Source organism: Mycobacterium sp. BMJ-28 (genome assembly GCF_054404835.1).
This window is the reverse complement of sequence record NZ_CM136783.1, coordinates 2,441,161-2,896,814: the sequence shown is the minus strand read 5'-3', so window position 1 is coordinate 2,896,814 and position 455,654 is coordinate 2,441,161. Positions and strand designations below refer to the sequence as shown.

The 455,654-nt window shown below is 67.8% G+C and carries 447 protein-coding genes, 3 tRNA genes, 3 rRNA genes, 1 other RNA gene, 11 pseudogenes and 1 riboswitch (2 of these 466 only partly in view); of the genes and pseudogenes, 185 read left to right on the top strand and 280 right to left on the bottom strand.

Going from position 1 to position 455,654, the window contains the following annotated elements:
* The 3 genes in view from ACXPWS_RS14320 to ACXPWS_RS14310 are tightly spaced (at most 3 nt apart) and all read left to right on the top strand, a layout consistent with a single transcriptional unit that may run on beyond the window.
* A protein-coding gene (locus tag ACXPWS_RS14320) for a glycosyltransferase (RefSeq protein WP_458713050.1) crosses the window boundary here: on the top strand, positions 1-1,125 show its 3' portion. The gene continues 189 nt to the left of window position 1, outside the view; the window shows 1,125 of its 1,314 coding nt (coding positions 190-1,314); its start codon lies beyond the left edge, outside the window; its stop codon occupies positions 1,123-1,125.
* 3 nt (positions 1,126-1,128) lie between these two features.
* Positions 1,129-2,346 carry a glucosamine kinase gene (locus ACXPWS_RS14315; RefSeq protein ID WP_458713049.1) on the top strand — a complete coding sequence of 406 codons (1,218 nt, stop codon included), beginning with the start codon at positions 1,129-1,131 and terminating at the stop codon, positions 2,344-2,346.
* Positions 2,343-3,329 carry an SIS domain-containing protein gene (locus ACXPWS_RS14310; protein ID WP_458713048.1) on the top strand — a complete coding sequence of 329 codons (987 nt, stop codon included), beginning with the start codon at positions 2,343-2,345 and terminating at the stop codon, positions 3,327-3,329. The genes ACXPWS_RS14315 and ACXPWS_RS14310 overlap by 4 nt, the downstream gene beginning before the upstream one ends.
* Here ACXPWS_RS14310 and ACXPWS_RS14305 read toward each other — a convergent pair.
* Both ACXPWS_RS14305 and ACXPWS_RS14300 read right to left on the bottom strand, forming a co-directional pair.
* Positions 3,301-4,032 carry an SDR family oxidoreductase gene (locus ACXPWS_RS14305; RefSeq protein ID WP_458713047.1) on the bottom strand — a complete coding sequence of 244 codons (732 nt, stop codon included), beginning with the start codon at positions 4,030-4,032 and terminating at the stop codon, positions 3,301-3,303. The genes ACXPWS_RS14310 and ACXPWS_RS14305 overlap by 29 nt on opposite strands.
* Entirely contained in the window at positions 4,029-4,955 is a 927-nt protein-coding gene (locus ACXPWS_RS14300) for an NADP-dependent oxidoreductase (RefSeq protein ID WP_458713046.1), read from the bottom strand. The genes ACXPWS_RS14305 and ACXPWS_RS14300 overlap by 4 nt, the downstream gene beginning before the upstream one ends.
* 88 nt (positions 4,956-5,043) lie before the next feature.
* Between ACXPWS_RS14300 and ACXPWS_RS14295 the strand changes: the two genes are divergently transcribed.
* The 8 genes from ACXPWS_RS14295 (at position 5,044) to ACXPWS_RS14260 (ending at position 13,374) form a co-directional block, all read left to right on the top strand.
* Positions 5,044-5,679, top strand: a complete 636-nt coding sequence (locus ACXPWS_RS14295; protein ID WP_458713045.1) for a VC0807 family protein — start codon at positions 5,044-5,046, stop codon at positions 5,677-5,679.
* Positions 5,680-5,707: 28 nt separating this feature from the next.
* Positions 5,708-8,041 (top strand): endopeptidase La, encoded by a 2,334-nt coding sequence (gene lon / locus ACXPWS_RS14290; protein ID WP_458713044.1) that lies wholly within the window; start codon positions 5,708-5,710, stop codon positions 8,039-8,041.
* Between the two features lie 70 nt (positions 8,042-8,111).
* Complete coding sequence (locus ACXPWS_RS14285; protein ID WP_458713043.1) at positions 8,112-9,137, top strand: LLM class flavin-dependent oxidoreductase; 1,026 nt, start codon at positions 8,112-8,114, stop codon at positions 9,135-9,137.
* Positions 9,134-9,874, top strand: a complete 741-nt coding sequence (locus ACXPWS_RS14280; protein WP_458713042.1) for a DUF72 domain-containing protein — start codon at positions 9,134-9,136, stop codon at positions 9,872-9,874. The genes ACXPWS_RS14285 and ACXPWS_RS14280 overlap by 4 nt, the downstream gene beginning before the upstream one ends.
* 11 nt (positions 9,875-9,885) lie before the next feature.
* Positions 9,886-10,272: a nitroreductase/quinone reductase family protein gene (locus ACXPWS_RS14275; protein WP_458713041.1), complete on the top strand. Its 387-nt coding sequence runs from the start codon at positions 9,886-9,888 to the stop codon at positions 10,270-10,272.
* Between the two features lies 1 nt (position 10,273).
* Complete coding sequence (locus tag ACXPWS_RS14270; RefSeq protein ID WP_458713040.1) at positions 10,274-10,606, top strand: TfoX/Sxy family protein; 333 nt, start codon at positions 10,274-10,276, stop codon at positions 10,604-10,606.
* Positions 10,607-10,713: 107 nt separating this feature from the next.
* On the top strand, positions 10,714-11,943 hold the full coding sequence (locus ACXPWS_RS14265) for an NAD(P)/FAD-dependent oxidoreductase (RefSeq protein ID WP_458713039.1): 1,230 nt from the start codon (positions 10,714-10,716) through the stop codon (positions 11,941-11,943).
* Positions 11,944-12,006: 63 nt separating this feature from the next.
* Positions 12,007-13,374 carry an HNH endonuclease signature motif containing protein gene (locus ACXPWS_RS14260; protein WP_458713038.1) on the top strand — a complete coding sequence of 456 codons (1,368 nt, stop codon included), beginning with the start codon at positions 12,007-12,009 and terminating at the stop codon, positions 13,372-13,374.
* On the opposite strand, the gene ACXPWS_RS14255 is transcribed toward ACXPWS_RS14260, so the two are convergent.
* Complete coding sequence (locus ACXPWS_RS14255) at positions 13,291-14,784, bottom strand: acetyl-CoA acetyltransferase (RefSeq protein WP_458713037.1); 1,494 nt, start codon at positions 14,782-14,784, stop codon at positions 13,291-13,293. The genes ACXPWS_RS14260 and ACXPWS_RS14255 overlap by 84 nt on opposite strands.
* A 66-nt stretch (positions 14,785-14,850) precedes the next feature.
* Here ACXPWS_RS14255 and ACXPWS_RS14250 point away from each other — a divergent pair, with 66 nt between their 5' ends.
* Positions 14,851-15,594, top strand: a complete 744-nt coding sequence (locus tag ACXPWS_RS14250) for a lysostaphin resistance A-like protein (protein WP_458713036.1) — start codon at positions 14,851-14,853, stop codon at positions 15,592-15,594.
* On the opposite strand, the gene ACXPWS_RS14245 is transcribed toward ACXPWS_RS14250, so the two are convergent.
* From ACXPWS_RS14245 to ACXPWS_RS14230, 4 genes are all read right to left on the bottom strand, one after another.
* A complete protein-coding gene (locus ACXPWS_RS14245) occupies positions 15,591-15,890 on the bottom strand; it encodes a GlsB/YeaQ/YmgE family stress response membrane protein (RefSeq protein ID WP_458713035.1) in 300 nt (99 codons plus the stop codon). The two genes, ACXPWS_RS14250 and ACXPWS_RS14245, sit on opposite strands and share 4 nt — an antisense overlap.
* 121 nt (positions 15,891-16,011) lie before the next feature.
* Entirely contained in the window at positions 16,012-16,953 is a 942-nt protein-coding gene (locus ACXPWS_RS14240) for an APA family fibronectin-binding glycoprotein (protein WP_458713034.1), read from the bottom strand.
* A gap of 199 nt (positions 16,954-17,152) precedes the next feature.
* Positions 17,153-18,235, bottom strand: coding sequence for a sulfate/molybdate ABC transporter ATP-binding protein (locus ACXPWS_RS14235; RefSeq protein ID WP_458713033.1), 1,083 nt, complete (start codon positions 18,233-18,235; stop codon positions 17,153-17,155).
* Entirely contained in the window at positions 18,232-19,032 is an 801-nt protein-coding gene (locus tag ACXPWS_RS14230; protein ID WP_458713032.1) for an ABC transporter permease, read from the bottom strand. Before ACXPWS_RS14230 ends, ACXPWS_RS14235 begins: the two co-directional genes overlap by 4 nt.
* A gap of 128 nt (positions 19,033-19,160) precedes the next feature.
* On the opposite strand from ACXPWS_RS14230, the gene ACXPWS_RS14225 reads away from it, so the two are divergent.
* The 3 genes from ACXPWS_RS14225 (at position 19,161) to ACXPWS_RS14215 (ending at position 22,303) form a co-directional block, all read left to right on the top strand.
* Positions 19,161-19,832, top strand: a complete 672-nt coding sequence (locus ACXPWS_RS14225; protein WP_458713031.1) for an SDR family oxidoreductase — start codon at positions 19,161-19,163, stop codon at positions 19,830-19,832.
* 69 nt (positions 19,833-19,901) lie between these two features.
* Positions 19,902-20,828 (top strand): LLM class F420-dependent oxidoreductase, encoded by a 927-nt coding sequence (locus tag ACXPWS_RS14220; RefSeq protein WP_458713030.1) that lies wholly within the window; start codon positions 19,902-19,904, stop codon positions 20,826-20,828.
* Between the two features lie 95 nt (positions 20,829-20,923).
* Entirely contained in the window at positions 20,924-22,303 is a 1,380-nt protein-coding gene (locus ACXPWS_RS14215) for an NAD(P)/FAD-dependent oxidoreductase (RefSeq protein ID WP_458713029.1), read from the top strand.
* A gap of 3 nt (positions 22,304-22,306) precedes the next feature.
* Here the strand turns inward: ACXPWS_RS14215 and ACXPWS_RS14210 are convergent, their stop codons facing one another.
* From ACXPWS_RS14210 to ACXPWS_RS14175, 8 genes are all read right to left on the bottom strand, one after another.
* Complete coding sequence (locus tag ACXPWS_RS14210; RefSeq protein ID WP_458713028.1) at positions 22,307-22,933, bottom strand: urease accessory protein UreD; 627 nt, start codon at positions 22,931-22,933, stop codon at positions 22,307-22,309.
* A gap of 3 nt (positions 22,934-22,936) precedes the next feature.
* Positions 22,937-23,614, bottom strand: a complete 678-nt coding sequence (ureG, locus tag ACXPWS_RS14205; protein ID WP_458713027.1) for an urease accessory protein UreG — start codon at positions 23,612-23,614, stop codon at positions 22,937-22,939.
* Between the two features lie 10 nt (positions 23,615-23,624).
* The gene (locus ACXPWS_RS14200; protein ID WP_458713026.1) at positions 23,625-24,287 is read right to left on the bottom strand and encodes an urease accessory protein UreF; all 663 of its coding nucleotides are present in this window, start codon (positions 24,285-24,287) and stop codon (positions 23,625-23,627) included.
* The gene (locus ACXPWS_RS14195; RefSeq protein WP_458713025.1) at positions 24,287-26,008 is read right to left on the bottom strand and encodes an urease subunit alpha; all 1,722 of its coding nucleotides are present in this window, start codon (positions 26,006-26,008) and stop codon (positions 24,287-24,289) included. The genes ACXPWS_RS14200 and ACXPWS_RS14195 overlap by 1 nt, the downstream gene beginning before the upstream one ends.
* The gene (locus ACXPWS_RS14190) at positions 26,005-26,319 is read right to left on the bottom strand and encodes an urease subunit beta (RefSeq protein WP_458713024.1); all 315 of its coding nucleotides are present in this window, start codon (positions 26,317-26,319) and stop codon (positions 26,005-26,007) included. The genes ACXPWS_RS14195 and ACXPWS_RS14190 overlap by 4 nt, the downstream gene beginning before the upstream one ends.
* A gap of 10 nt (positions 26,320-26,329) precedes the next feature.
* Positions 26,330-26,632, bottom strand: a complete 303-nt coding sequence (locus ACXPWS_RS14185) for an urease subunit gamma (RefSeq protein WP_458713023.1) — start codon at positions 26,630-26,632, stop codon at positions 26,330-26,332.
* 73 nt (positions 26,633-26,705) lie between these two features.
* Entirely contained in the window at positions 26,706-27,107 is a 402-nt protein-coding gene (locus ACXPWS_RS14180; RefSeq protein WP_458713022.1) for a PaaI family thioesterase, read from the bottom strand.
* Between the two features lie 157 nt (positions 27,108-27,264).
* Entirely contained in the window at positions 27,265-28,044 is a 780-nt protein-coding gene (locus tag ACXPWS_RS14175; RefSeq protein ID WP_458713021.1) for an iron reductase, read from the bottom strand.
* Between the two features lie 215 nt (positions 28,045-28,259).
* On the opposite strand from ACXPWS_RS14175, the gene ACXPWS_RS14170 reads away from it, so the two are divergent.
* The 11 genes from ACXPWS_RS14170 to ACXPWS_RS14120 all read left to right on the top strand — a co-directional run bounded on the left by ACXPWS_RS14170 (position 28,260) and on the right by ACXPWS_RS14120 (position 43,036).
* A complete protein-coding gene (locus ACXPWS_RS14170) occupies positions 28,260-28,676 on the top strand; it encodes a BlaI/MecI/CopY family transcriptional regulator (protein ID WP_458713020.1) in 417 nt (138 codons plus the stop codon).
* A gap of 14 nt (positions 28,677-28,690) precedes the next feature.
* On the top strand, positions 28,691-29,638 hold the full coding sequence (locus tag ACXPWS_RS14165; RefSeq protein ID WP_458713019.1) for a M56 family metallopeptidase: 948 nt from the start codon (positions 28,691-28,693) through the stop codon (positions 29,636-29,638).
* A gap of 70 nt (positions 29,639-29,708) precedes the next feature.
* Positions 29,709-31,154, top strand: coding sequence for an NADP-dependent phosphogluconate dehydrogenase (gene gndA / locus ACXPWS_RS14160; RefSeq protein ID WP_458713018.1), 1,446 nt, complete (start codon positions 29,709-29,711; stop codon positions 31,152-31,154).
* Between the two features lie 26 nt (positions 31,155-31,180).
* On the top strand, positions 31,181-32,617 hold the full coding sequence (locus tag ACXPWS_RS14155; RefSeq protein ID WP_458713017.1) for a GuaB1 family IMP dehydrogenase-related protein: 1,437 nt from the start codon (positions 31,181-31,183) through the stop codon (positions 32,615-32,617).
* Positions 32,618-32,838: 221 nt separating this feature from the next.
* Positions 32,839-34,209 carry a hemolysin family protein gene (locus ACXPWS_RS14150; RefSeq protein WP_458713016.1) on the top strand — a complete coding sequence of 457 codons (1,371 nt, stop codon included), beginning with the start codon at positions 32,839-32,841 and terminating at the stop codon, positions 34,207-34,209.
* Complete coding sequence (locus tag ACXPWS_RS14145) at positions 34,202-35,251, top strand: hemolysin family protein (RefSeq protein ID WP_458713015.1); 1,050 nt, start codon at positions 34,202-34,204, stop codon at positions 35,249-35,251. Before ACXPWS_RS14150 ends, ACXPWS_RS14145 begins: the two co-directional genes overlap by 8 nt.
* Positions 35,244-36,128: a 3-methyladenine DNA glycosylase gene (locus tag ACXPWS_RS14140; RefSeq protein ID WP_458713014.1), complete on the top strand. Its 885-nt coding sequence runs from the start codon at positions 35,244-35,246 to the stop codon at positions 36,126-36,128. The genes ACXPWS_RS14145 and ACXPWS_RS14140 overlap by 8 nt, the downstream gene beginning before the upstream one ends.
* On the top strand, positions 36,125-37,309 hold the full coding sequence (locus ACXPWS_RS14135; RefSeq protein WP_458713013.1) for a lipase family protein: 1,185 nt from the start codon (positions 36,125-36,127) through the stop codon (positions 37,307-37,309). Before ACXPWS_RS14140 ends, ACXPWS_RS14135 begins: the two co-directional genes overlap by 4 nt.
* An 84-nt stretch (positions 37,310-37,393) precedes the next feature.
* Positions 37,394-38,767 carry an alpha/beta hydrolase gene (locus tag ACXPWS_RS14130; RefSeq protein WP_458713012.1) on the top strand — a complete coding sequence of 458 codons (1,374 nt, stop codon included), beginning with the start codon at positions 37,394-37,396 and terminating at the stop codon, positions 38,765-38,767.
* Between the two features lie 94 nt (positions 38,768-38,861).
* Positions 38,862-41,048: a malate synthase G gene (locus ACXPWS_RS14125; protein ID WP_458713011.1), complete on the top strand. Its 2,187-nt coding sequence runs from the start codon at positions 38,862-38,864 to the stop codon at positions 41,046-41,048.
* Between the two features lie 53 nt (positions 41,049-41,101).
* Positions 41,102-43,036 (top strand): vWA domain-containing protein, encoded by a 1,935-nt coding sequence (locus ACXPWS_RS14120; protein ID WP_458713010.1) that lies wholly within the window; start codon positions 41,102-41,104, stop codon positions 43,034-43,036.
* On the opposite strand, the gene gcvP is transcribed toward ACXPWS_RS14120, so the two are convergent.
* From gcvP to secA2, 11 genes are all read right to left on the bottom strand, one after another.
* On the bottom strand, positions 43,033-45,894 hold the full coding sequence (gcvP, locus tag ACXPWS_RS14115; protein ID WP_458713009.1) for an aminomethyl-transferring glycine dehydrogenase: 2,862 nt from the start codon (positions 45,892-45,894) through the stop codon (positions 43,033-43,035). The two genes, ACXPWS_RS14120 and gcvP, sit on opposite strands and share 4 nt — an antisense overlap.
* Before the next feature lie 48 nt (positions 45,895-45,942).
* Positions 45,943-46,045: riboswitch (glycine riboswitch) on the bottom strand.
* Between the two features lie 111 nt (positions 46,046-46,156).
* A complete protein-coding gene (locus ACXPWS_RS14110; RefSeq protein WP_458713008.1) occupies positions 46,157-46,789 on the bottom strand; it encodes a MerR family transcriptional regulator in 633 nt (210 codons plus the stop codon).
* Between the two features lie 191 nt (positions 46,790-46,980).
* Positions 46,981-47,475: a bifunctional nuclease family protein gene (locus tag ACXPWS_RS14105; RefSeq protein ID WP_458713007.1), complete on the bottom strand. Its 495-nt coding sequence runs from the start codon at positions 47,473-47,475 to the stop codon at positions 46,981-46,983.
* A 46-nt stretch (positions 47,476-47,521) separates the two neighbouring features.
* Positions 47,522-48,259, bottom strand: coding sequence for a transcriptional regulator FtsR (gene ftsR, locus ACXPWS_RS14100; RefSeq protein ID WP_458713006.1), 738 nt, complete (start codon positions 48,257-48,259; stop codon positions 47,522-47,524).
* 36 nt (positions 48,260-48,295) lie between these two features.
* Complete coding sequence (garA, locus tag ACXPWS_RS14095) at positions 48,296-48,760, bottom strand: glycogen accumulation regulator GarA (protein ID WP_090360921.1); 465 nt, start codon at positions 48,758-48,760, stop codon at positions 48,296-48,298.
* A 198-nt stretch (positions 48,761-48,958) separates the two neighbouring features.
* Positions 48,959-49,354, bottom strand: a complete 396-nt coding sequence (gene gcvH, locus ACXPWS_RS14090; protein ID WP_458713005.1) for a glycine cleavage system protein GcvH — start codon at positions 49,352-49,354, stop codon at positions 48,959-48,961.
* Positions 49,355-49,390: 36 nt separating this feature from the next.
* Positions 49,391-50,170 carry a DUF881 domain-containing protein gene (locus tag ACXPWS_RS14085; RefSeq protein ID WP_458713539.1) on the bottom strand — a complete coding sequence of 260 codons (780 nt, stop codon included), beginning with the start codon at positions 50,168-50,170 and terminating at the stop codon, positions 49,391-49,393.
* On the bottom strand, positions 50,167-50,499 hold the full coding sequence (locus ACXPWS_RS14080; protein WP_458713004.1) for a small basic family protein: 333 nt from the start codon (positions 50,497-50,499) through the stop codon (positions 50,167-50,169). The genes ACXPWS_RS14085 and ACXPWS_RS14080 overlap by 4 nt, the downstream gene beginning before the upstream one ends.
* Before the next feature lie 14 nt (positions 50,500-50,513).
* Positions 50,514-51,419, bottom strand: a complete 906-nt coding sequence (locus tag ACXPWS_RS14075) for a DUF881 domain-containing protein (RefSeq protein ID WP_458713003.1) — start codon at positions 51,417-51,419, stop codon at positions 50,514-50,516.
* Entirely contained in the window at positions 51,412-51,996 is a 585-nt protein-coding gene (locus ACXPWS_RS14070; RefSeq protein ID WP_458713002.1) for a CDP-alcohol phosphatidyltransferase family protein, read from the bottom strand. Before ACXPWS_RS14070 ends, ACXPWS_RS14075 begins: the two co-directional genes overlap by 8 nt.
* A 10-nt stretch (positions 51,997-52,006) precedes the next feature.
* The gene (gene secA2 / locus ACXPWS_RS14065; protein WP_458713538.1) at positions 52,007-54,355 is read right to left on the bottom strand and encodes an accessory Sec system translocase SecA2; all 2,349 of its coding nucleotides are present in this window, start codon (positions 54,353-54,355) and stop codon (positions 52,007-52,009) included.
* 96 nt (positions 54,356-54,451) lie between these two features.
* On the opposite strand from secA2, the gene ACXPWS_RS14060 reads away from it, so the two are divergent.
* Both ACXPWS_RS14060 and ACXPWS_RS14055 read left to right on the top strand, forming a co-directional pair.
* Entirely contained in the window at positions 54,452-56,377 is a 1,926-nt protein-coding gene (locus tag ACXPWS_RS14060) for an ABC transporter ATP-binding protein/permease (protein ID WP_458713001.1), read from the top strand.
* A 26-nt stretch (positions 56,378-56,403) separates the two neighbouring features.
* Positions 56,404-58,299, top strand: coding sequence for an ABC transporter ATP-binding protein/permease (locus tag ACXPWS_RS14055; protein ID WP_458713000.1), 1,896 nt, complete (start codon positions 56,404-56,406; stop codon positions 58,297-58,299).
* Here ACXPWS_RS14055 and ACXPWS_RS14050 read toward each other — a convergent pair.
* The 3 genes from ACXPWS_RS14050 to ACXPWS_RS14040 are packed head-to-tail and all read right to left on the bottom strand — an operon-like array spanning position 58,296 to position 60,994.
* The gene (locus tag ACXPWS_RS14050; protein ID WP_458712999.1) at positions 58,296-59,777 is read right to left on the bottom strand and encodes an FAD-binding protein; all 1,482 of its coding nucleotides are present in this window, start codon (positions 59,775-59,777) and stop codon (positions 58,296-58,298) included. The two genes, ACXPWS_RS14055 and ACXPWS_RS14050, sit on opposite strands and share 4 nt — an antisense overlap.
* A complete protein-coding gene (locus ACXPWS_RS14045; RefSeq protein WP_458712998.1) occupies positions 59,774-60,271 on the bottom strand; it encodes a VOC family protein in 498 nt (165 codons plus the stop codon). Before ACXPWS_RS14045 ends, ACXPWS_RS14050 begins: the two co-directional genes overlap by 4 nt.
* Before the next feature lie 45 nt (positions 60,272-60,316).
* Positions 60,317-60,994 (bottom strand): TetR/AcrR family transcriptional regulator, encoded by a 678-nt coding sequence (locus ACXPWS_RS14040; RefSeq protein ID WP_458712997.1) that lies wholly within the window; start codon positions 60,992-60,994, stop codon positions 60,317-60,319.
* A 103-nt stretch (positions 60,995-61,097) separates the two neighbouring features.
* Here ACXPWS_RS14040 and ACXPWS_RS14035 point away from each other — a divergent pair, with 103 nt between their 5' ends.
* On the top strand, positions 61,098-61,538 hold the full coding sequence (locus ACXPWS_RS14035; RefSeq protein ID WP_458712996.1) for a nitroreductase/quinone reductase family protein: 441 nt from the start codon (positions 61,098-61,100) through the stop codon (positions 61,536-61,538).
* On the opposite strand, the gene ACXPWS_RS14030 is transcribed toward ACXPWS_RS14035, so the two are convergent.
* From ACXPWS_RS14030 to ACXPWS_RS14000, 7 genes are all read right to left on the bottom strand, one after another.
* Positions 61,451-62,191, bottom strand: coding sequence for an Rv1815 family serine proteinase (locus tag ACXPWS_RS14030; RefSeq protein ID WP_458712995.1), 741 nt, complete (start codon positions 62,189-62,191; stop codon positions 61,451-61,453). The genes ACXPWS_RS14035 and ACXPWS_RS14030 overlap by 88 nt on opposite strands.
* Before the next feature lie 141 nt (positions 62,192-62,332).
* Positions 62,333-62,956 (bottom strand): LysM peptidoglycan-binding domain-containing protein, encoded by a 624-nt coding sequence (locus tag ACXPWS_RS14025; RefSeq protein WP_458712994.1) that lies wholly within the window; start codon positions 62,954-62,956, stop codon positions 62,333-62,335.
* 114 nt (positions 62,957-63,070) lie between these two features.
* Positions 63,071-64,468 carry an NAD(P)/FAD-dependent oxidoreductase gene (locus ACXPWS_RS14020; RefSeq protein WP_458712993.1) on the bottom strand — a complete coding sequence of 466 codons (1,398 nt, stop codon included), beginning with the start codon at positions 64,466-64,468 and terminating at the stop codon, positions 63,071-63,073.
* On the bottom strand, positions 64,465-65,613 hold the full coding sequence (locus ACXPWS_RS14015) for a cation:proton antiporter (protein ID WP_458712992.1): 1,149 nt from the start codon (positions 65,611-65,613) through the stop codon (positions 64,465-64,467). Before ACXPWS_RS14015 ends, ACXPWS_RS14020 begins: the two co-directional genes overlap by 4 nt.
* Before the next feature lie 14 nt (positions 65,614-65,627).
* The gene (locus tag ACXPWS_RS14010; RefSeq protein WP_458712991.1) at positions 65,628-66,110 is read right to left on the bottom strand and encodes a cation:proton antiporter regulatory subunit; all 483 of its coding nucleotides are present in this window, start codon (positions 66,108-66,110) and stop codon (positions 65,628-65,630) included.
* A gap of 36 nt (positions 66,111-66,146) precedes the next feature.
* The gene (locus ACXPWS_RS14005) at positions 66,147-67,079 is read right to left on the bottom strand and encodes a sterol desaturase family protein (RefSeq protein WP_458712990.1); all 933 of its coding nucleotides are present in this window, start codon (positions 67,077-67,079) and stop codon (positions 66,147-66,149) included.
* Between the two features lie 18 nt (positions 67,080-67,097).
* Positions 67,098-68,702, bottom strand: a complete 1,605-nt coding sequence (locus ACXPWS_RS14000; protein ID WP_458712989.1) for a carboxylesterase/lipase family protein — start codon at positions 68,700-68,702, stop codon at positions 67,098-67,100.
* Positions 68,703-68,757: 55 nt separating this feature from the next.
* Between ACXPWS_RS14000 and ACXPWS_RS13995 the strand changes: the two genes are divergently transcribed.
* From ACXPWS_RS13995 to ACXPWS_RS13985, 3 genes are read left to right on the top strand one after another with little or no spacing between them, the layout of a single operon-like run.
* Positions 68,758-70,011 carry an acyl-CoA dehydrogenase family protein gene (locus tag ACXPWS_RS13995; RefSeq protein WP_458712988.1) on the top strand — a complete coding sequence of 418 codons (1,254 nt, stop codon included), beginning with the start codon at positions 68,758-68,760 and terminating at the stop codon, positions 70,009-70,011.
* Between the two features lie 28 nt (positions 70,012-70,039).
* Positions 70,040-70,372, top strand: a complete 333-nt coding sequence (locus ACXPWS_RS13990) for a DMT family transporter (RefSeq protein ID WP_458712987.1) — start codon at positions 70,040-70,042, stop codon at positions 70,370-70,372.
* Positions 70,372-70,698, top strand: coding sequence for a DMT family transporter (locus ACXPWS_RS13985; protein ID WP_458713537.1), 327 nt, complete (start codon positions 70,372-70,374; stop codon positions 70,696-70,698). Before ACXPWS_RS13990 ends, ACXPWS_RS13985 begins: the two co-directional genes overlap by 1 nt.
* Here ACXPWS_RS13985 and ACXPWS_RS13980 read toward each other — a convergent pair.
* Positions 70,649-71,845, bottom strand: a complete 1,197-nt coding sequence (locus ACXPWS_RS13980) for an MFS transporter (RefSeq protein WP_458712986.1) — start codon at positions 71,843-71,845, stop codon at positions 70,649-70,651. The two genes, ACXPWS_RS13985 and ACXPWS_RS13980, sit on opposite strands and share 50 nt — an antisense overlap.
* 43 nt (positions 71,846-71,888) lie before the next feature.
* Between ACXPWS_RS13980 and malQ the strand changes: the two genes are divergently transcribed.
* The 4 genes and pseudogenes from malQ to ACXPWS_RS13960 all read left to right on the top strand — a co-directional run.
* Entirely contained in the window at positions 71,889-74,003 is a 2,115-nt protein-coding gene (gene malQ / locus ACXPWS_RS13975) for a 4-alpha-glucanotransferase (RefSeq protein WP_458712985.1), read from the top strand.
* A gap of 65 nt (positions 74,004-74,068) precedes the next feature.
* A complete protein-coding gene (locus ACXPWS_RS13970; protein WP_458712984.1) occupies positions 74,069-74,512 on the top strand; it encodes a hypothetical protein in 444 nt (147 codons plus the stop codon).
* A 2-nt stretch (positions 74,513-74,514) separates the two neighbouring features.
* Positions 74,515-75,390, top strand: coding sequence for an LLM class F420-dependent oxidoreductase (locus ACXPWS_RS13965; RefSeq protein WP_458713536.1), 876 nt, complete (start codon positions 74,515-74,517; stop codon positions 75,388-75,390).
* Positions 75,387-75,731: pseudogene (locus ACXPWS_RS13960) on the top strand (nuclear transport factor 2 family protein); the annotation flags it as partial. The gene ACXPWS_RS13965 and the pseudogene ACXPWS_RS13960, both read left to right, overlap by 4 nt.
* Positions 75,732-75,801: 70 nt before the next feature.
* Here the strand turns inward: ACXPWS_RS13960 and ACXPWS_RS13955 are convergent.
* On the bottom strand, positions 75,802-76,302 hold the full coding sequence (locus tag ACXPWS_RS13955; protein ID WP_458712983.1) for an NUDIX domain-containing protein: 501 nt from the start codon (positions 76,300-76,302) through the stop codon (positions 75,802-75,804).
* Between the two features lie 38 nt (positions 76,303-76,340).
* Between ACXPWS_RS13955 and ACXPWS_RS13950 the strand changes: the two genes are divergently transcribed.
* On the top strand, positions 76,341-77,132 hold the full coding sequence (locus ACXPWS_RS13950) for an SGNH/GDSL hydrolase family protein (protein WP_458712982.1): 792 nt from the start codon (positions 76,341-76,343) through the stop codon (positions 77,130-77,132).
* Between the two features lie 6 nt (positions 77,133-77,138).
* On the opposite strand, the gene ACXPWS_RS13945 is transcribed toward ACXPWS_RS13950, so the two are convergent.
* Positions 77,139-77,714, bottom strand: a complete 576-nt coding sequence (locus ACXPWS_RS13945; protein ID WP_458712981.1) for a hypothetical protein — start codon at positions 77,712-77,714, stop codon at positions 77,139-77,141.
* A 55-nt stretch (positions 77,715-77,769) separates the two neighbouring features.
* The gene (locus ACXPWS_RS13940; protein WP_458712980.1) at positions 77,770-78,582 is read right to left on the bottom strand and encodes a ketosteroid isomerase family protein; all 813 of its coding nucleotides are present in this window, start codon (positions 78,580-78,582) and stop codon (positions 77,770-77,772) included.
* A gap of 38 nt (positions 78,583-78,620) precedes the next feature.
* Between ACXPWS_RS13940 and ACXPWS_RS13935 the strand changes: the two genes are divergently transcribed.
* A complete protein-coding gene (locus tag ACXPWS_RS13935) occupies positions 78,621-78,977 on the top strand; it encodes a hypothetical protein (protein WP_458712979.1) in 357 nt (118 codons plus the stop codon).
* A 75-nt stretch (positions 78,978-79,052) separates the two neighbouring features.
* Positions 79,053-79,457 carry a hypothetical protein gene (locus tag ACXPWS_RS13930; protein WP_458712978.1) on the top strand — a complete coding sequence of 135 codons (405 nt, stop codon included), beginning with the start codon at positions 79,053-79,055 and terminating at the stop codon, positions 79,455-79,457.
* 6 nt (positions 79,458-79,463) lie between these two features.
* On the opposite strand, the gene ACXPWS_RS13925 is transcribed toward ACXPWS_RS13930, so the two are convergent.
* The 8 genes from ACXPWS_RS13925 to ACXPWS_RS13890 all read right to left on the bottom strand — a co-directional run bounded on the left by ACXPWS_RS13925 (position 79,464) and on the right by ACXPWS_RS13890 (position 82,319).
* Positions 79,464-79,652, bottom strand: coding sequence for a hypothetical protein (locus ACXPWS_RS13925; protein WP_458712977.1), 189 nt, complete (start codon positions 79,650-79,652; stop codon positions 79,464-79,466).
* Positions 79,633-79,788 (bottom strand): hypothetical protein, encoded by a 156-nt coding sequence (locus tag ACXPWS_RS13920; protein WP_458712976.1) that lies wholly within the window; start codon positions 79,786-79,788, stop codon positions 79,633-79,635. Before ACXPWS_RS13920 ends, ACXPWS_RS13925 begins: the two co-directional genes overlap by 20 nt.
* On the bottom strand, positions 79,785-80,366 hold the full coding sequence (locus ACXPWS_RS13915) for a hypothetical protein (protein WP_458712975.1): 582 nt from the start codon (positions 80,364-80,366) through the stop codon (positions 79,785-79,787). Before ACXPWS_RS13915 ends, ACXPWS_RS13920 begins: the two co-directional genes overlap by 4 nt.
* Positions 80,363-80,923 carry a DUF6286 domain-containing protein gene (locus tag ACXPWS_RS13910; RefSeq protein WP_458712974.1) on the bottom strand — a complete coding sequence of 187 codons (561 nt, stop codon included), beginning with the start codon at positions 80,921-80,923 and terminating at the stop codon, positions 80,363-80,365. Before ACXPWS_RS13910 ends, ACXPWS_RS13915 begins: the two co-directional genes overlap by 4 nt.
* A complete protein-coding gene (locus ACXPWS_RS13905; RefSeq protein WP_458712973.1) occupies positions 80,920-81,297 on the bottom strand; it encodes an Asp23/Gls24 family envelope stress response protein in 378 nt (125 codons plus the stop codon). Before ACXPWS_RS13905 ends, ACXPWS_RS13910 begins: the two co-directional genes overlap by 4 nt.
* A complete protein-coding gene (locus ACXPWS_RS13900) occupies positions 81,290-81,469 on the bottom strand; it encodes a hypothetical protein (protein ID WP_458712972.1) in 180 nt (59 codons plus the stop codon). Before ACXPWS_RS13900 ends, ACXPWS_RS13905 begins: the two co-directional genes overlap by 8 nt.
* A 96-nt stretch (positions 81,470-81,565) precedes the next feature.
* The gene (locus ACXPWS_RS13895; protein WP_458712971.1) at positions 81,566-81,880 is read right to left on the bottom strand and encodes an Asp23/Gls24 family envelope stress response protein; all 315 of its coding nucleotides are present in this window, start codon (positions 81,878-81,880) and stop codon (positions 81,566-81,568) included.
* Complete coding sequence (locus ACXPWS_RS13890) at positions 81,855-82,319, bottom strand: Asp23/Gls24 family envelope stress response protein (RefSeq protein ID WP_458712970.1); 465 nt, start codon at positions 82,317-82,319, stop codon at positions 81,855-81,857. Before ACXPWS_RS13890 ends, ACXPWS_RS13895 begins: the two co-directional genes overlap by 26 nt.
* Before the next feature lie 211 nt (positions 82,320-82,530).
* On the opposite strand from ACXPWS_RS13890, the gene ACXPWS_RS13885 reads away from it, so the two are divergent.
* The 4 genes from ACXPWS_RS13885 (at position 82,531) to ACXPWS_RS13870 (ending at position 84,893) form a co-directional block, all read left to right on the top strand.
* Complete coding sequence (locus ACXPWS_RS13885) at positions 82,531-83,103, top strand: RNA polymerase sigma factor (protein ID WP_458712969.1); 573 nt, start codon at positions 82,531-82,533, stop codon at positions 83,101-83,103.
* Positions 83,100-83,558, top strand: a complete 459-nt coding sequence (locus ACXPWS_RS13880) for a hypothetical protein (RefSeq protein WP_458712968.1) — start codon at positions 83,100-83,102, stop codon at positions 83,556-83,558. The genes ACXPWS_RS13885 and ACXPWS_RS13880 overlap by 4 nt, the downstream gene beginning before the upstream one ends.
* A 290-nt stretch (positions 83,559-83,848) precedes the next feature.
* Positions 83,849-84,526 carry a HemK2/MTQ2 family protein methyltransferase gene (locus ACXPWS_RS13875; protein ID WP_458712967.1) on the top strand — a complete coding sequence of 226 codons (678 nt, stop codon included), beginning with the start codon at positions 83,849-83,851 and terminating at the stop codon, positions 84,524-84,526.
* Positions 84,527-84,707: 181 nt separating this feature from the next.
* Positions 84,708-84,893: a hypothetical protein gene (locus ACXPWS_RS13870; RefSeq protein WP_458712966.1), complete on the top strand. Its 186-nt coding sequence runs from the start codon at positions 84,708-84,710 to the stop codon at positions 84,891-84,893.
* Here the strand turns inward: ACXPWS_RS13870 and ACXPWS_RS13865 are convergent, their stop codons facing one another.
* Entirely contained in the window at positions 84,894-86,402 is a 1,509-nt protein-coding gene (locus ACXPWS_RS13865; protein ID WP_458712965.1) for a PucR family transcriptional regulator, read from the bottom strand.
* A gap of 90 nt (positions 86,403-86,492) precedes the next feature.
* On the opposite strand from ACXPWS_RS13865, the gene ACXPWS_RS13860 reads away from it, so the two are divergent.
* Together ACXPWS_RS13860 and ACXPWS_RS13855 are read left to right on the top strand one after the other, a co-directional pair.
* The gene (locus tag ACXPWS_RS13860) at positions 86,493-87,908 is read left to right on the top strand and encodes an APC family permease (protein ID WP_458712964.1); all 1,416 of its coding nucleotides are present in this window, start codon (positions 86,493-86,495) and stop codon (positions 87,906-87,908) included.
* Positions 87,905-88,753: a universal stress protein gene (locus tag ACXPWS_RS13855; RefSeq protein ID WP_458712963.1), complete on the top strand. Its 849-nt coding sequence runs from the start codon at positions 87,905-87,907 to the stop codon at positions 88,751-88,753. The genes ACXPWS_RS13860 and ACXPWS_RS13855 overlap by 4 nt, the downstream gene beginning before the upstream one ends.
* Here the strand turns inward: ACXPWS_RS13855 and ACXPWS_RS13850 are convergent.
* Positions 88,750-89,796: a dihydroxyacetone kinase subunit DhaK gene (locus ACXPWS_RS13850; protein ID WP_458713535.1), complete on the bottom strand. Its 1,047-nt coding sequence runs from the start codon at positions 89,794-89,796 to the stop codon at positions 88,750-88,752. The genes ACXPWS_RS13855 and ACXPWS_RS13850 overlap by 4 nt on opposite strands.
* A gap of 102 nt (positions 89,797-89,898) precedes the next feature.
* A pseudogene (locus tag ACXPWS_RS13845) lies at positions 89,899-90,441 on the bottom strand (DAK2 domain-containing protein); the annotation flags it as partial.
* Between the two features lie 142 nt (positions 90,442-90,583).
* Here ACXPWS_RS13845 and ACXPWS_RS13840 point away from each other — a divergent pair.
* Complete coding sequence (locus ACXPWS_RS13840; RefSeq protein WP_458712962.1) at positions 90,584-92,254, top strand: acyl-CoA synthetase; 1,671 nt, start codon at positions 90,584-90,586, stop codon at positions 92,252-92,254.
* On the opposite strand, the gene ACXPWS_RS13835 is transcribed toward ACXPWS_RS13840, so the two are convergent.
* The 4 genes from ACXPWS_RS13835 to ACXPWS_RS13820 are packed head-to-tail and all read right to left on the bottom strand — an operon-like array spanning position 92,251 to position 94,857.
* Positions 92,251-92,763: a hypothetical protein gene (locus tag ACXPWS_RS13835; protein ID WP_458712961.1), complete on the bottom strand. Its 513-nt coding sequence runs from the start codon at positions 92,761-92,763 to the stop codon at positions 92,251-92,253. The genes ACXPWS_RS13840 and ACXPWS_RS13835 overlap by 4 nt on opposite strands.
* 55 nt (positions 92,764-92,818) lie before the next feature.
* Entirely contained in the window at positions 92,819-93,283 is a 465-nt protein-coding gene (locus tag ACXPWS_RS13830; protein ID WP_458712960.1) for an SRPBCC family protein, read from the bottom strand.
* 7 nt (positions 93,284-93,290) lie between these two features.
* Positions 93,291-94,220, bottom strand: coding sequence for a class I SAM-dependent methyltransferase (locus ACXPWS_RS13825; protein WP_458712959.1), 930 nt, complete (start codon positions 94,218-94,220; stop codon positions 93,291-93,293).
* Positions 94,221-94,251: 31 nt separating this feature from the next.
* Positions 94,252-94,857, bottom strand: coding sequence for a TetR/AcrR family transcriptional regulator (locus tag ACXPWS_RS13820; protein ID WP_458712958.1), 606 nt, complete (start codon positions 94,855-94,857; stop codon positions 94,252-94,254).
* A gap of 116 nt (positions 94,858-94,973) precedes the next feature.
* Between ACXPWS_RS13820 and ACXPWS_RS13815 the strand changes: the two genes are divergently transcribed.
* The 8 genes from ACXPWS_RS13815 to ACXPWS_RS13780 all read left to right on the top strand — a co-directional run bounded on the left by ACXPWS_RS13815 (position 94,974) and on the right by ACXPWS_RS13780 (position 101,991).
* Positions 94,974-96,329, top strand: coding sequence for an aromatic ring-hydroxylating oxygenase subunit alpha (locus tag ACXPWS_RS13815; RefSeq protein WP_458712957.1), 1,356 nt, complete (start codon positions 94,974-94,976; stop codon positions 96,327-96,329).
* Positions 96,329-96,721, top strand: coding sequence for a hypothetical protein (locus tag ACXPWS_RS13810; RefSeq protein ID WP_458712956.1), 393 nt, complete (start codon positions 96,329-96,331; stop codon positions 96,719-96,721). Before ACXPWS_RS13815 ends, ACXPWS_RS13810 begins: the two co-directional genes overlap by 1 nt.
* Entirely contained in the window at positions 96,721-97,308 is a 588-nt protein-coding gene (locus ACXPWS_RS13805) for a carboxymuconolactone decarboxylase family protein (protein WP_458712955.1), read from the top strand. The genes ACXPWS_RS13810 and ACXPWS_RS13805 overlap by 1 nt, the downstream gene beginning before the upstream one ends.
* Entirely contained in the window at positions 97,305-97,832 is a 528-nt protein-coding gene (locus ACXPWS_RS13800; RefSeq protein ID WP_458712954.1) for a nuclear transport factor 2-like protein, read from the top strand. Before ACXPWS_RS13805 ends, ACXPWS_RS13800 begins: the two co-directional genes overlap by 4 nt.
* Before the next feature lie 62 nt (positions 97,833-97,894).
* A complete protein-coding gene (locus tag ACXPWS_RS13795; RefSeq protein WP_458713534.1) occupies positions 97,895-99,025 on the top strand; it encodes a cytochrome P450 in 1,131 nt (376 codons plus the stop codon).
* Between the two features lie 78 nt (positions 99,026-99,103).
* Positions 99,104-99,664: a hypothetical protein gene (locus ACXPWS_RS13790; RefSeq protein WP_458712953.1), complete on the top strand. Its 561-nt coding sequence runs from the start codon at positions 99,104-99,106 to the stop codon at positions 99,662-99,664.
* 9 nt (positions 99,665-99,673) lie between these two features.
* Complete coding sequence (locus ACXPWS_RS13785; RefSeq protein WP_458712952.1) at positions 99,674-100,990, top strand: Dyp-type peroxidase; 1,317 nt, start codon at positions 99,674-99,676, stop codon at positions 100,988-100,990.
* Positions 100,987-101,991: a hypothetical protein gene (locus tag ACXPWS_RS13780; protein WP_458712951.1), complete on the top strand. Its 1,005-nt coding sequence runs from the start codon at positions 100,987-100,989 to the stop codon at positions 101,989-101,991. The genes ACXPWS_RS13785 and ACXPWS_RS13780 overlap by 4 nt, the downstream gene beginning before the upstream one ends.
* Before the next feature lie 99 nt (positions 101,992-102,090).
* Here ACXPWS_RS13780 and ACXPWS_RS13775 read toward each other — a convergent pair whose 3' ends face one another.
* The 6 genes from ACXPWS_RS13775 to ACXPWS_RS13750 form a co-directional block, all read right to left on the bottom strand.
* Positions 102,091-103,251 (bottom strand): hypothetical protein, encoded by a 1,161-nt coding sequence (locus ACXPWS_RS13775; RefSeq protein ID WP_458712950.1) that lies wholly within the window; start codon positions 103,249-103,251, stop codon positions 102,091-102,093.
* A 337-nt stretch (positions 103,252-103,588) separates the two neighbouring features.
* A complete protein-coding gene (locus ACXPWS_RS13770) occupies positions 103,589-105,934 on the bottom strand; it encodes a Tex family protein (RefSeq protein WP_458712949.1) in 2,346 nt (781 codons plus the stop codon).
* Positions 105,935-105,944: 10 nt separating this feature from the next.
* Positions 105,945-107,252, bottom strand: coding sequence for an acyltransferase family protein (locus ACXPWS_RS13765; protein ID WP_458712948.1), 1,308 nt, complete (start codon positions 107,250-107,252; stop codon positions 105,945-105,947).
* Between the two features lie 85 nt (positions 107,253-107,337).
* Positions 107,338-107,670: a ferredoxin gene (fdxA, locus tag ACXPWS_RS13760; RefSeq protein WP_458712947.1), complete on the bottom strand. Its 333-nt coding sequence runs from the start codon at positions 107,668-107,670 to the stop codon at positions 107,338-107,340.
* Positions 107,671-107,725: 55 nt separating this feature from the next.
* Entirely contained in the window at positions 107,726-108,106 is a 381-nt protein-coding gene (locus ACXPWS_RS13755; RefSeq protein WP_458712946.1) for a DUF4267 domain-containing protein, read from the bottom strand.
* A gap of 22 nt (positions 108,107-108,128) precedes the next feature.
* The gene (locus ACXPWS_RS13750; RefSeq protein WP_458712945.1) at positions 108,129-110,018 is read right to left on the bottom strand and encodes an alkaline phosphatase family protein; all 1,890 of its coding nucleotides are present in this window, start codon (positions 110,016-110,018) and stop codon (positions 108,129-108,131) included.
* A gap of 166 nt (positions 110,019-110,184) precedes the next feature.
* Here ACXPWS_RS13750 and ACXPWS_RS13745 point away from each other — a divergent pair, with 166 nt between their 5' ends.
* The 7 genes and pseudogenes from ACXPWS_RS13745 (at position 110,185) to ACXPWS_RS13715 (ending at position 115,985) form a co-directional block, all read left to right on the top strand.
* Positions 110,185-110,838 carry a glycoside hydrolase gene (locus tag ACXPWS_RS13745; protein WP_458712944.1) on the top strand — a complete coding sequence of 218 codons (654 nt, stop codon included), beginning with the start codon at positions 110,185-110,187 and terminating at the stop codon, positions 110,836-110,838.
* Between the two features lie 56 nt (positions 110,839-110,894).
* Positions 110,895-112,973 (top strand): FUSC family protein, encoded by a 2,079-nt coding sequence (locus ACXPWS_RS13740; RefSeq protein WP_458712943.1) that lies wholly within the window; start codon positions 110,895-110,897, stop codon positions 112,971-112,973.
* Positions 112,974-113,037: 64 nt separating this feature from the next.
* Positions 113,038-113,643, top strand: coding sequence for a hypothetical protein (locus tag ACXPWS_RS13735; RefSeq protein WP_458712942.1), 606 nt, complete (start codon positions 113,038-113,040; stop codon positions 113,641-113,643).
* Positions 113,640-113,999: a hypothetical protein gene (locus ACXPWS_RS13730; RefSeq protein WP_458712941.1), complete on the top strand. Its 360-nt coding sequence runs from the start codon at positions 113,640-113,642 to the stop codon at positions 113,997-113,999. The genes ACXPWS_RS13735 and ACXPWS_RS13730 overlap by 4 nt, the downstream gene beginning before the upstream one ends.
* An 83-nt stretch (positions 114,000-114,082) precedes the next feature.
* Positions 114,083-114,457 carry a metalloregulator ArsR/SmtB family transcription factor gene (locus tag ACXPWS_RS13725; protein ID WP_458712940.1) on the top strand — a complete coding sequence of 125 codons (375 nt, stop codon included), beginning with the start codon at positions 114,083-114,085 and terminating at the stop codon, positions 114,455-114,457.
* Positions 114,454-115,504 (top strand): annotated as a pseudogene (arsB, locus tag ACXPWS_RS13720) (ACR3 family arsenite efflux transporter); the annotation flags it as partial. The gene ACXPWS_RS13725 and the pseudogene arsB, both read left to right, overlap by 4 nt.
* 61 nt (positions 115,505-115,565) lie before the next feature.
* Positions 115,566-115,985 (top strand): arsenate-mycothiol transferase ArsC, encoded by a 420-nt coding sequence (locus ACXPWS_RS13715; protein WP_458712939.1) that lies wholly within the window; start codon positions 115,566-115,568, stop codon positions 115,983-115,985.
* Here ACXPWS_RS13715 and ACXPWS_RS13710 read toward each other — a convergent pair.
* Together ACXPWS_RS13710 and ACXPWS_RS13705 are read right to left on the bottom strand one after the other, a co-directional pair.
* Positions 115,945-117,162, bottom strand: a complete 1,218-nt coding sequence (locus ACXPWS_RS13710) for an MFS transporter (RefSeq protein ID WP_458713533.1) — start codon at positions 117,160-117,162, stop codon at positions 115,945-115,947. The two genes, ACXPWS_RS13715 and ACXPWS_RS13710, sit on opposite strands and share 41 nt — an antisense overlap.
* Positions 117,159-118,487: an NAD(P)-binding domain-containing protein gene (locus ACXPWS_RS13705; RefSeq protein ID WP_458712938.1), complete on the bottom strand. Its 1,329-nt coding sequence runs from the start codon at positions 118,485-118,487 to the stop codon at positions 117,159-117,161. Before ACXPWS_RS13705 ends, ACXPWS_RS13710 begins: the two co-directional genes overlap by 4 nt.
* A gap of 85 nt (positions 118,488-118,572) precedes the next feature.
* Between ACXPWS_RS13705 and ACXPWS_RS13700 the strand changes: the two genes are divergently transcribed.
* Positions 118,573-118,932 carry an ArsR/SmtB family transcription factor gene (locus ACXPWS_RS13700; RefSeq protein ID WP_458712937.1) on the top strand — a complete coding sequence of 120 codons (360 nt, stop codon included), beginning with the start codon at positions 118,573-118,575 and terminating at the stop codon, positions 118,930-118,932.
* Between the two features lie 75 nt (positions 118,933-119,007).
* Positions 119,008-119,595 (top strand): GPR1/FUN34/YaaH family transporter, encoded by a 588-nt coding sequence (locus ACXPWS_RS13695; protein WP_458712936.1) that lies wholly within the window; start codon positions 119,008-119,010, stop codon positions 119,593-119,595.
* Here ACXPWS_RS13695 and ACXPWS_RS13690 read toward each other — a convergent pair.
* Positions 119,592-121,013, bottom strand: a complete 1,422-nt coding sequence (locus ACXPWS_RS13690) for a CYTH and CHAD domain-containing protein (protein ID WP_458712935.1) — start codon at positions 121,011-121,013, stop codon at positions 119,592-119,594. The genes ACXPWS_RS13695 and ACXPWS_RS13690 overlap by 4 nt on opposite strands.
* A gap of 152 nt (positions 121,014-121,165) precedes the next feature.
* Between ACXPWS_RS13690 and ACXPWS_RS13685 the strand changes: the two genes are divergently transcribed.
* Positions 121,166-121,969 (top strand): RsiV family protein, encoded by an 804-nt coding sequence (locus tag ACXPWS_RS13685; RefSeq protein WP_458712934.1) that lies wholly within the window; start codon positions 121,166-121,168, stop codon positions 121,967-121,969.
* A gap of 269 nt (positions 121,970-122,238) precedes the next feature.
* Here ACXPWS_RS13685 and ACXPWS_RS13680 read toward each other — a convergent pair whose 3' ends face one another.
* Both ACXPWS_RS13680 and ACXPWS_RS13675 read right to left on the bottom strand, forming a co-directional pair.
* Positions 122,239-122,814 (bottom strand): hypothetical protein, encoded by a 576-nt coding sequence (locus tag ACXPWS_RS13680; RefSeq protein WP_458712933.1) that lies wholly within the window; start codon positions 122,812-122,814, stop codon positions 122,239-122,241.
* A 2-nt stretch (positions 122,815-122,816) separates the two neighbouring features.
* Positions 122,817-123,053 (bottom strand): hypothetical protein, encoded by a 237-nt coding sequence (locus ACXPWS_RS13675; protein WP_458712932.1) that lies wholly within the window; start codon positions 123,051-123,053, stop codon positions 122,817-122,819.
* Between the two features lie 89 nt (positions 123,054-123,142).
* On the opposite strand from ACXPWS_RS13675, the gene ACXPWS_RS13670 reads away from it, so the two are divergent.
* From ACXPWS_RS13670 to ACXPWS_RS13660, 3 genes are all read left to right on the top strand, one after another.
* Complete coding sequence (locus tag ACXPWS_RS13670; RefSeq protein WP_458712931.1) at positions 123,143-123,895, top strand: GIY-YIG nuclease family protein; 753 nt, start codon at positions 123,143-123,145, stop codon at positions 123,893-123,895.
* A gap of 146 nt (positions 123,896-124,041) precedes the next feature.
* Complete coding sequence (locus ACXPWS_RS13665; protein ID WP_458712930.1) at positions 124,042-125,145, top strand: hypothetical protein; 1,104 nt, start codon at positions 124,042-124,044, stop codon at positions 125,143-125,145.
* A gap of 32 nt (positions 125,146-125,177) precedes the next feature.
* Positions 125,178-125,564 carry a site-specific integrase gene (locus ACXPWS_RS13660; RefSeq protein ID WP_458712929.1) on the top strand — a complete coding sequence of 129 codons (387 nt, stop codon included), beginning with the start codon at positions 125,178-125,180 and terminating at the stop codon, positions 125,562-125,564.
* Here the strand turns inward: ACXPWS_RS13660 and ACXPWS_RS13655 are convergent.
* On the bottom strand, positions 125,550-126,293 hold the full coding sequence (locus ACXPWS_RS13655; RefSeq protein WP_458712928.1) for a hypothetical protein: 744 nt from the start codon (positions 126,291-126,293) through the stop codon (positions 125,550-125,552). The genes ACXPWS_RS13660 and ACXPWS_RS13655 overlap by 15 nt on opposite strands.
* Before the next feature lie 315 nt (positions 126,294-126,608).
* Positions 126,609-126,809, bottom strand: a complete 201-nt coding sequence (locus tag ACXPWS_RS13650) for a hypothetical protein (RefSeq protein ID WP_458712927.1) — start codon at positions 126,807-126,809, stop codon at positions 126,609-126,611.
* Between the two features lie 347 nt (positions 126,810-127,156).
* Here ACXPWS_RS13650 and ACXPWS_RS13645 point away from each other — a divergent pair, with 347 nt between their 5' ends.
* Both ACXPWS_RS13645 and ACXPWS_RS13640 read left to right on the top strand, forming a co-directional pair.
* Positions 127,157-127,426, top strand: a complete 270-nt coding sequence (locus tag ACXPWS_RS13645) for a hypothetical protein (RefSeq protein ID WP_458712926.1) — start codon at positions 127,157-127,159, stop codon at positions 127,424-127,426.
* A complete protein-coding gene (locus ACXPWS_RS13640; RefSeq protein WP_458712925.1) occupies positions 127,423-127,635 on the top strand; it encodes a hypothetical protein in 213 nt (70 codons plus the stop codon). The genes ACXPWS_RS13645 and ACXPWS_RS13640 overlap by 4 nt, the downstream gene beginning before the upstream one ends.
* A gap of 437 nt (positions 127,636-128,072) precedes the next feature.
* On the opposite strand, the gene ACXPWS_RS13635 is transcribed toward ACXPWS_RS13640, so the two are convergent.
* A complete protein-coding gene (locus ACXPWS_RS13635) occupies positions 128,073-128,357 on the bottom strand; it encodes a hypothetical protein (protein ID WP_458712924.1) in 285 nt (94 codons plus the stop codon).
* Positions 128,358-128,388: 31 nt separating this feature from the next.
* Between ACXPWS_RS13635 and ACXPWS_RS13630 the strand changes: the two genes are divergently transcribed.
* Genes ACXPWS_RS13630 through ACXPWS_RS13620 form a run of 3 tightly spaced genes read left to right on the top strand, consistent with a single transcriptional unit; the run spans position 128,389 to position 129,457 of the window.
* On the top strand, positions 128,389-128,580 hold the full coding sequence (locus ACXPWS_RS13630; protein ID WP_458712923.1) for a helix-turn-helix domain-containing protein: 192 nt from the start codon (positions 128,389-128,391) through the stop codon (positions 128,578-128,580).
* Positions 128,568-129,227 (top strand): hypothetical protein, encoded by a 660-nt coding sequence (locus ACXPWS_RS13625; RefSeq protein ID WP_458712922.1) that lies wholly within the window; start codon positions 128,568-128,570, stop codon positions 129,225-129,227. The genes ACXPWS_RS13630 and ACXPWS_RS13625 overlap by 13 nt, the downstream gene beginning before the upstream one ends.
* Before the next feature lie 29 nt (positions 129,228-129,256).
* Positions 129,257-129,457 (top strand): helix-turn-helix domain-containing protein, encoded by a 201-nt coding sequence (locus tag ACXPWS_RS13620; protein WP_458712921.1) that lies wholly within the window; start codon positions 129,257-129,259, stop codon positions 129,455-129,457.
* A 64-nt stretch (positions 129,458-129,521) separates the two neighbouring features.
* On the opposite strand, the gene ACXPWS_RS13615 is transcribed toward ACXPWS_RS13620, so the two are convergent.
* The 4 genes and pseudogenes from ACXPWS_RS13615 to ACXPWS_RS13600 form a co-directional block, all read right to left on the bottom strand.
* Positions 129,522-130,382: a DUF2510 domain-containing protein gene (locus ACXPWS_RS13615; RefSeq protein WP_458712920.1), complete on the bottom strand. Its 861-nt coding sequence runs from the start codon at positions 130,380-130,382 to the stop codon at positions 129,522-129,524.
* Between the two features lie 75 nt (positions 130,383-130,457).
* A pseudogene (locus ACXPWS_RS13610) lies at positions 130,458-130,747 on the bottom strand (hypothetical protein).
* 510 nt (positions 130,748-131,257) lie between these two features.
* Positions 131,258-131,965 carry a hypothetical protein gene (locus tag ACXPWS_RS13605; RefSeq protein WP_458712919.1) on the bottom strand — a complete coding sequence of 236 codons (708 nt, stop codon included), beginning with the start codon at positions 131,963-131,965 and terminating at the stop codon, positions 131,258-131,260.
* Complete coding sequence (locus ACXPWS_RS13600) at positions 131,962-132,285, bottom strand: hypothetical protein (protein ID WP_458712918.1); 324 nt, start codon at positions 132,283-132,285, stop codon at positions 131,962-131,964. Before ACXPWS_RS13600 ends, ACXPWS_RS13605 begins: the two co-directional genes overlap by 4 nt.
* Before the next feature lie 380 nt (positions 132,286-132,665).
* On the opposite strand from ACXPWS_RS13600, the gene ACXPWS_RS13595 reads away from it, so the two are divergent.
* Both ACXPWS_RS13595 and ACXPWS_RS13590 read left to right on the top strand, forming a co-directional pair.
* Entirely contained in the window at positions 132,666-132,875 is a 210-nt protein-coding gene (locus ACXPWS_RS13595) for a hypothetical protein (RefSeq protein WP_458712917.1), read from the top strand.
* Positions 132,876-132,982: 107 nt separating this feature from the next.
* Positions 132,983-133,453 (top strand): hypothetical protein, encoded by a 471-nt coding sequence (locus ACXPWS_RS13590; RefSeq protein WP_458712916.1) that lies wholly within the window; start codon positions 132,983-132,985, stop codon positions 133,451-133,453.
* On the opposite strand, the gene ACXPWS_RS13585 is transcribed toward ACXPWS_RS13590, so the two are convergent.
* From ACXPWS_RS13585 to ACXPWS_RS13525, 13 genes are all read right to left on the bottom strand, one after another.
* Positions 133,446-133,952: a hypothetical protein gene (locus ACXPWS_RS13585; protein ID WP_458712915.1), complete on the bottom strand. Its 507-nt coding sequence runs from the start codon at positions 133,950-133,952 to the stop codon at positions 133,446-133,448. The two genes, ACXPWS_RS13590 and ACXPWS_RS13585, sit on opposite strands and share 8 nt — an antisense overlap.
* Complete coding sequence (locus ACXPWS_RS13580) at positions 133,952-134,434, bottom strand: hypothetical protein (protein WP_458712914.1); 483 nt, start codon at positions 134,432-134,434, stop codon at positions 133,952-133,954. Before ACXPWS_RS13580 ends, ACXPWS_RS13585 begins: the two co-directional genes overlap by 1 nt.
* Positions 134,435-134,554: 120 nt before the next feature.
* Positions 134,555-135,367, bottom strand: coding sequence for a hypothetical protein (locus ACXPWS_RS13575; RefSeq protein ID WP_458712913.1), 813 nt, complete (start codon positions 135,365-135,367; stop codon positions 134,555-134,557).
* Positions 135,368-135,727: a hyaluronate lyase N-terminal domain-containing protein gene (locus ACXPWS_RS13570; protein WP_458712912.1), complete on the bottom strand. Its 360-nt coding sequence runs from the start codon at positions 135,725-135,727 to the stop codon at positions 135,368-135,370.
* 291 nt (positions 135,728-136,018) lie between these two features.
* Positions 136,019-136,279, bottom strand: a complete 261-nt coding sequence (locus ACXPWS_RS13565; protein WP_458712911.1) for a terminase — start codon at positions 136,277-136,279, stop codon at positions 136,019-136,021.
* Between the two features lie 301 nt (positions 136,280-136,580).
* Complete coding sequence (locus ACXPWS_RS13560) at positions 136,581-137,246, bottom strand: hypothetical protein (RefSeq protein WP_458712910.1); 666 nt, start codon at positions 137,244-137,246, stop codon at positions 136,581-136,583.
* Positions 137,243-137,665 carry a helix-turn-helix domain-containing protein gene (locus tag ACXPWS_RS13555; protein ID WP_458712909.1) on the bottom strand — a complete coding sequence of 141 codons (423 nt, stop codon included), beginning with the start codon at positions 137,663-137,665 and terminating at the stop codon, positions 137,243-137,245. The genes ACXPWS_RS13560 and ACXPWS_RS13555 overlap by 4 nt, the downstream gene beginning before the upstream one ends.
* Positions 137,659-138,276 (bottom strand): hypothetical protein, encoded by a 618-nt coding sequence (locus tag ACXPWS_RS13550; RefSeq protein ID WP_458712908.1) that lies wholly within the window; start codon positions 138,274-138,276, stop codon positions 137,659-137,661. The genes ACXPWS_RS13555 and ACXPWS_RS13550 overlap by 7 nt, the downstream gene beginning before the upstream one ends.
* Positions 138,266-139,411, bottom strand: coding sequence for an AAA family ATPase (locus ACXPWS_RS13545; RefSeq protein WP_458712907.1), 1,146 nt, complete (start codon positions 139,409-139,411; stop codon positions 138,266-138,268). The genes ACXPWS_RS13550 and ACXPWS_RS13545 overlap by 11 nt, the downstream gene beginning before the upstream one ends.
* The gene (locus ACXPWS_RS13540) at positions 139,408-139,689 is read right to left on the bottom strand and encodes a DUF2742 domain-containing protein (RefSeq protein ID WP_458712906.1); all 282 of its coding nucleotides are present in this window, start codon (positions 139,687-139,689) and stop codon (positions 139,408-139,410) included. The genes ACXPWS_RS13545 and ACXPWS_RS13540 overlap by 4 nt, the downstream gene beginning before the upstream one ends.
* 26 nt (positions 139,690-139,715) lie before the next feature.
* The gene (locus ACXPWS_RS13535; protein ID WP_458713532.1) at positions 139,716-139,850 is read right to left on the bottom strand and encodes a hypothetical protein; all 135 of its coding nucleotides are present in this window, start codon (positions 139,848-139,850) and stop codon (positions 139,716-139,718) included.
* Positions 139,851-139,926: 76 nt separating this feature from the next.
* Positions 139,927-140,118 (bottom strand): DUF6011 domain-containing protein, encoded by a 192-nt coding sequence (locus ACXPWS_RS13530; protein ID WP_458712905.1) that lies wholly within the window; start codon positions 140,116-140,118, stop codon positions 139,927-139,929.
* Positions 140,119-140,334: a helix-turn-helix transcriptional regulator gene (locus ACXPWS_RS13525; RefSeq protein ID WP_458712904.1), complete on the bottom strand. Its 216-nt coding sequence runs from the start codon at positions 140,332-140,334 to the stop codon at positions 140,119-140,121.
* An 85-nt stretch (positions 140,335-140,419) separates the two neighbouring features.
* Between ACXPWS_RS13525 and ACXPWS_RS13520 the strand changes: the two genes are divergently transcribed.
* The gene (locus ACXPWS_RS13520; RefSeq protein WP_458712903.1) at positions 140,420-141,052 is read left to right on the top strand and encodes a hypothetical protein; all 633 of its coding nucleotides are present in this window, start codon (positions 140,420-140,422) and stop codon (positions 141,050-141,052) included.
* On the top strand, positions 141,049-142,188 hold the full coding sequence (locus ACXPWS_RS13515) for a tyrosine-type recombinase/integrase (protein ID WP_458712902.1): 1,140 nt from the start codon (positions 141,049-141,051) through the stop codon (positions 142,186-142,188). Before ACXPWS_RS13520 ends, ACXPWS_RS13515 begins: the two co-directional genes overlap by 4 nt.
* Before the next feature lie 78 nt (positions 142,189-142,266).
* Here the strand turns inward: ACXPWS_RS13515 and ACXPWS_RS13510 are convergent.
* From ACXPWS_RS13510 to ACXPWS_RS13470, 9 genes are all read right to left on the bottom strand, one after another.
* A tRNA-Pro gene (locus ACXPWS_RS13510) sits at positions 142,267-142,340 on the bottom strand.
* Positions 142,341-142,447: 107 nt separating this feature from the next.
* On the bottom strand, positions 142,448-143,362 hold the full coding sequence (locus ACXPWS_RS13505) for a sulfite exporter TauE/SafE family protein (RefSeq protein WP_458712901.1): 915 nt from the start codon (positions 143,360-143,362) through the stop codon (positions 142,448-142,450).
* A gap of 197 nt (positions 143,363-143,559) precedes the next feature.
* Positions 143,560-144,327: a sulfite exporter TauE/SafE family protein gene (locus ACXPWS_RS13500; protein WP_458713531.1), complete on the bottom strand. Its 768-nt coding sequence runs from the start codon at positions 144,325-144,327 to the stop codon at positions 143,560-143,562.
* A gap of 37 nt (positions 144,328-144,364) precedes the next feature.
* Entirely contained in the window at positions 144,365-145,804 is a 1,440-nt protein-coding gene (gene der / locus ACXPWS_RS13495) for a ribosome biogenesis GTPase Der (protein ID WP_458712900.1), read from the bottom strand.
* Positions 145,801-146,484, bottom strand: a complete 684-nt coding sequence (gene cmk / locus ACXPWS_RS13490) for a (d)CMP kinase (RefSeq protein WP_458712899.1) — start codon at positions 146,482-146,484, stop codon at positions 145,801-145,803. The genes der and cmk overlap by 4 nt, the downstream gene beginning before the upstream one ends.
* The gene (locus tag ACXPWS_RS13485) at positions 146,481-147,224 is read right to left on the bottom strand and encodes a pseudouridine synthase (RefSeq protein WP_458712898.1); all 744 of its coding nucleotides are present in this window, start codon (positions 147,222-147,224) and stop codon (positions 146,481-146,483) included. The genes cmk and ACXPWS_RS13485 overlap by 4 nt, the downstream gene beginning before the upstream one ends.
* A 1-nt stretch (position 147,225) precedes the next feature.
* On the bottom strand, positions 147,226-147,981 hold the full coding sequence (gene scpB / locus ACXPWS_RS13480) for an SMC-Scp complex subunit ScpB (protein WP_458712897.1): 756 nt from the start codon (positions 147,979-147,981) through the stop codon (positions 147,226-147,228).
* On the bottom strand, positions 147,981-148,793 hold the full coding sequence (locus ACXPWS_RS13475) for a segregation/condensation protein A (RefSeq protein WP_458712896.1): 813 nt from the start codon (positions 148,791-148,793) through the stop codon (positions 147,981-147,983). Before ACXPWS_RS13475 ends, scpB begins: the two co-directional genes overlap by 1 nt.
* Positions 148,790-149,671: a ParA family protein gene (locus ACXPWS_RS13470; protein WP_458712895.1), complete on the bottom strand. Its 882-nt coding sequence runs from the start codon at positions 149,669-149,671 to the stop codon at positions 148,790-148,792. The genes ACXPWS_RS13475 and ACXPWS_RS13470 overlap by 4 nt, the downstream gene beginning before the upstream one ends.
* A gap of 107 nt (positions 149,672-149,778) precedes the next feature.
* Here ACXPWS_RS13470 and ACXPWS_RS13465 point away from each other — a divergent pair, with 107 nt between their 5' ends.
* Entirely contained in the window at positions 149,779-150,525 is a 747-nt protein-coding gene (locus ACXPWS_RS13465) for an O-methyltransferase (protein WP_458712894.1), read from the top strand.
* 23 nt (positions 150,526-150,548) lie between these two features.
* Here the strand turns inward: ACXPWS_RS13465 and ACXPWS_RS13460 are convergent, their stop codons facing one another.
* Positions 150,549-151,238 carry a response regulator transcription factor gene (locus ACXPWS_RS13460; protein WP_458712893.1) on the bottom strand — a complete coding sequence of 230 codons (690 nt, stop codon included), beginning with the start codon at positions 151,236-151,238 and terminating at the stop codon, positions 150,549-150,551.
* 38 nt (positions 151,239-151,276) lie between these two features.
* A pseudogene (locus ACXPWS_RS13455) lies at positions 151,277-152,539 on the bottom strand (cytochrome c biogenesis protein/redoxin); the annotation flags it as partial.
* A 177-nt stretch (positions 152,540-152,716) separates the two neighbouring features.
* Here ACXPWS_RS13455 and msrB point away from each other — a divergent pair.
* Positions 152,717-153,205, top strand: coding sequence for a peptide-methionine (R)-S-oxide reductase MsrB (gene msrB / locus ACXPWS_RS13450; protein ID WP_458712892.1), 489 nt, complete (start codon positions 152,717-152,719; stop codon positions 153,203-153,205).
* On the opposite strand, the gene xerD is transcribed toward msrB, so the two are convergent.
* The 6 genes from xerD to ACXPWS_RS13420 form a co-directional block, all read right to left on the bottom strand.
* Positions 153,200-154,147 (bottom strand): site-specific tyrosine recombinase XerD, encoded by a 948-nt coding sequence (xerD, locus tag ACXPWS_RS13445; protein ID WP_458712891.1) that lies wholly within the window; start codon positions 154,145-154,147, stop codon positions 153,200-153,202. The genes msrB and xerD overlap by 6 nt on opposite strands.
* Positions 154,144-154,764: an NUDIX domain-containing protein gene (locus ACXPWS_RS13440; protein WP_458712890.1), complete on the bottom strand. Its 621-nt coding sequence runs from the start codon at positions 154,762-154,764 to the stop codon at positions 154,144-154,146. The genes xerD and ACXPWS_RS13440 overlap by 4 nt, the downstream gene beginning before the upstream one ends.
* The gene (locus ACXPWS_RS13435; RefSeq protein WP_458712889.1) at positions 154,757-156,478 is read right to left on the bottom strand and encodes a CTP synthase; all 1,722 of its coding nucleotides are present in this window, start codon (positions 156,476-156,478) and stop codon (positions 154,757-154,759) included. The genes ACXPWS_RS13440 and ACXPWS_RS13435 overlap by 8 nt, the downstream gene beginning before the upstream one ends.
* Positions 156,479-156,687: 209 nt before the next feature.
* On the bottom strand, positions 156,688-157,620 hold the full coding sequence (locus tag ACXPWS_RS13430) for a copper transporter (RefSeq protein ID WP_458712888.1): 933 nt from the start codon (positions 157,618-157,620) through the stop codon (positions 156,688-156,690).
* A gap of 31 nt (positions 157,621-157,651) precedes the next feature.
* Positions 157,652-158,836, bottom strand: coding sequence for a putative cytokinetic ring protein SteA (gene steA / locus ACXPWS_RS13425; RefSeq protein ID WP_458712887.1), 1,185 nt, complete (start codon positions 158,834-158,836; stop codon positions 157,652-157,654).
* Between the two features lie 101 nt (positions 158,837-158,937).
* Entirely contained in the window at positions 158,938-159,459 is a 522-nt protein-coding gene (locus ACXPWS_RS13420) for a CGNR zinc finger domain-containing protein (protein ID WP_458712886.1), read from the bottom strand.
* A gap of 118 nt (positions 159,460-159,577) precedes the next feature.
* On the opposite strand from ACXPWS_RS13420, the gene ACXPWS_RS13415 reads away from it, so the two are divergent.
* The gene (locus ACXPWS_RS13415; protein WP_458712885.1) at positions 159,578-160,027 is read left to right on the top strand and encodes a VOC family protein; all 450 of its coding nucleotides are present in this window, start codon (positions 159,578-159,580) and stop codon (positions 160,025-160,027) included.
* A 9-nt stretch (positions 160,028-160,036) separates the two neighbouring features.
* Positions 160,037-160,927 (top strand): pyridoxamine 5'-phosphate oxidase family protein, encoded by an 891-nt coding sequence (locus ACXPWS_RS13410; RefSeq protein ID WP_458712884.1) that lies wholly within the window; start codon positions 160,037-160,039, stop codon positions 160,925-160,927.
* Between the two features lie 3 nt (positions 160,928-160,930).
* Here the strand turns inward: ACXPWS_RS13410 and recN are convergent, their stop codons facing one another.
* From recN to ACXPWS_RS13355, 11 genes are all read right to left on the bottom strand, one after another.
* Positions 160,931-162,685 (bottom strand): DNA repair protein RecN, encoded by a 1,755-nt coding sequence (gene recN / locus ACXPWS_RS13405; RefSeq protein WP_458713530.1) that lies wholly within the window; start codon positions 162,683-162,685, stop codon positions 160,931-160,933.
* A complete protein-coding gene (locus ACXPWS_RS13400; protein ID WP_458712883.1) occupies positions 162,685-163,608 on the bottom strand; it encodes an NAD kinase in 924 nt (307 codons plus the stop codon). The genes recN and ACXPWS_RS13400 overlap by 1 nt, the downstream gene beginning before the upstream one ends.
* Complete coding sequence (locus ACXPWS_RS13395; protein ID WP_458712882.1) at positions 163,605-164,411, bottom strand: TlyA family RNA methyltransferase; 807 nt, start codon at positions 164,409-164,411, stop codon at positions 163,605-163,607. The genes ACXPWS_RS13400 and ACXPWS_RS13395 overlap by 4 nt, the downstream gene beginning before the upstream one ends.
* Positions 164,412-164,415: 4 nt before the next feature.
* On the bottom strand, positions 164,416-164,607 hold the full coding sequence (locus ACXPWS_RS13390; protein ID WP_458712881.1) for a hypothetical protein: 192 nt from the start codon (positions 164,605-164,607) through the stop codon (positions 164,416-164,418).
* Positions 164,608-164,634: 27 nt separating this feature from the next.
* Positions 164,635-165,639 carry an HAD-IIA family hydrolase gene (locus ACXPWS_RS13385; RefSeq protein WP_458712880.1) on the bottom strand — a complete coding sequence of 335 codons (1,005 nt, stop codon included), beginning with the start codon at positions 165,637-165,639 and terminating at the stop codon, positions 164,635-164,637.
* A gap of 1 nt (position 165,640) precedes the next feature.
* The gene (locus ACXPWS_RS13380) at positions 165,641-166,468 is read right to left on the bottom strand and encodes a tetratricopeptide repeat protein (RefSeq protein WP_458712879.1); all 828 of its coding nucleotides are present in this window, start codon (positions 166,466-166,468) and stop codon (positions 165,641-165,643) included.
* A 168-nt stretch (positions 166,469-166,636) separates the two neighbouring features.
* A 5S ribosomal RNA gene (gene rrf / locus ACXPWS_RS13375) occupies positions 166,637-166,749 on the bottom strand.
* Between the two features lie 164 nt (positions 166,750-166,913).
* Positions 166,914-170,036: ribosomal RNA gene (locus ACXPWS_RS13370) — 23S ribosomal RNA — on the bottom strand.
* Between the two features lie 414 nt (positions 170,037-170,450).
* A 16S ribosomal RNA gene (locus ACXPWS_RS13365) occupies positions 170,451-171,970 on the bottom strand.
* Together the 16S, 23S and 5S rRNA genes form the textbook arrangement of a ribosomal RNA operon.
* A 382-nt stretch (positions 171,971-172,352) precedes the next feature.
* Complete coding sequence (gene tyrS / locus ACXPWS_RS13360) at positions 172,353-173,654, bottom strand: tyrosine--tRNA ligase (protein WP_458712878.1); 1,302 nt, start codon at positions 173,652-173,654, stop codon at positions 172,353-172,355.
* Between the two features lie 27 nt (positions 173,655-173,681).
* Positions 173,682-174,314: a DNA-3-methyladenine glycosylase gene (locus ACXPWS_RS13355; RefSeq protein WP_458712877.1), complete on the bottom strand. Its 633-nt coding sequence runs from the start codon at positions 174,312-174,314 to the stop codon at positions 173,682-173,684.
* Positions 174,315-174,371: 57 nt separating this feature from the next.
* Between ACXPWS_RS13355 and ACXPWS_RS13350 the strand changes: the two genes are divergently transcribed.
* From ACXPWS_RS13350 to ACXPWS_RS13340, 3 genes are read left to right on the top strand one after another with little or no spacing between them, the layout of a single operon-like run.
* Complete coding sequence (locus ACXPWS_RS13350) at positions 174,372-175,136, top strand: ABC transporter ATP-binding protein (protein WP_458712876.1); 765 nt, start codon at positions 174,372-174,374, stop codon at positions 175,134-175,136.
* A complete protein-coding gene (locus ACXPWS_RS13345) occupies positions 175,070-175,888 on the top strand; it encodes an ABC transporter permease (protein WP_458712875.1) in 819 nt (272 codons plus the stop codon). Before ACXPWS_RS13350 ends, ACXPWS_RS13345 begins: the two co-directional genes overlap by 67 nt.
* A gap of 7 nt (positions 175,889-175,895) precedes the next feature.
* Complete coding sequence (locus tag ACXPWS_RS13340) at positions 175,896-176,513, top strand: TetR/AcrR family transcriptional regulator (RefSeq protein ID WP_458712874.1); 618 nt, start codon at positions 175,896-175,898, stop codon at positions 176,511-176,513.
* Here ACXPWS_RS13340 and ACXPWS_RS13335 read toward each other — a convergent pair.
* The 3 genes from ACXPWS_RS13335 to ACXPWS_RS13325 all read right to left on the bottom strand — a co-directional run bounded on the left by ACXPWS_RS13335 (position 176,485) and on the right by ACXPWS_RS13325 (position 180,198).
* On the bottom strand, positions 176,485-176,700 hold the full coding sequence (locus ACXPWS_RS13335; protein WP_458712873.1) for a Trm112 family protein: 216 nt from the start codon (positions 176,698-176,700) through the stop codon (positions 176,485-176,487). The two genes, ACXPWS_RS13340 and ACXPWS_RS13335, sit on opposite strands and share 29 nt — an antisense overlap.
* A 9-nt stretch (positions 176,701-176,709) precedes the next feature.
* Positions 176,710-177,147 carry a hypothetical protein gene (locus ACXPWS_RS13330; protein WP_458712872.1) on the bottom strand — a complete coding sequence of 146 codons (438 nt, stop codon included), beginning with the start codon at positions 177,145-177,147 and terminating at the stop codon, positions 176,710-176,712.
* A gap of 75 nt (positions 177,148-177,222) precedes the next feature.
* Entirely contained in the window at positions 177,223-180,198 is a 2,976-nt protein-coding gene (locus ACXPWS_RS13325; protein ID WP_458712871.1) for an acyl-CoA synthetase, read from the bottom strand.
* A 139-nt stretch (positions 180,199-180,337) separates the two neighbouring features.
* On the opposite strand from ACXPWS_RS13325, the gene ACXPWS_RS13320 reads away from it, so the two are divergent.
* Both ACXPWS_RS13320 and ACXPWS_RS13315 read left to right on the top strand, forming a co-directional pair.
* The gene (locus ACXPWS_RS13320) at positions 180,338-182,131 is read left to right on the top strand and encodes an ABC-F family ATP-binding cassette domain-containing protein (protein ID WP_458712870.1); all 1,794 of its coding nucleotides are present in this window, start codon (positions 180,338-180,340) and stop codon (positions 182,129-182,131) included.
* Positions 182,132-182,165: 34 nt separating this feature from the next.
* Positions 182,166-183,482: a hypothetical protein gene (locus tag ACXPWS_RS13315; protein ID WP_458712869.1), complete on the top strand. Its 1,317-nt coding sequence runs from the start codon at positions 182,166-182,168 to the stop codon at positions 183,480-183,482.
* Here the strand turns inward: ACXPWS_RS13315 and ACXPWS_RS13310 are convergent.
* From ACXPWS_RS13310 to ACXPWS_RS13240, 15 genes are all read right to left on the bottom strand, one after another.
* A complete protein-coding gene (locus tag ACXPWS_RS13310; protein WP_458712868.1) occupies positions 183,439-183,903 on the bottom strand; it encodes a hypothetical protein in 465 nt (154 codons plus the stop codon). The genes ACXPWS_RS13315 and ACXPWS_RS13310 overlap by 44 nt on opposite strands.
* Positions 183,900-184,466, bottom strand: a complete 567-nt coding sequence (locus ACXPWS_RS13305; protein WP_458712867.1) for a hypothetical protein — start codon at positions 184,464-184,466, stop codon at positions 183,900-183,902. Before ACXPWS_RS13305 ends, ACXPWS_RS13310 begins: the two co-directional genes overlap by 4 nt.
* Positions 184,463-185,068: a hypothetical protein gene (locus ACXPWS_RS13300; RefSeq protein WP_458712866.1), complete on the bottom strand. Its 606-nt coding sequence runs from the start codon at positions 185,066-185,068 to the stop codon at positions 184,463-184,465. The genes ACXPWS_RS13305 and ACXPWS_RS13300 overlap by 4 nt, the downstream gene beginning before the upstream one ends.
* A gap of 15 nt (positions 185,069-185,083) precedes the next feature.
* On the bottom strand, positions 185,084-186,496 hold the full coding sequence (gene argH, locus ACXPWS_RS13295) for an argininosuccinate lyase (RefSeq protein WP_458712865.1): 1,413 nt from the start codon (positions 186,494-186,496) through the stop codon (positions 185,084-185,086).
* Entirely contained in the window at positions 186,493-187,692 is a 1,200-nt protein-coding gene (locus ACXPWS_RS13290) for an argininosuccinate synthase (RefSeq protein ID WP_458712864.1), read from the bottom strand. Before ACXPWS_RS13290 ends, argH begins: the two co-directional genes overlap by 4 nt.
* A gap of 27 nt (positions 187,693-187,719) precedes the next feature.
* Positions 187,720-188,214 carry an arginine repressor gene (locus ACXPWS_RS13285; RefSeq protein WP_458713529.1) on the bottom strand — a complete coding sequence of 165 codons (495 nt, stop codon included), beginning with the start codon at positions 188,212-188,214 and terminating at the stop codon, positions 187,720-187,722.
* Complete coding sequence (argF, locus tag ACXPWS_RS13280) at positions 188,193-189,119, bottom strand: ornithine carbamoyltransferase (RefSeq protein WP_458712863.1); 927 nt, start codon at positions 189,117-189,119, stop codon at positions 188,193-188,195. Before argF ends, ACXPWS_RS13285 begins: the two co-directional genes overlap by 22 nt.
* Positions 189,116-190,276, bottom strand: coding sequence for an acetylornithine transaminase (locus ACXPWS_RS13275; protein WP_458712862.1), 1,161 nt, complete (start codon positions 190,274-190,276; stop codon positions 189,116-189,118). Before ACXPWS_RS13275 ends, argF begins: the two co-directional genes overlap by 4 nt.
* A complete protein-coding gene (gene argB / locus ACXPWS_RS13270; RefSeq protein ID WP_458712861.1) occupies positions 190,273-191,142 on the bottom strand; it encodes an acetylglutamate kinase in 870 nt (289 codons plus the stop codon). The genes ACXPWS_RS13275 and argB overlap by 4 nt, the downstream gene beginning before the upstream one ends.
* A complete protein-coding gene (gene argJ / locus ACXPWS_RS13265; protein WP_458712860.1) occupies positions 191,139-192,353 on the bottom strand; it encodes a bifunctional glutamate N-acetyltransferase/amino-acid acetyltransferase ArgJ in 1,215 nt (404 codons plus the stop codon). The genes argB and argJ overlap by 4 nt, the downstream gene beginning before the upstream one ends.
* Positions 192,350-193,381, bottom strand: a complete 1,032-nt coding sequence (gene argC, locus ACXPWS_RS13260; RefSeq protein WP_458712859.1) for an N-acetyl-gamma-glutamyl-phosphate reductase — start codon at positions 193,379-193,381, stop codon at positions 192,350-192,352. Before argC ends, argJ begins: the two co-directional genes overlap by 4 nt.
* A gap of 124 nt (positions 193,382-193,505) precedes the next feature.
* Positions 193,506-195,992: a phenylalanine--tRNA ligase subunit beta gene (pheT, locus tag ACXPWS_RS13255; protein WP_458712858.1), complete on the bottom strand. Its 2,487-nt coding sequence runs from the start codon at positions 195,990-195,992 to the stop codon at positions 193,506-193,508.
* Positions 195,992-197,053: a phenylalanine--tRNA ligase subunit alpha gene (gene pheS / locus ACXPWS_RS13250; protein ID WP_458712857.1), complete on the bottom strand. Its 1,062-nt coding sequence runs from the start codon at positions 197,051-197,053 to the stop codon at positions 195,992-195,994. The genes pheT and pheS overlap by 1 nt, the downstream gene beginning before the upstream one ends.
* The gene (locus ACXPWS_RS13245; protein ID WP_458712856.1) at positions 196,996-197,802 is read right to left on the bottom strand and encodes a rhomboid-like protein; all 807 of its coding nucleotides are present in this window, start codon (positions 197,800-197,802) and stop codon (positions 196,996-196,998) included. Before ACXPWS_RS13245 ends, pheS begins: the two co-directional genes overlap by 58 nt.
* A gap of 3 nt (positions 197,803-197,805) precedes the next feature.
* Positions 197,806-198,720, bottom strand: a complete 915-nt coding sequence (locus tag ACXPWS_RS13240) for an adenylate/guanylate cyclase domain-containing protein (protein ID WP_458712855.1) — start codon at positions 198,718-198,720, stop codon at positions 197,806-197,808.
* A 206-nt stretch (positions 198,721-198,926) separates the two neighbouring features.
* Here ACXPWS_RS13240 and ACXPWS_RS13235 point away from each other — a divergent pair, with 206 nt between their 5' ends.
* The gene (locus ACXPWS_RS13235) at positions 198,927-199,976 is read left to right on the top strand and encodes an oxygenase MpaB family protein (protein ID WP_458712854.1); all 1,050 of its coding nucleotides are present in this window, start codon (positions 198,927-198,929) and stop codon (positions 199,974-199,976) included.
* Positions 199,977-199,980: 4 nt separating this feature from the next.
* Entirely contained in the window at positions 199,981-201,219 is a 1,239-nt protein-coding gene (locus tag ACXPWS_RS13230) for an acyl-CoA dehydrogenase family protein (protein WP_458712853.1), read from the top strand.
* On the opposite strand, the gene ACXPWS_RS13225 is transcribed toward ACXPWS_RS13230, so the two are convergent.
* From ACXPWS_RS13225 to infC, 4 genes are all read right to left on the bottom strand, one after another.
* Positions 201,208-201,981, bottom strand: a complete 774-nt coding sequence (locus ACXPWS_RS13225) for a TrmH family RNA methyltransferase (protein ID WP_458713528.1) — start codon at positions 201,979-201,981, stop codon at positions 201,208-201,210. The two genes, ACXPWS_RS13230 and ACXPWS_RS13225, sit on opposite strands and share 12 nt — an antisense overlap.
* Positions 201,978-202,367, bottom strand: a complete 390-nt coding sequence (gene rplT, locus ACXPWS_RS13220; protein ID WP_458712852.1) for a 50S ribosomal protein L20 — start codon at positions 202,365-202,367, stop codon at positions 201,978-201,980. The genes ACXPWS_RS13225 and rplT overlap by 4 nt, the downstream gene beginning before the upstream one ends.
* Before the next feature lie 64 nt (positions 202,368-202,431).
* On the bottom strand, positions 202,432-202,626 hold the full coding sequence (rpmI, locus tag ACXPWS_RS13215; RefSeq protein WP_458712851.1) for a 50S ribosomal protein L35: 195 nt from the start codon (positions 202,624-202,626) through the stop codon (positions 202,432-202,434).
* A 27-nt stretch (positions 202,627-202,653) separates the two neighbouring features.
* Complete coding sequence (infC, locus tag ACXPWS_RS13210; protein ID WP_458713527.1) at positions 202,654-203,262, bottom strand: translation initiation factor IF-3; 609 nt, start codon at positions 203,260-203,262, stop codon at positions 202,654-202,656.
* A gap of 287 nt (positions 203,263-203,549) precedes the next feature.
* On the opposite strand from infC, the gene ACXPWS_RS13205 reads away from it, so the two are divergent.
* From ACXPWS_RS13205 to ACXPWS_RS13195, 3 genes are read left to right on the top strand one after another with little or no spacing between them, the layout of a single operon-like run.
* Positions 203,550-203,921 carry a DUF1844 domain-containing protein gene (locus ACXPWS_RS13205; protein WP_458712850.1) on the top strand — a complete coding sequence of 124 codons (372 nt, stop codon included), beginning with the start codon at positions 203,550-203,552 and terminating at the stop codon, positions 203,919-203,921.
* Positions 203,922-203,966: 45 nt separating this feature from the next.
* Positions 203,967-207,284, top strand: coding sequence for a bifunctional lysylphosphatidylglycerol synthetase/lysine--tRNA ligase LysX (lysX, locus tag ACXPWS_RS13200; RefSeq protein WP_458712849.1), 3,318 nt, complete (start codon positions 203,967-203,969; stop codon positions 207,282-207,284).
* A gap of 37 nt (positions 207,285-207,321) precedes the next feature.
* Complete coding sequence (locus tag ACXPWS_RS13195; RefSeq protein ID WP_458712848.1) at positions 207,322-208,761, top strand: alpha/beta hydrolase; 1,440 nt, start codon at positions 207,322-207,324, stop codon at positions 208,759-208,761.
* 15 nt (positions 208,762-208,776) lie between these two features.
* Here the strand turns inward: ACXPWS_RS13195 and ACXPWS_RS13190 are convergent, their stop codons facing one another.
* Entirely contained in the window at positions 208,777-209,838 is a 1,062-nt protein-coding gene (locus ACXPWS_RS13190) for a hypothetical protein (RefSeq protein ID WP_458712847.1), read from the bottom strand.
* Complete coding sequence (locus ACXPWS_RS13185; RefSeq protein ID WP_458712846.1) at positions 209,835-211,205, bottom strand: hypothetical protein; 1,371 nt, start codon at positions 211,203-211,205, stop codon at positions 209,835-209,837. The genes ACXPWS_RS13190 and ACXPWS_RS13185 overlap by 4 nt, the downstream gene beginning before the upstream one ends.
* 68 nt (positions 211,206-211,273) lie before the next feature.
* On the opposite strand from ACXPWS_RS13185, the gene ACXPWS_RS13180 reads away from it, so the two are divergent.
* Positions 211,274-211,747, top strand: a complete 474-nt coding sequence (locus ACXPWS_RS13180) for a hypothetical protein (RefSeq protein WP_458712845.1) — start codon at positions 211,274-211,276, stop codon at positions 211,745-211,747.
* Here ACXPWS_RS13180 and ACXPWS_RS13175 read toward each other — a convergent pair.
* The 3 genes from ACXPWS_RS13175 to ACXPWS_RS13165 all read right to left on the bottom strand — a co-directional run bounded on the left by ACXPWS_RS13175 (position 211,696) and on the right by ACXPWS_RS13165 (position 215,165).
* Entirely contained in the window at positions 211,696-212,991 is a 1,296-nt protein-coding gene (locus tag ACXPWS_RS13175; RefSeq protein WP_458712844.1) for a CHAT domain-containing protein, read from the bottom strand. The genes ACXPWS_RS13180 and ACXPWS_RS13175 overlap by 52 nt on opposite strands.
* Complete coding sequence (locus tag ACXPWS_RS13170; protein ID WP_458712843.1) at positions 212,973-214,592, bottom strand: hypothetical protein; 1,620 nt, start codon at positions 214,590-214,592, stop codon at positions 212,973-212,975. The genes ACXPWS_RS13175 and ACXPWS_RS13170 overlap by 19 nt, the downstream gene beginning before the upstream one ends.
* A gap of 75 nt (positions 214,593-214,667) precedes the next feature.
* The gene (locus ACXPWS_RS13165; RefSeq protein WP_458712842.1) at positions 214,668-215,165 is read right to left on the bottom strand and encodes a lipoprotein LpqH; all 498 of its coding nucleotides are present in this window, start codon (positions 215,163-215,165) and stop codon (positions 214,668-214,670) included.
* A gap of 113 nt (positions 215,166-215,278) precedes the next feature.
* Between ACXPWS_RS13165 and ACXPWS_RS13160 the strand changes: the two genes are divergently transcribed.
* Both ACXPWS_RS13160 and ACXPWS_RS13155 read left to right on the top strand, forming a co-directional pair.
* Entirely contained in the window at positions 215,279-215,521 is a 243-nt protein-coding gene (locus ACXPWS_RS13160) for a hypothetical protein (protein WP_458713526.1), read from the top strand.
* 2 nt (positions 215,522-215,523) lie between these two features.
* Positions 215,524-216,726, top strand: coding sequence for a winged helix DNA-binding domain-containing protein (locus tag ACXPWS_RS13155; protein WP_458712841.1), 1,203 nt, complete (start codon positions 215,524-215,526; stop codon positions 216,724-216,726).
* On the opposite strand, the gene uvrA is transcribed toward ACXPWS_RS13155, so the two are convergent.
* Positions 216,716-219,616 (bottom strand): excinuclease ABC subunit UvrA, encoded by a 2,901-nt coding sequence (gene uvrA, locus ACXPWS_RS13150; RefSeq protein ID WP_458712840.1) that lies wholly within the window; start codon positions 219,614-219,616, stop codon positions 216,716-216,718. The two genes, ACXPWS_RS13155 and uvrA, sit on opposite strands and share 11 nt — an antisense overlap.
* A 74-nt stretch (positions 219,617-219,690) precedes the next feature.
* Between uvrA and ACXPWS_RS13145 the strand changes: the two genes are divergently transcribed.
* Positions 219,691-220,377 (top strand): MBL fold metallo-hydrolase, encoded by a 687-nt coding sequence (locus ACXPWS_RS13145; protein ID WP_458712839.1) that lies wholly within the window; start codon positions 219,691-219,693, stop codon positions 220,375-220,377.
* 4 nt (positions 220,378-220,381) lie between these two features.
* On the opposite strand, the gene ACXPWS_RS13140 is transcribed toward ACXPWS_RS13145, so the two are convergent.
* From ACXPWS_RS13140 to ACXPWS_RS13115, 6 genes are all read right to left on the bottom strand, one after another.
* Positions 220,382-221,680: a cytochrome P450 gene (locus tag ACXPWS_RS13140; RefSeq protein WP_458712838.1), complete on the bottom strand. Its 1,299-nt coding sequence runs from the start codon at positions 221,678-221,680 to the stop codon at positions 220,382-220,384.
* Positions 221,681-221,738: 58 nt separating this feature from the next.
* Positions 221,739-222,653, bottom strand: coding sequence for an LLM class F420-dependent oxidoreductase (locus tag ACXPWS_RS13135; RefSeq protein WP_458712837.1), 915 nt, complete (start codon positions 222,651-222,653; stop codon positions 221,739-221,741).
* Positions 222,650-223,798 carry an acyl-CoA dehydrogenase family protein gene (locus ACXPWS_RS13130; protein ID WP_458712836.1) on the bottom strand — a complete coding sequence of 383 codons (1,149 nt, stop codon included), beginning with the start codon at positions 223,796-223,798 and terminating at the stop codon, positions 222,650-222,652. The genes ACXPWS_RS13135 and ACXPWS_RS13130 overlap by 4 nt, the downstream gene beginning before the upstream one ends.
* Positions 223,799-223,893: 95 nt before the next feature.
* Positions 223,894-224,337 (bottom strand): universal stress protein, encoded by a 444-nt coding sequence (locus tag ACXPWS_RS13125; protein WP_458712835.1) that lies wholly within the window; start codon positions 224,335-224,337, stop codon positions 223,894-223,896.
* 268 nt (positions 224,338-224,605) lie between these two features.
* Positions 224,606-226,234, bottom strand: coding sequence for a UbiD family decarboxylase domain-containing protein (locus ACXPWS_RS13120; RefSeq protein ID WP_458712834.1), 1,629 nt, complete (start codon positions 226,232-226,234; stop codon positions 224,606-224,608).
* A gap of 15 nt (positions 226,235-226,249) precedes the next feature.
* Entirely contained in the window at positions 226,250-227,704 is a 1,455-nt protein-coding gene (locus ACXPWS_RS13115; protein ID WP_458712833.1) for a UbiD family decarboxylase, read from the bottom strand.
* 9 nt (positions 227,705-227,713) lie between these two features.
* Between ACXPWS_RS13115 and ACXPWS_RS13110 the strand changes: the two genes are divergently transcribed.
* From ACXPWS_RS13110 to ACXPWS_RS13100, 3 genes are read left to right on the top strand one after another with little or no spacing between them, the layout of a single operon-like run.
* Positions 227,714-228,241: a TIGR02444 family protein gene (locus ACXPWS_RS13110; RefSeq protein WP_458712832.1), complete on the top strand. Its 528-nt coding sequence runs from the start codon at positions 227,714-227,716 to the stop codon at positions 228,239-228,241.
* A complete protein-coding gene (locus ACXPWS_RS13105; RefSeq protein WP_458712831.1) occupies positions 228,238-228,810 on the top strand; it encodes a UbiX family flavin prenyltransferase in 573 nt (190 codons plus the stop codon). The genes ACXPWS_RS13110 and ACXPWS_RS13105 overlap by 4 nt, the downstream gene beginning before the upstream one ends.
* Before the next feature lie 60 nt (positions 228,811-228,870).
* Entirely contained in the window at positions 228,871-230,406 is a 1,536-nt protein-coding gene (locus ACXPWS_RS13100; RefSeq protein WP_458712830.1) for a glycosyltransferase family 39 protein, read from the top strand.
* 4 nt (positions 230,407-230,410) lie between these two features.
* Here ACXPWS_RS13100 and ACXPWS_RS13095 read toward each other — a convergent pair whose 3' ends face one another.
* Positions 230,411-231,208 (bottom strand): nitrilase-related carbon-nitrogen hydrolase, encoded by a 798-nt coding sequence (locus ACXPWS_RS13095; RefSeq protein WP_458712829.1) that lies wholly within the window; start codon positions 231,206-231,208, stop codon positions 230,411-230,413.
* A 13-nt stretch (positions 231,209-231,221) separates the two neighbouring features.
* Positions 231,222-232,685, bottom strand: coding sequence for a PucR family transcriptional regulator (locus ACXPWS_RS13090; RefSeq protein WP_458712828.1), 1,464 nt, complete (start codon positions 232,683-232,685; stop codon positions 231,222-231,224).
* 118 nt (positions 232,686-232,803) lie between these two features.
* Between ACXPWS_RS13090 and ACXPWS_RS13085 the strand changes: the two genes are divergently transcribed.
* Positions 232,804-234,243, top strand: a complete 1,440-nt coding sequence (locus tag ACXPWS_RS13085) for a purine-cytosine permease family protein (protein WP_458712827.1) — start codon at positions 232,804-232,806, stop codon at positions 234,241-234,243.
* The gene (gene speB / locus ACXPWS_RS13080; protein ID WP_458712826.1) at positions 234,240-235,184 is read left to right on the top strand and encodes an agmatinase; all 945 of its coding nucleotides are present in this window, start codon (positions 234,240-234,242) and stop codon (positions 235,182-235,184) included. The genes ACXPWS_RS13085 and speB overlap by 4 nt, the downstream gene beginning before the upstream one ends.
* Here speB and ACXPWS_RS13075 read toward each other — a convergent pair.
* The 3 genes from ACXPWS_RS13075 to ACXPWS_RS13065 all read right to left on the bottom strand — a co-directional run bounded on the left by ACXPWS_RS13075 (position 235,145) and on the right by ACXPWS_RS13065 (position 237,710).
* Entirely contained in the window at positions 235,145-235,450 is a 306-nt protein-coding gene (locus tag ACXPWS_RS13075) for a hypothetical protein (RefSeq protein ID WP_458712825.1), read from the bottom strand. The genes speB and ACXPWS_RS13075 overlap by 40 nt on opposite strands.
* 164 nt (positions 235,451-235,614) lie before the next feature.
* Positions 235,615-236,229, bottom strand: coding sequence for a DUF305 domain-containing protein (locus tag ACXPWS_RS13070; protein WP_458712824.1), 615 nt, complete (start codon positions 236,227-236,229; stop codon positions 235,615-235,617).
* Positions 236,226-237,710 (bottom strand): LVIVD repeat-containing protein, encoded by a 1,485-nt coding sequence (locus ACXPWS_RS13065; protein ID WP_458713525.1) that lies wholly within the window; start codon positions 237,708-237,710, stop codon positions 236,226-236,228. Before ACXPWS_RS13065 ends, ACXPWS_RS13070 begins: the two co-directional genes overlap by 4 nt.
* 240 nt (positions 237,711-237,950) lie before the next feature.
* Between ACXPWS_RS13065 and ACXPWS_RS13060 the strand changes: the two genes are divergently transcribed.
* On the top strand, positions 237,951-238,487 hold the full coding sequence (locus ACXPWS_RS13060) for a TetR/AcrR family transcriptional regulator (RefSeq protein ID WP_458712823.1): 537 nt from the start codon (positions 237,951-237,953) through the stop codon (positions 238,485-238,487).
* A 3-nt stretch (positions 238,488-238,490) separates the two neighbouring features.
* Here the strand turns inward: ACXPWS_RS13060 and ACXPWS_RS13055 are convergent, their stop codons facing one another.
* Entirely contained in the window at positions 238,491-238,640 is a 150-nt protein-coding gene (locus ACXPWS_RS13055) for a hypothetical protein (protein ID WP_458712822.1), read from the bottom strand.
* Positions 238,641-238,949: 309 nt separating this feature from the next.
* Here ACXPWS_RS13055 and ACXPWS_RS13050 point away from each other — a divergent pair, with 309 nt between their 5' ends.
* Entirely contained in the window at positions 238,950-239,444 is a 495-nt protein-coding gene (locus ACXPWS_RS13050) for a DinB family protein (protein ID WP_458712821.1), read from the top strand.
* On the opposite strand, the gene ACXPWS_RS13045 is transcribed toward ACXPWS_RS13050, so the two are convergent.
* The 4 genes from ACXPWS_RS13045 to ACXPWS_RS13030 all read right to left on the bottom strand — a co-directional run bounded on the left by ACXPWS_RS13045 (position 239,441) and on the right by ACXPWS_RS13030 (position 242,990).
* Positions 239,441-239,758, bottom strand: a complete 318-nt coding sequence (locus tag ACXPWS_RS13045; protein ID WP_458712820.1) for a hypothetical protein — start codon at positions 239,756-239,758, stop codon at positions 239,441-239,443. The genes ACXPWS_RS13050 and ACXPWS_RS13045 overlap by 4 nt on opposite strands.
* Before the next feature lie 204 nt (positions 239,759-239,962).
* Positions 239,963-241,093: an endo-1,4-beta-xylanase gene (locus tag ACXPWS_RS13040; RefSeq protein ID WP_458712819.1), complete on the bottom strand. Its 1,131-nt coding sequence runs from the start codon at positions 241,091-241,093 to the stop codon at positions 239,963-239,965.
* Between the two features lie 363 nt (positions 241,094-241,456).
* Positions 241,457-242,344, bottom strand: coding sequence for a M23 family metallopeptidase (locus tag ACXPWS_RS13035; protein WP_458712818.1), 888 nt, complete (start codon positions 242,342-242,344; stop codon positions 241,457-241,459).
* A gap of 31 nt (positions 242,345-242,375) precedes the next feature.
* Complete coding sequence (locus tag ACXPWS_RS13030; protein ID WP_458712817.1) at positions 242,376-242,990, bottom strand: TetR/AcrR family transcriptional regulator; 615 nt, start codon at positions 242,988-242,990, stop codon at positions 242,376-242,378.
* A gap of 116 nt (positions 242,991-243,106) precedes the next feature.
* Here ACXPWS_RS13030 and ACXPWS_RS13025 point away from each other — a divergent pair, with 116 nt between their 5' ends.
* The 3 genes from ACXPWS_RS13025 to ACXPWS_RS13015 all read left to right on the top strand — a co-directional run bounded on the left by ACXPWS_RS13025 (position 243,107) and on the right by ACXPWS_RS13015 (position 246,348).
* Positions 243,107-243,988, top strand: a complete 882-nt coding sequence (locus tag ACXPWS_RS13025) for an SDR family NAD(P)-dependent oxidoreductase (protein WP_458712816.1) — start codon at positions 243,107-243,109, stop codon at positions 243,986-243,988.
* 114 nt (positions 243,989-244,102) lie between these two features.
* Positions 244,103-244,693, top strand: a complete 591-nt coding sequence (locus tag ACXPWS_RS13020; RefSeq protein ID WP_458712815.1) for a hypothetical protein — start codon at positions 244,103-244,105, stop codon at positions 244,691-244,693.
* Between the two features lie 74 nt (positions 244,694-244,767).
* Complete coding sequence (locus ACXPWS_RS13015) at positions 244,768-246,348, top strand: Na+/H+ antiporter (protein WP_458712814.1); 1,581 nt, start codon at positions 244,768-244,770, stop codon at positions 246,346-246,348.
* 39 nt (positions 246,349-246,387) lie between these two features.
* Here ACXPWS_RS13015 and ACXPWS_RS13010 read toward each other — a convergent pair.
* Both ACXPWS_RS13010 and ACXPWS_RS13005 read right to left on the bottom strand, forming a co-directional pair.
* Positions 246,388-246,461 (bottom strand) — tRNA-Cys (locus tag ACXPWS_RS13010).
* Positions 246,462-246,521: 60 nt separating this feature from the next.
* Positions 246,522-247,274, bottom strand: a complete 753-nt coding sequence (locus ACXPWS_RS13005; RefSeq protein WP_458712813.1) for a DUF899 domain-containing protein — start codon at positions 247,272-247,274, stop codon at positions 246,522-246,524.
* 93 nt (positions 247,275-247,367) lie between these two features.
* Here ACXPWS_RS13005 and ACXPWS_RS13000 point away from each other — a divergent pair, with 93 nt between their 5' ends.
* Positions 247,368-248,102 (top strand): MgtC/SapB family protein, encoded by a 735-nt coding sequence (locus ACXPWS_RS13000; RefSeq protein WP_458712812.1) that lies wholly within the window; start codon positions 247,368-247,370, stop codon positions 248,100-248,102.
* On the opposite strand, the gene ACXPWS_RS12995 is transcribed toward ACXPWS_RS13000, so the two are convergent.
* Positions 248,078-249,526 carry an MFS transporter gene (locus ACXPWS_RS12995; RefSeq protein ID WP_458712811.1) on the bottom strand — a complete coding sequence of 483 codons (1,449 nt, stop codon included), beginning with the start codon at positions 249,524-249,526 and terminating at the stop codon, positions 248,078-248,080. The two genes, ACXPWS_RS13000 and ACXPWS_RS12995, sit on opposite strands and share 25 nt — an antisense overlap.
* Before the next feature lie 45 nt (positions 249,527-249,571).
* Complete coding sequence (gene uvrB / locus ACXPWS_RS12990; protein ID WP_458712810.1) at positions 249,572-251,743, bottom strand: excinuclease ABC subunit UvrB; 2,172 nt, start codon at positions 251,741-251,743, stop codon at positions 249,572-249,574.
* A 74-nt stretch (positions 251,744-251,817) separates the two neighbouring features.
* Here uvrB and ACXPWS_RS12985 point away from each other — a divergent pair, with 74 nt between their 5' ends.
* Positions 251,818-252,327 (top strand): DUF402 domain-containing protein, encoded by a 510-nt coding sequence (locus ACXPWS_RS12985; RefSeq protein WP_458713524.1) that lies wholly within the window; start codon positions 251,818-251,820, stop codon positions 252,325-252,327.
* Between the two features lie 11 nt (positions 252,328-252,338).
* A complete protein-coding gene (locus ACXPWS_RS12980) occupies positions 252,339-252,851 on the top strand; it encodes a hypothetical protein (protein WP_458712809.1) in 513 nt (170 codons plus the stop codon).
* 6 nt (positions 252,852-252,857) lie between these two features.
* Here ACXPWS_RS12980 and coaE read toward each other — a convergent pair whose 3' ends face one another.
* The 3 genes from coaE to rpsA all read right to left on the bottom strand — a co-directional run bounded on the left by coaE (position 252,858) and on the right by rpsA (position 256,843).
* Positions 252,858-254,021, bottom strand: a complete 1,164-nt coding sequence (gene coaE / locus ACXPWS_RS12975) for a dephospho-CoA kinase (protein WP_458712808.1) — start codon at positions 254,019-254,021, stop codon at positions 252,858-252,860.
* A 30-nt stretch (positions 254,022-254,051) separates the two neighbouring features.
* Positions 254,052-255,284, bottom strand: a complete 1,233-nt coding sequence (locus ACXPWS_RS12970) for a hypothetical protein (RefSeq protein ID WP_458712807.1) — start codon at positions 255,282-255,284, stop codon at positions 254,052-254,054.
* A gap of 113 nt (positions 255,285-255,397) precedes the next feature.
* Positions 255,398-256,843 (bottom strand): 30S ribosomal protein S1, encoded by a 1,446-nt coding sequence (gene rpsA, locus ACXPWS_RS12965; RefSeq protein WP_458712806.1) that lies wholly within the window; start codon positions 256,841-256,843, stop codon positions 255,398-255,400.
* Positions 256,844-256,994: 151 nt separating this feature from the next.
* Between rpsA and ACXPWS_RS12960 the strand changes: the two genes are divergently transcribed.
* Positions 256,995-258,149 carry a PrsW family intramembrane metalloprotease gene (locus ACXPWS_RS12960; RefSeq protein ID WP_458712805.1) on the top strand — a complete coding sequence of 385 codons (1,155 nt, stop codon included), beginning with the start codon at positions 256,995-256,997 and terminating at the stop codon, positions 258,147-258,149.
* Here ACXPWS_RS12960 and polA read toward each other — a convergent pair whose 3' ends face one another.
* Entirely contained in the window at positions 258,150-260,810 is a 2,661-nt protein-coding gene (gene polA, locus ACXPWS_RS12955) for a DNA polymerase I (RefSeq protein ID WP_458713523.1), read from the bottom strand.
* Between the two features lie 46 nt (positions 260,811-260,856).
* The gene (locus ACXPWS_RS12950; protein WP_458712804.1) at positions 260,857-261,747 is read right to left on the bottom strand and encodes a LysR substrate-binding domain-containing protein; all 891 of its coding nucleotides are present in this window, start codon (positions 261,745-261,747) and stop codon (positions 260,857-260,859) included.
* A 71-nt stretch (positions 261,748-261,818) separates the two neighbouring features.
* Between ACXPWS_RS12950 and ACXPWS_RS12945 the strand changes: the two genes are divergently transcribed.
* Both ACXPWS_RS12945 and ACXPWS_RS12940 read left to right on the top strand, forming a co-directional pair.
* Positions 261,819-262,940 carry an FAD-dependent monooxygenase gene (locus tag ACXPWS_RS12945; protein ID WP_458712803.1) on the top strand — a complete coding sequence of 374 codons (1,122 nt, stop codon included), beginning with the start codon at positions 261,819-261,821 and terminating at the stop codon, positions 262,938-262,940.
* Positions 262,937-263,608, top strand: coding sequence for an alpha/beta fold hydrolase (locus ACXPWS_RS12940; protein WP_458712802.1), 672 nt, complete (start codon positions 262,937-262,939; stop codon positions 263,606-263,608). Before ACXPWS_RS12945 ends, ACXPWS_RS12940 begins: the two co-directional genes overlap by 4 nt.
* A 13-nt stretch (positions 263,609-263,621) precedes the next feature.
* Here ACXPWS_RS12940 and ACXPWS_RS12935 read toward each other — a convergent pair whose 3' ends face one another.
* Complete coding sequence (locus tag ACXPWS_RS12935) at positions 263,622-264,062, bottom strand: XRE family transcriptional regulator (RefSeq protein WP_458712801.1); 441 nt, start codon at positions 264,060-264,062, stop codon at positions 263,622-263,624.
* 356 nt (positions 264,063-264,418) lie between these two features.
* Here ACXPWS_RS12935 and ACXPWS_RS12930 point away from each other — a divergent pair, with 356 nt between their 5' ends.
* The 3 genes from ACXPWS_RS12930 to ACXPWS_RS12920 are packed head-to-tail and all read left to right on the top strand — an operon-like array spanning position 264,419 to position 267,601.
* A complete protein-coding gene (locus ACXPWS_RS12930; RefSeq protein ID WP_458712800.1) occupies positions 264,419-265,912 on the top strand; it encodes a hypothetical protein in 1,494 nt (497 codons plus the stop codon).
* Positions 265,913-265,967: 55 nt separating this feature from the next.
* Positions 265,968-266,408: a Zn-ribbon domain-containing OB-fold protein gene (locus ACXPWS_RS12925; protein WP_458712799.1), complete on the top strand. Its 441-nt coding sequence runs from the start codon at positions 265,968-265,970 to the stop codon at positions 266,406-266,408.
* Positions 266,405-267,601: a lipid-transfer protein gene (locus ACXPWS_RS12920; RefSeq protein ID WP_458712798.1), complete on the top strand. Its 1,197-nt coding sequence runs from the start codon at positions 266,405-266,407 to the stop codon at positions 267,599-267,601. Before ACXPWS_RS12925 ends, ACXPWS_RS12920 begins: the two co-directional genes overlap by 4 nt.
* Positions 267,602-267,644: 43 nt before the next feature.
* Here ACXPWS_RS12920 and ACXPWS_RS12915 read toward each other — a convergent pair whose 3' ends face one another.
* The 6 genes from ACXPWS_RS12915 to ACXPWS_RS12890 form a co-directional block, all read right to left on the bottom strand.
* Positions 267,645-268,391 (bottom strand): ABC transporter ATP-binding protein, encoded by a 747-nt coding sequence (locus tag ACXPWS_RS12915; RefSeq protein WP_458712797.1) that lies wholly within the window; start codon positions 268,389-268,391, stop codon positions 267,645-267,647.
* Positions 268,378-269,214, bottom strand: coding sequence for an ABC transporter ATP-binding protein (locus ACXPWS_RS12910; RefSeq protein ID WP_458712796.1), 837 nt, complete (start codon positions 269,212-269,214; stop codon positions 268,378-268,380). Before ACXPWS_RS12910 ends, ACXPWS_RS12915 begins: the two co-directional genes overlap by 14 nt.
* Entirely contained in the window at positions 269,211-270,401 is a 1,191-nt protein-coding gene (locus ACXPWS_RS12905) for a branched-chain amino acid ABC transporter permease (RefSeq protein ID WP_458712795.1), read from the bottom strand. Before ACXPWS_RS12905 ends, ACXPWS_RS12910 begins: the two co-directional genes overlap by 4 nt.
* A complete protein-coding gene (locus ACXPWS_RS12900; protein ID WP_458712794.1) occupies positions 270,398-271,435 on the bottom strand; it encodes a branched-chain amino acid ABC transporter permease in 1,038 nt (345 codons plus the stop codon). The genes ACXPWS_RS12905 and ACXPWS_RS12900 overlap by 4 nt, the downstream gene beginning before the upstream one ends.
* A 92-nt stretch (positions 271,436-271,527) precedes the next feature.
* The gene (locus ACXPWS_RS12895; RefSeq protein WP_458712793.1) at positions 271,528-272,739 is read right to left on the bottom strand and encodes a branched-chain amino acid ABC transporter substrate-binding protein; all 1,212 of its coding nucleotides are present in this window, start codon (positions 272,737-272,739) and stop codon (positions 271,528-271,530) included.
* Positions 272,740-272,939: 200 nt separating this feature from the next.
* The gene (locus ACXPWS_RS12890; protein WP_458712792.1) at positions 272,940-273,560 is read right to left on the bottom strand and encodes an ANTAR domain-containing response regulator; all 621 of its coding nucleotides are present in this window, start codon (positions 273,558-273,560) and stop codon (positions 272,940-272,942) included.
* A gap of 114 nt (positions 273,561-273,674) precedes the next feature.
* On the opposite strand from ACXPWS_RS12890, the gene ACXPWS_RS12885 reads away from it, so the two are divergent.
* Positions 273,675-273,751 (top strand) — tRNA-Leu (locus tag ACXPWS_RS12885).
* A 74-nt stretch (positions 273,752-273,825) separates the two neighbouring features.
* On the opposite strand, the gene ACXPWS_RS12880 is transcribed toward ACXPWS_RS12885, so the two are convergent.
* Positions 273,826-275,031: a tyrosine-type recombinase/integrase gene (locus ACXPWS_RS12880; protein WP_458712791.1), complete on the bottom strand. Its 1,206-nt coding sequence runs from the start codon at positions 275,029-275,031 to the stop codon at positions 273,826-273,828.
* Positions 275,032-275,064: 33 nt separating this feature from the next.
* Positions 275,065-275,655, bottom strand: a complete 591-nt coding sequence (locus tag ACXPWS_RS12875; protein ID WP_458712790.1) for a hypothetical protein — start codon at positions 275,653-275,655, stop codon at positions 275,065-275,067.
* A gap of 136 nt (positions 275,656-275,791) precedes the next feature.
* Here ACXPWS_RS12875 and ACXPWS_RS12870 point away from each other — a divergent pair, with 136 nt between their 5' ends.
* The 9 genes and pseudogenes from ACXPWS_RS12870 to ACXPWS_RS12830 all read left to right on the top strand — a co-directional run bounded on the left by ACXPWS_RS12870 (position 275,792) and on the right by ACXPWS_RS12830 (position 282,505).
* Positions 275,792-276,019: a helix-turn-helix domain-containing protein gene (locus ACXPWS_RS12870; RefSeq protein ID WP_458712789.1), complete on the top strand. Its 228-nt coding sequence runs from the start codon at positions 275,792-275,794 to the stop codon at positions 276,017-276,019.
* Between the two features lie 139 nt (positions 276,020-276,158).
* Positions 276,159-277,769 (top strand): AAA family ATPase, encoded by a 1,611-nt coding sequence (locus tag ACXPWS_RS12865; protein WP_458712788.1) that lies wholly within the window; start codon positions 276,159-276,161, stop codon positions 277,767-277,769.
* Positions 277,770-278,222: 453 nt separating this feature from the next.
* A complete protein-coding gene (locus tag ACXPWS_RS12860; RefSeq protein WP_458712787.1) occupies positions 278,223-278,558 on the top strand; it encodes a hypothetical protein in 336 nt (111 codons plus the stop codon).
* 27 nt (positions 278,559-278,585) lie between these two features.
* Positions 278,586-279,326: a hypothetical protein gene (locus tag ACXPWS_RS12855; RefSeq protein ID WP_458712786.1), complete on the top strand. Its 741-nt coding sequence runs from the start codon at positions 278,586-278,588 to the stop codon at positions 279,324-279,326.
* A 96-nt stretch (positions 279,327-279,422) separates the two neighbouring features.
* Positions 279,423-279,656, top strand: a complete 234-nt coding sequence (locus ACXPWS_RS12850; protein WP_458712785.1) for a hypothetical protein — start codon at positions 279,423-279,425, stop codon at positions 279,654-279,656.
* Positions 279,653-280,384, top strand: coding sequence for a hypothetical protein (locus ACXPWS_RS12845; protein ID WP_458712784.1), 732 nt, complete (start codon positions 279,653-279,655; stop codon positions 280,382-280,384). Before ACXPWS_RS12850 ends, ACXPWS_RS12845 begins: the two co-directional genes overlap by 4 nt.
* 317 nt (positions 280,385-280,701) lie before the next feature.
* Positions 280,702-281,262: a hypothetical protein gene (locus ACXPWS_RS12840; RefSeq protein WP_458712783.1), complete on the top strand. Its 561-nt coding sequence runs from the start codon at positions 280,702-280,704 to the stop codon at positions 281,260-281,262.
* A 152-nt stretch (positions 281,263-281,414) separates the two neighbouring features.
* Positions 281,415-281,999 (top strand): annotated as a pseudogene (locus tag ACXPWS_RS12835) (recombinase family protein); the annotation flags it as partial.
* A gap of 338 nt (positions 282,000-282,337) precedes the next feature.
* A complete protein-coding gene (locus tag ACXPWS_RS12830; protein ID WP_458712782.1) occupies positions 282,338-282,505 on the top strand; it encodes a hypothetical protein in 168 nt (55 codons plus the stop codon).
* A gap of 51 nt (positions 282,506-282,556) precedes the next feature.
* On the opposite strand, the gene ACXPWS_RS12825 is transcribed toward ACXPWS_RS12830, so the two are convergent.
* On the bottom strand, positions 282,557-283,849 hold the full coding sequence (locus ACXPWS_RS12825) for an AAA family ATPase (protein ID WP_458712781.1): 1,293 nt from the start codon (positions 283,847-283,849) through the stop codon (positions 282,557-282,559).
* Between the two features lie 87 nt (positions 283,850-283,936).
* Entirely contained in the window at positions 283,937-285,280 is a 1,344-nt protein-coding gene (locus ACXPWS_RS12820) for a deoxyguanosinetriphosphate triphosphohydrolase family protein (protein WP_458712780.1), read from the bottom strand.
* A gap of 1,115 nt (positions 285,281-286,395) precedes the next feature.
* Here ACXPWS_RS12820 and ACXPWS_RS12815 point away from each other — a divergent pair.
* Positions 286,396-287,250, top strand: a complete 855-nt coding sequence (locus ACXPWS_RS12815) for an oxygenase MpaB family protein (protein WP_458712779.1) — start codon at positions 286,396-286,398, stop codon at positions 287,248-287,250.
* 66 nt (positions 287,251-287,316) lie between these two features.
* Here the strand turns inward: ACXPWS_RS12815 and ACXPWS_RS12810 are convergent, their stop codons facing one another.
* Positions 287,317-289,374, bottom strand: a complete 2,058-nt coding sequence (locus ACXPWS_RS12810) for a cellulase family glycosylhydrolase (protein ID WP_458712778.1) — start codon at positions 289,372-289,374, stop codon at positions 287,317-287,319.
* 589 nt (positions 289,375-289,963) lie between these two features.
* Here ACXPWS_RS12810 and ACXPWS_RS12805 point away from each other — a divergent pair.
* Entirely contained in the window at positions 289,964-291,238 is a 1,275-nt protein-coding gene (locus ACXPWS_RS12805; protein ID WP_458712777.1) for an adenylate/guanylate cyclase domain-containing protein, read from the top strand.
* Here ACXPWS_RS12805 and ACXPWS_RS12800 read toward each other — a convergent pair.
* Genes ACXPWS_RS12800 through ACXPWS_RS12770 form a run of 7 tightly spaced genes read right to left on the bottom strand, consistent with a single transcriptional unit; the run spans position 291,213 to position 298,009 of the window.
* The gene (locus tag ACXPWS_RS12800; protein ID WP_458712776.1) at positions 291,213-291,704 is read right to left on the bottom strand and encodes a Dps family protein; all 492 of its coding nucleotides are present in this window, start codon (positions 291,702-291,704) and stop codon (positions 291,213-291,215) included. The two genes, ACXPWS_RS12805 and ACXPWS_RS12800, sit on opposite strands and share 26 nt — an antisense overlap.
* A 48-nt stretch (positions 291,705-291,752) precedes the next feature.
* Positions 291,753-293,537 (bottom strand): DUF2339 domain-containing protein, encoded by a 1,785-nt coding sequence (locus ACXPWS_RS12795; protein WP_458712775.1) that lies wholly within the window; start codon positions 293,535-293,537, stop codon positions 291,753-291,755.
* Positions 293,538-293,582: 45 nt separating this feature from the next.
* Entirely contained in the window at positions 293,583-294,239 is a 657-nt protein-coding gene (locus ACXPWS_RS12790) for a response regulator (protein WP_458713522.1), read from the bottom strand.
* Complete coding sequence (gene macS / locus ACXPWS_RS12785; protein ID WP_458712774.1) at positions 294,236-295,390, bottom strand: MacS family sensor histidine kinase; 1,155 nt, start codon at positions 295,388-295,390, stop codon at positions 294,236-294,238. The genes ACXPWS_RS12790 and macS overlap by 4 nt, the downstream gene beginning before the upstream one ends.
* Before the next feature lie 5 nt (positions 295,391-295,395).
* Positions 295,396-296,148: an amino acid ABC transporter ATP-binding protein gene (locus tag ACXPWS_RS12780; protein ID WP_458713521.1), complete on the bottom strand. Its 753-nt coding sequence runs from the start codon at positions 296,146-296,148 to the stop codon at positions 295,396-295,398.
* 29 nt (positions 296,149-296,177) lie between these two features.
* Positions 296,178-297,098, bottom strand: coding sequence for an amino acid ABC transporter permease (locus ACXPWS_RS12775; RefSeq protein ID WP_458713520.1), 921 nt, complete (start codon positions 297,096-297,098; stop codon positions 296,178-296,180).
* On the bottom strand, positions 297,095-298,009 hold the full coding sequence (locus ACXPWS_RS12770) for an ABC transporter substrate-binding protein (protein ID WP_458712773.1): 915 nt from the start codon (positions 298,007-298,009) through the stop codon (positions 297,095-297,097). Before ACXPWS_RS12770 ends, ACXPWS_RS12775 begins: the two co-directional genes overlap by 4 nt.
* Positions 298,010-298,164: 155 nt before the next feature.
* Between ACXPWS_RS12770 and ACXPWS_RS12765 the strand changes: the two genes are divergently transcribed.
* From ACXPWS_RS12765 to ACXPWS_RS12740, 6 genes are all read left to right on the top strand, one after another.
* Complete coding sequence (locus tag ACXPWS_RS12765; protein WP_458713519.1) at positions 298,165-298,785, top strand: HdeD family acid-resistance protein; 621 nt, start codon at positions 298,165-298,167, stop codon at positions 298,783-298,785.
* Positions 298,786-298,888: 103 nt separating this feature from the next.
* Complete coding sequence (locus ACXPWS_RS12760; protein ID WP_458712772.1) at positions 298,889-300,337, top strand: cytochrome ubiquinol oxidase subunit I; 1,449 nt, start codon at positions 298,889-298,891, stop codon at positions 300,335-300,337.
* 10 nt (positions 300,338-300,347) lie between these two features.
* Positions 300,348-301,418, top strand: a complete 1,071-nt coding sequence (gene cydB, locus ACXPWS_RS12755) for a cytochrome d ubiquinol oxidase subunit II (RefSeq protein WP_458712771.1) — start codon at positions 300,348-300,350, stop codon at positions 301,416-301,418.
* A gap of 26 nt (positions 301,419-301,444) precedes the next feature.
* Positions 301,445-303,043 carry a thiol reductant ABC exporter subunit CydD gene (cydD, locus tag ACXPWS_RS12750; protein ID WP_458713518.1) on the top strand — a complete coding sequence of 533 codons (1,599 nt, stop codon included), beginning with the start codon at positions 301,445-301,447 and terminating at the stop codon, positions 303,041-303,043.
* Positions 303,030-304,547, top strand: coding sequence for an ATP-binding cassette domain-containing protein (locus ACXPWS_RS12745; RefSeq protein ID WP_458712770.1), 1,518 nt, complete (start codon positions 303,030-303,032; stop codon positions 304,545-304,547). Before cydD ends, ACXPWS_RS12745 begins: the two co-directional genes overlap by 14 nt.
* Before the next feature lie 15 nt (positions 304,548-304,562).
* On the top strand, positions 304,563-305,045 hold the full coding sequence (locus ACXPWS_RS12740) for a DUF4190 domain-containing protein (RefSeq protein WP_458712769.1): 483 nt from the start codon (positions 304,563-304,565) through the stop codon (positions 305,043-305,045).
* On the opposite strand, the gene ACXPWS_RS12735 is transcribed toward ACXPWS_RS12740, so the two are convergent.
* The 6 genes from ACXPWS_RS12735 to ACXPWS_RS12710 all read right to left on the bottom strand — a co-directional run bounded on the left by ACXPWS_RS12735 (position 305,042) and on the right by ACXPWS_RS12710 (position 314,304).
* Positions 305,042-305,905 carry an acyl-CoA thioesterase domain-containing protein gene (locus ACXPWS_RS12735; protein ID WP_458712768.1) on the bottom strand — a complete coding sequence of 288 codons (864 nt, stop codon included), beginning with the start codon at positions 305,903-305,905 and terminating at the stop codon, positions 305,042-305,044. The two genes, ACXPWS_RS12740 and ACXPWS_RS12735, sit on opposite strands and share 4 nt — an antisense overlap.
* Positions 305,906-305,913: 8 nt before the next feature.
* On the bottom strand, positions 305,914-307,335 hold the full coding sequence (gene pyk / locus ACXPWS_RS12730; RefSeq protein ID WP_458712767.1) for a pyruvate kinase: 1,422 nt from the start codon (positions 307,333-307,335) through the stop codon (positions 305,914-305,916).
* Between the two features lie 49 nt (positions 307,336-307,384).
* The gene (locus ACXPWS_RS12725; protein WP_458712766.1) at positions 307,385-308,899 is read right to left on the bottom strand and encodes a glutamate synthase subunit beta; all 1,515 of its coding nucleotides are present in this window, start codon (positions 308,897-308,899) and stop codon (positions 307,385-307,387) included.
* A complete protein-coding gene (gene gltB, locus ACXPWS_RS12720) occupies positions 308,892-313,436 on the bottom strand; it encodes a glutamate synthase large subunit (protein WP_458712765.1) in 4,545 nt (1,514 codons plus the stop codon). Before gltB ends, ACXPWS_RS12725 begins: the two co-directional genes overlap by 8 nt.
* Before the next feature lie 81 nt (positions 313,437-313,517).
* The gene (locus ACXPWS_RS12715; protein ID WP_458712764.1) at positions 313,518-313,913 is read right to left on the bottom strand and encodes a DUF2752 domain-containing protein; all 396 of its coding nucleotides are present in this window, start codon (positions 313,911-313,913) and stop codon (positions 313,518-313,520) included.
* Positions 313,903-314,304, bottom strand: coding sequence for an NINE protein (locus ACXPWS_RS12710; protein WP_458712763.1), 402 nt, complete (start codon positions 314,302-314,304; stop codon positions 313,903-313,905). Before ACXPWS_RS12710 ends, ACXPWS_RS12715 begins: the two co-directional genes overlap by 11 nt.
* On the opposite strand from ACXPWS_RS12710, the pseudogene ACXPWS_RS12705 reads away from it, so the two are divergent.
* A pseudogene (locus tag ACXPWS_RS12705) lies at positions 314,303-315,511 on the top strand (DUF222 domain-containing protein); the annotation flags it as partial. The gene ACXPWS_RS12710 and the pseudogene ACXPWS_RS12705 sit on opposite strands and share 2 nt — an antisense overlap.
* Before the next feature lie 255 nt (positions 315,512-315,766).
* On the opposite strand, the gene ACXPWS_RS12700 reads toward ACXPWS_RS12705, so the two are convergent.
* The 4 genes from ACXPWS_RS12700 to ACXPWS_RS12685 form a co-directional block, all read right to left on the bottom strand.
* Positions 315,767-316,159 (bottom strand): universal stress protein, encoded by a 393-nt coding sequence (locus ACXPWS_RS12700; protein ID WP_458712762.1) that lies wholly within the window; start codon positions 316,157-316,159, stop codon positions 315,767-315,769.
* A gap of 66 nt (positions 316,160-316,225) precedes the next feature.
* Complete coding sequence (locus ACXPWS_RS12695; protein ID WP_458712761.1) at positions 316,226-317,779, bottom strand: tripartite tricarboxylate transporter permease; 1,554 nt, start codon at positions 317,777-317,779, stop codon at positions 316,226-316,228.
* Positions 317,780-318,289, bottom strand: a complete 510-nt coding sequence (locus ACXPWS_RS12690; RefSeq protein ID WP_458712760.1) for a tripartite tricarboxylate transporter TctB family protein — start codon at positions 318,287-318,289, stop codon at positions 317,780-317,782.
* Positions 318,286-319,266, bottom strand: a complete 981-nt coding sequence (locus ACXPWS_RS12685; RefSeq protein WP_458712759.1) for a Bug family tripartite tricarboxylate transporter substrate binding protein — start codon at positions 319,264-319,266, stop codon at positions 318,286-318,288. The genes ACXPWS_RS12690 and ACXPWS_RS12685 overlap by 4 nt, the downstream gene beginning before the upstream one ends.
* Before the next feature lie 46 nt (positions 319,267-319,312).
* On the opposite strand from ACXPWS_RS12685, the gene ACXPWS_RS12680 reads away from it, so the two are divergent.
* The 4 genes and pseudogenes from ACXPWS_RS12680 to ACXPWS_RS12665 all read left to right on the top strand — a co-directional run bounded on the left by ACXPWS_RS12680 (position 319,313) and on the right by ACXPWS_RS12665 (position 323,572).
* Positions 319,313-320,959: a sensor histidine kinase gene (locus ACXPWS_RS12680; protein ID WP_458712758.1), complete on the top strand. Its 1,647-nt coding sequence runs from the start codon at positions 319,313-319,315 to the stop codon at positions 320,957-320,959.
* Positions 320,952-321,620 (top strand): response regulator, encoded by a 669-nt coding sequence (locus ACXPWS_RS12675; RefSeq protein ID WP_458712757.1) that lies wholly within the window; start codon positions 320,952-320,954, stop codon positions 321,618-321,620. The genes ACXPWS_RS12680 and ACXPWS_RS12675 overlap by 8 nt, the downstream gene beginning before the upstream one ends.
* A 112-nt stretch (positions 321,621-321,732) precedes the next feature.
* Positions 321,733-322,838 (top strand): annotated as a pseudogene (locus ACXPWS_RS12670) (serine hydrolase domain-containing protein).
* Entirely contained in the window at positions 322,838-323,572 is a 735-nt protein-coding gene (locus tag ACXPWS_RS12665) for a type 1 glutamine amidotransferase (RefSeq protein ID WP_458712756.1), read from the top strand. The pseudogene ACXPWS_RS12670 and the gene ACXPWS_RS12665 overlap by 1 nt, the downstream one beginning before the upstream one ends.
* On the opposite strand, the gene ACXPWS_RS12660 is transcribed toward ACXPWS_RS12665, so the two are convergent.
* A complete protein-coding gene (locus ACXPWS_RS12660) occupies positions 323,551-324,900 on the bottom strand; it encodes a TIGR01777 family oxidoreductase (protein WP_458712755.1) in 1,350 nt (449 codons plus the stop codon). The two genes, ACXPWS_RS12665 and ACXPWS_RS12660, sit on opposite strands and share 22 nt — an antisense overlap.
* 85 nt (positions 324,901-324,985) lie before the next feature.
* On the opposite strand from ACXPWS_RS12660, the gene ACXPWS_RS12655 reads away from it, so the two are divergent.
* On the top strand, positions 324,986-325,639 hold the full coding sequence (locus tag ACXPWS_RS12655; RefSeq protein WP_458712754.1) for a phosphoribosyltransferase: 654 nt from the start codon (positions 324,986-324,988) through the stop codon (positions 325,637-325,639).
* On the opposite strand, the gene ACXPWS_RS12650 is transcribed toward ACXPWS_RS12655, so the two are convergent.
* From ACXPWS_RS12650 to ACXPWS_RS12560, 19 genes are all read right to left on the bottom strand, one after another.
* Positions 325,640-325,972 carry a hypothetical protein gene (locus ACXPWS_RS12650; protein WP_458712753.1) on the bottom strand — a complete coding sequence of 111 codons (333 nt, stop codon included), beginning with the start codon at positions 325,970-325,972 and terminating at the stop codon, positions 325,640-325,642.
* Between the two features lie 28 nt (positions 325,973-326,000).
* A complete protein-coding gene (gene wag31 / locus ACXPWS_RS12645) occupies positions 326,001-326,819 on the bottom strand; it encodes a DivIVA-like cell division protein Wag31 (RefSeq protein ID WP_458712752.1) in 819 nt (272 codons plus the stop codon).
* 178 nt (positions 326,820-326,997) lie between these two features.
* Complete coding sequence (locus ACXPWS_RS12640) at positions 326,998-327,300, bottom strand: YggT family protein (protein WP_458712751.1); 303 nt, start codon at positions 327,298-327,300, stop codon at positions 326,998-327,000.
* A 128-nt stretch (positions 327,301-327,428) separates the two neighbouring features.
* On the bottom strand, positions 327,429-328,079 hold the full coding sequence (locus ACXPWS_RS12635; protein ID WP_458712750.1) for a cell division protein SepF: 651 nt from the start codon (positions 328,077-328,079) through the stop codon (positions 327,429-327,431).
* A gap of 65 nt (positions 328,080-328,144) precedes the next feature.
* On the bottom strand, positions 328,145-328,900 hold the full coding sequence (locus tag ACXPWS_RS12630) for a YggS family pyridoxal phosphate-dependent enzyme (protein ID WP_458712749.1): 756 nt from the start codon (positions 328,898-328,900) through the stop codon (positions 328,145-328,147).
* The gene (pgeF, locus tag ACXPWS_RS12625; protein ID WP_458712748.1) at positions 328,897-329,598 is read right to left on the bottom strand and encodes a peptidoglycan editing factor PgeF; all 702 of its coding nucleotides are present in this window, start codon (positions 329,596-329,598) and stop codon (positions 328,897-328,899) included. Before pgeF ends, ACXPWS_RS12630 begins: the two co-directional genes overlap by 4 nt.
* Before the next feature lie 5 nt (positions 329,599-329,603).
* Positions 329,604-330,758, bottom strand: a complete 1,155-nt coding sequence (ftsZ, locus tag ACXPWS_RS12620; protein WP_458712747.1) for a cell division protein FtsZ — start codon at positions 330,756-330,758, stop codon at positions 329,604-329,606.
* Between the two features lie 193 nt (positions 330,759-330,951).
* Positions 330,952-331,890 (bottom strand): cell division protein FtsQ/DivIB, encoded by a 939-nt coding sequence (locus tag ACXPWS_RS12615; protein WP_458712746.1) that lies wholly within the window; start codon positions 331,888-331,890, stop codon positions 330,952-330,954.
* A complete protein-coding gene (murC, locus tag ACXPWS_RS12610; protein WP_458713517.1) occupies positions 331,890-333,275 on the bottom strand; it encodes a UDP-N-acetylmuramate--L-alanine ligase in 1,386 nt (461 codons plus the stop codon). The genes ACXPWS_RS12615 and murC overlap by 1 nt, the downstream gene beginning before the upstream one ends.
* 32 nt (positions 333,276-333,307) lie before the next feature.
* Positions 333,308-334,372: an undecaprenyldiphospho-muramoylpentapeptide beta-N-acetylglucosaminyltransferase gene (gene murG / locus ACXPWS_RS12605; protein ID WP_458713516.1), complete on the bottom strand. Its 1,065-nt coding sequence runs from the start codon at positions 334,370-334,372 to the stop codon at positions 333,308-333,310.
* A 62-nt stretch (positions 334,373-334,434) separates the two neighbouring features.
* Positions 334,435-336,021: a putative lipid II flippase FtsW gene (gene ftsW / locus ACXPWS_RS12600; RefSeq protein WP_458713515.1), complete on the bottom strand. Its 1,587-nt coding sequence runs from the start codon at positions 336,019-336,021 to the stop codon at positions 334,435-334,437.
* Positions 336,022-336,165: 144 nt separating this feature from the next.
* Positions 336,166-337,245, bottom strand: a complete 1,080-nt coding sequence (gene mraY, locus ACXPWS_RS12595) for a phospho-N-acetylmuramoyl-pentapeptide-transferase (RefSeq protein WP_458712745.1) — start codon at positions 337,243-337,245, stop codon at positions 336,166-336,168.
* Positions 337,242-338,717 (bottom strand): UDP-N-acetylmuramoyl-tripeptide--D-alanyl-D-alanine ligase, encoded by a 1,476-nt coding sequence (locus tag ACXPWS_RS12590; protein WP_458712744.1) that lies wholly within the window; start codon positions 338,715-338,717, stop codon positions 337,242-337,244. The genes mraY and ACXPWS_RS12590 overlap by 4 nt, the downstream gene beginning before the upstream one ends.
* Entirely contained in the window at positions 338,714-340,222 is a 1,509-nt protein-coding gene (locus ACXPWS_RS12585; RefSeq protein ID WP_458712743.1) for a UDP-N-acetylmuramoyl-L-alanyl-D-glutamate--2,6-diaminopimelate ligase, read from the bottom strand. Before ACXPWS_RS12585 ends, ACXPWS_RS12590 begins: the two co-directional genes overlap by 4 nt.
* Positions 340,223-340,276: 54 nt before the next feature.
* Positions 340,277-342,193 carry a peptidoglycan D,D-transpeptidase FtsI family protein gene (locus ACXPWS_RS12580; protein WP_458712742.1) on the bottom strand — a complete coding sequence of 639 codons (1,917 nt, stop codon included), beginning with the start codon at positions 342,191-342,193 and terminating at the stop codon, positions 340,277-340,279.
* Positions 342,190-343,218: a hypothetical protein gene (locus tag ACXPWS_RS12575; protein WP_458712741.1), complete on the bottom strand. Its 1,029-nt coding sequence runs from the start codon at positions 343,216-343,218 to the stop codon at positions 342,190-342,192. The genes ACXPWS_RS12580 and ACXPWS_RS12575 overlap by 4 nt, the downstream gene beginning before the upstream one ends.
* The gene (gene rsmH / locus ACXPWS_RS12570) at positions 343,215-344,378 is read right to left on the bottom strand and encodes a 16S rRNA (cytosine(1402)-N(4))-methyltransferase RsmH (protein ID WP_458712740.1); all 1,164 of its coding nucleotides are present in this window, start codon (positions 344,376-344,378) and stop codon (positions 343,215-343,217) included. Before rsmH ends, ACXPWS_RS12575 begins: the two co-directional genes overlap by 4 nt.
* Positions 344,353-344,787: a division/cell wall cluster transcriptional repressor MraZ gene (locus ACXPWS_RS12565; RefSeq protein ID WP_458712739.1), complete on the bottom strand. Its 435-nt coding sequence runs from the start codon at positions 344,785-344,787 to the stop codon at positions 344,353-344,355. Before ACXPWS_RS12565 ends, rsmH begins: the two co-directional genes overlap by 26 nt.
* Before the next feature lie 345 nt (positions 344,788-345,132).
* The gene (locus ACXPWS_RS12560; RefSeq protein WP_458712738.1) at positions 345,133-345,537 is read right to left on the bottom strand and encodes a DUF3040 domain-containing protein; all 405 of its coding nucleotides are present in this window, start codon (positions 345,535-345,537) and stop codon (positions 345,133-345,135) included.
* Between the two features lie 238 nt (positions 345,538-345,775).
* Here ACXPWS_RS12560 and ACXPWS_RS12555 point away from each other — a divergent pair, with 238 nt between their 5' ends.
* The 4 genes from ACXPWS_RS12555 (at position 345,776) to ACXPWS_RS12540 (ending at position 349,804) form a co-directional block, all read left to right on the top strand.
* Complete coding sequence (locus ACXPWS_RS12555; protein WP_458712737.1) at positions 345,776-346,393, top strand: GNAT family N-acetyltransferase; 618 nt, start codon at positions 345,776-345,778, stop codon at positions 346,391-346,393.
* On the top strand, positions 346,371-347,087 hold the full coding sequence (locus ACXPWS_RS12550; RefSeq protein ID WP_458712736.1) for an LppM family (lipo)protein: 717 nt from the start codon (positions 346,371-346,373) through the stop codon (positions 347,085-347,087). The genes ACXPWS_RS12555 and ACXPWS_RS12550 overlap by 23 nt, the downstream gene beginning before the upstream one ends.
* A gap of 73 nt (positions 347,088-347,160) precedes the next feature.
* Entirely contained in the window at positions 347,161-348,255 is a 1,095-nt protein-coding gene (gene idsA2, locus ACXPWS_RS12545) for a bifunctional (2E,6E)-farnesyl/geranyl diphosphate synthase (protein ID WP_458712735.1), read from the top strand.
* Between the two features lie 4 nt (positions 348,256-348,259).
* Complete coding sequence (locus tag ACXPWS_RS12540; protein WP_458712734.1) at positions 348,260-349,804, top strand: alpha-(1->6)-mannopyranosyltransferase A; 1,545 nt, start codon at positions 348,260-348,262, stop codon at positions 349,802-349,804.
* Here ACXPWS_RS12540 and ACXPWS_RS12535 read toward each other — a convergent pair.
* On the bottom strand, positions 349,801-350,205 hold the full coding sequence (locus ACXPWS_RS12535) for an Rv2175c family DNA-binding protein (RefSeq protein WP_458712733.1): 405 nt from the start codon (positions 350,203-350,205) through the stop codon (positions 349,801-349,803). The two genes, ACXPWS_RS12540 and ACXPWS_RS12535, sit on opposite strands and share 4 nt — an antisense overlap.
* Before the next feature lie 36 nt (positions 350,206-350,241).
* Here ACXPWS_RS12535 and ACXPWS_RS12530 point away from each other — a divergent pair, with 36 nt between their 5' ends.
* Entirely contained in the window at positions 350,242-351,453 is a 1,212-nt protein-coding gene (locus tag ACXPWS_RS12530; RefSeq protein WP_458712732.1) for a protein kinase domain-containing protein, read from the top strand.
* Positions 351,454-351,455: 2 nt separating this feature from the next.
* Here the strand turns inward: ACXPWS_RS12530 and ACXPWS_RS12525 are convergent, their stop codons facing one another.
* From ACXPWS_RS12525 to ACXPWS_RS12515, 3 genes are read right to left on the bottom strand one after another with little or no spacing between them, the layout of a single operon-like run.
* Entirely contained in the window at positions 351,456-352,841 is a 1,386-nt protein-coding gene (locus ACXPWS_RS12525) for a class II 3-deoxy-7-phosphoheptulonate synthase (RefSeq protein WP_458712731.1), read from the bottom strand.
* Between the two features lie 52 nt (positions 352,842-352,893).
* Positions 352,894-353,394, bottom strand: coding sequence for a polyadenylate-specific 3'-exoribonuclease AS (locus ACXPWS_RS12520; protein WP_458712730.1), 501 nt, complete (start codon positions 353,392-353,394; stop codon positions 352,894-352,896).
* A gap of 1 nt (position 353,395) precedes the next feature.
* Positions 353,396-354,283, bottom strand: a complete 888-nt coding sequence (locus ACXPWS_RS12515; RefSeq protein ID WP_458712729.1) for a hypothetical protein — start codon at positions 354,281-354,283, stop codon at positions 353,396-353,398.
* Positions 354,284-354,366: 83 nt separating this feature from the next.
* Between ACXPWS_RS12515 and ACXPWS_RS12510 the strand changes: the two genes are divergently transcribed.
* Positions 354,367-355,656: a glycosyltransferase 87 family protein gene (locus ACXPWS_RS12510; RefSeq protein WP_458712728.1), complete on the top strand. Its 1,290-nt coding sequence runs from the start codon at positions 354,367-354,369 to the stop codon at positions 355,654-355,656.
* On the opposite strand, the gene ACXPWS_RS12505 is transcribed toward ACXPWS_RS12510, so the two are convergent.
* The 5 genes from ACXPWS_RS12505 to ACXPWS_RS12485 all read right to left on the bottom strand — a co-directional run bounded on the left by ACXPWS_RS12505 (position 355,653) and on the right by ACXPWS_RS12485 (position 358,931).
* Positions 355,653-356,354, bottom strand: a complete 702-nt coding sequence (locus tag ACXPWS_RS12505; RefSeq protein ID WP_458712727.1) for a lysophospholipid acyltransferase family protein — start codon at positions 356,352-356,354, stop codon at positions 355,653-355,655. The two genes, ACXPWS_RS12510 and ACXPWS_RS12505, sit on opposite strands and share 4 nt — an antisense overlap.
* Positions 356,355-356,463: 109 nt before the next feature.
* Entirely contained in the window at positions 356,464-356,820 is a 357-nt protein-coding gene (locus tag ACXPWS_RS12500) for a hypothetical protein (RefSeq protein WP_458712726.1), read from the bottom strand.
* Positions 356,817-358,061, bottom strand: coding sequence for an ArsA family ATPase (locus ACXPWS_RS12495; protein ID WP_458713514.1), 1,245 nt, complete (start codon positions 358,059-358,061; stop codon positions 356,817-356,819). The genes ACXPWS_RS12500 and ACXPWS_RS12495 overlap by 4 nt, the downstream gene beginning before the upstream one ends.
* Position 358,062: 1 nt before the next feature.
* Positions 358,063-358,500 (bottom strand): SRPBCC family protein, encoded by a 438-nt coding sequence (locus ACXPWS_RS12490; RefSeq protein ID WP_458712725.1) that lies wholly within the window; start codon positions 358,498-358,500, stop codon positions 358,063-358,065.
* Positions 358,501-358,538: 38 nt separating this feature from the next.
* Entirely contained in the window at positions 358,539-358,931 is a 393-nt protein-coding gene (locus ACXPWS_RS12485) for a polyketide cyclase / dehydrase and lipid transport (protein ID WP_458712724.1), read from the bottom strand.
* A gap of 108 nt (positions 358,932-359,039) precedes the next feature.
* Here ACXPWS_RS12485 and ACXPWS_RS12480 point away from each other — a divergent pair, with 108 nt between their 5' ends.
* Positions 359,040-360,836 carry an AMP-dependent synthetase/ligase gene (locus tag ACXPWS_RS12480; RefSeq protein WP_458712723.1) on the top strand — a complete coding sequence of 599 codons (1,797 nt, stop codon included), beginning with the start codon at positions 359,040-359,042 and terminating at the stop codon, positions 360,834-360,836.
* Between the two features lie 6 nt (positions 360,837-360,842).
* Here the strand turns inward: ACXPWS_RS12480 and ACXPWS_RS12475 are convergent, their stop codons facing one another.
* The 4 genes from ACXPWS_RS12475 to ACXPWS_RS12460 form a co-directional block, all read right to left on the bottom strand.
* On the bottom strand, positions 360,843-361,976 hold the full coding sequence (locus tag ACXPWS_RS12475) for a glycosyltransferase family 4 protein (RefSeq protein WP_458712722.1): 1,134 nt from the start codon (positions 361,974-361,976) through the stop codon (positions 360,843-360,845).
* 9 nt (positions 361,977-361,985) lie between these two features.
* Entirely contained in the window at positions 361,986-362,747 is a 762-nt protein-coding gene (locus tag ACXPWS_RS12470; protein WP_458712721.1) for a peptidase, read from the bottom strand.
* A gap of 25 nt (positions 362,748-362,772) precedes the next feature.
* On the bottom strand, positions 362,773-363,930 hold the full coding sequence (gene ripC, locus ACXPWS_RS12465; protein ID WP_458712720.1) for a peptidoglycan hydrolase RipC: 1,158 nt from the start codon (positions 363,928-363,930) through the stop codon (positions 362,773-362,775).
* A 150-nt stretch (positions 363,931-364,080) separates the two neighbouring features.
* Complete coding sequence (locus ACXPWS_RS12460; protein WP_458713513.1) at positions 364,081-364,302, bottom strand: hypothetical protein; 222 nt, start codon at positions 364,300-364,302, stop codon at positions 364,081-364,083.
* 182 nt (positions 364,303-364,484) lie between these two features.
* Between ACXPWS_RS12460 and ACXPWS_RS12455 the strand changes: the two genes are divergently transcribed.
* Positions 364,485-366,266 (top strand): DEDD exonuclease domain-containing protein, encoded by a 1,782-nt coding sequence (locus tag ACXPWS_RS12455; RefSeq protein ID WP_458712719.1) that lies wholly within the window; start codon positions 364,485-364,487, stop codon positions 366,264-366,266.
* Here ACXPWS_RS12455 and trpD read toward each other — a convergent pair.
* Positions 366,250-367,320 (bottom strand): anthranilate phosphoribosyltransferase, encoded by a 1,071-nt coding sequence (gene trpD / locus ACXPWS_RS12450; protein WP_458712718.1) that lies wholly within the window; start codon positions 367,318-367,320, stop codon positions 366,250-366,252. The genes ACXPWS_RS12455 and trpD overlap by 17 nt on opposite strands.
* Positions 367,321-367,467: 147 nt before the next feature.
* On the opposite strand from trpD, the gene ctaE reads away from it, so the two are divergent.
* Genes ctaE through qcrB form a run of 4 tightly spaced genes read left to right on the top strand, consistent with a single transcriptional unit; the run spans position 367,468 to position 371,709 of the window.
* The gene (gene ctaE, locus ACXPWS_RS12445; RefSeq protein WP_458712717.1) at positions 367,468-368,079 is read left to right on the top strand and encodes an aa3-type cytochrome oxidase subunit III; all 612 of its coding nucleotides are present in this window, start codon (positions 367,468-367,470) and stop codon (positions 368,077-368,079) included.
* On the top strand, positions 368,076-368,918 hold the full coding sequence (qcrC, locus tag ACXPWS_RS12440) for a cytochrome bc1 complex diheme cytochrome c subunit (protein WP_458712716.1): 843 nt from the start codon (positions 368,076-368,078) through the stop codon (positions 368,916-368,918). The genes ctaE and qcrC overlap by 4 nt, the downstream gene beginning before the upstream one ends.
* Positions 368,915-370,081, top strand: a complete 1,167-nt coding sequence (qcrA, locus tag ACXPWS_RS12435; protein ID WP_458712715.1) for a cytochrome bc1 complex Rieske iron-sulfur subunit — start codon at positions 368,915-368,917, stop codon at positions 370,079-370,081. The genes qcrC and qcrA overlap by 4 nt, the downstream gene beginning before the upstream one ends.
* Entirely contained in the window at positions 370,078-371,709 is a 1,632-nt protein-coding gene (gene qcrB / locus ACXPWS_RS12430) for a cytochrome bc1 complex cytochrome b subunit (protein ID WP_458712714.1), read from the top strand. Before qcrA ends, qcrB begins: the two co-directional genes overlap by 4 nt.
* Before the next feature lie 48 nt (positions 371,710-371,757).
* Here qcrB and ACXPWS_RS12425 read toward each other — a convergent pair whose 3' ends face one another.
* Complete coding sequence (locus tag ACXPWS_RS12425; RefSeq protein ID WP_458712713.1) at positions 371,758-373,398, bottom strand: SulP family inorganic anion transporter; 1,641 nt, start codon at positions 373,396-373,398, stop codon at positions 371,758-371,760.
* Positions 373,398-373,772, bottom strand: coding sequence for an ArsR/SmtB family transcription factor (locus ACXPWS_RS12420; RefSeq protein WP_458712712.1), 375 nt, complete (start codon positions 373,770-373,772; stop codon positions 373,398-373,400). Before ACXPWS_RS12420 ends, ACXPWS_RS12425 begins: the two co-directional genes overlap by 1 nt.
* A gap of 71 nt (positions 373,773-373,843) precedes the next feature.
* Here ACXPWS_RS12420 and ACXPWS_RS12415 point away from each other — a divergent pair, with 71 nt between their 5' ends.
* Complete coding sequence (locus ACXPWS_RS12415; RefSeq protein WP_458712711.1) at positions 373,844-374,251, top strand: DUF5313 domain-containing protein; 408 nt, start codon at positions 373,844-373,846, stop codon at positions 374,249-374,251.
* A 4-nt stretch (positions 374,252-374,255) separates the two neighbouring features.
* Here ACXPWS_RS12415 and ACXPWS_RS12410 read toward each other — a convergent pair whose 3' ends face one another.
* The 4 genes from ACXPWS_RS12410 to ctaC all read right to left on the bottom strand — a co-directional run bounded on the left by ACXPWS_RS12410 (position 374,256) and on the right by ctaC (position 377,257).
* Positions 374,256-374,882: a DUF2561 family protein gene (locus ACXPWS_RS12410; protein ID WP_458712710.1), complete on the bottom strand. Its 627-nt coding sequence runs from the start codon at positions 374,880-374,882 to the stop codon at positions 374,256-374,258.
* Positions 374,882-375,712, bottom strand: a complete 831-nt coding sequence (locus ACXPWS_RS12405) for an MmpS family transport accessory protein (protein WP_458712709.1) — start codon at positions 375,710-375,712, stop codon at positions 374,882-374,884. The genes ACXPWS_RS12410 and ACXPWS_RS12405 overlap by 1 nt, the downstream gene beginning before the upstream one ends.
* A gap of 129 nt (positions 375,713-375,841) precedes the next feature.
* Entirely contained in the window at positions 375,842-376,261 is a 420-nt protein-coding gene (locus ACXPWS_RS12400; protein WP_458712708.1) for a cytochrome c oxidase subunit 4, read from the bottom strand.
* Positions 376,262-376,270: 9 nt separating this feature from the next.
* A complete protein-coding gene (ctaC, locus tag ACXPWS_RS12395; protein ID WP_458713512.1) occupies positions 376,271-377,257 on the bottom strand; it encodes an aa3-type cytochrome oxidase subunit II in 987 nt (328 codons plus the stop codon).
* A gap of 196 nt (positions 377,258-377,453) precedes the next feature.
* Here ctaC and asnB point away from each other — a divergent pair, with 196 nt between their 5' ends.
* A complete protein-coding gene (asnB, locus tag ACXPWS_RS12390; protein WP_458713511.1) occupies positions 377,454-379,385 on the top strand; it encodes an asparagine synthase (glutamine-hydrolyzing) in 1,932 nt (643 codons plus the stop codon).
* On the opposite strand, the gene ACXPWS_RS12385 is transcribed toward asnB, so the two are convergent.
* Positions 379,382-380,353, bottom strand: coding sequence for a carbohydrate kinase family protein (locus ACXPWS_RS12385; protein ID WP_458713510.1), 972 nt, complete (start codon positions 380,351-380,353; stop codon positions 379,382-379,384). The genes asnB and ACXPWS_RS12385 overlap by 4 nt on opposite strands.
* 208 nt (positions 380,354-380,561) lie before the next feature.
* Between ACXPWS_RS12385 and ACXPWS_RS12380 the strand changes: the two genes are divergently transcribed.
* Positions 380,562-381,074: an Rv0361 family membrane protein gene (locus ACXPWS_RS12380; RefSeq protein ID WP_458712707.1), complete on the top strand. Its 513-nt coding sequence runs from the start codon at positions 380,562-380,564 to the stop codon at positions 381,072-381,074.
* Position 381,075: 1 nt separating this feature from the next.
* Here the strand turns inward: ACXPWS_RS12380 and ACXPWS_RS12375 are convergent, their stop codons facing one another.
* Positions 381,076-381,432 carry an iron-sulfur cluster assembly accessory protein gene (locus ACXPWS_RS12375; RefSeq protein ID WP_458712706.1) on the bottom strand — a complete coding sequence of 119 codons (357 nt, stop codon included), beginning with the start codon at positions 381,430-381,432 and terminating at the stop codon, positions 381,076-381,078.
* A 59-nt stretch (positions 381,433-381,491) separates the two neighbouring features.
* Positions 381,492-382,538, bottom strand: a complete 1,047-nt coding sequence (locus ACXPWS_RS12370; RefSeq protein WP_458712705.1) for a glycerate kinase family protein — start codon at positions 382,536-382,538, stop codon at positions 381,492-381,494.
* 70 nt (positions 382,539-382,608) lie between these two features.
* On the opposite strand from ACXPWS_RS12370, the gene ACXPWS_RS12365 reads away from it, so the two are divergent.
* The 6 genes from ACXPWS_RS12365 to ACXPWS_RS12340 are packed head-to-tail and all read left to right on the top strand — an operon-like array spanning position 382,609 to position 388,200.
* Entirely contained in the window at positions 382,609-383,286 is a 678-nt protein-coding gene (locus ACXPWS_RS12365; RefSeq protein WP_458712704.1) for a DUF3043 domain-containing protein, read from the top strand.
* Between the two features lie 2 nt (positions 383,287-383,288).
* The gene (locus ACXPWS_RS12360) at positions 383,289-383,807 is read left to right on the top strand and encodes a bifunctional adenosylcobinamide kinase/adenosylcobinamide-phosphate guanylyltransferase (RefSeq protein ID WP_458712703.1); all 519 of its coding nucleotides are present in this window, start codon (positions 383,289-383,291) and stop codon (positions 383,805-383,807) included.
* On the top strand, positions 383,804-384,844 hold the full coding sequence (gene cobT / locus ACXPWS_RS12355; protein ID WP_458712702.1) for a nicotinate-nucleotide--dimethylbenzimidazole phosphoribosyltransferase: 1,041 nt from the start codon (positions 383,804-383,806) through the stop codon (positions 384,842-384,844). Before ACXPWS_RS12360 ends, cobT begins: the two co-directional genes overlap by 4 nt.
* Positions 384,845-384,857: 13 nt before the next feature.
* Positions 384,858-385,580 (top strand): adenosylcobinamide-GDP ribazoletransferase, encoded by a 723-nt coding sequence (locus tag ACXPWS_RS12350; protein ID WP_458712701.1) that lies wholly within the window; start codon positions 384,858-384,860, stop codon positions 385,578-385,580.
* Entirely contained in the window at positions 385,577-386,977 is a 1,401-nt protein-coding gene (locus tag ACXPWS_RS12345) for a protein adenylyltransferase SelO (protein ID WP_458713509.1), read from the top strand. The genes ACXPWS_RS12350 and ACXPWS_RS12345 overlap by 4 nt, the downstream gene beginning before the upstream one ends.
* A gap of 56 nt (positions 386,978-387,033) precedes the next feature.
* Complete coding sequence (locus tag ACXPWS_RS12340) at positions 387,034-388,200, top strand: zinc-binding dehydrogenase (protein ID WP_458713508.1); 1,167 nt, start codon at positions 387,034-387,036, stop codon at positions 388,198-388,200.
* Here the strand turns inward: ACXPWS_RS12340 and ACXPWS_RS12335 are convergent.
* Positions 388,197-389,303: a branched-chain amino acid aminotransferase gene (locus ACXPWS_RS12335; RefSeq protein WP_458712700.1), complete on the bottom strand. Its 1,107-nt coding sequence runs from the start codon at positions 389,301-389,303 to the stop codon at positions 388,197-388,199. The two genes, ACXPWS_RS12340 and ACXPWS_RS12335, sit on opposite strands and share 4 nt — an antisense overlap.
* Before the next feature lie 23 nt (positions 389,304-389,326).
* A complete protein-coding gene (gcvT, locus tag ACXPWS_RS12330; protein ID WP_458712699.1) occupies positions 389,327-390,469 on the bottom strand; it encodes a glycine cleavage system aminomethyltransferase GcvT in 1,143 nt (380 codons plus the stop codon).
* Between the two features lie 42 nt (positions 390,470-390,511).
* On the opposite strand from gcvT, the gene ACXPWS_RS12325 reads away from it, so the two are divergent.
* Together ACXPWS_RS12325 and ACXPWS_RS12320 are read left to right on the top strand one after the other, a co-directional pair.
* Positions 390,512-391,594, top strand: a complete 1,083-nt coding sequence (locus ACXPWS_RS12325) for an adenylate/guanylate cyclase domain-containing protein (RefSeq protein ID WP_458712698.1) — start codon at positions 390,512-390,514, stop codon at positions 391,592-391,594.
* A gap of 9 nt (positions 391,595-391,603) precedes the next feature.
* Entirely contained in the window at positions 391,604-393,112 is a 1,509-nt protein-coding gene (locus tag ACXPWS_RS12320) for a leucyl aminopeptidase (RefSeq protein ID WP_458712697.1), read from the top strand.
* Positions 393,113-393,133: 21 nt separating this feature from the next.
* On the opposite strand, the gene ACXPWS_RS12315 is transcribed toward ACXPWS_RS12320, so the two are convergent.
* Together ACXPWS_RS12315 and ACXPWS_RS12310 are read right to left on the bottom strand one after the other, a co-directional pair.
* Entirely contained in the window at positions 393,134-394,891 is a 1,758-nt protein-coding gene (locus tag ACXPWS_RS12315) for an SDR family oxidoreductase (protein WP_458712696.1), read from the bottom strand.
* A 7-nt stretch (positions 394,892-394,898) separates the two neighbouring features.
* Positions 394,899-395,237: an oxidoreductase gene (locus ACXPWS_RS12310; protein WP_458712695.1), complete on the bottom strand. Its 339-nt coding sequence runs from the start codon at positions 395,235-395,237 to the stop codon at positions 394,899-394,901.
* Positions 395,238-395,383: 146 nt separating this feature from the next.
* Here ACXPWS_RS12310 and sucB point away from each other — a divergent pair, with 146 nt between their 5' ends.
* The 5 genes from sucB to ACXPWS_RS12285 are packed head-to-tail and all read left to right on the top strand — an operon-like array spanning position 395,384 to position 400,417.
* Positions 395,384-397,126: a 2-oxoglutarate dehydrogenase, E2 component, dihydrolipoamide succinyltransferase gene (gene sucB / locus ACXPWS_RS12305; RefSeq protein WP_458712694.1), complete on the top strand. Its 1,743-nt coding sequence runs from the start codon at positions 395,384-395,386 to the stop codon at positions 397,124-397,126.
* Positions 397,126-398,046: a TIGR01777 family oxidoreductase gene (locus ACXPWS_RS12300; protein WP_458712693.1), complete on the top strand. Its 921-nt coding sequence runs from the start codon at positions 397,126-397,128 to the stop codon at positions 398,044-398,046. Before sucB ends, ACXPWS_RS12300 begins: the two co-directional genes overlap by 1 nt.
* Before the next feature lie 9 nt (positions 398,047-398,055).
* Positions 398,056-398,718: a lipoyl(octanoyl) transferase LipB gene (gene lipB, locus ACXPWS_RS12295; protein ID WP_458712692.1), complete on the top strand. Its 663-nt coding sequence runs from the start codon at positions 398,056-398,058 to the stop codon at positions 398,716-398,718.
* A complete protein-coding gene (gene lipA, locus ACXPWS_RS12290) occupies positions 398,715-399,647 on the top strand; it encodes a lipoyl synthase (protein WP_458712691.1) in 933 nt (310 codons plus the stop codon). Before lipB ends, lipA begins: the two co-directional genes overlap by 4 nt.
* Before the next feature lie 17 nt (positions 399,648-399,664).
* Positions 399,665-400,417, top strand: coding sequence for a DUF4191 domain-containing protein (locus tag ACXPWS_RS12285; RefSeq protein ID WP_458712690.1), 753 nt, complete (start codon positions 399,665-399,667; stop codon positions 400,415-400,417).
* A gap of 67 nt (positions 400,418-400,484) precedes the next feature.
* Here ACXPWS_RS12285 and ACXPWS_RS12280 read toward each other — a convergent pair whose 3' ends face one another.
* On the bottom strand, positions 400,485-400,943 hold the full coding sequence (locus tag ACXPWS_RS12280; protein ID WP_458712689.1) for an RDD family protein: 459 nt from the start codon (positions 400,941-400,943) through the stop codon (positions 400,485-400,487).
* A gap of 116 nt (positions 400,944-401,059) precedes the next feature.
* Here ACXPWS_RS12280 and glnA point away from each other — a divergent pair, with 116 nt between their 5' ends.
* Entirely contained in the window at positions 401,060-402,496 is a 1,437-nt protein-coding gene (gene glnA / locus ACXPWS_RS12275; protein WP_458712688.1) for a type I glutamate--ammonia ligase, read from the top strand.
* 132 nt (positions 402,497-402,628) lie between these two features.
* Here the strand turns inward: glnA and ACXPWS_RS12270 are convergent, their stop codons facing one another.
* Positions 402,629-403,111, bottom strand: a complete 483-nt coding sequence (locus ACXPWS_RS12270) for a DinB family protein (RefSeq protein ID WP_458713507.1) — start codon at positions 403,109-403,111, stop codon at positions 402,629-402,631.
* Between the two features lie 138 nt (positions 403,112-403,249).
* On the opposite strand from ACXPWS_RS12270, the gene ACXPWS_RS12265 reads away from it, so the two are divergent.
* Positions 403,250-403,675: a DoxX family protein gene (locus tag ACXPWS_RS12265; protein ID WP_458712687.1), complete on the top strand. Its 426-nt coding sequence runs from the start codon at positions 403,250-403,252 to the stop codon at positions 403,673-403,675.
* A 33-nt stretch (positions 403,676-403,708) separates the two neighbouring features.
* Entirely contained in the window at positions 403,709-404,128 is a 420-nt protein-coding gene (locus ACXPWS_RS12260) for a DoxX family protein (protein WP_458712686.1), read from the top strand.
* Positions 404,129-404,131: 3 nt separating this feature from the next.
* Here the strand turns inward: ACXPWS_RS12260 and ACXPWS_RS12255 are convergent, their stop codons facing one another.
* A complete protein-coding gene (locus tag ACXPWS_RS12255; protein WP_458712685.1) occupies positions 404,132-404,761 on the bottom strand; it encodes a PaaI family thioesterase in 630 nt (209 codons plus the stop codon).
* A gap of 150 nt (positions 404,762-404,911) precedes the next feature.
* On the opposite strand from ACXPWS_RS12255, the gene ACXPWS_RS12250 reads away from it, so the two are divergent.
* Genes ACXPWS_RS12250 through ACXPWS_RS12240 form a run of 3 tightly spaced genes read left to right on the top strand, consistent with a single transcriptional unit; the run spans position 404,912 to position 411,077 of the window.
* Positions 404,912-409,678 (top strand): M4 family metallopeptidase, encoded by a 4,767-nt coding sequence (locus ACXPWS_RS12250; protein ID WP_458712684.1) that lies wholly within the window; start codon positions 404,912-404,914, stop codon positions 409,676-409,678.
* A gap of 50 nt (positions 409,679-409,728) precedes the next feature.
* Entirely contained in the window at positions 409,729-410,595 is an 867-nt protein-coding gene (locus ACXPWS_RS12245; protein WP_458712683.1) for an SDR family oxidoreductase, read from the top strand.
* A gap of 8 nt (positions 410,596-410,603) precedes the next feature.
* A complete protein-coding gene (locus tag ACXPWS_RS12240) occupies positions 410,604-411,077 on the top strand; it encodes a MerR family transcriptional regulator (RefSeq protein ID WP_458712682.1) in 474 nt (157 codons plus the stop codon).
* A 4-nt stretch (positions 411,078-411,081) separates the two neighbouring features.
* On the opposite strand, the gene ACXPWS_RS12235 is transcribed toward ACXPWS_RS12240, so the two are convergent.
* The 5 genes from ACXPWS_RS12235 to ACXPWS_RS12215 all read right to left on the bottom strand — a co-directional run bounded on the left by ACXPWS_RS12235 (position 411,082) and on the right by ACXPWS_RS12215 (position 420,111).
* Entirely contained in the window at positions 411,082-414,039 is a 2,958-nt protein-coding gene (locus ACXPWS_RS12235) for a bifunctional [glutamine synthetase] adenylyltransferase/[glutamine synthetase]-adenylyl-L-tyrosine phosphorylase (protein WP_458712681.1), read from the bottom strand.
* 73 nt (positions 414,040-414,112) lie between these two features.
* Entirely contained in the window at positions 414,113-415,453 is a 1,341-nt protein-coding gene (locus tag ACXPWS_RS12230) for a glutamine synthetase family protein (RefSeq protein WP_458712680.1), read from the bottom strand.
* Positions 415,454-415,525: 72 nt separating this feature from the next.
* Positions 415,526-417,073, bottom strand: coding sequence for an alpha/beta hydrolase (locus ACXPWS_RS12225; RefSeq protein ID WP_458712679.1), 1,548 nt, complete (start codon positions 417,071-417,073; stop codon positions 415,526-415,528).
* Positions 417,074-417,159: 86 nt separating this feature from the next.
* A complete protein-coding gene (locus ACXPWS_RS12220) occupies positions 417,160-418,668 on the bottom strand; it encodes an alpha/beta hydrolase (protein ID WP_458712678.1) in 1,509 nt (502 codons plus the stop codon).
* Between the two features lie 45 nt (positions 418,669-418,713).
* Entirely contained in the window at positions 418,714-420,111 is a 1,398-nt protein-coding gene (locus ACXPWS_RS12215) for a WS/DGAT/MGAT family O-acyltransferase (RefSeq protein WP_458712677.1), read from the bottom strand.
* A gap of 163 nt (positions 420,112-420,274) precedes the next feature.
* Here ACXPWS_RS12215 and panB point away from each other — a divergent pair, with 163 nt between their 5' ends.
* Positions 420,275-421,105 carry a 3-methyl-2-oxobutanoate hydroxymethyltransferase gene (gene panB / locus ACXPWS_RS12210; protein WP_458712676.1) on the top strand — a complete coding sequence of 277 codons (831 nt, stop codon included), beginning with the start codon at positions 420,275-420,277 and terminating at the stop codon, positions 421,103-421,105.
* A gap of 3 nt (positions 421,106-421,108) precedes the next feature.
* On the opposite strand, the gene ACXPWS_RS12205 is transcribed toward panB, so the two are convergent.
* Both ACXPWS_RS12205 and ACXPWS_RS12200 read right to left on the bottom strand, forming a co-directional pair.
* Positions 421,109-421,888, bottom strand: coding sequence for an enoyl-CoA hydratase/isomerase family protein (locus tag ACXPWS_RS12205; protein WP_458712675.1), 780 nt, complete (start codon positions 421,886-421,888; stop codon positions 421,109-421,111).
* A gap of 13 nt (positions 421,889-421,901) precedes the next feature.
* The gene (locus ACXPWS_RS12200) at positions 421,902-422,570 is read right to left on the bottom strand and encodes a TetR/AcrR family transcriptional regulator (RefSeq protein WP_458712674.1); all 669 of its coding nucleotides are present in this window, start codon (positions 422,568-422,570) and stop codon (positions 421,902-421,904) included.
* 142 nt (positions 422,571-422,712) lie between these two features.
* Between ACXPWS_RS12200 and ACXPWS_RS12195 the strand changes: the two genes are divergently transcribed.
* The 4 genes from ACXPWS_RS12195 to ACXPWS_RS12180 all read left to right on the top strand — a co-directional run bounded on the left by ACXPWS_RS12195 (position 422,713) and on the right by ACXPWS_RS12180 (position 427,583).
* Positions 422,713-423,462 carry a DUF1989 domain-containing protein gene (locus tag ACXPWS_RS12195; protein ID WP_458712673.1) on the top strand — a complete coding sequence of 250 codons (750 nt, stop codon included), beginning with the start codon at positions 422,713-422,715 and terminating at the stop codon, positions 423,460-423,462.
* The gene (locus tag ACXPWS_RS12190) at positions 423,459-424,061 is read left to right on the top strand and encodes an urea amidolyase associated protein UAAP2 (RefSeq protein ID WP_458712672.1); all 603 of its coding nucleotides are present in this window, start codon (positions 423,459-423,461) and stop codon (positions 424,059-424,061) included. The genes ACXPWS_RS12195 and ACXPWS_RS12190 overlap by 4 nt, the downstream gene beginning before the upstream one ends.
* A complete protein-coding gene (locus tag ACXPWS_RS12185; protein WP_458712671.1) occupies positions 424,058-426,067 on the top strand; it encodes a 5-oxoprolinase/urea amidolyase family protein in 2,010 nt (669 codons plus the stop codon). Before ACXPWS_RS12190 ends, ACXPWS_RS12185 begins: the two co-directional genes overlap by 4 nt.
* 73 nt (positions 426,068-426,140) lie before the next feature.
* A complete protein-coding gene (locus tag ACXPWS_RS12180; RefSeq protein WP_458712670.1) occupies positions 426,141-427,583 on the top strand; it encodes a CYTH and CHAD domain-containing protein in 1,443 nt (480 codons plus the stop codon).
* A gap of 4 nt (positions 427,584-427,587) precedes the next feature.
* On the opposite strand, the gene rnpB is transcribed toward ACXPWS_RS12180, so the two are convergent.
* Positions 427,588-427,968: RNase P RNA component class A (gene rnpB / locus ACXPWS_RS12175), an RNA gene on the bottom strand.
* 23 nt (positions 427,969-427,991) lie between these two features.
* On the opposite strand from rnpB, the pseudogene ACXPWS_RS12170 reads away from it, so the two are divergent.
* Positions 427,992-428,105: pseudogene (locus tag ACXPWS_RS12170) on the top strand (AraC family transcriptional regulator); the annotation flags it as partial.
* Between the two features lie 58 nt (positions 428,106-428,163).
* Here the strand turns inward: ACXPWS_RS12170 and ACXPWS_RS12165 are convergent.
* The 4 genes and pseudogenes from ACXPWS_RS12165 to ACXPWS_RS12150 all read right to left on the bottom strand — a co-directional run.
* Positions 428,164-429,535, bottom strand: a pseudogene (locus ACXPWS_RS12165) (HNH endonuclease signature motif containing protein).
* A gap of 21 nt (positions 429,536-429,556) precedes the next feature.
* The gene (locus ACXPWS_RS12160; RefSeq protein WP_458712669.1) at positions 429,557-430,252 is read right to left on the bottom strand and encodes a trimeric intracellular cation channel family protein; all 696 of its coding nucleotides are present in this window, start codon (positions 430,250-430,252) and stop codon (positions 429,557-429,559) included.
* Positions 430,253-430,264: 12 nt separating this feature from the next.
* Positions 430,265-430,915, bottom strand: a complete 651-nt coding sequence (locus tag ACXPWS_RS12155) for a class I SAM-dependent methyltransferase (RefSeq protein WP_458713506.1) — start codon at positions 430,913-430,915, stop codon at positions 430,265-430,267.
* 93 nt (positions 430,916-431,008) lie between these two features.
* A pseudogene (locus tag ACXPWS_RS12150) lies at positions 431,009-431,815 on the bottom strand (NAD(P)/FAD-dependent oxidoreductase); the annotation flags it as partial.
* Between the two features lie 48 nt (positions 431,816-431,863).
* Between ACXPWS_RS12150 and ACXPWS_RS12145 the strand changes: the two are divergent.
* Positions 431,864-432,430 carry a helix-turn-helix domain-containing protein gene (locus ACXPWS_RS12145; RefSeq protein ID WP_458712668.1) on the top strand — a complete coding sequence of 189 codons (567 nt, stop codon included), beginning with the start codon at positions 431,864-431,866 and terminating at the stop codon, positions 432,428-432,430.
* Here the strand turns inward: ACXPWS_RS12145 and ACXPWS_RS12140 are convergent, their stop codons facing one another.
* The 4 genes from ACXPWS_RS12140 to cobC are packed head-to-tail and all read right to left on the bottom strand — an operon-like array spanning position 432,431 to position 436,291.
* The gene (locus tag ACXPWS_RS12140; RefSeq protein WP_458712667.1) at positions 432,431-433,492 is read right to left on the bottom strand and encodes a bifunctional RNase H/acid phosphatase; all 1,062 of its coding nucleotides are present in this window, start codon (positions 433,490-433,492) and stop codon (positions 432,431-432,433) included.
* Positions 433,489-434,217: a zinc ribbon domain-containing protein gene (locus ACXPWS_RS12135; protein ID WP_458712666.1), complete on the bottom strand. Its 729-nt coding sequence runs from the start codon at positions 434,215-434,217 to the stop codon at positions 433,489-433,491. The genes ACXPWS_RS12140 and ACXPWS_RS12135 overlap by 4 nt, the downstream gene beginning before the upstream one ends.
* Positions 434,217-435,344, bottom strand: coding sequence for a Nif3-like dinuclear metal center hexameric protein (locus tag ACXPWS_RS12130; RefSeq protein WP_458712665.1), 1,128 nt, complete (start codon positions 435,342-435,344; stop codon positions 434,217-434,219). Before ACXPWS_RS12130 ends, ACXPWS_RS12135 begins: the two co-directional genes overlap by 1 nt.
* The gene (gene cobC / locus ACXPWS_RS12125) at positions 435,341-436,291 is read right to left on the bottom strand and encodes an Rv2231c family pyridoxal phosphate-dependent protein CobC (protein WP_458713505.1); all 951 of its coding nucleotides are present in this window, start codon (positions 436,289-436,291) and stop codon (positions 435,341-435,343) included. The genes ACXPWS_RS12130 and cobC overlap by 4 nt, the downstream gene beginning before the upstream one ends.
* Before the next feature lie 109 nt (positions 436,292-436,400).
* Here cobC and ACXPWS_RS12120 point away from each other — a divergent pair, with 109 nt between their 5' ends.
* Genes ACXPWS_RS12120 through ACXPWS_RS12110 form a run of 3 tightly spaced genes read left to right on the top strand, consistent with a single transcriptional unit; the run spans position 436,401 to position 438,368 of the window.
* The gene (locus tag ACXPWS_RS12120; RefSeq protein ID WP_458712664.1) at positions 436,401-437,072 is read left to right on the top strand and encodes an HAD hydrolase-like protein; all 672 of its coding nucleotides are present in this window, start codon (positions 436,401-436,403) and stop codon (positions 437,070-437,072) included.
* A 46-nt stretch (positions 437,073-437,118) separates the two neighbouring features.
* Positions 437,119-437,547 carry a low molecular weight protein-tyrosine-phosphatase gene (locus ACXPWS_RS12115; protein ID WP_458713504.1) on the top strand — a complete coding sequence of 143 codons (429 nt, stop codon included), beginning with the start codon at positions 437,119-437,121 and terminating at the stop codon, positions 437,545-437,547.
* Positions 437,544-438,368 (top strand): SURF1 family cytochrome oxidase biogenesis protein, encoded by an 825-nt coding sequence (locus tag ACXPWS_RS12110; protein WP_458712663.1) that lies wholly within the window; start codon positions 437,544-437,546, stop codon positions 438,366-438,368. Before ACXPWS_RS12115 ends, ACXPWS_RS12110 begins: the two co-directional genes overlap by 4 nt.
* On the opposite strand, the gene ACXPWS_RS12105 is transcribed toward ACXPWS_RS12110, so the two are convergent.
* The gene (locus tag ACXPWS_RS12105) at positions 438,313-439,311 is read right to left on the bottom strand and encodes a cobalamin biosynthesis protein (protein ID WP_458712662.1); all 999 of its coding nucleotides are present in this window, start codon (positions 439,309-439,311) and stop codon (positions 438,313-438,315) included. The genes ACXPWS_RS12110 and ACXPWS_RS12105 overlap by 56 nt on opposite strands.
* Here ACXPWS_RS12105 and ACXPWS_RS12100 point away from each other — a divergent pair.
* Together ACXPWS_RS12100 and ACXPWS_RS12095 are read left to right on the top strand one after the other, a co-directional pair.
* Positions 439,310-440,137, top strand: coding sequence for an oxygenase MpaB family protein (locus ACXPWS_RS12100; protein WP_458712661.1), 828 nt, complete (start codon positions 439,310-439,312; stop codon positions 440,135-440,137). The genes ACXPWS_RS12105 and ACXPWS_RS12100 overlap by 2 nt on opposite strands.
* 10 nt (positions 440,138-440,147) lie before the next feature.
* The gene (locus tag ACXPWS_RS12095) at positions 440,148-440,543 is read left to right on the top strand and encodes a VOC family protein (RefSeq protein ID WP_458712660.1); all 396 of its coding nucleotides are present in this window, start codon (positions 440,148-440,150) and stop codon (positions 440,541-440,543) included.
* 3 nt (positions 440,544-440,546) lie between these two features.
* Here the strand turns inward: ACXPWS_RS12095 and ACXPWS_RS12090 are convergent, their stop codons facing one another.
* The 7 genes from ACXPWS_RS12090 to ACXPWS_RS12060 all read right to left on the bottom strand — a co-directional run bounded on the left by ACXPWS_RS12090 (position 440,547) and on the right by ACXPWS_RS12060 (position 448,455).
* Positions 440,547-440,909 (bottom strand): heme-binding protein, encoded by a 363-nt coding sequence (locus ACXPWS_RS12090; protein WP_458712659.1) that lies wholly within the window; start codon positions 440,907-440,909, stop codon positions 440,547-440,549.
* Between the two features lie 44 nt (positions 440,910-440,953).
* Positions 440,954-441,271, bottom strand: a complete 318-nt coding sequence (locus ACXPWS_RS12085) for a hypothetical protein (protein ID WP_458712658.1) — start codon at positions 441,269-441,271, stop codon at positions 440,954-440,956.
* 175 nt (positions 441,272-441,446) lie between these two features.
* Positions 441,447-442,823: an FAD-binding oxidoreductase gene (locus ACXPWS_RS12080; RefSeq protein WP_458712657.1), complete on the bottom strand. Its 1,377-nt coding sequence runs from the start codon at positions 442,821-442,823 to the stop codon at positions 441,447-441,449.
* Positions 442,820-444,280, bottom strand: a complete 1,461-nt coding sequence (locus ACXPWS_RS12075; protein WP_458712656.1) for an APC family permease — start codon at positions 444,278-444,280, stop codon at positions 442,820-442,822. Before ACXPWS_RS12075 ends, ACXPWS_RS12080 begins: the two co-directional genes overlap by 4 nt.
* Before the next feature lie 120 nt (positions 444,281-444,400).
* Positions 444,401-445,579, bottom strand: coding sequence for a cytochrome P450 (locus ACXPWS_RS12070; protein ID WP_458712655.1), 1,179 nt, complete (start codon positions 445,577-445,579; stop codon positions 444,401-444,403).
* Entirely contained in the window at positions 445,566-446,981 is a 1,416-nt protein-coding gene (locus tag ACXPWS_RS12065) for an ABC1 kinase family protein (protein WP_458712654.1), read from the bottom strand. Before ACXPWS_RS12065 ends, ACXPWS_RS12070 begins: the two co-directional genes overlap by 14 nt.
* Before the next feature lie 43 nt (positions 446,982-447,024).
* A complete protein-coding gene (locus ACXPWS_RS12060) occupies positions 447,025-448,455 on the bottom strand; it encodes an ABC1 kinase family protein (RefSeq protein ID WP_458712653.1) in 1,431 nt (476 codons plus the stop codon).
* Positions 448,456-448,533: 78 nt separating this feature from the next.
* Between ACXPWS_RS12060 and ACXPWS_RS12055 the strand changes: the two genes are divergently transcribed.
* Positions 448,534-449,142: a TetR/AcrR family transcriptional regulator gene (locus ACXPWS_RS12055; protein ID WP_458712652.1), complete on the top strand. Its 609-nt coding sequence runs from the start codon at positions 448,534-448,536 to the stop codon at positions 449,140-449,142.
* Here ACXPWS_RS12055 and ACXPWS_RS12050 read toward each other — a convergent pair.
* From ACXPWS_RS12050 to ACXPWS_RS12005, 10 genes are all read right to left on the bottom strand, one after another.
* Positions 449,134-450,183 (bottom strand): BUD32 family EKC/KEOPS complex subunit, encoded by a 1,050-nt coding sequence (locus ACXPWS_RS12050; RefSeq protein ID WP_458712651.1) that lies wholly within the window; start codon positions 450,181-450,183, stop codon positions 449,134-449,136. The two genes, ACXPWS_RS12055 and ACXPWS_RS12050, sit on opposite strands and share 9 nt — an antisense overlap.
* The gene (locus tag ACXPWS_RS12045; protein ID WP_458712650.1) at positions 450,183-450,692 is read right to left on the bottom strand and encodes a GNAT family N-acetyltransferase; all 510 of its coding nucleotides are present in this window, start codon (positions 450,690-450,692) and stop codon (positions 450,183-450,185) included. The genes ACXPWS_RS12050 and ACXPWS_RS12045 overlap by 1 nt, the downstream gene beginning before the upstream one ends.
* A 155-nt stretch (positions 450,693-450,847) precedes the next feature.
* The gene (locus ACXPWS_RS12040) at positions 450,848-451,414 is read right to left on the bottom strand and encodes a dihydrofolate reductase family protein (RefSeq protein WP_458712649.1); all 567 of its coding nucleotides are present in this window, start codon (positions 451,412-451,414) and stop codon (positions 450,848-450,850) included.
* Positions 451,415-451,471: 57 nt separating this feature from the next.
* Positions 451,472-452,197, bottom strand: coding sequence for a Type 1 glutamine amidotransferase-like domain-containing protein (locus ACXPWS_RS12035; RefSeq protein ID WP_458712648.1), 726 nt, complete (start codon positions 452,195-452,197; stop codon positions 451,472-451,474).
* A gap of 66 nt (positions 452,198-452,263) precedes the next feature.
* A complete protein-coding gene (locus tag ACXPWS_RS12030) occupies positions 452,264-452,743 on the bottom strand; it encodes an N-acetyltransferase family protein (protein ID WP_458712647.1) in 480 nt (159 codons plus the stop codon).
* A gap of 34 nt (positions 452,744-452,777) precedes the next feature.
* Positions 452,778-453,359, bottom strand: a complete 582-nt coding sequence (locus ACXPWS_RS12025; protein ID WP_458712646.1) for a GNAT family N-acetyltransferase — start codon at positions 453,357-453,359, stop codon at positions 452,778-452,780.
* A 36-nt stretch (positions 453,360-453,395) separates the two neighbouring features.
* Positions 453,396-453,914: an AAA family ATPase gene (locus tag ACXPWS_RS12020; protein WP_458712645.1), complete on the bottom strand. Its 519-nt coding sequence runs from the start codon at positions 453,912-453,914 to the stop codon at positions 453,396-453,398.
* Positions 453,915-453,958: 44 nt separating this feature from the next.
* Positions 453,959-454,246, bottom strand: coding sequence for a DUF1905 domain-containing protein (locus ACXPWS_RS12015; protein ID WP_458712644.1), 288 nt, complete (start codon positions 454,244-454,246; stop codon positions 453,959-453,961).
* Between the two features lie 76 nt (positions 454,247-454,322).
* Positions 454,323-454,943, bottom strand: coding sequence for a class I SAM-dependent methyltransferase (locus ACXPWS_RS12010; protein WP_458712643.1), 621 nt, complete (start codon positions 454,941-454,943; stop codon positions 454,323-454,325).
* 14 nt (positions 454,944-454,957) lie between these two features.
* Positions 454,958-455,557: a hypothetical protein gene (locus tag ACXPWS_RS12005; protein WP_458712642.1), complete on the bottom strand. Its 600-nt coding sequence runs from the start codon at positions 455,555-455,557 to the stop codon at positions 454,958-454,960.
* Between the two features lie 27 nt (positions 455,558-455,584).
* On the opposite strand from ACXPWS_RS12005, the gene ACXPWS_RS12000 reads away from it, so the two are divergent.
* Positions 455,585-455,654: the start of an alpha/beta hydrolase gene (locus tag ACXPWS_RS12000; RefSeq protein WP_458712641.1), read on the top strand. It continues 167 nt past the right edge of the window; only the first 70 of its 237 coding nucleotides appear in the window; the start codon lies at positions 455,585-455,587; its stop codon lies off the right edge, out of view.

Here is a 455,654-nt window from a genome sequence, read left to right as displayed (position 1 = left end):
GAGGGTGCCGAAGACGGTGACGCCGGCCAGTTCTGGACCGACTTCATCGCCGAGACCGCCCCCGAATTCGCCAAGCCGACCGTGGACCAGCTCGCGACCTTCATCGCTCCCACCTACCAAGCGCTCATCGACGGCGCCAAATACTGCGAACCACGCCTACGCGAGATCATCGACAAACACCGACCCGACGTCATCGTCGAGGACAACGTCGTCCTCTTCCCGGCGCTGACCACCGCGGGTAAGCCGTTCGTCCGGTTCATCTCGTGCAGCCCGCTGGAAGTGCCCGGACCCGATGTCCCGCCGCCCTTTTCGGGACTGCCGAGTGAGGACAGGTCTGACTGGCCGGCCTATCTGGCCGAGTTCGACCGGACCCTGCGTCCGATGTGGGAGGACTTCGACACCTGGGTACGTCAACAGGGCGGTGCGCCACTGCCCGATCTGGAGTTCATGCCGCGCGACAATGCCGCCACCATCTACATCTATCCGGCCGAGGCGGACTACATCGACCGGCGGCCGTTGGACGCGTCGTGGACGCGGGTGGATTCCAGCATCCGGGAGACCGATGAGGACTACGAACTGCCCGCTGCCATGGCCGATCGCCCCGATGACAGCGCCCTGATCTATCTGTCGCTGGGCTCGCTCGGCGCGGCTGACGTGACGCTGATGCAACGGCTGGTCGACATCCTCGGCACCACCCGGCACCGTTTCATCGTCAGCAAAGGTCCGCAGGCGGACCGGATCACGCTGGCCGACAACATGGTCGGAGCACAGATGTTGCCGCAGACCAGGATCATCCCGCTGGTGGACGCCGTGATCTCACACGGCGGCAACAACACCACGACCGAGGCCTTGCATTTCGGGAAGCCGCTGATCGTGCTCCCGCTGTTCTGGGATCAGTACGAGAATGCCCAGCGCATCGACGAATTGAAGCTGGGGGTGCGGTTGGACACCTACCATTTCGCCGACGCCGACCTGACCGGCGCGCTGGACCGCATCCTGGCCGACCAGCAACTGCGCGACCGGGTGGCCGCGATCGGCGCGGCCGTCCGCCAACGTGATGGCCTGAGCGTGGCCGCCGACGTCATCGAACGCACCGGTGTGTCGCATCTTTCCATCGCCGGCTGATTCGTGCAGCCCGAAATCTACCCGGCACCTGTCGATCTCCTTGAGCTCGACACCGGCCAGGCGCTGGCAATCGTCGACCGCGGGGGGTCGTTGTCGGCCGTTCCTGTGACGGCATCGCCCGACGGCTGGCAGCGGGCGACGGCGGGTGACGGCACCGCCGGCGCGCTCATCGGCCTGCTGGCCCGGGTCCCCGGCCGCTCGTCGCACGGCCGGTTCGCCGTCGTGTCGTGGACCGGTCAGAACCTGTCGGACACCGAACGCCCGATCACCGTCGACCAGACCAACGAGTCGGTCATCGTCGGCGAGCAGGCCGTGGTGAAGTGGGCGACCCACCTTCAGGCCGGTCCGCATCCCGCGCCCGGCCGGCTCGTGGCCCTGACCGCCGCCGGTTTCAGCTCCATGCCGACCCCATGGGGGGTGGTCACCTGGACCCCGGACGGCGGTGACGAAACCCTGGTCGCGACGGTGAACGGCTACCTCCCCGGCGCGGTCGACGGCTGGACCTGGGCAAAGGATCTGTTCATCGCCGCGGCCACCGGCGGCGATCTCGGTCCCGTCGCCGAAACCTGCAGCGCCCTGGGTGTCATGGTCGCCGATCTGCATATCGCGTTGTCCGCCAACGTCGCCCCGTCGACACCCGCGGACGCGACACGCTGGCGCGACGGCGCTTTCGACACCCTGGCCCAGGCGCGGCGGTTGGCCGGTCCGGCCAACGCGCAGCTGCTCACCGACCGTGCCGGCGATATCGAGCTCATCCTGGACGGATTGTCGGCCTTGGTGGATGTCCCGGTCCTCGACGCCCATGGCGACCTGCACATCGGCCAGGTACTGCGTACCGGCGACAGGCTGGTCATCACCGACTTCGACGGCAATCCGGTACTCCCGCCGGCCGAACGGGTCCTTCCCGTACCGGCCGCCGTCGACCTCGCCGGCATCCTGCAGTCGCTGGCCCACGTCGCGATCGTCGCCGTCGAACGTTCCGAGCTCGGGCCGGACGCGCTCGCCGAGGTCGAAAGGGTGTCGCGGGCGGCGCTGTACGAGGCGTACGTCCGGACACTGGTGCAACGCGGGCACGCCGGCCTGCACGTCGAGCACGCCCTAGGCGCCCTGCGCCTGCAACAGGTGCTGCGCGAGATCGTCTACGCAGGCCGCCATCTGCCGCGCTGGATGTACGTCCCGGACGCGGCGTTGCCCGCTCTACTCGACGAAATGAGCCGATGAAACCCGACGCATTCGCCACCGATCTCGCCCGCAAGCCGGAGGTGCTGGCCAACCTGGCCGGCGCGCTGGCGCACGGAAACCCCTGGGCGCTGGCGATTCCCGCCGATGTCGAGCGCGTCGTCTTGCTCGGTATGGGCTCGTCGGCGTATGCCGGCGGGGTCGCCGCCGCGCGGCTGCGGGCCCGCGGGATCTGCGCGGTATCCGAGATCGCCTCCTCGCAGCTGTTGCCCCGGTGGGGACCGGGCACCCTGGTGGTGGCCACCTCGGCGACCGGCGGATCGGTCGAGACCCTCGATGCCCTGGAACGTCTCGAGGGTTCGGCACACACCGTCGCGCTGACCAACACACCCGGGTCCGCCATCACCACGCGCTGCAACGATGCCGTCGAGTTGTTGGCCGGGCCCGAAGTCGGCGGCGTGGCCTGCCGCAGCTACCAGCACACCCTGGCGATGTTGATGGCGCTGGAATGTCAGTTGGCGGGCAGTCCCGCCGACGGCCTGATCGCCGCCGTCGAGTCCGCGGCGCGCGCGAGCGACTGGCTGCTGTCCACCGAAAGCAACTGGCTCCCAGAGGTTTCCGAGTTGCTGCTCGGCGAAGCGGAGACGCACCTGGTGGCCCCGGCGCATCGCTTCTCGTCAGCCCAGCAGGGGGCCCTGATGCTGCGGGAAGGACCCCGGCGGTCGGCGATCGGCTGCGAGACCGGTGACTGGAGTCATGTCGACGTGTACCGCACCAAGAACAGCGACCTGCGGATGCTGGTGTTCGCCGGGTCGAGGTGGGAGGCGCAGATGGCCGAATGGACCGGCCCGCGCGGCACCACCGTGGTCGCAGTGGGTGGCGACGTGCCCACCGCCACGACCACGGTGCGCTATCCGGGGGACGATGTCGACGACGTGCGACTGCTGACCGAGACGCTCATTGCGGAACTGATCGCGGCCCGGGATTGGCAGGCGGTCAGCCCTGCACCGTCGGCCGGATCGTGAGTTCGCCGATCTCGACGTCGCGGGGTTGCTCGATGGCAAACGCGATCGCCCGCGCCACCGCCTCCGGTGCGATGGCGATTTCGGCCATCCTGGAACGGGTTTCGGGGTCAGCGTCCGGACCGCCGAGTTCGGTGCGGACGTAACCGGGCGAGATGGCCGTGGTGCGGATGACGCCGTCGGTCGACTCCTGGCGCAGTGCCTCCAGCACGGTCCGTACCGCGTTCTTGGTGGCCGCGTACACCCCCATGTTCGGCACGATCTTCAATCCTGCCGTGGACACCGTCGTCACGAAGTCGCCGTGACCCTGGCGCAGGAACACCGGCATCGCGGCGGCGATCCCGTTGAGCACCCCGCGCAGATTCGCGTCGATCATGTCCGACCAGGCCGGGAGATCACCCTGCGCCAAGGGACCCAGGGTCGCCACGCCCGCGTTGTTCACCAACACATCCAGGCGGGCGAACCGGTCCAGCGCACCCGCCACCAGATGCTCCAGATCGATGGGCCGGGTGACGTCGGTGGGCACCGAGATCACCTGCCCGCCTTCGGCACTGAGCTCCGCCGCGAGCCGGTCCAGGCGATCGGCGCGCCGGGCCCCCAGCACCACCCGGGCGCCGCGGCCGGCCAGCAGCCGCGCCGTCGCCGCACCGATACCGCTGCTGGCGCCGGTGATCGCGACGACCTTGCCCGCCAAGAGATCGGTCACGGGCGCAGCACCAGCTTGCCGCGGGTGTGTCGCTGTTCCAGATCGCGATAGGCCTCCCGCACCTGCGCCAGCGGGTACACCTTCGCAATCGGGACCTCGAGATCCCCGGAAGCCACCAGGCCGGCGAGTTCGGCGACGACGGCCGCCGTGCTCGCTTCCGCGCTGCCCACGCCAAGCACACCGAACTGTTCGATCGCGGCGAAATCGATGACGGTGTCCACCCGTTCGCGAGCGACCCCCAGTTCGTTCACCGCGAGTGCGACGTAACCACCCCCGAAGAAGTCGAGGAACGCGTCGACGCGGCCAGTCTCCGTCGCCGCCCGCAGCCGGTCGGCCAGGCCGTCGCCGTAGTTGACCGGGACCGCCCCATGCGCACGCAGCCAGTCGTCGTTCGACGGTCCGGCGATGCCCAGCACGGCGGCCCCGGTGCGGGTGGCCAACTGCACCGCGATGGATCCGACCCCGCCTGCCGCGCCCGAGATCGCCACGGTGTCCCCCGCCGTGAGGCCAACCGCCCGCACGGCGGCATACGCCGTCGACCCGGCCACATAGAGCGAGCCGGCCACCTCCCAGGGCACATCGGCAGGTTTGACGGTGAGTTGGTCGGCGGGCACGGCCACATGGTCGGCGTGGCTGGAGCGGCTCAGCGAGAAGCCGAGCACCTCGTCGCCGATCGCGAATCCGCTGACACCGGGGCCGACCGCGGCGACGACGCCGGCCAGGTCGCTGCCTTGACCGGTCGGGAACGTCGCCGGCCAGCGGTCGTGCAGGAAGCCCTGCCGGATCATCGCCTCACCCGGGTTGATGCCCGCCGCCTTCACCTCGACGAGCACCTCGCCCCCGGCCGGGACGGGCCGCGGCACCTCCCGCACCTGCAGGACGTCGATATCCCCGTACTGATCGAACTGCACCGCTTTGGTCATGAAGGCTATGACCACGTGCGCGCGCCGGCTATTCCGGAGCCGATTCGCACACAGCAACCTGCCAGGTTCGCGACCTAGCGTCGGCTCGGTGACCGAGCAGCCCGCGCGCCCGTCCATGCGGCCGGTGCTGCGCGGCATGCTGCTCGACATCGGCCCGCCACTGGGCGCCTATTACGGTCTGCGCGCCGCCGGGCTGTCCGAATATATTGCGCTTCTCACCGCGACCGTACTGGCCGGGATCAAGGTGAGCTACGACGCCGTCAAGGCCCGCCGGCTGGACCCGTTCGCCGGCTATCTGATGCTCAACTTCGGCCTGAGCCTGGCCGTCGGGCTGGCCACCTCCGATGCCCGGATGCTGATGGTGGGCGACACACTGGTGGGCGGCATCGGCGCACTGGTCTTCCTGGGCAGCTGCGTCATCGGCAAGCCGCTGACGCAGGTGGTCGCCGAGCGGGTGGCACCCGATGACCCCGAACCGCCCGAGCCGGGCGAGCTCGCTTTCAAGCACCGCGTGCACGTTCTGCTGTCGGCGATATGGGGAGTCGGCCTGCTGGCCGGCATGTTGATCAGCCTGGGGATCATCTTTTCGCTGTCCGTCGACGTCGGCAAGGGTGTGAACACCGTCGTCTCCCTCGCACTGACCGGCCTGCTGATCTTGGTGACGGTCGTGGTGGCCAAGAAGGCGCACTCCCACTGGGAACAAAGGAGCACCGCGCAGAGTTGAGCCCATCAGGTTCAACTTTGGAGGTTTGATGCCTGAAGCCATTTCGACGTCGAGTGCTGTGCCCGTCCTTTTCGTCAGCGAACCGATCGTGTTGCCCGGCATGGTGGTGCCCATCGAACTCGATGACGCCGCCCGTGCCGCGGTGGACGCCGCGCAGGCCAGCGATTCCGGCAAGCTGCTCATCGCACCCCGCCTGGATGACCGCTACCCCACCTACGGGGTGATCGCATCCATCGTGCAGATCGGCCGGGTGCCCGGCGGCGGTGCCGCCGCCGTGGTGCGCGGTGAGCGCCGCGCCCACATCGGTTCCGGTACCACCGGGCCCGGCGCCGCCCTGTGGGTCCTGGTCGACGAAGCGCAGGACGCCGAATCCACCGACGAGACCAAGTCGCTTGCCGCCGAGTACAAGAAGCTGTTGCTGGCGATGCTGCAGCGCCGCGAGGCGTGGCAGATCGTCGACGTGGTCAACAAGATCACCGACCCGTCCCAACTGGCCGACACGGCCGGATACGCCTCGTATCTGACCGACGTGCAGAAGCGGGAGCTGTTGGAGACCGCGGATGTGGCCGCCCGGCTGCGCAGCCTGATCGCCTGGACCGGGGAGCACCTGGCCGAGGTCGAGGTCAACGACAAGATCGCCGAGGACGTCCGTTCCGGTATGGACAAGCAGCAGAAGGAATTCCTGCTGCGCCAGCAACTCGCCGCGATCCGCAAGGAACTCGGCGAGGGTGAACCCGAGGGCTCGGACGATTACCGATCCCGTGTCGAGGCCGCCGACCTTCCCGAGAAGGTTCGCGAAGCGGCGCTGCGCGAGGTCGGAAAACTGGAACGGTCCAGCGATCAGAGCCCCGAGGGCGGCTGGATCCGGACCTGGCTGGACACCGTCCTGGACCTGCCCTGGAATGTCACGACGGAGGATTCGACCGACCTGAAGTCGGCGCGGGAAATCCTGAATGCCGATCACCACGGGCTGGAGGACGTCAAGGACCGCATCGTGGAGTACCTGGCCGTGCGGGCCCGCCGTGCGCAGCGCAACATGTCGGTCGTCGGCGGCCGCGGCTCCGGTGCCGTCATGGTGCTGGCCGGGCCACCCGGTGTCGGTAAGACCTCACTCGGTGAATCGGTGGCACGGGCGTTGGGCCGCAAGTTCGTTCGCGTCGCCCTGGGCGGTGTGCGCGACGAAGCCGAGATCCGCGGGCACCGTCGCACCTACGTCGGTGCGCTGCCCGGCCGCATCGTGCGGGCCATCGGCGAGGCCGGCTCGATGAACCCCGTCGTGCTGCTCGACGAGATCGACAAGGTCGGCTCGGACTACCGCGGCGACCCGTCCTCAGCCCTGCTCGAGGTGCTGGACCCGGCGCAGAACCACACGTTCCGCGACCACTACCTGGAGCTGGACCTGGACCTGTCCGATGTGGTGTTCCTGGCGACGGCCAACGTCATCGAGAACATCCCGTCGGCACTGCTGGACCGCATGGAGCTGATCCAGATCGACGGCTACACCGAGGACGACAAGGTGGCCATCGCGCGGGATTACCTGCTGCCCCGGCAGGCCGAACGGGCCGCGCTGACGTCCGATGAGGTCACCCTCACCGACGCCGCGCTGCGCAAGATCGCGGCGGACTACACCCGCGAGCCGGGTGTGCGGCAGTTCGAGCGACTGCTGGCCAAGGCGTTGCGCAAGGTCACCACCAAGCTGGCGACCGACGGCGGGTCTCTGGTCATCGACGAGCCGGATCTGGTTGGGTACCTGGGCCGTCCGCGGTTCACCCCGGAGTCCGACGAGCGCACCGCGGTGCCCGGCGTGGCGACCGGTCTGGCCGTCACCGGTTTGGGTGGCGATGTGCTCTACATCGAAGCCGGGTCCACCGACGGTGATTCGGGGCTGAAGCTGACCGGCCAACTGGGTGACGTGATGAAGGAGTCCGCGCAGATCGCGCTGTCCTATGTCCGTGCGCACGCCGAGCAGCTGGGCGTCGACCCGAAGGCGCTGGACCGTCAGATCCACGTGCACGTGCCTGCCGGCGCGGTGCCCAAGGATGGTCCGTCCGCCGGTGTCACGATGGTGACCGCACTGGTCTCCATGGCCACCGGACGTCAGGTCCGCGGCGATGTCGGCATGACCGGTGAGGTCACACTCAACGGCCGGGTGCTGCCCATCGGCGGGGTCAAGCAGAAACTGCTGGCCGCGCAACGGGCGGGACTCAAGACGGTGTTCATCCCGCAGCGCAACGAGCCTGACCTCGACGAGGTGCCGGCCGAGGTGCTGGAGGCCCTGGACGTCAGGCCGATGACCGACGTGGCCGAGATCGTGGCCCAGGCCCTGGAGCCGGTGGCAGCGGCTGCCGTCGTCGCTGCCTAGCCGGGAAGCACAAGGCGAACGCGCGTGTTCAAGTGAACACGCGCGTTTCGCTGTGACGGGAGAGAGCTGTATGCCACGACGTGGAGAACCCCTGCGCAAGCTGGGGTTTCTGACCATCGGCCGCTTCGACGTCGACGATCCCGGCCCCGGCATCGAGGAGACGCTGCAGGTGATCACGCGCGCCGAGGCACTGGGCTTCGACAGTGTGTGGCTGCGGTGCCGGCATTTCCAGCCCGGCATCTCCTCGCCCGTCGCGATCATGGCGGCGGCCACCCAGCGCACCTCGCGGATCGAGTTGGGCACCGCGGTGATCCCGCTGGGCCTGGAGAACCCGGTGCGGCTGGCCGAGGACCTGGCCACCGTCGACATCCTGTCCGGCGGGCGGATCAACCCGGGGGTGTCGGTCGGCACACCGATGAACTACGACCACTACAAAACCGAGCTGTATCCGGAATCCCATGATCTGCAAGACTTCTCGAAAGATCGGGTGCTACGGCTGCTGGGTGCCCTGCGCGGCGAGCCGGTCAGCGACTTCGAGGGCACCGCGGGCATCGAGCGGTTCGTCCGATCGGTACAGCCACACTCCCCCGGGCTGGCCGGCCGGGTCTGGTACGGCGGCGGCCGGGAGTCGGCGATCTGGGCGGGACGCCAGGGCATCAACTACCTCACCAGTTCGGTGGTCAGCATCGAGGGCACCGAATCGCGGGACTTCGCCACCATCCAGGCCGAGCACATCGACGCCTACCGGGCGCATCACTCCGACCCCGGAAAGTCCCGGGTGTCACAGGGATTGGTGGTGATCCCGACCGACAGCGCCACCGCCGACCAGATCCGGCGTTATCGCGAGTACGCCGCCGCCCGATTCGAGCGCACGCTGCGACCCCAAGGACCGCGCGGCATGCTGTTCTCCCCCGACTACGTCGGCACCTCCGACGAACTCGCCGACCAGTTGTTCGGGCATGCCGGATTCACCCGGGCCGACGAGGTGACCTTCGCCCTGCCGTTCTCGTTCGCGCCGCAGGACTACACCCAGATCATCGCCGACCTCGCCGAGAAGTTAGGACCACGCCTCGGCTGGGAACCACATAGGTCATGACCGTGCGGATCGGCACCTCCGGTTGGTCGTATGACCATTGGACGTCGGTGCTGTATCCGCCAGGGACCCCGGTGGCCCGCCGATTGGCGTACTACACCGCCGAGTTCGACACCGTCGAACTGAACGCCAGCTTCTACCGCTGGCCCAGGGACGCCACCTTCGCGGGCTGGCGGGAGCGTCTGCCCGCCGGGTTCACCATGACCGTCAAGGCGCATCGCGGACTGACCCACTTCCGCAGGCTGCGTGATCCGCAACCCTGGGTGGACCGATTCGAACGGTGCTGGCGGGCGCTCGGCGAACGCCGGGAGGTGGTGCTGGTCCAGCTGCACCCCGACCTGACCCGGGACGACACGCTGCTCGATCACTTCCTGTCCGCCATGCCGGACTGGATACCGCTGGCCGTCGAATTCCGGCATCCGTCCTGGAACACCGACGACGTCTTTGCGCTGCTGGAGCGGCACCGGGCGTCCTATGTGGTGACCAGTGGCGCAGGCCTGCCGTGCGAGCTGCGGGCAACCAGTGCGCTGGTGTATGTCCGGATGCACGGGCCGGACCACGAAAAACTCTATGTCGGTTCGTATTCCGATGAATCTCTGCAGTGGTGGGCCGACCGGATCGGCGACTGGAATCGCGACGGGCGCAACGTGTTGGTGTATTTCAACAACGACGGGGACGGCCACGCGGTACGCAACGCCCGCACCCTGAAACGTCTGGTCGCCGCCGGTCTGGGCCCCTAGACTCGTCCTCCATGGTGGCCAACCCGCTCAAACTCCGCATCGTGCGCACCGCCCAGCGCTACCTGGTCAATCCGGTGGGCCGCAGGTTGCCGGTCACCATGCTGGAGACGACGGGCCGCAAGTCCGGCCAGCCCCGGCGCACCGCCGTCGGTGGACGCGTCATCGATGGCGCGTTCTGGCTGGTGTCCGAGCACGGCGCACAGTCCGACTACGTGAAGAACATCCAGGCCGACCCCGCGGTGCGGGTGCGGCTCGGTGGGCGCTGGCGCACCGGCACCGCGCACCCGCTGCCCGACGACGACGCCGCCGCCCGGCTGGCCGAATTGCCCCAGCTCAACAGCGCGCTGGTGCGCGTGATGGGCAGTGACCTGCTCACCATCCGCGTCGACCTGGACTGAGATGGCCTACGACGAAGACCTGGCCAACAGGATCCGGGAGATCCTGGCCGGCACCGCGAACGTGGACGAGAAATCGATGTTCGGCGGGCTGGCCTTTCTGGTCAACGGCAACATGGCCGTGGCCGCCAGCCGGGAGGGCGGGCTGATGGTGCGGGTACCGGCGCAGGACACGGCCGCGCTGCTGGCCCGCGACCACGTCGAGCCCATGGTGATGGCCGGCCGGCAGAGGCGCGGCTGGCTGCGGGTCGCGCCCGACGGGGTGCGCACCAAACGCCAGCTGCTGCCGTGGGTGACCCGCGCAACCGACTACGCGTCGGGCCTGCCACCGAAGTAACGCGGTTCACCGGCGGGCCCGGCGGGTATGCCCCTGGCATGTCCAGCGACACCACCGTGGCCTCGGCGCACGGTCTGCGCCAACGCGTCACGGCGTAGGGTGACAGCATGCCCACCCGTCCCACATTCGTCATCATCGGCGCTGGACTGGCCGGCGCCAAGGCCGCAGAAGCCTTGCGCGACAAAGAGTTCGGCGGCCAGATTGTGCTGTTCGGCTCGGAAGCGCAGCTGCCCTACGAGCGCCCGCCGCTGTCGAAGGACTACCTGGCGGGCAAGAAGGAACCCGACGAGTTCACCGTGGTACCGCAGAGCTGGTATCGCGACCACGATGTCGATCTGCGACTGGATACCACCGTGCAGACCGTCGACCCCAGTGCGCACGCCGTCGGATACCAGGACGGCAAGCACGAGCACTACGACAAGCTGTTGCTGGCCACCGGGTCCTCGGCACGGCGGCCACCCATTCCGGGATCCGACGCCGCCGGTGTGCACGTGCTGCGCACCGTCGACGACGCCGCCGCGTTGCGCGCGCTGCTCACCAGCGGTTCGCGTCTGGCCGTCGTGGGGGCCGGCTGGATCGGGCTGGAAGTCGCCGCCGGAGCCCGGGAACGGGGCGTCGATGTGACGGTGGTGGAATCGGCGGAGCTGCCGTTGGCCGCACTCGGTCGTGACGTCGCCGAGGTGTTCGCCACCCTGCACCGCGAGCATGGGGTCGACCTGCGGCTGGGCACCACGGTGCAGGAGATCACCACCTCCGCCGGCACCGCCTCGGGTCTGCGCCTCGGCGACGGGTCGACCGTGGATGCAGACGTGGTGCTGATGGCGGTGGGCGCGCACCCCAACATCGAACTGGCGCAGGCCGCCGGGTTACGACTGGCCGACGGCGGCGTCGCCGTCGACGCGGCGCTGCGCAGCAGCGATCCCGACATCTTCGCCGTGGGCGATATCGCCGCGGCCGAACATCCATTGCTGGGCAGCAGGATTCGCACCGAACACTGGGCCAACGCGCTCAAGCAGCCGGCCGTCGCGGCGGCCGGGATGTTGGGCTCGCCCGGCAGCTACGACGAACTGCCGTATTTCTTCACCGATCAGTACGACTTGGGCATGGAGTACGTCGGCCATGCGCCCGTGGACGCACGGGTGGTGTTCCGTGGCGACGTGCCCGGACGCGAGTTCACCGCGTTCTGGTTGGGTGAGGATGACCGGGTGCTGGCCGGGATGAATGTGAACATCTGGGACGGCCTCGACGACATCAAGACCCTGATCCGCGAGCGGCGGCCGGTCGACACCAAGCGACTGGCCGACACCGGCGTGCCGCTCGGTGAAACCGGCGGTTAGGCGCGAAGAGGGACCGGGCTCGCGCCGTCCGAACTTGTCGGACCGTGCTGCGATGATGGTGTCATGTCCAGCGCCGCAGCGTCTTTGGCTTCGCAGGCTAGTCCTGCCGAGCGGCTTGAGGTGTTGTTCGGGGAGCTGGCCGAGTTGTGTGGGCAGCGCAATGCGATCGACGGTCGTCTGGTCGAGATCGTGGCCGCGTTGGAGCGCGAGGGCCTGGCGGGGTTGACCGGGGCCCGGTCGCTGTCGGCGTTGGTGGCCTGGAAAACCGGTGCCACCCCCCGCAACGCCGACACCGTCGTGGCCGTCGCACGCCGCATCGAGGAATTGCCGGTCTGCATCGCCGGCCTGCGGGAGGGCCGGTTGTCGTTGGATCAGGTCGGGGTCATCGCCGAACGCGGCGCCCACGGTAGCGATGCGCATTACGCCGAACTGGCCGCCTCGGCGACGGTGGCCCAGTTGCGCACCGCGATCAACCTGGCACCCCAACCCGAACCGGAAGCCAAGCCGGAGCCGGGGCCTGAGGTCACCAAGACCAGCGAGGGTGCGGACTACACCACTTACCGGATCCGGTTACCGCGCCTGGACGCCGCGAAATTCGATGCGGCCGTGCAGTCCCACCACGACGGCTTGATCACCGACCACACCGACCAGGGTAGTGAGCTGTTTCCGACCCGGGCGGATGCCTTCATGAGTGTGGTCGAAGCCGGCTGGGACACCGAAGTGGCCCGGCGCCCGCACGGCCAACACACCACCATCGTCGTGCACCTCGACCTCGACCAGAAGACCGCCGCCCTGCACCTGGGCCCGGTCTTGACCGATGCGGAACGCCAATTCCTCACCTGCGATGCCACCTGCGAAGTGTGGTTCCAACGTCACGGCCGACCAATCGGGGCCGGGCGCACCACCCGCACCATCAGCCGCCGGCTACGCCGCGCCCTAGAACACCGCGACCGCTGCTGCGTGATCCCCGGCTGCGCCACAACCCGGGGTTTGCATGCCCACCACATCACACACTGGGAAGACGGCGGCCCCACTGAGCTATCGAATCTGGTGCTGGTCTGCCCCCATCACCACCGACTGCACCACCGCGGCGCCCTGAACATCACCGGACCCGCCGACCGGCTCGCCGTCACCGACCACACCGGACACACCTTGCACCGCGGATCCCTGGCCCGGACACCCACCACGCCGCCACCCGCAGTCGCCCCCTACCAAGGACCGACCGGCGAACGCGCCCAATGGTGGTGGTACCAACCGTTCCAACCACCACCGCCACCGACACTCAGTCAGGACAACCAGACCGCTTGCGCGTCACCACCGGTGTGGTACCCGGATCCGGGTCGGACATCACTCCAGGGTGGCGGTGCCCTCGGCGGTGACCGTCACCTTGGCACCGGCGATGTCTTCGGTGACGGTGGCCGCGGCCTGTGACGGATCGGTGATGACGGCCAGCGCCCGGCTGCCCGCCGGGGTGCGCACCGCCAGGAAGGCCTTTTCCACGGTGTCCTCGCGGGTGAAGGGCGCAGTCCAGGTTTCCACCGTGCCGACCCCGGCCCACACGTCTTCGGCCACCACGGTCGGTTCCGCATCGACGGTGGATTGTACGTTCTCCCAACGGAATCCGGCGCTGGGCGGTTCGGTGCCGTAGACGCCGAAACTGTGCTTGGTGAGATAGCCGCCGTTGGCGGTGATCAGCCCGACCGCGCCCGGCCGGGCGGTCAGCCGTTCGGCCATGGTCGCGATGGAGTGCGACACGTAGTTGTTCCACGGACCGCCCGCGAAGGTCAACCCACCGGTGACGGTCAGCGGCCGCTGCGGATCATCGGTGGGCAGGCCCAGTTCGCCTGCGGCGACCTGCACCGCGCACGGGAAGCATGAGTAGATGTCGACCAGCTCGATGTCGTCGATGCCCAGGCCGGCCAGTTCCAGTGCCCGGTTGCCACCGATCCGGATCGCCGGTGATGCACCGAAACTCGCCCGCTCGCCGATCAGATATGTGTCGTGCGCGTCGGTGCCCGCGTACGGGAAGACCCAGCGGTCCCGCGAAACCTGAAGGTACTCGGCCTTTTCCACCGAGGTCAGGATCAGCGCGGCGCCCTGGTCGACCATGTTGTTCGAGTTCATCAGCTTGGTGTAGGGCCAGCTGATCATCCGGTTCGACGGGCTCGGCCGCCAGATGTCCTCGGCGCTCACCGGCGTCCGGTTCCATGCGTGCGGATTGTCTTGGGCCACCGCGCTGAACCGCGACCACAGCTCGCCGATCCTGCGGCGGTGCGCCTCGGGCGACTCCCCCGTCGCGATGCGTAGCGCCTGCTCGAACATCGGGTACACAAAGGCCGGCCGATCCAGTTTGATCCGGATCTCGGCGGGCCCGGCCATCTGGAACTCGTCGTCGGCGCCGGCGGGCGGGCGCACCGCCTCGTCTTGGACGGTGCCGGTGAGTTTCTCCCCGCGGGCCCGTAACCGGGTTCGGCTGCGCCAGGTTTCGCCGCCGGCGATGAGCACCACGTCGTTGCGGCCCTGCTGGATGTCCAGGCAGGCCTGGTTCACCAGGGCCTGCGGGATGTTGCCGCCGATGCTGGTGTAGCGGGTGGCGGCCGCAGGCGCACCGAGACGCTGGGCCAGCAGCAGTCCGGGATCGCGGTACCGCCAGGACAACAGGTTGACGATGCGCACCGCGTCGACGGCTTCCAGGACGCGGGGGTCGGCGGCGGCGCGGGCCGCCCGTTCCATCAGGTCGACCGGTTCGGTGGTGGCACTCTCCTCGCGCTGGTTGACCTGTCCGTAGCCGATGAGAACCGGGGTGCGCGGGTCGAGGGGCGTTCGAATGGTGTTCGGCACGACCGACACCTTAGTGCGCACCTCTATAACTTAGGTAGACAACCCGGCCCCGTACACTGAGAATCGATGTCTGACCTCGCCGCGGTGGCCCCACCGGTATCCCCTCCAGCCCGATTCCGGGTGCACGTCGATGTCGCGGTGGTCGTCATCGTGTTGGTGGCCACCAACCTCATCGCGCACTTCACCACCCCGTGGGCCAACATCGCGACGGTGCCCATCGCGGCCGTCGGTCTGGTGGCGCTGGTCCGGGCGCGTGGGCTGGGCTGGTCCGAGCTGGGCCTCGGCCGTGAGCACTGGCGCTCCGGCGCCGGCTACGCGGCCGCCGCCGTCGGCATCGTGCTGGCGGTGATCGCCATCGGAGTGCTGCTGCCCTGGACCCGACCGATGTTCATGAACAACCACTACGCGACGGTGTCCGGCGCCCTGATCGCCTCGATGGTCATCATCCCGCTGCAGACCGTCATCCCCGAGGAGCTGGCCTTCCGCGGCGTACTGCACGGTGCGCTGGACCGGGCCTGGGGCTTCCGCGGGGTGGCGGCCGCCGGGTCGCTGCTGTTCGGGCTGTGGCATATCGCCAGCTCATTCGGACTGACCAGCGGCAACGCCGGATTCAGCCACCTGCTCGGCGGCGGAGTGGTCGGCATGGTCGCGGGCATCGTGGGCGCCGTACTGGCCACCACGGCGGCCGGATTCGTGTTCACCTGGCTACGCCGCCGCAGTGGCAGCCTGATCGCGCCGATCGCGCTGCACTGGTCCCTCAACGGGATGGGTGCCCTGGCCGCCGCACTGGTCTGGCACGCGACGTTCTAGTTCTTCTTGACCAGCCCGAGGATCCAGAGCAGGATCACCGACCCCAGAACCGCGGTGAACAGGGTGAACCACCAGCCGCCGGCGGCGGTGTCGAGGAAGAAGCTCAGCAGGAAGCCGCCGATCAGTGCGCCGACGACACCGACGACGATGTTCACCAAGATGCCGGAGCCACCGCCCTTGACGATCTTGCCGGCGATCCAGCCCGCGATCGCCCCGATGATGATGTAGCCGATCCAGCCCACGCTCGTCTGCGTGGTCGAACGGGCCAAGAACTCAGTAGCTGCCAAAACGTCCATGCGCTGGTCTCCTGCCTTCACCGGTCGATCCGGCCCGAATGCCGGGTCGACTTCCGGTGTACCCCCATCAGGTAACGATTGGGCCCGCGAAACGGGCACAGTCGTCGTCAGGTCGAGAAACTCAGCCCGGCGGCAGCATCTCCGGCGGCGCGTTGGTCACCGGGACCGGAACGCCCACGCCCGGCCTGGCCGGCGGCGCGTTCGGATCGACCGGCGGTGGCGGCGCGTTCGGGTCCGGTGCAGGCGGCGGAGGCGGGCTCCACGGCCGGATGGACTGCGTCAGCGCCGTCGCAGCTGCCTTGTCCACCGGATGGTTGGCTGTGCCGAGCCACACCACGAACCAGCGCGACGGCGCGCGCTGCCCGCGCGGCACACCGGCCGGCGTGGGAGCCCCGATCACCCCGGCCCAGATCTGGCCGGTGGGCTTGGTGGTGTCGGTGAACTTCACCTCGTAGTAGGACGCCGCGCCGGTCATGTCGCCTGCCGTCAACGGCGTGCTCTCCTGACCCACCCGGGTGCCAGGGAACGGCATGAAGAACTCGCCCATGTCGGAGGACAGCCGGGCGGCCGCCTTCGCATTGTCGGCCTCGGCGCCGGCGAACAATTTCAGGTCGAGGCGGCCGAGCAGCACGCTGGTGTCGTTCGGCGCCTGGGCGGCCGTGCCCGGCGCGGGTGCCGGTTCGGCACCCGCCGGCGTGATCTTGGTCAACAGCGCCTGGCCGTAGGACAACTGGGTGGCGTCGGCCACCTTCCAACCGGCCGGAACGACATAGCTGAATCCACCGGCGGCGTTGTCCACCCGGCCCGGCTCCGGCGCGGGGGCCGGCGGTGGCGGCGGGGCGTTCGGATCGACCGGGGCGGGCAGCCCGGCGTCCGGGGCGGGTGGCGGGACCGGCGGCGCATTCGGATCGGCGGGAGCCGGCGCGGGAGCCGGTGCGGGGGCCGGCGGTGCCGGCTCGGCATGCGACACCGCGATGGGCAGCGTCAGGGCGGCCGCAGCCGCAATCGCCATGGCGGTGCTGAGGCGCTTGCGGTGCGACGGGCGCACATCCGGCAGATCCATGGGGACGAAAATACCGTGTTACGGCCGTGACGCAAGTGTGAGTTGCTCTTAAAGTGCTCAGCCGGGAAATAGCTACCCACAATGAAACTCATGACGAGACGCACTACCACACATTGCTGACAGCGGGCAGCCACGGCTACGCCCACCCGCGGTGTCGGGGTGGTCCACATTGGGTGTTTCGCCGGTGCCCGAGGGCGCGTTACGGCGCCGGCGCGATCGTCAGCTCCTGTGCCTTGACGGTGAAGAAAACCGGATCCCCGGGCGCCAGCCGCAGTTCGGCCGCCGCCTCGGCGGTGATGTCGGCAGCCAGGCCCGGCGCGCCGTCGGGCTGCGGCTCGCCGCGGACCCGGATGGCCGGACCGCGGCTGTCGAACTCGGCCACGGTGACCGCCAGTGCGTTGCGCGGGCTGCCGTGCGGCGCCCGGCGGTACACCGCCACCGCGGCGGGGGTGAACAACGCGACCGCCGGGTCCCCGACCGCCATCCCCGGCTCGGCGCTGCCGTGCCACTGCGTGCCCCAGTCGGTGTACAGCGCGCCGTCCGCGCCCCACCGCCCGCTGACCAGATTCACCCCGGCGAACCGGGCGCCGAATCTGCTGCGCGGCGCGGCCAGGATCTGCGCGGTGGGACCGAGCTCGGCGATCCGTCCGGACTCCAGCACCGCTACCCGGTCGGCCAGCGCCACCACGTCGAGCAGGTCGTGGGTGACCAGCACCGCCACCCGCCCGTCCCGGGTGAGCACCCGCCGCAGCACGGCCCGCATCGCGGTGGCCGCCGACACGTCCAGGCCTGCCATCGGCTCGTCGAGCAGCAGTACGTCGGGTTCTGCGGCCAGTGCCCGGGCCAGCGCCACCCGCTGGGCCTGACCGCCCGACAGCAGGCCGGGCATCCGGCCGGCCAGCTCGCCCGCGTCCACCTCGGCCAGCCAGTGCTCGGCAGCACTTCGGGAATCCTTGCGGCTCAGGTGTTTTCCACTACGCGGACCGAACGCCACATTATCGCGCACGCTCAAGTGCGGGAACAGCAACGGCTCCTGCATCAGCAATCCGACCCGCCGGTCATGGGTGGGGATATGGATACCCGCGGCACAGTCGGTCAGCGTGCGCCCCGCCGCGCGCACCTCGCCGCGGTCCGGGCGCACCACGCCGGCGAGTACCTGCAACAACGTGGACTTACCGGCCCCGTTCGGTCCGAGGACCGCCAGCACCTGTCCGGCCGCGATATCGAGGTCCAGCCGTACATCGCGCGCGCTCACCTCGGCGCGGATCGTCAGCCCACTCATGCCGTCTGCCACGAGGCGGTCCGCAACCGGCGGGCGCCCAGCCCCAGCACCACCACCGCGGCCACCAGCACCAGCAGCACCGACAGCGCCACGGCGGCGCCCGCGTCGCTCTCCCGTTGCAGATAGATCTCCAGCGGCAGGGTCCGGGTGACGCCCTCCCGGGATCCGGCGAAGGTCAGCGTCGCACCGAACTCACCCAGCGACCTGGCAAAGGCGAGCACCGCGCCGGACACCAGGCCCGGGGCCAGCAGTGGCAGCGTCACCCGGCGCCACACCGTGGTCGGGCGCGCCCCCAGCGTCGCGGCCACCACGTCGTAATCGGTGCCCGCGGTGCGCACCGCACCCTCCAGGGCGATCACCAGGAACGGCAGCGAGACAAAGGTCTGTGCCAGCACGACGGCCACCGTGGTGAACGCGATCTGAATCCCTGCCGCGTCCAGGTACCGGCCCAGCAGGCCCAGCCGGCCGAACGCGTAGAGCAGCGCGATGCCGCCCACGACGGGCGGCAGCACCAACGGCAGCAGGATCACCGGGCGCAGCGCCCCGATCGCCCGCGACGGGCTGCGACCCAGCACCAGCGCCATGGGTACGCCGAGCAGCACGCACACCACCGTGCTCGCGGCCGATGTGCGCAGGCTCAGTTCCAGTGCGGTCAGCGAGGCGTGGCTGGTGATCAGCGACCAGAAATTCGGCCAATCGACCTTGAGGGCCATCGCCGCCAACGGCAACACCACGAACAGGGTTCCCACCGCGGCGGGGAGGTAGATCCAGCGCGGCAGCCCCGGGGCCAGGACCATGCAGAAACCTTAGCCACCCGGCCGCTGGCGGCCACCTCGCCGCGGCGCGTCCGATTTCGCCGCCTAGCTACCGTCCAGTAACCTGGACCCGATCCGCTGTGTTCAGCGCCGAACAAGGAGGTAACCACATGGAGGTGCTGCTGACCGGCGGCGATACCGAGCTCGGCCGTGTGGTCGCCACCGGTTTCCGGGACGCGGGCCACAACGTGGTCGTCGCCGGGGCGCGACGCGACGACCTCGAAGTGCTCGCCAAAGAGCTCGATGCCGAATTCGTGGTGGTCGACAACACCGACGCCGCCGCCCTGGAGGCCGCCCGCGGCTCCCTGCCCGTGCACCTCGACGGCATCGTCAACGTTCCCGCGCCGCGCGCGCAAGCCCGCGACCCGCGGACCTTCACCTTGTCCGATCACGCCACCGCATGGCGCCAGACCCTCGACGCGACGCTGCTGTCGGCGGTGCTGACCGTGCAGATCCTGGGTGACCAGTTGAGCTCCGGCGGCTCCATCATCAACGTGGTGCCGGGCCATCCGGCCGAGGGCAGCGTGGACGCCGCCATCAAGGCCGCCCTGTCCAATTGGACCGCCGGCCAGGCGGCCCATTTCGGGATCCGGGGCATCACGGTCAACGCCGTGGCCACCGGAAAGGGCGCCGAACCGGGATACCCGGGAGCCGGCGCACCGACGTCGTCGGTGGCCGACGAGATCACCCGGTTGGCGCTGTTTCTGACCACGCAGTCGGCCCGGCACATCACCGGCCAGACGCTGCACGTGAGCCAGGGCGCGCTCGCCGATTTCGGCTAGAGAAATTCCCGTGTTCGCCCGCAGCTAAACGGGGTGACCTCTCCGCTTGAGTGTGGTTTTCTGAGTTCCGTGACGATTCGACTCGGACTTCAGATTCCCAACTTCTCCTACGGCACAGGCGTTTCCGAACTCTTCCCGACCGTCATCGCGCAGGCGCGCGAGGCCGAACAGGCAGGGTTCGACTCCGTCTTCGTGATGGATCACCTCTATCAACTCCCAGGGCTGGGTGCGCCCGAGGAACCGATGCTGGAGGCCTACACCACCCTCGGCGCGCTGGCCGCCGCCACCGAGAAGGTACAGCTGGGCACCCTGGTCACCGGCAACACCTACCGCAACCCGACGCTGCTCGCCAAGGCCATCACCACTCTCGACGTGATCAGCCAGGGCCGCGCCATCCTGGGCATCGGCACCGGCTGGTTCGAGCTGGAACACGACAGCCTGGGCTACGAGTTCGGCACGTTCACCGAACGGTTCAAGAAACTCGACGAGGCACTCGACATCATCCTGCCCATGCTCAAGGGTGAGCGCGTCACCGTCGACGGCACCTACTACAAGACCCGGGAAGCGTTCGCCAATCCCCGGTTCCGCGACCACATTCCGCTGATGATCGGCGGCAGTGGCGAGAAGAAGACCATCCCGCTGGCCGCCCGGCACTTCGACCACCTCAACATCATTGCCGGCTTCGACGAGCTGGCCCGCAAGGTGAGCGTAGTCAAGGAGAACTGCGAGAAGATCGACCGCGACCCGGCCACCTTGGAGACCAGTGTGCTGGCCATCGCGCTGATCGGCGAGCAGTACAACGCCGACGTCATCCCGGACGAGTTCAAGCAGCAGGCGGTGTACGGCTCGCCCGAGCAGATCGCCGAGCAGCTCAAGGAGAAGGTCTTCGACGCCGGCGTCGACGGCGTCATCCTCAGCGCCTTCACCATCGGCGGCTACACGCCCGGCGGCGTGGCGGCCGTCGGCGAAGCCCTCAAACCGTTGATCTCCGGGTAAACAATCGGTGGGGTGCCCCATCTCACCGCGCTGGTGGGATGGGCACCGACTACCCTAGAGGTTGTATTGACAAAGTACGTCCGCTAGGAGCAGCAATGAGCCACCCCGGAGCTACGGCATCGGATCGGCATAAGGTCGTCATCGTCGGTTCGGGGTTCGGTGGATTGAACGCCGCGCAGGCCCTCAAACGCGCCGACGTCGACATCAAGTTGATCGCGCGCACCACGCATCACCTGTTCCAGCCGCTGCTGTACCAAGTCGCGACCGGCATCATCTCCGAGGGCGAGATCGCCCCGCCGACGCGCCTGATCCTGCGCAAGCAGGACAACGCGCAGGTGCTGCTCGGCGACGTGACCCGCGTCGACCTCGAGCACAAGACGGTGGACTCGGTGCTGCTGGGGCACACCTACAGCACCCCGTACGACACGCTGATCCTGGCGGCCGGCGCAGGGCAGTCCTACTTCGGCAACGACCACTTCGCGGAGTGGGCGCCCGGCATGAAGACCATCGACGACGCGCTGGAGCTGCGCGGCCGCATCCTCGGCGCGTTCGAGCAGGCCGAGCGGTCCAGTGACCCCGAGCGCCGCAAGAAGCTGCTCACCTTCGTCGTCGTCGGCGCGGGTCCGACCGGCGTGGAGATGGCAGGCCAGATCCAGGAGTTGGCGGACCAGACTCTCAAGGGCAGCTTCCGCCATATCGATCCGACCGAGGCGCACGTCATCCTGCTCGACGCCGCCCCCGCCGTGCTGCCGCCCATGGGCGAGAAGCTCGGCCTGCGGGCCAAAGAGCGACTGGAGAAGATGGGCGTCGAGATCCAGCTCAACGCCATGGTCACCGACGTCGACCGCAACGGCATCACGGTGAAGGACAAGGACGGCACCATCCGTCGCATCGAGTCGGCGAGCAAGGTGTGGTCGGCCGGCGTGCAGGCCAGCCCGCTGGGCAAGGACCTGGCCGCGCAGTCCGAGACCGAGATCGACCGGGCCGGCCGGGTGAAGGTGAACCCCGACCTGTCCATCCCCGGCCACAAGAACGTGTTCGTGATCGGCGACATGGCGTTCGTGGATGGTGTGCCCGGTATGGCGCAGGGTGCCATCCAGGGCGCCAAGTACGTCGCGGCCATCCTCAAGAACGAAGCCAAAGCCCGCGAGCACGGCACCATTCCGAAGCCGCGCGAGCCGTTCAAGTACTTCGACAAGGGCTCGATGGCCACAGTTTCGAAGTGGAACGCGGTGGCCAAGGTCGGCAAGCTCGAGTTCAGCGGCTTCATCGCCTGGCTGGCCTGGCTGGGACTGCACCTGATCTACCTGGTCGGCTTCAAGACCAAGATCGCCACGATCCTGTCGTGGACGGTCACCTTCCTGAGCCGTCAGCGTGGTCAGCTGACCATCACCGAGCAGCAGGCCTACGCACGCACCAGGATCGAGGAACTCCAGGAGATTGCGGCGTCGGTCGAACAGGAACGGGCGAGCTAGAACTTACAGCCGCTCGCCCTGCCAGGTGGCCAGGCAGCCACCCGAGGCCAGTTCCAGCAGCGTGCCCGCGGCGTCGAATGCCACTTCGGGATAGCGCAATTCGCTGATGCAGGCCAACGGTGTACCGAGTTCGTCGTCGGTCACCGAGCCGGCGCCCAGCTCGACGCGATGTCGCAGCAGCGGTGCCCCGTCGACGTCGGCGTGCAGGGAGCCCGACCAAAATCCTTGCCGCTCATCGGATCTGCCGATCTGAACGCGCTCCCGTAGCCGCGCCCGGCCGTGGCCGGACAACCTCAGCCGGGTGGTGTTGACGTGCCTCGCCTGGCCGGCGACGATGGTCGGTTGCGGGTCCAGATCGAGCAGACCCGCCACCTCGAGCTCCCAACCGGCCTGCGACTCCATGGTGACCGTGCCCGGCATGGCCATGGTGGCCGCGGCACTGCGCACCCTGAGTCGGGCGCCGGGTTCGACCACGACGCGCACCCTGATGGTGTCGCCACCCAGCGGTGTCGCCGCCGCCGACACCAGGTGCACCGTGTCCGCGGCCGTGCGGCGGGCGGCCAGTCCCCCACTGCACTCGATGTGCGGGCCGCGGCCGGGCATGGCCACCAGGAGTACGTCCGAACGCATCGGTCAGCCGACCGGCACCCGCAGCTGCTCGCGCACCCACTGCAGCACCGGGCCGGCGGTGGGATCGTCGGTCAGCGAGATCAGCACGAAGGGCCGATCACCGCGCACCTTGGCGGAGTCGCGGCGCATCACGGCGAGGTCGGCGCCGACCATCGGTGCCAGGTCGGTCTTGTTGATCACCAACAGATCCGAGAACGTCACCCCCGGACCGCCTTTGCGCGGCACCTTGTCGCCACCGGCCACATCCACGACGAAGATCTGCACGTCGATCAGGCCCGACGAGAAGGTGGCCGTCAGGTTGTCACCACCGGATTCGACGAGGATGAGATCCAGACCTGGATTCGCCTCGATCAGGTCGTCGATGGCGTCCAGGTTGGCGGTGATGTCGTCACGGATGGCAGTGTGCGGACAGCCGCCGGTCTGCACCGCCGCGATCCGTTCGTCGGGCAGCACCGCGTGGCGGCGCAGGAAGTCGGCATCCTCGGTGGTGTAGATGTCGTTGGTCAGCACCGCCAGCGAGATCTCGTCCCGCAGCTGCCGGCACAGCGCGGCCACCAGCGCGGTCTTGCCCGAGCCGACCGGTCCACCGACGCCGATGCGCAGTGGCTCCCCCGGCCCGCGGTGCCGCTTGGGGCGATCGGTGTGGGTGTGTGGCTCTCCGTCGATGAAATGTGGTGGCATGTCAGTCCTCTCAACTCATGAACAGCGGCCGGTCACGCGCGGCGTGCTGCTGGGCCAGCACGTCGAGCAATGGGTCGGAAAGGTCGGCGAGTTCCTGGACCGCTGCCGCCGCAGTCTGCTCGCACAGCGGGGACAGCTCGAAGGTGAGCGCCGCGACGTCGGCCGGGTCCAGCGCCAGCAGCCGCTGCGCAGCCGTGGCCGACCCGGTCATCGTGGTGTAGACCATCGACAGGGCGGTGTGCAAGGGCTCCACGGCGCTGGCCACTCCGACCACACCGGCGACCACCGGCAGATGCGGCTTCGCGCCGAGTGCATCCCAATCCTGTTGTGGCCATACCCTTTTGGCCAGCCGTAACAACCCGCGACCCTGCGCGCGCGACGCTGCCCGGGCGGCAGGCGCCGGGGTGCGGGCGTCGGTCTCGGCATCGGCGGCGGCCACCGCCACGGTGCCGGTGTGCACGGCGGCGGCCACCGACGCGGTCACCAATCCCTGGCTGCGGATTCGCCGGCGCAGGTAGGCCCGCAACGTCCCCAGGTCGGTGACCAGCCCGGCGGTGATCGCCTCCTCCATCCCGCCGGAATGCACGTGCCCGCCGGTCGGCAGCCGCGAATCGGCCAGCGCCAGAAGGGTTGCCAATCCGGGCGAGCGAAGCGACGGGAGATCAAGACTCATCAGAACAGGAAGTAGCGCTGGGCCATCGGCAACTCGGCGGCGGGTTGCTCGGCCCACACCTCACCGTCGATGTGCACCGTGAAGGTGTCCGGGTCGACCTCGATCCGCGGCAGCGCGTCATTGCGCGGCATATCGGCCTTGCCGACCTTGCGAACGTTCTTCACCGCGACCAGTTTTCGCCGGATGTCCAGCCGGTCGGCCAGGCCGTCCTCGATCGCCTGGGGGGCGACGAAATGCACCGATGTGGCGGCCGCCGCGACCGGGGCGGCGCCGAACATCGGGCGGGGCAGGACCGGTTGCGGGGTCGGGATGGACGCGTTGGCGTCGCCCATCGCCGCCCACGCGATCATCCCCCCCTTGACCACGGCGTGCGGCCGTACCCCGAAGAACGCCGGCTCCCACAGCACCAGATCGGCCAGCTTGCCGACCTCGACGGAGCCGATCTCGTCGTCCAGACCGTGCGCGACGGCCGGGCAGATCGTGTACTTGGCGACATAGCGCTGCGCGCGATTGTTGTCGGCCGCACCGTCACCCGGCAACGCACCCCGCCTGCGCTTCATCACATGTGCGGTCTGCCAGGTGCGCAGCACCACCTCGCCGATCCGGCCCATCGCCTGGGCGTCGCTGCCGATCATCGAGATCGCCCCGATATCGTGCAGCAGGTCCTCGGCGGCGATGGTCGAGGGCCGAATCCTGCTCTCCGCGAAGGCCAGATCCTCGGGGATGCTGGGATTGAGATGGTGGCACACCATCAGCATGTCCAGATGCTCGTCGAGGGTGTTGACGGTGTGCGGGCGGGTGGGGTTGGTCGAACTCGGCAACACGTTGGGGTGCGAGGCGACGGTGATGATGTCGGGCGCGTGGCCGCCGCCGGCCCCCTCGGTGTGATACGCGTGGATGCCGCGGCCCTTGATGGCGGCCAACGTGTCCTCGACGAAGCCGGCCTCGTTGAGGGTGTCGGTGTGGATGTTGGCCTGCACCCCGGCCGCCTCGGACACCGTCAGGCAGGCGTCGATGGCGGCGGGGGTGGTGCCCCAATCCTCATGCAGCTTGAATCCCGCTGCGCCGCCACGTAATTGTTCCCACATCGCCTCGGCGCTGACGGTGTTGCCTTTGCCGAGCAGTGCGACGTTCAGCGGCCAGGAGTCCAGCGCCTCCAGCATCCGGGCCAAATGCCAGGAGCCGGGGGTCACCGTGGTGGCCTTGCTGCCTTCGGCCGGCCCGGTGCCGCCGGCGATGATGGTGGTGATCCCGCCGCCGAGCGCTTCTTCCATGATCTGCGGGCAGATCAGGTGGACGTGGCAGTCGATCGCGCCTGCCGTGACGATTCTGCCGTTGCCCGCGATGATCTCGGTGGACGGCCCGACGACCAGACCAGGGTGCACGCCGGACATGATGTCGGGGTTTCCGGCCTTACCGATCGCGACGATGCGACCGTCGCGAATGCCGATGTCGGCTTTGATGATTCCCCAGTAGTCCAGGATGACGGCACCGGTGATGACGGTGTCCGGTGCCCCGTCGGCGCGGGTGGCCCGCGACTGCCCCATCGATTCGCGCAGCACCTTGCCGCCGCCGAAGACCGCCTCGTCACCGGCCAGGCCGGGCCCGCCGCTGCGGTCCTCGGTGATCTCGATGAACAGATCGGTGTCGGCCAGCCGGATCCGGTCCCCGGTGGTGGGACCGAACAACGCGGCGTAGCGGTCGCGGGAAAGGGAGCTCACTGCGGGTCCAATCTGCCGGGCGGGTTCAGCGACAGCCCGTGCACCTCGCGGGTGCCGGTCAGCGGGACCAGCGAAATCCGTTGGGCGATTCCGGGTTCGAATCGGACCGCGGTGCCTGCCGGAATGTCGAGGCGGTGCCCGTGGGCGGCGGCACGGTCGAAGTCCAGTGCGGCATTGGCCTGCGGCAGGTGCACATGGCTGCCCACCTGCACCGGGCGGTCGCCGGTGTTGACGACGTCCAGGGTCAGCCGGATCGCCCCGTCGTTGAGCGCGATATCGCCGTCGCCGTAGATGATCTCACCGGGAATCATGACCGCCGCCTCACGGGATCGGGTGGTGGACGGTGACCAGCTTGGTGCCGTCCGGGAAGGTCGCCTCCACCTGCACGTCGGGCAGCATGTCCGGCACGCCGTCCATCACCTGGTCGCGGTCGAGCACATCGCGGCCGCTGACCATCAGCTCGGCCACCGAGCGCCCGTCGCGGGCGCCCTCCAGGATGTGGTCGGTGATGAGTGCGACGGCCTCGGGATGGTTGAGCTTCAGCCCGCGGGCCTGCCGGCGGCGCGCCAGATCAGCGGCGTAGGAGATGAGTAACCGCTCTTGTTCATGCGGCGTTAAACGCATAGTGCGCGATATTGCCACGGCGCGCGGCTTTCAGCAGCGCTCGCCGGTCGCCCGGCGCCGGCGCGTCCCGCGCTCAGCCCTCGACGTTCTGCAGCCGAACCTGTCCACGGGCGACCACCCGGCCGTCCTCGTCGGTGATGGTGATCAGCCACAACTGCTGGCGACGCCCGCGGTGGATCGGCTCGGAGGTCGCCGTCACCGTGCCGGTCTTGATGGCGCGCAGGAAGTCGGTGTTGTTGTTGACCCCGACCACGGTGCCGCCACCGTGCTCGCTGAGCCACACGTGGCCGGACACACTGGCCAAGCTCTCCACGATCGAGCAGTACACGCCGCCGTGCACGATGCCCCATGGCTGCAGCACCTTGTCGGTGATCGTCAGCTGGGCGCGGCCGCCGTCGGGCGTCACCTCCAGGTACTGCAGTCCGATTTCGCTGTCGAAGCCCTTGCCGAGGGTGTCAAGTCCAGGTGCGGTCACAGCAGTCTGTTTACACGCGCGATCACCCCGAGATGCGGATGGGCCCCGCGCACCAGGTGCGCGGGGCCCATCCTTCGAGTGGACCGGGGGTCTCTGCAGCCCTCAGGACTCCGGCTCGGTCCGTTAGCCTCGCATGATGATGATAGGCAAGGCTTGCCTAATTTAGCAAGGCTTTCCCCGGTGCGACCCGGTTCGTCCCGCGGACCGGCAGGCCGAAGCCGACCAGCGCATCCAGGATGGCCTGGCCGCGCCGCATGCTGGTCAGCTCACTGGAGCCCGCCAGCATCGGCACCTGCGTGGCCGCACTGACCACCGCGGTACCCACCACGTTCCACATCGCGGCGACCGACATCGCGCCACCGGTCACCTCGACGAGCTTGGCGAACAGCGGCGCCAGTGCGCGGTGGCTGCGATGGGCCACCCATGTCGTCAGGGCCGCCTCACTGGGCAGCGCGACGATGCCGTCCCGAGTGGTGCGCACCGTGCCGACGCTGGCACGGGCGGCCAGATGCGGATCATCGGGCAGGGCGCGCAGGGTGGGATCCACCACCCCCACCCAGTCGATGGCCCCCTCGGAATCGACGTGCACCCAGAGGTTCTCCAGCCCGGTATCCCAGGCGCGGCCCTCCAGCACGATCAGCGGGACCACCCGGCCGACCACGACATGGGCGAGCGTGGCGGCCAGCTGTGCGGCCACCGCCGCCCGGCTGTCGGTCTCGGCCACCGCAAGATCGAACATGTTCTGCAGACGGTCGGTGGTGAGCACTTCGGCGAGCGGCCACCAGCGCCTGCGCGACAGGTCGGCCATCACCGCGACGCCGTACACGCGTGGGCATTCCGGATACAACTCGCGAAGCCGCCGGCTCGACTCGTGCAGCGGCAGGGCCCGCCGAATCGACATCCGGGCAATCAGCGGGTCGTCGACCATGACCGTCATCCGCACCTCCTCGTTCAGTTAGGTTAGCCTTACTATAGCCACACCGAACTTGAGCACAAACCCTGTGACTCGACTCACAGGAACCGCGCAAAGGCGGCGTGACCGGGAACGAACCGCGCCTGCCGACACGTTGGAGGAGGGACGGAAATTGGATACGACGCTCGGTAGTAACCGCGTAGTACGCTTGCTTGATCGCTCAGGAGTGTGAACGGAATATGGCCAAGTTGACGCGGCTCGGGGAACTCGAACGTGAGGTGATGGATCACCTCTGGACCTCGCGTGAGCCGCAGACGGTGCGGCAGGTACACGAGGCACTGGCGGCACGCCGGGATCTGGCTTACACGACGATCATGACGGTGCTGCAACGGCTGGCGAAGAAAAATTTGGTGGTCCAGCACCGGGATGACCGGGCGCACCGCTACGCCCCCACCCACGGCCGCGACGAGCTGGTCGCAGGCCTCATGGTCGACGCCCTGGACCAGGTCACCGACTCGGGCAGCCGGGAGGCCGCCCTGGTGCACTTCGTCGAACGGGTCGGCGCCGGTGAGGCCGCGGCCCTGCGCCGCGCCCTGGCCGAGCTGGAGGCCAAACACCAGATCGCGCCACCCGCTGGTAATTCGGTCACCGGCTGAGAGACACTAGCGGCGTGTCCGCGCTGGCCTTCTCCATCGTCGCGTTGTTGCTCGTCGGCCCCGTGCCGGCGCTGCTCGCGCGTGCGTCCTGGCCGCAGCGCGCTCCCCGCGCCGCCATCGTGCTGTGGCAGGCCATCGCCCTGGCCGCCGTGCTCTCGGCATTCTCGGCCGGTATCTCGATCGCCAGCCGGCTACTGGTACCGGGCCCGGACGGTAAGCCCACCGCCACGCTGACCAGCGAGATCGTCGCATTGGGCTGGCCGCTGTGGCTGCTCTACGTCGCCGTCTTCGCCATCACGGTGATGATCGGCGGCCGGCTCGTCGTCGCCGTGCTGGCCGTCGCCGTCGCAACCCGCCGCCGCCGCGCGCACCACCGCATGGTCGTCGACCTGGTGGGGTTGTCCCGCGACTCGGTACCCACGCCGGCCCGGCGGCCCAGCGGCCTGCGCGTGCTGGGCATCGCCCAGCCGATGGCCTACTGCCTGCCCGGAGTGCGCAGTCGGGTCGTGGTCAGCGAAGGCACCCTGACCACGCTGTCGGAAGCCGAGATCGACGCCATCCTCAGCCATGAACGCGCCCACCTGCGGGCCCGGCACGACCTGGTGCTGGAGATGTTCACCGCGGTGCACGCGGCCTTCCCGCGGTTCGTCCGCAGCGCCAACGCCCTCGACGCGGTGCGGCTGCTGATCGAACTGCTCGCCGACGACGCCGCCGTCCGGGTCACCGGCCCGACGCCGCTGGCCCGCGCCCTGGTGGCGTGCGCGGCCGGCCGCACCCCGTCGGGCGCCCTGGCCGCGGGTGGCCCGACCACCGTGCTGCGTGTGCGGCGCCTCGGCGGGCAGGGCAATAGTCTGGTGCTGGCGGTGGCCGCCTACCTGACGGCCGCGGCCATCCTGGTCCTGCCCACGCTCGCGCTCGCCATTCCGTGGCTCACCGAGCTGCACCGGCTGTTCGCCGACTAGGGCATGAAACAAGCGCTGCCACAGCGTTGTACGAAGCGCGACCGACAACAAAACAACGAAAGGCGTCTGCATGACCGAAACCGGCATCGCCCAAATTGGAGTCACCGGCCTGGCCGTGATGGGCTCCAATCTCGCCCGTAACTTCGCCCACCACGGCTATACCGTGGCATTGCACAACCGCTCGATCGCCAAGACCGACGCCCTGCTGGCCGAGCACGGTTCCGAGGGCAATTTCGTGCGCAGCGAGACGATCGCCGAATTCCTTGCCGCCCTGGAGAAGCCGCGCCGGGTGATCATCATGGTCAAGGCAGGTGACCCGACCGACGCCGTGATCAACGAACTGGCCGACGCCATGGAGCCCGGCGACATCATCATCGACGGCGGCAACGCGCTCTACACCGACACCATCCGCCGGGAGAAGGCGATCCGCGAGCGCGGGCTGCACTTCGTCGGCGCAGGCATCTCCGGCGGCGAGGAAGGCGCGCTCAACGGCCCGTCCATCATGCCCGGCGGGCCTGCCGAGTCCTACAAGTCGCTCGGCCCGCTGCTGGAGGAGATCTCGGCCCACGTCGACGGCGTGCCGTGCTGCACCCACATCGGTCCCGACGGCGCCGGGCACTTCGTCAAGATGGTGCACAACGGTATCGAGTACTCCGATATGCAGCTCATCGGCGAGGCCTACCAGCTGCTGCGCGACGGCCTGGGCCTGGCCGCCGGCCAGATCGCCGATGTGTTCAGTGAGTGGAACTCCGGCGATCTGGACAGCTACCTGATCGAGATCACCGCCGAGGTGCTCAAGCAGGTCGACGCCAAGACCGGCAAGCCGCTGGTCGATGTCATCGTCGACGAGGCCGAGCAGAAGGGCACCGGTCGTTGGACGGTGAAGTCCGCGCTGGATCTCGGAGTGCCGGTGACCGGCATCGCCGAGGCCGTGTTCGCCAGGGCGCTGTCCGGCTCGGTGGCCCAGCGCAAGGCCACCACGGGCCTGGCCTCCGGCGAGCTGGGCGCCAAGCCCACCGACGCCAAGCAGTTCATCGACGACGTCAGCAAGGCGCTGTACGCCTCCAAGATCATCGCGTACGCCCAGGGGTTCAACCAGATTCAGGCCGGTAGCGCCGAATACGGCTGGGGTATCACGCTCGGCGACATGGCGACGATCTGGCGCGGCGGCTGCATCATCCGGGCCAAGTTCCTCAACCGGATCAAAGAGGCCTACGACGAGGACCCGCAGCTGGCCACCCTGATCGCCGCGCCGTACTTCCGCAGTGCGGTCGAGGCCGGGATCGACAGCTGGCGCCGCGTCGTCGTGACGGCCACCGAACTGGGCATCCCGGTCCCCGGCTTCGCCTCCGCCCTGTCCTACTACGACGCCCTGCGCACCGAGCGGCTGCCCGCCGCCCTCACCCAGGGGCTGCGGGACTTCTTCGGCGCGCACACCTACGGCCGCACCGACGGACCGGAGGGCCAGAAGTTCCACACCCTGTGGAGCGGCGACCGCAGCGAGGTCCAGGCCTGACCGGGCGGTGAACCTAGACTGACCGGGTGAGGTTTCTTGACGGGCACACGCCGCCGTACGACTTGACCTATAACGACGTCTTCGTGGTGCCCGGCCGGTCGCAGGTCGCATCGCGTTTCGACGTGGACTTGTCCACGGTGGACGGATCCGGCACCACCATCCCGGTGGTGGTGGCCAACATGACCGCGGTGGCCGGCCGCCGGATGGCCGAGACGGTGGCCCGCCGCGGCGGCATCGTGGTGCTGCCGCAGGACCTGCCGCTGTCCGCGGTCGCCGAGACCGTCGACTTCGTCAAGAGCCGCGACCTGGTGGCCGACACCCCGGTCACGCTGTCCCCCGACAGCGCGGTGTCGGATGCGCTGGCACTGATCCACAAGCGGGCCCACGGTGCCGCGGTCGTCGTCGACCGGAACCGCCCGGTCGGCATCATCACCGAGGCCGCCTGCGCCGGCGTCGACCGGTTCGCCCGGGTGCGTGATGTGGCGCTGACCGATTTCGTCACCGCCCCGGCCGGCACGGATCCGCGCAAGGTGTTCGACCTGCTCGAGCACGCCCCCGTCGGTGTCGCGGTGCTCACCGGAACCGACGGCGAACTGGCCGGCGTGCTCACCCGCACCGGCAGCATCCGGGCCGGTATCTACACCCCGGCCGTCGACGCCGACGGACGGTTGCGCATCGCCGCCGCCGTCGGGATCAACGGTGATGTCGCCGCCAAGGCGCGCGGGCTGGCAGGGGCCGGCGCCGACCTGCTCGTCATCGACACCGCGCACGGCCACCAGGCCAAGATGCTCGACGCCATCGCCACGGTGGCCGCCCTCGACCTCGGCCTGCCGATCGCGGCGGGCAATGTGGTGTCGGCCGCGGGGACCCGCGACCTGATCAACGCCGGCGCCACCATCGTCAAGGTCGGTGTCGGACCGGGCGCCATGTGCACCACCCGGATGATGACCGGCGTCGGGCGCCCGCAGTTCTCGGCCGTCGTCGAATGCGCCGCGGCGGCAAAGGAACTCGGCGCCCACGTGTGGGCCGACGGTGGGGTGCGGCACCCCCGGGACGTGGCACTGGCACTGGCCGCCGGCGCGTCCAACGTGATGATCGGCTCGTGGTTCGCCGGCACCTACGAATCCCCGGGTGACCTGCTGCGCGACCGCGACGGGCTGCTGTACAAGGAGAGCTACGGGATGGCCTCCAAGCGCGCGGTCGCCGCCCGCACCGCCGGTGACGGCGCGTTCGACCGGGCCCGCAAAGCGCTGTTCGAGGAGGGCATCTCGTCCTCGCGGATGGCCCTGGACCCCACCCGCGGTGGCGTCGAGGACCTGCTCGACCACATCACCTCCGGTGTGCGCAGCACCTGCACCTACGTCGGCGCGACCACGCTGCCCGAACTGCACGACAAGGTGATTCTCGGCGTGCAGTCGGCGGCCGGGTTCGCCGAAGGACATCCGCTGCCCAGCGGTTGGTGAACCTTCGCATCCGGTGCGGCAAGCTACCATTGAGGCTTCCCGGCGCCATCCACAGTGCGGCGCCGACCTGGCGAAAGGGAACCCGTGCCACAGGCACCCGTGGAAGCCCACGGCTCAGAATCGGGCTTCGGGCCTCAGGCACCTGCCCCGGACGCCGGCGATCCCGAGCCTTCCACTAGCCGGCCGGGCTGGCGGCCCGGCATCGGTGCGGTGAGGTCACGATGAGCCTCACCATGACCCTTCTCTCCCTGCTGGCGTTCATCGCGCTGACCGCAGGTACCGCGCTGTTCGTGGCGGCCGAATTCTCCCTCACCGCGCTGGAACGCAGCACCGTCGAGGCCAACGCCCGCACCGGCGGCCGGCGCGACGAGTTCATCCGTAAGGCGCACCGCAGCCTGTCGTTCCAGCTGTCCGGCGCCCAGCTCGGAATCTCGATCACCACCCTGGCCACCGGCTACCTGGCCGAACCGGTGGTCGCCCGGCTGTTGCACGCCCCGCTGGCGGCGATCCGCATCCCCGCCGACATGGTCGACGGCATCGCCCTGGTGCTGGCGCTGCTGATCGCCACCTCGGTGTCGATGATCTTCGGTGAATTGGTGCCCAAGAACCTCGCCGTCGCCAAGGCCCTGCCGACCGCACGCTTCGCCGCCGCCCCGCAGTGGTACTTCTCCAGGCTGCTGACGCCGGTGATCAACGCGACCAACGGCAGCGCCAACTGGATCCTGCGCAGGCTCGGCATCGAACCCGCCGAGGAACTGCGTTCCGCGCGCTCACCGCAGGAACTGGTGTCCCTGGTGCGTAATTCCGCGCGCAGCGGATCGCTGGACCCGGACACCGCGTTGCTGGTCGACCGGTCGCTGCAGTTCGGTGAGCGCTCGGCCGAGGAGCTGATGACCCCGCGCCAGCTGATCGAGACGCTGGAGGCCGACGACACCGTGGCCGACCTCGTCGAGGCCGCGATCCGCACCGGGCACTCCCGCTTCCCGATCGTCGAAGGCGACCTGGACCAGACCATCGGCATGGTGCACGTGAAGCAGGTCTTCGAAGTGCTGCCCGGCGAGCGGGCCGGCACCCGGCTGGCCGCGCTGGCTCTTCCCGTGCCGACGGTGCCATCCACCCTCGATGGCGACGCGGTGATGACCCAGATCCGGGCCAACGGCCTGCAGACCGCGATGGTGGTGGACGAATACGGCGGCACCGCAGGCATGGTCACGGTGGAGGACCTGATCGAGGAGATCGTCGGCGACGTCCGCGACGAACACGACGACGCCACCCCCGACGTGGTGCACGTGCGCACCGGTTGGCAGGTGTCCGGGCTGCTGCGCATCGACGAGGTCGACTCCGAGACACCGTTCCGCGCCCCACAGGGCGACTACGAGACCATCGGCGGGCTGGTGCTGCAAGAGCTGGGCCACATCCCCGACGTCGGCGAGACGGTGGAGTTGCGCGCCTTCGATCCCGACAGCGTGGACGACCCGGTGCGCTGGCAGGCCACCGTGCTGCGAATGGACGGCCGGCGCATCGACCTGCTGGAACTGACCGAAATCGGCCACCGGCACGACAACCAGGACGCGGGGTCCCAGCATGAGTGATCTGCTGGCCGTCGTGCTCACCGTGCTGTTGCTGGGCACCAACGCGTTCTTCGTCGGTGCCGAGTTCGCGCTCATCTCGGCCCGCCGCGACCGCCTCGAGGCGCTCGCCGAGCAGGGCAAGAAACGCGCCGTCACGGTGATGCACGCCGCGGAGAACCTGTCGCTGATGCTGGCCGGTGCACAGCTGGGCATCACCATCTGCTCGATCCTGCTGGGCCGTGTCGGTGAACCGGCCGTCGCGCATCTGCTGGAGAAACCGTTCGCGCTGCTGGGCATCGACGAGGCAGTGCTGCACAGCGTCTCGTTCGTGGTGGCGCTGGCAGTGGTGGTGACCCTGCACGTGCTGCTCGGTGAGATGGTGCCGAAGAACATCGCCATCGCCGGACCGGAGACCGCCGCGATGCTGCTGGTCCCGCCGTACCTGGCCTACATCAGGCTGGCCAAACCGTTCATCGCGTTCTACAACTGGGCGGCCAACAGCACGCTGCGCCTGGTGGGGGTGGAACCCAGGGACGAACTCGACGTCGCGGTGTCGACCGTCGAACTGTCGGAGATGATCGCCGAATCCCGCTCGGAGGGTCTGCTCGACCACGAGGAGCACACCCGGCTGACCCGGGCCCTGCAGATCCGCGATCGCTACGTCGTCGACGTGGCCATCCCGCTCCGCGAGATCCGCGCGATACCGGTGGCCGCTCCGGGCGCCGGGCCCACCGTCGGCGCCGTGCAGAGCGCACTCGCCGAGACCGGCTACTCCCGCTTCCCGGTGACCGACCACGGCGGGACGGTGCTCGGTTATCTGCACATCAAGGACGTGCTGGGCCTGGTCGACGATCCGGACGCGGTGCTCGACGCGACGATGGTGCGCCCGCTGATCAAGGTGCCCGCCTCGCTGTCGGTGCCCGAGGCGCTGTCCCGGATGCGCCGCAACAAGAGTCACCTGGCCGCGGTCACCACCGAGGACCGGATCACCGCGATGGTGGCGCTGGAAGATCTGGTCGAGGACCTGGTGGGTACCGTGCGCGACGGAACCCACCGTGTCTGACACCGCCACCCGCACCCTGCTCGGCGAAGCGCAGTGGACCGACCGGGAACGCCGGCACACCGAACGGGCCGAGCGGGTGCTCACCCCGCACCGCACCCGGGCCCGGGCCGGCGCCAAGCACCCGGTGTGGGATTTCCTGTTCACCTATTACAGCTTCCGGCCGCGCCAGCTGGCGGTGTGGCACCCCGGTTTCGGGACGGCGCTCGACGGCGCAGCCGCCGAGAAGTTCTTGGGCCGCACCGGCTACCGGCGCTGCGATTCGGCGGTCACGGTGAGTCCGGAGTTCCTGGCCGCCCGGCTGGCCACCGTCACCTTCGTCGCCGACCTGCTGACCGCCACCGCGAGCCGGCCGGCCCGGCTCAACTGCTTCGGCATGCACGAATGGGCGATGGCGTACCGCACCCGCGAGATTCGTCACGACGGCGTCCCACTGCGCCTCGGCCCGGCCGGCACCGACGCCGTGCTCGAATCGATGCCGTTGCGGTGCAGCCATTTCGATGCCTATCGCTTCTTCACGCCGGACGCCGTCGGACGCAACCATGAGCCGTTGAGCCGCGAAGACCAGCTGCGTCACGAGCAACCGGGCTGCGTGCACGCCAACATGGATCTGTACAAGTGGTGCTACAAGCTCGGCCCACTGGTGCCCTCCGAACTGCTGATGGACTGCCTGGAGCTGGCCCACACAGCGCGCCTGCTGGACATGCGGGCCAGCCCATACGACCTGCGCGCGTACGGCATCGCACCGATCGAGATCGAGACCGCGGCCGGGCGCACCGATTACGTCCGACACCAGCAGGAGGTGGCCCGCCGGGCCGCCGAACTGCGCGGCGCCGTGCGCGACCACTGTGTGGACCTGATCGCCGGGGCGGCCCGGTGAGACGAGCACTGGCGGCGCTGGCGGCGCTGGCCTCGGTGAGCGGCCTGCTCGGTGGCTGTGGTGCTCCCCCGGCGGCCAAGCCGACGCCGACCTTCGGTCCGGCGCTGCCAGGGGATTTCAGCGGTAGCGGCCCGGGCACGCTGGTGTCGGCCAACTCGCTGCCCAACCTCGACCACGAGGTGGCGGACAAGACCTCGGTGGCCGCCCGCATCGTCTACCTGTCGACGTCGGGCATCAGTGACACCCAGGTGAAGGCGACCGGCACCGTGCTGGTACCCAAAGGCGCGCCGCCGCCCGGCGGATGGCAGCTGGTGGTGCTGGCCCATCCCAATACCGGCAGCGAATCCGGCTGTGCGCCTTCACTTTCCCCGACCCTTCGCGGCCTGACGTTGACGGCCGAGACCTTCCTGCAGGCCGGCTATGTCGTCGCGGTGCCCGACTACCAGGGACTGGGCCTCGACGAGGATCCGCATCCGTTCCTGGATTCCACCACCGCCGGCTACAACGTGCTGGATGCGGTGCGCGCCACCGCCAAACTGGTGCCGGGCACCTCGGGTCGCTGGGCCGGCTACGGAACCGGACAAGGCGGCCAGGCGGTCTGGGCGGCCAACGAACTCGCGACCGACTACGGCGGCGCGGCACAGCTGGTGGGAGTGGTGGCCGCGGCACCCACCGCCGCCCTGGACGGCCTGGCCGACGCGGCGGCCACCGGCACCCTGAACAACGAGCAGATGCTGATCCTGCACCAGTACCTGTCCGCACTGGCCAACGAGTACACCGATTTCAGGATCGACGATTACCGGCACGGTGTGGTGAAGGCCAACTGGGACGCGCTCAGTGGCTGTATCGGCGGGACGTCGCCAGAGCGCACCAAGGTGATGGCCGAGATGACCCCGGCCGACCTGACCCCCTCGAGTTCCGATGCGACCGACGCGCTGCGCGGCTACCTGTTGAAGACGTCACTGCCGCAGGGGCCCACCGCCGCGCCGATGCTGGTGACCGCCGACCGGCCCGGCGGGCTGATCCCCCAGGCGTGGACCGACCGCGCCCTGAGCCGCGCATGTGGCATGGGTGACGTTGTGTCCTTCGGCACAGTCGCCGACGGCGATCCGGCCAGGGCGCTGGGCTGGATCACCGACCGGTTCAATTCGATTGCCGCCCAGAATGATTGCCCGCGGTAGCCACCGATCCAGCACATTTGTGCGGCGACACGTCGGCCGCGCCGGCGCCGGAGGTGCGCCGATGTCCCAGGCTATGTTTGAGACGTGACCGGCCTGTCGCTGACGCATGGATGGCTGCCGATCGTCATCCAGGCGATCACGGTGGCGGTCCTCGTCGTCGTGCTGTGGCGCACCTCGAGCCGGTTCTGGTTGCGCTGGATCCCATTGGGAATCGCCGTCGGCGCGGCCCTGGCCGGCGCCGCGTACTGGTTCGTCGACTCGCACGCCCTGGCCGACGAACCGGCCGGTCCTCTGTTGTGGCTGTGGATCGCCGCCACCGGCCTGGCGGTGGTCCTGACCGTCGCGCGCTGGCGCAGTGTGGGCTGGGTCCGGCGCGGCGCCGCCGTGGCCGCCATACCGCTGTGCGCGCTCTGTGTGGCCGTGACCGTCAACACCTGGACGGGTTACCTGCCCACGGTGGGCGCGGTCTCGGATCGGGTCACCGGCGCCCAGCTGCCCCACGAGGTCGACGAGGCGACGGTGCGCGAAATGCGCAGCCGCGGCGAGCGGCCCGCGCACGGGGTCATGGTGTCGGTCGCCATCCCCAGCGACGGCCCGGACGCCTCCGGCTTCCGGCACCGCGACGAGCTGGTGTACCTGCCGCCGGCCTGGTTCGCCAGCGACCCTCCCCCGGCGCTGCCCGCGGTGGTGATGGCCGGCGGCGAGTTCGGCACGCCACGCGATTGGCCCAGCACGGGCGACGCCAGGGCCACCGCCGACGCCTTCGCCGCGGCGCACGCCGGCAACGCGCCCATTCTGGTGTTCATCGACACCAGTGGTGATTTCACCAACGACACCGAATGCGTGAACGGCCCACGCGGTAACGCCGCCGACCACCTGACCAAGGACGTGCTGCCGTTCGTCATCTCCCGGTTCGGCGCCAGCGCGCAGGCCGCGAACTGGGGCATCGCCGGCTGGTCGGCGGGGGGCACCTGCGCGCTGACCACCACGCTGATGCACCCGGACAAGTTCAGCGCATTCCTCGACATCGACGGCCAGATCGGCCCCAACGCCGGCTCCAAGAAGCAGACAGTGGCGCGGCTGTTCGGCGGCGACCTGGACGCCTACCTGTCCTTCGACCCGCAGACCGTGATGGCCCGGCACGGCCCATACGACGGCGTCGCGGCCTGGTTCGCGGTCTCCGGGCCGGGCCAGCCGACGCACCGTCGCGCGGCGGCGACGGACACCCCGGTCGCGCCGGTGGACCCGGACGCCATCGCCACCGAGCACGGTGCGGTCGCACAGCACCTGTGTTCGATGGCCAGCGGCTACGGCATCGAGTGCGCGGTGGTGCCGGACAACGGCGACCACAGCTTCACCACCGCCGCCCGGGTGTTCGCCGATGCGCTGCCCTGGCTGGCCGGACGGTTGGGAACACCTCAAGTTCCAGTGGTAGCGCTACCGGGCGCGCCACAATGACGGCACCGATGTGGCGGGTCCCACGACGCAGGTGCTGCGTATCTGACCGCGGTTACTCGCGGGTAAACTTGCTCGACGCTTAATGGGAGGAAATATGACCGAGCGCGTGACCGTCGGCAATCTTCGGGTCGCCAAGGTGCTGTACGACTTCATCACCGATGAGGCGCTGCCGGGTACCGGTGTGGACCCCGACAGCTTCTGGGCGGGTGTGGACAAGGTAGTCACCGACCTGGCACCGAAGAACGAGGACCTGCTGGCCCGCCGTGACGATCTGCAGGCGCAGATCGACAAATGGCATCGCGCCCGGGTGATCGGCGAGTTCGACGCCGCCGGCTACAAGGCCTTCCTCGCCGAGATCGGCTACCTGCAGCCCGAACCCGCGGACTTCACCATCACCACCTCCGGTGTCGACACCGAGATCACCAGCACGGCAGGCCCGCAGTTGGTGGTGCCGATCCTCAACGCCCGGTTCGCGCTGAACGCCGCCAATGCCCGGTGGGGCTCGCTGTACGACGCGCTCTACGGCACCAACGTGATCAGCGAAGAGGGCGGCGCCGAGAAGGGCTCGTCGTACAACCGGGTGCGCGGCGACAAGGTCATCGCGTACGCCCGCAACTTCCTGGACCAGGCCGTCCCGCTGGCCGAAGGTTCCTGGGCCGACATCGCCGAAGTGAAGATCACCGACGGCGTGTTGTCCCCGACGCTCGCCGACCCCGATCAGTTCGTCGGGTACACCGGCGAACTCGGCTCCCCGGCGTGGTCGGTGCTGCTGGTCAACCATGGCCTGCACATCGAGATCCTGGTCGACCCGAAGTCGCCCGTCGGCTCGACGGACAAGGCCGGCATCAAGGACGTCGTGCTGGAGTCGGCGATCACCACGATCATGGACTTCGAGGACTCGGTGGCCGCCGTCGACGCCGAGGACAAGGTGCTCGGGTACCGCAACTGGCTCGGCCTGAACCGCGGTGACCTGGCCGAGGAGGTCAGCAAGGGCGGCAAGTCCTTCACCCGCGTGCTCAACCCCGACCGGACCTTCACCACCCCCGACGGTGCCGGCGAGTTGACCCTGCCGGGTCGCAGCCTGCTGTTCGTCCGCAACGTCGGACACCTGATGACCAACGACGCCATCACCGTGGGCGACGAAGGCACGGAGGTTCCGGAGGGCATCCAGGACGCGCTGTTCACCGGCCTGATCGCCATCCACGGGCTGAAGGACGGCTCGGAGAACGACGGCGCCAACGGTCCCCACAAGAACAGCCGCACCGGTTCGGTGTACATCGTGAAGCCCAAGATGCACGGTCCCGACGAGGTCGCGTTCACCTGCGAACTGTTCAGCCGCGTCGAGGATGTGCTGGGCCTGCCGCAGGCCACCCTCAAGGTCGGCATCATGGACGAGGAGCGGCGCACCACGCTGAACCTGAAGGCGTGCATCCAGGCCGCCGCCAATCGGGTGGTGTTCATCAACACCGGCTTCCTGGACCGCACCGGCGACGAGATCCACACCTCGATGGAGGCCGGCCCGATGATCCGCAAGGGCGCCATGAAGTCCCAGCCGTGGATCAAGGCCTACGAGGACGCCAACGTCGATGTCGGTCTGGCCACCGGTCTGTCCGGCCGCGCCCAGATCGGTAAGGGCATGTGGGCGATGACCGATCTGATGGCCGAGATGGTCGAGCAGAAGATCGGCCAGCCCAGGGCCGGCGCCACCACCGCGTGGGTGCCGTCCCCGACGGCGGCCACCCTGCACGCCATGCACTACCACGAGGTCGATGTGTACGCGGTGCAGGCCGAACTGCAGGGCAAGACCCGTGCCGGCATCGACGAACTGCTCACCATCCCGCTGTCCGGTGAGCTGGCCTGGGCGCCGGAGGAGATCCGCGAGGAGGTGGACAACAACTGCCAGTCCATCCTCGGCTACGTGGTCCGCTGGATCGACGCCGGTGTCGGCTGCTCGAAAGTGCCCGACATCCACGATGTCGCGCTGATGGAAGACCGCGCCACCCTGCGCATCTCCAGCCAGCTGCTGGCCAACTGGCTGCGCCACGGTGTCATCACCGAAGATGACGTGAAGGCCAGCCTGCGCCGGATGGCGGCCGTGGTCGACGGGCAGAACGCGGGCGATCCCGACTACCTGCCGATGGCCCCGGACCCGGATGCCAGTATTGCCTTCCAGGCCGCGCAGGAACTGGTGCTGTCCGGTGCGCAACAGCCCAACGGCTACACCGAACCGATCCTGCACCGGCGCCGTCGGGAGTTCAAAGCCCGCGCCGCCACCAGGTGACTCGATAGCGGCTGGGCCCGAAGACCATTCGACGACGAGCACGAAGGTGAGGAATGGGCAGGCACAGCATTCCCGGACCGGACGATCCCGCCGACGACTTCGGGGACCCCGGCTTCGGCCAGGGTTCGCCACCCGAGGATCCGGCCGGCGACAACGGCGGGTTCTTCGCCGGTGACGACGGCCGTTTCTCCGACGACGAGCCGCCCACCCGGGCGCTGACGACGACGGGATCCCAGCGCACTTGGGACTCCGGCGAGTGGACCGGAAGCCACCGGGCCATCACCCCCGGGCGGCGCAAGGTCAGCCCGGCGGTCATCGCCGCACTGGTCACCGTCGTGGTGGTGGTCGGCGCGTTCATCCTGTGGCGATTCTTCGGCGATGCGCTGTCCAGTCGTAGCCAGGAGGCGGCGGCCAGGTGTGTCGAGGGTGAGGTCACCGTCTCGGTGCTGGCCGACCCGACGATCGCCGATCAGGTCCGCACCCTTGCCGAGACGTACACCAAGAACGCCGCCCCGGTGGGCGACAAGTGCGTGAAGGTGGCGGTGCGGCCGGCCGATTCCGATGCCGTCGTCAACGGTTTCGTCGGGCAGTGGCCCGCCGACCTCGGTGACCGGCCGGCGCTGTGGATCCCGGCCAGCACGGTGTCCCAGGCCCGGCTGGAAAGCGCCGCCGGCGCCAAGACGGTGAGCAACAGCCGGCCGCTGGTCACTTCCCCGGTTCTGCTGGCCATCCGCCCCGAGCTGAAACCCGCCTTGTCGCAGCAGAACTGGTCGACGTTGCCGGCGTTGCAGGGCAACCCGGCCGCGCTGGACTCCAGCCTGTCGGGTTGGGGTTCACTCAAGCTGGCGCTACCGCTGACCGGTAACGCCGATGCCACCTATCTGGCCGCCGAGGCGGTGGCCGCCGCGTCGGCTCCCGAAGGCGCCCCGGCCACCGCCGGGGTGGGTGCGGTGCACACGTTGCTGGCCGGAGCACCCAAGCTCGCCGACACCAATGCGGTCACCGCGCTGGACGCGTTGGTGAACGCCGCCAACCCGGCCGGCGCCCCGGTGCACGCGGTGGTGACCACCGAGCAACAGTTGTTCAAGCGCGGCGCCGACCTGTCCGACGCCGCCCAGAAACTGAGCTCGTGGACGCCACCGGGGCCCGCGGCGGTCGCCGACTATCCGGCGGTGCTGCTCGGCGGTGACTGGCTGTCCCAGGAGCAGATGGGCGCGGCCAGCGAATTCGACCGGTTCATGCGCAAACCCGAGCAGCTGGCGGCGTTCGCCAAGGCCGGGTTCCGGGCCGAGGGGGCGCCGGCTCCGCAGAGTCCGGTGACCGATTTCGCTCCGGTCGGCCAGCCGCTCTCGGTCGGCGACAGCGAGACCAGGGCCACCATGGCCGCGGGTCTCAGCGCCCCCGCACAGGGCCAGACGGTGACGATCATGCTGGACCAGTCGATGAACGCCGACGAGGGCGGCAAGAGCCGGCTGGCCAACGTGGCGGCCGCCCTGAACGCGCGGCTGCAGGCCCTGGCGCCGACATCGGCGGTCGGCCTGTGGACCTTCGACGGGGTGGCGGGCAGATCCGAGGTCAGCACCGGGCCACTCGGCGACCCCGTCGCCGGCCAGCCCCGCTCGGCCGTCCTCAAATCGAGCCTGGACGCCCAATCCGCATCCGGCGGTGGCGCGGTGTCCTTCACCACCCTGCGGCTGATCTACGGTGATGCGCTGTCCGGTTTCCGTGAGGGGCAGCCCAATTCGGTCCTGGTGATCACCGCGGGCCCGCACACCGACCAGAGCCTGGATGGCAGCGGGCTGGTCGACTACATCAAGGGTGCGGCCAACCCGGCCCGCCCGGTCGCGGTCAACGTCATCGACTTCGGGGCCGATCAGGACCGCGCCACCTGGGAGGCGGTCGCCCAGGCCAGCGGCGGCCAATACCAGAACGTGGCGAACTCGGCGGGTCCCGAGTTGGCGGCGGCGCTGGCCGCGGTACTGGGCTAGGCGAACGCCTCCACCGGCGGGCAGGAGCACACCAGGTTGCGGTCACCGAAGGCCGCGTCGATGCGCCGGACCGGCGGCCACACCTTCGGGCGGAAGTCCTTGCCCAGCGGGTAGGCCGCCTCCTCACGGGTGTACGGGTGCGACCACTCGGACACCAGCAGGCTCTCGGCGGTGTGCGGGGCGCCGCGCAGCGGATTGTCCTCTTTCGCCCACGCCCCCGATCCGACCTTGTCGATCTCGGCGCGGATGGCGATCATGGCGTCGCAGAACGCGTCCACCTCGGCCAGGTCCTCGCTCTCGGTGGGCTCCACCATCAGCGTTCCGGCGACCGGGAAGCTCATGGTCGGCGCGTGAAAACCGAAGTCGGCCAACCGTTTCGCGACATCATCGACGGTGACGCCGGTGGCCTTGGTGATGCCGTTGAGATCCAGGATGCACTCGTGGGCGACCATGCCGTTCTCCCCGGTGTAGAGCACCGGGTAGTACTCGTCGAGGCGGCGGGCCACATAGTTGGCCGAGGCGATCGCGGTCAGCGACGCCTTGCGCAGCCCGGCTCCACCCATCATCCGGATATAGGCCCAGGTGATCGGCAGAATCGAGGCCGACCCGTACGGTGCCGCCGAAACGGTGTACGTGTCGGTCAATTCCCCGGCCAGCGGATGACCGGGCAGGTACGGCGCCAGATGCGCGCGCACCGCCACCGGTCCCACACCCGGACCGCCGCCGCCGTGCGGGATGCAGAACGTCTTGTGCAGGTTCAGGTGGCTGACGTCACCCCCGAAGCGACCCGGCCGGGCCAGGCCGACCAGCGCATTGAGGTTGGCCCCGTCGATGTACACCTGGCCGCCGGCATCATGGGTCGCCGCGCAGATCTCGGCCACATCATGCTCATACACGCCGTGCGTCGACGGATACGTGATCATCAGCGCCGCAAGGTTTTCCGCGTGCTGCGCGATCTTGGCCCGCAGGTCGTCGAGGTCGACGTCACCGTTGGGTCGGCAGGCCACCACCACGACGCGCATCCCGGCGAGCGCCGCCGACGCGGCATTGGTGCCATGGGCACTGGACGGGATGAGGCACACATCGCGCTGCCCCTGGCCGCGCTCGGCGTGATAGGCCGCGATCGCCAGCAGGCCGGCGTACTCCCCCTGCGAGCCGGCGTTCGGCTGCAGCGAGATCTCGTCGTACCCGGTGATACCGGTCAGCCAGTCCTGCAGGTCGGCGATCAGGCGGCGCAGGCCCGGGGTGTCCGACGCCGGGCCGAACGGGTGCTGCCGCGCGAACTCCGGCCAGGTGATCGGCTCCATCTCCGCGGCCGCATTCAGTTTCATCGTGCAGGATCCGAGCGGGATCATGGTGCGATCCAGGGCCAGGTCCTTGTCGGCCAGCGAGCGCAGGTAGCGCATCATCGCGGTCTCGGTGCGGTACCGGGTGAAGGCCGGGTGGGTGAGGAAGCTGGAGGTTCTGGCGGTGCGGTCGATCGGGTCGTTGCCGGCGGCGCCGGCCGGGTTGACTACGCCGGCGGCCGGCGCCGGCGCGGCCCCGAACGAATCCAGCACCGCGGCGACGTGCGCCTCGGTGGTGGCCTCGTCGCAGGCGATCGACACGTGATCGGCGTCCACCCGCCACAGATTGATCCCGTGCGACTTGGCCGCGGCGACAATCGCGTCGGCGCGACCGGGTACCCGGGCCAGCACGGTGTCGAAGAAACTCTCGTGCACCAGCGCGTCGCCCAGGGCGCCCGCCACGGCGGCGGCCCGGCCGTGTACGCGCCGGGCGATCGCGGCCAGCCCGTCGGCGCCGTGGTAGCTGGCGTACATGGCCGCCATCACCGCGAGCAGCACCTGGGCGGTGCAGATGTTGCTGGTGGCCTTGTCCCGGCGGATGTGCTGTTCGCGGGTCTGCAGGCTCAACCGGTAGGCCGGGTTGCCGTCGGCATCCTGCGAGACGCCCACCAGCCGGCCCGGCAGCTGGCGGGCGTGCTTGGTGTGCACCGCCAGGTATCCGGCGTGCGGTCCGCCGAAGCCCATCGGCACACCGAAGCGCTGGGTGGTGCCGAAGGCGACATCGGCGCCGATATCCCCGGGCGGGGCGATCAGGGTGAGTGCCAGCAGGTCGGCACCGACGGCCACCAGCGCACCGCGCTCATGGGCCTGGGCCACCAGCTCGGTCCAGTCGTCGACCCGGCCACTGGCGCCGGGCAGCTGCACGATGACACCGAAGAAGTCCCCTTCGGGCAGGCCGGCGCGCAGATCTGCGGTGACGATCTCGATGCCCAGCGGCTCGGCGCGGGTGGCGATCACCGCCGCGGTCTGGGCGTACACATCGGAGTCGACGGCCAACCGGTTCGACGGACCCTTCCCCGCGCGGTGCATCAGTGTCATCGCCTCGGCGGCGGCGGTTCCCTCGTCCAGCATCGACGCGTTGGCCACGTCCAGCCCGGTCAGGTCGCTGACCATGGTCTGGAAGTTCAGCAGCGCTTCGAGGCGGCCCTGGCTGATCTCGGGCTGGTACGGGGTGTAGGCGGTGTACCAGGCCGGGTTCTCAAGAATGTTGCGCCGCAGCACTGGTGGCGTCAGCGTGTCGAAATAGCCCTGCCCGATCATCGAGATGGCCACGGTGTTGGAGTCGGCCAGCGCACGCAGCTCGGCGAGGGATTCCTCTTCGGTGGCCGGCGCAGGCAACCGGTCCAGGCCGGGAGCCAGCCCGTCCCCGGACACCGCGTCCAGGATGCCGGCCGGCAGCGCCTTCTCGGCCAGTTCGTCGAGTGAATCGACGCCGATGACCTCGAGCATCCTGGCGATGGCGGCGGCGTCAGGGCCGATGTGACGATCGGCGAAACCGGAGTGCACGGACACGAGAATCTCCCCTGGTTCGCGGGCGCGGGACGCGCGCGCAAAGACGCGTCCTCTCCCTCTGTCGGGGCGCCTGAGAGATTCGGCCGCCATGAGCGGCCTTTCCCCATGGGCGGGCGCGCTCATAGACGCGCCGCTTTCCAGAGGCATCGGGGCCGTCCGCGGTCCGGGGTGCCTGAGAGGTTGACGGAGAGGTGTTGCTCCTTCGGCGCCCGTGACTGGCCGTCACGGAACTCTCCCGCGCAAGGGCGATGCGGCCCCTATGCTAGCCGATCTTGCGGTCGCGGGTCTTACGCCGCGTTGCCAACTCGTCCTCGGGCGCGGCGATCGACTCGCCGCCGTCGGCGCGCTCACCCGGGAAGTCGGCGATGGCGCCGGTGAGTTCCCGCATCGCACCCGAGACGGCGATACCGAACACACCCTGGCCGCCCTGCAACAGATCGACGACCTCTTCGGCCGACGTGCACTCGTAGACGGTGGTGCCGTCGGAGAACAAGGTGATGTTCGCCAGGTCCTGCACACCGCGCTGGCGCAGATGGTCGACGGCCACCCGGATGTTGTGCAGCGAGATGCCGGTGTCGAGCAGGCGCTTGACGATCTTCAGGACCAGGATGTCCTTGAAGGAGTACAGCCGCTGGCTGCCGGAGCCGGCCGCGCCGCGGATCGAGGGCACCACCAGCGAGGTGCGCGCCCAGTAGTCGAGCTGGCGGTAGGTGATACCGGCGATCTGGCAGGCGCTGGGCCCGCGGTAACCGACCAGCTCATCCGGTACCGAGTCGTCGGGGAAAAGGCGTCCCTGCACGGGTTCGCCGACGCTGCCGGTCACCCCCGGCACCGGGCCGCTGGTGGTGGACAGATCCAACTCCCCCTGATGTGGCGCGCGTGGCGTGTCGCCCACAGTCCATCCTCTCCGCCGATCGATTCCGACCACCTGACCTGCACAGCGTCACGTTTGCTCGGTTTCGAATGTGTCGAGCATACGCTCAACACGGTGCCGTTACTGCTCGTCGTCGATCAAAGTATGGCTGCCCGTTTCTCAGTCACCTCACACACGACCCGCGTGTCGACGTCACGAGACGCATCCGTGATCTAGGTGGCCTTGAAGTCGTCCGGCGACACGCTGTCGAGGAATTCCTTGAACTTCTCCACCTCGTCCTCGCGCACCGCGCCGGTGGGTTCGTCGTCGCTCTCGTCCGGGATCAGCAACCCGGCCTCGGCCAGTACCGCTTCCTCGACATAGATCGGGACGCCGACGCGCAGCGCGATCGCCACCGAGTCCGACGGGCGCGCCGACACCTTGATATCGCGGTCGAAGATCAGGTCGGCGTAGAACGTGCCTTCCTGCAGATCGACGATGCGCACCTCTTTGAGCGAATGCCCAAGCGCGGCAATCAGATCCCGGATCAAATCGTGGGTCAGCGGCCGACTCGGCTCGACCCCCTGCTGCTCTGCCGCAATGGCGGCCGCCTCCGACTGGCCGATCCAGATCGGCAGGTAGCGGTCGCCATTGGACTCGCGCAGCAGCAGCACCGGCTGATTCTGGGGCTGCTCCACGCGGATACCGACTACCCGAACCTCACCCATCTGCGTCTGCCCTCCACGACGATGCCGTCACCGAAAAGTCTAGTCCTCAGCGATCGAGAACGTCGCGCACAGCCGATTTGATCAGCGACGTGTGCAACGTGATCGCCAGCGCGGCCACCTCGCGGGCCAGGTCGTCGGCCCGGTCCCGGGCGCCGGCGTTGCCCGCCGCGGCCACCGGGCCGGCGATCTGCGCGATCAGGTCCGATTGCCGGTCGGCGGCCGACCGGAAGGCGCGCAGGTGCCGCGGCTCGACGCCGTAGTCGGCCAGTGCCCGGGCGCACTGGGCGATCAGCACCGAATGCTCGTCGAAGAAACCGGCGGGGCCGGGCCGGATGATGCCGGCCGTCACCAGGGCCGCCAGCAGTGCGCCGTCCACCCCGGACCGGGCCAGCAGATCCTCGCGGGACAGCCGGACCTGTGCCGGCGCCACGGCGGTGGCATCGTGGCCGGCTTCGGCCCGGGCGACCGCCACCGGCACCAAACGCGGTACCGCATAAGTCGATCCGCTCGAGGGCAGCTCACCGTCGGGCAGGGCGTCCAGTTGCGCCTTGATCACCTTCAGCGGCAGATACTGATCGCGTTGCGCGGTCAGGATGAAGCGCAGCCGCGCGCAGTCGTAGGCCGTGAACCGCCGGTATCCCGCCGCCGAGCGATCCGGCGTGACCAGTCCCTCGGCTTCCAGGAACCGGATCTTCGAGATGGTCACATCCGGGAAGTCGGGGCGCAGCAAGTCCAGCACCGCTCCGATCGACATCCCGGTGAATCCCGGGTCCGGCTGGCTCATCGTCTTATCGTCTGACGTGACGCTTCGGCGCGGCCGTCAGGCGTCGTCGGACTTGGGTCCGGTCAGGAATACCAGCCGGAACTTGCCGATCTGAACTTCGTCGCCGTTGGCCAGCACCGCCGAGTCGACGGGCTCGCGGTTGACGTAGGTGCCGTTGAGGCTGCCTACGTCGACCACCTGGAATTCACCGGTTTCCAGCCGGAACTCGGCATGGCGACGGCTGACGGTCACGTCGTCGAGGAAGATGTCGCTGTCGGGGTGCCGGCCGGCCGAGGTGGTGGGCTGGTCGAGCAGGAAGCGGGAGCCTGCATTGGGCCCGCGCTTGACGACCAGCAGTGCCGACCCGGCGGGAAGTCCCTCGACACCCGACACGGAGCTGTCGCTGCTCGTCGCCGCCGGTGCATCCAATTCGTTCAGGAAATCAGCGCGGAATACCGATGTCGTCTCCACGGTGACTTCGTCAGACGTCTGGTCGGCCCCGGTATTACTGTTCTCCGTCACCCGCTGCTCCTCTACTGGCTGCTGTGGCGTGCTGCCCGACGGCCGGGCGGTGATCCCAGCCGTCATGCGACTGATGTCGACCGTACCGCGCCGCGCACCCCGCTGGGTCCGCCACGGCCGATCCGGTCACCCGGACTTGGCGCACGCCTGTTGATGCCTGTCGGTCATCTGAACCGATCGGCAAACCCTAACAACTCGTCACTCCGATACGTTGCCTCGGTAGCCGTCCGCGTCGAGCAATTCGGCCAAACCGCTGGCCAGGGCGTCGGCGTCGACCTCGAGTTCGACCAGCCAGCCGGCGCCGTACGGATCGGAGTTCACCAGCTCCGGGCTGCCCTCCAGGTCGCCGTTCACCGCAACGACTTTCGCGGTCAGCGGGGCGTACAGGTCCGACAGCGATTTGGTCGATTCCACCTCGCCGAAGGACTCACCCGCGGTCACTTCGGCGCCGACGTCGGGCAACTGCACGAATACGACGTCACCCAGTGCGGACTGGGCGTAATCGGTGATGCCGACCCGCACGGTGGTGTCACCGGTGCGCTGCACCCATTCATGCTCGGCGGTGTACTGCAGATCGGCTGGGATTTCGCTCACTGCGCTCCTTTGACTGCGAACTCGGGCGGGCACTGCTCATTTGACTGGCTGAGCGTATTGGCGTGGTTTCGGTTGCCGCAAGGCGGTCACCTCGACGGGGTCGGATTGGACGACCTTCATCGTGCCGCCGACCCGCTCCACGCTGTCGATCGCGCCGCCCGGGATGTTCATCGCGGCGGCCAGCGTCGGCGGATCGCCAATGGCCAGAACCGAATACGGCGGGCCCAGCGTGGTGCTGTCGATCATCAGTGCGCCGGGTGACCCGACCACCCAGGTATCCACCCCCACCCGGACCGCGCCATTGCCTCCGCCGCCGGTCCCGACCTGCATCGCCTCCGCGCCGGCCGCCCGCAATTCGTTGATCACGTCGAGCATCGTTTCGGCGGACACACCACGTGCGGCATCGTCGATGGTGATGGTCACGCCGGGCCCGGTCGCGGCGACCGTGCCGATCAGGATGGACAGCGCCGCCAGCCGGGATTGTGCGTTCTCGATGGCGGCCTGGTCGCTGCTGCCCGAGGCTTGCAGTGCCGCCAGCGTCCGCTGTAGATCGGCGACCTCGGTGTTCAGCGCGGCCTCCCGCTGCTGCAGGGAATCCAGCAGCACCAGCAGATCCGCGGGCCGCGCCGTCTCCAGCGAGTCGCCCGACTCGGTCTGGCGCACCTGGGTGACGATCGCGACGCCGAGAAGCAGCACCAGCAGCGCGGCCAGCGCCCCGAACATCCGCTGCGACCGGGTGCGGCGTTTGCGCGGCTCGGCGCCGGGCTCCCGCTCGTGCCGGCCATGATGCGGCTCATGGTCGTCGGACACCGTCAGGCCCCGAACAGCCGGCGCCGCAAGGCGGCCGCGTTGCCGAAGATGCGGATGCCGAGCACGACGATGATCGCGGTGGACAACTGGGTGCCGACGCCGAGTTGATCGCCGACATAGACGATCAACGCGGCCACCAGCACGTTGAAGACGAACGACACCACGAAGACCTTCGCGTCGAAGATCCGTTCCAGGTAGGCGCGCAGCCCGCCGAACACCGCGTCCAGTGCCGCCACCACCGCGATGGGCAGGTACGGCTGGATCGCGTCGGGCACGCTGGGATGGAACACCACACCCAGCACGATGCCGACGACCAGTGCGGCTACCCCGATCATGACTGTCCTTGCATCTACGGCCCAATCTCCTTGGCGAAGCGCAGGTCTCGCACCGAACTGGCCGCGACGGTGAGCGCTTCGCCGGTACTGACCGTCACGCCGACGCCGTAGGACTGCTCCAGCAGCGCCAGCCGCTGCCGTCCCGTGCTGTGGCCGAACGCATCCTGCATGGCGTGCGGCGGGCCGATCGCGATGAGGGAATAGGGGCTACTGATGGGCTGATTATCGACCAGGATGCCGCCGCCGGCCTGCCGGATGGTGACATTCGGACCGATTCGCACCCCGCCGACGGCGATCGCCTCGGCACCGCTGACCCACAGCGAGTTGACCACCAGTTGCAGATCGCGGTCCAGGATCACCTGGCGGTTGCCGGCGACCCGCTGCTTGGACACATCGGTGAGATCGCGTGTCACGCCCGGATCGGTGACGACCACGGTCACCCCGGGCCCGATCACCGGTGTCGCGGCCGCCGCGAACGCGTCCCGGTCGAGTTCGGCCAACAGTGCGCGCCCTCGTTCGTCGCCGGCAAGCCGGCTGCGGCGCTCGCCCTCCAGCCGTGAGCTCAGCGCGTCGCGACCGGCGGTCAGCGCATCGGACCGGGTCTCGGCGGCCCGCACGCTGCCGGCCAGGACCTGCTGGGTCTGCCGGTTGACCGGCGCCACCGACTGGGCCTGTGCCACCGCCACCGCGAACACCGCCGCGATGGCGAACCCGGCCACCAGCTGCCAGGCCCAGCCCGGCGAGCGAGTGGCACCCTGCGCCCGTCGTTGCGCGGCGGCGGCATATCCGGGATCGAGGTGATCGGTCAGCAGCGACCGCAGCAGCGACGGCAACGGAATGCGTTGCGGCGCATCCGCTTCGTGCGCGTTGAGCCCCACGTGGGGATCGAACCCGCCGAGCGAGCGCGACGGATCAACCACGCCGCACCACCAGCACCACTTGGAACAGATAGAGCACGCCCGACCACAGATACAGCGCCATCCCCCAGATCAGGAAGGCCCACCCGATGGCCAGCACCACCCGGCTCCACAGCGCGTCGAACTGGCCGAGCAGCACCAGCGGAAAACCCGACATGAGCGCGAAGGTGGCTGCCTTGCCGAGGTAAGTGACCGGCAGCGCCGTCAGGCCGTGCCGGCGCAGCACCGGCAGGGTCGCGGCCAGCGCCAGGTCCCGCCCGATCAAGGTGGCGACGAACCACCACGGCACCGTCCCGGCGGCCGCCAAAGCCAGCGGTATCACCAGCATGTAGATGCGGTCCACCGCGGGATCGAGCAACTCCCCCAGTCGCGACGACTGGTTGTCGAACAGCCGGGCGATCTTGCCGTCGGCCCAGTCGGAGAATCCACTGAACATCAGCACCGCCACCGCGAACCCGTTGGCGTGCAGCACCAGAAGCAGGTACAGGAACACCGGCACCAGCGCCAGCCGCAGCACACTGAGCGCGTTGGGGATGGTCAGCACCCGATCGGAGTTGCCCTGCGGTGCGGTGCTCCCCATGGGGGTCAACCTAGCGGAACACGCCAGGCAGGCTCAGCGCCGACATGGCGTTGTCGGCCAGCGGATCGTCGTGGATCATGTACGTCCACGTCGAGGTCGGCCGGGCCAACCGGGAAAGGTCCAGCCCCACTTCACCGTCGACGATATTGGCGGTATCGAAGGTCTGCTGGGCCGCTTCGATGGCATCGGCGGCCAGCGAGGCGAACGCGTCGACGGCCATCCGGTGGAATTCGTCGAGTGGGCTCTGATTGCCCAGCGCGCGCAGGCTGATGCTCTCCCGGATGTCGGCCAGATAGGCCAGGTGGTCGGCCCAGCCGCGGTCCAGGTGGTACAGCATGATGAGCCGGGCGATCTCTTCCAGCCGCTCCTGCGACACCTGCGCGGCGATCTGCTCGTAGCGCTTGGGTGAACGCTCGGCGAGCTCCTCGCGGGCCGCGTCGGTGGTCAGCAGTGTGTTGCGGCGGTCCACCAGGATGGCCCGCTGTTGCGCGGTCAGCTGGTTGTAGCGCCATGTATTGGCATGCAGGTCAAGGAGTTTGCCCTCGGCCACCCGCTGGGCGTGATCGAGCAGCGCGGCGGCCTTGGGGCTGGTGATCCGGCCGTCCTGGTCGATCTGCAGCGGCAGCTTGTTGGGCTCCAGGTGGGCGACCACCACGTCGTCCTCCCAGCTGGAGAAGAACACCGACGAACCCGGGTCGCCCTGGCGCCCGGCCCGGCCACGCAGCTGATTGTCCAGCCGTTCGGTGTAGTGCCTGCCCGTGCCGATCACGTGCAGCCCACCCAGTTCGGCGACCGGATCGTGTTCGGACTCATCCGAACCGCCCAACCGGATATCGGTACCGCGCCCGGCCATCTGGGTGGACACGGTCACGGTGTTCAAGGTGCCGGCCTCGGCGATGACGGCGGCTTCCTCGGCATCGTTCTTGGCGTTCAGGACCACCGCGGGCACCCCGGCCTTCACCAGCCGCTCGTGCAGTTCCTCGGATTCGGCGACATCGCGGGTGCCCACCAGGATGGGCTGGCCGGTCGCGTGCACCTCGGTGATGTGCTCGACGACGGCATCGTTCTTGGCCGCCGCGGTGATGTACACCCGATCCGACTCGTCCTCGCGGATGTTCGGGGTGTTCGGCGGGATGGGCGACACACCCAGCTTGTAGAACTGGCGCAGCTGCTCGCCTGCGGCCAGCGCGGTGCCGGTCATACCGCAGACCCTCGGGTAGCGGTTGATCAGCGCCTGCACGGTGATGGTGTCGAGCACCTCACCGGTCTCGGTGATGTCGATGCCCTCCTTGGCTTCGACCGCCGCCTGCAGGCCGTCGGGCCAGCGCTGCAGCGAGGCGATCCGCCCGCGCGACGCGTTGATCAGGTGCACGGCCTTGTCCCGCACGATGTAGTGCACATCCCGCTCCAGCAGCACGTGCGCGTGCAGCGCCACGTTCACCTCGGTGAGCGTGCTGCCGACATGCTGCTCGGAGTACAGGTCGATACCGCCGAGAGACGCCTCCAGCTTGCGCGCCCCGGTGTCGGTGAGCTGCACATTGCGCCGCTCGGCGTCGGTCTCGTAATCGGTGCCCGACTGGAGTTCGCCGACCAGACGGATGATCTCCAGCCGCGGGGTCTCCCGGTGTGAGGTGCCGGCCAGCACCAGTGGCACCAGCGCCTCGTCGACGAGCACCGAGTCGGCCTCGTCGATGAGCGCCACGTCGGGACTCGGCGACACCAGGTCGTCGACCGAGGTGACCAGCTGATCGCGCAGCACGTCGAAGCCGATTTCGTTGACCGAGCCGTAGGTGACGTCGCAGCCGTAGGCGTCGCGGCGCTGCGCCGGGGTGGACTCGGCGGTGATCCAGCCGATCGTCAGGCCCATCGCCTCCAGCAGCGGGCCCATCCATTCGGCGTCGCGCCGGGCCAGGTAGTCGTTGACGGAGATGACGTGGACCTTGCGTCCGGCGATCGCATACCCGGCCGCGGCGATGGCGCCGGCCAGGGTCTTGCCCTCACCGGTGGCCATCTCCACCACGTCGCCGGCCAGCATCCGGGAGGCGCCGAGCAGCTGAACGTCGAACGGCCGCAGGCCGATTGCTCGCTCAGCCGCCTCCCTGGCGATCGCCAGGAACTGCGGGATATCCGCCGACTCGGCCAGATCCTGGAGATTCAGCAGGCCACTGGCCTTGCGCAGCTGCTCGTCGTCCAGGCCGGCGGCCTTCTCGTCGAAGGCCTCCGACGCGCGCACCAGCGACATCGACTTGGCCTGGTCCTTGTCGGTGCTGGCGCCCAGCAGCTTCCAGAACCGGTTGCTCAGCCGTCCCTGCTTGGGTGCCTTGTCGGCTTTTGCGCTTTTGGGGGTCTTGGAACTCACAGCCACAGTCATACGGTACGCGGGGCCTGCGCCGGCGCCGACGGGGCTGACCACCCGCAAGCCGCCTTTCCCGGCTTGTAGCGGTACCTTGCCGGGATGGAGATGTTCACCCCGACGCTGGATTGGGGCGCCGAGCTACCGAAATCGCTGTGGTGGGTCGCGACCGTCTGGTTCTATACCGCGGTTCCGACCCTGATCGTGCTCGTGCTGATCGCCCGGTTCACCACCTGGGGCCGGCAGTTCTGGCGCATCACCGGCGGCTACTTCACCGGCCGGGACAGCATCCTGGTGTGGTTGTGGCTGTCCGGGCTGCTGCTGTCGGTGGTCATCGGCGTACGCCTGGATGTGCTCCTGAGCTACCAGGGCAACGACATGATGAGCGCGGCGCAGACGGCGTTCGAGGGAATCGGCGGCGGCGAACAGGCCGTCAAGGACTCCGGCGTCAGCGGGTTCTGGTGGGCGTGGGCGCACTTCGGTGTGCTCGCCACCGTGCACGTCGCGCGGATGATGCTCGACCTGTTCGTGACCCAGCGCTTCTTGATCCGCTGGCGGGCCTGGCTGACCGGCCATCTGACCGGCGACTGGCTCGACGGCAAGGCGTATTACCGCAGCCGGTTCATCGACGACACCATCGACAACCCGGACCAGCGCATCCAGTCCGATATCGACATCTTCACCAACGGGGCGGGCCCGCTGCCGGCCAACCCGAACACCTTGAGCGCGAACATGCTGTTGTTCGGCGCCATCGAGGCGATCGTGAGCGTGGGATCCTTCGCGGTCATCCTGTGGAACCTGTCCGGTGAGCTGACCATGTTCGGGGTCACCCTGCCGCGGGCGATGTTCTGGATCGGCATCGTCTATGTCGTGGTGGCCACCGTGATCGCGTTCTGGATCGGCCGGCCCCTCATCCAGTTGACCTTCAACAACGAGAAGTTCAACGCCGCGTTCCGGTACGCCCTGGTGCGGTTGCGCGACGCCGCCGAGTCGGTGGCCTTCTACCGCGGCGAGAACGCCGAGCGCGTGCAGTTGCGCCAGCGGTTCGCCCCGATCGTCGACAACTACAAACGCTTCATCAATCGTTCGGTGAAGTTCTACGGCTGGAACGTTTCGATCAGCCAGATCATTGTCCCTCTGCCGTGGATCATCCAGGCGCCGCGGATGTTCGCCGGACAGATCAAGCTCGGTGACATCTCCCAGACGTCCTCGGCATTCAGTCAGATCCAGGGCGGGCTGTCCTACTTCCGCAACACCTACGACCAGTTCGCCGGGTGGCGTGCCTCGATCATCCGGTTGCACGGCCTGGTGGTCGCCAACGAGGAGGGCCGGGCGCTGCCGGAACTTACCGCCGAGCCGAGCCGGAACTGCCTGGTCGAGCTCGACGGCATCGAGGTGCGCACCCCGATGGGCGAGTCCCTGGTCGAGGGTCTCGATCTGCAGCTGGAAAGCGGCGACACGCTGATCGTCACCGGCCGGTCCGGGGCGGGTAAGACGACCCTGTTGCGCAGCCTTGCCCAGCTGTGGCCGTTCGCCTCGGGCACGTTCCGCTACCCGCAGGCCGAGAACGAGACCATGTTCCTGTCCCAGATGCCGTACGTGCCCCTCGGCGATCTGCGGGCAGTGGTGTCCTACCCGCAGGAACCCGGCAGCATCCCCGACGAGCGGCTGCACTGGGCGCTGGAGAAGGTGTCGCTGCCGCAGTGCTCCAAGCGGCTGTCCGAGACGGCCGACTGGGTCAAGGTGCTCTCCCCCGGCGAGCAGCAGCGCATCGCGTTCGCCCGGGTGCTGCTGACCCGGCCGCGTGCGGTGTTCCTGGACGAGGCCACCTCCGCACTCGACGAGGGGCTGGAGTACACGATGTACTCCCTGATCCGGGCCGAACTCCCGGAGACGATCCTGGTCAGCGTCACCCACCGCAGCACGGTGGGCCAGCATCACGAGAAGCACCTGCATCTGCACGGCGGTGGGCGCTGGTCGCTCGGTGATGTGGACACCGCCGTCGAGGACTCGGTCACCCCCGTCTGAGGTCGCCGGTCGGGTAGCTTCCCGGCATGGAGATGTTCACCCAGTCCCTGGACTGGGGCAACGAGATCCTCGCGTCGCTGTGGTGGATCGCCAAGGCGTGGGCGATCAGCGCCGTGGCGATGGCCGCGGTGACGGTGTTGCTCGCCCGTCACACCGGTTGGGGCCGCCAATTCTGGCATGTCACCAAGGGATATTTCGTTGGGCGCCAAAGTATTCCGGTGTGGGCGATGGTCGGGGTGCTGCTGCTGTCGGTGATGGTCTCGGTCCGGATGGACGTGCTGTTCAGCTATTACGCCAACGACCAGTCCACCTCGCTGCAGGTCGCCTTCGAGGGCGCGGGGGCAGGCAACGACACGGTGCGCGACTCCGGTATCGACGGATTCTGGAAGTCGATCCTCCTGTTCGGCGGGCTGCTCGTCGCCGATATCACCCGCACCGTGCTGGACCTGTACCTGATGCAGCACTTCATTATCCGCTGGCGGGTATGGCTCACCGCGCACCTCACCGGGGACTGGCTCGGCGACCGGGCCTACTACCGCGGCCGGTTCCTGCCGGCTTTCGGGGGCGAGCCGATCGACAACCCCGATCAGCGCATCCAGCAGGACATCGATGTGTTCACCACCGGAACGGGGCCCGAGACCAACACCTTCACCGTCGGCACCGCGCAGACACTGGTATTCGGCACGGTGAACGCGGCGCTGTCCGTCGTCGCCTTCACCCCCATCCTGTGGAATCTGGCCGGGCCACTGTCCCTGTTCGGGGTGACGATCCCCAAAGCCCTGTTCTGGTTGGCACTGCTGTGGGTGGCGGTGACGACGGTGGTGGCGTTCTGGATCGGCAAGCCGATCATCGGGCTGACCTTTCGCAACGAACTCACCAACGCCGCGTTCCGCTACGCGCTGGTGCGCATCCGCGACGCCGCCGAAGCGGTCAGCCTGTACCGCGGTGAGGAGACCGAGCGGCGCACCCTGTCGACCCGGTTCGGCCGGATCATCGTGAACTACCGCAGACTCGTGCTGCGCGGCGTCGCCTTCATGGGCTGGAACCGCTCGGTCAGCCAGATCGTGTCACCGCTACCGCTGATCGTGCAGGCACCCCGGCTGTTCGCCGGTGAACTCAATCTCGGCGACGTCATGCAGTCGGCGGGGGCGTTCGGTTCGGTGCAGAGCTCGCTGAGCTTCTTCCGCGCCGTCTATGACTCGTTCGCCGGCTATCGGGCCGCCATCATCCGGCTGGACGGCTTGGTGACGGCCAACGAACAGGCAAGGGCGCTACCGCGATTGGCGGGGACGCTGAGCACCGACGGAGGTGTCGAGATCACGGACGTGTCGGTGCGTTCGCCGCACGGCGTCGCGCTGGTCAATGATCTCGAGCTGCGACTCGGCCCCGGCGACACGCTGGTCATCACCGGCCCGTCGGGCACCGGCAAGACGACGCTGCTGCGCAGTGTGGCCCAAATGTGGCCGTACGCTTCGGGTTCCGTCACCCATCCGGCCGAGACGATGGTCCTGTCGCAGTTGCCCTACGCGCCGCTCGGCGACCTGCGGGCGGTGGTCAGCTATCCCGCCCCCGCGGGCACGTTCGACGACGACGCGATCGTCGATGCGCTCGGCGCGGTTGTCCTCGGGCAGTTGGCGTCGCGGCTGGACGACGACTCCGACTGGGGCAAGGAACTGTCTCCCGGCGAACAGCAGCGCATCGGGTTCGCCCGGGTGCTGCTGGCCCGCCCGAAGGCGGTGTTCCTCGACGAGGCCACCTCGGCGCTGGATGCCGGTCAGGAGTTCGCGATGTACACCACGCTGCGTGAACGGCTGCCCGACACCGTCGTGGTCAGCGTCAGCCATCGCGACAGCGTGGACCGCCATCACCGGCAGCGGCTGGAGTTGCTCGGCGACGGCCGCTGGCGCCTGACGCCGCTCTAGGCCCGCCGCGCTGCGTGTTCTCCCGCCCGCCTCCCGAAAAACGATCCCTCGCCCAGCTGGGTACCGCTCGCGTACCCTTCGCCGTCCTGGGCGATGTTCGAGGCACACGCCCCGGCCGCGTACAGGCCGGGCACCGCGCTGCCGTCCTCACGCAGCACCTCGCCGTCCAGTGACACCGACAGCCCGCCCATGGTGAAACCGGAGTACATGGCGACCCCGAGCGACAGGTCGAACGCCGCGAACGGACCGGTGTCCTGGGCGGCGATGTAGTCGGGCTGCTTGTGGAAGTCGGGATCATCGCCGGTGGCGGCGCCCGCGTTGTAGCGACGCAGCGTCGCCGCCAGGTTGCCGGCCGGAATGCCCAGCGCCTCTTCGACTTCGGCGATGGTCTCGTACCCGTCGATGAACTTGATCAGTGGCATCTCGGGCATCTGCATGTGCGCCTCGTCGACGATCAGGTAGGCCTGCTGCTCGGGCTGACGCAGCACGAACGCCGAGGTGCGCGAATGGTAGGAGTCCTCGGCGACGAAGCGCTCACCCCGATTGTTGACGATCACCCCGGTGAGCAGGATCTCCGGCGGATACGCGGCCGCGGTGATGAACAGCCCGTCGAGGTTCTTGGCCACCCCGCCGGCGGACACGCCCAGCCCGATGCCCAGCCCGTCGTCGTGCGGGTTGCCCAGGATGTAGGGCTCGACCTCGCCGTGGTGCTTGGTCTTGCGCTTCTTGCCCAGCGCCGGAGTGTGCTCGGCGACCATCTCGGGGTTCATCGCGAACCCACCCGCGGCGATCACCACCGCCTGGGCCCGGACCGCGCCGGTGTCACCGAAGCTCTTCCAGGCCACCCCGGTCACGACGCCGTCGTCGACGATGAGGTTGGTCGCCCCCGTCTCGTAGCGGATTTCCACGCCGAGTTCGGCGGCCCGCTTCAGCAACAGCTGGATGACCATGTCGGCCCCGCCCAGCTCGCCGGGTACCGGCACGGAGTGTCCGCGCGGCGCGGGCTTGGCCTGCTCGCAGAACGGCCACACCTTCTCGTTGCCGGTGTAGGACAAACCCTCGGTGCCCGGCGGCACCACCACCTTGCCCGGATAGTAGCTGCGCTCGAACTGGAAACCAAGGGCCTCAAGCCAATTGAAGTGCTCCACGCTGCCGTCGCAGTAGGCGCGGATCTTGTCCAGCTCGGGATCCTTGGACACTGCGACCAGGTACTTGTACATCTCTTCGGCCGAATCCTGGTGACCGGTCGCCTGCTGCACCGCGGTGCCGCCGCCGAGATAGAAGTGGCCGCCGGCCATCGAGGTGGTGCCGCCGGCGGCGGCGGCGCGTTCCAGCACCAGCACCCGGGCTCCGGCGGCGGCGGCACTGACCGCCGCGCTGCCGCCCGCGATGCCGAAACCGACGACCACCACGTCGAATTCGCCGGACCAGTCGGTGACGGCGCCGGCATCGATGATGTCGGGGGTCTGAGTGCTCACGTGGTGTTCTCCTGTTTCACGTAGTCGAAGAAGGCCTGGATATCGGGTGGGATGAGGGCTATCTCGATGAACGGCACGCCGGCGTCGCCGGCGCCGACGTAGGCGAACCGCATCCCGCCGGGCATCACCCCGTGCGCGACGGCGGGGGCACCGTGCGCCTCGGCGTCGCGCAGGGCGGCATCGAAGGCCGCGGCGTCGGGCGCCCGGACGCAGATGTGGTGCAGGCCGGGTCCGGCGCTGTCGAGGAATTCGGTGTAGATGCTCTCCCCGCGCACCGGCGCGATCAGTTCCAGCTGGGTGTCCCCGGCGTAACTGAGCGAGATGTCGGCCACGAAGTCGGCCGGCGCGCCGCGGTGGGTGCAACCGTCGGGCCCGAAATGCACCGCGGGCATCCGGACCCATTTGCGCGCCCCGAGCAGTGCGGTCAGCACCGGTTCGGTCGCGTCCAGGTCGCGCGTCACCCACGCGATCTGGACAGGTGTCTGGTTGAGCATCGATGTGAGGATATCTCCACCGCGCCACCGTGGCTAGAACGTGTTCTAGTTTCGGGTCAAGGTGTCGAGCGCCAGCCGAATCTGACCGTCGAAGACGGGCCTGGCGTCGGTCAGGGTGTCGGGCCCGTACTGGCCGAACACCTCCAGGCTGATCGCGCCGATCAGCGTCGCCCAGACGAGCAGGCATTTGAGCAGCACCCGGTCGCCGCCGGGAAACCCGAACTCGGCGCGGACGGCCCGGAAGTCTTGCGACAGTGGTTGCGGCACAGCATCTTCCGGGTCGGGGATGTCACCCGCGGCGATCCCGGCGGCCACCACCCGGAGCAACCCGCCGATCACCCGGGTACCGGGACCCACGGTGATCTCGGCGGGCGCCCGGTACCCCGGCACCGGGCTGCCGTAGAGCAGCGCCCACCGCGCCGGCTGTTCGACCGCCCAGGCCCGGGTGGCATGGGCCATCGCCAGGGCTCGGTCCGTCCAGTCACCGCCGGGATCGGCGGCCTCGACCGCGTCGGCGAGTTCGCCGTAGGCGTCGACCAGTAGCAGGGTCAGCAGGTCGTCCCGGTTGGCGACGTAGCGGTAGACCGCCGAGGACACCATGCCGAGGTCTCGGGCAACGGCGCGCAGGGACAGTCCGGCCGCCCCGTCGGTGTCCAGATGCCGCCGCCCGACCTCGATGATCTGCGCCTGGATCCGGTCGCGCGCGTCCTGTCGCTTGCCCATCCGCCAAGTCTGACATAACCGAGATCACTGCTCTTGAATTATTCGGCGTGGCGCGGCAGGCTCGAAACAAGAGCACTGCTCTCTCAATTCGAAAGGACTTCCGATGACAACGCGTTACGACGAACCGAACCGCGCAGCCCGAGCGGCAAACGAGGTGTTCCGCCGGCTCGCCGAGGCAGGCATCAGCGTGGCGGGCACCCGCGCCCTGCGGGCCCGTGGCCGCCGCACCGGTCAATGGCACGGCGTGGTGGTCAACGTGCTCACCGTGGACGGGCGCGACTACCTGGTCTCACCGCGGGGCAACACCCAGTGGGCGCGTAACGCCCGGGCGGCCGGCTCGGTACAGACAGGTCCGTGGTTTCGCCGGCGGGAGGTACAAGCCGTCGAGGTGGCCGACGACGCCAAGCCCGAACTGATCCGGCGCTACCTCGATCGCTGGTTCTGGGAGGTCAAGAATCACATCGGCGGTTTGACGCCGGATTCCACCGACGCCGAACTGCGCGAGAAGACCGTCTCGATCCCGGTGTTCGAATTGATCGGCTGAATCGCGGTGGCCTCGATGATCTGCTGACCGGTGGACTGGAAGGAGACCGCGGCGGGCAGCTGGCCCCAGGTGCTGTTGAACAGGCCGATGATCACCGCCCGGCCATCTGCGGCGGGCACATACACCGGCCCGCCGGAATCACCCTTCTGGCTGACGACGCCGTTGGTCATGGTGAACCAGCCGTTGTTCACCGAGTCGATGGTGCCGCAGGTCTCGCCGGTGACGACGCCGAAGTGGCAGACCGTCTGGCCCGGCTTCTGCACGGCCAGCTCCGGATCCGACACCAGCGCACGCCCACCCGGCAGCACGTTGACCAGCTGGACGTCGGGGGCCAGCGCGATGGCCTCCCAGTCGGTGATCTGGTAGTCGGCGGTGATCGTGGTGCCGTCGGGGGTGTTGTCCCTGGACATGGTCACCACGCCGATCACGTTGCCCTCCCGGTCGGTGACCGGACCGTCGGCGCGGCAGTGGCCCGCCGTCAGGGCCGACCGCGACGGCATATCGACATAACCCAGCGTGCACAGCGTGGAGCCCTGCCGGATCTCCATACCCGGATAGACGGTGGGGCCGGTGGTGGCGGACGCCGGCGTCGCGGCCAGCATGACCGCCAGCGGCGCCGCGGCAACCAGGATGCTCAACAGGCGTGCGCGCATGATTTCCTCCCGATCACTGCACCCTCGGTGAGCCCGACGCTACCGGGATGCTGAGGTGTAGATCGGGTAACGGTCCGATCGCGTTACAACAACGCCGGCCGGGACTTCAACAATCCCGGCCGGCGTGTCGCGAACGAATAATTACGGGATCGTCAGCACCTGACCCGGGTGGATCAGATCCGGATTGGGCACCCCGCTGGCATCGGCGATGCGCTGGTACTGATTGCCGTCGCCGTAGAACCGCTCCGAGATCGCCCACAGCGTGTCACCGGAGACCACGGTGTAGGTGCGCGGTGCCGGCGGTGCGGGTTCGGGCTCCGGCGCGGGGGCAGGCACCTCGGGTGCGGGCGCCGCGGGCGCTTCGTCCGCCGCGAGTTCCACCTCGGGTTCCGGGGCGGGAGCGGCCGCGGCCGGTGGCGCCGGCGGCGCTTCGTCGGTGTTGGTGCCCGAGGACCACGCCACCCCGTCGAACCCGTACAGCACCAGGTTGCGGTCGTCCTGCAGGATCAGCCGCACATCCTTGGCACCCTTGGTGTCGGTATGCCACACCGGCTTGTCCGGGGTGTAGAGCACGAAGTTGCCATCGCCCTGCACCTCGGCGCGGACCACGTCTTGCCCGTTGGTCTCGGTGGACCACACGGCGGTGTCGCCGCTGTAGAGCACGAAGTTGCCGTCGTCCTGCAATGTCGCCCGGTAGGCGCCGTTCTCGGACGTCAGCGACTGGCCCCGTTCCAGCTTCTCGCCGTTGTGAAGTCTGTCGGTCATGCCGTTCTCCCCTCATTTCGACAATCGAACGGCCCGAGCCTAATGAGGATTCGCTGCCACCGGAGCGGTTGTGCTCGTAATGAACTTCAACAATTGGCGAACATTCTCCGGCGGTCAGGAATCGAAGCCCAGCCCCAGCCGGTCCAGCGTGCGCAACAGCATGTTGCGCCGGCCCGCCGAGTGGTCCGCGCGGTCCAGCGACCAGCGGGTGGCCTGGATGCCGGCACTGGCAAGCGGTTCGGGCGGGAACGGCAGCGGCTTACGCCGGACCATCTCCAATTCTGTTCGCACCGTTGACTTTCCGTCGATCAGGTCCAGGCACACGTCGGCGGCGAAGCGGGCGGCGCCCACCCCTAGACCGGTGAACCCGTTGACGTAGGCGACCCGGCCGCCGTGCGCAGTACCCCAGTGCGCACAGAACCGGGTGTTGGTGTCGATGGCGCCGGCCCAGCGGTGGGTGAACCGGACGTCGTCGAGTTGGGGGAAGGTGAGGAAGAAGTGCTCGGCCAGCCGCCGGTAGGTTTGCGGCCGGTCCTCGTGGGCCGGGTCGACGCGGCGGCCGAAATGGTAGATCGCGTCATAACCACCCCACACGATGCGGTTGTCCGCGGACAGTCGGTAGTAGTGGAACTGGTTGGCACAGTCGCCGATGCCCTGCCGGTTGCGCCAGCCGATCCGGTCCAGCTGAGCCTCGGTGAGCGGTTCGGTGGCCAGCACGTAGTCATAGACGGGCACCGTGTATGCCCGGTTTCGGCGGAGCAGGCTGCGAAAAACGTTGGTGGCCAGCACTACCCGTTGCGCGGAGAGCACCGCGGCGCCGGTGTCCACCCGCAGGCCGGCACCTGCGGAGTCCAGGGACAGTGCCCGGGTGGACTCATGGATGCGCACTCCGGCCTCACCCGCGACGCGGGCCAGCTCCAGGGCAAGTTTGGCCGGATGCACGATCGCCACGCTGTCGGCCTCGAAGAGGCCGGCCAGATACGTCGGCGAGGCCACTTCGGCACGCACCTGCTGTTGATCGAGGAATGTGCCCGTGCCCGCCTCTGCCAGCCCGCGCACCTGATGGGGTTCGGTGGCCACCGTCAGCATCCCGGTGTGCTGCCACTCCACCTCCATTCCCAGTCCTGCGATATCGGCGGCCATGCCGTCCAGATTCTGCTTGCCCATGGCGTCGAGCACATCGATCTCTTTGGGCCAGCGCGACTTTCCGTTGTCATGACCGTGCGTCAGGCTGGCATCGACGAAACCGCCGTTGCGGCCCGAGGCCGCCCAGCCGATCCGGTCCGCCTCGATGAGCACGATGCGTTGCCCCGGATTGCGTTGCGCGGCATGGACGGCCGTCCACAACCCGGTGTAGCCACCGCCGATGACCAGCAGGTCGCAACTCACCGCGCCGGACAGAGCCGGATACCGCGGGCGGGGAATGTCGAGCCACATCGACCCCAGGGTGCTGGCCGACAGCGACCGCGCGACCAGCGCGGGATCAACGTGGGCATCGAAAGCGGTCTTCACCCCGCCACACTACGGTGCCGGCCGCCGGCAAACCGGGTCAGCACCGGCCCGGCGATGGCCAGGATGAACACATAGGGGGTGGCCACCGCCTCCACCGCGGGCAGTGTGGCGCCGACCAATCCGATGATGACGAGCGAGAATTCGCCGCGCACGATCAGGGCGGTCCCTGCCCGCAACTGACCCGGCCGGGCCACCTCGTCGCGGCGGGCGGCGAACATCCCGGTGGCGACCTTGGTGCCGGCGGTCACCACGGCCAGCGCCAATGCGGCGGGCAGCATCGGCACCAGGTCACTGGGGTTCACCGACAACCCGATGGCCAGAAAGAAGATGGCGGCGAACAGATCTCGCAGTGGACTGAGCACGGTGCGGGCCCGGTGCGCCGCCTCCCCGGTCAGGGTCAGCCCGACCAGGAAGGCGCCGACGGCGGCGGAGGCGTGGATGAACTCGGCCAGCGCGGCGACGATCAGCGTCAGCCCCATGATCCGTAGCAGGAGTTGCTCGTTGTCCGGGTGGGCCACCATCCGGCCCACCAGATGGCCCCAGCGGTAGGACGCCACGAAGGCCAACACCAGCGCGGACACCGCGATGGCCATCCCGAACAGGGCGTGTGCCCAGCTTCCGCCGGCGGCCAGCACAGCCAGCAGCGGCAGGTAGGCCGCCATCGCGAAATCCTCCAGCACCAGGATCGACAGCACCGCCGGGGTCTCACGGTTACCCAGCCGGCGCAGGTCGTCGAGCAGACGCGCGATCACCCCCGACGACGAGATGTAGGTGACCCCGGCCAGCGCCAGGATGCCCACCCCGTCCAGGCCGAGCAGCCAGCCGGCGACCGCGCCCGGAATGGCGTTCAGGACGAGGTCGACCCAGGCCGACGGCAGGTGACGGCGCAGGCTGGCGGCGAACTCACCGATGGAGAATTCCAGGCCCAAGGTCAGCAGCAGCAGCACCACGCCGATCGAGGCGCCGGTGCCGACGAACTCGTTGGCCGCCGGGATGTGCGCCACCCCGCCGTCACCCAGGGCCAGGCCGGCAGCCAGGTACAGCGGGATCGGTGACAGCGCGAACCGCCTGGCGGCCGTGCCCAGCACGGTGAGCACCGCCAGGATGAGGCCGAGTTCGAGTAACAGCGCCGCCGATACCTGCACGGATCAGCCCCGGTTCAGCCGTCGACGACGATGTTGTTGACGCCGGCGATCCCGTCCTCGGTACCGATCACCACCAGAACATCACCGGCCCGCAGCGGCGTGGCGGGACCGGGTGAGGCCAGCACCTCCTCGTCGCGCACGATCGCCACGATGGAGGCGCCGGTGCGGGTGCGGGCCCTGGTGTCACCGAGTGGCCGGTCGACGAACGGGCTGCCCGCGCGGATGTGCACCTGGCCGGCGTTGAGACCCGGCACCTCCCGGGTCAGGTCGGCGAAGCGCTCGGCGATCCGGGGTGCGCCGAGGATCTGGGCCAGCGCCTCGGCCTCCTCATCGCTGAGCCGGAACATTTCCCGGGCCTGGTCCGGATCCTCTTTCGGATACACCACCAGCTCGAATTCTCCGGTGCGCCGGGCCACCACGCCGATCCGATCACCGGTACGGGTGTCGAATTCGAAGCGCAGCCCGACGCCGGGGAGCAGGACCTCTCTGACATCCATCACCCCATCCTGGACGAATCCTGTGGGCCGGGGCGGCTACTTCGGTAAAAGTTCGGAGCGCGGGGCCCAGCCGGGCGGCCCGAACGCATAGCCGAACTTGTCGCGCCAGCGCCGCGCCGACCGGACGTCAGAGGCGATCGCCGCGTATTCGTGGGTCTGCAAGGTCCAGATGTTGAAGGTGCCGACATGTTTGGTCAGCCCGTAGTGCGGCCGGAACTCCTCGGCCTGGAAGGTGCCGAACAGCCGATCCCACACGATCAGGATGCCCCCGTAGTTTCGGTCCAGGTACAGCTTGTCCATCCCGTGGTGCACCCGATGGTGTGAGGGTGTGTTGAACACGAATTCGAAGGGAACCCAGAGCTTTTGGATGCGTTCGGTGTGCACCCAGAACTGGTAGACCAGATTCACCGAGAAGCTGGCGAACACCATCCAGGGCGGAACACCCAGCAGTGGCAACGGAATCCACATGATGATCTCGCCGCTGTTGTTCCACTTCTGGCGCAGGGCGGTGGCGAAGTTGAAGTATCGGCTGGAGTGGTGCGCCTGATGGGTGGCCCAGATCAGCCGCACCCGGTGCGCGATCCGGTGATAGGTGTAGAACAGCAGGTCGACGCCGACCAGCGCGATCACCCACGTGTACCACTGGGTGGCCGGTAGGTGCCAGAGCGCCACATAGGCGTAGACGGCGGCATAACCGAACAACGCCAACAACTTCCACGCGGCCGTCGTGAAGACGGACACCAGCCCCATCGACACGCTGGCCCACGCGTCGCGGCGCAGGTAGCTTCCGGCCGCCGGGCGTTCGTCCGACGCCTCTCCCGTCGCTTCGCTCGCCCCGGTCAGGGTTTCGAGTTTGCGCGCGGCTGTCCATTCCAGCACGAGCAGCACCAGGAAGAACGGGACAGCGAACAGCACCGGGTCACGCATCTGCGGCGGCAATGCGTCCAGCAATACCCGGACTCCGTCCATGCCGCCCAGTTTAAGGCCCTAACGGAAGCTCAAGACGTCGGCGCCCCAGGTCAGCCGCTGCTCGCGGTCCGGGTCGGGGACCACCTGGTCCTCGCGGCCGATGATCAGGGTGGCCCGATCGTCGTGACGGTATGCCGGCCACACCGGGGCACTCGGGCCGGCGCCCGGTTCGGCACCGGCGGCAAAGCGGGTCCAGCGGGTGCGCATCCGTTCCGACACCGCGGCGCCGGCGGCCAACCCGCCGAGTTTGAACGTCGGATCCTTGGGGCCCATCACCAGATTGCCCCAGACGTACGGCAACTCGGTGGCGTGCGCGGCGTCCAGGCGCAGCAGTTTGAGCATCGGGGTGGCCCAGTCGAAGCGGTACATGTACACCGGTGCGACGGCGCTGTGCCCTTCGGCGAACCAGATGGAGGGCATCCGGAATCCGACGTCGCGCGCAACGCCCAGCGCCGGTTTGCGGCCGCGGCCGCGGTAGACGGCGGTGATGTCGGCCTCGGTCGGGATCTGCACCCCGGGCTGCTCGTTGACGATCGCGGTGAACATGTCGCGCAGCGTCTGCGGGGCGATCGGCATCAGCGGGGACCGCATCCAGCGGAACAGCGCGGCCTCGTGCCGGTTCGTCCCGATGATCAGGGGCACCGGATGGGTTCGGCCGGCCCGGGCGGCGTGCACCGGGTAATCGGGCACCAGGTCGCCGTCGACGATGGGCACGTAGGCCAGGGTGCCGGGGAACCGCCGGGGAACGTCGTCGTAGACATGCTTGGACGCGGCGATGATGCTTGCCAGCGGCGCGGCCCGCAGCCGGTGTGTCTCACCGGGGTGCACGCCGAGCCGGTCCAGGAACTGCTCAGTGGTGCGGCGGGCGCGGTCGCGGTCATAGACCGACGTCACCGGCGCGCTCTGGGCGATGGCCCGGTGGAACAGCCCGCGGGCCGCCGGGCTGGCCATCAGGGTGGTGAGGATGCCCGCCCCGGCGGATTCACCGAAGAGCGTGACGTTGCCGGCGTCGCCGCCGAACGCGCCGATATTGTCCCGGACCCAGTGCAGCGCGCAGAGCACGTCCCGGATGCCGATGTTGGTGTCGAATGCCGGATCGAACGACGACAGGTCAAGGAAGCCGAGCGCACCGAGCCGGTAGTTCATCGTCACCACGACGACGTCCCCGCCGGCGGCGAGTTCCCGGCCGCGGTACAACGGCTGGGCGGACGATCCGAGCGCGTACGCGCCGCCGTGTATCCACACCATCACCGGTTTGGGTGCGGTGGACGCCGCGGGCGCCCACACGTTCAGCGTCAGACAGTCGTCGCCCTGCGGACCACCGAGATCGAGCGGGATGTACGGATCGGTCTGCTGTGGGCAGACCGGGCCGAACCGGGTGGCGTCCGCCGGTTCGGTCCAACGCTGCGGCGGTTCCGGCGCACGCCAGCGCAGCTCGCCGACCGGCGGCGCGGCATACCGCACGCCCAGCCATTGCCGGACGACGCCGTCGTCGGTTCCACGGACCGGTCCGTACCCGGTGATGGTGTCGGTATCCGGGATCACAGGTGCCTCCCTGGGTTGGCTGCTCAGCCATACCACGCTACCGACGTTGCCCGGTGACCTGTGCCGATGGAGATTCATTCGTCTTGGACACAACCCTGTCAGGGCCGTCACAGCCGCCCTAGCGTCGCCCAGCATGGCTGTTGACATCGCTACGGCGACCTCCCCGATCCCGGTGCTCGACTCCCCCGCGGCGGCGCTGGCCGCTGCCGATGCGGTGGCCGCCGCGATCGAGGTGGGCAGCGCCGAACGGGAACGCACCGGAACGTCGCTGTTGCCGCAGCTGCGGGCCGTCGCCGAGGCCGGCCTGCTGGCCGTTCCGGTACCCGCCGCACACGGCGGTCCCGGCGTCCCGGCCTCCGTCCAGGTCGAGGTGCTGCGCCGGCTGTCCCGCGGTGACGGCGCGCTCGGGCAGCTGCTGCTGGCGCATTTCGTGGTGGCGCAGGTCATCTCCGGCCTCGCCGCCGATGCGCCACCGGCGGCCCGGATCTACGCCGACATCCTGGCCGGCGCCCAGCTGGGCAACGCCACCGCCGAACGCGGAACCGCCTCGCCCCTGCACCGCAACACCACCGTGCGCCGGCGCGGGGACGGCTCCTGGGTGCTCGACGGCACGAAGTACTACGCGACCGGTGCGCTCGGCGCGACGTGGATCGCGGTGGCCGCCGGTGTCGCCGGCTCCGACCGGGAGACCGCCACCGCGTTCATCCGGCCCGATCAGGACGGCGTGACGCTGAACCTGGACAAGTGGTCGGCATTCGGGCAGCGCGGCACCGCCAGTGGCGAGATCAGGCTGGACGGCGTGCTGGTGGACGGCGACCTGATCATCGAGGAGGGCGCCCCGCCACATCCGGTCGACGGTCCCCCGACGGTGCTGGGCGCCTATGACCAGGCGCTGCATGCCGCGATCGACATCGGCATCGCCCGGGCCGCCCTGGAAGACGGCGCCGAGTTCGTCCGGACCAGGTCCCGGCCGTGGAAGGAGGCCCTGGACGCGGGCATCGAACGGGCCGACCAGGAGCCGCACATCGTGCGCCGGTTCGGCGAACTGACCGCGCGGCTGTACGCCCTGGAGGCGCTGTTGGCCGCCGGTGCCGCGCTGGTCGACGAGGGCCAGGCGCAGGCGCAGCTGTCGCGCGACACCGCGGCCGCCGCGTCGCTGCAGGTGGCCGCGGCCAAGGCGCTGGCACAGGAGTTCGCCGTCGAGATCGCCGGTGGCATCTTCGAACTGACCGGCACCTCGGGCACCGACGGGGAGGTGAACCTGGACCGGCACTGGCGCAACGTGCGCACCCATTCGCTGCATGATCCGGCCCGATGGAAATACGTGCACCTGGGCAACCACACCCTGCGCGGGACCCGGCCACCCCGGCTGGGCCTGGCGCTGTGACGATCTGAGCGCCGGATAACTTAGCGGCGTGAACAAATGGGTTCTGCTCGGCGGGGCGATCGCCGTCGAGGTCGCCGCGACGCTGTCGCTGCGGGCGTCCCAGGACAACGCCGGGTGGCTCGTCGTGGTCGTCGCCGGATACACCGGTGCGTTCGTGTTGATGGCCGCGGTGCTGCGGGCCGGGATGCCGGTCGGGGTGGCCTACGGCATCTGGGGCGCGGTGGGCACCGCCGTCACCGCCGGGGTCGCGGCCGTCATCTTCGGTGAACCGTTCACCTGGCCCATCGTGGTGGGCATCGCGCTCATCATCGCCGGTGTGCTGCTGGTCGAATTCGGTTCGCACGCCGGGACTTCGCAGTGATGTGGTGGACGCTGGCCGGGGCCATCGGGGTCGAGGTGCTGGCCACCCTGGCGCTGCGGGCTTCGGACGGATTCCGGCGCAGGGCGTGGTTGCTGCCGGTCGCCGTCGGCTACGTGCTGTCGTTCACCCTGCTGTGGCTGACCCTGCGGCTGGGCATGCCGGTGGGTGTGGCCTACGGCGTGTGGACGGCGTGCGGGGTGGCGCTGGTCGCCGTCGTGGCGCGGGTGGTGTTCCGGGATCCGCTGACCTGGCGGATGGGCCTGGGTATCGCACTGATCATGGCCGGGGTGCTGACGATCGAGCTGGGTGCGGCCGCGGGCCACTGAGCACGCCTGCGGCAACCACGGCGACCACACCGGCGGCCGGCACCAGCAGCAGACCCGCGCGAAGCCCCGCGACATCGGCGATCAGCCCGACCGTGGGTGGTGCGGCCACGAAACCGAGCCGCATCAGCCACGCCACCACGGTCAGCCCGGTGCCGGGGCGCAGGCCGGGCAGCCGGTCGGCGGCGTGCATGGCTGCCGGCACCACGGTGGCCACCCCGAGGCCCGCCGCGGCGAACCCGGCGACGCTGGACGCCACCGACGGGTAGGCCAGCGCCGTGCCCATGCCCACCGCCACGATCACCCCGCCGCCGCGCACCACGGCGCGCTCACCGAACCGGTCCACCAGGCGGTCCCCGACCAACCGGCCCACGAACAAGGCACCGGCCAGGGCGATGTAACCGGACACGGCGATCACCTCGGACGCACCGACGCCGTGCAGATACAGTGCCGCCCAAGAACTTCCGGCATCCTCGACGACGGCCCCGGCGATGGCCAGCGCCACCAGGGCGGCCAGCACCGCGTACACCGCGGACCCGGCCCGCACCGCCGCCTCCGGCCGGGCCGCGGCATGCTCGGTGTGTTCGGCGCCGGTGAGCAGGAATGGCCACGCCAGCAACGCCACCGCGGCGAACAGCACCGCGGACAATCCCAGGTGCGTACCTCGGCTCATGCCGATCGCCAGCGAACCCGCCCCGAGCAGGCCGCCCAGCACCGCACCCGCCGCCCACACCGCGTGCAGCGAGTTGATGATCGACCGTCCGTAGCGGCGCTGCACCCACAGTCCATGGGAGTTCTGGCCGACATCGGCCACGGCGTCCGCACACCCGCCCGCGAACAGCGCCGCCGCCACCAGGACGGCTGACGGCGCCAGCCCGACCACACCCACCATGAGCGCCAGCGCAACCGAGGACAACACCGCAACGCGGGCCGAACCGTACCGGCGGATCACCGCGCCCGCGGCCAGGCCGGCCACCAAAGCTCCGGCCGGGAACGCGGCCACCATCACGCCGTAGGACGAATTACTCAGTGCCAGAACGGCTTTGATCTCCGGGAAGCGCGGCAGCAGGTTGGCGAAGGTGGCTCCGTTGACCAGGAACAGCGCACCCACCGCGGCCCTGGCGCGCCGCACCTCACCCCCGGATCCCACGCTCGCCGAGGATACGGGGCGCAATTCCGGCAAGATTGCGGGCATGACTGAGCTTGCCGACCTGGCCGAGCGCTACAAGGTGTCGACCGAGTTCCTGGACTGGACCGGGCGGCGGCTGCCGGTACCGGAGCAGACCCTGGTGTCCGTGCTGGCGGCGCTCGGCGTTCCGGCCGCCACCGATGACGAACGCCGGGCAGCGTTGCGGGCGCACGACCGCGAGTACTGGGAACGCACGCTGCCCCCGACCGTGGTCGGCCGTTCCGGTTCCACGTCCACGTTCTGGGTGCACGTCACCCACGGCGAGCCGGTCGGACTCTGGCTGCGGCTGGAGGACGGTTCGGTGCGCACCGGTGTGCGGCAGCTGGAAAACAACCGGCCACCATACGATCTGGACGGCCGGCTGGTCGGCGAGGCCACCTTCGAGCTACCGGCCGATCTGCCGCCGGGGTATCACCGGCTGCACGTCCAGGACGGCGGCCGCGACCGCAGCACGCTGGTCATCGTCTCCCCCGGCACGCTGCGTCCCCCGCCGGGCCGACACTGGGGCCTGGCCACCCAGCTCTACAGCGTGACATCGGAACAGTCCTGGGGAATCGGCGATCTGACGGACCTGACCGACCTCGCGGTGTGGTCGGCGGCCCGGCACGGCGCCGATTTCATCCTGGTGAACCCGCTGCATGCCGCGGCGCCGGTGGCACCGATGGAACCCTCGCCCTACCTGCCCACCTCGCGCCGCTTCGTCAACCCGATCTATCTGCGCATCGAAGCCATCGCCGAATACGCCATGCTGCGAAAACGGGCACCGCTCGGTAAGGCCCGGGCCGAACTGGCCGCCCGGGCCCGCCGCAAGAAACGCATCGACCGCGACGCCGCGTGGAAGGCCAAACGTGCGGCACTCACCCAGGTGCACCGGGTCAAGCGCTCGGCCGGCCGCGAACTGGCCTATGCCGCGTATGTGGCCAGGGAGGGCAGCGATCTCGATGATTTCGCCACCTGGTGCGCCCTGGCCGAACGGTATGGAGCCGACTGGCACGGCTGGCCGGAGTCGTTGCAACATCCCCGCAATCCGGCCGTGGCCGAGTTCGCCGCCGCCCACCCCGCCGAGGTGGACTTCCACCGCTGGTTGCAGTGGCTGCTCGACGACCAGCTGACCGCCGCGCAGGCCACCGCCGGGCAAGCCGGGATGGCGCTGGGGATCATGCACGACCTCGCCGTCGGGGTCGATCCGAACGGGGCCGATGCCTGGGCCCTGCAGGACGTGCTGGCCCTCGGTGTCACCGCCGGCGCTCCGCCGGACGAGTTCAACCAGTTGGGCCAGGACTGGTCGCAGCCGCCGTGGGGACCCGATCAGCTGGAGCGGGCGGGTTACGCCCCGTTCCGGGCATTGGTCAACGCGGTGCTGCGGCACGCCGGCGGGGTCCGCATCGACCACATCATCGGCCTGTTCCGGTTGTGGTGGATCCCCAACGGTGCGGCCCCCACCGAGGGCACCTACGTGCGCTACAACCACGAGGCGATGATCGGCATCGTGGCGCTGGAGGCGTACCGGGCCGGCGCGGTGGTCGTCGGAGAGGACCTGGGCACCGTCGAACCGTGGGTGCGCGACTATCTGCGCGAGCGGGGGCTGTTCGGCACGTCGATCCTGTGGTTCGAACTGGACCGGGACGGCGATGGCGGCCCGTTGCCCGCCGAGCGCTGGCGGGAGTACTGCCTGGCCTCGGTGACGACGCATGATCTGCCCCCGACCGCGGGATACCTGGCCGGTGAGCACGTCCGGTTGCGCGACGAACTCGGGCTGCTCACCCGGCCGGTCGAGGAGGAGTTGGCCGATGACAAAGCCGGGCAGGCCGCCTGGCTGGCGGTGCTGCGGCGGCTCGGACTGACCGGCCCGGATCCGGACACCGAGGAGATCATCCGCGGGCTCTACGCCTACCTCGGCCGCACCCCGTCGCGGCTGCTGGCGCTCGCCTTACCCGACGCGGTGGGCGACATCCGCACCCAGAACCAGCCCGGGACCACCGACGAGTACCCCAACTGGCGGGTGCCGCTGGCGGGCCCGGACGGTGCCCGGCTGCTGCTGGAGGACGTGTTCACCGATGCGCGGGCCGCCGCACTGGCCGAAGTAATGAACGCGCAGGTGCGAGCGATGAACCCGTGACTGAAGTTTCTCAGGTGGTGTATCTGCGATAGCCTCGCAGCGCACCGCGATACCCCGGAGGTCACGTGAAGAAGCTTGTTGTTCTCGGCATCGGCGGGTTCGCCCTGCTCGCGGGCGGGGCGTCGGCCACCCTGGTCAGCGCGGGTGTCGCCAGTTCGGACCCCAACGGTTCCAGCCCGTACAGCGTGGTCGGCGAGCCGTACGGCAAGGCCGTCGCCATCCTGAAGAGCCAGGGCGTGCGCTCCAGCTTCGGCGGATCGGTCGGCAGCGACGTGCCCCAGGCCCAGTGCATCGTCAGCGGCCAGAAGGCCACCTCCGCAGGCAAGATGATCCTGGAACTCAACTGCACCCAGAAGGCGTACGAAGACGCCCAGGCCAGCACCCCGTCGCGGGGCGGCGCCGCGGCGGGCGGAGTGCCCGGCGCCCCGAACGTCGGCGCCAACGGTGTCACCACCGTCACCCCGACCCCGGTCGGCCCGCAGCCCGGAATGTCGGTTCCGGGGGCCTGACCCTGAAGTACGCCGTCGTCGCGCCGGTCGCCGCGGGGGTGACCGCCGACGGGCCGTGGATGGCCGAGTTCGCCCGCCACCTCGAGGACTGCGGTTTCGAGTCGATCGTCGCGGTCGAACACACCGTGCTGATGGCGCAGTACACCAGCGTGTATCCGTACGACCCGTCCGGACGGGTCGAACTCGCCGCCGACTGCCCGGTGCCTGATCCCCTGGAATTGCTGGCCTTCCTGGCCGGGCAGACCCGCACCCTGGGGTTGGCCACCGGCATGTTGGTGCTGCCCAACCACCATCCGGTGGTGCTGGCCAAACGGATCGCCAGCCTGGACGCCCTCTCCGGTGGCCGGTTACGGCTGGCGGTGGGCATGGGGTGGCTGCGCGAGGAGGTGACGGCGTGCGGCGCACCTTTTGAGGCCCGCGGCCGGCGCGCCGACGAACAGCTGGAGCTGATGCGGCTGCTGTGGTCGGACCGGCCCGACGGGGTGAGCTTTCACGGCGAGTTCTTCGACGTCGAGCACGCCATGTGTTATCCGAAACCCTTGCAGCACATACCTGTTCATATCGGCGGGCACAGCATTGCCGCAGCCCGGCGGGCCGGGCGCCTCGGCGACGGCCTGCAGCCGCTCGGTGTCGGCGGAGCCGAACTGGCCGCGTTGACCGCGGCGATGCGCGACGCGGCGACGGCCGCCGGGCGCGACCCCGGTGGGTTGGAGCTGTCCCTGGGGCATCTCGTCACCAAGATCGACGGCGAGCGCGCGCAACGGCTGGCCGCCTCGGGCGCGCACCGCATCGTGCTGGCCATGCCGCCGACCGCCGATCTGGCCGAGGCCAAGGATGCACTCTCGGCGTGCGCGCAGCGGCTCGGGCTGTCCCGATGAGCCTGGATCCCGCCGACCGGCTGGCACTGGCCGACCTTGTTCATCTGTACGCCGCGGGCGTGGATGACCGCAGATTCGACGACGTCGTCGAATTGTTCACCGAGACAGCCGAATTCCGGCTGCCCTCACCCCCACACGAACTGACCCCGACCAACATCCAACACGGCCACCCCGGCGTGCGGGCCGCCCTGGCCACCCTGGCCGGCGTGGCCCGCACCGAACACGCCATCGTCGGCGAGGTGTACGCCGCCGGCCCCGAGCCCGGATACGCACTGGGCCGCATCACCTGCGTCGCCCATCACTGGACCCGCAGCGGTGACCAGATCAGCGATGCGGTGTGGCATCTGCGCTACGACGACGAATACCTGCACGCGCCCGCGGGCTGGCGTATCCACGGCCGCGCACTCACCATCAATGCGATCGAGACTCGGACCGCGCGCCGCCTGCGCGATCATCCAGCTCCTGGGTCAACCAATCCAACAGCACCCGTTGACCTTTCAGAAGCTTCGACCGCGCCGTCGGCACGTCGAACCAGCCGACCCGGTCCAGCTCCGGATAGTCGGTGAACTTCCCGGACCCCCGCGGCCATTCCAGCGCGAAGGTATTGCTGGTCACCCGGCTGATATCGAGGTCACCCTCGACGGCGAACGCGGTGACGATCTTGCCGCCCGGCTGTTTCAGCGGCGGGAACGCGATCGCAGGCCCGTCCGGTGGCGCGGTGCCGAGCTCCTCGGCGAACTCGCGGCGGGCCGCGGCCCAGGCTTCCTCACCGTCGACATACTCCCCTTTCGGGATCGACCACGCGCCCTCGTCTTTGCGCGCCCAGAACGGACCACCCGGATGGCCGAGTAGCACCTCCAGCACGTCATCGGTGACGCGGTACAACAGCAGGCCGGCACTCTGTCGGGGCACCGCCTCACTGTAGGGGGCCGGCCACTACAGTCACTCGCGTGGCCGACACCCACTTCTACCGGTACGTAGCCCTCGGCGACAGCCAGAGCGAGGGCCTCTGGGATACCGATGACACCGGTGCCCTCATCGGATTCGCCGATCGGCTGGCATGGTTGCTGGACACCCACTGCCCCGGTATCGAATACGCCAACCTCGCGGTGCGCGGTAAACGGATCCGCGATGTGCTGGAAGGGCAACTGCCCGAGGCGGTGGCGATGAAGCCCGACCTGATCACCATGTGCGTGGGCATGAACGATGTGACCCGGCCGGGCCGCAAGTTCGACCAGGCCCTGCTTGATCTGGACCTGCTGCACGACCGGCTGGCGCGCACCGGCGCCACCGTGGTGACGACGACATTCCCGAACTTGGCCAGGGTGCTGCCTGCGGGACGCATCCTGGTGGCGCGCGTGCTGCGGATCAACGACGTCATCCGCGCCGCAGCCGACCGGCACGGCTTCCGGCTCATCGATCTGTACCACGCGGATTCGATGACCGATCCGCAGAACTGGAGCGCCGACCGCGTGCACGGCAGTACCAAAGGCCATCTGCTGTTCACCGCGGCTGCTGCCGAAGCGCTGGGCTTGCCCGGCAGCAATCACGATTGGGCTCATGCCGAATCGGAGGTCACCGAGCAGTCCCTGGGGTCTCGGCTGTATTCGCAGGCCATGTGGACGCAGAACATGCTGATGCCGTGGATCTGGCGGCATCTGCGTGGACGCTCGGCCAGCATCGGTGGCGGGCCGCGGCATCCGCGGCCGGTCCCGGTGGCCGCCCGCTCGGACGCCCGCTAGCCGACCTCAAACACCCGTCCAGGTGGAGTCGATCATCTCGGCGATGTTGATCCTCTTGGCCTGCTCAGCCGCCGGATTGTCGATCTCGCCGCCCACATGGACGGCGATGAACCGCTTGATCTCGGCGTCGATACCGGCCATCACCCGCAGCACTTCGGCCCGCAAGGTCTTGGAGGTGACATGGATGGAGATGTCCCGGGGCTGCGGCTTGGCCACGTCGAGCATCAGCACCAGCGGCTCGGCGGCCCGCGCAACGGCCCGCAGCGCGATCTCACCGAACACGTTGAACTGCGGCCGGTCGATCTTCAGGTCGATCACCATGTTGATCTCAAGCGGAATGCGGATGTCGAAGGTGAAGTTCTCGCCGGACTCCCGGGTCACCCGGGGGGATTTGATCCTGACCTTCGCGGTGACCTTGGCGATGCCGCCGGGCCCCTGCCCGATGGGTCCCATCTGGAACTCGTCGCCGGCGATCGAGCCGATCGCGTCGCCGACACGCTGCTCGCTGACGGCGACATCGAAGAACTTCCGCCCGAATTCCTCGTACGTCATGTACCCCATCGGGTGGTCAATGTCAGACATGGTGCAACTACCGTCTCACGTCGGGGTCACGGCCAAGCGCAACCCACCCCGGATTTCAGCCTTCGTCGACGAAGACGCGCAGCCGCCGCAGGGCCGACGCCCGGGCGCCGAACTCCGCGATCAGCACCAGATCGGTGTCGTCCCCGCGCACGCTGACCGCCACCTGGCGGCCCGCGGCCAGCATGGTGCGCACCCGGGTACCGGCCAGCAGGGCGACCAGGTCGACGAGCGACAGCGCGGCGTCATCGCCGGCGGTGACCTGCAGTCCGGCGCCGAGCCGGCGTTTCACCGACACCTCGTCACCGGCGGCCGCATCCGCGAGGAACTCCGAGACCAGCTTCTTGCCGCGGGACCCGACGCCGGGCAGCCCGGCCATGAACCCGACGGCTCCGGCCGCTCCCTGGTTGCGCAGCAGCGCGCCGGTCAGGGCCAGCCCGGCGGGTAACGCCGCCGGTCCGGAACGGGCGAACGCGACGGCCATCGCGGGCAGTTCCCAATAGGCGCGCAGCGCGGCGACCCGCAGCTCGTCCCCGTCCCGGCGCACGTCATAGCGCAGGATGGCCGGGATGTGCATGGTGACGGCGGCACTGCCCTGGCAGCCCATCGCCACCTCCAGCACCAGATCACGCAGCACCGTCGAGCCGGCGACGATGTCCACGTCGCGGTGGAAGGTGATGTCCCGCGGACCGATGAAGGTGTCGTAGAACCGCTCCAGCCGGTCACGGCCGATATGCGGCCGGGATCCGACCGGGTCCTCCACCCGGCCGTCACCGGTGAACAGCCCGACCCAGCCACCGCGATCATGGGCTGCGGCCGCCGCCGGCGACCGCTCGACCGTCGCCAGAACCGCCACTCGCGTTGTCGACATATCCTTCGTTTACCACCCCTGCGTGAAGGAGGACGGCAATGAGCCAGAACGGGCCGTTCGGAATCGACCCAGAAGACTTCGATCGACTGGCCCGCGAGGCCGGCGAGGGACTGCGCGACGCGCTCGACCGGTTCGGCAAACGCGCCGGCTGGTCCACGCTGATCGACCAGTTCACCGCGCAATCGCGGCCGGCCGGGCCGGAGACCACCGGCGACACCGGTGACGGCGTGTGGGCCATCTACACCGTCGACCCGGCGGGCGGCGCCCATATCGAAGAGGTGTACCCCAGCGAACTCGAGGCGTTGCGGGCGAACAAGAACAACACCGACCCGGGCCGGCGGGTCCGGTTCCTGCCGTACGGCATCGCCGTCAGCGTCCTGGACGCTCCCGAATAAGGCGTACACCTGCCGCGCTTGACGATTAAGCTTTGCCGCGGCGGGGTCCTGGTACGCAACTTCGAGGGTGGGGACATGATTCGTGAACTGACCGTGGCTGCGACGGTGGCCTGTGCCGCGCTCGGGGCAGCCACACCGGCGCTCGCCGACGACGACCCCGGCCGCTACCCCTCCGATGTGCCCGGCATGAATTACGACGCATCGTCCGGCGCCCCGTGCGACAACTATCAGCTGTTCACCTTCGGTCGCGGTCCCGGCGGCCAGGCGATGATGTGCCGCTGGGTGCCCAATCAGTGGCCTCCGGTGTACACCGGATTCTGGATGCCGTCCTATCCGCTGTACGGAGTGCAGCAGACCGGAGCGCCGTGCCCGGGACCGCAGGCGGCCGCCCAAACCCCGGATGGCAAGCCGATGCTGTGCCTGGGCGCTCAGGGCTGGCAGCCGGGCTTCTTCACCGGTGACGGCTTCTTCCCGGCCTGACCCTACTCACCCGATATTGGCGGCGACTTCGTCGCTGACGTGCCGCGCCCACTCGTCGATGCTGCGGCGCACCCCCGGCGAGCAGGCGCACACCGACACGTCCAGGTCACTGGGGACCACGATCGAGTAGTGCTTGGTCAGCACCGGCGCAAGCACCGCCCAGGCGAACAGCCGCTCACCGTGATCGTCGGTCATGGACATCTGACTCCTTGTCGGGGCGTGGGTTTTTCGGTCGTTCGACCAGTCTGGCGAGTGCCCGGATGACGGCGCCGAGCACGACGGCACCGGCGAACAATGCGGCGACGGCGGCGTCGATCGTCAGCCGCGTCATTCGAGATTTCGGGCACTGCGCGCCGTGCCGCCGGTCTTGGCCAGTTGCAGCACCGTGCGCGCCGCCACCGAGGTATCGCCGGTGGCCTTGGCGATATGGATGCAGGTGCGCTCGATCGCCGCGACGGCGTCCGCGATACCGGCCGGATGGGCCACCGTGACCGTCAGTTCGACCGTCGAGGTGCCCCGGTCGGTGACCGCTTTTCCCTTGGCGGCCTGAATATTCGGCTCCTGCGCCAGGGCCTCGGCGGCAGCTGAGGCGACAGCGTCGAGGTTCACGGTGATCGTTCCGGGGTCGGTGGTGCCGGCCACCCGCAGCACCGGCGCCTTGCGGATCGGCACATGCGAGATCAGCCAGACCAGTCCGATCAGCACCAGCACCACACCCATCCCGGCCAGTTCCCACGGCCACCACGGCGAGGTGGTGGCACGTACGACGGGTGTCGCGCTGATGCGATCAGGAACGGTTCGGACCACGTGCATGGGCCACAGCAGCGCCGCGGCGCCGAGCGTGGTCACCACCAGCCCGGCCACCAACGTCGCGCAGCGATCCAGCAGATCGGTCGGCCGCCCGCTCATGCCGACCCGCTCGTGCCGATGCGCACCGCGATCCGTGGTGGCGGCGAGAGTATTTCGGTGGCGCTGCCGACCGCGGCGGCGATGGAGCCCTTGGTTCCGGCGTCGGACTCGACGCCGACGAGTCCGACGTACAGCGTCACCTTGCGGCGGGTCGCCTCCGAACGCAACACCTCGACACCGGGTACGGATGCGGCGGCGTGCGACGCCAACCGCGCCACATCCCGTGGCCGCATCCACACCGATCCGGTGGCATCGACGGCCACGGCGGTCTTACGCCGGGGCCGCAGTGCCGAGAACACCAGCCATGCACCGATCGCGAGGACGCCGGCACCGGCCGGCATCATCCACCACTGACTGTGCACACCGTGGATCGCGTTGACGGCGGTCCCGATCCACGGCGTTCCCGCGACCCACCCCAGCACCACACCGGCTTCGCGCAGGGCCACGACCCCGGCGACCAGCGAGATCAGCGCCAAGGCCACTCCCACGTACCGGGCGCCGGCGGTGGCGACCGGCACCGGTCCGGGTACGGGCCGCCGGGCGGTGTCGTCGGTCATCGTCGGGTCCTCACGTCTGTGGTGGTACTGAGTTGCTCGACCGTGACGTCGACACGGTCGACGTGCAGTCCAGCCATGGTGGACAGGGTGAGCGCGACATTGCGCTGCACGGCGCGGGCGACGTCCACCGCCGCCGCCGGCCACGCGACGGTGACCTTGAGGTGGGCGGTCACCCGGTTCCCGGTGACGGTGAGCTGAGCCTGGGGCAGCGACCGGCCGGCGATCTTGGACAGTCCGGCCGAGAAGGGCAGCACGTCCGGGGTGTCGAGTGCGGCGCGGACCGCCAGTCGCTGGGCGACCTTCTCGCGAACCGTGAGGGTGCCGCGGGTGGCGGCGTCGTCCTCGGCGACCGCCTCGGGAACGACGTCAGTCACGACCGCGGCCCCGCAACAACGCGGTCAGGTCGAGCTCGCCGTCCCGGTGGGCCCCGATCAGGTAGCCCGCCACGCCGAGCAGCAGCGCGATGATGAAGCCCCAGAGGCCACCGGCCGCCGCGGCCACCCCGAGCAGCAGTCCGGCAACCAGCCCCAGTGTCGATGAGGTCATGAGGTACACCTTCCGCAAAGCAAAGTAGTTCTGGCACAGCTGAATCGAGAAGAAAGCGGGTGGCGGCGCGCCCCTCGTCGCGCCGCCACCCCGGCACTATCGGAGATCTCGTCCGGACGCCGGTGTCACGGGCACGAGATCCTCGACGGTGACGTCGACGGGCAGATCGGTGATCGCGCCGACGGCGCGCTGGATGGCGGTGGCGGTGGGGCGCACCGGCGCATCGAGTGTCAGGCTCACGTGCACGTCCACCCGGTCCGGCCCGATCCGGATGCCCGACACCCGGCGCCCGGGCAGGTAGGTGGCCACCTCGCCGAACATGCCGGCGTGCAGTCCGGCGACGCCCTTGACCTCGGTCACCGCCGCCGCGATGAGTTCGGCGAGGTCACTGGACACGGGTGGGCGCCGCATCGGCGTCGTCGCCGCCGTCGCCATCGAGATGCACATCGTGCACCGTGATGTTGACCTCGGTGACCTCGAGTCCGGTCATCCGTTCGATGGCGGCGATGACATTGCGCCGGATGCCCGCCGCCAGGTCGGCGATCGCCACCCCGTACTCGGCGACGATGTCGATGTCGACGGCAGCCTGTTTCTCCCCGATCTCGACCGATACGCCCTGGCTCTGGTTGACGCTGGCGCCCGGAATCCGTTCACGCAGTGCGCCGACCATCCGCGACGCGCCGCCGCCCAGGTCGTACACGCCGCTGACCTCGCGAGCGGCGATACCGGCGATTTTGGACACCACGACGTCGGCGATGGTCGTCTTGCCCTGCGAACTCACCAATGGCGACCCCTGATAGGGGCTGACTTCTTTGCCGGACATCTCCACGTCGGCCTGTGCGCTGGTCATAACCACTCCCTTCCGCATATCTTGCTCTTCGACATGCCTGCAATATATGAGTAGTCGTGGCAACGACCCAGAACCGAACGTGCCGTCGGGGTGATACACGACACAAGGCGACCGCTCAGCGAACGACGGCTGGACGGGCATAGCGCGCTGATGCGCCGCCGCAGGGCCTATATTTCGGTGATCGGCGATGCGTAACTGAGAGCGGAGTGTGGTGAGAGCGCCAACTGACGGCGACCTGCGCGACGCCGATGACGAGGCCTTACGGGTCTCTGCCGGGGTTGGTGACCGAGAGGCGTTCGACGCCATCGTCACCCGGTACGGACCGGTGCTCTACCGGTATGCCCGGCGGATGCTGGCGTCAGAGGCCGACGTCGCCGACGTCGTTCAGGACACGTTCGTTGCGGCGTGGCGCCAGATCGGCAGTTTCCGCGGGGCCTCGTCGCTACGGACGTGGCTGTTTGCCATCTGTTACCGCAAAATCGCCGACACACACCGACTCAAAAAGGCCAAGCCGGTGGAAGACTGGGTATTGGAACCGCTCGCGGGTCCAGACACCACGGCCGACCCGTTCACCGCGGCGTCCAACGCCGCTTTTCTGGACGCGCTGGAAACCGCGCTGGGTGAGTTGCCGGTGCGCCAGCGCGCGGTGTGGATGATGCGGGAGATCGAAGCAATGACGTTTCCCGAGATCGGCGAAGTTCTCGCACTCAGTCCCGATGCCGTGCGCGGTCACCATCTTCGGGCTACCAAGACACTACGAGTTCTGTTGAGGAGGTGGCAGTGACTGAGCCAGATCCCTTCCTGCACCGGGCAGCCTCGTACCTGAGATCTGTGCCCGAACCCGGGTGGGACACCATCAGCGCCAAAGTGCGTGCCGCCGTGCACGCCACCTCCCGGGTCGGCTGGCCCATCCGGGTGTCGCGGGATGCCGCCGAGGGAGTCGTGTACGTCAGCGATCATGCCCTGCGCAGCCTGCTGGCCCGTGAGTTGCGGCGAAAGTTCGTCTGCCAGCCGACCCGGATCGCCTTCACCCTCGAAGGTGCGGTGCTGCGCGCCATCGACATCGACGTGACCGGCAGCTACGGCACCGCGCTGCGCGAACTCGGCGACGACATCCGCCGCACCGTGATCGACACGGTCCGGCTGATAATCGATGATCTCGACGACAGCGGGAGTACGCCGGCCGGGCCCATCGACGTCACCATCACCGACGTGGTGGACGGCGATCCGCTGGGGTGACGTCAGCCTGGCGGCGCCGTGGCCACCACATGTAGCATTTTCTTCAGCGCCGCAGCGAGTTTCGCGTTCGAGATGGAGTAAACCGCGGACCGTGCAGCCCGTCCAGTCGTAGTCCGCCATACGAAGAGTGGCACCGCCAGCGAAACGCCTCGGTGTTCCTGGGCACCCGCAGGTGGAAATCGCCGGAAAACGGGTATTGCTTGGGGCATGACAACCCCACCCGAGCCCAAAGGCGACGACGCGCAGGATGATTCGGATACCGCCCGACGGCGACAATGACTGAGGTTGCCATGACCATCATCGCCGATGGCCCCGCCACGACTGACGTCTATCTTCCCCAACAGGATTCGGATCTACTCGTCGACACCATGTTGTGGCACACTCCCCCACGCGGTCTGCGCGTCGCCGACCTGTGCACGGGCTCCGGCGTGGTGGCTCTCGCCGCGGCCGCCGCAGGCGCGCTGTCGGTCAGCGCCTTCGACGTATCACCTGACGCGGTTGCCTTCGCCCGGGCGCGGGCAGCCGCCGGCGCGGCGAATATCGATGTCTACCAATTGTCTTGGGAACAGGCCGTGACCACCGACACCTACGACTTGGTGCTGTGCAACCCGCCTTACGTTCCGCAACCACCGGACTACGACCCCGTCGCCTGCACGCTGCCGATACCCGCGCTGGCCGTGGACGGCGGCAGCGACGGTCGGCTGGTGCTCGATCCGCTCTGTGCGGCGGCCCCGGCCCTACTGCGGGCCGGCGGCACCCTTCTGGTGGTGCAGTCCGAGCTCGCCGATGTCGGCAAGACCGTCGACACGCTGCGTCGCAACGGACTCAGGAGCCAGGTTGTCGCCGAGAAGTGCATCCCGTTCGGGCCGGTGCTGCACAGCAGGGCCAGGTGGCTCGAAGCGACAGGTCGGTTGCCGGTGAACAAGCGGGTGGAGACTCTCGCCGTGATCGCGGCGACCAAGCCGTGACCGAACCGGCCTGTCGGCGGGCGTTGCGTAACGAAACGGTCACAGCCTCCTTCCGTGCGCCGTGGCGGTGCCTGGCCCGGTAGAATTCGAAGTCGAGCGGCGCTGCGAAGCCCCGAACCCGCCGCTTTCCGATTCGCTTCATCGTGGACAGCGACAGCCGACAACGCCCGTAAGGAACGAGTTGAGCAAGAAACTGTTTTCCGGCTTCGAGGACGCCGGATGGGACCACGCACCCTGGGACGACGAACCACTGTTCTCCGCAGCCGAATTGGAGATCCTGCTCGACCCGCTGCTGTCGGTCACCGAAGCTGCCGACCGGATCGGTTGCGTGGAACGCGACGTCGTCAGGCTCCGCCGCACCGCGTGATCACCGGCGTTCGGCCGCCAACAGGGCGAGCAGCAGCTCGGCACGCACCCTGGCGACATCGAGGTCGCAGCCGAGGAGCTTCTGCGCGGTCTTGATCCGGTTCCGCAACGTGTGCCGGTGAATCCCGAGCGCCGCGGCGGCCGTTTCCCAGTGCCCGTTGGCTTCCAGGTAGCCGCGCAGCGAATCGACGAGACCCCCGTGGTGGTCGCGATCGTAGATGGCGAGCGGGCCCAACAACGTGGCCGCGACGGCGGACAGCACCTCGCGGCTGGCGTTGTCGGACAGCAGGGCCTGGCCGGCTTTGTCACCGAATTCAACTGGTGCACCACCCCTTTGCGCCATGGCGGCGGCCCGCCGGGCGTTCACCACCGCGGTGGCGAGATCTTCGAGCGGATGCGCGGCACTCATCCCGATCCGGACAGTTCTGCGGGTTCGCCCGTCCAGCGCCCCGGCGACGTCCATGGTCGCGTCACCGGGGAGCACGGCGATCAGTCCAGCGGTGTCGACGTGCACCACACAGTCACGCCCCTGGCCTTCGATGGCCTCGATGCAGGCGGTGGTCATGGCGTCACCCGCCGTGCACTCGATCGACAGCACCCGGATCCGGCGCTGTGGATCGACGATGCGCGCCAGCACCGTCCACGCCGGCGTCAGGTCCGCTGCGGTGTTCAGCAACAGACTGAGCGCCGTCGAGTTCAGTTGGCGCTGAACAGCATCGAGCCGTGCCGGCTTGTCGAAATCGAGAGCCAGCAGGGCGTTCGCGTGCCCCAGCAGCACCTGTTCGATATGGCTCAGCGAGCTGGCACCGACCACCACCAGTTCACCGTAGGATTTCGACCCCACTCGAACCCGTTGGTGCGCAACACTGGTCGGCGTCTCGTGCACGGTCACGGTGGTGGTCCCGGCGTCCGCTCCGGACGGCAGGCCGGTCCGCAGCTCGTCCAGCAGTGCGGTGTCCTGGCAGTCCGGATGACTGGCCAGCACCGCGCCCGCGGTATCCAGGATCAGCACCGTGGCCCCCAGTGCTCGGCTGAGCTCGCGCACCACTGCCTGCGCGCCTCCGGTCACCACCGCCCTGGTGATGTGCGGCTGCGCCCGGGACACCCGCAGCACATCGTCGTACTGCAACTCCGCGATCCGTGCGGTGACGGACTTGACGATCGCGGCGAAAGGCGTCTCCAGCGGCACCTCGATCAACGGCAGGCCGATCTCGTCGGCCGCCTCGATCATGTCGCCGGGCACGCCCTGGTGCGTCAGCCCGGTCGCGAATCCCAGCCCCGCCACCCCGCAGGCATCGAGCTCCCGCAGGTAGGCCGCCCGGCCCCGAGCCGTGTCCGGCAGCCGGATACCCGTGGTGAGCACCAATTCGTTGCCCGACAACCAGCGCGACGGGTCGGTGAGCTCGGAGGTGAGCACGACGTCGACCGGCCGGCCCACCCCCGCGGCACCGCCCCTGAGCCGAAGGGCCAATCCCGTCTGGGTCAGCACCCACGCCACCGACACCCGCATTTGCCGATTGTACGAATTGGCGAGAATCAATGTCGAGAATGTACGAAGCGGTGCGGCACTCAGAGCTGTGGCGCAGCGCACACTGCTTAGGTGCAGCAGACCTTGCCCTCCACCACACCCCACCTTTCCCGTTCCCTGGGCCTGTGGGCGATCGTCGGCCTGGGCCTCGGCTACATGACCCCGATGACCGTCTTCGACACCTTCGGGATCGTGTCGGAGGAGACGAACGGCGTCGTGCCGCTGGCCTACATCGTCGCGCTGATCGCCATGGTGTTCACCGCGCTCAGTTACGGCCGGATGACCCGCGTCTTCCCGTCGGCGGGGTCGGCCTACACCTACGCATCCGAGGTTATCCACCCGAACGTCGGGTTCCTCGTCGGCTGGTCCTCGCTGCTGGACTATCTGCTGCTGCCGATGGTCAACGCGGTGATCGGCCGGATCTACTTCGAGTCCTTCTTCCCCGACACCCCGTCGTGGATCTTCGTCATCGTCTACGTCGCGGTGGTCACCCTGCTCAACTGCTGGAGCATCAAGGGCACCTCAAGCATCAACGGCGTCCTCGTCGTCTTCCAGATCGTGCTCATCGGTGTCTTCGTGGTGCTGACCTACATCTCGCTGACCAAGGGCCTCGGCCAGGGCACCGCCCTGACCTTGGAACCGCTGTATCACACGGGCGTCAACATGGGGGCGGTCATCGCCGGTGCCACCGTGGTGTGCTTCTCGTTCATCGGATTCGACGCGATCACGATGTACAGCGAGGAGGCCAAGACACCGAATACCGTCCCCAAGGCAATCGTGTTGGCCCTGCTGATCGGCGGCGCCATCTTCCTGCTCGGGGCGTGGTTCGCCCAGAGCGCCTTCCCCACGCTGGATGGCTTCGAGGTCACCGACGACACGCTGCCCGAACTCGCGCTCAAGGTCGGCGGTGAGTTCTTCAAAATCCTGTTCGTCTCGGCCGCGCTGGCCGCCATGTTCGCCTCCAGCCTGTCCTCACACGCCAGCGTCTCCCGGATGATCTACGTGATGGCCCGCAACGGAACCGGCCGGATCCCACGCTTCCTGTCCTACATCCACCCGAAATTCCTGACGCCTCTGCACGCCGTGCTCATCGTCGGCGCGGTGTCACTGCTGGCGTTCCGGTTCACCCTCGAGTTCGTGTCGGCGATGATCAACTTCGGCGCCCTCATCGCGTTCACCGTCGTCAACCTGACCGTGATCCTGTATTTCGCCGTGCATTTGAAGAAGCGGAACACGCCGCTGGAGATCTTCACCAATATCGTGCTGCCGCTCATCGGTATGAGCCTGACCGTCGTGTTGTGGGTCAACCTGCACTTCGACGCTCTGCTCTACGGCGCCATCTGGTTCGTCGTCGGCCTCATCCTGTTGGTCTATGTCACCCGCGGGTTGCGCAAGCCACTGACGATGAAGATCGAAGAGGAGACGCTGGCCGCCGAGGGCACGCCGATCCCGCATGTCGGGCACGGCGAGACGGGCGAATCCCGATGAAGCTCGTGGTCGGCTACCTCGCGACCTCCGGTGGTGCGGACGCCGTCGCCCTGGGCGTGCGGCTCGCCCGCACCCTCGGCGCCGATCTGGAAGTCCGGTTGGTGCTGGCCCCCGACGACGTCACCACTCCCCGGGTGACCTCGGATCGGTACCACGAAGTGCTCGCCGAACAAGGGTCGGCGTGGCTCGACGAAGCACTACGCCTGATCCCCGATGACGTCACGGCGCACGGCGAGGTCCTGGTCGCCGAGTCGGTCGCCGAAGCGCTTGGCGCAGAAGCGCTTCGCCTCGACGCCGAAGCCATCGTGGTCGGCGGGTCGGGCGGCGGACTGGCAGGCAGCCTGTCCCTCGGCGCTCTGGTCGACGAACTGCTGCACTCGGCGCCGGTCGCGGTCGCGGTGGCGCCGCGGGGCATTCGGCACTCCGACGTGGACCGCGTCCGGTCCGTGACGTGTGCGATCGGTGACCGCCAGGGCGCCAGCAGGCTGTTGGATGCCGCCGTGGCGACCAGCAGGGCGACGGGCGCGCCGCTGCGGCTGGTCTCACTCGTCGCGCTGGACCAGCACGGCACCACGGGCGCCGAAGACGCCCGCGAACACGCCTACGCCACAATGAAATCGGCGCAGGCAGCGCTTCCCGAGGGGTTCGCCGTGACGGCACTCGTCGCCGACGGCGCGACCATCGAAGCGGCCGTGCAGGACCTCGACTGGTCGGACGGGGACCTGCTGATGCTCGGCTCCAGCCGGCTCGCCCCGCCACGACGCATCCTCATCGGCTCCACAGCGGCCAAGATCCTGCGGGTGCTGCGGGTGCCGATCCTCGTGACACCGGGCGAGGAGTCCTAACGGCCCCACCGCAGTGCGGCGGTGTGCACCGGAGCATCCCACCAGCGGCCCAGCTGATCATCGAAGGTCGTCAGCGTGAAGGACGCTCCGGCCATGTCCAGGCTGGTGACGTAGTTGCCGACCAGATTGCGCGCGATGCCGATCTGACGGCGGGACAGTTCCTCGGCGAGGTCGTTGTACAGCAGATACAACTCCATCAACGGAGTCGCGCCGAGCCCGTTGACCAACGCCAGCACCGTGCTTCCCGCGCCGAGACCGAGGTGGCTCACCAGGATCTCCGTCGCCTCGGCGACCAGGTCGGCGGCCGGCCGAAGGCGGTCGCTGCGCCGGCCCCGTTCACCATGGATGCCGACACCGATCTCGATCTCGTCGGGGCCCAGCGCCAGGATCGGACCGGCTCCCGGCGGCGAGGACGACGTGAGCGCGATGCCGAAGCTGGCACTGCGATCGACGACGTTCATCGCGGCGGCGTGCACATCGTCCAGGGAGCCGCCGGCTTCGGCGACGGCGCCGGCGATCTTGTGTACGAACAGGGTGGCTCCGGTGCCGCGCCGGCCGACGGTGTGATCGGAGCCGTCGACCGAGACATCGTCGTCGACAAGCACGCTGGCCACCTCGATCCCCTCGGCCCGTGCGGCGTCGGCGGCCAAGCGGAAGTTCAGCACGTCGCCGGTGTAGTTCTTCACCACATGCAGCACGCCACCACCGGTGGACGCCGCACGGGTGGCGGCCAGGATCTGGTCGGTGCTCGGCGAGGCGAAGACGGCGCCGGGGGCGGCCGCGGCCAGCATCCCCTCACCGACGAACCCGGCGTGCAGCGGCTCGTGGCCCGACCCGCCGCCGGACACCAGCCCCACCCGCCCCGCCTGCTGCGGCCGCGCGCGCCGGACGATCTGGGCAGCGGGATCCCAGTGCACCAGATCCGGCACCGACCGGGCCAGCCCGGCCAAGCTCTCCAGCGCGGCGTCGGCGGGATCGTTGAGGAACTGTTTCGTCTTGCCGGTCGGTGCCGGCTCGGCCGCCTCGGCGGCCCTGGCGGCCAGGTCACTCACATCGGGCGCCGCGACACCCACGTCTCGGGCCACCGCACCGGCGATCTCGGCCACCGCCACCGCTCCCGGATCGGGCGCTCCGAGGTTGCGCTCGGCCGAGTACACCGCCCGGCCGCGTTTTGCTACCAGTTCCCTTGTGGCGCGGGCACCTTCGGCGGCTGCGAGGGCAGCCTCGGCGTAGGCGGCCGCCGCGTCGCCACCCCGCGCAGCCACCCCGGTAACCGCGGCACCGGCCGGCAGCAGCGCGTCCAACAGCGTCTTGTCGCCGGGGCCGCTTCGGCCGTACTCGGCAATTCCCGCCGCCGCAGCCTCCAGCATCGCGCCGGCCGTCGCGACGTCGATGGCGTCGGCGGCGCCCACGGCCGCGCCGGCACGTTCACATGCGACCGACAGCAGCGGCCCCGAGCTACCGCCCATCTCGCGGTTCAGCACTGCACCCACGGCGCGCAGGAAGGCCTCCGGCGACGAGCGGTCGAGCGCATCCCACTGCGCCTCGACGCCACGCGCGCCGCGAGCCAGGCTGCTGCCGAAGTCCCCGTCACCGACGGCGGCGTCCAGGCGATCCCACTCGACGCGGCGCGCCTGCGCGGTACTTGCACAGGTTCGGATCAACGCTTCCAATGGTTTCCAGCTCATCTCGCCCTTCCCGTCCGTCATCGGTCAGGGTACGGACGGCCGCGGTTCTGCGTGGTCGTGCCGGCCTAGACCTTTGGTGGGGTGCGCTGAACTTCTCGAACGTCGACCATACAGATATCACCACCATGTATGGTCACCAGTCATGAGCGGCGTGAACTTCGATCTGTCCTCCGTCTTCGGCACCGTGGCCGCGGCGGTACCCGACCAGACGTTCCTGGTCTGGCGGGACCGCAGGTTCTCCTACGCCGAGTTCGACACCCGGGTGGACGGCGTCGCCAATTTTCTGGTCTCCGCCGGCCTGGGCGTGCACACCGAACGGGACGCCCTGGCCGGGCACGAGTCCGGCCAGGATCACCTGGGCATCTACCTGCGCAACGGCAACGAATACCTCGAATCGATGATCGGTAGCTACCGCGCGCGAGTGGCGCCGTACAACGTCAGCTTCCGGTATGTCGAGGAAGAGTTGGTCTACCTGCTCAACGATTCGCGGGCGCGGGCGCTGGTCTACAACGCCGAGTTCGCCCCGCGGGTGGCCGCGATCCGGGACCGGGCGCCGCATCTGCAGGTCCTCATCCAGGTGCCCGACGCCTCCGGTCACGAGCTGCTGCCAGGCGCGGTCGATTACGAGGCGGTCATCGCCACCCCGGCGCCCGCCGGCGGCCTGCCTGCACCCTCAGGCGACGATCTGTACATCCTCTACACCGGCGGCACCACCGGCATGCCCAAAGGTGTGTTGTGGCGCCAGCACGACATCTTCTTGTCGTCGATGGGTGGCCGGCCGTTCGGCAGCGATCAGGCCCTGGCGTCCTACGACGAACTCGCCGAGAAGGCGCGCACGGCCGGCGGCGCCCTGGGGATGCTGATGATCCCGCCGTTCATGCACGGTGCCGCGCAGTGGGCGGCCTACAACGCCATCACCATGGGCGGCAAGATCGTCATTCCCGACGATGTCGAACGACTCCGCGCGGCTGACGTACTTCGCCTCGCCGAACGTGAACGCGTGCTGACCATCCCGGTGGTCGGCGATGCAGTGGCCCGACCCTTGATCGACGAGATCGAGGCGGGCGACTACGACCTGTCCGGCCTGTTCACCATCACCAACGGCGGTGCCGCGCTGTCGCCCACGGTGCGCGAACGCATCCTCACGGCGCTGCCGCACATCATGCTGCTCGACGCCGTCGGCGCCTCGGAATCGGGCGCACAGATGAGCACCTACTCCACGGCCGCGGCGAGCCGCGAATCAGGCACCGGCGAGCCGACTCCCGCCGCGGTGTTCAGCCCCCAGCCCGATACCGCGGTAATCGCCGAGGACTTCAGCCGGGTGCTGTCTCCCGGCGAAGGCGGCGGCTGGCTTGCCCGCCGCGACCTCATCCCCCTGGGCTATCTGGGTGACGCCGAGAAGACCGCCCGCACCTTTCCCACCATCGGCGGGGTGCGCTGGTCGGTGCCCGGCGACCGCGCGAATGTGTTGGCGGACGGCAGGATCGAGCTGCTGGGACGGGACTCGGTGACCATCAACTCTGGCGGCGAGAAGATCTTCGTCGAAGAGGTCGAGCGCGCGATCGCCGCGCACCCCCACGTGTACGACGTGGTGGTGGTCGGCCGGCCGTCGGAGCGGTGGGGTAACGAGGTGGTGGCCATCGTCCAATTCGCCGACGGCGGTTCGGCTTCCGACGAGGAGCTGGCCGAGATCTGCGGACGGTCGGTGGCCCGGTACAAGATTCCCAAGGCCTTCATCCGAGAAACCAAGATCGAGCGCTCCCCCGCCGGTAAGGCCGACTACCGCTGGGCCAAGGCCGTCGCGACCCGCTAGACCGGCGTCAGGTCGGGCGGCACCAGCAGCAGCGACCTGTTGCCACCCCGGAACACCTCGACCGGACGCAGCCCCGACGGATCCAGGCCCGCGGCCGCCAGTGCCCGGGCCTTGAACGCACATGCCGCCGAACTGAGCAGGTGCCGCACCGGTTCCAGCCCGGTCAGCCGGTCGGCGTTCCACACCGTGACCTCGGCGTGGCGGCACTTGAGCGCCGCCTGCACCTGCACGCCCAGCCCGCCCGCGACCGCCAGCGCCACCGGTTCATCGCGGCGCTCACCGATGCGCAAGCCCAGGATTCGCAGCGGCCGTAGGTCGCAGTCCTCGGCCAGGCTCACCCGCACGTCCCAGCCCGTCATCACCCGGTCGAAGAGCCAGCCGCCGGCCGAGCGGACCACGTCGGCGGCATCGACCCCGATCACGTCGAGCTGGTACGTCGCGTTCCGGTCCACCGCGCCCAGCCTCGACGGCGCCGGGAGATCATCAGCATCGGCAAATTGAGCACCCATGCACGTCAGTATGCCATCCCGTAAGGATTACAGTATGTCGTTCCCGAGACCGTGTTCACCTCGCCTGCTCGAAGTGCCGCCTGATCCCGGCGAGCATGGTGGTATGCGCGGCGACGGCCTGGCGCGCAGTGAACCGTGCCAGCGGCCGGGGTGCGGTGATGTGCAGGCGCTCGGTGAGCGTGGTGCCCTCTTCACCACCGTCGAAGGACACCCGGCCGAACAGCCGCACGCCCGGGAACTGCCGGGCCTCGGTCAGCACCTCGCCGGCTGCCGGCACGTACAGATCGGCGTGATAGCGGACCGCCAGCACCATGTGCCCCAGCGGGATCCGGTCGCGGACCCGATAGCTCTGCAGGTATCCGCCGCCAGGGGTGTCGCGACGCCCGGTGGGCCGCACCGACTCCACCAATGGATGCACCACCCTGATGTTGGACAGCTCGACGTAGAAAGCCCGCACCGCGGCGGGGTCCGCGGGGATCAGTTCGGACAGGGCGTGCTCGCCGTCGGCAGTCCAGCGCATCGGGGCACTAACCCAGGACGGCGGTCAGGTAGGTGATGTCGCCGAATGCGGACAAACCTTCGATCGGCGGTTCCAGTCCGTAGCTGGCATACAGCTGCGAACTCTTGTGCAGGCTCACCGTCCAGCCGTGGTCGGCGAGGAACGCCGACGACTCGGTGCGCTCACCGGCATAGAACAGCTCGGTGATGTCGACCTCGCCGACGGAGCCGAACCCGTCGACGCCCTTGCCCTGCCACTGTTGCTGCGCGGTCCGCATCTGCTCGCCGATACGCTGCAGTTCGTCCGGGGTGATGGTGCCGGTGTTCTCGGCGGCGATCCGGCTGCCGGGCGCGCTCAGCGCGGTGACGTTGTCCAGCAACCGGTCCTGCGCGTCCGGTGGCAGATAGACGAGCAGACCCTCGGCGATCCAGGCGGTCGGCTGGGCCGGGTCGAATCCGTTGGCCTGTAGCGCCGCCGGCCAGTCGTCGCGCAGGTCGATGCCGATCGGCCGGTGTTCGATGACGGGCACGGCGCCCTGGTCGGCGAGCACACCGGTCTTGAACTCGATGACCTGAGGCTGATCCAGTTCGTACACGGTGGTGCCGGCCGGCCACCGCAACCGGTAGGCACGCGCGTCCAGGCCAGAGGCGAAGATCACCGCCTGCCGGATGCCGGCGGCGCCGGCCTCGGCGAAGAATTCGTCGAAATACTTTGTCCGCGCGGCAATCCCGTCTGACATCCGGTGCACATCGAACGACGCACCGTCGGCGTCGATCTCACCGCGGGCATACCGGGTGAAGGCGTCCAGGCCGACCGCGGAGACCAACGGCTCGGCGTACGGATCATGAATCAGGGGTCGCGGCCCGCGGGTGGCCATCGCGCGTTGCATGGCCACCACGGTGGCGGTGACGCCCACGCTGGAGGCCAGATCCCAAGTGTCGTTGTCTGTGCGTGCCATAGTTAGACACACTACGCTTAATTTCTGGGCGTCAACCTTGCGGCGGCCCGACGCTCGACATCACCAATTGCAGGAACGTGCCGTAGAGGTCTTCGCCGTCCAGGTGGCTGGCCAAGGTGACCCCGTCATTGGTGGCCAGCAGCACCCGGGCCAGCGGTTCGGCCGGGATGCGCAACGTACCCCCAAGCCGGGCAACCCCTTTGGTGATGTAGTCGGCCAACGAGTGGATCGTTTGCAGTCGCTGCGCCGCCACCCGCTCACTGGCGGCAGGATTGCGCATCAGGAACAGGGTGAACTCGTAGTTCAGCGCCGCCGCGTGTAACGCGTCGGCCCCGCTGAGCAGCCGCCAACGCTCGGCGAAACCCTGCACGTCGATATCGGCGAAGCGGTCGTAGGACTCCATCACATCGGCGAAACCGTCCAGGAAGCGCTGGCGGTGCCGTTCGATGACGGCCAGAAACAACTCGTCCTTGCCGCCGAACTGTGCGTAGATCGCCCCGCGGGTGTAGCCGGCGGCCTCGGCAATGTCCTCCAAGGACCCGGCATATCCCCGATTGGCGAATATCTTCTCGGCGGCATCGAGCAGCACCGTACGGGTCTGCTCCATTCGTCGTTCCCTGGTCCAGCGCTCGGTCACGGTGTCATTCTTGCAAAATATGCATCCAGATACACTCTTGTATCTGAGATTCATCTCTGTATCATCGTGACTGCCGTCACAACCCCCGACGTTGTCCTCCCGGAAGGGATCCCCTGATGTCCATCGATTCCGCACAGTCCGCCCGCCCAGGTGAGTGGGTCGACGCCGAAGGCATCGCCCCCGACGCCGCCAGCGCCCTGTTTTCCATGCAGATCCCGACCGAGCGCTACACGTCGCCGGAGTTCGTCGACCGCGAGCGGTCGGCCATCTGGATGCGGGTCTGGCAGATCGTGGGACGCGTCGATGAACTCCGAAAGCCTGGGGATTTCAAGGAATACCGGATCTTCGACCAGTCCTATGTCGTGATGTTGGGCAAAGACGGCGGGCTTCGGGCCTTTGTCAACGCCTGCCGGCATCGGGGCAATGTCCTGTTCAGCGGGACCGGGCACGCCCGTCAGCGAATCGTCTGTCAGTACCACCTGTGGTCCTATGACCTGGAGGGCAAGCTGCGCGGCTGCGCCAAACCCGAGATCGACAAGGACGCGTACGGCTTGCTACAGGTTCCGGTGGACACCTTCGCCGGATTCATCTTCCTCAACCCCGACCCGGCCGCGGTGCCCCTGCGTGATTTCCTCGGCGAGGACGTCATCCGGATGCTGGAGCCCTATCACCTCGACGAGATGACGACGGTGCTCAACGTCCGGGAACCGTTGGAATGCAATTGGAAAGTGGTGATGGACGCCTTCGAGGAGGGCTACCACATCTCCGGTATCCACCCCCAGCTGCTGCGGGTCATCGCCATCGACCCGACCAAGACCAAGTACCGCTTCCTGGACAAACACAGCGTCGCCGTCGCCCCCTTCGAGGTCGCCCACGTCGAGGGGATGGGCCCGGACAAACAGGTCGAGGGCATCATGGAGCTACCCGAGACCTTCCCCGGTGTGGTGCGGGTACTCCCCCGTTTCACCGAACTCGTGGACACCTACCGCGATTCACATGGCACGCTGGTCTTTCCGGACGGCGTGACGGGACGCACGCTGCTGCAACAGGCCACCCGCGACACCCTGTCCCGGGACGGTCTGGATGTGTCCGGCCTGACCGACGAGCAGATGAGCGACAACCACGGCTGGGTGCTGTTCCCCAATTTCTTCATGACGATCCGCGCCGGCGAGGCGACGATCATCATGTCCACCCCGCATCCCGACGGCGACCCGAACCGCTGCATCTGGCACATCACCAGTTTCATGTGGCTGCCCATCGAACATCGCAGCGCACTCGCCGCCGATCTCATCGACGTCACCGAACCCGGCAGCTTCAAGTATTTCGAAGCGCTGCAACAGGATTACGAGCAGATGCCGCGCCAGCAGCGCGGGCTGCGCAATGCCCGGCTGGACCACATGGCACTGGTCAACGAGGAAGTCGTCATCGCCCACTACCACTCGGTCATCGACCGCTACCTGGCGGAGCTCTGATGTCGCGCCGCGCCGACACCGTCTTGCGGTACGCCAAGACGACCGGAGACCTGGTCGCCAAGGCCAAAGAACCCGGCTTCACCGCCGCAGATTGGGCACCGTTGGCCGAATTGGTCGACACCGAGAATTTCCTTCGGGTCGGCGCATTCAAAGAGGAGATGGACTGGCAGACCTACGCGGACTTCCTCACCGGCTGGGCCACCACCTCCGACTGGGAATGCACGTTCAAGCGGATCACCGATCATGACGGGCTGGTGTTCCTGGAGCTCGAAGAGCGCAGCGTGGTCGGCGAGTTCCGCAGCGTGGTGAACTCGTTGTCGGTCTACGAGTTCGGTGCGGACGACCGGATCCGCCGCCTGGACCTGTACCTGCAGATGGCGCTGCCGCAGTGATGCCGCCACTGACCGCTGACCAGTGGGGTGACCGCGAGTACGCCGCGTTCGGGGCGCTGCTGAACCTGCCGGCCGACCAGGTGCCCCGCGCCGGGTCCGGCGAGGCGCTGGATCCGCTGAATTTCGACATCATCGGGATGCTGGCCCGCCATCCCGAGATGGCCCGGGTTTTCCTGCGCTTCAACGGGTTCCTGCTGCAACGCGGTGAGCTGCCCGGCCGGGTGCGCGAACTCGTCATCCTGCGGGTGGCGCACCGTCACCGGTCGGCTTTCGAATGGGGTCAGCATGTCCGGCTCGGGGCCGCGGTCGGGATCACCGACGACGACGTTGCCGCCCTCGCCGAGGGCAACGACGGGTTCGACGGCGCCGACCGGTTGGCACTGGAGGCCGCCGACGAACTGATCGCCGACGGCAGCGCCGGATGGTCCACCTGGGAGGCCCTGGTGGACACCTTCGGCGAGCACGCCGCCATGGAGCTGGTCTTCTTGGTCGGCACCTACACGCTGACCGCAATGGCGTTCGGCACCTGGGGATTACGGCCGAAACCCGGCAGCGCAGCCCTACCTGGAGAAGGACATACCGAATGAAATTGGAAGACCGGATCGCCAAGCACCGCCGGATGGCCGAGAGCTATCGCGACAAATACGTCCTGCAGCAGGTGCAGCAGGGCGAAACCTATGACGAATGGGTCTTCACCGACGACGCTGTCTACACTTCGCCGTATTTCGTCGCCGAGCAGGAGCTGGTCCTCAAAGACGTGGCCACGCATTGGGATACCGCCGCCACCATCGAAGCCAAGGCCTACGGCCACGAGTTTCCGGACTGGAAGCCCGTGGACTTCAAGGTATGGCCCGCCGAGAACGGGTTCGTGATGCGCTACCGGTGGCAGGGCACCTCACAAAGCACCGGCAAGGTGATGGGTTTCTACTCCATCAGCTTTGTCGACACCAACGACGACGCCGAGATCACCCACTGGTCCACCTACGTCAACGACGAGGAGTACGGCCCGTTCCTGGAATTGGCCATCGGCGCCCGCGGCCCGTTCCATGGCGACGAGTACATGCAGGCACTGGGCAAGCATTTCGCCACGCACGGGCTGACGTTCGAGTGACGTCCACCGAGCAGATCTACTACGACCCGTGGGCCGTCGATCTCAACCTCGACCCGTATCCGATGTTCCGTCGGCTGCGCGATGATGCACCGTTGTACTACAACGACACTCACGATTTTTACGCGGTCAGCCGGTTCGATGACGTCAACCGCGTTCTGGTGGACCACGCCGCGTTCAGCTCCGCGCGCGGCGCGGTGCTGGAAATCATCAAGACGGACATGGAAATCCCGTCCGGACTGCTGGTCTTCGAGGACCCGCCCGTCCACGACATCCACCGCAACCTGCTGTCACGTGCCTTCACCCCACGCAAGATCAATGCCCTTGAGCCGAAAGTCCGGGAGTTCACCGCCCATTGCCTGGACCCACTCGTCGGCGCGGATCGCTTCGATTTCGTCACCCAACTCGGGGCGATCATGCCGTTGCGCGTCGTCGGCATGTTGTTCGGTATCCCCGAGGATTTCCAACACCGGGTGCAGGAAGACGGTGACCGTTTCGTGCGCACCGAGCGCGGCGCCCAGATGACCGACAACCCCGACGGCCCGATCACCGACGGCCAGCTGTTCGCCGAGTTCATCGAGTGGCGGGCCAACCATCCGGGCGACGACCTGACCACCGAGCTGCTCGACGCCGAGTTCACGGACGAGACGGGCACCACCCGCAAGTTGCGGCGCGACGAACTGCTGATGTTCATGAATGTCGTTGCGGTGGCAGGGTCGGAGACGACGACCAGGTTGATCGGGTGGGCCGGCAAGCTGCTGTCCGAGCATCCCGACCAGCGGCGCCGGCTGGTGGCCGACCGCTCTCTGCTGCCGGGCGCCATCGAGGAGATCCTGCGGTATGAGCCGCCGGCGCTGCAGGTGGCCCGGTCGGTCAACCACGATGTCGAGTTGCATGGCCGCACGGTTCCCCGGGGCAGCGCGTTGCTCGCCCTGGTCGGCGCGGCAAATCGCGATGAGCGCCGGTTCGGCGCCGACGCCGAGGTTTTCGACATCACCCGGCCCGTGCGCCAGCACCTCACCTTCGGCGTCGGCGCGCACTACTGCCTGGGCAATGCGCTGGCGCGTATCGAGGGCCGGATCGCGCTGGACGAGATGCTGACCCGCTTTCCGGATTGGGAGGTCGACCTCGACAGTGCGGTGTTCTCGTCGTCGTCGGTGGTGCGCGGCTGGGACAGCATGCCGGCCCACGTCTGAAACTGTGATCCGCCTGTGCGGCGACATCCGTGGTGCTAACGTTCGCGTCAGTTCGTAGACCCGAGACAGGTGGTCGAGATGGCAGCTCACGATCGTGACTGGACCACACCGGCCGCGGTAGCCATTCCCCCGGAAGGTTATTTCGAACTCGAGCGTGGCCGCTACGGCCCGGTATATCCACGGACTCCGGCCTGCCATGGTTTCTCCATCATCGCCAAGGTCAAGGAGGGCCGCGAGGCGACGGTCCGGGCATATGGAAAAACCATCGAGGAGACCATTGCGGCAAGCCCAGAGGCTCTGGCGCCGCTCAAGTTGCACTACTTGCGGTGGAATCTCTTCGATGTCGGTTCGGGTCTGCACTTCCAGTACATGGGCATCTTCGACACCGATTTCGACAAGTACACCGAGGACGCGGTCCAGCTGTTCAGCGCGACCGGCATCACCACCACCTTCACCCAACTCGAGGGGTTCCCGGAGGACTGGAAAGAGAATCCGGAAGCCTTCATCAAGTTCGTGCGCGATCATCAGGTGCCGAGCTTCCTGGAGTACGGCGAGTACCCGTACGTGACGGCCGACGAGATCAAAAAGGCGCTACGGCTGAAGGCCGCGTTCTCCGACATGCTCGATCAGATGCAGTAATCCACGCCGGTGCTCGAACTCGACGACATCCAGCACATCCTGCTGACCCGCACCCCGGCCATCACCGGGCGATATGAATTCCTGACCTTCGGCACCCCGGCCGGCGGGCGGGCCTGGCTCTCGGAGCTGCTGGACAAGACCCAGTCGGCCGCTGCAGCAGCCGCCACAATGGACGAATCCGACCGGTGGGTGACGCTGGCGTTCACCTGGGCCGGCCTGCGCGCACTCGGAGTCCCGCAGGACTCGCTGTCCACGTTCCCGGATGCGTTCCGTGAAGGGATGACCTCCCGCGCGGCCATTCTGGGCGACATCGGCAGCAGCGCCCCTGAGCACTGGGTGGGCGGGCTGGCCGGTGACGACCTGCACGCCATCGCGATCCTGTTCTCGCGCACCGACGAACAGTACCGGCGGTCCATCGCCGAGCACGACAAGTTGTTGGCCCGCACCGACGGGGTGCGCAGCCTGTCCTACCTGGACCTCAACGCGACGCCGCCGTTCAACTACGCCCATGACCATTTCGGATTTCGGGACCGGCTGTCTCAGCCGGTGATCCAAGGATCAGGCGAGGAGCCCACACCGGGATCCGGCGCGGCCCTCGCGGCCGGAGAGTTCATCCTCGGCTATCCCGACGAGAATGGGCCGGTGGCCGGGCTTCCACAACCAGAGCTGTTGTCGCGTAACGGAAGCTATATGGCCTACCGGCGACTCGAGGAACATGTCGCGGTGTTCCGCGAATACCTGCGCGAGAACTCCGAGAGCCCCGAGGGGGCGGATCTCCTCGCAGCGAAGTTCATGGGCCGCTGGCGCAGTGGCGCACCGCTGGTACTCAGCCCGGACAAAGACGACCCCGAACTGGGCGCCGATCCCCTGCGCAACAACGACTTCAACTATCAGGAGATGGATCCACACGGATACGCGTGCCCGCTGGGCTCGCATGCCCGCCGGCTCAATCCCCGCGACACTGCGCACTACATGAACCGGCGCAGGATGATTCGCCGCGGGGCCACCTACGGCCCCGCATTGCCCGACGAGGCACCCGACGACGGCCTGGACCGGGGTATCGCGGCCTTCATCATCTGCGCGGACTTGGTGCGCCAATTCGAGTTCGCGCAGAACGTGTGGATCAACGACGAGCGTTTCCACGAACTCGGCAACGAACACGACCCGATCTGCGGCGCCCAGGACGGCACCCTGGACTTCACCGTCCCGAGGCGGCCGATCCGCAAGGTACACAAAGGGATACCCGCGTTCACCACCCTCAAGGGTGGTGCGTACTTTTTCCTGCCCGGTATCTCCGCCATGCGCTATCTGGCAGGCCTGCCGTGAGCGGTGCACGGACCTACAACCAGACCCATGTTGCCCGGCCGCACGACGGGCGCCGCAGGATCAGCATCTACTGGACCTGGAGTTATCCCTGGGAGGCGCAACGGGATCCGGCCGCGATGGAGAACCGTTTCTCCACCATCACCGAGGTGCGCAACGTGTTGTGGCCGGCCTATGAGGCACCGGAGTACAGCGCCGCACACTTCCTGCAGGGCATCGCCGGCACCCTCGAGCTGTTCCACCGCTCCACCCTGGCCTTCCAAGAGGTGGCGCTGGCGGCGACCGGGCACCCACCCGCGGTGTTCCAGCGCATCGACCAGGCCGGCTATCGGTTGCCCATCGACGAGCGTGTGCTCGACGACTGCGACACCCTGATGGTGTTCGGACTCGACCATCTGCTCGCCCAGGAGGAAGCCTCGGCCGACGAGGTCGCGGCGATCCGGCAGTGGCTCCGCCGCGAGGGCACCTGCCTGCTGCTGGCCCCGCACCACGACGTCGGAAACACCGACGACTACCCGCGGCGCCAGGTCGAGTACGAGCATCATGGTGATCCGTTGGTCCCGCGCCAGCAGCGGTTCAGTCGGTACACCCGCTCGCTGATGAAAGCCCTTGGTGTACCGGTGCACAACAAGTGGGGGCTGCGGCCTGCGGTGATTCCGGGCACCCGCGACATCGCACCGCTGACCACGCGCAACGACCTGGACGCGCTCGGGTTGTTGAGCAATGTCACCACCTTCAACTTCCACCCGCATCTGCCGCATTACGAGCTGACCGCACCGGAGAGCGACGCACTGCGCCTGCTGGGCCGCCAGCCGGTCGACATCGGTCGACCGCACCCGTTCATCGAGGCCGGCAACACCGAATTCAACGCCTTGATCTGGCTGCCGCCGGCCGATGACCGGGCCGGTGACATCGTGCTGGTCGACTCCACGCACTTCACCACGCTGTTCGGTGGCACCGACAGCCTCAAGAACTTCTGGAACAACCTCGCGACGATGCGTTAGGTCAGGTCAGAACGGCGGTGGCGATCGGTCGACGGCGACGCGTATCGCTTGTCGAAACCGGATGAGACACGTCCACGCGGGATTGTTGCCGGACAGCCGCTACGGAGTCGGCGCGGGCACCGCCGGTGCCACGGGCGCAGGCGCGGCCGGCGGGAAGAGCGAGTTGATCGCCGCTTGAATCGGATCCACCGGCGCCGGCGCCGGAACCGACTCGGCCGCCGGTACCGGGGCCTGTTGCTCGGGCGGCGGACCCGGCAGCGGACCGGGACCCTGCTCGACCGGCAGCGGCACGGGCGGCGTCACGGCAGGAGCGGGCACGGCGGCGGGCAGCGGTTCGGGAGCAGCCACGGGAATCTGCTGATTCTCGACGGGGATGACCGGGAACTCGGCGGGCTGCCCCGCTTCCACCGGCAGGATCGGCTCGGAGTACACCGGTGGCAGCGCGGCGTCCGGTTGTTGTTGCGGCACCGCGAGCTCCTGGGCCGGAGCCGCGGGTGCCGGAGCCGGGATCGAGCCGACGATCTGCGACGTACCCGCGGCGGGGCTCACCGGCTGGTCGGCGGTGGTCAGCGGAGCCGGCACGTCGGGGCCACCGAACTGCGATCCCACCGCCAGCAGGCCGACCACCGCGGTGACGGCCGCCGCCCCTGCCATCGTGACCAGCCGAGCGGGTGACGCGTCCTTCACCCACCCCTTCAGACGGTGGATGGCACCGGCATCGGAAGCAGCCGGCACCGTATTGGTCGCCACGGCGCGGGCCGCGTCGTGCGCCGGGGTGAAGCACGTCGTGGGCACCGCCACGGTGATCGAGTCGTCGGCATCGGGATCGTCGGCATCAGGCCCGTCGGCATCCGGTTCGACGTCGACATCGAGCAGAACCGTCAGATCGGCCTCGGTGAGGGTGACAGCGCGCGCAGCGGCGGTGTGCACCGCGCTGTCTTCGGTGGTGGGAGCGGTGGCGCGCATCCGGATGGAACGGACATCGCCATTGCCGGAGTCCTTGAGCGTGCTGATCAACTGCGCGGCCTGCGCCGCCACCTCGTCGGTCCAGGTGACGCCGATCGACTCGACTTCGTGCCCGGATGCCGTGGCGATGGCTTGCGCGCCGCGGACCGCCGCCAAGCCGCGGGTATGCAGGTCATCGACGGTATCGACACCGAATGCGTCGTCGTCCAGAGTGACCGATTCGGGTGCTGCGCCGTCAACCAGGACCCAGCCGACCCCGGCCGATGTCACCGACAGTCCCAGTACCGTCTTCACCCGTGGCCCAACTCCTGTCACATCGTTCACATCCCGCCGCGGACAACCGCGCCGAGCATAGTTTGCTCGCTCAGGTACGGCATCTCGAAGAGAAAACGCGAATCGATGTCGTACTGGGACCATCGGCTGGTCCTGAACCGACGTTACCCGGACACCATCATGGGTCACCGACACGGAGGTCAGAACGGATTTCGGCCGCCAGGCGCCTCGATCATCCGGGCCAGCTCGGTCGTGACGTATCTGGTCACCGCGTGCGCGAAGACATCGGCATCGTGCAGCGCCAGGTTTGGCGTCCGGCGGGCACTCGCGGAAGCCTATCCGTGCAACAGGCCGGGCGTCAGCGCCCGAAACCAGCCTTGCGCAGCGCTTCCGCCATGGCGCCGGCCGCCGGGCGGGAGTCCTGCCGAGCGTTGTTGTTCCCGCGGTTCTGGTTCTGATTGCGGCGCGGAGCGTTGGAAGTCCGCTCGGGGCGTTTGCTCTGCGCGGCCTGCGGATCGTCGTTGAGTCGTAGCGTCAGCCCGATGCGCTGACGTTCGACGTCGACGTCGACCACCTTGACGCGCACCACCTGACCGGACTTGACCACCTCGTGCGGATCCGAGATGAACCGGTCGGCCATCGCGGACACATGCACCAACCCGTCCTGGTGCACGCCGACGTCCACGAATGCGCCGAACGCCGCGACATTGGTCACCACCCCTTCGAGCACCATGCCGGCCTTGAGGTCACCCACCTTCTCCACACCGGCGGCGAAGGTGGCGGTGGAGAACGCGGGCCGCGGGTCGCGGCCCGGCTTCTCCAGTTCGGCCAGGATGTCGGTGACCGTCGGGATGCCGAACCGGTCATCGGCGAACTCCGCCGGCTTCAGCGTCCGCAGCGATCGCTCGTCGCCGATCAGCTCACCGAGGGTCACTCCGGCACGGTCCAGGATGCGCCGCACCACCGGATAGGACTCCGGGTGCACGCCGGACGCATCCAGCGGGTCGTTTCCGCCGGTGATTCGCAGGAATCCCGCACACTGTTCGAAAGCCTTGGGGCCCAGGCGCGGAACCTCCAAGAGCGCCTTGCGGTTCGGGAAGGCACCGGTCTTCTCCCGATGCGAGACGATGGACTCGGCCAGCGACTCGGTCACCCCGGACACCCGGGACAGCAGCGGCACCGACGCGGTGTTCAGATCGACACCGACCGCGTTCACCGCGTCCTCCACGACGGCGTCCAAGCTGCGGGCCAGCGTGCCGGGGGTGATGTCGTGCTGGTACTGCCCGACACCGATGGACTTCGGGTCGATCTTCACCAATTCGGCCAGCGGATCCTGCAGCCGGCGGGCGATGGAGACCGCACCGCGGATGGTGACATCGAGGTCGGGCAGTTCGTGGGCGGCATAGGCCGAGGCCGAGTACACCGAGGCACCGGCCTCGCTGACCATGGCCTTGGTGGGTGCCTGGGCGCCCGCGGCGCGGATGTCGGCGATGAGTTCGGTTGCCAGGGCGTCGGTTTCGCGCGAGGCGGTGCCGTTGCCGATCGCGATGAGCTGCACACCGTGGCGGGCCACCAGTGCGGCCAGCGTCGCCTTGGCGTTGTCCCATTGCTTCTGCGGCTGGTGCGGGAAGATGGCGCAGCTGTCGACCACCTTGCCCGTCGCGTCGACCACCGCGACCTTGACGCCGGTCCGGAAGCCGGGGTCCAAGCCCAAGGTGGTCCGGGTGCCTGCGGGCGCGGCCAGCAGCAGGTCCTTGAGGTTGCGCGCGAAGACCGCGACGGCCTCCTCTTCGGCGCGCTGCCGCAACTTGATTCGGGCGTCCACCGAGGCCGAGATCATCAGCTTGGTGCGCCATGCCAGGCGCGCCGTCGCGGCCAGCCACGGTGTCGCCGGGCCCGTCGCGGACATGTCGATGCCCAGCGACTGCGCCACCCTGGCCTGATAGACCTCGTCCTCACCGCCGTCGAGGGTCAGCGAGAGCGCCTCCTCCTTCTCACCGCGCAGTACCGCCAGCACCCGGTGCGAGGGCATTTTCTCCAGCGGCTCGGCGAAGTCGAAGTAGTCACGGAACTTTTGGGCGGCAGCGCTTTTCGCGGCGTCATCGGACCACGGCCGGGTCCGCAGCGTGCCGTCGGCCCAGAACTTCGCCCGCACCTCCCCCACCAGCTCGGCGTCCTCGGCGGCCCGTTCGATGAGGATGTGCCGGGCACCATCCAGCGCGGCCGCGGCATCGGCGACCTCTGCACCGAGGAATTCGGCGGCAATCTGCTCGGGCACCAGGGTGGGATCGGTCAGCAGGCGGTCGGCCAGCGGTTCCAGGCCGGCTTCCCGGGCGATCTGCGCTTTGGTGCGCCGCTTGGGCTTGTACGGCAGGTAGATGTCCTCGATCCGGGCCTTCGTGTCCGCCGCGAGCAGCGCGGCCTTCAACTCGTCGGTCAGCTTGCCCTGTTCCCCGATGGAGGCCAGCACGGCATCGCGGCGCTGATCGAGTTCACGCAGGTACTGCAGGCGCTCCTCCAGGGTGCGCAGCTGCCCGTCGTCCAGGCTGCCGGTGGCCTCCTTGCGGTACCGGGCGATGAACGGCACCGTGGCACCCCCGTCCAGAAGCGCCACCGCGGCCGCTACCTGGCCTTCCGCGACGGCCAGTTCCTCAGCGAGACGGGTGTTTACAGATTTGACGGTGCGTACTGCGCTCTGACTCACCCGGTGGACCCTACCGAATGGTGGGGACAGGTCCGGGCAACGCCACCGCGAGCCGGGCCGTGGCAGCCGCCACCAGGAAAGCGGCCAGCGCGGTGAAGCCCTGCACCCCGCTCAACCCGTACTTCGCCATCAGCAGCACTGCCACACCCGCCAGACACACCAGCACGCCCGCCGCCACCGAACGTGCGCCCGTCGCCTTCGCCGGGCGGTCCCACCACGGCAGCGGGCGGTGCTCCAGGGGCGAGAGCAGCATGAACAGGGCCACCATCACGATGCCGAACACCACCTCGCGCAATGCGAGCAGACCCCAGAATCCCGGCGCGTGCACGTCATAGGCGTCCAGCCCGACGGCGTGCAGGCCGAAGGTGGCCACCGCGATGGCGGGGATGTGCCAGAGGTACAGCGTCATCGCTCCCCCGTTGCCGGTCGCGATGACGCGCCACACCCGCGGCCGCTGCGCCCACCGGCGGATCGGCCCGGCCGCGGCGACGAACAGCAACGACATCCAGGTGCAGTGCAGGGCCAACAGCGTGGTCGGGGGCGAGACGTTGGACATCCGGTCAGTCCCGGTGACCACCAGGGACACGTCGTACGGGCCGGTCGCGGCGAGCAGCACCTGGGCGGCCAGCGCGACGGCGGCACCGGCCAGCGCGGTGATCGGAGGGATCAGCGTTCGGGCGTAGGCCACGCCGATGACCACCGGGATGAGCCATACGATGACGAAGTTGGCCAATCCAGCCTCGGGTGTGCCGACGGCGAACCGCAGGGCGTCGAACGCCGCGGCGGCGGCGAGCAGGCCGGCCAGCACCCCGGCCGTGGTGCCCAGGCTGCGCAGCCGGGTCAGCGCCGGCACGAAGGCCAATACCACCAGGTAGACCCCGAGGAACCACAGCAGTGCGACGCATTCGCGGCCCAGCCCCGCCGCGGATTCCGCGCCGAGGATCGCGCGGGCGGCCAGCAGGGCCACCGCCCAGAACGCCAGATACCAGAAAACCGGACGGCACAATCGCTGTGCCCGGGTGAACAGCCATGTGCCCCAAGCAGATCGGCCCGGATGCCAACCGTAGGCGCCGGCAGCGCCGCCGGCCAGAAAGAACAGCGGCATCACCTGTAGTACCCAGGTGACCGGTGCCAGCGCAGGCAGTTCACCGAGAATGTTCCCGATGCGCAGACCGTGGGTGTCGATGGTGGCCAGCAGTAGCGCACAGTGCCCGATGACCACCACCACCAGAGCGGCCAAGCGGGCCACGTCGATGGCACGGTCGCGGACCGGGGTGACCGCGTCGGTCTGCGTGTTCACGGAGTCGGTGATCGCCATGAGACCAGCCTGCCTGAACTACGGACGGCACGGATGAGTAGGACTACGCGATTCGCGGCTGGGGCGAGCGAAGCGACGGGGAGATCTATGGCAGCGAGGCGATCAGCGGCGTGTCCACGCCGACCCTGCCGAGCGAGGCGGCACCGCCGGGCGCGCCGAGCGGTTCGTCTCGGCCCGTCAGCACCTCGCCGAAGAACGCCGCGTTGTCGGCCAGGTACGGCATCTGGTCCTCCGGGAGGTCGGTCTCGTAGTAGATCGCGTCCTCCTCACAAGCGATGCGGCAGGCGCCGCAGTCCACGCATTCGTCGGGGTTGATGTACATGGTGCGGGCACCTTCGTAGATGCAGTCGACAGGGCATTCCGCGACGCATGACTTGTGCATGACGTCCACACAGGCGTTTCCGATCACGTAGGTCATGACCGCGACGCTACGGAGTGGGCGCCGTGGTATCGCCTGTCGAAGGCACTCGAAATCAGGGACCAAAGTCCCTGTTGCGGGTGGCGCCCCACAACCCGACGCCGATGCCGACCACCGCGCCACCCAGGCCGATGATCCGCTGACCGCGGGTCAGGTCGTGATGCACGCTGGCCCCGCCCAGCAGGTCGGCGGCGTCGGCGCCGCCGGAGGCCAAGAACCACCCGCGGGTGTCCCGGCCGCGCAGTCCGGCGGCCAGCAACAGCCCGCCGATCAGGGCGTCGCGATAACCCATGGAGCGCAACAACAGACGTGCCGATGGTCCGGGATCGTTGGGCTCGCCCCACAGCCGGTTGGCGCGCAGCGGGTCGACGAGAAAGGACACCCCGGAAGCAAGACGGATGCTGCCCGCGACGAGAGCGGCGCGATCTTTCGGCATGGCTGGCAGCGTAGAACGCGAGTCAGACCGCGATGGCCGATTCCGGGAAGGTGACCGGCAGCGGTGTCGAGTCGCCGGGAGGGATCACGCCCGCACCGGTCAGCAGACCCACCAGATTACCCAGCACGTTGGTCGTCTGGAAAAGCACGTCCGCGACGAACTGCACCGGGAGCACCGAGATCGAGGCGATGGTGCTGATCAGGAAAATGCCCTGATTGGCCACGGCCTGCAGCTGCGCGACGAGACCGTCGGTGAACTGGTTCAGGAAGTACGGGATCGAGGCGAAGATGGTGCGCACGCTCAGTCGCACCTGGGTGCCGAGGTCCGGGTAGCCGATATCGGCGATCGCATCCTTGAGTGCATCTTTGACGCCGTTGGCGGGCGTGGCACCGGGGCCGTGCGCGGTCAGCGGCACGCCGTCGAAATCGCTGGACAGCGGCGCGCCGAACAGGCTCAGGATCGTCGGCGTGACGTCGGCGATCGAGTACTGCAGGTTGACTTTCCCGTCCCCGAAATCAGGTCCATCAGCGACGACGAAAGTCGTTGTCTCGGTGGGAGTCTGGAACCCGTGGCCGAATCCCAGCTGCGGCTGGTGGCCGTGGTCGGTGACGACCAGCACGGTCCAGTCCTCCCCCGTGGCAGTCTCGCGGTCGGCGACCGCCTTCAGGATCAGCCGGAGGTTCTCATCGGTGCGGGTCAGCGCGTCCGCGTACTGAGTGGAAGCGCCGCCGTGCGCATGGCCGTTCTCGTCGACCTGGACCAGATAGCTGAACAGGAAGTTCGGGACGTCCTGGTATCCCTGGTCGAGGCCCAGGATCGTCTTGACGGTCTCGTCGGTCACCGCGGCATCGGTCTGCGACCAGTTGGTGTCGCCGGCCACGCGTGGTATCAGCACGGACTGATCCGCACCGTAGGTGCCCGCGCTGGAAATGTCGGTGATCACATCCCAGTCGGCGATGGTCTTGGTGACGGTGTTCCGATTCCAGGCCTCCAGCCGGTCGAACACCGTGTGCCAGACGTTGTACACCTGCGGGTTGAAGATGTTGTTGATCACCCCGCTCTTGGTGTCCCACACGCCGGTCAGCATGGTCGTCCAGGACGGGTTGGAGATGGTGGTGTGGCCCTGGATACTGGATGCGCCGGAGGTGCTGGTGTCCAGTAGGTCGAGGAAATTCTGGTTGTCGCCGTTCTCGTCGTTACCGAGCAGCCGGCCCAGGCTGGTGCCGTCGATACCGATCACCAGCACGTGCTGCGTTGGGGCAGCGGCGATCTGAGCGACGGCGTCACCGGCGCTGGTGCTCATGTTGCGGCTGCGGGTGGTGGCGGTGGCCGTGGCCAGATTCGAGGTAGCCGGGGTGGCGGGCACCAGTGGCAGCGGAAGCGGTACCGGGTCGGGCGCCGGTGCGGGCGTGGCGGGCAGCGCCACCGAGAGCGTGGGCGCCGTGCCGACGGCCGGCGTGGCGGGTGGGCTCGGTTCCGTGGCCGTGGTGATCTGGTGGCTGACCGCCGGTGCCGCGACGGTGTCATCGGCTTTGCCGACCGGCGCGTCCAGTGTCACGGTCTTGCGCTTGGACGTCGTGGTGCTTGCGGCTGCCACGTCCACCGATTCGGTTGTCTTGGCGTCCTTTTCGCCTGCCGTTCGGCGCGTCTTGGGTTTGGTCCCCCGCTTGGTGGCGCTGGAGGATTCGGCGCTCGAAGCGGGTTTCGTGGAAGACGTCGTGGTGGCGGCATCCGCCTTGGGCGTCGACGTGCCGGCGCCCCCACCGGTGCTGTCGCCACCGTCGCCGGCGGAGCTGTTCGAGCCCGAGTCGGCCGGATCGGCGTAGGCCACCGCAGTGGCCGCGACAGACCCGGCGCCGGCGATCACACCGGCCACGGCGACACCGAGGCACACTTGTTTGACCGTCTTCACGAGATATCTCCGATCCGCTGTTCGAGACTGGAGGGTACGCGGCCGCTGCCAGGATCCACACAGGTTTGGTTATCCGCGGCCGAGGGTGTTCAGACTGGCGTAACGCCGTGAACCGGAGATGGCGAACATCCAATGTTTGCCGGACGGACTGATTACAGTGCTGTTCGTGGGCGTGAAGCTACTGGCCGGCGGTCGCGGCCGCGGGTTGGCTCTCGCGGCGTCGCTGGCGGTGTCCGCGGCCATGGTCTATGCCCAGACCACCACGCCCACACCGGATGCCACCGCGACGACTGTGCCGCGTCAGACATCGGCCGCCCCCGTACCGACGGCGACCGTCACCACCACCAAGGCCGAGTTGCTGGCGGCCAGTGCGCCGTCGGAGGAAGCACGCGTATTCGACTTCCCGCTCAACAAGGGCATCACCCCCGAGGGCGGGCTGCAGATCAAGACCATCTGGGTCGCGCGCGCTATCAGCATGATGTTCCCGGAGATCAAAACCATCGGCGGGTACCGCCAGGATCCATTGAAATGGCATCCCAACGGACTGGCGATCGACGTGATGATCCCGAACTACCACTCCGACGCCGGTATCGAACTCGGCAACCAGATCGCCGGGTATGCCCTTGCCAACGCGGAACGCTGGGGCGTGCTGCATGTGATCTGGCGGCAGGGCTTCTATCCCGGCATCGGCGCACCCAGCTGGACCGCCGACTACGGCAACGAGACCGCCAACCACTTCGACCACGTGCACATCGCGACCGACGGCGGTGGATATCCGACCGGGCATGAGATGTACTACCTGGGGTCGATGCAGTCCTAGGGAGGACGCAGCCGGTGCGTCACCGGCTGCCGAACCCAGTGCCGCACAATCGACGGATGGACACGTCGCCGCTTCGCGATCGCGCGGCACGATTCATCGTCGACTCCGATCCGGGCCGATTGCGGCTGCGTAGCGCCGCGGCCACCACCCTGTCGCTGGTGTTGGCCATCGTCGCCCTGCTGACCTTCACCCGGGTCACCCATCAACCGGTCACCGTGGCCATGCTCGGCGCCATCGTCGCCATGCAATCGTCGGCGGCGGTCAAGGACAAGCGCCAACACAGCCGGGTTGTCACCACGCTGCTGTTGGTGTTCCCCGCGGTGGGAGCGGCGACGTTGGCGGCGATGCTCGCACCGTTCGGCGTGATCGCCGACGTCGGCTTCATCGCTGTGCTGTTCGCCGCCGTCTGGGTGCGCCGGTTCGGTCCGCGGGGCAATGCGCTCGGGATGGTCGCGTTCATGGCGTATTTCTTCACGCTGTTCATCCACGCCACTCCCGGGCAGCTACCGGTACTCACCGCCGCCATCGCGGTCGGAATCGGCTCCACTCTGTTCGTGCGCACGGTGGTCTTTCCCGATCGGCCGCGCGCGGAAGTGCAACACCTGGTGCGGGCGTTGCGCGGGGTATCGGTCACGGTGCTGGATTCGGTGACCAAGGATCGCAAGAAGCACGACCTGGCATCGGTCCGGCGCCGCCTGGACAAACTGGGTGAGACCGCGCTGATGATCGATGACTGGCTGGGGCGGCACGACGCGGCGCAGTCACTCAGCGTGACCAGTGATGACCTCGCGCTGCGGGTCTTCGACGCACAGATCTCGGTCGAGCAGATGGCCGGCTTGCTCTGGGGGCTGGATTCGGCTGCCGCGTGGACCGGCGGCCTCGTCGACACCATCATCGCCCTTCGAATGTGCCTGCAGGACAAGCCGTCCGATGATGAGCTGCGGGCGGCCCGCAAGAGCGCGGCCGCCGCTGCCGACCGTGCCGACGCCGCCACGACGGCAGGTGTCGCGACCGTCGTCGGCTACCGCGCCGTGCAGGCACACCTTGCCATCCACCACATCACCACCAACGCGTTGGGCACCGCGGATACCACCGAGCCGGAACCCGACACGTCGCCCGACGGCGACGAGAAGTCGGGCTTGAATCCCAGCACAAAAGCGGCCATCCAGGTGGCGGTCGCCACCAGCGCGGCCACCGTCCTCGGCGAGCTGATCTCCCCCGACCGGTGGTACTGGGCGGTGCTGACCGCCTTCCTGGTCTTCACCGGCGTCTCCACCCGCGGCGAAATACTGACCCGGGTCGGTCATCGCATCGTGGGCACCATCGCCGGGGTGGTCGCGGGGGTGCTGCTGGCCACGCTGATCGGGCAGCATCCGCCGGTACAGATTGTGGTGCTGGTCTTCTGCGTGTTCTGCGCCTTCTATCTGGTGACCATCGCCTACGCGTGGTTGACGTTCTTCGTCACGGTCGTGCTGGCGATGTTGTACGGACTGCTGGGCAATTTCAGCGTCGAAGTCCTCGAGCTGCGCATCGCCGAAACCGCGGCGGGCGGGGCGGTCGGCATCGCGTCGGCGTACTTCGTGTTCACCACCGGCACGCGCGCAACGTTCGTCGAGAAGACGGGCGACTACTTCGATCGGCTGACCGAGGTGATCGACGCGGGCATCGACTCGGTGCTCGCGCCGGGCGGTGACACCGATCTCGTGGCGCAGACGCGCAATCTGGACAACGCGCTGCAGGAGGTGGTGAAGGCCGGGAAACCGCTGCAGTTGGGGCCCGCGGTCCGTAGTCGGCGCGGCGCGGCGCGGCTGGTGCGCGGGCTGCAGGCGGGAAACCGCTCCGCGCACGCTCTGGCCCGGGCCGGTGTCAATGCCGCCAGGGCCGACCCGGACACCGCGGTGCCCGCGGTCACCGCCGTCGCGCTGCGAAAAGCCGCGAACCATGTCTGCGACACCATCGCCGACGTCCAGCAGATGATTGCCGGAGACAATGAACAGATCCCGGGAAAGCGCACGGCGGCAATGATTGTGGATGTGATGACGACGTCGGACATTCCGCCCGGCCCGGTGCGCGCCGCGGTGCGGGCGCTGAACAATCTGGACCGGACGCTGGCCGAGGTGACCAGCCGGGTGTGAAGATGCCTGCGGTTTCTCGGCGCGCCGAAACCGGGTTCGGACGGGTGGGCGCGATGATACGGATGTGGTTGTTGATGCGAATGTGACGTCCGCCGAGCAGCGGGTGTGGACGATGCCCACCTCCCGGGTGACCCGCGAGCAGGCCGACGAGGTAGGCCGCATCGCCCTCAAGGCCGGTGAGCGCGGTGTCCGGTTCCTGGCCGCGACCGCGCGATACGGTGCGGGCGTGCTGCGCGGGGTGGCCCGCGCGTTCGAGGCGGTGCCGCCTGCCCTGCGCCGGTTGATCTTCATGGGCGTCATCGTGTTGTCCGGCATCGTCGGCGCGATCGCACTGCACGGACCGTTCAGCGTGGTGTGCATCGTGGTGGTTGTCCCGGTCTCCTCGATCGCCGTCGGCGTGCTGGGACAGCGCTGGTACGGCGCATCTGCCGCTCCGGCGTCGGACCTGCACCGCTCGGTCGAATACGTCGACAAGAAGCTCACGCTGGCCCTCAACTCGTTCGGCGCCGAGCGTCACCAGCACGCGATGATCGCCCTCTTCCAGGCCAAGACGGCCGTCGAACTCACGCTCGGGACCGAGCAGGATGCGACGAGCCACGTCGAGGCCTTGCTGTCGCTCGACGACCACAACAACCGCCCGCGGATCCGGGCCGGCCTGGCGGCATCGTGAACGGGGAGCGTCTCCGCGGTCGAGTCGCGCTCGTCGAGGACGACTACACCCTGGTCATCAACCGCGGCGCGCAGGCAGGCGTGACACCCGGGATGGTCTTCGCCGTACACGCCGAATCGGGTCAGGTGATCACCGATCCCGAGTCCGGCCGAGAATTGGGCCGGCTCGCCCGGGAGAAGCTTCGGGTACGCGTGTTCGACGTCCAGCCGCTGTTCGCGCGGGCCCATACCTTCGCCAGGACCGATGACTTCTACGGCCTGTTCCAGGCGACCGCCGAGGTCACGATCGACATCGGTGACAGCGTCGAACTGGTTTCCGGCGGCGCCCGGTCCGAACAGGTCAATCGCGGGGCCTGAGCAGCCAGGCCGGCACCCCGGAAAGGCCTCGTCGGAATCGGCGCCGCCTTGCGAATGATATCGATAACTGTCAATATCGATGAATGTCGAATTCAAGGGTCGTCACGGCCGACCCGGAGGCCTGTTGCGCGCCGGGGGCACTGCTGCGTGAACCGCTGTCGGCGGCCGAAGCCACCGACATGGCCGTCAAGCTCAAGGCGCTCGCCGATCCGGTTCGGCTGCAACTGTTTTCCGCGATCGCCAGCCGCGAGGGCGGGGAGGCATGTGTCTGCGACGTCTCCGACGGGCTGCAGGTGTCACAGCCGACGGTGTCGCATCACCTCAAGGTCCTCCGCGACGCCGGGCTGCTCACCTCACAGCGCCGCGCGTCCTGGGTGTACTACACCGTCGTCGCCGACGCACTGTCCAGCCTTGCGGTGCTGTTGGGCACCAACACCCGGCTGCCAGTCACCGCATGACCGACACCACCAGTTCCGCACCGGCGGTCGTGGGCAAGCTGTCCACCCTGGACCGGTTCCTGCCGATCTGGATCGGCGCAGCGATGGTCGCCGGACTGCTGCTCGGCCGGTGGATCCCCGGTCTGAACACCGCGCTGGAAAAGGTTCAGGTGGACGGGATTTCACTGCCGATCGCCTTGGGTCTGCTGATCATGATGTATCCGGTGCTGGCGAAAGTTCGCTACGACCGTCTGGACACCGTCACCGGGGACCGCAAACTGCTGGTGTCCTCGCTTCTGCTGAACTGGGTGCTCGGCCCGGCACTCATGTTCGCGCTGGCCTGGCTGATGTTGGCGGACCTGCCCGAATACCGCACGGGACTGATCATCGTCGGCCTGGCCCGCTGCATTGCGATGGTGATCATCTGGAACGACCTGGCCTGCGGGGACCGTGAAGCGGCCGCCGTCCTGGTGGCGCTGAACTCGATATTCCAGGTCGTCATGTTCGCCGTCCTGGGCTGGTTCTACCTGTCGGTGCTGCCGGGCTGGCTCGGTCTGGAGCAGACCACGATCACCACCTCGCCCTGGCAGATCGCCAAATCGGTGCTCATCTTTCTGGGCATTCCGCTGGCCGCCGGCTACCTGTCGCGGCGCCTGGGCGAGAAGACCAAGGGCCGCGACTGGTACGAATCGACTTTCCTGCCCCGCATCGGGCCGTGGGCGTTGTACGGCCTGCTGTTCACCATCGTCATTCTCTTTGCGCTACAAGGCGATCAAATCACCAGCCGGCCGCTTGACGTCGTCCGCATCTCGCTGCCGTTGCTCGCGTACTTCGCGATCATGTGGGGCGGCGGTTACCTGCTTGGGGTGCTGCTCGACCTCGGCTATGAACGCACCACCACGCTGGCGTTCACCGCCGCCGGCAACAACTTCGAACTCGCCATCGCCGTGGCGATCGCCACCTACGGCGCCACCTCGGGGCAAGCCCTGGCCGGTGTCGTCGGGCCGCTGATCGAGGTGCCGGTCCTGGTGGCGCTGGTCTACGTGTCGCTGGCCCTGCGAAAGCGCTTCAGCCACCACTCCTCTGAGCATCTGCCCGCGGACGTGACGACGAGAACGGAACCCACCTCATGACCGACACTCCGAAGGTGCTGTTCGTGTGCGTCAGCAACAACGGCAAATCCGTGATGGCCCAAGGCCTGATGCACCACATCGCCGGTGATCGAATCGACGCGACGTCCGCGGGGACCAAAGCCAAACCCGGCGTGAACGCCCAATCCGTCGACGTGCTTGCCGAGCTGGGCGTCGACATCAGCGCCCATCAAGCCACCCAACTGACCGACGACCTCGTTGCCGCCGCCGACCTGGTCGTCGTCCTGGGCACCCAGGCTCACGTCGACCCGGTCGGTGGCACCCCCGTCGAAATCTGGGACACCGACGAACCGTCCCTGCGCGGCATCGAGGGTTTCGAACGAATGCGGCTGATCCGCGACGATATCGGCAGCCGCGTCACCGAATTGACCACCCGCCTGACCCCACCTGCCGGCTAGTGCCCGCGTTGGCCCTTGGCGTCGTGGCCATGGCAAGGACGGCCGCGACCGCACCGGCCAGACCGAGGACCACGAACATCGCCGGGTAACCGGGCAGCCGGCTGGCCAGCGCCGCGCCGACAAACGGCCCCAGCGCTGTCGTGATCATGACCGGGGCGGACAGAATGCCACTGAGATGCCCGTAATGCGCGGCGCCCCAACGGTCGGTGACGGCGGTGGCCTGTAGCAGCGTCATGATGCCACGCACCACCCCCGCGGTGACTGCCACGGCAACGAGCGCGAAGAGCGAGGTGAACACCCCGAGCAACGCAGTGCTGACCGCGACTCCTGCCATGATCGCGACCGTGCGGGGCACCACGCCCATCCGCTCGGCCAGCTTGCGATAGCCGAGCCGACCGAGCACCTGGCCGGCACCGCCCAGGCCGAGGGCCACGGCGGCGGCACTGGTGCCAAAACCTCGTTGCGCCATCAACGGCACCAGGTTGACGATGACGGCATAGGAGGCCAGCGCCGACAGAGCGAACGCGGCGGTCAGCGCGCGGAATGGCCGACTGCGCGCGATCTGAGTCGGTGCTTCGAGGTGATGAGTGTGGGTATGCGCCGGCCATGGCCGGCGCAGCCCGAACAGATGCGCCGGGATGGTCACCACCGCCAGTACCGCGGCCAGTACCAAATAGCTTTGCCGCCAACTGAAGTGACTCGCCAGTGCCGCGGTCAACGGTGCGAAGACGGTGCTCGCCAAACCTGCCACCAATGTCAGCAACGTCAGTGCGCGCACGGCGTCAGGGGCGAAGTAACGGGTCAGCGCCGCGAACGCCGGGGCATAGAACACCCCGCTCATCGCCACACCAGCGAGAATCCACGCTCCCACGAAACACGGATAGTTGGGGGCGGCGACGACCGCCAATAGTGCCAGCACGCCCAACACCGACCCGGCGGTCATGATCCAGCGCGGGCCGTGGCGGTCCAGCCACCGTCCCACGATGATGCCCATCAGCGCCGAGGTCATCAGTCCGGCCGAGAAGGCACCGGTCACCGCGGGGGCCGACCACCCCGTGTCAGCGCTGATGCGCCCCGAGAGCACGGTGAAGGCGTAGTACAGGACACCCCAGCTGGTGATCTCGGTGACGCACAGCGTGACGAGCACCGCCCGCAGTCGATGGCGCGAGGTTATCAGCCAATCGGGTTGAGCGACAAGGACAGTGACTGCGGGCTTGCCGTGGCCCCGCAGCACCCGCCGCCGTTGACCCCGTCGGGATCGTCGAAGAGCCCCGCACCGCCGCAGACGCCGGTGTCGGGCAGGACCAGTTCCACCCGCCGGGCGGCCTCGTGATCACCGGCCAGCTCGGCGGCAATGCTGCGGACCTGCTCGTAGCCGGTCATCGCCAGGAATGTCGGGGCGCGGCCGTAGGACTTCATCCCGACGATGTACAGGTCGGGTTCGGGGTGGCCGAGTTCGGCCGCGCCGTGCGGCGACACACTGCCACACGAATGCAGGTTCGGGTCGATCTCGGGTGCGAGTTTGACCGGGGCCTGCAGGACGGGGTCGAGCTCGACCCGCAGCTCCGACAGGAACGACAGGTCGGGCCGGAATCCGGTCAGCGCCACCACATGATCGGCTGCGGGCAGCGCCTGGCCGTTCTCGGAGACCACCGACGCGCGTCCCGAATCGACTTCGATGCGCTCGGTGCGGAACCCGGTCACCAGCCGCACCAAACCGGTGTCGACCGCCGCGCGCGACCGCACGCCCAGCGCCCCGCGCTGCGGAAGCTCATCGGCCGTGCCGCCGCCGAACGTGTCACCGACAACACCGCGTCGCAACACCCACGACACCGTGGTGGTCGGCTCGTCGCGGACCAGCTCGGCGAGATCGATCACCGCCGTCATGGCCGAGTGGCCACTGCCGATCACCACCACATGCTTGCCGCGGAAGGCGGCGGAGTCGGCAGGTGACGGCGGAACATAGGACACCAGCCCTGCGGCCGCCGCGTCGCGTTCACCGATCGCCGGAACACCTTCTGCGCCGGCGGGATTGGGTTGACCCCACGTGCCGGACGCGTCGATCACCGCTCGCGCGTCGATCCGAGATTCATGATCGCCCGCATCGACGACGTGCACGACGAACGGCTGGTCGGCACGGCCATCGCTGACCAGCCGGTCCCGCCCGCGCCGTGACACAGCCACGACACGCGTGCCGAAACGAACGTGTCGCCCCAGCGCGGTGGCCAGTGGGGTGAGGTACGCGTCGATCCATTCGCGCCCGGTGGGATAACCCGCGTCCGGCGTCGGCCAGCCCGCCGGCTGAAGGAGACGGATGGCCGCGGTGTCGATCAGCTCCGGCCATGGCGAAAAGGTGCGTACGTGGGCCCAATGTTCGATCGCCGCGCCCGCGCCGCTGCCCGCCTCGAGCACCAGTGGCTGCAGTCCACGCTCCAACAAATGCGCGGCCGCCGCGAGACCTTGCGGGCCGGCGCCGATCACCACGACGGGCAGATCACTCATCAGCATTCCTCACATCGACGTTCTTCGATGCGTTAACTTTGGTTGACCCATCGAAGTTTGTCAATACGTGTGCGATGATCGGGTCATGCCCACGACCGCCGGACCCGTCGCCGTCGACGACCTTGCCGCGTGTTGCTCGCCGCGGACCGGTGGTGTCATCAGCACGGACGCCGCCGAGCGACTGGCCGCCGTCTTCAAGGCGCTCGCAGACCCCGCCAGGGTCAAGCTGCTCTCGCTGATCGCGGCGTCCGAGAACGGCGAAGCGTGCATCTGTGACCTCACCGCACCCCTGGAACTGAGCCAGCCCACCGTCTCTCACCACATGAAACAACTCGTCGGCACCGGTCTGGTCAGCCGTGAGCAGCGCGGAAAATGGGCGTACTACCGGGTCGACACACGGGCTCTCAATCAGATCGGCGTCGCGATCTCCACCAATTGGGCGTAACCGCACGGGCAGACTTCGCCTGACGCCGAGCAGAACTATCGCTGCCGCGCCGTGGCGCACCTACCGTTCGACACCGTGACAACGCTTGCCGAACCGGTCGAAGGCAACCCCGGTCTGATCGGACTGCCGCTGATCATCCCTGGCGCGCTGGGCCTGGGAGCGGCCAACACCGGTCTGGTCAGTACGTCGGCGGCGGCGGTGCCGATCCTGGTGTCGGCGACCGCTGTTGGACTGCTCATCACCACCATCTGGTCGGCGGCATTGCGCCAGAACGTCAACGCGACCATCTACGGCACCTTCTTCGGGTTCTACGGCAGCTATGCGGTACTCGCTCTGGGTCTCACGCACGGCTGGTTCGGCATCGCAGCCTCCGATGTTCGCCAGACCACCACGCTGTGGCTGGCCAGTTGGCTACTGGTGATCGGGCTTCTCACCGTGCTCACCCTCCGGCTGCCGTGGCTCTACCCCGCCGTCCTCGCCATCGTCGATGTCGTTCTGGTGCTGTTGATCATCGGCAACCAGACCGGGAGTGTGCTCGCGAACCGCACGGCGGGCTGGCTCGTGTTCGTCTTCGTGGCGGTGGTGATCTACTTCTACTTCGCGGCACTGTGGGAGGAGTTGGGCGGCAGGGCGTTCCCCCTGGGCCGGCCGGTGATCCGTTAAGTCAACCCGTGCACCAGGACGCGGCACTGCGCAGCGATGCGCTGTTCGCGGGCGTACAGAATGCCGAAGGTGAAGCCGTTCTCCCCTGCCGACGTCCCTGCCGTCGTGCCGAGATGCCTCAGCACGTCCATGGCCACGACGGCGTCTTGGTGGTCACCTAGCACCGATTGCACGCGTTTGTGTTCCTTGATCCGTCGCCGCGCCGATCCGTCGACCGGAGCCACCAGTTCGGCGGCGTACCGGGCCCGCTTCGCGGCTTTCCGCGCTCCGTGCAGCAGTGCGGTGTCGTCGTGATCGAGGGCACGCCGCAGGCGGCGCCGCGCTTTCCGGCTGGCTCGCCGAGCGTCATCACGAAGAGCCTGCACTGAAATATCGCCCACCAATGGAGGATTGGTGCGCCACCTCCTCAACGTCTTGAGGATGTCGAGATAGCGCTCGGTCGCCATGGCGTCGTCGATAGCTGTGCGAGCCGGTAGTTCGACGCCCTGCAGGTGGCTGCGTATCCGAGCGTGCACCGGACCCAGGACCAGGTCGGAGGCAATGTCGTCGAGGGCGCCGCCGAATCGCTGTTGCTGTACTTGCGCGTCACGCACGTGGCCCAGCGCTTCGGCGAACCACTTCAGTTCGGCATCGAATGTGCCGACACCGGGATCGAGGTGCCTCGCGAAAACCCGCATGATGCTGCGGGTGCGCCGGATGGCGACCCGGGTGTCGTGAATCGGGTCATGCCCACGGCGCAGCTCGATGTCCCCGCGGATGATCTGGTCGATTTGCGCGTCGAGGTAGACCGCGAACCCTGTGGGCGCCTTGGCCGACGGGCGACGGGACTGGTTCGCACCCGTCGCGCGCGCGAGTTTCGAAGGGTATCGCGGATGGCGCGCCCCGGCGGCTTTCAGCCGTTTGCGCAGGGACTTGGGCACCCGCGCGATACCCGCCCCCAGCTCCACCTCGATTTCACGCCATGCCAGCAAGTCCGCACCGCTGGAGGCTCGGACTCCGTCATCGGCGAGTTCCAGCAGTGTCGCGCCACCTCTCTTGACGCGGTGTCGTCGCCGGTGCGTCCGGATAGTGCTGATATCGCGCAGCGGCTCACCCAATGACACTCCAGCGAGCACGTGAGACAGCTCGTCGGGCATGGATTCCGATGCCGGCCAGTGTAATTCGAGGCGCCCTTGGTCGGCGGGCAGCTTCACGTGCCAGCCGGTGTCGTCGTCACCGCTGCGGTGACGCACCACGATGCCGTGCGCACGTAGGTCATGTTCCGCCGTGTCGTAATAGACGCTTTCCAGGTCGACGACGGCGATTTCGACGTGCGCGCCCGGCACCACGTCATCCAGCGGGGGCACGACGAAGTGGTCACCGACTGTCCACTTGATTTCTCGTTTCAGCTGTTCGTGCATCACCTCGAATGCCCCCACGGGGATGTCTCAAACCTGCGCGAATCGCTGGCGTTGCCGACCCCAAATGCCGCCGGCTTGACCACGGTGCGCAGGCGATTTCGCTTTGCTGGCACGCCTCGCGTTAACCTGTGGTCGCGGTGCGTTGCCGCGTTTGCTAGGAGGTATTACCCATGCGCTCATTCAGCGTGGCGGCGGTGGTCGTGACGGTCGCCGCTATGTTCGGTTCGGCCGGCGTGGCGGTGGCAGCCCCGAAGGATTACTGCGCCGACCTCAAGGGCGGCAACACCGGCAGCACGTGCGAGATCCGGCTCTCCGATCCCGGGTACAGCGTCGACATCAGCATTCCGCTGGACTACCCCGACCTGAAGTCGGTCGCCGACTACATCTCCCAGACACGCGACGCCTTCCTCAATACCGCCAAGTCCGGCGCGGCCCGCACCACGCCGTACGCGCTGAGCATCGAGCCGGCGAAGTACAGCTCGTCGGTTCCGCCGCGCGGCACGCAGGCCGTGGTGTTCTCGGTGACCCAGGATGTCGGCAGCGGGCCTCAGCGGACGTACAAGGCGTTCAACTGGGACCAGAGTTTCCGTAAGGCGATCACCTACACGGCCGCGCCGGACGACAAGGAACACACGCCGCTGTGGCGAGTGGACGATCCGCTGAAGACCGTCGCCCCGATCGTCCAGTCCGAACTGCAGCAGCAGCTGGCCCCGCCGCCGGCCGCACCACCGACCCCGGCTACGACGACCGCCACGCCCACCACAACGACCAGCACGACCACCACGCCGCCCCCGCCGCCGGCGCCGTTGCCGTTCGCGCAAGCCGCGCTGTACAACCCGGCCAACTATCAGAACTTCGCGGTGGTCAACGACGGGGTGATCTTCTTCTTCGACCAGGGGGTGTTGTTGCCCGCCTCGGCCGGGCCGCTGCACGCGCTGGTGCCGCGGTCGGCGATCGACCCGATGATCGCGTAACGCTTTCGACCGGCACCTTCGTGCGCCGGCCCAGAAACAAGAAAGACCAGCTCAAGGCTGGTCTTTTTTGTCGGGCTGACAGGATTTGAACCTGCGACCACTTGACCCCCAGTGAGTCGGAGAATGTGAACCCCTGTTCGATGGCGTCTTAAACGTGCAGGTCAGCAAGCTGTTAGCGTGCACCCCGTGAGGCGGTGTCCACGGCGTCCGGCCGCGTCTTGGCAACTTGGCGGCAACATGACGAACGCCTGTTCGGACACCACCACTGGCTACGGCGCGAGGTCATCCGCGTAACCACCTTGAGTGATTTCCTGGTGCGGCGACTTCCATATGGCTGGGTCCAACGCTGCCGGTCCAACGGTGGTCAGGTTGTCCGGCACAGGCTCACCGATTGGTCCTACGAATACCTCGACAGGCTCGTCCACCGTGGTATTCGTGACAACCACATCGGCGCTGAGCACGTCGGCATCGACGGTCAGCAGACCTTTGTCGATCAGCCCCATGAGCATGATCCGCGTGTAGATCACGCGGTCGCAGATGCGCGCGATGCCGGGAGCAGCAGCGTGGTAACGGCGGTCGATACTCAGCCCCCGAATAACCGGCGATCTGGGCGAAGTTGCGTGAACGACATCGCCGTACAGCCACGCGTACATCAGTTTCCGGTCGGTGGTTGAGCCGTCGGGGGTCGAGACCCAGAAGGCCTGCGCATCCAAGTTCGCATCAACCACATGCCGCCAGTAGTTACGCCACCACGCCAGGTCAATCTCTTCATTCAGTGCCTCGGACCCGACCAGGTCCTCCAAGGCGCTGAGCACCTTGTCGTAGTAGATCGGTTCTGAACTCAAGATCAGCGGACGGACGCGGCTCGCCAGCGACTCGAGCGCCTCCTCGGGCGGGTACTCCCCCTGATCCGGTGGGTTTCCTCGCCAGTCTTAGTGTTCACGGTGACCAGCAGGGTGACCGCACCGGAATGCAGTTTCGACATCAGCGCGGCCTGCTCGCGGATCAGCGAGTGGGCCATCACCCGACGCGATCGCAACAGGAATCCCTCGATCACGGCTTGCGGTGTCGGACTTGGTGCCATGTTCGGACTGTACGACTGCACACCGACACGTCACCGTCGGTCCAGCCGTCCGTGTCCACGAGCGGGCCATCCGTCGCTACGATCCCGGCATGGACGGGGCGGACAAAGCGGCGGTGATCGCGGCGATTCAGCGACTGGCCGAAGAGAACGGCGGCGTACCCGTCGGTAGGGATCGCTTCATCGCCGAGACCGGGCTCCCCGACTACTACTGGCAAGGGCGGTACTGGCTGTCGTGGAGCGATGCAGTACGCGAGGCCGGTTACGTACCGAACGCAATGCAGCACCGCAGGCATACCGATGACGACCTTCTGCGCCATCTTGCGCTGCTGGCCAGCATGGTCGGGCGGTTCCCTACGAACGCGCATTTGAGGATGGAGCGGGGATCGAACTCCGAGTTCCCTAGCGCAAACGTGTTCGGAAGTCGTCTCGGCACCAAGCCTCAACAGGTCCAACGGCTACGCGAGTTCATAGCGCGCACGCCGGAGTTCGCCAACGTTGCAGCTCTGCTGCCCGCTGTCCTCGATGCACCATCAGTCGAGCCCACCGACGAGGACACCGGAGACCAGGACACCGTGCAGCCGGTGCCGGGCTACGTCTATCTGATGCGATCGGGCAAGTTCCACAAGATCGGGCGGTCCAACGACCACGGGCGGCGCGCCTACGAGATTGGTCTACAGCTCCCCGAAAAGCTGGAGGTGGTGCACACCATCGAGACGGACGACGCTGTGGGCATCGAACGCTATTGGCACGACCGTTTTCGGGACCGCCGCCGAAACGGCGAGTGGTTCATGCTGTCCAGGGCCGACATCGCAGCGTTCAAGCGCCGCCGGTCGTTCATGTAGCTCTAGTCATCTGCACGGACACGCCGAACCGTCAGACCGTCGTGCAGTTTGACAGATTCGTCCCTAGCCCTGGCTATGATCCGGGCCGTGAGATGTTGGCAATCACGACCGAGCACGGTCTACGGCGGACGGTCTGTGGCCTGCTAATGCCCAAGCAACACCCCGAAGTCACTGATGCCACAGCGAAATCGCTCTACGCCAACGCGGTGTGCTGTGCCGAGCCCGGCTGTAACGACCCGCTGTATCGAATGGACGGCGACGGTCACCGCGTCCTCAATTCGCGCATCGCGCACATCTGCGCGAGGTCGGAGAATGGCCCCCGCTGGGACCCGGCGATGGACTCCGACACAAACCGATCAGTCGGCAACCTGCTGGTGTTGTGCCTGTTTCATGCCGACATGATCGACAAAAAAGACCTGGAGAGCCGTTACCCCGCCCCAATCCTGCACGACTGGAAGCTGGCGCAGCTCAGGTCCTACGACGCAGCGGTGGCTGCTGGTGATCCGGACGTCGGCTGGAAGCTGACCGACTCCGAAGCGCGCGAGGTCATCACGAAATCCGAGCGACCGACCGTGAATGTGGTTGCGGAAACCATCTATGTCGGCGGCATGGGTGGGGGTCCGCTCGGTTCGGGTGGCGGTGGTGGCGTCATCGGCGGCGGTATCGCCGGTCGTGGTGGCGATGGACCCATCGTCATCCTTGACGGGCAGCCCGGCCAGTGGCCGGGTGGGGGCGGTGGCGGCAGCGGTGTTCTGCTCGACCCTCCGCCTATGAACAGCCAGGTGCGCGAGGCCGAGGGGTGCGGTCACGCTGTTGTCGCTACCGAGGATGCAAGCGGCCCAGATGACGACGCTAGTTGTCTCCGACTGTCCACATTGATGCTGGCGAACTACATCGCAATCGACCGCGGCGGGCTACTGCATATCGTCCACGGTGCGTGGTCGAACTGGACCGCCCGGCAGGTGCCGTCGGACTTCGCTGTACCGGTGCTGTGTGTGATCGAGGCTGGACAAATGGAGTCGGGAACCTATCGGATGTCGGTCGAGCTGCGAGCGCCCGAAGACTCACAGCGTGATCGCAAGATCGTTGACGTAGTGGTGTCGAAACCGGGCACGATTGTGCGCATTCCAGTGATTGTCGACCTAGCTGCATCTATCGGTCCGAACGATTTTGGGCTTTGGTGCGTCATAGTCGAGGCAGCAGGCAGCGAAATCGGACGCATCGACGTTCTGGTCAAGCAAGGCGACTGATTGGCCGGTCGGCCCTACACCGGAACGGGCGCATGACACGGGCACTCGCCTGCGTTCACCGCGGTCTGCACGGCCTCGGTCATCGCGCACCATGCCGGCGACAGCGCGAGCGGACCGAGGCGCTGGCGCTCGGCGTCGCGTGGTCCGACGACCGATTCGTCGCTGTCCGAGAGGACGGCGAACCCGTGGGCCATGACTGGTACTCCGACGAATTCGAGCGACTGCGTGAGCGCGCCGGACTGCGCCGTATCCCGCTCAAGGGTCTGCGCAACACCAGCGTCAGCCTGATGCTCGACCAGCGTCAGCCGGTGCACATCGTCGCCGCCTGGCACGGCCACGACCCCGCGGTGTCGTTGTCGATCTACGCCGACGCCAAGGCCGACGAGCTCAAAGCAGCGGGCGCATCACTGTTTGGCTGATCGCGACACACGGACCGGCTCCCCCGCGCCGCCGCCCTCGGTCGGCGTTTCCCACCGCACACCGTCAGCCGTGGTGAACCGAACCTTGACCACGACGTTCGCCAAGTCGATCGGCTCGTAGTTCGGGTGTTGGTATCCGGCAGTCCGGGCTGTCGGCTCAGTCAGCGCCCGGCTATCGTCAAGCTCGTCCTTGAACCGAAGGATGAAGTCCAAGACCGTCGTCGCGCTGCGCTCAAATTCGATAGTCGACATGAGCACTGGTCGCCGCCGAGCAGTCGCCGGACGAACTACTCCGACGTACTGCCCGAACGACACCGCCAATCGGGCGGTGGGATGCTCCGTCCAACTCGCGCCCGCCAGCTCGATATCGATAATTGGCAGCGGCCCGAAATTGCGCACCTCGACCTCAATCGCCGCCGACGGGTGACTCACCGGTGACACCGTGACCAGCACCAGACGAGCGTGCGTCAGATCCTGCTCGTGGCGCTCTCGAGCGCGGTCTCTCCGATCACTGTTGGCAATCCACAGCGCGGCACCTACCGCCAAGACGGTGAACAACGCGCCCAACGCCTCCGACAGGTTGCCGAGTTCAATTCTTGGCGGCGGCCAACCGAAATGGATTCCCAGACCGCGATACAGGCAGTAGAGCGCGACGCCACCGGCAGCGACGGTGACACCGATCAGAACCCGTGTCGGCACTCGCATGCCGATGTCATACCAGCCGTCCACCGGCCTTGCCGCGGGCAACCGGGAGACGCGCCGATAGGCCTTGGCAACTTCTTGGCAACTTGGCCCCTGCCTGGCCCCACCTACCGAACGACAAAACCCGCTCCGACGCTGGTCAGAGCGGGTTTCCTTGGTCGGGCTGACAGGATTTGAACCTGCGACCACTTGACCCCCAGCTATCGCATGTATGTTCGCCGACATTCGCCGACGCACGCAATCCCATTGCGTACCAACGGTTATGGCACCTTGAGGGCTGTACGCGAATGTGGGCGAATACCGACGTAATTTAGGGCTGGTTTGGGTCAGGGTTTGGGTAACTCAACGACGGCCGTCCCGGATCTGGTACACGCGGGGTACCGACAGTCCGGCCGCCTTCGCGAGCTGGTCCCCGGATAACCCTTTGGCGAAACCCTCGCGTATCAGGCTGCGCAATTCGTCGTCAGCCTCTCGGAGCTTGCCTTGCTGGCGTTCACGCCTTCGGGCTGCACGCTTAATCAGCGCCAAGTGCTCCTCCTCCATGGGGCGGAAGTGTAAGCGCGCTAGAAGCGCTCCAATCATTCTCCTGCGCTGCAAGCTTATAGCGGGCTATAGTTCGAAGACCTTGTTTACCAGCCAAAAGCTTGCACGTGGTTGAAGGATTTCGATGACACCCCTCTGCGGCGCGTCGCGCGCCCCACCCAATAGCAGAAGCCACCGACACGGTCATCGTGACGGTGGCTTTCGACGTCTGCGCACTTGAGGGGGCGTCCGCTGCCATGACGCCCTTCGAATGACGAAAGCGGCCCCCTCTCCCAAGGGAACCGCCTCCGAAAACCTCCAGCCCCCTGCCAGGGGCTCAGCACAACATCCACGAGGAGCGTACAGCCATGCGCGAAAACAGCGCAAACGAACCGGCGAAACCCGCCGCCAACAACCTGCTTTCCCACCTGCGATGGCTCGTCGCTCGACTGTTGAACGAAGTCGACCTGCTCACCCTCACCGAGAACGAGCTGACCCAGATATGCGGGCCGATCTCCCAGGCCCACTCCCGCGGTCTGGAGAAGAACGCACGTGAATCCCAACCGCCCACGCGTGGAAGTCACCGGCTACGGGCGATCCGACTGGTTCCCCCCGTAGCAGACGGGATGGCGAAGTGAACGGCAGCGTCGAGATCGACCAGGTGCTGGCCCTCACCCGAGAATCACTCAAGGCCGACGTCAAAGAGATGCTCAGACGAATCACGTTGGACGACCACACCGACGCCGAACTGGTCGCCTTCGCGGTGCTGATCCGCCCCGTCTACGACCGCCGGATGGCCCAGATATCCCCGCCCGCCGCGGTGATCAAACTCAAGGCAGTCAAATGACCGCCCGTTCGGTTCCGTGCCCGATCTGCGGAGCCGCCCCGAAATGGCCGTGCCGGTCTGACGAGTCCCCCGATCACCCGACATTGCCGAAGGGCCAGGAACACATCTTCCGCGTCGCGGTCGCCCACGAGGTCGGGTTGAACAACATGCTGGCTCGTCGAGCACCGCGTACTCAGTTGCCTTCGCAAAACCGCCCTGCGGAAGCGCCCGACCCCTTCGCGATTTCAAATCGCAATGCGCGATGAGCCAAGGCCAGGCGACGGCAGGCAGCCTTCACTGAAGTGCTGGTGACAACGCCCGTTTCGAGACGGACCGGGACAGACAGCGGGGGGTACACGCCAGCGAGTACCACCCCCCGCTTGCTGTTTTCCGGTGTAGACCGCAGAACCCCCGACGAAGGGGGAGGTCGTAATCGGATGACGGACCTGGGTGACCTGTTATTGCTGCTTCTGCTCCTTCAGTCGGCGCTTGGTTGTGGGAGTCATCGACGATGCCCGAGGTAGTTCTGGGATGGCCTGGCGTTGCGGCCGGAGGAGTTCGATCGCGGCGTCGATGTCTTCGCGGGTGGCGCGCCACCGGCGGCCGGCTTTGTACCCGGGCAGGACTGGCTTCGCTTCACCGCGCAGGCGCTTGGTCATCCAGTGGATCTGCGCGTCACCGTGCGCGCCGAGCAGCGCGTCGGCGTACTCCTCGAGACTGTATGTGCGTAGGGGGGGTTCCATGGCGCCCGATCATGACGCACCGTAGGGGCCTATGGAGAAGATCCTGTATGACTCGAAGTCTGCTGCAGAGGCCTTGTCGATGAGCGAGGACAAACTGGCCCAGCTTCGGCGGGCAGGGAAGATCGACGCAAAGTGGGCTGGGAAAGCATGGCACTACCTGCACTCGGATCTGCTGGCGTATGCGGAGGGCTTGAAGGATTCCGCATCTGAGTGGCCGCGGTGAACGAGCCTATCCGCACATACAGCCTCGAAGAAGTCGCCGCGATGGCGTTGCCAGCCGATTGGAAAACACCGGAACGATGGCTCACGAGCCGACTGAAGGCCGGTGAAATCGGCGGATACAAGCTCGGGCGCGCCTCGTGGCGCATGACCCACACCGATGTCGAGGACATGATTGCGAAGTACCACAATGGCGTTCGCCCCACCCCAGTGCCGGCGTCACCGGTCATCTCAGACGCGATGCGGCTAACCACCACACCCGCTGAGGGGATGAGCATTCTCGACGGACTGTCACCTCGCAGCAGGGCCTACCGAGAGCGGTACGGCGTGGCGGGCAACCCGAACATGCAGGGGCCCCGAAAGAATCGGCCCGTGGTCCCCATCGAAAAATCCCGGCCTGCCGAGCCCCGCGATATCGTGCGCCCAGAGGCAGCCGAGGCGATTGCGAAGATGGGACCACTTAGCCGGACTCAACAGGCCCTTCTGGACCGCGTGCGCCGTGAAGGCAGGGTTGTTGTGGGCGGTCAGGGTGTGAAGCGAGTCGTCGAGTCCCTAGCGCGGCGCGATCTTGTGACATATGAGGCCGTGCACCAGCTCAATGAAAAGTGGATGTATCGCTCGATGGTGTTCACTCTCACGGCAAAGGCGTAACGGGGGCCTGGGCGCTGCCCGGGTACGTTATGGCCAGATTGGAGATGACTGTTTGGTTGACGGCGGCAGAGGCTGCTGAGCACGTGAAGGTTTCGGTGGCGACGATCCGCGAAGCAGTGAAGGCAGGGGAATTGCCGGCGTCTGCTGTTGGACGGAAGGGGCGGCATTACCGGTTGGACGTCGAGGAAGTTGATGCCTGGATGCATTCCAACGCGTGGGAACCGTACTAGGCCCGGCCCGCAAACCTACGGGCCGAAAAAGACTACGAACCTCGGGAAATGTCAGATGAGCGACTTAGCTGATGTAGACGATCAGGGGGTCGCCCTGCGGATTGGTGCCCGTACAGCGCTGCGCTGCCGACCACGCTGTCGTGCTCGCCGCGACGCAGCGCATCGTGTACAGCCTGCCCGTCACCGGGCTGTAGGCCGTGATGACCGAGCCTGGTTGGCCGTACCAGGATTGGCGAACGTTGTCGGCGAACGCGCAGCTGGTTTCAGCGGAGGCGACGCCGGTCAGACCGGACGGACACAGCCTGAAATCCTCGACGACGCCTGGCCCTAAGGATGGAGGCGGGAGCCGTGGTGCCGAGGGGCGTGGTGCCGGCGGCGGTGAGGGCCGGCTTTCCGCGAAGGCGAATGCCCCGGGCGGGGACTCCCACAGCACGTTCTCATCGTCGGCGGTGACGTCGACTGGAACGTCATGCTCGGTGCCGTCCGCCCCTTTCACTGTGGCGATGCCTTTGTATTCGTTGCCGGCCTTATGGACCAGTCGCACCTCGACCACGGTCAGGTCTTTGAGGTCCGGGTCACCGTCAAGTTTCCGCTGCATTGCAGTCTTCACTTCGCCCGCGACTGCTTCCGCCGGGGCTGGCGTCGGGCTTTGCGCGGCGGTGGTCGGCGCGGCGGTTGGCGCAGCAGCAGGGATGTTCGGCGGTTGGCGTGTCAGCACGAACGCCGCAGAGCCGATGGCAATCGCGACGGTGGCAGCGAGTCCGACCCACACTGGCCAGACGCTTCGCGACACCTTCTCCACCGGCGGTGGCGACTCGGGGAACTCCTGGGGTTCCGGGCGGATTGCGCCGTCCCATTGGGCGCCGTCCCAGTATCGGGCACCTTGACCGCCCAATGGGTCGGGGTACCAGCCGGGAGCGGTCATAAATGCGCAGCGTATCGCCAGCCGTGCTGGGTCGCAGGCTGTTCACAGGTGCGTCCATCCAACGGGGGACAGTAACTAAGACCGGTCGCCCTCGGCAGACTTCAGCTTCAACGTCCAGGCGGGCACCCAGTGTGTCACCGGCCGAGAGTTCGGCCCGAACTTGATTGGGTAGGTCACCAGGCCCCACCAGGCGCCCTGTTCGCAGGCTCCCCAGCACGTCAACTCACCCTCCACGATGCCGTGCATCTGGAGCCCAAACAGGTGGTCCGGCCGTTGCTGTGCGGCTCCCGTGGGAACAGGCGGCCCAGGTCGATCAGGACGATGCGAGGTGGGTCGCATTTCGGATGCACCCCTTGGGGATACACGACAGCGCGTACCTCCTCAAGGGGTTGCGTTTCAAACGCGACCTCGACACTGGATCCGTCAAATAGTTGCAGGGGGCGGATGAAGCCGCCCGCTCTGCGTCGCTACGCGAGCCAAGTTGATGCGCAGTTTGCGGCGGTGCGGCTTGTCGGGCATCCGTTGGTCTAGGTAACAGTGCCCCTGAGGCCAACCCCGCTCGTCCGGCGGAGGGCAATTACTGTCATCGACAAGGCGGGATTGTTCAATCCACACATCGCGCGCAAGTACGCCCCATGTACCTGCAGTCAGGCCACCCCTGGCGATTCTGTCGTTGAAGGCACCTTCGGCAGTTTGTTCCCTGCTACGGGCACCACTTAGCTTCCCGGCATCGTTGGACGAGGTATCGAACGCTTGAGCGCTCACCTCTACACCATCAAAGAACTTCGGATTGACTTGACGAAAGTAGATTTCGTCTTCGTCTTCAATGAGTTCCTCGCACGGTTCCAAGTCAGGGAGCTCCCAACTCGCGGCAGTCATCGAAGATGGCGCGCCAGCATAAGGGTCGTTTCAACCAAACTGTGGAAACACTTACTCCAATAGGTGTCGTCGGAAGCAAATTCAATCAACACGGGTTCTAGGCCATCAGGGGGTATTTCGATAGAAATCGATGAATCCTCTCCTGAACGTTGCAGCTGAATACCTCCGTTCGGCATTGGAAATATTCCGATATGCCTGATAGGCGGGAACGCATCCAGTGCGCGAAAGAGCTTCCTAGCCCGAGAGATCGCCGCGTCGGTTAACGGTAACTGTCCGTGATCCTCATCTTCCTTCGAGAAGAGTGATGGCGTCGTCAACGCCTGTATCTCGGCAAGCCGCCGTTCTGCGGCCGCCAGAGAGAAGAGCCGGGGAACGCTGTGCGTAGGGCCAACAAGGGCGCCGAATTTATGAGACAAGCCCGGAGTCATACTCACGGCCTCATTCCATATGCCGAACTTGCCTACTAAGGACCCGGCTCCGAGGTTGGTCAGTATCTCGCTGTGAGCGCATCCGGAGTAGACGATGAACGGCACCGACGGCGCGTCGTTGGTGAAGCCTTTTTGCCCTAGTGGTCCGTACATGCCTATGCCCACAACCTCCAACGGCTCATTTGAGGGCAGTCCGGTAACCGCTTCAGGTCCGAGACGCTCGACATCATCCTGATGCAGTTCGGAGATGTCCGGCAAGCTGGTGCTAATCGTCATGGTGTCGGCTTCTCCCCTCGTGCGGCGGTGTCCATAGCATCCCAATAGTTGATCTGCTGATCCAGGAAATCCCTGAACTGCGCAGCCCTATGCCTAGTCAACGTAAAAGCAGCCACGGTTGTTACCGAAACGCTCTCACCTGGAGTGGGGTTTGGCGGAGGCAACGCATAGCCAAGACGCACAACGATCTCACCTGGACCGCCGTCTGCGTCCGGTACAGGCTGAAGCAGGAGTTGATTTACCAACGGCGCAGGCCCAGAAGGCAGATTCCACATGAGCTGGACGTCTTCCATCTCTTTCATTGGGTCAAACTCCGCCATCGGCTCATGATGGCACATGAGAACTGGAAGGGGGCGTGCGGCAGCTTCAATCCGTGCCCTGAGCTGCAGCTCAGCCGTAGCTACCGGTGGGCGATTTCGTCGCCGAACCCAGGGAGAGTGCCGAGGTCCACCGGCGCTTCGCCCCCCCGCTCCTGCCGCATATGCCGGGACGGATTCTCCTCCGCAAAAGGGCGGGTAGTTTCCACCATCGGCCAAGGTCACGGGGGGTGGGTCGCGGTCGTGAGCCGGCCTCGAGGCTGCCCCTAGGCCATGCCGTCAGATCTCTCCCCGCAGTTTCGCCCACCCACGCCGCGGAGCTTCCTTCGAGTTCGACGGCGGGTTGGCCCACGTCAGGCAGCTTCCGTGGCAGGCTTGCCGGCATGGCATTCACCGTCCACTACACCAGAGGCGATTCGAACGGCCGAGACGGATACGACGACTCGCACACGATGACGTTGGAGGCCTCCGGTGCGCTAGAGGTCAAGAAGGACGGAAAGCTCGTCAAGCTATACAGTCCGAACTTCTGGACGTATGTAGTCCCCGGCCAGCCGAAGAAGACGGCTTCCCCGCGGGTAGGCACAATCTACTGACCTGGAGCCCTGTCGGGGTAAATCCCCAGACCCCCGTACAAGGGCGCCGGCCGAGTTGTTTGCAACACCGAAGAGCACTACAGCATTTGGCCGTAAAGTCGAGTCTCATGACGCACACCGCAGGAGGAGAGGAAGTCTTTCCTGCAACACCAGTCCAGCCCACCAGCGAAGCAGGTCTCAAGGGCCCATACATCCAGTATCGCTACAGGACTGACGTGCCTGTGCAGGCCTCTCCTGCAACGCACTACACGCCGAATTTCCCTGCCGCTGGTACGGAATTGGATCGAGTTCGGTGGTATGCAGGCATCGCGCAAATTCACTTCAAACGCTACATCGAAGTGGTTGTGAACCCCGACGATCCGAACGTGGTACCACCACAGTCGGGGTGGTACGCGTTCCGCTTCTGGCAGACCGATCGGCTCCAATTTGATGATGAGCCGCTGGACGCCTATTCCACCTACATGCAGTACTACATCGGCCGGTCTGACGTTGAGGTTGGGGCGTGGCTTGATGGGGTCGCACGTGGCGAGTCCTGGGCGCGTACCGACACGGGTCCCACGTCTGCCCCGCTTACATAACGCCGACGAGGACGAACGTGTATCCCACCGTGGATGCCAACCCGGACGGCGTCGTGGGTAGCGGGTGCGCAGTCAGCTGCCGGCATTGACGACCATTGCCGATGGCGTTGCTCGCGTTGGCCGCTGTCAGCAGGACGCCGACGCTGACGGTGGTGTTGTCGACCGACAGGCCGAACCAGTCACCTTCCCGGACGAAACACGGTGTCAATAGCGTGATCTCGTTGTATCCCGCCGCCGGGCAGGACACCGCGCCGGACGTGCTGACTCGCGCCCCAGGAACGGCACTGCGGCCCTTCCCTGAGTTGCGGTACACGCCGACACTGATATTCCCGGATTGGGTGCCGATGGTGAGGCCGATTTTTGTGATCGGGCCGGCGTCTCGGACCCGCATGTAGAAGGCTTCGTTGGCTGCGGGGGCGGCGATGACGTCGGTTCCGTTGCCGCGGATGATGCCTGGGTCAACGGTGTAAGGAAACCCGAACGGCCCTCGGCGGCTCATTAGGACCCCAGGTATTCGATGCCGAGAAGAAATCTCGGCGTAGTGCCACCGGTGACGCTCGTGCCAGTCGCGTTCACCCGAACACCTTGCTGGAAATGACGAAGGGTTCGTCGCAGGGTAATCGGAGTCGAAAACAACCCAGTAGCCGGGTTGTATCCGGCGGTGTTGGGTATGCCAGCACCAGTGTTTCCGTACGAAGCGATAACACCGTCACCGACGCCCGTGATTGGGTCTGCCACCGGCTCAGCCTGACCCGGTCCATACCAGGGGGTTTGCTCGACGATGTGAGTCGCGACCTCGTCTTCGCTCATGTTGGTCCAGCGCGGCATCTGGAACCGGTAGAAGATGCCCGCGTGCATCTGCCGGTACTCGAATCGCGCTTTCACTATGAAAGCCGTAGGCAACGGATTTGCCGGACTGCCAGGCGTACCGCCATCGGTGATGCCAAGAAACGATATCGTCCAGTTCAGCTCCGTGTACATGGACTTCATGTCAACGCGATTCGGTGGCTGAAAGAACGGTGTAGACCCACCGATTTGGATGCCGTTGTTGAACGACTCAGCTATCAAAACGCTAGACAAAGCAGGCATTTTTAATCCCTCTCAGAGAGTGTTGGATGCCGAGTACACGACGTCGTCGATGAACAGCTGGCACCCGCCAGTGACGGTGGGGTCGCGGGTGATCGCCGCGCCGAGGTTGAAGCCACCGTTGAAGTCGGTGATGTAGTTGGTGCCGTCCGTCTGCGGTGCGGTTGCTGCCGACTGGCCGCCGACGCCGGTCAGGTCGAAGACCTGCGGCCCGACCTGTAACTCTTTGTATCCACCCAGCCCGCTGTTGGCCTGCAGGTCGACAGTCAAGCGGACGTAGAAGAAGTTCTGCTTGTTGTCGTTGTTGCCGACAATCCGGTGATGGGAGTTCGGGCTGGTGATGTCATGCCAGCCCGCAGAGTTGTCGACGATCGCGAACTTCGGATACACCGGCGGGGCGCTGTAGAAGCACGCCAACTGGTAGAACGACCGCTGGCTGTTGTCCCACGCCTGCGTGTCGATCATCATCACGAACGATGCCCAGGACCCGGTGAACCCGCCCACGCCGAGCGCCAGGAACGCCGAGAAGTGGTGGTACCGGTACTCGTCGTGGCGCGCCAACCGCTTGAACGCCGAGCACCCATTCGACACATCATTCGACACCGGCGAGGCGTGCTCACCCGTGGACAGCATCAGGGAATGCGAACCGCGCAGACATATTTCGCTGGTGCGGGAGATGATCGGGTACGGCCGGTACCCGGACCAATGGTTGGTCCAGCCGTCGAACCCGGTGTCGAAATCGGAGCGGTACAACACCTTTCCCGGCGGATGGGTGTCGAGGTTGCGGCCCCGCCCAGCCCCAGTGGCTTCGTCTTTCGCCAGCGCCATCTAGATCTCCTCGCTCAGAATGTCATCGATTTCGCCGAACTCATCCAGCACAACGCGGGTACGCACGGTCGTTGAGGTTGCACCAGTGGAGTCGACCACGATTCCCGGTAGGGCGCCGAGTGCCTCGCGGCCGGCTGGAGCATCGCCGGTAAGCACGGCCACACCTGTTTCGGTAGCCCCATCGAGGTTTCCGGGTTCGTCGTCGTATGGCAGGTCATTCCAATGAGTGGAGCCGTCGCCAGTCTTCCATCGACGAGTGTCGGTTTCGAAGCCCTTCTCCCCCATGAGAAGAACGCCGTCGTTTTCCGCCGCCTCTGCAGCGGTGGCGCGGCGCGGCTGAAACCGATAGTTCTTACTCACAGTGAACCTCCGTGAAGGATTCCGTCGCCATCAGTCATCCCCTCCCTACAACGCCGGATTCTGAGTGGCCCCCACCCGCTATCCCTGACTTGCGGAAGCGGTTGCCGTCGAACGGGCAGTAACCGTCGACCTCATACGGCATCAACACCGTGCCCCCGTGCTCTTGAGCCCAGTGCTCACGCGCGTCCAGAAACTCCTTGAACGCCGCTGCCCATGCATCAGCAGTCCGATATCGATACCCCGGAAACACCTGCAGGTCGGTGGCCAACGCGCCCTGGACGCGGCGCCGCCTCATCCGACAGCCCCTCGGATGCCGTACGAACCCCCGGCGGAATCGTCAGAGGGAATCGCCAGTGCGCTCAGCAGTTTCGCGAAGCACAGCCTCTGCTGCCGCAACTCCACCAACGCCGGATGCGCCCGAACTCCCTGCGGCGACGTGTTCAACACACCATCCCGATCAACGGCGGCCTGCAAAGCATCAATCGCGTCTGCCGCCCGACACGCCTCCCGCAAGATCGCAATTTCATGCTCCTCCAGGTCGAACGCGGCCACCGTCGAACGCCATAACGACCGTCCGGACCCAGTCAAACCAGCCGGCATGCGCGGCTTCGAGCGCTGCTCACGTCCCACTTCCGGCCTCCACAGGTCGATTTTTCTGGAAAGGGCCACACACACATTCGCCTATGCCGTGAGAGGCGAAGGGCGTGAGGGGTGAGGGGGTAGTCCCCCTGGGGTGCTGTGGTGCGGCGGCCGGGCGCAGGTGCTTCTGGGCATGTCCGACCGTCGTGGAAGCCCTTTGCCCTTTGAGGGAAAGGAATGAACCTCGTGGGTTTGACGCCCCGGCCGCCGCAGGTCACTTGGACAGTCCCAGGAGCCGGGACATGTAGTCGCCGAGGTTGGGAACGCCCTGCGGTTCTCTGCGTGTGGCCAGCGGAGGGACGTTGGGCATGCCGGCGGAGTGTGGCAGGTTCAGGCTGGGGGGCATGTAGTGGACGCTGTTCGCCAGCCCGTTGTTGGAGTATTTGGCGAGGGCAGCGAGGTCGTCGAGGTCGTCGCGCGTGGTCGTGTTGCGCTGCAGGTAGTCCTCTTTGATCGAGGTCCAGCCGCGCACGAGCGCCTTTTCCAGTACCGCGGTTGCCATGATCTTGTCGCCGGACCGCAGCGCGCTCTGGTAGATCTCCTCGGCGTCGTCGCCGTCTTCGAGTTCGCGTGCGCGGGATTGCGCGTCACGGAATGACACGATGCTCGCGGGGTCCGTGCTGGCGGAGGGTGAGAGGCCGAACACTCGGCGTTCGAGCTTCTCTTTCTCTGCTTTGACTGCGGTCTTCTCGCGGGTGCGGAGGGCGGCGATCTTCTCGACGGCTGCGGCGTGCAAGGGTTCGAGGCGTTCGCGTTTGCCGGTGGTGGTGAGGCTTGGGTCTGCTTCGATTTCGGAGTGTGCGCGGGAGAACTCTTCGGAGAGTTCAGCGGCTGCGGTGCGGCAGCCTTCGACTTCTGCTTGCAGTGCTTCGAGACTCATGTTGGTTCTCCTCGTTTGGTCGGGGCGGTGCTATTCGGGTCGATGAGCCAGCGGTGGCCTGAGATGACGGCGCGTAGTTGGCCGGTGCTGCACCATTTGCGGATGCATCTGTCGGTGACGCCGAGTGTTTCGGCGGCTTCGGCGCTGCTCTTCCATGTGGTCAAGTCTGCGCTATTCTGCTGTGGCACTGCAGCTTTCGTTCCGCTATCGGAACGGAGTGCGGCGAGGTGCAGTGCCGACAACGCGACGTACGCTTCTGGATCCGTGTGGCGCAGCCGGGCCCGGCGGTCGGCGGTCATCCCGGCGGCCCGTTCGAGCAAGGCGGCGATGCGGGGCGGCACGATGGACGCCAGCGCGTCACCACCGATTCGGATCCGTGCCTCCAGCGATGAAGCCGGTACCCGATCGTCGGTTACCACGGTTCATCCTCGTCGCTGAACTCATTGGAAGTTGGATTATCCTGCGCGCCTCGTAGTTCGGAGACTCTGCCGTTCCAGGACTTGGTTCGAGCTTCGGCGAGCATCACGCGGACGTCGTAGTTGGATGCACGGGTTTCGAGTTCGTCGACCAGCTGGGGAACCACGAGTGTGGCGATGGTGTCGAGCGCTGCCATGCACACGAGGAACAGCAGGCCCGGGTCGCCGTTGAGGAGGGCGAAGTATCGGTTCTTCGCATCGTCGATTGCCTCTGGGTTAGCTTCCGCATCTAGGCCGGCGTCGAGCATGTCGAAAGCCATCCGCGCGGCGAACAGTTCTTTCGCTGTGATCGACGGCAGGACAAGCGATCCGCCGGTCTGATATCCATCTTCATCGTGCGCCGGAATGGCAGTGATCAGGGAGCTCCACGGCTCTTCGATGAGCGACCAGCCACGGGCCTCCTCGGCTGCGCCGCGCGCCGCGGCGAGGCGTTTAGGCTGCTCGGCCCTGTCCCTGTTGCAGCGGTCGAGAATTTCGTGGGCCAGGCGGAGCGTCTCGTTGGACTCTGCTTCGAGGTCGTCGAGGTTCACGGGTTCGTAGTTGTCAGTTGTCATTCGAATCATCTCCTAGGGCTTGTTGGTTTCGGTAGGTGCGCAACGCATTTGACACTCGCTGCTTCTGCCACTTCAGGCGGGTACGGGCGTCCTCGACTGACTCTGCTGGCGGGTCGAGAGCAGCGATGGCGGCAACATCCTCAGGTGGCGCGTTCTCGTCGGCGTTGCGTTCGCCGGCTGAGGGCGGGAATATCGACCACTCGAGGATTCCCTCCGTGAATGCCAGCAGCTTGAAGGTCCCCGCGATGGGCTCACGGTCACCGACCGGGCAGTGGGCGCGTACTCCCCCATGCCGGTCCTTGTTGACCGCGAGAGTTGCGCTGCCTCCGTGGCCGGGAGTGAAGGGCTGCTTAACCTTCACCCGTATCGACGTTCCGCCGATTGCCCGGCGCTTGGCGGCTGATCCGCCAGGACCAGCTGCCCGAGAATCTGCGCTCTTGGCGAGATGATCGACTGCCAGGACCGCGGCTCCCGCCTTGGCAAGCGGCTTGAGCACATTGCTGTGGACCACGGTGAATTCGTCGGCGTTGTTGGAGTTCGATCCGTACAGGGGCAGAAGCTCCCCTATCGAGTCGACGAGCGCGGCGGCGGGCCTCCATGATCTGCAGTCGTCGACGACCTGGCGTAGCTCCGCGCGGTCCTCGGGTTCGCAGTATCGGAACTGGTCGGGGTTCCGGATGACTTCGAGTGGCGCCCCCAGGTCGATGAGGCGCCGCACGGTCGCGGGACCGCCGTTGTGGTCCAGATCGATGACGATGGCGCGCCGGCCTGCCTTGAGCGCCTCGACCACACACGCCAGGCATAGCCAGGTTTTGCCGGACTCCGGGTCGCCGAACACCCAGTTGACTTGGCCGGCGTAGAACACGGCGTGGCCGTCGGTTCGCTTCCCGAGCACTGGTGTCGGCGGTTCCGGCATGGTGCCGTCCAGTAGCGCGGAAACGTCGAGGTAGAGGGGCTTTTCGTCTTCGGTTCCCGGTTCCCGCATAGAGGATTGGGAACCGGGAACCGTGGGGTTTTCGACCACGGTTCCGGTTCCCGCGCGGTTCTCGGAACTGGGAACTGTTGCGGTTCCCGGTTCCCGACCCACGTTCCCGGAACCGGGAACCGCGCCGTTGTCGACGACATTCAACGTCATGAAGCCACCCGCCTCAGCCATGGCTTGGCCGTGTAGAAGGCCTCGCGTTGCAGCATGTCGCGACTAACCTTCGACCAGTCGGCCGCCACCGATAACGATCGGCTAGCTTCCGCCCGCGCCTCCTGATTCAGCTCGATGCGCAGTGCGTGGTGCTGACCGCCATCGAGGACTGCTGCCCATTTGCGGGGGTCGTCGTTGGCCAGGGAGCACCAGGCCGGTGTGCCGAGCAGTGGCCACTCTCCGGCCTGCTTGAGCACTTCTCCGATGAACTCGTGCACTGACCACCAAGAGACTTGCTGAGAGGTCATGGTGCGACCGCCGCGGCTTTCACACGAGCCAGGCAGGGCACCCGCCGCTTTCGGGGGCCGACCGTCGGCCTGGCGGCCTGAACAGTGCATCGAATACCCTCGGGAGCACCACAATTCGGACATTTCACCATGAGTGCGCCGGTAACGGTGTACGGGCTAATCTCCATCGATCCGACGGTCTCGTCGTATTGCTCTGATGACCGCGGGTCAGCTTGCACGTCGGGCCCCACTCTCAACGAGAGCGCAGCGCCAGCCGAAACCGCGGTCGATCGACGCGTCAGATCGCAGACGTCGATTGCAGCTCCGGCAACGCGTGGGTTCGGTAGTATCGATGCATTGGTGTGGTGATGTGGAGGGCGTCCCGTTGCCCGCGGGGCGCCTTCTGTTTGTTTGTGGCATTTACACCACCGCCGCCGCGTCGGCGCTCGCGGCCTCATCGCTGAGGCGCTGCAGGAACGCATCGAGGGACTCAGAGGTAACGAACCCGCGCCTGCCAATGTTCACTTTGGTCAGCTCTCCGCGCTTGAAAAGCTCGTAGATAGTGGTTGTGCCGATTCCGCCTAGGACTTCGCGGGCTTCTGCGATCGGGACCAACCGCTTCTGTGGTGTCGTCATGTTGCACTTTCCTGCCTTCGTCCGGTTCCGCTGGCTTTCCAGCGGTCATTGACAGAGTGCAGGGTTAAGTTCATAGTTATCTACTATGCAGTTAGTTTGGTTCCGAAAGTCCACGCCAGAGATGTGCGAGGCCGGCGGATACGAAGAGGGTGAGTTCCACCCGGCGGACCGCGACGAATCGCCATGTGTATACCGAGTCTCGACAGCTTTTTCGGTTGTCGACGGCAAGCGGATGCCGGCCTGGCTTGAGATTGAGGGAGCGGTTAACGACGAGAACATCGACCAACCGCTCTGGGGAGCTCGGATCGAGTTGACAGGCGGCGCCCCGAAGATCGCAAACATTGGCTTCGCTTCGCTCGACCATGGCCGAGAGGTCAAACCATCTGACTTTCAACGGCTTCGGGCAGCTGTCTATGTGTTCTACTCCGCATTCTGCGGCGAAATCGGCCCCGATGGCGAGCCGATCTATCGCACTGACCCCGCCGACGACAAGCTGATTGCGGAGTTCTTGGAAGGCCGCAGAACTGGACGTCAGCGCCTCAAGACTGACGATTACAAGCGCGCAGCACAGGTGTATCGAGACAACTTCGATGGGACACCCACGCAGGCCGTCGCTGACGCGTTCCGCGTCGGGCTCAGGCAAGGCGGCAACATCGTCGCGGAGTGTCGTCGCCGCGGTTTTCTCCCCTCCACAAAGCAGGGAAAGAAGCAGGCATGAGCAAGCGCGCCAACGGTGAAGGCAACGTGCGACAGCGGCCGAATGGCCGGTGGGAAGGCCGGATATCTTACGTCGACCCGGTGACAGAAAAGCTCAAGTCGGTGTCGGTCTATGGGGCGTCGGCCGCGGAGTGCCGCAAAGAGCTGAAGCAGGTTCGGGGCCGAATCGAGGATGGCAAGCCCGCCAAGGATGCACCCGACACCGTGGCGTCGTGGCTGGCTCAGTGGCGCGCTTCGTCATTGGCGGCGTCCGACCGCAAGGCGACGACCAAAAGCCTGTACGGCTCACTGTCGCGCAAGCACCTAGAGGTGGCGGACATCGGGGCTAAGCGGTTGGACCGATTGAAGCCGTCGGATGTTGAGGCGCTGATTGTCGAGCTACGCGGCAACGGGTTGGCCGACGCGACTGTGCGGCAGGTGTACACGGTGCTGCGCCAGGCTCTCGACGTGGCAGTGCGAGATGGACTACTGGCGAGCAATCCGGTAGCGAAAGTGAAGCGGCCGGGGGTTGCGCGCACTGAGGCGCGGTATCTGCCTGCGGCGGATGTGGTGCGGTTACTCGACGCCGCGAAGGGGTTGCGCTACCACGTGGCGATCGTCGTCATGGCGGCGACCGGCTTGCGCCGCGGTGAGGTAGCCGGCCTGCTGTGGTCTGACCTCGATCTTGATAAGGGCGAGCTGACGGTGCGCCACACACTGTCCCGTGTCGATGGCGTGCTGATGTTGACCGAACCGAAGACGGACCGTTCGCGGCGGCGGGTGCCGCTGCACGCCGGGGTCGTAACGGCAGTGAAGGCGTGGCGGACTCAGCAGCAACAGGAAAGACTTGCGGCCGGGGACCAGTGGACCGAGACCGGGGCCGTGTTCTCCACCGAGTTGGGCACGATGGTGGATCCGCGGAACCTGCTCCGTACCGTCGAGCTTGCGGCGAAGAAAGCGAAGATCGAGAGCGTCGGGGCACACACGATGCGGCACAGCGCGGCGGTCGCCTGGCTGGAAGGCGGCGTACACATCAGGGCGGTGGCAGACCTGCTCGGGCACTCGTCGATCAGCGTCACTGGCGATGTCTATGGCCATGGGTCCGATAACACGGCGCGGGCCGCGGTCGACGGCTTGGGTACGGCGCTCGGGCTGTGATTCTGGTTTGGGTACACAGTTTGGGTACATGCATGAAAAAGGCGGCTCCCGGAGTCCGGAAACCGCCTTTGACCTCTGTCGGGCTGACAGGATTTGAACCTGCGACCACTTGACCCCCAGTCAAGTGCGCTACCAAGCTGCGCCACAGCCCGCGGTGCTGCCGGGATCGCCAGCAGCGAGCGAAACTCTACCTCAGGCCCCGGGCTCCGCCCCAATCGCCCCATCGGCACCTACGCCTGCCCTCGAAACCGCCGATGAGTCAGCGCGCGACAGTTTCCGATTCGACGGGCGGGGCGACGTCCGACGCCACGGCCGGCGCACGCGACACCCGCCAGGCGTACCCCACCAGCGCCGCCCACACCGCCGCGATACCGGCGTAGATCACCGTCGACACCGGTGCGTGCACCCCGAAGTACATGAGCAGCTTCTGACTGTTGGTGAGCACGATCACGCCACCGACTCCCGTACCGAGCAGCGCGGGACTGACCCGGCTGACCAGCCAGGCGGCCAGGGGTGCCGCGATGACGCCGCCGACCATGAGGCCGACCACGACGGGCCAGTGATCCAGGAAGTCCTGCCGCAGACCGACCAGGAATCCCAGCGATGCCGACACCGACACCAGGAACTCCGAGGCACTCACCGACCCGATCACGGTGCGCGGCGCGGTCTTGCCCTGGGACAGCAGCGTGCTGGTGGTCACCGGCCCCCAGCCGCCACCACCGGAGGCATCGATGAAACCACCGAACAAGCCCAGCGGAGCGAGGAACTTTGCACTGTGACTGGTCCCCCGCACCCCGAAGTTCAGCGGTGTCCGCATCGAGAAACGAAGGAGCACATACACACCGATACCCAGCAGAATGGCCGCCATCAGCGGGGCCGCGTGCTCGGTGGACAGCGAGGACAACACCGTCGCACCCAGGAACGCACCGGCGGCGCCGGGGACTCCGAGCTTGGCCACCAGCGCCCAGTCGATGTTCTTGAACTTCCAGTGCGACATCCCTGAGGCAAAGGTGGTGCCGACCTCGGCGAGGTGCACCGCCGCACTGGCCTGCGCCGCCCCGACTCCCGACAGCACCAGCAACGTGGACGCGGTGACACCGAAGGCCATGCCGAGGGCGCCGTCGACGAGCTGCGCGCCGACACCGACGAGCGTGAAGATGAGAAGCGAACGCATGGCTGCTTTCAGGGGGTTCGGTCACCAGCGGCGACCGGATGGACGGGTGGGGGCGTCAGGGACGCCGACAACACCACTCGTCGAAAGCCATCAGGCGACGCGACGGCCAGAAGGGTTCCAGCGCGGACAACGCGGACGGCGAGGCCGCAAGAGCGCGCTCAGCCATCGGTGTCCTCCTAGAACAAGCCGTCGACAGACTACAGGGACAACAACCGGTAGAGCCCAATCAATCCCACTGCCACGATGACCACCCGCAGCGCATTCGGCGACAGCCGCCGGCCGTAATGGGCGCCAAGGAAGCCACCGATCAGCGATCCGACCGCGATCAGTCCGGCGGCCGCCCAGCTGATCCGGTCGAACGCCACCGCCGTGTATGCCACCGCCGCGACGATATTGACCAACAGCGACAGCAGATTCTTGGCGGCGTTCATCCGCTGCATCGACTCCGGCAGCAGCGCCCCCATCGCGCCGATCAGCAGGATGCCCTGTGCGGCGGTGAAGTAACCGCCGTAGATCCCGACCGCGAACGTCGCCAGCACCAGCGCGGTCATCCTGCGCGGCGAGATCTGCTCGGCCGACTGCCCGGACTCTTCGGCGCGTCGCTTCGCCCAGCCTTGGATCCGCGGCCCCACCACCACCAGGATCAGCGCGCCGATCAGCAACACCGGAACAACCTGGGTGAACACCTTCTCCGGCAGGTGCAGCAGCAGCCATGACCCCAAGCCGGCACCCGCCAACGAGGCCGGGATCTGCCACTTGAGCCGGTTCCACTGCCCGCGCAGTTCGCGTCGATAACCCCACGTGCCCGACACCCCCCCGGCCACCAGGCCCACGGCGTTGGACATCGTCGAAGTCACCGGCGGATACCCGAGAGCGACCAGGGTCGGGAAGGTGATCAGAGTTCCCGATCCCACCACCGCATTGATCGCACCGGCGCCGACACCGGCCAGGGCGATGAGCACCATGTGCGTAACAGACACTCACCGAACCCTACTCAGGCCGCTACCGGCGTTTGGGGGCCCCGCGCTTCTCCCGCACCCGCACGTTGATCCGCACCGGGCTGCCCTCGAATCCGAACGTCTCCCGCAGCCGGCGCTCAAGGAAGCGCCGGTAACCGGCCTCCAGGAAGCCGGTGGTGAACAGCACGAAGGTCGGGGGCCGCGTGGTCGCCTGGGTGGCGAACAGGATCCGCGGCTGCTTACCGCTGCGCACCGGCGGTGGGTGCGCCGCGACGACCTCCTTGATGAAGCTGTTCAGTCGCCCGGTCGCGATGCGGCTGTCCCACGAGGCCAGCGACTTCTCCAGCGCCGGAACGAGTTTCTGCACCGCACGACCGGTCAGCGCCGAGATGTTCACCCGGGGCGCCCACTGCACCTGCACCAGCTCGCGGTCGATCTCGCGGTCCAACATGTAGCGCCGGTCCTCGTCGACCAGATCCCACTTGTTGAACACCAGCACCAACGCCCGGCCCGCCTCGATCACCATCGACAGCACCCGCAGGTCCTGTTCGGTGAGCGACTGCGACCCGTCGATCAGCACGATGACGACCTCGGCCGCGTCGATCGCGCTGTGGGTGCGCACCGAGGCATAGAACTCGTGTCCGCTGGCCTGACCGACCTTGCGCCGAAGACCGGCGGTGTCGACGAAACGCCAAGGCTTACCGTCCAATTCGATCAACGAGTCGACCGGGTCGACGGTGGTACCCGCCTCGTCGTGCACCACCGAGCGTTCGTCGCCGGCCAGCCGGTTCAGCAACGAACTCTTGCCCACGTTGGGCTTACCCACCAGGGCCACCCGGCGCGGTCCGCCGGGCCCGCCGCGCACTTCGGACACCTCCGGCAGGTCGCTGGTCACCAGGTCCAGCAAGTCGGCCACACCACGCCCGTGCATGGCGCTGACCGGATGCGGTTCACCGAGGCCCAGCGACCACAGCGCGGCGGCCTCGGCCTCGGTGCGGTCGTTGTCCACCTTGTTGGCCGCCAGGTACACCGGCTTACCCGAGCGCTGCAGCCGTTTGGCCGCCGCCTCGTCGGCCGATGTCGCCCCGACCACGGCGTCGACCACCATGATGATCGCGTCGGCGGTCTGCATGGCCACCGACGCCTGCTCGGCCACCTTCTGCTGCAGGCCCTTGGCGTCGGGCTCCCAGCCGCCGGTGTCCTGCACAACGAAGCGCCGGCCCAACCAGCTGGCGTCATAGGACACCCGATCACGGGTGACGCCCGGGATGTCCTGCACCACGGCCTCGCGCCGGCCCAGGATCCGGTTCACCAGCGTCGATTTGCCGACGTTGGGCCTCCCGACGACGGCGATCACCGGCGGCGGCGCGTGGCCTTCGTCCTCGCCCTCGATGTCGTCGCCGTCATCGACGAGGCCGACCTCCCAGTCGGTTTCGTCGGACCAGGTGCCGTCGGCGGGGGAACCGGGATCTGTGTCGGTCATGGGCAGGCTCCGGCCCGCTGTACCACCAGGTCCTGCAGGTGGGTGATGACCTCGGACTCGGTCATCGCGCTGGTGTCCACGATCAGGGCATCGTCTGCCGCGCGCAGCGGCGACACCGCCCTGGTGGAGTCCAGGTGGTCGCGCCGCACCACATCGGCCAGCACGGAGTCGTAGTCGTCGGGCAGCCCGTTGGCGACGTTCTGCGCATTGCGCCGGCGGGCCCGCTCCTCGGCCGAGGCGGTCAGGAAGATCTTCACATCGGCGTCGGGCAACACCACCGTGCCGATATCGCGACCCTCGACCACCACCGCACCGTCGCCGGCGGCCAGCTCGCGCTGCAGGTGCACCAACCGGGTCCGCACCGCGGGAATCGCCGAGACAGCCGAGACGGCCGCGGTCACCTCGTCACCACGGATCTCCAGCGAAACGTCTTCGCCGGCAAGGTATGCCGTGTCGTAGTCGGGGTCATAGCCGACAGCCACCTCGACACCCTCGGCCACCTCGACAACGCCGTCGGTGTCGGCCGGATCGACGCCGGCCCGCAGCACCGCCAGCGTGACAATCCGGTACATGGCACCGGTATTGAGATACCTGGCACCCAGGGCGTGTGCCAAACCCCTTGAAACCGAAGACTTTCCAGTCCCCGCGGGCCCGTCCAGGGCCACCGTCAACGCACTCACATCCCCACCGCCTTGTACAACTCGCCGATCTCCTTGCGGTTCAGCACCCGGATACTGCCCGGACGCATCTCACCCAGATTCACCGAACCGATATCGGTGCGCACCAATGCCTGGACCGGGAAGCCCACCGCCGCCAACAGCCGGCGCACGATCCGCTTGCGGCCTTCATGCAGGGTGACCCGCACCAGTGTCTTGCCCGGCAGTGTGTCGACCAGGGCGAAGTCGTCGACGCTGGCCGGGCCGTCGTCGAGCTCCACTCCTTCTTTGAGCTTCTTGCCCAGCCCGCGCGGCACGTTGCCGAGCACGGTGGCGACATACGTTTTGGGCACCTCGTAGGACGGGTGCATCAGCCGGTGGGCGAGCTCACCGTCGTTGGTGAGGATCAGCAGGCCTTCGGTGTCGGCATCGAGGCGGCCGACGTGGAACAGGTGTTTGTTGCCGCGCACCCGGTGCTCCACCAGATCGCCGACACACGGCCGGCCCCGGTCGTCGGACATCGTCGAATGCATCCCGCGCTCTTTGTTGATCGCCAGGTACATCAGGTCGTCGTTCAATTGGACCCGCGTGCCGTCCACCCGAATGTCGGCGTTCTCCGGATCCACCCGGGTGCCCAGTTCGGTGACGATCCGGCCGTCCACCTCCACTCGGCCGTCGGTGATCATCCGTTCGGCCACGCGGCGCGAGGCGATCCCGGCCTGCGACAGCACCTTCTGCAGTCGCACGCCTTCTGGCTCGGTCATGTCAGTCCTTGTCCACATCGATGGCCGGCGGCGCCGACGGCGCCGATCCGGCCGCATTCAGCTTGGCGAATCTCGGCTCATCGCCCAGGTTTTCGCTCAGATCGTCGATCACGTCGATATCGGGCAACAGCGGCGCGATATCGGGGAGATCGGTCAGCGAGGACAGCCCGAGCCGTTCCAGGAACAGCTCGGTGGTGGCGAAAGTGACTGCCCCACTATCGGCATCGGTGCCGGCTTCGATGATCAGGCCACGCGCCAGCAGGGTGCGCATCACCGCGTCGACGTTCACCCCGCGTACCGCACTGACCCGGGCACGGGTCACGGGCTGCCGGTAGGCCACCACCGCCAGCGTCTCCAGTGCCGCACGGGTCAGCTTGGACCGGGCACCGTCGAGCAGCAGCCGCTCCACGTACGGCGCGTATCGGGCGCGGGTGTACATCCGCCATCCCCCGCCCGTTTCGCGCAGGTCGATCCCGCTGTCGCGGGCGGCCAGGTCGGCGGACAGTTGGCGCAGCGTGGCCTCCACCCGCTCCGCGGACTCCTGCACCGCCGAGGCCAGCGTGTCCACCGGCGCCGGGGTGTCCACGACCAGCAGCAGCGCCTCCAGCACCGAGAGCAGTTCGGTGTCGTCGAGGTGCGACTCCTGCTCCTGATCATGGTCGCTGCCGGGTGTCAGTTCGCCGTCCGGTTCGGACGGTTCGGCGACCTCGGTGCCCAGATCGACACGTGTTTGCGTGTCGGTCATGTCGTCGGTCATCAGTCTTCTTCCACTGCGGTGGCGAGGTGTTCGTTGGTAGGCCGATCTCCGGTCCACGAAACCTGGAGCACACCAAGCGGTTCTGGTTGCTCGAATGTTACCGCCCTGGCCCGGTACAGCTCCAATAACGCCAGGAAGCTGCCCACGATCTGCATCGCGTCGCAGCCCGAGACCAGCTCGCCGAACGACGACCACCCGCCGATCCCGCGCGCCTCCAGCAGCCCCATCAGCCGCATCGCCTGTTCGGGCACCGACACCGACTGCACGTGCAAATGGTCCAGCCGCACCGTCGGTACCGGGCGCGGGGTGAACGCCGACGCCGCGATCTCGGCGAACTGCATCGCGTCCACACCCAGCGTGACCTCGGGTAACAGCTCTTCGAAGCCCGGCTCAAGGCCCACCGACCGCGGATAGCTGCGCAGCGCAGCTGCCTCCAGTTCGGCGAACATCTCGGCGACATGCTTGAAGGCCCGGTACTGCAGCAGCCGCGCGAACAGCAGATCGCGCACCTCCAGCAGCGCCAGATCCTCCTCGTCCTGGACCTCACCGGCAGGCAGCAGCCGGGCCGCTTTCAAGTCCAGCAGTGTGGCGGCAATCACCAGGAACGCGGTCGTCTCGTCGAGTTCCAGCTGGCGGCCGATGACCTTGGTATAGGCGATGAAGTCGTCGGTCACCTGGTGCAGTGCGACCTCGGTCACATCCAACCGGTGACCGAAGATCAGCTGCAGCAACAGGTCGAACGGACCCTCGAAATTGCTGAGCCGGACGCGGAAACCCGTTTGCTCGGTGGCCGGCTCGGGTTCGCCGGTCACGCGCCGAACCGGTGGATGACCTCGCGAGCCAACGACCGATATGCCTGGGCGCCACTGGATTTCGGTGCCCAGGTGGTGATGGGCTCGCCGGCGACGCTGGTCTCAGGGAACCGCACGGTACGGGCGATCGCGGTGTCGAAAACCAGATCCCCGAAGCGTTCCACCACCCGCGCCATCACCTCCCGCGCATTCACCGTGCGCGGGTCGTAACGGGTGACCAGGATGCCGCTGATCTCCAACTTGGGGTTGAGCCGGTCGCGGACCTTGTCGACGGTGTCGGTGAGCAGGGCCAGCCCGCGCAGCGAGAAGAACTCGCATTCGGTGGGGATGATCACCCCGTCCGAGCAGGCCAGGCCGTTGACGGTGAGCAAGCCGAGCGAGGGCTGGCAGTCGATCAGCACGTAGTCGTAGCGGTCCAGTACCGGGTACAGCGCGCGGGCCAGTGACTGTTCCCGGCCCACCTCGTTGACCAGCTGGATCTCGGCCGCGGACAGGTCGATATTGCTGGGCACCAGGTCCAGGCCGCTGACCCGGGTCTTGATGAGCACCTGGTCGATGGACACCCGCGGTTCGATCAGCAGGTTGTGCACCGTGTGTTCCAGCTCGTAGTGCGGCACCCCCAGGCCGGCCGACAGGGCACCCTGGGGATCGAGGTCTACCAGCAGCACCCGCCGGCCGTATTCGGCCAGGCTGGCGCCCAGATTGATGGTCGACGTGGTCTTGCCGACGCCGCCCTTCTGGTTGCACATCGCGATCACCTTGGCCGGGCCATGGGTGCTGCGCGGGGCCGGCTCGGGAATGTCGCGGGGTGGGCGTCCGGTGAGGCCCACTTCTGGCAGGGGGTCGATACCGAGATGAAGTCCGCCGTCGTCGCTCATGCTGCGTCCTCGCAGGTCCGGTATCCCTCGTCCATGGCGAACATCGCAGCAGAGTCTAGCTGTGCGGACGGCCCCGGAACGGCAGACCCGCTGGGTAGGGTCACGATATGGGTCTCACACGGCGTGTCCCGTTTCTGCGCTGGTCCTTCCTCCGGCTGGCCTGGGGCTCCCGCAACATCAGCAGGACCGGTCAGATCGGCGATGGTCGCGAGGCCGCGGCCGCCGACTACGTGCTGCGCGAAGCCCGCCGTGGCGATATCGACGACGTGCTCGCCACCATCGACCGGTTTGCCTACGAGCAGTCTTTCCTCATCAATGTCGGCGACGAGAAGGGCGCGCTGCTCGACGCGGCCGTGCAGCGGGCAAACCCTGCCGCGGCACTCGAGCTGGGCACCTATTGCGGGTACAGCGCGCTGCGTATCGCCCGCGCCGCCCCCGCGACCCGGGTGTTCTCGGTCGAGCTGTCGGCGGACAACGCCGAGATCGCCCGCCGGATCTGGGCGCACGCCGGTGTCGCCGACCGCGTGACGTGCGTGGTCGGCACCCTCGGGGACGGCGGCACCACCCTGGACACCCTCGGCTTCGCCCCCGGTTCCCTCGACTTCGTCTTTATCGACCACGCCAAGAGTGCCTATCTGCCCGACCTGCAGAGCATCCTGGATCGCGGCTGGCTGCATTCCGGGTCGATCGTGGTGGCCGACAACGTCAAGCTGCCCGGCGCCCCGAAGTACCGCGCGTACATGAAGCAACATCAGGGTTCGTTGTGGCAGACCGTCGAGCACCCCACGCACGCCGAATACCAGACGCTGCTGCCGGATCTGGTGCTCGAATCGCAGTACCTGGGCGCACACTGACCCGCGGTCGCTTCTCCTCAGCGCTACGCGCCGGCGACCTGGCCGGTGCCCCACAGGTAGCCGCGCCCCCACACCGTCTGCACCCGATGGTGATCGCCGAGTTTGGTGCGCAACCTCTTGATGTGCACCGTGACCGTGGACAGATCACCGAAGTCCCACTGCCACACCAGTTTCAGCAGTTGTTCGCGGCTGTACACGGTGTCGGGGTGCGACATCAGGAACGCCAGCAGGTCGAATTCCCGCGCCGTCAGGCTGACCGGTCTCCCCGCGACGAGCACCGCGCGGGCGGCCGTGTTCACCACGATGTCGCCCGTGACCAGTTCCGCCGGCCCGGCGACGGCGGGAGGTGGTACGCGCCGAAGTACCGATTGCACGCGTAATGCGAGTTCTCGGGGGCTGAACGGTTTGGTGAGGTAGTCGTCGGCGCCCGCCTCCAGCCCGGCGATCCGGTCGTCCTCTTCGCCGAGCGCGGTCAGCAGGATGACCGGAAGCCCCACCTGGCTGTCCTTGCGCAGACTGCGGCACAGGGTCAACCCATCCGGCCCCGGCATCATCAGATCCAGGACGGCCAGGTCGACCCGCGTCGTCTCCAGGATCTGTAGCGCCTCGGCACCGTCGCGCGCCACCGATACCTGGTGCCCGTCCCGTTCCAGGTAGCGCCGCACCACGTCGCGCACGACGGGGTCGTCGTCGGCGATCAGCACCCTCGTCATCGTCACCACATTAACGCGGCCGGGGCACCGACCGTTCACGGCAGTGCGGATTTCTCGTTCGCCTGTGAAAGGAGTTGCCGGATAAGTCTTTCGGTGACGTCATACTCGCCTTCGCCGAACTTGACGTGCCGCACGATACCGTCGGCATCGATGAGATACTGCGCCGGCCAATACTGGTTGTGGTAATTGGTCCACGTGACGTAATCATTGTCCAAGGCGACCGGATAGCCGATCTTCAACCCGGCCGCGGCGGCGGCCACGTTGTCCTTGTCGTGTTCGAAGACGTACTCGGGAGTCTGCACACCGATGATCTCGAATCCTTGTCCGTGGTAGGCGTTGTACCACCCGACGAGGTGCGGAATGCTGCGCTGGCAGTTGATGCACGAGTACGCCCAGAAATCGACGAGCACCACCTTGCCACGCAACGATCCCAGGTCGACCGCTGCGCCGCCCGGGGTGTTCAGCCACGCCGTGATACCGCCGATATCCGGTGCAGGACCACAGTTTTGGAGTTCTGTCGCACCGTCTGTGCAATCAGCCAGGGCGTTGCCGACGTCGGTTCCCGGGCGCAATGTGCTCTGCAGTGGCGCGGTGTAGTCCGGAATGGCCCGCTGGACCACGGCCGGCAGGTCGAACACCAGCGCCACCGCCAACAGGATCGTCACCACACCCGAAACCAGCCGAATCGCACGCTGACGGCGCCGGAACGCCTGCACCCGTTCGGTGATGCGCCGACCGGCGAGGGCGAACACCAGCAGTGGTATCGCCGCGCCGGCGGCGAATGACAGTGTCAGAGCGAGCGTCGACCAGCCGATCTGGCCGGTCGCCCCGGCCAGCACGATCGCACCGAGTACCGGTCCCGCGCAGGGCACATACAGCACGCCCAATGCCAGGCCCAGTCCGAATCCGCTGCTGCCGAAGTGGAACTGCTTCTGCGGCAACTTGCTGAACGGCTTCTCCAGCAGGGCCTCCACCCTGGGGAAGATCAGTCCCAGACCGATGGCGAGCAGCGCGGCCAGTCCCATCCAGCGGATGGCATTCGGCGGTAGGTGCAGAAGTGACAACAACGCCGAGCCGGCCAGAGTCACCGCACTGAAGCTGACCACCAAACCCGCGATCACCCGATACGGCCGCAACGACTCGGTGCGGGCCGGCGCGACGAGGGTCGTCCCCGCCGCCGCGTCGGCGGCGCCGGCGCTTTGTGCACCCGACAGCAGGATCACCGGCAACACCGGCAGTACGCACGGCGAGATGCCGGTGATCAGTCCACCGACCAGCCCGATACCGATGAGGGTCAACATGATTCGCTCCTTGTCAGCTCGGCTCGAACCAGGCTATCCGCTGACGGGCGGACAAATTCTTACCAAAGAATGTCATTGGGCTTCAGCGTGTTTCGGCACGTGAAAGTGATTACCGAACTATGACGTCCGGGCCGTCCGACGTTGATCGGCGTTCATCAGGCCTACGGTGGAAAGACCATGACAATGACGAGACGCCGCTTCGCCCTGGGCACCGGTGCGCTTGCTGCGACCGTTGCCGCGGCTGGTTGCGCGTACTCCACGGCCGCACCGATGCCCGATTTCCCGGTCACCCATACCGACGCGCAATGGCGAGAGCTTCTGAGCGCCGACCAATTCGACGTCTTGCGCCGAGCCGGCACCGAAACGCCCTACAGCAGCCCGCTCGATCACGAACTGCGCCGCGGTACCTATACCTGCGCGGGGTGCACGTCGGCTCTGTTCAGCTCGGACAACAAGTTCGACAGCGGAACCGGATGGCCGAGCTTCTGGAAACCGCTGAACGGCGCTCTGTTCGAGCGGACCGACGGCACGCTGGGAATGCCCCGGACCGAGGTGTTGTGCCGGCACTGCGGTGGGCATCTCGGGCACGTTTTCGACGACGGGCCGCAGCCGACGGGTCTGCGCTACTGCATGAACGGTGTCGCCATGAACTTCCGGGCGCTATAGCGCGCGCGGGTGCGCGCCTGCCCACACCTCGCGCAGCGCGTTGACGGTGACCAGCGTGTAGATCTGGGTGGTGGTCACCGACGAGTGCCCGAGCAGTTCCTGCACGACGCGCACGTCGGCCCCGCCCTCGAGCAGGTGCGTGGCGAACGAGTGCCGCATGGTGTGCGGTGACACCGCGGCGGTGATACCTGCATGTTCGGCCGCGTCCTGGAGCACCTGCCAGGCGCTCTGGCGGGACAGCCGGCCGCCACGGGCGTTGAGGAAGATCGCGGGCGTCCCCTTGCCGCGGCGCGCCAGCTCCGGACGGGCCCGCACCAGGTAGGTGTCCAGGGCTCCGACCGCCGGCCGCCCGATCGGCACCAGGCGCTGCTTGCCGCCTTTGCCGCGCAGCAATACCGAGCGTGAGGTGGTGTCGACGTCGTCGACGTCCAGGCCGACGGCCTCGGAGATGCGGGCGCCGGTGGAATAGAGCACCTCCAGCAGCGCGCGGTTACGCAGGCTCAGCGGTCCGTCGGAATCGCGGTCTCCCCCGGCGGACTCCAGCAGCGCCAGCACCTCGTCGACGGTCAGGCTCTTGGGCAGCCTGCGCGAGGGTGTGGCCGGCTTCACCTCACGCGCGACGTCCACCTCGATGATGCCTTCGGCCGTCAGGAATTTGTGCAGACCACGCACGGCGACCAGCGCACGGGCCGCCGACACCGCCGACAGCGCGACCGCCCCGGTATCCGGGTCGCCTTTGCGCAGCGCCACCAGGAACTCGCTGACATCGGTCTCGCAGACGTCGCGCAGATCGGTGATTGCGCGGGCGGTGAGGAATTCGGTGTAGCGGCGCAGGTCACGCCGGTACGAGCTGGTGGTGTTGGCTGCCACACCGCGCTCGATGACCAGGTGATCGAGGTAGCCCCGCACCTGCTGCTCGACCGCGCCGACAGCCGTGGTCACGAATGGCCCTGCCGGGCGGCGAAGGCGCGCGGCCGGTCAGGCCACGGCGCGTCCACGGTGCGCAGGGTGGACCGGTCCGACACGGTGTGGGCGGCCAGGATTCCGGCCACCGCAATCGAATTGACGATCTCACCGCCGAGCACCCGCCGCACGGCGGTCTCCAGCGGCACCCATTCCAACCGCAGGTCGGCCTCCTCGTCGTGCGCCTCGGGCCGGTCCACCGTGCTCAGCCCGGTGGCCAGGAAGACGCGCACGCTTTCGTCGGTGAAACCCGGCGTCGAGTCGATGTCGACCAGCACGGCCCAGTGTTGCGCGGTCAGGCCGGCTTCCTCCTCGAGTTCGCGGGCAGCGGTGACCTCGGGGCGCTCACCACCGAGGTCGAGCAGCCCGGCCGGCAGTTCCCACAGCCGGCGGCCGATCGGATGGCGGTACTGGTAGACCAGCGCGACGTTGCCGTCCTCGTCGAGCGCCACGACGGCCACCGCACCGTAGTGTTCCAGCACCTCGCGGCGCGCGGTGTTCCCGCCCGGCATCCGCACCTCGTCGGCGCGCAGCGCGAAGATCTTTCCGACGTAGACGGTTTCGGATGCCAGCGTGTCGAACTGGTGGTCAGCCACGGTGAGCGGGTTCGGCGTGTTCGGCCACCAACTCTTCCAAGGGCAGTCGTTCGCCCGCCTTGTACTGCAGTGCCGCGCCGATGAAGGCGGCGAACAACGGGTGCGGACGGGTGGGCCGGCTCTTCAGCTCGGGGTGGGCCTGGGTGCCGACCAGGAACGGGTGCACCTCGCGGTCGTACTCGACGAATTCGACCAGATGACCGTCCGGGGAGGTGCCGGAGAACTTCAGGCCGCTTTCGGCGATGCGATCCCGGTAGGCGTTGTTCACCTCGTACCGGTGCCGGTGCCGTTCGGAGACCTCGGTGGCTTCGTAGGCCTGCGCGACGATCGAATCCGGTTGCAGCACGGCCGGGTACGCGCCCAGGCGCATGGTGCCGCCCAGGTCCGCCTCACCGGCGACCGCGTCCAGCTGGTCGGCCATGGTGGAGATCACCGGATCCGGGGTGTCCGGATCGAACTCCGAGGAGCTCGCCTCGGTCAGACCCACCGACCGGGCCGCCTCGATGACTATGCACTGCAATCCCAAGCACAGGCCGAGCACCGGCACGGCGCGCTTGCGGGCGTACCCGATGGCGCCCAGCTTCCCGTCGATACCGCGGATGCCGAAGCCACCGGGGATCAGCACGCCGTGTACATCGCCGAGCGCGGCGGCCGCGCCGGCCTCGGTCTCGCAGTCATCGGAGGCCACCCAGCGGATCTCGACCTTGGCGCGATGCGCGAAACCACCGGCGCGCAGCGCCTCGGCCACCGACAGATAGGCATCGGACAGGTCGATGTACTTGCCCACCAACGCGATCCGCACCGATTCCTGCGGCTCGTGCACGCGCCGGAGCAGGTCGTTCCACTGTGTCCAGTCGACATCGCGGAACGGCAGGTTCAGCCTGCGTACCACGTAGGCGTCGAGTTCCTCACGGTGCAGCACCTTGGGGATGTCGTAGATGGACGGGGCGTCCGGGGTGGAGATCACCCCGTCGATGTCGACGTCGCACATCAACGCGATCTTGTTCTTCAGTCCCTCCGGGACCTCGCGGTCGCAGCGCAGGATCAGCGCGTCCGGCGAGATACCGATGCTGCGCAGGGCGGCGACGGAGTGCTGGGTGGGCTTGGTCTTCAACTCACCGGAGGGCTTGAGGAACGGGACCAGCGACACGTGCAGGAAGAAGCAGTTGTCCCGGCCCACCTCGTGCCGGACCTGCCGGGCCGCCTCCAGGAACGGCAGCGACTCGATGTCACCGACGGTGCCGCCGATCTCGGTGATGACGATGTCGGGCCGGTTGCCCTTGGCGTCGGGCTCGGCCATGGCCAGGATGCGGCGCTTGATCTCGTCGGTGATGTGCGGAATGACCTGAACGGTGTCGCCGAGATACTCGCCGCGGCGCTCCTTGGCGATCACCGTCGAGTACACCTGACCGGTGGTGACGTTCGCCGAGCCGGACAGGTCGCGGTCCAGGAAGCGCTCGTAGTGTCCGACGTCGAGGTCGGTCTCGGCACCATCCTCGGTGACGAACACCTCGCCGTGCTGGAACGGGTTCATGGTGCCCGGGTCGACGTTGAGGTAGGGGTCCAGCTTCTGCATCGTCACCTGCAGACCGCGTGCGGTGAGCAGCTGCCCGAGACTACTGGCCGTCAGGCCTTTACCGAGTGAGGACGCGACACCACCGCTGACGAAGAGGTGTTTGGTCGCTGTCTGCGGGTGCTTGCGTAACGATGGCAACAACAACCTCCGTGGTGATGGGGCAAGGTAACTGACTGCTACCTGGGGCCTGCCGACCCACGGAATCTCACCTTAACACCGACACCGACAAGCTGTCGCTGGCGCGCCGATGGTCTACGTCACTGGGGCGAGCGAAGCGACGGGTTGTGTCACTGGGGCGAGCGAAGCGACGGGCTATGTCACTGGGGCGAGCGAAGCGACGGGCTATGTCACTGCGGCACGGTCACCGACGATGCGCCCTGCCCGATGCCGAACTGGCCGGGCTTGCCGCCGCGCACCAGATCGGCCAGCGCCAGCACGCTGGTGATGCGGCCGGACTCGGCGTTGACGTCGTCGACGGTGGTCACCGCCGAGGACAGCGCCGTATCGGAGCGGGTCACCGCGACCGCCGCGGTGCCGGTTGCCGAACCGTCCCGGCCGGCCAGCACCGTGCCGGAGCCGTGCGGTGCCAGCGCGGCGGCGAACCGGGCCACGGTCGAGCCTCGGTTGCCGGCGTCGTCGCCGAGATTGCCGCCGGTGACGATCACCGCGGTGTTGGCCGCGCCGATGCGCTCGGCGTCGTAGGAGATGAATCCGGTCTCGCGCAGGGCGGCGAGCACGGTGGCCCGCTGGTCGTCGACCACCGCGGGATCCTTGCCGGCCAGTAGTGCGATGCCGAGCAGATCACCGGCCTGGGAACCCTGGTCCACGGACTTGGTGGATAGCTGGCGACCGGTCGGCAGAATCGGTGAATTCACCACCGAGAGCAGCTTTTCCGAGGAATTCGCGTCCACGAACTGCGGGGTCAGCGTGATGGTCCCGGTCACCGCGGCACCACCCTGGGTGGCCAGCCGGGTCACCGCGTCGACGTCGTCGTCGACGGCATCCGGCGTGCGGAAAATGACCACCGCCTTGCCGCCGAGTGTGTCGCGCAACATGCGCGGAGCCATCAGACTATCGAATTCACCTGCAGCACTGAGCTTTTCATTCAGCGCATTCTTGTCGTCGGTCAGCGCGTTGATCTGGTTGTGCAGGTCGGCCTTGTCCTTGCGCAACCCGGACAGCACGGTATCGGACAGCAGACCCGATCCCAGCACCACCCCGATGGCCAGCGCCAGGAACACCGCCGCCAGTGAAATCGCATGTGAGCGAAGTGAAATCATGGCGCACCCATCGAGTTGAGGTAGGGACTTGCTAGCTGACCAGGCCCTGGGCCCAGAGCAGGAAACGGTTCCAGTAGTCGACCGCCCAGTCCAGCACGACGGCATCGGTACGCGACACCCACAGCGCGACGATCACCGCGACGAGCATCGCCAGCACCAGCATGGCGATGGCGCCGCCGGAGATCCGGCTGCGATACAGGGTGGCCACTGCCTTGGCATCGACCAGCTTCTCCCCCACCTTGAGGCGGGTCAGGAAGGTCGACGGATTGCTCTGCTGGCGGGAGCGGTCGAAGAACTCCTCGATGGTGGCGCTGTGACCGGCGGTGACGATCAGCGCGGCGCCGTGGTGATGGCACAGCAGCAGGGCCAGGTCGGCGGCCGAGCCGGCGGCCGGGAAGGTCATCGCCCCGACGCCGAGGTCCTGGATGCGCTCCAGGCCCGGCGCGTGGCCGTCGGCATCGGCGGGCAGCACCACCTGAGCGCCGCACCGCAGTGCGTCGCTGCTGATGACGGCGGGGTCGCCGACGATGAGCTGCGGCCGGTATCCGGCCTTGCGCAGCACGTCGGCTCCGGTGCCCACGCCGACCAGCACCGGCTGGTACTCCTTGATGAACGGCTTCAGGGCCTTGACATCCTCGGCGGCCGACGGCCCCTCGGCGACGACGACCACATGCCTGCGGTCCATGTCGACATCGATATCGGGGATACCCATACCGTCGATCAGCAACGGACTCTCGCTGCGGATGAACTCGATGGTGTTGCCTGCAAAGGCTTCCAGATGCGCGACCAGCCCGCTCTTGGCTTCCACCATGAGCTCGTGGATCTCCAGGTCATTGCGTTCGGTGCCGTGGGCGAGCCTGCGGTCGCCGGTGTACACGCCGCCGTTGTTGACCCGGACCCGGGCGCCGTCCTTGACCTTCTTGAAGACGTCCGGGCCCACCTCGTCGATCAGCACGATGCCGTTGGCCACCAACACTTCCGGCCCCAAGTTGGGATAGCGGCCGGAGATGGACGGTGAGGCGTTCACGACGGCGGAGACACCCGACTCGACGAGCGCGTCGGCGGTGATCCGGTCCAGATCCAGGGCGTCCAGGACGACGACGTCGCCGGGACCGACGCGACGCAGAAGTCGGTCGATATCGCGATCAACGCGGGCAGTACCGATGACGCCCGGCTTTGAGCTGGCATTACGCGATAGCAGCGCTGACATCTTCATGTGGCCGATTCTGTCGGCCAACCCTCAAGTTGAGGTGGAGGCGCGCCGTAACACCAGCCCCACAAGTTTTGTTTTGTCACTTCTGCAACAGCAGAACGGTCTCAATCGTGCTTCGCCGCGTAGTGCCGCGCGGCCTTGGCGCGGTTCCCACAGGTGGCCATCGAATGCCAGCGCTTGGTGCCGTTTTTCGAGGTGTCGTAGAACCAGAGGATGCACTGCGGATGGGCGCACTGCTTGATGCGTCCCGGCGATTCGGCCAACAGCGTCAACAAGTTATCCGCCGCCAGCCAGCCGGCCCGCCATGCCGGGTCGCGGACCTCCGGTTCGTCCCGTGGCCCCGCCGGGGCGAGCCGGCGCCGGATACATCCGTGGCCGAGCACCTCGTTCAGTTCTTCCGGCGAACCGCCGGTGACGGCGTGCAGAATCGCCTCGCGGGTCTGCAGCAAGGCTTCGCGGGCCTGTGCACCGGCATCGCATCGGTCGGCGAGATCGTTGGTCTGCAACCAGCACCGCACACCCGCGCCATCGACGAGCAGATCCTGCGGACCATCTGCCGACATCCACCGGGTGTTCAGCAGATCCAGCGCGAGGGGTTCACCGACATGCGGGCGCGGATCGTGCATACCTGAGACTAACCACCCTCCCCATAACCATCTAAATCGTTTTTGCCGGTTGACATCGCCGCTCCGCCATTCTAACCTTTGAAGAGCACTACACAGGTTATCGATTCGGAGGAACAGAATGACCACCGCGACCACACCCGGGCATGTCGGGCTCAATGTCACCGACCTGGCGCGCTCGGTGGACTTCTACCGGCGCGCACTGGGATTCGAGCAACTCGGCATCAGCACCGAGGGTGAGCACCGGTACGCCTTCCTGGGATCCGAGGGCACCCTGCGGCTGACGCTCTGGGAGCAGAGCGACGGCCGGTTCTCCACCCAGACCCCCGGCTTGCATCACCTTTCGTTCCAGGTGGACGACATCGCAGCAGTCAGGGCGGTGGAGACGGTGCTCAAGGAACTCGGCGCTCCCTTCGCCTACGACGGCGTGGTGGCGCACGGTGAGGGCGCGGCATCGGGTGGCATCTTCTTCAGCGACCCGGACGGCATCCGGCTCGAGGTGTTCGCGCCCAGCGGGGCGCAGGCCGAACCCGCGCCGAACGGTTCGGCTCCCACCTGTGGTTTCTTCTGAGCCGCCGCGATGACTCTCTATCACCCAGGTGAGGTCACGGTGCAGCAGCGGATGGGCCAGAGCGAGATCGCCCAGCGCGTCGGCCGGATGGTGCACCCCACCATTCCGGGCGCCGCGGCCGACTTCCTGGCCGAGCAGCCGATGATCGTGATCAGCGCGGCGGACGACACGGGCCGGATGTGGACCGGCCTGATCGCCGGCCCACCCGGCTTCGTGTACGCCGACGATGCACGCACCATCGTGGTCGGTGCCCTGCCTGCGCACGGCGACCCACTCGCCGAGATCCTGCGCACTCCGCGCCGGATCGGGATGATCGCCGTCGAGCCGCAGACCCGGCGCCGGATGCGAGTGAACGGGACGGCCGCGCCCCACGACGGTGGTCTGCTGATCCACACCGATCAGGTGTACTCGAACTGCCCGAAGTACATCTCCCGCCGCAGCATCGAGGATGCGCGCCCCGCCGCCGAATCACCCGGCGTCCGGCACGCCGTCGAAATCGACTCGCACACAAGGGAGATCATCACCGCCGCGGACACCTTCTTCATCGGGTCCGCGGACCCTGAAGGTAACGCCGACGCATCCCACCGGGGCGGCAATCCCGGCTTCCTGCAGGTGCTCTCCCCCACCCGGCTGCGCTGGCCGGACTACCGCGGCAATTCGATGTTCATGACGTTGGGCAACATCGAGGCGAACCCCCGGTGCGGGCTGCTGATCCCGGACTGGCAGACCGGGTCGACCATCCAGCTCACCGGTACCGCCGTGATCGACTGGGACCACCGGGGTGACGTCCCCGGTGCCCAGAGCTCGGTCGACTTCACCCTGTCCGAACTGGTCGAACTGACCGCCGCGAGCCCGTTGCGCTGGGGCGCCGCCGAGCTGTCCCCGGCCAACCCGGCCTGACCACTACGGGGTGCTGCGCTCCTGCTGCGCGCCGTCCAACAGCTCGCGCGCATGCGCACGCCCGGTGTCGGTATCGCCGAGGCCGGCCAGCATCCGGGCCAACTCGGCCACCCGGTCGTCCTCCTCCAGGCGCACCACCCGGCTGGACTTCGGCCCGCTCTCCACCACCAGGTGGGTGTCGGCATAGGCGGCCACCTGCGGCAGGTGGGTGACGACGATGACCTGGTGGGTGCGGGCCAGCCGCGCCAGCCGCCGCCCGATCTGCACCGCCGCACGCCCACCCACGCCGGCGTCCACCTCGTCGAACACCATCGTGGTGCCTGCCGCCGAGGCGGCCAGCACCACCTCGAGCGCCAGCATCACCCGGGACAGTTCACCGCCCGACGCGCTCTTGGCCAGTGGAAGCAAATCGGTGCCGCGGTGGGCGGCGAACCCGAACTCGACGGCGTCCGCGCCGTCATGGCCGGCGTGCACGACGGTGCCGTCGGCCAGCGTCAGCGGCGCGGAGTCGTCGGTGCGGGCGGGCAGCGGCGACACCGTGATGCCGAAGTCCGCGCCGGTCATGGCCAGTCCGGCAAGTTCGGCGGTGACGGCCTTGGCCAGACCCTTTGCCGCCTTGGTCCGGGCCTTGGTCAGGTCCGCGGCCACGACGATCAACCGGGCATGCAGTTCCTCGACGCGGGCCCGCAGACCCGACAGCGCCTCCTCCGAGACGTCGAGCTGGGCCAGGCGCTCCCGGGACTCCTTCGCCCAGGCCAGCACCCCGTCGATATCGGCGGCGTACTTGCGCGTCAGACCGCGCAACTGGGCCTGACGGGCCAGCTTGGTCTCCAGAGTGCTTGCATCGCTGGGCAATTCGTCCAGATAGTCACCCAACTCCATGGAGACGTCGCCGATCACCGCCATCGCCTCGGCCAGCCGGTCCCCCAACGTGGTCAACACGGAATCATCGGTGGCCTGCAACGCCGCCCTGGCCTGGGCCACCGCGCCGGCGGCCGAGACGGATTCGCCAGCATCGTCGTCGGGTGCACCGGCCAATGCGGCGCGGGCCACGGCGGCGGCCTCGCGCAGCGCGTCGAGCTCGGAGAGCCGGCGGATATCGGCGACCAGCGCGTCGTCCTCACCGGGTTGCGGTGCCACCTCGTCGATTTCACCGAGGCCGAAGGTCAGCCGGTCGGATTCCAGCGCCAGTTCGCGCGCCCGCTCGGTGCGGTCGATCAGATCCCGGCGGGCCGAGAGCCATTCGTCGCGCACCGCACGGTACTTGGCCAGCGGCGCACTGACATCGGCGAACCGGTCCAGTGCCGCCCGCTGCTCGTCCGGGCGCATCAGCCTGAGCTGATCGTTCTGGCCGTGCAGGGCCAGCAGTTCGTTGGTGAACGAGCTCAGCGATTTCGCGGGCACGCTGCGGCCACCCAGATATGCGCGGGAGGGCCCGTCGCGGCTCACCGACCGCGCGGCGATGACGCTGTCGTCGTCATCGCGTTCGGCGCCGGAGGAATCGAGAATGACGTCGATCCGGTCGATCACGTCGGTCTGCACATCGGCGGTGGTGAACCGCCCCTCGACCACCGCCCGCGCCGCACCGGTGCGTACCCGGTTGGCGTCGGCCCGGGCTCCGCCGAGCAGGTGCAATCCGGTGACCACCATGGTTTTACCGGCCCCGGTCTCACCGGTGAGCACGGTCAGGCCGCGGTCGAATTCAGCGGTCGCGGTGCTGATCGCACCCAGCGACTCGATACGGATCTCGGCGAGCACTACTGGCCGCGCCATCCCGTGACGGGCAGCCGGAACTTGCGCACGAGCCGGTCGCTGAACGGGGCGCTGTCCAGGCGGATCCACTGCAGCGGAGTGCCGCAGCGTGTCACCTCCAGGCGTGCGCCGGCCGGCACCACCATCTCGCGGCGTCCGTCACAGAACACCATCGCGTCGTGTCCCCCACTTTCCACTTCGATGGCGATCGAGGCGTTCGGGCTGGTGACCATCGGCCGGGCGAACAACGCGTGCGCGTTGTTGGGCACCACCAGAATCGCTTCCAGATCCGGCCACAGGATCGGTCCGCCCGCCGAGAAGGCGTAGGCGGTGGATCCGGTCGGGGTGGCCACCAGCACCCCGTCACAGCCGAATGACGACACCGGCCGACCGTCGACCTCGAGGACGACACCGAGCACACCCAACCGCGGGCCTTTCTCCAGACTCGCCTCGTTCAGTGCCCAGCCGCGTTCGGTGATGTCACCGCCCTGACGCACCACCACGTCCAGCGTCATCCGATTCTCCACCCGGTAGTTGCGCTGGATGACGTGGTCCAAGACGGTGTCGAGCAGCTCGGTCTCGGCCTCGGCGAGAAATCCGATGCGGCCCAAGTTGATTCCCAGGACCGGAATCTCCACGTTGCGGGCCAGTTCGGCGGCACGCAGGAACGTCCCGTCACCGCCGAGCGCGAGCACCACCTCGCATCCTTCGGCCGCGCGTTCGTCGGGATCGACGACCTCGATGTCGATGCCGAGGGCACGCATATCGTCGGGATCCAGGTGCAGCGCACCCCGGTCGACGGCCTCGGCGGTGAGCACCCGCAACCCGATGCCGTGGTCGCCCAGCACTTTCTCGACCCGGCGGGCGGCATCGGTGGCCTCCTCGCGGCCGGTGTGGACAACCACCAGGACGGTACGTTCGCAGGTCATTGCGGCCCTTCGTCGATGGCACGCGCAATCGCGCGATCGAGAGCAGCACCGTCGAGCGGGTGCTCAGTGGTCGCCCGCAAGCGCAGGAAGAACTCCACGTTGCCGGACGGCCCCGGTAGCGGGCTGGCCGTGACATCGACCGTATGCCAGCGCAATTCGGCCGCGCGGCGGGCAACTCCGCGCACCGCGTCGGCGCGCAGTGCCGGGTCCGACACCACACCGCCGGCACCGACCCGATCCTTGCCGACCTCGAATTGAGGCTTCACCATGGGCACGATATCCGCATCGGCGGAGGCACAGGCGGTGAGCGCCGGGAGCACGGTGGTCAGCGAGATGAAGGACAGATCCGCGACCACCAGGTCCACGACACCGCCGATCTTCTCCGGCGTGAGCTCACGCACATTGGTGCGCTCCAGCACGCTCACCCGGTCATCCGAGCGCAGCGACCAGGCCAGCTGTCCGTAGCCGACATCGGCGGCGACGACCTGCGCGGCGCCGCGGTCCAGCAGCACCTCGGTGAAACCTCCGGTCGAAGCACCGGCATCCAGGCAGCGCCGGCCCTGCACCGGCACATCGAACGCGTCCAGGGCCCCGATCAATTTGTGCGCCCCGCGCGAAACCCAGGTCTTCTCGTCCGCGGACACCGTCAGCGCGGCACCCACCGACACCGCGGTGGCGGGTTTGACGGCGGGCATGCCGTCGATCCGAACCCGGCCGGCGCCGATGAGTTCGGCGGCCTGCTGGCGCGAGCGGGCCAGCCCGCGCCGCACCAGCTCGGCGTCCACTCGCGCCCGCCGTGTCATCGGCTCAGTTCTCCCGGATCGCTTCGCCGCGGCCCTCCACCGACTCCAGGGCGTGCACCAGCAGTTCGTGGGCCTGTTCCAGGCGCACGGCGACGGCCTCGATATCGGTGGGGTCGACGTCGCCCGCGGCGGCGTCGGGTAGCCCAGACAGCAGCGCGGCGATGTCGGAGCGGATCTGCTCGGGATCGGTACTCATGTCAGGAGATCACGCTAGCCGATCCGGTCAGCTCAGCAGCGACCAGAGTTGCAGTGCCGCCCGGGCGGTGTCGTCGGCGGCGATGACGTCGACCCGCCCGTCGGCCGCGTGACCGGTCCACACGGCGTGCGCCAGGGCCCGCACCACGCTGAGGTCATCACCGGCGTCGGCGCCGGTGGCGCGCACGGTGACCGCATCGCCATCGGTTTCCACCTGCCAGGCTGGGTGCGCGGCGATGCGCAGCGCGTCGCCGTCGTCGTGCAACGACCGTAGATCGGGCGCGACGAAGACCGGCCGCTGGTGCGGCACGGCATGCACCATGTCGACGGCGGAGTTGACCCCGGTGAGCACCATCAGGCTGGGCAGACCCGCCGCGTTGGCGCCCTCGATATCGGTGTCGAGCCGATCGCCGATCACCAGTGGGCTGGCGAAGCCACCGCGAGCCAGGGCGTCGTTGAGCAGGGTGGGTGCCGGCTTGCCCGCGACCTGCGGTACCTGGTCGGTGGCGGTGCGTAGCGCCGCGACCATGGAGCCGTTGCCCGGCAGCAGTCCGCGTTCCGATGGCAGCGTCCGGTCGACGTTGGTGGCCACCCAGATCGCGCCGGCACGGATGGCCAGGCCGGCTTCGGCCAGCTCCGCCCAACCGGTCGCCGGCGAGTGCCCTTGCACGACGGCCACCGGGTGCTCGGCGAAGGTGCGCACGGGCCGCAAGCCGACCCTGTCCACCTCGGCGGCCAGCGAGTCGGTGCCGATGATCAGCACGGCGGCCCCGGCCGGCAGCTGCGCGGCAAGCAACCGCGCCGCGCTCTGCGCGCTGGTGACGACGTCGTCCTCGGCGGCCGAGAAGCCGAGTTCCTGCAGGTGTGCGGCGACCTCCGCGGGCGAGCGGGACGCGTTGTTCGTCACGTACAGCGCGCGCGGGCCGACCGAGGCCAAGGTTTCCACCGCACCGACGGTGGCCTCGTGGCCGCGGAAGACGGTGCCGTCCAGATCCAGGAGCAGGCAGTCGTGCTCCTGTACGAGAGTTCCCATCTCAGGTCAGCTCGGTCAGGCGCTCTTCGGCGTCGGTGACGCCGTCGGCATCGGCGGCCGCGGCGTGGATGAAGCCCTGCACGGCGTCGGCCGTCCGGCCGAGGGCCAGCAGCGTCTCCGCATAGGCGTAGAGCAGCCTGGCCCCGGTCTGGTCGGTCCGGGTCAGATCCAGCGGCGGGCTCGACAACACGGCCAGGGCCTGCTCGTGCTGACCCAGATCGGAGCGAGCGCCGGCCACCACCATGCGCAACTCGTCGGCGTCGTCGCCGGTGAGCTGCTCGGCTTCCGGGGTGCGGGCCAGCTCGATCGCCTTCTCCGGCCTACCGACGCCGCGTTCACAATCGGCGATCAGCGGCAGCAGCGAGGACTTGCTGCCCATCCGACGGGCCGCGCGCAGTTCGGCCAGCGCCTGCGCCCAGTCGCCGCAGTAGTACGCGGCGATACCGACGGCTTCACGAACCGCTGCGATCCGGCCGGATCGGGCCCGGGCCGCGCGGGCATGCTCGAGGGCCGCCGCCGGGTCATCCTCGAGGAGTTCGCCGGCGGCGACCAGATGCCTGGCCACCACGTCCGCCGTGGACTTGTCCAGGGTGATCAGCTCACTGCGGATCTCCGGAGAGAGCTGCTTGGCCTCGATCTCCTTCGGGATCGCGGGACCGGCAGGCCGGGTACCGTCCCCGTCTGCTGAATCCCGTGGTTGAACGCGGCGGGCCCGGTCCGGCCCGGAAGTGCGCGGTGCGTTCGGCCGGTCCCGAGAAGTTCGTCCCGGCCCGCCGTCGGTACGGCGCGGACGCCGATCACCGCTGCCATCCTGCCTGTCCTGCGCCACGCTGGCCTTCCTTGGTCGATCCCTGGGTCGTCAACATTTTGCGCCCCGGCAAAGGATAGCCGGGTGCCGGCGAATCGCGACAGTCGCCCGAATTCACGGCGCGATTTCATATAGGCCGCGCAAATAGAATTACCCCCCACGAAAACGTGGGGGGTAATTCTAATGTGTGTTCGGCGGTGTCCTACTTTTCCACCCGTATGGGTAGTATCATCGGCGCTGGTAGGCTTAGCTTCCGGGTTCGGGATGGGTCCGGGCGTTTCCCTGCCGCTATGGCCGCCGTAACTTTATTCACTCTTTTTTGAGTGTCCCCCAACATTGTGGTGTGGGGGAAGTGTGTTTTGGTGGTGGGGTGCGCATCGCTTTGATGTGCTTGTGGTGTGGTTGCGGGCATTGTGTTGTGCGTCTTTTTCTTACACGGTTGTTTTGCTACCCCCGGTGTGGGGGTGTGTGTAAGTTTTCGGCCGGTTAGTGCCAGTTCCCTGAACCTATTGCTAGGTGTACAGGTCTGGTCTATCAATCCCGTGGTCTGCGGGGGGCCTTATCCCACTTAATGGGTGAGAAGCCTGGTCTTGGAGGGGGTTTCCCGCTTAGATGCTTTCAGCGGTTATCCTGTCCGAACGTAGCTATCCAGCCGTGCCCCTGGTGGGACAACTGGTAGACCAGAGGTTCGTCCGTCCCGGTCCTCTCGTACTAGGGACAGGTTTCCTCAAGCTTCTGACGCGCGCGGCGGATAGAGACCGAACTGTCTCACGACGTTCTAAACCCAGCTCGCGTGCCGCTTTAATGGGCGAACAGCCCAACCCTTGGGACCTGCTCCAGCCCCAGGATGCGACGAGCCGACATCGAGGTGCCAAACCATCCCGTCGATATGGACTCTTGGGGAAGATCAGCCTGTTATCCCCGGGGTACCTTTTATCCGTTGAGCGACACCCCTTCCACTCAGAGGTGCCGGATCACTAGTCCCGACTTTCGTCCCTGCTCGACATGTCCGTCTCGCAGTCAAGCTCCCTTGTGCACTTACACTCAACACCTGATTGCCATCCAGGTTGAGGGAACCTTTGGGCGCCTCCGTTACATTTTAGGAGGCAACCGCCCCAGTTAAACTACCCACCAGGCACTGTTCCTGAACCGGATATACGGTTCGAGGTTAGAGGCCCAATACGGTCAGAGTGGTATTTCAACAACGACTCCACAATCACTGGCGTGACCGCTTCACAGTCTCCCACCTATCCTACACAAACCGAACCGAGCACCAATACCAAGTTGTAGTGAAGGTCCCGGGGTCTTTTCGTCCTGCCGCGCGTAACGAGCATCTTTACTCGTAGTGCAATTTCGCCGAGTCTATGGTTGAGACAGTTGAGAAGTCGTTACGCCATTCGTGCAGGTCGGAACTTACCCGACAAGGAATTTCGCTACCTTAGGATGGTTATAGTTACCACCGCCGTTTACTGGGGCTTAAATTCTCCGCTTCACCCCGAAGGGTTAACGGGTCCTCTTAACCTTCCAGCACCGGGCAGGCGTCAGTCCGTATACATCGTCTTGCGACTTCGCACGGACCTGTGTTTTTAGTAAACAGTCGCTTCTCACTGGTTTGTGCCACCCCCCACCGCTGCCCACCGTAAAGGTGATGACAGTAAGGGGTCCCCCTTCTCCCGAAGTTACGGGGGCATTTTGCCGAGTTCCTTAACCATAGTTATCTCGTACGCCTTAGTATTCTCTACCTGACCACCTGTGTTGGTTTGGGGTACGGGCCGTGTGTGAGCTCGCTAGAGGCTTTTCTCGGCAGCATAGGATCACCGAATTCGCCTCAATCGGCTATGCATCACCTCTCGGACTTCATGACACCCGGATTTGCCTAAGTGTCGTCCTACAGGCTTGCCCCAGTATTACCACTGACTGGTACGGCTACCTTCCTGCGTCACCCCATCGCTTGACTACTACCAGAGAAGGTCCCGCGCAGCCCCGCCAATCCTCACACCCGAAGGTGATCGGTAACGACGGTTTTGGGCGGTTAGTACCTCTGATTCATCATGGGCGCGCACACACGGGTACGGGAATATCAACCCGTTGTCCATCGACTACGCCTGTCGGCCTCGCCTTAGGTCCCGACTCACCCTGGGCGGACTGGCCTGCCCCAGGAACCCTTGGTCTTTCGGCGGGCAAGGTTCTCACTTGCCTATTCGCTACTCATGCCTGCATTCTCACTCCCACACCCTCCACAGCTCCATTACCAGGCTGCTTCACTGGGTGCAGGACGCTCCCCTACCCATCGAACAAAGTTCGATGCCGCGGCTTCGGCGGTGTGCTTGAGCCCCGCTACATTATCGGCGCACAATCACTTGACCAGTGAGCTATTACGCACTCTTTCAAGGGTGGCTGCTTCTAAGCCAACCTCCTGGTTGTCTTCGCGACTGCACATCCTTTTCCACTTAGCACACGCTTAGGGGCCTTAGCCGGCGATCTGGGCTGTTTCCCTCTCGACGCACGGAGCTTATCCCCCGCCGTCTCACTGCCACGCTTACACTTACCGGCATTCGGAGTTTGGCTGACGTCAGTAACCTTGTGAGGCCCATCGGCCATCCAGTAGCTCTACCTCCGGCAAGAAACACGCAACGCTGCACCTAAATGCATTTCGGGGAGAACCAGCTATCACGGAGTTTGATTGGCCTTTCACCCCTACCCACAACTCATCCCCTCAGTCTTCAACCTAAGTGGGTTCGGGCCTCCACGCGGTCTTACCCGCGCTTCACCCTGGCCATGGGTAGATCACTCCGCTTCGGGTCCAGAACACACCACTACACCAACCCCTACGGATTGGATACGCCCTATTCAGACTCGCTTTCGCTACGGCTACCCCACACGGGTTAACCTCGCGACATGTCCCTGACTCGCAGGCTCATTCTTCAAAAGGCACGCCATCACCCCACGACAAGTCGAGGGCTCTGACGGATTGTAGGCACACGGTTTCAGGTACTATTTCACTCCCCTCCCGGGGTACTTTTCACCATTCCCTCACGGTACTAATCCGCTATCGGTCATTGGGAAGTATTCAGGCTTACCGGGTGGTCCCGGCAGATTCACAGCAGATTTCACGGGCCCGCTGCTACTCGGGGACAATCTCACAACAGAGCATGCATTTTCGCGTACCGGGCTCTCACCGTCTACGGCAGGCCATCCCAAGACCACTTCCGCTAACACACACTTTTATCACTGTTGCCCCAGTCGGCGGACCGGAGAAGAAACGCCCCACAACCCCGCACACACAACCCCCGCCGGGTATCACATGCATACGGTTTAGCCATCCTCCGCTTTCGCTCGCCACTACTCACGGAATCACTTTTGTTTTCTCTTCCTACGGGTACTGAGATGTTTCACTTCCCCGCGTTCCCCCCCGCACCCTATATATTCAGATGCGGGTAACACGACATCACTCGTGCTGGGTTTCCCCATTCGGACATCCTCGGATCCACGCTCGGTTGGCAGCTCCCCGAGGCATAACGCAGCCTCCCACGTCCTTCATCGGCTCCCAATGCCAAGGCATCCACCATGCGCCCTTAAACACTTACAACACAAAAAAACCAGAATAAAGAAAAAGAAATTGCACATCACAACACACAAAAAAACATGACCACCAACCCCAAAAGGCCAACAGCCACACAATCCTGTGTGCAAGATGCTCGCAACCACTATCCACAAATCAAAGAGCACACCCCACCACCAAAGCGGGGCAACAACAAGCACCCCCAACCCAACGGTCAAGAGCCGACATCCCTTCCTCACAAGGCGAGGACGCCGCGGGGCCTGTTGTCTCAAAGCCCAATAGTGTGTCTGGCAGCCAGGCACCCACAAACGCGGGAAACCCAAAATGTTTGTTGTGCACCAGACCCCCGCCCACTACAGGCGCGAGGCCATCCAACGAATCGCCTGACATCAGCTGATCCCGCAATCTACGGGGCCGGCCAGGTCTCGTGGTGCTCCTTAGAAAGGAGGTGATCCAGCCGCACCTTCCGGTACGGCTACCTTGTTACGACTTCGTCCCAATCGCCGATCCCACCTTCGACGGCTCCCTCCCACAAGGGGTTAGGCCACCGGCTTCGGGTGTTACCGACTTTCATGACGTGACGGGCGGTGTGTACAAGGCCCGGGAACGTATTCACCGCAGCGTTGCTGATCTGCGATTACTAGCGACTCCGACTTCACGGGGTCGAGTTGCAGACCCCGATCCGAACTGAGACCGGCTTTAAAAGGATTCGCTCCACCTCACGGCATCGCAGCCCTTTGTACCGGCCATTGTAGCATGTGTGAAGCCCTGGACATAAGGGGCATGATGACTTGACGTCATCCCCACCTTCCTCCGAGTTGACCCCGGCAGTCTCCTACGAGTCCCCGGCATAACCCGCTGGCAACATAGGACGAGGGTTGCGCTCGTTGCGGGACTTAACCCAACATCTCACGACACGAGCTGACGACAGCCATGCACCACCTGCACACAGACCACAAGGGAATACCTATCTCTAGGCACGTCCTGTGCATGTCAAACCCAGGTAAGGTTCTTCGCGTTGCATCGAATTAATCCACATGCTCCGCCGCTTGTGCGGGCCCCCGTCAATTTCTTTGAGTTTTAGCCTTGCGGCCGTACTCCCCAGGCGGGGTACTTAATGCGTTAGCTACGGCACGGATCCCAAGGAAGGAAACCCACACCTAGTACCCACCGTTTACGGCGTGGACTACCAGGGTATCTAATCCTGTTCGCTCCCCACGCTTTCGCTCCTCAGCGTCAGTTACTGCCCAGAGACCCGCCTTCGCCACCGGTGTTCCTCCTGATATCTGCGCATTCCACCGCTACACCAGGAATTCCAGTCTCCCCTGCAGTACTCAAGTCTGCCCGTATCGCCCGCACGCCCACAGTTAAGCTGTGAGTTTTCACGAACAACGCGACAAACCACCTACGAGCTCTTTACGCCCAGTAATTCCGGACAACGCTCGGACCCTACGTATTACCGCGGCTGCTGGCACGTAGTTGGCCGGTCCTTCTTCTATAGGTACCGTCACTTGCGCTTCGTCCCTATTGAAAGAGGTTTACAACCCGAAGGCCGTCATCCCTCACGCGGCGTCGCTGCATCAGGCTTGCGCCCATTGTGCAATATTCCCCACTGCTGCCTCCCGTAGGAGTCTGGGCCGTATCTCAGTCCCAGTGTGGCCGGTCACCCTCTCAGGCCGGCTACCCGTCGTCGCCTTGGTAGGCCATTACCCCACCAACAAGCTGATAGGCCGCGGGCCCATCCCACACCGCAAAAGCTTTCCACCACAGACCATGAAGCCCGTGATCATATTCGGTATTAGACCCAGTTTCCCAGGCTTATCCCAAAGTGCAGGGCAGATCACCCACGTGTTACTCACCCGTTCGCCACTCGAGCACCCCGAAGGGCCTTTCCGTTCGACTTGCATGTGTTAAGCACGCCGCCAGCGTTCGTCCTGAGCCAGAATCAAACTCTCCAAACAAAAACAACCCAGCACCAAAGCACCAGGTGGAATTCGAATCAGAAAAACCTGATATCCAAACCAAAGACACCAAAAACTGGCATCAAAAAAACAACCACCCCAAGTAGCAGGAAGACGGGAAGTCCCCCACCAAGATGGCATAAAAACAACAAACAAAAACCACCAAACACACTATTGAGTTCTCAAACAACACGCCCGATTTCGACCGCGCAACAAACCCGCGGCTAAAAGCCGCGGTCCGTAGTGCGGGCGTTGAGGAACCCCCACCTTAGTGGGTGTCTCTCTCGGATTTGGTCTTCGCTTCCCGGCCGAGGCCGTGTCGCTCTGACTTGGAATAAGTTACGTGAGGGCTAACAGCGAGTCAAATCGCCAGGTCAGACCGCTATTTTCGCTGGTCAGCGTGGGTGCCGCGGCGCACTCCCGCGATGTGGCGCTTGCCACGCCGCAACACCAACCAACGGTCGCGCAGAAAGTCCGTCGGTTGTGGTATCCATTCGCCGCTTTCGACACGCACGTTGTTGACGTAGACGCCGCCTTCGGCGATCGCACGCTTGGCCTCACCGCGGCTCTTCGACAAGCCGGCGGCCACCAACAGATCGGTGATCGCGTCCGGATCACCCGGCGCCAGCTCCGCGACCTGGCCGTTACTGGCCTCCGTCAGCGCGGCGCCGAGCGTCGATTCGTCCAGGTCAGCCAGTTCCGCTCGGCCGAACAGGGCTTGGCTGGCCAACTCGACCGCGTCGGTGGCCTGTTGTCCGTGCACCAGGGTGGTGAGTTCACGGGCCAGCCGGCGCTGCGCGGCGCGCTCGTGCGGCCGTTCCTCCGTCGCGGTCTGCAGCGCCCCGAGTTCCTCGGCATCCAGGAAGGTGAACCAGCGCAGGTAACGCACCACATCGGCGTCCGCGGCGTTGACGAAGTACTGGTACCACGCATACGGCGAGGTCAGGTCGGGATCCAGCCACAGATTGCCGCCGCCGGTGGACTTACCGAACTTGGTTCCGTCGGCCGATGTCACCAGCGGCACCGTCAGTGCGTGTGCGGTGGCGCCGAGTTTCTGGCGGACCAGACGCACCCCGGCGATGATGTTGCCCCACTGGTCGGAGCCACCGATCTGCAATGTGCAGCCGTGCCGCTGATGCAGCTCGACGTAGTCGTTGGCCTGCAACAACATGTAGCTGAACTCGGTGTAGGAGATGCCCTCCCCCTCGAGCCGGCGCTTGATGGTGTCGCGGTCGAGCATCACGTTGACCGAGAAGTGCTTACCGATGTCCCGCAGGAAGTCGATGGCCGACAGCGCTCCGGTCCAGGACAGGTTGTTCTCCACGATCGCCCCGGTAGCCGATTGGTCGAACTCGACGAATCGCTCCAGCTGGCCCCGGATGCGCTCGGACCATTCGGCCACGGTGTCGGTCGAGTGCATGGCCCGTTCGGCGGTGTCGCGGGGATCGCCGATCATGCCCGTGGCTCCCCCGGCCAGCACGATCGGCCGGTGGCCGGCCTGCTGGAAGCGGCGCAGGGTCAGCAGCGGCACCAGATGTCCGGCATGCAGGCTGGATGCGGTGGGATCGAATCCCGCGTAAACGGTCAGTGGGCCGTCGGCCGCCGCACCTGCCAGCGCTTCCAGATCGGTCGACTGCGCGATCAGCCCGCGCCATTCCAGCTCTTCGAGGATGCCCGTAGTCACGGGATCGATCTTTCCGTACGGCAGTGCTCAGTCGCTACCGCCCGGCGCCGAAGCCCGTGGACTGCGCCGGTACGCCGACACCTCGGGATGACCGGGCAGCCAGAATCGCCATGGCCGATCCGCGGCGGTGCTCACCCCGACGCGCGGTCCTTCGACTGCGCCATCGACCGGATGCAACCTCAGCCTGACCGGGCTCCGGTCATCGAACAGGTCGATTCCGTTGTCCTCCATCAGAATTCCCAGGGCCGCGCACAGATTGCCCGGACCCCGTGCCAGGGCTGGGGCCGACACCGCGACACCGCGGCGGCCGCGCGCGATGTCCTGACCGCCGGTGATGACCGCCGCGCGCAACAACACCGCCGCCGCCACACCCTCGGTGGCACAGACGACGTTGGCGCACACATGGATTCCGTGACTGCGGTAGGTGTACAGCCGCCCCGCCGGGCCGAACATCACGGCGTTACGGGGTCGCGGACCGCGGTAGGAATGTGCCGACGGGTCGGGCCATGGTCCGTCGGGTGGACCGCCGTATGCCTCCACCTCGACGATGGTCGCCACCACTGCGCGGCTCTCGATTTCGGCCCCCAGCAGCAACCGCGCCGCGGCGACCGGGTCGACCGCCAACGCATCCAGCCTCCCCCGTCGCTCCGCTCGTCCCATGCCCCCGATTGTGCCCGGCCCTTGACAGTCGCTCACACCGCGCGCACTATTCATCATATGATGACTTCATCGAATGATGAATTACTGCGGCGTGGCGCCGAGCCGGCGATCTCCATCGAAAACCTGCAGGTCGTCCGCGGTAAGCGGCAGGCGGTCCAGAACCTGTCGGTGCAGATCGCCCGCGGCACCATCACCGGACTACTGGGGCCCTCCGGCTGCGGAAAGACCACCCTGATGCGGGCCGTCGTCGGCACCCAGATCGTCGAATCGGGCACCGTGACGGTGCTCGGCCACCCGGCCGGCTCCGTCGAACTGCGCAGACGCGTCGGCTACGTCACCCAGGACCCCACCATCTACCGCGATCTGCGCGTCATCGACAACGCCAGGTATTTCGCCGCCCTCTACGGTTCCGACGCCCAAGCCGCCGAGGACGCCATCGCCGCCGTCGGGCTCACCGACCACCGAACGGCGTTGTGCGACAACCTGTCCGGCGGTCAGCGCACCCGAGCGTCCTTGGCCTGCGCGCTGGTGTCACACCCGGACCTGCTGGTCCTGGACGAGCCCACCGTCGGACTGGACCCGGTGCTGCGGGTGGACCTGTGGGAACAGTTCCACCAGCTGGCCCGCGCCGGAACCACCCTGCTGGTCTCCAGCCACGTCATGGACGAGGCCGACCACTGCGGCGACCTACTGCTCATGCGCGAAGGCCGCCTGCTCGCCCACACCACCCCCACCGCACTTCGAGAGGACACAGGATGTTCGTCACTGGAGGAAGCGTTCCTGTCCGTCATCCGGCACAGCACCGCGGCCGCAACAAGTTGAGCCCGCAGGCCTACCTGGCCACCACCAGCCGGATCCTGCGGCAGTTGGCCGGCGATCACCGCAGCGTGGCGATGATCGTGCTGGTCCCGACCCTGATCATCACGTTGATGTACTTCATGTTCGACAACGTGCCACACCACCCCGGCACGCCGTCGCCCTTCAACAATGCCTGCCTGATCATGCTCGGTGTGTTCCCGCTGATCGTGATGTTCCTGATCACCTCGATCACCATGCAGCGTGAACGGGTGTCGGGCACGCTCGAGCGGATTCTCACCACCCCGCTGCGCCGGTTCGACCTGCTGGCGGCCTACGGCACGGCGTTCTCCGTCGCCGCGGCCATCCAAGCCACCCTGGCCTGCGTCGTCGCCTTCTGGCTGCTGGGGTTCGACACCGCGGGCAGCCCGGTGCTGGTATTCGTGATCGCCATTGTCAACGCGGTGCTCGGGGTCGGACTGGGCCTGCTGTGCAGTGCGTTCGCCCGCACCGAATTCCAGGCCGTGCAGTTCATGCCGGTGGTGATCGCACCTCAGCTGCTGCTGTGCGGCATCATCGTTCCGCGCGAGGTACTGCCCGAATGGCTGCAGTGGATCAGCAATGCACTGCCGGCCAGCTACGCTCTGGAAGCGCTGCAACAGGTCGGCGCGCACAGCGAGCTCACGGCAGTCGCCGCCCGCGATATCGCGGTGGTGATCGGATTCGCGATCGTCGCGCTCGGCCTGGCCGCGGCCACATTGCGACGCCGCACACCGTGAGGACAACGTGAGCACAGACGCCACCGAGCGCAAACGCCCCGGGCGACCGGCCGGGGCGTCGGACACCCGCCAGCGAATTCTGCAGAGCGCCCGTAATCTGTTCTCCCGCAACGGCTTCGACAAGACCTCTATCCGCGCGATCGCGACCGCCGCCGGTGTCGACGGCGCCCTGGTGCACCACTACTACGGCACAAAACAACAACTGTTCGCCGCGGCCATCGAGATCCCGATCGACCCGATGCAGGTGATCGGCCCCCTTCGGGACACGCCGGTGGACGAGATCGGGCTGGTGCTGCCGTCTCTGCTGCTCCCGCTGTGGGATTCGGAGATCGGCAAGGGCTTCATCGCCACGCTGCGCTCGCTACTCGGCGGCGCCGATGTCAGCCTGGTGCGCTCGTTCCTGCAGGAAGTGATCAGCGTCGAAGTCGGGTCAAGGGTGGACGACCCACCGGGTTCCGGTCCCATCCGGGTGCAGTTCGTGGCATCTCAATTGGTGGGCGTCGTGGTCGCCCGCTACATCCTGGAGCTGGAACCCTTCGCGTCGCTGCCGCCGGAGTCGATCGCCAAGACGATCGCGCCGAACCTGCAGCGCTACCTCACCGGGGAGTTGCCGAGCCTGAGCTGACCAGGCGGTCGTGCTCGGCGTCCTCGGACACCGCGACGGCCTCATCGATCAGCAGCACCGGGATGTCCTCGACGATCCGGTACGCGCGCCGCAGCCGCGGGTTGTACAGACATTCACCGGCGACATAGAGCAACGGGCCCCGGTCCTCGGGACAGACCAGGATGCTCAGCAGTTTGGAATCGACCACGAGCGCGGATTATCCGCCGCCCAGCGGCGGGCCGCTGATGCTGAAGCCGCCCAGCACGCTGTCATTGGCCGGGTTGTAGGTGTTGATGCCGATGGTGGTCGGGTTGGACGGCTGCACGGTCCGCGCCTGGGTCTTGCGCTGGAAGTCGACCGTGGCCTTCAAGGCGCTGATCAGCGGTGTCTGGTTCGGCCGCTTGTCCAGGCCTTCCTGCAGGTCCGCGTAGTTGCCGCGGGACGGCAGGAAACCCAGCGCGCGTAGTTTGAGCGCGTCGTGGATGAGGTTGGAGATCTGCCCGCCGCCGGCGCCGGTGTCGTATTCCGCGGCGATGTCGTCGAGCGCATCGGCGCTGGCGACGCCGGATCCGAACGTGGCCATCAGGCCGGCCGCCACGGCGACGCCTGCGGTCGCGCGCCGCCAACCGCTCGCGCGCATGAACTCCGGTGCCATCAATCCTCCAGTGCGGTTCGGCGATGGTGTGCCATCACGGGGAGCCTAACAGCGACGCGCGCGCCGGGCACGGGCTCACAGATCCCCGAGCTCGGCACGAACCGCCGCCGTCAGACGCTTGTATTGACTCGTATCGGCATCGAAATACCAGGCGTTACGCGAGGACTTCGGCACTCCGGCTGCGCGCAGCGGGCCGACCAGCGGACGGTAGGACGCACTGAGGGTCATCCGCGGCGCGACGTAGACGATGTCCGGGACGGCGCCCACGGCCAGCGCCGCCAGCGCCTCGGAGAGCTCGGCGCTGGGCACGCTGCCACCGGGCCGCAGCGTCACGGCCGTGACCGCGAGGGTGCGGCCGCCCACCTCCAGGCTGTAGGTGACGGCCAGATCCACGGATTCCACCTGGCTGACGGCGTCGTTGACCGCGGCGGTGAAGACCGGCCCGCGTTCGGTCCGTATCCCGGCGGTGCGGTTGTCGACCAGCCAGAAGTCGCCGTCCTCATCACGGCGGAACAGCGATTCGGTCGACACCCAGGTGTCTGCCGGCGTGAACACGCCGCGTTTGACCGACGCCGTCGGGTCGACCGGGCCACGCGGTTGCGCCAGCAGCACGCCGACCTCGTTGGCCTGGGCCAGCCGCACGAAACCGTCGTCGTCTTCCAGGATGAGGTCCTCGTCGACGTCGTAGGCGGCCAGCTGAATCCGGCCGCCACCGGGCAGCGGCCTGCCCTTGCTGCCGAATTTGACGCCGGACACGTTGGCCAGCACCGCCTGCCCGTCGGTGGTGGCGAAGAACTCCACCACGTGCGCCGGTTCGAACACCTCGACCACCCGCCGCCAGAGTCCCGTCGGCATACCCGAACCGATGAACAACCGCACCGGATGATTACCCGACAGGGCGAACGACGGATCGTCGATGACCTCGCCCAGCATGGCCCAGGTGTAGGACACCACCGTGACGCCGTACTGCCGGATCTCGTGCAGGAAGCGATCCGGCGTCAACCCGCGCGACAGTGCGATGCGGGCACCGCCCACCACCGCGCCGCCGAGGCTGACCAGCAGGCCGGACTGGTGGTGCAGCGGTGTCAGGCAGTACACCGTGTCGCGGGTACCCAGGTTGGCCGCCGAGGCCGTGCCGAACGCCGACAGCGCCCACCGGAAGTTGGTGATCTGGCGGGCCACCAACTCGTCGCCCGAACCGGCGAACGCCACATAGGCCAGGTCGCGGGCATAACCGGGGTTGGGCCGGTACCAGCCCGGCAGCTCGACCTGGTCGGGATCGATCTTCTCCATGTCGGTGACATCGGCGGCCCCGGTATCGCTGGGCAGGTTCAGATCGCGCGACTCACCGCCGCCGAGCACCAGCACCCGGATACCCAACCCGCGGGCCACCTCCAGATTTCCCGGATCGGCGAGCACATCGGCTATCCCGCCCAACCGCACCGCCTCGTCCAGGTCGGCGTCGGGGGGCATCAGCACCGCGACGGCGCCGAGCCGGGACAGCGCGGCGATGGCCACCAGCGCGCTCGGGCGGGTCTCCATCAGCACGCCGACCCGCACACCCTGCCGGATGCCGACCCCGATGAGACCGCGCACCACATTGTTGACGCGCCGGTCCACCGCCTCGTAGGTGTGCACACGGCCGTCGAACAACAGGAACTCGCCGTTGGGATTGTTCTCGGCTTGTTCGGACATGATCCGGCCCAGCGAGATCCGGGTGTGATCGTTGATCTGACCCAGTCGTGCCAGCCGGGGCAGTGTGCGTGCCGTCTCGACCGCCAGAGTGCGCGCCGACTTCTGTGCTGCCACAACGGCATCCGCGGCGGTCCGGGCCAGGCCGAACGCGACCTCGGTGGCCGCAGCGGTGCCCGCGGCCACCCGGGAGGCGAACGGCACGCCGCTCTCGACGACCGAGGTCGCCGACCGGTGGGCCATCGGCACCACATCCTCGGGCAGTGCCCCGTCGCCGGCGCGCCACTTGACCCATGCCGCCACCGTCGGCCAGGTCTGGGTGGCCGCCTTCGATCCCACGACCAGGCCGAAATGCCCTGTCCTGATCAGATATTCGTACACATCGGCCTTCGGGGCCGCGCTCTTGATGCCACGCACCGAGGCGGGCTGGCCGATATCGTCGACCTCACCGACGACCGCCAGGATCGGGCAGTCGATATCGGCGAGGGTGACCAGATCGCCGCGCACCGAGAAACCGCCCGACATCATCCGGTTGTGGGCGATGAACTGCTTGAGCAACTCCGAGATCGCCGGTCCCGACCATGCGATCCAGCCCTCGGAGTCCAGGAACCGGCGCTGTTGTTCGCGGGGCAGCAGGGCCTCCCGGTCGTGCAACTGACGCAGGAAGTCCAGCCGGGCCTGTGCCGTCTTCAGCGGATCGAGCATCTGGAAACCGGTGCGCGCCAACCACCCCGGGATATCGATACGGGAGAACACGTGGTCGGCCATGAAATTCGCGGCGACCGCGCCCATATTGGGCGGAATACCCATCGGCAGCGCGGCCAGCGTGTCCACCGGTGAACCGAAGGTGACGATGCTGGCCAGATCCTTGGCGCGCCGGTACGCGGCGGTCTGGTAGCAGAACATGCCGCCCTGGGAGTAGCCGGCCAGATGCACGTCCCGGCCGGTCACCTCTTTGACGGTGTCGATCGCCTCGCTGAGCGCGACCACGTGGTCGGCCAGGTTGCGCTGCATCCCGCCCTCGATCTTGTCGGGCGAGCCGAAATCGATGACCCACGGGTCCAGGCCGCTGGAATGCAAGATGCCCGCCGCGCCGTCGGCGCGGGTCACGTCCCACATATCGGCCGACATCATCATCGGGTGCACCATCAGCACCGGGGCCCCCGGCGTCGCCGCACCCGGCCGGCTGTCCGGCGGGAAGTAGCGACGCAGCTTGTACATCGGGACGCTCTCGATGATCTGGAAGGGCGATGGCACCGCGCCGGTCTCCAGCCCGCCGTAGCGAAGCACCTCGATCCCGTTCTGCGCGGTGGCCAGAAATCGGCCGACCGGCCCGGTGATCAACGAGAAATCGACCAACGCCCGCTCCCCTACGCCTTGAGATGCCCTGAGTTCGATCCCCCGATCGCCTCGACATCATGGCATAGCAGTACCTGCCGGCCATCGCCAATATGCTCGGTGAATGGACCTCCGGGGGTCCGCCTAACCTTGAGGGGACATGGCGCATCTTCTCGGGGCAGAAGCCCTCCACCTCAAGTACCCGACCAAGGTCGTCTTCGACTCCGTCTCCCTCGGGGTGAACGAGGGCGACCGGATCGGCATCGTCGGCCGCAACGGCGACGGCAAATCCAGCCTGCTGGCCATGCTGGCCGGCCGGGTGACGCCCGACGGCGGCCGCGTCACGGTCCGCGGCGGGGTGCGCATCGGCGTCCTCGACCAGGGCGACACCCTCGATCCGGCCGACACCGTCGGGCACGCGGTGGTCGGGGATGTGCCCGAACACGAGTGGGCCGGTGATCCGCGCGGGCGCGACGTCATCAGCGGCCTGCTCGGTGATCTGGACTGGCATGCCCGGCTGGACACGCTGTCCGGCGGGCAGCGCCGGCGCGTGGCCCTGGCCAGACTGCTGGCCGGGGACGACGACGTGCTGGCACTCGACGAGCCGACCAACCATCTCGACGTGGAGGGCATCACCTGGCTGGCCGAGCATCTGAAACGGCGCTGGAGCCCGACCGCGGGCGGACTTCTGGTGGTCACCCACGACCGCTGGTTCCTCGACGAAGTGTGCACGGTGACGTGGGAGGTGCACGACCGGATCGTGGAGCCGTTCGACGGCGGCTACGCGGCCTACATCCTGCAGCGGGTCGAGCGGGACCGCCAAGCCGCCACCATCGAGGAGCGGCGCCAGAACCTGGCCCGCAAGGAGTTGGCCTGGCTGCGCCGCGGCGCGCCGGCGCGCACCTCGAAGCCGAAGTTCCGGATCGACGCCGCCAACGCCCTGATCGCCGACGTCCCGGAGATCCGCGACAAGGTGGCGCTCCAGTCGCTGGCAGTGACCCGGTTGGGCAAGCAGGTGGTGGATCTGCTCGACGCGTCGGTGAGTTACGACGACCGGGAGATCCTGCACGGCGTCGAATGGCTCATCGCGCCGGGCGAGCGCACCGGCATCCTGGGCGTCAACGGCGCAGGCAAGTCCACCCTGCTCGGGCTGATCGACGGTTCCGTGGAACCCACCGAGGGCCGGGTGAGGCGCGGTAAGACGGTGAAGGTGGCGACGCTGACCCAGGGCGTGGACAAGCTGGCCGAGCATCTGGATGAGCCGGTACGAATGGTGCTGACCCAGCTGGCCAGCACCTACACCTTCGGAACGGGCTCAAAGGCGCAGGAGCTCACGCCCAGCCAGCTGCTGGAACGACTCGGCTTCGCCAGCGCGCAGCTGTCCACCCCGATCAAGGACCTCTCCGGTGGCCAGCAGCGGCGGCTGCAGTTGCTGCTGATCCTGCTCGAGCAGCCCAACGTGCTGATCCTCGACGAGCCCACCAACGACCTGGACACCGACATGCTGGCCGCCATGGAGGACCTGCTGGACTCCTGGCCGGGCACGCTGATCGTGGTGAGCCACGACCGGTACTTCCTGGAACGGGTCACCGACCAGCAGTACGGGATCCTCGGCGGCAGGTTGCGTCACCTGCCCGGCGGCGTCGACGAGTACCTGCGGCTGCGCGCCTCGCATGCCGCCCAGACCGGCGCCCTGCAATTCAAGCCGGCGGGCGCGGCCGGGCCAGGTCTGTCCGGTGCCGATCTGCGTGCCACGCAGAAGGAAGTTGCCGCGATCGAACGCCGATTGCAGAAGCTGGACGGTCAGATCGGTACCGCCCACCAGCGACTCGCCGAGCACGATCAGGGCGATTTCGAAGGGCTGCAACGGCTTACCGGCGCATTGCGCGAGCTCGAAGCCGAGGTCACCGAGCTGGAGGAGAAATGGCTGGAGCTGTCGGAGAGCCTCGGCTGACGGGATCGCGGCCCGATGCCTCTACCATGATCGCGTGCGCTATCTGCTGATGCCGGTGACGCTGTGCGTGCGTTACTTTCCGCAGTTGGCCGCCTGTTATCTGCTCGGCTACCTGGGCCGCACCGCCGCCGTCGAATGGGCCGCATGGGCCGGCTACGACAACGATCTGTGGGCGTCGCTGATCATGCCGCTGGCCGGCATGGCCCGGCTGGGGTCCTACGTGGCGATGTTCTTCGTCATACGCCAGGGCATCCCGGCGCTGGCGGCGCTGCCGCCCCGCTCGCTGCGTCAGATCGACGTGTTCGCCACCGTCATCGTGCCGTTCTTCGCGATCTACCTGGCCTGGCAGATGTTCCGGGAGGACTGGCTGTCCTTCGAGTATCAGGCCGTGGACTACCGGGCCGCCGTGGCGATGAGGTCGCCGGAACCGACCGAGTGGCATCCGGACGCGCTGCCGGTCGGGACGGTGACGGTCGTGCTGATCGGCGCCGCCCTGGTGGCCCGCTTCGTGTTCGGCCGGTTCAAGGACCGGATGCCGGCCTGGTTGCTTCCCGTGCGGGTCTATCTGGACGCGTTGTGGGTGTTCCTGGTGCTGACGTTCTCGGCCAGCCGCGGGGTGACGTTCCTGATCAACCCGTCGGCATGGCTGTCCGAGCGACGGATCATCGTGTGGTTCGACCACACCCGGGAAAGCGCCTTCTCGCATTTCGCGCCGCTGGAATCGCTGTGGAGTGCTGCGATGTGGGCGCTGAAGACGGCTTTCGGCGGGGCGGCCGTCCCACTGATCTGGCTCGCGGTGGCATGCATCGTCTACGGCGCAACGACGAAGCCGGACTGGCACGCCGCCGTCCGTGTGGTCGGGGGCGACCGGGTCAGCCGGTGGATCGATCGGTCCGAATCCACCCGGACCCGGGTGAGCACCAGCTGGAAACGTGTGCCCGGCAAGGTGCGCAGCGAGGTCCACGACCAGTTCACCGGACAGCTCGGCAAGTTCAAACCGATCACCGACTCGGCGCATGTCATCGCGGCCGGCGGGCTCTTCGCCGTGGCGTTGTACGTGCTGGCCTACCTGGGGTTGGCCTGGCTGGACATGTCGGGCAGCTTCTTCCGGGCGCAGCTGGGTTCGGGCTATCTGTTGCGCGGGATGGCCTGGCTGCTCGGCCCGCACGACATCTCCTTCTGGTACGGCACCTGGGACCTGATGTCCCTCATTTCGCACACGATCATCGAGCCGTTGCGGATCTGCCTCATCGCCACCGTGCTCGGCTGGTGTCTGGATCGCGGTGCCGCGATGACATCCGCGCCGGCTACAGCCGCAGTCGAAGCAGAATCGAATAGTCAGATTTCCTGATGTCGACGGCTTGCGGTTCAGCGCTCGCCGGCACGAGGAAGCTCCACGCCATCGATGTCGCGGCTCCGCACGGCGGCCCCATGTTGCTGCGCCAGGAGCGGTCGCCGTCGACGAGGAAGGCGGTACAGCTGAACCCGTCGGCGGCCGATCCGGACCGTTCGACGACGACGTTCACCCGGACCGTGCCCTTGGGAACCGGCGCCCCGGACCCGAGCTGCGTCGTCGACCGGCTGACGGTGCGGACCGACCAGGTCAGACCGTCCACCTCGATCGATTGATGCGGGGCCGCGACGTGCGCGGGCCGTACCGTGCTCGCGTAGTTCTCCCACGCCGGTTGCAGCGTGTGGGCGGTGATCACCACCAGTGCCGCGGCCGCGACGGCCGTGCCCACGAGATTGCGCTGCCAGAGCCGACCGATCATGTGCCGACCTGCGTGGCCGGCCCGAATTGGATGAGATCGCTGCGCTGCACGCGCGGACCGTCCAGCGGGATGTCGAAGACCAGCCGCGAGTCCTGGCGCCAGTCGCCGATCCACACCCGCAAGGTCATGTTCGGGCGCCCCGGCGCCACCAGGTCGGCCGGCACGTCGAATATCCACGGGCCGCGCACGGCGATGCCGGGGGCCAGGGCGCCGACCATCGGCATGAACCCGAGCCGGTGCGTGGGCACGTAGGTGTTCGGCCCGATGATCAGTTCGACGGTCGGTACCGCGTCGGCCAGGGTGCTCATCGCCTCGCCGTCGACGGCGACCCAGGTGCCGACCGCGTCGAGCAGCGTCGGCGGGTACTGCTGCTTGCGGATCCGCGGGCCGATGCGGACTCCGGTGACCTGCGCCGCGATCGGCCGGCCGATCGCCTGTTGGCCCATCCCGGCGTGCACATCGAACGGGGCGTACACCTCGTCGGGCGTCGGCAGATCGTGCCACATCCACGCCGCGGCCGCGATCACCACCGCGGTGGCCAGCGCGTGCAGCGCCCGCCTCACGCCGGGCCTCCGACCGGCACGGTCAGCTGGCCGTAATCGTCGGTGAGCACCCAGCCCTGACCGGCGGTCACGTTCAACCTGCGTACTTCCTTCCAGAGCCGGACGGGCAACTCAGCGCCGACCGACAGCGCGGACTCCGGCACCTGCCAGAGCAGCGCCACCTGGTCGGTCAGGCCGGGACCCAGCCGGCCGGCCTGCGTTCCGTCGGCCACGCGCACCGCGGGCAGCATGGTGGCGCCCGGCAGGCTGACCAGTTGTACCGGTTTGTCCAGCACGCCGGGCAGCGTGCCGATGTTGTGCGCCGTGACCACCAGTCCGAGGTAGCGGGTGCCGGGTTTGGGCGCGTAGAGCACTTTCGTGCCGGCCCGCACCTCGTTCACCAGCCTGGCGCGGTGCACCGTCATCTCGAACTCGCCGGTGTTGAACTGCTCACCGGGTTTGAGGTCGGTGACCTTGTCGTTGACGGTGTCCAGTCCACCGAACGCCGCGGTGGCCGCCAGCAGCGCCACCAGCCCCGCCCGTCGCCATTGTTTGAATCCCCAGCCCGAAAGCCACTGCCGGACACGCGACGTGACGGTCGCGGCGCTCCCCCCGGGCTCCATGGCTGCCGATAGTACCTAGCGCAGCCGGATCCGAAGGGCATCGAGGGTGTCGCGTACCACCCCGAGCTGCCGGGCCACCTGAACCGGGGCGGTACCGCCGCGAGCGTCACGGGAGTCGACCGAGCCGACGATGGTCAGCACCTCGCGCACTTGCGCGGTCAGCCCGGGATGGATGCCGGCGAGTTCGTCGTCGGCGAGCTCCTCCAGCCCGACGTTGCGCGCCTCGGCGGCCTTGACCGCCGCACCGGCCGCCTCATGCGCGACGCGGAACGGGATTCCTTGGCGCACCATCCATTCGGCGATGTCGGTGGCCAGGGTGTAACCCTGCGGGGCCAATTGCGCCATCCGGTCGGTGTCGAAGGTCAGGGTGCCGACCAGCCCGGCCATCGCGGGCAGGAGCATTTGCAGCTGGGCCACCGAATCGAAGACGGGTTCCTTGTCCTCCTGCAGATCCCGGTTGTAGGCCAGCGGTTGGGCCTTCAGGGTGGCCAGCAGGCCGGCCAGGTTCCCGATCAGCCGGCCGGACTTGCCGCGGGCGAGTTCGGCGATGTCGGGGTTCTTCTTCTGCGGCATGATCGAGCTGCCCGTCGACCAGGCGTCGTGCAGCTTGACGTAGCCGAATTCGGTGGTGCTCCACAGGATGATGTCCTCGGCCAGCCGGGACAGGTCCACCGCGATCATCGCGAACACGAATGCCGCCTCGGCGGCGAAATCCCTTGCGGCAGTGGCATCGATCGAGTTCTCGGCGGCGCGATGGAAGCCCAGTTCGTCGGCGATCGCATCGGGATCCAGACCCAGCGAGGAGCCGGCCAGCGCGCCCGATCCGTATGGCGACACCGCCGTGCGCTTGTCCAGGTCTACGAGCCGCTCGCCGTCGCGCAGCAGCGGGTGGGCATGGGCCAGCAGGTGGTGGGCCAGCAACACCGGCTGCGCTGATTGCAGGTGCGTCTTGCCCGGCATGATCGCCGTCGGGTGGCTGGCGGCCTGGGTGCTCAGCGCCACCACCACGTCCAGCACGCCGGCCCCGACGGCCTTGATGGCGTCGCGCAGCCACATCCGGAACAGGGTGGCCACCTGGTCATTGCGGGACCGCCCGGCGCGCAGCCGGCCACCCAGCTCAGGGCCCACCCGGTCGATCAGGCCGCGTTCCAGAGCGCCGTGCACGTCCTCATCGGTCGGCAGCGGGCCGAAGCTGCCGTCGGCCACGTCTTGCCCCAGGCTGTCCAGCCCGGCGAGCAGGCCGTCGCGCTGGTCATCGGTCAGCAACCCGGCGCGGTGCAGCACCCGGGCATGCGCCTTGGAGGCGGTGACGTCATAGGGCGCCAGCACCCAGTCGAAATGTGTCGACTTGCTCAGCGCGGCAAGGGCATCGGAGGGGCCGTCGGCGAACCGGCCACCCCACAGCGAGCCTTCGTTGGTGGCGCTCACAACCCGAGGTCGCGCTTGGCCGAGATCTTGGACGACAGCCCGTGCACGTGCACGAAACCCTTGGCCGAGGACTGGTCGAAGCTGTCGCCCTCGTCGTAGGTGGCCAGATTGAAGTCGTAGAGCGAGGTCGGGCTGCGCCGCCCGTTGACCGCGATGTGGCCGCCGTGCAGCACCAGCCGGACCTCACCGGTCACATGCTCCTGGGTGTGTGCGACGAAGGACTCCAGCGCGCGCTTGAGCGGCGAGTACCACAGGCCGTCATAGACCAGCTCGCCCCACTTCTGGTCGGTGCCGCGCTTGTAGCGGCCCAGTTCGCGCTCCAGGGTGACGTGCTCCAGTTCGGTGTGCGCGGTGATCAGCACCATGGCACCGGGCGCCTCGTAGATCTCCCGGCTCTTGATCCCGACGAGGCGGTCCTCGACCACGTCGAGCCGGCCCACACCCTGCGCTCCGGCACGCCGGTTGAGCTCCTCGATGGCCTGCAGCACGGTGACCGTCCGGCCGTCGATGGACACCGGCACACCCTTGTCGAAGCCGACGATGACCTCGTCGGGGGTGCTCCAGTTGGTGGTGGGGTCTTCGGTGTAGTCGTAGACGTCCTTGGTGGGGGCGTTCCAAAGATGCTCCAGGAAACCGGTTTCCACCGCGCGGCCCCAGACGTTCTGATCGATCGAGAACGGCGAGCGCTTGGTGACGTTGATCGGGATGGCGTTCTCCTCGGCGAACGCAATGGCCTTCTCCCGGGTCCATGCGTAGTCCCGCACCGGGGCCAGCACCTGCAGGTCGGGCGCCAGCGAGGCGAACCCGACCTCGAAGCGGACCTGGTCGTTGCCCTTACCGGTGCAGCCGTGCGCGACGGTGCCGCCCTTGTGTTCGCGGGCCGCGGCCACCAGGTGCTTGACGATCAGCGGCCGGCTGATGGCCGACACCAGTGGGTACCGGTCCATGTAGAGCGCATTGGACTGGATGGTGGGCAGGCAGTATTCGTCGGCGAACTCGTCGCGCGCGTCGACGACCACGGCCTCGACGGCGCCGCAGTCCAGTGCCCGCTGCCGAACGACCTCCATGTCCTCGCCGCCCTGGCCCAGATCGATGGCCACCGCGACAACTTCACGCCCGGTTTCCTTGCCGATCCAGCTGATCGCGACCGAGGTGTCCAGACCGCCGGAGTACGCCAGGATGACGCGTTCGGACATGCAAAATCTCCCTTTTCTAGAACTGCTTCACTTCAAGTTTTCGAACATCGCCGCGAGCTCGGCACCGGTCATCGGCTCGCGGGCTATCACGAAGATGGTGTCATCACCGGCCACGGTGCCGACAACCTGGGGCAACGACGCCCGGTCGATGGCACTGGCCAGGTAGTGCGCCGCACCTGGCGGCGTGCGCAGCACCGCGAGGTTCGCGCTGGCGTCGGTGGACACCAGGAGCTCGCCGAGCAGCTTGGTCACCCGCTCGGTGCCGCCGGACACGCCGCGCACGGGGCTGCCGTCCTCGGGCACCACATAGACCCCGACCCCGCCGTCGGCACCGCGCAGCTTCACCGCACCGAGTTCCTCCAGGTCCCGCGACAGGGTGGCCTGCGTGACGTCGATGCCCTCCTCGGCGAGCATCGCGGCCAGCTCGCTCTGACTGCTCACCGCGTGCGCGGAAAGCAGGGTGACGATGCGGGCCTGGCGCCCGACCCGGGTGGGTGAACTCACGAGTTCTCCAGCAACCAGACCAGGAGCGCCTTCTGGGCGTGCAGCCGATTCTCGGCCTCGTCGAACACCGCGCTCTGAGGCCCGTCGATCACCTCGTCGGTGATCTCGTGCCCGCGGTGCGCCGGAAGGCAGTGCAGCACAACGGCTTCCGGGTCTGCGATGGACAGCAGGCCGGCGTTCACCTGGAACGGCCGGAACGGGCGCACTCGGTCCAGGCCGTCGTTCTCCTGGCCCATCGACGTCCAGGTGTCGGTGACCAGCACGTCGACGCCCTCGGCGGCGGCCTTCGGGTCGCTGCTGATGGACACCGTCGCTCCGGTCTCGGCGGCACGGCGCTTGGCGGCGTCGACGAACTGCGGGTGCGGTTCGAATCCGGCGGGCGCGGCGATGGTCACGTTGATGCCCGCGGTCACCCCGCCCAGCATCAGCGAGTGCGCCATGTTGTTGGCGCCGTCACCGAAGTAGGTCATCGTCAGACCGTGCAGCGAGCCCTTGCGTTCGGCCAGCGTCTGCAGGTCGGCCAGCACCTGGCACGGATGGAACTCATCGGAGAGCGCGTTGACGATCGGGACGGAGGCACCACTGGCCATGGCGGTCAGGCGTTCCTGGGCGAAGGTGCGCCACACGATGGCGTCGACATAACGCGACAGCACCACCCCGGTGTCCTCCAGCGTCTCCTCGCGGCCCAACTGGGTGCTGCGTCCGTCGACGACGACGGCGTGCCCGCCCAACTGGGCGATGCCCATCTCGAACGAGAACCGGGTGCGGGTGGAGTTCTTCTCGAAGATGACGGCGACCCCGCGCGGGCCTTCCAGCGGGCGCCGGCTGAACGGCGCCTTCTTCAACTCGGCCGCCAGCGCCAGCACCTCGGCCTGCTCGGCGGGGCTCAGGTCGTCGTCGCGCAGGAAATGTCGCAGTGTCATGAGGCATCCAGTATCGCGGGCAGGGACGTGAGGAAGTGATCGATCTGCGCGTCGGTGAGGATCAGCGGCGGCGCCAGCCGGACCACATCGGGCGCGGCGGCGTTCACCAGGAAACCGGCGTCGCGAGCGTTGGTCTCGACGGCCTTGGCGGCCGGTCGGGTCAGCACGATGCCCTGTAGCAGCCCCTTGCCGCGGACATGCGCGACCAGCGGGTGGCCCAGTTCCTCGATGCCGTGGCTGATGGTCTTGCCGAGCACCCCGGCCCGGGCGATCAGGTCCCCGTCGACGAGCGCCCTGAGCACACCGAGGGCGGCCGCGGTGCACACCGGGTTACCGCCGAAAGTGCTGCCGTGCAGGCCGGGTGTGAGCAGGTCACCGGTCGCACCGAGGGCCAGGCAGGCGCCGATCGGCAGTCCGCCACCCAGCCCCTTGGCCAGTGTCACGATGTCCGGGGTGATGCCGTCGTGCTGATGGGCGTAGAAGGCGCCGGTGCGTCCCACCCCCGTCTGCACCTCGTCGAGCACCAGCAGCGCACCGTGTTTCGCGGTGATCTCGCGGGCCTTGGCCAGGTAGCCGGCCGGCGGCACCACGACACCGCCCTCCCCCATGATCGGCTCCAGGAACACCGCGGCGGTGTGCTCGTCGACCGCCCGCTCGAGGGCATCCACATCGCCGTAGGGCACGTGGCTGACGTTGCCCGGCAGGGGTTCGAACGGCGCCTGCTTGGCCGGCTGGCCGGTCAGCGCGAGCGAACCCATCGTGCGGCCGTGGAACGCGCCCTCGGCGGCAACGATGTTCGTCCGCCCGGTGAGCCGGGTGATCTTGAACGCGACCTCGTTGGCCTCGGTGCCGGAGTTGCAGAAGAACACCCGCGCGGGATGGCCGAGGTGGTCGACGAGTTTCTCGGCCAGCGCGATTCCCGGCTCGGTGGCATACAGATTCGAGGTGTGGCCCAACGTGTTGAGCTGCGCGGTGACGGCGTCGATGACGGCGTGGTGACGGTGGCCGAGCAGGTTCACCGCGATCCCGCCGAGCAGGTCCAGGTAGGACTTGCCGTCGGCATCGGTGACCACCGCACCGTCGCCACTGACCAGCGCCAGCGGTGGGGTGCCGTAGTTGTTCATCATCACCGCTTCCCAGCGGGTTTGGAGGCTCATGCGTTGACCACCTTGGTTCCGGTTCCTTCGTCGGTGAACAGTTCGACCAGCACGCAATGTTCGACGCGGCCGTCGATGACGTGCGCGCTGGGCACCCCGTTGGTGACCGCCCGCAGGCAGGCCTCGATCTTGGGCACCATGCCCGACTCCAGCTGCGGCAGCAGCTGCGTCAGTGCGGCGGTGTCGATCTCGCTGACCAGCGAGGTGCGGTCGGGCCAATCGGTGTAAAGCCCCTCGACATCGGTGAGCATGAGCAGCTTCTCCGCGCCGAGAGCTTCGGCGAGCGCGGCGGCCGCGGTGTCGGCGTTGATGTTGTGCACCACCCCGTCGACGTCGGGAGCGATGGTGGACACCACCGGGATACGGCCGGCGGCAATGAGATCCAGCACGGCACCGGTGTTGACGTGGTCGACGTCGCCGACCAGACCGATATCGGTCGGCACGCCGTCGACCAGCACGGTGCGCCGCACCGCGGTGAACAGGTGGGCGTCCTCGCCGGTGATTCCGACGGCGTACGGGCCGTGACTGTTGATCAGTCCGACCAGTTCGCGGCCCACCTGGCCGAACAGCACCATCCGGGCCACGTCGAGCACTTCCGGTGTGGTGACCCGGAACCCGCCCTTGAACTCGCCGTCGATGCCCAGCTTCTTCAGCATGGCGCTGATCTGCGGGCCGCCGCCGTGCACCACGACGGGATGCACGCCGCAGTTGCGCAGGAACACCATGTCGGCGGCGAAGGCGGCCTTGAGGGTGTCGTCGGTCATGGCGTTGCCGCCGTATTTCACGACGACGATCTTGCCGTTGAGCTGAGTGAGCCACGGCAGCGCGGCGGCCAGCACCGCGGCCTTGATCGGGGTCGATGTCACGACGAGTAGGCCGAGTTCTCTTCGACGTAGCCGTGCGACAGGTCTGTGGTCCTGATCGAGGCGGTGTCGTTGCCCGATGCCAGGTCGATGACGACCTCGATGTCTCCGCCGGACAGGTCGACCTCCCGCGCGCCGGGCGCACCGGCGCCGTCGACACAGACCGGGAAACCGTTGAAGGACACGCTGATCCGCTGCGGATCCAGGGTTACCGGGGCGATCCCCACCGCGGCCAGCACCCGGCCCCAGTTCGGGTCCGAGCCGAACAACGCGGTCTTGACCAGGCTGTCGCGGGCCACCACGCGGGCGGCGGTGAGGGCGTCGTGCTCGCTGGCGGCACCGACGACCGTGATGGTCACCCGCTTGGTGACGCCCTCCGCATCGGCCTGCAGTTGGGCGCACAGGTCGTCGCACACCGCGAAGACCGCATCGTCCAGGTCGGCCTGGCTGGGCGTGATCTCACTGGCGCCCGACGCCAGCAGCAACACCGTGTCGTTGGTCGAGCAGCTGCCGTCGACGTCGAGCCGGTCGAAAGTCTTTGCGGCGGCCCGTTTCAGCGCGGTGTTCAGCGCCGCGGAGTCGGCGACGGCGTCGGTGGTGATCACCACCAGCATGGTGGCCAGCGATGGCGCGAGCATGCCCGCGCCCTTGGCCATCCCGCCGACGGTCCAGTCACCGGGGTGGTGCAGGGCCACCTGTTTGGGCACGGTGTCGGTGGTCATGATGGCCCGCGCCGCCTCCTCACCACCGGTGAGGCCACCGGCCAGCTCGTGCACGATCTCGGTGACGCCGGCCAGCACCTTGTCCATCGGCAGCCGGTCGCCGATCAGACCGGTGGAGCAGACCGCCACCTCGATCGCGCCGGTCTCGGTGCCCCAGTCGCTCAGCGCCGCGGCGACCGCCTCCGCGGTGGCGTGGGTGTCCTGGAAACCCGGTGCGCCGGTGCAGGCGTTGGCGCCGCCGGAGTTCAGGATGACCGCGCGCAGCCGGCCGGTGGTCAGCACCTGCTGTGACCACTGCACCGGGGCGGCCTTGATCTGGTTGCGGGTGAACACCCCGGCAGCGGCGTGGTCCGGGCCCTCGTTGAACACCAGCGCGAGGTCGAGGTTGCCGGATGCCTTGATACCGGCCGAGATTCCGGTGGCCCGGAAACCCGCGGGCGCGGTGACGCCCTGGGTGCGCACGAGATTGCCGGTCGCCGCCTGTGATGTCACGGTGCCACTCCCACGATGGACAGTCCTTCTGTTTCGGGCCAGCCGAGGGCCAGATTCATCGATTGCACGGCGGCACCTCCGGTGCCTTTGGTCAGGTTGTCGATCGCGCAGACGGCCACCAGGGTCTTGGCGTCTTCGTCCACCGCAACGGCCAGTTGGGCGGCGTTGCTGCCGATCACCGAACCCGTCCTGGGCAGTTGCCCCTCGGGCAGCAGGTGGATGAAAGGCTCGGCATCATAAGCTTTTTCGTAGGCGGCACGGATTTCGGCGAGGCTCGCGTCGGTGCGTGCGGTGCAGGTCGCCAGGATGCCGCGAGCGGTCGGGATGAGCACCGGGGTGAACGACACGGTGACCACCTTGTCGGTGACGCTGCGCAGCCCCTGGGCGATTTCCGGGGTGTGCCGGTGCACGCCGGCGATGTTGTAGGCCCGTGCCGACCCGATCACCTCGGAACCGAGCAGGTCGACCTTGGCGGACTTGCCTGCCCCGGAGGCGCCACTGACGGCGACGACGGTGACATGCGGTTCCACCAGGTCTGCGGCGACGGCGGGCAGCAGCGCCAGCAGCGCGGCCGTCGGGTAGCAACCGGGTACGGCGATCCGGGTGGCGCCTTTGAGCGCGTCCCGGTTGCCAGGGAGTTCCGGCAGGCCGTACGGCCAGCTGCCGGCGTGCGCCGAACCGTAGAACTTCTCCCAGTCCGCCGCGTCGGTGAGCCGGAAGTCCGCGCCGCAGTCGATGATCACGGTGTCGCCGAGTTGCTCGGCCAGGGCCGCCGAATGCCCGTGCGGCAGTCCGAGGAACACCACATCGTGACCGGCCAGCAGTTCGGCGTCGGTGGGCTCCAGCACCCGGCCGGCCAGCGGCAGCAGGTGCGGGTGGTGCTCGGCCAGGGTGGTGCCGGCACTGGCCGCCGCCGTCAGGGCGCCGATGGTCAGGCGGCCGTCGGCGTAGGCGGGGTGGCCGAGCAACAGGCGCAGAATCTCGCCGCCGGCGTACCCGCTGGCACCGGCGACGGCTACCGAAGTCATGAGGCAATTCTTGCATTGTTATGCAGTTGATTGCAAACCCATTAAGCCGCGGTGCGCCGAGATCGACGAAATGCCGAAATCCACTCGCACTTTCTGGCCCAAAGGTGAGTTTGGGCGGAGTCGCTCAAGCCCGTTGGACCGCACCCACCCGCTCGGCGGCGGCCGCGACGGCCGCGTCGCGCGCCGCGCTGGCCTCGTCCTCGGTCAGCGTGCGGTCGGCCGCCCGGAACCGCAGCGCCAGCGTCAGCGACTTGCGACCCTCGCCGATCTGCGGACCGGTGTACACGTCGAACAGCCGGACATCCTCCAGCAGCCCGCCTGCCCCGGCGCGCACCACGTCGATGACCGCCTGGGCGGCGACCTCCTCGGCGACGACGAGGCTGATGTCCTGGAACACCGCCGGGAACGGGGACACCGACGGCGCGGGCAGCCGCTCGACGATCGGGATCGCACTGAGGTCCAGTTCCGCCGCGCAGGTGCCCTTGGGCAGTCCGGCGCGTTCGACGACGGCGGGATGCAACTGCCCGGCATAGCCGACGGACACCTCCCCCGCGAACACCTCGGCGCAACGGCCCGGATGCCACGGCAGTTCCTGCGCGGCGCGCAGCGTCAGTTCGACGCCGGCCGCGCGGCCGATCACCCGTACCGCCTCGAAGGCGTCGGCGGCCTCGACCTTGCGGCCGGCGCCCCACGGGCCGGCCTGTTCACGCAGACCGGTGAGCACCACGCCGACATGTTCGGGCTGACGCGGCAGCGAGGCGTCCAGCCCGGCGATCTCCTCGTCGGTGGGCCTGCGGTCGGTCGGGATGCGCTCCACCGCGCGGGTGCCCGCGGTCGGCAGCACCACCTGGGCGATGGCGAACAGCGCGGTATCGACCGCACCGCGGGAGACGTTGCGCGCCAACGCCTCCAGCAGGCCCGGCAGCAGCGTGGTGGCCAGGTGCGGACGGTCGGCTTCCAAGGGGTTGAGCACGGTGGTGGTGACCCGGCGCGGGTCATCCGGGCTCAGGCCCCAGGTGTCGAACACCCCGGCGGGCAGAAACGGCGTGGGCAACACCTCGACGAAACCACCCAGCGCCAGGGATTTACCCACCGCCCGGCGGCGCTTCTGGATGGGGGTCAGTCCGCGACCGGCGGGGGCGTGCGGCAGCACCGACGGGATCAGGTCGAGCCCCTCCAGCCGGAGCACCTCCTCCACCAGGTCGGCGGGCTCGCGCAGATCGGGGCGCCAGCTGGGCGGTACCGCGGTCAGCACGCCGCCGGACACCGACACCTCGGCGCCGATCTGGGTGAGCCGCTTCGGCGTCACGCCCTCGGCGTAGGTCACGCCCGCGATGCGGTCGGGCAGGTCGAGCGGCATGCTCACCGGCGGATGGGACCAGTCGGCACGCGGCGGTTCGCCGCGCCAGTCCGTCAGCGTGGGTTCGACGGTGCCACCGGCGATCTCGGCGAGCAGCGTGGCGCAGCGGTCCAGGGCGGCCACTGAGATGGCCGGGTCCACGGTGCGTTCGTAGCGCCGGCCGGCCTCACTGGTCAGGTGCAGGCGGCGCTGGGTGCGCGACACCGCGGCCGGATCCCAGATCGCGGCCTCCAGCAGGACATCGGTGGTGGAGTCGCGGACCTCGGTGGTGCCGGCGCCCATCACGCCGCCGATCGCGGCGGTGGCCACATCGTCGACGATCAGCACGTCACCGGCGTTCAGCGTGCGGGTGACGTCGTCGAGAGTGGTGACCTTCTCGCCCTGCTCGGCGAAGCGCACCTGGAACCCGCCGGTGATCAGCGACCGGTCGTGGGCATGCATCGGATGCCCGATTTCCAGCATCACGTAGTTGGTGACGTCGACGGCCGGTGAGATGGACCGGATCCCGCACAGTTGCAGCCTGCGCTGCAGCCACCATGGCGACACCGCGGCCGGGTCGATCCCGGTGACCGGGCGCAGCCCGAAGCGCTGCACACCGGTGCCGGGCGCCACGGTCAGCGGCCAGGCCTCGCCCTCGGCAGGCAGGGCCGGGACATCGGCGGGGTCGACGAAGTCCAGATCCAGGGCGCAGGCGATATCGCGGGCCATGCCGCGAATCGACAGGCAGTAACCGCGGTCCGGGGTGATGGCCAGGTTGAACACCACGTCGTCCAGACCCAGCACCTCGATACCGGACTCCCCCGGTTCGGCGGTTCCCGGTGGCAGCACGATGATGCCGGACTGGTCGGCGCCCAGGTTCAGTTCGGCGGCCGAGCAGATCATCCCGTCGGAGGTGCGGCCGTAGGTCTTGCGCTGGGCGATCGAGAAGTCACCCGGCAGTACGGTGCCGGGCAGGGCCACCACCACCAGATCGCCGACGGCGAAGTTGCGTGCCCCGCAGACGATATCGCGCGGCTGCGGCTCACCTACATCGACCTTGCAAGCCCGTATCGGTTTCTTGAACTCGGCGAGTTCCTCGATCTCGGTGACCCGGCCGACGGTGAGCGGACCGGTGACCGGTCCCAGCGGGAGGATCTCCTCGACCTCGTGGCCGATGCGGATCAGCGTCGCCTCGAGCTCGTCGACGTTGCAATCCCAGTCCGGGGCGCCGGCCCGGATCACGTCGCGGAGCCAGCTGTAAGGAATACGCATCAGGCGCCCACTCCGAACGGCAGGGAGAACCGCACGTCGCCCTCGACCATGTCGCGCATATCGGGAATACCGTTGCGGAACTGCAGGGTTCGCTCCAATCCCATACCGAACGCGAAACCCGAATACTCGGCCGGGTCGATACCGCAGGCGCGCAGCACATTCGGGTTGACCATGCCGCAGCCACCCCACTCCACCCAGCCGGGGCCGCCCTTCTTGTTCTCGAACCACACGTCGACCTCGGCAGAGGGCTCGGTGAACGGGAAGAAGTGCGGACGGAACCGGGTGCGGCCTGCGGGGCCGAACTCGGCGCGCGCCAACGCATCCAGCGTGCCCCGCAGATGCGCCATGGTCAGTCCCTTGTCCACGGCCAGACCCTCCACCTGGTGGAACACCGGAGTATGCGTGGCGTCCAGTTCGTCGGTGCGGAAAGTGCGGCCCAGCGAAATGATGTACACCGGCAGCTCGCGTTCCAGCAGCGCCCGGATCTGCACGGGCGAGGTGTGCGTGCGCAGCACCTGGCGCGAACCGTCCGGGGCGATCTGGAAGGTGTCCTGCTCGCTGCGGGCCGGGTGGTCCGGCGGGAAGTTCAGCGCGTCGAAGTTGAACTGCTCGGTCTCGACCTCGGGCCCTTCGGCCAGTTCCCAGCCCATCGCCACAAAGGTGTCGGCGATGCGCTCGGTGAGCAGGGTGATCGGGTGCCGGGCGCCGACGGGCTGGCGGGTGGACGGCAAGGTCACATCGATGCGCTCGGCGACCAGCACCGCCGCGTCGCGTTCGGCGCGCAGCTGCGCCAACCGGTCGTCGAAAGCCTGTTGCGCCTGCGTCCTGGCGACGTTCACCCGCTTGCCGGCATCGGCGCGGTCGGCCTTGGGCAGCGCGCCCAGGGCTTGGCGCGCCAGCGCGATCGGCGAACGGTCACCGAGGTGTTCGGTCTTGGCCCGGGCCAGTGCGTCCAGGTCGGCGGCGGCGTCGAACGCCACCCGTGCCGCGCCGACAGCGTCGGTCAGGGCTTCTTCCGACAGGTCATTGGGCTCGCCTTGCCGTTCAGTCTGGACCGCCACCCGGCGATCATAGCGACGGCCGGCGGGCCTCCCGCCGCCAGCGCTGCCCCGGCGGCGATGAGGGTTGCCACATCGGCGGTCTCGGCCGGTGCCGACGAGGCGACGACCAGGTAACCGAACACCGATCCGACGGCCAGCAGCGCCACCCGCGGGCCGGTCCACGGGGCGGGCGCGCCCAACCTGGTGGACACCAGCATGCCGAGCAGCAGTGCCACCAGGTGCCCCCCGTCGGTGAAGTCGTGAGTGCCGATGACCACCGCGGCGCCCAGGATGGTCCACCAGCACACCCACGCCGGGCGCCAGCGCGCCGGGATGGCGGCCGTCAGCACGCCGAGTACGCCCATTGCGCCGTAACTCATCCCGACGTCGGTGGCCCGGCTGATCGACCGGGGCACCCAGTCCTGGTGCACCGCGACCGTCAGCGCCGCCGCGATCACCAGCGTGGCGCCGATATGGGCGACCAGGAAGGCCAGCACGAGTTTGCGGCTGCGCCAGAGCAATTCGGCCACCGCGAGCAAGCAGATCAAACCGGGCAGCCACAGCGCCATGGCGCCGACGTCGACGACGAACGCGCTGCCGAGCAGGGTGCCGATCCGGCCGTGCGCCAGGTTGTGCAGATTGGTACTGGCGTGCCGGAACACCCGGTCGTGCGCGGCCGGCCCCAGTTGCGCCAGCACCGCGGCGACGATCACCAGTGCGGCCGCGTAACCGATGGTCACCCGCAGGCCCAACACCCATTTCAGCGGCATGGGTCACCCGCCCGCGGCGGCATCATCCTCGAGGTCGTCGCCGGGCTCCTCGGCGCGCGAGCGGACCCGGTACATCTGCAGATCTTCGGGAACGCCGCTGGGTTTCGTCCCGAAGAGTTGTTTGCGCACCCGTTTGATCTGCAACCGCATCGCCTCGAAATCCTCGTCGGAGATGCCGTCCAGTGTCGACTGCGAGATCACCAGCCCGCCCTTGGTGGCCCGCTCCATCACCCGGGAGGCGATGTTGACGTCGACGCCGAGCCAGTCCGAGCCGATCCGCTGCGGCCGGCCGGTATGGATACCGGCCCGCATGGTGGGCGTGTAGCCGTCCACGTCGACGGCGCGCACCGCATCCAGCGCGGTCAGCACGGCCCGCACCGCGGGCACCGGATGCCGGAAGACCACCATGGAACCGTCACCCATCCGCTTGACGATGTGCCCGCCGGCGGCCAGCAGCGGCGGCTCCACGACCGAGGTGACGCGGCGCAGCAGCCGCAGGGTGGCGTCATCTCCGGCGCGCAGCGACCAGTCCGAGAAGCCGACGAGATCGGTGAAGACGAGGGTGACCTCGCGGTACGCCGGCCGCCCGGAGACGCGCTCGGTCAGCGCCTGCCACACCTGCAGGGCGCCCAGGCTGACCTCCCGCGAGGCGGCGTCGTGCTCCAGCAGGCGGTCCGCGGCCCGGGCAGCGGCCCGGGGACCGCCGTCACCGGCGGCCGACAGCGGATCGCCGAAATCGGGGTCCCCGGGCAGTGCCCGGCGCATCCGCCTGAGCAGCGCGATCACGCCAGGGTGGTGATTGGTGTCCTTGAACCATTCCAGTGGTCCGCCCAGGGACCCGGGGGGCCGGCCGAGTGCGGGTGTCAACTCCACCGCTTCGATGCCGCCGGACGGTTCGTCCAACGGTTCAGCGTCCACAGCGCCACGATAGGTGGCACCGCCGGTAGCGGCAATCAATGCTCGGCAAGACCTTGCTCACATCGGCGAACCACCAGGTCACGGCTTTGTGGCGGCAACGTCGCCGACACGTCACGACCGCGGGCGTCGCCCGCCGGGTAATAGACAACACCTGTTGTCAAGATTATGGTGGCCAGACCACCGTGGGTTTCGTCAGCGAGGACGCCATGACCACAGCACATTCACCTGCCGGCGCCGAGTTCATCCCGCTGGGCCCCGACTCGCTCACCTGGAAGTACTTCGGTGACCTGCGTACCGGTCTGCTCGGGGTGTGGATCGGGGCGATCCAGAACATGTATCCCGAACTCGGGGCCGGCGTCGAGGACCATTCGATCCTGCTGCGCGAACCACTGCAGCGTGTGGCGCGGTCGGTCTACCCGATCATGGGCGTCGTCTACGACGGCGACCGGGCCGCCGAGACCGGCGAGCAGATCAAGAGCTTCCACCACGGCATCAAGGGGGTGGACGGGAAGGGCCGCCGCTACCACGCGCTCAATCCCGAGACGTTCTACTGGGCGCACGCCACCTTCTTCATGCTCATCATCAAAACCGCGGAGTACTTCTGCGGCGGTCTGACCGACGCCGAGAAACACCAGCTTTTCGACGAGCACGTGCAGTGGTATCGGATGTACGGGATGAGCATGCGTCCGGTGCCGGCCACCTGGGACGACTTCTTGGTGTACTGGGACCACAAGTGCCGCGAGGAGCTGGAGATCAACCGGGCCACCCGGGACATCTTCACCATCCGCATCCCCAAACCGTGGTTCGTGCTGATGCCGACCCCGGTATGGGACCAGCTGTTCAAACCCATGGTCGGTGCGCAGCGCTGGGTCGCCGCCGGACTGTTCGATCCCGTATTGCGGGAAAAGGCCGGGATGCGCTGGACTCCGGGTGACGAGGTGGTGCTGCGCCTGCTCGGCAAGATGATCGAGATGGCCTTCGTCGCCGTGCCCGACGAGATCCGGCTGCACCCGCGGGCGGTGGCGGCCTACCGGCGCGCCGCGGGCAAGCTTGCCGAGGACGCCCCGCTGGTGGAAGCGCCCGGATTCATGGCGCCGCCACGGGATCGCCGCGGCCTGCCCATGCACTACCAGCCGCCGCACCGGACGCTGCTGGACCGGGCCGGGTCATTGGTGCACACCACGTTCTCGCTGACCGGACTTCGGCCTGCGGGTTCACGACGAAAGCCCGCGAGTCCACGACGAGAGGTTGCCTGACACGATGCTGGAATGGTCTGAGGTCGACATCGCCGTGCGCGATGCGGTGCGCGAATTCATCGACAAGGAGATCCGGCCGCATATCGACGCGCTCGAAGACGGCGATATGGAGCCCTACCCCATCGTCCGGAAACTGTTCGCCACCTTCGGTATCGACGTGATGGCCCGGGAGGCGCTGGAGCGCAGGCTGTCCCGGCTGCGCGCAGGCGAGGCCGGCAAAGCCGGCAAAACCTCCGGCGGCATGTTCGGCGGCGGCCCGGACCAGGCCGGTATGGGTTTCGTGCTGATCAGCGAATTGTGCCGGGTATCCATGGGTTTGGTCACCGGCATGGGTGTCAGCCTGGGTTTGACGGTGCCCACCATCCAGGGCCGCGGGACCCTGGCACAGCAGGAACGCTGGCTGCCGGGGCTGGTGACCTACGAGAAGATCGGCGCCTGGGCGATCACCGAACCGGACTCCGGCTCGGATGCGTTCGGCGGCATGAAGTCCTATGTGACCCGCGACGGGCAGGACTACATCCTCAACGGCCAGAAGACGTTCATCACCAACGGCCCCGACGCCGATGTCGTGGTGGTGTACGCGAAGCTGGATGAGCCAGGGGTCGATAAGCGCGACCGCAAGGTACTGACCTTCGTGCTGGATCGCGGCATGGAAGGCTTCGTGCAGTCCAAGCCGTTCCGCAAGATGGGCATTCACTCCTCCCGCACCGGCGAGTTGTTCTTCAACAATGTCCGGCTGGGCCGCGACCGGCTACTGGGTGAGACGGAAGGGTCCGACGGGACTGACCAAGGTCGCGACAGCGCTCGGTCCAGCTTCTCCGCCGAACGAATCGGCGTGGCCGCGATGGCGCTCGGGGTCATCGAGGAGTGTCTGCGGCTGTCGGTGGACTATGCCAAGAACCGGGTGCTGTGGGGTAAGGAGATCGGCCAATTCCAATTGATCCAGCTCAAGCTGGCCAGCATGGAGGTCGCGCGGATGAATGTGCGCAACATGCTGTTCCGGGTGATCGAGTCGGCCCAGAAGGGCTCGCCGATCTCCCTGCCCGAAGCGTCGGCCATCAAGTGGTACTGCTCGCAGGCCGCCACCGAGGTGGCCATGGAGGCCGTGCAACTGTTCGGCGGCAACGGCTACATGACCGAATACCGCGTCGAGCAATTGGCCCGCGACGCCAAATCGCTGATGATCTACGCCGGCAGCAACGAGGTGCAGATCACCCATGTGGCGCGGGGGCTACTGGCCTGACTGGGCCCGGCTGCTCTCGTAGAGGCAGATGGCCGCCGCCGCAGCCACATTGAGGCTCTCGGCACTGCCCTGCATGGGAATGCTGACCCGCGTATCCGCGGCGGCGGCCACCTCGGGCGCCAGCCCGTGCGCCTCCGAGCCGAACAGCCACGCCGTCGGGACACCCAGGTCGACGGCGGGCAGCGGCGCCGCCCCGTCGAGGGTGGTGGCCAGCACCTGCAGCCCGTTATCGCGCAGGGCCGCAATCAGTTCGAAGGTATCGGGTGCCTGCAGGACGGGCAGCCCGAAGATGCTGCCCGCCGAGGCGCGCAGGCATTTGGCGTTGTAGGGGTCGACGCTGTCGCCGGCCAGGATCAAGGCATCGGCGCCCATGGCGTCGGCGAGCCGGATCAACGTGCCCGCGTTGCCCGGATCGGAGGTCTCGACGGCGACGGCCACCAGCCGCGGCGCATCCAGCGCATCGGACAGCGACACCTCGGGGATCTCGCACACCGCGACCAAGCCGACTGGAGTCACGGTGTCCGACAGTGCCTTTGCGGCCCGATCGGTCACCTCGTGCACCGGGGTGCCGGCGAGCAGATCCGCGAACCGGGCGTGGGCGTCCGCGGTGGCGAAAACCTCCTCAACGAGACCACGCCGCAGCGCCGCCTCGACCAGGTTGGGACCCTCGGCGAGGAAGCGTGCGGCGTGACGACGTCCGGCGGGACGCTGCAGCTTGATCGCCGCAGCTACCCGATTGGACTTCTCGGTGAGGGGTGTCAGGCGGCTTCGCCCGACGGCGCGTTGACATCCTCGGGCAGCGCGGCCTTGGCGACCTCGACCAGTGCGGCGAACGCGGCCGGGTCGCTCACGGCGATCTCGGCGAGGTTCTTGCGGTCCACCTCGACACCAGCGGCCTTGAGCCCCTGGATGAGACGGTTGTAGGTGATGTCGTTGGCGCGGGCCGCGGCGTTGATACGCGAGATCCACAGCTTGCGGAACTCACCCTTGCGGGCACGGCGGTCGCGGTACGCATAGGTCAAGGAGTGCAGCTGCTGTTCCTTGGCCTTGCGGTAGAGCCGCGAACGCTGGCCGCGGTAGCCCTTGGACGCCTTGAGGATTGTGCGCCGCTTCTTCTGGGCATTGAGTGCGCGCTTCACGCGTGCCATGTGAGTGTTCCTATTCTTGCGGGGGAAAGTCGAAGGGTGAAGCGGCTTGCGCCGTTCAACAGAATTAGCCGTTCAGCAGCTTCTTGATACGGCTGGCATCGCTGGGGGCGACGACGGCGCGGCCGTCCAGGCGGCGGGTGCGCTTGGAGGCCTTGTGCTCCAGCAGGTGGCGCCGGCCGGCCTTCTGGCGCACGATCTTGCCGGTTCCGGTCTTGCGGAAACGCTTCGAAGCGCCGCTGTGAGTCTTTGCCTTGGGCATTGGGTGTCCTCTGGTTCTGCTCGGGGATCAGGTCGTCGGTGGTGCTTGGTTCTCGCCGGGCTCGGCGTTGCCGCGTGCGGCGGGTGGCGCATCCGCGTCGTGTGCCGCTTTGGCGCGAGTCTTCGCGCCGCGGTGCGGCGCCAGCACCATCGTCATGTTGCGGCCATCCTGTTTGGCTGACGTCTCGACGAAGCCGTAATCGGCCACGTCGGCGCCCAGGCGCTGCAGCAGTCGGTAACCCAGTTCGGGCCGGGACTGCTCGCGACCGCGGAACATGATCGTGACCTTGACCTTGGACCCGGCTTCCAGGAAGCGGACCACATGGCCCTTCTTCGTCTGATAGTCGTGGTCGTCGATCTTCGGCCGCAGCTTCTGTTCCTTGACGACGGTCTGCTGCTGGTTCTTGCGAGACTCGCGCTCCTTGAGTGCCGTCTCGTACTTGAACTTGCCGTAGTCCATGATCTTGCAAACCGGTGGTTTGGCGTCAGGAGCCACTTCGACAAGGTCGAGATCGGCGTCGACGGCGACGCGGAGCGCATCTTCGATGCGCACAATGCCAACCTGTTCACCACCCGGTCCGATAAGGCGGACTTCAGGTACGCGAATGCGCTCGTTGATGCGGGTCTCAGTGCTGATGGGGCCTCCTACGTTGTCTTCTCGTCCACGACCGTGGGGAGACGACGGGCCAGCAGGGAACACCACTTCATCAGCACTTCTGTTCTCCCGAACAGAAAGGCCCTGCATATAGCAGGGCCCGATGCCGACCGATCACGGCTTTCGCCGCCCGCGCGTACGCGCGGTACAGGGCATCCGCGGATGCCTGCGACCGGACCGCTGGACCCGTAAGGTCTGCGGTGGGAGCGGGACTCCACTTGCTGTCCCTGGCGTTCGCCGGGACGGTCGATCGTGCCACTCTATCAGTCATGACGGACGACCAGTTACCACCCAGCCCGCCGGACCTCGACGCGGGACCGCCCACGCGTGAACTCGCCGAGATCCCCGCGGTCGAGGTGATCACCCGTTCGGCCGTGATGCTGATGAGCGCGGCCGCCGAAAAGCTCGGTCTGGCCCACGCGGATCCCGACGACAGCCCGCACCGCGACCTCGACGAGGCGCGCCGGCTGATCACCGCGCTCGCCGGGCTGGTCACTGCCTCCGCCGAGTATCTCGGGCTGCACGCGGGCCCGCTGCGGGACGGACTGAAGAGCCTTCAGTTGGCCTTCCGGGAAGCCAGCGTGGCACCCGAAGAACCCGGTAAAGGACCTGGCGAAAAATACACCGGCCCGGTCTGGTAGCCACTCACACGAAATTCGTTGGCCGAAGGCATATCCTCGCGGCCTATGACCTCGACAATCGCCCGGCAGCCGTCGAGAACGGGCCACCGGTCCAGATTCACGTGGGTGCCTGCCGTTGCCGGCTGGATCGTCGGCATCATCGCCACCCTGTCCCTGCTCGCCAGCGTCTCGCCGCTGGTGCGGATGCTGATCCGGGTGCCGCGGGAGTTCGTCAACGACTACATCTTCAACTTCCCCGACACCAGCTTCGCGTGGGCCGTCGTGCTGGCCCTGCTGGCCGCCGCGCTGGCCGCCCGCAAGCGGATCGCCTGGTGGATCCTGCTGCTGTACATGGTGGCCGCGGTCGGCTGGAACCTCGGCGATCTGGCCACCGGCGAAGAGACGCTGGCCGAGGAGATCGGCGAGGTCATCGGCCTGGTCTTCCACTTCACGGCGATCGGCGCCCTGCTGCTGGCCCGGCCGCAGTTCTGGGCGAAGGTCCGCCGCGGGGCACTGCTGAAGGCCGCCGCCACCCTGGTGGCCGGGATGACCGTCGGCACGCTCATCGGGTGGGGGCTGCTGGAGCTGTTCCCGGGGTCGCTGGCCCAGGCCGACCGGCCCTGGTACGCCCTGAACCGGGTCAGCGCGTTCGCCGGCGCCGACGCCGACGCGTTCAGCGGCCACCCGCACGGACTGGTCAATGTGCTGCTCGGGTTGTTCGGCGCGCTGGCGCTCATCGTGGCCGCGGTGGTGCTGTTCCAGTCCCAGCACGCCGCCAATGCGCTGACCGGTGAGGACGAATCGGCCATCCGCGGCTTACTGGAGCTGTTCGGCAAGAACGACTCGCTGGGCTATTTCGCCACCCGCCGCGACAAGTCGGTGGTCTTCGCACCCAACGGCCGGGCCGCGGTCACCTACCGGGTGGAGGTCGGGGTGTGCCTGGCCAGCGGCGACCCCGTCGGCGACCCGCGGGCCTGGCCGGCGGCGATCGAGGCCTGGTTACACCTGTGCGAGGCCTACGGTTGGGCGCCCGGTGTGATGGGCGCCAGCGCCACCGGTGCGCAGGCCTTCCGCGAGGCCGGCCTGAACGCGCTGGAACTCGGCGACGAGGCGATCCTGTATCCCGACGGCTTCAAACTCTCCGGGCCCGACATGAAGCCGGTGCGCCAGGCCGTCACCCGGGCCCGTCGTGCCGGGCTGACGGTCCGGATCCGCCGCCACCGTGAGCTGTCCGCAGAGGAGATGGCGCAGGTGATCGCACGCGCCGACCAGTGGCGTGACACCGAGACCGAGCGGGGTTTCTCGATGGCGCTGGGCCGCCTCGGCGATCCCGCCGACAGCGACTGCCTGCTAGTCGAGGCGGTCAAAGAGGGCGACACCGACGAGGTGCTCGCGTTGCTGTCGCTGGTGCCCTGGGGCAGCAACGGTGTGTCGCTGGACGTGATGCGCCGGTCGCCGCAGTCCCCCAACGGCACCATCGAGCTGATGGTCAGTGAGCTCTGCCTGCAGGCCGAAGACCTCGGGATCACCCGTGTCTCACTGAACTTCGCGATGTTCCGGTCCGCGTTCGAGCAGGGCGCCCAACTGGGGGCGGGCCCGGTCGCCAGGCTGTGGCGCGCGCTGCTGGTGTTCTTCTCCCGCTGGTGGCAGCTGGAGACGCTGTATCGCTCGAACATGAAATATCAGCCCGAGTGGGTGCCGCGGTTCGCCTGCTACGAGGACGCCCGCCTCATCCCGCGGGTCGGTGTCGCATCGGTGATCGCCGAAGGTTTCCTGATCCTGCCGTTCTCCCGGCGCAAGGACCACACCGGCGAGCACATCGCCGCCCCGCAACGGCTGGTGGACAGCGGACTGCTGCACCAGGACGGCAGTGCCCCGGATGTCAGCGGGCTGCGCGCCGACCTGCCCGAGATCAGAGACGAACACCGGCTGCCCGACCAGGTCCGGGTCCGGATGGCCAAGCTCAAGAATCTCCAGGACCACGGCGTCGACGCCTACCCGGTGGGTCAGCCGCCCAGCCACACCGTCGCGGCCGCACTCGCAGTCACCGACGCGGCCACCACCGTCACCGTCGCCGGCCGGATCCTGCGCATCCGGGACTACGGCGGTGTGCTGTTCGCACTGCTCAGGGACTGGTCCGGTGAGGTTCAGCTGCTGCTGGACCGGACCACGCTGAACCGGGCCGGCACCGATTTCGACTCGTCGGTCGACCTGGGTGACCTCATCGAGGTGACCGGCACCATGGGCCACAGCCGCAACGGCACCCAGTCGCTGCTGGTCACCGAATGGCGAATGATCGGCAAATGCCTGCGGCCGCTGCCGGACAAATGGAAAGGCCTCACCGACCCCGAAGCCCGGGTCCGCACCCGCTACGTCGACCTGGCCATCAACACCGACGCACGCGACCTCATCGCCGCGCGCAGCGCGATCCTGCACGCGATCCGCGAAACGCTGGTCGGCAACGGCTTCCTGGAGGTCGAGACGCCGATCCTGCAGCAGATCCACGGTGGCGCCAATGCGCGCCCGTTCCAGACCCACATCAACGCCTATGACCTGAACCTGTACCTGCGGATCGCCCCGGAGCTCTACCTCAAACGGCTCTGCGTCGGCGGTGTCGAGCGCGTCTTCGAACTCGGGCGCGCGTTCCGCAACGAGGGCGTGGACTTCAGCCACAACCCCGAGTTCACCCTGTTGGAGGCCTACCGGGCGCATGCCGACTACAACGTCTGGATCGACGGTTGCCGCGAACTCATCCAGAACGCGGCCCAGGCCGCCAACGGCGCCCAGGTGGTCATGCGCCCCGGTGCCGACGGCGAATTGGAGCCGGTGGACATCTCGGGGCTCTGGCCGGTGAAGACGGTGCACGGCGCGGTCTCGGAGGCACTCGGTGCGCAGATCGGCCCGGACACCGATCTGGCCCGGCTGCGGGAACTCTGCGACGGCGCCGGCGTGCCCTACCTCAAGCATTGGGATGCCGGTGCGGTGGTGCTCGAACTCTACGAACGTCTGGTCGAGGGCCAGACCGAGCGCCCGACGTTCTACAAGGACTTCCCCACCTCCGTCTCACCACTGACACGGCCGCACCGCAGCATCGCGGGGGTGGCCGAACGCTGGGATCTGGTGGCCTGGGGGGTGGAACTTGGCACCGCGTACAGCGAGCTCACCGACCCCGTCGAACAGCGTCGCCGGCTTCAGGAGCAATCGATGCTGGCCGCCGGTGGCGACCCCGAGGCGATGGAGCTGGACGAGGATTTCCTGCAGGCGATGGAGTATGCGATGCCGCCCACCGGCGGGCTCGGGGTCGGCGTCGACCGGGTGGTCATGCTGATCACCGGCCGCAGCATCCGCGAGACGCTGCCGTTTCCGCTGGCAAAACCGCGCTGACGAAACGCCGGCTGGGAACTCACAGCCAGTCCCCAGGATGTCCGGCCACGATGGTGGTGTGACACCTTCGACGACCGGGACTCCGCTGGCCGCCGCACAGTTTCTGGCCGATGCGAATAACCAATTCCTGCATCGTCTTTCATTGATGCACGGTTGGCTTCCGGTGGTCGTCCAGTTGATCGCGGCGGTGGTGGTGATCGCCGCGGTGGGCTGGCGCAGCAAGCGCTGGCACCAGGTGGGGCTGCCGGTGTCAGTGGTGGCCGGGATCGCGCTGGCTACCGTCGCGCACTGGTACATCAACAGTGCGGGACTTGCGGGTGACCCCGCCCCGCATGCCCTGTGGATCTGGGTGGCCCTGGTCGGGTTCGTCGCCGCCGTCCTGGTGACGGGCTGGCGGCGCACCGGGTGGTGGCGCCGCGGCACCACCGCGCTGGCCGTCCCGCTGTGCGTGCTGTGCGCGGCGCTGGCGCTCAATCTGTGGGTCGGCTACTTCCCGACGGCGCAGACGGCGTGGAACCAGCTGACCGAGGGACCGCTGCCGGACCAGACCGATATGGCCACCGTCACCGCCATGCAGCAGCAGCGGGTCATCCCCGCCAACGGCACCGTGGTGCCCATCGACACCGGTGACGCCGGGTCCGGCTTCAAACACCGCGGCGAGCTCGTCTACCTGCCACCGGCCTGGTATGCCAGCAATCCCCCGCCGAAGCTGCCCACGCTGATGATGATCGGCGGCGAGTTCAACACCCCCGCGGACTGGCTGCGGGCGGGCGACGCGATCCACGTGGTGGACCGGTTCGCCGCCGCCCACGACGGCAACGCCCCGGTGCTGGTGTTCGTCGACTCCGGTGGCGCGTTCAACAATGACACCGAGTGCGTGAACGGCAGTCGCGGCAAGGCCGCCGACCACCTGACCCGCGACGTGGTCCCGGCCATGGTCGCGAAGTTCGGGGTGAGCGCGGCACCGGCCAACTGGGGATCGGTCGGCTGGTCGATGGGCGGCACCTGCGCCGTCGACCTGACGGTGATGCACCCGGACATGTTCTCGGTGTTCGAGGACATCGCCGGCGATATCAGCCCCAATTCCGGCACCAAGGCGCAGACCATCGACCGGCTGTTCGGCGGCAACGTGGCCCAGTACGCCTCATTCGACCCCACCACCGTGATCAACCGGCACGGTCGTTACGCCGGGATCGCCGGCTGGTTCGCGGTCAACGACGCCGGCACACCGTCGAGCGCGCACTCCCCGCGTGCCAGCGATCAGGCCGTCGCCGCCCAGTCGCTGTGCGGCCTTGGCGCGATCAACGGGATCGACTGCGCGGTGATCATCCAGCCGGGAAAACATGACTGGCCGTTCGCCGCCCATGCCTTCGAGACGGCGCTGCCGTGGCTGGCCGGCCAGCTCGGCACCCCGGGTGTGCCGCGGGTGCCGCTCCCACGCTCGGGACCGCCGACCCTGCAGGCCGCCGCCCGCTGACGGCTCGCGGAGCGCTCAATAGTCGGCTTCGGCGGCCAGCACCTCGGCCAGGAACGCATCGCCGGCCGGGACGCTCAGCCTGGCCCTGGCGAACGCCCGGATCCGGTCGCGGACCTCGGGGGTCTCGCCGGGATCGCCGGTGCCGCCGACGGTGACGGACACCGATGACCAATCCCGGTTCCACGCGGCCGATTCCGAGATGGCCAGGGTCAGCGTCGCTCGCCCCTGCGCGTCGAGGGCACCGTCGGCGCCGTCGAACCGCACCGGTATCCCGGTCGGTGGCGCGGTGATCGCGGTACGGATCTCGGCGTGCACCGTGCCGTCGGCGCCGGCGCTGACCGACCAGTTCACGGTGTCCTCGGCGGCGTCGAACATCCCGGGGGACACCGCGCTCCAGCTGATCGACGACGTACCGGAGGCGATGGCGCCGGACTGCCGCGGGCCGGCATCACCGGCGGCCAGTGCGTAGTCCTGTCGTCTCGGGACCGTCGCGACGTCCGAGGCCACCGTGAAGTCGGCCCAATCGGTCAGCTGCACCGCCGCATCCAGGAGTTCGGCAACCCGCGGGTCGCCGTCGCGCAGATGGGCCGCCAGCGCGACCCGATGCGGCTCCAACAGGCCGGCGATATCGGAATCGAAGGTGTCCGAGGCGAAGAACTCCTCGGCGCCCGCGGTGAGGACGGCGATCTCGGCGTCCAGCAGCGCGGTGTCGAGTTCGGCGATCCCGTCCCGCACGCTGGCCGGCCACCAGCGGCGCAGCCAGTGTCCCAGCGCCAGCCGCCGCAGCGGCGCCAGCGCACCGGCGACCCATTCGACGTCGGCGAGGTCGAGTACGCCCGGCGCACGCGCGGGCCGGTCGGCCAGGGCTCCGACGACGCTGACATGCCCGGCCTCGCCCAGCACCCGCCACAGCCAGTCGGCCGCGGCGGCGTCGGTGAAGGTGATCTGCGCGCGGCCGCCGGCGTCATCGACCGTCCACGCCAGCACCGCGCCGCAGACTTCCAGTACCGCGACCGCCGGCGGCGCGTCCACCCGCTGGTCGGTGGTCCACAAGCCTTCCTCGACAACGAGTTTCATCGCACGGCCGCCAGTTCGAGCATCGCCTTGATCCGCTGCCGGTGATCCAGGCTCACCGACCGGGCCACCCCTTCCAGCAGGGCCCGCACATCGTCTATCTCGGTGCAGGATTCCTGCCAGACGTCGCGGCCGTGCAACCGGGCCCACAGCCGGCTCAGGTAGGGCCGCGCGAACGCCGACAGTTCGTCGGTCACCTGCTGCTGGCGCGGATGCAGCGCCGCACCGGCCGACAGATAGCGACGGGCGTGCAGCACATAGGCCTCCTTGCGCAGCCTGGCCTGGATCTGCCCGGCCAGTGGGTACCGCGGCGCCGCGGTCTCACTCAGGGGCGCCAGTTCGACGGCGATCTCCACCCCGGCCACCAGTGCGGCCTGCCGGTCCTCGCCGAGCAGCCCCCACGGCGCGCAGGCCCGGTCCACCTCCTCGGCGCACAGCAGCGGAACATCGGGTAATTCGTCGCGGTCCAGGGCGCGGCGCAGGGTGGCCCGCACCCGGTCCACGACACTGCGATTGAGCGGACGGTCGGTCTCGGTACCACCGCCCGGGCCGCCGGCCACCGTCGGGGGTGGTTGCGGCACAGTCGAACTCAGCCCGACCTCGACGATCGACCAAGGCAGGCCGGCCGACTCGGCGTGTACCCGGGCACCCAGGTTGTAGGGCGTGGCATCGGCCACCAATGCCGCCCACACCCGTTGCCGGGCCGTGCGCGCGGTATGGCTGTCGGCATCGCCGAGCACCGTCGCCAGACCGGCCAGGAATGGGGTGGTGATCGCCTCCGACGGGCGGACATCGTGCCAGCTGCGTTGCAACTGGACCGACAGCGCGGCCACGGTGTGCGCATCGGCCACATAGCGGTTGAGCACCTCGATGGCGGTCCGGTCCCGGTCGCCGTGGATATCACGCAACAACTGTTCGGTGGCGCCGGAATCATCTTGCCCGGGTGCACCTTTGGTGACGGCAAGCTCGAAACAGATAGGGAAGTACAACTCTTGGGCATTGCCGGTGGTCAGCCGCAGCCGGCGGCGCTGCGCCTTGAGCACGGCGAACCAGGCGGCGGTGGCGCACAGCCTGTCCCGGTGCGCCACGATCAGCGCGTGCATCTCGGCCGCCACCTCGGCCGCAACCACCGGCGCCGAATACTGCGGGTTGGACCGCAGCCGCAGCACCAGCGGGTCCAGGATGCGTTTGACGGTGCGGCTGAGCGGGCCGCCGTCGTCGCTGCTGAGCACCTCGACGCCCGGGCCGAGCGCCCGCCATGCCCTGTCGATGACGGCCCGGCGCGGCTGCGTGGCGTGCGCGACCGCGCCGCGCGGTGCGGCCTCCGGGGCACGGCCATACCCCGTCGCTTCGCTCGCCCCGGCACTCATCGCCCCAGGATAGGGCCCGGCGGACAAAGTTGGGTTCGGTAGCCGGCCGGTACCGCGAGGCTGTCCTCATGTTCGAGGTGATATCGCTGGCCGTACTCATCGTCGTGTGCACAGCGGCGGGCGCGTTGCTGATCGTCACCGTCGCTCGGCGCCCGGCCGATGCGACGCCGATCGGCTCGGATCCCGCTGCCGCCGAACGGCTTGTCGGACCGACCGAGATCGCCGCGGTGCGCGCGGCGTTCGACCAGATGCTGCTCGGCAAGGGCTTGGTGACCGACACCCAGCTCACCCTCATCCGGCACGGCACCAGGGCGCACGGGGTGGTGACCGCCTCCACCCCCACCGGCACCACCAGGGAGGACTACCGCGAGGTGGTGCTCGACCTGATGGTGCGCAAACCCGAGGGCGGCCAGTTCCCGGCCCACGAAACCACCTTGGTTCCCGCCACATCGCTGGACCGGCTGTGCCCGGGCAGCATCGTCGACGCGTACTACCGGCGGGGCGACGAATCCGCGGTCGCCGTGTGCGTGCCGCCCGGCTGAGATACCGCGAAGGTGGCCAGCGCCGCCCAATAGACGGGACTGGCCGACCGGTCGCCGTCGCGCCAGCGCCGCATCTGATCGCGCTGCCACCGGTTGACCGCGCGGCCCGCCGCCGCGACGGTGTCCTGCTGGTGAGCGGTGTCGACCGCGGCGATCACCGCGCCCATCGGATCGGCGGTGCCGGTGGGGTCGGCGAACCGCCGGTAGCCGGCCGTGGTGGGCAGCGACCACAACGTGGCGGTGACGATCTGGGCGCCGCCCAGCACCATCGCGGCCACCAGACCGGTGGCCTCGTCGAACCGGTAGTCGCCGCCGGAGGCACACGCCAGCAGCGCCACCCGGGGCGGGATCGCCAGGTCGGCGGCCATCAAATCCGCCGCGGTGAGGGGTCGGTGGTCCCCGATCGGCTCACCCAGACCCGGCATCGCCGCGCGGCAGGCCAGGTGCAGCGCCGCCCGGTCGGCATGGCCGAGATCGCCGTCGGCGACGCTGGCATGCCCGACGAACACCAACCGTCCCGGACGCCGCGCGAGCATGCCGGCTAGCCAGCCCCGGTCGGTGTCGGTTCGCCGGAACAGTTCCACCGCGGAGTCGACGCGCGGCAGCACCGGCTGCCGTTCCAGGACACCGGCATAGTGGCGGGCCAGCAGGGTGTCGGGGGCCGGACGACCCAGGACCGAACCCAGCGCCGAGTCGGGGCGCTGGCCGGGGACCCGCGGATCGAGGATCAGCAGCGCATCGTCGCCGGCCGGTGACACACTGCGGCGGGAGGCGGCGATATTCACGGGCACCGCCATCAGCACATCGGCGAGCTCCATCAGCCGGAAACCGTCGGTGAGTTCGGCGGCCAGCAGGCCCCACGGCACGCGGCCCAGCCGTGCACTCGGTGCGACGAAGAGCGCGGCGCGCGGCGAGGTCACGCATTCGGTCAGCAGCTGCCACGCCTGTTCGGCGACGAGCAGCACCCCGAGGCGGTGGGCCAGCGACAGTTCGGTCGGCGGTGTGGTGAACGCGCCGTCGCACAGTGCGCGCGCCAGCCCGTCCAGCGGGGTTTCGCCGTCGCGGGGGTCCGGTAGTGCCGCGGCGAGCTCATCCAGTGCGGCAACCAGATCGGTCTCCGGCACCACCCAGGTGACGGTCCGCTCGGGCTGCCCGACGATGCGCAGGCTGGCGTAACTGGCGACACCGACGTCGGCGTAACGCAACACCAGGGTGAGCGGTTCGGTCACGGCCAGGTGGCCCATTCGGCTTCGGCGGAGGTGACGGTCATCCCGTAACGCTGTTGGGCGAGTTCACGGTAACGCGCAAGCACCGGCGCGGTGGTCGGATCCATTCGCAGCGGCGGCAGCGCGCCCAGCCGCGTGAGTGAGCCGCCGGCCACCGATACGGGTCCGGACGCGACCAGCGCGTATTCGTCGGCATCGTCGACGGGCACCGCCGCGGTCGCGGCGTCCGCCCAATCCACCGCGTGCAGCTCCTCGGGGACGCTGAGTGCGCCTCGGGCGCAGTGATATTCGATGAGTTCACTGACCAGTGCGGTGTTACCCCACTCCCAGGCGACGGCGAACGCGCCCGCCAGCAGCCGCGCCGAGACGTGGGTCGCCCACCGCATCCGCGCGTCGGCGTCGGCGATGGCGTGCCGCACCGTGTCGACTGCCAGCGCGGCGGGCAGTTTGAGTTCGGCGGCCGCAGCGAACTTCCGATCGGCGTTCGCCGGGTCGGCGAGCGCCTCGGCACGCAGGATCGAACCCAGATGATCGTCGAGCCTGGCGTACTGCAGCCAGCTGTGCCGGGGCCAGCCGTCGAGCAGTGCACGCGCGGCGTCGGCCCGGTCGGTGGCCGCCGCGAAGTCACCGCGAAGGATATCGACCCAACTGCGCTGCAACAGGATTCGGTGAATATGCAGCGGCTTCTCCACCTCGCGCCAGTGCCGCTCGGCGTGGCCGAACCGTTCGTCGGCATCGTCGAGGGCGCCCACCGAGATGCTGATCAGCCCGAAGTACAGCCAGCTGCGCGACACGTCGTGGGCACGGGCGTGCTCGGCGATCACCGGGTAGGCACCGTGCACCAGATCCTGCGCGCGGGCCCGGTCCCCCGCTGCCCACGCCGCGGTGGCGCGTTCCAATTCGGTTCTGGCCGTGGCGAGGTGCCATTCGCGGGCTTGCGCGCGGGCACCTGCCCGGCGCAGCCACGGCTCGGCCTCGGTCAGCCGGCCCGTCTCGACGCAGAACCGGCCGTAGCCCGTGCCGGCCAGGACGCGCAGGCTGTCGTCGAACTCGCTGCCGTCTCCGGGTCCATCGAGGTCGTCGAACACCTTCTCCCACAGCGGAAGTGACTGCACGTGCAGATCGTCGTCACACAGTGCGGCCGCGCACAGGATGCGGGCATGGGTCACCAGATAGGCATGCTCGCAGGTCAGGTCGTCGAATGGGGCCGGCTCTTCGGCGAGCAGCTGCAGGGCCGCGGCCGCCGCCTCGTGCTCACCGTGGGCGGCGGCCAATCCGGTCTGCAGAAATCGGGTGCGCCGGGTGTACCGGCAGATCATGTGGTCGATCTCGGCGTCGGTCATGGTCGTCTGCGCCGCGGCGTCGGGCCGCGCGCCGGCCCGGATCTCCCGGTAGATCTGCAGGCAGTCGTCGATGCGTTTGATGGCCTCGGTCACCCCGTCGTAGGCCGTCCGCACCAGGTACAGCTCGCCGAGCTGGGCGAGAACTTCGAGCATCAGGTCGTCCCGGTCGGCCGCCTCGATAGGCGCCATCAACGACAGCAGCAGTTCTTTGGCACCGACTTCATCGGAGGCGAAGGCCAGCGAACGGGCCCGCTCCAAATCGTCGGGTATCGACATCGCGCCATCATAAGTGGCCGGAGAACCGAAGACGGCGGACGTGCGATGCACGTCCGCCGCCAAGGGATGAGGTGATCAGTTGCAGGTGACCTTGATTTCGAACTTCTTGCTGATCATCCCGGCCATCGGGTTCTTCATGTCGGCGCCGGCGGCCTCACCGGTGATGGTGTACGTGCTGCCGTCCACCTTGACCTCGGCCGAGCCGGTGTTCGCACCGCCCATGGACGCCACGGCCAGCGCATTGCCGTCGACCACCAGGCCGAGTGACTCGACCTTGGGGGTGGCCTCATCGGTCATCACGACGCCCAGGCCCTGCTGGCCGCCGACGGCGCCGCTGGCGATGTTGATCTTGCCGCCCTGCTTGACACAGGTCACGGTCTTGACGTCCAGCCCCGACAGGTCCTGGCCTTCGACCTTGACCTCGGTGTTGCCACCGGTGCTGACCTGAGAGCTGCCGTTGCCCGCGGCGGCGCTCGGCGCCGGACCGCTGCCTTTGTCATCAGAGCAGCCGACCAGTACCGCGGCGGCCGCGATCATCCCGATGCCGGCAGCCAGAACGCGATTCTTCGTCATGTGGTGTGAGTCCCTTCGTTTCGCCCGTCGCCCCGGTGGCTCCGTCGATGGCACAAGTAGATGCGGGCGCCGTCGCTACCGATCCCAAACTTCCCGGCGGGTACGGTGGCGATATGGCCGATGACCAGCAGCCTTGCGTTCCGCCGGATCCCGGGTACGACGCCGCCGGGGTGCCGACCTTCGAGTCGGTGCGCGAGAAGATCGAGAACAGATTCGGCACCGCGATCGGGGCCACCGAGCTGGCGGAGGAGACCCCGGAAGGCCGCACGGTGGCCGAGCAGTACGAGGCCCGCCAGAAAGCCGCCGCAGAGAAGCTGCGCCAGATCCGGGAGTCGATGGGCAAGGGCGAGGGTTGACCTTGCGGCAGGTTCTCCCGTCGCTTCGCTCGCCCCGGCAGTTCACCGTCGAGGAGCGGCGCAGCCGGCTGGCCCGGCGCCATTTCCTGGCACCGCAGCGCGGCACCGTGCAGGACGTCACGGCCGCACTCGTCGGTCTGCACGCCACCGATCCCGCCACCCCGTATCTGTCGCTGTGGGCGCGGGTACCCGAGTTCACCGTCGCCGACCTCGACGACGCGCTGTATCAACGACGTTCACTGGTCAAGCACCTGGCGATGCGTCGCACCCTGTGGGTGGTGGGCGCCGAGGGCCTGCCAGCCGTGCAGGCGGCGTCCAGTGACCGGGTGGCCGCCAACGAGCGGCGCAAGCTGATCGCCGATATCGAGAAGGGCGGGATCGCCGCCGACGGCGCGGCGTGGCTGGACACCGCCTGCGCGGTGGTGCTCGCTCACCTCGACGCGCACGGGCCGACCACCGCCGCCCACCTGCGCGCCGCACTGCCCGAGCTGGCCGGCAGTTACGACCCTGCGCCCGGAAAAAGCTGGGGCGGCGCGACTCCGGTGTCGCCGCGGGTGTTGACGGTGCTGGCGGTGCGCGGGGACATCGTGCGCGGCCCGAACACCGGCACCTGGACGACGTCCCGGCCGCGCTGGACCTCGCGCCGCTCGTGGCTGGGTGACGGCCGGGCGGTCGACGCCGATGCCGCCGCCGCGGACCTGGTCCGAACCTGGCTGCGCGCGTTCGGCCCGGCCACGGTGGCCGATATCGCCTGGTGGTTCGGCCACACGCTGACCTGGACCCGGAAGGCGCTGGCCGGGGTCGGGGCCGTCGACGTCGATCTGCACGGCTCGCCCGGGGTGATCCTGCCCGATGACCTGGAACCCGAACCGGCGGCCGAGCCGTGGTGTGCGTTACTGCCCGGCCTTGACGTCAGCACGATGGGCTGGCTGCACCGCGACTGGTATCTGGACGGGCACCGCGAGCAGGTGTTCGACCGCAACGGTAATGCCGGGCCGACCGCGTGGGTGGACGGGCGCGTGGTGGGCAGCTGGGTGCACGACACCGACGGGCGCGTGCAGTTACGGCTCACCGCCGTTGTCGACAAGGCGGCCCGGAAAGCGTTGCAGTACAAGGCCGATGAACTGACCGCGTGGCTGGACGGGGTACGGGTCAAGCCACGTTTTCCGTCGCCATTGACCAAGGGTCAGCCGGTTACGCGCTGACCTTGCGTCGCTTCCGGGCCGGTGCCGGTGCCGGCATGTCGAGCATCTCGGCGAGGAACTGCCCGGTATAGCTTTCCGGCGTCGCGGCCACATCCTCTGGCGTACCTTGTGCGACGACGGTGCCACCGCCGGCTCCGCCCTCGGGGCCCATGTCCACGATCCAGTCCGACGTCTTGATGACATCCAGGTTGTGCTCGATGATGATGACCGTATTACCCTTGTCGACAAGGCCGTTGATCACCTTGAGCAGTTTTCGGATGTCTTCGAAGTGCAGTCCGGTGGTCGGTTCGTCGAGGATGTAGACGGTGCGACCGGTGGACCGCTTCTGCAGTTCGGCGGCCAGCTTCACCCGCTGCGCCTCACCGCCGGACAGCGTCGGTGCGGGCTGTCCCAGCCGGACGTAGCCGAGACCGACATCGACCAGCGTCTTGAGATAGCGGTGGATCGAGGAAATCGGCTCGAAGAAGTCGGTGGCCTCCTCGATGGGCATGTCGAGCACCTCGGAGATGGTCTTGCCCTTGTAGTGCACTTCCAGGGTCTCCCGGTTGTATCGGGCGCCGTGGCACACCTCGCAGGGCACGTACACGTCCGGCAGGAAGTTCATCTCGATCTTCAGCGTGCCGTCACCCGAACATGCTTCGCAGCGGCCACCTTTGACGTTGAACGAGAACCGGCCCGGCTGGTAGCCACGCACCTTGGCCTCGGTGGTGGCGGCGAACAGGGTGCGGATCTTGTCGAACACGCCGGTATAGGTGGCCGGGTTGGACCGCGGGGTGCGGCCGATCGGTGACTGGTCGACCCGGACCAGCTTGTCCAACTGGTCGATTCCATTGATCCGGGAATGCCGGCCGGGCACCTGCCGCGCCCCGTTGAGCTTGTTGGCCAGCACCGTCGCCAGGATGTCGTTGACCAAAGTCGATTTCCCGGATCCGGACACTCCGGTGACCGAGGTGAGCACCCCGAGCGGGAACGCCACGTCGACCTCTTGCAAGTTGTGTTCGCGGGCACCGACCACGGTGATCTGACGTTTGCGGTCCACGGGCCGCCGGATGGCGGGCACCTCGATGCTCTCCTTGCCCGAAAGATAGGCTCCGGTAAGGGATTCCGGATTCTTCAACAGGTCCTTGTAGGTGCCGCTGTGCACGATCCGCCCGCCGTGCTCACCGGCATAGGGGCCGATGTCGACCACCCAGTCCGCATGCGCGATGGTGTCCAGGTCGTGCTCGACGACGATCAAGGTGTTGCCCAGATTGCGCAGCCGCACCAGCGTCTCGATGAGCTTGCGGTTGTCGCGCTGGTGCAGACCGATGGACGGTTCGTCGAGCACGTAGAGCACGCCGACCAGACCCGACCCGATCTGGGTGGCCAGCCGGATGCGCTGCGCCTCGCCGCCGGACAGGGTGGCCGCCGCACGGGACAGCGACAGGTACTCCAGGCCGACGTCGAGCAGGAAGCCCAGCCGGGACTGGATCTCCTTGAGCACCTGTCCGGCGATGGCCTGCTCGCGGGAGCCCAGGGTGAGCGCGTTGAGGAAGTCCGCGCAGTCGGCGATGGACAGTTCGGCCACCTCGGCGATGGATTTGTCACCGAAGTCGCCCGCGGCCAGCGTCACCGCAAGGATCTCGGGCTTCAGCCGGGTGCCCGCGCATTCCGGGCACGGAATGTCGCGCATGAAGCCCTCGTAGCGTTCCTTCATCTGCTCGGAGTCGGTCTGCTCCATCCGCCGTTGCAGGAAGGCGAGCACGCCCTCGAAGTCAGCGTAGTAGGACCGGGTGCGCCCGTACCGGTTCTTGTACCGGACGTGCACCTGGTGATCCGAGCCCTCCAGAATCGCCTTGCGCGCCTTGGCGGGCAGCTTCTTCCACGGGGTGTTCACGTCGAAGCCCAGTTCCTCGCCGAGGCCGGCCATCATCCGGGTGAAGTACTCGGAGGTGTGTCCCATGGACCACGGCGCGACGGCGCCTTCGGCCAGCGTCATCTCCGGGTCGGGCACGACGAGTTCGGGGTCGACCTCTTTCTTGATGCCCAGCCCGGTGCACTCCGGGCAGGCGCCGTAGGGCGAGTTGAAGGAGAACGACCGCGGTTCCAGGTCGTCGACGGCCAGCGGGTGCCCGTTGGGGCAGGCCAGCTTCTCGGAGAAGCGCTGCTCGCGGTGCGGATGGCCCTCCTCGCGGTCGACGAACTCGAGCACGAGGATGCCGTCGGCCAGGCCCAGCGCGGTCTCCACCGAGTCGGTGAGCCGTTGCTTGCTGCTGGCCTTGACGGTGAGGCGGTCGACGACCACCTCGATATCGTGCTTCTCCTGCTTCTTCAGCTTGGGCGGGTCGGTCAGCGGATACACCACGCCGTCGACGCGCACCCGGCTGTAGCCCTGGGAGTTGAGCTTGTCGAACAGGTCGACGAACTCACCCTTGCGGGTGCGCACCACCGGCGCGAGCACCTGGAATTTCGCGCCTTCTTCCATGGCGAGCACCTGGTCGACGATCTGTTGCGGGGTCTGGCGGGCGATGCGCTCCCCGCAGACCGGGCAGTGCGGGGTCCCGGCGCGGGCGTACAGCAGGCGCAGGTAGTCGTAGACCTCGGTGATGGTGCCGACGGTGGACCGCGGGTTGCGGTTGGTGGACTTCTGGTCGATGGACACCGCGGGCGACAGGCCCTCGATGAAGTCGACATCGGGTTTGTCCATCTGCCCGAGGAACTGCCGCGCGTACGCCGACAGCGATTCGACGTAGCGGCGCTGCCCCTCGGCGAAAATGGTGTCGAACGCCAGCGACGACTTACCTGACCCGGACAGACCGGTGAACACGATGATCGCGTCCCGGGGCAGGTCAAGGTCCACGCCGCGGAGATTGTGCTCACGCGCACCCTTGACGATCAGACGGTCAGACACCCGGTTTCCTCCTGAAGACAGCATTCAGGCCCCATGCTAGGTGCCGGTACCGACAAGCCCGATACCGTGGCATCGTGACCAGCCCACACAGCCTCGTCAGTGACGACTACACCGGCCATGTCGACCCCGGGACCGCGGCCCGGCGCACGCTGCCCGCCGCCACCATCATCAAGACGTCGGTCGGCCCGATGGACAACAACGCTTACCTGATCACGTGTTCTGCGACCGGGAAAACCCTGCTCATCGACGCCGCCAACGATGCCGACCGGCTCATCGAGCTGATCGGGACATACGCCCCCGACGTTTCCCTGATCGTCACCAGCCATCAGCATTTCGACCACTGGCAGGCGCTGGCCGACGTGGCCAAGGCCACAGGCGCCCCGACCGCCGCGCACGTGCTGGACGCCGAGCCGCTGCCGGTGGCGCCCTACCGGTTCCTGTCCGACGGGGACACCGTGCCGATCGGCAAGCTCACCTTCGACGTCATCCATTTGCAGGGCCACACCGAAGGGTCGGTCGCACTGGCGCTCAAGGACGCCGACGGCGACGTCACCCACCTGTTCACCGGGGACTGCCTGTTCCCGGGCGGGGTCGGCAAGACGTGGAAGGACGGCGATTTCGACCGGCTCCTCGGCGACGTCAGCACCAAGGTGTTCGACCGCTACCCGGATTCGACCGTGGTGTATCCCGGCCACGGCGACGACACCACCCTGGGCGCCGAGCGTCCGCACCTGCAGGAGTGGAAGGAACGCGGCTGGTAGCCGGTCAGGCCCAGGCCACCGGCAGCCGCTTGATGCCGTGGATGAACGCCGACCGCAGAATGGCCGGCTCCTCGCACGCGACGATGCCGGGCACCTGGTGGTGCAGCTCGTCGAAGAGCACCCGGATCTCGCGGCGGGCGAGGTTGGCGCCCAGGCAGAAGTGCGCACCGCCGGCGCCATAGCCTATCTGCGGGTTGGGATTTCGGGTCACGTCGAACCGGTACGGGTCCGGGAACCGGGTCTCGTCCCGGTTGGCCGAGGCGTACCACATCGAGATCTTGTCGCCGGCCTTCATCGGTATGCCGCGCATCTCGATGTCTTCGGTCAGGTTGCGCCGCATGAAGATCAGCGGCGAACCCCACCGGACGACCTCCTCGACGGCGGTGGGGGCAACGCGGTCGAAATCGTTCCACCAGAGGTCGCGCTGTTCGGGATAGCGGGTGAGTGCCACCAGACCGTGGCTGATGGCATTGCGGGTGGTCTCATTGCCCGCCGCCGACAGCAGGATGAAGAACGACGCGATCTCCGCGGAGCTCAGCCGCTCGCCGTCGACCTCGGCCTGCACCAGGTTGGTGGTCAGGTCCTCGGCCGGCTCGGCCCTGCGCTGCTCGGCCAGCTCCATCCCGTAGGTGGCAAGATTGGTTGACACCCGCAAGATCTCGTCATAGTCACCGGACACCTCGTCGTCCCCGGCGCCGAGCAGCACCGTGGTCCAGTGGAAGATCTCGGCCTCGTCGCACTCGGGGATGCCCATCAGATCGCAGATGATCTGCAGCGGCAGTTGCCCGGCGACCTCGCCGACGAACTCGGCGCAACCGTCGGGGTGGCGCTCCAGCATCTGCGTGACCAGTCTGCGCGCCCGCTCCCGGACGCTCTCCTCGATGCGGGCCACCACCTTCGGCGTGAAGGCCCGGTTGACGATCGAGCGCAGCCGCAGATGGCGCGGATCGTCGAGGGTGATCATCGAGCCGAAGAATTCGGAGATCTCGGCAGGCACGTCGGACAGCGAGGTGCTGGTCGGGCTCGAACTGAAGATCTCCGGGTGTCTGCTGGCGTGGCGGACGTCGTCGTAGGTGGTCAGCGCCCAATGTCCGGCACCCGACGGAAATCCGGCAAACTCCGGCACCTCGAAGAAGGTGATCGGCGATTCGCGCCGCAGCGTGGCGAACGCGCCGTCGCGCCGATCGTCGTCCCACTCCCAGAACTCCAGGGCGCCCAGGTCGATATCGGACAGCGGCACGTCGGGAGGTGGTGCACCGTTGCGGCGGGGTGCGATACCCGTGCGGTGCGCTGTTGCGGTCATCATCGACCTCCCATCAAGGCGAGTGTGACACCGCGACGGGGACTGTGTTGGCGATTTCTCAGAGCTTGGCGATGACCTGCTCGCCGAACCGCGCGATGGCCTCGAGGGCGTGCGCCAGGCTGTCGCCGGGCACCTGCACCTGGATCCAGGTGACGCCGAGGTCGGCCAATGCGGCGACCCCGTCCAGGTACGCCGCGGCGTCGAACGCGTCATCGCCCGGGACGCCACCCTGGTTGTTGCTGAACGTGATGTCCACCGCTGCCGGGTCACGCCCGGCATCCTCGAGGCGCCGGCGCAGGTCCTCGATGCCAATCTTGAGGTCCTCCAGCGAGTCCAGCGCCGCCGTCCTGGCGGTCTGCGCCAGCACGGCGGGCGCGGGGAACGGGCACCAGCCGTCGCCGTACGCGGCGACGCGGCGCCGCGCGGCCGCGGTGTTGCCGCCGATCCAGATGGGCGGCGCCACGGCCGGGCGCGGATGCGCGGTGATGCCGGAGGCGGTGAAGTGCTTGCCCTCGAAGCTGATGTCGTCGCCCGCCCAGATGGCCCGGATCACCTGCAGGGCCTCTTCCACCAGCTCGGCCCGCTCGTCGAAATCGACTCCCAGAGCCGTGAACTCACGCTTGAGGTACCCCACCCCGACGGCCAGGGTGAACCGGCCGCCGGACAGCAGGTCCAGTGTCGCACCGGCCTTGGCGACCACGAACGGGTTGCGGTACGGCAGCACCACCACGTTCGGGATGAGCCGCAACGTGCTGGTGTGCGCCGCGGCGAAGCCCATCGCCACGAAGGGGTCCAACGCATCGTGTCCGCCGGCCCGCAACCACTTCTCGGTGGGGGCCGGGTGGTCGGTGAAGCCGATGCCGCCGAACCCGGCCGATTCCGCGGCGGCGGCGACCGCGGCCACACCGGCGCCGGCCGCCAGCTCGGGGTTGTAGGGATGGCTGTGCATGGGGTGGGTGAAGGCGAATTTCATCGGGCTCCGTTGGATCGCGGGTGGTTCGGCCGGGCGAGGCCGAGGGCGTGTTGGGCGATCATGTTGCGGAACACCTCCAGCGTTCCGGCGTAGATCCCGGTCGGCCCGGCGAGCCGGAAGATGTACTCGGCTCCGCCGTCGTCGGCGGCTCCGGGTGCGCCGGCCGGCAGCGCTCCCGCGGTGCCAAGCAGGTCCATCAAATCCGACGACACGTCGCGCATGGTCTGCGCGATGGCGACCCGGCCGTACATGCCGGAGGCGCTCATCGCCGCCTCCATCCGGGCAACGGCGCGGCCCAGCCGGTAGGACGGTTCGGCGCGGGCGGCGATCCGGTCCACCGCCTGCGCCGTCAGCAGGATGTGGTCGGTCATCACGGCGATGTTCTGCAGGCCGCCTGCGGCGCGGTCGACCGTGCCGTGTTCGGCGTCCAGCGCCCCGCGCAGCACCGCCCAGCCGCCGTTGACCTCGCCGATGCGGTACCGGTCGTCCACCCGGACGTCGGTGTAGAAGGTGATGTTGGTGCGGTCCCCGTCCACCGTGCGCAACCCCTGGATCTGCACGCCCGGCGCATCGAGCGGCACCAGGAACATGGTCAGGTTCCTGTGCTTGGGGCCGTCGGGATCGGTGCAGGTGAGCAGGAAGACGTAGCCGGCGTGGTGCGCGTTGGAGGTGAACATCTTGGATCCGTTGATCACCCAGCCCGGCCCGTCCCGCACGGCCCTGGTCTTGCACGTCGCGACGTCGGAACCGCCGTCGGGTTCGGTGTAGCCAAGACACAGCCGCAGTTCGCCGGTGAGCACGCCCGGCAGGATCTCGGCGATCAGCTGCGCGCTCCCGAAGCGTTCCACGGTGTGCGCGACCATGGCCGTGGTCCCCCAGTGAAACCACGGCGTGTGAGCGCGGCCGATCTCCAGTTCCCAGATCCGTCTGCGCACCGCGGTGAACCCACCGTCGGCCGCACTGTGGTAGTCGCCGGCCAGGTACCCCGCCGCGCCCAACGCCAGATGCACTGTCTCGTCGAAGTTTTCACCGGTTTCACGGTCCCGGCGGATCACCTCGTCGGTCACCACCGCGGCCAGGAACGCCCTCAGCTCATGCTGGAATGCCCGGTCCTCATCGGAGCACGGCACCCGAGCGAAATCCATTCAGACACCGTGACAGTTCATTCAGGTTTTGTAAAGCGGACCGGCCACGCGAAAGGCCCGGCACACCGTGGTGCGCCGGGCCCTGGAAAGCGATGTCAGGACGTGTGCACGATGAGCACGTCGACCTTGGACCGACGTGCCACGTTCGCGGGCACGGAACCCAGCAGTCGGCCTGCGATGGTGCTCAGACCGACGTTACCGACCACCAGCAGGTCGGCTCCGGAGTCGTTGGCCAGATCGACCAGCGCGTCCACGGGTGCGCCGACGATGGCCTTCTCCTCGATCTCTTTGGCCCCGGAAGCCTTCGCGCGGTCACTCGCTTCCTTGAGGATCGCGTAAATCGGGGCATTGCCGGTCATCTTGTAGCCTTCGTCCTTCAGGACGTCGGCCGCATGGTGGTCTTCGCTCTGCGGGAAGTAAGCCGTTGCAACGATCAGCTTCGCGCCCGATCCCGCAGCGATCTCCCCCGCGCGTTCTACGGCGCGCAGTGACGAATCAGATCCGTCCGTGCCGACGACCACGGTCCGATAGGCGCTCATTGATGCCCTCCAAAGTGTTCAGTAGCTACGCCACCCGAGACAGTAGCCCTTTGCTCGACGGCTGCGGGTGCGATTGGCCACACCCGGCGCGCCGACGACGGACCAGGCGGCGTCGTTCGACTACCGATCGTATCGGGCGGGTATCCGGATCAGGGCTTTTGGTGACGCAGGACATGGTCCGGCGGTGATCGACGTCAACGCCGCGCCACCACCGGGGACAAGGTCACAGTCACGTTGAATTGCGTTCACTGCGTCGATGTTTGGCCACTCAGCCGTGCTTGGGGTCGTAGTTCGACAGCGTGGGCTGCGGCACCTCGGCAGCAAAATCGCTGTCCGAGAACGTGTACCGGTACCACGGCGCGTCGTCACAGCGGCCCAGCCGCGGGCGCAGGTTCGAGAATGCGCGGTAGATCAGCGGGTAGGGCTGCCCGTGGTAGTGCTCGAGGATCTCCTTCCAGGTGCGCGGCGCCTGCTCGATCAAGGCGGCCAGGTCGGCGGTCAGGTCGTCCTCGGTGAGCGGGGACACCTCCGGCGGCGGGTCGGGCAGCACGAACACCGTGCTCCGGTCGAAATGCTCACGTTTGAACTGCGGCCCGAGTGGAATGGTGCAGTCCAGACCCAGCTTGGACGCGGTACCGGGGGCAACGTCGTCGCCGATCATCGGATCCACGGTCATGGTGTTGCAGCCGGGGATGATGACGGTGTCCAGGTGTGGCATGTACCGAAACGCCATCGCGAATTTGACGGCATTGTCATCCCAGATGTCGATATCCTCGTCGAACACCATCGCGATCTTGGGCAGCGCCAGTTTCGAACAGGTCAGCATGATGCCCAGGGCCTGCTTCCCGTCCCCGCCGCCGTTGGGGTGGATCTTGGCGTACGCGATGTTGGACAGCCCGCCCAGATCGCACCGGACCTCCTTGACGTCGAGCCCGGCGAACTTCAGTGCACCGAAGATATCGGCCTCCAGCGCCGGCAGCTGGAGCATGTTGTCGGTGTACCAGGGATGGCGGCCGCCGATGGTGGCGTGCTGGTAGATGCCGCCCTTGCGATAGGTCATGGCCTTGACCACCGCGCGGTAATTGCGTTTGATGCCGCCGCCGTACATCCCGGTGAACTCGCCGTAGGGCCCCTCGTCGTGGGTCAGTCCTTCGCTGGCCATCAGCTCGCACTCCAGCACGATCTCGGCGTTGGCCGGCACCAGCACATCGATGGTCTCGCACCGCACCAGCTGGGCGGGATGTCCGTAGAAGCTGCCCAGCACCTCGAAGTCGTCGGTGTCGGGCGGCACCCCGGTCAGCGAGGCGATCTTGTCCACGATCGGCCCGCCGATGACAATGGCGACCTCGAGATTCTGCCCCTTCTCTTGTGCGGCAATGGCATTGATGCGCTGACGGTGCGAGGTGCACGTCATGTCGAACATCTTCTCGTTGCGCGACCGGAACATGCTTCGGTAGATGCCCCAGTCGTAGATGCCGGTGTCGGGATGCTTGCTGATCACCAGGTTGTCGTTGGTGAAAGCGTGACCGTCGCGGTCGTGGTGCAGGAACAGCGGCAGCCGGGTGAGGTCGACGTCGTCGCCGGTGAGGATGACCTCCTTACACGGTGCGGTGTCCACGATCTCGGGGGCGACCCGGCCCTTGGCCCGCTCGCTCATCACAAAGCCGCTGCGGGTTTTGTCGCAACCCAAGGCCCACGCGGTCTGTTCCTGGTTGGAGTAGGCGTTGGCCAGGAACTGGAATTCGCAGTCGGTCACCTTCTCCACCAGCACGGCAGTCAGCGGATGTGCCTCCATGACGGCGGGCAACTGGTCGACCCGGGTTTCCTCGGTGATCCGCACCAGCATTCCGGCGCGCTCCATGTCGGTGACGAAATCTGTCAGGCTCTGCTGCGGCACTCCGGGGCTCCGAATCTACGAAAGTTGTTGTTTTTCTCTGAGTTCCGGGAATTCGTAGTCCCGCCAGCCGGGGATGTCGGCCACCTCGACGACACGCTGGCCGTGCTCCTCCAACGCCGGTCCGCACAGATCCCCGGCCGTCTTGACGACGGTGCCGTAGGGGTAGGTGGCATCGACACCGATGGCCGATCCGGTGCGCTGGTCCGCGGGCAGCGACTCGTCGGCGGTCGGGTCAAGCGGGCCGCCCGGCAGGTCGTCCACGATGATCACGTCGCGGGCCGGCTGGGTCCGGAAAGCCTGTGCCCACTCGACCTGCTCGGAGTCGTGCACGTCGATGTCGGGATCGACGACGATAACGTTCTTGGGCCGTAGATTGCTGCCCATGGCAGCCAGCAGCAGGCTTCTGGCCTCACCGGCGTAGCGCGGCCGCATCGCGACGACCACCCGGAAATAGACGCCGCCCGAGGGCGGGATGGACACCGCGGTGACCGTCGGGAACTGCTGGCGGATCATGTCGTAGAAGGAAGCCTCGAACGACACCTGCTTGAGGATGTGGTTCTCGGTGGTGGGCCGGCCGGTGAGCAACGCCTGGAAGTAGGCGCCGTTGCGGTGGGTGATGGCGGTGGGCCGCACCACGGGTTTGGGTGACGCGGGTGTGTAGTAACCGGTGTACTCGCCCAGTGGTCCTTCCAGGACGGTGTGGCCGAAGTCGATCTCGAACTCGATGACCACCTCGGCGCGTGCCGGCACCCACACGTCGTTGGTGCGGCATTTCACCAATTCGACGGCCGCACCGCGCATCCCGCCGGCGACCTCCCAGTCGTCGGTGTCCTCCGGCACCTGGATCGGGCACGAGTAGGCGATCATCGGGTCCACCCCGATCACCAGGGCCGCGCGGAAACTCTTGTGTCCCATGGCCAGCGCCTTGGCCTGATTCTTGGCGAACCGATGGGCCGGTGCGGCCATCAGCGACATCGTCTTCGCATCGATGATCTCGCAGCGGTAGTGCCCGATGTCGGGTACACCGGTCTGCGGGTCGTGACTGACGACAAAGCCCGGTGTGATGTAGCGCCCGCCGTCGTCGGGACTGTACCTCGGAACCGGCAGTGCCGACAGGTCGATATCGTCGCCGAGGATGACGTTCTCGTGCACCGGGCCGTCATCGACCCGCTCGGGTGGGATGCGGGTCCTCAGGCGCTTCACCACGTCGTCGAAGAGTTCCTCTTCCGTGCAGCCATAGGCCAGCAGCGCCTTGCGCCGCGAGTTGTACACGCCCCCGACGAGTGGGAACTGGGTCCCGTTGGCACCGAACACAATCGCCGGTCCCGCGACGGAAGCACTCTTGCGCAGCGCCTTGGCCACCTCCAGCTCGAGCGCGACGGGACGGTCGACGTCGATGAGTTCGCCATGGGCGCGCAGTTCATCAAGGAACTCACGGAAATCCTGGAACGCCACGGTGCGATGCCCCATACTCTGTGCGTGATCAGCGGCCAAGATGCACAGTACGGGCAGGACGACTCCGACGGCGGTTTTCGTGAGTTTGCGCTAGGGCTCTACGCCGCCGACGGGGTGTCGCGAGCGGCGTTGGGGCTACAGGATCGCCGGGGAGTCGACGTCAACATGTTGCTCTTTGCCGCGTTCATCGGAGCGCGCGGTCAGCGGCCGCTGACCCACGCCGATGTCGAGGCCGCCCGGAACCGGGTCGGCTGGTGGCAGGACGAGGTGGTGACGCCGCTGCGTGCGGTGCGCCGCACGCTCAAGAATGCCGCGGTGCCCGGCGCGGCCGACCTGTCGTCCCGGCTGCAGGAGATCGAACTGGCCGCCGAGTTCGCCGAACTCGACGAGCTGGCGAAGTTGGCTCCCGCACCGCAGGCCGGCGGTGGCCTGCGCACCGAAGACGCGATCCGGGAAGCCCTGGGCGCCACCGTCACGGTCTATGCCGGGGCCCCACCCGACGCCGCGGACGACGCCGACATCGCCGTGCTGACCGCGGGGGCCCAGCGGTGAAGCGCCTCATCGTGGCGATCACCGGGGCATCGGGCGCGATCTACGGGTTGCGCGCCCTGGAAATGCTCAAGGGCCTACCCGACGTCGAAACCCATTGCATCCTGACCCCTTCCGGATGGCGCACGGTCGCCCACGAGACCGAGTACCGCAAGGAGGATGTGGAGAAGCTCGCGGACCTGATGCACGATCCGCGCGATATCGGAGCGGCGGTGTCCTCGGGTTCCTTCGTCACCACCGGAATGCTGGTGGCTCCGTGTTCGGTGAAGACGCTCAGCGGTATCGCCAACTCATACAACGATCAGCTGGTGGTGCGGGCCGCCGACGTGTGCCTCAAGGAACGGCGCCGGGTGGTGCTGCTGCTGCGCGAAACCCCGCTGCACGCCGGGCATATCGACCTGATGGATCGGGCCACCCGCAGTGGGGCGATCATCATGCCACCGGTGCCCGCCTTCTACACCCTGCCCAAGACCGTCGACGACATCGTCGACCAGACCGTGGCCCGAGCGCTGGAGCTGTTCGATATCGCCGTGCCCGCCATCAAACGCTGGACCGGTACCGACGTGCGGTAGCGGCGTCGCGGGCCGGGTATTACGGTTCTGCCCTACCAGCGGAAAACGGGAGTCGGCCAGGTGGAACTGCCACTGCTCACGCAGCGTCAGCGGGATCCGGCTGCCCGGCTCCGGGCCGGCCGCTCCGACGGTGCACTGGTGGCGTTGTTCGCGGTCGTGGTGAGCGCAGCCGGCGCCGCCCGGCCCTCACTGTGGTTCGACGAGGCGGCCACCATCTCCGCGGGTACCCGCACCATCCCCCAGTTGTGGGGCCTGCTCGGCAATATCGACGCCGTACACGGCGCGTACTACCTGCTGATGCACGGGTGGTTCGCCGTGTTCCCGGCCACCGAGTTCTGGACCCGGTTCTCCAGCTGCCTGGCGGTCGGGATCGCCGCTGCCGGTGTGGTGACCCTCGCCCGGCTGTTCGTCGGGCGTTCGGCGGCGGTCACCGCCGGGGTGGTGTTCGCGATCCTGCCCCGGATGACGTGGGCCGGGATCGAGGCGCGGTCCTATGCGCTGACGGCCGCGGCCGCCGTCTGGCTGACGGTGCTACTGGTGGCGGCCGTGCGCAGGCAACGCGTCGGCCTGTGGGTCGGCTACGGCGCGGGCCTGGCGCTGGCCACCGTCCTCAACGTGTTCCTGGTGTTACTGGTGCTGGTGCATGCCGCGTTCGTCGCGACGGCCGGCTCCCGCAGGTCGGTCACCGGGTGGGCGGCGGCCACCGCGGCGACACTGCTCGCGGTCACACCGTTCCTGTTGTTCTGCCGCACGCAGATCGCGCAGGTGCGCTGGATCGCGCCGCTGTCACCGGACACGTTCGCCGAGATTCTGCAGGAACAGTACTTCGACCACAGTCTGCCGTTCGCGGTCTGCGCGGGCGTCCTGTTGGCGCTGCCACTGGTGTTCCGGCGGCTGCGGCCGGCCGAACCCGGGGCGCACGCCCTGGTCCGGCTGACGCTGGCCTGGATGGTGCTGCCGACGGCGGTTCTGCTGCTGTATTCGGCTGTGGCCGAACCCATCTACTATCCGCGCTACCTGAGCTACACCTCGCCCGCCATGGCGCTGCTGCTCGGGGTGTGCATCGTGGCCGTCGTGCGGACCCGGGAACGCGCCACCGCGGCGATCGCCGTGCTGGCCGTGGCCGCCACCGGAAACTTCCTGTTCGGCCAGCGCGGGCCGTACGCGAAGGAAGGTATGGATTTCAGTCAGGTCGCCGATGTCGTCACCGCGCACGCGGCGCCCGGCGACTGCCTCGTGATGGACAACACCACCACCTGGATGCCCGGGCCGATCCGGCCACTGACCGCGGCGCGTCCGGCGGCCTACGCCAAACTGATCGATCCCGGCCGCGGGCGGCGCGCCGCCGAACGAAATCGGTTGTGGGACGCCCATCTGGGCATCCAGGGCGTCGCCGAGCAGGTCCGCGCGTGCACCGTGTTGTGGACGGTATCCGAACGTGACCGGTCGGTGCCGGAGCGCCAAAGCGGTGCGGCGCTGGACCCGGGACCGCGGCTGGGGCGGGCGCCGGCGTATCAGGTGCCCGAACGGATGGGCTTCCACATCGTCGAGCGCTGGCAGTTCAATTTCGCCCAGATCGTGAAATCCACTCGCTGACAGGTCAGTACAGCTCCGGGCGGCGATCGCCGAACAGATCGACGTGCTCGGTCAGGGATTTGTCGTGGGTGACGGTCAGGTCGATATCGGCGATCGCGATCCCGGTACCGGGTCCGACGCTGGACAGCACCCACCCCTCGGGCGACACCACCGCGCTGCCCTCGGTCCAGTGTTGTCCTCGCTCCACCCCGGTGCGGTCACAGCAGGCCACGGCCACCTTGCTGGCCCGCGCGGTGGCCATTGCGTTGATCACCTCGCCGGGCCGTTCCCCGTCGGGCCGCGGGAACAACGGCCAATTGACCGGTGCCGCAATGAGTTCGGCACCGGCCAAGGCCACCGGCCGGGTCAGTTCGGGGAACTCGACGTCATAGCAGACCATCACGGCGATGGCGCCGTGCCGGGTGGCGATGACTTCGGGAATCGACGCGCCGGGAGTGAAGATCAGCTTCTCCCGGTCCCACAGATGCGATTTGCGGTAGAACCCCAGCACGCCGGAACCGTCGAGCATGACGGCGCTGTTGTAGAGCAGTCCGTCGGCGCCGCTCTCCGGGAAACCGCCGATCACGATCGCGTCACCGGCGACGGCGATCCAGCTGGCGAACGAGTCGGCGGTGGCGGGCTGGGCCAGTGACCGCGCCTCCGCGGCGTCAGTGAACATGTAGCCGGAGGTCACCAGCTCGGGCAACACGATGACGTCGGCACCGTCGGACACCGCGGCACGGATCTGCGCGACGATCAGCGCGGTGTTGGCCTGCCGGTCGCCGAAGGCGGGCGCAATCTGACAGCACGCGATCCGGGTCATCAGCGCAGTTTAGTCACGGCAGCGCGGTGCGGGCCTTGAGCGCCAACCACAGCTCCATTCGGTCATCGCCGTCGTCGAGTCGGCGCCCGGTCAGTTGCGCTATCCGATCCACCCGGTTGCGAACCGTGTTGCGGTGCACCGACAGCCGGGCGGCGGCCGGATCCCACGCGCCGTTGACCCGCAGCCATTGGTCGAGGGTGCGCAGCAGTTCGACGCGTTCTCCCGGCTCGAGTTGATCCAGCGGAGCGAGGACGGCGTCGGCGAATCCGCGCACCGCCTCTGGCTCCCCGAGGGATAGCAGCAGTGACACCGTCTCGCCCTCCCCTGCGCTGACGATGCGGCCCAGTCGCCGGCTGACGGCCACCAACGACCGCGCCTGCATGACCGAAACCCCCAGCGTCTCGGGACTGGTCGCCGCGCCGATACCGGTGGGCAGTCCGCCGGCGTGCGCCTGCAGGGTGTCGGTGAGGGCAGCCAGGTTCCAGTGCACCACCTCCACCGATTTGGCGTGCACCCGTACCAGCGCGCCATCCAGCGTGGCGCGCAACCGGAAAGCCAATTCCTCGCCGGCGCCGCCGACCACGGCGACGTGGCAGTGTTCGGCGGTCAACCCCACGCCGGCGGCAAGTTGTCGGGCCCGCTCCCGTTTGACGCCGGTGCGCAGCAGCTGGCCGAGCACCTGCTCACGACGTCGGCGCTCGGGCTCGTCGGACAGCTCGCGGCGCTCGCGATCGACGGCGATCAGCGACACCAGTACGGTCGACGATGCTCGCGCGGCGGCGTCCATGTCGGCGCCGAGGACGACGTAGGCCAGCGGTACGCCCGCGCCGATGGTGTGCACCTCGAACCCGTCGATCACCGCCCAGCTGCGGCCGTCCATCTGCGCACAGGTCGCGCGGGCCTGGTCGACGGTGTCCGGTGACGTACCCGGGCTCGCCGCCACCAGGCCGGCCGCCCCGTCGCACACCACGCATGGAGTGGCGCTCGTGGCGGCCCACGCCGACAGCAGCGCCGGCAGCGGCGCGGAACTGGTGGCCACCGCGGTGAGCCGGCGATTGTTCTCCATGGCCTGCTGCAGACCGCGCCGCTCCTGCCGGGCGATGGTCTCGAAAACCCATTTGGTGACCCCGATGAACGGGGTCTGGTCGGGCACCACCAGCATCGGGATACCGACGGCGTCGGCGGCGTCGCGCAATGGCTGCGGGCAGTCCCGGTAGGGCAGGCCGTGCCCCACTCCGATCGCGAGCGCGGCCACCCCCGCCGTCGCGCATTCGGACACGTAACGGCGGCAGTCCCGGTCAATCATCGGCAGCAACAAGCCGACGGTCATCAGCAGTTCGCCGCCCCGCAGCCAGTCACCCGGTGAGATGAGTTCGGAAACATGCGCCGAGGTGACCTCGCGGTCCAGCCCACCGGCCCCGGCCACCACCGTCAGCTGCAGCGAGGCGGCCGTGGCGACATCGCGGACGGTGATCACCGTCGAACCACCACGTTGTACATATTGCCCAATCGTAATGGTTGGTCTGAACAAATCAGCCATGGCGTCACGCAGCGCATCCGGTGAAAGTATGACCACCGCCACACAGGAGAGACACATGGCCCTTCCCCACACCGACCGATCCGGACCGCTGATCGAAACCCGCTCGATCGACTACGTGCCCGATGACGAACGGCACGGCAAGGTCGGCCACCAGGGACCGTTCTGGTTCGTCGGCAACTTCCAGCCGTTCACCCTGGCGCTGGGTTTCGTGGGGCCCAGCCTCGGGTTGTCGCTGTGGTGGACGGTGGTCGCCGGGATCGCGGGCATCGCGTTCGGCACCCTGTTCATGGCTTTTCACGCCACTCAGGGGCCGGTGCTCGGGCTGCCGCAGATGATCCAGTCGCGCGCCCAGTTCGGTTATCGCGGCGTGCTGCTGCCGCTGATCGGGACATTGTTCACCTTCGTCGGATTCAACGTCGTCGACGTCGTGATCATCAAGTCCGGTCTGCAGGAGATCTTCGGCTGGAATTCGGCGGCGGTGGCGGTGGTGATCACGATGGTGGCCGCCGGCCTGGCGATCTTCGGACACGACTTGTTGCACAAGGCTTTCCGTGTGCTGTTCTGGATCTCGCTGCCGTTGTGGCTGGTGCTCACCTACGGCGTGCTGTCCGGCGGAGTGGCCGGCACCACCGAGGCTGCCGGCGGCTTCACCTGGGTCGCCTTCCTGGCGCAGTTCGGGGTGGCCGCGTCCTACAACATCACCTACGCGCCGTACGTCTCGGACTACAGCCGGTACCTGCCGCGGAACACCCGACCGGCCGCCATCATCACCTCGGTGTTCGCGGGAGCCACCGCGTCACCGGTGTGGCTGATCCCGCTGGGCGCGTGGATGGCCACCTACCTGGGCGCCGCCGACGCGCTGGCCGGGATCAACACCACGGGCAACGCCACGGTGCCGATGCTCGGCAGTGTGCTGGCCGTGGTCTCGGCGCTGGTGCTGGTGGCGACCATGGGCCTGAACGCCTACAGCGGGATGCTGACGGTGGTCACCGGATTGGACTCGGTGCGTTCGGTGCGACCCACCCGGAGACTGCGGGTCATCACCATCGTGGTGCTGGCCGTGGGCTGGCTGGCGATGAGCCTTTTGCTGTCCAACGCGACGTCGGCGCTGAACACCACCTTGCTGATCATGCTGTACCTGCTGGTGCCCTGGACGGCGGTGAACCTGACCGACTTCTTCTTCGTGCGCCGCGGGCATTACGTCATCACCGACCTGTTCACCCCCGCGGGTGTGTACGGCGCCTGGTCGTGGCGCGGGCTGGTGGCCTTCGCCGCAGGCATCGCGGCCGAGATCCCATTCCTGGTGTTGCCGTTCTTCACCGGGCCGGTCGCCGCGGCGATGGGTGACGTCGATATCGCGTTCGTCGTCGGGCTGGCGGTGTCGGGGCTGGTCTATCTCGCCGTGACGCGGTCACTGGACCTGTCCCATGAACTCGACCTGATCGCGGCCGATACCGCGACGGTTGCCCATACCGTGAAAGCGCAGGAGAAATGAGCAATCCCGTAGGCCCCGCAGACGCCACCCGCGCGCCCCGCTACACCGAGCCCGGCACCTTTGCCAGGCTGCCCCGGATCGACCAGGTGGGCAGTGCGGACGTCAGCATCGTCGGCATCCCTTTCGACAGCGGGGTGTCCTATCGGCCCGGCGCCCGCTTCGGGCCGGCCCACGTCCGCGCCTCGTCGAAGTTGTTGCGCCCCTACAACCCTGCGGTCGGGATCGAACCGTTCGCCGTTCACCAGGTGGCCGACTGCGGGGACATCGCTGTTAATCCGTTCGACATCGTCGAGGCGATCGACACGATCGACACCGCCGTCACCGACTTATGCAAGGACGGGTCGAAGGTCCTCACGATCGGCGGTGACCACACCATCGCGCTGCCCATCCTGCGGTCACTGGCCCGCGACCACGGGCCCATCGGCGTGCTGCATTTCGACGCTCACCTGGACACCTGGGACACCTATTTCGGCGCACCGTTCACCCATGGCACTCCGTTCCGCCGGGCCAGCGAGGAGGGCCTGATCGACATGGAGCGGTCCCAGCACATCGGCATCCGCGGCCCGCTGTACAGCAAACACGATCTCGAGGACGACGCGGTGCTCGGATTTCAGGTGATCCGTTCCGACGATTACGAATTCGACGGTGTGGCGTCGATCGTCGAACGCATGCGGGCCCGCCTGACCGGCGGCCCGGTGTACGTGTCGGTGGACATCGACGTGCTCGATCCCGCGCACGCGCCGGGCACCGGTACACCCGAAGCGGGCGGAATGACGTCGCGGGAACTACTCAACACGCTGCGTGGCCTGGTCGGGCTGGATGTGGTGGGCGCCGACATCGTCGAGGTGGCCCCCGCGTACGACCATGCCGAGATCACCGGCATCGCCGCGGCACACGTCGGCTACGAACTACTCTCGGTGCTGGCGGCCAACCGGGCGTGATCGGTCCTGGCGTGCCGGCCGGCAAAAGGCCTTGTGTGCGGCGAGGTTTCGGGGAACCGGCGGTGTAACCCGTCGATCAGCCGGTGCGCCTCGTACAGTTCGCGCCGCAGGTCTCCGGCGCGTGGGTCCATCCGCAGATTCCCCCGGGCCCGGGCCCGCCGATTGCGCGCATCGACGGTCTCGAGCTTGCGCGAGATATCGGCGACCTGGTCATAGAGCGCCACCAGAAGCTGTCGCGCCTGGTTCACGCTCGCGTCCTCACTCACATGCGAATCTTCTCATCATTCAAGGGGGCGCGCGATCCCGGGGCCGCCATCCCGGGGCAATCCCGGCCCCGCATGCGCCCCGCGCGAGTACCGTGCCTTTGCTCGCACGGACGTTGACCTGGCAAAGTACGAGAAGCCGGCTTTTGCCGCGGCCCCGCGGCACCTCATCGTGCCCCCCGGCGGGCATCGAGCATCAGAGTCATGAGCTGGACCTCTTCGGTCTGTTCGGCGACCATGACGCTGGCCGCCCGGCGGACGGCGTCATTCAGCGCGTGCCGGAATGCATAACCGGCCATGGCGATTCCGCCCTGGTGGTGGCGCGTCATGAGTTGTAGGAAGAGTGTCTCGTTGTCCCGGCCGGTGCTGTGCTGCAGGTGGGCAAGTTCGTCGGGGGAGGCCATCCCTGGCATGCCCATCGCGTGGTCGTGGTGACCGCCGCTGCCGGGTTCGGTCATCCACTGCATCGGCCGGGCCGAGGTGGGGGCGGCGCCGTCGAGTTGCAGCCAGCCGGTCATCTGCCCGATCTCGGCCAGCTGGGTGAAGCGGATCTGTTCAGCCAGGGCCTTTACCTCCGGGGACGCATCGGCGGCAAGCATGTCGGTCATCGTGACCGCCTGCTGGTGATGGCCCGACATGTCTTGGGCGAAACCGATTTCCAGCGGTGTCAGGATCGCAGACGCCCGGTGGTTGCGGTCGACCATCGCGGCGCCCAGCACGGCGCCGAGCGCCACGGCCAACACCACGGCGGCAGTCGTGCGCAGCAGCCGGGCGGTGCTCATCGCGGTGGATACACCTGCGGGTCGATCCGCAGCGCCATGAAGCCGTTGTCCGAGCAGGTGACGTAGAGCAGGTTGCCGCGGAATTGCGGCGGGGACATGCACCAGTCCGCCGACAGGTCCAGCCCGATGATGCGGCCGTCCCGGACGATGTCGTCGCCGTTGATCTGTCCGTTGAGGATGGCATGAGCCACCGCGATGGCGCTGCTGGCCGGCGGTACGATGATGCCGCCGAAGCGCACGTGCTGGGAGTTGGGCAGCTGGTCGTTCTTTCCGGTCTGGGCGGGCGGATTGAAGTAGGCGATTTCGCGGATGTTGTCGGGATCGCGCACATCGAAGACCCGGATGCCGGACTGGGCCCACCCGCACGCCAGCGCTTGCGGGTCGTCGCGGCGATCCACGCTGCAGTAGTGCGATTCGTAGCCGAATGCGCCACTGCTGGAAGCACTTGCCGCCCAGCGGTCCATGTTCTGCGGCAGGTTGATGTCCAGTTTGATCGTGGTGCGCAGCCGCAGATCCGCGAGGTCGGCGGCGTCGAACAGCTTGACCCCACCCGAGCCGAATTCGTCGACGTTGAACAGATGAGGCACTGCGCCATAGGTGACGTAGATGCTGTGCTGGCTGATCAGCCCATCATGCCAATGGGCATACCCGCGGCTGGGCAGCAGTTGGTGCATCGTCATGCCGGGCGCGGCGCGGTCCTGCACCGCCGAGGTGTCCAGGACGTTCAACCCGGCCGCGGTGGACATGAACATGGTGTCCCCGTCCGGGGTGAAGTCCATGCCGTGGCTGGCGAAACCCGCTGGGGCGCTCCACACGACCGACGGATCGGTGGGGTCGGAGACATCGACGGCGCTGGCCCAGATCTGGCCGGATGCCCAGTAGGTGTTGCCGTCGGGCGAGAAGCCCCCTTCGTGGGTGAGCATCGGGATGCGTACCCCGGGCAGTGATCCGCGGCCTTCGTTGAGCAACCGCGGATGCGCGCAATCGGTGGCGATGTCGTAGATGGAGATATAGCCGAGCCCGAACACGAACGGCACCCCGGTTCCTGCGAGCAGTCCCCGGGTTTCGTTGACTTTCAACGATTCCCAGGTGCCGTTGATCATGGCAGGCTGGTCGAGCATCGCGGTGGGCCGCGGATGGGCCGGGTCGGACACGTCGAGCACCTGCACCCCGTCGGTGTGCGGGAAACTCGAGCCGATGTAGACGCAGTTCTTGTAGGCGGCACTGGTCCATCCCGCACCCGGCCCCTGGTACTGGCCGATCAGATCGATGTTGCAGTTGTAACCGAGGGTGCTTCGCCGCGAGTCACGATCGGCCACCGGCACCTCGCCCTGCAGACCGGTCTCCACTCGATCGCCAGGGCGGCAGGACGCCGGCGCCACGGCCGCCGACCAGATGTCGTTCTGCTGGTCGAAACCCGGCGGCAGGCTCGCCGCCGCGGTGGCGCACTGGGTGATCGCCGCCACCACCACGGCGATCATCACGGGGGCGCACGCCGCCCACCTGCACCGCCACGGTCGGCCGGCGTTCGACGCAGCGTCCGCGGGCGCGACGGATGACATCCTCCCCATCGCCGGACCGTAACATCCTCTATGTCTTTAGAGGAAACTTTTGCCGAACCGGATTACCGGCGGCCGGAACGTTAGGATCTGGCCATCAGCACACCTCGCAAATACAACCCGGCCAAGCGTCGCACCGATCTCACCGACGCCGCGATCGAGTTGCTGGGCACCGGAGGCTCCCGCGGCCTCACCCATCCGCGGGTCGACAAGCACGCCGGACTTCCGGCGGGCACCACGTCCTACTACTTCCGCACGCGCAAATCGCTGCTACAGGGCGTCGCCGAACGCGTGATCGAACTCGACCTGGCCGATCTGTCGATGATGGATGAGCGCAGCGACCGATTCGAGCGCCGGTACAGCGGCACCCTGGGATTGGCGCGCCTGGTGATGCTGTCGGGTACCGAGCCTTACCTCACCCGCACCCGGGCCCGCTTCGAACTGATCTTGCACGCCCGTCAGGATCCTGACCTGAACGTCACCATGTCGGCCTATGGCGTCCATTTCTTCAGCCTCGCGCGCGAGGTCATCACCCGCTGGTACGACGACCCCACCATCCCGGATGCGGACATCGGAGAACGTGCCGTGGTCGTGCTGACCTTCATCAGCGGCATCATGACCAGCTTCGTCATCGGCCAACCTGTCACCACCGACGCGGAATACCTCGACGAGTTGATCCGCCAACTGCTGCGCCGGTAGGGCTCAGCGTGCCTCTTTGGCCGACTTCCGCTCGGCGAGCTTGTACTTCACCAGCGCGACCAGCGCCTTCGGGTTGCGCGCGAACGCCTTCGCGGCTTGCCCGCCCAGCTTGAGCTTCTGCCCGAATGTCAGCTGCTGCTCTGGTTCCGTCACTGGCTTTCCCCTGTCTTCGATTGACTTCGAACAATAGCGTGCACAGTCCCCGGCACACGTCGGGCGCCGGGAGATCGGATGTCACTGCGTGCAATGAAAGCGCGCAGTGGTCCGAGATCGACCGATGCGCCATACTGACCAGACACCCGGCCTTCTGACGGTCCGGGCCGCGACCACTCGAAACCGCCATACACGCGGCGAGCGTTTCCGCCATCAGAGTTGTCCCAGACACCGCAGCATCCCCTTCTTGAGACCAGCGCGGCGATGCCGCATCTGTTACGCACCTCACCACATGGAGCCTGAAAGATCATGACTGCCAACCGAATCACCGTCGGCACCGAGCGAGCGATGCTCGAGAGCACGCTCGACCACAACCGCGAAGCGCTCATCGAGACGGTGCGCGGCCTCTCGGATTCCGACGCCCGCCGCAGCCTGGTGCCGTCGCTGACCACGCCGATCTCGCTGATCAAACATGCCGCTGCCGCGGAACGGATTTGGTTCCAACGCTTTTGGGCCGGCCTGCCGGCATCCGACTGCGATGGATACTCCGAGCGCGACGAAGGCACCTTCGCAGTCGGCGACGACGAGTCGCTCACCGACGTGATCACCGAGTTCGAGCGCGCCAGTCGGCGATCGCGCGACATCGCGTCCCGGTTCGGCCTCGACGAGACGTTGGTCAGTCCGCGCGAGGGCAGGGTCAGCATGCGATGGACCCTGCTGTCCATGATCGAGGAGTTCGCCAGGCACGCGGGTCATGGCGACATCCTGCGGGAACAGATCGACCGGCCGGCGACGCGCGACTAGACCCCTTGGGCCTCAGGGCCTTTCTGCCCGTTCAGCGCCGCGAGGCCGAGCCCGGCGAACAGGGCGGCGCCGCCGCCGGCGAGGATCGCCCCGGTCGGCGACAGCGTACGTGCGCGGATGCCGCGGACCGCGGCGACGACATCCAAGGTGTCGGTCAGCAGGCCCAGCTGTAAGGCGCGGGTGCGCAGCCGGCTCGAGGCGGGGTCGGTGATCGCCAGCGCGAGCGTCAGTCCGGCCCGACGTCCGGATCTGTGCGGCTGTGCGTCAAGACGTGGCGCGCGAACCACATCACCGGTGGGGCATGCTCGACACACAACTGAACGCCCTCCCGGCGAAATCGCACTTGCTCGCGCGATCGCAACGCGTGCACCGTTTGTCGGGTACCGCTCATAGCCGTCCTTCCGGTCGTGTTCCGAGCCCACCCGACGTTTCTGCGGCACCAATCGGCGCAACGAACGCCTCGGCGTGGCATGGGAGATTCGTTTGCCCATTTACCCCACCGGCAAACCCCCGTTGGGCTATTTCAAGGCGTCGGCGATTCCCGTCCACGCGGGTTTGCGGCGATAGTCGGCCGTCAACGGAGTCGCTGCCCCGTACCCGGTGAAGCTCTCCGGATAGTCGGTGATCCAGGATCGTTTGTCGGTGAAACCCCAGAGCGTCAGTCCGGTGCATTTGACCTGGTTGAGACACACCTGGGTGATCATGTTGTACACCAACCGTTGTCGGTCGAGGTCGGCGACGGAAGCGACGCCGTCAAGCACCGGGATGCGGACATCGAGTTCGGTGAACCGGACTGCCACGCCCAGGTCGGCGAAGCGCTGCACGTTGGTTTCGATGTCGGAGATGTTGGGCTGCTGGTCTCGTCCGCCCAGCATGTGGCCTTGGAACCCGACGCCATCCAGCAGTGGCTTCTCGGTCGCCTCGCCGTTGACGGTGACGGTCACTTTCGTGTCGTGCAGGCGTTTCACCAGGTCGTAGACGGCGTTGGACTTGTCGCTGTTGGTTTCTGAGGTGTGATCGTTGTAGTAGAGCGTGGCGGTGGGGGCGGCCAACCGGGCCGCGCGGAAGGCGTCGAAGATGTACTGGTCGCTGTGCGTGGTTTCCCACCACGTGTTCGGTTGCAGGTGCCCCATTTGGTCGAAGGCCTCGTTGACCACGGTGGCCGCGCTCGCCCTCCCGGCGTAGCGCTTCATGATGGTGGTGACCGTGTCGACCATGAGTTGATGACGGGCGGCCGGTGGCAGTGCGCGGATGGCCGGCGGCACGATGTTCCACTGTTGTTGGTCCAGCGGGTCCCACACCAGGGCGTGCACCTGGAAGTCCTTGTGGTGCCGGGCGGCGAGATCGGCCACCGCATCGGCTTCGCGAAAATCGAACACACCCGGTGCGGGTTCCACCGTGTTCATCATGGTGCCGATCTCGGTTGTCAGCGAGTCGAATTCGGCCAGCGCGACGTCGCGGTAACACCGGTCGTTCTCGGCGAAAGTGCTCCGGTACGCGGTGCCGATGGTGATGCCGCGCGCCTTGGCGAGTTGCGCGAGCACCGGATCGGAAACTCCGCATTCTTCGGCACGCTGTCGCTCGGCCTGCCCAGGTTCGGCAGTTCCAGGTTGCCCGTCTTCGGTGCCGCAACTGACAAGCAGGATCATAGTCACCACCAGGACCGAAAGCTTGGCGAGCCAGGATGATCCAGCGGACACGCCTACAGATCTTGCCGCATAACCGCTGTGTTTCTCTTGTTGAGTGGGGACGTGCGGGCCGTTGATCTCCGATGCGGAGGGGGCGATGCGCAGCACCTTAGGGCACCATCAGGTGAGGTCACGGGACTGGTGACCGCTGTGGCTGACTCCCATCGCCGGCTTGGCACGGAATATGTTCCGCTGGTATTCCTTTGGCGCGTACCGAGGGAGCCTGGTGGTGATCGCCACGCGGGCCGACGAGGCGACTCCTGGTTCCGAGGGTTTTGCCGTCTCCCCCGCCCTGGAGCCACTCGCCGGTTTCGGTTTCGACATTTACAGCGGCCCCGGCCGATAGCGCTTCGGTGCGGCGATGACGCGTCCCTTCCCGAATCTGCCGCCGACATCGCTGAACCGCAGGCGCAACGGCCGGCCGTCCCGGGAAGCCTCGAGGTGCAGGTGCGGCTCGCTGGAATTACCCGAATTGCCCACCGCGCCGATGGGTTCGCCCGCGCACACCTGATCACCGGTCGACACCGCCACCGTTCCGGACCGCATATGAGCCAGCAGGACGTGTTCGTGCCCGTTGTCGATGACCACGTGATTGCCCGCCGGTTGTGAGGCACCCTGGCCGTCGTCAGGCATTCCGTCGTGGGTGCGAATCACCGAGCCCGAGCACGGTGCGACGATCACCGTCCCGAATGCATAGAACTCGTTGTTGCCGCGGCCGCGGATGCCGCGCCGCGTTCGTCCGGTTCGGGAGATCCGCACCAGATCGAACGCCTCGCGCTGCTCAGGCGACGGCCAGTGGTGGTTGAAGATGCGTCCCTGACCTTGGACCACGCGCCAACGCCCGTCACGCATCGGGAAGATCAATTCACCGGTCATCGGAGTGGCGATGCCGGTGAACGGGTCTGCGAGGGCCGCGGCGCCGGCCGCCACCGCCAGCACCAGGGCTATCCAGGCGCGTGGATCGGTGAACCCATCGGAGATGGCGCCGTCCACCCAGCCGCCGCGGAAGGCGACCGCGATTGCGCCGATTGCGACCAGTGCCGACATCGGCGACGGGGCAACCGTGAGCGACGGCGCGAAGAACCGCCAGGACAGGATCCAGAAGAGCACCAACGTGAGCAGGTTCGCGATCCACACGCCTGCATCGGTCGTCGTCACCCCGGTGAACACGGTGGTCGCGACCACTACGCACCAGAGCACCAGCCTCGCCATGAGCACCATGATGCCCAACGGCACGGCACACTCAGCCGTTGAAGTTCGCGCCCACGGTGTCGAATGCTGCGGCCAGAAGGTCGCGCAGCGCTTGAGCGCCGTCGGCGGGGTCCCAGTATCGGTACGCGGTGGTCGCGGCGGCGTCGGCTGCCGCGACCACCACGGCGGCCTGAAACTCCGTGCTGCCAGCGGAGATGGCACGCTGGATCGCCCATGCGGTCAAGGTGTGCCGGAACTGGTCACCGAAACTGCGCCCGCCGCTCGTCAGCGCCGGATTGCGTTGCAGGACATGCCGTTGGACGACGGTCTGCTCACCGACCGAGTCGACCGTGGCCACCAGGATTCGCTGTAACGATGTCCAGACCGGTTCGTCGTCTGGTCGTTCGTCGAGCAATGACTGATACGCCGCGAGCTCCTCGGGATCCGCGTCGAAGACCACCGCGTCCTTGGAGGTGAAGTAGTTGAAAAAGGTGGCCCGCGAGACATTCGCCTCGGCGGCGATCATGTCGATGCTGACCTCGGCGAAGTCATGCGCTTCCAGCAGGCGGCCGGCGGCGGAACGGATGTCGCGCCAGGTTTGCAGCTTCTTGCGTTCCCGCAATCCCATCGGTTCCGCGGGGCCCGGACGCGACCACGGCACAATCATAGACTGAGTCTACTATTGGACTTGGTATGACCTTGTGAGGTTGCCCGTTCATAGGAGAGAAACGGAGTTCGACATTGCGGACGGATGAGAAATCGTGGCGTCCGGCAGACTCACCGGTGATCGTAATCACCGGCGCCACAAGCGGTATCGGGCAGCTGGCCGCCATCGACCTCGCGCGCCGCGGTGCGCACCTGGTGCTCACCGCCAGGAGCCGAGAACGCGCCGAACAGACCATCGCCCGGATTCGCCGAGCGGCACCAGCGGCCCTCATCGACATCGTCGACGCCGACTTCACAGATCTGGCCGGCACCGCGCGCGCCGCCGAAGAAATCAACGAACGCTTTCCCGAAGTCGATGTACTGATCAACAACGCCGGCGTACACACCATGAGCCAACGCGTCACCGTCGACGGGCTGCCCGAAATGATGACCGTCAACTACCTCGCACCCTGGCTGTTCACCGGGACATTGCTGCCCGCCCTACGGCGCGCCGGCAACGCGCGTGTGGTTACCGTCGCCTCCGAAGCGTCCCGCCGGCACGGCACCCTCAAGATCCCCGGCGATCTCACCGACACCGGGCCCTTCAACGCGCTGCAGTCCTCACCGACGTACGGCAAGACCAAGCTGCTCGACATCATGTTCACCCTCGAACTGGCCGAACGGCTCGGCGACACGGACGTCAGCGCGGTATGCCTCAACCCCGGTTTCAACACCACCGGTCTCGGCCGCGAATTGCGCTTCGCCGCACCGCTGGAACGCCTGCTGCGCGGCCTCGGGATCGGCGATCCGCACAACGGCGCGAACCTGATCGTGCATGTCGCCACCGATCCGAACGTCCGGTCGGGTGGCTACTACTCCGGGAGGACCGCCCGTCTCGTCGCGCCCACGGCACCGGCCGATGACCGCCCCAGCCGGCAACGGCTGTGGCGGGCCACCACTGAACTCCTGGGTGTGAAGGGTTACACCGGGACCTACCAGCCGATGCCGCCGTCCTGTTGATTTGCCAGCTAACCGACGAATGCCCGCCGTTCGGCCACAGAGAGTGGGTAACAGAACGGTAGCTCGGCTAGACTCTGGAGGAATCATTCGCTACGTGGGACTCGAGGACGGGCCGTGCAGAACTCCAAACGCCGCTACGCGGCGGCCGCGCTGGCCGTCTTCACTCCGCTGGCTGCCGTTTCGGTGCTGACCGCGGCGCCCAGTTCGGCGTCCTGTGGCGCCGGCCAGACCGATTTCAACGGCAACTGCGCCCCGGTGACCTGCAAGAACGGCCAGGTCCGCGACGCCGACACCGGTGCCTGCCGGAACGCCCTGGTCGAGGCACTGCGCAAGGCCGAGGCGCCCGCGATCGCCCATGTGACCCCGCAGGAGTGGAGCAACTCCTACCAGACACTGGACAACGTGCGCCGGATCCCGGGGACCCTCAACGATGTCAACAGCATCGTGAACTCCGCGATCGACATCCCCACCAGCATCACCGGTGGAATCAACGACGCGGCCGGTGCCCTGTACTTCGCCGGGCGGGCGTTGGGCGTGAGCGGGCCCGTGTTCCCTGTCGGAGGCAACCTGGCGTCCGCTGCCAATGTCGCCCAAGCGCTGCCGTCTCCCGGTCTCCCCAAGGTCGGCTTGCCCAAGATCGGCATGCCCAAGTTGTTCCAGAACTGCCTGCCGGTCAAGTTCGCCTTCTTCCGACCCTGCATCTGACACCGACGCGCGGGTAGTTCGCCGCCGCCACAACTCGCGTTGACAGGCCGGTGGGTTGCGCCCAAGGTGTCCGAGTGAACCATCTCGAAGTCGTGGTCACCGGACTGCTCGCGGCCGTGGCCGTGCTCGGGGCGTTGGCCTGCCGACTGTCTGTGCCGTATCCGATCATGCTGGTCCTGGGCGGCGCGGCCTTCGGGTTCATCCCCGGCCTGCCGGAGATACGGCTCGAGCCCGAACTGGTGCTGGCGTTGTTCCTGCCGCCGCTGCTGTACAAATCTGCGATCTACGCCAACTTCGGCGATTTCCGCAGCAACCTGCGCGGCTTGACGATGAACTCGGTGGTTCTGGTCCTGGTGACGATGTCGGCGGTGGCGTGCGCCGCGCACTTGGTGATCCCCGGCATGGCCTGGCATACCGCGTTTGTTCTGGGCGCGATCGTGTCACCGACCGATCCGGTGGCGGCGACGGCCATCATGCACCGGCTCGACGTGCCGCGCCGACTCGTCAGCGACATCGAGGGTGAAGGACTGTTCAACGACGCCACCGCGCTGGTCGCGTACCGCGTAGCCGTGGCGGCGACGGTCGCGGGCGGTTTCGCCTTGTTCGACGCAGGCCTGAAGTTCTTTCTGGGCGTGCTGGGCGGGGTCGCCATCGGAATCGCCACCGGCTGGATGTCGGCGTGGATCCGCGAACGGATCACCGACGTCCAGATCAGCGTGACGATCTCGCTGCTCACCGGATACGCCGCCTTCCTCCCCGCGCAGGCGGTGGGAGCGTCCGGCGTCCTGGCGACCGTCACGGCGGGGATTTTCATGGCCATCCGCAGCCCAGAAGTGCTCGACGCGCGCCCGCGGCTGCAGGGCTACTTCGTCTGGGACATCGTCGATTTCCTGATCAACGCAATCCTGTTCGCGCTCACCGGCCTTCAGCTACGCAGCATCATCAACGGACTGCACGACTACCCACTTGGGGCGCTGGCCCTGTACGCACTCGCCGCGGCCGGCACCGTGGTGGCCGTGCGGATGGCGTGGTTCTGCGCCGTCCCACCTCTGATCCGGGCGGCGGCTCGGCGTCCGCCACCGGGTCCGGGCCGGAATTCCGGATCCTGGCAGCTGATCACGGCCTGGAGCGGGATGCGCGGCGCGATCTCACTTGCCGTGGCCCTGGCGCTCCCGTTGAGCACCGACGCCGGCTCGTTCCCCCATCGCGACCTGATCCTGTTTCTCACCTTCGCCGTGATCTTCTCGACCCTGGTGGTGCAGGGATTGACCTTGCCCGCGCTCATTCACCGGCTTCGGCCGGTCGATGAGGCGTCCGACGCCGAGGAGGAGTTTAAGGCGCGACTGGTGGCTGCCAAGGCGGCGATCGCCCAGATCGATGTGCTGGCCAGTGAGGACTGGGCCCGAGAGGACACCGTGCAACGCATGCGTGCGCTGTATGAGTACCGGTCGCGGCGCTTCGCGGCTCGCCTCGGGAAAATCGAAGACGACGGTTACGAAGATCGTTCCGGCGCCTATCAACAGATGATCCGGTTGGTGCTGCAGGCCCAGCGCCAAGCCCTGCTGAACATGCGGCGCGAAGGCCGGTTGTCCAACGAAATGCTCAACCGGATCTTGCGTGACCTGGACCTGGAGGAGTCCCGGTTGGAGAGTTGACGGCGCTCGGCCGCCCGCGACGGGACGGGACGGCTTTGCTGGAGCGAGTGACGGGATTCGAACCCGTGTAAACGGCTTTGCAGGCCGGTGCCTAGCCACTCAGCCACACCCGCAGCGCGTAGAACAATGCCACCGCCGCTGACCTGTGCCAACCGTTGCGCTCGCGGTGATCGCTATTCGTGCGGCATGCCCGCGGCCAGTCCGTGCTGTGGCCACCCCGGCGGGGAGTCCTCCCAGGGTTCCTGCCGGCCGAACGGCGTCAGATCCAGGAACGGATACCCGACGGCCGCATGGTCCAGCCCGCGCGCATAGGTCGAGTAGGTGTGGAACACCTCGTCCTCGCGGCGCAGGAACACGCTGGCGCCCGGCCAGTCACCCCGCAGGTCGCGGTCCGACCAGCCGTCGGCGCGCAACTCGTCCAAGGACTTGTAGTTGTACTGCACCGCAGCACGTTCCGGGTCGAGGGTGACGCCAAGGTCGTAGGTGAAATCGCCGTCGCGCGAGGAATACCACGGGAAGGTCCAGCCGTGCGCGTCGCGATACCGGGCGATGCTCGCGTAGGGCGCGCGCGACACGCAGGCGAATGTCACCCCCTTGGCGGTCAGCAGCGCTCGATCCGATTCGGTGAACGTCAGATCGGCGGCCGCGGTGCAGCTCGGGCAACCCTGGTCGATGTCGTCGATCCACATGAAGTGGTGGATGTAGAGCTGCTGGCGGCCCTCGAACAGATCGATGAGCCCCACTTCACCGCCCGGTCCGTCGAAGCGATAGTCCTTGTCCACCTTCACCATCGGTAGCCGCCGGCGTTCGGCGTTGACGGCGTCCCGCAGATGGGTGACCTCTCGCTCCCGCGCCAGCAGTTTCTTGCGGGCCGCGAGCCACTGCTCGCCGGACACCACATCGGGGTACACAGTGCTCACTGACATCTGGCCTGCCCTCCTTCGGGTCGTCTTCGGATATCGACTGGCCGCGCCGCGGAAATTCATCGCGGCGAACCGGGGGCGGTCTAGGTTGTTCGCATGATTGAGTGGCTGGCCGATCCCCCACTGTTCGGCGGCCCCGGCCAGGGCACCCGCCAAATCGTCGAATTGTTCGCGGCATTCGGCCTGACCGCCCTGATCGGTCTGGAGCGGGAGATCCAGGGCAAGGCCGCCGGCCTGCGCACCCAGACCATCGTCGGCACCGCCGCGGCCCTGATCATGTTGATCAGCAAGTACGGCTTCACCGATGTGCTGGTCGCCGGGACCGTGATGGTCGACCCTTCCCGCGTCGCGGCCCAGATCGTCTCGGGCATCGGGTTTCTCGGCGCGGGCATCATCATCACCCGACGCGGGGCGGTGCACGGTCTGACCACCGCCGCGGCGGTCTGGGAGTCTGCCGCCATCGGCATGGCCGCGGGTGCCGGGCTGCTGCTGCTGGCCGTCACGGTGACCGTCATCCACTTCCTGATCATCGTCGGGTTCATGCCGCTGGCGCGCCGGCTGGCCGCCCGGCTGGCCGGAACGGTGCGCGTGCACATCACCTACGAGGAGGGTCGCGGGGTGATGACGCAACTGCTGGCGGCCTGCGACCGGCGCCAGTGGCAGCTCACGGAGCTGGCCGCCGACCCCGGCGGGAAGCCGCTGGACGCACCCGCCCACCTGGCCGGGGTGGTCCTGACCCTGGCCGGGAACGGCGTCATGCAGGCGCCGATGTTGCTCGCCGGGATCGGCGGGGTCACCTCGATCCGTCAGCTGGACGAGGATCCCGACTGAGGTGAGGGTCTGGTGGCCCGGTAGGACGCCACCGCGGTCAACGCCGCCAGCACGGCGAACACTCCGAACGTCCAGCGCGCGGCCGTGGCGTCGTCCTGCTGGTTGGCGTTGACGATGACGCCGGCCAGGCCGGCACCGAACGCTCCGCAGATCAGCTGCACCGTGTTGATCGCCGCGGCCGCCGTCGCCCCTTCGGCCGGGTCGTCGACGCAGCCCATCGCCCACGCCGACAGATGCGGCCAGGCCATCCCGATGCCGGTGCCGGTGACCACCAGCGCCGCCGCCCAGCCGATGATCACCCCGACGGGCGCATCGGCCCGCATACTCAGCGCCGCGGCGCCGAGCCCGATCGCCATCACCAGCGGAGCCACCGTGACGATCCGGGTGACCAACCGCCGCCGGTCCACCGAGGCACTGACTATCTCGCCCGTCGTCCATCCGACGGCCAGGGTGACGCCGAGGAACCCGGCCATCAACGGTTCGAGGTGAGCCAGCCGCTGCCCGAACAGCGGCACGTACATGTCCACCATGGTCGCCGCCATCAAGAGTCCGAGAGTCAGATAGATCCACTTCAGCGGGCCGGGCCGGAAGGCCGTGGGCGGCAACACGGACGCGCGTGCCGTGCTCGCCCCGGCCATCCGGCGATCGACCACGACGAACGCCAGGACCAGCCCCAGTCCACCGGCCAGCAGCAGCGCCGTGAGGCCGGCATTCTGCGGGATGCCGGCCACGCTGATAGCCAGCGCGGCCGCACCGAGCAGCAGCAGCGACCACAGCGGGATTCGCAACGCGGCAGGCTCACCGGTCCGGCCCGCAGCGGCACGCCCGGGCAGCGCCAGCGGCACCAGCACTGCCATCGCCGCGGTGAGTATCACCAGGACACCGAAAGCCCAACGCCACGAACTGAACTGGGCGAACAGCCCGCCGCCGGCCGGACCGAGCAACGTACCCACACCCCACATCGCCGACACGAGTGCCGATGCGCGCACCCACAACGATTGCGGCAGAGCCGAATTGATGACGGCGTAACCCAGGCCCGCCAGCAGGCCGCCGGCCGCGCCCTGCACGGTACGGCCCACCAGCAGGAACTCCATGGTGGGTGCGACCGCACACAGCAGGCTGCCCGCCCCGAACACCGCCAGCCCGACCAGGTAGGACCAGCGCGGCCCGAGCCTGCTCAGCACCGCACCGACGGTGGTCGCCGCGATCACCGAGGCCACCAGGTACACCGTCGTCACCCAGGCGTAGAACCGGTGGCCGCCGATCTCGGCGACCGCGCTGGGCAGCAGGCTGATGGTGAGGAACTCGTTGGTCGCGTACAGCGCCACACCGCCGGCCAGAACCGTCGACGCACCAAGGTTTCTCGGGCCCAGCAGCTCACGCCAGCTGCCTGCGGTCACGGGTTCGGCGCGGGTCTCGGTCACGGCGGTGACGCTAAGTGCTCAACCGCGGTTGAGGTCAAGGGAGGCTCATTTCAGCCCGGCCGCATCCATTCCGCGCAATTCCTTCTTCAAATCCTGGATCTCGTCGCGGATGCGGGCGGCCAACTCGAACTGCAGGTCGCGCGCCGCGGTCATCATCTGCTCGGTGAGATCCTTGATCAGATCGGCCAGCTCGGCCCGCGGCATGTTCGCGGTGTCGCGACCCTCGACGATGCCCGCGCTGACCGCCCGCCCGGGTTCGCCCTGTGCGCGGCGCCCGCGCGAGGCATTCCGGCCGGATCCGCCGACCTGCACCGACTCGGTGTCATCGGCTTCGCGGTACACCTGGTCGAGGATGTCGGCGATCTTCTTGCGCAGCGGTTGCGGATCGATCCCGTGGGCCTCGTTGTAGGCGATCTGCTTGGCCCGGCGCCGCTCGGTCTCCTCGATGGCCTGCTTCATGGAGTCGGTGATCTTGTCGGCGTACATGTGCACCTCGCCGGACACGTTGCGTGCCGCACGGCCGATGGTCTGGATCAGGCTGCGCGGGGACCGCAGGAAGCCTTCCTTGTCGGCATCGAGGATGGCCACCAGCGACACCTCGGGTAGGTCCAGACCCTCGCGGAGCAGGTTGATGCCGATCAGCACGTCGTACTCGCCGAGACGCAGCTGTCGCAGCAGTTCGACCCGGCGCAAGGTGTCCACCTCGGAGTGCAGGTACCGCACCCGGATACCCATCTCCAACAGATAGTCGGTGAGGTCCTCGGCCATCTTCTTGGTCAGCGTGGTGACCAGCACCCGCTCGTCACGTTCGGTGCGAGTGCGGATCTCGCCGATCAGGTCGTCGATCTGGCCCTTGGTGGGCTTGACGTGCACCTGCGGGTCGACCAGGCCGGTCGGGCGGATCACCTGCTCGACGAACTCGCCACCGGCTTGGGCCATCTCGTAGTTGCCCGGCGTCGCCGACAGGTACACCGTCTGGCCGATGCGTTCGGCGAACTCCTCCCAGGTCAGCGGGCGGTTGTCCACGGCGGAGGGCAGCCGGAACCCGAAGTCCACCAGGTTGCGCTTACGCGACATGTCGCCCTCGTACATGCCGCCGATCTGCGGCACCGTGACGTGTGATTCGTCGATGACGAGCAGGAAGTCCTCGGGGAAGTAGTCGATCAGGGTGGCCGGCGCCGTTCCCGCACCGCGGCCGTCGATGTGCCGGGAGTAGTTCTCGATGCCGGAGCAGAACCCGACCTGCTTCATCATCTCCAGGTCGTAGTTGGTGCGCATCCGCAGTCGCTGGGCCTCCAGAAGCTTGCCCTGGCCCTCCAGTTCGGCCAGCCGGCTCTCGAGTTCGGCCTCGATGCTGGAAATGGCAACCGCCATCCGGTCCGGGCCCGCCACATAGTGGGTGGCCGGGAAGATGCGCACCGAGTCGACCTGGCGCACCACGTCACCGGTCAGCGGGTGCAGGTAGTACAGCGCCTCCACTTCGTCGCCGAAGAATTCGATGCGGATGGCCAGTTCCTCGTAGGCCGGGATGATCTCGACGGTGTCGCCACGCACCCGGAACGACCCCCGGGTGAAGGCGATGTCGTTGCGGTCGTACTGCACGTCGACCAGCAACCTCAGCAGGCCGTCGCGAGGCACTTCGTCACCGACCTTGAGCTCCACCGAGCGGTCCAGATAGGACTGCGGGGTGCCCAGGCCGTAGATGCAGGACACCGAGGCGACCACGACCACGTCGCGGCGCGACAGCAGGCTGGAGGTCGCCGAGTGCCGCAGTCGCTCGACATCGTCGTTGATCGAGCTGTCCTTCTCGATATAGGTGTCGGTCTGCGCGATATACGCTTCGGGCTGGTAGTAGTCGTAGTACGACACGAAATATTCGACGGCGTTGTGCGGCAACATCTCCCGCAGTTCGTTGGCCAGCTGCGCGGCCAGCGTCTTGTTCGGGGCCATCACGAGGGTGGGCCGCTGCAGGCGTTCGATGAGCCACGCGGTGGTGGCCGATTTACCGGTGCCAGTGGCGCCGAGCAGGACGATGTCCCGCTCCCCCGCCCTGACCCGGCGTTCCAATTCCTCGATGGCGGCCGGCTGGTCACCGGCCGGCTGATATTCGCTGACCACCTCGAAGGCACCGCCGGTGCGCACGATGCCATCCACGGCGTCGGCGGCAGGCCGGTACTCCGAATGCGCCAGTACGGGATGTTCGGTAGCGAAAGCCATGGTCACCAGGTTAAGCGCGGACCCCGACAAGTTCATTCCCGCTGGGTTAACGTGGCGCCGTGCCCGAGGCCGCGATGACCGTCCACCCGCCCAAACACGAGGTCTTCGATCTGCGGGCGCAGACCAACACCGACCCCAAAGGCATCGTCCGCGACGTCGACGTCTACACCGTGCGGCCCTGGGGCCTGTACATGGCCCGGCCCACGCCCGGGCGCGCACAGTTCCACTACCTGGAGTCCTGGCTGCTGCCGGCACTGGGATTACGGGCATCGGTGTTCCACTTCAACCCCGGATACGAGCGCGACCAGGACTTCTACCTCGATATCGGCCGGTACACCGCCGGCCCGGACGTCTGGGCGGCCGAGGATCACTACCTGGACCTGGTGGTGCGCACCGGCCGCGACGTCGGCTTGACCGACACCGACGAATTGGTCGCCGCGGTCGAGCACGGGCTGCTCAGCGCCGGCGCGGCGGAAGCGGCAATCCGCACCGCGGTGACGACGGTGGACGCGCTGGCCCGTCACGACTACGACCTGGGCCGGTGGCTGACAGGTCGGGATATGCCGCTGACCTGGCGGGCGTAATGTCTGGCGTTATGAGTGTTACCAGGCGCGCCGCGGTGGTGGCGGCCATCTCGGCCGCACTGCTGTGTGCGGGGCACGTGATCCCGGCGGTCGCGGCCGCCGACCCCGAGCCGGCACCACCACCCCCACCGGTCACGGATCCGTCCGCCCAGCTGCTGCACAACGTCACCTACAAGGCCAGGGCCGACGGCACCTCACGTGGCGCGGTGCTGGCCTACAAGGCCGACGACCACAACATCAACAGCGAGCAACCCACGTTGCTGCCCGGGCAGACGTTCGAGATCAACACGGTGTTGTCGGATCCGAAGCTGGCCGGGATGGAGCTGTCCATCCAGTGGCCGTACGGGTCGAACCTGCACTGCGAGATCCTGGTGGACGACCAGACCGTGGCGCAGGCCGATCAGTTCATCCCGCCGCGGGTGTTCCGGGTCAAGGACGACCCGCTGTACGGCACCCTGCAGTGCGGTGCACCGCTGGATGTGCCGATCCCCGCCCAGGAGACCGTTCCGGCCCCGGTGCAGTAGCGCGGCTCAGGGCCGCCAGCCGGTGCCCTCGGCCCACTGCCACGCCCGCTGATAGTTGTCCAGGAACCACGGTTCCTTGGCCACCGCGTAGTCGGCGGATTTGGATGCGGCGTGCTTGGCCGCCAGATAGTCGGCCTGCGCCCCGGGGTTGGCCCGCAGCCAGTCGACGAACAGCAACGCGAACCGCTGGTTGGGCCGGCCGTCCACCCGGACGTGCACGTTGGTGGGCCGACCCGGGTCCGCGGAGCCGTGAAACCGTTTGTGCCACAGCGCATGGTCCTCGGAATGCGGGGTGTCAGCGGTGACCGCCGGGACCCGTGGATAGCCGGCGGCCAGCAGCGGATCGATCAGCTCGTCGGCCAATTCCGGTGCGGCGATGGTGATCTGGATATCGATGACATCCTTGCCGGCCATTCCCGGCACGGCCGTCGAGCCGATGTGATCGATGCGCACCGCCCGGTGTCCGCACGCCGTGTTGAGCCTGGCGATGATGCGGCGTGCCTGGTCCGGCCAGGACGGGTCATAGGGCACCACCGCGTAGTCGCGGGGCGCGGGCGTGCCCGCCTCCAGATTGTGCGCGAACGGCAGGATGCGCTGATGCCAGAGTTCTCTTGCCTTTTCGATCAGGGCGGCCGTCGATCCGGAGTTGTCCAGCCATACATCGGCGACGGCGCGGCGCTGTTCCTCGGTGGCCTGGGCGGCGATCCGGGCCCGCGCATCGGCCTCGGTGAAGCCGCGGTACTCGATCAAGCGGGCCACCCGTAGTTCAGGGTCGGCGTTCACCACGATGACCAACGGGAACATCGGCGCCATCTGGGATTCCACCAGCAGCGGGATGTCCTCGACGATCACGGCGTCTTCGGAGGCGGCGGCGATCAGTTCGGATCGGCGGTGCGCCACCAGGGGATGCACGATGCCGTTGAGCGTCTGACGCAACGCGTCGTCACTGAACGCGACGGCCGCCAGCGCCGGCCGATTCAGCGCTCCGTCGGGGGCCAGGATGTCGTCGCCGAACGCCTCGACCAGCCGGGCCAGCCCCTCGGTGCCCGGTTCGACGACCTCCCGGGAGATGACGTCCCCGTCCACCACGATCCCGCCGAGTTCACTGAACGTCGAGGACACCGTCGACTTGCCCGCACCGATCCCACCGGTCAACCCAATCCGCAGCACCGCACCAGTCTGTCAGGGCGCGATGACGGCTCAGCCGCCGACGCCCGTCAGTTCGACCGTCTGGTGCGCCACCTGCGTCTGCGCCACGGTCTTGCCGTCGGCCAGGTTCACCGCCACCAACCGGCGCGCCACGGGATCGGTGACGTAGGCGATGCCGTCCTGGATGTGCAGATTGGGCATGGGTGACTGCCATGCGTCGGGTTCGGTCCACGGACCGATGGCCGCGATGTGCGCGGTACGCTGCGCCGTCGACGGATCGAACACATGCAGGTGCCCGTCGGTGCCGAGGATCACGGCCTCACCGCGCGGTCCGCGGTCCAGTGACCGGAAGCTGTAGCTGGCCTCGATCGGCACCACCTTCAGTGCGCCGGTGGCGGTGTCGGTGAGGGTGAACCGATGCGGACGCTCCAGGTCGGCGTCCGGGTCGGTCTTGTAGTCGCCGAGTACCACCGGTGACGCGTCGCTGCCCGCCTGGTTGCCGATGCGACCGTAGCCGTCCGGACTGGCCACCTTGCGGAAGTCGTTGCCCACCACGATGAGGATGCCGTCCTGACATCCGAAGGTCAGCGCCCCGCCCGCCGCGGCCGCCTCGCCGTGCAGCCCTGGGCAGTCGTCGGTAGTCGCCACCGGAAGCCCGGTGCCGTCCAGAATGATTGCCCCGGAACGGGTCTCACTGTCACCGACGCTGACCACCGTGGTGCCGTCGGCCCTCGCCACAGCGACCCCGTGGTGCGGCGTGGTCACCGTCGCGTTGCGTGCGGCCCGCTCACCGTCGCGCAGCTTGGCCGGGTCCACCACGTCGACCGCGCCGGTGCCGTCGCTGAACAGGGTCAGCATGCCGTCGTGGGCGACCACATGCCCGGGCTCGGCGCCGCCGTAACGGATGTCGGTCAATTTCGGTGGTGACGTGTAGTGGTGTCCGTGGTCGCCGTGCCGGTCGGTCCAGGTGCCCATGTCCAGGGCGGCGAACCCGTCGGACTGCGATATCAGCACATGCCTGCCGTTGGCGGCGGAGTTCAGCCGGACGAAGCCGTCCACCGGGATATCGGCCACCTGCCGCAGCGTTTCGGCATCCAGGACGAGGACGCCGCCGTCATAGCTGAGCGCCAGACGCGGTGTGGGCGAGGCTTGTTCGGTGGGCTTGACGGCCGTGGGGGTGGCCACCGAGGTGCCGGTGGCTGCCGCCTCACCACCGGGTTCGGCACAGCCCGCCGCGAGTAGGGCAAGAGACAGCACGGCCAGGCCTCGCATCGTCGTCGACATGACAGCGAGTCAAACAGTTGTTGAAAATGATTGTCAAAAAGCGATATGTGCATGTGGCACAACGAAAAACTCCCCGGCTCGAATGAGCCGGGGAGTTCAACGTGGACGAACTGTTATGCGTTACCCGCGAGCTTCTCGCGAAGCGCGGCCAGCTGGGCATCGCTGGCCAGCGAACCACCAGCGGACTCACCCTCCGGGCGAGACGAGCTGCTGGAGGTCGACGGACGAGCCGCCTCTTCGGCCTCGGCAGCGGCGAACTTCTCCATCTGCGCGGTGTGCATCTTGTGCCGGCGCTCGGCCTCGGCGTACCGGGCCTCCCACTCGGTGCGCTGAGTGTCGAAGCCCTCGAGCCACTCGTTGGTGTCGGCGTCGAAGCCCTCGGGGAAGATGTAGTTCCCCGCCTCGTCGTAGCTGTCGGCCATGCCGTACTTCGACGGGTCGAACTCCTCGGTGTAGTCCTCGTTGGCCTGCTTGAGGCTCAGCGAGATACGACGACGCTCCAGGTCGATGTCGATGACCTTGACCATCGCGTCGTCGCCGACCTGGACCACCTGGTCCGGGACCTCGACGTGGCGCTCGGACAGCTCCGAGATGTGCACCAGGCCCTCGATGCCTTCCTCGACGCGGACGAACGCACCGAAGGGCACCAGCTTGGTGACCTTGCCCGGGACGATCTGGCCGATGGCGTGGGTGCGGGCGAAGTGGCGCCACGGATCTTCCTGAGTCGCCTTGAGCGACAGCGAGACCCGCTCGCGGTCCATGTCGACGTCGAGCACCTCCACGGTGACCTCGTCGCCGACGGTGACGACCTCGGACGGGTGATCGATGTGCTTCCAGGACAGCTCGGAGACGTGCACCAGGCCGTCGACACCGCCGAGATCGACGAACGCGCCGAAGTTGACGATCGAGGACACCACACCCTTGCGGATGGCGCCCTTGGTGAGCTGGTTGAGGAACTCGCTGCGCACCTCGGACTGGGTCTGCTCCAGCCAAGCGCGGCGCGAGAGCACCACGTTGTTGCGGTTCTTGTCCAGCTCGATGATCTTGGCCTCGATCTCCTTGCCGATGTACGGCTGCAGATCGCGGACACGACGCATCTCGACCAGGGAGGCGGGCAGGAAGCCACGCAGGCCGATGTCGAGGATCAGGCCGCCCTTGACGACCTCGATGACGGTGCCCTTGACGGCCTCGTCCTTTTCCTTGAGTTCCTCGATGGTGCCCCAGGCGCGCTCGTACTGAGCCCGCTTCTTGGACAGGATCAGCCGGCCTTCTTTGTCCTCCTTGGTGAGAACGAGGGCTTCGACCTCATCGCCGACGGACACAACCTCATTGGGGTCGACGTCGTGCTTGATGGAAAGTTCGCGGGAAGGAATGACACCTTCGGTCTTGTACCCGATGTCGAGCAAGACTTCGTCGCGGTCAACCTTGACAATGGTCCCCTCGACGATGTCGCCATCGTTGAAGTACTTGATCGTCTTGTCGATAGCGGCGAGAAAATCCTCAGCCGAGCCAATATCGTTGATGGCTACTTGCGGCGAGGTCACGGTGGGACTTGGCATATTGTTGGGTTGCTCCGGACAGGTTGAATCGTAGGGACAGTTCAGATAATTTTTCGCACCCGCGGTGTCCGTAGAACCGACCAGACGCACAGGTACTTCCAAAGACTACTGCACCGGGCGCACGCAGGCCAAACCCGGCTACCCTGCTGTCGTGCACCCTGTCGCGCAGCCGCCCCGCCCTCCCATTCCGCCGTGGCCCCGGCGGGTCCGCAAGGTCGGCGCACCGTTGGCCGTGCTCATCGCCCTGGGCACGGTGACCGGACTGCTGATCATCGTGCTGACGCTGACCAATCCGGTCGGCACCACCATCGGGTTCGTGTTGTCCACGGTGGCCATCACCGTGGTGGTGCTGAGTTATCTGTGGCTGGACCGCTGGGAACCCGAGCCGCCGCGGCTGCTGCATCTGGCATTCGTCTGGGGTGCCTCGCTGGCCATCGTGGTGTCGCTGATCTTCGAGCTGTGGTTCGACTCGGCGTTCGCCCCGGTCGCCGGCCTGCCGGAGGGTTTCGAATCCACCGCCATCCGCGCACCGCTCATCGAAGAGGCTGCCAAGGGCCTGTTCCTGCTGGTCATGATGACGGGGCGGCGGCGCAACGAACTGAACTCGCTGACCGACTGCCTGGTGTACGCGGGCCTGGTCGGCGCGGGTTTCGCCTGGCTGGAAGACATCCTCTACATCGCCAACGGTGAATCGGTGGCCGGCTCGCTGCTGACCGCGGCGCTGCGCCTGGTGATGGCGCCGTTCGCGCATTCGCTGTTCACCACGTTCACCGGGATCGGGGTGTACTTCGCGCTCAAACAACGCACCACGATCGCCAAGGTGGCCTGTGTCGGCCTCGGGTATGCGGCCGCGGTCGTGATGCACATGCTGTGGAACGGGTCGTCGTTGCTGGGCATCGAGACGTACTTCGCGGTGTACCTGCTGTGGATGGTGCCCATCTTCGCGCTGGCCATCGTGCTGGCCGTACACAGCCGGCGTCGGGAGCAGCGGGTCGTCGCCGAGAAGCTGCCCGGCATGGTGGCCGCCAGGCTGATCACCGCGAACGAGGCCAGCTGGCTGGGGTCGCTGCGCACCCGCAAACTGGCGATCGCCGAGGTCACCCGGCACAGCGGCAAGAAGGACGGCAAAGCCGTCCGGGACTTCGCCGCACAGGTGGTCGAGCTGGCCTTCGTCCGGGACCGGATCGACCGTGGATTCGGCGACGCCAGGGTGAACGCGCTGCTCGACGAGGAGGCCTACTGGGTGCACGCCGCCCGCGCCTCCACGCCGGCACTGGGCTGGCTGACCAACTACCGCGTGCACTGACTAATGCGCCGCGGCGTCCCAGCTGCGTCCGTAACCCACCGAGACCTCCAATGGCACATCCAGCGGGTAGGCGCCGCCCATGTGTTCGCGGACCAGCGCCTCCAGCGTCTCGCGCTCCCCGTCGGCGACCTCGAACAGCAGTTCGTCGTGCACCTGCAGCAGCATCCGGGATTTCAGGCCGGCGGTTTTGATCGCCTCGTCGACGTTGATCATCGCGACCTTGATGATGTCGGCGGCGCTGCCCTGGATCGGTGCGTTCAGCGCGGCGCGTTCGGCGGCCTCGCGGACGTTGCGGTTACTGCTGTCCAGTTCGGGCAGATACCGGCGCCGGCCCAGCACCGTCGAGGTGTAGCCGTCTTTGCGGGCCTGATCGACGACATCGCGCAGGTAGTCGCGGATTCCGCCGAACCTGTCGAAGTACTGCTCCATCTGCGTCTTGGCCTCTTCGGTGCTGATCTTCAGCTGGGCTGACAGACCGTAGGCGCTCAGGCCGTAGGCCAGTCCGTAGGACATCGCCTTGACCCGGCGCCGCAGCTCGGGATTGACCTCGTCGATCGGCACGTCGAAAGCCCGCGACGCAACGAACGAGTGCAGGTCTTCGCCGGTGTTGAACGCTTCGATGAGTCCCGCGTCCCTGGACAGGTGCGCCATGATGCGCATCTCGATCTGGCTGTAGTCGGCTGTCATCAGGTCGGTGAAGCCGGCACCGACGACGAATCCGTCGCGGATACGCCGGCCGGCTTCGGTGCGGATCGGGATGTTCTGCAGGTTCGGCTCGGTCGACGACAGCCGGCCGGTCGCCGCGATGGTCTGGTTGAAGGTGGTGTGAATACGACCGTCGGAGGCCACCGAGTTGAGCAGGCCGTCGACGGTGACCTTCAGTCGGGTGGCGTCCCGGTGGGCCAGCAGGTGCTGCAGGAACGGATGCCCGGTCTTGTCGAAAAGGCTCTGTAGGGCGTCCGCATCGGTGGTGTAGCCGGTCTTGGTCTTCTTGGTCTTGGGCATCTCCAGCTCGTCGAACAGCACGACCTGCAACTGCTTGGGCGAACCGAGATTGATCTGCTTGCCGATGACCCCGTAGGAGGCCTCGGCGGCGTCGCGGATCTGATCGCCGAACTCGCTCTGCAGCTCCTGCAGATGGGCGATGTCCACGGCGATGCCGGTGGCCTCCAACTCGGCCAGCACCCGCTGCACCGGCAGTTCCATCCGGTCCAGCAGGGACGACGAGTCGATGCGGGCCAGCTCTTCATCCAGCGCATCGGCCAGATCACCGACCGCGGACGCGCGCAACAGCAGCGTCTGCACCGCTTGCTCGTCGACCCCGTCATTGTCGTCGAGCAGCGAAAGCTGTTGTTGCCCGGTATCTTCGGCGCGCAATTCGCGCTTGAGGTAGCGCAGCGACAGATCGTCGAGGGCGAAGCTGCGCTGGCCGGGCCGCACCAGGTACGCCGCCAGGGCGGTGTCGGAGGTGACGCCGCGCAACGTCCACCCCCGGCCGGCCAGGTCGTGCATGGCCAGCTTCGCCTCATGTACCGCCTTGGGCGGGCCGGGGTCGGCCAGCCAGGAGGCCAGCGCCGCTTCGTCCTCGGGAGTCAGGGTGGCGGTGTCCAGGTAGCAGCCCTCCCCGTCGGCCGAGGCGATGGCCAGCGCGGTGGCGTCGGAGTCGAAGGCCTTGTGGGTACCCACCACGGCCAGCCCGAATCGGCGACCGCTGCTGTGTTCGGACAACCAGGCCGCCAGCTCGCCCGGGATCAGCGCGCCGCCGCGCACCTCGAAGCCCACGTCGACCTCCGGATCGGCGGAGCTCAGCGTGTCGAACAGCCGGTCGCGCAGCACCCGGAATTCCAGATCGTCGAACAGCCGGTGGATGTGGTCGCGGTCCCACGGCAGCATCCGCAAGGTGTCCGGTGTCTGTGCCAATGGCACATTCTTGACCAGCTCGGTCAACTCACGGTTGAGGATCACGTGGGACAGGTTGGCGCGCAAGGCATCTCCGACCTTGCCTTTGACCTGGTCGACGTTGTCGACGAGCGTCTGCAGCGACCCGTGCTCGACGATCCATTTGGTGGCCGTCTTCTCCCCCACCCCGGGGATGCCGGGCAGGTTGTCACTCGGATCGCCGCGCAGCGCGGCGAAGTCGGGGTACTGAGTGGGGGTCAGCCCGTACTTCGCCTGGACGGCTTCGGGGGTGAACCGGGTCAGCTCGCTGACACCCTTGATCGGATACAGCACCGTGACGTCGTCGCTGACCAATTGCAGCGAGTCGCGGTCGCCGGTGACCACCAGCACCCGGTAGCCGGCGTCTTGGGCCTGAGTGGCGAGGGTGGCGATGATGTCGTCGGCCTCGAAGCCCTCCTCGGCCAGCACCGTGATGCCGAGCGCGTTCAGCACCTCTTTGGTGATGTCGATCTGGCCGCGGAACTCGTCCGGCGTGGCCGAACGTCCTTCCTTGTACTCCGGGTACTTCTCCTTGCGGAAGGTCTGGCGCGACACGTCGAACGCGGCGGCCACATGGCTGGGCGCTTCGTCGCGCAGCAGGTTGATCAGCATGGCGGTGAATCCGTACACCGCGTTGGTGGTCAGCCCGCCTTGGGTCTTGAAGTTCTCGGCGGGCAGCGCGTAGAACGCCCGGAACGCGAGTGAGTTGCCGTCCAGCAGCATCAGAGTGGGCTTGGTGTCCGTCACGGTTGAACTCACGGACCTCACTCTATTCACCGCCACCGACGCCCAACTGTGCCCGGGCCAGGTGCACCAGTGCGCGGGCCGCCGGACTGACCGGCCCGCCGGCCCGCCAGGCCAGCACCAGGCGGCCGCGCAACTGCGGCACGATCGCGACGGCGTGCACGTCGCGACGCGCGCGCGACACCGAGCTCGGCACGATCGCCGCCCCCAGCCCGCGCGCGGCCAGGTCGGCGAGCGCCTCGGGAGTGGCCGCCTCGAACGCCACCCGCGGCGTCACCCCGGCCGCGGCGCACGCAAGGTCGAACTGCCGCCGGATGCCGCCGCCCACCGGCAGCGAGATCAGCGGTCGGCTCGACAGCTCCGCCAGGCTCACCGAGCGCCGCGCCGCCCACGGATCGTCCGGGCCGACGACCGCGTCGATGGCTTCCTCGGTGGTGCACAGAACCGCCAAGCCCGCGGGGGTCTCGCCGGCGCCGACCGACGCGATCGCCACGTCCAGCCGACCGCTGCGCACCCCGTCGATGAGGGCGTCCGAGGTGTCGGTGGACAGCATGATCTCCACCCCCGGATGCGCGCCGTGGTAGTCGGCGAGCAATCGCGGCAGGTCGACGTTGTGCGAGGTGACCGTGCCGATGGTGACGATGCCGTGCACCAGTTGGGTCACTTCGTCGACGGCGGTACGGGCTTGCGCGACCGCGCGCAGGGCCGTGCGGGCGAACGGCAACATCGCCTCGCCCGCGGCGGTGAGCCGCACCGCCCGGCGGGACCGGTCCAGCAAGGGCTGGCCGAGCTCGCGTTCCAGACGGGCGATCTGGGCGCTGACGGCCGGCTGCGCCACGAGCATCTTCTGCGCGGCCCTGGTGAAGTTGGCTTCCTCGACGACGGCGACGAAGTACTCCAGCTGCCGAAGCTCCATAAGCGCTGATTATAGTTTGTGTCACGAGATGGTATTGGACGAATAGTGCCAGGTCCGCGCACGCTTGAGGCATGCACATTCTCATCGCAGGAGCTGGAATCGGCGGCCTCAGCACGGCGCTGAGCCTGCACGCCCTCGGTATCGGCGCGACCGTCGTCGAGTCGGCGCCCGAACTGCGTGCCCTCGGGGTGGGCATCAATCTGCTGCCACCTGCCGTGCGTGAACTGCACGAGCTCGGGCTGGGCCGGGAGCTGGCGGCCATCGCGGCCACCCCGGCCGTCATCGACTTCTATTCCGACGAGGGCACGCTGCTGTTCCGCGAACCGCGCGGTGTCGAAGGCGGCTACGGCTACCCGCAGTGCTCGGTGCACCGCGGGCGGTTGCAGATGCTGTTGCTGGACGCGGTGACAGACCGGTTGGGTGCCGGTGCCATACACACCGGTGCCGCGGTCACCGCACTGACCGAATCGGCGGACGGTGTGGTGGTCGCGACCCGGGCCGGCGAATTCGGCGCCGATCTGCTGGTCGGTGCCGACGGTATCCACTCGCGGGTGCGCGCGCAGCTGCACCCCGGCCCGGACCCGTTGCTCTTTTCCGGCGTGCGGATGTACCGCGGGGCGGCCCGGATGGGCACCTTTCTGGACGGGCGCACGATGGCGATCGTGAAAGGCGCCGATGGTGTCGAGCTGGTGCTCTATCCGATCGGCGACGGCCTGGTGAACTGGGTATTGCAGGTATCCGAATGCGGACCCGGCGAACTGCCCGGCGATGCCGGCCGGAACACCGCCGCCGACCCGGCCGAGGTGACCGCGCGAATGGCGGAGTGGCGACTGGACTGGTTGGACACCGATCGGCTGGTCGCCGCCTCCGACGCGGTGTTCGCGTACCCGATGGTGGACCGGGAACCGTTGGCTCGCTGGGGCACCCGCCGGGTGACACTGCTCGGAGATGCCGCCCACCCGATGTATCCGGTGGGCGCCAACGGGGGTTCACAGGCGATTCTGGACGCCCGCGCGCTGGCCGACGAACTGGCGGCCGGTCACGGCCTCGCCGGCTACGAGTACCGGCGCATTCCCGAGACCACCGCCGTCGTGCATGCCAACCGGGAGATGCATTGCAGCGCAACCGAAGACCTGGCCCGCACGACGGCCGAGTACCGGCGGAAGACACTCGCAGACAGGAGTTCTCGATGACCATTTTCGTACTGATTCCCGGTGCCTGCCACGGCGGCTGGTGCTTTGACGACCTGGCGGCCGCGCTGCGCGAACGTGGCCACCGGGTGCTGGCGCCGACACTGACCGGCATCGCCGAGCGCGCGCATCTGCTGCATGCCGGAGTGAACCTGGAGACCCATATCGCCGACGTGCTGGCCGAGATGGTGGCGCATCGGGTGTCCGACGCGGTTCTGGTCGGGCACAGTTACGGCGGCATGGTGATCACCGCGGTGGCCGATCGTGCCGGCGCACAGATCGATTCGCTGGTGTACCTGGACGCGTTCGTGCCGCGGGACGGCGAATCGTGCTGGACCCTGACCAATGACGAGCAGCACCGGTGGTACACGGGCGTCGATGCGACCGGCTACGGGGTGCCGCCGCTGCCGTTCTTCGACGAACGCGCCACCGCGCACCCATTGGCCGCACTCATGCAACCGGTGCGTCTGCACGGCGACCTGTCGGGATTCCGTCACCGCGAATTCGTCTATGCCCAGCGCTGGCCCACGGAATCACCGTTCGAAGCGACTTACGCACGCCTGCAAAAGGATCCCGGGTGGGTGACACACTCGCTGGACGGCGCACACAATCTGATGCGGGACAACCACGATGACCTGGTGCGCATCCTGTGCGACGTGGCGCGCGGCTGAGGGCCGAGCGCCGTCACCCGGTGGCGGTGCCGATCGCGGCCAGGATCTGCTCACGACTCGCCGGAGCCAGCCCGACCAATGCCGTGGTGAGACGCCGAACTCCGGAATCATGTGCCAACTCAAGCCAATTCAGCTCGTTTTCGAGTTGCTGCAAATAGGCTTCGTCTTCGCCGGTGAAGTAGTCGGCTCGGATACCGAAGAAATCCGCGATCATCTCGATGGTCTCGCGCGACGGTTGTCCACGTTGACCCGAGCGCAACTGGGACAGGTAGGGCGCGGACAGTGTCATGCCCCTGCCTTCGAGCGCGCGCACCAGTTCCCGGCTGCTGTACGGACCGCGGCCGGGCGGGTGGACCGTCTCGAACAACCGGTTCAACCGTGCCGCAAAACTGGCCGATTCCACCAGGTTCACCCGGGTCCGGCCCCGCCGCCAGTTCATTGCACCGTCATCCATTGCTCAACGCCCCCCGTTTGGCAGATCACCCGTACAGATATTCATCGTATTGACATATCAGTCCACTATATACTGGACGGGGCGCTCGCCACCCGCGGCAGCTACCACTTCACAATTCCGGCCCCGCGTTGACCCTCGAACAATTTGCCAACGCAACTATTTCTGCTAGCCCTCCCCCGCCGCACAGCTAACACGGCGAGCCGAAATCAATTCACTGTCACCGGCTTTCGCCAGACAGCACGAGGTCGCCGCCGCGCGACACGCCTCGCAAACGTCGGCCGAAACCGTTGCCTGGTGGTCGGATGCATGGTAATCACCATGTGCAGAGTTCTCGCCGGGGTGAGGGAGCGACATACATGGCCGGACAACATCGCGAAGGGGTCACCAAACCCGCCGCCGTGGCATGGCTGGGCGCCAGTGCCATTACGTTGGGAATCGGTGCCGCACTGACCACCGGCGCAGCCGTGGCCAATGCCAGCACCGACGATCCCGGTGGTGCGTCGGCGTCGGCCAGTTCTGCTCATCAGGACGGCGATCCGGGCCGGACAGGCGCAGGCTCGAACGAAGCCACGCCGGCGCCTAAGAAGAAGCCCCGGCATCAGGCCGAGGCCAAGGACGATTCCGGCGCGACGAGCGCAGCGCAGGACACCACTCGCAAACGCGCCGCCGTCGCGCGCACCGGGGCGACCACCAAGCCCGGGATTGACACCGCAGCGTCGGTTCGGCCCGCCGCTTCGGCGGTCTCCGCCACGCCGAAGGTGATGACGGAGACCGCCAAGGCCGCCGCCGCCACGCCCGCTGCGACCACCGCGCCCACCAATCCCCTGGCCGGCATCATCGCCGCCGTCCAGTCGTGGGGGCACGCCATCCAGGTGCAGTACTTCAACAACAAACCGAAGGTCGTCAGCGTGAGCGCACCGACGCTGAACTCCGACGGCACCTACTCCGGACAGGTGGTCGCCACCGACAAGGACGGCGACCCGCTGGTCTACTCGGTGTTCCAACCCCATGACGGCAGCGTCGTGACCATCGACCAGACCGGCCACTACACGCTAACCCCGTCCGATTACGCCCAGACCCGACCCACCAGCGACGCCTTCGGGGTCAACGTGGTGGAGTCCAACGCCGACGAGCACTACCACGGCTTCGGACAGATCATCGGGCAGGTCGTCCAGACCGCCCTGCACAACGCGCTCGGGCAGCTGCACTACCCGCCGTACAACGCACCGGATTACGCGACCGTGAGCGCGACCGTGCCGGGAGTGCCGTGGGGTAACACCGATCCGTCCGCCGGCGCGAAGGTGTCGGCGAAGCTGACCGCCGCGTCGGCCCCCACCACCACCGCGCTCACCGACCCGCTGACCACCTTGGTCTACGGCCTGCAGGGATGGTTCAACCGGACGTTCAACAACACCGCGCCCGCCGTCACCATCGGCGCACCCACCAAGAACACCGACGGGAGCTATACGGGTCAGATCACCGCAACCGATCTCGACGGCGACCCGCTGGCAGTCCATTACGACCCGCCGCGAAACGGCACCATCACTGTCACCGATCATGGCGATGGCACCTACACCTATACGTTCATCCCGTCGGATGCCGCGTTGACCACTCCGAACTCGGTGTTCTCGTTCGCCTTCTCTGCGGTCGAGACCAATGCCGCCGACCACTTCCATGGCCTCCCGCAGATCCAGGACTTCATCGTGCAATCAACGCTGGGCAACTTTGCGCGGGCGCTGATCCCCTCCTACAGCTACTCCTGGCCGCCGTACTCTCCGACGGACTGGGCTTGGGGTTCAGATCTCCTTCGAGTGCCCATCGGTCCAGTCGTTCCGCCCACCAACGCCTGACAGCCAAACTGCAACACGTTTCAGTTTTGCGTCCGGACTGGGTACGCTGGCGCTCGTGCCAGCAGCATCCTCGCAGCCCGCGATCGAAGGGTGGTTCGCCACCGACGACGCCGGCGACGCCCACCTGATCGGGGCCAAGTGCCCGCAGTGCGCCACCTATGTGTTCCCGCCGCGGGCCAACAACTGCCCGAATCCGGCCTGTGACAGCGACACTCTGGAGCAGGTGCCGCTGTCCCGGCGCGGCACGGTGTGGAGCTACACCGAGAACCGCTACGCACCGCCGGCGCCGTACCCGGCCTCAGATCCGTTCGAGCCGTTTGCGATCGCCGCGGTGCAGCTCGCCGACGAGGGCCTCATCGTGCTGGGCAAAGTGGTCGAGGGCACCCTGGGTGCCGATCTCAAGGTCGGCATGGAGATGGAACTGACCACCATGCCGTTGTTCACCGACGCCGACGGCGTCGAACGGATCACGCACGCCTGGAGGATCGCCAAATGAGTGAACCCGTCTACATCCTCGGCGCCGGGATGCACCCGTGGGGCAAGTGGGGCCAGGACTTCACCGAGTACGGCGTCGTGGCGGCGCGCGCCGCGCTGGCCGAAGCCGGCCTGGACTGGCGCCAGATCCAACTGGTGGCGGGTGCCGACACCATCCGCAACGGCTATCCCGGCTTCATCGCCGGGTCGACGTTCGCCCAGAAGCTGGGCTGGAACGGGGTGCCGGTCTCCTCGAGCTATGCCGCCTGCGCCAGCGGATCGCAGGCGCTGCAGAGCGCGCGCGCCCACATCCTGGCCGGTTTCTGCGATGTCGCCCTGGTGATCGGTGCCGACACCACTCCGAAGGGCGCGTTCGCCCCGGTCGGTGGCGAACGGAAGAACGATCCGGACTGGCAGCGCTTCCATCTGATCGGCGCGTCCAACCCGGTCTACTTCGCGCTGCTGGCGCGGCGCCGGATGGACCTGTACGGCGCCACCCTGGAGGACTTCGCCCAGGTCAAGGTGAAGAACGCCAAGCACGGCCTGACGAACCCGAACGCCCGGTTCCGCAAGGAATCCAGCGTCGAGGACGTGCTGGCCAGTCCGGTGGTGGCCGACCCCCTCCGGCTGCTGGACATCTGTGCCACCTCCGACGGTGCGGCCGCGCTGATCGTGGCCAGCAAGTCCTTCGCGGAGAAGCACCTCGGCTCGGTCGAGGGAATACCGTCGGTGCGGGCCATCAGCACGGTGACCCCGCGCTACCCGCAGCACCTGCCCGAATTACCCGATATCGCCACCGATTCCACGGCCGTGGTGGCCGCGCCCGAGCGGGTGTTCAAGGATCAGATCCTGGACGCCGCCTATGCCGAGGCCGGCATCGGGCCCGAAGACGTGAGCCTGGCCGAGGTGTACGACCTGTCCACCGCACTGGAACTGGACTGGTACGAGCATCTGGGCCTGTGCGCCAAGGGCGAGGCCGAGGCCCTGCTGCGCAGCGGTGCCACCACCATCGGCGGCCGGATCCCGGTCAACGCCTCGGGTGGGCTGGCCTGCTTCGGTGAAGCCATTCCGGCCCAGGCCATCGCCCAGGTCTGCGAACTGACCTGGCAGCTGAAGGGTCAGGCCACCGGCCGACAGGTCGAGGGCGCGAAGGTGGGCGTGACCGCCAACCAGGGCCTGTTCGGACACGGCTCCTCGGTGATCGTCGCGCGGTAGACGCTATCGGCGATCGGTTGTACGCCGGGAATCAGAACGGGCGTCAGGCAACGCCGAGGTAGGCGGCCCGGATGCTGTCGTCCTTCAGCAGGTCAGGAGCGTTACCGCTGCGGGTCACCGCGCCGGTCTCCAGGATGTACGCCCGATCGGACCGGCTGAGCGCTTGCTGGGCGTTCTGCTCGACCAGCAGCACCGTCGTGCCCTGGTTGTTGATCTCGGTGATGATCCGGAAGATCTGCGAAATCACCATGGGCGCCAAGCCCATCGAGGGCTCGTCGAGAAGCAGCACCTTGGGCCGGGCCATCAACGCGCGCCCGATCGCCAGCATCTGCTGTTCGCCGCCGGACAGGGTGCCACCCACCTGGCTGCGCCGTTCCGCCAGCCGCGGAAACGTCGTCATCACCCAGTCCAGGCGCTCATCGTGCTCACTCTTGGAAGGAAATTTCCTTCCGTAACAACCCATTTCGAGGTTCTCGACCACCGTCATGCCGGGGAACACCCCGCGACCCTCGGGCGCCTGGATGAGCCCCTGCAACACCCGCTGGTGCGCCTTGACCTTGGAGATGTCCTGGCCGTCGAACCAGACCGATCCCGACGTCAGCGGCCGCAGCCCCGAGATGGCCCGCATCATGGTGGTCTTGCCGGCGCCGTTGGAGCCGAGCAGGGTGACCAGCTCACCTTCCCGAACTACCAGCGAAACACCGTGCAGCGCTTGGATTCTGCCGTAGTGCACGACGACGTCGCGTACTTCGAGCAGCGCCGGGCGCGGATCGGGGTCAGAGTTCGTCATCGGGCACTCCCAGGTAAGCGGCAATGACTTTCGGGTCCTCACGGATCTGCGCCGGCAACCCGTCGGCGATCTTGCGGCCGAACTCCAGCACCACGATGCGATCGGTGACGCCCATGACCAGCCGCATGTCGTGCTCGATCAGCAATACCGTGTAACCGTCGTCGCGGATCGCCCGGATCAAGTCGATGAGCGCGGCCTTCTCACTCGGGTTGAAGCCTGCCGCAGGCTCATCCAGGCAGAGAAGCTTGGGCTCGGTGGCCAGGGCGCGGGCGATCTCCAGACGGCGCTGGTCACCGTAAGGCAGGTTCTTCGCCTTCTCCTCACCGCGATGCGCGATCCCGACGAACTGGAGCAGGGCCGCCGCCCGCTCGATGGCGTCCTTCTCCTCACACCGATGCCGCGGGGTCCGTACCAGCGCTCCGGGCACCGAGGTCTTGTGCCGCGCATCAGTACCCACCACCACGTTCTCCAGGGCGGTCATCTCGCCCCAGAGCCGGATATTCTGGAAGGTGCGGGCAATTCCGCGGCGGGTGATCTGGTGGCGTTTGATCTTGCCCAGCGGCGCACCGTCGAACGTGACGCTGCCCGCGCTGGGCCGATACACGCCGGTGATCGCGTTGAAGCAGGTGGTCTTGCCCGCCCCGTTGGGACCGATCAGGCCCAGGATCTCGCCGCGCCGGATGTCGAAGGACACCGCGTCCAGCGCGGTCAGGCCGCCGAACTTGACCGTGAGATCCGTTGTCTCCAGGAGCTTCTCACCCTCGGCTGCGTTGACCTCGCGATGCAGCGCGGCCAGTTCCTCGTCCACCCCGGGCTCACTCATGCTGCCGCCTTCGAGTCATCGGCCTTCCGGAGAAGGTTGCGTGCGGACTTGCCGTAGGCCAACAACTGCTGGCGCACCGGGAACAGGCCCTGGGGCCGGAAGATCATCAGCACCACCAGCGCCAGACCGAAGAACAGGTATTTCAGGTCGCCCAGGTTGATGCCGAGAAAATGCACGCCCAGCAGCCGGTTGGGCAGGTACACGATGATGAACGCCCCGAAGATTACCCCCAGCTTGTTGCCCTGCCCACCGAGCACCACCGCGCACAGGAACAACATGGAGTTGATGATGTTGAACGTCGGGGGTGCGACGTACTGAACCTGCCCGGCGTACAGCGCACCGGACAGCCCGCCGATGGCCGCGCCGATCACGAACGCCCACAGCTTGAACTTGAAGGTGTTGACGCCCATCACCTCCGCGGCGTCCTCGTCCTCGCGGATGGCCACCCACGCGCGGCCCACCCGGCTGCGTTCCAGATTCCCGACCAACAGCAAGACGATGACGATGAGCACCAGGCCGAGCCAGAACCACCAGGTGCCGTAGTTAGCTTCGCCGGCCGAATTGCCACTCGAGAACACGCCGTTGGGCAGGTGTTCGTTCTCCCCCAGCCGCGGATAGGCGATCTCGTTGAGGCCACGCGGCCCGTTGGTGACGTCGGTGAGGTTGTCGGCGAGCAACCGGATGATCTCGCCGAAACCGAGCGTGACGATGGCCAGGTAGTCGCCGCGCAGGCGCAGCGTCGGGGTGCCCAGGATCAGCCCGGCCAGCGCCGTCACCGCCATCGCGATCGGGACGCAGGACAGCCATGCCCAGTCCTTGCTGAAGAACCCGTCCTGGCCCACTTGGTTCCACGGGCTGTCCGGGCTGGTGAGCAGCGCGACGGTGTAGGCGCCGACCGCGTAGAAACCGACATAGCCGAGGTCGAGCAGACCGGCTTGCCCCACTACGACATTCAGCCCGATCGCGATGATCGCGATCATGGCGAACTGGGCCATGGTGCCGCCGAAGCTGATGCCCGGGGTGTCCAGGAAGCCCGGCGTGTACAGCGGCAGCAGCCCGACGACGAGGAACAGCAGCGCGCCGAAGATCCACTTCGTCGGCCGGCTCTGCTCGGACCACCACTGGCGCAAGCCATCTCCGGGTGCCAGCACGTTGCGGCGCCACCCCGTCGTCTGTTGCTCACTCACGCGCGTGCCTTCCCAAGGCTCTCACCGAGTATGCCGGTCGGCCGGACCAACAGCACCAGCACCAGCAGCACGAAGGCGACCACGTCGCGCCACTGCGTGCCGAACAGGGCCTGACCGTAGTTCTCCATGATGCCCAGGATCAGCCCGCCGAGCAGGGCGCCGCGCAGGTTGCCGATACCGCCCAGCACCGCGGCCGAGAAAGCCTTGATACCCAAGAGGAATCCGCCCGAGTAGATGATGCCCTGGGGCAGTTTCATGATGTAGAGCAGCGCGGCCGCGCCGGCGAGCAGACCGCCGATCAGGAAGGTCGTCATGATGACCCGCTCCCGGGACACTCCCATCAGGGTGGCAGTGGTGGGATCCTGGGCGACCGCGCGGATGCCGCGGCCGAATTTGGTGCGGTTGATCGCGATATCGGTCAACAGCGCCAGCACCAGCGCCGCGACGACGATCACGATGGTCACATTCGACACCGTGGCACCGAAGATCGTGAACTGGGTCTTGGGTTGCACCAGGATGATCGGCTGCTGGGCGTTACTGCCGCCGTAGCCCTTGATCAGCTTCGGCAGTACGAAATGCACGAACTCCTGCAGCACGAAGGACATGCCGATGGCGGTGATCAGGAAGGTCAACGATCGGGCGTTGCGTTTGCGCAGCGGCCGGTAGGCCACCACCTCCAGCCCCACCGCGGCCGCGCCCGAGACGAGCATGGCGACCACCATGGCGATCGCCAGATAGAGCACGGTCAACGCGATGCCCTTGTTGTAAGGCGTGCCGCTCGGGGTGAAACCCAGGATGATGTCGAGCGCGAAGTAGGCGCCGAACATGCCCAGCATGAAGATCTCGGAGTGGGCGAAGTTGATCAACCGCAGCACACCGAACACCAGGGTGTAACCGACCGCGACGAGTGCGTAGATCGCTCCCCACGACAGACCGTCAATAGTCAACTGGCCGAACCCGTTCACCAGGTTGTCGACGTTGAAGTTGATATTGGCTGCGGTGCAGACGTACTGACCGATGCAATCGGGGGTCATCCGGCGGCGGGCTCCTGGTCGAGAAGTGCGGCTGTCTGGAACGAGAACGCGTCCGGAACCGGGGTCCCGGACGCGTCCCGTCAGTGAGTTCCCTACTGGACCTTGAAGATCCAGATCAGGTTGGTGGTGAGCTCACCCTTGTCGGTCCACTGGTACTTACGGGCGATGCCCTGGCCGTCGTACTTCTTCACGAAGTCCAGCAGCGCCGGACGGGTGATGGCACCGGAGTCGATGCCCTTGAGCAGGATGGTGCCGAGGTCATAGCCCTCCGCACTGTAGGTACCCGCGTCGGTGTTGAACTTCTTCTTGTAGTCCTCGGCGAAGGTGCCGGTGGCCGGACCGCAGGGGCAGGCCAGGATGGCGTCCTTGGACGCCTCGCCGGCCTGCTTGACGAACTCCGGGTCCTTGGTGCCGTCGGCGGAGGCGAAGACACCGGTGTAACCGCCGTCGCGGAGCTGCTGGACCAGCGGCGCCGCCTCGGAGTAGTAACCGCCGTAGAAGATCGCGTCCGGGCTGACACCCTTGACCTGGGTGACGGCGGCCGAGAAGTCCTTGTCGCCCTTCTTCACCGAGATGTTGCAGCCCGCGTCGGCGACCGGGCCCAGGGTGTCGCGCACCGCGGTGGCCAGGCCGAGGCCGTAGTCGGTGCTGTCATCGATGACACAGACCTTCTTGAAACCCAAGGCATTCTTCAGGTAGTTGGCCACCGACGGGCCCTGCACGGCGTCATTGGCCAGACCGCGGAAGAACGTCTTCCAGCCGTTCTGGCTCAGCGTCGGATTGGTGGCCGACGCTGTCGCGGCCACCAGGCCGGCCTGGTCGAACACCGTGCCGGTGGCCTTGGTCTCGCCGGAGAAGGCCGGGCCGACCAGCCCGATGGTGTACTGGTCGTCGACGATCTGCGGCGCGATGGCCGTCGCCTTCTGCGGGTCACCCTCGGTATCGAACGGCTTGAGCTGAACCTGGCAGCCCGGGTTGGCGGCGTTGTGCTTGTCGATCGCCAGCTGCACACCGTTTTTGATGTTGATGCCCAGAGCGGCGTCCGGACCGTTGAGCGCGCCGGCCATCGCGATGGATACGGGCGGGCAGGTGGCCTTGCCGTCCCCGGCGGGGTCGGCCGGGGCGGTGCCCGCGGCGGCCTTGACCTCAGCGCCGTTCTCGTCGATCTGGACCTGCTCGACGATCTTCAGGTCGGCCTTCGACGTGCTCTGTTCGGGAGCGGACTGGTTGCACCCGGCCATACCGAGTACCAACAAACCAGCACCGCCGAGCGCAAATGCATTCCGTGCCACGCGACCGCGCACCGCTTCACCTCCGGGTCATGGATTCCGATGGCTTCAGCGATTCGGCGCAGGTCGGCCGGTCGCTGAGGCTTCGGGTAGACACTAGCCAACCGGTCGCCGCGTTGCGTGATGTTGAACGATTGGCCGTCGCGCGTCGGTGCCACGAGCAGGCCATAGCCCCAGACCGGAAACGCAGAGTTAACCCAGGACCCCCACAGGATCTAGGCGGGGGTGGATTCGTCGCCGGGCGTGTCGAGGGTCTCCAGGACGACCTCGGCGACCCGCTTCATGGTGGTGCGACGATCCATCGCCGCCCGCTGAATCCATTTGAACGCTTCGGGTTCGGTCATTCCCTGGTTGGCCTGCAGCAAACCCTTGGCCCGTTCGACGAGCTTGCGCGTCTCCAAGCGGTCGGACAGATTCGCGACCTCGTTCTCCAGTGCGGCGATCTCGCCGAACCGGCTGACGGCGACCTCGATGGCCGGGATCAGATCGGTGATCGAGAACGGCTTCACCAAGTAGGCCATCGCCCCGGCGTCCCTGGCGCGCTCGACGAGTTCGCGCTGGGAGAAGGCGGTGAGGATGACGATGGGCGCGATGCGTTTGGCGGCGATCTCCGAGGCCGCGTCGATCCCGTCGCGGCGCGGCATCTTGACGTCCATGATCACCAGGTCGGGCTTGAGGCTTTCGGCCAGATCCACTGCCTCTTGCCCATCCCCGGCCTGCCCTACGACCTCATAGCCTTCCTCGCGCAGCATTTCGGCCAGGTCGAGTCGGATCAATGCTTCGTCCTCTGCGATGAGGACACGGCGCGGGATGGGGGCGTCGGTCATGTCAGCCATTGTCTCGTGCGTGAGGCCGATCAGCGACCTCGGGGTGAATGGGCGCGTCGCCAGGTCCCTGGCCGCGGGAGCGCAAGTGGCCATCCTCTATGGTGGGAGACCGCACCCCTGCAGGCCCTCGTATCCCAACTGGCAGAGGAAACGGATTCAAAACCCGTGCAGTGTGAGTTCGAATCTCACCGAGGGCACCACGCAATTTTTCAATGTTCTTGCAGTTCAGCGGCTTAGCGGGAGCCCAAAACCGGGGCAGCCTCAGACCCCGTGACTACATCCTGACTACATTCACCGGGAAAACGACCCCTAACAACCGCTGGTCGTGGGCATCAGCCACCGCGTTGGCGTCCCGGTCGAAGAGGTCCGCGTAGGTGTCCAGCGTCATCGCCGCCGAGCTGTGGCCGAGCATCTTCTGGACGGCTTTCACGTTCGCGCCAGCCGACACGGCGAGGCTGGCGGCGGTGTGGCGCAGATCGTGGGGTGTAATCCTCGGGAACACCGCGGTGAGCGGGTCCCCATCCGGGCTGGCCTTTCGCTCGGCGGCGCGTGCTTCGTCCGCGGCGGTCATACACCTCATCACGGCGCCCTCGAACCAGGTGCGCGCACCAGGCGACTTCGCGTAGGTGCCGTTCGACGTCGCAAACACGATGCCGTCGCGGCCCTTACCTGCGCAGGCGGCGGCCAGCGGTTCAGTCAGAAACCGGGGAAACGGCACGGTACGACGTTCGTGCGTCTTCGGCGTTCCGACCTCGACCCGGCCGCCGACGTTGACGGCGTTGCGGCGAACGTGAATACGACGCCGAAGCATGTCGATATCGGCGACGTGCAGCCCGGCCAGTTCGCCCCACCGCAGGCCGCAGTAGGCGAGTACAAGCACTACCAGCCCTTTCTCGGGTCCGGCCTCCGTGGCCAGTGCCATGACCTGCTCATCAGTGAGATAGCTGTGCTCCCCCTTGACCTTGCGCGGCAACTTGACGCCACGCGCCGGGTTGACCAGCAGGCGCCGGTCTTTCACCGCGTCATCAAGGATTGCGGCCAACACGCCGAATGCACGGATGACGGTCACAGGGCCCGCCGCCCGCTTGGTCACCTTGCCGTCGGCGCTGGTCACTTCGCGGCCCATCTCAGCTATCCACGACTGAACAGAGCTGTGTTTGATGTCAGCCAATTTCACTGCACCCCAACGAGGCTCAACGTGAGTACGCCACGCGACCGCCTCGACCCGGCGGCTCGACGGTTTCAGGTGGGTGCGGCGGGCCAGCCAGTCCGGCCCTAAGTCGCCGACGGTGACCCGCGAGTCGGCGGGGTCGATGTACTCGCCACGAAGCTTCGACACGTGCACGGTGGCGGCGAAGTTCTCGGCCTCGCGCTTGGTGGCGAACCCTCGCGCGCCGGTCAGCTTGTTGTCAGGGGTCCGGTACTGGACGCGCCATTTCACCGCGCCGGTCTTGGTCGTGTACTTGGTGATCGAGGCCATCGCGGTTTCCGTTTCGTGGTCGGGGGGATTGAGTCAGTTGTCGGCGCGGGAGGTGCGCGGCTTTCGCAGCTCATCGACCCTGAGCAACGGAGGGTCCGTGTTGCGGCATTGCTGGAGCCATGACTTGACCGTCTCGTTGGCGACACCGTTACGACCGAGGGCATCGGCGGCCCGAGCGGCAACGTACGGGTAAACCGCTGCTTTGCGGTCCCGAGCTTCGCGCGCCCAGTCGGCCACCTGGGCGAGGAACTCGTGGGTGATCGTCTTGGGCCGCCCGCCCTTGCGCGGCTGTGGAGTCGGCAGCTTCGCGCCCTCTGGCGCATGCTTGATCAACGCATCGACCGTGCCGTCGGTGAATCTCAGCGCCTCAATGCCGCGGGTATCGACGCTGATGTTTCCGATCGCCGCGTCGAACGATTCGCGCAGCTCCCGGGCGGCGGCGGCTTCCTCGGTGGTGTCGTATCGCTGCGCCGCTTTGACCAAGGTGTCGACGTTGACCCGCATATCGTCGCGGGCAATGGGAGCGCCGTCACTCGCACGCACCCGCAAGTCGGTAAGCACTGGCCCGGCGGCGGTGTTCTCCCAGGCGACCTCGTAGGTATGCGGGAATCCGTAAAGCGTCACCCAGACTCGACGGGGCTCATCGTCGTGGACCGCAACGTGCACCACCTCGCCCTTTCGGCGGGGTGAATAATCCCGATTTGCCCCGTGCACGTTTCCTACCGTAGACAGTTTTCGCTACGGGGTCAATCCTGATCATATGCCCGCAACCACGATCAACACAGCGATCCCTTTTGAGGACTCCGAGGCACTCGTGCCTCCCCCGCAGCTCGCCAAATTCCTCCACACGTCCGAGGCGGTGCTGGCACAGGAGCGGTATCGCGGGGTCGGTATTCCGTACGTCCGCCACGGACGACGAATCCTCTACCGGGTGAGGGACATTCGCGCCTACCTCGACGCCAACACCAAAGTGCCCGGCGGCGACTAGAGACCCGGCGGCGGCCGGGATATTGCGCGCCCACAGCCAGGTACCCGGCCGCCGCTGCCCCGACAGCTGAAACGTGAAACGCCGCCCGGAGATTGGCCTCAACCGGGCGGCGGTCTCACCGACGAAAGGCCACCGACGAATGACCCAACTAGGCCAGGATATCGCCACCAACGACGACGCGTTGGCCGCGATAGTGGTGCCCGGACGCTATTTCACCGAGGCTTTGCGTCCAGACCTGTCGCCGCGCACCCTGTATGCCCTGGGCCAGCCCGGCGTCCACCTGTCCGTCGATGACCTGGTGGCGCTCAACCTGATCAGTGAGGGCCAACGACCAGACGCCGACACCGTCAACGGGTGGTCCCAGGTCCACCTGGGGACGGTGCTCGACTTCTACGCGAAACCACTTCCCAGGCGCCAGGTGTCGGCGCTGCTGGCAGGGGTCGATCCGAACCGACAAATCGCGCTGGCGTCGCTGTCACCACTGGCCGAAGCCGGAAATCCGTCGGCGGTAGCCGCGATGGAACAGCTGCGCGACGCCAACGCGATTCCCCGGCGCCAGCCGGTGCTGACCATCACCGCCGCGGAGGCCATCGCCCTCGGTTTCGGCCAGCACGAGGTGAGCGACCTACCGACCGCCGACATGCGGACCCTTGCCGTCTCGGCGCGCATCGTTGCGACGTGGGCCGAGGTCGAGCGGCTGGAACGGCGCTCCGAAGCCGCCAGAATGGAAGCTGCGCGCACGGCGGCCGAGGTCGACATCCCTGAGCGGGTCGACCTGACCACATTCGAGCCCGACACCGTGCAATGGGTGGTCGGTGGTCTGATTGCGCGCGCCGCAGTGCTCGGGCTCTTCGCCGAGCGCAAGGCCGGAAAGTCCCATCTGGTGCGCGAGCTGATTCGATCGGCCCTCGATGGCGAGCGGTTCCTCGGGAAGTTCCCCGTCCACCTTGCCGACGATGCCGAGGTAGTGCTGTTCGACACTGAGATGCCGTTGAACACGCTGCACGGCCAGTACCACCGCAGTGGAGTGAAGAACCTGCACCGACTCAATCTGCGCGCGCTTCGGGGCGCCGAGCGGTCACTAGACGCGCGTGTCGATGCCGTGCGCACCCGCTGGCGTCAACAGATCAAACCGGGGTCGCTGATCATCGTGGATTGCCTCTACAGCCTCTTCGGCGCTCTCGGCGTCTCGGAGAACTCTGACGAGGTGGTGGGGGTGCTGGCCGGGCTGCGGACGCTCGCGACCGAGTGCGAGGCGGCGGGATTGGTCATCGTGCACCACCTCGGCAAGGACGTCGATAAGGGCGCGCGCGGCCACAGCTCGATCGAGGGTTTCCCCGACGCCATCGCGCGTATCGAACTGGATGGCCCCCTGAGCTCGACCACACCTCGCACGTTCACGGCGTTCGGTCGTGACGTGTCTGTCGATGCTGGGGTGCTCATCCTCGGTGACGACGACCACTTGACCCTGGGCGGTAACCCGCTCGCCGAGCGCCGTTCGGCACGCCGCAACTCCGACGACGAGGCTGTGCGGAAGTTGATCGGACAGCACCCCGGCCTGTCCGTGCGCCTGCTCTACGGGCTGCCCATCGAGGCTCGTGGCAAACTCTCGCGCGATCGAATTCGCGAGGGTGTCGCGCGACTGGAACAGGCTGGAAGCGTTGTCAACAAGGGCACCGCTGCGGCGCCTGAATGGCACGCCATCGCCGCCCCCGATCCGTTCACTGTGCCCCTCGTAGCGGGTGGCTGAGCGGTGTCTCCACACAGCCTCGGCGCGGCGTCCGAAGTCAAAAACCCGTCCGCGCACCCCGCGCGCCCTCTGACCTGCGCAGATATGACAACCGAGCGCACAGCCCCGACAGGGTGCGCGGGGTGCGCGGATGTGCGCGGTTCACGGACCCGCGCACCCATTTCCCCAGTTCAGCATCTACCTTCCCTGGTCGGTGCGCGGTGGTGCGCGGGGCGGCGCGCGAGGGGTGCGCGGGGTGAACGGCCCCCTTATAGGGGCCGCGCACCCGGCCACCCCGGCGCGCACCCCGACCAGGGGACCACAGCAGAGAGCGGGACGGGCGGTGAGACCACATGACCTGACAACCGTCAGACCTGAGCGCATGGCCTCGACTGCGGAGCGGCGATGACTGACAGACCAGAGCAGTGACCCGACTCGGCGAGAGACGCCGAGCTAACACCGATACGAGGAAACATGACACCCACAGAGAACGTTCCCACCGACAGCGACATCCGCGCCGCCATCCTGGCCGCGCTCACCGATGAACTCCAGAGCTGGGTGGCGGTGAAGCGGTGCATACCCGGCAACCCCGCTCGCGTCGACCAGGTAGCCGTCGAGCTCTTTGAACGACACGAGCTCACTCTGGTGAAAGTGGCCGGCACTCCGTACGTGCGTGCGGCGTCGAGCTGGGACCGCGCGGCCGCCGCAGCTGACATCGAACGCCGCCGGAACCGACACCCGCTACTGGTATCCCGGTGCCGCCAGCATGTGGCGGTACGAGCGGCGGCATTGTCTGACTGTCCGATCTGACCCGTCCGACTACCGAAAGGGCCCATCATGGCCAAACCCGACCAGCCCAATGCCGACGAACGACGGCGCGCGGCGCTGGCACTTGAGCTCCGAACATGTGGCATGACCTACGGAGCGGTAGCCGCCCAGCTGGGCTACGCCGACGAAAGCGGCGCTCGAAAAGCCGTCGACCGCTTGCTGTCCCGCATTGAGCACGGCGGGGTGACCGAATTACGGCAGCTGGAGGGTCAGCGTCTCGACGCGATGCAGCGCGCCGTCTGGGCGCAGGCTTGTGGTGGTGACCTCGATGCGATCAAAGCGGCGCTGGCCATCATGGGGCGGCGAGCCAAGCTCTACGGTCTGGACGCACCGCAGCGCGTCGCACTCGGCACGGACGAGTTCAACGCCTCCGACTTCGCCGAGCGGGCCGCCGAATTGATCGCCACCGTCTCGCCGAGCACCTTGCGCGAGATGTTCGCCGCAATGCCCGGTGGTGCGTTCGTGCTCAAAGCTGGCGCCCAAACGACAGGCGCCGAAGGGGATTCCAGACTCCAAGGGGTTTCGGCGCTCTCAGAGGCACATAGCGGCGAAACAGCAACCGACGCCGCCGACGACTGGGCGAATATCGCCACACCCGCGGCACGGCAACCCGCGCCGGTGCTTAAACCAGAACCGGTCGCCCAGCCTGAACCCCAGGCAGTGACGAGCACGCAGCGTCGCATCCCCGTCCCGCCCGAGCTCTCCGATACCCGCACGATGTGGCGGCGACGCCTCGGCGACTCCGTGTAATCAGCTGGGGCACAATACGTTTACACGGCGGCATTGTAGAAACCCCAGCGCTTCGATCGCCGCTCCGATGCATCGTCGGGGCGTACGTTATCGCTCATGAGCGCAACTGTGACCGTCGATCCGGCCAGCCGGTCGGCGTCGAGTTGGTCGGCATCGTTGGCATCGCTGAAATCCCGGCACGTGGCCGAATCTGACCCCCGCATCGCCGCCGCCCGTGAGGGTCTGGCGTATCACCGGGTGCGGCGGTCCATCGTCGCCGAGGCCGGGCAGCTATCGCCCGCAGGTGTCGACCGTCTGGTATCCGCACTGCGCGAGGCGGCGGCGCGATGAAGCTGCGCAAGATGCCGTCTCTGCCGACGCCAAAACTGGCACCGCCCAGACCTACTCGACCCGGCATCCTCAAACCGCCGACGATGCCGACTCCGAACCGACCGAGAGGCGCCGCCATGACCACCAACCAAGACGAACAGCGGGCCCGCCGCCGCAAACGTCTGCCGGTCATCTACGGCGGCGAGTTCGACCTGGCCGCCGACATCGCGGCCGCCACCGGCGTCCTGGCGCACCAGGTGAGCCAGCTCAAACGACCGGCCGCAGCACGCCAGTGGGTTGACGCGCTCGCCGACGGAATTGCCGAAGTCGTACACGTCGCGGCTGGACTGATTGCGGAATCGATGGCCGAGGATGACGACACCCGTCGCCGCGCAGCGGATCTGACCGTGCGGCCGCGCCAGCCGGTGATCACCGAGGACATGCTGGTGTCGGGGTCGTGGTCAGCCGCGCTGGTGACTTATGCACAGACGGTGAGCGAGGAAGTGGCGCAAGTGCTCGGCCGCGCGCTGCCGCCCGACGCATGTCGAGCGCCGCTATCGGCATCTCAGCGCATCGAGCGGGCGCTATGGGAGGTCGATAGCGCCGCGCTGGCGCTGACACGGCGCATCCCCAGAATCCGGGAACGCCAGGCCCTGCCGTCGATATCGGAGTTCAATGCCTCGGAGCTGGAACGGCGCGAGAACGAGCGGGCAGCTCGCCGCCTTGCTCAGATCGGCGCGCCCCGATGACCTATCGGCCCACCGAGACCCCCGGAGTCTGCCGCGTCTGCTCGGGGCCGTGTGCGACACACAAGGGCAGCGTGCACGGATGGACCTGCACAAGCTGCGTGGCCGCCTACTTGGCCGAGAGCGCACGCCGTGCAGATGTGAAAACCGCCGCAGCCCTGGAGCGCGCACGCCGCAAAACGGCCAACTGCTGGGAAAGCGCCCCGAGCTGGGGTGACAGGCGATTTCTTGGCGCACGGTGAGGCGCTGAGCTGGGCGGCTGGTTGTGGACCGGCCCAGCTCAGCGTCACCGATCGACAGACCCACTCGGAAGGAACGACATGACCATGACCGAGGCCGATCAGCGGCACCTGAGTACGGCCATTCACGAGTCAGCGCACTCGGTGATTTCGGCGTGCTACGGCGCGCAGATTGAGACTGCCGAGGTGCTGCGGGGAGGGCCGAAGACGACCCGTGAATCCGTGGCCGGTTTTACTCGGTACGCGCCGTTCGATGAGATCACCAGGCTGTACTTCCCGGCGATTGCCGCCGCTGGTAGCGCAGGTGAAGCCATCTTCGCGAAGGGCAAGCCCACCCTCACCGAGGTGTGGCAACTGCTCGCGTCGAAGAACACCCATGACCTTGATCAAATGAGTATGTCGCTGGTCGGCCACCGCCAGAATCCGTTCGCGGTGGTGCAACAGGTGCTGCCAATGGTCGATCGGCTGTGGCGGCCGATCGCCGAACTCGGGTGGTCGATGTACCGAGACGGCCCGATCACCCATCGGGCGGTGCTCGACGTCCTCGGCATCCCAAGCCTCGCCGAGCAGCCCCGGTACGCCGCCGCGATCCGCGCCGGCGCCGAGCCGGGCGAGCTCAGCGTCGGTCGTCAGCTCTTCTGACTCGGACCGCGCCGCCATGTCGTCTCAATACTTTAGTTCTGGGACGCGGTCGAATGGACCTCCATGTAATGCCGCCGATGCTGGTCATCGGTCTCAAAAGTTGTCGCGTATTGAAAGTTCACATGCCGCTATTTTGAGATACGGTAAGCAACATGACCACCGCCACCACCGCGGCTGCCGGACAGTTGCTTGGATACGCCCGTGTCTCGACCGATCACCAGTCGCTCGACGCCCAGATCGATGCGCTCACCTCAGCCGGGGTGGATCCGGCCAGGGTCTATTGCGACAAGCTCACCGGCACCTCGACCAAGGAGCAGCGTCCGGGCCTCGCTGGGCTGCTCGATTACGCGCGCGAGGGCGACACGATCGTTGTCGCGGGCATTGACCGGCTTGGGCGCAACGCCGCTGAAGTCATGCTCGCGATTCGCGACCTTGGGGAGCGCGGGATCGTGCTGCGGTCGCTGCGCGAGGGCATAGACACGTCGAACGCAACCGGGCGCATGGTCGCTGGCGTGCTGGCTTCGCTTGCCGAGCTGGAGTTAGAACTCGGCAAAGAGCGGCGAGCAGCGGCCAAGGCGTCGCGAAAGGCTCGCGATTTGCCCATCGGGCGGCCCCGTGCACTGACCGCTGACCAGGTCAGGCAGGCCGAGGCGCTGCGGACAAGCGGTGAGCCAGTGCCAGTCATCGCCGAGACCCTCGGCGTCAGTCGAGCGACCCTCTACCGCACGCTCGCCGAAACGAATGGACAAGCGATGCCCCGTCAGACCTGGACCGAGACGGACACCATCGCTGCTGACGACCTATACCTCCGGCTTGGCTCAAAACGCCTGCGCGCCACGAACCCGGAGTTAATCGCGTTGGCCAACCTGCTGGGCCGCACGCCTTCGGCAGTAGCGGCGCAGATCGACAACTTGCACCATGCCCACAGGGACAACCTCTGGCGATCCAGCGAGATGGTTCGCAAAGTGGCCGACCGCTGATTGTCGACGCACCGTGGGTACGAGCGATGTGGCACACGCAATTTGCGTGCAGACCCGCGTAGTCTTGCCTATCGGGCAATGGAGGGGAGACGGCTATGCCGCTCGATATTGGCGACCGCGTACAGGTGGTATCGGGCTCCACTGGCCGCGTCGTGGAAGTGAACGACGCCGATGCGCGGGTGGAGTTCGACGACGGGAAGCCGTCCGGGTGGTACGGGCGCACCGAGCACCTGCTCGACTTCGGGGTGCTGAAGCGGCTCTAGCTGAAATGCTGATCCTCCGCGGTACTCGCCGTGAGGACAAGCTGCGACGGTTCAGTTTTCCTCTTCGGGCTTCTTGCTGAAAAAATCTTCGATCAAGAATGCGTCTTTGCTACCCTCATGTGTGCGCAGAATAAATCCGGCCAAAAGTGGCACAGCGAAAGAGTATTTTCCGAACCTATTTTTGTGAACAAGACCGCGCTCAATGAGACTTGCAAGCATCTGACTAGCGTGGCTTGACGAAAATGGTTTGTCGAGTAACTCACGTGCTTTTTCAACAATTTCTGAGATCGAGAATTCGCCATCCGGGTTGTTCACATGTGCGATTACCCAAAGCAGGTCGCGTTGTCTGTCCGTAGCTTTTTCCCAGCGTCCAGCAAAGAAGTCGCTGTCTAGTCTTGCCTGGATTGCATCGATGTGGACTTCTGGGACCCGGCCCATCGTCATCTGCGAGATCCACACATCGAATACCTCGCGGCAGATGAACTGAATAAAGTACGGGTAGCCGCCCGACCTCTGGCAGATATCGTCAACGGTAGAGTCTTGAAACCGGATGGGACACCCGGCCGTATCAAGCGGCTTAGTGATCGCTTCCGCGGCGTCCTTCTTATCCAATCGACCGAGCGTCACGACGCGGAACATCCGCTCGCTGTACGTACGCGCCTCCACGAGCTTGGAGAACATGGTGGGCAAACCAGTGAGCACGAGCATAAATGTGATTTGTTCGCGCTGGAGGTACTGAAACACGTCGAGTAACGTAGATAAAGGGTACTGTTCGCGCGCTTGGTTGTCACTTAGATTCTGCGCCTCGTCGTAAGCGAAAACTACGCGACAGTGCCCATTCTGGGCTTTTAATTTCTCGGCAACGAATGTTAATAAATGCTTGAGCTTATCCGCAACAAGCCCAGGCGCTTGCTCATATATTTGACGGAGCACCTGAAAAGACAGGGGAATTTCTGTAGTACCCGTGGCAGGTTGCTGACCGAATCCGAAGGCGGGCGGGGTGGACGCCTTAATGGACATCGCAGAGGTGATCACCGCCAGATCAGTCATCACCCGGGTGGCGAGATTCTCTTCTGAGACGCTCGCGCTCTGGGAGAGATCAGTGCCGACCCAGTTCCATCCAGCCGCGACAGCGCGGGGCTTAAAAGTCTCCAAGAGCACAGTCTTGCCTACGCCTCGAAGGCCAGTCAGGATCAGGTTCTCCAAGACGGGGGCCTGCGCCAGGAGAGTGTCGAACACGGCATACTCGTGCTCTCTCCCAGCCAGGTGTGGCGGCATATGGCCCGCGCCGGGGCGATATGGATTCGTAAATCCCAGGTCGACTGCAACAGGTTGTTCGGCCATATTCTAAATTTAGCTCCAGGGCTAAATTTAGACAAGAAGCTTGATGTTGATGCGTGTGAACGGTCGCTTCGGCACCAATCGATCCAGCTAACGAAGGATCGATTCCAACACCGTTCCGGACGTTTGACCCGTCACACGCGAGTAGATCGCGAAGGCCTGTCTCTCGGACAGGCTCGCCACGATGTCGCAAGCGAGACGGACGTAGGCCGCCTCGGCACACTCGTGTTCCGCCATGCGGGCTTCGTCGTTTCGATACGAACGCGCCCAGGATGGCAGCGCGTGCGGCATGTGCGCGGCCTGGTCGCAGTAATAGTTGAACAGGGTCTCGATGATCTTCCGCTGCCCATGCTGCTGTGCGGCTAGAGCTGGGGACTCGATCACGTAGGTCCATGCGAGGCTCTTGAGGAGGTTGATCTCTCGCCGCATATCGGGATCCTCCACCACGCTGCCGTCGGCGGCGACCGTCAGGCCCGTCATGTAGAGATTTATCTTGCTAGGCACGAGGTTGTTCATCGCGCCGCGCGCGGTTGTCTCCGCCCAGGGATCGTACGGGAACTCGCTAAAGAGTGTTTCGGCTGTTGCTTCGTACTCCGCCCGGTTGAACGGCCTGCCCTCATTCGTCCAACGTTCGAATGTTCTTGCTAGGAAACGTGACTGCTCCTGGTCGGCGCCGTGGCCACGCGCGAGTCTATCCAGCGGAATTAGCCCAACCCGGAAGAAGTCGTCAACGTCGTGTAGGGCATACGCAACGTCATCGGCCCAGTCCATGATTGTGGCCTCCGGCGTCTGGACCCCACGTTTGTCGTCCGAGAGTCCTTCGCGAGTCCAGCCGAAGTAGCGTTCGTCAACGTCAAACGTCCCGTACTTGCGGTGCTGATATCCGGCCGTCGACCGCGCCCAGGGGTACTTCGACAGAGCTTGGAGGCTGGCGCGTGTGAGATCCAACCCGTGGTGCCTATCCGACCTATGCGCCAGGCTGGTGACGATGCGAAACGACTGAGGGTTCCCTTCGAAGCCCGCAGGGACGGGCACCTTTGCCCCGGCGACCGGTTGAAGCCCGGTGATTATTGAGTCGAGCCGCTCCTCAGCGATGTGCCCGAACGGAGGGTGGCCGATGTCGTGCGCCAGGGCTGCGGTCTCGACAACGTCTGCGTCGATTACGGCGTCCAGCTCGGGGTTGTCCAGCAGTAGTCGCTCGGCCAGGCGGCGCGCCACCTGCGCAACCTCGAGGGTGTGGGTTAGCCGGTTGTGAAATAGCTCGGTCTCGTGGCTACCGACCACCTGCGTGACCTCAGCGAGACGTCTGAACTGAGGGCAGTAGAGAACACGATCACGGTCGCGCTGTCCTGGCGTTCGTGGGTCGGGCGGTGTTTTTGCAGTGTCGGACGAGTAGCGCCGCGCAAACCGGCCGCCATCAACGATGTCGCTCAAGACGATTGCGCGCTCAGGCGGGTTTGCGCAGCTGTCCGTCAGCCGATCGCGTGAGTCGATTCTCGGAGATGAGCTGCCAGTATGCTTCCCGCACCACAGCCGGGGGCTGCTGACCCGACACTGTGTGGATTACCTGGGCAGCCTTGGCAGTGCCACCTGCCTTCGCAACGGCCTCCAAGATCGCCTGTTCGGTCTCTACAAGTATGGAGGTTGAGGTTGAGGTTGAGGTCATGGGCGTCCCCTTCAGTGCGATGTGACGTGGGCGGCCTGTGTGGCCTGTGTGGCGTATGTGGCGGGTGACGTTGGCTATGTCGCAATTGTGCACGACAACTCCGACAACCGTCGGGGTTCGTCCCTCCGCGTGTTGGGCCGATGCCGTCGAGGTGGGAGAACGGCTAGCTTACCGGCTGCCAAGGGCAAGGCAGAACCGGCAAACCAGCTGCGCGAACAGGCGCACGAACGAAACACGGTGGCCTATCGAATAAGCGCGCGACGTGCCCTAGGGATGCCCTAGCACTCTCCGCTACAGCTCAAACTCCTGGTCCTCGCTGCATACGGCCGCGTATCGCCAGTCGAGGGATGGTGCAATAAGGCGGCGGCGCCGTGAGGCGTTGGTGCGGCTAAGAGAGCGCCATCGGGAGTTGCTTGACCGCCTACCCCCGACGGAAGGCCCGCATTAGGCTGCCGCCTCGATCATCCGTTCGACGGGACTACGCGGTGACTACATTCTCGGTTCGTAGCCGTTAATCGGCATTGAACTCGATTGAGACCGAAACCACTGGTACACCCGCCCACGGGGCGGATGTCCGAGGTAGACCACAACCCGGCTTTAGAGTTCGAATCTCACCGAGGGCACCAGTTAGACCAGTTCACAGCCATCTCAGCATCGACCGAAGGCCCTTCGCCTTCCTGGTTCGGTCCCCGCGCGCGCACCCGCGGCGACGACGTCATACCCGAATTCTCCAGCCCGCCATGTCCGGGCCGGTCGATTGCGTGCCCACCCTCACATTCAACTTGTCTAGACAGTGCGTCTAATTCTTGACAGGATTTCGGCCCAGGGACCTCGGCGCGCGCCTCGACGTAGCCGACCGGCGGGGTCGACGAAAGGGAGATTGATGACGTCCACCACCCCCGCCGGCGGCGAGACCACCGAGAACGGCGCGCTGCAGCGAGCCCTACCTCTCGGCCCGTCCTCGCTGCTCTGGAAGTACGGCGCGGACAGTCGTCTGCAATTTCTTCGCGGATACACGGGTTTGATGCAGAACATGCTGCCGGGGATCGGCGCGGCCCTGGTCGACCATTCGAAGTTCTTCACCGATCCTTTCGGCCGGCTGTCGCGCTCCACACCGCAGGTGATCGGATCGATCTATGCCGACGACGACACCCTGTCCAAGCAGATCCGCGACTACCACGTCGATATCAAGGGCGTCGACTCTCGAGGCCACCAGTACCACGCGCTCAATCCCGACATCTACTGGTGGGCGCACGCGACGTTCATCGAGCGGGTGATCCGCACCCAAGAGATTTTCGGCATTCCGTTCACCGACGAGGAAAAAGACCAGCTGATTCGCGAAGGCGCGACGTGGTGGAGCCGCTTCGGCATGTCCGATCGCCCGGTGATCACCAGCTATCCGGAGTTCGTCGACTACTGGAACCGGATGCTGGACAACGAACTCGAGAACAATGCGACAACCCGGTTCGCCACGCAGACCGTGCGCACCAAACGCATTCCGGCCCCCGGATCGATGCCGGAATGGGTGTGGTCGCTGGTGTGGCGGCCGTTGATCGGTTTCACGATCTGGACGACCACCGGCGTTCTGGATCCGCGCTGTCGGAAGTTGCTGGAATTGCAATGGTCTGAGCGCGACGAGCGCAGATTCATCCGTTTTGCGGCCGTCGTACGCGCCGTGCATCCCAGATTGCCCTTGCGGATGCGCTATATGCATCCCAGCGCCTACCCCGCCGCCTGACGGCCTGGCGGACCGCAGGAAAAATGAAGGACCGCGCGACCGCGGCCCTTCATCTCCCCTCGTTTCCTACTCCGACCCGCCCGCACCGGACGAGGCCGACGCCCCTGCTTTGGCCGTGGAATTCTCCCGTTGCGACGACGACGTCGCCGACGGTGTTCCCGCGCCGTCGTGTCGCGGCTTGTCCCCGGCGCTGGGCTTGGTGCCGGCCGCCGGCTTGGTCCCGCGGTCGGGATGGCCCGCCTTCGACCCCGGATGGGTGGTCTTGGCGCCGGTGCTGTCGTCGGAGGCTCCCTCGGTCGAATCCCCGTTCGGGGTATCGCCTTTCGGGGTATCGCCCTTGGCCGAGTCCACCTTGGCGGGATCGGCCTTGGGGGTGTCGTCCTTGGTCGGCTCCGGCTTCGTCGCCTCGGGCTTCGCGGTCTCGGGCTTCGTCGTCTCGGGCTTCGCGGTACCGATTCCCACGCCTGCCGCGGCACCCGTTTCGGCACCGGCCTGCGGCGTGGTGTCCGTCGTCGCGTCCTCCGTCGGTTCGGTGGCCGTGGCGGTGCCGGCCGGATCCGTGGTGGTCACGTTCTCCTCGGTCACCGGCGTCTGCGGCACGGATTCCTCGGTGGCAGCAGGAGTTTCGACCACCTCGGTGCTGACTTCCTCGGTGGCCGCGACCGGCTCGGTGACGACGGTCCCGGTCGTTTCGGTGGCCTCGGTCTCCGTAACGCTCGGCTCGGCCGCGGTCTCCGGCGATGCGGCTTCCGCGTTGTTCAGCTCGGTGGTGGCCTTGGCCTTCTCCCCCAGCGCCGATCCGGTGTCACCGCTTTGCGCCGACGCGTCCGCGGCCTCCTCGGCGGTGACCGCGTCGATGGACACCCCCGCCTTGGCGGCGCTCAGCGCGGTGGTGGTCACCGCACTTGTCCCGCCCAGCGCCCCGCCGATGGCACCGAGCAGCTGCTTGACCACGTTGGCCACCGTGTTCACCACCGTGGCGACAAGGTTCGGAATGAAGCTGAGCACGTTGGAGACGAGCTGCTGGACGAACTCCAGCAGCGAGGCCAGCGGATTGGTCGCGGTGCAGCCGTCGAGGCAATCGATCAGCCTCTTGAGTTGCTTCAGCGCGGCCGCATCCTTGGGATTTCCATTGGCGTCGAAAAGCCCGAAGTAGCGGTCATCCCCGATGGCCGACAAATCGTCCTGGGTGGTGTAGAGGAAGATCGGGCCCGCACCGGAGAACGTCTGCCATGCATTGATCAGATCGGTGATGAAATCGGCCTGCACACTGGCCGAGACCTTGCTGGTAGGCAGGCCGTACTCGCTGATCCAGATCTTGAGCTGTTCCTCGCCCGGATCGATGTGCTGATCCATCAGCGCCCGGATCTGCTCGACCTGGAACAATGGCATCAGCTCTTTCCAGTCGACGTCATTCCCCTCGGAAAACTTCGTAGTGAAGTTGTACGGATGAAAGGAAATGGCGTCGAAATATCCATCGGCACCGGCGTCATACATCGCCTTGACGAAGTCGACCGGACTCATGGTCAGGTCGCCCCAGGTGAGACCGGCGCCCACGACTGCGCCGACGACGGTGATGTCCTGGCTGACCGCCTTCAGCGAGGTGTAGGTGGCCTTGAGCATCTTGGTGTATTCGACCGGGTCGGCAGGGTTCCAGAAGAACGAGGCATTCGGCTCGTTCCACACCTCGTAGGCACTGATCTTGTCGCCATACCGCCTGGCCACCGCCGCCGCGAAATCAGCGAAGTCCTGCACGTCGGTCGGGTGCCCGACGCCGGTCGCGCCATCGGTGGCCCAGTCCGGCGACCACTGCAACACGCCGAGAATGCCCATGCCCCGTTTGTCGACCTCGGTGACGATGCTGTCGAGTTTGGCCCAGTCCAGATCCGCATTCCAGTCCACGGGTGCACCGTTGGGATCTTGGGTCTGGATGTAGATCCACGGCACCATCAGGCGGACGTCCGTCACGCCGAGCGACTGGATCAGGTCGAGACGCTTCTTGATGTCCTCGATGGTGCCTTCGAAATAAATGTTGGAATCGGCGATGCCGACCGTCGTCGAAGACTCGTCAATTGCCGCGATGTTTTCGATCTGATATGCGGCGACGTGCTTCACTTCGGGCATCACAAAATGGCTGCCGGCGGCCGCAACAATGGCAGCTGTGGTCAAACCAATAACGCCACGGACCGCAAAACCTCGTACGGGACGAGGTAGCTGACCCCACATGTTGACCGCCTCTGCTCTTTTGCCACAACATCATCGTCGCTGGCCTGACAATGCTAGGAAATTAACCGACCGGGCTGCAATTTGCACAACTTACTCCGCGGTAAGAAGTGGTGCTGCTTTATTGGCCCGTAATTGGCGGTTTCAGGCAAACAATTTACCGGAACGATAATTAGAAATTCCGTTCCCATAATCCCAGTTATGGCAAATGTGATCGAGCGCCCACCGCCCGCAGTCAGAGGCGCCACCGCACGCATCAATCACAGCAATCGTCCAGGTACTGGCCATTTTGCACACAAGCAACTCCCATACCCCCCAGCCACAACAGTGCGATTTGACCCCAGATCTGACCGTCCAGCAAATTTTCGCCAACCGTCCTACGTTCGGCCGACAGGGGCCCGCCGGGACCACCTGGACAACGTTTGCCAAATCTGTCCACGCATCGTCGGTTTCGGCCCGCGATCTTGATATGTGGGACTACCCTCAGCACGTGGCTGTCGGCGGCCCAGGACGCTGCCTTCCGGATCTGCCGGCTGGTCGGCAGCAGTACGAAGATGCGTCCGGCAGGCGGTTGGCCGCGCTGACCATCAGTTGCCGTATCGCCACCGCGATCACCGGCAGCTACGGCATCGCACAGCTGTTCCTGGGCCGTGAGCTCTGGCATCTTGCCACGGTAAACCTGGTGACCGCAGCGTTTTTCATCGCTGTCCCCATGCTGTACCGGTTCGGCCCGATGGTCGCGGCGTCGGCATTCGTGGCCGGTGCATATGCCTCCACCGCCTATCTGTGCGGCCAGCTGGGCACCGGATCGGGGTTGCAGTTCTACTTCGTCGTGGCGGCCGCGCTGCTGGTGTTGATCGTCGGGACCGACCACATCCTGCTCGCCTCGGCGCTGGTGGCCGTCGGGGCGGCGCTCGTGGTGGTGCTGGAGTGGCTGGTTCCGCGCACTACCGGGTTGCAATCACCGCTTGAGTTGCGCGTAAGTTTCACGATCACTGTCGTCACAGCAAGCGTGATGGTCGTCACGGTGGTCTATTCGGCGATCCGCCGGATCGACCGGGCCGAGCGTGCGCTGCAGCAGGAGTACGAGAAGTCCGAGGCGCTGCTGGCCAATATCTTCCCCAGTAGTGTCGCCGCCCGCCTGAAGGACCGCGATGACGCCGTGATCGCCGACGGATACGACCACGCCGCGATCCTGTTCGCGGATATCGCCGGGTACACCCAGCGAGCCAGCGATACCGCGCCGTCGGAGCTGGTGGTGTTTCTCAACCGGCTGTTCACCGATTTCGACAAGCTCGTAGACCAGCACTGCGTGGAGAAGATCAAGACCAGCGGCGATTCGTACATGGTGGTCAGCGGGGTCCCCGACCCCCGGCCCGACTATGTGGAGGCCCTGGCCTGTCTGGCGCTGGACATGGCGGCCGCGGTCGACGGACTGCGCGACCACCGCGGCCGGGCGGTGCCCTTGCGCATCGGCATCGCCGCGGGCCCGGTCGTCGCGGGCGTGGTCGGCTCACGCAAGTTCTTCTACGACGTCTGGGGCGACGCCGTGAACGTGGCCTCCCGAATGGAGAGCACGGATGAGGTGGGCCGGATCCAGGTGCCCCACGACGTCTACGAGCGCATCAAGGACAACTACCTGTTCGAGCAGCGCGGCGAGGTGGACGTCAAGGGCAAGGGCCTGATGCGCACCTGGTATCTGGTGGGCCGAAGGCCGGCGCCGGCGCGACCGGGCGAACTCACACCTTCCGGTTCTCCGATTTGACCAGCCAGGCCAGCTTCTCCAGACCGTCGATCAGCTGGTGCAGCACGTCCGCGGTGCTCGGATCCTCGTCATCCACCGAATCGTGCACGCCGCGCAGGGTCTGCACTGCGGCATAGATGCGGGTGACGATGAGGTCCACCACGTCGGCCGTGCTGCGCTCGTAGGCGGGGAAAGCCGGCAGCGTGGTCGTCGCGGCGACGGTATCGGAGCGGCCGTCGGCGACGGCGTCCAGCGCCCGCATCCGCTCGGCGATGGTGTCGCTGGCCTCCCTGGCGAAGTCGACGAGCTCGTCCAATTGCAGATGCAGATCGCGGAAGTTCGTGCCCACGACGTTCCAATGCGCCTGCTTACCTTGCAGATGCAGCTCGATCATGTCGACCAGGACCTGCTGCAGATGGGCGGTGAGCCGTGCAGAAGCCTGGAATCCCTGGATATCGGTTTCGGGGCGTCGAGTTGAAGTGGTCATGTAAGAGGCAACCGCACTTTTTCTGGAATCATTCCAGAAAATATGATCTCATCCGCGCTGCTGGTCTTGCTGGCTCAGCAGCCGGGCGTAACCGGCCCCCATTCCGAGCAACACCAATCCGACCACGATGAACACCGCCACCCGGAACATGCCGTCCAACGTGCCCAGGTCGAAGACGAACAGTTTGGTCACCGCGGCGGCCACCAGCGCCATGCCCGCGCCGATCGGCAATGACCGGTCGGTGCGCGGGCGCCGGGCCGCGTAGCCGAACAGCGCGGCAGCCATCGCGATCCAGCAGATCGTCGCGGCCATCTGACCGGCCAGGAAGCCACCGTCGGGGCCGGCGATGAAGACGCCGGCGGTCACCGTGAACGCGGTGACCGCGTACACCAGGACCATCGCTGCCCCGCTCAGCAGCAGCCGCACCAGATCGCGGTCCAACCGCAACCGGGCCGACCAGCACTGCACCGCCGCGTACCCGCCGAGCAGCAGGCTGGAAACCAGCACAGAAATGGCATGCGGCGTGGTCAGCACCGTCGCCGAGGTCAACGTCGCCGGACCCGCCATCGACAGCTGATACAGGCCGCCGACACCGCCGAACAATGCCGCCGACCATTGCGCGGCCGCGCTGTGCCGGCCCGCCACCGCCGCCAATACGGCCATGCTCAACAGCACCGGTCCGGCGACCGGTGCCGCGAAGCCGACCCCGACGGCCACCAGCGCGGACACCGCCGACAACGCCGCCCAGACCTGGCGGACCGGCGCGCTCACCCCCGGGATCAGGTCGGGCGGCACCACGATCGCCAGCACCGCCGCCGACAAAGCCGCCGCCATCAGGGCGGCGACCCCGTCCTGCGTGGCTGCCCCCACCGCCAGCACCGGCAGCGCACCGAAGGCCGCCACCAGGGCCATACCGAGCCGATGCCCGCTGGGCGGCAACAGGATCAGCGCCGAGCCGAGCGACAGCAGCGCCGCGAGTGCGCTTGCACCGACCAGCCACGAATCGCGGCCGGAGCCCAAGGCCACACCCACCAGCGCCAGCATCACCGGCGCACTGCCTGCCACCGTACGGGCCGCGAACATCCACACCCAGTCCCTGCCGAGCTGCACCGGCAATGTCGCGGCCGAGAGCACCAGGAGGAAACCGACCAGCAGCAGCGTGATTCCGCCCGCCACCACCGGAGCCAGCACGATCAGCGGTACCAGCACCAGCAGAGCCAGCCGCTCGGTGCCCCAGCGCCGCGCCAAGATCAGGCCGCCGCCCCCGATCACCGCGGACAGCAGCAGACCGGCCGCCGCAGGCAACCAGTCGTAGATGGTGGTGACGGCAAGAACATCGATGTACGCGGTGGCGATACCCGTGGCCGCCAGCGCGACCGACCCGACGTCGCCGCCCGGACGGCGCCGCAGCCAGCAGGCCGCACCGACGAGCGCGCCGGCCAGCACCACACCACCGGCCACCCGAACGGGCGGGGCGAGCAGCCCGGCTTGGGCGGCGAGCACCACCAACAGCACCACACCGATCAGCGTCACCGCGACGCCGGCGGCCGCCAGCGCCTTGCCAATCCAATTCGTCGGCGGCTCCCGGCGCGCGACCGGCGGCGCGACCGCGGGGGTCGGCGTCGGGTATGGCTGGGGCGGGTACGGCTGGGGCGGGTACGGCTGGGGCGGGTACGGCTGGGGCGGGTACGGCCAGTAAACCGGCGCCGCAGCCGGCTGACCTTGGCCGGCGACTGCCAGTTCGCGCAATTCGGCGGCGGCACGGTTCAACTGGCCTGCGATGGCGGCGAACTCGGCCGAGAGCCGGGCGGCGACCTGCTGGGGTTCGGTCATGCCCGCCATCCTCGCGCCTACCACCGGTGGTGCGGATGAGTAGGACTACTCGACTTCGGGTTCGCGGTCCAAGCCGTGTTCGATCGCGTAGCGGGCCAGCTCCACCCGGTTGGCGACCTGCAACTTACGAAAGGTCGCCTGCACGTGATTCTCGACGGTGCGGTGACTCAGGGACAGCCGCTCGCCGATTTGTCTGGCGGTCAATCCCTTTGCCACATGACGCAGGATCTCGGTTTCCCGGTCGGTCAGCGTCGGGCCGGCCGGCCCGTCCGGCGGGGCCTGCGCGATACGCCGGTACTCCCCCAGCACCAGCCCGGCCAGCCCCGGGGTGAAGACCGCCCTGCCCTGCGCAGTCGCCCGAACCGCCTCCCCCAGTTCGACTTTGGAGGCACTCTTGACCAGGTAACCGGTGGCGCCCGCTTTCACCGCCTCCAGCACGTCGTCACGCTCGTCGGAGGCCGACAGCACCAGGATGCGGGATGCCGGCGAGACCGCCAACACCTCGACGGTGGCCTGCGCACCGGTGCCGTCGGCCAATCGCATATCCATCACCACCACATCAGGTTTCACCGCGCCCGCGCGCCGGCGCGCCGACCCGACCCCGTCCGCCGTGGCGACCACATCGAATCCGTCGTCGGCCAGATCGCGTGCCACCGCGTCGCGCCAGATCGGGTGGTCGTCGACCACCATGATCGTCGTCATCGCCCCGGCCGCCTGGGTACCGTCAGTTCCCACTCCGTGCCACCGCCTTCCGACGTCGTCAGAACGGCCTGGCCGCCCAGCGCCTGCATCCGCCCGCGAATGGATTTCGAGATCCCGACGCGGCCTTCTTGCTCGGCTTGCACCAGGCGGCCGGCCCCGATTCCCCGACCGTCGTCCCGGATGCTCACCACCACCGAATCACCGAGATCCTCCAGCAGCACATAGGCATGCGCGGACGGACCGGCGTGCCGCTCGACGTTGGTGAGCGCATTCTCCGCGGCCGCGACCACTTCGGCGGCCACCCCGGCGTCGAGATACACCGCGGCGGCGGGCAGGCTCACCGCGACCCGATCGGAGTCGTATCTGCGCAGCAGGCCGCCGAGGTCGGCCACCGACTCGACGGACATGTTCTGCCCGGCGTCCGCCAATCCCCCGTCGCTTGCGCTGAGCAACCGCCGCAGGGCCCGCTCCTGCTCACCGGCGATATCGGCCAGTTGTGCTGCCTCACCGCCGATTTCATGACCACGCCGGGACACCAGCGCGAGTACCTGCATGACCCCGTCGTGCACCTGGCGCGACAGCCGTTCGCGTTCGGCCAGTGCGGCACCGAGCCTGATGGCCCGCTCGAGTTCGGTGTGCGCACGCCGGGCAGTGGTGGCCGCCATGCCGATGGCCAGTCCGACCGCCAGCTCGATCAGGATGGTCGGGGTGCGCACCAGGTCCACGGCGATGGTCCCCTTGAGCGCGGCGGCCGTACCCATCACCACAAGCCCTGCGACCATGCCGGCGATCGGCCCGGTCAGAATCGCGGCCGAGACCACGGCGTTGGTGGCCCACAGGGTGGTCGGCCAGGTCTGGTTGGCCGCGGTCCACTGCGCCGAGGCGACCACCGGGGTGGACGCCATCGCTGCGACCACCACGACCATCTCGGCCAGCACCCACACCCGGTTGCGGCCGAACCCACGCAGATAGGCCAGCGCGAGCACCACATTCCAGGCGGTCAGCGCACCGAACAGTGCCCAGCCCAGCCTCGGGTGATCCAGTTCGGCGTTCTTGGACAACTGGAACACCAGCGCGTACACCCCGCTGAGCAGCCTGAACACCTGCGCGGCCCGCCACAGCGGCGCCGCCGGGTCGGACATACTCGGCACCGTCGTTACATCACCTTGGACAGAAAGGCTTTCGTGCGCTCGTGCTGCGGATTGCTCAGCACCTCACGCGGGGCGCCGCTTTCCACCACGACACCGCCGTCCATGAACACCACCTTGTCGGCCACCTCGCGGGCGAAGCCCATCTCATGGGTGACCACGACCATCGTCATGCCTTCGCTGGCCAGGTTTTTCATCACACCGAGCACCTCCCCGACCAGTTCGGGGTCCAGCGCGGAGGTGGGCTCGTCGAACAGCATCAGCTTGGGGCTCATGGCCAGCGCCCGCGCGATCGCGACCCGCTGCTGCTGCCCACCGGACAACTGCGCCGGATAAGCATCGGCCTTCTCGGCGAGCCCGACCTGGGCAAGAAGATCCTTGCCCCGAGACACGGCTTCGCCACGTTTGACGCCCTTGACATGAATCGGCGCCTCCACGATGTTCTCCAGCGCGGTGCGGTGCGGGAACAGATTGAAGTGCTGGAACACCATCCCGACGTCGCGGCGCTGCCTGGCGGCGTCCTTGGGGCTCATCTCAAGCAGCTTCCCGCCCCGCTCGCGGTAGCCGACGAGGTCACCGTCGACGTACAGCCGCCCGGCGTTGACCTGTTCCAGATGGTTGATGCAGCGCAGGAAGGTCGACTTGCCCGAACCGGACGGCCCGACGAGCACCAGCACCTCACCCCGGCCGATCTCCAGGGTGATGCCTTTGAGCACATGCAGGGCGCCGAAGCTCTTGCAGACCTGTTCGGCCTTGACCATCGGCACCGGCTGCGCCGCAACATCTGCCGTCACATTCCACCTCCCGCGCCGCCCAGGCCCTGCGCTTTGGCCAGTGCCTCAAGCTGTTTGGTGGTCAGCTTGCGCGAGGCGCCCCTGGAGAAATACCGCTCCAGGTAGAACTGGCCGACCATCAGCAGGCTGGTGACCGCCAGATACCAGGTCGCGGCGACCATCAGCATGGGCACCGGCTCGAAGATGCGCCCACCGATATCGCGAACGGCAATGCCGTACAGGTCATAGGAATACGGTACGGCCGTCACCAGCGATGTGGTCTTGAGCATGCTGATGATCTCGTTGCCGGTCGGCGGGATGATCACCCGCATCGCCTGTGGCAACACCGTTCGCCGCATCGTCATACCCCAGGACATGCCCAGCGCCGTCGACGCCTCGGACTGGCCTTCGGGCACCGAGGAGATCCCGGCCCGGATGATCTCGGCCATGTACGCGCCCTCGTTCAGACCGAGGCCGATGACCGCGAGCAGAAACGGGATCGACAGGGACTGCAGGTTGAACGTGAAGAACGTCGGACCGAACGGGATGCCCAGCTGGAGGTTCTTGTAGATGGTCGGGAACAGGCCCCAGAACACCAGCTGCACGTACACCGGGGTACCGCGGAAGATCCAGAGGAACACCCACGAGACCCACCGGAACACCGGATTGGGCGACAACCGCATCACCGCCAGGACGATGCCCAGCAGGATCGCCAGCACCATCGCATAGATGGTGAGCTGCAAGGTGTTCCACGCACCCTCCAGCAACCGCTGGTCGAACAGGTACTTGCGATAGACCGACCAGCGGTAGGCATCGTTGGTGGCCGCGCCGTAGAGGAACAGCCCGGCCGCCACGATGACCGCGACGGCCCCCACCCACCGCCACGGGTGGCGCAGGGGTACCGCGCTTATTGCCTGCGGAGCCTCGGTAACGGTCAGTTGATTGCTCCGTTGATCACCGGTTTGTCGATCATGCCCGCCTCGACACCCCAGTTGGACGCGATCTGCTTGTAGGTGCCGTTGTCGATCAGATGCTGCAGCGCCTGCACGAGGGACTGCGCCAGCGGCGAGCCCTTCTTCACCGGCCAGCCGTAGGGCGCGGATTCGAAGGTCTCCCCGGCGGTTTCAAGTTTGCCGTTGCTCTGCTTGATCGCGTACAGCGTCACCGGCGAGTCCGCCGACATCGCGTCGGCCTGGCCCAGCGCCACGGCGTTGGTCGCGGCGTCCTGGCCGTCGAACTTGAGGATCTCGATGGCCGGTTTGCCGACGTCGGTGCACGCCTTGCTCTTGGCGGGCAGTTCGTCGGTTTCCTCGGTGGTGGTGGCCTGGACGGCGACCTTCTTGCCGCAGGCGTTGTTCGGGTCGATCGAACCACCCTTGAGCTGGGCCCACTGGATACCGGCCGAGAAGTAGGTGACGAAGTCGACCGACTGCTCGCGTTCCTTGGTGTCGGTGAACGAGGACATCCCGATGTTGAACGTGTCGCCCTGCACCGACGGGATGATCTTGGCGAAATCGGACTCGCGGAACTCGGCCTGCAGGCCCAGGGTGGCCGCGACGGCGTTGACCAGATCGACGTCGAAGCCGACGATCTTGCCGCTCTCGTCCTTGAACTCGTTGGGGGCGTAAGGAATGTTCACACCCACGATGAGTTTGCCGGAGGACTTGATGGCCTCCGGAACGGTGTTGGCGATGGTCTCGACCTTGGACGCCGAAGCGGCGGTCGTCGTCGTGGACGGCGCGGCGCTGTCCTCGTTCTTGGCGCAGCCCGACAGGGCCAACGCACCCGTCGCCGCGAACACCACCGCTACGCGCCAGACCTTGGCCCGGCTCTTACATCCAACTGACACGATTCCTCTTTCCTCGTCGGGCGTCGGCCACCCTCGACGTCTTCTGCTCCAAGCGCAAGACGATAACGACAGTGACACCAGCGCGCAGTGCCGGTAACCGAACATTAACGACCAACTGATCACGGTGTGCCGTAATCGCCCAGCGGTATTTGACGCTGTGGGAGACTGCGCCTATGACAACTGTCGCTCCCCCAAGCCTGCTGCCCCACTTGTGGAAATCCACGCTGGTCTCGGGTGTTCTGGCCGTGGCGCTGGGCGCCGCGATACTTGCCTGGCCGAAGATATCGATCGTGGTCGCCGCCAGTTTCTTCGGGGCGTACCTGCTGATCACCGGTATCGCGCAGGTGATCTTCGCGTTCAGTCTGCACGTGTCGGCCGGCGGCCGGGTGCTGTTGTTCATCAGCGGCGCGGCCTCGGTGATCCTGGCGGTGCTGTCTTTCCGGCATCTGTACGACGCGGTGCTGCTGCTCGCCATCTGGATCGGTGTCGGATTCGTGTTCCGCGGAGTGGCCACCGCCGTGTCGGCGATCAGTGATCCGACCCTGCCCGGCCGCGGCTGGAACATCTTCGTCGGCGTGATCAGCCTGATCGCCGGTGTCGTCGTGCTGGCCTCGCCGTTCGATTCGATCGCCACGCTGGCCCTGGTCACCGGTATCTGGCTGGTGGTGATCGGACTCATGGAGGTTGTCACCGCGTTCGGCATCCGCGCCACCTCCAAGAAGGTGGCCGACGCGCTCGGCGGCCCCGGCCCGGAACCGGCTCAACCGGCGTCATGAGTTGTCTGCGCCACGTTTCCTGGGCTTGCGGACAAGCATCTACTACAGTTTGTCGTAGTTCTACAGAGCCGTAGAAATACCCGCAGCCCGGGAGTTGGTGCACATGGACGCGCTGGACGTGTCGCGGTGGCAGTTCGGAATCACCACCGTCTACCACTTCATCTTCGTACCGCTCACCATCGGGCTCGCCCCGCTGATCGCGGTGATGCAGACCGTGTGGGTCATCACCGGGAACACCGCCTGGTACCGGCTCACCCGATTTTTCGGCAAGTTGTTCCTGATCAACTTCGCGCTCGGGGTGGCCACCGGCATCGTCCAGGAATTCCAGTTCGGGATGAACTGGAGCGAGTACTCGCGATTCGTCGGTGACGTGTTCGGCGCGCCGCTGGCGATGGAAGGCCTGGTCGCCTTCTTCTTCGAATCGACATTCCTGGGGCTGTGGATCTTCGGCTGGACCCGGCTGCCCCGGCTGGTGCACCTGGCCTGCATCTGGATCGTCGCGGTGGCCGTGAACGCCTCCGCGTTCTTCATCATCGCGGCCAACTCGTTCATGCAGCACCCGGTCGGCGCGCACTACAACCCGCAGACCCAGCGCGCCGAATTGACCAGCATCGCCACCCTGTTCACCAACAACACGGCGTGGGCGGCGTTCCCGCACGCGGTGGCCGGCGCGTTCCTGGTGGCCGGCACCTTCGTCGCCGGCGTGTGCGCGTGGTGGATGGTGCGCCGCCCCGATTCCGACGAGGCGCGCACCATGTACCGCCCGGCCACCATCCTCGGCTGCGCGGTGACGTTCATCGCCGCAGTGGGGGTGTTCTTCACCGGCGACACCCAGGGCAAGCTGATGTTCCAGCAGCAGCCGATGAAGATGGCATCAGCGGAATCGTTGTGCCACACCGAGCTCGACCCGAAATTCTCCATCTTGACGGTCGGCACGCACAACAACTGCGACAGCGTCACCCACCTGATCGAAGTGCCCTACGTGCTCCCGTTCTTGGCCGAAGGCAGGTTCACCGGCGTACGCCTCGACGGCGTGAAAGACCTGCAGGAGTCCTACCAGCAGAAGTTCGGCCCCGGCGATTACCGGCCCAACCTGTTCGTCACCTATTGGTCGTTTCGGGCCATGATCGGATTCATGGCGCTGCCTTTGCTTTTCGCGCTCGCCGCGCTGTGGCTGACCAGGGGTGGCCGGATACCCCGGCAGCGCTGGTTCGCCTGGTTCGCCCTGCTCACCTTGCCGACCCCGTTCCTCGCCAACAGCGCGGGCTGGGTGTTCACCGAGATGGGCCGTCAGCCCTGGGTGGTGGCCCCCAACCCGACCGGCGACCAGATGGTCCGGTTCACCGTGCAACAAGGCGTGTCGCACAATTCGGCAGCGACGGTGTGGCTGTCGCTGATCGTGTTCACCGCGCTGTACGCGGTGCTGGCGGTGATCTGGTTCTGGCTGATCCGGCGTTACGTCGTGGAAGGCCCGCTGGAGCACGACACCGAACCGGTACCACCCACTCCCCCCGGCGCGGACGACGTCGCGCCGTTGTCCTTCGCCTACTAGGAGGTGCGCCGTGGATCTACAGACGTTCTGGTTCATCATCCTGGCCGCGCTGTTCACCGGCTTCCTGGTGCTGGAGGGCTTCGACTTCGGCGTCGGGATGCTGATGGCGGTCTTCGGTCGAGTCTCTGCAAGGGCGAGCGAAGCGACGGGGAATGGCACAGGTGATCCGGACAAGCACCGCCGCGCCGTGCTCAACACCATCGGCCCGGTGTGGGACGGCAACGAGGTCTGGCTGATCACCGCGGGCGGCGCGATGTTCGCCGCCTTCCCCGGCATGTACGCCACCATGTTCTCCGGCCTCTACCTGCCGCTGCTGGCCATCCTGGTCTCCATGATCATGCGCATCTGCGCGATCGAATGGCGCGGCAAGATCAACGATCCGAGCTGGCGCCGGTGGGCCGATATCGGCATCGCCGTCGGCTCCTGGGTGCCCGCACTGCTGTGGGGTGTGGCCTTCGCCATGCTGCTGCGCGGCCTGCCGGTCGACGCCGAGCACCAGATCCACCTGTCGATCGGCGCCGTGCTGAATGCCTACACGCTGCTCGGCGGCCTGGCGACCTGCGGGCTGTTCCTCTTCCACGGAGCGGTGTTCGTGACGCTGAAAACCGAAGGCGCCGTGCGTGATGACGCGGTCAGGTTCAGCGCCCGGCTGGCCATGCCGGTGACCGTCGTCGTCGCGGCGTTCGGCCTGTGGACGCAGCTGTCGCACGGCAAGGACTGGACCTGGCTGGTGCTCGGGGTCGCGGTGGTCGCCCAGCTGGGTGCGGTGATGCTGGTGTGGAGCCGCGGCGGCGACGGCTGGGCGTTCGCGGCGACCGCCTCGGTGATCGTCTCGGTGGTGGTGTTGGTGTTCGGCTGCCTGTACCCCGATCTCATCCCCTCGACGCTGGATCCGGCGTGGAGCCTGACCGTGCACAACGCGTCGTCCACCCCGTACACGTTGACCATCATGAGCTGGGCGGCGGTGCTGGTCACCCCGCTCGTCATCGCCTACCAGGCGTGGACTTACTGGGTTTTCCGGCAACGCATCTCGGCCGAGCGGATCCCCGACCCCGCGGGACTGTCGCCGCGCCTGCCGTGACGCTGCAACACCATGCCTCACCGGCCATGCGGCGTTACCTCGGCACATCGGTGGCGTGCGGAGCGCTGATCGCAGCCGCCACCGTCGGCTCGGCCTGGGTGCTGGCGCACATCGTCGCAGGGGTGATCACCGACCCGCCGTCGCGATCCGTCGCGCACTGGTCCGGACAGCTGCTGATCCTGTTGGCGCTGTGGATCATTCGCACCACCGGGTCGTGGTGGCAGGCCCGGCTCAGCCAGCACGCCGCGACCGCGGTAATCGGCGAACTCAGCGCCGGGGTGCTCCGCGCGGTGACCGCCCGAGCACCGCATGACCTCAACGCGGTCCGCGACCAGACCGCGGTGATACTCACCCGCGGGCTCGACGGGCTGCGCCCGTACTTCACCGGGTACCTGCCCGCGGTCATGCTGGCCGGAATCCTCACGCCGCTCACGGTCGTCGTGATCGCGGCGACCGATCTGCAGGCCGCCGTCATCGTCGCCATCGCGCTGCCGCTCATCCCGGTGTTCATGATCCTGATCGGCCGGCTGACCGCCGATCGCTCCGCGGCCGCGCTGGCGGCGATGACCACCCTGCAGTCCCGGCTGCTCGACCTGGTCGCCGGGATTCCCACCCTGCGGGCGCTGGGCCGCGCCGCCGGGCCGGCGCACCGCATCGCCGAACTGTCTGCCGCGCATCGCCGTTCGGCGATGGCGACCCTGCGGATCGCCTTCCTGTCCGCCGCCGTGCTGGAACTGCTGGCCACCCTGGGCGTGGCGCTGGTGGCCGTCAGCGTCGGGTTGCGGCTGGTCTTCGGTGAGATGACGCTGACAGCCGGGCTGACGGCGCTGCTGCTGGCACCCGAGGTGTTCTGGCCGCTGCGCAGGGTGGGCGTACAGTTCCACGCCGCCCAAGACGGCAAGACCGCGGCCGACGCCGCGCGGGACCTGCAGCAGGCGACGCCGGTCCGCGCGCCGGGCCTGCGGATCCCGCACGACACCACCATCCAACTGATCGATCTCAGCGTCATCGGCCGGGACGGCCCGGCGCCGGATCGGCTGACCGTCACGGCGAGCGGTGGTTCGGTGACCGTGCTGACCGGACCCAACGGCGCCGGGAAGTCGACGGCCTTCGAGGCGATCCTCGGCCTGACCCCGGCCTCGTCGGGCCGGGTGCTCATCGGCGACACCGACATCGCCGACACCGATCTGCGGGCCTGGTGGACCCGACTGTCCTGGCTGCCGCAGCGCCCGGTGCTGCTGCCCGGCACGGTGCGCGCCAACCTGGAACTGTTCGGTCCGCTGGACGATATCGATCAGGCCTGCCACGCAGCGGGTTTCGACGAAGTACTGGCAACCCTGCCGGAAGGCCTGGACACCGTGATCGGGCGCGACGGCGGCGGACTGTCGCTGGGGCAGCGCCAGCGACTGGGGGTAGCCCGCGCACTGGGGGCGCCGGTGCCCGTACTGCTGCTCGACGAACCGACCGCACACCTGGACGCGGATACCGAAAACCGGGTGCTGGACGCTGTTTCGGCGCGGGCACGGGCGGGCGCCACCGTGCTGATGATCGGGCACCGGGCACCCATCCTGGCCGCGGCGGACCTGGTCGTCACCGTGGGGGGTGCCGTGCATGCCCCTTCGTGAGGTGCTCGACCTGCTACGGCCGCGGTTGCCGCGCCTGCTGCTGGCCGTGCTGTTCGGCACCCTGGCGCTGGGCAGCGCGCTGGCGCTGGCGACGGTGTCGGCGTGGCTGATCACCCGAGCCTGGCAGATGCCACCGGTGTTGGACCTCACCGTCGCGGTGGTCGCCGTTCGGGCGCTAGGCATTTCCCGCGGGGTGTTCAGCTACTGCGAGCGGCTCGCCATTCACGACACCGCGTTACGGTCCGCGGGCGCCGCCCGGGTGGGTCTGTACCGCCGCCTGACCGAGGTGCCGCCGGACACCGCGGTGCGTTGGCACAGTGGCGAGTTGGTGTCGCGAGTGGGCAGTTCGGTGGACGAACTCGCCGACGTACTGGTGCGCGCGGTGCTGCCGATGTGCGTGGCCGTCGTGCTGTCGGGTGCCGCGATCACGATCGTGGCGCTGATCGCGCCGTCCGCCGCCGCGGTACTGGCCGGCTGCCTATTGGTGGCCGGCGTGCTGGCGCCGTGGCTGGCCGGCCGGGCGTCGACCGCGGCCGAGCGACTGGCCGTGGACCATCACACCGCACGCGACACCGCCGCCGTGCTCGCACTGGAGCACGCCGCCGAGCTCAGGGTGAGCGGGCGACTCCCCGGGGTGATCGCCGAATCCGAGCGGCAGCAACGAGATTGGGGGCAGGCGCTGGACCGCGCCGCCGCACCCGGCGCGCTGGCCGCGGCGGCCTCGACCGCGGCCGTCGGCGCGGCGGTGCTCGCGGCAATCGTCGTCGGGATCACCTTGGCGCCCGTGACCGCGCCGACCACGCTGGCCATCCTGATGCTGGTGCCGCTGTCGGCTTTCGAGGCCACCACCGCGCTGCCGGCCGCGGCGGTGGCACTGGTACGTGCACGGCTGGCCGCGGGGCGGATCGCCGAGATTCTGGACGGATCCCCCGGTCCCCGGCAACGGCCCGACATCCGCGCGGTCGCGCCGCGGGCCGGAGCGCGGCTGGCCGTGCTCGGCCCCAGCGGGTGCGGCAAGACCACCATGCTGATGGCAATTGCCCGGCAGTATCCTGAGAGTCCGCTGACGGCAGCATTTTTCGCCGAGGATGCGCATCTGTTCGACACCACGGTGCGTGACAATCTGTTGGTGGCCCGCGGCGATGCCGGCGACGACGAGCTGCTGGCCGCGCTGGACCGGGTGGGCCTGCGGGCCTGGCTCACCGCGCTGCCCGACGGCCTGGGCACCATCCTGACCGGCGGCGCGGCGGCCGTCTCGGCCGGGCAACGCCGGCGCCTGCTGCTGGCCCGGGCCCTGGTCTCGGAGTTCCCCGTGGTGCTGCTCGACGAACCGACCGAGCACCTGGACGAGGCCGACAGCGACCGGCTGCTGCGCGGGCTGCTCACCCCCGGCGCCCTGTTCGCCGAGGAGCGCACCGTCGTCGTCGCCACTCATCACCTGCCCGGGGACATCGATTGCGTGACGGTGAAGTTGCCCGACGCCCCTCCTCGGGGTGATCGGTGAGTATCCTCACCAACTATGAGCTCCTATGAGCCGTACGGCGGACAGCAGTATCCCGGGCACTATCCACCGCCACCGCCGCAGCCCTATGCCGGCTACCCGCCGCCGGCACCGATCGCTGCGCGCAACGGACTCGGTGTCGCGGCACTGATCCTGGCCGTCCTCGGGCTGCTGTTCTCGTGGACCATCGCCGGCGGTGTCATTCTGGGACTGGTCGCGGTCATCCTCGGGTTTCTGGCGCGCGGGCGCGTCAAGCGCGGCGAGGCCACCAACGGCGGCCTGGCGATCGCCGGAGTCGTACTGGGCGCCCTGGCGATCGTGGTGGGACTGATCTTCATACCGATCTGGATCGGGTTCTTCGCACAGCTCGGCCTCGGCGACTACGTCGGCTGCATGGAGCAGGCCGGCACCGACCGAACCGCCCAGCTGCAGTGCGAGAACAACTTCCGCGACAAAGTCGAGAGCGACTACGGGGTCACGATCGCGCCGACACCCCGTTAGCGCGGCGCGAAATATTTGATGATGCCTTCCTGCATCACCGTTGCCACGATCTGGCCGTCGGCGTTGAAGAAGTGCCCGTTACTCAATCCGCGGGAGTCGGCCGCCACCGGTGACGTCGTCGAATAGAGCACCCATTCGTCGAATCGCACCGGCCGGTGGAACCACACCGTGTGATTCATCGTCACCGCAAAGATGCGGTCGAAGCCCCAGGACAGGCCGTGCCTGGTGATGATCGGGTCCAGCACGGTGGTGTCCGACGAATACACCAGCGCCGCGGCATGCAGCACCTGGTCGTCGGGCATCGGCCCGTCCGCGGTCAGCCACACCCGGTTGTGGTCGAGCCGGTTGCCCTTGTCCCGCATCACCCAAGCGGGGTCATTGGTGTACCGCCACTGGATGGGCTTGAGCGCCGCGACGAACAGCGGCACCGTCTCCTCGTAGCCGACCAACAACTCATCGATGGTGGGCAGGCTCTCCGGGTGCGGCACGTCGGGGAACGGGGCGTCGTGCTCCAGGCCCCGTCCGCCCGCCAGATGCGACACCAGCGCGGTGCCCAACAGCACCCCGTCCTGGGTGACATCCACCCGGCGGTTGGCGAAACGGCGCTCGTCGCGCAACCGGATCACCTGGAATTCCAGGTCTTTGGCGGGATCGCCGCCGGCGATGAAATGCATCGACAGCGTGCTGGGCGGCAAGGTGTCCGGCACGGTCCGGCCCGCCGCGACGAAAGCCTGCGCCATCATCTGGCCGCCGAACGTGCGGATCGGGTTCAGGCTCGGATGAATTCCGGTGAAGGAATTCTCACCGACCCGGGTGAGGTCGAGGACCGTCAGCAGTTCCTGAAGGTGGTCTGCCGACAAAAGTCCCCCTACGCGTGGTCGTCCTCGCCGATCCGGTGCACATGGATCAGGTTGGTCGAGCCTACTGTGCCCGGAGGCGCACCGGCGACGATGACCACCAGGTCACCGCGTTTGTAGCGGCCGAGCGACAACAGCGACTCGTCGACCTGCCGGATCATTCCGTCGGTGGTCTGGATGTGCGGGACGATGAACGTCTCGGTACCCCAGGTCAGCGAGAGCTGGCTGCGCACCTCCGGCAGCGGCGTGAACGCCAGCAGCGACAGCGGGGTGTGCAGCCGGGCCAGCCGGCGGACGGTGTCACCGGACTGGGTGAAGGCCACCAGCGCCTTGGCGTCGAGCCGCTCGCCGATATCGCGCGCCGCGTAGGAGATGACGCCGCGCTTGGTGCGCGGGGTGTGGGTGAGCTGCGGGACCGCGGTGGAGTTGTCCTCGACGGCGGCCACGATGCGGGCCATGGTGCGGACCGTCTCCAACGGGTACTTGCCCACCGACGTCTCGCCCGACAGCATCACCGCGTCGGCGCCGTCGAGCACGGCGTTGGCGACGTCGGAGGCCTCGGCGCGGGTGGGCCGCGAGTGGTCGATCATCGACTCCAGCATCTGGGTGGCGACGATCACCGGCTTGGCGTTCTCCCTGGCCATCTGGATGGCCCGCTTCTGCACCAGTGGCACCTCTTCGAGCGGCAGCTCGACGCCGAGGTCACCGCGGGCGACCATGATCGCGTCGAAGGCCAGCACGATGGCCTCGAGATTCTCGACGGCCTCCGGCTTCTCCAGCTTCGCGATGACGGGCACCCGGCGCCCGACCCGGTCCATCACCTCGTGCACCAGCTCGATATCGGCCGGCGACCGCACGAAGGACAGGGCGACCAGGTCGACACCGAGATTGAGGGCGAACTCCAGATCGGCGATGTCCTTGGCGGACAGCGCGGGCACCGACACGTTCATGCCGGGCAGGGAGAGCCCCTTGTTGTTGCTGACCCGTCCGCCTTCGGTGACGGTGCAGACCACGTCGTTGCCGTCGACATGCTCGACGACCAGGCCGACGTTGCCGTCGTCCACCAGGAGTCGGTCACCCGGGGAGGCGTCGTTGGCCAGCTGCTTGTACGTGGTGGACACCCGGTCATGGGTGCCCATGAAGTCGTCGACGGTGATCCGGATGGTCTCTCCGGCCTGCCACAGGGTGGCGCCGGTGGCGAACCGGCCGAGCCGGATCTTGGGTCCCTGCAGGTCGGCGAGGATGCCGACGGCGCGCCCGGCGGCGTCCGAGGCCGCCCGGACGCGCCGATAATTGCCTTCGTGGTCCGAGTGGTCGCCGTGGCTGAAGTTCAGCCGGGCGACGTCCATCCCGGCTTCGACCAGAGCCTTCACCATCTCGTCGGTGCCGGTCGCCGGGCCGAGGGTACAGACGATTTTTCCGCGTCTATTCACGTCACAGGAGCATAGTCATGATCGATTCAGATGACCATTCAGACGGCGGTCACACGACGGCGAGCGGCAGAGTTCCGGGCCGCACCGGCGCCGGCAGATCCGACTCCCCCATCAGGAACGCATCCACCGCGTGTGCTGCGCTGCGCCCCTCGGCGATGGCCCACACGATCAGCGAGGCGCCGCGGTGCGCATCGCCGCAGACGAACACCCCGGGCGCGTCGGTCTGCCAGTCCGAACCGCAGGACACGGTGCCGCGTTTGGTCAGCGACAACTCCAGCCCGTCCAGCAGCGCCATGTGCTCGACGCCGTCGAAACCGATCGCCAGCAGCGCCAGGTCGCACGGGATCTCCATCGGCTCGCCGACCGGGGTGATGACGCGGCATCCGGCGCCGTCGCGTTCCACCTTGACCTCGGCGATCTCCATGGCCCGCAGGTTGCCGGTGGTGCCGTCGGGTCCGTCGCCGATGAAGCGCTGAACGGCGACCTCGAACCGACGGGCGCCGCCCTCGGCGTGCGCGGGCGAGGTCCGCAGCACCAGCGGCCACGTCGGCCACGGGGACAGCGACTCGTCGCGCAGCTCCGGCGGTTCCGGGTTGTAATCCAGTTGGGTCACCGAGACGGCGCCCTGACGGTGCGCGGTGCCCAGGCAGTCCGCCCCGGTGTCGCCGCCACCGATGATCACCACATGCTTGCCCGCGGCGGACAGCTGCGAGGCGCCGTCGCCCTCGCATTCCTTGTTCGCGGGCACCAGATGCTCCATGGCCAGGTGCACGCCGTCCAGGTGACGGCCCGCCACCTCGTTGTCCCTGGCGCGCAACGCACCCACCGCGAGGACCACCGCGTCATACTGTTCGCGCAGCCGCTCGACACTGATGTCGACACCCACCTCGCAGTCGGTGACGAAACGCGTTCCCTCGGCCCGCATCTGGGTCAGGCGCTGGTTCAGCGTCGACTTCTCCAGCTTGTACTCCGGGATGCCGTAGCGCATCAGGCCGCCGATCCGGTCATCGCGTTCATAGACGGTGACGTGATGCCCGGCCCGGGTGAGTTGTTGTGCGGCAGCAAGTCCCGCAGGACCCGAGCCGACGACCGCAACGCTCTTGCCGGTGGCGATGGCCGCGGGCTGCGGTTCCACGGTGCCGTTGCGCCAGGCCTGGTCGACGATCGTCTGCTCGATGCGTTTGATGGTGACGCTGCCGCCGGTCTGCTCGTCGGCGATGGACAGCACGCAGGCGGCCTCGCACGGCGCGGGGCACAACCGGCCGGTGAATTCCGGGAAGTTGTTGGTGGCGTGCAACCGGTCGCTGGCCGCGTCCCACCGGCCGCGGCGCACCAGGTCATTCCACTCCGGGATCAGGTTGCCCAGTGGGCAGCCCGCGGTGCCGGAATGACAGAACGGGATACCGCAGTCCATACAGCGACGGGCCTGCTGGGACACCTCGGCGGCCCGCTTGTCCGGTTCCTGGGATTCGTAGACCTCGCGCCAGTCCCCGACACGTTCGTCGGCGGGGCGTTTGGCCGCTTCCCGCTTGGTGACCTTCAGGAATCCGGTGGGATCAGCCACGGCTGGCCTCCATGATCGCGGTGTCCACGTCGCGCCCTTCGGCTTTCGCCATCCGGGTGGCCTGCAGGACACGCTGGTAGTCGGTCGGCATGACCTTGGTGAACTGGGCGCTGCGCCGCGGCCAGTCCGACAGCAGCGATCGCGCCACGGTGCTGTCGGTGAACTGCGCGTGCCGGGCCACCACCTCGTGCAGCCAGGTCAGGTCCTCGGGTTCCAGGCGCTGCAGTTCGACCGTCTCGGTGTTGACCTTCGCCGGATCCAGGCCCAACACGAAGGCGATACCGCCGGACATTCCGGCGGACATGTTGCGACCGGTCTTGCCCAGCACCACCACCCGCCCCCCGGTCATGTATTCGCAGGCGTGGTCGCCCACCCCTTCGACCACCGCCAGCGCGCCGGAGTTGCGGGCGCAGAACCGTTCACCGGCCCGGCCACGCAAGAACACCTCACCGGAGGTGGCGCCGAACAGCAGCGTGTTGCCGGCGATGACATTGTCCTCGGGCAGGAACAGCACGTCGTCCGGCGGTCGGACGATCACCCGTCCGCCCGAAAGCCCCTTGCCCACATAGTCATTGGCATCACCGATGAGTTCGAGGGTGACCCCGGGCGGCAGGAACGCGCCGATGGACTGGCCGGCCGACCCGGTGAGGGTGATGTGGATGGTGTCGTCGGGCAGCCCGGTGGCGCCGTACCGGCGGGTCACCTCGGCGCCCAGAAGTGTGCCGACGGTGCGATTCACGTTGCGCACCGGCAGTTCCAGGCGTACCGGGTGGGCATCCTCCAGCGCACCCTCGGCCAGCTGGATCAAGGTTTGATCGAGCGCCTGGCCCAGGCCATGGTCCTGGTCGCGCAACCGCCGGCGCTGGGTCAGCTTGGCGCCGTGCGCATCGGTCGGCTGGGCGAAGATCGGGCTGAGGTCCAGGCCCTGACTCTTCCAGTGCGCGACACCATCGGCGGTGTCGAGCATCTCGACCCGGCCGATGGCCTCGTCGAGACTCCGGAAGCCCAGCTCGGCCAGGTAGGTCCGGATGTCCTCGGCGATGAACCGGAAGAAGTTCTCCACGAATTCCGGCTTGCCGTTGAACCGGGCCCGCAGTTCGGGATTCTGGGTGGCCACGCCCACCGGGCAGGTGTCCAGGTGGCAGACCCGCATCATGATGCAGCCCGCCACCACCAGCGGCGCGGTGGCAAAACCGTACTCCTCGGCCCCGAGCAGCGCCGCGACCATGACATCGCGGGCGGTGCGCATCCCGCCGTCGCACTGCACGGTGATGCGGTCACGTAAACCGTTGAGCACCAGCGTCTGCTGGGTGTCGGCCAGGCCGATCTCCCATGGCGCGCCGGCATGCTTGAGGCTGGTCAGCGGCGCCGCACCGGTACCGCCGTCGTACCCGGAGATCAGCACGACGTCGGCATGGGCCTTGGACACGCCCGCCGCGACGGTACCGACGCCCACCGAGCTGACCAGCTTGACGTGGATGCGCGCCTGGTCGTTGGCGTTCTTCAGATCATGGATGAGCTGCGCCAGATCCTCGATCGAGTAGATGTCGTGATGCGGCGGTGGCGATATCAACCCGACCCCGGGAGTGGAGTGCCGCGTCTTGGCCACATTGGGATACACCTTGTAGCCCGGGAGTTGGCCGCCCTCACCGGGTTTGGCGCCCTGGGCCATCTTGATCTGGATGTCGGTGGCGTTCACCAGGTAATCGCTTGTGACCCCGAACCGCCCGGAGGCCACCTGCTTGACCGCACTGCGCCGCTTGGGGTCGTACAGCCGGTCCACGTCCTCGCCGCCTTCGCCGCTGTTGGACCGACCGCCCAGATTGTTCATCGCGATCGCCATGGTCTCGTGCGCCTCGGCCGAGATGGACCCGTAGCTCATCGCACCGGTGTTGAACCGGGCCAGGATCGAGTCGACGGATTCGACGTCCTCGAGCGCCACCGGCGGGCGGACACCGGTCTTGAACTCGAACAGCCCACGCAGCGCGCCGCCCTCGCGATTGAGCCGGTTCACTTCGTCGGAATACTGGGTGAAGATGTCGCGCCGGCCGGTGCGAGTCGAATGCTGAAGCAGGAAAACCACTTCCGGGGTGAACAAATGCAATTCGCCCTCCCTGCGGTAGGCGTACTCGCCGCCGACCTCCAGGCGCCGGTGCACCCGCTCGGTCGGGTTCTCCGGGTAGGCCCGGCGGTGCCGCAGCTTGACCTCTTCGGCGAGCACGTCCAGCCCCACCCCGCCGAGCTGGCTTGGGGTGCCGGCGAAGTACTCGTCGATGACCTCGCGATCGATGCCGATGGCCTCGAAGGCCTGCGCACCGGTGTAGGACGCCACGGTCGAGATGCCCATCTTGCTCATCACCTTCATCACGCCCTTGCCGAGCGCCTTGAGGTAGTTGCGGACCGCGGTGGCCGGTTCGATGCCGGTGAGCTCACCCTCGCGGATCAGGTCCTCGATGGATTCGAAGGCCAGGTACGGGTTGACCGCTGCCGCACCGAAGCCGATCAGCATGGCGATGTGGTGCACCTCGCGGGCATCACCGCTTTCCACCACCAGCCCGACGCTGGTCCGCTTCTTGGTGCGGACCAGGTGATGATGCACCGCGGACACGGCCAGCAGGGACGGGATGGGCGCCTTGGTGTGATCGGAGTCGCGATCGGAGATCACCAGTGTGCGTGCGCCTTTGGCGATGGCGTCGCAGGCCCGGGCACGCAGGTCCTCCAGCGCCTCGGCCAGCCCCTCACCCCCGCGCTCCACGTCGTAGAGGGCGCGCAGCACCGCTGTGCGCAGGCCAGGCTGCTCACCGTCGTCGTTGATGTGCACGATCTTGTTGAGCTCGTCGTTGTCGAGCACCGGCCAGCTCAGCATGATCTGGCGGACCGAAGCCGCGCTGGGCTCCAGCAGGTTCTGTTCGGGGCCCATCACCCGGCCCATGGAGGTGACGACGGCTTCCCGAATCGCGTCCAACGGCGGATTGGTCACCTGCGCGAACAGTTCGACGAAGTAGTCGTAGAGCAACCGGGAGCGTTGGGAGAGCACCGCGGCCGGGGTGTCGGTGCCCATCGAGCCGAGCGGTTCGCCACCGGAGGCGGCCATCGGGGTGAGCAGGATGCGCAGCTCTTCCTCGGTGTATCCGAAGGACACCTGGCGACGCACCACGGATTCGTGATTCGGTTGCACCCGGGCACGATCGGGCAGCACCTTGAGATCGAGCAGGCCGGCATGCAGCCACTCTCCGTAGGCCTCGGCGGCGGCCAGCTGATCCTTGATCTCGTCGTCGGAGACGATGCGGCCGGCGGCCGTGTCGATCAGGAACATCTTGCCCGGCTCCAGGCGGCCCTTGGCGACGACCTCGCCGCTGGGGACGTCCAGCACGCCGCTCTCACTGGCCAGGATGATGCGGTCGTCGATGGTGCGCCACCAGCGTCCGGGACGTAACCCGTTGCGGTCCAGCACCGCACCGACGACGGTGCCATCGGTGAACGTGACGCAGGCCGGCCCGTCCCACGGCTCCATCAGCGAGGCGTGGAACTGCCAGAAGGCCCGGCGCTGCGGGCTCATGGTGGTGTTGTTCTCCCAGGCTTCCGGGATCATCATCAGCACGGCGTGCGGCAGGCTGCGACCACCGAGGTGCAACAGTTCCAGAACCTGATCGAAGGATGCCGAGTCCGAGGCGTCGCGCGGGCAGATCGGTGAAAGCCGGTTCAGGTCACCGGGTATGACGGCGCTGGCGAGTTTGGCCTCCCGCGCGTGCATGCGGTTGCGGTTGCCGCGGACGGTGTTGATCTCACCGTTGTGGGCCACGAAGCGGAACGGGTGCGCCAGCGGCCACGACGGGAAGGTGTTGGTGGAGAACCGGCTGTGCACGATCGCAATCGCGCTACGACAGCGCTCGTCGCGCAGATCCGGAAAGAACTGCGGCAGTTGCATCGTGGTGAGCATGCCCTTGTAGGCCATGGTCCGGCTGGACAGCGACGGGAAGTAGACGTTGCCGGCCTCAGCTCGTTTGCGCAGCGGGTAGACCCGCCGGTCCAGGTCCAGGCCGCCGGCACGCTCGGGCGCCGCCACGAACAACTGTGCCATGTAGGGCATGCAGCTGACCGCGGTGGAGCCGACTTCGGCCCCGGCAGGGTCGACCGGAACCTCGCGCCAGCCAAGCACTTCCAGCTCTTCTTCGGCGGCGAGCGCTTCGATGGTCGCGCGGGCCGCCGATCGCTCGACGGGATCCTGCGGCAGGAAGCAGATGCCGGCGGCGAAGGTGTTCTCGCCATTGCGGTTCGGCGCGGGCAGTGCGAAATCGACGACCTCGGTGAGCAGTTCGACCGGCAGCTGCAGCAGGATGCCCGCGCCGTCACCGCTGTTGGGTTCGGCCCCGGCGGCGCCGCGGTGCTCGAGATGTTCCAGCGCAGTGAGTCCGTCGGCGACGATGCCGTGCGAACGCCGACCGCGAATGTCGGCGATCATGGCGACGCCACAGGAATCGGACTCATTGTCGGGGTCGTAGAGACCCTGCGCTTCGGGAAGTGCCGAGAAGAGCAACTGACTACCTCCGCAGTCTTCGAGATGATGTCGAGGGACTGCGTCGGCCCGAAAAGTCAGTGTATCAGCGCAGACAGGTGTCTACCCAGCGAGAAACGTGGGGACCAGCGGGAACCCGGGCCAATTGCGCACCACCGTCCAGATGGCGGCCGCGACGATGACGGTCACCGTGGCGGCGGTGGGCATCAACCGCCGGCCACCCCGCCACCGCACCACCAGCCACGTGAGCAACAGTGGTAAACCCACGAGCAGGAAAATGTTGTCCACGGCCGCGGCGCCGACATTGCCGTTGAGCAGATCGTGGGTCATCCGCAGCCCACCGCAGGCCGGACAATCGAAGCCGGTCAGCATCTTGAACGGGCACCCCGGGAACAGGAATCCCGGTCGGTGCGGATCCGCCAGGCCGATATAGGCCAGGCTGCCCGCCAGCACGGCGCCGGCGCCGATGACGCCGGAGCGTGCGCTCTTAAGTTCCATCGCGTAGCGGGCGGCCTTGCGGGTCGCGGACCTTGTCGGTGAGCAGCAGGACGGCATCGATGATGCCCCAGATCACCGCGCCCAGACCGCAGGTGATCAGCCCGACCAGCAGCTGGGCGATACCCAGGCCGGTGTAGCCCAGGTAGATGCGGCCGATGCCGGCCAGCCCGAACAAGCCCAGCAGCTGCAGCAGGCCGGCAACCACCTTGGACTTGTCCGAATAGGGTTCACCGGTCAGCGGGTGCCGGCCGTACGGCGCCGTCGGGTCGTAGTAGGCGCCCGGGTAAGCCGGAGGCGGGTAGGGCGGCGGATAGCCTTGGCCCGGCGGCGGGGTCGGTGGCGGTGGCGGGAAACTGCCCGGGTCGACTCCGTAGGGCGGCTGATCGGTCATGAGTTCAGGATGCCAGAGTTTCGGGTCACATCGGCGCGGCCCGGCAGACAATCCCGGCGCTCGACACAGGTCGCCGGCGGATACCGCGAAATCTCCTCTGTCAAGAGTGGTTTCGGGATCTGTGGATGGTTTCTGCGGCTGTGGACAACGTCTGAAATTGTCGGTTGTTCGCACTAATGTTCGAGTCATGAAAGCCGTGATCGAACTGATCGCGCTGCTGGACAAACTGTCCACCGCCGCGTTCGACGATGCCTCCGTTGCCCAGTTGCTGGGGGTGCAGTCCGCACTGGAGCAGGTGTACCGGCGGATTCCGGCGGTGCAGCATCGGGTGATGGCGGCGGTGAAAGCGCAATCCAGCCCGGCCGGACTGGGGGCGCGCAGCTGGGTCGACGCGCTCGCGATCCGGCTACGCCTGTCGACAGAGGAGGCGGGGCGCCGGCTCAGGGAGGGCGAAGTGCTGGCGCCGCGGCGCACACTCACCGGACAACTCCTGCCACCGGTGTATCCGGCGACGTCGGCAGCCCAGGCCCGTGGCGAGATCACCGGTGAGCACGTCCGGATCATCACCCAGACGATGAAAAAGCTCCCCTTCTCGGTGGATGAACCGTCCCGCACTGATGCCGAACGCGAGTTGGCCGGCGTGGCCACCGGACACGATCCGGGCACCCTGCGCCGGTTGGCCAAGCATCTGCTTGAGGTTCTCGACCCGGACGGGTCCGAGCCCAACGACGAGGACACCGTGATGCGTCGGGAGATGCGTCGGAAGTTCGTGCTGGGACCCCAGGACGCCGACGGTATGAGTGACTTCCACGGCACCGTCACCCCGGAAGGTCGGGCCTACCTGGAACCGATCTTCGGCAAGCTGGCCGCACCGGGGATGTGCAATCCCGAGGATGCGACACCGTGTATGAAGGGCACGCCGCCGCAGGAGGCGATCGACCTCGACACCCGCACCCTGGGGCAACGCCAACACGACCCTCTGGTCACCATCGCCCGCGATGCGTTGACGTCCGGTGAGCTGGGTCAACGCAGCGGGTTGCCGGTCACCGTGATCCTGGGCGCCACCGCTGCAGAGTTCGAGGCCGGCACCGGAAAAGCCATCACCGCGGCCGGGTCGCGAGTGCCGATGCGCGACGCCATCCGGCTGGCGTCGCATTCACTGCTGCGCCTGGCGGTGTTCGACGATGTCTCCGGCCAACCCCTGTATTTCGGGCGCACCAAACGCTGTGCCACCGCCGATCAGCGGCTGGTACTCACCTACCGCGACCGGGGCTGCACCTACCCGGGCTGCCGCGTCCCGGCCTACGGCTGCCAGGTCCATCACGCCAAACGTGGCTTCGCCCAGGACGGGCAGACCAACATCGACGAACTCGTGCTGGCTTGTGGACCGCACAACCGCCTGGTCACAACCTCTACCACCACCCCGAACAGATCCCGGGTGGCGACTTGCCGGGCGGCTGACTCAGTGCTCTGCCGGCTTGACCGCCAGCACCGGTTTGCGGCATTCGAGCAGCAGTTGCTGAGACACGCTGCCCAGCAACAACTTTCCGACGGGATTACGGTGCCGGATACCGATCACCAGCAGTTCGGCGTCGGGACGGTCCATGGCGGACAGCAGTTCGTCGACAGGGTCGACGCCCACCGGTTGCGACACCTCGAACGGCACGCCGGAATCGGCGAGTCGCGATTCGAGGTCCTGAAGGTTGCTGGACTGCGCGAACTGCGGGTCGGCCAGTGCTTCGCCCTTGGTCGAGTTGATCACCAGTAGCCCGGTATTCCGCAGCTGCGCTTCCGCGATCGCGTGTTGCAATGCGGCGCTGCCGAACTGATCCGCGGTGTAACCGACGATAATCATTTTGTCTCCTCGCGCAAGCGCTCGTCGGTAATCATCTCGTCTCCTCGCGCAAGCGCTCGTCGATAATCATGACGACGAACCTTCCTTCATGGCCTTCTCCTGCTGATCCGCGTCGTCCTCGACGATCAACAGCGTCTCCTCACTGCGATGCATCAGTCGCAGCACCAACGGCGCGAGCAACAAGACGATCATCAGGACATAGGTGGCGATCGCGACGGGCTCGGTGAAAAGGCTCCCCCAGTCCCCGCCGCCCAGTTGCAGACTCTGGCGCAACTGGCGTTCGATCCGGGGTCCGAGAATGACGCCGATGATCAACGGCAGGACCGGAAGTCCGAACCGGCGCATCATCAGCCCGAGCAGACCGAACACCAGCAGCAGCGCCAGGTCGAGCGGCTGCACGTTCACCGCGAACGCGCCGAGGGTGGCGAAGAACAGGATGCCCGCGTACAGGTAGGGCCGCGGGGTACGCAGCAGTTTCGCCCATAGCGGAGCCAGCGGCAGATTCAGCACCAGAAGCAGGAAGTTACCGATGAACAGGCTGGCCACCAGCGTCCAGATCAGCAGCGGTTCCTTGTCGAACAGGGTCGGACCCGGCTGGATCCCATAGGACACGAACGCCGTCAGCATCACCGCGGCGGTCGCGTTGGTGGGCAGCCCCAAGGACAGCATCGGCACCAGAGTGCCTGCGGCCGAGGCGTTGTTGGCGGCCTCCGGCCCGGCGACACCTTCGATGGCGCCCTTGCCGAACTCCTCGGGATGCTTGGACAGCTTCTTCTCGGTGATGTAGCTCAGGAAGGTCGGCAGTTCGGCACCGCCGGCCGGCAGCGCACCGAACGGAAAGCCGTACGCCGTCCCGCGCAACCACGGTTTCCACGACCGCTTCCAGTCCGACTTGCTCATCCAGGGCCGGCCCACCGGGATGACATCGGCGGGCCGCCGGCGCAGATGCGCAGCCACCCACAGCGCCTCACCGAGGGCGAAGATCGCCACGGCGATCACCACGATGTCGATGCCGTCGGACAGCAGCGGCAGCCCGAAGGTGGCGCGGGGCTGGCCGGTCATGAAATCGATACCGACGATGCCGATCGCCAGCCCCAGGAACAGGGAGATGGCGCCGCGCAGCTTCGAGCTGCCCAGTACCGCCGTGACCGCCACCAACGCGAACAGCATGATCGCCAGATATGAAGGCGCACCGAGGGTTACCGCGAAACGGGACACCGCGGGCGCGAACAGCACCAAGAGCATGGTGCCGATGGTGCCCGCGACGAACGATCCGATGGCCGCGGTGGCCAGCGCCTGCGCGGCCCGGCCGGCCTTGGCCATCTTGTTGCCCTCGATGGCGGTGATCACCGAGGAGGATTCTCCGGGGGTGTTGAGCAGGATGGAGGTGGTCGATCCGCCGTACATGCCGCCGTAGAAGATGCCGGCGAACATGATGAACGCCGCGCTGGGACTGACGTTGTAGGTGATCGGCAGCAGCAGCGCGACCGTCATGGCGGGGCCGATCCCGGGCAGCACGCCCACGGCGGTGCCCAGCAGCACGCCGATCACGGCGTACAGCAGATTCATCGGGGTGGCCGCCTCGGCGAACCCCTGTAACAACCAGTTGAAGTTGTCCATCTACAGAATCCCATCCAGAATGCCTGCGGGCAGCGGGATTCCGAGCCCGGAGTAGAACGCGTAGAAGCTGCCGACCGACAGCACCCCGCCGATCACCAGATTGCGGATGTAATGCCTGCTGCCCAGCACGGTGGCCGCACCGGCGAACATCAGCCCGGCCGTGATCGCCCAGCCCAGCGGTTTGACCAGCACGATGGTGGCCACGAACAGCAGCACCAACAGCCCGACGGTGCGCCAGTCACTCGGCATATCGGGGTCGATGTCCTCCCCCGCGTCGGCCTCGCCGACCGATCCGCGCGGTATCGCGATCGCCAGGATGACCGCGAGTGCCACCAATACGACTCCGATGACCATCGGAAAGAACCTGGGCCCCACCGGATCGACCTGCGCGTAGCCACCGGGCAGCGTGAGCGCGTTGTAGATCAGGAATCCGCCCACCGCGACCAGCACCACGACCACCAGGTACTGGGCCTTGTCCACCCGGCGTGCCTGCGGCTCCGGGGCACTCACAGCAACCCCAGATCGGTCAGGGTCGAGGACACCCGCCGGTCCTGATCTTTGAGGAACTGCTCGAACTTCTCCCCGGTCAGGAACGCGTCACTCCAACCGTTGCGCACCAGGGCCTCCTTCCATGCGTCGGTGGCGTGCAGCTCTTCGAGCACCTTGACCAGTGCCTGCCGCGCCTCATCCGATATGCCCGGTGGCGCCAGCACGCCGCGCCAGTTGGTGAACGTCAGGTTGATCCCGGCTTCGGTGAGGGTGGGCGCATCGATCCCCTCGGCCCGTTTGTCGCCGGACACCGCCAGCACCCGGACCTGACCGGCCTCGATCTGATCCACGTACTCGCCGAGGCCCGAGGTGCCCACGGCCACCTTCTTGCCCAGCAATGCGGTCAGCAGATCGCCGCCGCCGTCATAGGTGATGAAGTTGACCTTGCGCGGGTCCACCCCGACGGCACGGGCGGTCTCCATCGGGAACAGATGATCGGGTCCGCCCGGCGACGATCCGCCTCCGATGGTCACCTTGGCCGGATCGGCCTTCCACGCGGCGACCATGTCCTGCACGGTCTTGAACGGGGAATCCGCCGGAACCAGAATGCCTTCCTGCTCCTCGACCATCTTGGCCAGCGCGGTGGCGTTCGACGCGCGCGCCGACGACCCGTTGGTGTACACCGCACCGACGACACCCAGCCCCATCATCATCATCAGGTCGCCGTTGCCTTTTTCGTTCATCAGGCGGGCCATTGCGACGGTGCCGCCGGCGCCGATGACGTTGAAAACCTCGACCCGCCCGGTGATGTCTTTGTCTTCCATGATCTTGACCGCGGTGCGGGCGGTGAGGTCGTACCCGCCGCCCGGGCTGTTGGGCACCATCATCCGCAGCCTGTGCAGGCCGTTGGCCTGCTCGCCGCGGGTCACCCCGCACGCGGTCAGCAGCAGTGCCACCACGAGCAGCACGGCCAGTCCGGTCCTGCGTTGCACAGTCATCCCCCATCGTCGGTGTGATGTTCGGCAATACTGGACCCGCACAGTGATGTGGGTCACCCATGAGTTCGCAAAGGAAGTTGTGGTCGTTAAGTTCACGGCGCTGACGGGGTCGTTGCGGGGCCGAAGCCTGGCCGGGCAGTTCCTGCTGTTCCAGCTGGTGGTGGTCGCGGTGGTGCTGATCGCGGTGGCGGCGGTGTCGGTGGCCCAGTCCACCCGCGAATTCCGCGATGTCCGCGGCCAGCGGATGATCGCCGTCGCCGAGAACGTGGCGTCCACCCCGATCGTCCGGGACCGCCTGACCGACCCGTTCGCCGCGCGCGTCCTGGCCCCCGAGGTGGACCGCGGGGTGGCGCTGTCCGGGGCGGGACTGGCCGAGATCCTGGCCCCCGACGGCCTGGTGCGGGTGTCTTCGGACCCCGACCGGGTGGGGTCGCGGGTCGACCTGACCGCCAGCCGTGCCGACGAGGGCCGGGCCTGGTTCGGTGACGGCGACATCGACGGGGTGCGCAGCCTGGTCGGTCAGGTCCCGATCCTGGCCGCCACCGGAGCCGTGCTGGGCATCGTCTCGGTCAGCGAGCGCTACCCCACGGTGTGGGAGTTGCTGAGCGGGGCCGGTGAACGGCTGCTGCTGTATCTGGGCCTGGGAGCGCTGCTGGGACTGGCCGCGTCGTGGCTGCTGTCGCGACGGATCAAGCGCCACACCGGTGGCTTGGAGATCACCGAGATCGCGGGGCTTGCCGATCATCGGGAAGCGTTGCTGCACAGCATCCGGGAGGGTGTGGTGGCCGTCAATCCCGACGGTGTGGTCACCGTGCTGAACGACAGCGCCCAGGAATTGCTCGGCGTGGACGCCGGCGCGGTCGGCCGCCGCGTCGACGAGCTCGGTCTGGAACGCGCCGTGGTGGACTTCCTGATGTCGGGTGAGGAGGGCCGCGACGTCATCATCGCCACCGGCCGGCACGTTCTCGCGCTGAACCGGCGCGCTGCCCGCAGTCAGGGACAGCACATCGGTACCGTCACCACCATGCGCGACAGCACCGAACTGGCTGCGCTGCAAGCCCAGTTGTCCTCGCACCGCAGCGTCACGGACACGCTGCGTGCGCAGACCCACGAATTCGCCAACCAGCTGCACACCATTTCCGGGTTGGTGCAACTCGGCGAGTACGACGCCGTGCACGACCTGGTTGGCAGCTTGACCCGGCGCCGGGCCGAGATCAATGACGCTGTCACGCAACGGGTTTCTGATCCCGCGGTGGCAGCGCTGTTGATCGCCAAGACGTCGTTGGCCGCCGAGAACGGTGTCACGCTGACCCTGGATCCGGACAGCCGGTTGCGGCCGCTGCCCGCGGCGCTGGCCACCGATGTAATCACCCTGCTGGGCAACCTGATCGACAACGCGGTGGACGCCTCGGTCGGTGCCCCGCGGGCGCAGGTGAACGTCGCCGTGCACGACACCGACGGCCTGACCATCGCCGTCACCGATTCCGGCCCCGGGGTGCCGCCGCATCTGCGCGAGTCGTTGTTCGCCCGCGGGGTGACTTCCAAACCCGTTGGTGCAGGCGGACTTGAAAAACAGCGAGGTATCGGACTGGCCCTGGTCCGGCTCGTCACCACCCAGCACGGCGGCCATGTCGAGATCACCGACGGCCCCGATGGCGGCGCGTCCTTCGTGGTGCGGCTGGCCCGTGCGTGACGTACTGATCGTCGACGACGATTTCATGGTGGCCGAGATCCATCGGCGCTTCGTCGAACGGCTGGACGGGTTCCGCGCGGTCGGGGTGGCGCGCACGGGCGCCGAGGCCTTGGCGGCGGCCGAACAACTGCGGCCCGATCTGATCCTGCTGGACGTCTACCTGCCCGATATGTCCGGGCTGGTGGTGCTGCACCGGCTGCGGGCCGCCGGTGACCGGGTCGGCGTCATCATGATCACGGCGGCAAGGGAACTGGACACCGTCCGCGGCGCCCTCGACGGTGGCGCGGCGGACTACCTGATCAAACCGTTCGAGTTCGACCAGCTGCGCACCAAACTGGCCGCGTTTGCGACCCGCGCCGACGCGCTGGCCGCCGACGGCGGTGCGGACCAGTCCATGATCGATGCGCTGTTCAGCGGCACCGCCTCGGCGACAAGCATGCCGGTGCTGCCCAAGGGGCTGGGCGCCGAAACCGGCCAGCTGGTGCTCGACGCCGTCCGCACCGCCGACGAGGTGTCCGCGGCCGAATGCGCCGACCTGGTCGGCATCTCCCGGGTCAGCGCCCGCCGCTACCTGGAGCACTACCTGAGCTCGGGGCTGCTGGAACTGCGTCTGCAGTACGGCGCCGGCCGCCCGGAGCGGCGTTACCGGATTGCCCAGTAGCGTGCCCGTGCTGCGGCGGTGCCTGGCGGTGGTGCTGGCGCTGATGGTCGTCGGTTGCGCGGCCCCGCCGCCCCCGCCGCCCGCGACCGGCGGCGCGGACGCCGACGCGGTCATGCGGATCGTTGCCGATACCGTGGCCCGGGCGCACCTGAGATCGGCGATCGTGCGGGTCACCGTCGACGGCAAGGAGCTGGTGACCCGGGCCGTCGGCGAATCGATGACCGGCGTACCGGCCACCACGGACATGCATTTCCGCAACGGCGCGGTCGCCATCTCCTATGTCTCGACGCTGCTGTTGATCCTGGTGGACGAAAAGGTGGTCAGCCTGGATGACAAGCTCTCGACATGGCTGCCCGACATTCCGCACGCCGACGGTGTCACACTGGGCCAGTTGGCCCAGATGACGTCGGGTTATGTGGACTACGTCATCGGCAACACCGCGATGAACGATGCACTGTATGCAAATCCGTTCCGGCACTGGACAACCCAGGAACTGCTGGATTTCGCGGTGCACCGGCCGCTGCTGTACGAGCCCGGCACCAACTGGAACTACGCCCACACCAACTATGTGCTGCTCGGGCTGGCACTTGAGAAGCCACCGGCACAGACATGCCGACGTTGTTGTCCGACAAGGTCCTTCGCCCGCTGGGTCTGACCGGCACCGCCAACGCAGACACCGCGGCGATCCCGGCGCCGGCACTGCACGCATTCAGTTCCGAGCGCCGGGCCGCCCTCAAGATCCCGGCCGGCACCCCGTTCTACGAGGAGACGACATTCTGGGATCCGTCCTGGACCATCACCCGCGGCGCGATCCAGACCTCGACGATCTACGACCTGGAGGCCACGGCCGCCGGCATCGGGTCGGGCCGGCTGCTGTCCCCGGACTCCTATCGCGCGATGGTGTCCACCGATCTGCGCGGCAGGACACACCCGCAGCCGGGCTGCACCACGTGCGCCGCGATGACCGACGGCTACACCTACGGCCTGGGCATCATCGTCTCCGGTCACTGGCTGTTGCAGAACCCGATGTTCGCCGGGTACGCGGCAGCCGAGGCGTACCTCCCGTCGCGCAGGATCGCCATCGCCGTCGCGGTCACCTTCGCCCCGGAAGCCTTCGACGATGCGGGCGACTACCGCAACGAGGCCGAGACGCTGTTCCGCAAGATCGGCGCCGAGGTGGCCCCCGAAGATGCGCCCCCGATGCCACCGACGAGATAATGGCGGCCGTGGCCCCCAAGGTTCTCTTCCTCTACAACGAACACCTGGCTTCGGAGGCCCTGCTCGGCGAGGCGTTCACCGAGCAGGGATTCGACGTGCACACCTTCGAGGTGGTGCCCGCCGAGCGGGTCGAGCACCCGGCCGGCGATGTCACCTTCCCCGACGCCACCGACTACGACGTGATCGTCCCGCTGGGCGCGCGCTGGCCGGTGTACGACGACGCGCTGCGGCGCACCTGGGTGGGCGCCGAAACCCGGCTGCTGCACGAGGCCGCCGATGCCGGGGTCGCCATCCTGGGGGTGTGCTTCGGCGGGCAGTTGATCGCACAGGCCTTCGGCGGCACCGTGTCCCGGGCACCGGTCGCCGAGATCGGCTGGACCGACGTCAGCACCGACCGGCCCGATCTGGTGCCGAATGGGCCGTGGTTCGAGTGGCATTTCGACCGGTGGACACTGCCCCCGGGTGCCGTCGAGGTCGCCCGCACCGCCAAGGCGTCGCAGGCGTTCGTGCTCGGGCGGGCACTGGCGCTGCAGTTCCATCCCGAGATCGACGAGCGGTTGCTGGCCCGGTGGCTGGCCGACGACCGCGACGGCGAGGTACTCGGCTACGGGTTGAACCACGATGAATTGCTCACCCGCACAGCCGAACTGAAGAGCAACGTGGCGCAGCGGGTACGGGGTTTGGTCGACGGTTTCCTGACCCACGTGGCACGTCAGCCGTGCCCGAGTTCGTGAGCCAGCGCGGCCTCGATGCCCGGACGGCGAAACCGGTGCCCGAGCCGCTGCAGCTTGGCCGGTAGCACCCGCTGGTCGGCCTCCGCGAGCTCCCGCACCCCCTGCTCACCCAGCAGGAGCCGGGGACCCAACGACGGCACCGGCAACAACGTCGGCCGGTGCAGCACATGCCCGAGCGCGGCGGTGTACTCGGCGTTGCGCACCGGGTGGGGTGCCACCGCGTTCACCGGACCGGACAGTCGGTCGTCGTAGAGGGCGCGGTAGTAGACGTCCAGCAGATCGTCCAGGCCGATCCAGGACAGCCATTGCGCCCCGCTGCCGAGGCGGCCACCCAATCCGGCGGAAAACAGCGGTCGCAGCAGCCGCAGCGTCCCGCCGGCCGACGATTGCACCACTCCGGTGCGGACATTGACCACCCGCAGTCCGGTGGCAGCGGCGGGGGTGGTGGCCGCCTCCCAGTCGGCGACCACATCGGCCAGGAAGCCGTCGCCGCGGCCGCTCGTCTCATCCAGCGGGGTGTCACCGCGGTCGAATCCGTAGAAGCCGACCGCAGACGCGCTGACGAAGGTGCGCACCCCGGCTGTGCGGCCGGCCAGCTCGGCCAGTGCACGGGTGGGCTCGATCCGGCTGTCCCGGATGGCCCGGCGATGCTGCTCGGTGAACCGGCCCGCGATGGACGCACCGGCGAGATGGACCACGGCGTCCACGCCCACCAGCAGTCCGGGATCGGGCTCGGCCGGATTCCATTGGCGCTCAACGGGTCCACCCGCCGGGCGACGCACCAGCGCGATCACCCGATGACCGCCCGACGTCAGGAACGCCGTCAGCGCCGAGCCCACCATGCCGCCGGCTCCGGTGATCGCGACCGTCAGCGGCGCCGAGCCCGCCGCGGCGGCATCGCGGTGCGCGGCCAGGTCATCGGCCAGCTGGGCGTGCCGGTAGACGAACATCGGCCGCAGCACCGACGCCGGGAGCACCGTCTCGACCCGGTCGTACACCCTTGTCGAATCCGCCCCGGCGGCGCTGAACTCGTGGGTGTGTCGCCATCTGCCGATCGTCCTGGCCGGCCAGGACGACAGGCCGTCGGAGGCCAGCACGTCGACGAAGCGGTGCGGCGGGTCGTAGCCGGTGGGATCGTGCTGGGCGATCCAGCGCAGCCCACCGGGCAGCCCCAGCACCGCCTGGCCGTCGGCCAGCGAGGCTGTCTCCTTCAGCGCCGTCATCGGCTGCCACGTGGGCACCAGGCGGCGCATCGCACCGGGCCGGGCGTGCCAGGCAAACACCTCGTCCAGCCGATGATCGACCACGCTGTCGTATTCGATGCCCATGAGTGATTAGCCACCTCCCCGGCCGGGGTACCCAGCGCAGACCCGGCGCATGCTGGAAGTGTCCCCGCTCACGAAGCCGACCACGATGAGAAGCCTGCGTACCACCAGATTCGCCGACCGCCGGGAGGCCGGCCGAATCCTCGCCGGACAGCTGGCCGCCTATCGCGGACGGCCCGACGTGCTGGTACTCGGGCTGGCTCGCGGCGGAGTGCCCGTCGGGTGGGAGGTCGCCACCTACCTGGGCGCCCCGTTCGACACGTTCCTGGTGCGCAAGCTGGGAGTGCCGAACCACCCCGAGTTGGCCATGGGCGCGCTGGCCGGTGGGGGCGGGCTGGTGCTCAACCGGGAGCTGATCCGCGATCTGCGCATCGGCGACGACCAGCTGCAGGAGACGATCCGGGCCGAGACCGTCGAGCTGCACCGGCGCGAAGGCGCTTATCGCGGTGACCGGCCACCGTTGGCACTGGCGGGGCGCACCGTGATCCTGGTCGACGACGGCGTCGCGACAGGTGCCAGCATGTTCGCCGCCGTGCGGGCGGTCCGGGCGGCCGGTCCGGCCGCGGTGGTGGTGGCGGTTCCGGTGTCCCCGCACCCGACGTGCCGGGCGTTACGCTCCGAAGCCGACGCGGTGTTCTGCGCGTGCACACCGGCCGACTTCAGCGCCGTCGGGCAGGTGTACGCCGATTTCCGGCAGACCAGCGATGACGAGGTGCGCCAGCTGCTGGCGACGCGGACCTGACTACTTGTGCTCGGCCCCGGGTTCGGCGTCGGACTCGGCTTCGGCTTCAGGCGCGTCGGCCGGCGCGTCAGCAGGCGCATCGGCCGGGACTTCCTCGACCTCGGCGGCCGGCTCGTCCGGGTAGTCCTGCACCGCAGCGGTTTCCGGGTCTTCGGCGTCGTCGTCCTCGGTGTCCCGCCGTGAGCGGTCCCGCAGCGCATCGACGATGAGCAGCAGGACACCGATCACGCTGGCGCCGATGCACACCCACGCGATGAGCTCGTTGCTGGTGACGACGGCGGCCACCAGCGAGGCCAGGCCGATGACGGCAAGGACGAGCGCAATGATCAGCATTGATCGAACTTAGCCGGTTGTGCGCGGATCAGTTGTTGCCCCGGTTGAACTGGTTGAACCCGCCCGATTCGTTGGTCGCCCCGGAATCCACCGGTGCGGCCGAACCACGCTGCCCCAACTCTTCGAGCTGCGATTCGAGGTAGGTCTTGAGCCGGGTGCGGTATTCGCGCTCGAAGGTGCGCAATTGCTCCAGGCGACCTTCCAGCACCGTGCGCTGCTGGTTGATGGTGCCCATGATCTCGGAGTGCTTGCGCTCGGCGTCGGCCTGCAGGGCATCGGCCTTCTCCTGCGCCTGACGCAGCTGGGTCTCCGACCGCGTCTGGGCATCGGACAGCAGCGCCTCGGCGCGCTGACGCGCATCGGCCACCGTGGTCTCGGCGGTGTGCCGGGCCTCGCTGACCAGGGCGTCGGCCTGGGCCCGCGCATCCGAAAGCAGCTTCTCCGACTCCGCCTTGGCGGATCCGGTGAGCCGGTCGGCGGTGTCCTGGGCCAGGCTGAGCACCTTGGCGGCCCGGACATGGTGATCCTCGGAGACCGGCGCGGCCGGGGCCTGCGCGACGGGCTGCGGCGCCTCGTACACCGGCGCCACTACCGGCTCCGGCTCGGGTTCGGGCTGGTAGGCGGGGATCGACTGGGTCGGCTGCGCACCACCGGAACGGGCGCCGGCCAGCTCCTGGTCCAGCTCCGACACCCGCTGACGAAGGTCAGCGTTCTCCTCGATGAGCCTGGTGAGCTCGTTCTCCACCAGGTCGAGGAAGGCATCGACCTCGTCCTCGTTGTAACCGCGTTTTCCGATGGGCGGCTTACTGAATGCGACGTTATGAACGTCAGCAGGTGTGAGCGGCATCGTCTGCCCCCTTGAAGTCTGGACCGTCAACCGGTTTCAAAGTGTAAAGCGTCCGTACGAGTAACTGGCGTCCATCCTGTCACAGCAGACCCGGCGGTTGCAGAGGAGGCTCATAATTAAGAGCGAATTTCAATCTTCTGCGCTGGTCGGCCGCGGTCCGCCGGCCGGAATGGCGCGCTCAGCCGGCCGAGCCCGCGGCGGCCCCGAAGGCCAGTTGCATGCCGATGAACGCCACCAGCAACAGCACCATGATCGACAGGTCGAAGCGCACGGCGCCGATGGTCAGCTGCGGGATCAGCCGGCGCAACAGTTTCACCGGCGGGTCCGTGACGGACAGGATCAGCTCGAGGATCACCACTGTCAGGCCGGTGGGATGCCAGTCCCGGCTGAACGACCGGATGAACTCCACGACCACTCGTGCGATCAGCAAGAGCCAGAACACGAACAGCGCGAAACCAAGGATTTCGAAGAACAGCGCCAAGAGATGCCGACCTCACTACGGCGGAAACAAGGTTGCAGACCGGTGGGACCAGCGGGTCCCTCGGGGATTCAGCCTACCCGGCAAGCCCGGACAACCCCTGCCGCAACCACCGGCAGGGGTTTGTCCGGCTACTGGTAGGAGTAGAAACCCGCTTCGGCGATGCGGCGGCGCTCCTCGGCGGTGACGTCGACGTCGGCCGGCGAGAGCAGGAACACCTTGGTGGCCACCTTGTCGAACGATCCGCGCAGCGCGAAGGCCAGTCCGGCGGCGAAGTCGACGAGGCGCTTGGCATCGGCGTTGTCCATCGACACCAGATCCATGATCACCGGGGTGCCGTCGCGGAACCGCTCACCGATGGTGCGGGCTTCGCTGTAGTCCTTCGGGCGCAGCGTCGTGATCTTGGCCAGCGGGCTGCCGGCCTCGAACAGTTCGGCCATCCGGCGCGGTTCCATCGCCAGTGAACCGCGGGTCGGGGCGGTGGCGAAGCGCGGAGCGGGACGGTCGAACTCACGCGGGGTGCGCAGCCGGCCTTCGAATCGTGGCGAGTCATACGCGCCGCGGTAGGCACCCGGCGCCATTTCCATCTCGCGCTCGTACTCGCGGGGAGCCCGATCATCGAAGGCGCGGGGCTCGCGGCCGTAACCCTCGTCCTCGAATCGGTCCTCGGCGCCCCGGCGCGGATAGGAACGCGACGGACGCTCGTCGTCGTAGTAGTCGTCTTCGTATTCGTCCAGCGGCGCCATACCGAAGTAGGCCTTGACCTTGTGCAGTGTGCTCATCGCCTGCCCCTTCTGACTGCTGATGTCTGTGGTGTCTGTGATGAAGATGTGACTGGAGTGACTACTCAGGGTGACGTTAGCGGGCGTTGTCCCATCAACGCGGTTCCGACACGCACACACGTGGATCCATGTCGCACAGCTACTTCGATATCGCCGGACATGCCCGCCGACAAGCCCAGCCGGTGACTGAAAGACCGCTGCACCCTGTCCCGTTCGGCCGCCAGCAGGCCGAACGCCTCGTCGGCATCCCAGCCCAGCGGCGGGATGCCCATCAATCCCACGAATTCCAGCGCGTCGATGGCGTGGGCGGCCGCGCACAATTCGAGGACCTGATCCGGCCGGCTCACCGGGACACCGCCGCGGGCCGGGTCGCCGTCCAGGCTGATCTGGAGGTAGACCCGCAACGGTCGGGTTCGCCGGCCGCCGGCGATCTCCTCCTCGGCGGCGCCCCCGAGGGCGGAGATGAGCCGGGCACTGTCCACCGAGTGAGCGGCGTAGGCCCAGCGGGCCACCGCGCGTGCCTTGTTGCGCTGGATGCTGCCGACCATGTGCCAGCGAATCGCATCGGCCGGCTCGGCGGGAAATGCCGCCGCGACGGTGGCCGCCTTGGCGGCAGCCTCCTGTTCGCGCGACTCACCGAACTCGGTACATCCCAACCGGCGCAGGATGATCACGTCCGAAGCCGGGAAGAACTTGGTGATCGGCAGCAGCTCGACCTGCCGGACATCGCGCCCGGCCGCTTCGGCCGCGGCCGCCAGCCTGGCCCGGACCGCGGCCAGCGATCCGGCAAGTTCCGCGTCGCGGTGTGTCTGCCCGGTCATTCCATCCACACCAATGACGCCAGCCGGCCGGTCGGGGCGCCGCGCCGGTGACTGAACAACCGCCGGTCCTCGACGGTGCAGCGCGGGTCGATATCGATGGCTCTTATCCCCAATGTCGTCAATTGCCGGGCAATTCCGGCGCGGATGTCCAGACCGGGCGTGCCCTTGGCGGTGGTGGTGCGGCTGCCGGGCAATGCCGCCTCGACCTCATCGGCCATCACCGCGGGCACTTCGTAGTTGCGGCCACTGACCGCCGGACCGAGCAGCACCGAGATGTCGGCGACGGACGCCCCGAGTTCCACCATCTGTTCGACGGTGCGCGCCGCGATGCCCAGCTGCGCGCCGACCCGGCCGGCGTGGGCGGCGCCGATCACCCCGGCCCGCGGGTCGGCCAGTAACACCGGAACGCAGTCGGCGGACAACACCGCCAGGGCCAGCCGCGGCGCCGTGGTCACCAGCGCATCGGTGTCGGCCACGACGGCACCGGGATCGCCGTCGACCACCACGACGTTGGCCGAGTGCACTTGGTTCATCCACACCACGGCGTCCGCACCAATGGTGTCGGCCAGGCGTTTTCGGTTGGCTGCGACGGCCGCCGGATCGTCACCGACGTGGTCGCCCAGGTTGAAGGTGTCATAGGGCGGCCGCGAGACGCCGCCCGCGCGGGTGGTCGTCACGCGCCGAACCCGGACGGGCACGGCGGCTAGTGGCGCATGAAGGGCGGCACGTCGACGTCGTCGTCGGAGATGCCGCCGTCATCCGGTCCGCCGATACGCACCGTGGCCCCGTTGGTGTGCCCGGCCGGAACGCTGACCGCGTCGGCCGGTTCGAACACCGTGGAGCGGACGTTGCCCGCCGCCCCGGGGGCGATGGGCTGGCCGCCCTGCCCCGTCACCGGTTTACGGCTCGGCGTCACGCTGTCGAAGCCCGCCGCGATGACGGTGACACGCACCTCGTCGCCCAGCGAGTCGTCGATGACGGTGCCGAAGATGATGTTGGCGTCCGCGTGGGCGGCCTCCTGTACCAGCGAAGCGGCCTCGTTGATCTCGAACAGGCCCAGGTCGCTGCCACCGGCCACCGACAGCAGCACGCCCTGGGCGCCCTCCATCGAGGCTTCCAGCAGCGGGGAGTTGATCGCGATCTCGGCGGCCTTGAGCGCGCGGCCGTCACCGCGGGCCGAGCCGATACCCATCAACGCGGTGCCCGCGCCGCTCATCACGCCCTTCACGTCGGCGAAGTCGACGTTGATCAGGCCGGGGGTGGTGATCAGATCGGTGATGCCCTGCACGCCGTTGAGCAGCACCTCGTCCGCGCTGCGGAACGCGTCCATGAGAGACACCGCGGCATCGCCCATCTGCAACAGGCGGTCGTTGGGGATGACGATCAGGGTGTCGCAGCTCTCGCGCAGCGACTGGATACCGTTCTCGGCCTGGTTGGACCGGCGCTTGCCCTCGAAGGAGAACGGGCGGGTCACCACACCGACGGTCAGCGCACCGAGCTTGCGCGCGATGGACGCCACCACCGGCGCGCCGCCGGTGCCGGTGCCGCCACCTTCGCCGGCGGTGACGAACACCATGTCGGCGCCGCGCAGCAGTTCCTCGATATCGTCCTTGGCGTCCTCGGCGGCCTTACGGCCCACCTCCGGATCGGCGCCGGCGCCGAGGCCGCGGGTGGAGTCCCGGCCGACGTCGAGCTTGACGTCGGCGTCGCTCATCAACAGCGCCTGCGCGTCGGTGTTGATGGCGATGAACTCCACGCCTTTGAGTCCGTGTTCGATCATCCGGTTGACGGCATTCACGCCGCCGCCGCCGATGCCGACCACCTTGATGACCGCGAGGTAGTTGTGCGGGGGGGTCATGGGGTGCCTTCCTCCCAGAATGTTCGTGTCCTGTGCGCGGTGAAAACCCTCAACCTCAACCATAGGTTTAAAGTTATGTCAAGTAGTTCCGCGCAAACAGAACGGTAGGGCGACGACGCCGTATCGCGCGTCAGGCGCGCCGGGGTGTCGCGCGGGTTTTCTTGTGATCTGCCCAGTTGGGATGTGTGCGCCGTTACTTGACCGTCGGGAGGTCCGGGCTCGACACGTCGTACGTGCGTCCCGGCTGGGTCAACAGCGCCGCCAGTTTGAGCGCCTTCTCATCGGTGCGATCGTTTGTGCCCCACACCACCACCCGGCCGTCGATCAGCGTGAGCGTGATCGCCGCGACCGAAGGCGCGGCGATCCGGCCGACCTGGCCGGCCACCTCGGGCGGGAGCGAGATGAGCACCTGCAGCGCGGCCTTGGTGGCGGGATCCTTGGGACCGGGCGTGTCGGCGTCCAGGTAGGGCAGCCCGGGCGGCGGTGGGCCGGTGACGAAATCGACGCCGTCCCTGTCATAGAGGTGCGGGCCGTCGGGAAAGTCCTTGACCACCAGCGGTACCCGCTCGACGACGGTGATGCGCAGGGTCGACGGGTATTCGCGCTGCACCCGCGCGCTGGCCACCCGGCGGATGGTGGCCACCCGTTCGGCCACCGAATCGGTGTCCACCTGCAGCAGTGGCGTGCCCTGCGGGACAGCCGCCGCGACGGTGATCTCATCCTGGGTCAGCACGCTGAGTCCGGTGACGACCGTCTCGCGTACCGACATCACCGGCGTGAAGTACAGCACCAGGCCCAGTGCCACCGTCACCACCGACAGCAGTGCGGTCCACATCAGCAGCTTCAGGCCACGGATCACCCTGCGGGCCGGGGCGGCCTGCTGCGGCTCGGCGCGCCCGGACACCTTGCGCTTGGCCTCCCGGCGGGCGTCCTCGATGGCGGTGGCGCGGGCCTGCGCAGCGCGGCGCTCCTCCCGTTCGCGGCGGGCACGCCGGCGGGGCCCCTCGAAATCGGCTTCTGCCTCCGGGTTTTCGGGGGTCTCCGGGTTTTCGGGCGCCTCCGGGTTCTCGGGCGCCTCCGGCGATTCCGGCGGCGCGGCCCCGGACTCGGGTTCGGGTCCCGGTTCGGTCATCACCGCTCCGGCCGGTGCTGCAGTGCGATGAGGATCTCGCGGGCCAGCAGGGTGACGTCACCGGCGCCCATGGTGACCACCACATCGCCCGGTGCGGCCACGTCCGCCACCCGGCCGGCCACCGCGGAGAAATCCGGCACGTAGTGCACAGGTGCGCTGACGTGTTCGACGATGCTGCGTCCGCTCACCCCGGCGATGGGTTGTTCGCGGGCGGCATACACGTCCAGCACGAACACCTCGTCGGCGGCGCTCAGCGCGACGCCGAACTCGCGCGCGAAAGTCTCTGTCCGCGAATACAGATGGGGCTGGAAGACCACGATGGCCTTGCCCTTGGATTCCTTTGCCAACGCGCACACCGCCGTCAGCGCGGCGGCCACCTTGGTGGGGTGGTGCGCGTAGTCATCGAAGATCCGGACTCCGGCGGCCGTGCCGACCAGCTCGAACCGGCGACGCACACCCTCGAAATCGGCCAGTCCCTCCAGCACGACATCCGGTTTCGCGCCCGCTTGCATCGCCGCCAACAGCGCGGCCAGCGCATTGAGCGCCATGTGCCGGCCCGGCACCGCCAGCCGCATGGTCCGCGGACCGCTCTCCCCCGCCAACTGCACTTCGGCCACCGCATTGGTGCCACGCTGCTGCCAGTCCACCAACGCACCGGCCAGGTCGGGCCGGCCCGCACTGCCATAGCGGAGCACCCGAATACCAAGGGCGGCAGTGCGTTCGGCCAGCGCGTCGGCCCCCGGGTCGTCGACGCACGCCACCAGAACGCCGCCCGGTCGCAGCCGTTCCATGAACGCGTCGAACACGTCGACATAGGCCTGTTCGCTGCCGAAGAAGTCCAGGTGATCGGCCTCCACGTTGGTCACCACGGCGATATCGGGCCGGTACTCCACCAGTGAGCCGTCGCTCTCGTCGGCCTCGGCCACGAAATACGGGCCGCTGCCGTGATGGGCATTGGTACCCGACGCCCCGAGGTCACCGCCGACCGCGAAGGAAGGGTCGAATCCGCTGTGCTGCAGGGCCACGATCAACATCGAGGTGGTGGTGGTCTTGCCCGCCGTGCCGGTGACCATCAGCGTGGTGTCACCGGCCATCAATTTGGCCAGCACCACCGGCCGGAGGATCACCGGGATACCGCGGCGGCGCGCCTCGACCAGTTCGGGATTGGTCTTGGGGATCGCGGCGTGGGTGGTGACCACCGCGGTGGGCCCCCCGTCGAGCATGTCCAGCGCCGAGGCGTCGTGACCGATCCGGATCTCGGCGCCGCGGGCGCGCAACGCCGCCACCCCGCGTGACTCCTTGGCATCCGATCCGGAGACCTGCCCGCCGCGGTCCAGCAGGATCCGGGCGATACCCGACATCCCCGCGCCACCGATACCCACCATGTGCACCCGAGCCAACTCGGGCGGCAGCTCCCTCACCTGGACCTCCGGTCCGCACGACCCTGCCGGGCGACTTCAAGTGCCACCTCGGCCACCCTGCGCGCGGCGTCGCGGTGCCCGGCCAGCATCGCCGCCGCCGTCATCCGGCCCAGCCGATCGGCATCGGTGAGCAGCGGGACTATCTGTTCGGCGATCACGTCGCGGGACAGTTCCGCGTCGTCGATCAGCAGTCCACCGCCGGCCGAGACCACCGGCAGTGCGTTGAGGCGCTGCTCCCCGTTGCCGATCGGCAACGGCACATAGACGGCGGGCAGCCCGACGGCGGTGACCTCGGCCACCGTCATCGCCCCGGACCGGCAGATGGCCAGGTCCGCTGCGGCGTAGGCCAGGTCCATCCGGTCCAGGTACGGGACTGCCACATACCTACCGTCCCCGGCGAGTGCCGGCAGGTCGAGGGTGTTCTTCGGGCCGTGCGCGTGTAGCACCGAAACCCCTTTACCGACAAGGTCTTCGGCGGCGGCGGCGACCGCGCGGTTGATCGACTGGGCGCCTTGGGAACCCCCGAACACCAGCAGCACCACGGCGTCCTCGGCGAATCCGAAGGCGGCCCGGGCCTGAGCCCGCAGCGCGGCACGATCCAGTGCGGTGATACTCGCCCGCACCGGCACCCCGACCACCTCGACATCGCGCAGACCCGGATCGGCGACCGCCGAGAGCACCCGCCGGGCCGATCGGGCCCCGACCCGGTTCGCCAGGCCGGCGCTGGCATTGGCCTCGTGGATCACCACGGGTACCCGGTGCCTGCGCAGCCCGGGCCGGGCCGCCAGGTATGCCGGCAGCGCCACGTACCCGCCGAACCCGATGACGACGTCGGCGGCGGTGTCGTCGAACACCGCCCGGGTCTGCCGGATCGCGGTGCGCACCCGCCAGGGCAGCCGGACCAGATCACCCGATGGTTTGCGGGGCAGCGGCACCGGGGTGATCAGGCGCAGGTCGTAACCGCGCTCGGGGACCAGCCGGGTCTCCAGGCCGCGGGCGGTGCCCAGCGCGGTGATCCGGACATCCGGTTCCAGTTCGGTCAGGGCATCTGCCACGGCCATCGCGGGTTCCACATGGCCCGCCGTCCCGCCGCCGGCGAGAACGACCGATATCCCCGAACTGCTCACCCGTAACGCTGACCTTCCAGTGCGCGGGCCCGTCGGCCCTGCTGACGCTGTTCACCAGTTCCGGGGAGGCCGGCACGGGCCGACCGGCCGGAGCGCTGGCCGCCTCCATGATGCCCTGCGCGCCGTGCCGACCGATCAGCCGGAGGGTCGGTTTTGCGTCCGGCGCCGCTCTTGGATTTGGGCAGTGCTTTGGCCGACGCCTTGGGCACCGCCTTCTGGGGCTTTCCGCCGGGCCTGTCGCCCTTGGCGCGCATCCGGTTCCGCGCGACGTCGATGCGGGGCGGCACGTAGGGTTCGGGCAGCGGCAGGCGCAGCAGGCGATTCACCCGGTCGGGGCGGCCCGCACGCAGCGCGGCCACCGCCTCGGGTTCGTGGCGCGCCGCGTTGGTGATCACGCCGAGCACGAAAAGTGTGGTGGCCGTTGATGTTCCGCCGGCCGAGATGAGCGGTAGCTGCAGGCCGGTGACCGGCAGCAGGCCGATCACGTAGCCGACGTTGATGAAGGCCTGGCCGAGCACCCACAGCGTCACCGTGGCGGTCAGCAGGCGCAGGAACGGGTCGGCCGAGCGCCGGGCGATTCGCATGCCGGTGTAGGCGAACAACCCGAATAGGCACAGCAGGCCCGCCGCGCCGAGATAGCCGAGTTCCTCGCCGATGATCGCGAAGATGAAGTCGTTGTGGGCGTTGGGCAGATAGTTCCACTTCGCCGTGCCCTGCCCCAGGCCGTCCCCGAACACACCGCCGTTGGCCAGCGCGTACCGCGCCTGCCGGGCCTGATAGCCCGAGCCCATGGCGTCGGCGCCGGGGTTCAGCCAGGACTGCACACGGTCGGACCGGTAGCCGCGGGAGACGGCCAGGATGGCGGCAGCCACCATGGCCATGGCCAGCGAGCTGACGAACACCCGCAGCGGCAGGCCGGCGTACCACAGCAGACCGAGCAGGATGATCGCCAACGAGACGGTCTGGCCGAGGTCGGGCTGCAGCACGATGAGGGTGAGCGCCAACACGGCGGCGGGCACCAGCGGGACCAGCATCTCGCGCAGTGAGGCCTGCTCCATGCGGCGGGCCGCCAGCAGGTGCGCACCCCAGATGGCGAAGGCGATCTTGGCCAGCTCGGAGGGCTGCATGGAGAATCCGGCGATGATGAACCAGCCGCGAGATCCGTTCGAGTAGGTGCCGATTCCCGGAATGAGCACCAGCACCAGCAGGACGATGGTGACCGCGAACGCCGGCAGCGCCAGCCGGCGCATCAGCGAAATCCGGGTGCGCAGCGCCACATAGAACGCCACCAGACCGACCACGGTCCACAGCACCTGCTTGCCGAAGATGGTCCACGGCGAACCACCCTCGTCGTAAGAGTGCACGCCCGAGGCCGACAGCACCATGATCAGGCCGAGCGTGATGAGCAGGCCCGTGACGGCGATGACGAGATGGAACGACGTCATCGGGCGGCTCAGCCAGGCCCCGAACCGGGTCCGCGGCTCGCCCTTGACGTGCACGGTCTTCGCGGTGTCTGCCGGCGGCTCGGTCGCGCTGTCGTCGGCTTTGCTGGAACGCCGCAGCCGTGACCGCACGGCGGTCAGCAAGCCATCCCCCGGCGGTTCACAAGAGTCACAGGTGTAACACCCGCCCCATCAGTCCCTTGCACCCCAGAATCCTCCCCCGGCCCACGGCCGTGCGCCGGGACATCCGGGGCGTGTCGCGATAACGATCAGGCAGCGGCGCGGCTAAGCACCGACGGCAGTGAGCCATTCACCGTAGAACAACGCCACACCGAGGCCACACGCGATCGCGGTCAGTAGCCAGAACCGGATGATCACGGTGGTTTCGGCCCAGCCCACCAACTCGAAATGGTGGTGGAACGGCGCCATCCGGAACACCCGGCGGCCAGTGGTACGGAAGGCCAGGATCTGCACCACCACCGATGTCACCTCGGCGACGAACAGCGCACCCAGCACCACCGCCAGCATCTCCGTGCGGCTGGTCACCGACAGGCCGGCAATGATGCCGCCCAACGCCAGCGAACCCGTGTCCCCCATGAAGATCTTCGCCGGCGCCGCGTTCCACCACAGGAATCCGACACAGGCGCCCGCCGTCGCCGCGGCCACCAACGCCAGATCCAGCGGGTCGCGCACGTTGTAACAACCCAGTCCGGGACTGGTCGCGCAGGCGTTGCGGTACTGCCAGAAGGTGATCAGCACGTACGCCGCGCTGACCATCGCCATCGCGCCCGCGGCCAGCCCGTCGAGCCCGTCGGTGAAGTTCACCGCGTTCGACCAGGCACTGACGACCACCACCACGAACACCACGAACACCAGCGGGGCCAGCGTGACGGTGGCGATCTCGCGCACGTAGGACAGTCCGGCACTGCTCGGCGTCAGGCCGTCGGCATTGCGGAACTGCAGCACCAGCGCGCCGAACAGCACGGCGGCACCCAGCTGGCCCACCGTCTTGGCCGTCTTGTTCAAACCCAGATTGCGGGACCGACGGATCTTGATCATGTCGTCGATGAATCCCACCAGGCCCAGCGCAGTGGCCAGGCCCAGCACCAGCAGGCCCGACGCGGACGGCCCTTCGCCGCCGAACGCCAGCCCGACCAGGTGAGTGCCCAGATACCCGGCCCAGATACCCGCGACGATCGCCACCCCGCCCATCGAGGGCGTGCCGCGCTTCTTGTGATGGCTGGGCGGACCGTCCTCGCGGATCTCGTGGCCGAACCCCTGCCGGGTGAACAGCCGGATCAGTGCCGGGGTCAAGATGATCGACACCGCCAGCGCGATCGCCACGGCGATCAGGATCTGCTTCATCCGGCCGCCACAGCGTCGGCCAGCGCACCCAGCCCGGCCGAGTTGGAGGCCTTCACCAGCACCACGTCACCGTCGGCCAGTTCGGCGCGCAGCAATGCCAGTGCGGCGTCGGCGTCCGGGACCAGCACGGACTCACTGCCCCACGAACCTTCCATCACCGCCCCCTGGTGCATCGCGCTCATCGTTCTCCCGGCTCCGACAACAATCAGTCGAGAGACATCTAAGCGCACCACCAGCCGGCCGATGCGATCGTGTTCGGTTATCGCGTCATCGCCGAGCTCGGCCATCTCGCCGAGCACCGCCCAGCTCCGCCGCCGGACCGGTCCGGAACGCGCCATCCAGGCCAGCGCCTTCAACCCGGCCGCCATCGAATCCGGGTTGGCGTTGTAGGCGTCGTTGATCACCGTGACGCCGTCGGCCCGGGTGCTCACCTGCATCCGCCGCGCCGACGCCGCGGCCGCACCGGCCAGCGCCTCGGCCACCTGGGTCGGCGTGGCGCCGCACTCGAGTGCCACCGCCGCGGCGGCCAGCGCATTGGAGACCTGATGTTCACCGTGCACCGCCAGCGCCACCTGCACCGCCTCGCCCGCGGCATGCAGGGTGAACCGCGGCCGGGCCAGCTCGTCCAGGGTGACCGGGCCGGCCCAGACATCGCCGCCCGAGGCCCGCGACACCCGCACCACGCGGGCGGCACTGACCTGCGCCATCGCCGCCACCGCCGGGTCATCGGCGTTCAAGATCACCACCCCGGAGGCCGGGACCGATTGCGGGAGTTCGGCTTTCGTCGCCGCGATGACCTCGCGCGATCCGAACTCACCCAGGTGTGCGGTCCCCACGTTGAGCACCACACCGATGGCCGGCGGTGCGATCGCCGCCAGCGCCGCGATGTTGCCGGGATGGCGCGCCGACATCTCCAGGATGAGGAAGTCCGTTTCGGTGGTGGCGCGCAGCACCGTCCAGGGGTGCCCCAATTCGTTGTTGAACGAACCCGGCGGGGCGATCACCTCGCCCAGCGGCGCGAGCACCGCCGCGAGCAGATCCTTAGTCGATGTCTTGCCCGACGATCCGGTCACCCCGATGATCCGCAGCCCGCCCGCGGTCAGTTCGTCGGCCACCGCCCGCGCCAGCCGCGCCAGCGCCGCCAGCACCGCGGCGCCCGAGCCGTCGGAGTCGTGTTCGAGCGCGCCCGAGGCGCGGTCGGGACCGTCGGCGGGCGGCACGACGATGGCGGGCACGCCGACCGGGCGGGCGGCCAGCACCGCCGCGGCGCCGGCGGCGACCGCCGCGGCCGCGAAATCGTGTCCGTCGGTGTTGGCGCCCGGCAGCGCCAGGAACAGACCACCGGCGCCGACCGCCCTGGAGTCGAACTCCACGGTGCCGGTCACCCGGGTCGCCTCGGCCTCGGCGCGCGTGATGCCGGACAGCCGGCCGCCGACGATGTCGGCGATCTGCGCCACGGTCAGGGTGATCATGTGTGTCGCCTCAAAGTCTCCAGCGCGGCGGCCAACTCGTCGCGGTCGTCGAAGGGGCGAGTTCGGCCTCCGCTCGTCTGCCCCGACTCGTGGCCCTTGCCTGCGATCAGCACGGTGTCTCCGGGACGGGCCCAGGCCACCGCGTAGTCGATGGCGGCGCGCCGGTCCCCGATCTCGACGACTTCGGCGGGCGATCCCACCGTCCCGCCCAGGATGGCGGCGCGCACCGCGGCCGGATCCTCGTCACGGGGGTTGTCATCGGTGACGACCACCAGGTCGGCAAGTTCCGCGGCCACCCGGCCCATCGGCTCGCGCTTGCCGGGATCCCGGTTGCCTCCGGCGCCGAACACCACCGCCAGCCGGCCGGTGCCGCGCAGGGTCTGTAGCACCGCCTCCAGGGCACCGGGTTTGTGCGCGTAGTCGACCAGTGCCAGGAAGTCCTGGCCGCGATCGATGGCCTGCAGCCGGCCGGGCACCGCCGCATCGCGCAGGCCCGACGCGCTCTGCTCCGGCGATACCCCGACCGCGTCCAGCAATGCGAGCGCCAGCAGCGCATTCGCCACGTTGTACCGGCCGGGCAACCCGATGCGCAGGCGGTGATGCACCCCGGCCGGATCGACGGCGGTGAACTCCTGGGCGCCCGGCCCGACGTCGTGCACCTCCTCGATCCGCCAGTCCGCGTCGGCGCCGGTGCTGCTGACCCGGACCGGGGCGACGGCGCGAGCGGCGATCTGGCGGCCCCATTCGTCGTCGACGCACACCACCGCGTGGGCGGCGTGGGTGGGCGACGCCGGCTCGAACAGCCTGGCCTTGGCGTCCAGGTAATCGGCCATCGTGGGGTGGAAGTCCAGGTGATCGCGGGACAGGTTGGTGAAACCGCCGGCCTCGAAGGCCACCCCGTCGACCCGCCCCAGCGACAGCGCGTGACTGGAGACCTCCATCACCACGGTGTCCACGCCCTGCTCGGCCATCGCGGCCAGCAGCGCCTGCAGATCGGGCGCCTCGGGCGTGGTCAGCGCGCTCGGCAGGTCGCGCCCGTCGATGCGGATGCCCACGGTGCCGATCAGGCCGGCCACCCGGCCGGCCGCGCGCAGCCCCGCCTCCACCAGATAGGTGGTGGTGGTTTTGCCCGAGGTGCCGGTGACCCCGATGACGCGCAGCTTGCGCGACGGGTCGCCGTACACGGCGGCGGCGACCTCACCGAGCACCGTCCGGGGCTGCGGGTGCACGAGCACTGCGGCGTCCAGGCCGGCCGGCAGCAGGGCCAGGCCGTCCGGATCGGTCAGGATCGCCACCGCGCCGGCGCCGACCGCCGCCGCCGCGAAGTGGGCGCCGTGCGCTTTGGCGCCGGGCAGGGCGGCGAACAGGTCACCGGGAACGACGTCCTGGCTGCGCAGCGTGACACCGGTGACGCGGTGGTTCGGTGCCGTCACGGCGGTGACGCCGATGCGCGCGGCCAACGAGCGTAAGAGTTCGCCGGCGGGATGACGGGGGCGAAGATTCATGGCGTTGCCACAGTACCGGTCGTGTTCATGGCCGGCGGCCGGCGTGATCGGCGCTCAGTCGGCCTGCAGCACCAGCGGCGGACCGGGATCGGCGGACAGCGGCACGTTCTCCCGCTGCAGCAGCCAGGCCGCGATGTGGTGGAACAGCGGGGCCATCGTGGTACCGGGAGTGCCGTCGGCGGTGCGGTGCGGATTGTCGGCCATGATCCCCACGACGTACCGCGGATCGTCCGACGGCGCCATGCCCGCGAAGGTGATCCAGTAGTGGTCGTCGTAGTAGCAGCCGCAGGCCGGGTTGATCTGCTGAGCGGTGCCGGTCTTGCCCGCGATCTGGTAGCCCTCGACCGCGGCCCCCGAACCGGTGCCCTGCTGGATACCGCGCGGGTCCTTCTGCACGACGGCGCGCAGCATGTTGCGCACGGTCTGTGCAGTCTGCGGCGACACCACCCGGACACCTTCGGGTCGCGGCTCGTCGGACCGGCTGCCGTCGGCGGCGATGACGGACTTGATGATCCGCGGCGGGATGCGCACCCCGTCGTTGGCGATCGCCTGGTACATGCCGGTCATCTGCAACAGGGTCATCGAAAGGCCCTGTCCGATGGGCAGGTTGGCGAACGAGCTGCCCGACCACTGATCGATGGGCGGCACCAGCCCGGAGCTCTCGCCGGGCAGCCCGACATTGGCGCGCTGGCCGAGGCCGAATTTCCCGAGCATGTCGTAGAAGCGTTCCGGTCCCACCCGCTGGGCCAGCATCAGGGTGCCGACGTTGGAGGACTTACCGAACACCCCGGTGGTGGTGTAGGGCATCACGCCGTGCGGCCACGCGTCGCGGACCGTGACGCCGCCCATGTCGATCGAACCCGGAACCTGCAGCACCTCATCGGGATTGGTCAGGCCGAGTTCGATTGCGGTGGACGCGGTGACGATCTTGTTCACCGATCCGGGCTCGAACGGCGAGGACACCGCCGGGTTGCCCATCTGGCGATCGCCCTGGCGGCCGATGTCCTGGCTGGGGTCGAAGGTGTTGTCGTTCGACATCGCCAGCACTTCACCGGTTTTCGCGTCCAGCACGACGGCGGACACGTTGCCCGCGCCGGAGGCCTCCTTGGCCTGCTGCACCTGCTGCTGGACGTAGAACTGGATATCGTCGTCCAGGGTCAGCTGCACCGACGAGCCGTTCACCGCGTCGTGCCGGTTGCGCATGCTGCCCGGGATCATCACCCCGTCGGAGCCGCGGTCATAGGTGACCGACCCGTCGGTGCCGGCCAGTTTGGCGTCATAGGAATCCTCCAGGCCGAGCAGACCGTGCCCGTCCCAGTCGATTCCGCCGACGATGTTGGCCGCCAGCGAACCACCCGGGTACTGGCGGATGTCCTGGCGTTCGGTGCCGACTTCGCGGAACTTGGTGGTGATGGCATCGGCGACCGCGGGGTCGACCGCGCGGGCCAGGTAGACGAAGGAGTCCTTGCCGCTCAGCTTCTTCAGCAAGGTGGCCGAGTCGGGCTTGTTGTTCAGCCGGGTGGCCACCTCGGTGGCGATGGCGCGCAGCCGCTGGTCGGGGTCCGGGGCCTCCGGGTCGGCGGCCTTGGCCTCCTCCAGTTGCTTGCGCACCTTGGCCGGCTGGAAGGTCAGTGCGCGGGCCTCGATGGTGAAGGCCAGCTTGTCGAAATTGCGGTCGACGATGCTGCCCCGCACCGCCTTCTGCACATCGGTGACCTTCAGCTGGCTGAGCGCCTCGGCGCGCAGCCCCGCCGCGTTGGAGATCTGCAGATTGAACAGCTGGGCCGCCGCGACCACCAGGACCAGGAAGATCACCACGTTGCCGAGTCGGTGCCGGAAGACGAAAGACGAACTGCGCAAACCTGTCTCGATGGGTTGGCGGATCCGCCGTTCGGTGGCCGTGTGTTCTTGGCCGGCCGCGACCGGTGCGCGCCGCTTGGCGGCCGGTGCGGGCTTCTTGCGGCCGATCATGCGGGGGCGCCCAGGGGGGCCACGGGGCCAGCCTGTTCGGTACCGCCCACCGGGCCAGGCTGCGCCGGAAGCTGCGGCGCGGCCAGATGCGGTGCGCCGTCTACGGGCACCGCCGGAGGTACGGCATCGGGTACCGGCAGCGCCGCCGGGGCGGGCACCGATGCGTCCGGTGCGGGTGCCGCGGGGACGGCGGCCAGCGGGGCGGCCGGGACGCTGGGCGGCACCCGGACCACGACCTCACGCGGATCCACCACCCGCGGCCCGGGAGCGGCGGCCGGGCCCGGCCGGGCCGGGCCTGCCGGACCGGAAGCCGAGGTCACCGCGGTCGACGAACTCTCCTCGGGCAGTGGGGTGTTCAGTGGTGGTGGCGGGACGCCCTCGGCCGGTTTGGGTGTGCCGACCACCATCCAGTTGCCGGTCGGGTCCTGCACCAGGTGCGCGGTGTCGCGGGACGGGATCATGCCCAGGTTGCGCGCGGCCTCGGCCAGCGCCGGGGCGGCCTGCGCCTCCAGCACATCGCGTTCCAGCGCTTCCTTCTGCTGCAGCAGAGCCTGGTTGAGCTCACGGGCGTGGCCGAGCTGATATGACCGCTCGGCGGCGTCGGTGGACAGCCACAGCGTCATGCCGAGGCCGATGCCCAGCGCACCGATCACCAGCACCACGAACGGCACCCGCGACACCATCGCGCGCGGGCTGAACTCGATCGAGGCCAGCCGGGTGATCAGCCGTTCCCGCAATGGGAGCCGGACAACCTTGGGTGCCTTGGCTTTCCGCGCCTTGGCTCGGGCTTTGGCCTGCTTGGCACTCTTGGCCATCGTCGGCGCGGGCGCCGACCGTGGGATGGGGCTGGTCTGGGGCGCCGAGCGCTGCGGGCGGTGGGTGCGCTGCTCGGGTGCCGGCCCGCGCGCGTTCCGCCTGCGGGCGGCCGGCTCGGCCTGCCGCTTGCTCGCCTGCGCCTTCTTCTTCGGGTTGCCACGCCGGCGCTCATCGGTGCCGGGCACCGGTGCGGATCGCTTGACCTTCATGAGTCATCCTTTCCGGCAACCTTTTCCAAAGCGCGCAAGCGCACCGATGCGCTGCGCGGGTTACGTTCGATCTCCGCGTCGTCGGCCTGCTCGGCCCCGCGGGTGAGTGCGACGAATTCGGCTTCGTAGCCGGGAAGTTCGACGGGCAGGCCGGGCGGGGTGCGCGACGCGGTCGCGGTGGCGAACAGCCGCTTGACGATCCTGTCTTCCAGCGACTGGTAGGCCATCACCGCGATCCGGCCGCCCCCGGACAGGGCGTCCATGGCGGCGGGCACGGCGGCACTGAGCGAATCGAGTTCGGCGTTGACGGCTATCCGCAGCGCCTGGAAGGTGCGCTTGGCCGGATGCCCGCCGGTGCGCCGGGTGGCGGCCGGGATGGCCTCGTAGAGCAATTCGACGAGTTCGCCTGTGGTGCGCAGCGGTTCGCGAACACGTCGGCGGACGATGCGGCCGGCGATCCGGCCGGCGAACTTCTCTTCGCCGTATTCGCGCAGCACCCGGGCCAGCGCCTTCTCGTCGTAGGTGTTGAGGATCTCGGCGGCGGTCAACGGCGCGTCGGGATCCATCCGCATGTCCAGCGGGGCGTCCTGGGCGTAGGAGAACCCGCGGTCGGCCCGGTCCAGCTGCATGGAGGACACCCCGAGGTCGAAAAGCACTGCATCCACTTCTGCTTCATCGCGATCGTCCCAGTACCCGTCGTACCGGGTGCGGACGAATTTCATCCGGTCACCGAACGGTGCCAGCCGCGCGGACGCGATCGACAATGCGTTCGGGTCGCGGTCCAGACCCACCACGTGCAGTCCGGGAAAGTCGGAGAGAAAACGATGCGAGTGCCCGCCGGCACCGAGGGTGGCGTCCACCAGGACGGCGCCGGTGCCATCGGCGTGCCGGCGGGTCAGTGCGGGAGTGAGCAGTTCGACGCAGCGGTCGATCAGAACCGGGACGTGACCGTGCTGGGCCGCGCCGTCATCGGAGACGTTGTTGTCGGACGCGTTGTTGTCGGACACAGCGACGACCCCCCGGCAGTGAAGATGGTGGGCCCGTGGGGCGAGGTCTCTGTCCGAATTGGACCTGGCGTCGGGGAAGTACGCCAGGGCCGGTTCGGGCAGAGGCCACGCTGCACGGGCATCCTGATCAGAGAATGTCGCGAAGAGTGTCATCGCTGGCCGCGGAGAAAGTCTCTTCGTGGGCGTCCTGGTATTCCTGCCACGCTTGCGCGTCCCAGATCTCCAAGAAGCGAATCGAACCCGTCACCACGCACTCCCGGGAGAGATTCGCGTAGCGGCGGTGCTCGGCGGACAGGGTGATCCGGCCCTGTGCGTCGGGATGCTGCTCGTCGGTGCCGGCTGCCAGGTTGCGGACGTAGGCGCGTTCCTGCGGGCTGCCCCGGCGCGCTTTCTCGTCCAGCTCGATGATCATCGATTCGAATTCGGCGCGCGGGTAGACGGCGAGGCTGCGGTCTTGACTTTTGGTGACCATCAACCCTCCTGCCAGTGCGTCGCGAAACTTGGCGGGCAACGTCAGTCGCCCCTTGTCATCGAGCTTGGGCGTGTAGGTGCCGAGAAACATCTCGCCACCTCCCAGCACCCTCCGGAGCCCCGGCCGCTCCGTTGTCAGCCACTTTACCCCACAATCCCCCACCGAGCGCCATTTGCTACCACTCAATTGGTTGGACGCCCCACCGGCACCCCCGAAAACGTCATCAACCCGCGGCTGAGGGCGCGTACGAACGAGATCCCGGTGCAGGAAGATGCAGCTCAGCGCTGATCAATGGGGTCGGTGGCGCGGTGGGGCAAAGTGGGGCGCCCGGACGGCGCCGGCCCTGTGTCCCGCAGGCACATCCGACACGCCGGGACTTTCCGGGCACAAAAAAAGGGGCAGTCCCTTACGGAACTGCCCCGCGACCGGAACCGGTCACTCGTCGAAGCGACGCCGGAAGCGATCCTCCATCCGGCTGGTGAACGAACCGCCGCCGCTCTTGCCGCGCTTATTACGGCTGGCACCGCCGGCCGGAGCCGACTTGTCCCGCGGCCCGGACACCCGCGGCCCGGTGACCGCGAACACGACGCCGCCGAACATCACCACGAAGCCGATCACCGACAGCACAGGGAAACTGCCGATCATGGTGGCCTTGAACGCCACCCCGGACACCAGCAGGGCCAGCCCGATCACGAACAGCGCCACGCCCTGCAGGCGGCGGCGGGTCGACGGTGCACGCAATGTGCCACCCCGAACGCTGGAAGCGAACTTGGGGTCCTCGGCGTACAGCGCGCTCTCGATCTGGTCGAGCATGCGCTGCTCATGATCGGAGAGTGGCATCCGTCCCTCCTCAGGATCGATGCAGCGTCGGTGGAACCGCGGCCGTCTCTTCAAAGTCGATGACGTCCGCGAGTACGGACGCTTAATAACCATGATACGAGGTCGATCTGACCCGTACCACCTACTTGACCGACGATTGTATGACCTCCGACACCGAACTCCCCCGCCGCCGTCCCACCACGGCCGCATCCGATAATGGAGGAGACCGACCGCACGCACACCGCGAAGGGCACTGAAGTTGGCGACGTATCTGGTGGATCTGTCGTCCGACGCCATGGTGCGCCGACTGCCGGAGGCACTGTCGGTGTATGTCGACGCCATGCGGTACCCGCGCGGCACCGAGGGGCAACGTGCCTCCATGTGGGTGGAACACAGCCGCCGGCCGGGCTGGAAAGGCGTCGCAGCAATCGACACGGCGGCAATCGACGACGGGCCCGAGGCCCACGATCTGGAGTCCGGCGACCTGATCGGTATCGCCTACGGCTACTGCGGCGCACCCGATCAGTGGTGGCAGCAACAGGTGGTGCAGGGCCTGCGGCGGATCGGGACCGACCAGGCCCAGGTGTCCAGCCTGATGTCCAGTTATTTCGAGCTCACCGAGCTGCACATCCATCCCCGCGCCCAGGGCCGGGGACTGGGCGAGGCGCTGGCCCGCCGGCTGCTGGACGGCCGGCCCGAAACCCACGTGCTGTTGTCCACGCCGGAGATCAACGGCGAGGCGAATCGGGCCTGGCGGCTGTACCGCCGGCTGGGCTTCACCGACGTGATCCGCGACTACCACTTCGCCGGCGATCCGCGACCCTTCGCGATCCTGGGCCGGTCGCTGCCCCTGGATGATCCCGGTCTGGCACGATGACCGAGTGCCGCATCAGCTAGCCGCAACGAAGCCGGGGACCAGGCGACTTCGGGCCCTGATCCTCCTGCTGCTGATCCTGACCCCACTGGCCGTCGGCTGCGTGCGGGTGCGCACGTCGATCACGGTGTCCCCCGACGATCGGGTATCGGGACAGATCGTGGCCTCGGCCAAGGCGCGCAACGCCGAGGACAAGGGTCCACAGCTGCTCAATTCGCTGCCGTTCAGCAACAAGGTGGCCATCTCGCAGTACGACCGCGGCGACTACGTCGGTTCGCAGGCGGTGTTCTCCGATCTGACCTTCGCCGAGCTGCCCCAACTGGCGAACATGAACCGCGATGCCGCCGGGGTGGACATCTCGCTGCGGCGCGCCGGTGAGCTGGTGATACTCGAGGGCCGGGTCGACCTCACCACACTCAGCGACCCCGACGCCGATGTGTCGATGAGCGTCTCCTTCCCCGGTGAAGTGACGTCGACCAACGGCGATCAGGTCTCCAGTGACGTCGTGGAGTGGAAGCTGAAGCCGGGCGTGGTGACCACGATGAACGCCCAGGCGCGCTACACCGACCCCAGTGCGCGATCCTTCACCGGAGCCGCGATCTGGCTCACCGTCGGATCATTCGTCGTCGCCGGAATCATCGCGGCCGTCGCATGGGCGGCCCGCGACCAATCGCCCAAGGTGGGCGACGCAAGCTGATCGGGTCCCGACGCTTTAGGCTAAGAACCGTCGGGACCGAAGTCGGGGCAGGAGAAAGGGGCGCCCGCTGACCGTGGATACAGCGGCACCATCAGCCGTGCAGCTGGTCAACGCCGTCGTCGACCAGTTGCGGCAATACCTGTCCGACCGCCGCCGTGACAGTGCCTACATCGGCCCCGAGTACGCCGAACTGACCGCCGCACTCGAAGAATTCGTGCTGCGCGGTGGCAAACGAATCCGGCCCGCCTTCGCCTATTGGGGCTGGCGTGCGGTGGCCGGCCCGGACCGGGACGCCGACACCGACGACCCGAAAGCCCTGCGCCTGTTCTCCGCGCTGGAACTGCTGCACGCCTGCGCGCTGGTGCACGACGACGTCATCGACGCCTCGGCGACCCGGCGCGGACTGCCGACGGTGCACCGGCATTTCACCGATCTGCACCGCGCCCGCACGTGGCATGGATCCAGCGAACAGTTCGGCATGTCCGCGGCCATCCTGCTCGGCGACCTGTCGCTGGTGTGGGCCGACGACATCGTCGCCACCGCGGACCTGCCCGCCGAAGCGCATCTGCGCGTGCACAAGGTGTGGGCCGATATCCGCACCGAGGTGCTGGGCGGGCAGTACCTGGACATCGTCGCAGAATCCAGCGGCGCCGAGTCGGTGGCCTCGGCGATGACCGTCAACACCTACAAGACGGCGTCCTACACGGTGTCGCGGCCGCTGCAGCTGGGCGCGGCCGCCGCCGCGGACCGGCCCGACGTGCAGGACATCTTCCATCAGATCGGCACCGACCTGGGGGTGGCGTTCCAGCTGCGCGACGACGTGCTCGGCGTGTTCGGCGACCCGGCCGTCACCGGTAAACCGTCCGGTGACGACCTGCGCTCGGGCAAGCGCACCGTCCTGCTGGCCGAGGCCGTCGAACTGGCCGAGAAGACCGATCCGGTGGCCGCAAAACTGCTGCGCACCTCGATCGGGACGGAACTGTCCGACCCGCAGGTGCGTGAACTGTGTCAGGTGATCGAGGGGGTCGGGGCACTGGCCGCGGTCGAGGGCCGCATCGACACCCTCAACCGCAGGGCGCTGGACACCCTCGCCGCCGCGCCGATCGATCCGCACGCCAAGATCGGCCTGGCCGAACTCGCCGGCCTGGCATCCAACCGGTCCGCATAGGAGCATGACCACCCCGACGGCGATCGACCCCGCCCACGACGGGCCGGCCAGCCCGCTGCGCCGGCACCTGGCCCGGCTGCTGCTGTTCGCGGCCTCGCCCGAGGCCGGCCCGGCCCGGCTGGGTTTCCTGGGCGCCGTGATGATCACCGCGGGTGGCCTGGGTGCGGGCAGCACCCGGCTGCACGACCCCCTGCTGGAATCGCTGCACCTGTCCTGGCTGCGGTTCGGGCACGGCCTGGTGCTGTCGTCGGTGCTGTTGTGGGGCGGGGTGGCGCTGATGCTGGTCGCCTGGCTGGGTTTGGGCCGGCGGGTGGTCGACAGATCCGCCACCGAGTACACGATGCTGGCCACCACCGGGTTCTGGCTGCTGCCGTTGCTGTTGAGCGTGCCGGTGTTCAGCCGCGACACCTATTCCTACCTGGCCCAGGGCGCCCTGCTGCGCGACGGCCTCGATCCCTATGTCGTCGGCCCGATCGACAACCCGAACTCGTTGCTGGACAACGTGTCCCCCATCTGGACCACCACCACCGCGCCGTACGGGCCCGCCTTCATCCTGGTGGCGAAGTTCGTCACGATGATCGTCGGGAACCATGTCGTCGAGGGCACGATGCTGCTGCGGCTGTGCATGCTGCCGGGGCTGGCCCTGCTGATCTGGGCGGCTCCCCGGGTCGCACGCCATGTCGGCGCCAGCGCCGCCGCCGCGCTGTGGATCTGCGTGCTCAATCCGCTGGTGATCATCCATCTGATGGGTGGCGTGCACAACGAGATGTTGATGGTCGGCCTGATGATGGCCGCCCTCGCGTTGACCTTCGGCGGCCGGCCGGTGTGGGGTGTGAGCCTGATCGCCATCGCGGTGGCGGTGAAGGCCACCGCGGGCATCGCGCTGCCCTTCATGGTGTGGGTGTGGATGCGGCGACTGCAGGACCGCCGCGGGTACCGGCCGGTGCCGGCGTTCGCCGTCGCGACGGCGGCCTCGGCAGCGATCTTCGTCGCCGTCTTCGCGGTGCTGTCCTGGCTGGCCGGTGTCGGCCTGGGCTGGCTGACCGCGCTGGCCGGGTCGGTGAAGATCATCAACTGGCTGACCATCCCGACGGCCACCGCCAATATCGTCAACACCGTTGGCGGGCTGTTCATCCCGATCAACTTCTACGCCGTGCTGGACATCACCAGGATCCTCGGCGTCGCCGTGATCGCCATCGCCCTGCCGCTGTTGTGGTGGCGATACCGCCATGACGACCGCGAGGCATTGACCGGCATCGCGCTGGCGATGCTGGTCGTGGTGCTGTTCGTGCCCGCCGCCCTGCCCTGGTACTACACCTGGCCGCTGGCCGTGCTGGCGGCACTGGCGCAGTCGCGGGCCGCGGTGGCGCTGATCGCCGGCTTCTCGACGTGGATCATGGTGATCTTCAAACCCGATGGCTCACACGGGATGTACTCCTGGATCCACGTCGCGCTGGCCACCGCGTGCGCGGTGGGGGCGTGGTACTGGCTGGCGAAGGCTCCGGAGACGGCGGTGCCGTCAGTAGGCCACGACGGCGGTGCCGTCTAATAGGCCATCGCCTGAGCCCGCCGGATGACCTCACGGGCCTGATGTGAGTGCAGGGCGTCCACCGGGCGGGCATTGGTCTGCCGTTCGGTGCTACCGTCCCGGCTGATCGTCAGGGACGGGTCCGGGGTGAACAGCCAACGCACGATCTCGGTCTCGTGGTAGCCGCCGTCGTGCAGCACCACCAGCAGCCCCTGCAGCGTCTTGATCACATGTCCGGTGTCATCGAAGAAGAGCTTGGGCACCACCACCGCCCCGTTCCGGCGCACCCCGACCAGATGGCCGTCACGCAACTGTTGGTGCACCTTGGTCACCGAGATGCCCAGGAGGGCCGCCACCGCGGCCAGGTCGTATACGGATTCTTCGGGGTCCAAGACATCGTCGGCCGCCGGAATGCTGCTCACCGCACAGAGTCTAGGGCTCAGACCGGCTCTCGTACCATGTGTTCGGTGGACACCTACCAGCGCGCCGACCCGCTCGTCGGCATCTTGCTGGACCGGCGCTACCGGGTGGACGCCCCGATCGCCTCGGGCGGGATGTCCACGGTGTACCGCGGACTGGACGTCCGGCTGGACCGGCCGGTCGCGCTGAAGGTGATGGATTCCCGGTATTCCGGGGACCAGCAGTTCCTGACCCGCTTCGAGCGCGAGGCCAAAGCCGTGGCGCGGCTGAAGGATCCCGCCCTGGTGGCCGTCTACGACCAGGGCGGCGGAGGGCCCGGCGGGCAGCCCTCCTTCCTGGTGATGGAGCTGATCGAGGGCGGCACGCTGCGTGAGTTGCTGAGCGAACGCGGTCCGATGCCGCCGCACGCGGTCGCCGCGGTGCTCGTCCCGATGTGCCGCGGCCTGGCGGTGGCGCACGCCGCCGGTCTGGTACACCGCGACATCAAACCGGAGAACGTGCTCATTTCCGATGACGGCGAGGTGAAGATCGCCGATTTCGGTCTGGTCCGCGCCGTCGCCGAAGCCGGCATCACCTCGACCAGCGTCATCCTCGGCACGGCGGCCTATCTGTCCCCCGAGCAGGTCGGCACCGGGGAGGCCACCCCGCGCAGCGATGTGTACGCCGTCGGCATCCTGGCCTTCGAACTGCTCACCGGGCATGCCCCGTTCACCGGGGACACCCCGCTCGCCGTGGCGTATCAGCGGATGGATCACGACGTGCCACCGCCCAGCAGCGCGATCGCCGGGGTTCCCCGGCAGTTCGATGAACTGGTGGCGCGCGCGTGCGACCGCGATCCGGCCGCGCGGTTCGCCGACGCCGGTGAGCTCGCCGACGCGCTGGCCGATGTGATCGAGGAGCTCGGCCTGCCGCCGTTCCGGGTGCCCGCGCCGCGCCAGTCGGCGCAGCACCGGGCCGCGACCGAGTTCCACAGCAGGTTGCGCACCGAGCGGGTGCCCAATCCGACCCGCGAATACGGCGCCGACTTCGCCGAGGATCTGAGCAGCGCCCTCGATACCTCGCAGACCGAGCCCGAATATCAGCCGGCGGCAACGCAATTCGCGGGTATCGACATCGACGAGTTCGAGTGGGCCCGCCAGCGCGCCAGGCGGACCCTGCTGAGCTGGGTGCTGGTGCTGATCACACTGACCGGGCTGGTCGCCGCTGGCGCCTGGGCGCTCGGCAGCAACCTGCCCGGGTTACTGAACTAGGACTAGCCCCGGAGCATTTCCGCGACGAGGAACGCCAGCTCGAGGCTCTGCTGGGTGTTCAGCCGCGGGTCGCAGGCCGTCTCGTAACGGCCGCCCAGATCGTCATCGGAGATGTCCTGCGCACCGCCCAGGCATTCGGTGACGTTCTCACCGGTGATCTCGACGTGGATACCGCCGGGGTGGGTGCCCAGCGAGTGGTGCACCTCGAAGAAGCCCTGCACCTCGTCGACGATGCGGTCGAAGTGCCGCGTCTTGTAGCCGGTGGAGGACTCGTGGGTGTTGCCGTGCATCGGATCGCACTGCCAGATCACCTGGTGACCGGACGCCTGCACCTTCTCGATGATCGGGGGCAGCACGTCGCGCACCTTCTGGTTGCCCATCCGACTGACCAGCGTGAGCCGGCCGGCCTCGTTGTTCGGGTCGAGCCGTTCGACGTATTCGACGGCCAGCTCCGGCGACGTGGTGGGGCCGATCTTGATCCCGATCGGGTTGGCGATGGTCTCCACGAACGCGATGTGGGCGCCGTCGAGCTGGCGGGTGCGCTCGCCGATCCACACGTAGTGCGCGGACAGGTCGTAGAGCCGGGGCTCGTCGAATTCGGTGGACAGCCGCAGCAGGGCCCGCTCGTAGTCGAGCACCAGGGCCTCGTGGCTGGCGAAGATCTCGGCGGTCTGCAGGTTGCGGTCGTCGACGCCGCAGGCGCTCATGAAGCGCAGCCCACGGTCGATCTCCCCGGCCAGCGCCTCGTACCGGGCGCCCGCGGGCGAAGTCCGGACGAACTCGCGGTTCCAGTCGTGCACCTTCTGCAGCGACGCCATCCCCGACGAGGTGAGCGCGCGCACCAGGTTCATCGCGGCGCTGGCATTCGCGTACGCCCGTACCAGTCGGGAGGCGTCGTGATCGCGCACCGAGGCGTCCGGGGCGAACCCGTTGACCATGTCACCGCGGTAGGACTTCAGCCCCAGCGCATCGAGGTCGGAGGACCGCGGTTTGGCGTACTGACCGGCGATCCGGGCCACCTTCACCACCGGCATGCTGGCACCGTAGGTCAGCACCACGGCCATCTGCAGCAGGGTGCGGATGTTGGCGCGGATATGCGGCTCGGTGTTGTCCACGAACGTCTCGGCGCAGTCGCCGCCCTGCAGCAGGAAGGCCTCCCCCCGCGCGACGGCGGCCAGCTGCACCTTGAGCTTCTCGACCTCGGTCGGCACGGTGACGGGCGGCACGCTCTCCAGCACCGTCCGCATCGCCTTGGCCTGCCCGGCATCCCAACCGGGCTGCTGCAGGGCGGGCTTGGCCAGGGCCGCGTCGAGCCGCTGGCGCAGGCCCTCGGGGAGCGGCGGCAGATCCGGCAGCTGGTCGATGGGTACGTCGACGGTCCAGTTCACCGCTCTATGGTAACCGCGCCGACGAACCGATTTTACCGGCCATACCCGCAGCTCAGGCCCGTACCGCCCAGTCCCCCTTGTCATTCATCAGCTGGAACCTGCGCAGATTGTGGCGAGCGTCCACCAACGCATCGTGCGAATCGCTGGGCCGGGGTGGCATGCGCGGACTGCCGCGCTCCTCCCAGAACTGCCGCAGCTCGCGGGTGAACCGGGGCATCGCGGGTGGCAGATCGGTCATCGGCCCCCACAGCTGGCAGAGCACCACGTGGTCATAGGCACCGACCCAGGCCCACAGCTCGATGGGCTCGTCACCGTCGATATCGAAGAAATCTTCCAGCTCGGTGCGGATCTGCCGGCGCGAACGCCACAGCTGCGACGACGGCGACGGCAGTTTGGGCAGCACGTGCTTACGCACCCAGCTGCCGGCCCGCTCCGGATCGAATTCGGTTGATATCGCGTAATACTCGCGGCCGTCCTCGGCGACCACCCCGATCGAGATGAGCTCGATGGTGCGGCCGTTGTCGATGAACTCGGTGTCATAGAAAAAGCGCATGTCAGCGGGATTCCTTCATTACCAGAGGCACGGCGGGCGGCGGTGGCGCGGCGTGGATCTCGCGGTCCAATTCCTCGTTGACCAGCGCATCGTCGGGAAAATGCGGTTCACCGGCCACCACGTGCTGGACCCACAGCTTCGCCTGCACCACCGGCCGGCGCAGCCGGCGTTCCCGTTCCAGCGCGCGGTGCATCTTGCGGGGCCGGACGGTGTACCGCCAGCGCGCCCACGGCGCGTGCGGCCGGGACAGCCGGATCGCCCCGAGGACCAGCAGCGGGGTGATGAACATGCCGACCAGGCCGGTCCACACCTTGCCCTTGAGCAGCACCACCACGGCCAGCGCCAGCGTCAACACGGCGACGCCGATGACCGCCGCCCGGGCCTGCCAGGTGTCGTCGGCCCGCCAGATGTTGATGTCGAAGAACGACAGCGGATTGAAGCCCAGCACTAGCAGCCCCGCCACCGCGATCGCGACAAACACGGCGTCCACCGAGGTGCGGCCGTCCTCGGCCCAGTACACGTCCTGCAGGTGCAGGATCAGGGCGAACTCGTCGAGCACCAGCGCCGCCCCGATCCCGAAGAACACCGCGGCCACCGTGAATTCGGGCACACCTCCGTTTACCGCGAGGGTCACCATGGACACTCCGGAGATCATCACCAGGACGACACCGATCACCGCGTGGTGCAGATGCACCCCGCCGCCGACGGACAGGTTGCGCGGCTTCCACCATGCGCGCGGCGCGTCACCGGCGGGGTGGCTGCGGATGTAGCGCACGATGAGGCGGGTCAGGAAGAACGTGAGGATGAATGCGATCAGGCAGCACAGCAACGGCAGACGATCACCGGTGACGAAGTCGAGCTGGACGCGCAGATGCACGGTCGAGAACATACGCCGACCTGGCACCGATTCGTGCCATCAGGCGTCCTGTGCCGACCGGCGTGCCGGACCACACCGATAGGCTGGTCGGCGAAATGAGCACTCAGCCATCCCGCCCGCCCCACCCCGGTAGGGCCGGATTCCGGACAACCGTGGCATGGCGGCTGTTTCAGCTGCTGACCCTGGCGGGGCTGGTCTGGGCCGGCTGGCGGCTGCTCGGGCATGCGCCCTACCGCATCGACATCGACGTCTACCGGATGGGCGGGCGGGCCTGGCTGGATGGCACCCCGCTGTACGCCGACAGCACCAAATTCCAGACCCAGGCGGGTCTGGACCTGCCGTTCACCTATCCACCGCTGGCCGCGATCGTGTTCGCGCCGTTCGCCTGGCTGACGCTGCCTGCGGCCGGCGCCGCGATCACCGTGACCACGCTGGTGCTGCTGGTGGTGTCCGTGACGATCGTGCTGACCCGGCTGCAGGTCGGTGACAACTGGCAGCGGCGCGCCTGGCTGGCCGCCGCGCTGGTGGCCCCGGCCGTGGTGTTCCTGGAGCCGATCCGGTCCAACTTCGCGTTCGGCCAGATCAATGTGGTGCTGATGACGCTGGTGATCGCCGACTGCGTGCCCCGCAAGACGCCGTGGCCCCGGGGTCTGCTGCTGGGGCTGGCGATCGCGGTGAAACTCACCCCGGCGGTCTTCCTGCTGTATTTCGTGCTGCGCCGCGATGTGCGCGCCGTGCTGGTCACCGCGGTCTCGGCGGTGACGGCCACCCTGGTCGGGTTCGCGCTGGCCTGGCGGGATTCCAGCGTGTACTGGACCGAGACGCTGCGCGACACCAATCGGATCGGCACCGCCACGCTGAACACCAACCAGAACATCTCGGGCACCCTGGCCCGGCTCGGCCTGGGCGAAGAACAGCGTTTCCTGCCCTGGGCGGCGGCCTGCTGCCTGGTGCTGGCCTTGACCGGGTGGGCGGTGCACCGTCTGCTGCAGCGCGGCGGCGACGCACCCGACGGCGGCGAGCAGGTGCTGGCGCTCATCTGCGTGGCGATGTTCGGTCTGGTGGTGTCGCCGGTGTCGTGGTCTCACCACTGGGTGTGGATGCTGCCGACGGTGCTGGCCACCGCCGTGCTGGGGTACCGCAGGCGGCGCTTTGCGCTGATCCTGGTCAGTGCCGCCGGTCTCGCGCTGATGGTGTGGACCCCGATCACGCTGCTGCCCGAACACCACGAGACCGCGGCCTCGTTGTGGCGCCAGCTCGCCGGTGGCTCCTACCTGTGGTGGGCGCTGGCCGTCATCGCGGTCGCCGGCACGAGCGTGCCCGCGGCGGTCGGCGCCGACGGCAGGCGCGCGGTGGGTGCACCGGCGTTGCCGGTGATCAATTAACCCGCTTTGACGGCGGGAACCGGGCCCTTGCCCTCTTTGATGTCAGCGGCGTACAGGTCGACGTACTCCTGGCCGGACAGCCGCATGAGCTCGTACATCACCTCGTCGATGACGGCGCGCTCGATGAACCGGTTGCCCGCCAGCCCCTCGAAACGGCTGAAATCCATCGGCTTGCCGAAACGGACCTCGACACGGCCGAAGTGCCACATCTTGCTGCCGGGCGGGTTGACCGTGTCGGTTCCGATCATCGCGACCGGAATGACGGGGACACCGCTTTCCAGCGCGACGCGGGCCAGGCCGGTCTTGCCCTTGTAGAGCCTGCCGTCGGGTGAGCGGGTGCCCTCGGGATACATCCCGAGCAGCTTGCCGTCGGCGAGGATGCGCTGGGCGGTGGTCAGCGCGGCCTGCGCCGAATCCGCGTCGGTGCGGTCGATGGGCACCTGCCCGGTGGACGAGTAGAAGAACTTGGTCAGCTTGCCCTTGAAGCCGGTGCCCGTGAAGTACTCGGCCTTGGCCAGGAAGGTGATGCGTCGGCGAAGGGCCAGCGGCAGGTAGAAACTGTCCGCGACGGCAAGGTGGTTGCTGGCCAGGATCACCGCACCGGAGTCCGGAACATATTCCAGCCCTTGCACTTTCGGCCTGCCCAGCAAGCGCAACAAGGGGCCCATCAGGATGTGCTTGTAAAACCAGAAAAACATGGGCCCTCCTGCGTCGGACGCTGCGACAGCGTTCCGCGACAACTTTACCCACGCAATGTTGCGACGACCACACGGCGGCGCTGTGAGGATGCCCCGCCGGCTCATTCGGCTATTCGTCGACGTTCACCGGGATGTGCTGGTAACTGCCCGGCGCACTGGGCGCCGGGTCGCCGTCGCGCGGTGGCGGTGGGGTGGGCTGGGCCTGCGGGTCACCGACCATGGTGCGCACGATGGTCAGCAGGGCGACGCTGTGCTCGGCGATGACCGACAGCAGCGGATGCTGTTCGCCGGCCACCAGGGCCGCCAGCGCACAGACCGGGCACCACACCTGCTGACACTGTCCCTCACCGGCGCCCGCGGCGGCCGCGCGCGCGGCCGCCATCCGTACCGCGGGATCCAGCCGGTCCAGCACGGCCTGTGCCAGCTGCCGCAGTTCAGGCCCCAGATCGGGATGCACCCCACTCACGCCGGCCACACCTTTCGATCGGGGCGGAATCGCACCGTGAGTTCGGCGCCGCGCAACTGCGCATCGATGACGATGCAGCGCCGCAGGACCGATGCCAACCGGACCCGGCGGCGCATACCGCCCGACCCGATGATCAGATCGTCGTCGACGCGCCCGAGCGTCAACGAGCCCGGATCCACTTGCGGCAACTCTAACCGCAACCGGTAGACCGCTTCGAGGCCAGTTCCCGATTCGCGGTCGACCACCGGCTTCAGCGGGCCCGGCGGCGGTGCACCGTCGCGGCGGCGGGCCTGTGAGAGCAGTTCACCGAGCGCCTTGGGCCCGATCGGTTCCCCGGCCAGGTGCGGCACCAGCACCAGCTGCACGTCGCCGATGGCCGCGTCCAGCTCGTCGAGCACGGCGCGCTGCTCGGCGATCCGTTCGGTGTACCAGTCGAACGCCGGGTGTTCGGGCAGGTTGCGGTACTCGAATGACTCGTCCTGCAACAAGATCTGGTTGACCAGCAACTCGTCCACCCGGACGCCCATCAGGGCCAGCGACCCGATGGTCCGCACCGCCTCGGCGGCCACCACCCGCTCCGGGGTGAGCACCAGATGCGCACTCACCCGCTGCCCGTCGGCAAGCAGGGCCGACAGCGCCTCGTTGCCCTCGGCGATGCGTTCCACCAGGGTAACGATGGCCGCCGAGGCCGGGTCACCGGAGGACACGGACAGCCGACGGTGCCGGGGCCAGATCCGCTCCAGGTACAGGCTGAACGTCGCGGGCAGAGTCAGCATCCGCAGCGCGTCGGCGGTCGAGGCGCAGTCGACCACCACGTGATCCCAGTTGCCCGAATCGGCGAGCTGGCCCACCTCGTGCAGGCCGAGCACCTCCTGAATTCCGGGGAGTGCCGAAAGTTCTTCGGGGGCAACGCTTCCCAGATCGGATTCAGGGAAGCGGGCGGCCAGCGGACCGGCGATGTCACGCCACCGGCGCGACAGCAGCGCCAGGGTGTCCAGCGCGAGGGCATCCAGGAAACCGGTGTCCAGGTCGGCGAGCACCCTGGTGGGTGCCCGGTCGCCGGTCGGCGAAACCGTGGTCCCGAGCACGTCGCCGGTGGAATGAGCCTGGTCGGTCGACACGATCAGCACCCGCTGCCCACTGCGCGCATCGCGCACCGCGGCGGCGGTGGCCAACGTGGACTTGCCTACCCCACCCTTGCCGACGAACAGGCTGATCCGGGCGGCTTGCTCGCCATTCAGCTCACTGCACCTCGACTCGCTTCTTGAGGTCCTTGAGGGCGGTGTCGGTGAGCCGGCGCTCGGCCTTGCGCTTGAGCAGACCGATCATCGGGATCAGCAGGTCGACCGACAGTTCATAGGTGACATCGGTGCCAGAACCCTTGGGAGACAGCTTGTATGCACCCTCCAGTCCGCGGAGCAGGGAACTGGACACCAACGTCCAGGTCACTGATTTGCGGTCGGCGGGCCACTGATAGGACAGCACCATGGTGTCCTTGAGCACCGTTGCGTCCAGCACCAGGCGGGCCGTCTTGGGATTCCCCGCACCGTCGGCGTCGAGCACCTCGGCTTCCTTGTACTCGGCCACCCATTCCGGATACGAGCCGATATCGGCGATCACGTCCATCACCGTCGAGGGATCGGCATCGATGTATATCGTCTGCGCCGTCTTCTCCGCCACGCACAGAAATGTACCCGCACCGCCGAACGGGCTGCTCGCTATCGGGCCAGCCGTGACACCCCGACCGGCCGGTGCTGCTCCAAGCGGGTCTTGACCTCGAAGGCCATCCTCTTGCCTGCCACCCGGCGGGAGTGGTTGAGCTTGGCCAGATCGAGGCGGGCCAGCTCATGAGCGGTGGCGCCGGCCGGTTCGGCGTGCAGGAAGTAATGCAGGATCACGCCGTCCATCACGGCTTCCAGCCAGACCTCCATGGTGCCCGTCAGCGCACCGGCGACGGTCCAGCGCATCCCGGCGGGGCCGCGGTCCTCCACGACACCCAGGCGCAGGTCCGGCCACCACTGCCGCCAGCTCGCCGGATCCCCGATGGCGCGCCCGACATCCACCGGGTCGGCGCATACGAAGGTCTCGTCGGAGATCTGCACGCTGTTCATGGCTGACCAGCATCACACACGCGGTACCGCCGGTCCGCGGCGGGCGACTAGGCTGACCGGCGGATGCCGAAAGAGATCCATCACCAGCATTTACGAGGGGCCAGAATCGTGCGTGAGTACAGCGTTGCCGCAACGTTCCAGATCGGCGAATTCGATACCGTCGTCGACGCCGTATACGCCCACGAGCGCCAGGACCCCGGCCACGTGATCTTCCAGCGCCTGATCGACGGCCGCTGGACCGATGTCACCGCCGCCCAGGCGGCCGCGCAGATCCGTTCCGCGGCTTTGGGTTTGATCGCCGAAGGGGTCGCGCCGGGTGACCGGGTGGCCATCCTGTCGGCCACCCGCTACGAGTGGCCGATCATCGACTTCGCCATCCTGTCCGTCGGTGCGGTGACCGTTCCCATCTACGAGACCAGCTCGGCCGAGCAGGTCCGGCACGTGCTGGCCGACTCGTCGGCGGTGCTGGTGGTCGCCGAGACCGACGCGCACGCCGACCGGGTGGAACAACTGCGCGACCAGTTCCCCCAGGCGCGCAAGGTGCTGCGGATCGACGGGACCGGCCCGGCCGCGCTCGACGCGCTCGCCGAGGCCGGCAAGAGCATCGACGCCGCGGAGCTGGACGCCCGCCTGGCCGGTATCAAGTCCTCGGACCCGGCCACCCTGATCTACACCTCGGGCACCACCGGGCTGCCCAAGGGCTGCCAGCTGACCCACACCAACCTGCTCTCGGAGATCCACGGCGCCAAGGCCAGCTTCCCCGACCTGCTGGCCAAGGGCGAGCGGATGCTGGTGTTCCTGCCGCTGGCCCACGTGCTGGCCCGGGCCATCACCGTCGCGGCGTTCACCAACCAGGTCACGCTGGGCTTCACCAGCGACATCAAGAACCTGGTGCCGACGTTCGGGGTGTTCAAACCGACGCTGGTGGTGTCGGTGCCGCGAGTGTTCGAGAAGGTGTACAACACCGCCGAGCAGAACGCCCGCGACGGCGGGAAAGGCAAGATCTTCGGGCTCGCCGCCACCACCGCGATCGAGTACAGCCAGGCGCTGGACGCCAGCGGGGCCGGCTTGCTGCTCAAGGCCAAGCACGCCGTGTTCGACCGGCTGGTCTACGGCAAGCTGCGGGCCGCCCTCGGCGGCGACTGCCTCGCCGCCATCTCCGGCGGCGCTCCGCTGGGCGCCCGGCTCGGGCACTTCTACCGCGGCGTCGGGCTGACCATCTACGAGGGTTACGGGCTCACCGAGACCAGCGCCGCGATCACCGTCAACCAGGTCGGTGCGCTGAAGGTAGGTTCGGTCGGAAAGTTGTTGCCCGGCAACAGCATGCGCCTCGGTGACGACGACGAGTTGCTGGTCTCCGGCGGCGTGGTGTTCGGCGGATACTGGCAAAACGACGAGGCCACCAAGGACGCCTTCACCGATGGCTGGTTCCACACCGGTGATCTCGGCGCGATCGACGACGACGGGTTCCTGACCATCATCGGCCGCAAGAAGGAGATCATCGTCACCGCCGGCGGTAAGAATGTCGCCCCGGCGGTACTGGAGGACCGGCTGCGCGCGCACCCACTGATCAGCCAGGCCCTGGTCGTCGGCGATCAGCAGCCGTTCATCGCCGCCCTGATCACCATCGATCCGGAGGCGTTCCCGGGCTGGAAGCAGCGCACCGGCAAGGACGCCTCGGCGACGGTCGGCGACCTGGCCACCGACCCGGACCTGAGGGCCGAGATCGATCTCGCCGTCAAGGAGGCGAATCAGGCTGTGTCGCACGCGGAGTCGATCCGCAAGTTCGCGATCCTGCCGGTCGATTTCACCGAGGACACCGGTGAGCTGACCCCGACGCTGAAGGTCAAGCGCAAGGTGGTCGCGGAGAAGTTCGCCGCCGACATCGACGCGCTGTACTCCTAGGTCTTGCTAGGCCTGTAACAGCCTCTGCAGCCGCGCCCCCTGGGCGCTCCACTGCCAGTTCTGCACGGCCCACTGCCGCCCCGCCGCCCCCATGGCCGCGGCAGCATCGGGGTCGGCCAGGATCTCGGCGACCGCGGCCGCGACGGCCCGGACGTCGGTGCCGTCCACGACCGTTCCGGTCTCGCCGTCGCGCACCGTCTCCGGTGCGCCGCCGGAACGCCCGGCCACCACGGGTATCCCGCACGCCGAGGCCTCCAGGTACACGATGCCGAGGCCCTCGACGTCCAGCCCGGCGCCCCTGGTGCGGCACGGCATCGCGAACACGTCGGCCATCGCGTGGTAGGCGGGCAGCTCCTCGCCCGGCACCCCGCCGGTGAACACCACATCGTCGGCGACCCCGGTCTGGCGGGCCAGTTTCTCCAGCGCCTCCAGGTGCGGGCCACCCCCGACCACCACTAGGGCGCTGCCCGGCACGGCATCCCGGATGGCGGGCAGCGCCCGGATCAACACGTCCTGGCCCTTGCGTGGCACCAGCCGCGACACACACACCACGACCGGCCGCTCCCCCAATCCGTGCCGGGCCCGCAGTTCGGCCCGGGCCACCGGGTCGGGCGTGAAGCGGTCGACGTCCACGCCGGGCGACAACCGTTCCAGCCGGGCCTGCGGCCCGAACGCAGAGGCGAACCTGCCCCGGGTGTAGGAGCTGACATAGGTCACGATGTCGGTGTCATTCCCGATGCGCCGCAGGGCATTTCGCGCCACCGGTAGCATCGACCAGCCCACCTCGTGGCCGTGCGTGCTGGCTATCACCCGCTCCGCCCCCGCGGCCCGGGCCAGCGGGGCCAGTAGTGCCAGCGGGGCGGCCGCACCGAACCAGACGGTCTGGATATCGTGCTCGGCGATCAGCGCGCGCATCCGGTTGGCCACCGTCGGCTCGGGCAGCATCAGAGTGCTGCGATGGCGCACCACCCGGAAGGCCGCCGCCCGGTCGTATTCGGGCGCGCCCTTCCACTTGGGCGCGTACACCGTGAGGTCATGACCGCCGGATTGCACCAGCTGGCCGACGAAGGCCTCCAGATAGGACTGGATGCCACCGCGGCGCGGCGGAAAATCGTTGGTAACCAGCAAAATCCGAGTCATCGCGAAAGGTTATCCGCTCATCCAGTCCCGCCAGCGCGCCAGTACCTGGTCCAGGCCGGCGCCCAGGGTGTCGCGGACCGCCACCGCGACATCGGGATGTCCCGGCTCGCTGGCACGCAGGTACAGCCGTTTGAGCGTGCCGGGGCCGAAACTGGCGGCGACGTAGCGGCTGAACCACCAGGCCCGGTCGTAGGCGTCCGAACGTTGCGGGCCCACGGCATTCAGGTCTGCGTCGGTGGGCAGCCGGGCCAGCGTGGCCGCCGCGGCGGGACCGGGCAGCGGGGCCGGCGGACGCCCCACGTAGTCGGCCACCCCCTCGGCGAGCCACCGGGGGGCGTCGGCCGCGGTGTGCGCCCGCACCGCGTAGTGAAAGAGCTCGTGCCGGGCGACGATTCGCAACGACTGCGGACTCATGGTGGCCGCCCCCGGGGCGAAGACGATGCCGTCGGCGGTGGTGGCCGCCGCGATGTCCGGACCGTCGAAGCCCAGCACCCGGAACTGCTCATCGGTTTCGGTGGCGATCACGACGATATCGCGCGGCCAGTCCGGCCCCCAGAACGCGGTGACGGCCGCCGCCGCGTCGTCGAGTTCGCCGGCGATCCGGTCGCACAGCGGCTGGGTGCGGGTGCCTCCGAGGCCGCGCAGGTGCGCGGTACGCCCGTCGCGCAGCGTCAGCGAGAGCGTTGCCGGTGTGGGAGCCGGGGCCACCGACGTCGTCGGCGGCGCGGGCGGGACTTCCGTCCGGCAACCGGCCAGCAGCACCGCGGCCATCAGGACCGCGGCGACCCGGGCCAGGTCAGTAACGGCGGACGTTGTAGATGGGTGCGTTGTTGACCGGGGCGACCCGAACCGGCACACCGAAGGTCGACGCATGCACCATCATGCCGTCGCCGATGTAGATGCCGACGTGGGAGGCGTCGGAGTAATAGGAGATGACATCGCCTGGTTGCATCTGGTCGGTCGACACCGGTTGTCCGCCCGCGGCCTGCGCGTAGCTGGAGTGCGGCAGCGAGACGCCGGCCTGCTGGAACGCCCATTTGACCAGACCGGAGCAGTCGAACGCGCCCGGTCCTTCGGCACCCCAGGAGTACGGCGAACCGATCCGGGTGAGCGCTGCCTGCACGGCGGCCATGCCCTCGTTGTTACCGCCCATCCCGGGCACCGCGGCGTCCGGCGGCGGGGCCATGTCCCCGGGCGGGATGCCCTCCGGCGGCGCGGCGAGAATCGCCGGATCCTGGCCCGGCAACGCCGCGGGCGGCGGCACATCGCCCGGCGCGGGCGCGGCCGGTACCGGCGGAATGGCGGCCAGCGCCTCCCGCTGAGCGGGAGTCAGCACCTGGTACTGAGACTTGACGACGGCGATCTGCACCTGCAGCTTGCTTTGCTTGGATTGCAGGTCCGCGCGCACCGCGGCGGCCTGCTCGGCGGCCGTCTTGGCGTCGGCCGCGGACTGGGCGGAGGCCGTTTCGGCTTGCGCGGCGCGCGTGCTGGTGGTCTTGAAGTTCTGCATCTGCGCGGCCATCTCGGTGGCCATCACCCGCTGGACGGCGAGCTGGTCGATCAGGCCCTGGGGAGATCCGGCGGTGAGCATGGCGTCCAAACCGTCGGTCCGGCCACCCATGTACTGCGCGGCAGCAACCTTGTTGACCGAGCTCTGGAACGTTGCCAGCTGACCTTTGGCCGAGTCAACGGCGGCGAGGTCGGCCGCGTGCTTTGAATCAGCCGCACGCTGCGCTGCCAGCTTGTTGTCGAGATCGAGCTGCGCCGCGTGCATCGCCTCGGTGGTCGCTTCGGCCTGCCGGGAAAGTTCGTTGAGCTTTGCCAGCGCATCGGCGGCAGGGTCAGCGTGCACACTTCCGGCAAGGAGGCTGCCGAGGACGGTCAAACTCGCTAACGCACCGATCAGGGGTCGCTTGACGCCACGCTTGGGTCGGTGTGTGCGATCAGGCCTCAAGGTTTTGCGTCCTTAAACTGCTTACGAGCCGCGTCGAACTCAATTAGGTCTCAGACAGGTTACGAAATGGCATCGGGCTTGTCCAACAGGAGACGCAAATTTAACAGCAGATCGGGATGAATTTTTGCCTCCGCAGAAGTGTGCGTGTCATCACGCCACACCTGTTCTACCACCTCGGGTGTCCGGACGCCGGATCGGGACCAACCGCAGCCGCGGCGCCATTCCGGCGTCGGCGAGCACCTCCAAGGCCCGACGCTCGTCGTCCAGCAAAGTCTCAGGAACACCGAGTAGCACGCTGACCACGCAGTCCTGGCATCCCGGACCGCGCACCGCGCAGTCGTCGCAGTCGATCACCACCGAGCCGCTATCCAGGCCGGGGTCCGGACCCGGATCCTGAACCGGACCCCAGGAATCGCCGGTGGGCTGTTCTACAGGCTTCACGACATGCCCTTCCATTCTTCTGTGGGTGTCTGACTTTTGACACTGCCCGCACCGTAACGAGGGGTACCGACAGGTCCCGGCGCTCGTCGGTATCGACCGATACCGTCACCCACGTGTCGCAGCTGAGCTTCGCCGATGTCGAGCCACTGGCCGACATCCCGCTCGCCGACACCACGTTCGTCGTGGTGGACCTGGAGACCACCGGCGGTCGGGCCGCCGGCGACGGACACGACGCCATCACCGAGATCGGTGCGGTCAAGGTGCGCGGCGGGGCGGTGCTCGGCGAGCTGGCCACCCTGGTGGACCCGGGCCGGTCCATCCCGCCGCAGATCGTCGCGCTGACCGGGATCACCTCGGCGATGGTGCACGACGCACCGCGGATCGACAGCGTGCTGCCCGCCTTCCTGGAGTTCTCCCGGGGCGCGGTGCTGGTCGCCCACAACGCCGGGTTCGACATCGGCTTCCTGCGCGCCGCCACGCAGCGGCTGGGGCTCAGCTGGCCGCGCCCGCCGGTGCTGTGCACGGTCCGGCTCGCACGCCGGGTGCTCACCCGCGACGAGGCGCCCAGCGTCCGGCTCTCGGCGCTGGCCCAGCTGTTCGGCGCCTCCACCACCCCGACCCACCGCGCACTCGACGACGCCCGCGCCACCGTCGACGTGCTGCACGGGCTGATCGAGCGGGTCGGGAACCAGGGTGTGCGCACCTATCCGGAACTGCGCGCGTATCTGCCCGACGCGACCGCACCCCAGCGCCGCAAACGCCATCTGGCCACCGGCATCCCGGCCCGGCCCGGGGTCTACCTGTTCCGCGGGCCCGGCGACGAGGTGCTCTACATCGGAACGGCGGTGGACCTGCGCCGTCGGGTCGGGCAGTACTTCACCGGGGCCGACCCCCGCACCCGGATGAAAGAGATGGTGGCCCTGGCCACCCGCGTCGACCACGTCGAATGCGCACACGAACTGGAGGCCGGGGTGCGGGAGCTGCGCCTGCTGGCCGCGCACGCCCCGCCGTACAACCGGCGCTCCAAGTTCCCCCGCCGATGGTGGTGGATCGTCCTGACCGACGAGGCGTTCCCGCGTTTCTCCGTGGTGCGGGCACCGCGCAGCGCCCGCGCCCTCGGCCCGTTCGGTGCGCGCGCCGATGCCGTTGCCACCGCCGAGATCCTGGCTCGCGGTACGGGCGTGCGCACCTGCACCAAGCGGCTGTCCCGAGCCGCCCGGCACACCTGCGACCAACACGAACTGGCCCCGTGCCCGGCACCGCGCGGGGCCGACGCGGCCGGCTACGCACCGGCGCCTGCGGCCGCCACCGCGCTCATCGAGGGTGCCGACAGCTCGGCCTTGGGCACCGTGCTGAACCAGATCGAGGCGCTGGCAGCCGTGCACCGGTACGAAACCGCCGCCCGGTTGCGCGACCACACCGCCGACGCGGTGGACGTGGTGTGCCGCGGTCAGCGGCTGCAGGCGCTGGCCGCCGTCGACGAACTGGTCGCCGCGCGCCCCGACGGGCATGGCGGCTGGCAGCTCGCGGTGCTCCGGCACGGGCAACTCGCCTCGGCCGGGTGCGCCCGCCGTGGCGTGCCGCCGATGCCCGTGGTGGACGCCATTTGCGCTGCCGCACAGACGATTCTGCCGGAGTCAGCCCCGCTGGGCGGCGCGCTGGTGGAAGAGACGGCACTGCTCGCGCGATGGCTGGCCGGCCCCGGGGTGCGCATCGTGCGAGCCGAGCCCGGCTACGCCAGCCCCATCGGGTCGGCCGCGCGCTGGGCCGGCTGGGCGGCCACCGCGCGCTCGGCCCGGTTGGCCGCGCAGCAGCGCGACGGAGCCGACTACGCCGATGACCGCTTCGGTGTCGATCCGCCGCGGTCCGGCTACCCGGTCACGCTTTCTGGGTGAACTGAACCCACTTGGCCAACAACTGCTCGGCCGCACCCGAGTCGATGGCGTCGGCGGCCCGGCGCAGGCCGGCCTCCCACGCCGGCACCCACTGGGCATCGCCGGCCAGGCCGGCGTGCGCCACCATCGCACCGGCCGCGTTGAGCACGACCGCGTCGCGCACCGGGCCGGGGTCCCCGCCCAGCACCGCGCGCACCGAGGCCGCGTTGGCCTCGGCGTCCCCACCGATGAGCTCGCTGAGGTCGGCCCGCTTGAAGCCGAACGCCGCCGGGTCCAGGGTGAGCCGTTCCACGGTGCCGGCCTGCACCCGCCAGATGGTGCTCGTCGTGGTCGTCGTCAGCTCGTCGAGACCGTCGTCGCCGTGCACCACCAGGACACTGTTGCCCCTCGCGGCGAACACACCTGCCATCACCTCGGCCAGGTCACCCCACGCGCAGCCGATCAGCCCGGCCCGCGGCGAGGCCGGATTGGTAAGTGGCCCAAGCAGATTGAAGACCGTCGGGACGCCGATCTCCCGGCGCACCACCGACGCGTGCCGATAGGACGGGTGGAACTGCGGCGCGAAGGCGAAACCGATCCCCACCTCGGCCACGCTGCGCGCCACGTCTTCGGGCCCCAGATCGATGCGGACGCCGAGGGCTTCGAGGGTGTCGGCGCCGCCGGACAGCGAGGACGCGGCCCGGTTGCCGTGTTTGATGACCGGCACCCCGGCGGCCGCGACGACGATCGAGGCCATGGTGGACAGGTTCACCGTGTTGGACCCGTCCCCGCCGGTGCCCACGATGTCCACGGCGGCATTGCCGACGGCTTCGGCGGGCAGCCGGCGGGCGTGCTTGAGCATGATGTCGGCCAGTTCGCGGACCTCGGCGGAATTGGGTCGCTTCATCTTCATCGCGACGGCGAAACCCGAGATCTGCGCGGGCGTCGCCGCGCCGGTCATGATCTGGTCCATCGCCCAGGCCGCCTGCCCGCGCAGCAGATCCTGATTCGTCGTCAGCCGGCCCAGAATCTGCGGCCAGGTGGATGCGTCGAGTTGGGGTTCTGCGGAAGGCACCAGGTGATGCTATCGCCCGGTCCTGCCCGCTCCGCCGAGCCGATCATCAGCCCGACCGAAGGCCGGCACCAAGGGGAGCCGACACGATCGAGACCAATTCGGAACCCGGGTGGAGTTAATCAACTACAAAGCGTCATACTTGCACCTGTGACGAGCGCTGTAGGGACCTCCGGAACCGCGATCACATCTCGCGTGCATTCGCTGAACAGGCCGAACATGGTCAGTGTCGGCACCATCGTCTGGCTTTCCAGTGAACTGATGTTCTTCGCCGGACTGTTCGCCATGTATTTCACCGCGCGGGCCCAGGCCCACGGCGACTGGCCGCCGCACCCCACGGAGCTGAATCTGTGGCTGGCCGTGCCGGTGACCGCCGTGCTGATCGCCTCGTCGTTCACCTGCCAGATGGGCGTGTTCGCCGCCGAGCGCGGTGACGTGTTCGGCCTGCGCCGGTGGTACGTGATCACGTTCCTGATGGGCGCCTTCTTCGTCGGCGGCCAGGGCTACGAGTACATCCACCTCGTCGAGCACGGCACGACGATCCCGGGCAGCGCCTACGGTTCGGTCTTCTATCTGGCCACCGGCTTCCACGGGCTGCACGTCATCGGCGGTCTGGTCGCGTTCATCTTCCTGCTCGCGCGGACCCGGATGAGCAAGTTCACGCCTGCCCAGGCCACCGCTGCGATCGTGGTCTCGTACTACTGGCACTTCGTCGACATCGTGTGGATCGCGTTGTTCGCCGTCATCTACTTCGTCCGATGACCGGCTCGCCGATGAGAAGGGGTTCGATGACCACCAAGTCTCGCCGTCGGTTGCACCGGCGCCTGTCAGCGGCAGTGCTGCTGCTGATCGGCCTCGGTGCCGCGGGCGCCGTCGCGGCCACGCTGACGCCCACCCCCCAGGTGGCCGTCGCCGACGAGTCGCAGTCGGCGCTGCTGCGCACCGGTAAGCAGTTGTTCGAGACGTCGTGCGTCAGCTGCCACGGGGCCAACCTGCAGGGCGTGCCCGACCGCGGTCCGAGCCTCATCGGCGCGGGCGAGGCGGCCGTCTACTTCCAGGTGTCCACCGGCCGGATGCCGGCGATGCGCGGCGAGGCCCAGGCCCCGCGCAAGGACCCGGTGTTCGACGAACACCAGATCGATGCGCTGGGCGCTTTCGTCCAGGCCAACGGCGGTGGCCCGGTCGTGCCGCGGGATGCCAACGGGCACATCGCCGATGAGTCGCTGTTGTCCGGAGATGTCGCCCGCGGTGGCGACCTGTTCCGGCTGAACTGCGCGTCGTGCCACAACTTCACCGGCAAGGGCGGCGCCCTGTCCTCCGGTAAGTACGCTCCCGACCTCGGTGAGGCGTCCCGGGTGCCGGCACAGGTGTACAGCGCGATGCTCACCGGCCCGCAGAACATGCCGAAGTTCTCCGATCGCCAGCTCTCCCCCGAGGAGAAGGTCGACATCGTCAGCTACGTACGGGAAGCGGCGGCCACCCCGAGCCCCAGCGGCTACGGGCTCGGCGGATTCGGTCCGGCGCCCGAGGGTATGGCGGCCTGGATCATCGGGATGGTGGCCGCGATCGGTGTCGCGATGTGGATCGGAGCACGTGCATGAGCGCCAATACCCCTGACATTCCGACCGACGCGCAACTGGCCGAGATGTCGCGCGAGGAGCTCCTGGAACTCGGCGGCAAGCTCGACGGCGTCGAGGTCGTCTACAAGGAGCCGCGCTGGCCCATCGAGGGCACCAGGGCCGAGAAACGGGCCGCGCGCACCGTCTCGTACTGGCTGCTGTTCGGCGGCGTCGCCGGTCTGGCCCTGCTGCTGGTCTTCCTGTTCTGGCCGTGGGAGTACCAGCCCTACGGGTCCGAAGGTGAGTGGGCCTACTCGCTGGCCACCCCGCTGTACGGGTTGACGTTCGGGTTGTCGATCCTGGCCATCGGCGTCGGCGCGGTGCTGTACCAGAAGAAGTTCATCCCCGAAGAGATCTCCATCCAGGACCGCCACGACGGCGCGTCCCCGGAGCTGCACCGCAAGACGATCGCCGCGAACCTGGGCGACGCCCTGGAAACCTCCACGATCAAGCGCCGCAAGCTGGTCGGGTTGTCGCTGGGCATCGGCCTCGGCGCGTTCGGGCTCGGCACGCTGGTCGCCTTCGCCGGCGGCTTGATCAAGAACCCGTGGAAGCCGGTGGTGCCGACCGCCGAAGGCAAGAAGGCCGTGCTGTGGACCTCCGGCTGGACGCCTCGGTTCAAGGGCGAGACCATCTTCCTGGCCCGCGCGACCGGGCTGCCGGGCGAGTCCCCGTTCGTCAAGATGCGCCCGGAAGACCTCGATGCCGGCGGCATGGAGACGGTGTTCCCGTGGCGGGAGTCCGACGGCGACGGCACCACGGTCGAGTCCTCGCACCATCTGGCCGAGATCGCCATGGGCGTCCGCAACCCGGTGATGCTCATCCGCATCAAGCCCAACGACATGCAGCGCGTGGTCAAGCGGCAGGGCCAGGAGAGCTTCAACTTCGGTGAGCTGTTCGCCTACACCAAGGTCTGCTCGCACCTGGGCTGCCCGTCGTCGCTGTACGAACAGCAGACCTACCGCATCCTGTGCCCGTGCCACCAGTCGCAGTTCGACGCGCTGCACTTCGCCCGCCCGATCTTCGGTCCGGCCGCACGTGCGCTGGCGCAACTGCCGATTACCATCGATCAAGACGGCTATCTGGTCGCCAACGGCGACTTCATCGAACCTGTCGGACCGGCATTCTGGGAGCGCAAATCATGAGCCCTGACCTTGCCAAGCTCGCCGCCCATCAAGGTGAGGCCATCGATTCGCGGTTTCACCCGTCGGCTGCGGTACGCCGGCAGCTGAACAAGGTGTTCCCCACCCACTGGTCCTTCCTGCTGGGTGAGATCGCGCTGTACAGCTTCATCGTGCTGCTGATCACCGGCGTCTACCTGACCCTGTTCTTCGACCCGTCGATGGCCGAGGTCACCTACAACGGCGTCTACCAGCCGTTGCGCGGTGTGCAGATGTCGCGCGCCTACGAGACGGCACTGGACATCAGCTTCGAGATCCGCGGCGGGCTGTTCGTCCGCCAGGTCCACCACTGGGCGGCGCTGCTGTTCGCCGCCTCGATCATGGTGCACCTGGCCCGCATCTTCTTCACCGGCGCGTTCCGCCGCCCGCGTGAGGCCAACTGGGTGATCGGCTCGCTGCTGTTGATCCTTGCCATGTTCGAGGGCTTCTTCGGTTACTCGCTGCCCGACGACCTGCTCTCCGGTACCGGCGTCCGTGCGGCGCTGTCGGGGATCACGATGGGCATTCCGGTGGTCGGCACCTGGATGCACTGGGCGCTGTTCGGCGGCGACTTCCCCGGCGACATCTTCATCCCGCGGATCTATGCCCTGCACATCCTGCTGATCCCGGGCATCATCCTGGCGCTGATCGCGGCGCACATGATCATCCTGTGGTTCCAGAAGCACACCCAGTTCCCCGGCCCCGGCCGTACCGAACACAACGTCGTCGGCGTCCGGGTGATGCCGGTGTTCGCGGTGAAGTCCGGCGCGTTCTTCGCCATCATCACCGGCATTCTGGGCCTGATGGGCGGGCTGCTCAGCATCAACCCGATCTGGTTGCTGGGCCCCTACAAGCCATCGCAGGTGTCGGCCGGTAGCCAGCCGGACTTCTACATGATGTGGACCGACGGCCTGATCCGGCTCTTCCCGCCGTGGGAGATCTACTTCGGCAACCACACCATTCCGCAGCCGGTCTGGATCGCGCTGTTGATGGGTCTGGTGTTCACCCTGCTCATCGCGTGGCCGTTCATGGAGAAGAAGTTCAGCGGTGACGACGCCCATCACAACCTGCTGCAGCGTCCGCGGGACGCGCCGGTTCGCACGGCCATCGGCGCCATGGCGGTGTCGTTCTACATCCTGCTGACGTTCGCCTGCATGAACGACATCATCGCGCTGAAGTTCCACATCTCGTTGAACGCGACGACGTGGATCGGCCGTATCGGCATGGTGGTGCTGCCGGCGATCGTGTACTACATCGCTTACCGCTGGGCGATCAGCCTGCAGCGCAGCGACCGTGCGGTGCTGGAGCACGGTATCGAGACGGGCATCATCAAGCGGCTGCCGCACGGTGCCTACATCGAACTCCACCAGCCGCTCGGCCCGGTCGACGACCACGGTCATCCGATCCCGCTGGAATACCAGGGTGCCGCCCTGCCCAAGAAGATGAACAAGCTGGGCTCCGGCGGCGCGCCGGGCAGCGGCAGCTTCCTGATTCCGGATCCCGTCGAGCAGCATGAGGCGCTCACCGAGGCGGCGCACGCCGCCGAGCACCGGGCGCTGACCGCCCTGCGGGAACGCCAGGGAACCGGCAACGGATCCAACGGGCACCACTAGAGGTTCGGACCGAGAAGGGCCCGCGCAGCGAAAGCTGTGCGGGCCCTTCTACTTTCGGACGGTGACGTGGGTGCGCGCATGGGCGACGGCGTCATCGAGATCGTCGACCAGATGATTCGCGTGCCGTAACGCCTCGATGACACCGACGTTGGTGAGCAGTTCTCGATGCTCGGACCGGATGCCCTTGATGATGACGGTGATGCCCCGGATTTCGAAGTCCCGGGCGATCTGGGCCAAGGTGTGTGCGCCGGTGGCGTCGAGCATCCCCAGTTGGGACAGCCGGATGATCACCACCGTGGTGGCGGGGTGGCGCTCGTCGACGATCTCGGACGAGATCCTTTCCGCGGCACCGAAGAACATCGCACCGTCGAGCCGAAGGAGGGCGATCTGCTCGTCCCCCGGCTGGGCCGGGCCGGGCAGATCCTCCCGGGTGACGCTGCTCCGCCGGGCCAGGGTGTGCAGCGCGAACACGGCCGTGACGGCGATACCGATTTCGACGGCCTCGATCAGATCGAAGCAGACGGTCACCAGGGCGGTCAGTGCGAAGGTGATGGCGCCGGATCGGGTGGACCGCAGAATCCGCACCATGGTGTGCCACGCGATCATCCGGCACGCGGTCACCATCAGCACCGCCGCCAACGCGGCCAGCGGGATGGCCCCGACCGGACCGCTGACCAGGTAGACCACCGCCAGCAGCAGGATCGCGTGCACGATGGCCGCGAACCTGGTCCGCGCCCCCGAGCGGACGTTGACCGCCGTCCGCGCTATGGCGCCGGTCGCCGGCATACCACCGAACACACCGGACGCGATGGACGCCAGTCCCTGCCCGAACAACTCCCGATTCGGGTCATAGGGCCCGGTCGGTGACATGGTCGCCGCGACCCGCGCCGAAAGCAGGGATTCGATCGCAGCCAGCGCGGCGATCGCCAGAGCCGCCCCGGCGAGGCCACGCAGCGCTGTCAGATCGGCCTGCGGCCACACCGGCGCGGGCAGTTGCGCCGGCAAGGCGCCGATCCGTGCGGTCGACAGCCCCGCGGCGGCCACCAGGACGGTGGCGGCCACCACGGCCAGCAGCGACGCCGGCACCGCCGGATGTATCCGCGGCAGGACCGCCATCAGCGCCACCGCCACGACCACGACGCCGAGCGCGGGGCCGGCCGTGGCGACATCGACCCTGGGGAGCACGGTGATCACCGCGGCCAGGGGTGACTCGCCCCGAGGTACCGGCTGTCCGAGCGCGGCGGGGATCTGCTGAAGGAAGATGATCACCGCGATGCCGAGGGTGAATCCCTCGATCACCGGCCACGGCAGAAACGTGACTGCCCGTCCCAGACCGGCGACGCCCGCGACCACGACGATGACCCCGGCCAGCACGGTGACCAGTGCCACGCTGCTCACCCCGTACTGGGTGACGATCGGGGCCAGGACCACTGCCATGGCGCCGGTAGGCCCGGACACCTGGACGTGCGAACCACCGAACACCGCCGCCACCACGCCCGCCACCACCGCGGTGACCAGTCCGGCGGCGGCTCCGACACCGGAGCTGATGCCGAAGGCCAATGCCAGCGGCAGCGCGACCACGCCGACGGTGGCGCCGGCGAGCGCGTCGCGACGCCACGACCGGGTCAGGCCGGCGTAGTCACCGCGCCTGGGCAGCAATCCCAGTACGGCAAGCGCCTGCCCGCTCATCAGCGCGTGCCGATGGGCGGCAGCGACCGCACGGCTTCGAGCTGATCACGCCGGGTCGCCAGGGTGGCGGTGAGGAAGGCCCGCGCGATGCGCAGCAGCTCGGCGATCTCCGGGTGCGCCAGTTCGTAGAAGACGGCGTTGCCGACGCGCCTGCCACGGACCACATTGTGGCGTTTGAGGACGGCCAGGTGCTGCGACAGCACCGTCGGCTCGATCTCGCTGTCCCCCAGGATCGCGCTCACCGGGACGGGATCGTCACTCGTCGAGAGGATTTCCAGCACCCGGATCCGCGCCGGATGGGCCAGCGCCTTGAACAGGTTGGCCTTGATCTCATACAGCGGTCGCCCGGGACCGTCCAGAACGCTGTCGGGCACGATGGGCACTCCCCCGATTTGATGGATTGAGATAATTCGCAATTCATCATATCGCGAACTACGCTGCCCAAATGTCCAGCGATCAGACTCCCCGCCCGCTTCAGTACGTTGCGTACTGCTACGGCAGACGGTTACCCGACTCGATGCGCCCGTGGGTGGCCCGGGATCTGGCCGGGCCCGGCGCCACGGTCCGCATGATGGTCCGGGTCGCGATACCGGCGATCCTCATCCTGGCACCGATCTGGTTCATCCCGATGTCGTTGTACCTGCACGCCAGCATGACGCTGCCGATCTTCCTGCCGTTCGTGTACTTCTCGCACGCGCTCAACAAGATCTGGCGCCGGCACATGCTCGTCAAACACGGGCTGGATCCGCGCCTGGTCGATGAGCTGTCCCGGAAGAAGAACGCGCACATCCACGAGGCCTACGAGCGGCGGTACGGTCCCCGCACGGGTCCAGCCGGCAGCCACGACCTGTGATGGGCTAAGCGGCGGCTGTTCCGGTGACGGCGTGCAACTCGCGCAGGTAGAACCACGGCAGGGCGGGCATCGCGACGGTGATGATGCCGCCGACGATGTAGGCGGCCCAGGCTGCGGTGTCACTGCCGGTCGCCATCAGGTAGGTGCCGATACCGACGGCCAGCGCCCCGGCACCGGTGGCGCTCCCGATCGCGGCCGCGCACTGCACGTACACCTGATCGACGATCGCAGGCAGGGCCGGCCGCCTGCCGTCAGAACCGGCGGCGGTGACCGCACGGCGCCGGCCTGCAGGCCGGCCGGCGATGGCCGCGATATCGTCGGCCGCCGATCCCGTGCCGCCACCGGCTACTCCGCGCACGGGGCGCTGGGTGTTCTCCCGGCGCGCGCGGATCAACAGCGGGATGGCCGCGGCGATCACCACCGCCGACACCCCGATCACGGTGTACAGCACCCAGGGCGTGTCCGAGCCGGACAGCTCGGCGCGCACCGAACCGCGCCCGTTGCTCAGATCGACCAGTGCGACGGTGGCCGCCACCCCGGCGCCGAGGGCGAGCAGCCAGACACCGGCGCACACGCCGGCCAGGATGCGGTCCAGATTCTCCGGGCCGGCAAGCGTTCTCTCGTCGCGCATCAGCAGCTCGTCTGTGCGGCGTTGCCGGTGTTGGACGACAGCACCGTGCCGTCGCTGGTGGTGATCGCGCAGTTCAGCCGGCTCACCAGGAAGAGGCTGGAGGCCTGCACGGATCCCACCTCCGATTGGGAGATCGGCGTGACCGTCAGCGACCACGGGATGTAGACGTTGCGCTGGGTGCGGCTGCGACCGGACGCGTCGATATAGGTGACGGTGATGATGTCTCCGGGTGCCTTGGTTCCGGTGACCGAGTAGGTCACCTGGCGTGGCCCGGCGGGCGCAGTGCTCGTCGGGGGTGGCGGGGCCGCCGAGGTGGTCGCCGGGGGCGGCGTCTCGGTGGGCGCCGGGGGTGGCGGCGGGGGCGGTGGCTCCTGAGTGACCGTGACCGTCTCCGGTGGGGGCGGCGGGGGCTCCTCGGTCGTCGGCGGGGGCGGTGGCTCGGGGCTCGGCGGCGGGGGCGGCGTGGTGGTGGTGATCTCGTCCTGTACCGGCGGCGCCGACTTGGTGGTGGACGTGCCCGGATTGGCCAGGTTGGTGTTGTCGGTGCGGGTCACCAGCACTGCTACCGATGCCACCAGCGCGACAGCGGCGACGATCGCGACGACGCCGACCACCCACGGCCAGCGTGGCGGGCTGTCCGGTGTGTCGTCGACCGCGGGGTCGTAGCTGTCGTAGTCGTAGAGCGCCGGGTCCGGCGGTACGTACGGTGAGCTGACGAACTGCTCGGACTCCGGTGCGGAGTACGCCCGCGAATGGATCTCCGTCTCGCCGGTGCTCGGTGCCGGCTCATTGCCCGCGCCGGGTTTCTCCGGTCCTGAAGGCCCGCTCATCTCACACTAACCCTCGGCCTATCCGTCTCGACTGTTGCCTCGGCAACACTACCCAACCAGGTGACGCGAGCGGATCAGGCGAGGCGGCACATCAGCGAACTGACGCCTGGTTGTGACCTGCGGTAGGCGTCAGTGCTTTTCGGGGCCGATGTAGTACTCGAAGACCAGCCCACCTGCGGTGAACAGCACGAAGCAGATCCCGGCCACGATCAGCCAGGGCAGCCACAGGGCGGCGCCGACGGCGGCGGTCGAGAAGGACAGTGCGATCAGCACCGGCCACCAGCTGTGCGGGCTGAAGAAGCCCAGCTCGCCGGCGCCATCGCTGATCTCGGCGTCCTCGTAATCCTCGGGCCGGGTGTCCAGCCGCCGGGCCACGAACCGGAAGAACGTGCCGGTGATCAGGGTCAGCCCGGTGGTCAGCACCAGCGCGACCGTACCGGCCCATTCGATCCCGCCGTTGGCGAAGAGCGCCGTGAGCACGCCGTACACCACGGCGGCCAGGGCGAAGAACGCCGTCAGGAACTCGAACAACCGCGCTTCGATATGCATGAGTTGTCCTTACTTGCTCGCCTGGGCGGGGGGCACGCCGACCTGTTCGCCGCGCCGGGTGTCGAACGGATGCGTGGTGACCGCCAGTGGATTCTGGTTGATCGCCTGCAGCGCTTCGGCATTGGTCTTACCGGCCTGCCGCTGCTGCAGGTAGGCCTTGAAATCGTTGGGCTCCACGACCCGCACTTCGAAGTTCATCATCGAGTGGTAGGTGCCGCACATCTCGGTGCACCGCCCGACGAACGCACCGGTCTCCTGGATCTCGCTGACCTGGAAGACGTTGTCGGAGTTGTTCGCCTTGGGGTCGGGCATCACGTCGCGCTTGAACAGGAACTCCGGCACCCAGAAACCGTGGATCACGTCGGCCGAGGCGATCTGGAACTCGATGCGCTTGCCCTTGGGCAGCACCAGGATCGGGATCTCGGTGGACGTACCGAGGGTCTCGACCTTGTCGAAGTTCAGGTAGGTGCGGTCCTCGGGGTTGAGGCCGCGGATGGCGCCGATGCGCTCTTCGCCGTGCTCGTCCACGCCCTCTGGCTTGGACGTCATCGCGGCCTTCTTCTCCGCGTCGACGCCGTCGTAGCTGAAGGTGCCGTCGCCGAAGGCGATCTTCTGGTAGCCGAACTTCCAGTTCCACTGGAAGGCGGTGACGTCGATGACGACCTCGGGGTTGGGATCCTTGTGCAGCATCTTCTCCTGCACCACGACGGTGAAGTAGAAGAGCACCGAGATGATCAGGAACGGCACCACGGTCAGCACCAGTTCCAGCGGCATGTTGTAGCCGAACTGGCGCGGCAGCTCGGTGTCGGTCTTCTTCTTCCGGTGGAAGGCGCTGGCCCAGAAGATGAGCGCCCAGACGATGGCACCCACGACGAACGACGCGATCACCGACCAGACCCACAGGTCGCGGTTGAGCTTTCCTTCAGGCGTGATTCCGGTGGGCCAGCCGAGGCCGAACACCTCCTGCCAGCTGCATCCGCTGAGCAGGATTGTCATCCCGCCCAACACCACTGACAACGCCACCAACTTGCAGCCGCGAGCGGTCACGTTGGCGCCTCCTATAGAAGTCGGTGGACCGTCGAGCGGTCGGTCGGCTCTGTATGTACTACGCAGCGTAGACCACCCGTACGCGAAGCCGCGAAGCGACCGGGGCAAGTCGACCAACATCCAGGTGAATCGGCATACTGGCCCGGTGTGCGGACTGCTGGCCTACCTGACCGACCCGTCCGTTGAGGTCTCCCCGACCCTGGTCGACGCGGTGTCCGGGGCGTCGCATCTGATGCGCCATCGGGGCCCCGACGAGCCCGGCACCTGGGCCGATGACGATGTGGTGCTGGGGTTCAACCGGCTCTCGATCATCGATATCGCCCACAGTCACCAGCCGTTGCGCTGGGGGCCGCCGGAGACGCCGGACCGCTACGCGCTGGTGTTCAACGGTGAGATCTACAACTACCTCGAACTACGTGAAGCGCTGCGGTCCGAACACGGCGCGGTGTTCCACACCGAGGGCGACGGCGAGGCGATCGTCGCGGGCTACCACCACTGGGGTACCGAAGTGCTGGGCCGGCTGCGCGGGATGTTCGCCTTCACGTTGTGGGACACCCAGACCCGCGAGCTGATCTGCGCGCGCGACCCGTTCGGGATCAAGCCGCTGTACCTGGCCACCGGACCGGGCGGCACCGTGCTGGGCAGCGAGAAGAAGTGCCTGGTGGACCTGGCGCCGACGGCCGGCCTGGACCTGGACATCGACGAGCGCGCCGTGCAGCACTACACCGTGTTGCAGTACGTCCCGGAGCCCGAAACGCTGCAGCGGGGCATCCGGCGGCTGGAGTCGGGCAGCTACGCCCGGATCCGTCCGGGATCGGCGCCGGAGATCACCCGGTACTTCACCCCCCGCTTCGCTGCGGTCCCGTTCCGGGCCGGCGACGAGCAGGCCCGCTACGACGAGATCACCGCGGTTCTGGAGGATTCGGTCGCCAAGCACATGCGCGCCGACGTCACCGTGGGCGCGTTCCTGTCCGGCGGCATCGACTCGACGGCCATCGCCGCGCTGGCGATGCGGCACAACCCGCGGCTGATCACCTTCACCACCGGTTTCGAGCGGGAGGGCTTCTCCGAGGTCGACGTCGCCGTCGCCTCGGCCGAGGCGATCGGCGCGCGGCATGTCACCAAGGTGGTGAGCGCGGCCGAGTTCGTCGCCGCGCTGCCCGAGATCGTCTGGTATCTCGACGAACCGGTCGCCGACCCGGCACTGGTGCCGTTGTTCTTCATCGCCCGCGAGGCGCGCAAACACGTCAAGGTGGTGTTGAGCGGCGAGGGCGCAGACGAACTGTTCGGTGGTTACACGATCTACCGGGAACCGTTGTCGCTCAAGGCTTTCGACTATCTGCCCCGACCGGTGCGGCGATCGCTCGGCAAGGCGTCCAAACCACTGCCCGACGGTATGCGCGGTAAGAGCCTGTTGCACCGCGGATCGCTGACTCTCGAAGAGCGCTATTACGGCAACGCCCGCAGCTTCTCCGACGACCAGTTGCGCACCGTGCTGCGCCAGTTCAATCCGAACTGGACCCACACCGATGTGACGGCCGGGCTGTATGCCGCGTCGGCGGGCTGGGATCCGGTGGCGCGCATGCAGCACATCGATCTGTTCACCTGGTTACGCGGCGACATCCTGGTCAAGGCCGACAAGATGACGATGGCCAATTCACTGGAGCTGCGGGTGCCGTTCCTGGACCCCGAGGTGTTCGCGGTGGCGTCCCGGCTGCCCTATGACCAGAAGATCACCCGCACCACCACCAAGTACGCGCTGCGCCGCGCACTGGAACCGATCGTGCCCGCACATGTGCTCAACCGGGCGAAGCTGGGCTTCCCGGTGCCGATCCGGCACTGGCTCAAGGCCGGCGAGCTACTGGATTGGGCGTATGCGATGGTGGCCACCTCGCAGACCGGTGAACTGATCGACCTGGCGGCGGTGCGGACCATGCTCGACGAGCATCGCGCCGGACAGGCCGATCACAGTCGCCGGTTGTGGACGGTACTGATCTTCATGCTGTGGCACGCCATCTTCGTCGAAGGCAGCGTGACACCGCAGATCAGCGAACCGACCTACCCCGTGCAGATTTAAAGCGCCGCGGCGATCTCGGCGGCCGCCTCGGCGCCGTAGGCATCGGCGATGCGGGCGATGCCGGCGTCCTTGTCCCAGGTCCATTCCTGCGGGCCGGTGGTTTCCAACACCAGCACGGCCACCAGCGAGGCCAGCTGCGCGGAGCGCTCCAGGCTCAGTCCGGCGGACCGCCCGGTGAGGAAACCGGCACGGAAGGCGTCGCCGATACCGGTCGGGTCGGCCTGATGGGTTTCGGGCACCACGTCGACGTGCACGAAGGTGCCGTCCGAGGACACCAGGTCCACCCCCTTGGCACCGAGGGTGGTGACGCGCAGACCGATCTGGCCCATCACCTGGGCTTCGCTCAGGCCGGACTTCTGCAGCAGCAGGTCCCATTCGTAGTCGTTGGTGAACAGGTAGGTGGCACCGTCGATGAGTGCGCGGATCTCCTCGCCGTTCAGGCGAGCCAGCTGCTGGGAGGGGTCGGCGGCGAATGCCAGGCCCAGGCTGCGGCATTCCTGCGTGTGGGCGAACATGGCCTCCGGGTCGTTGGCGCCGACGATCACCAATTCCGGTGCGCCGGTGCGTGATACGACGTCGGCCAGCTTGATATTGCGCGCCTCGGACATCGCGCCCGGGTAGAACGAGGCGATCTGGGCCATGTCGACGTCGGTGGTGCAGACGAACCGGGCGGTGTAGGCCTGGTCGGAGATCAGCACGTTGTCGGTGTTGACGCCGTGGTCGTTGAGCCACTGCCGGTAGTCGGAGAAGTCCGATCCGGCCGCGCCGACTAGGGCCGCCTTGCCGCCGAGGACGCCGATGGCGAAGGCCATGTTGCCGGCGACGCCGCCGCGGTGGATGACCAGGTCGTCGACCAGAAAGCTCAGCGACACCTTCTGCAGATGTTCGGGCAGCAGCTGCTCGGAGAACTTGCCGGGGAACTTCATCAGATGGTCGGTCGCGATCGAACCGGTCACCGCAATGGTCACAACGTCGCCCTTCATTTTCGTTAACGAATCTAACTAGCGTACGGGTGTGCGCCGACGGGGATATCCGTTGCGGTGCGCTAGCCTGCCTGCAAGTCCAATTGACGGTCGTGTCCGACCGGCGAGTCCAAGCCTAGACACCGAAACGTATCCGATGTCATTTCCTCCTCAGGGATTTCCACCGCACCAGTTCCCCGCTTCCTACCCTGGCATGCTTCCACCGCCGGTGCAGTACCCGAAGCGCAGGCGCTGGCCGCTGTTCGCGACGATTGCGGCCGTCATCGCGGTGATCGCCGCGGTGGCCACCGTCGTGGTGGTGGTCGGGGGCCGGTCCGAGACGCGTACGCCGATCACCGCGGCCACCGCCCAACCGGCGATCCAGGAGTTTCTCGACGCGTTGGCCGACGGCGACGAACAGACCATCGCCCGGCACACGCTCTGCGGGCTCTACGACGCGGTCAAGAACCACGATTCCGATCTGGCCCTGGCCGATATGAGCGGCGACGCGTTCCGCAAGCAGTACAAAAACGTGCAGGTGACATCGATCGACAAGATCGTCTACCTGTCCCCGGATCAGGCGCAGGTGCTGTTCAGCATGAAGGGCACGCCGGCGCCGTCCGGGCGGATGCCCGCATCCACGGGCGACGAGCACCAGGCGGTTGCCCAGCTACTGGCGCAGGACAACCGGATCCTGGTCTGCTCGTATGTCCAGCGAACCGACTAGGTCAGTTGAACGAGTCGCCGCAGGCGCACGAGCCGGTGGCGTTGGGGTTGTCGATGGTGAAGCCCTGCTTCTCGATGGTGTCGACGAAGTCGATGGTGGCGCCCTGGATGTACGGCGCGCTCATCCGGTCGACGGTCAGTGCCACACCACCGAAATCGGTGGTCAGGTCGCCGTCGAGGTTGCGGTCGTCGAAGAACAGGTTGTAGCGCAGACCGGCACAGCCACCCGGCTGCACGGCGATCCGCAGCGCCAGGTCATCGCGGCCCTCCTGGTCCAGCAGGGCCTTCGCCTTGGCGGCGGCCGCGTCGGTCAGCACCGCACCGTGGGTTTCGGTGGTGGTGTCGTCCTGAACAGTCATTGCGTCTCCCTGTTGCGGTAGTGCATTCGCGATGTCTTCAACGGTACCTTGTCCGGGCACTATTCCCGAGTCTCAGGCCACAGCCGTGCGGTGCGCTCGGCCAGCCCGGTCAGCTGATCGGCGGCCTCGGCGATGGCCCGCTCCACCGACCCGGCGTACTCGGTGATCGAATACGCCGCCGCGATGCCCTCCGCGGCGAGCACCGCCGGCGCCAGCGTGACCTGACCTGCCAGGACCAGTACCGGCGTGCCGCGGCCCCGGGCGCCGGCCGCCAGCGCGCTGACCACCTTGCCGTGCAGCGACTGGTCATCGAATCTGCCCTCACCGGTGATGACGAGGTCGGCCGCCGCCACGTCGCCGGCCAGCCCGGTGTGCTCGGCGATCACCGCCGCCCCGGATTCCCGGCGGCCGCCGAGCGCCAACAGCGCCGCGCCGATCCCGCCGGCCGCACCCGCACCCGGCCCGCCGGCGATGCCGGGCCCGAGCTCGGCAGCCCATTCCGTCAGCCGACGTTCCAGCACGGCCACCGTTTCCGGGTCGGCGCCCTTCTGCGGCCCGAACACCGGCGCCGCGCCCATCGGACCCAGCAACGGGTGCTCGACATCACTTGCGGCGATCAGCTCGACCCCGGCCAGCCGGTCCCGGGCGGCCGGCAATCCACCCAGCGCCTCGACCAGCCCCCGCCCGCCGTCGGTGCAGCTGCTGCCGCCCAGCCCGACGGCGATCCGGCGGGCGCCGGCATCCAGTGCCGCGGCGATCAGCTCGCCCACTCCCCTGCTGTGCGCCGCCAGCGCCGTGGCCACCGTCGGCGGCCCACCCAGCAGCGTCAGCCCGCACGCCTGCGCGCATTCGAGGTAACCGGTGTCGCCGTGCAACACCCATTCGGCTGTCACGACCTCGTCCAGCGGTCCGCTCACCCGGGCCTGCCGCAGCCCGCCCAGCCGGCTGGCCAACACGTCCACGAAGCCGGGACCGCCATCGGACTGGGGTGCCAGGGTGAAGGTGTCGCCGTCCCGCGCCCGGGCCCAGCCGGTCGCGATGGCCTCGGCGGCCTGCACCGCGGTCAGGCTGTCACCGAAACAGTCGGGGGCCACCAGCACATGCATTCGGCCAGCGTAGGGCGTCGGCTCCGGAGCCGCATACCAACGAAATCGCGTTCGGAAGTACCCTGTGAGCGTGAATCTGCTGGGCCGCAAGAAGGACAATCCACAACCGGAGGACGTATCGTCCGCCGGCGCCTCCGGCGGGCCGGGTACCGACGGTGATATCGGACCGACCGCGGGCAAGGGTCGGCCCACCCCGAAACGCAGCGAGGCCGCCCGCAAGCGCGGGCCCGTCGCTCCCGCGCCGCTGACCACCGCGGAAGCCCGTAAGCGCCGTAAGGAGCTGGCCGCGTCCAAGCCCAAGCTGAGCAAGGACGAGCGCAAGGCCGAGAAGGTGACCCGGCGCGCCGAGATGGCCGAACGCCGCGAGCGGATGATGGCCGGCGACGACGCCTATCTGCTGCCGCGGGACAAGGGTCCGGTGCGCCGCTACGCCCGCGACATCGTGGACTCCCGGCGCAACCTGCTCGGACTGTTCATGCCGGTCGCGTTGGGGCTGGTGCTCATCACGCTGGCGGTGCCCGCGGTCGCCGTGCAGCGCTACGTCTCCTACGGGATGCCGGTCCTGCTGGTGATCATGGCCATCGACGGCGTGCTGGTGGGCCGTCAGGTGAACCGCAAGGTCGACGAGAAGTTCCCGGCCAACACCGAAAGCGGCCTCAAACTCGGCTTCTACGCCGCCAGCCGTGCCTCCCAGCTGCGCCGCATGCGTGCCCCGCGTCCGCTGGTCAATCGCGGCGACGACGTCTGAGCGTGCGGGTACTGGTCCTGGGCGGTATCCGTTCGGGCAAATCGCGCTGGGCCGAGACCGATATCGCCGGCGACACGGTGCGCTACCTGGCCACCGGCCGCACCGACGCCGGCGACCCGGACTGGTCCCGGCGCGTGGCGGCCCACCGCGGCCGCCGGCCGGCACACTGGACGACCGTCGAAACCGCCGATGTGGCAACGCAATTGCGCGCCGACACGCACACCGCCACGCTGGTCGACGATATCGGTGGCTGGCTGACCGCGACGATGGACCGGCTGGACGCCTGGACCGGCGGATCGGTGCGCGACGACGTCGACGAACTCTGCGCGGCGGTCACAGGATTCGGTGGGAAGCTGACCCTGGTGAGCCCCGAGGTGGGGCTCACCGTGGTGCCCGCGACAGCGGGCGGCCGGCTGTTCGCCGATGAACTGGGCACGCTGAACCAGCGCTTGGCGGCACTGTGCGACCGGGTGATCCTGGTCGTCGCCGGACAACCCTTAGTGGTCAAGGAGGCCAGGTGAGCGCGTTTCCCGGGATCATCCCGCCCGACGCGGAGGCCCGCCGGGCGGCCGTGGCCCGGCAGGGCACGCTGACCAAGCCACCCGGCTCACTGGGCCGGCTGGAGGAACTGTCGGTGTGGGTGGCCTCCTGTCAGGGTGTGTGCCCGCCGCGCCAGTTCGAGCGCGCCCGGGTGGTGGTGTTCGCCGGTGACCACGGCGTGACCGCCGCCGGGGTGTCGGCCTTCCCGCCCGAGGTCACCACGCAGATGGTGGCCAACTTCGATGCCGGCGGCGCGGCCATCAACGTGCTGGCGACGATCGCCGGCGCCACCGTCCGGGTCGCCGATATCGCGGTGGACGCCGAACCGCTGAGCCCGGCCGTCGGTGCGCACAAGGTGCGCCGCGGCAGCGGCAACATCGCGGTCGAGGACGCATTGACCGCCGAGGAGGCCGCCGCCGCGATCGAGGCAGGCCGCCGGATCGCCGATGAAGAGGTCGACGGTGGCGCCGACCTGCTCATCGCCGGCGATATGGGCATCGGGAACACCACGCCCGCAACCACTTTGATCGCCGCTGTGACCCGGTCCGAACCGGTGACGGTGGCCGGCCGCGGCACCGGGATCGACGATGCCGGCTGGGCCCGCAAGGTATCGGCCATCCGCGACGCGCTGTACCGGGCCCGCACTCACACCGCCGACCCGCAGGCGCTGCTGCGGGTGTGCGGCGGCGCGGATCTGGCCGCGATGGCCGGTTTCCTGGCCCAGGCCGCGGTGCGGCGCACCCCGGTACTGCTGGACGGCGTGGTGGTCACCGCCGCGGCGCTGGTCGCCGATCTGCTGGCGCCCGGGGCGCGGGCCTGGTGGCAGGCCGGGCACCGCTCCACCGAACCGGCCCACACGCTGGCGCTGGACCATCTCGAGCTGACGCCGATCGTCGATCTGGGCATGCGCCTGGGCGAGGGCACCGGCGCCGCGGTGGCCCTGCCGATCGTGCGTGCCGCGGTGGCCACGCTTGCCGAGATGGCCACCTTCGGCGAAGCCGGAGTATCCGACGCGTGATGCATCCGGCTCTGTGATCGGCTCGCTCGCTTCGGCTTTCGCCTTCGGCACGGTGCTGCCGCTGCGAGTGCATCAGCCGTTCGGCCGGGGAGCCCTGACGGCGCTGCCGGTGGTGGGAGCCGCACTGGGCGCACTGGCCGCGCTGACGGTGTGGGGCGCCGCGCACTGGTATGACGCCGGCGCGCTGCCCGGTCTGCTCGCCGTGGCGCTGCTGTTGTTGTGCACCCGCGGCCTGCACATCGACGGCCTGTCGGACACCGTCGACGGGCTCGGTTGTTACGGGCCACCCGAACGCGCGCTGGCAGTGATGCGCGGTGGCACCGCGGGACCGTTCGGGGTGGCGGCCGTGGCACTGGCGATCGTGTTGCAGGGCTTGACCTTCGGCGCGCTGAGCCCGGCCGCGGTGGTGGTCGCGGTCACCGCGGGCCGGGTGGCGGCGGTGCTGACCTGCCGGCGTGGTGTGCCCGCGGCCGCGGGCAGCACGCTGGGTTCGCTGGTGGCCGGATCGGTGCCGTGGTGGGTGGCGGCGGGCTGGACGGTGGCGTTGGCCGGCGCCGCCGCCGCGGCGACACCCCGGCCGTGGCAGGGGCCGTTGGTGGTGCTGGCGGCACTGGCGGTGACCGCGGTGTTGGTGGCCCACTGTGTCCGCCGCTTCGGCGGCATCACCGGTGATGTGCTGGGCGCCGCATCGGAGATCACCACGACGCTGGTGGCGCTGGGACTGGCCGCGAGCTGAGTACAGTCGAGACTGTGATTGCGCTGGCCGACCATTTCGCCCGCACGCTGCCCGAACTGTCCGTGGCCTGGCAGGCGCAGACCGCAACCGATCCGGCGTTGCTGGTGCTCAACGAACCGCTGGCCGCCGAATTGGGCCTCGATGTCGACTGGCTGCGCAGCGATGCGGGGCTGGGCCTGCTGACCGGGACGACGCTGCCCGAGGGCACCAGCCCGGTGGCGCAGGCCTACGCCGGGCACCAGTTCGGCGGGCTGGTGCCGCGTCTGGGCGACGGCCGCGCACTGCTCCTCGGCGAGCTGCCCGACGGCCGCGACCTGCACCTCAAGGGTTCCGGGCGGACGCCGTTCGCACGCGGCGGGGACGGGCTGGCCGCGGTGGGACCGATGTTGCGCGAGTACGTGATCAGTGAGGCCATGCACGCGCTGGGCATCCCCACCACCCGCGCGTTGGCGGTGGTGGCCACCGGCGTGACCGTACATCGCGAGACCCCGCTGCCGGGCGCCGTGCTGGCCCGGGTGGCCGCCAGCCACCTGCGGGTCGGCAGTTTTCAGTACGCGGCGCTGAGCGGCGACGCAAAGCTGTTGCGGCGCTTGGCCGATTACGCCATCGAACGGCACCACCCGGACGCCGGGGCGGCCGTCAACCCCTACCTCGCCCTGCTCGAGTCGGTGCTCACCGTTCAGGCGTCGCTCATCGCACGCTGGATGGCCGTCGGATTCATCCACGGCGTGATGAACACCGACAACATGACCATCTCCGGCGAGACCATCGACTACGGACCGTGCGCGTTCATGGAGTCCTACGACCCGGCCACGGTGTTCAGTTCGATCGACAGCTGGGGCCGCTACGCCTACGGCAACCAGCCGGCGGTGGCGGCCTGGAATCTGGCTCGCTTCGCCGAGACGCTGCTACCGCTGATCGATCCGGACCCCGAGGCCGCGATCGCGGCGGCCACCGACACCCTGGAGTCCTTCAAGGATCATTACCAGCGGGCGTTTCATGCTCAGATGAGCACCAAACTGGGCCTCGCGCAGGTGGATCCGGCGCTCGTCGGGGATCTGCTGGTTCTCCTGGAGCAGCATCGGCCCGATTTCACGTCGTTCTTCCGGGCGTTGAGCGGCGGCACGGTACCCGAGGGATTCGACGATTGGGCCCAACGCTGGCGGGCCCTGGACCCCGATACCGGCGCGATGGACCGGGTCAACCCGCTCTACATTCCGCGCAACCACCTGGTCGAGGAAGCCCTCGCCGCGGCCACCGCGGGGGATCCCGGCCCGGTGCGGGATCTGGTCGCCACGGTGCGGGCACCCTTCACCGAACGGCCCGGCGCGGCGCGTTACGCCGAGCCGGCCCCCGCGGATTTCGCGTCGTGTTACCGGACGTTCTGCGGCACCTGACCGCCGTTCACCCGAAACCGGCGGTACCGCATAATGCAGGGATGACCAGTTCGACCATGCGCGCCGTGACCTGTCACGCCGGCTCCCTCGACGTCGTCGACCTGCCGGCCCCGCGGCCGGCCAAAGGTCAGCTCGTCATCGATGTCGCGCGCGCCGGGATCTGCGGCTCCGACCTGCACGCCCGTCTGCACGCCGACGAACTGAAGGGCGTGATGGACGAGATCGGCTATCCCGATTTCATCCACAGCGCCGCCACGGTCGTGCTGGGTCACGAATTCTGCGGCGAGGTCGCCGAACGCGGCAAGGGCGCGGCCGGTGAGTTCAAGGTCGGCACCCCGGTGGCGGTGTTCCCGATGCTGCGTGCGCACGGCGGGGTGCACATGACGGGACTCTCGCCACTGGCACCCGGCGGGTACGCCGAGCAGACCCTGGCCGAGGCCTCGATGACGTTCGCCATCCCCAACGGCCTGTCCATGGACATCGCGGCGCTGACCGAACCCATGGCGGTCGCGCTGCACGCCGTGCGGCGCAGCGATATCTCCCGGCGCGACACCGCCGTCGTCATCGGCTGCGGACCGCTGGGCCTGGCGGTCATCTGCCACCTCAAGGCGCGCGGCGTGAAAACCATCGTGGCCAGCGACTTCTCCCCCGGCCGGCGGGCGCTGGCCGCCCGCTGCGGTGCCGACGTCGTCATCGACCCGGCGGTGGACTCCCCGTACGAGGCGGAGGCCGTGCTCAAGAAGGGCACCATCACCGAGGCGCCCGCCCTGTTCGAGCTCGCCGTCGGGTCCATGGAGAAACTGCGCAAGGTGCCGGGCTGGGTGCACCTGTACCGGATGGTCGACTCACTCGGTGGGGCGAACCCGAAGCGCCCCATCGTGTTCGAGTGCGTGGGCGTGCCGGGCATGATCGACGGGGTGATCGCCGCGTCCCCGCTGGGCACCCGCGTCGTGGTGGTCGGACTGTGCATGGGCCAGGACAAGCTGCGCCCGTCGATGGCGATCGGCAAGGAGATCGATCTGCGGTTCGTGTTCGGCTACACGCCGCTGGAATTCCGCGACACCCTGCACCTGCTGGCCGACGGCAAGCTCGACGCGGCGCCGCTGATCACCGGTACCGTCGGACTCGACGGCGTGGCAACGGCTTTCGACGAACTGGGCGACCCGGAGAAGCACGCGAAGATCCTCATCGATCCGCGCAGTGCGGCCACCGAGCCGCACTAACCGAGCTTGGCCATCCAGCCGTGCGTGTCGGCGAACGTGCCGCGCTGGATCCCGGTCAGGGTGTCGCGCAGCGCCATCGTCACCTCGCCGGGCTGCCCGTCGGCGATGGTGAATTCCCCGTCGTGGTGTTTGACATGCGACACCGGCGTGATGACCGCCGCGGTGCCGCAGGCGAACACCTCGGTGATCTCACCCGCGATGGCCTTCTTCTGCCACTCGTCGACGTCGATCTTGCGCTCTTCGACGGCGTATCCGGCGTCGGTGGCCAACTGCAGCAAGGAATCCCGGGTGATACCGGGCAACAGCGAACCGGACAGTTCCGGGGTGACCAGCCGCGCCGTGCCGCCGCTGCCGAACACGAAGAACAGGTTCATCCCGCCCATCTCTTCGACGTAGCGGCGTTCGATGGCATCCAGCCACACCACCTGGTCGCAGCCCTGCTCGGCGGCTTGGGCCTGCGCCAGCAGCGAGGCGGCGTAGTTGCCGCCGAATTTGGCCGCACCCGTACCGCCCGGCGAGGCGCGCACGTACTCGTGCGACAACCACACACTGACCGGCTTGATGCCGCCTTTGAAATAGGCACCGGCGGGCGACCCGATCACCAGGTAGCGGTACTCGTTGGCCGGGCGCACCCCCAGCCCGGGCTCGGTGGCGATGACGAAGGGCCGCAGGTACAGCGACGCCTCACCGCCGGCGGCGGGCACCCACTGGTTGTCGACGGCGATCAGCTGCCGCAGCGACTCCAGGAAGGTTTCGGTGGGCAACTCCGGAATGGCCAGCCGTCGCGCCGAGGACTGCAGCCGGGCCGCGTTGGCCTCCGGCCGGAACGACACCACCGAACCGTCGGCCCAGCGGTAGGCCTTCAGGCCCTCGAAGATTTCCTGCGCATAGTGCAGGACGATGGCCGACGGATCCAGCTGTAACGGCCCGTAGGGCAGCACCGCGGCGTTGTGCCAGCCGTCGGCCGTGGTGTAGTCGATCGACACCATGTGGTCGGTGTGGAAACGCCCGAATCCGGGGTCGGCCAGAATGCCGGTCCTTACCTCGTCGCTCGCCGGTGACGTGTTGCGGGCAAGCGTGAAGTCGAGGGGACCGTCGGTCATGGTGCCAAGTGTATCGCCCGAGGCTACCGAGTTTTGGGTGCCACGAACGGCGGTGCCACCACTTCGCATTCCAGCGCCCGGCCGCGGACATCGACGGTGACCGTCTGCCCGTCGGCGATCCCGGCCGCGGTGTCGATCAGCGCCAGCGCGATGCCGACTTTCAGGGTCGGCGAGAAGGTGCCGGAGGTGGTGACGCCGATCGGCTCACCGCCGGACTTGTCCCCCGTCGCTTCGCTCGCCCCTGGGCTCAACACGGTCAGGTCGGCCCGCAGCACCCCGCGCCCGAGTGCCTTGAGTCCGCGCAGGGTGCGGCGCGGCCCGGCCTGCTTTTCGGCCAGCAGCGCGTCGCGGCCCCAGAACGCGTCCTTCTTCCAGCCGACCGCCCATCCGGTGCGGGCCTGCACGGGCGAGATGTCCAGCGACAATTCATGGCCGTGCAGCGGGTAGCCCATCTCGGTGCGCAGGGTGTCCCGGGCGCCCAGGCCGGCAGGTTCGCCGCCGGCGGCGCGCACCGCGTCGGCCAGCGCATCCCACACCACGCCGGCACGGTCCCACGGGGGCAGCAACTCATAACCCTGCTCGCCGGTGTATCCGGTGCGGCACACCCGCACGGGCACGCCGACGTACTCGGCGTCGGCGTAGCCCATGTAGTCCATGTCGGTCGGCAGCCCGAGCACGCCCAGCACCTCGGCCGATTTCGGCCCCTGCACCGCCAGCACCGCATACGAGCGATGCTCGTCGGTGATGGTGAGCCCGGCCGGCGCGTGCCGCTGCAGTTCGGCCACCACGGCAGCGGTGTTCGCCGCGTTGGGCACCAGGAAGATCTCGTCGTCGGCAACGTAGTAGGCGATCAGGTCGTCGATCACGCCGCCGGATTCGTTGCAGCACAACGTGTATTGCGCCTTACCCGGACCGATCCTGGTCAGGTCGTTGGTCAGTGCGGAGTTCACGAACGCCGCCGCGCCCGGACCGCGCACCAGCGCCTTGCCCAGGTGGCTGACATCGAACAGTCCGACCGTCGTGCGGGTGGCGGTGTGTTCGGCGACGGTGCCCGCATAGGACACCGGCATCAGCCACCCGCCGAACTCGGCGAAGCTGGCCCCGAGCGCACGGTGGCGGTCCTCCAGCGGACCCTGACGCACTGCGGTGGACTCTTCGGCACTCACAATCCCCCACCCTAGAGGGGATCCCGCTGGCACACTTGCACGGTGGTCGATCTGGACGCGCTGGTGGCGGCGGGAATCCCCGATGCGCATGACCGCGCCCCGCTCATCGAATACCTCGACGGTCTCGGCTTCACCGCCGCCGAGATGGTCGAGGCCCACGCTCGCGGCCGGCTGTTCGGACTGGCCGGTGACGTGCTGCAGTGGTCCGGGCCGCCCACCTACTGCCTGGCCGACGTCGCAGCCGAGATCGGGTTGCCGGTGCCGGATGTGGAGCGTGCCTGGGCCGCGCTGGGACTGACGGTGGCCGGCTGCGACCAGCGCACGCTGAGCGTGGCCGATCTGGAGGCGCTGCGTACCTGGGCCGACCTGCGCCGGGTGGTCGGCGATGTGGAGGCCACCGGATTGTTGCGGGTGGTGGGTGCGGGCACGGCGCGGCTGGCCGAGGCCATCTCGTCGATGAGCCGGGCCGGCTCCCCCGAAATCCAGCTGGAGCACACCCACGACGAACTCACCACCGCGCGGGCCTACCGCGCCGCCGCCGGATTCATCCCCCGCATCGGCGCGATGGTCGACGCCGTGCACCGCCACCACCTGATGAGCGCGCGCCGCTATTTCGAACACGTCATCCGCGATGGCACCGCAAGTGTGGTGTGCGGCATCGGCTTTGCCGACCTGTCAGGTTTCACCGCGCTCACCCAGATGCTCAGCACCGTCGAACTCTCGGCGCTGCTCAACGAATTCGGCGCCACCAGCTCCGATATCGTGCACGCCGCCGGCTGCCGGGTGGTGAAGTTCCTCGGCGACGCGGTCATGTGGGTCGGTTCGGATCCGGACGAGCTCGCACAGGTGGCCATCGACCTGGTCACCAATCCGCGGGCCAGGCAGGCACATCTGCACGTGCGCGCCGGCCTGGACTACGGCGAGGTACTGGCCGTCGGCGGCGACTATTTCGGCAACCCGGTGAATCTGGCGGCCCGGCTGGTCGGCGCCGCCGAGCCGGGCCAGATCCTGCTGTCATCGACGCTGCACGACGCCCTGCCCGAGCGCGCCTTCGCCCCGCCGCGGGCACTGACCCTGAAAGGTTTCGCTGCACCGGTGGCGGCGCATCCGCTGCTTTGTCCCTAGGGTGAACACGTGAGCAGCGCATCCGGATACCAGGCCCCCTCCGTCACCCTCAGCTCGTCCCTGCCCCGCCGGGGTATCGGCGACGCCGTCCTCATCGTCGGCGTCGTGTCCGGCGGCGACGGACCGACGGTGCTGGGCGATCACCTGGGCGCCGCCGCGGTGACGGCGATCGAGGCCGGGCTGGCGGCGCTCGGCGGCACCGGCGGCGAAGGCCAGCAGCATCGCCTGGTGATCGCCGACCTGCCGGTGGCCAGCGTGTTGGCCGTCGGGCTGGGCGAGGATCGCGACGAGTGGCCGGCCGACACCTTGCGCCGCGCGGCCGGCAGCGCGGCCCGCGCGCTGGACAAGGTCGGTTCGGTCGTCACCACCCTGACCGCCCTCGACCTGGCAGCGGTGGTCGAAGGTCTCATCCTCGGCGCGTACCGATTCACCGAGTTCCGCAGCGACAAGACCGCCCCCAAGGACACCGGCCTGGGCAAGATCGTCGCGCTGACGACCGACACCAAAGCGGCGACCAAGGCATCGGCCCAGCGCGCCGTCGACATCGCCTCGGCGGTGGCCACCGCGCGGGATTTCGTCAACACTCCGCCGAGTCACCTGTTCCCCGCCGAATTCGCAAAGCGGGCAAAGGCTTTGGGTGAAGCTGCCGGCCTCACTGTCGAGATTCTCGACGACAAGGCACTGGCCAAGGCCGGCTACGGCGGCATCGTCGGGGTGGGCCAGGGCTCATCGCGACTGCCGCGACTGGTCCGGCTCAGCTACAAGGGTGCCAAGCGGGGCGGCAAGAAGGTCGCGCTGGTCGGCAAGGGCATCACCTTCGACACCGGCGGCATCTCCATCAAGCCCGCCGCCAGCATGCACCACATGACCTCCGACATGGGCGGCGCGGCAGCCGTCATCGCCACCGTCGTGCTCGCCGCCAAGCAGAACCTGCCGATCGACGTCATCGCCACCGTGCCGATGGCCGAGAACATGCCCTCGGGCACGGCCCAGCGCCCCGGCGACGTGCTGACCCAGTACGGCGGGATCACCGTCGAGGTGCTCAACACCGATGCCGAGGGCCGGCTCATCCTGGCCGACGCCATCGTGCGGGCCTGTGAGGACGACCCGGACTACCTGATCGAGACCTCCACCCTGACCGGCGCGCAGACCGTCGCACTGGGCTCCCGAACCCCGGGCGTGATGGGCAGCGACGAGTTCCGCGACCGGGTGGCGACGCTGTCGCAGCAGGCCGGCGAGAACGGCTGGGCCATGCCGCTGCCCGAGGAACTCAAGGACGATCTCAAATCGACGGTGGCCGATCTGGCCAACATCAGCTCCTCCCGGTACGCGGGAATGCTGGTGGCCGGCACCTTCCTACGCGAGTTCGTGGCCGACGGCGTGCAGTGGGCGCACATCGACATCGCGGCGCCGGCTTACAACACCAGCGGACCGTGGGGTTACACCCCCAAGGGCGGCACCGGCGTGCCGACCCGCACCATGTTCGCGGTGCTGGAGGACATCGTCGCGAACGGCTGAACTGCCGGCTCGGCCGGCGGGTTAGAACAGTCGGCTTCTCGCCGCCCGGCGCAGCACGCCCGGCGCGGCCCGGGACAGCCCGTAGGCCAGATGCGCTTCGGTGGTCACGGGCCGGATCGCGGTGTTGGCGCGGACGGCCGCGACGATCGCCCGGGCCACCTTCTCCGGGCCGTAGCGCCGGGCGGCGAAGCCCTTCTTGATCTGTACCCGCCTGGCCTCCACCGCGGCCTGCTTGCCCGCGGGCACGTCGAAGCTGGTGTGCTCGACGATGTCGGTGTCGATGATGCCCGGGCAGATGGTGCTCACCCCGATCCCGGCGGCATCCAGTTCGCCACGCAGACAGTCGGAGAACATGAACACCGCCGCCTTGCTGGTGGCGTAGGCGTTCATGGCGCCGGCCGGCGAGTACGCGGCCATCGAGGCGATGTTCACCACGTGGCCGCCGGTCCCACGGGTCACCATGGGCTGCGCAAAAGCCCTGCAGCAGTTGACCACTCCGCCGAAATTGACGTCCATCACCCGGCCGTACCGGTCGGCGGGGGTGTCCAGGAAATTGCCGCCGTGCCCCACTCCGGCGTTGTTGACGACGATGTCCGGCACGCCGTGTGCGGCGCACACCTGGTCGGCGAAGCGCTCCACCGCAGCCGCGTCGGCGACGTCCAGCGGGTAGGCGTGCGCGATGCCGCCCCGGGCGGCGATCTGTTCCGCGGTCGCCGTGGCCGCGGCTTCGTCGATATCGCTGAGCACCACTTCGGCTCCCTGGGAGGCGAATTCGAGCGCGGTGGCCCGGCCTATGCCGCTGCCGGCACCGGTGACCGAGACCAGGGTGTGTGCGAACGGCGGGCGGGCGCCACCGACCTGCGCCCGGGCCAGCGCCCGGGCGGGCGGTTGCCCCGCGAGGTGGTCGACGAGTTCGCCGACCGCGGTGGCCAGCACCTGCGGATGCGACATCGGCGCCCAGTGCCCGGCGTTGATGTCACGCCGCCACAACCGTGGCACCCAGGCGGCGATGGCATCGAACACGTAGGGCCGGACGAACGGGTCCTTTGTGTTGACGATGAACTGCACCGGCACCCCGACGTGGTGATCGGCGCGCCCAGCCGAGAGACTGCGGAAGTAGTTGGCCGGGTAGACCTTCATGCTGCGCACGGCGTCGCGCACGAAGGTGCGCGAGTGGTGGATCGACTCGGTCGGGATCCCGTCGCGCAGCAGCCGACGGCGCATCGCCCCGCGGCTGAACGCGAACCGGATGGCCGCCGGCGCGAGCACCGGCGTGGAGAACGCGCCCATGTAACTCAGCCGCAGCAGCCCGTCGAGGGCGCGCGCAAAGGACTTCGGCCGATAGGGCTTCTTCAGGGCGTCCATGGCGAACCGGTTCAGGTGGTCGGCGCTGGGCCCGGACACCGAGGTGAATGACGCCACCCGGTCCTGGGCCCCGGGGCGGGCCAGGTACTCCCACACCCCCACCGAGCCCCAGTCATGGGCCAGCACATGCACGGGCCCGCCGGGGCTGACCGCGGCGGCCACCGCGGCGAAGTCGTCGGCGTACCGGTGCATGGTGTACGCCGAGATTTGTTGCGGCGCATCCGATTCGCCGACGCCACGATTGTCGTAGCGGATGATGTGGAAGCGGTCCGCGAGCAGCGGCACCACACCGTCCCACAACACATGCGAATCGGGCCAGCCGTGCACAAGCACCAGGACGGGACCGTCGGGGTTGCCCTCTTCGTGCACCGCGATGGCGGTGCCGTCCGCACTGTGCACGCGGCGCTGCGTCATGGGTGCCTCACTCCTCGAGTTCGCTGCGCAGCGCCCGGTCGCGTTCGATGCGCCGTCGTGCGTCATGGTCGCGCATGCGTTGCGGATAACCCACCTTCTGCACGTCGTAGACCGGGATGTCGAGCTGCCGGCTCAGCCGCCGGGCGCCGGCGTCCCCACCGGTGCGGCGCCGGGTCCACTCGCCGTCGGCGGCCACCAGCACGACGGTGACCTCGGTGACGGTGGTCTTGGGTTCGACGAACGCCTCGACGCCGTGATGGGTGGCCACCCACTGCCGCAGGTACTCCAGATCCCCCGCCGTGCGTGCCTCACCACTCGAGCCACGCCATCTATCGAATAGTCCCACCTGGCGTAACTCCTCTCTTTGTCACCTTCGATGGTGCCAGAGCAGCGAGTACGGACGTCTGCGACGACCTGGCGGAGCGGACGTGACAGGATGGGTTCTGCATCGCATTCCCCCCGTGACGACGACTGTTCGAGGAGTCAAAACCCATGGCCATCTCCGTCCAGATGCCCGCACTCGGTGAGAGCGTTACCGAAGGGACCGTCACGCGGTGGCTCAAACAAGAAGGCGACACCGTCGAGGTCGACGAGCCGCTGCTGGAGGTGTCCACCGACAAGGTCGACACCGAGATCCCGGCGCCGGTCTCCGGTGTGCTCACCAAGATCATCGCCGCTGAGGATGACGTCGTCGAGGTCGGTGGCGACCTCGCGTTGATCGGCGAAGCCGGTGAGTCTTCGGCCCCCGCCCAGGAGCCCGCGGCCGAGGAACCGACCGCAGCGCCCGCCGAAGAGGCCCAGCCGGAACCCGAGCCGGAGCCCACCCCGGAGCCGGAGCCCGCCGCGGCCGCTCCCGCGGCCGACGCAGGCGGCGAGTCGACCTCGGTGACGATGCCCGAACTCGGCGAGAGCGTCACCGAGGGCACCGTCACCCGGTGGCTGAAGAAGGTCGGCGACAGCGTGGCCGTGGACGAGCCGCTGGTCGAGGTGTCCACCGACAAGGTCGACACCGAGATCCCGTCGCCGGTGGCCGGCGTACTGGTGGCCATCACCGCCGAAGAGGACGATGTGGTGGCCGTCGGTGGTGAACTGGCCAAGATCGGCGCCGAGGGATCGGCACCCGCGGCCGCCCCGAAACCCGAACCCAAGGCAGAGCCGAAGCCCGAACCCAAGCCGGAACCCAAGCCCGAGCCGGCCGCCGCCACCCCACCGCCCGTACCGTCGCCGCCGCCGCCGGCGACCCCGGAACCCAAGCCCGAACCCGCGTCGGCTCCGGCCACGGACGGCGACGGCAGCCCGTACGTCACTCCCCTGGTGCGAAAGCTGGCCGCGGAGAACGGTGTTGACCTGGCAGCCGTGAAGGGCACCGGCGTCGGTGGCCGGATCCGCAAGCAGGATGTGCTGGCGGCAGCCGAAGCGAAGAAGGCCCCACCGGCCGCACCGGCGCCCGCCGCGGCCGCAGCCCCGGCCAAGCCCGCGGCCGCCGCTGCCCCGGCGCCCGCGCTCGCGCATCTGCGCGGCACCACGCAGAAGGCCAACCGGATCCGCCAGATCACCGCGAAGAAGACTCGCGAGAGCCTGCAGACCACCGCCCAGCTGACCCAGACCCACGAGGTCGACCTGACCAAGATCGTCGCGCTGCGCGCCAGGGCCAAGAAGAGCTTCGCCGAACGCGAAGGTGTGAACCTGACGTTCCTGCCGTTCTTCGCCGTCGCCGTCGTCGACGCGCTCAAGGCGCACCCGAACGTCAACGCCAGCTACAACGAGGACAGCAAGGAGATCACCTACTACGACGCCGAGCATCTCGGTTTCGCGGTGGACACCGAGCAGGGTCTGCTCTCGCCCGTCGTGCACAACGCCGGTGACCTGTCGCTGGCCGGGCTGGCGCGGGCCATCGCCGATATCGCGGGGCGGGCCCGGTCGGGCAACCTCAAGCCCGACGAGCTGTCCGGTGGCACCTTCACCATCACCAATATCGGCAGCCAGGGCGCCCTGTTCGACACCCCGATCCTGGTACCGCCGCAGGCGGCGATGCTGGGCACCGGGGCCATCGTCAAGCGCCCGCGCGTTGTGGTCGACGAGAACGGCAACGAGTCGATCGGTGTGCGCTCCGTCGCGTACCTGCCACTGACCTATGACCATCGCCTCATCGACGGTGCCGACGCCGGCCGTTTCCTCACCACCATCAAGCGGCGGCTCGAAGAAGGTGCGTTCGAGGCCGACCTGGGGTTGTAATGCCGTTCCAGGCACCCGGCGTGATCGCGATCGCCGGGTCATCGGGGCTGATCGGGTCCGCACTGATCACGGCGTTGCGCGCCACCGATCATCGGGTCATCCGGATCGTGCGGCGGGCGCCCGGTAACGCCGACGAGCTGTTCTGGAATCCGGCCACCGGCGACTTCGACGTCGACGCCCTGGCCGGGGTGGACGCCGTGGTGAACCTCTGCGGTGTCAACGTCGGCTCGCGGCGCTGGTCCGGTTCGTTCAAACAGAGCCTGCGCGACAGCCGGATCGGTCCCACCGAGGTGCTCGCCGGGGCCGCCGCCGACGCCGCCGTGCCCGTTCTGGTCAATGCGAGCGCGGTGGGTTTCTACGGCGACACCCGCAACAAGGTCGCCGACGAGACCGCGCCGCAGGGACAGGGTTTCCTGGCCCAGTTGTGCGCGGACTGGGAAGCGGCCACCGAGCCCGCCGCCGAGAGCGGGACCCGGGTGGTGCTGGCCCGCACCGGCCTGGTGCTGGCACCCTCCGGTGGCGCGCTGGGCCGCCTGCGGCCGCTGTTCGGCCTGGGCCTGGGTGCCCGGCTCGGCAACGGCCGCCAGTACTTTCCCTGGATCACCCTGGAAGACCAGGTCCGCGCGCTGCTGTTCGCCATCGGGCATGACGAGTTGTCCGGGCCGGTCAACTTCACCGGGCCTGCGCCGGTCACCAACGGGGCGTTCACGACGGCACTGGGCCGCGCACTCAACCGGCCCACGCCGATGATCGTGCCGGGCTTCGCGCTGCGCGCGGTGCTCGGCGAGTTCGCCGACGAGGGCCTGCTGTTCGGGCAGCGCGCCATCCCGGCCGCGCTGGAACGGGCGGGTTTCGTGTTTCACCACAACACCGTCGGCGAGGCGCTGGCCTACGCGACCAGCGCCGCCCCGGCCGGGTAGCTTGGCTGCATGACCTCCATCCGGTCGTCGACCGCCCCCCTTGAGGTCCGGCTGCTGGGCACCGTCGACTACGCCGACGCGTGGGCGTTGCAGCGCGAGATCGCCGACGCTCGCGTCGCCGGTGGACCCGACACCCTGTTGCTGCTGGAACACCCTGCCGTCTACACCGCAGGCAAGCGGACGCTGCCGCAGGAGCGTCCCACTGACGGAACCCCGGTGATCGACACCGATCGCGGCGGCAAGATCACCTGGCACGGGCCGGGCCAGCTGGTCGGTTATCCGATCATCGGGCTGACCGAACCGCTGGATGTGGTGAATTTCGTTCGCCGCCTTGAGGAAGCGCTCATCACGGTATGCGCCGGCCTCGGCGTCCGGACCGGACGGGTGGACGGACGGTCTGGGGTCTGGGTGCCCGGCGCCCCCGCCCGCAAGGTCGGCGCCATCGGCATCCGGGTGGCCCGCGCGGTGACCCTGCACGGGTTCGCGCTGAACTGCGACTGCGACCTCGGCGCGTTCGGCGGCATCATCCCCTGCGGTATCGCCGATGCCGGCGTCACTTCGCTGACGGCAGAGCTCGGCCGCCGGGTGGCTGTGAACGATGTCACCGGGGCCGTCAGCGACGCCGTCGCCGCCGCGCTGGACGGGCAGCTGGACGTAGCATTGAGCGCGTGAGTATTGCTCCTGAAGGCCGGAAGTTGCTTCGACTCGAGGTGCGCAACGCCGAGACACCGATCGAGCGCAAACCGCCGTGGATCAAGACCCGGCTGCGCACCGGCCCGGAATACACCGAACTGAAGAGCCTGGTCCGCCGTGAGGGATTGCACACGGTGTGCGAGGAAGCCGGCTGCCCCAACATCTACGAATGCTGGGAGGACCGCGAGGCCACCTTCCTCATCGGCGGCGAGCAGTGCACCCGGCGCTGCGACTTCTGCCAGATCGACACCGGTAAGCCCGCCGAACTGGACCGCGACGAACCACGCCGGGTGGCCGAGAGCGTGCAGGCGATGGGGCTGCGGTACTCCACGGTCACCGGGGTGGCGCGCGACGACCTGCCCGACGGTGGCGCCTGGCTCTACGCCGAGACGGTCCGCCAGATCCACGCGCTGAACCCGAACACCGGCGTCGAGCTGCTGGCGCCGGACTTCAACGCCGTCCCGGAACAACTCGAAGAGGTCTTCGAGTCCCGTCCGGAAGTGTTCGCGCACAACGTCGAAACGGTGCCGCGGATCTTCAAGCGGATCCGGCCCGCGTTCCGCTACCAGCGCAGCCTCGACGTCATCACCGCCGCCCGCAACTTCGGCCTGGTGACCAAGAGCAACCTGATCCTCGGCATGGGTGAGACCACCGACGAGGTGCGTACCGCGTTGGCCGATCTGCACGGGGCCGGGTGCGACATCGTCACCATCACCCAGTACCTGCGCCCCTCGCCCCGGCACCACCCGGTGGACCGCTGGGTGCACCCCGACGAATTCGTCGAACTGTCGACCTTCGCCGAGGGCCTTGGCTTCGCCGGCGTCCTGGCCGGACCACTGGTCCGGTCCTCGTATCGGGCCGGCCGGCTCTATCAGCAGGCGGCGCGCGTGCGCCCGCCGGTGTCCTGAGCCGTATCCTCACCTCTATGGCGAAATCACGTAACCCCGCCGCCGACAAGGCCGCGAAGGCCGAGGCCAAGGCTGCCCGTAAGGCTGCGTCCAAGCAACGTCGCGGTCAGCTGTGGCAGGCGTTCCAGATGCAGCGCAAAGAGGACAAGCGGCTGCTGCCGTACATGGTCGGCGCGTTCGTCCTGATCGTGGCGGCCTCGGTGGCGCTGGGCCTGTTCGCCGGCGGTTTCACCGCCTACATGCTGATCCCGCTGGGGATCGTGCTCGGCGCGCTGGTGGCGTTCATCATCTTCGGGCGCCGCGCGCAGAAATCCGTGTATCGCAAGGCCGAGGGCCAGACCGGCGCGGCGGCCTGGGCGCTGGACAACATGCGCGGCAAGTGGCGGGTCACCCCCGGCGTGGCCGCGACCGGGAACTTCGACGCCGTGCACCGGGTGATCGGCCGTCCCGGCGTCATCTTCGTCGGTGAGGGCTCGCCGACCCGGGTGAAACCGCTGCTGGCTCAGGAGAAGAAACGCACCGCCCGCCTGGTCGGCGAGGTGCCGATCTACGACATCGTGGTCGGCAACGGGGACGGCGAGATTCCGCTGTCCAAGCTGGAACGGCATCTGATGAAGCTGCCCGCCAACATCACCGTCAAGCAGATGGACTCGCTGGAGTCCAAGCTGGTCGCCCTTGGCAGCAAGGTCGGTCCGGCCGCTATGCCGAAGGGTCCGCTGCCCAACGCCGGGAAGATGAAGGGCATGCAGCGGACGGTTCGCCGGAAATAGCGCTCATCGCGGCAATCTGCTCTTCGCGCAAGCGCTCATCGCGGCAATCTGCTCTTCGCGCAAGCGCTCATCGCCGCACCACCGCGGTGGCCGTCGCCCTGTCCTGCAGCCCGCGCAGATCGGAATCGGTGAACAGCGGCGGGACCACCAGCGCGATGAACAGGCCCCGGCCCACGGCGCGGCCCAGGCCGACGTGCTGACGATTGTCGGCCGGCACCACCATCAACCCCAGCGCCAGCTGCCCCGGGGTGAAACCGAACAGCCGCACCGACAGCACGCCGAGCACGAACCACACCCCGAGCACCGCCGTCGACAGCGAGTTCATCGAGATCCAGCCGAAGGTCATGGCGAGGGCGGCCAGGCCGTAGCCGATCAGCCAGTCGATCAGCAGCGCGGCGGACCGCCTGCCGAACCGGGCGATGGATCCCGACCCGTGCTCCGGCATGCCGAGCCGTTGCCCGGGATAGTCGCCGGATTCATAGCCTGGTTCCGGTCCGGACAGCCAGGACGCGATTTCGCGGGCCATGCGCTCAGCATAGAGCGCGGTCGATTGCGTAACTTCGGCGCAACATATGGTTGACCGCGGTGCAACATCGAATCCCTAGCGTCACCGGCGGGTAACGAGTCAAAGGAGATTTTTCAGTGGCAGAAAAGACATCGGACGACCTCTTCAAGCTGATCAAGGATGAGAACGTCGAGTACGTCGACATCCGGTTCTGCGATCTGCCTGGGGTTGTCCAGCACTTCTCGATCCCGGCTTCGGCCTTCGACGAGAGCGTGTTCGAGGACGGTTTGGCGTTCGACGGATCGTCGGTCCGCGGTTTCCAGTCGATCCACGAGTCCGACATGATGCTGCTGCCGGATCCCGACACCGCCCGCATCGATCCTTTCCGCAAGGCCAAGACGCTCAACCTGCAGTTCTTCGTGCACGACCCGTTCACCCGCGAGGCCTACTCCCGCGATCCGCGTAACGTCGCGCGCAAGGCCGAGAACTACCTGGCCAGCACGGGCATCGCCGACACGGCGTACTTCGGCGCCGAGGCCGAGTTCTACATCTTCGACTCGGTGTCCTTCGACTCCAAGATCAACGGCACCTTCTACGAGGTCGACTCCGAGTCGGGCTGGTGGAACACCGGTGAGCCCTTCGAGAACGACGGATCCCCCAACCTCGGCTACAAGGTCCGCCCCAAGGGCGGCTACTTCCCCGTCGCGCCGTACGACCACTATGTGGATCTGCGCGACGAGATGGCCACCAACCTGCAGAACGCCGGCTTCACGCTGGAGCGCGGCCACCACGAGGTGGGCACCGCCGGTCAGGCCGAGATCAACTACAAGTTCAACACCCTGCTGGCCGCGGCCGACGATGTGCTGCTGTTCAAGTACATCATCAAGAACACCGCCTGGGCCGCGGGCAAGACCGTCACCTTCATGCCCAAGCCGCTGTTCGGTGACAACGGTTCCGGCATGCACGCCCACCAGTCGTTGTGGAAGGACGGCAAGCCGCTGTTCCACGACGAGTCCGGCTACGCGGGCCTGTCCGATATCGCCCGCCACTACATCGGCGGCATCCTGCACCACGCGCCGTCGCTGCTGGCGTTCACCAACCCGACGACGAACTCGTACAAGCGTCTGGTGCCGGGCTACGAGGCCCCGATCAACCTGGTGTACAGCCAGCGCAACCGCTCGGCCTGCGTGCGTATCCCGATCACCGGCAACAACCCGAAGGCCAAGCGCCTGGAGTTCCGTTGCCCGGACAGCTCGGGTAACCCGTACCTGGCGTTCTCGGCGATGCTGATGGCCGGCATCGACGGCATCAAGAAGAAGATCGAGCCGCAGGCCCCGGTCGACAAGGACCTCTACGAGCTGCCGCCAGACGAGGCCGCCAACATCCCGCAGGCGCCCACCTCGCTGGCTGCGGTGATCGACAAGCTCGAGCAGGATCACGACTACCTCACCGAGGGCGGCGTGTTCACCGAGGACCTGATCGAGACCTACATCTCGTACAAGCGGGAGAACGAGATCCTGCCGGTGCAGATCCGTCCGCACCCGTACGAGTTCTCGCTCTACTACGACGTGTAACTGGGCTAGCCCCCTGACCTGCGGATAAGCGGGTCAGAGGGCAAACCGTCCGCAGTACCCAACGAGTCCATCCGCTCGGCGATCACAGCGCTTGCCGAACGGGTGGACTCGTCTGCGTCTGGGCACGCGGCGTCAGACTCCCGCCGTCCCGTCCACACGTTCACGGATCAGGTCGGCATGCCCGCAATGACGGGCGTACTCGGCGATCATGTGGGTGTAAATCCAGCGCAGACTCACCTCGCTGCCCATGAACTCGCTGGTGTCATCAAGCCCACGGGCAGCGCAATTCGCGCGCGCAGCCAGGATCTCGTCCTGCCAGATTCGCGCTGCCGCACCGTACGACGACTGTGCCGATACCTCGAACCCCCCGTCGTGACCTTCAGGTTGATCCCGAGACCCGAAAATCGGTGGCGCCACCTCCCCGGCAAGCACCCGACGAAACCAATTCCGTTCCACCTCCGCCGCGTGCTGTACCAGCCCGAGCAACGTCAAGCTCGACGGCGGCGCCGAGGCAACCCGCAACTGTTCCTCGTCGAGTCCCTCGCACTTCAACGCCAACGTCACCCGATAGAAGTCCAGCCAGCCCTCCAGCGTCGTGCGCTCATCGGCGTTCATTGGCGGCATCGGCCGCTCCATCGAAGTCACGCTCACCGATGCTGCCATCCCACCCCGACATCACCCGCCGGAGCGACCCCGGAATGTGCCGTCAAACCTGGGCTACCTCACGCTCGGTGCGCCAGTAGGGTCTCACCTATGAATAGCCTGAATACCCGCTTGGAAGCATTGACGCCGACGGTGCTGAGCCTGGTCCGCGCCGTGTTCGGTTTCCTGTTCACACTGTTCGGCACGTCCATTCTCTTCGACTGGCCCATCGCGATGGCGGTCCCGGCCGGGACCTGGCCGGGCTGGTACGCCGGTCTCATCGAGTTCGTCGGCGGGCTGCTCATCATGACCGGACTGTTCACCCGGATCGCGGCCTTCATCTGCTCCGGCGCGATGGCCGTCGCCTATTTCTGGCAGCACCAGCCGCTGGGGCTCTGGCCGATCGTCGATCCCCAGTACGGCGGCAACGGCGGCCTGCCCTCGATCGCCTTCTGTTTCGTCTTCTTCCTGCTGGTGTTCACCGGCGGCGGGCGGTACTCGCTCGACGCGTGGCGCAGCCGCACACCCCAGCCGTAGAGCGAAACGGACCGTAGTCCTATTATGGTCGGCATGTCATCCACCCAGATCGAACTCAAACTGACTGCCTTCGCTCCGACCGTGCTTTCTGTCTTCCGGATCGTCTTCGGCCTGCTGCTCACCATTCACGGCACGTCGAAGCTGTTCGCTTGGCCCATCGCGGCCGGTGCCGGTGGCGCGGTCCCCGTCGGGACCTGGCCGTTCTGGTACGCCGGTGTCCTCGAATTGGTGCTCGGTCTGCTGCTGATCGCGGGGCTGTTCACTCGCGCGGCCGCCTTCGTCGCCTCCGGCGAGATGGCGTTCGCCTACTTCACCCAGCATCAGCCGACGGGGCTGTGGCCCATCGAGAACGGTGGCGAGCTCGCCGTCCTCAACTGCTTCGGCTTCTTCCTGCTGGTGTTCCTCGGCGGCGGGTCGCTCGCCGTGGACGCCGTCCGCAAGCGCCGGAGCTGACCCTCAGCCGGCTTCCCGGGCCCAGGCCGGCGTCACGAAGATGCCTTCGGCCTCCACCGTGACCCCCTCGGCGTCCAGGATCTGGCCCCGCGCAAAGGCTTTGACCCCCTCGATGCGGTCGATCCAGGCTTCGGCACGCAGCGGGCCGAGCGGGGTGCCGCGCAGGTATCTCAGGGTCAGGGTGCCGGTGAACCGCGGCTTGACCAGTCCCTCACTGGCGGCCTCGCCGAGCAGGTGGTCGAGCACCAGCGCGCAGATCCCGCCGTGCACCCGATTCGGCGGGCCCTCGTAGGCGGCGCCGAGCGTGAACTCCGTCGCGCACCGGCCGGTGTCGGTGTGGTGGATCGACAGCGGCGGAGCGATGGCATTGCGCAGTCCGATCGCCGGGTCGGCCCACGCCACCGGGCGGCCGGTGACCGCGTGCCGCAAGGTGCGCGGCCCGTCGTGCCGGCGCTGTTCCAGCGTCTCGGCGACGGCCTCGATGGTCGATGCCGCCGCCCGGATCGTGTCGTCGTCGACCCCGGTGCGGATGCCCGCATCGACGAGTCGGCGCACCGCCGCGGTCAGCGGTCCGTACAGCTCTTGCAGCCGGTCGTGCTCATCGGCACTGATCACCTCGAACGGAACGCTCATCCACTGGTTCTATCAGCCTGCCTAACCAATCCTTCGACCAGGCGTCCGCAATCCCGAAATCGATTACCGCGCTACCCACTCCGGGCGCATCATCCACCGGCTATTCTCAGCGTGACCACAGCGGGTACGGCCGGACGGAGACGTCAGTAGATGAGCACGTTCGGCAGCGCCAGATATGTCGGCCGGGTGGGTGCGCTCGCGGTGGCGCTGGGCATCGGCGCGGCCGTCACCGGGGCTCCCGCGGTGGCCTGGGCCGAGCCCGATACCGCACCCAGCGCCGACGGCGCCGCGACCCAGACCGAAGCCAAGACGACGGCCACCGACCCCGGACCGGCAACCGAGAGCACCCCCGCCGCGACGGCCGCGAGCCCGGCCGCGAGTCCGACCGTCAGTCTGACCAAGCCCACTGACAAGCCCACCACCAAGAAGTCGCGCAAAGCCACCCCACGGCACGCCGCCACCGCGACCGCCGCCGCCAACAAGAAACCCACCGCGACCGCCCCGGCGCAGCCCGCGGCCACCGCCGATCAACCCGCCGCGAAAACCGCCGCCACGGCGCCGTCCGCCCCGGTGACGGCCAGCGCGGCCCCCGCCATGACCGGTGCGCTGCGCACCGCCACGGCGAGTTCGATTGTCCAGCAGGCTGTTCCCACGCCCACCACGCCGCCACTGATCACGGCCGTCAAGTCCTTCCTGACCGCCCTGGCGGCACCGTTCCTGGGCAGCGGATCGACTCCGCACCTGGAGTTCCCCGGGCTGTGGGTGTTGCTGGCCGCGGCCCGGCGCCAGCTCGGGCTGTCCGACACCACTGCCCGCGTCACCGAGACGCAGACGATGAGCGCGCTGAGCGTCACCACCGCGACCGCCACGGTGCCCAACCAGCAGCCGGTGGTCGGCACACCCACGCTCGGTGATCCGAATCCCACCACCGGCGCCGTCACCGGCCAGGTCGTGGCGAATGACCCAGAAGGCAAGGCGCTCAGCTACGCACTGGTCACTCCACCGGCACTGGGCACCGTGACCGTCAGCAAGACCGGCGCCTTCACCTACACCCCCACCGCGGCACAACGCGTCCAGGCCGGGGTGTCCTCGGTCGCCGACGCCCAATTCACCGTGTCGGTATACGACGGCGTCACCGCCAAAGTGAGTACCGCGGTGGCGGTTCCGATCAGTCCGACGCCGGTGCAGCTGTTGAGTCCGGTGCCCACCGCGGACCAGACCTACGCGGTGGCCGCCAGCAATACCCGTGCCTACGTTGCCAATTCCGATACCGGCTCCGTGACGGTCATCAACACCCTCGACGGCACCGTGGTCACCACGATCGCCACCGGCAGCACCCCCACGGCCGTGGTCGTCAAAGCCGACGGCAAGCTGGCCTACGTCGCCAACAGCGGGAACAACACCATCTCGGTCATCGACACGGCGACCAACACCGTCAAAAAGCAGATCGCCCTCGCCTTCACGCCGACCGCCCTGGCGATCAGCCCATCCGGCGGCACGCTGTACGTCGGCAACGCCACCGGCCGGGCACTGAAGCTCAATGCATCGACGGGCAAGAACATCGCCTGGATGAACAACACCGAAGGCACCACGTCGTTCGCCGTCAGCCCCGACGGAAAGAAGGTGTACGCGACCACCGCAGCCGGGGTCGCCGTGGTCTCCTCGAGCTGGTCGTCCAATACCGCCAAACTCCTTGCCGCCGTCGGGACCTCGGCCAAGGTGCTGGCCACCAGCCGCAACAGCACCAAGGTGTACATCGCCACCGACGCCAGCACCGTCACCGTTCTGGAAACCACCGGCTACACCGCCGTCGGCAGCCTCGCCGTCACCGGCCCCGTCCAGTCGGGCCTCGTCAACAAGGACGGTTCACTGCTGGTGGTCGTCGCCACCGACGGCCTGTTGACGGCATTCGACACCACCACCAACACCGCCCTCACCTCGCTGGACACCGGCAGCACCGCACGCGGCATGGCCGCGAGCACCGACGGTATGCAGCTGTACGTCACCGACACGTCGGCGCTGCGCGTGGTGTCGCTGGTACCCACCAATGCCACACCGGTGCTCAGCGCACCGACCGACACCGGCAACACCAGCACCGGCATCAGCACGGGTTCCTTCGGTGTCGCCGACGCCGATGCCGACCCACTGAAGATCACGGTGCTCACCGCGCCCACCAAGGGCAAGGTGACCTTCGCCGCCGACGGCACCTACACCTACACCCCCACCGCCACCGCCCGGCACATCGCAGCCTCCACCAGTGCCCGCACCACCGACCTGACCGACCGCTTCACCTTCACCGCCGACGACGGCCGCCGCGGCATCGTGACCCAGACCGTCACCGTCACCATCGTGCCGGGCAACACCACCCCGACGGTGAAAGTGTCTGCCCTGACGACGAATACGTCCGGCGTCGTCACCGGATCGGTGACCGCGACCGACGCCAACAAGGACAAGATCGTCTACGACGGCACCTACGCCGCAATTAAGGGCACCGTTGTCGTCGGCGGCGACGGCAGGTTCAGCTACACCCCCACCGTCACCGCCCGGCACGCGGCGGCCACCGGTGACCCGTCCGCGGCCACCGACACATTCACCGTGACAGTCGACGACGGCCATGGCGGCGTCGTCGCCAACTCGATCACGGTGGCGATCACCCCGCTGAATGCCGCGCCCACCAACGCCACCGTCAGCGCACTGACCACCAGCACGCACGGCACCGGGCGGGTGACGGGCCTGGTCACCGTCGCCAATACCGATGGCGACACCCTGGTGTACACCGCGACCGCCGCCGCCAAGGGCACCGTGCAGTTCAACGCCGACGGCACCTTCAGCTACACCCCCACCGACAGCGCCCGGACCCAGGGAACGAGCACCGACTCGTTCATCGTCACCGTCAGCGACGGTCACCGCGGCGCCACCAGCGTCACGGTGAATGTCGGCGTCACCGGATCGACGGCGGGCAACACCTTGCCGGTACCCGGGGCCACGCCGTACACGGCCAATGTGAACGGCTCGACCGGGGTGGTCACCGGTCAGATCGTCGCCACCGATGCCGGCTCGCTGAGCTATCTGCTGGACGCCGCCGTGCCCAGCACCGTCGGCTCGGTGATCCTCAACAGCAACGGGACATACACGTTCACCCCGTCCAACGCGGCGCGCTACGACGCCTGGTTCACCCCGGCAGCGGCCACGCTCACCTTCACCGTCGCCGCCTCCGACGGTCAGGACGCCACGGCGATCGATGTCACCGTGCCGGTCACCGCGCTGCATCCCGATGCCGACGGCACGCTCACTCTCGCTGAACTGAAAGCCCTTGCCGCCAACGGCAATGTCGATATCGGCATGAACGCGGCAGGCACCATCGTGCGCAACATCGACGGCACGTTCAGCACCGCCACCGTCACCGACGCCGCGTCGGCCGCTGCCGCGCTCAATCACATCGCCGCCCTGCTGGGCGCACCGGCCGGCTTTGCCACGGCCGACCACATCACCACCGGCACCGTCGGCTACACCGGGGAGAGCTTCTACCGGCTCCGCCTGACCAAGAACGGGCTGGACGTGCTGGGCAGCGAGGTGGTGCTGTCCACCGACGACACCGGCCGGGTCACCGGGGTGTTCAGCAATTACGATCCGGAACTGGCCGGCGTCAACACCACCCCGGCGGCAAGTGTCGACACCGCGGCCAAGGCGATCGCCCTGGTACAGGCCGACCTGCTGGGCGGGCTCGGCGGCACCCCCAGCACCGCGGTCAAGGATGCGTTCTTCGCGTCGATGACCTACGACACCGCACTGGTCATCTATGACGAGAATCCGAGCAACAATTTCACGACGTCGTATCCACCGCGGCTGGCGTGGCAGGTGGTGGCGACGTCGAAACCGGACAGCGTCTACCCGACGGTGGGCACCACGTACCAGATCTACGCCAACGGCACCGATGCGGGCACCATCTTCTCCGAGTTCGCCAGTGCCCAGTACGCCTCCACCCCGGTGGCGTCCTCGGGCAAGGATCTGCTCGGCGCCATCCGCACCGTCAGCGCCGGAAACACCGGTAGCACAGTCGTTCTCACCGATGTGTCGCGCAACATCACCACCTACCTGACCAATTACGTCAGCACCGGGTGGAGCGGGCTGCCGCTGATTCCCGGCAGTTCGATCGCCTACACGGGCAGTTGGTCCACGGCCGCGGTGTCCGCGCAGGCGAATGCGGCGCGGGTGTACGACTACTACACGACGATCCTGGGCCGGCATTCCTTCGACGACGCCGGTGCCCCGATCGTGCTGTCCATCGACTACAACCCCAGCGGATCATCGGCGGCCGGCTGGCGCAACGCCGCCTGGGACGGTCACGAACTGGTGTTCGGCGACTCCGGAAACACCCAGGCCGCATTGGATCTGGTGGGCCACGAGTACACCCACGCCGTCGTCCAGTATGTGTCGGGACTGGCCTACGTCGGCGAATCCGGGGCGCTGAACGAGGCATACGCCGACATCATGGGTTCGCTCATCGAGAACAAGACCGGCTCGGCGCGTTGGCTTTTCGCCGAGGACGCGGCGGGCAATCCGTATCGCAACATGGCCGATCCCTCGCAGTACGGTCAGCGCGAGCTCTACACCGTCCGGTATCTGCAGAGTTGCGGCTGCAGCACCGACGACTTCGGATATGTGCACTCCAACAGCGGCATCATGTCCTTCGCCGCGTACAAGATGATGACCGCGACCGCCGACGAGATCTCCGGTGAGCAGTGGGCCAGGGTGTTCTACGACTCGCTGTACCGGCTGCCCTCGACCGCGACCATGGTCGACGCACGGTTCGCAGTGATCGCCAGTGCCCGCGCCAACGGATTCACCGACCAGCAGATCGTGGTGGTGAAATCGGCATTCGATGCGGTCGGCGTGACGACCACCGCGGCGCTCTGACACCCGCCGCATTTGCGTTCGAGCGCGCTCGAACTCCTAACGTCGCGGCCATGACGACAACACCACAGACCTGGATCATCACCGGCGCTTCGAAGGGATTCGGGCGGGCCATGGCCGAGGCCGCCCTTGCCTGCGGCGATCACGTCGTGGCCGCGGTCCGCAATCCGCGCAGCATGGCCGACCTGAACACCACCTTCGGCGACCGCGTCACCACCGTTGCGTTCGACGCCCGCGATACCTGCGCCGGCGCAGGCCTGATCCAGGCCGCGGTCGACCGCTACGGCCGCCTGGACGTCCTGGTGAACAACGCCGGCCGTGCCATTGTCGGTGCGGCCGAGGAAGTCACCGATGCGCAGCTACGCGACTTGATGGACCTGCACCTGTTCGGTCCCGCTGCCCTGGTGCGCGCGACGTTGCCGATCATGCGTGCCCAAGGCGGCGGAACGATCGTGCAGATGAGCAGTCAGGGCGGTCGGATGTCTTTCCCAGGTGTGTCGACCTACTCCGCGTCGAAGTTCGCACTGGAAGGCTGGTCGGAAGCGTTGGCCGGCGAGGTGGCGCCGTTCGGGATCCGGGTGATGCTGGTCGAGCCCAGCCGGTTCCGCACCGCGTTCAATGCCCCCGACGTACTCGACTTCACCGCCACCTCCCCGACCTACCGCGACATCCTGGCCGACGTGCGCGCCGACATGGCCGGTACGGACGGCCGCCAGGAAGGCGACCCTGCCAAGGCCGCCCAGATCATCGTCGCCTTGGCCCATTCCGAGGAGGTGCCCCTGCGGCTGCCGCTGGGCGCCGAGGCCGTCCAGCGGCTCACCGCCGCATACCAGCGTGGTCTGGACGAGGTCGGCAGGTGGGCCGAACTGGGCCGCAGCGCCGATTACTCCGATGCCGCCGCATCGGCGCGACCGATCTAGGATCGGGTATGTCCACCGACGACCTGATGGGCCGGGCGCTGGCGGCGCTGGGCGAGGCCGACGGCCCCATGTCGATCGAGGTCATCCATCGGCTCGCCGACACCAGCGACGTCCGCGAACCGATGACCATCGCCGAAGTGGCCGATCTGCTGGATGTCTCCGCGCACACCCTGCGTTACTACGAACGGGCCGGGCTGGTCGAAGTGGACCGTGACCGCAGTGGGCACCGCAGTTACCACCCCGAAGCGGTGCGCCGTCTGGTTTTTCTGACCCGGATGCGGTTGTCCGGCATGGCTATCCGCGATTTGCAGCACTACATCTCGCTGGTCGACAGCGGCGAACAGACCGTCCCCGAACGACTCGACATGCTGCTCGAACATCGCGACACCATCCGCCGCCAGATCCGCGAGCTCACCTTGTCGCTGGCCGCCACGGAATACAAGATCGCCACCTACGGCGGCAGCACCGGCGACACGTGCTGACGCTCTAGTCCCCGAACACCTTGTGCACCACCATCTTCGCCCGCCGGGTGACGCGCAGGTAGTTGTCCAGGAACTCGCTGCCGTCACCGCTGTCCCAGCCGGCGGCCACGGCGACGGCGTTGAGCTGACGGCCCGGCCCGGGCAGTTGATCGGTCGGCTTGCCGCGCACCAGCACCAACGCGTTGCGCGCCCGGGTGGCCGTCAGCCAGGCCTGACGCAGCTGATCGACATCGCCTTCGGCGATCAGCTCGGCGGCCCCGATCGCGTCCAGCGTCTGCAGGGTCGAGGTGTTGTGCAGGGCCTGGATGCGGTGGGCGAAGCGCAACTGCAGCAGCTGCACCGTCCACTCGATATCGGCCAGGCCGCCGCGGCCCAGTTTGGTGTGGGTGTTCGGGTCGGCTCCGCGCGGCAACCGCTCGGCGTCCACGCGGGCCTTGATCCGCCGGATCTCCTGCACCGTCTCCGGTGAGATGCCGCCTTCCGGATACCGCGTCTTGTCGATCATCCGCAAGAAGCGCTCACCCAGGTCCTGGTCGCCCGCCACTTTGTTCGCCCGGAGCAGGGCTTGGGTCTCCCACGGCTGGGCCCACTGCGCGTAGTACGCCTCGTATGACGAAAGTGTGCGCACCAGTGAGCCATTGCGGCCTTCGGGGCGCAGCCCAGCGTCCACCTCCAGCGGCGGGTCCGAACTCGGCATCCCCAGCAGGGTGCGCACCTGCTCGGCCACCCCGACAGACCAGCGCACCGCGGCGGACTCGTCGGTGTCGCCGATCGGCTCGCACACGAACATCACATCGGCATCGGAGCCGTAGCCCAGTTCCCCACCGCCGAGCCGGCCCATCCCGATCACCGCGATCCGCGCCTTCGGCCCCTCGGCCGGGGACCGATCCCGGATCACCGCGTCCAGCGCACACTGCAGCACCGCCACCCAGATCGAGCTGAGCGCATGGCACACGTCGGTCACTTGGAGCATGCCGAGCAGGTCGGCCGAGGCCACCCTGGCCAGTTCGCGGCGGCGTAGTGTGCGGGCCGCGGCGATGGCGCGTGCCGGATCGGCATGGCGGGCGGCCGACGCCACCAGTGAGCGGGCCACCCCGTCCGGGTCCACTTCGAGCAGCTTGGGTCCCTGCGGGCCGTCGGCGTAGAGCTGAATGACTTCCGGCGCGCGGAGCAAAAGGTCGGGGACATACGCCGAGGTGCCCAGCACACGCATCAGGCGCTTGGCCACCGCGCCCTCGTCGCGCAACGTGGACAGATACCAGCGCAGATCGCCGAGTTCCTCGCTGATCCGGCGGTAGAACAGCAGACCGGCATCCGGGTCCGGGGTGTCCGAGAGCCAGTCCAGCAGGGTCGGCAGCAGAACTTTCTGCACCTGGCCGCGACGGCCGTTCTCACTGGTGAGCGCCGCGAGGTGGGTCAGCGCGCTCTGCGGCCCTTCGTAACCGAGCGCGGCGAGCTGACGTTCGGCCGCCTCGGTGCTCATCCCGTCGAAGCCCTGTCCGCCCATCGTTTCCAGCAGCGGCTGATAGAACAGCTTGGCGTGCAGGCGCGACACCCGCATGCTCTGACGTTTGAGTTCCTCGCGCAGCACGCCTGCCGCGTCGTGGCGGCCGTCCGGGCGGATGTGCGCGGCCCGCGCCAGCCAGCGCATCGCCTCCTCGTCGCCGTCCTCGGGCAGCATGTGGGTGCGCTTGAGCCGTTGCAGCTGCAACCGGTGCTCGAGCAACCGCAGGAACTCGTAGGAGGCGGTCATGTTGGCGGCGTCGTCACGGCCGACATAACCGCCGGCTCCGAGCGCGGCCAGTGCGTCGACGGTGGACGCCACGTGTAGCGAGTCGTCCTTGCGGCCGTGCACCAGCTGCAGCAACTGCACCGCGAACTCGACGTCGCGCAGGCCACCGGTGCCGAGCTTGAGTTCGCGCGAGCGCACCCCCGCGGGCACCAGCTCCTCCACCCGGCGCCGCATCGCCTGCACATCGGCGACGAAATCCTCCCGCTCGCAGGCGGTCCAGACCATCGGCATCAGCGTGTCGATGTACTGCGCGCCGAGCTCGGCATCGCCGACGGCGGCCCGCGCCTTGAGCAGAGCCTGGAATTCCCAGGTCTTGGCCCACCGCTCGTAATAGGCCACATGCGACTCCAGGGTGCGCACCAGCTGCCCGCGCTTGCCCTCGGGACGCAGCGCGGCGTCCACTTCGAAGAAGGTGTCACCGGCAAAGCGCATCATCTCCCCGGCTACCCGGGTGGTGATGGCGTCGGCCGCTTCGGCCACGAAGATCACGTCCACATCGCTGACGTAATTCAATTCGCGCGCACCGCATTTGCCCATCGCGATGACGGCCAGCCGGGGTGGCGGAGTGTCCTGCCCGCACACCCCCGCGGTGGCGACCGCCAGCGCGGCGGCCAGTGCCGCGTCGGCCAGATCCGACAGGTGCGCGCCGACGGTGCTGAACTCCAGCACCGGTTCGTTCTCGACGGTCGGAGCCAGATCGAGTGCGGCCAGCACCAGCAGCCGGTCCCGGTACAGGCTGCGCAGTGACGCCTGCACCGACCTTGTGTCCGTGGTGCTTTCGGCCACCGCGACGAATTCTTTGCGCAACTGGGCGGCCGTCGGCAGGGTCAGCCGCCCGGACAGCAGATGCCACGACTGCGGCCGGGCCACCAGGTGATCACCCAGGGCCATCGACCCGCCGAGCACCGAGAACAGCCGGCCTCGCAGCGCCTTGTCCTTGACCAGGGCGTGCTTGAGTTCATCCCAGTTGTCGCCCAGTTCATCGGCCAGCCGCACCACGGTGCGCAGTGCGGCGTCCGCGTCGGGCGCGCGCGACAGTGACCACAGCAGTTCGACGTGTTCGTCGGTGTTCCAGCCCAACCGGTCCAGGTCCGCACGTGCCGACGCCTCGACCAGCCCCAGACGTCCTACGCTGGGCAGCCTCGGTCGTGAAGTAGCGGGTTTGGCCACGCTCCCAAACCTACCTGGGGCGAGCGAAGCGACGGGGAGGGGCTTCCTGGGGCGAGCGAAGCGACGGGGAAGGCTACAGCGACAGGTAGTTCTTCAGCTCGAACGGCGTGACGGTGCTGCGGTAGTTCTCCCACTCGGTGCGCTTGTTGCGCAGGAAGTAGTCGAAGACGTGCTCTCCCAACGCTTCCGCGACGAGTTCGGAGCCCTCCATCTCGGCCAGCGCGACGCCCAGCGAGGACGGCAGCTCGCGGTAACCCATGGCCCGGCGTTCCTCGGGCGTCAGGCTCCACACGTTGTCCTCGGCCTGCGGCCCGAGCACGTAGCCCTTCTCGATACCGCGCAGTCCGGCGGCCAGCAGCACCGCGAACGTCAGGTACGGGTTGCATGCCGAGTCGGGGCTGCGCACCTCGATACGACGGCTGGACGCCTTGCGCGGCGTGTACATCGGCACCCGCACCAAGGCCGACCGGTTGGACGCACCCCAGGACGCCGCCGTCGGCGCCTCGCCGCCGTGCACCAGCCGCTTGTAGGAGTTCACCCACTGGTTGGTGACGGCGCTGATCTCGCTGGCGTGCTCCAGGATGCCCGCGATGAACGACTTGGCGACGTCGGAGAGCTGCAGCGCGTCGTCGGGGCTGTGGAAGGCGTTGGTGTCGCCCTCGAACAGGCTCATGTGGGTGTGCATGGCCGAGCCCGGGTATTCGCCGAACGGTTTGGGCATGAACGACGCCCGCACCCCGTCGGCCAGGGCGACCTCCTTGACCACGTACCGGAAGGTCATCACGTTGTCGGCCATCGACAGTGCGTCGGCGTAGCGCAGGTCGATCTCCTGCTGGCCTGGCGCGCCCTCGTGGTGGCTGAACTCCACCGAGATGCCCATCTGCTCCAGCGCGTCGATGGCATGCCTGCGGAAGTTGGGGGCGGCGTCGTGCACGGCCTGGTCGAAGTAGCCGCCGTTGTCGGCAGGGATCGGCACCGACCCGTCGTCCTCGCCCGGCTTGAGCAGGAAGAACTCGATCTCGGGGTGCACGTAGCAGGAGAATCCGAGGTCACTGGCCTTGGCCAGCTGGCGGCGCAGCACGTGCCGCGAGTCCGCCCAGGACGGCGAACCGTCGGGCATGGTGATGTCGCAGAACATCCGCGCCGAGTGGTGCTGGCCGGCGCTGGAGGTCCACGGCAGGATCTGGAAGGTGGACGGATCGGGCCGCGCCACGGTGTCCGATTCGTAGACCCGGGCGAACCCCTCGATCGACGAACCGTCGAAGCCGATCCCTTCTTCGAACGCCCCTTCCAGCTCGGCGGGCGCGATCGCCACCGATTTGAGGTATCCGAGGACGTCGGTGAACCAGAGCCGCACGAACCGGATATCGCGTTCCTCCAGCGTGCGCAGCACAAATTCCTTCTGGCGGTCCATGACCGAAGCCTAGGCAGCGGCTGTTAAATCTGTGTTACACGGGCGAATCGGGTTCGCGCGGAACCACCCGAATCAGCAGCGCAGGCCCGCCGGCGGCAGGGTCATCTCGGTCAGGAAGTCCACCACCGAGCTGTCCACACAGGCGTCGCCGTTGAACACGACGGTGTGCTGGGTGCCGTCGAAGGTGATCAGCGCGGCGTCGAGCTCCCGGGCCAGGTCGACGCCGGCCTGGTACGGCGTCGCCGGGTCGCGGGTGGTGGACACCACCACCGCCCTGCCCGCCGGCAGCGGGGACGCCTGATGCGGCACGGTGGTCGCCGGCACCGGCCACAGCGCACACATGTCCCGCGGTGCGTAGCCGGTGAAGGTGCCGTACTCCATGAACGGAGCGGCCGCGCGGGCCCGCTGATCGGCCTGCGCCCACGCCGCCGGGTCCGTCGGGTACGGCGCGTCCACGCAGCGGATCGCGGCGAACGCGTCCTGCTGGTTGCCGTAGCGGCCGGCCTCGTCGCGGTGCCAGTAGTCATCGGCCAGCGTCAGCAGGTCACCGGCGTCGGTACCGCGGGCCAGCCCGAGCAGCCCGCTGGTGAGGTACTTCCAATACCGCTTGGTGTACAGCGCGTTCGCGGTACCGGTGATGGCGTCGGCGTAGCCCAGTCCGCGCGGATCCGAGGTGCTGCCGGGGCGTTGCACCAGTGGGTCGACGAGTTGGTGGTAGCGGCTGGAGAACTGCGCGGGGTCGGTGCCCAGCGGGCAGTCCGTCGACAGCGCGCAGTCGGTGGCGTAGTCGGTGAACGCCTCCTGGAAACCGGCCAGCTGGTTGATGTTCTCGTTGATCGGGTCCGAGCCGGGGTCGACGGCCCCGTCGAGCACCATCGCACGGACGCGCTCGGGGTACCGGTCGGCGTAGGCGGCACCCAGTTCGGTGCCGTAGGAGAAGCCGAGATAATTGATCTGCTCGTCGCCGAGGGCGGCCCGCACCACATCCATGTCCCTGGCCGCCGACGCGGTGCCGACGTTGGCCAGGAAGTCGCGGCCCATCTTGTCCACGCAGGACTGGGCGAATTGCCGGTAGACGCTTTCGATATGGGCCACCCCGGCCGCGCTGTAGTCGGCCATCGGATCGCGGCGGTAGGCATCGAATTCGGCATCGGTGCGGCAGCGCACCTGCGGGGTCGAATATCCGACGCCCCGCGGATCGAACCCGACGAGGTCGAAACGCTGCCGGATCTGGGTACCGTCCAGCGCGGCGGCCATCCCGGCCACGGTGTCCACCGCCGATGCGCCGGGGCCACCGGGGTTGACCATCAGGGTGCCGATCCGCGGCCCGGTGGCAGGAACCCGGATCACCGCCAGTTGTGCTTGCGGCCCTTGCGGATTCGCGCTTTCACCGACGGCGTTCCAGTCGACCGGGACCGCCACCTGCGCGCACTGCGCCGTCGGCAGCGCCTGGCCGATCAGCGGACCGTTGCCGAGGAGGAGCTGACAACTGCCCCACACCGCGGGCCGGCCGTAGACCGATTCGGGTGCGGCCTGCGCCGGTGCGCACAGCGCGCCGGCGACGATCGGGATGGCCAGCAGCATCGCGAAAATCCTGCCCACCAGCCACATGGCGCCCATGGTCGCACGGCACAGCGAGCTGGTCGTCCGCAGCGTCCGCGACGGTGACGATCAGCAATCAGACAGTGACGGGGCCGTTATCTTGGCTAGCAACGTGTCCCTGCCGGCGGCACCGCCACGTCCACGAGGTACTTCGCGGCGATGTCGTCCACGCAGCTGTTGCCCTGGAACACCACGGTGTGCTGGGTGCCGTCGTACGTCAGCAACGTGCCACCGAGCTGCTTGGCCAGGTCGACACCGGCCTGGTACGGCGTCGCGGGGTCGTTGGTGGTGGACACCACCAGGGTCGGCGGCAGGCCGGACACCTTGAGCTGGTGCTGTGTGGAGGTCGGCGGCACCGGCCAGAATGCGCACGTGCTCAGCGGCGCGTGCCCGGTGAACTCGCCGTAGCTCATGAACGGGGCGACCTGACGGGCCCGGCGGTCCTCGTCGACCACCTTGGCGCGGTCGGTGACGGGCGGCTCGTCGACACAATTCACCGCCACCCGGACATCGGTGGAGTTGTTGTAGTGCCCGTCGGCGTCGCGGCCCATGTACAGGTCGGCCAGCGCCAGCATGGTGTCGCCGTGCCCCTTCTTCAGTTCGCTCAGCCCCTGGGTGAGATGGCGCCACAGGTTGGGCGAGTACAGCGGCAGGATGGTGCCGACGACGGAGTCGCTGTAGCTCAGGCCGCGCGGATCCTTGGTCGGCGCAGGCTTGTCCACCAGCGGATCGACCAGCGAGTGGTAGACGTCGACTGCCTTGGCCGGGTCGGTGCCCAGCGGGCAGGTCGGGTTCGTCGCGCAGTCGGCGGCGTAGTTGTCGAACGCCGTCTGGAACGCCTTGGCCTGGCGGATGTCGGCCTCGATCGGGTCGGCGTTGGGGTCCACCGCACCGTCCAGGATCATCGCACGCACCTTGTCGCCGAACAGTTCGGCGTAGGCCGCCCCGATCCGGGTGCCGTACGAGTAGCCCAGGTAGGTCAGCTTGTCATCGCCGACGGCCTGTCGCATGGCGTCCAGATCCTTTGCCACACTGACGGTTCCGACGTTCTCCAGGAAGTCGTCGCCCATCTTCTGCCGGCATCGCCCGACGAAGTCCTTGGTCTCGGCCTCGATGTGTGCCACACCGGCCTCGGTGTAGTCGACCTGGGGGTCGGCCCGCAGCCGGTCGTTGTCCTCATCGGAGTTGCACCACAGTGCGGGCTTGGAGGAGCCCACCCCGCGCGGGTCGAAGCCGACCAGGTCGAATTGCTGACGCACCGTGTCGGGCATGGTGCCGACCAGTGAGACCGCCGATTCCACCCCGGACTCCCCCGGCCCGCCGGGGTTGATGAACAGCGTCCCGATCTTGGTGCCGGTGGCTTTGAACCGGATCATCGCCAGCTGTGCGACGTCACCGTCGGGCTTGTCGTAGTCCACCGGCACCGAGAGGAAGCCGCACTCCGCACCAGACGGGATCCGCGACTCGCCCGAGGAGGCCTTGCACGGCGACCACTGCACCGGAGTTCCGGGCCGGGGCGCGGAGATCACCGCACGCCCGTCGACGACTTTGCTGCATCCCGCTACCAGGAGCAGCACCATGGCGGCCGCGACGACGCCGCGCGTGAGCTTCATGGCTGACCATGCTGCCATGCGTGGTGATCGCGGCTGGTGAGGCGCCTAGGGACGGGAACTGGCGTCGAGCAACTCATCCAGTGCCACGGCGAAGTCGTCGGCCATATCCCACAGGTCGGGCAGCAGTTCGGGGCAGGAGATGATGCCGACGTCGAGCTTGCCGTTGAGCGACATGACGGTGATGTTCAGGCCCGAGCCGTGGAAGATCGGGCCGAGCGGATACATCGCCTTCACTTCGCAGCCGAGCAGATACAGCGGTATCTGTGGGCCGGGCACGTTGGACACCACCAGGTTGTGCACGGGCGCCGCCGCGGACAGGTTGCTGCGGGCGTAGACGCGCATCGCGATGCCGAACACCGCAGGCGCGGCGAACTGCGACCAGTCCTGCAGCAGCGTCGCCCCGATTGCCGAACTATGTTGCTTGGCAAGCGAATTCGCCGACGAAATGGCCATCAGGCGTTCGGCCGGATCTTCCACGTTGGTGTGCAGCGAGGAGAACATGCCCGACACCTGGTTGCGCCCGGGCCGGTCGGATTTGTCGTGCACCGACACCGGGATCATGGCCACCAGGGAGGATTCCGGCAGTTCGCCGCGGTCCTGCAGGAACCGCCGCAACACCCCGGACACCAGGGCCATCACCACATCGTTGACCTTCACCCCGAAGTGGGCCCTGACCTTCTTGATGTCCTCCAGGTCGAGCTGGGCGAACGAAATGTTGCGGTGCCCGGTGACATTGGCGTTGAAGGCCGTCTTGGGTGCGGCGAACGGGGCCGCCATCGTCAGCCCCTTGGTGGCCCTGCGCGCGGTGTCGATGACCGTGGACACGGTCGAGGGCAGCACGTTCATCAGCTTCAGCGGGCGCGTCGCGTACTTGAGCGCACCGCTGATCGCGATCTCCAACTCCGTCGCACTGCCCGCCCCCTGCACCGGGTCGGGTGGCGCGGCGTCGGGTTCGGTGCTGCACAGCGTGGACATCAGGTTGGCGCCGGTGACCCCGTCGACGGCGGCGTGGTGCACCTTGGTCATCAACGCCAGCCGGCCGCCGTCGTGCGCATCGGTGCCCGCGACGTTCTCGATGACCCACATCTCCCACAGCGGGCGGCTGCGGTCCAGCGGCAACGAGGCGATGTGCCCGCAGATCTCGGCGAGTTCGGCGCGACCTCCCGGGGCGGGCAGCCCGATCCGGTGCAGATGGCGATGGACGTCGAAATCGTCGTCCTCCACCCACACCGGGTGGTCGGGGTTGAACCGGCTGTCGGCGAGCTTCTCCCGGAACTCCGGCATCGCCTTGATCCGCAGCGCCAACTCGTCACGTAACCGGTCGAAGGCGTAGCCGCCGGGCACCGTGCCGGTGTCCAGTTCCAGGATCGAACACACATGCAGCGGCTGTGCGGCGGTCTCGAGATAGAGGAAACTGGCGTCCAGACCGCTGAGCCTTTGCATGAGGCCGATGTTAGGTCCGCAACCACACGCCGGTGTGAGGAAATCCACTTAACCTGCCGTTCAACTTTGCCGGGGTCGGTGGCAGACTGGTCGCTGTCAGAAGACCCGGGGACCGAGCAACGGCCTCGAGGATCAACCCGACAACACACATCGAGGGACAATGATGTCTGAGCAGTCCGTTTATGGTGGCAGCACAACACCGGTGAAAGTGCGCACCCATCATCTGCAAAAGTGGAAGTCCGAAGGCCACAAGTGGGCCATGCTCACCGCCTACGACTTCTCCACCGCCCGTATTTTCGACGACGCCGGCATTCCGGTGCTACTGGTCGGCGATTCGGCGGCCAACGTGGTCTACGGCTATGACACGACCTTGCGGGTCACCGTCGACGAACTCATCCCGCTGGTCAGCGCCGTGGTGCGGGGTGCGACACACGCGCTGGTGGTCGCCGATCTGCCGTTCGGCAGCTATGAGACCAGCCCGGCCCAGGCACTGGCCACCGCCACCCGCTTCATGAAGGAGACCGGCGCGCACGCGGTCAAGCTGGAGGGCGGCGAGCGGGTGGCCGAGCAGATCGCCACGCTCACCCAGGCCGGGATCCCGGTGGTCGCCCACATCGGCTTCACCCCGCAGAGCGTCAACAGCCTCGGCGGCTACCGGGTGCAGGGCCGCGGCGATGCCGGTGACCAGACCATCCACGACGCCATCGCGGTGGCCGAGGCCGGCGCGATCGCGGTGGTCCTGGAGATGGTGCCCGCCGAATTGGCCACCCAGATCACCGGGAAGCTGACCATTCCCACCGTCGGTATCGGCGCCGGGCCCAACTGCGACGCTCAGGTGCTGGTGTGGCAGGACATGGCCGGGCTGACGTCGGGCAAGACCGCCAAGTTCGTCAAGAAGTTCGCTCAGGTCGGCGACGCATTGCGCAGCGCCGCAACGCAATACGCCGACGAGGTGGCCAGCGGAGTGTTCCCCGCGGAGGAACACTCCTACTAGCCGTCAGGAAAACTCGGGCGCCCGCTTGCCCAGGAACGCCGCGATGCCTTCTTTTCCGTCGGAAGAGGAGGCATTGCCGGCGATATGGCGGGCTTCCTGTTCCAGCTGGGCCTCATAGCCCGCCGAGTAGGTGTTCAGCAGCAGTTTCTTCACCGCGGAGTTCGACCCTCGCGCACCCGCGGCGATCTGGCCGGCCAGGGCCTGCAACCGGTCGGGCAGGTCGGCGTCCGGGACAACCTCGGTGACCAGGCCCCACGTCAGCGCCTCCGGCGCCTTGAGCACCCGGTTGGTGATCATCAGATCCTGGGTGCGGCGCAGCCCGACCAGGCGCGGCAGCACATACGACGCGCCGCCGTCCGGGCTCAGGCCGGCCTTGGTGTAGGCCATGGTGAACGACGCCGATTCGGCGGCCAGCACCAGATCCCCGGACACCCCGAGGGAGAACCCGGCACCGGCGGCCACCCCATTGACGGCCGTGATGAGCACGGCATCCATCCGGGCGAAGGTGGACATGGCGCGGTGCAGATCGTTGGCGATGCCCTTGACGAACACTCCCGGGTCGGCTGCCGCGGCCATCGCCTTGAGGTCACCGCCCGCGCAGAAGAACCGTCCGGCGCCGGTCAGCGTGACCACCTTGGTCGCCTCGGTGTCGCAGAGCGCGGCCGCGACGGACAGGTCGCGGGTCATCGCGTCGTTCATGCCGTTGGCCGCGTCCGGCCGATTCAGCACGATGCTCACGACGGGCCCCGACTGAGTGAACTTCAGCGTCTCGAATTCGGTCATGGGGCACACCGTATTACGTCGTCGTCGCGGCGTGTAACGCGAGTCGGTTTCCGGCGGCGGCGCGCAGCGCCGCGAAGTCGGCGGTGTAGCCCAGGGTGCGAAGGGCGCCGTCAGCACTGATCCACGGTTGTCCGGGTGGGCAGGCGCCGTCGTCGGTGCGGCGGTTGATGGCCGATTCGACCAACCGGAACGGCAGGTCATCGGCGTCGGCCGGGCCTGCGGACTCGGCGATCACGGCCGCGGCCAGCACCCGGTAGCGCTCCCGCAGTTCGGCGCGCCGGCCACGGAACTGCGCGAACCGCTCCACCCGCAGCTCGGGCAGCTGATACAGCGCGCCCAGATTCCAGGTGCTGCGACACAGTTGGGCGACGTCGGACACGATGAGCGTGTACAGCTGCTGCGCCGCCGGAGCCCCCTCGGCGGCCAGTTCGGCCGCCAAGTGAAGCGGCGCCTCCACCGTGCCGGCAAGCAGCGCGTCGAGGATGTCGTCCTTGGTGGCGAAGTGGTGATACAGCGAGGCCTGGCGCATACCGACGGCGTCGGCGATCCGCCGGGTGGAGGTGTTGGCGTAGCCGTGCTGGGTGAACAGTTCGGCAGCGGCGTCCAGGATTTCGTCCCGTGGCGTGCGTCCCGGCCTGCGGGGTTGCTCGAGCCTCGGACGTCCACGGCCATCGCTGCTCATCCGGTCATTGTGGCATCGGCGGCTCGAGATGCCATATTTCCTGTCATTTGATAGAAAATGTCATGCGGACGTAACAACGCCGTCACCAGCACGGAATGCCCGCACCGAAAACTTTCAGTTGACAGTTAAGGAGGACCTCGACATGGCAGGTACCAGTTCCACCGAAGGGGCGCGGTCGCACGCCCGCGCGCAGGCCGCGGCGGCGCCGTTGCGGGTTCCGCCCACCCCCGCCGGCGTGACCGAACTGCGCTGGGCCGAGGTCATCCCGGCCGGTTCGTACGCCACCAAGGTGCTGGGCCGCGGTACCCGGCTGCGGCTGGCCGATCCGGACGGCGGTGCGTGCGCCCATCTGCTGGTCTTCCGCGCCGACGCGCCGTGGGAGCGGCTCAATGCCGCCGACACCGTGAAGGTGCCATGGCAGGCGTACCTGAGCACCGGACATCCGCTGCTGTCCGACCAGGGCCGGGTGCTGGCCACCGTCGTCGCCGACACCTCCAGCCACCACGACACCCTGTGCGGCATGACCGCCGCCGGGCAGGCGCAGATGCTGCTGGGCGTGCACAAGCACGGGCTGGACATCCGGGACGTCGCGCCGTCGGTGTCTTTCTTCAAAGGCGCCCGCGTGCAGGCCGACGGCGGACTCGTCTTCACCGGGACCGCCGGCCCGGGTGGATCCGTCGACCTGTTGATCCACCTGCCCGTGGTCGTGGTGTTGGTCAACAGCGACCACCCACTGGACCCCGCCCCGGCCGGCACCGACCTCGACGTGCTGGCCTGGCGCGCCGACGACGAACTGAGCACCCCGGCCAACGACGAACCCGAATACCTGCGCGCCCTGTTCAACACCGAAAGTGCTTGGGCCGCCGCACTGAACAGCGAGGACTGCAAGTGACCAGTTACGAGGTGGCGGCGTGCGCACCGTGGTCGGCCATCGTGCCCGCCGGCAAGACGTTGCAGATCGTCGACCTATTCGGCAACCAGGCCGTGGACACGCTGTTCTACGGGGTAACCGCCGGCCGACCCGACCCGACCCTGCGCTACAACGCACAGACAACCATTGTGGCCCAACGTAATATCTTCCTGTCCACCGAGTCGGTGCTGCGCGCCTCCGATGGCACCGCGCTGATGACCATCGTCGACGACGAGGTCGGCAACCACGACACCATCGCCGGCGCATGCTCCAAGGAATCCAACACGCTGCGCTACGGGCACCACACCGTGCATCAGCATGCCTGCGCGGAGAACTTCCTCGCCGAGGCCACCCGATGGGGCATGAGCAAGCGCGACATCGTCTCCAACGTCAACTTTTTCATGAACGTACCGGTGGACGGTGACGGGACTCTGGGCATCGTCGACGGGTTGTCGGCGCCCGGCAAGTCGCTGACGTTGCGCGCCGAGATCGACACCCTGGTGCTGGTGTCCAACTGCCCGCAGATCAACAACCCGTGCAACGGCTTCAACCCCACCCCGGTGCAGATGGTGATCGCATGAGCGGCCCGCGCGTCGAGGTGCTGCGCCCCGGCATGCTCACCACGGTGCAGGACTGGCCGGGACGGATCGGCTTCTGGCACATCGGCGTTCCGCCATCGGGCCCGATGGACGATCTGTCCTTCCGGATCGGCAACCGGGTCCTCGGCAACGACGAAGGGGTGGCCGGCCTGGAGTGCACCCGCGGCGGCCCGGCCCTGCGCTTCCCGGACGGGGGCCGAGTCTGTGTGACCGGCGCGCCGGTGCCGGTCACCGTCGGTGGGCAGCCGGTGCCGCAGTATCAGTCGGTCACCGTGCCCGCCGGCGGCGTGCTCGACGTCGGAATGCTGTCCGGGCCGGGGATGCGCTGCTATGTGCTGATCGCCGGCGGCCTGTCCGAGCCCGAATACCTGGGCAGCACAGCCACTTTCACCCTGGGCGCGTTTGGCGGGCACAACGGCCGGCCGCTGCGCGAAGGCGACACCCTGGCGGCCGGACCCGATCCGGGACCGCACGCGGACCGGCCGGATCGCGATGCCAGGGCCGCCATCGACGAGCAGCCCAGCATCGGGCACCGCTGGGAGATCGCGGTCACCGAGGGCCCGCACGGGGCACCGGAATTCTTCACCCGCGACGACATCGACACCATCGTCGGCACCGATTACACGGTCCATTTCAACTCCGACCGCACCGGCGTCCGGCTGGAGGGCCCCAAACCGCAGTGGGCCCGCACCGACGGCGGCGAGGCCGGCCTGCACCCGTCGAACATCCACGACAACGCCTACTGCGTCGGCGCGCTGGACTTCACCGGCGACACCCCGATCCTGCTCGGGCCCGACGGTCCGAGCCTCGGCGGCTTCGTCTGCCCGGTCACCGTGGTCGGCGGCGAACGATGGAAGCTCGGTCAGCTGGCGCCCGGGGACACCGTCCGGTTCGTGCCGGTCCGGGCCGATCGCGCGCCGTCGTTGCGCACCATCGATTCGGACCGGCGCGCGTCGTTCCCCCTGGTGCTGTCCGCGGGCGGCGATGGCGATGACGGCGTGCTGGGCCGGTTCGCCGCCGCCGACGGCACCGATGTCACCATGCGCCGCGCCGGCGACGGTGGCGTCCTCGTCGAATACGGCCAGATGGTGCTCGACCTCGCGTTGCGCGCCCGGGTGCATGTGCTCTACGAACACCTGCTGGCCCTGCAGGTCGCCGGGATCACCGAACTCACCCCGGGCGTGCGGTCGCTGCAGGTGCAGTTCGACCCGGCCCTGCTGACCATGACCGAGGTGATCGACCTGATCGCGCGGGCCGATGAAAACCTGCCCGCATCAACCGAACTCGTGGTGCCCAGCCGGACCGTGCGGCTGCCGTTGTCCTGGGATGACCCGGCCACCCGGGAGGCCATCGAGCGCTATATGCACGGTGTGCGCGCCGACGCGCCGTGGTGCCCGTGGAACATCGAGTTCATCCGGCGGATGAACGGCCTGACCGATGTGGCTCAGGTGTACGACACCGTGTTCGACGCCGACTACCTGGTGCTCGGGCTGGGTGACGTATACCTGGGCGCGCCGGTGGCCACTCCGCTGGATCCGCGCCATCGCCTGGTGACCACCAAGTACAACCCGGCGCGCACCTGGACCCCGGAGAACGCCGTCGGGATCGGCGGCGCCTACATGTGCGTCTATGGCATGGAGGGCCCCGGCGGGTACCAGTTCGTCGGACGCACCACCCAGGTGTGGAACCACCGGCATCCCGCCGACGCACAGTCCTTCGAGCCGGGCACGCCCTGGCTGCTGCGCTACTTCGACCGGATCAGCTTCTACCCGGTGAGCGCCGAGGAACTGCTCGACCTGCGGGCGGACATGGCCGCGGGCCGCGGGCAGGTGCAGATCTCCGACGGCGAGTTCGCGCTGGCCGGCTACCGCGACTTCCTGGCCGCGCACGCCGACTCGATCGCGGCCTTCCGCGCGCAGCAGGCGGCGGCGTTCGCGGCCGAACGCCATGCCTGGGATCTCGCCGGGGAGTTCCGCCGGGCGGGGTGAGTCGCTTGTTCACCTGGATGTGGCAACCTGTTCACGACTTCAGACCAGTGCCCCAGTTCCGACAAAGGTGAAAATGCCTGCCGCCAAGCCCAAGACCTCCCGCCACACCGAGGTGGAGCGCAAGTTCGATGTGCTCGACACCACCGTGTCACCGTCCTTCGAAGGGCTGGCCGCGGTGACCCGGGTGCAGCATTCACCGACCCAGACGCTGGAGGCCGTGTACTACGACACGGCGGGCTATGACCTTGCCGCGCGCAAGATCACCTTGCGCCGCCGCACCGGAGGTACCGACGCCGGCTGGCACATCAAGCTGCCCTCGGCGGTGGCGGATACCCGGACCGAGGTGCGGGCCGCACTGCAGGATTCGGTGCCCGAGGAGATCCGCGACGTGGTCGCCGCGATCGTCCGGGACCGGCCGCTGGGGGCGGTGGCCCGCATCTCCACCCAGCGGTCGGTGTCGCTGCTGTTCGGCGCCGAGGGCGACCCCATCGCGGAGTTCTGCGATGACAGCGTGACCGCCTCGGCGCTGAGCGCGGACAGCGAGCCGCAATCCTGGCGGGAGTGGGAGCTGGAGCTGGTCGGTGACGGCTCACCCGAGGTGCTGGAACGGTTGGCCAACCGGCTGCTGGACGCCGGCGCCGCCCCGGCCGGGCACGGCTCGAAACTGGCCCGGGTACTCGACGTCGCCGTGCCCGAGCGGGCTCCCGCCTCCACCGATCCGGTGCATCGAGCGATCACCGAGAACGTCGAGGCCCTGCTGGAGTGGGACCGCGCAGTGCGCGGCGACGCCTGGGACTCCGTGCACCAGATGCGGGTGACCACCCGCAAGATTCGCAGCCTGCTGGCCGAGGAATCCACCACCGACAACGCCTGGGTGCTGGATGAACTCAAGCAACTGGCCGCGGTGCTGGGCGTGGCCCGCGACGCCGAGGTGCTGGCCGAGAAGTACGACAAGGCCCTCACCGCGCTCCCCCAACACCTGGTGCGCGGCCCCGTGCGCGAGCGCCTGGTCGAGGGCGCCAAGCAGAGGTACAAGGCCGGCTGGCGGCGCTCGGTGGCCGCCCTGCGCTCGGAGCGCTACTTCCGCTTGCTCGATGCCCTGGACGCGGTGGTCGCAGCCCCGCCGGCCGGTGGTGCAGGCGGTGGTTCGCAGGTGACCGTCGAAGGTGCCTACCGCAAGGTCGCCAAGGCGGCCAAGGCCGCGAAGGTCTCCGGGACCGATGAGTCGCTGCACCGAATCCGCAAGCGCGCCAAGCAACTGCGCTACACCGCGGCCGCCCACGGGGAAGCCGCGGTGGCCGAGAGCGCCAAGAGCATCCAGACCCTGCTCGGCGATCATCAGGACAGCACCGTCAGCCGAGCGCACCTGCTGACGCAGGCCGACGCCGCGCACACCGCGGGCGAGGACACCTTCACCTACGGTCTGCTGTTCCAGATCGAGGCCGAGATCGCGTTGTACGCCGAGGAGGAGATCGGCGACGCGCTGAGGTCGCTGCGCAAGGCCATGCGCAAGTAGAGGGCGGACGAGCTGGCCTGTAAGCCGGATTCTGTACTCGGCCCCTCGTCACCGAGGCGCCAAGGGCGACCATCCATCTGGACACACCGTCGCCGGGTGCCTCAAGCGGCCTACCCGCAAGCTCGGGCGAGCAGCCCTCGAACGCTTGCGCAGCCGCAACCAGGTTGCGGCCTTCTTGGCCTTGCTTCGGGTGGGGTTTGCCTAGCCACCCCGGTCACCCGGGGTGCTGGTGCGCTCTTACCGCACCGTTTCACCCTTACCGTTTCCGGCGGTCTGTTCTCTGTGGCACTTTCCCGCGAGTCTCCTCGGATTGCCGTTAGCAATCACCCTGCTCTGTGAAGTCCGGACTTTCCTCGAATTTCTCCGCGGTCGCCCGGCCAACTCGTCCGCGCGCGCTACCTTAGCAAGGTGCCTCAGGTACCTCCAGCCCGCTATTTGTTGCGAGCCAAGGACCTGGCCGATGCACGGTTCGCCGATCCGCTGACCGTCGAGGACCTGGCGGCAGCTGCGGGACTCTCGCGGCAGCCCTACGGGATCGACTGCGGATTCCGCCGGCCGATATGAGCGCGTTCGCGCGCCCCTAGAAGGGCGGCGGATCCGCCTCGGCGCGGGCGCGATTGAGCGCCCGTTCGTGGGCGATGCGGTAGGCCTGCTCGTGCGCCCGGGGTCGGGCGCGGGTGGGCATCGCCAGCCCGCGCGCCGGGGTCGGTGGGGGCGCTTGGGCGCGAGTGAGCAGGCCGGTGTGGGCGGCCAGTTGCGGGAAGAACAGCGCCCCATCGGGTGTGGTCGTGTACATCCGACCGGCCGGTGAGATGAGCGAGACGGAACCGTCGGGCCCCTGTACGTCGGACCACTCGGTAAAGAAGGTCTTGACCAGATGGTGGGTACGGCAGTACAGCTTGGTATTCGACGGATGAGTCACACCGGCCGGCCACGGGACGGTGTGATCGATATCGGATACCTCCGCCGGTGCATTGCAGCCATACCACCGGTACGTCAGATCCCGGGCCCGCACAAAATCGGCCAGCCGCGCCGAGGGCCGGTAACCAGGTTCGGTGGACAACGCCGGTGGCCGCGGCACCGGCCGGCACCGGGCCCGCGCCGCCATCTGGCGCACCTGTTCGGCCGGGATCGCCCCCGTAGCCCGGGAGCAGCCCCGGGGTCTCACTGTCGCCCTCGACGGTGGCCTGTTCGGCCAACACATGGATGACGATGCTGCCCGCGGGGGCCTCGGCGGTACCGGCCGGGCATTCGGCCGAGCCGCACATGCAGGCCAGCCGGGTGGCACCCTCACTGAGAGCGCGCAGTGCGTCAGCGCGACGCTCGGCATGCGAGCGGGGGTCACGCGGACACACGGTGCGCGCCAGCTCATCGAGCCTCTTGTCGAACACGGCGGCATCGGCCGCGTCGGCAGTGCCGACGACGTCGGCCAGCCCGTTACCGGCGGGCGTCACGTCGTTACGGCGTCCGGCACGGCGCTGTTTGGCCACCCGGATCGCCTCAGGGTCGACCTCCAGCACCAGCCAGTCGACCAGCTCGGCGACCCTGTCCCGCGAGCGCGCCGCCCACCCCGGCGCCTGGGCGGCGACCCGCTCATCGACGATCCCGAGCAGATCGGGATCGACGATCAACGCGGTGCGTGCCGCGATCGCGGTGAAATGCCCGTACTCGAGATCACCGGCCAGGAAGACCTGAGCCAGCCGCGGCAGCCGTTCGATCAACGTCCGGCCGTGCGCCATCTCCGTGGAGGCCCGTTGCCGCCCGATCCCCAGTTCGGTGGCCACCTCCACGGCCACCAATTCCCAGTCGTCGACCACCCAGTCCTCGTGGGTGTTGCCCAACTCGGCCAGCCGGACGCCGGTGTAGTGGCCCAGCGAGATCAACCGCCGCGCCGTCGCCGCCCGCTCAGCCCGCAACTCGCCGTGCGCGGTAGCGAGGTGCGAGTCGAACATGTGTTCTACACTACTGCGACCCTACGACAAGTCCCCACGCTCCCGCACGATCCGCACCGACACCCGCGGCAGCCGCTGGCCCTGTCGCCTGATCACCGCGTAATCCCAGGCCAGTCCCTCGCCCAGCTGCCAGCCGCGCCACCTGGCCAGCACGCACATCGCGGCACCGACCGCGGTGCCGACCAGCGCGCCTGCGGTCGGCAATCCGGCGTACCAGAACCCGATCACCACGCCACTGGCCACCACGGCGCAGCTGGCGTACAGGGTGTTGCCGCCGAATATCTGCGGGATCCGCTGGACGAACAGGTCTCGCAGCGCCCCGCCGCCGACCGCGGTGATGGTCCCCAGCAGCAACGCCGCCAGCCCACCGAGACCTAGCGACAAGGTCTTCTGCGCGCCGACGGTCGCCCAGCAGCCCAGCGCCAGCGCATCGATCAGCAGGAAGATCAGGCTCCACCACCGACCGCGCAACGGCAGCAGGAAGGCCACCGCCGCCCCGCCGATCGCGGTCAGCGCGTACAGCGAGTCGGTGAGCGCCACCGGCGGACCGTGCTGAAGCAGGGTGTCCCGGATGATGCCGCCGCCGAGACCCGACAGCAGGGCCAGCGCCGCGAATCCCACCGGATCCAACCGCTTGTCGCGGGCCACCATGCCGCCCAGGATCGCGTTGGTGAAGACACCCGCCAGGTCGAGGACACGAAACAGTTCGCCGAACACGCCTGAGGGTATCTAGGCCCTGCGCTGCAGCACCATCACATTGTCGATCAGATGCCCGGCCTGGCCATCCGGACCGGTGGCTTCCCGTTCGACCGGCTCGGCCCGCAACCGATCCCAGCCGGCGCCCAGATCCAGCGATGCCAACACATCGTCGATGGAAGGGAACGGATAGTCCTTGTGCTTGGACCACGGCGGGGCGGCGCCGTGGTCGACGATCACCAACCGCCCGCCTGGTGCGACGGCGTCGGCCGCACGGCGCAACACTGCGGTGCGGTCCAGCGGCATCGTCGAATGCAGGAACTGCGCCGACACCAGATCGAACTCCCCGGCGGGGAAGCTCTCGGTCAGATCGTGTCGCTGAAAGTCGATGCGCTCCAGCAGATCACCGGCATCCTCTGCGGCCCTGCCCAGCGCGACATCGGAGATGTCGGTGGCCACCACCTGCCAGCCGTTACCCGCCAGCCAGATCGCGTCACCGCCTTCGCCGCACCCAAGGTCCAGTGCCCGCCCAGGCGTCAGTGTGGCCGCGACCTCGGCCAGCCGAGGGTTCACCCGGCCACTCCAGATCCGTTCGCGCTCAACATAATGGCGATCCCAGTGCTGCCGAGCCGTCGACTCGAACACCGGCCAGGGCGGACCGGGCAGGCCGACATCCTCTCCCATCAGGCTCTGCATCACCGCGGCCCCCGCCATCGACCCGGACGCCACCGCCGCGGACACCTGCGGCATGCCGGGACACACATCCCCCGCCGCGAAGACGCCGGGCACCGAGGTGCGGTACATCGAGTCCACGGCCACGGCGTCCACCGCGACCGGCGACGGCGGTGCGAGGGCCAGCGCCAACTGCGCCGCCAGATCGCCACGCTGACGCAGCCCCACCGAGGCCAGCAGCCCGCGGCGCGGCAGCCGTCCGCCGTCGGCGAACACCACCTCGGTCAATTCGCCTGCTTGCGAACGCAGTTCGGCGACCGGCCGCTCATCGACCTTGACCCCGGCAGCTGCCAGCAGATCGAGCTGTTCGGTGTCGAGTCCGGCAGGCCCGTTCGACAGCACGATGACGTCGTCGGTCCAGCCGCGCAGCAGCAGCGCGACGTGCACGGCGCGGTCGCCGTGGGCAAGGACGGCCAGCGGCTGGTCGCGGACCTCCCAGCCGTGACAGAACGGGCAGTGGAAGACCGATCCACCCCACAGTTCGGCCATACCGGGGATCTCCGGCATGTCGTAGTGCATGCCGGCGGCCAGCAGTACCCGGCGTGCCCGAACGCGGCTGCCGTCGGCGGTGGTCAGCACGAAGTGGTCGCCGTCGCGCACGGCGGTCACGACGGTGGCCGATCGCACCTCGACGCTGGGATATGCGGCGAGCTCGGTGCGGCCGATCTCGTAGAGTTCGGCCGGCGGACGGCCGTCGTGGCCGAGCAGTCCACCGATGCCGTGCGCCGCCAGATTGCTCTGCGCGCCCTGGTCCAGAACGAGGGTGCGACGGCGAGCCCGGCCCAGTACGAGGCCGGCACTCAGGCCGGCCGCGCCGCCGCCGATGATGATGCAGTCCCAGGTGATATCCATGCCTTCGAGCTTGCCGAGTCACCGGCTGAGATGCCAAGCTTATTTGCCATGCAGGCAAAGTCAGTGGACGACACCGTCCGCAAGCGTCTGCGGGATCTGCGCACTCAGCAGGGGCTGACCCTGCAGGACGTGGCGACCCGCGCCAATATCGACGTGTCGACGTTGAGCCGGCTGGAATCGGGCAAGCGCCGACTCGCCCTGGATCACCTGCCCCGGCTGGCGTCTGCCCTGGCGGTCAGCACCGACGAGCTGCTGCGCGAACCGGAGTCCGAGGACCCGCGGGTCCGCGGCAGTTCACACACCCGGCACGGCGTCACGTACTGGCCGCTGACCCGCCACGGTCCCACCGGGGGACGGCACACGTTCAAGGTCCGGGTCAGCGCCAAGCGCAACGCCCCACCCGACGACCTGCCCGTCCATGAAGGTCAGGAGTGGATGTACGTGCTGTCCGGACGGCTCCGGCTGATCCTGGGCGACCGCGATTTCACCATCGAACCCGGCGAAGCCGTGGAGTTCTCGACGTGGACGCCGCACTGGTTCGGCACCGTCGACGGCCCCGCCGAGGCGATCATGATCTTCGACGTGCACGGCGAACGGCTGCACCTGCACAGCTGATCACAGATAGGCCGTCTGGTTGACCAGCCGCACCGACGCCAGCCCGTCGGGGTAGAACTCCGCGATGCTCAGCGAGGCCAGGTCCAGATGCAGCCGGTAGAGGATTCCGGCGGTCCCGTCCAGCGCGAGTCGCAGCAGGGTCTTGATCGGCGTCACGTGTGACACCACCAGCACGGTGGAACCGCTGTGCTCGGCGACGATCCGGTCACGGGCCCGCCGCACCCGATGTGCGACGGTGTCGAAACTCTCCCCGTCCGGCGGCGTGACGGCGGTGTCGCGCAGCCACTGCCCGTGCAGTTCCGGATCCCGTTGCGCCGCTTCGCTGAACGTCATGCCCTCCCAGGCACCGAAGTCGGTCTCGATGAGGTCGTCGTCGACGGTGACGTCGAGGCCGAGCGCCTTGGCTGCCGCGGTGGCGGTGTCATAGGCACGTTGCAGCGGCGAGGACACCACCGCCGAAACACCGCCCTGCCCTGCGAGATAGCGAGCGGCGGCATCGGCCTGGGTACGGCCCAATTCGGTCAGCGGCGGATTGCCGCGGCCGGAGTAGCGCCGGTTCACCGACAGTTCGGTCTGGCCGTGCCGCAGCAACAGCAGCCTGGTGGGCTCACCCCGCGCTCCGGTCCAGCCGGGCGCCGCGGGCTTGTCCACCGGGGCCTCCCACGCCGCATCCATCGCCTCGTTGGCCAACCGGTCGGCGTGCGAATTGCGTTCCCGCGGAATCCATTCATAGCTCACGGCACCGAACTGACGGGCCGTCTGGCTGGCTTCGCGGTGCAACTCCAGCAGGTCGGGATGCTTGACGCGCCACCGGCCCGACATCTGTTCGACCACCAGCTTGGAATCCATGCTGACCGCCACCTCGGTGGCACCGACCTCGGCGGCCGCTTCCAGCCCCGCGATCAGGCCGCGATATTCGGCGACGTTGTTGGTGGCCGTACCGATGGACTGCCGCCGCTCGGCAAGCACCGCTGAGCGGTCCGCGCTGAACACCACCGCGCCGTAGCCGGCCGGGCCCGGGTTACCCCGCGAACCGCCGTCGGCCTCGACGACAACTCTCATGGCCTGATCCGCAACAAGATCGCTCCGCACTCGGGGCAGCGCAGCACCTCGTCCTCGGCCGCGGCCGAGATGCGGGCCATCTCCCCCTGATCGATCTCGATCCGACAGGCGCCGCAACGCTTGCCCTGCAACAAACCTGCGCCGGGCCCGCCCTTGGCGCGCTGTTTCTCATACAGCGCCACCAGGTCGGCATCCAGCCCGGAGATCAGGTCATTGCGACGGAATCCGCCGGTATGCCGGGTCTGGTCCATCACGACCAGTGCCGCGTCGCGGGCCAACTGCGCCGCGGACAGTTCGTTGTGCAGCGCTTCGATACGGGCCTTCTCCTCGGCTTGCTGGGCCTGCAGGGCTTCCCGGCGCTCCATCACTTCGAGCATCGAGTCCTCCAGGGCGGCCTGGCGGCGCTGCAAGGTCTCCAACTCGTGCTGCAGTTCGGAAAGCTGCTTGGGATTGACCGCACCCCCGTCCAGCAGCGACCGGTCCCGGTCTTCGCGCTGGCGGACGCTGTCGATCTCACTCTCCAGCTTGGCGACCTGTCCGTCCAGGTCCTCCAGGGCGATATCCAGCACGGCGAGCTGATCGCTGGCGATCTGGTGCTCGGCCTGCACCCGGTCGAATTCCTGCTGCTCGGCGAGGTTACGCGCCCGATGCTCGACCCGGCTCAGCTCGGCATCGAGCTCCGCCAGGGTCAGCAGCGAACGCTGTTGGGTGACTTCGGCTTTCATCAACGGTGTCCTTCTTCGATATTCCATGGGTCGGTGCGCACCGTGCTCACGCGCACCGGAAGTTCATCCCCGAATCGGCCTGCGAGCAGACCGGCCGCCTGGGTGCACCAAGGGTATTCGCTGGCCCAGTGCGCCACGTCCACCAATGCGGTCCCGAACTGGCGGCGGTGTTCGTCAGCCGGGTGATGCCGAAGGTCGGCGGTGACGTAGACCTGCGCGTTCGCGCGGGCCACGGTGTCCAGCAGCGAATCCCCCGCTCCGCCGCACACCGCCACCCGGGACACCAGGGTCTCCGGATCACCGGCCGCGCGCACGCCCCACGAGGTCGCCGGAAGCCGGTCACGTACCCGGGTCACGAACGCGGACAACGATTCCGGCTCGGGCAGCGCACAGATCCGGCCGATGCCCACCCCGGATGGCAGCGGGGCCAACGCGAACACGTCGAAGGCGGGCTCCTCGTAGGGGTGCGCCGCCCGAAGGGCTGCCAGCACCGCCGCGCGCGCCGCGGACGGCGCGATCACCTCGACCCGATCCTCGGCCACCTGCTCGACGGTGCCCACCGTGCCGATGGCCGGGTCTGCCCCGTCGTGCGGCAGGAACTGCCCCGTGCCACGCACACTCCAGCTGCAACACGAGTAGTCGCCGATCTGGCCGGCGCCCGCCGCGAACAGCGCGCCGCGCAGCCGTGGTGCGTCGTCCACCGGAACGAAGACCACCCACTTGTCCAGATCGGCCCGGGACTGCGCCGGGGCCAGCACGTCCTGCACCACCAGGCCCAGGGTGTCGGCCAGCGCATCCGACACCCCGGGCGACGCGGCATCGGCATTGGTGTGCGCGGTGAACAGTGAACGACCCGAACGGATCAGCCGGTGGATCAAGGCGCCCTTGGCGGTGCTGGCCGCCACCGTGTCGACACCGCGCAACAGCAAGGGGTGGTGCACCAGCAGCAGTCCGCCGTCCGGCACCTCGTCCACCACCGCGGCGGTGGCGTCCACCGCGATGGTCACCGAGGACACCGGCTCGGACGGGTCGCCGCACACCAGACCCACCGAATCCCAATCATGAGCCAGGGCAGGCGGATACGCGGTGTCCAGCACCTCGATCACCTCGGACAGTCGCACACTCACCGCAGACCCTCCACCAGTAGCGGCCACTCCGGGCGTACCGCGACCCGCAGGTATTCGCCGTCCAGTCCCACGAAGGTGTCGCAGCGACGCACCGCGATTCCCTTGCTGTCCAGCTGTTTACGGGCCAGCTCGGCGTCCGCGACGCGCAGCAGTACGAACGGCGCGCGGCCCTCCACCACGTCGAGACCCGCCTCGCGCAGGCCGGTCACCATCTCGGTGCGCAGCGCGGCCAGCCGCCGCGCGCCGGCCTGCGCCTCGGCCACCGCGGCGGGTGCACAGCATGCCGTCACCGCCTCCAGCTGCAACGTGCCCAGTGGCCAGTGGGTGCGGTGCGCGGTCAGCCGGGCCAGCACCTCGGGCGCGCCCAGGGCATAACCGACCCGAAGCCCGGCCAGCGACCACGTCTTGGTGAGGCTGCGCAGCACCACCACGTCGGGCAGCGACAGCCCGGCCACCGACTCCGGCTCCCCCGGTATCGCGTCGGCGAACGCCTCGTCCACCACCACGATGCGGCCCGGCCGGCGCAGGGCGAGGATCTGAGCTTTTGCGTGCAGCACCGAAGTGGGGTTGGTCGGGTTGCCGACGACCACCAGATCGGCCTCGTCGGGCACCCTGGCATCGGCCAGGTGGAACGGCGGCGCCAGCACCACGTGTTCGAACGGGATGTTCGCGGCGCTCAGCACCGCCTCGGGTTCGGTGAACGACGGGGCGATCAGGGCGGCCAGTGCCGGCGCCAGGTTGGGCAGCAGCGCGAACCCCTCGGCGCCGCCCGCCAGCAGCGCGACCTCGTGTACACCGCGGCCGTGCCGTTCGGCGACCGCACGCACCGCCCGGTCAGTATCGTCCGCGGACGGGTAGTGACCCAGCTCACCCAGCCGCGCCGCCAGCCGGTCCACCAGCCACGACGGCGGGCCCCCGGCACGCACGTTGACGGCGAAGTCCAGCATGCCGGGCGCTACGGCCTGATCGCCGTGATAGCGCGCCGCCGGCCTGACCGTGTGAACCACAGCACGACAGTAGTGCGCCGCCCGGCAGCACAGGTACATCGGCGACAATATGTCTGTGAGTGCAACGGTGACCGCAATCCCCCAGCTGGTGCTCTTCGACCTCGACGGAACCCTGACCGATTCCGCCGACGGCATCGTGGCCAGCTTCCGGCACGCGCTGGACACCGTCGGCGTGCCGGTTCCCGATGGGGATCTGGCCGGGCGGATCGTCGGGCCGCCCATGCACCACACGCTGGCCGCGCTGGGGCTCGGCGAGCGTGTCGACGACGCGATGGCCGCCTACCGGGCGGACTACACCACCCGCGGCTGGGCGATGAACAGCCTGTTCGACGGGATCCCCACCCTGCTCGATGATCTGCGCGCCGCCGGGGTGCGGCTGGCCGTCGCCACGTCGAAAGCCGAGACCACCGCGCGGCGCATCCTGGCCCACTTCGGGCTGGACGGCTATTTCGAGGTGATCGCGGGCGCCAGCTCGGACGGCACCCGGGCCGCCAAGGCCGATGTGGTGGCCCATGCCCTGGCGCAGCTGACCCCGCTGCCCGAACGCGTGCTGATGATCGGCGACCGCTCCCACGACGTGGAAGGCGCCGGCCGGCACGGTATCGGCACCGTCGTCGTCGGCTGGGGCTACGGCGGTGGCGATTTCGACGGACCGGACGCTCCTGCGCCGCTGCACCGGGTGGCCACCATCGCGGATCTGCGGGCGGTGCTGGGTGTCTGACCTGCACGTCACCTTCATCTGCTCGGGGAACATCTGCCGGTCCCCGATGGCGGAGAAGATGTTCGCCCATCAGATCTCCGAACGCGGGCTGGCCGGCGTGGTGCAGGTGAGCAGCGCGGGCACCGGCGGCTGGCATGCGGGTGAACCCGCCGACCATCGCACCAATGAGGTTCTGCGCCAACACGGTTACCCCACTTCGCACCGCGCGGCGCAGATCGACGACCACCACCTGGCCGCCGACATGGTGGTCGCGATGGGCCGCAACCACACCCGCTTCCTCAAGGAGATGGGTGTGCCGCCGGAACGACTGCGGATGATGCGGTCCTTCGACCCGCGCTCGGGCGCCTTCGCCCTCGACGTGGAGGACCCCTATTACGGTTCGCTCAGCGACTTTCAGGATGTGTTCGACGTCATCGACGCGTCGCTGACCGGTCTGCACGGGTGGGTCGACGAGCGGTTGGGCTCGCAGCGATGAGGCGCTGGGCGTTCCTGTTCCGGCCGCAGTGGCTGGCGCTGTTCGTCGTGGTGCTCGCCTTCGCCTGGTTGTGTTTCACCGTCCTGGCGCCGTGGCAGCTGGGCAAGAATACCAAGACCTCGCGGGAGAATTCGCAGATCGCCGGCTCACTGTCGGCCGATCCCGTTCCGTTGACCAGCCTTCTGCCGCATCAGGATTCGTCGGCTCCGGACCAGCAGTGGCACCGGGTGAGCGCCACCGGACGGTATCTGCCCGCCGCGCAGGTGGTCGCCCGATTGCGGTCGGTGGACGGTGACCCGGCCTATGAGGTGCTCACCCCGTTCGCGGTGGATCACGGACCGACGGTGCTGGTGGACCGCGGCTACGTCAAACCCGAGCAGGGCACCGCGCTGCCGCCGTTCGCCGCCCCTCCGGCCGGCCAGGTCACCATCGTGGCCCGGCTGCGCGATGCCGAGGGTGTGGTGCCGGGCAAGGATCCGTTCCGGGCCGACGGCGCCCAGCAGGTGTACTCGATCAACCCGGGCCAGGTCACGCAGGTCACCGGGGTCCCGCTGACGGGGTCGTATCTGCAGCTGGTGGACAACCAGCCCGGCGGTCTCGGCGTCATCCCGCTGCCTCATCTGGATGCCGGCCCGTTCCTGTCCTACGGCATCCAGTGGATCGCGTTCGGCATCGTCGCGCCGATCGGGTTGGGCTACTTCATCATCGCCGAGGTGAAGGCTCGGCGCCGGGAGAAGACTGCTGCCCCGGCCGACACGCCGGACCTCACCCCGCAGACGGCCGAGGAGAAGCTCGCCGACCGATACGGACGGCGACGCTGACCGCTGCCACCGTGGCCAGCGCCTGGACCGCCCGCGACAGCCGGACCGCGCGGCGCAGGTCGCCCGGCCGCGGGGACGGACCGTCGCCCAGGGCCGGCCGGATCTCCAGCCGGTGCCGGTACTGGGTGGGGCCGCCGAGCCGCACTCCCAGCGCGCCGGCGAAGGAAGCCTCGGCCACCCCGGCATTGGGGCTGGGGTGTTTGCGGGCATCCCGGCGCCACGCCCGCCAGGCCGCGCCCGGCGCGCCGGACACCGCGACCACGCAGAGCCCGGTCGCCCGGGCCCCGCAGTAGTTCAGCACATCGTCGAATCGCGCTGCGGCCCAGCCGAACCGCTCATACCGCGGCGAGTGGTGCCCGATCATCGCATCGAGGGTGTTGGCGCCGCGGTACACCAGTAGCCCGGGCACGCCGGCGATCGCACCCCACAGGATCGGCGCGACCTGCGCGTCGGAGGTGTTCTCGGCCACCGATTCCAGCGCGGCGCGGGCCAGCCCGTCGGCATCCAGAACCGAGGGGTCGCGGCCGCACAGGGACGGCAGCAGGGCCCGCGCCCCGGCGATGTCGTCCGCGCCGAGCCGGTCGGCCATCTGCGCGCCGGTGCGCGCCAGCGAGGTGCCACCGAGCACCACCCAGGTGGTCACCGCGGTGACGGCGAAGGTCCAGCGCGGCCCCCGCCGGGCCGCGGCGCGCTCGGCGGCCACGCCCAAGGCGGCCAGCCCGCCCAGCAGTACGGTGGTGTACCCCGCCCCGGCGGCCCGGTTGTCGGCGTAGCAGCGTCGTTCCAGGGCCGCGGCGGCCGTCCCGAACGCCGCCACCGGGTGGCCACGGCGCGGATCGGCCCAGTACAGGTCGGCGAGATAGCCGGCCGCCAGCCCGGCGGCACGAGCAGTGTGTCCAAACACGACGGGCAGCGTCTCACAAGGTGCTGTACTCGATTGCATGAGGCTGGGACCACCGCGTCACCCCCGGCGCGTCATCGACCTGCTCAACCCGGTCGCGGCGCTGGCACCTGCGGCCAACGTCATCATGCAGCTCTCGCTGCCCGGCGTCGGCTACGGCGTGCTGGAAAGCCCGGTGGACAGCGGCAATGTGTACCTGCATCCGTTCAAGCGGGCCCGCACCACCGGCACCTATCTGGCGGCGGCCACCTGTGGCACCGATGCCGATCGCGCCCTGATCCGGGCCGCGGTGGACCGTGCCCATGCTCGGGTCCGTTCAAGGCCGTCAAGCCCGGTGCGTTACAACGCTTTCGACCCGAAACTGCAGTTGTGGGTGGCGGCCTGCCTGTACCGCTACTACATCGACCAGCATGAGTACTTGTACGGGCCACTGGACGACGAATCGGCCGACGCGATCTATGCCGATGCCCGGTCGTTGGGCACCACGCTGCAGGTGCGTGCGGACATGTGGCCGGCGGACCGGGCCGCGTTCGACGAGTACTGGAAACGCACCCTCGACGAGCTCCGCGTCGACGAGCCGGTGCGGGACCACCTGTACGGCGTGGCGTCGGTGGCATTCCTGCCCGCACCGCTCCGGCAACTGGCCGGGCCGCCGATCCTCTTCGCCACCAAGGGTTTTCTGCCCAGCTCGTTCCGCGCGCTGATGAAACTGGACTGGACGCCGGATGACCAGCGCCGGTTCGCGTTGCTGCTGGCGGGATTGCGGATCGCCGACCGGATGGTGCCGCGGGAGGTCTGGCGGTTCGGTTACCAGCTGTACCTCTGGGACATGCGGGTGCGGGCCCGTTTCGGAAGACCAGTGATCTGAAAGGGATGTCATGTCATTTGCACCTTTGAACCATGTGGCGGTCACCGTGAGCGATCTCGACGTCAGCGGGCCGTGGTACCGCGCGCTGATCGGATTCGATCCGGTGCTCGACGAACCCACCGACGGCGGATTCCGGCACCTGGTCTGGGCGCTGGACGGCGGGACGCTGTTCGGCATCCATCAGCATGACCGCGGGATCGAATCCGGTGTGTTCACCGAGTTTCGGGCCGGTCTGGACCATGTCGGCTTCGGCTGTGCGTCCCGCTCCGAACTGCAGGAGTGGGCGTCACGGCTCGACGAGCTGGGTATCACCCACGGTGGCGTGGTGGATGCGCATTACGGGTCGGGTCTGAGCTTTCGGGACCCCGACGGGATCGCGCTGGAGTTCTTCGCGCCGCCGGAGTGACGGTCAGGGGGTCGGGTTGAGCGGCAGTCCGCAGCGCGTCCGGAAGTCCAGCGCCGGCTGACGCAGCCCCTTGAGATCCTGCTCCACGGTCGGGTTCGCCGCATAGTAGGCCTCCACCTGACGTCCGATATCGGCCTTCGGCTGGCCCTTGAGGCCGGTAAAGAAATCGTTGACGTCCGGATGCGCGATCAGGTAGTTCGACGTGTCGAAACTGACGCCCGACATCACTCGCGCCAGCTCGGCCGCCGAACACGGCGGCGGCACCGGGGCATCCGGATCCGCGGCGGCGACGGCGGCGGCACCACCGCTCAGCAGCGCCGCGGCCAATGCGCCGGTGCCGAGCACTCTGCGAACGGAGAGCAACATGTTGGCTCCTTCATCGAGGGATTGTCGGTTCGTGGTCGTGGTGCTCAGCGCCGACCGCCGCGGCCACCGCCGATGACGGGGCCGCCGCCGATGGTGGGGCCACCCGGCCTGCCCGGGTTCCAGTCGACGTCGATGTCCCAGTCGTCGTCGCCGCAGTAGTAGTCGTATTCGCAGGGGTAGGGGACGCCTGCCGTCGCCTGCCGCGGCACACCGTCCGCGCCGCGGGCTTCACCCTGGGCGCATACGGTGACACCGTTGTTGTACGTGCAGTCGGCCAGGGCCTGAGGCGCCGCGACGACAGCCGCGAAGGGGGCAGTCGCCGTCACCAATCCCAATATCAGGTAGCGCCGCGCTGTTCGCATGATTGGCCCCTTTATGCGATTGACGGCCGAATGACCGTATGCGCAACTCTAGGCGCGAAAAACTCATAGATAACGGTTTTCATCAATCCTCCTCGAGGAAATTCACTGCGCAAACAATTTCGTTTCACGAACCAGAAAGTGATCACGTCGGATTGGGAAACCCATTGCAGTGAATTCACTTTCGCCCGTCGTCCTGCAGCGGGATGCTCTGTTCGAAGCAGAAGACATTTCCGGGATCGTATTTCGCCTTGATCGCGCGCAGCCTGTCGACGTTGGTTCCCCAATAGGCGGTCTCCCAGTCTTCGAGGCCTGCGTGGGGCACGTTGACGTAGGCGCCGTGCACGTAGGGCGCCAGCGCCGCACTGAATTCGGCTATCCAGGACAGGCACGGCCCGGTGAGCGGATCGGCGCCGGGCGCCACCGGGGTGTCACCGCGCCGGGGTCCCCAGCCGGCACCTGGCTCGGCGTAGAACAGTGCGTTGCGATGCGCGAACACCGACCCGCCGGTCGGCTCGCTGTCGGCGACGGCACCACCGAAGGCGTTGGTGAAGTAGTTGCAGTCGGCGGTGGGAGCCTGCGACATGTATGCGCAGATAATGCCGATGACCTTGGCGGGGAACGGATGTGAAATGAATTGCGAGGTGAATTTCCAGTTCGCCGGCTCATCGGGTGTCGGTATCTGGAATCCGGCGTAGGTCTGCGCCCAACTCCCGGCCGTCGCCGAGACCTCAGGCGTCCCGACCGACAGTATCGGCGCAAGCAGCCGCAGCGCATCGGCTTCCGACCCGGACGCGAGCACACCGACCAACTGCACCTCGTCACGACGGATCTCCAGTTGGCTGGTGAGTCGGCGCTCGGCATGGGGTGCGCAGCGCTGCCAAGCGTCGAACACCGGGGGGAGGTCACCGAGACCGCGCCATTTCGCGGTGACGTAGATGACCTGAGCCAGCGGATGGACCCGGTAGGTCAGCGCGGTGACGATTCCGAAATTGCCGTTTCCTGCGCCACGTAGGGCCCAGAGCAGATCGGTGTGATGGTGCTCGTCGGCGACGATCGCGGTGGCGTCGTCGCTTCCCGTGGCGACGACGATCTCTGCGGCCATCAGATTGTCCGACGCCATCCCGAATCGACGGGTGAGCAGTCCGAGACCACCGCCAAGGGTCGCGCCGACCAACCCGACGGTTCCCTCGGTTCCGGTGGGTGCGGCCAGGCCGGCCGCGCCAAGCGCGGTGACGGCTTCCATCTGTGTGAGGCCGGCTCCGACGGTCGCGGTGCACACGGCCGCGTCGATCGATACCGACTTCAGTTCACTGACATCGATCACGATCCCGTCATCCACGGTGGACCAGCCCTCGAGGCAGTGCCCTCCGCTGCGTGCCCGCACCGGGACGCGGTGGCGCCGCGCCCACGCCAGGGCATTGACGACATCACCGGTTTCCTGGGCGAAGACGATCGCTCGCGGCCGGTGCCGGAACAGCAGGTTCCAGCTGGTGCTGGCGTCGGCGTAGCCGGCGTCGCCGGGGCACACCACGCGGCCGGTCAGCGCGGTCATGCCGCTACCACGGGCACCTGGTCGTCGTCCGCTTCGCTGTCGAGCACATCGCGGTGGAAGATCACCATGTACGCGAAGTAGACGCCGCCGGCCAGGATCAAGCCCAGGACGACCAAGGACGGGACGGTGGCGTCGCCGGGGGTGACGAGGAAGACCAGGGCGGCACCTACCCAGACCAACGCAGCGACCGACACCGGAACCTCGAAGCGACCGAGACTGAACCCACCTTCCTTGTGGTCCAACCGTTTCCGCACCACGAGATAGAGGATCACGATGGCGCCGTAGATCAGGGCCGGCAGAATGGTGCCACCGAGAATCAGCTGCAGCAGTGCGTGTCCGGGCAGCGCGAGCATCAAGACGACGCCGATCACGACGATCAGGATCGTCGCCGGCACCGGCGTCTTCGTCGTGGCGTTGACCCGCCGCATCAGCGCGTGCGCCGGGAACCGTCGATCGCGGGCCATCGCGAAAACCTGGCGCGCACAGGCGGCCATCACCACCATGCCGGCACCGAACATCGCAAAGGACAAGCCCGCCAGCAGGATCCGTTCCGCCACCGGCCCCAGCTGACCGCGGATGATCGCCGCGACCGGTGACTCGCTGGCGCTCACCGCTGGGATGTCCTTGATGGCGGCTGTCAAAGCGATCAGGAACGCAAGACCCAGCACTGCCGCCGCCACGACCGAGGACACGATTGCGCGCGGGACGGTGCGGAACGGGTCCTTGGCTTCCTCGGCGAGATTCGCCGCGGAGTCGAATCCGATGAGGGTCAGCAATCCCATGAGCATCCCGGCCATCAGGCCGCCGCCCAGCCCGAAGTAGTCGGGCGCGTCGGCGGTGATACCGCGTGAGGTGAGGTTGTCGAAGGTGCCACTGCCGGTGAACAACATCACCGCCACCAAGGCGATCACCAGCACCACCACGATGGCCAGTTCCAGCCCGACCGCGGCGGAACTGATCAAGCCGAGCAGGCGGGTGGAGGCGATCACCAGCACGGCCTGCACGATCAGGATCACCACCGTGATCATCCGTGCGGTGTCCTCGCTTTCGGGCAGGCCGACCAGCGGCATGAACGCCTGACTGGCCAGCGCGTTGTCCATCGCCACCACACCGGTCGCCAGGTACCAGAAGGTCAGCCAGCCGAACAGCCAGCCGATCTTCGGGTTGGCCAGACGTGAAGCCCATTGGTAGGAAGATCCGCTGAGCGCAATGCGGGCGGCGAACTGAGCGACCACCAGCGCCACCAGCGTCTGCCCCACCGACGCGATGATCCACAACCAGATTCCCACCGGCCCGGCGGTGCCGAGCAGGTTCTCGTAGGACGCGAAGATGCCGACGGCCACCGAGATGAACGCGAACGAGATCGCGAACACCTGGAACTGGCCCAGGGTTCGCTTCAGTTCCGGATCGGCGCCATCACCCGCTGGAGCAACTTCCGCGACGCGCTCTGCAGTCATCGTGCGTCCGATCGTTGGAGGCGGGTGATGCAGGAACCCTAGGTGACGGCGGCATCAATAACTTACGATTGCGTCAAATACTTTGCTGTGCTTCACGACGGGGTCCCGGCTGCGCGATCATCACTGTGCGAACCGGACTGGGACTGCGAGCGGCCCCCGAATCGCCGGTGTGTCACGCCATGTCACAGGGCCGTCCAGAACGGGTCGGCGCTCCAGGATCCGCCGGAGGGCCGTGGTGATTTCCAGCCGAGCCAACGCCGCGCCGAGACAGTAGTGCGCTCCGTGACCGAAACTCAGTGGTGCGGGACCGGGCCGGCCGGGGCGGAACCGGACAGGGTCTGCGTACACAGCGGGGTCTCGATTTGCGGCCGCTACGACTACAAGTGCTGTTTCACCGCAACGGATGTCGACGCCGGCGACAGACTGATCGACGGTGGCGGTTCGACCAGCCGCCTGCACTGGACCATCGAGACGGAGCAACTCGGTGAGCACCGCAGCTTCTCCTGGATCGATGTGATCAGCCAGACGGGATTCGTCGGAATCGGGTGTGAGGAGCCGGACGAGTCCCGCCCCGAGGAGATTGGCTGTCGTCTCGTGGCCGGCGACGCCGAGCAGGAGTGCGGTGACCACGACCTCGTCGAGACTCAACGTCGAATCGCCGGCCAGGAAGCTCAGCAAGTCATCGCTGGGGTGGAATCGGCGATCGGCAGCTGCGGGAAGTAGGTCGCCGATCAGAGCTGCCGATGCGGCGATGCCCGCCTGGAGCTCGCACTCATCGGCGAAACCGCCGAGGATTCGGATGATGGCCGGCGAATGCTCACGCAGACTGGCGCACTGGTCAGCGTCGAGCCCCAGCCACGCGCCGATAACGGCGATCGGCAGCGGAAGCGCAATGTTTGTCATCAGATCGACGGGCTCGTCGGTTGCGATCGCCGAGACCACATCGTGGCAGATCGTCTCGATGCCTACCTGCAGGCCGTCGATGAAAGTGCGGCTGAAAACATCCCGCGTGGCGGCGCGCAGGCGGCTGTGTACGGGGCCGTCAGCGAACAGCATGTTGGCATCGATGACAGCTGAGCTCAGCACCGCGGTGACCTCAGCGGCCGTGTTGGCGCGCGGGTCACTCGACCAGTGCTGCCCGGTAAGCACTTCGCGCGCGGCGTCATAGCTCAGCACCAACCAAGCGTGCGCGGTGTCGTCCCAGACCACGTCACCGACACGTCGCCGTTCCTCGTAGAACGGGTAAGGGTCACCGGCATCCCAGGGCAGGAGCGGCGACGTGAGATCAGGGGTGGTCATGATGCTCCAATGCACCAGGTAGGTTCCGCTCCCTGACCCACGTGTGGTGCTGTTTGCCGAGTTCGGTGACAGGTTCGGCGACGCCGTCCATGTCGTCGAACATCGCCCGGGCCGGCAAGGTGGCGCCGAGCCCTGCCACCACGCTGCTCACTGCGAGGGTCAGGCGGCTGACGAACACGAAGTCGTCAGGCGCACTCATGCGTGCCATTGGATGATCGGCAGAGCGGGCATCGAAGATGCCACGAACGACGCGCCGGGTGGTATCCGATGTGTAGGTCGCCGGTTGAGGCGCCACGGCGGACTCGTAGAGGATGTCCGCTTGCCACCGGTAGAGCTCGTCGGCGGTGAGGTCGGAGTCGACGGTGAGGAAGCCCGCCTGCACCATGAGCTTTCGGTAGTCCTCTTTGCGGCCCTCAAGGACTGCGCGAGTCATCCCTACGATTGTCTGGCGCAGCATTTCGGGCAACACCTTGATACAGCCGAAGTCCAGGAAGCCGACGGTGCCGTCATGGTTGAAGCGGTAGTTGCCGGGGTGAGGATCAACGTGCAGCAGATTCGCATGCCGAAGGTTCGCTTGGCTGAACCGACTGATCACTTCGGCCCACCTGTTGCGCAGATCCTGATCAGCCTGTTGCGCTTCAGGCCAGCCGATTCCGTCGAGATAGGTCATGGTCAGAACGCGCCCGCTGGAGGATTCGGGGATGACCTCGGGGATGCGGATGAAGGGGTGACCTCGGTAGAGGTCGCTGAATGCGCCGATCATCTCGGCTTCGTGCCGGTAGTCGACTTCCTCGGAAATCCTTGCGGCCGCCTCGCGGGCTACCGACCGCACATCCGCGCTCATTCCGGATGCGGCCGCGGCAAACCGCAGAAACGTCGCCAGCAACTCAGTGTTGGCGAGGTCATCGCGGATGGCCTGATCGACGCCGGGGTATTGAATCTTCACCACGACCCGTCGGCCGTCCATGAGCACGGCGCGGTGCACTTGCCCGACGGACGCGGCGGCGATGGGCTGGACGCTGAATTCGTCGAAGTGCGTTGCCGCCGCACCTAATTCGGTATCAAGTACTTCGCGGACCAGGTCCGGGTGCATCGGTGGGGCATCGGCTTGCAATCGCGTCATCGCCCGCTGGTACGGCACGAATCCCCCGGTGCCAACCGAGCTATGGTCGAGCAGCGACATCAACTGGCCGGCCTTCATCAGCACGCCTTTGGAATGCCCGAGCAGTTCAGCGTACCGCTCGGCAGTGCGTTCGTGGAACTGCTCGACCGCACCATCGGTCCCAGTCTTTTCCCGCAGTCCTGCAACGAGTCTGCCGCCGACGGCACGCGCGGTGAACCCGGCCAGCGGCATCGTGCGGCGCAGTCGACCGCGCGGCACGTCAGCGTTTGACGGTTTCATGACGACGCACCCCGAAGTCGTTTCATGCGGTGCCGCATCCCGGCTAGCACGGGACGGTCCTTGCCACGGATTCGTGGTCGTCAAGCGCTCCGGGCAACCCGCGGTCGCGCACCCAAGCATGATGGCGCTTACCCAAATCGGTGAGTGGCGCGGCCACACCATCCATATCGTCAGCGATCGAGCGAGCCGGTAGTGTCGCGTTCAAGCCACCGCAGATATTGGTGAGCGCTTGCTGGACGCGTGGCGCGAACACGAAGTCCTCGGGCGCGGACATGCGCGACAAGGGGTTAGCCGCATCCAAGCCGAACAGCCATCGAGCTGACCGAGCGCCACAGTCAGGCGTAAAAGTGAATGGCTGCTGATCGGCGACGAGTTCGTAGAACACATGCGAGTAAAACTCGTAGACATCAGCAGCGGTCAGCGGGGACTCGACCGTGAGGAAGCCGGCATCCACCAATACCGCGCGCAGATCGTCTTTTCGGTCGTCGAGGACGTTGCGTACTACAGCTACCCACTGTCGGCGCTTCAGTTCGGGAAGAGATTTGACACAACCGAAGTCGACGAAGCCGACCGTACCATCGGATTTGAAGCGGTAATTGCCCGGATGAGGATCCGCATGTAGCAGGTTGGCATGCCGAAAGTTGCCGTACGAGAATCGCAGAATGACCTCGGCCCAGACGTCTTTCAGATCTTGATCGGCACCTTGCGCTGCTCCCCAATCCATGCCATCGAGATAGGTCATCGTCAGCACGCGGTCACTTGACGCTTCGGCGATGACGTCAGGTACGCGAATGAATGGGTGTCCGCGGTACAAATCGCTGAACGTCTCGATGGTGGCGGCTTCCCGCCGATACTCGACCTCCTCACCGATCCGCACCGTCAACTCGCGCGCCAACGCCCGTGGGTCAAAGACCATGCCCGACGCGGAGGTGGCAAAACGCAGAAACGTCGCTACCAGTTCGGTGTTGGCGAGGTCGTCACGGATCGCCTGTGCAACTCCGGGATATTGGACCTTCACCGCGACCTGACGCCCATCCCGTAGCAGCGCCCGGTGCACCTGTCCGATGGATGCCGCTGCGATTGGAATGTCGGTGAAGTCAGCGAATGCGTCCATGCCAGAGCGAATTTCGGCATTGAGCACCTTGCGCACCAAGTCAGGTGCCATCGGGGGTGCATCCGACTGCAACCGCACCAACGCCTTCTGGTACGGAGCGAAACCCCCCGTTCCGATACCTTGCATGTCGATCATCGAGGCCAGTTGCCCGATCTTCATGAGCGCGCCCTTGGAGTGGCCGAGAAGCTCGGCGTACCGCTCGGCGGTGGAGGCGTGGAATCGCTGCACCGCGCCCCCGTTACCGGCACGTTCACGCAATTCTGCGACGAGCCGGCCGCCGGCCGCACGAGCGGTGAACCCGGCCAGCGGCATCGTCCGGCGAATTCGCCCTTGTGCAATGGGCTTGTCCTGATGCGGCATATGCAACACTCCCGTCTTGCCCAACCTTCGGGTAAAGTGGTTATGTACAGACAGTAAGTGATCACTTTGGAGGAGTCAATGACTGCGCCGACTTCCACCCGGGAGCGCATCCTGGCCGAGGCAATGCGGTTGTTCAGCGACAAAGGTTTTGAGGCCACCAGTGTCTCCCAAATCGAGACTGCCGCTGGCTTGGCCGCCGGTTCCGGTGCCCTCTATCGGCACTTCAAGTCCAAAGATGCCCTGCTGATCGCAGGTATCGATCGCCAACTCGACCGCCGCGCCGCCATGCACGACATCCGGGCACTCTTCGCCGGCCTGGGTGACCTGCACAGCGAACTCACAGTGCTCGGCCGCTACCTACTGACCGTGATCGACCAAGAAGCCGAGCTGCTACAAATCGCCGCGCGAACCCCCGCAGGATTGTCGGATCGTCTCGATACCGCGTATGCCGCGCTTGTCGACGGACTGACCCACGAACTGGACGGATGGGTCGCGGCGTGGGCGCCAGACGCCGAGCCAGCGCAGACGAGGACGCTGGCCGCGCTCGGCATCAACAGCCTGCTCGGAGAGCGCTTGGCCACAAACATCTTTCGGCGACCGAACCCGCCGGCCTCCGATGATCGCTACCTCAACGAGTGGACAGCGGTACTCTCCGCCCGCGTCCGATCGTTCGGATCATCACGCTGAGGTAGTCACCTCGTGAAGTGCGGCTGCGACTGCGGTAGAGGGAAATTCCGTCTCAAGGTGGCCACCGTGAAGTTGCCAGTAGAACTTGTTCATCAGAGTGCTGGTGGGGGCGAGGCGCCGGATCGTCTCGGCGAACGGGGCCGGAACCCCTTCGGTGACGCCGGTTAGGGCACACCGCTGCATCCAAGCGTTGCGGGTAGGAACATCGGGGAAAGCGATGAACTTACCGAGGATGGCATTACTCAGTTCGGCAGCGCAGTGCGCGACGTCGTGATCACTATGCATTGCGAGAAAGCGGCCTTCGGCGTCGTCCAGCTGAAAATCAGATGCGGCCGCAAGACCGAAATCGGAGACCACAAGATGCTGGCCGGTAGTCAGGATGTTGTCGAGGTGAGCGTCAAAGTGTACCAACCCATGTGCGCGCATCTGTTTGGCTGCGGCGACCAACTCCCCGACAGCGTTCACGACCATTTCCGTTGCATTCGAATCTAATTGGTCATTCAACCAACCGCGGAGCGTCAACGGAATGTGTTCCGTAAAGAGGACCACGACCATGCTGGCTTCCGAGAGCGCACGCAGTCGCGCCTCAACCGCTCCCGAGTTGCGCCAGAATTTCACCGCGCGCGCGATCTCGGCCTCGGCAAATTCGCGTCGAAGGTTGCGCATGATTCGCCAGTGATACAGCAACGGGAAGGAACCGCGCCCATTCAATGCGACCAAGTCGCTCACCATCTCGTGGGTCGCAACTTCTCGCCAGGCATTGAACCCGGTCGACCCTTCGCCAACACCGTAGTGGTACCACGGCGGAAGCGCGAAGAGATTGCGTGTGTCACCCGGGCCGGCGTCGAACTCAAGGTCTGACAGCTTGATCGCCTTGGCAAACACGGGTAAGCCGTCGACCTCGATTGATTGCGTCGCTCCCCCAATGCCGAACCGGGGTGCCGTGCCCGCGTCCAGCAGAGTGCGCAACCCACTGTCAGACAGCGCGGATAGTTTTGCCGCGACCGCGTCGTGCGTGGCCAGCCGACCCTGCTCCACCATCAGATGGCTGTCGGCGCCTGTTGGGTTTGCCGCACCAGGTAAATCAGCGGACGACCGCGGTCGTCGAGGGTCTCGTGGTGGCGTTGGAAGCCAATCTTGTCTAGGACACGCAGCGAGGGTTCGTTCCACCCTCCGACCGTTGACCAGATACGGCAGCGCCCGGTTGCGAATGCCGCATCCATCACCGCCCGGGCTGCCTCGGTCGCATAGCCGTGCCCATGAAATCGCTTGAACAATTCACAAGCGATCTCCGGTTCCTCGAGAGAGCATCGCCCGATGATGAGACCGCAATAGCCCAGCGGTACGTCATCAGCCCGCCGGCGAATCGTGAGTAACCCGATGCCCGTGTCGCGGGCACGGCGCCGCTGCTCGACCAACCGACGGCGGACGTCCTGCACTGACTCGGTGGTCCCACCATCACGCTCACCGAGCAGTTCGTGGTTCCACTCAGCGTCACCCTCATCACGGAAAAGCAGACGCAGCCTTTGAGTGAGGATCAACGGCTGCATACTCGCGTACCGCATCATCGCGCTACTGCCCTCCTGTCCATCACCGTACTGAACACCGAGGCGGGGCCACGATCGAATCCAACAGACGGAGTGCGTACGAGGGAGTGAACGTTGTCACCACATACCCGCATCGCCGAGGCTCGTTTGACTTCCGTTCAGTCGCGTTTCGCCTCGTAGCGCAGCAGGACCGTGCCACCCGGGAAGGTCCGGTTCTCCAACAGTCGCAGCGAGATCCACGACGGCAGGGCCGGGAAGAACGGGGTGCCGCCACCCACGGCGGTGGGCGCGATGACGATCCGGTATTCGTCCACCAGTCCGGCCTGCACGATCGGTGCGGCCAGCGTCGCGCCGGCCACCTCGAGTGTGCCGTCGGTTTCGGCTTTCAGCTTCGTCACCACCTCCACCGGGTCGCCGCGTTCCAGGCGGGAGTTCCAGTCGACGGACTTGCACGTGCGCGAAAACACCACCTTGGGCATGGCGCGCCAGATGCGGGCGAAGTCGACGATCAACGGGGAGGCGTCGGGGTCCTCATCGGCGGTCGGCCAGTACGCGGACATCAATTCGTAGAGCCGCCGGCCGTAGAACGCGCACGCCGTCTCCCGCTCGAAGTCGTTCCAGTACTGGTGCAGTTCTTCACTCGGATCGCCCCAGTCGATGTTGCCTTGCGCGTCGGCGATGTACCCGTCCACTGACACGTTGAAGCCATAAATGAGTCTGCCCATGCAGATCAGACTGCACCGGAGGGGCAAAACTCATCGCGACGCCACGCGAAGCCAGCACTACAACCGTCGGACATCGAGGCCGATCTCCACCGCGGCACCGTCACGTGCCTGCACGAAATAGGCCCCCGCATGCGAATTTTCGGCGACCGCTTCGGCGAGCTCGGTGCCACGATAGAGCAGTCCTGCACCGTCATCGGTGGCGTAGGCGGCCGGCAAGATCCCGCCTCCCACCAATTCGTGCAGCAGAGGGCGACGCTGATCTTCGCAGTCGTAATGCACGCCATTGGCGTACGGCACGAAACCCAGGCCGTTGGTCACCGGTTGGAGCTGCGGCCCGAACGAATCGGTGCTGCCGCCGGTATGCCAGCAGATCGAGCCCGCCGACGTGCCGGTCAGCACCACACCGGCCTGCCACGCAGCATGCAACGCCTCATCGAGCCCATGCAGGCGCCACATCGCCAGAAGCCCGGCGACGCTGCCGCCGAACACCCACACCACATCGTGCTCCAGCAGATGGGCGGTGATATCGGCGACCGTGGGCATCGGAAACAACGCCAGATGCGATGGGATGAAACCCCGATCCTGCGCGGCCTCGGTGAGGTAGTGCAGGACCGCTTTGTCGTCACCCATCGCGGTGGCCAGCAGACAGATCCGCGGCGCGCGGCCGCTGACGCCGGACAACTCCACCGCGAAGTCGGTCAGCGCCGTAAAGCGGAGATGGGTTCGCTTCCCGGTCCCGATTCCCCCACTGGTGGCCAGGATGGTGGGCGCGTCGGCAGGCATGGTGTGACCGTAGGTGTGCACCACAAGCAGCACAACCGAATACCTGGTGCCGCACGCGCGCCGTTGTCAGCGCAGGTGGTTGATCATCGCGACGCCGAGCGGGCCGCGCCCCTGCCCGACCACTCGAAAGCCCTTTCGCTGGTAGAGACGCTGGGCAGGGTTGCGTACGTGCACGTTCGTGCACATCGCGTCGGTGGTCGCGGCGCAACGGACCAACAGTGCATCCAGCAGCAAGCCGCCGACACCGCAGCCACGCCGGCCCGGTGCGACAGCAATGCACAGTTCGGGCAATGGCAGGCCAGCTGCGTCAACAAGCAATGGTGGATCGCTGTGCCAGGTCCACACCGCTCCGACCGGTACGCCGCCGTCGTCCTCTGCGATGATTGGGATTTCCCCAGCGGGCGGGAGCATGCTCAGCACCTCCTCGTCGTCGGGTGCTGGAAGCGGCCAGTCCTCGATGATGCAGGCGTGGCGCGCCATCTCGACGACGAAAGCGTCATCGTCAGGGTTCGCTGCGCGCAATCGCTCGCCGGGTTCGCGTGCCATCTGCAGATTGTGGCAGCCGCACGCAGACCAGCGGTCACTCGAGTGCGTGACGGATCGTGGCGTGCAGATGCATGTCATGCCAGCCATCTGCATGTAGCTCCGCGCTGCGTTTCGTTCCCTCCAGATCGAAACCGGCGCGCACAGCGACCTTGCAGGACGATTGGTTGTGGACCGAATGCTCCAGCTCCAGTCGGTGGAACCCCGTCTGGAATGCCCAACTAGTCAGCGCCGCAACAGCGCCAGATGCCACGCCCCGTCCTCGGTGTGCAGGTGACGTCCAGTAGGCCACCCCACCGCAGCCGTCACCGAGGTCGATGGATTTAAGTGCCACCCGACCCCACAACAACCCGTCGTCTGCGCCGGTGACGGCCCATTGGGCGTTCCCGGCTGACCACCCTGCGAACCACGCCCGGATCCACGACTGCACCTCGGCATGCGACGCCGCGGCTCGCACATGCCACCGCTGGATAGCTGGGTCACCGTACGCATCAAATACCGCCACAGTATCGGCGAGCTGCCATGGTCGAAGCATCAATCCATCTCTGCCGTCAATGATCGGCTGGGGATGGTCGCGAAAGATCGCGGCCGGAACCACGTCACTGGTCAGCCTAGGCATCTGTCCATTGTCTCGGATACCACCGGGACTGCGGCCCTAAAAGACTGTCTGCGCAATAATCGCCGCCACCTGCTCGGCCGTGACGCCGGCAGTGTCGATGACCTCGGCCGCGTCGTGCAGCCAGGTGTGGGCCGCGTCGGCGTAAGCCTTCAAGTGGTCGAAACGAAACGACGAGGGACCCATGTCGGTGTCGCCCTCGATGCGCTGACGAAGCGTTTCCTGGTCGGCATGTAATACGTAGTGCCGTAACGGGATTGCGTGTTGCGCAAGCCCGGCGCTGATCTCGCGCCAGTATCGCTCCACCAGCACCGTCATGGGCACCACGAGCGTGCCGCCGGTGTAGTCGAGGACGTGCCGAGCGGTCTCCACCACGAGAGCACGCCACGGCGGCCAGTGCTGGAAGTTGTCGGTGTCCGGCAGGCCTGGCCGGATGTCCATGAGTGTCTCGCCCACCTTCTCGGCGTCGAACACTCGCGAGTCCGGAATGAGCTTCTGGACCAGGCCGCTGGTGGTCGTCTTACCCGAGCCATGGGTGCCGTTGATCCACACGATCACAACAAATGACGTTACCTGCGCATCGACCTTGTCGCGGTACAGAATCAGGTGCCGACCTGTAAACGCACCCGCACCTCGTCGCCGTCGTCGATACCTTCGGGACGGCGAAGCGCGATCTTCAGCGGTACCAGATACCCGCCGTCCTTCGGGATCAGTGACGTCGTCACCTCGGTGTCGCCGATGCGCACCCGCGCGGGGATGACACCCCAGCCATAGGTCAGCTCGCCGAGGTGAGCGCGCAGGAAGTCATCCACATGCTCGGGTGTGGCGACGAAGAAGTACGGCGCAGGGCCACGCCATTGAAACACCTCGGCCTCGAACTCCCAGTCCACGGCTCCACGCTAAGGGGACCGAAACCTCACCGCACGCAGAACCGTCATCGAGAATGCGGGCAGGCGACCGACGGATTCACAACGTCGCCAGCAGATAGCCTCGAACAGTTGAGACCTCGTGGGGATAGGGCTGGCGTTCGAGGTAGGCACTCACCGCAAGACCGGCCTCTTCAAGGCCGTCCGCAACGAAGCCGCGTCGGTAGAACTGGAAGTCGAGATCGACTGCGCTGCCCAGCATTTCCTCAACGTGGCGACGCTCGTCGCCTATGTGGAAGGAAATCAGCACCGTTCCCCCGGGCCGTAAGACGCGCGAGAATTCCCTGAACACTGCCGCCAACTCGGTCGGCTCGACGTGGATGATCGAATACAGCGCGACAATCCCGCCCCAGACACCATCGGGGAACGGAAGTGCGCGCATGTCCGCGACCTGAAAGTCGATGCCCGGATGCGCGGCTTTGGCGACATCGATCATGCCAGGTGACAGATCGAGTCCGATCGTTGCGGCACCGCGGTCATGCAGGTAACGCGCGACGTGGCCGGGACCGCAACCGATGTCGGCGATCGGGCCGCGACCACCCACCTCGGTGGCGACCAGATCGAGCAGCGCGCGATCGAGCGGCTTGCCGGCCAGTTCACCGAGGAACTGATCGGCATAGCGTTGTGCGATGGCGTCGTAGCCGTCCCGCGTGTTCTCCATACGCCCCTCGGTCTCTACGCAGTCGAGCCTGTGAAGCCCGCTGGAAGCAAGCATGACGCCGAAAGGGCGGAAACCACATCTTCGACGAGGGCAATGATGGGCACGTCTGTGGCGATATCCACCGTCAGCACGGGAGTGATGCTCAGCGGGCCGGCGTTCGTGGCCCAACCTTCCCAATCGGTGTTCAGCCGTTCACGGTCGCAATGGATTGTATGGCGTGAGTGCTGCCGGTAGCGCTCTCTGATAATGGTTTCGGGAGCGGTGCACCACACTTCAACGCCACAGCTGGCGCCGGAGCGGCGCAACCCGTTTACCGCATGTTCCGTGTCGCGGATTCGGTACCACCACGATTCAACGACGACCAAGCCCGTCAGTTCGGCGGCAGTTTCGTGATCAGCGCCGCCAAGATAGACCCCCGGATCAAAGCCGTCGCCACCGTCAGCATGTACGACATGGGCGCCGCAGAACAGCGCGATGTCGAGTTCGGCGGTGGTGAGGTCGAAGTCACCAGTGGTACCCCAGAAGAGCTGACCGACCAGTCGACCCCGATCGACCGCGAGTTCTTCGACTTCTACCGAACGGCGAGAGGTTTCAGCCCGGACACGACTACTCATCCGACGCTGACCAGCAACCTCAAATTCATGAACTTCTACCCGTTCAACGACATCGAAACCATCTCGCCGCGGCCGATGCTGTTCATCACCGGCGACC

Coding starts and splice junctions, on each gene's coding strand:
- ACXPWS_RS14310 (WP_458713048.1), top strand. CDS start 2,343: ATGAAACCCGACGCATTCGCCACCGATCTCGCCCGCAAGCCGGAGGTG.
- ACXPWS_RS14300 (WP_458713046.1), bottom strand. CDS start 4,955: ATGACCAAAGCGGTGCAGTTCGATCAGTACGGGGATATCGACGTCCTG.
- lon (WP_458713044.1), top strand. CDS start 5,708: ATGCCTGAAGCCATTTCGACGTCGAGTGCTGTGCCCGTCCTTTTCGTC.
- ACXPWS_RS14285 (WP_458713043.1), top strand. CDS start 8,112: ATGCCACGACGTGGAGAACCCCTGCGCAAGCTGGGGTTTCTGACCATC.
- ACXPWS_RS14280 (WP_458713042.1), top strand. CDS start 9,134: ATGACCGTGCGGATCGGCACCTCCGGTTGGTCGTATGACCATTGGACG.
- ACXPWS_RS14275 (WP_458713041.1), top strand. CDS start 9,886: ATGGTGGCCAACCCGCTCAAACTCCGCATCGTGCGCACCGCCCAGCGC.
- ACXPWS_RS14270 (WP_458713040.1), top strand. CDS start 10,274: ATGGCCTACGACGAAGACCTGGCCAACAGGATCCGGGAGATCCTGGCC.
- ACXPWS_RS14265 (WP_458713039.1), top strand. CDS start 10,714: ATGCCCACCCGTCCCACATTCGTCATCATCGGCGCTGGACTGGCCGGC.
- ACXPWS_RS14260 (WP_458713038.1), top strand. CDS start 12,007: ATGTCCAGCGCCGCAGCGTCTTTGGCTTCGCAGGCTAGTCCTGCCGAG.
- ACXPWS_RS14250 (WP_458713036.1), top strand. CDS start 14,851: ATGTCTGACCTCGCCGCGGTGGCCCCACCGGTATCCCCTCCAGCCCGA.
- ACXPWS_RS14245 (WP_458713035.1), bottom strand. CDS start 15,890: ATGGACGTTTTGGCAGCTACTGAGTTCTTGGCCCGTTCGACCACGCAG.
- ACXPWS_RS14240 (WP_458713034.1), bottom strand. CDS start 16,953: ATGGATCTGCCGGATGTGCGCCCGTCGCACCGCAAGCGCCTCAGCACC.
- ACXPWS_RS14235 (WP_458713033.1), bottom strand. CDS start 18,235: ATGAGTGGGCTGACGATCCGCGCCGAGGTGAGCGCGCGCGATGTACGG.
- ACXPWS_RS14230 (WP_458713032.1), bottom strand. CDS start 19,032: ATGGTCCTGGCCCCGGGGCTGCCGCGCTGGATCTACCTCCCCGCCGCG.
- ACXPWS_RS14225 (WP_458713031.1), top strand. CDS start 19,161: ATGGAGGTGCTGCTGACCGGCGGCGATACCGAGCTCGGCCGTGTGGTC.
- ACXPWS_RS14215 (WP_458713029.1), top strand. CDS start 20,924: ATGAGCCACCCCGGAGCTACGGCATCGGATCGGCATAAGGTCGTCATC.
- ACXPWS_RS14210 (WP_458713028.1), bottom strand. CDS start 22,933: ATGCGTTCGGACGTACTCCTGGTGGCCATGCCCGGCCGCGGCCCGCAC.
- ureG (WP_458713027.1), bottom strand. CDS start 23,614: ATGCCACCACATTTCATCGACGGAGAGCCACACACCCACACCGATCGC.
- ACXPWS_RS14200 (WP_458713026.1), bottom strand. CDS start 24,287: ATGAGTCTTGATCTCCCGTCGCTTCGCTCGCCCGGATTGGCAACCCTT.
- ACXPWS_RS14190 (WP_458713024.1), bottom strand. CDS start 26,319: ATGATTCCCGGTGAGATCATCTACGGCGACGGCGATATCGCGCTCAAC.
- ACXPWS_RS14185 (WP_458713023.1), bottom strand. CDS start 26,632: ATGCGTTTAACGCCGCATGAACAAGAGCGGTTACTCATCTCCTACGCC.
- ACXPWS_RS14175 (WP_458713021.1), bottom strand. CDS start 28,044: ATGACGGTCATGGTCGACGACCCGCTGATTGCCCGGATGTCGATTCGG.
- ACXPWS_RS14170 (WP_458713020.1), top strand. CDS start 28,260: ATGGCCAAGTTGACGCGGCTCGGGGAACTCGAACGTGAGGTGATGGAT.
- gndA (WP_458713018.1), top strand. CDS start 29,709: ATGACCGAAACCGGCATCGCCCAAATTGGAGTCACCGGCCTGGCCGTG.
- ACXPWS_RS14150 (WP_458713016.1), top strand. CDS start 32,839: ATGAGCCTCACCATGACCCTTCTCTCCCTGCTGGCGTTCATCGCGCTG.
- ACXPWS_RS14145 (WP_458713015.1), top strand. CDS start 34,202: ATGAGTGATCTGCTGGCCGTCGTGCTCACCGTGCTGTTGCTGGGCACC.
- ACXPWS_RS14125 (WP_458713011.1), top strand. CDS start 38,862: ATGACCGAGCGCGTGACCGTCGGCAATCTTCGGGTCGCCAAGGTGCTG.
- ACXPWS_RS14120 (WP_458713010.1), top strand. CDS start 41,102: ATGGGCAGGCACAGCATTCCCGGACCGGACGATCCCGCCGACGACTTC.
- ACXPWS_RS14105 (WP_458713007.1), bottom strand. CDS start 47,475: ATGGGTGAGGTTCGGGTAGTCGGTATCCGCGTGGAGCAGCCCCAGAAT.
- ftsR (WP_458713006.1), bottom strand. CDS start 48,259: ATGAGCCAGCCGGACCCGGGATTCACCGGGATGTCGATCGGAGCGGTG.
- ACXPWS_RS14080 (WP_458713004.1), bottom strand. CDS start 50,499: ATGATCGGGGTAGCCGCACTGGTCGTCGGCATCGTGCTGGGTGTGGTG.
- ACXPWS_RS14070 (WP_458713002.1), bottom strand. CDS start 51,996: ATGGGGAGCACCGCACCGCAGGGCAACTCCGATCGGGTGCTGACCATC.
- ACXPWS_RS14060 (WP_458713001.1), top strand. CDS start 54,452: ATGGAGATGTTCACCCCGACGCTGGATTGGGGCGCCGAGCTACCGAAA.
- ACXPWS_RS14055 (WP_458713000.1), top strand. CDS start 56,404: ATGGAGATGTTCACCCAGTCCCTGGACTGGGGCAACGAGATCCTCGCG.
- ACXPWS_RS14045 (WP_458712998.1), bottom strand. CDS start 60,271: ATGCTCAACCAGACACCTGTCCAGATCGCGTGGGTGACGCGCGACCTG.
- ACXPWS_RS14040 (WP_458712997.1), bottom strand. CDS start 60,994: ATGGGCAAGCGACAGGACGCGCGCGACCGGATCCAGGCGCAGATCATC.
- ACXPWS_RS14035 (WP_458712996.1), top strand. CDS start 61,098: ATGACAACGCGTTACGACGAACCGAACCGCGCAGCCCGAGCGGCAAAC.
- ACXPWS_RS14030 (WP_458712995.1), bottom strand. CDS start 62,191: ATGCGCGCACGCCTGTTGAGCATCCTGGTTGCCGCGGCGCCGCTGGCG.
- ACXPWS_RS14025 (WP_458712994.1), bottom strand. CDS start 62,956: ATGACCGACAGACTTCACAACGGCGAGAAGCTGGAACGGGGCCAGTCG.
- ACXPWS_RS14010 (WP_458712991.1), bottom strand. CDS start 66,110: ATGGATGTCAGAGAGGTCCTGCTCCCCGGCGTCGGGCTGCGCTTCGAA.
- ACXPWS_RS14005 (WP_458712990.1), bottom strand. CDS start 67,079: ATGGACGGAGTCCGGGTATTGCTGGACGCATTGCCGCCGCAGATGCGT.
- ACXPWS_RS14000 (WP_458712989.1), bottom strand. CDS start 68,702: ATGAATCTCCATCGGCACAGGTCACCGGGCAACGTCGGTAGCGTGGTA.
- ACXPWS_RS13995 (WP_458712988.1), top strand. CDS start 68,758: ATGGCTGTTGACATCGCTACGGCGACCTCCCCGATCCCGGTGCTCGAC.
- ACXPWS_RS13985 (WP_458713537.1), top strand. CDS start 70,372: ATGTGGTGGACGCTGGCCGGGGCCATCGGGGTCGAGGTGCTGGCCACC.
- malQ (WP_458712985.1), top strand. CDS start 71,889: ATGACTGAGCTTGCCGACCTGGCCGAGCGCTACAAGGTGTCGACCGAG.
- ACXPWS_RS13945 (WP_458712981.1), bottom strand. CDS start 77,714: ATGTCTGACATTGACCACCCGATGGGGTACATGACGTACGAGGAATTC.
- ACXPWS_RS13940 (WP_458712980.1), bottom strand. CDS start 78,582: ATGTCGACAACGCGAGTGGCGGTTCTGGCGACGGTCGAGCGGTCGCCG.
- ACXPWS_RS13935 (WP_458712979.1), top strand. CDS start 78,621: ATGAGCCAGAACGGGCCGTTCGGAATCGACCCAGAAGACTTCGATCGA.
- ACXPWS_RS13930 (WP_458712978.1), top strand. CDS start 79,053: ATGATTCGTGAACTGACCGTGGCTGCGACGGTGGCCTGTGCCGCGCTC.
- ACXPWS_RS13925 (WP_458712977.1), bottom strand. CDS start 79,652: ATGACCGACGATCACGGTGAGCGGCTGTTCGCCTGGGCGGTGCTTGCG.
- ACXPWS_RS13920 (WP_458712976.1), bottom strand. CDS start 79,788: ATGACGCGGCTGACGATCGACGCCGCCGTCGCCGCATTGTTCGCCGGT.
- ACXPWS_RS13915 (WP_458712975.1), bottom strand. CDS start 80,366: ATGAGCGGGCGGCCGACCGATCTGCTGGATCGCTGCGCGACGTTGGTG.
- ACXPWS_RS13910 (WP_458712974.1), bottom strand. CDS start 80,923: ATGACCGACGACACCGCCCGGCGGCCCGTACCCGGACCGGTGCCGGTC.
- ACXPWS_RS13900 (WP_458712972.1), bottom strand. CDS start 81,469: ATGACCTCATCGACACTGGGGCTGGTTGCCGGACTGCTGCTCGGGGTG.
- ACXPWS_RS13895 (WP_458712971.1), bottom strand. CDS start 81,880: ATGCGGCGCCCACCCGTGTCCAGTGACCTCGCCGAACTCATCGCGGCG.
- ACXPWS_RS13890 (WP_458712970.1), bottom strand. CDS start 82,319: ATGACCAGCGCACAGGCCGACGTGGAGATGTCCGGCAAAGAAGTCAGC.
- ACXPWS_RS13875 (WP_458712967.1), top strand. CDS start 83,849: ATGACCATCATCGCCGATGGCCCCGCCACGACTGACGTCTATCTTCCC.
- ACXPWS_RS13865 (WP_458712965.1), bottom strand. CDS start 86,402: ATGCGGGTGTCGGTGGCGTGGGTGCTGACCCAGACGGGATTGGCCCTT.
- ACXPWS_RS13855 (WP_458712963.1), top strand. CDS start 87,905: ATGAAGCTCGTGGTCGGCTACCTCGCGACCTCCGGTGGTGCGGACGCC.
- ACXPWS_RS13840 (WP_458712962.1), top strand. CDS start 90,584: ATGAGCGGCGTGAACTTCGATCTGTCCTCCGTCTTCGGCACCGTGGCC.
- ACXPWS_RS13835 (WP_458712961.1), bottom strand. CDS start 92,763: ATGGGTGCTCAATTTGCCGATGCTGATGATCTCCCGGCGCCGTCGAGG.
- ACXPWS_RS13830 (WP_458712960.1), bottom strand. CDS start 93,283: ATGCGCTGGACTGCCGACGGCGAGCACGCCCTGTCCGAACTGATCCCC.
- ACXPWS_RS13825 (WP_458712959.1), bottom strand. CDS start 94,220: ATGGCACGCACAGACAACGACACTTGGGATCTGGCCTCCAGCGTGGGC.
- ACXPWS_RS13815 (WP_458712957.1), top strand. CDS start 94,974: ATGTCCATCGATTCCGCACAGTCCGCCCGCCCAGGTGAGTGGGTCGAC.
- ACXPWS_RS13810 (WP_458712956.1), top strand. CDS start 96,329: ATGTCGCGCCGCGCCGACACCGTCTTGCGGTACGCCAAGACGACCGGA.
- ACXPWS_RS13805 (WP_458712955.1), top strand. CDS start 96,721: ATGCCGCCACTGACCGCTGACCAGTGGGGTGACCGCGAGTACGCCGCG.
- ACXPWS_RS13800 (WP_458712954.1), top strand. CDS start 97,305: ATGAAATTGGAAGACCGGATCGCCAAGCACCGCCGGATGGCCGAGAGC.
- ACXPWS_RS13795 (WP_458713534.1), top strand. CDS start 97,895: ATGTTCCGTCGGCTGCGCGATGATGCACCGTTGTACTACAACGACACT.
- ACXPWS_RS13790 (WP_458712953.1), top strand. CDS start 99,104: ATGGCAGCTCACGATCGTGACTGGACCACACCGGCCGCGGTAGCCATT.
- ACXPWS_RS13765 (WP_458712948.1), bottom strand. CDS start 107,252: ATGGCGATCACCGACTCCGTGAACACGCAGACCGACGCGGTCACCCCG.
- fdxA (WP_458712947.1), bottom strand. CDS start 107,670: ATGACCTACGTGATCGGAAACGCCTGTGTGGACGTCATGCACAAGTCA.
- ACXPWS_RS13755 (WP_458712946.1), bottom strand. CDS start 108,106: ATGCCGAAAGATCGCGCCGCTCTCGTCGCGGGCAGCATCCGTCTTGCT.
- ACXPWS_RS13740 (WP_458712943.1), top strand. CDS start 110,895: ATGGACACGTCGCCGCTTCGCGATCGCGCGGCACGATTCATCGTCGAC.
- ACXPWS_RS13725 (WP_458712940.1), top strand. CDS start 114,083: ATGTCGAATTCAAGGGTCGTCACGGCCGACCCGGAGGCCTGTTGCGCG.
- ACXPWS_RS13715 (WP_458712939.1), top strand. CDS start 115,566: ATGACCGACACTCCGAAGGTGCTGTTCGTGTGCGTCAGCAACAACGGC.
- ACXPWS_RS13705 (WP_458712938.1), bottom strand. CDS start 118,487: ATGAGTGATCTGCCCGTCGTGGTGATCGGCGCCGGCCCGCAAGGTCTC.
- ACXPWS_RS13700 (WP_458712937.1), top strand. CDS start 118,573: ATGCCCACGACCGCCGGACCCGTCGCCGTCGACGACCTTGCCGCGTGT.
- ACXPWS_RS13685 (WP_458712934.1), top strand. CDS start 121,166: ATGCGCTCATTCAGCGTGGCGGCGGTGGTCGTGACGGTCGCCGCTATG.
- ACXPWS_RS13675 (WP_458712932.1), bottom strand. CDS start 123,053: ATGGCACCAAGTCCGACACCGCAAGCCGTGATCGAGGGATTCCTGTTG.
- ACXPWS_RS13670 (WP_458712931.1), top strand. CDS start 123,143: ATGGACGGGGCGGACAAAGCGGCGGTGATCGCGGCGATTCAGCGACTG.
- ACXPWS_RS13665 (WP_458712930.1), top strand. CDS start 124,042: ATGCCCAAGCAACACCCCGAAGTCACTGATGCCACAGCGAAATCGCTC.
- ACXPWS_RS13660 (WP_458712929.1), top strand. CDS start 125,178: ATGACACGGGCACTCGCCTGCGTTCACCGCGGTCTGCACGGCCTCGGT.
- ACXPWS_RS13650 (WP_458712927.1), bottom strand. CDS start 126,809: ATGGAGGAGGAGCACTTGGCGCTGATTAAGCGTGCAGCCCGAAGGCGT.
- ACXPWS_RS13645 (WP_458712926.1), top strand. CDS start 127,157: ATGCGCGAAAACAGCGCAAACGAACCGGCGAAACCCGCCGCCAACAAC.
- ACXPWS_RS13635 (WP_458712924.1), bottom strand. CDS start 128,357: ATGGAACCCCCCCTACGCACATACAGTCTCGAGGAGTACGCCGACGCG.
- ACXPWS_RS13630 (WP_458712923.1), top strand. CDS start 128,389: ATGGAGAAGATCCTGTATGACTCGAAGTCTGCTGCAGAGGCCTTGTCG.
- ACXPWS_RS13620 (WP_458712921.1), top strand. CDS start 129,257: ATGGCCAGATTGGAGATGACTGTTTGGTTGACGGCGGCAGAGGCTGCT.
- ACXPWS_RS13615 (WP_458712920.1), bottom strand. CDS start 130,382: ATGACCGCTCCCGGCTGGTACCCCGACCCATTGGGCGGTCAAGGTGCC.
- ACXPWS_RS13605 (WP_458712919.1), bottom strand. CDS start 131,965: ATGACGATTAGCACCAGCTTGCCGGACATCTCCGAACTGCATCAGGAT.
- ACXPWS_RS13600 (WP_458712918.1), bottom strand. CDS start 132,285: ATGGCGGAGTTTGACCCAATGAAAGAGATGGAAGACGTCCAGCTCATG.
- ACXPWS_RS13595 (WP_458712917.1), top strand. CDS start 132,666: ATGGCATTCACCGTCCACTACACCAGAGGCGATTCGAACGGCCGAGAC.
- ACXPWS_RS13590 (WP_458712916.1), top strand. CDS start 132,983: ATGACGCACACCGCAGGAGGAGAGGAAGTCTTTCCTGCAACACCAGTC.
- ACXPWS_RS13585 (WP_458712915.1), bottom strand. CDS start 133,952: ATGAGCCGCCGAGGGCCGTTCGGGTTTCCTTACACCGTTGACCCAGGC.
- ACXPWS_RS13580 (WP_458712914.1), bottom strand. CDS start 134,434: ATGTACACGGAGCTGAACTGGACGATATCGTTTCTTGGCATCACCGAT.
- ACXPWS_RS13575 (WP_458712913.1), bottom strand. CDS start 135,367: ATGGCGCTGGCGAAAGACGAAGCCACTGGGGCTGGGCGGGGCCGCAAC.
- ACXPWS_RS13560 (WP_458712910.1), bottom strand. CDS start 137,246: ATGAGTCTCGAAGCACTGCAAGCAGAAGTCGAAGGCTGCCGCACCGCA.
- ACXPWS_RS13550 (WP_458712908.1), bottom strand. CDS start 138,276: ATGACAACTGACAACTACGAACCCGTGAACCTCGACGACCTCGAAGCA.
- ACXPWS_RS13545 (WP_458712907.1), bottom strand. CDS start 139,411: ATGACGTTGAATGTCGTCGACAACGGCGCGGTTCCCGGTTCCGGGAAC.
- ACXPWS_RS13535 (WP_458713532.1), bottom strand. CDS start 139,850: ATGGTGAAATGTCCGAATTGTGGTGCTCCCGAGGGTATTCGATGCACT.
- ACXPWS_RS13530 (WP_458712905.1), bottom strand. CDS start 140,118: ATGCCACAAACAAACAGAAGGCGCCCCGCGGGCAACGGGACGCCCTCC.
- ACXPWS_RS13525 (WP_458712904.1), bottom strand. CDS start 140,334: ATGACGACACCACAGAAGCGGTTGGTCCCGATCGCAGAAGCCCGCGAA.
- ACXPWS_RS13520 (WP_458712903.1), top strand. CDS start 140,420: ATGCAGTTAGTTTGGTTCCGAAAGTCCACGCCAGAGATGTGCGAGGCC.
- ACXPWS_RS13515 (WP_458712902.1), top strand. CDS start 141,049: ATGAGCAAGCGCGCCAACGGTGAAGGCAACGTGCGACAGCGGCCGAAT.
- ACXPWS_RS13505 (WP_458712901.1), bottom strand. CDS start 143,362: ATGCGTTCGCTTCTCATCTTCACGCTCGTCGGTGTCGGCGCGCAGCTC.
- ACXPWS_RS13500 (WP_458713531.1), bottom strand. CDS start 144,327: ATGGTGCTCATCGCCCTGGCCGGTGTCGGCGCCGGTGCGATCAATGCG.
- der (WP_458712900.1), bottom strand. CDS start 145,804: ATGACCGACACAGATCCCGGTTCCCCCGCCGACGGCACCTGGTCCGAC.
- ACXPWS_RS13485 (WP_458712898.1), bottom strand. CDS start 147,224: ATGACCGAGCCAGAAGGCGTGCGACTGCAGAAGGTGCTGTCGCAGGCC.
- scpB (WP_458712897.1), bottom strand. CDS start 147,981: ATGACCGACGACATGACCGACACGCAAACACGTGTCGATCTGGGCACC.
- ACXPWS_RS13470 (WP_458712895.1), bottom strand. CDS start 149,671: ATGAGCGACGACGGCGGACTTCATCTCGGTATCGACCCCCTGCCAGAA.
- ACXPWS_RS13465 (WP_458712894.1), top strand. CDS start 149,779: ATGGGTCTCACACGGCGTGTCCCGTTTCTGCGCTGGTCCTTCCTCCGG.
- ACXPWS_RS13460 (WP_458712893.1), bottom strand. CDS start 151,238: ATGACGAGGGTGCTGATCGCCGACGACGACCCCGTCGTGCGCGACGTG.
- msrB (WP_458712892.1), top strand. CDS start 152,717: ATGACAATGACGAGACGCCGCTTCGCCCTGGGCACCGGTGCGCTTGCT.
- ACXPWS_RS13430 (WP_458712888.1), bottom strand. CDS start 157,620: ATGATTTCACTTCGCTCACATGCGATTTCACTGGCGGCGGTGTTCCTG.
- steA (WP_458712887.1), bottom strand. CDS start 158,836: ATGAAGATGTCAGCGCTGCTATCGCGTAATGCCAGCTCAAAGCCGGGC.
- ACXPWS_RS13420 (WP_458712886.1), bottom strand. CDS start 159,459: ATGCACGATCCGCGCCCGCATGTCGGTGAACCCCTCGCGCTGGATCTG.
- ACXPWS_RS13415 (WP_458712885.1), top strand. CDS start 159,578: ATGACCACCGCGACCACACCCGGGCATGTCGGGCTCAATGTCACCGAC.
- ACXPWS_RS13410 (WP_458712884.1), top strand. CDS start 160,037: ATGACTCTCTATCACCCAGGTGAGGTCACGGTGCAGCAGCGGATGGGC.
- ACXPWS_RS13400 (WP_458712883.1), bottom strand. CDS start 163,608: ATGACCTGCGAACGTACCGTCCTGGTGGTTGTCCACACCGGCCGCGAG.
- ACXPWS_RS13395 (WP_458712882.1), bottom strand. CDS start 164,411: ATGACACGGCGGGCGCGAGTGGACGCCGAGCTGGTGCGGCGCGGGCTG.
- ACXPWS_RS13390 (WP_458712881.1), bottom strand. CDS start 164,607: ATGAGTACCGATCCCGAGCAGATCCGCTCCGACATCGCCGCGCTGCTG.
- ACXPWS_RS13385 (WP_458712880.1), bottom strand. CDS start 165,639: ATGGGAACTCTCGTACAGGAGCACGACTGCCTGCTCCTGGATCTGGAC.
- ACXPWS_RS13355 (WP_458712877.1), bottom strand. CDS start 174,314: ATGGGACGAGCGGAGCGACGGGGGAGGCTGGATGCGTTGGCGGTCGAC.
- ACXPWS_RS13350 (WP_458712876.1), top strand. CDS start 174,372: ATGATGACTTCATCGAATGATGAATTACTGCGGCGTGGCGCCGAGCCG.
- ACXPWS_RS13345 (WP_458712875.1), top strand. CDS start 175,070: ATGTTCGTCACTGGAGGAAGCGTTCCTGTCCGTCATCCGGCACAGCAC.
- ACXPWS_RS13330 (WP_458712872.1), bottom strand. CDS start 177,147: ATGGCACCGGAGTTCATGCGCGCGAGCGGTTGGCGGCGCGCGACCGCA.
- ACXPWS_RS13320 (WP_458712870.1), top strand. CDS start 180,338: ATGGCGCATCTTCTCGGGGCAGAAGCCCTCCACCTCAAGTACCCGACC.
- ACXPWS_RS13310 (WP_458712868.1), bottom strand. CDS start 183,903: ATGATCGGTCGGCTCTGGCAGCGCAATCTCGTGGGCACGGCCGTCGCG.
- ACXPWS_RS13300 (WP_458712866.1), bottom strand. CDS start 185,068: ATGGAGCCCGGGGGGAGCGCCGCGACCGTCACGTCGCGTGTCCGGCAG.
- ACXPWS_RS13290 (WP_458712864.1), bottom strand. CDS start 187,692: ATGTCCGAACGCGTCATCCTGGCGTACTCCGGCGGTCTGGACACCTCG.
- argF (WP_458712863.1), bottom strand. CDS start 189,119: ATGACACTGCGACATTTCCTGCGCGACGACGACCTGAGCCCCGCCGAG.
- ACXPWS_RS13275 (WP_458712862.1), bottom strand. CDS start 190,276: ATGAGCCTCCAAACCCGCTGGGAAGCGGTGATGATGAACAACTACGGC.
- argC (WP_458712859.1), bottom strand. CDS start 193,381: ATGACTTCGGTAGCCGTCGCCGGTGCCAGCGGGTACGCCGGCGGCGAG.
- pheT (WP_458712858.1), bottom strand. CDS start 195,992: ATGCGTATTCCTTACAGCTGGCTCCGCGACGTGATCCGGGCCGGCGCC.
- ACXPWS_RS13245 (WP_458712856.1), bottom strand. CDS start 197,802: ATGCCGCTGAAATGGGTGTTGGGCCTGCGGGTGACCATCGGTTACGCG.
- ACXPWS_RS13235 (WP_458712854.1), top strand. CDS start 198,927: ATGACCACAGCACATTCACCTGCCGGCGCCGAGTTCATCCCGCTGGGC.
- ACXPWS_RS13230 (WP_458712853.1), top strand. CDS start 199,981: ATGCTGGAATGGTCTGAGGTCGACATCGCCGTGCGCGATGCGGTGCGC.
- rplT (WP_458712852.1), bottom strand. CDS start 202,367: ATGGCACGCGTGAAGCGCGCACTCAATGCCCAGAAGAAGCGGCGCACA.
- rpmI (WP_458712851.1), bottom strand. CDS start 202,626: ATGCCCAAGGCAAAGACTCACAGCGGCGCTTCGAAGCGTTTCCGCAAG.
- ACXPWS_RS13205 (WP_458712850.1), top strand. CDS start 203,550: ATGACGGACGACCAGTTACCACCCAGCCCGCCGGACCTCGACGCGGGA.
- lysX (WP_458712849.1), top strand. CDS start 203,967: ATGACCTCGACAATCGCCCGGCAGCCGTCGAGAACGGGCCACCGGTCC.
- ACXPWS_RS13195 (WP_458712848.1), top strand. CDS start 207,322: ATGTCCGGCCACGATGGTGGTGTGACACCTTCGACGACCGGGACTCCG.
- ACXPWS_RS13190 (WP_458712847.1), bottom strand. CDS start 209,838: ATGAAACTCGTTGTCGAGGAAGGCTTGTGGACCACCGACCAGCGGGTG.
- ACXPWS_RS13185 (WP_458712846.1), bottom strand. CDS start 211,205: ATGAGTGCCGGGGCGAGCGAAGCGACGGGGTATGGCCGTGCCCCGGAG.
- ACXPWS_RS13180 (WP_458712845.1), top strand. CDS start 211,274: ATGTTCGAGGTGATATCGCTGGCCGTACTCATCGTCGTGTGCACAGCG.
- ACXPWS_RS13175 (WP_458712844.1), bottom strand. CDS start 212,991: ATGGGCCACCTGGCCGTGACCGAACCGCTCACCCTGGTGTTGCGTTAC.
- ACXPWS_RS13170 (WP_458712843.1), bottom strand. CDS start 214,592: ATGTCGATACCCGACGATTTGGAGCGGGCCCGTTCGCTGGCCTTCGCC.
- ACXPWS_RS13165 (WP_458712842.1), bottom strand. CDS start 215,165: ATGACGAAGAATCGCGTTCTGGCTGCCGGCATCGGGATGATCGCGGCC.
- ACXPWS_RS13160 (WP_458713526.1), top strand. CDS start 215,279: ATGGCCGATGACCAGCAGCCTTGCGTTCCGCCGGATCCCGGGTACGAC.
- ACXPWS_RS13140 (WP_458712838.1), bottom strand. CDS start 221,680: ATGACCGCAACAGCGCACCGCACGGGTATCGCACCCCGCCGCAACGGT.
- ACXPWS_RS13135 (WP_458712837.1), bottom strand. CDS start 222,653: ATGAAATTCGCCTTCACCCACCCCATGCACAGCCATCCCTACAACCCC.
- ACXPWS_RS13130 (WP_458712836.1), bottom strand. CDS start 223,798: ATGGATTTCGCTCGGGTGCCGTGCTCCGATGAGGACCGGGCATTCCAG.
- ACXPWS_RS13125 (WP_458712835.1), bottom strand. CDS start 224,337: ATGAGCGCCTATCGGACCGTGGTCGTCGGCACGGACGGATCTGATTCG.
- ACXPWS_RS13115 (WP_458712833.1), bottom strand. CDS start 227,704: ATGGGGCATCGCACCGTGGCGTTCCAGGATTTCCGTGAGTTCCTTGAT.
- ACXPWS_RS13095 (WP_458712829.1), bottom strand. CDS start 231,208: ATGACCCGGATCGCGTGCTGTCAGATTGCGCCCGCCTTCGGCGACCGG.
- ACXPWS_RS13085 (WP_458712827.1), top strand. CDS start 232,804: ATGGCCCTTCCCCACACCGACCGATCCGGACCGCTGATCGAAACCCGC.
- speB (WP_458712826.1), top strand. CDS start 234,240: ATGAGCAATCCCGTAGGCCCCGCAGACGCCACCCGCGCGCCCCGCTAC.
- ACXPWS_RS13070 (WP_458712824.1), bottom strand. CDS start 236,229: ATGAGCACCGCCCGGCTGCTGCGCACGACTGCCGCCGTGGTGTTGGCC.
- ACXPWS_RS13065 (WP_458713525.1), bottom strand. CDS start 237,710: ATGATCGCCGTGGTGGTGGCGGCGATCACCCAGTGCGCCACCGCGGCG.
- ACXPWS_RS13050 (WP_458712821.1), top strand. CDS start 238,950: ATGACTGCCAACCGAATCACCGTCGGCACCGAGCGAGCGATGCTCGAG.
- ACXPWS_RS13040 (WP_458712819.1), bottom strand. CDS start 241,093: ATGATCCTGCTTGTCAGTTGCGGCACCGAAGACGGGCAACCTGGAACT.
- ACXPWS_RS13035 (WP_458712818.1), bottom strand. CDS start 242,344: ATGGCGAGGCTGGTGCTCTGGTGCGTAGTGGTCGCGACCACCGTGTTC.
- ACXPWS_RS13030 (WP_458712817.1), bottom strand. CDS start 242,990: ATGATTGTGCCGTGGTCGCGTCCGGGCCCCGCGGAACCGATGGGATTG.
- ACXPWS_RS13005 (WP_458712813.1), bottom strand. CDS start 247,274: ATGTCAGTGAGCACTGTGTACCCCGATGTGGTGTCCGGCGAGCAGTGG.
- ACXPWS_RS13000 (WP_458712812.1), top strand. CDS start 247,368: ATGATTGAGTGGCTGGCCGATCCCCCACTGTTCGGCGGCCCCGGCCAG.
- uvrB (WP_458712810.1), bottom strand. CDS start 251,743: ATGGCTTTCGCTACCGAACATCCCGTACTGGCGCATTCGGAGTACCGG.
- ACXPWS_RS12985 (WP_458713524.1), top strand. CDS start 251,818: ATGACCGTCCACCCGCCCAAACACGAGGTCTTCGATCTGCGGGCGCAG.
- ACXPWS_RS12980 (WP_458712809.1), top strand. CDS start 252,339: ATGAGTGTTACCAGGCGCGCCGCGGTGGTGGCGGCCATCTCGGCCGCA.
- ACXPWS_RS12970 (WP_458712807.1), bottom strand. CDS start 255,284: ATGTCGACGACGATGCGAGGCCTGGCCGTGCTGTCTCTTGCCCTACTC.
- rpsA (WP_458712806.1), bottom strand. CDS start 256,843: ATGCCAAGTCCCACCGTGACCTCGCCGCAAGTAGCCATCAACGATATT.
- polA (WP_458713523.1), bottom strand. CDS start 260,810: ATGCTGCTGGACGGCAACTCACTCGCGTTCCGGGCGTTCTACGCGCTG.
- ACXPWS_RS12950 (WP_458712804.1), bottom strand. CDS start 261,747: ATGGAGCTTCGGCAGCTGGAGTACTTCGTCGCCGTCGTCGAGGAAGCC.
- ACXPWS_RS12945 (WP_458712803.1), top strand. CDS start 261,819: ATGCACATTCTCATCGCAGGAGCTGGAATCGGCGGCCTCAGCACGGCG.
- ACXPWS_RS12940 (WP_458712802.1), top strand. CDS start 262,937: ATGACCATTTTCGTACTGATTCCCGGTGCCTGCCACGGCGGCTGGTGC.
- ACXPWS_RS12935 (WP_458712801.1), bottom strand. CDS start 264,062: ATGGATGACGGTGCAATGAACTGGCGGCGGGGCCGGACCCGGGTGAAC.
- ACXPWS_RS12930 (WP_458712800.1), top strand. CDS start 264,419: ATGGCCGGACAACATCGCGAAGGGGTCACCAAACCCGCCGCCGTGGCA.
- ACXPWS_RS12920 (WP_458712798.1), top strand. CDS start 266,405: ATGAGTGAACCCGTCTACATCCTCGGCGCCGGGATGCACCCGTGGGGC.
- ACXPWS_RS12915 (WP_458712797.1), bottom strand. CDS start 268,391: ATGACGAACTCTGACCCCGATCCGCGCCCGGCGCTGCTCGAAGTACGC.
- ACXPWS_RS12910 (WP_458712796.1), bottom strand. CDS start 269,214: ATGAGTGAGCCCGGGGTGGACGAGGAACTGGCCGCGCTGCATCGCGAG.
- ACXPWS_RS12900 (WP_458712794.1), bottom strand. CDS start 271,435: ATGACCCCCGATTGCATCGGTCAGTACGTCTGCACCGCAGCCAATATC.
- ACXPWS_RS12890 (WP_458712792.1), bottom strand. CDS start 273,560: ATGGCTGACATGACCGACGCCCCCATCCCGCGCCGTGTCCTCATCGCA.
- ACXPWS_RS12880 (WP_458712791.1), bottom strand. CDS start 275,031: ATGGCCTCGATCACCAAGTACACGACCAAGACCGGCGCGGTGAAATGG.
- ACXPWS_RS12870 (WP_458712789.1), top strand. CDS start 275,792: ATGCCCGCAACCACGATCAACACAGCGATCCCTTTTGAGGACTCCGAG.
- ACXPWS_RS12865 (WP_458712788.1), top strand. CDS start 276,159: ATGACCCAACTAGGCCAGGATATCGCCACCAACGACGACGCGTTGGCC.
- ACXPWS_RS12860 (WP_458712787.1), top strand. CDS start 278,223: ATGACACCCACAGAGAACGTTCCCACCGACAGCGACATCCGCGCCGCC.
- ACXPWS_RS12855 (WP_458712786.1), top strand. CDS start 278,586: ATGGCCAAACCCGACCAGCCCAATGCCGACGAACGACGGCGCGCGGCG.
- ACXPWS_RS12850 (WP_458712785.1), top strand. CDS start 279,423: ATGAGCGCAACTGTGACCGTCGATCCGGCCAGCCGGTCGGCGTCGAGT.
- ACXPWS_RS12845 (WP_458712784.1), top strand. CDS start 279,653: ATGAAGCTGCGCAAGATGCCGTCTCTGCCGACGCCAAAACTGGCACCG.
- ACXPWS_RS12840 (WP_458712783.1), top strand. CDS start 280,702: ATGACCATGACCGAGGCCGATCAGCGGCACCTGAGTACGGCCATTCAC.
- ACXPWS_RS12830 (WP_458712782.1), top strand. CDS start 282,338: ATGCCGCTCGATATTGGCGACCGCGTACAGGTGGTATCGGGCTCCACT.
- ACXPWS_RS12825 (WP_458712781.1), bottom strand. CDS start 283,849: ATGGCCGAACAACCTGTTGCAGTCGACCTGGGATTTACGAATCCATAT.
- ACXPWS_RS12815 (WP_458712779.1), top strand. CDS start 286,396: ATGACGTCCACCACCCCCGCCGGCGGCGAGACCACCGAGAACGGCGCG.
- ACXPWS_RS12810 (WP_458712778.1), bottom strand. CDS start 289,374: ATGCCCGAAGTGAAGCACGTCGCCGCATATCAGATCGAAAACATCGCG.
- ACXPWS_RS12800 (WP_458712776.1), bottom strand. CDS start 291,704: ATGACCACTTCAACTCGACGCCCCGAAACCGATATCCAGGGATTCCAG.
- ACXPWS_RS12795 (WP_458712775.1), bottom strand. CDS start 293,537: ATGACCGAACCCCAGCAGGTCGCCGCCCGGCTCTCGGCCGAGTTCGCC.
- ACXPWS_RS12790 (WP_458713522.1), bottom strand. CDS start 294,239: ATGACGACGATCATGGTGGTCGACGACCACCCGATCTGGCGCGACGCG.
- ACXPWS_RS12780 (WP_458713521.1), bottom strand. CDS start 296,148: ATGGTCAAGGCCGAACAGGTCTGCAAGAGCTTCGGCGCCCTGCATGTG.
- ACXPWS_RS12760 (WP_458712772.1), top strand. CDS start 298,889: ATGGACGCGCTGGACGTGTCGCGGTGGCAGTTCGGAATCACCACCGTC.
- cydD (WP_458713518.1), top strand. CDS start 301,445: ATGCGGCGTTACCTCGGCACATCGGTGGCGTGCGGAGCGCTGATCGCA.
- ACXPWS_RS12745 (WP_458712770.1), top strand. CDS start 303,030: ATGCCCCTTCGTGAGGTGCTCGACCTGCTACGGCCGCGGTTGCCGCGC.
- ACXPWS_RS12740 (WP_458712769.1), top strand. CDS start 304,563: ATGAGCTCCTATGAGCCGTACGGCGGACAGCAGTATCCCGGGCACTAT.
- ACXPWS_RS12715 (WP_458712764.1), bottom strand. CDS start 313,913: ATGGAACTTAAGAGCGCACGCTCCGGCGTCATCGGCGCCGGCGCCGTG.
- ACXPWS_RS12710 (WP_458712763.1), bottom strand. CDS start 314,304: ATGACCGATCAGCCGCCCTACGGAGTCGACCCGGGCAGTTTCCCGCCA.
- ACXPWS_RS12700 (WP_458712762.1), bottom strand. CDS start 316,159: ATGATTATCGTCGGTTACACCGCGGATCAGTTCGGCAGCGCCGCATTG.
- ACXPWS_RS12695 (WP_458712761.1), bottom strand. CDS start 317,779: ATGGACAACTTCAACTGGTTGTTACAGGGGTTCGCCGAGGCGGCCACC.
- ACXPWS_RS12685 (WP_458712759.1), bottom strand. CDS start 319,266: ATGACTGTGCAACGCAGGACCGGACTGGCCGTGCTGCTCGTGGTGGCA.
- ACXPWS_RS12680 (WP_458712758.1), top strand. CDS start 319,313: ATGTGGGTCACCCATGAGTTCGCAAAGGAAGTTGTGGTCGTTAAGTTC.
- ACXPWS_RS12665 (WP_458712756.1), top strand. CDS start 322,838: ATGGCGGCCGTGGCCCCCAAGGTTCTCTTCCTCTACAACGAACACCTG.
- ACXPWS_RS12660 (WP_458712755.1), bottom strand. CDS start 324,900: ATGGGCATCGAATACGACAGCGTGGTCGATCATCGGCTGGACGAGGTG.
- ACXPWS_RS12655 (WP_458712754.1), top strand. CDS start 324,986: ATGAGAAGCCTGCGTACCACCAGATTCGCCGACCGCCGGGAGGCCGGC.
- ACXPWS_RS12650 (WP_458712753.1), bottom strand. CDS start 325,972: ATGCTGATCATTGCGCTCGTCCTTGCCGTCATCGGCCTGGCCTCGCTG.
- wag31 (WP_458712752.1), bottom strand. CDS start 326,819: ATGCCGCTCACACCTGCTGACGTTCATAACGTCGCATTCAGTAAGCCG.
- ACXPWS_RS12635 (WP_458712750.1), bottom strand. CDS start 328,079: ATGAGCACACTGCACAAGGTCAAGGCCTACTTCGGTATGGCGCCGCTG.
- ACXPWS_RS12630 (WP_458712749.1), bottom strand. CDS start 328,900: ATGACCGGGCAGACACACCGCGACGCGGAACTTGCCGGATCGCTGGCC.
- ftsZ (WP_458712747.1), bottom strand. CDS start 330,758: ATGACCCCCCCGCACAACTACCTCGCGGTCATCAAGGTGGTCGGCATC.
- ACXPWS_RS12615 (WP_458712746.1), bottom strand. CDS start 331,890: ATGACCGAACCGGGACCCGAACCCGAGTCCGGGGCCGCGCCGCCGGAA.
- murC (WP_458713517.1), bottom strand. CDS start 333,275: ATGGTGGGTATCGGTGGCGCGGGGATGTCGGGTATCGCCCGGATCCTG.
- murG (WP_458713516.1), bottom strand. CDS start 334,372: ATGGCCGTGGCAGATGCCCTGACCGAACTGGAACCGGATGTCCGGATC.
- mraY (WP_458712745.1), bottom strand. CDS start 337,245: ATGAAGCAGATCCTGATCGCCGTGGCGATCGCGCTGGCGGTGTCGATC.
- ACXPWS_RS12590 (WP_458712744.1), bottom strand. CDS start 338,717: ATGATCACCCTGACCGTGGCGCAGATCGCCGACATCGTCGGCGGCCGG.
- ACXPWS_RS12585 (WP_458712743.1), bottom strand. CDS start 340,222: ATGAATCTTCGCCCCCGTCATCCCGCCGGCGAACTCTTACGCTCGTTG.
- ACXPWS_RS12580 (WP_458712742.1), bottom strand. CDS start 342,193: ATGATCGGCCGCAAGAAGCCCGCACCGGCCGCCAAGCGGCGCGCACCG.
- ACXPWS_RS12575 (WP_458712741.1), bottom strand. CDS start 343,218: ATGAAGGTCAAGCGATCCGCACCGGTGCCCGGCACCGATGAGCGCCGG.
- rsmH (WP_458712740.1), bottom strand. CDS start 344,378: ATGACACTCTTCGCGACATTCTCTGATCAGGATGCCCGTGCAGCGTGG.
- ACXPWS_RS12565 (WP_458712739.1), bottom strand. CDS start 344,787: ATGTTTCTCGGCACCTACACGCCCAAGCTCGATGACAAGGGGCGACTG.
- ACXPWS_RS12560 (WP_458712738.1), bottom strand. CDS start 345,537: ATGCCACTCTCCGATCATGAGCAGCGCATGCTCGACCAGATCGAGAGC.
- ACXPWS_RS12550 (WP_458712736.1), top strand. CDS start 346,371: ATGATCCCGGTCTGGCACGATGACCGAGTGCCGCATCAGCTAGCCGCA.
- ACXPWS_RS12540 (WP_458712734.1), top strand. CDS start 348,260: ATGACCACCCCGACGGCGATCGACCCCGCCCACGACGGGCCGGCCAGC.
- ACXPWS_RS12530 (WP_458712732.1), top strand. CDS start 350,242: ATGTGTTCGGTGGACACCTACCAGCGCGCCGACCCGCTCGTCGGCATC.
- ACXPWS_RS12520 (WP_458712730.1), bottom strand. CDS start 353,394: ATGCGCTTTTTCTATGACACCGAGTTCATCGACAACGGCCGCACCATC.
- ACXPWS_RS12515 (WP_458712729.1), bottom strand. CDS start 354,283: ATGTTCTCGACCGTGCATCTGCGCGTCCAGCTCGACTTCGTCACCGGT.
- ACXPWS_RS12510 (WP_458712728.1), top strand. CDS start 354,367: ATGAGCACTCAGCCATCCCGCCCGCCCCACCCCGGTAGGGCCGGATTC.
- ACXPWS_RS12505 (WP_458712727.1), bottom strand. CDS start 356,354: ATGTTTTTCTGGTTTTACAAGCACATCCTGATGGGCCCCTTGTTGCGC.
- ACXPWS_RS12485 (WP_458712724.1), bottom strand. CDS start 358,931: ATGAACAGCGTGCAGATCTCCGACGAGACCTTCGTATGCGCCGACCCG.
- ACXPWS_RS12475 (WP_458712722.1), bottom strand. CDS start 361,976: ATGACTCGGATTTTGCTGGTTACCAACGATTTTCCGCCGCGCCGCGGT.
- ACXPWS_RS12470 (WP_458712721.1), bottom strand. CDS start 362,747: ATGGCCGCGGTGCTGCTGGCCGGTTGCCGGACGGAAGTCCCGCCCGCG.
- qcrC (WP_458712716.1), top strand. CDS start 368,076: ATGACCGGCTCGCCGATGAGAAGGGGTTCGATGACCACCAAGTCTCGC.
- qcrA (WP_458712715.1), top strand. CDS start 368,915: ATGAGCGCCAATACCCCTGACATTCCGACCGACGCGCAACTGGCCGAG.
- qcrB (WP_458712714.1), top strand. CDS start 370,078: ATGAGCCCTGACCTTGCCAAGCTCGCCGCCCATCAAGGTGAGGCCATC.
- ACXPWS_RS12425 (WP_458712713.1), bottom strand. CDS start 373,398: ATGAGCGGGCAGGCGCTTGCCGTACTGGGATTGCTGCCCAGGCGCGGT.
- ACXPWS_RS12415 (WP_458712711.1), top strand. CDS start 373,844: ATGTCCAGCGATCAGACTCCCCGCCCGCTTCAGTACGTTGCGTACTGC.
- ACXPWS_RS12410 (WP_458712710.1), bottom strand. CDS start 374,882: ATGCGCGACGAGAGAACGCTTGCCGGCCCGGAGAATCTGGACCGCATC.
- ACXPWS_RS12405 (WP_458712709.1), bottom strand. CDS start 375,712: ATGAGCGGGCCTTCAGGACCGGAGAAACCCGGCGCGGGCAATGAGCCG.
- ACXPWS_RS12400 (WP_458712708.1), bottom strand. CDS start 376,261: ATGCATATCGAAGCGCGGTTGTTCGAGTTCCTGACGGCGTTCTTCGCC.
- ctaC (WP_458713512.1), bottom strand. CDS start 377,257: ATGACAATCCTGCTCAGCGGATGCAGCTGGCAGGAGGTGTTCGGCCTC.
- ACXPWS_RS12380 (WP_458712707.1), top strand. CDS start 380,562: ATGCTTCCACCGCCGGTGCAGTACCCGAAGCGCAGGCGCTGGCCGCTG.
- ACXPWS_RS12375 (WP_458712706.1), bottom strand. CDS start 381,432: ATGACTGTTCAGGACGACACCACCACCGAAACCCACGGTGCGGTGCTG.
- ACXPWS_RS12370 (WP_458712705.1), bottom strand. CDS start 382,538: ATGCATGTGCTGGTGGCCCCCGACTGTTTCGGTGACAGCCTGACCGCG.
- ACXPWS_RS12340 (WP_458713508.1), top strand. CDS start 387,034: ATGCGCGCCGTGACCTGTCACGCCGGCTCCCTCGACGTCGTCGACCTG.
- ACXPWS_RS12335 (WP_458712700.1), bottom strand. CDS start 389,303: ATGACCGACGGTCCCCTCGACTTCACGCTTGCCCGCAACACGTCACCG.
- ACXPWS_RS12315 (WP_458712696.1), bottom strand. CDS start 394,891: ATGACGCAGCGCCGCGTGCACAGTGCGGACGGCACCGCCATCGCGGTG.
- sucB (WP_458712694.1), top strand. CDS start 395,384: ATGGCCATCTCCGTCCAGATGCCCGCACTCGGTGAGAGCGTTACCGAA.
- ACXPWS_RS12300 (WP_458712693.1), top strand. CDS start 397,126: ATGCCGTTCCAGGCACCCGGCGTGATCGCGATCGCCGGGTCATCGGGG.
- lipB (WP_458712692.1), top strand. CDS start 398,056: ATGACCTCCATCCGGTCGTCGACCGCCCCCCTTGAGGTCCGGCTGCTG.
- ACXPWS_RS12285 (WP_458712690.1), top strand. CDS start 399,665: ATGGCGAAATCACGTAACCCCGCCGCCGACAAGGCCGCGAAGGCCGAG.
- ACXPWS_RS12280 (WP_458712689.1), bottom strand. CDS start 400,943: ATGGCCCGCGAAATCGCGTCCTGGCTGTCCGGACCGGAACCAGGCTAT.
- ACXPWS_RS12270 (WP_458713507.1), bottom strand. CDS start 403,111: ATGAACGCCGATGAGCGCACGACGCTGGAGGGCTGGCTGGACTTCTAT.
- ACXPWS_RS12265 (WP_458712687.1), top strand. CDS start 403,250: ATGAATAGCCTGAATACCCGCTTGGAAGCATTGACGCCGACGGTGCTG.
- ACXPWS_RS12260 (WP_458712686.1), top strand. CDS start 403,709: ATGTCATCCACCCAGATCGAACTCAAACTGACTGCCTTCGCTCCGACC.
- ACXPWS_RS12255 (WP_458712685.1), bottom strand. CDS start 404,761: ATGAGCGTTCCGTTCGAGGTGATCAGTGCCGATGAGCACGACCGGCTG.
- ACXPWS_RS12250 (WP_458712684.1), top strand. CDS start 404,912: ATGAGCACGTTCGGCAGCGCCAGATATGTCGGCCGGGTGGGTGCGCTC.
- ACXPWS_RS12245 (WP_458712683.1), top strand. CDS start 409,729: ATGACGACAACACCACAGACCTGGATCATCACCGGCGCTTCGAAGGGA.
- ACXPWS_RS12240 (WP_458712682.1), top strand. CDS start 410,604: ATGTCCACCGACGACCTGATGGGCCGGGCGCTGGCGGCGCTGGGCGAG.
- ACXPWS_RS12230 (WP_458712680.1), bottom strand. CDS start 415,453: ATGGACCGCCAGAAGGAATTTGTGCTGCGCACGCTGGAGGAACGCGAT.
- ACXPWS_RS12225 (WP_458712679.1), bottom strand. CDS start 417,073: ATGGGCGCCATGTGGCTGGTGGGCAGGATTTTCGCGATGCTGCTGGCC.
- ACXPWS_RS12220 (WP_458712678.1), bottom strand. CDS start 418,668: ATGAAGCTCACGCGCGGCGTCGTCGCGGCCGCCATGGTGCTGCTCCTG.
- ACXPWS_RS12215 (WP_458712677.1), bottom strand. CDS start 420,111: ATGCAAAGGCTCAGCGGTCTGGACGCCAGTTTCCTCTATCTCGAGACC.
- panB (WP_458712676.1), top strand. CDS start 420,275: ATGTCTGAGCAGTCCGTTTATGGTGGCAGCACAACACCGGTGAAAGTG.
- ACXPWS_RS12205 (WP_458712675.1), bottom strand. CDS start 421,888: ATGACCGAATTCGAGACGCTGAAGTTCACTCAGTCGGGGCCCGTCGTG.
- ACXPWS_RS12200 (WP_458712674.1), bottom strand. CDS start 422,570: ATGAGCAGCGATGGCCGTGGACGTCCGAGGCTCGAGCAACCCCGCAGG.
- ACXPWS_RS12195 (WP_458712673.1), top strand. CDS start 422,713: ATGGCAGGTACCAGTTCCACCGAAGGGGCGCGGTCGCACGCCCGCGCG.
- ACXPWS_RS12185 (WP_458712671.1), top strand. CDS start 424,058: ATGAGCGGCCCGCGCGTCGAGGTGCTGCGCCCCGGCATGCTCACCACG.
- ACXPWS_RS12180 (WP_458712670.1), top strand. CDS start 426,141: ATGCCTGCCGCCAAGCCCAAGACCTCCCGCCACACCGAGGTGGAGCGC.
- ACXPWS_RS12155 (WP_458713506.1), bottom strand. CDS start 430,915: ATGGGAGAGGATGTCGGCCTGCCCGGTCCGCCCTGGCCGGTGTTCGAG.
- ACXPWS_RS12145 (WP_458712668.1), top strand. CDS start 431,864: ATGCAGGCAAAGTCAGTGGACGACACCGTCCGCAAGCGTCTGCGGGAT.
- ACXPWS_RS12140 (WP_458712667.1), bottom strand. CDS start 433,492: ATGAGAGTTGTCGTCGAGGCCGACGGCGGTTCGCGGGGTAACCCGGGC.
- ACXPWS_RS12135 (WP_458712666.1), bottom strand. CDS start 434,217: ATGAAAGCCGAAGTCACCCAACAGCGTTCGCTGCTGACCCTGGCGGAG.
- cobC (WP_458713505.1), bottom strand. CDS start 436,291: ATGCTGGACTTCGCCGTCAACGTGCGTGCCGGGGGCCCGCCGTCGTGG.
- ACXPWS_RS12120 (WP_458712664.1), top strand. CDS start 436,401: ATGTCTGTGAGTGCAACGGTGACCGCAATCCCCCAGCTGGTGCTCTTC.
- ACXPWS_RS12115 (WP_458713504.1), top strand. CDS start 437,119: ATGGCGGAGAAGATGTTCGCCCATCAGATCTCCGAACGCGGGCTGGCC.
- ACXPWS_RS12110 (WP_458712663.1), top strand. CDS start 437,544: ATGAGGCGCTGGGCGTTCCTGTTCCGGCCGCAGTGGCTGGCGCTGTTC.
- ACXPWS_RS12100 (WP_458712661.1), top strand. CDS start 439,310: ATGAGGCTGGGACCACCGCGTCACCCCCGGCGCGTCATCGACCTGCTC.
- ACXPWS_RS12105 (WP_458712662.1), bottom strand. CDS start 439,311: ATGCAATCGAGTACAGCACCTTGTGAGACGCTGCCCGTCGTGTTTGGA.
- ACXPWS_RS12095 (WP_458712660.1), top strand. CDS start 440,148: ATGTCATTTGCACCTTTGAACCATGTGGCGGTCACCGTGAGCGATCTC.
- ACXPWS_RS12090 (WP_458712659.1), bottom strand. CDS start 440,909: ATGTTGCTCTCCGTTCGCAGAGTGCTCGGCACCGGCGCATTGGCCGCG.
- ACXPWS_RS12085 (WP_458712658.1), bottom strand. CDS start 441,271: ATGCGAACAGCGCGGCGCTACCTGATATTGGGATTGGTGACGGCGACT.
- ACXPWS_RS12080 (WP_458712657.1), bottom strand. CDS start 442,823: ATGACCGCGCTGACCGGCCGCGTGGTGTGCCCCGGCGACGCCGGCTAC.
- ACXPWS_RS12075 (WP_458712656.1), bottom strand. CDS start 444,280: ATGACTGCAGAGCGCGTCGCGGAAGTTGCTCCAGCGGGTGATGGCGCC.
- ACXPWS_RS12070 (WP_458712655.1), bottom strand. CDS start 445,579: ATGACCACCCCTGATCTCACGTCGCCGCTCCTGCCCTGGGATGCCGGT.
- ACXPWS_RS12065 (WP_458712654.1), bottom strand. CDS start 446,981: ATGAAACCGTCAAACGCTGACGTGCCGCGCGGTCGACTGCGCCGCACG.
- ACXPWS_RS12060 (WP_458712653.1), bottom strand. CDS start 448,455: ATGCCGCATCAGGACAAGCCCATTGCACAAGGGCGAATTCGCCGGACG.
- ACXPWS_RS12055 (WP_458712652.1), top strand. CDS start 448,534: ATGACTGCGCCGACTTCCACCCGGGAGCGCATCCTGGCCGAGGCAATG.
- ACXPWS_RS12050 (WP_458712651.1), bottom strand. CDS start 450,183: ATGGTGGAGCAGGGTCGGCTGGCCACGCACGACGCGGTCGCGGCAAAA.
- ACXPWS_RS12045 (WP_458712650.1), bottom strand. CDS start 450,692: ATGCAGCCGTTGATCCTCACTCAAAGGCTGCGTCTGCTTTTCCGTGAT.
- ACXPWS_RS12040 (WP_458712649.1), bottom strand. CDS start 451,414: ATGGGCAGACTCATTTATGGCTTCAACGTGTCAGTGGACGGGTACATC.
- ACXPWS_RS12035 (WP_458712648.1), bottom strand. CDS start 452,197: ATGCCTGCCGACGCGCCCACCATCCTGGCCACCAGTGGGGGAATCGGG.
- ACXPWS_RS12030 (WP_458712647.1), bottom strand. CDS start 452,743: ATGGCACGCGAACCCGGCGAGCGATTGCGCGCAGCGAACCCTGACGAT.
- ACXPWS_RS12025 (WP_458712646.1), bottom strand. CDS start 453,359: ATGCCTAGGCTGACCAGTGACGTGGTTCCGGCCGCGATCTTTCGCGAC.
- ACXPWS_RS12010 (WP_458712643.1), bottom strand. CDS start 454,943: ATGGAGAACACGCGGGACGGCTACGACGCCATCGCACAACGCTATGCC.
- ACXPWS_RS12005 (WP_458712642.1), bottom strand. CDS start 455,557: ATGAGTAGTCGTGTCCGGGCTGAAACCTCTCGCCGTTCGGTAGAAGTC.